Genomic DNA, 461,373 nt, shown 5'->3' with positions numbered 1-461,373 from the left:
TCGGTAATAATTTGTTGCTAAAACCAAACGTTCTTTTTCGCCTCTAGGCGAGTCACTTTCTGATGCTTGCCCCTCAGAAAGTAACCAAAGAGGAGGGCACCCAGCCATCACGACCTACGGCTCCCTTGCGTTGCTCAACAAAATAAACGGTCACGAAACTCGCCCTAGCAGCTTGCACACTACGCAAGCTACTGCGGTGCTCAAACAGTCGCTCCCTTTTTCCTTATTTTGTCTCCGCTACTCAGCGTGATGGGATGGGATTTATCTCAGCAAACTCACATCGTAGCAATTTAAAAAGTTAGAAAACCAAACTCATTTCTTATAATCACCTACCGTTGCGCTCATTGGGTTTTCGGGGTCCCCATCTGCCGCGCCGAGCAACGCAGGATTGACGGGAGTCTTGGCCATCGGCTGTCCGAGTTCCGCAACAAGCCACGTTCTGTGTGGCTTGTCAGGGCGAGTTTCGATGGACGCCCGACAAACCGAGTAGCACAGGAATTAAGCGGAAGCTGGGGTGTCTTGTTCTTTGCCTTCTTTCTTATGGACAAGCATAAGAAAGAAGGTCGCCGTAAAGGCGAAATAGTTAGTTCATAAATTCACTTTGGCCCAGCAAAAAACAACCTTATTTAATCAATCCGCATAATCCACAGTCAACGGCGCATGATCACTAAACCGTTCCGCCTTATATACACTGGCCGCAATCACCTTTGCGCCTAATGCCGGGGTTGCCAGTTGATAATCAATACGCCAACCGACGTTTTTGGCATACGCCTGCCCGCGATTACTCCACCAGGTATAGCATTCATCCGTGGTGTCAGGATATAGACCACGATAGGTATCCACCCAACCCACACGCCCCAGCACATCAGTCATCCAGGCCCGCTCTTCTGGCAAAAAGCCTGAATTTTTACGGTTACCTTTAAAGTTCTTGAGGTCGATTTCCTGATGTGCGATATTCCAGTCACCGCAAATCACCACGTCACGACCAGAAGCGACCAACTGCTCAAGATGCGGTAAGAATACATCCATGACCTGAAATTTAAATTGCTGGCGTTCTTCGCCACTGGAGCCACTCGGCAGGTATAAAGACACCACACTCAAATTGCCATATTGGCATTCCAGGTAACGACCTTCAGCATCAATGTGCGCATGACCCAAACCAATGATGACTTTATCAGCAGGCTGTTTACTGTAGATGCCTACGCCGCTATAGCCTTTTTTCTCGGCATAGTGAAAATAGCCATGATAGCCGGGTGGTTGCAACATTTCAGGCTGCATATCGCCTGCTTGCGCTTTCAGCTCCTGCAAACAGACAATATCGCCGCCACTATTTGCCAGCCAGGGCAAAAAGCCTTTGTTACAGGCCGACCGTATGCCATTGAGGTTCAAGGTTATAATACGCATTGTCTAAATACTTTCTGCTTTTAAAAATGACTACAAACACATTAAGTGCCGATTTTATTGCTTTTTCCATCCAGAAACAGGTGTTGCGCTTTGGCGAATTTAAAACCAAAGCAGGGCGCTTAAGCCCCTATTTTTTTAACGCTGGCCTGTTTGATGATGGCGAAAGCATGCTCAAACTGGGTGAATTCTACGCCAACAGTATTCTACAGTCTGGCTTGCAATTCGACATGCTGTTTGGTCCGGCTTATAAGGGGATTCCACTGGTCACGGCCATCAGCATTGCTTTTGCGCGCATGGGCAAAAATTACCCTTATGCGTATAACCGCAAAGAAGCCAAAGACCATGGCGAGGGCGGCACGCTGGTAGGCGCCGCATTAAAAGGCCGCGTGCTGATTATTGATGATGTGATTTCTGCCGGGACGTCTATCCGCGAATCCGTCGAATTGATTCGCAATGCTGGCGCCACGCCTTGCGCCGTGAGCATTGCACTGGACCGTCAGGAAAAAGGTTTAGGTGAGTTATCAGCTGTGCAAGAAGTAGAGCAAACCAATCAGATGCCGGTGGTCAGCATTGCCAAACTGGCTGACCTGTTTGCGTATTTGCAAGGCAATGAGAAGCTGGCGCAGTATTTCCCGGCAATTGAGGCTTATCGCACACAGTATTGCGTTCGATAAGGATAAAATTCCAATAAATAAAGCGAGCAAATGCTCGCTTTATTTATTTCAACATGCCCATTAAGCGGGACATGATCAGTGCCGGGTTATTTTCCACCGCGCCATTCGGGGTCAATTGGTTCACAACATCCGGCAAATGCTCGGCAATTTTACCCGTCAGGTCATCCGTACTCATATTCAATTTACCGGCAATTCCGGCAAGCACCGAACCGCCTAAGGCCGCACCAATTTGCTGCGCATTGACATTCAGGTTTGCCCCTGTGCCGACCCAAGAATCAACCTGCTCAGACAAACCGCCATTTTTCAGTGCTTGCAAAATGCCAGGTAAACCACCGTACTGCTGAAATAATTCCATGGCCAGTTTTGCCAATGGACCTTTATCACCCATGACTTTGTTCATCATGGCGCCAGCGACGCTATCGAATAATCCCATTTTTTCTTCCTTCTAAATATGCGGTTGATCAATAAGAAAGCCTGTTTCGCCTAGATGGTAGAAACAGAAATACTAACATTTATTGTCAATTGTAAACCAAAGGTAGTGTACTTAGGCACTATTGCTTGCTCTAGTGCAATGTGGTCAGTATTAGAACCGTTCGTGCGCTGCCAGATATCGCCATTGCCCCGGCGGTAACTTACCCAAATTAATGCTGCCAATTCGAATGCGTTTCAAACCGACCACATGCAAACCCACCAGCTCACACATGCGACGAATCTGCCGCTTACGGCCTTCACGCAACACAAAGCGCAGTTGGTCCTCATTTTGCCAAGAAACTTTAGCGGGCCTTAGCTGAACACCATCCAGACTGAGACCGTGATTTAATAACGCCAGGCCATTATTGCTCAGCTGGCCTTCTACCCGCACCAGATATTCTTTTTCTACATTGGAGTCATCGCCAATCAGCTTGCGTGCAACGCGGCCATCCTGGGTAAGTACCAGCAAGCCGGTGGAGTCGATATCCAATCTACCTGCCGGGGCCAGACCACGCAAATGCCCGCGCTTGAAGTCGATGCCACTGCTATCTTCTGACCATTGATTGTCCGGATTAAACAGCACAACCGCAGGTTCATAACCATCCTCGGCTTGCCCGCTGACGTAACCAACAGGTTTGTGTAGCAAAATGGTCACCGTTTCGGCCTGATGCTCTTTGGCATAGGCACTAATCACGATCTCGGCATCCGGCGCAATCCGCGTACCTAAGGTTTCAATGATTTCACCATCAACCTTGACCCAGCCGTTGGCAATCCAGTCATCGGCTTCACGACGCGAGCACAGGCCACGGTCTGCCATCACTTTGGACAAGCGCGGTTGCAAGTCAGCATCTGCTACGGTTGGCGTTGGCGGCGCTCTGCGGGCGGTTGGTCTATCCCCTGTTTTCGCAACATATGGGCGATCTTTATCACGTGGCTTCTCGCTGCGGCCTGCACCAGCTCTGGCTGCGGGCGGGCGTCCACCGCCTGCATAGGCTGGTTTGCCAGCAGGTTTACGCTGGTCTTTATCTTTAAAGACTTTGTCTTTGCGCGGTGCTTGCTCTTTTGAGCCGGCATCTTGTTGCACCTCAGCATACACCTCTTTTTTGGCAGGTGGTTTAGTACGATCACGCAGCTCCGGTGACAATTGTCTGACCGGTTTCTGGCGTTTTTGATCTGCGGTGGCGGGGGATTTATTGAGTTTGAGCGTAGACAAAACAGTCTTCTCACTAATGAAAGATGAATAAGTTGCTATTGTAATTTATTTGGCTGCTGACGCACGAAAATTCAGGCTACCCGGCTGCTTGCGCGCACTCTCTGGCATATAACGTAAAATGCTTTCGGCCCGCGCCAACTCCGGTTTTTTTGCCATAAACTGCTGCTTCCAGGCACGATGCGGATTTTTGATGATTCCCGCTAGCCAGGCGGCTTGTATCGGATTCATCTGCGCAGGGGAAAGACCGAAGTAATAATTTGCCGCGGCATGTGCGCCACACAAGCTGGGACCCCAATCGACCGTATTCAGATACAGGTTGAGGATGTTTGTTTTATCCAGCGTGTTTTCCAGTTGCACCGCATAAAGCAACTCTTCTATTTTGCGCTTCCAGGTGCGTTCGCCATTGGTGAACATATACTTCACGACTTGCTGCGTAATGGTGCTGCCACCCACCGCCTTGTCAGTGCTTTCCTTGCCTAGCAGTTGCTGCATTTGTGTGAGCGCATAGCCAGGATGGTGCCTAAACTCGGCATCTTCGGCAATAATGGTTGCCATCGGTAACCAGCGGCCCATTTTGTCGTAGTTGAGCCAATGTACTTTTTCCGGGTGCTTTTGCTCATCCAGCAGCGGGCAATCATATTGTACAGACGAAGAGGTGACCTTGCTTAAGTCCAGTCCATTCACCTGTAACTGCGCCAGCTGCGGTTGCACACTCCAGCTTTGGCGGGGCCAGCGCAAAATGCCAGTGGCCGAAAGAGAGCCGGATACCGTGGCTTGCGAAATAGCCTCTGAATGATCGCGCAAAGGGCTCAGCAAACTGGCCAGAGGTGTGGCTGGCAAGGTCCAGTTCAGCTTTAATGAGCGCATGGTAGCCTTGCCTTCAAAATCAATTTTGAATGGCTGTTTGGCCGCGTCCACTAATAAATAGCCATTTAATTGCTGCCCATCGAGCTTTAACCACAACTCAACAGAGTCCAGCATCAATGGTTTATCACTGACCGATTTGGCTTCCAGCCAACAGTGCTGGCAATGCACACGCAAACCATCAGCATCATACAGCCGGACATCGCCATGATGCAGGCTGAAGCCTTTTTTATCCAGCAGCCAGCGCCCGGCTGGAGAAGTCGCCAGCATCAGCATGGGCAGTACGCGCACTTGTATGCCACTGCCTACTGGCAACTTTACCCGCCAGGCCGTTTTGTCATAAGGTTGCCAAACCCAGGCCGCCACGCCGAGGACGGCCAGCAAGCAGGCAATCAACAGGCTAATAATGAGGCGTAGGCACCATTTTTTCAGCATGATGGCGTCACCTTAAACCAGCAAACGCTCCACCACCTTGCCCTGCTGCAGATGGCTCTCAATAATGTCGTCAATGTCGCTTTCATCGACAAAGGTGTACCACACCGCGTCCGGGTAAATCACCATGACCGGCCCCTCGGCACAACGGTCCAGGCAACCGGCACGATTGATGCGGACTTTGCCCGCACCCGCCAGGCCTTGTTGTTTGACTTGCTTTTTCATGTAGTCAAACGCAGCCTCGGCGCCTCTGTTCATGCAGCAGTCTTCGCCGTTTTCGCGCTGGTTAAGACAAAAAAATACGTGATATTGAAAGTGGCTTGCGGTCATAACGATTGCCTTGTAAAACCTCGCACCGAATGCAACGCTTATTCGGTGGAGAGTTGGTCATCTCTGGTAAAGGTCCAGGTACGCGTAATGCTCAGTACATCGGTATCCTGGCGAATATCTTCCGGAAAGACCGGAAAGGGGGCCGCCAGCTGGACAATGCGGCGCGCAGATTCATCCAATAACCGGTGCCCGGAGCTCTGGTGGATACGAATACTTTCTATACTACCATCGGCTTTCACCGAAACGGTCATTTGCAGCTTGCCATAGAGCTTTTGTATCATCGCCGCTTGCGGGTAATTCAGGTTACCGACGCGTTCGATTCTTTGCCGCCATTGTTCTACATAATTGGCAAAACGATATGCACGCGTGCGCGCGCCAACAAACTGGCGCTTGGGCCGCGTTTCGTATTCTTCTTGCTGCTTGGCAATCAGCGCCTCGAGCTTGGCCATCTCTTGCATGGCTGCCGTTTGCGGCTGCGCTTGCACCGGCACATGTTGCGAAGGTGGCTGCTGCCTGGCCGCCGCATGTGGCTGCGACAACGGTGGTGTTTGCAGACTGGTGACGGACTGGCTGGCTTTTAATTGTGTGAGCAGGGCTTGCGCCTCTTGCTCTAATTGCGCCACACGCTGCTTTTCACGCACCAGTTCAGCTTCATGCGGGCTGCTCGCAGTTGTTGCCGACGGTAGCGTGGCCTGTGCGGCATGTGGCATAGAAGCCTGCATTTGTTGCACGCTGGGCAAGGCACTCTTCATCTGCCGCTTTTCATCGGTATTGCCGCCGCGATCAAGATTGGCTTGCGCCAGCGCATCTGCCTTCTCGGGTGCACTTTTTGTTTTGCTGTTAACCAGCATCACTTCCAATGAAGGAATCTGGTCTTTAAAAGCTTTGAGCTCAGGCTGGAAATGCAGTGTTAGCACCACTGCATGTGCCAGTAGCGAAAACCACAACGCCCACACCAGCGGTGAGCGTTTGCGGAAACTCTCTGGTAAGCCCATGCGGCGTCTGCCCAACTATCCCTGCAAGGCCTGCAACAATTTTTGGTGTACGCCACCAAAGCCGCCATTACTCATCACCAGCACCTGATCCCCTGCTTGCGCTGCGGTGGCCACCGCAGCCACTAACTGCCCCAGGTCATCATAGGTTTGCGCTTTATACTGGATGGGCGCTAAAGCCGCCGCCGCATCCCAACCCAGGTTATTGGTATAGCAGAACACGGCATCGGCATCACGCAGGCTACCGGGCAAAGCATCTTTCATCACTCCCAGTTTCATGGTATTGGAACGTGGCTCCAACACGGCCAAAATACGGGCTTTACCCACTTTGGCACGCAGACCAGCCACCGTGGTGGCAATTGCCGTCGGGTGATGGGCAAAATCGTCATAAACCGTCACGCCATTGGCCACGCCTTTGACTTCCATGCGGCGTTTCACATTTTTGAACTCACCTAATGCTTCAATCGCAATACATGGCGCAACCCCAACATGACGTGCGGCAGCAATCACGGCCAGTGCATTATTGCGATTATGCTCACCGAGCAACTCCCAGCTCACATTGCCCTGGCGCTCACCGTTAAAATACACATCAAATCGGCCTTGTGCATCGACGTTTTGTACCTGCCAGCCACTGGCACTGTCTATACGCTCCAGCCCGCTCCAGCAGCCACGCGCAATCACGCGATCCAGGCTTTCCTGCTGGTTGGCAACCACCAAGCCTTGTTGCGGCACAGTACGCACCAGATGGTGAAACTGTTTTTCAATCGCAGGCAGGTCTTCAAAAATATCGGCGTGATCAAACTCAAGGTTATTCAGCACCGCCGTGCGCGGGCGGTAATGCACGAACTTGGATCGCTTGTCGAAGAAAGCCGTATCGTATTCATCGGCCTCAATAACAAAAAACGGCGAAACGGATTTGGGATCTTGCCTCGGTGTTTGTGGCAAACGGGCAGACACTCCAAAGTTCTCTGGCACACCACCAATCAGGAAGCCAGGGGCCAGTCCTGCATACTCCAGCACCCAGGCCAGCATAGAAGAAGTAGTAGTCTTGCCATGCGTACCCGCGACCGCCAACACCCATTTACCTTGCAACACATTCTCGGCCAGCCATTGCGGGCCAGAAATATAAGGTAAGCCCTGGTTGAGGATTTCCTCCATCAGCGGATTGCCGCGGGTCACCACGTTACCAATCACATAGATATCGGGATTCAGGCTAGTTTGTGCAGGGTCAAAGCCCTCAATCAGCTCGATGCCTTGCGCTTCGAGTTGCGTGCTCATGGGGGGGTAAACATTGGCATCACACCCGGTGACACGGTGTCCGGCCGCTTTGGCCAGCACGGCGATGCCACCCATAAAAGTGCCACAAATACCAAGGATGTGAATGTGCATAGACTTTACCAAAACAATGAATGCATGCATTTTACCAAACAACGTCTGGTAAAGCGGTAGCGATTACCGCTCAATTTTTGGCAAATAGCGGCAGATATTGACGGCAGCGTGCAGCGATATCTGCAGCCTGGAAAATATCAGTAATCACCGCCAATGCATCGGCACCTGCTTCAACTAATGGGCGAGCGTTATCCAGCGTAATGCCACCGATACCAACGACCGGCACTGCCAATAACTGCTTAGCTTGTGTGAACAAGGCAGCGCTTGCCCGCGGTGCATTTGGCTTGGTAGAAGAGGGGTAACAGGCCCCGAATGCAACATAATCAGCCCCCGCTGCCTGCGCCTGTTCGGCCAACTCAAAGCGGTTATAGCAGGAAGCACCAATGACTTTCTGTGGTCCCAGCACCGCACGTGCGGCAGCGATCGCACTATCATGCTGGCCGACATGCACGCCATCAGCATCAAGTTCGGCAGCCAGTGTGACGTGGTCGTTAATCAGTAAAGGAATATGCGCATGGCGGCAAATCGCCAGCAAGGCTGTCGCTTGCTCTAAACGCAAAGCATCGCTAGCGGTTTTATGGCGGTATTGCACCAGTGAAACCCCACCTTGTAACGCCTGTGAGACCTGCTCGCACAGCAAGGCGGTGTCATCACAATCCGGTGTGACCAGATATAAACCGCTAATGCTGAAGTTCACTCGCTTTTTCCTGCACATCAGACTCGCGCGCCCAGAAGAAGCGGTCAGGGATAAATTGCCCCATCCCAGGACGGAAAGCATGGCGCAGCGTTTGCCAGGTAAATTCCTGCGCTTCATGCACAGCTTCTTCCATAGTCAATCCGTGCGCCAGACAAGCAGTAATTGCGCTGGTCAGTGTACACCCTGAGCCGTGATAACTGCCCGGCAAACGTTCCCAGTGATAATCTTTAATCAGCCCGGGTATCTCATTTTGCACGCCATACAAGCTGTTGACCACATCATTAGAGCGCTCATGCGTGCCAGTGATCATCACATACTCGCTGCCCATGCCCAACAAGCGCAATGCACACTCTTCGAGCGAGCTGTGTTTAACTTCGTCACTCTCATCATAATAAGCCAGGCGACGCGCCTCCAGGCTATTAGGGGTAATCAGGGTTGCCTGCGGGAAAAGTAATTCGCACATGGCTGCCTGCATTTCCTCATTGGAAAGCTCGTCCCCACGGCCTGAAGCGAGGATGGGATCGATGATTAGCGGTACATCCGGATAATCAGCGACGATTTCTGCAATCACCGCCACATTTTCAACGCTGCCTAACAAGCCTAATTTAAATGCACTCACAGAGACATCTTCGAGAATCGCACGTGCCTGGTCATTAATCCAGTCCGCATCGAGCGGCATCACACTTTCCACACCTACGGTATCCTGCACCGTCACACCGGTAATCACAGACAGCGGGTAACAGCCAATACTGGCGAGCGCCATGATATCCGCTTGCACACCGGCGCCACTGCTCGGATCGGTCGCTGCAAATGTTAAAACGGTGGGTGGAGTATTGGCCATGAAAATTCCTTTGGAGCGGCTGACGGGAATCGAACCCGCGTATCAAGCTTGGGAAGCTGGCGTTCTACCATTGAACTACAGCCGCGAACGAATGACCGCTATTTTACTTGGTGTATCGTCGAATACAAAACATTATTCAGCACAAAAACAAAAGCCGGACAGTTGTCCGGCTTTTGTTAAACGCATGTGATTAAATACAATTTGAGTTCACACCATCTGGCAATTTCACGCCAGAACTCAGGATAGGCGTACTACCCAGGCTATCTTCATTGGTTGGGCAAGCGACCGCATCCAGATCTTCCTCATCACCAGCAGCAGGGTTCAGAGAAACGATGAACATCGTATTCAATATCGGGTTGTTTGGAATCAAGCCACCCAAACCGGCATCATCACGTGGTGATGCAAACGCAGCGACTGGTGTGACGGGTACAGCTGTAATGCTGCCCGTCGCTGTAGAGTTATTGCTTACTGTGGTATAGCCATTGTAAATAACTTTACCCTCATTAGTCACCGCACTGGTAATCGTCGTCGCACCGGTCGTAATGGCCTTACCTGCACCAACCGCTGCGGTATCGAACGATGCGCTTGTTAACGCTGCTGGCGAGAAGGTCACAACATCATTATCCAGCACACCGCCAGTCGTCAGATTCAACCCACTCAGATCAGTCACGGTATTCGTGCCATCAAAGACTTTAGTGGATGTCCCGGACAAGGTCGCGGTCACTGTTGGCGTCACTTGATGTACAAAACCGTTACCAGTCCCTAACAATGCGCCACCAAATGCCGTGCCATATTGTTTGTAGTCATAAGTCGCCAGCAAGTTGCTACCTTTTACGTCACCGGTTGGGTCATTGCTGTAAATGGTCCAGCGTCCGGTTGCCCCAGTGGTGATACTTGAATTGGTGTTATTCTTGAAGTTACGGCCTGCAACCAGTTGTACAGCATCAGTGGCATTGCTACCGCTCAAAATATTGCCATTCATGTTTACATCTTGGCCAGCTTGCACAAGAATCTTAGCGCCATTACCAGCAATACCGGTACCAGTCTTAGCACCCGGCAGCACAGTGATCGCGCCAAAGTTGACGTCACCTGTTGTCGTTTTTAATGTCACAGCACCCGCTGCGCCGCCAGATTTGTTTGTACCATTACCATCAGCACCAGACGCGACGATAGATTGGGTCGTAATGCCTGTACCAGCGGTAATATTCACCGCACCTGCACTCTTACCATCTGTATTATTACGGCCTGTGCCAGCGCTGGTATCAATACTGCCAGCAGTCACACTACCGTTAGCGGCTGAGAGCGTCACTTTATTACCAATTGAGTTAAAGCCACCCTTGGTCGTCACATCGCCTACGGTCACATTGCCAGAAGTGCTCTTAACACTCACTTCACCAGAAGTAGTAGAAACGATTGAATTGCGACCTGCGTTACCCGCACCAGTTGTAATATTGCCAACTTTTGCATCACCGGTAGTTGTAATGTCGACCTTACCACCTGTGCCGCCTGTACCCAAAGGTGGTGTGGATGTCCCGGTTCCTGGTGTGCCGGAAGCAGAGCCTCTGGTATCAATATTACCTGTCATATTCAGGCTACCGGCCTTAATCACCACGCTACCGCCATTAAATCCATTGTTGGCGCTTGAAGCAGAACGTCCGTTCGCAGTAATGTTGGCAGAACCTAAATCCGCCAGGCCTGCCACAGTAATACTTACACTACCCGCATGACCAAAACCGGTGATATTACCACTGGCGCTAATGTTACCTGCTGTGTGAGTTAAAGTAGCCGCAGACAGAATTACGCCGCCTCGGCCAGTAATATTGGCACCAATCGCCAGATTACCAACACCATCGGTATCAGCATCTGCTTTCAGATTAATGCTGCCAGTACCTGTCGTAGTCAATGCGGCATTTACATTGATGTCATTACCAGCTTCCAACCGAATATTGCCAGCCAAGTTTGTCATTGTGACGGCTGCATTTACGTTAATGTCTTTGGTTGCTTGCAGGAACAACTCGTTAAAGCCTGTGATACCTGCGACATTAACATTAGTTGTGCCGCCGGCATTATCGGCAAATGCCACGTCTGGTGTGCCTGAAGCATTATCTGCTGGGGTAGAGCCGCCACTGATCAAATTGATTGTTTCAGGATCCAGCAAGACTGTACCGCCGATGCCATTAGCCGCAGCGACATTTACCGTACCAAGAAAGGCCAGGTTCTGCTTGCCTGACACTTCTACAAAACCACCGTTACCGCTGGCTGCACCGCCTTGCGCGGAAATGCTGCCGTAATAACGGGTCAAATCATTGGCCCAAACAACTACTTTACCACCGTTACCTTGCTGCAGTGCGTCAGCCTTGATAGTTGCGCCACTGGCCACATAAGTGGTTCTTGAGTTATAAACGGCGTCGTTTTTACCTTGATAATCACCACCAACCAACACCGTGCCGCCACCTGTATCACCAGAGGCATCTAGCAAAGCACCATTCATCAGTGCAACTTGTTCACCCGTCACTTCAATCGTGCCGCCTGTCGTACCTTGACCTTTAGCGAGCAATTGACCGGACACCTCGACTTTGGCGTTATCACCACCTTCAAGACGGATCACACCTTCACGCTCAACCAACTGGTTGGCTTCCACAATGCCGGAAATATTGATCGCGGCAGAACGCGCATTGGTCGCCATTTGTACAAAGCCACCATCAGCATAAATGTTACCGCTATTTTTAATAGTGGCTTCCAGGGCGTCACCTGACAATTTGACTTTTACCAGGCCATTACCGAAAAAGTCCAATGTCGCGGCTTGTGCAGAACCAAGCACGACGCTGCCGTTGCTGGCGACTAATGTACCGCTGTTATCAACCGTTTTGCCAAGCAGGACAATGTAGCCTTCATTTTTTGCTTTAATCACACCATGGTTTTCGATATCACCCCTGATGCTACCAACCGTAAAATTGTAATTACCTTTTAGGAAGTCATCATTGGAGATACTCAAGGTCGAAGCCACGATATTACCGACGTTCACTTCTGAACCCTGGCCAAACAAGACGCCGTTCTGGTTAATCAGGAACAGGCTGCCGTTAGAGTTCAACGTACCCATAATTTCAGAACGGCTATTACCAATCACACGATACAGCGCACGGCCAGCATCCGGCATAATCACATCCAGCTGATGCCCCTTCATCACGCCAAATTTGTAGAAGTCTACAATGTTGACATTCGCAGTATGGATATACTGCGTTTGAGTTGGAGTCACCTCTTTTACGGTTAAATCCCCTACAGGCACGCCAGCGATCACATTGGTATCGGCGGCATAAGAAGAGAGTGGCATGACCATGGCCGCAAAAGCGCTTGCAACCACATAACGCCATTTTCCAGACTGGGTGAATAAAACGTTAAGTGCAGCATTTGCCGCAGGCGCAGTTCCTGTTTGGCCGCTCACGCTGGATTTACCATGTGCACGTGCTGTTTCGGCCACTGCGACCCAAGCTTTCTGGAGTTTGCTCCAGACCAAACGATAAACATGGTTTAAGGATGCTGCTTTCATGACACTTCTCCTTTAGTAAGAAACGCCACTGATCCTGATAAGGGCCAGCGGGTTACTATCACTTCTCTCTTTTCCTGATATGGGTGTAATTTTGGTTCAGGAAATTATTTTTGTATGTAGCCCACTATGACTAATGCGAGCTAGGACTCATCCAACTCCAATTGGATGAGTCCGCACTCACGCAGGCTACTTATTTTTTATGCCCAGGCTTTTTGCCCGGGTCATTGTTTACTACAGATTTAAAACTAGAAATTTTTTCTTAACTGACCCCAGAGTTGATACTCTGTATTGCTGGCCGCACCGTCGAGGTCACGTTTTTGCTGGGTATAGGTAGTCGTTAAGATCCATTGTCCCGGAAACTGAATGTCAGTACCGATACCCACCATATTCGATCTAACGTAATTACTGCTTCCAATCGGGTCATGGTTGAGCTTGCCGCGACCTGCATCATAGAATGCAAATGGCGTCACAGACTGAATATAAGGTGTGACATCAGCAGCGCTAGATACAAAGGTTCTACGTACATCCGTACCAACCATCCAGCCTTGATCCGCCTGGCTTGGGATTTCAGAGAATTGACGCCAGCGGTTAATGGCACCAATGCCGAATCGTTCCGCAATATCCAGATTATTACCGGCACCCTGATAATCAGCACGCACGATCCAGTTCACACCATTCTCAAACACCTGCGTGCGACTAGAGGTCCAGTTCCATTTGATAAAGCTACCTTGCGTATCCAGCTGGTTTTTGTCATTGGCTTTTGCCGCACCGTCTTTGTATGAAACGTTACCGCCTGTGACCACAAAGCTCCATTGATAGGCCACGCTGCCGATATCATTAATCCAGTCACCAACCAGGCCTAATTCCAGGCTGCTGATATCGCGACGGTTGTTAATCGAAAATGCGTCGACATCATCATCTAAAATTTTGTAGTTGCCGCCGACCTTGAATGCAACCCCTTTTTTGGTTTCACGCAGCAATGGATGCTCAAGCGAACCGTAAAAATAATGGGCATCACCAGACGCATCAAACTGTTTAAAGTCACCGCCAAGTTTGTAATCTACATAGCTGTAGGCCAGATTCATAATCGTGCCCGCGCTGCCTATCGGTGTGAAGTACAAACCGCTGATAGAACGCTGTCCTTCATCTCTGGAAGTTTTACCCACCACGGCCAGTTGGTCACCACGGCCACGGAGGTTATTCACGGCAACACCAAAGCCTAAGGTTTCATGGTTTGTGTAGCGGTTGCCATAGGTATTCGCACTGACAAAACCAGTGACACGGGGAGTGCGTGGTTCCACCGCCACGGCCACATCCGAACTACCTACAGCCTCGCCAGGGTTTAACTGTGAAGTCACCTGAATGCCCGGCAAACCGTTCATTACCATAATGTTACGCACAAGGTTGCGCTCATTGAGCACATCACCCTTATTCAGGCCGTATTCTGATAGCGACTGGAAGTAATCTTGGTCCAGGCCTTGCCCAGCTTCTGCTTTCACTTCGCCCAGGGTCCCTTCCAGGATTGAAAGCTCTACCACGGCTTCAGCTTCTGTGGTTTTCTGCAAATCCTGTGTCGGTAAATAGACCTGCGTCAGCATGTAGCCGCGCTGGCGGTAGTAGTTACGAACTGTACCCACCGCTTCATTCAGTTCACGCATGCCAATTTCATGGCCGGTCAGGTGCGCAAGTTGCGCCGCCAGCACCTCATCTGAAAACTGTTTGTTACCGGAAAATTTAAACTCTTTTACAACAATCTTGAGGCTGGATTTTTTTTGTTTTTTTTCTGGTGCCGGTGTTTCTGCAGGTACCTGCAGAATCGGTCTTGGGTCGGGCAATGCCGGTCTAGGTAAGTTTTGCTGAATGTCCGGCAAAGATACGCCCCCAGCCAGTACTTGCGATGTATAACCCAATGCCAGTAACTGCAACAGGCCTATACGCTTTAATTGTTTTTTCAAGATGACTCCCCACAAGCTTTATAAAATCTATAATCTTTTCAATAGTATAACAACACCAAAATTTACTTTAAAAAACAGTCAAATGCTAACGTTCTTTTACAAATAAAAGTCTATTTAGTAGCATATTTGTAACTTTTGCTAATACTCCAAAGCATCCACATCCAGCACCCAGCGGATTTTGGCTTGCAGCGGATGTGTTCTGACCCAGTCCACCGCCACTTGCAATAGCTGCTGCAAGGCGCCGCGATGTGCAGACTGCAACATCACATACCCGCGCTCCATGCGGTTAAGTCTGGCAATGCCGGGACGCACCGGGTCATAGACCAAAGGCTGGTCAGGCAGGGTTGCCGCTTGCTCAGTGACATAGTCCCTGGCCGCCTGGCTAAAGTCAGTCAAAAACTGATTGACCAGACTGTAATCGGCCGCTTCTGCCTTCATCACCGCGATATAGGTCGCAGGCGGAAACTGCATGGCCATGCGCTCCTGCAATAAATCGTCAGCAAAAGCAGCATAATTCTGCTCGCGCAACGCAGCAAACAAGGCATGCTGCGGAAAAGCAGTTTGTATCAGCACCTCACCCGGCTTGTCACCACGCCCAGCCCGGCCCGCCACCTGCATGAGCTGGGCAAACAGGCGCTCGCTAGCACGATAATCCGGGCTATATAACGCACTGTCTATATCCAGCACACCCACCAGCGTCAAATTGGCAAAATCATGGCCTTTGGCCAACATTTGCGTCCCGATTAAAATATCAATTTGACCCGCATGTACCGCGGACAACAGCTCCGTTAAAGCATCCTTGGCCTGTATGGTGTCGCGGTCCACCCTGGCGACGCGCGCTTGCGGAAATAGCTGTTGCATGCTTTCTTCAACCCGCTGCGTGGCCTGGCCAACCGGCCGCAAATCAGGATTACCGCAACTTGGGCATTGCACCGGAATCGGCTGCTCATCACCGCAGTGATGGCAACGCAAGACGCGCTGGCGCAAATGCAATACCGCCTTTGCAGAGCAGCGACGGCAATCCGCCAGCCATTGGCAGGCGGAACAATGCAATACCGGTGCATAACCGCGGCGATTAATAAACAGCAGACTTTGCTCTCCGCGCTGCAATCGCAGCTCAATGGCCTGTTTTAATTGCGGCGTCAGCCCGGCTTCTGGCGGGCTGTGCGTGGTATCAATACAAAAAATACGTGGCAATTTTGCCTGGGCCGCCGCCCGTTTGGTCAGCGTCAGCAAGCGATAGCTGGCTTTTCTGGCATTGGGCACCCCTTGCCCCTGGTCACCCATCGCGTTGTACCAGCTTTCCAGCGAAGGTGTCGCGCTACCTAACACCACCGGGATCCGGCATTGCTTGGCACGCACCAGTGCGACATCCCGCGCATGGTAGCGCATGCCATCCTGCTGCTTGTAAGAGGTATCGTGCTCTTCATCCAGAATCATCAACTTCAGATGCGGCATGGGCGTGAATACACTCAAACGCGTGCCGATGACAATACGCGCAGCACCGGATTGTGCCGCCTGCCAGTTTTGCAAGCGCTCACTCTCGCTCAAATGGCTATGTAGAGTCACCAGTGAGAATTGACTTAAGCGACTACGAAAACGGCTCTCCAGTTGTGGCGTGAGGTTAATTTCAGGCACCATGATTAGTGCTTGCGCCCGTGGCTCCGCGAGCACGGTTTGCAGCAAACGGATATACACCTCGGTTTTACCCGAGCCGGTGACGCCGAATAACAACCAGGGTTGAAAACGATCTACATCGCCCAAAATCGCCTTGACTGCCTGCGCCTGCTCATCATTCAGCGTCGGTTCCAGATCTGATGCAGGCAGGGAAGGGCGCGTGGCAATCACTTCACGCCTGGAGACATAGCCATCATCCAGCAATGGCTGTATGGCTTTACGCCAGGTGGCAGACACCTCACTCAACATCGCTTCACTGCATTCACCATGCTGGCGCAGGGACGCCACCAGTCTGGCCAGCACTTGTTGCCGTTTACCAATAAAGTCTTCTGGAGTGGTTTTCGCCAACTGGTACAGCCACATTTTCCGCGTCACTGCCGGTTTAATCTGACGCAAACGCAGTGGTAAGCTGGCCAGCACCGTCTGCCCAAAAGGATAATGGTAATAATCGGCGCAGAACCGCAGCAACTTCAAGGTCGCGGCGTCAAATGGCAAGTCATCAAACACTTGCAGCACGGCTTTGAGTTTGTGCGCCGGCACATCAGTTTCGCTCAGCAGCGCCATGACAATGCCCACCAATTGCCGCCCGGCAAAAGGCACCACGACACGATTGCCTACACAGATCGGCAAGCCGGGGTTTAAATAATCAAACTGGCGATCCAGTGGCACGTCCAGCACCACGCGCACAATACTGGCAGGGGTTGCGGCCTGAAGGTCGGTGACAGTTGAACACATGGGTGAAAATGCTTAATTAGGTTAAAATGGCGGTTTGATTATTCAGCACCATTTTAACCTTGAAACAAACGATCACAGCACTCATTCTGCAAGCAGTGAAACCGCTGGTAGAAGATACCTCCAGCCTCACTATCATTCTTGAGCGGCCAAAGTCTGCCGACCATGGTGATTTTGCGACTAATATCGCCATGCAACTGGCCAAGCCTTTAAAGCAAAATCCGCGCGCGATTGCACAGCAGATTATTGATGCCTTGCCCGCCAATAATGTCATTAGCAAAGTAGATATCGCCGGTGCAGGCTTTATCAACTTCTTTGTATCGGCTGACAGCAAACAGGCAATTGTGCACGAAGTACTGCAAGCAGGCGCTGCGTTTGGTCGCAACCAGGCTGGCCAGGCGGCAAAAGTGCAAGTGGAATTTGTCTCGGCCAACCCGACAGGGCCTTTGCACGTCGGCCACGGCCGTGGTGCAGCGGTGGGCGACTGTTTGTGCCGCCTGCTGGATGCCAATGGCTGGGAAGTGACCCGTGAGTTCTACTATAACGATGCCGGTGCCCAGATCGACAACCTGACCAAGTCAGTATTGGCACGTGTGCAAGGCATCAACCCTGACGATGCCGGCTTCCCGGAAGACGGCTACCGCGGCGACTACATCGTCGATATTGCGCAAGCCTACCTGGCCAAAGCCACCATTACCGCTGACGATATGCAAGTAACCGCCAGCGGTGATGTGGCAGATACCGAGTCCATCCGCAAGTTTGCCGTGGCTTATTTGCGTCATGAGCAAGATTTGGACTTGCAAGCCTTCCAGATCAAGTTTGATGTGTTTTCACTCGAAAGCGCCTTATATAGCGAAGGCAAAGTAGAAAACACTGTGCAATCACTGATCGCCAGCGGCCACACCTACGAGCTGGATGACGCCTTGTGGCTGCGCACCACCGAATTTGGCGATGATAAAGACCGCGTCATGCGCAAAAAAGAAGGTGGTTTTACCTATTTTGTGCCGGATGTTGCTTATCACCGCGAAAAATGGAACCGTGGCTTCAAACGCGTGATCAACGAGCAGGGCGCAGATCACCACAGCACCATCACCCGTGTGCGCGCAGGCTTGCAGGCGTTGGATGTCGGTATCCCGCAAGGCTGGCCGGAATACGTACTGCACCAGATGGTGACCGTCATGCGCGGTGGCGAAGAGGTCAAATTGTCAAAGCGCGCCGGTAGCTACGTCACCTTGCGTGACCTGATTGAAGAAGTCGGCTGCGACGCCACGCGTTATTTCCTGGCAGCCCGTAGCCCGGACTCGCAACTGGTATTCGATATCGACCTGGCGCGCGCGCAAACCAACGACAACCCAGTCTATTACATTCAGTATGCACATGCCCGCATCTGCAGCGTGCTCACCCAGTGGAACGGCGACGTGGCCAAATTAACGGCGGCTGAACTGTCACCGCTGCAAAGCGCTACAGAAACAGCGCTGATGCAAGCGTTGGGCCAATACCCTGAAGTGGTGAGCAGTGCCTGCCAGGCATTGGCACCACATATGGTGGCCAACTACCTCAAGGAGCTAGCCAGTGCCTTGCATAGTTATTACAATGACACCAAATTTTTGGTGGATGACGAACAAGTCAAACTGGCACGTTTGGCGCTGATCACCGCCACCCGCACGGTGTTGCGTAATGGCTTGGCATTATTGGGCGTTGGCGCGCCGGAAAAAATGTAAGCATCCCTTTAATGACTGCTGAATTGATTGGTTAATCTTACAATGAGTCGCGACTACAAACCCTCACAAGCCAAAGCAAAAAGCAAAAGCAGCGGCAGCACTTTCTTTAACGGCCTGCTGGTCGGCCTGTTTTTAGGTGTCGCGCTGACCGTGGCACTGATTATCTACATCAAAGGTGATCACAGCCCATTTTCCAGCGCGTTCAAAAAAGACGAGGGCCAGCAAGAAATCCCGATCAAGAGCACCGTCACCGAAGAAGAAGTCAAACCCGGTAGCGCTTCTATTGAGGACCCTAACAAGTTTGATTTCTACACCATTTTGCCCGACACCGAGAGCAAGATCAGTGAACAGCAGGTGAAAAAGAACCCGACCATCAAGCAAGAAAGCTATTTTGTGCAAGTCGGCGCCTTTGCCAAAGAAGATGATGCCAACAACCTCAAAACCCGCCTGGCACTGGTCGGGTTTGAAGCATTTGTGCAAACGGCAGAAATCCCCAATAAAGGCACCATGCACCGCGTGCGTATTGGCCCGCTCAATGACTTGGCCAAAATCAACAAAATTAGCCACGATCTGGAAACCAATGGCTTCCAGGCCAATCTGATCAAGGTCAATATCGAATCTTCAACCCATTAATGCCGCTGTCATCGTACGCACAGCTGCCACGTTAATGCATGATGTTCCACAAAACTTTAGGAAACTGACTTTATGAAAAATATGTTGTTGAGTTTGATGCTTTGGGCTGGCTTTACCGCGACCTCAGCACTGGCAGACCCGCAAATGGGTGAACAGTTTGATCAGGTTGCGCAGCAAATCACAACCGACCAACCGGCCAAAATCGAAGTCATGGAATTGTTCTGGTACGGCTGCCCGCACTGTTACCACATGGAACAGCCACTGCAAGCCTGGGTGAAAAAACTGCCAGCCGATGTTTATTTCAAACGCATACCAGCGCTGCCCAATGCCAACTGGGCACCATTGGCTAAAACGTACTTTGCCATGCAAGAACTCGGCGTACTTGAAAAACTGCATAGCCAGTTATTTGATGCCATCCACAAAAGCAAAGCCCTGAGTCCACAGGCTGACGAAGCGTCTTTGATCGATTGGGTTACCAAGCAAGGTGGTCTCGATAAAATCAAAGTTGAAAAGGCATTCAAGTCATTCGCGATTAACATGCAAATGAATAAAGCCATGCAAACTTTCCGCGCTTCAGGCGCAACTGGGGTTCCTGCCCTGATTATCGACGGTAAATTCATCACCGGTAGCTCCATGGCCGGTGGCAATGAAGCAGCCCTACAAACCGCTGACTTTATTATTCAGAACGTGCGCAAAGACAGAGCTGCAGGTAAAAAATAAATCTCCGCTTGAATTAAAAAACGCCTGATGCCCCACATCAGGCGTTTTTGTTTTGATACTGCGAAAGACTAAAAAAGCTATTTCATTGACCGTCGATGAACACAGATCAGTTCATTAAACAACCACACACATTGCTAGCATTTTTTATTGAGTACTAGCTTTTTCTTTCGCCTCTCGGCGAGTCACTTTCTGATGCTTGCCCCTCAGAAAGTAACCAAAGAGGAGGGCACCCAGCCATCACGGCCTTGCGGCTCCCTTGCGTTGCTCAACAAAGTGGGCGTCCATCGAAACTCGCCCTGGCGGCTTGCACAAAACGCAAGCCACTGCGGAACTCGAACAGCCGATGGCCGACTTCTCCCACTTCGCCTCCGCTACTCAGCGTGATGGGATGGGATTTATCTCGCCAAACTAGCAACGCAGAAATCTGAACGACTCAAAAAAACAGACTGGTTTGTTAAGAGCACTAATGGTGGCACTCACTAGGTGTTCGGGGTCCCCATCTGCCGCGCCGAGCAACGCAGGGTTGGCGGGAGTCTTCGGCCATCGGCTGTCCGAGCTCCGCAACAAGCCACGTCTTATGTGGCTTGTCAGGGCGAGTTTCGATGGACGCCCGGCAAGCCGAGTAGCACAGGATAAAAGCGGAAGTTGGGGTGTCTTGTTCTTTGCCTTCTTTCTTATGGACAAGCATAAGAAAGAAGGTCGCCGGAAAGGCGAAATAGATCAATCATAGAATAGTCTTCGCTTTGGGCAAGCAAAGAAAAGTAACTCGCCAAAAAGGCGCAACAAATGCTCACGAAATACTGTTACGTCGGAAAAGAAAGGAAATCTCACAATCACCTTATCAGTCCATCCAAACCAATACGTTAACGACCCGCCTTCAACCAACGCCCAATCCAGGTTTCCGGCATTTCCGTCCCCGTCACCAGATAATGCAAGGTCTTAATATCATGCATCACAAAACGCTGTATCGATTTGGCCTGATCCAGGCCACAACATAAAATAGTGTCGCCAATTTGCAACGGTGTGGACAACTCCGGCAACAACATCTTTTGCTCACCACGCACCAGCATCAATGGCACCACCGGCATCTCATGTCGCTGCTGTCCGGCCGGGCGCATCATCAAATGCTTGAGCGCAGGGTGTATGCCTTGCTCCATCAAGGCGCATACAGCCACAGCCATGTCACCTGTAATGGTGATATCCCAGGTATCAGGCACTTGCTCGCCTAATTTTGAAACCAGTTGCGCAATCACGGCATTGGCCCAGGCGTTGCCCTGATGCCTGGCGGTTACCAGAAACTCCGCCAGCATCGGTGACACCATATAAGACAAACAGGTGTGAGCAATCACATCGCTGGGCTGCATGGTAATATCGGCATTAAAGTGCTGGAACAGCGGATCATTATGCCGTTTGTTTTTGCGGATGATGACGAACAGCTTTGGATTCAGTTCGAGCGCTGTCATCACAATCGACAAATTATTAATATCATTGTCGGTCCCGGCAACAATCCCCACCGCATGCTCTACCCCGGCCTGCTGCAGAATGTGCGATTCAACGCCGCTGCCGATAATACAGTCCTCACATTGCGTACCTTGCGGGTCAGCCTCAATCACGGTGACATGCATCTGGCCATTTTGCAGGCTGCTGACTACCGACTTGCCAAAACGCCCGAAGCCACAGGCGATCCAATGCCCTTGCGGCACGGGTGCTGGCGTGGCAATCGCATCCCCCGGTGCCCTGGTCAACCATTCGTGCAACAAATAGGTGCCCAGCGCGTTTAGGCGCATAGCCAGATGTTCGCCAAAAATATTGTAAGGGTTAATAATGCGGTCAGTACCAAATGACGCCATATTGGCGGCAATCACATCGTTTTGCACACGCGCCAGTACCGGCAAATCCGGCTTGATCAGTTTCACGGCTACCGAAATCGCCAGGTTGGCATGGTCATCATCGGTCAGGGCGGCCACACCACGGCACATCGGGTTTTTAATGCCGGCATACAACAACACTTCTGACAATTTAGCGTCTGCACACAAATGCGGGATATAGAACTGGTAATCGGTCATTTCAAGTTCATTGATACGCTCCGGCGAAATCTCCAGCACCACGACGCGTAGTTCATTTTTATCCAGCGCCCGCACCAGTTCACCACCTGTTTCACCATAGCCGCAAATCAGGTAAAACGGTTCCATCAGGTTTCTCACATCACGCTGAAACATGGCGTTTTTAAACGCCAGCTTTAAGGCGGATTCCTGAAACAGCGCAATGATCGCGCCGATGGCGTAAAACCAGGAAATGACCGTCAGGTAGATCGAAAAAGTCATCCACAAACGCTGATGCGTGGTGAACGGGTAGGGAATTTCACCAAAACCAATAGTGGTCGCGGTATAGCTCAGAATATAAAACGCATCAAAAAAACCGTAGCGATAAGGCTGACCATGATCATCTACGCCAGGGATCAGCACGAAACCAATCAGCGCGATGGCATAGCTAATGATGACCATCAGCAGTGGCGCACGCATACGCCGCAAAATCAGGAAGATGATTTGATTGAGACTCACCGCTGTCTCCGTTAATGCACGCTAGCGGCGCAGGGTCACGGTTTCGTAGATCAGCAGAATCACTGAAGTGATATTGGCCAGAAAAGCACCGCCAGACAAGGAAACAATGCCCACAATCACCTCCGGCTCTGCGCCTTTGCTCCCGGCAACCACCCAGATAATCGCTGCGGCAATCAGTTGTATGTCAGCAACCAGGCTGGTGGCCAGATGAATCGCGCCTATCTGAGTACGGTCACCAAACTTGAGGACGGTGGCAATCAGGTTGACCACAATCGCCACATATAATTCGTAATGCAAATGGTGTTGCGGATTATCAATTTCGCCGACAAAAAAACCGAAATTGAGTGTCATAGCCAGAATAATAAAAAAGCCAAAAATCACTTTTTCCAAATTCATTACGTTTCCCCAAGCATTGTTTTATGGCATTCTACCCGATTAAAATTTGTTTACTGCGATGTTTTTTATGTCGAAAAATAGTGTGTCTGCCATGCGTGTTTTAATTACCGGCGCCTCCAGTGGCCTTGGCGCTGCGATGGCAACCGCCTATGCTGAACAATATGGTGAGCAACTACAGCTCGCCTTATGTGGTAGAAATGAAACCGCCTTACAAACCCTGGCAGACAGTTTAAAGCAGCAATATCAAACTACCTGCGCGATTTATTGCGTAGATGTGCGTGTCGCCGCGCAAATGCAGTCCATGGCGCAGGACTTTTTACAACGGTTTGGCACACCGCATATCGTCATCGGCAACGCCGGGGTCAGCCGTGGCACCTTAACCGAGTTTGCCGAAGATATCCCGGCGTTCCAAGCGGTGTTTGAGACGAATGTCATGGGCCTGGTACATACCTTCCAGCCTTTGATTGAGGCCATGAAAACCGCTGCTGGCCAAAGGGAGCCTGCGCAACTGGTTGGCATTGCCAGTGTTGCCGGTATTCGCGGCCTGCCAGGCTCGGGCGCATACAGTGCCAGCAAGGCTGCCGCCATCACTTACCTGGAAAGCCTGCGCGTAGAAATGCAGTTATACGACATCGCCGTCACCACCATTGCACCTGGTTATATCCGCACGCCAATGACCGATATCAACACCTATCCCATGCCGTTTTTAATGGCTGCCGATGTATTTGCACGCAAAGCACAGCGGGCGATTGCAGCCAAGCGGCGCTTTACCATTATTCCATGGCAAATGGGCGTGGTAGCACGCCTGATGCGCTTATTACCCGCGTGCGTGTGGGATCTTATTATGAAAAAAGCCCCGCACAAGGCGAGGCTTTAATCCCTACGCTGAGCTGACTAAGTCAAATCTTTAATCGTTTCGCTCGCACCATTGGTTTTCACCGAAGCAATGCCATTGTCACGCCCAGCTTCCGCAGAATACATCTGGCTGGTGCCAATGACCTGGCTATTGCCTGCCAGCAAATTGAAATAAGGGCGGCCATCTTTGGCCGTCAGTTTCTGATAACGCTCATCCAGCGGACTGTTTTTCTGCACAGACTCAATGCCGTTTTGTGCCGCGGCCTTGGTGGTGTATTGCTCACTTTTAAGAATCTGCTCACCATTGCCCGCCTTCAATGCAAAACTGAATTGACCGTTTGCATCACTTTTTGTTAGTTCAAACCAACCTGCCATCGCTCGCTCCTTTTATTGCGTTTAAATAAATACTCCATACGTATTGCATACCGCTGACAACTCTATTTTCTTTGTTGACACCAGAGTCGTCTAACCATCAATCTTTAATGTTATTATCAATTTAACACATAAAAATTACAACCATTACCAACTGAGGAGAAAAAATGAAGTTACCAATAATTTTTGCCAGCGCAGTGCTTCTTTTTGCATTAAACAATCCCGTCAATGCTGCCGTTTTATACAGCAACCTAGATGCATCTGATGGTTTCGACACCACATCAGCATGGGGATACACTTATTCAAATGCTATGCAGTTTTCACCTGTAGCGTCTGGTGCAATTACCTCCGCTGATCTCGCACTTTCAGTCTTCCCATCATTTGTACCTTACACCGCCACCATTTCTCTATATTCAAGTTCAAATATTGGATCAGCTCCAGACGTTTTACTTGAAAGTACAACAGTCAATGTTACCAATCCATTTGGCAGTGGTACCGTCACTTCTGCATTATTCAGTGGATTAACCAGCTTAATATCCGGTCAGTACTATTGGCTAAAGGCCGCTGATGCGAATGGAGAGCAATTGTGGAACTTTAACAATACAGGCGTGATGGGCTATTTTTCGCAAAATGACCAATCACTCTCTAATTACACATTAGGTGCATTCCGCGTTAATGGTACGACGACTGTGCCAGAGCCACCATCCTTCGCACTGCTTGCGCTAGGGCTAGGTTTGATGGCAACGGCCAAACGTCGCACCTGAACGTCAATATAACTGCATAAACAAAAGCCCATTCAACTGAATGGGCTTTTGTTTTAACGCGTGATTGGTTTGTAACGGATACGCTTGGGTTTGGCGCCTTCTTCACCCAGCCGTTTTTTCTTGTCGGCTTCGTATTCCTGGTAGTTACCGTTAAAGAAGGTCCATTGCGAATCACCTTCCGCTGCCAGAATATGCGTCGCAATCCGGTCGAGGAACCAGCGATCATGCGAGGTGACCAGTACGCAACCGGCAAACTCCAGCAAAGCATCTTCCAGTGCACGCAGGGTTTCCACGTCCAGATCGTTTGACGGTTCATCCAGCAGCAAAACGTTTGCGCCAGAAATCAAGGTTTTGGCCAAGTGCAAACGGCCGCGTTCACCACCAGAAAGCTGGCCAACCACCTTTTGCTGATCACCACCTTTGAAGTTAAAACGGCCAATATAGGCACGGCTTGGCATTTCAAACTTGCCAACGTTCAACATATCCAGGCCACCAGAAATCACGTCAAACACCGTTTTGCTGTCATCTAAGCCTTCACGCGACTGATCAACGGCTGCCAGCTTGACGGTTGGCCCTGTGATAATTTCACCGCTATCCGGCTGCTCCTGACCTTGCAACATACGGAACAGGGTGGATTTACCGGCACCGTTAGGGCCGATGACACCGACAATTGCACCGGGCGGAATGCTGAACGACAGATTATCAATCAGCAAGCGATCACCAAAGCCTTTGGAAACATTATTAAACTCAATGACTTGATTGCCTAAACGCTCGCCTGGCGGAATAAAAATCTCCTGTGTTTCATTGCGGCGCTGGTACTCAACACTGGACATTTCTTCGTAACGGGCCAGACGCGCCTTGCTCTTGCTTTGGCGTGCTTTTGCACCCTGGCGCACCCATTCCAGCTCTTGCTTCATGGCTTTGCGGTGGGCATCTTCCTGTTTCTGCTCTTGCGCCAAGCGGTCTTCTTTTTGCTCCAGCCAGTTTGAGTAATTACCTTTCCATGGAATACCTTCGCCACGGTCCAGTTCCAGGATCCACTCAGCAGCATTATCAAGGAAGTAGCGATCATGGGTAACGGCAACCACGGTGCCCGGGAAACGCACCAGGAACTGCTCCAGCCATTCCACAGATTCTGCATCCAGGTGGTTGGTCGGCTCATCCAGCAACAGCATATCCGGCTTGGAGAGCAGCAATTTACACAAAGCCACACGGCGCTTTTCACCGCCGGACAATGGTCCGATCACGGCATCCCATGGTGGCAGGCGCAGCGCATCGGCGGCGATTTCCAGTTGTTGCTCGACATCACTGCCGCTGGCCGCGAGGATATTTTCATACTTGGCCTGGTCTTCGGCCAGTTTGTCAAAATCGGCATCCGGTTCGGCATAAGCCGCATAAATCTCTTCCAGCTTTTGCTTGGCTTCCATGATGGCACCCAAACCCGCTTCGACCTCCTGACGCACAGTTTTGTCCGGATCCAGCTGAGGCTCTTGCGGCAAGTAGCCGATGGACAAATTAGGCTGCCATTGTACTTCGCCTTCGTACTCTTTATCGGCACCCGCCATGATGCGCAACACAGTGGATTTACCCGAGCCATTTAAACCCAGCAGGCCGATTTTGGCACCCGGGAAAAATGACAGGGAGATATTTTTAATGATTTGCCGTTTGGGCGGCACGATTTTGCTCACGCGGAGCATGGACATCACATATTGCGCCATGAGAAATTCCGGGACGGTGATTGAAAGTGCGTATTTTAATACGCGCGGTCAAAATTAGCTTGTAGATAACAGTATTCGGCATGAAAAAAGGGCCTTTCGGCCCTTTTTTATTTTGCCATCACTTAAGCGGCGGCACGTTGTTCAATAAACGTGGTGTTGGCTTGTGCTTGTGTGCCGATCTCGATTTTACGTGGCTTCAAGGCCTCTGGGATTTCACGCAGCAGGGCAATGGTTAACAAGCCGTTTTCAAGGTTGGCACCGGTCACTTTGACATGGTCAGCCAACTGGAACTTGTGTTCAAAATCACGCGTGGCGATGCCACGGTGCAAAAAGGTGGTTTCCTGCTCCCTTTTCGCTTTGCGGCCAGTCACACGCAAAGCCTGATGTTCGGTTTCGATTTCCAATTCGTCCTGCTGGAACCCGGCGACGGCCATCACAATTTTGTAGGCGTTTTCGTCGACCAGTTCGATGTTATAAGGCGGATAGCTGATTTCGTTTTCACTACGCTGGTTTTCGTTGAGCATTTTCGCCAAACGGTCAAAACCAATCGCGGTTCTGTAGAAAGGGCTTAAGTCATAAGTACGCATGGGTTGATCCTTTTAAAAATAAAGCGATTAACATGATTCACAGACCTCAAACTGCAAGCATCTGTATGTTCAATATGGGAATTCGCTTTATTTTTTCAAGGGTCGGCTGACTAAATACCCAAGGCCTCCGTCCAGGCCAAGGCATCCATATGACACTGGTTCACTTTGTCCGGATTCAATTGCAGCAAGGATGCCAGTTGCAGGATTTCTTCATTATTGGCGTCTTCGCAAGCTTCAGTCAGCTTGAGAAACGGCCCAAAAATACCTTCACGTTTGGTCAAGGCATCCACAATCGGTTCTGGCAGTTGCAGTTTCTCCAGTACATTATCCATCGGCACTTTCAGCATCACATCCAGTAATGAAAATACACCGACCACAAATAAATTGTCACGGTCACGCTTATCAAAAAAGGGCTCACCTAACAGTTCAGTCAAGCGCCCGCGCGTGATCGAAGTTTTCATCAGGGCAGGGGAGCTGGTGTTATTGCCTGCCGTCACCATCAATAACGTTAACCAGCGATAAAGTTGGTTACGGCCTAAAATCGTCAAGGCATGATTAATGGACTGCACCTCGCAGGACAAACCAAAACCAACCGAGTTAATGTAACGCAGCAGTTTGTAGCTCAGGGTGGTGTCTCGCTTAAACCCATTTTCAATGGTTTTGTTGTCTGCCTCCTGGCTCACCAGGTTCAATAAATGCAGTACGCCATCAAAGCTGGGGTTAATGACCTTGCTATTGAGGTTTTCCGGTTTAGCGTAAAAATAGCCTTGAAACTGCTGGTAGCCTGCGTCCAGCAAGCTGCTGAATTGTGCATTTTGCTCAACTTTTTCTGCAATTAAGCTGCAACCGGAAGCCTGATATTTTTTCAGCCACAGCGTGGCCTGGGCAATATCGACGTCACGCATATCCAGCTTGATGTAATCCGCATATGGAATCAGCGCTTCCAGCTGCGGGTGATGTTGCGGGTTATCCAGCGCAATTTTGAATTTATTTGCTTTTAACTCTCCGCAGCGCGCGATGATTTCAGGCGTGACTTGTACCGTGTGCACAACCTCAAGCACTGTTTTTTCTGCCGGCATCAACTCCAGAAATACACTGTTAAGCATGACATGATCAACGTTGATAAAAGCCAGTTGCTGCCCCAACAGCCAGCTTTCGTGCATCTCATCAATCGTGGTTGAGAGGATTTTGGCGCAGGTTTGAATATCCTCTTCAAAAGGCGCATTGCTGCCATTGCTATCGTTCCTGAAAAAGAACTCATAGCCGATAATCTGTTGTTGACTGTTAACAATCGGCTGGCGGCCGATAATACTGTGTTGCGACGTGGTCATGACTGCCTTCCTGATGAGCATCTAAGATCAGTATAAGGGAAACTGGTCGTTTTCTTATTCGAAAAAAGCCCCGATTCTCGGGGCTTTTTAGGTCTTTATCGCTTATTCTACGGTCACACTCTTAGCCAGGTTACGCGGTTTATCCACATCCGTGCCTTTAAGCAAAGCAGCATGATAAGCCAGCAGTTGCACCGGAATGGCATGCAAAATAGGCGAGAGCACACCGACATGGCGTGGTGTTCGTATCACGTGTACGCCTTCAGACTCTTTAAAGTGACTGTCGGCATCAGCAAACACAAATAACTCGCCACCACGCGCTTTGACTTCCTGCATATTGGATTTTACTTTTTCCAGCAGAGCGTCGTTAGGGGCGATGACCACCACCGGCATATTGCTATCAACCAGTGCCAATGGACCATGTTTCAACTCACCGGCCGGATAGGCTTCGGCGTGTATATAGGAAATCTCTTTGAGTTTGAGTGCGCCTTCCATCGCGATCGGGAAGTGCACGCCACGTCCGAGGAACAAGGCATGGTCTTTGTCGCCAAAACGATGGGCCCATTCACGGATTTGCGGTTCCAGATTCAACGCAATCTGTACGCCACCTGTCAGCTGACGCAGATCGGATAAATATTGCTGCTCTTGTGCCTGACTGAGTAAGCCACGTGCTTTACTTAACGTTACTGCCAATACAAATAGCGCGATTAGCTGTGTGGTGAACGCCTTGGTACTCGCCACACCGATTTCAGCGCCGGCACGGGTGTAGAAAATCAATGATGAAGCGCGGGGAATCGCACTTTCCTGCACGTTACAAATCGCCAGGCTGTGCGCGTGGCCCAGTTTCTGCGCGTGCTTAAGCGCTTCCATAGTGTCCAGCGTTTCGCCAGACTGCGAAATCGTGACTATCAGCTGTTTCGGATTAGGCACGGATTCACGATAGCGGTATTCACTCGCAATCTCGACGGAGGTCGGGATTTTGGCGATGCTTTCCAGCCAGTATTTTGCGGTGAGGCCAGCGTAATAACTGGTGCCTGCCGCCAGGATTAATACACTGTCGATCTGAGAAAACACGGCAGCCGCTGATTGGCCGAACAGCTCGCTCCTGAACGCGCCATCATCAATCAGGGCCTCAATGGTGTCGCTGATCGCACGTGGCTGCTCATGGATTTCTTTTTGCATAAAGTGGCTATATGGGCCCAACTCTAGTGAGGCAAGTGACACATCACTCATATGTACTTTACGTTCAGCGATTTCGCCGCTTTTGTCGACAATGACCACACCATCCGTCTGCAAAGTAGCCACATCACCGTCTTCCAGGTAGATCACTTTACGGGTAGCTGACAGCACGGCAGACACATCCGAAGCGACGAAATTTTCGCCTTCGCCCAGACCGATCAACAATGGGCAGCCAAGACGGGCAACCACCATTTGCTGCGGCTGATCCAAGGCAATCACGCTGATCGCATAGGCACCTGTCAACTCGGCAATCGCGTGCTTAACCGCTGTGAACAAGTCATGGCTTTGCTGGTAATAATAATGCACCAGATGGGCAATGACTTCGGTATCGGTTTGTGAATAAAACTGATAGCCCAAGGCCTTTAAGCGGTCACGTTGTTCGTCGTGGTTTTCGATAATGCCATTATGTACCACAGCAATTTGCGCCTGGTCTTGCCCAGGAGAGACATGCGGGTGCGCGTTTTGCTCAGTCACACCGCCGTGCGTGGCCCAACGTGTATGGCCGATACCAACATGGCTATGCATGCCTTGTGCTTTTAATTGCAACTCGGCGACACGGCCAACCGCGCGTGCGCGCTCTATGGTTTGATTAAGCACGGCAATCCCGGCCGAATCATAGCCGCGATATTCGAGCCTGCTTAAGCCCTCGATCAGGAGTGGAACGATATTTCTATTGGAGACCGCACCGACAATGCCGCACATACGCTTATTTTTTCACCTTTTGTGGACGTTTCCATCCCTGAATTGACCGTTGTTCCCGCGCGCGGCACAGCGTTAAGCTATCTGCCGGCACATCTTTGGTAATGGTTGAGCCTGCTGCAATCGTTGCCCCACGGCCCACAGTCACTGGCGCAACTAATTGGGTATCGGAGCCGACAAACACATTATCCTCAATAATGGTTTTATGTTTGTTCGCCCCGTCATAATTACAAGTGATCACGCCGGCACCGATATTCACATTGGCACCAATGCTGGCATCACCCACATAAGTCAAATGGTTGACCTTACTGCCGACGCCCACCACGGCATTTTTAATTTCAACAAAATTGCCAACATGCGTCTCTGCAGCCAATTGTGTACCAGGGCGTAAACGCGCAAACGGGCCGACTTTGCTGCCCGGGCCGACCTTGGCATCATCAATATGCGTAAATGCCGCCAGGCGTGCGCCTTTGGCGATCACGGCATCCTTAATCACGCAATGCGGCCCAATCTGTACATCATCCTCAAGCGTGACCTGACCCTCAAAGACGCAGTTCACATCAATCAACACATCACGGCCGCATTGTAATGCGCCGCGGATATCAATACGCTGCGCATCCAGCAAGGTCACGCCTTGTGTCATCAGAACATTTGCCTGGCGCAGCTGGTACTCACGCTCGATTTGCTGCAAGTCGAGTTTGGAGTTAATGCCGGTGACCGACCAGGCATCGGCTACCACATGCGGTAACACCGCACGGCCTTCCTTGACGGAGAGGGCGATAATATCGGTTAAATAATATTCCTGTTGCGCATTCTGGTTGCTGATATTAGCCAACCAATGTTTCAACTGTGCATTCGGCATCGCCATAATGCCGGTATTCACTTCCTGTATCGCACGCTGCGCTGCGCTGGCATCTTTATGCTCGACAATGGCGACGACTTCGTTGTTGTCATTACGCACAATACGGCCATAACCGCTGGGGTCTGCCTTGATAAACGTCTGCACCACCAGGTGCTCATCGGCTTGCGTCAACATGTCACGGCAAGCCGCCACATCAACCAGTGGCACATCCCCTAACAGAATGAGTGTTTTACCATGAGCAGGCAAGGTGGGCAGGGCTTGTTGCACGGCATGGCCAGTGCCCAGTTGTTCTGCCTGCAATACCCATTGCAGGTCATCGCCTGGCGTCTGCTGCTGTACTTGTTCACCGCCAAAGCCATACACCACCGTGATGGTTTGTGGATTCAGCTGACGTGCCGCGTCAATCACATGATGCAGAATAGGCTTACCGCCCACCGCATGCAGCACTTTGGGCAAATCTGATCGCATGCGTGTGCCTTTACCCGCGGCGAGAATTACAATATTCAAATCAGTCATGCTGTTATTTTATCTCAGAAACAAAAAAGGCGGCTCGAAAGCCGCCTGTTTTATTGCCAGACTCCACAGGAATCTAGTGCACAGATTTACGCAATTTCTGGATTGCCTGGATTTGTGCGATCGCTTCTGCCAATTCAGCCTGGGCAGCTGCGTAATCGATCTCTGAAGAACGGTTACGCAATGCTTCTTCTGCGGCTTCTTTCGCTGCGATGGCTTTTGCTTCATCCAGATCCTGGCCACGAATCGCGGTGTCTGCCAGCACTGTCACCAGTCCTGGTTGTACTTCCAGCATGCCGCCGGAAATATAAATCACAGTCTCTTCTTGCTCGGCAGTTTGCTTGATACGCAATGCGCCTGGCTTGATGGTGGTAATCATCGGTGCGTGATGTGGATAAATACCCACTTCACCTGCGCCAGCTGGTGCAACCACAAACTCGGCTTCACCAGAGAAGATGGACTCTTCGGCACTCACAACATCGATATGCACTGTATTTGCCATAATGTTCTCTTTTCTATATCACTGAAGATTTGTGATGCAGGCAGATATTTAAACCCGCCCGCACAAACAACGATTAGTTCAGTGTTTTAGCCTTTTCAACCGCTTCTTCGATACCACCAACCATGTAGAACGCTTGCTCTGGTAAGTGATCGTATTCACCAGCCACAATCGCTTTAAAGCCTTTGATGGTTTCTTTCAGTGGCACGTATTTGCCTGGTGCGCCAGTAAACACTTCAGCCACGTGGAAAGGTTGTGACAGGAAACGTTGGATTTTACGTGCACGGCCCACTGCCAATTTGTCTTCTGGAGACAATTCGTCCATACCCAGAATCGCGATAATGTCACGCAGTTCTTTGTAGCGTTGCAGTGTTTGTTGTACAGAGCGCGCAACTGAGTAGTGCTCTTCGCCAACCACCAGTGGATCCAGTTGACGTGAAGTAGAGTCCAGTGGGTCAACCGCTGGGTAGATACCCAGGGAAGCGATGTCACGTGACAACACAACTGTCGAGTCCAAGTGTTGGAAAGTCGTTGCTGGTGATGGGTCAGTCAAGTCATCCGCAGGCACGTAAACCGCTTGGATAGAAGTAATAGAACCGACTTTAGTAGACGTAATACGCTCTTGCAGACGGCCCATTTCATCCGCCAGGGTAGGTTGGTAACCTACGGCTGAAGGCATACGGCCCAGCAACGCAGATACTTCAGTACCGGCCAATGTGTAACGGTAGATGTTGTCCACGAAGAACAATACGTCACGGCCTTCGTCACGGAATTTTTCAGCCATGGTCAGACCAGACAAAGCAACGCGCAGACGGTTGCCTGGAGGCTCGTTCATCTGACCGAACACCATCGCTACTTTGGATTCTTTCATGTTGTCCAGCTTGATCACGCCAGCATCTGCCATTTCATGGTAGAAGTCGTTACCTTCACGGGTACGCTCACCTACACCGGCAAATACGGACAAACCGGAGTGCTGTTTAGCGATGTTGTTAATCAGTTCCAGCATGTTAACGGTCTTGCCTACACCCGCACCGCCGAACAGACCCACTTTACCGCCTTTAGCAAACGGGCAAACCAGGTCAATCACCTTGATGCCTGTTTCCAACAGGTCAACAGACGGTGACAGCTCTTCAAAAGCCGGGGCTTTCTGGTGGATAGAACGGAACTCGGTAGAGTCGATTGGACCCACTTCATCGATTGGGCGACCCAATACGTCCATGATACGGCCCAAAGTACCTTCACCCACTGGTACAGAGATCGCTGCACCCGTGTTTTTGAAGGCGGTACCACGTGCCAAACCGTCAGAAGAGCCCATGGCAATGGTACGGACCACGCCGTCGCCCAATTGCTGTTGCACTTCCAGTGTCAAACCGGCTTCTGCATTGCTGTCTTTTGCATCAATAATCAATGCATCGAATACTTTAGGCATTTGATCGCGTGGAAATTCCACGTCAACCACAGCGCCAATACACTGCACTACTTTACCTGTTACTGCTTGATTTGCCTTTGCCATTTTCTTTTCCTAACTGTATGAGTCAGATCTAATTGAATTCTTTCACGATGCTTTTAACGCACGCGCCTTAGGAGGAGACTGCTGCCGCACCGCCGACGATTTCTGAAATCTCTTTGGTAATCGCTGCCTGACGGGCTTTGTTGTATACCAACTTCAGCTCACCAATCACGCTCTTCGCGTTATCAGAAGCAGACTTCATCGCCACCATACGGGCAGATTGCTCGGACGCCATGTTTTCGGCCACTGCGTTGTAAATCAGTGATTCGATATAACGCGTCATCAACTCATCTACCACTGGTTTTGCTTCAGGCTCATAGATGTAATCCCAATGGCCATTCGGGCTGCCCAGTTGCTCACCGGTCAATGGCAACAATTGTTGCATGGTCGGCTCTTGCTTCATGGTGTTGATGAATTTGGTATAGCAGATGTAAAGCTGATCAATTTCACCGGCAATGTACGCATCCAGCATGACCTTGATGGTGCCGATCAGCTTTTCCAGATGCGGAGTATCGCCCAAACCGGTGATATGGGATTTCACCTGCGCACCGATACGGTTCATAAAGCCGTAGCCTTTGTTACCGATCGCACTGACGCTGATGCCTTTGCCTTCAGCTTCCCAGGCTTTCATCTGGCTCAGCGACAAACGCAATACGTTGGTATTCAAACCACCGCACAGACCTTTGTCTGAACTGACCACAATCAGGCCGACATTTTTCACCACGTCGCGTTTAATCAAAAACGGATGACGATACTCGGATTGTGCAAAGGAGAGGTGAGCCGCCACGTTACGGATTTTATCCGCGTAGGGGCGGGAAGCACGCATTCTGTCCTGCGCTTTACGCATTTTAGAAGCAGCTACCATCTCCATCGCCTTGGTGATCTTGCGTGTATTTTCTACACTTTTGATCTTGGTTCTAATCTCTTTACTACCTGCCATATTAGGTTCCTAAGTCGAAGTGTCAGAGATTAATAAGCGTTGGTTGCTTTGAAATCTTGAATCGCAGCTTCCAATGCTTTCTCGTTATCACCGCTCAGATCTTTGCTGGACTCGATAGCATCAATGATGTTCTTGTACTTGGAGTTCAGGAAACCATGCAATGCATTTTCAAATGCCAATACCTTATTGGTTGGCACGTCATCAAAGAAACCTTTGTTCGCTGCAAACAAGCTTACGCCCATGTTTGCCACGTTCAATGGCGCGTATTGTGCCTGTTTCATCAACTCGGTAAACATACGACCGCGGTCCAGCTGTTTACGGGTAGCTTCGTCCAAGTCGGAAGCAAACTGCGCAAACGCAGCCAGTTCACGATATTGCGCCAAAGCCAGACGTACACCACCGCCCAGTTTTTTGATGATTTTAGTTTGTGCAGCACCACCCACGCGAGACACAGAAATACCGGCGTTGATCGCAGGACGAACACCCGCGTTAAACAAGTCAGTTTCCAGGAAAATCTGACCATCGGTAATCGAAATCACGTTGGTTGGAACGAATGCAGACACGTCACCGGCTTGGGTTTCAATCACTGGCAATGCAGTCAATGAACCTGTTTTACCTTTAACTTCACCGTTGGTGAATTTCTCAACATACTCTTCGTTCACACGAGCAGCACGCTCCAACAAACGTGAGTGGATGTAGAACACGTCACCTGGGTAAGCTTCGCGGCCTGGTGGGCGGCGCAGCAACAGGGAAATCTGACGGTAAGCAACCGCTTGTTTGGACAAGTCATCGTAAACGATCAATGCATCTTGACCACGGTCACGGAAGTATTCACCCATGGTACAACCGGCATAAGGTGCCAGGAATTGCAGGGCAGCAGAGTCAGAAGCAGAAGCCGCAACAATAATGGTGTAAGCCATCGCGCCGTGCTCTTCCAGTTTACGTACCACGTTGGCAATGGTTGAAGCCTTTTGGCCAACCGCAACGTAGATACAAGTCATGTTCTGACCTTTTTGGTTGATGATCGCATCAACGGCAACAGCTGTTTTACCAGTCTGACGGTCACCAATGATCAATTCACGTTGGCCACGGCCAACTGGTACCATGGAGTCGATAGACTTCAGGCCAGTTTGCACTGGTTGTGACACGGATTTACGTGCAATCACGCCTGGCGCAATTTTTTCAATTTTGTCAGTCAGTTTGGCGTTAACTGGACCTTTGCCATCAATAGGCTGACCCAGCGCGTTCACTACGCGACCAATCAGTTCCGGACCCACTGGCACTTCCAGAATACGGCCTGTACATTTACAGGTATCGCCTTCTGTAATGTGCTCGTAATCACCCAATACCACGGCACCTACGGAGTCACGCTCCAGGTTCAATGCCAAACCGAAAGTGTTGCCTGGAAACTCAATCATCTCGCCGGACATCACGTTAGACAGGCCATGGATACGCACAATGCCGTCTGTTACGGAAATCACGGTACCCTGAGTACGGGCTTCCGCAGAAGTAGAGAAGTTTTCCAAACGGCTCTTAATGAGCTCGCTAATCTCTGATGTAGATAACTGCATTTAATTCTCCTATGCCTTATGCTGTGAGCGTATAGGCTAAATTTTGTAACTGACCTTGGACAGACGCGTCGATAACGGTGTCGCCAACAATAATTTTGATGCCGCCGATGATTTCCGGATCTACGGAAACGCTTGCTTCAATTTTCTTGCCGAACTTGGCTTCCAGACGTTTCACCAAATCTTTAGTTTGCGTTGCCGTGATTTTGGCAGCGGCAATGATCTGTGCGTCCAAGGTGCCTTCATCTTGCGCTTTCAAAGCCTCAAAAGCTTCAGCAATGGCAGGCAATAAGGATAAACGGCCATATTCAACCAAGGTCTTGATCAAATTCTGACCATGCTCGTTAAGATTGTCGCCACAAACCTTGAGAAATGCGGCTTCAACATCAGCGGCATTCAGTTTAGGGTCATCAATCAGGGTTTTCATTTGGTCATTTGCTGCGACTGCCGCGGCCAATGCCAACATTTCAGACCATGTTGCTAATGCCTTTTTTTCTTTGCCGAGCTTGTAAGCAGCAACAGCATAAGGCCTTGCAATGGTTGAGAGTTCAGCCATGTTTTATCCCTTTTACCTTAAAGTTCCGCAGCGAGTTTAGCCAACATTTCGCTGTGTGCTTTAGCGTCAATCTCTTTACGCAGGATTTTTTCAGCACCGGCTACGGCCAATGTGGAAACCTGTGCGCGCAAACCTTCTTTGGCACGGTTCACTTCCTGATCGATTTCAGCTTTGGCACCGGCAATAATGCGATCACCTTCAGCTTTGGCATTACCCTTAGCTTCATCAATGATTTGAGCGGCGCGTTTTTCGGCTTGCCCAATGATCTCAGTTGCCTTTTGTTTGGCCTCGTTCAGTGTGGTTTCAGATTTTTTGGCAGCCACTTCCAGGGCACTTTTGCCTTCCTGGGCAGCAGCCAAACCATCTGCGATCTCCTTTTGGCGCGCTTCGATCGCTGTTAACAGCGGCGGCCAAACGAATTTCACCGTGAACCAGATCAACACTGCAAATGCGATAGCTTGCGCGATGAGTGTGAAATTAATATTCATTTTGGATCCATCATACTGATTGGTTGAAAGGTTTAAGTCACACTTAAACCCTACCGGGCGGTATTTACCGAGTAAAAATTACTTAGCAACAACGCTCAACAATGGGTTTGCAAATGCAAACATCATTGCCAGACCAACACCAATAATGAAAGAAGCGTCGATCAGACCCAACAGCAGGAATACTTTACCTTGCAGGGCTGGGATCATTTCTGGTTGGCGAGCAGCGCCTTCCAGGAAACTTGCACACATGATACCAATACCGATACAAGCGCCAGCGGCACCCAAACCAATGATCAAACCGATACCAACGCCTGTGTAGGCTTGAATCAATGCTAATGCTTCCATTTAATACCCTCTCTTATAAAGAATTAAAAACAACTACAAAGTTAAAAACTAGTGTGACTCATGCGCCATGGCCAGATAGACCACAGTCAGCATCATGAAAATAAACGCTTGCAATGCCACAATCAGGATGTGGAAGATAGACCAGCCAGCTCCCAGAATGGCACCAAACACGGTTCCGCTCAGGCCTGTGGCAGCCCACATACCCAACAGCAAGAAGATGATTTCACCGGCGTACATGTTACCGAACAGACGCAATGAGTGAGAAAGTGGTTTTGAAACATATTCAATCAGGTTGAACAGGAAGTTGGCAGGCCATACCAGCGGATTGCTGCCGAATGGTGCACAGAATAGTTCGTGGATCCAGCCACCCAGGCCTTTAGCCTTGATGGAGAAGAAAATCATCAGGAACCAGACAGCCAATGCTAAGGCAAAGGTAGTATTGATATCGGAAGTAGGGACGATACGCCATTTTGCGTGTTCGCCACCGAAGAATGACACGATACCAGCCACCCAGTCGACCGGCAGGAAATCCATGGAGTTCATTGCCAGCACCCAGATAAAGACGGTCAGGGCTGTTGGGGCAATAAATGAATGGCGGTCGCCGTGGAAAATGTTTTTGACTTGATCATCGACAAAACCAAACACCAACTCAACAAAGGCCTGACGCTTGCTCGGCACGCCAGCGGTTGCACCGCGTGCCACCCACCAGATCAAACCCATGACCAGCAAACCCAGGACAACAGAGGTCAACAAGGTGTCGTAGTGCAACACCCAGAAGCCTTCAGAGGCAGTATTGCCGTTAACGCCCTGAGCATTAAAGCTCAAATGGTGCGCGATATATTCAGAAGGGGTGAGTTCTACGTTTTGTGCGTGTTCAGTTGTCATATCTTCAAACTATTTTTAAATTAACGTGTCTACACATCCACTTGTGATTTTGCCAGTGCTGCGCCAGAAAACAGCGCCGCGGCCGCCAAACCAGCAATCAGTGCAAAGGGCACCAATGCCTGGTACAGCTTGAAAACCACAAACAGGATAATCGCGATGATCAATATTTTTACTGCTTCTGCCTTGAGTAAATTTAGCAACACTGCCGTGGGGTCTGTTTTTAAACGACCTTTTTCTGCAATTCGCGCTGCAAACCATGCACCGATGACTACAGAAAAACCACCCATCAATGCAGATAATGCAGCCGTTAAACCACCAACAGCATAGGCAATCAACGTGACAGCCGCTGTCGCCATGAGCTGCCAGCGCAGCACATTGCTATAGAGCGACATGCCAGCCGCAGTGTTTTGTTGACCACTCATGGGGTTAGACCGCTAAAATTCAAGACAAAATACTACAAAGACGCGAGATTTTGAATTATTCACTCGCCGAAGTCAAGCACCAAACAGGACTTAACTGTCTGAATGTTTGGGAAAAATCTGCTTTCAGATGGCTTATACGCGATTTAACTTACGATTTCAGGCGATTATCGGTCAGTTTCGCTATCCAATCGTCCAGTTGATCGAGGTTTGAAAAGCTCAGCTTTAATACACCAGCGCCGCTTGCTTTACTGCTAATCGCAACCTCGGCACCCAATTGTTCGCTGAGTTGATTTTGCAAGGAAGCGACATCGGGATGCACCGTTTGCTTGGCCTTTTTACCTGTGGCGGGCTCAGATTGAATCAGGCGTTCCACTTCACGCACAGACAAGCCATCCTGCACCACTTTATTCGCCAACAGAATTTGCTGTGCCGGCTCACTGCCGACCAGCGCCCTGGCATGGCCCATATCGATTTGATTATCCAGCAGCATGTCTTGCACCATTGGCGTCAACGTGAGCAGGCGCAACAAATTAGAGACCGCCACACGTGAGCGGCCAACGGCTGCAGCGGCTTTTTCATGCGTCATATCAAACTCATCAATCAAACGCTTGATACCCATAGCTTCTTCCAACGGATTCAGGTCTTCACGCTGGATGTTTTCAATCAACGCCATTGCCAGCGCAGCTTCGTCAGCAATCTCACGCACTAACACCGGCACTTCTGTCAGGCCGGCTTTTTGCGAAGCGCGCCAACGACGTTCACCTGCAATAATCTCAAACTTGTCTGCTGCAATTTCACGCACCAGAATAGGCTGCATAATGCCTTGTGCCGCGATCGAGTCCGCCAGCGTTTGCAGCGCCTCCTCATTCATGTATGAGCGAGGCTGATATTTACCCGGTTGCAACTGACCAACGGGCAGGGTGCGCAAGGTATCTGACTGGGCAATCGTTTCCGTGTCGCCTGATAACAATGCGTCGAGTCCGCGTCCAAGTCCTTTGGGCTTTACCATGCTGCTACTTCCTTTAATCTGTCTGTAAAAATTGTGATTTTTATTGCTACTGTTTTTGGATGATTTCCTGCGCCAGCTCCAGATAGGCTTGCGCCCCTTTGGAGGAGCGATCATACAGCAACACCGGCATACCATAACTTGGCGCCTCGGCCAGCCGCACATTTCTCGGCACAATGGTTTGGTACACTTTTTTGCCGAAATGACTGACCAGTTGCGCCGACACTTGCTGTGCCAGCATATTGCGATTATCAAACATGGTTCGCAACAAACCCTCTATCTCAAGCACAGGGTTTAAGTGAGCACGCACTTTCTTGACGGTATTGACCAGGTCTGACAAACCCTCAAGCGCATAGTATTCACACTGCATGGGAATCATCACCGAATGAGCCGCGGTTAAGGCATTCACAGTCACCAGGTTCAGCGAAGGCGGGCAGTCTAGCAGAACATAATCGTAGGCATCATCACCCAATTTAAGGATGGCGTTTTTTAAACGCGTTTCGCGGGCCATCTCATTCACCAACTCAACCTCAGCACCTGCCAGGTCACGGTTAGAGGGAGCAACGTCAAATTTGGCAGCTTCGGCGTGAATCACCACCTCTTGCATGGTTTTATTACCAATCAGCACCTGGTAAATACTGTCTTTCAAGTGCGTCTTGTCAATACCACTCCCCGTACTGGCATTACCTTGTGGATCCAAATCAACCAACAATACTTTTTTGCCATGCTCTGCCAAGCTCGCAGAAAGATTGACGCAGGTGGTTGTTTTACCAACACCACCCTTTTGGTTGGTGATTGCGATTATTTTCATTATGTATTCTCAAACACAATTAAATGCCGTTCTGCCTGCAGGTTGGGCACCTGCAAACGAATGACTTCTTTAGGTAACACCGCAGCCTGTTGCATTTCATCGGTTGGCACTACCCCCTTCATCGCCAACCAACGGCCATGCGGCGCCATCAAATGCGTCGTCAACTGCTTAAACAAAGCAATATCGGAAAAAGCACGCGAGATAATCTGCGTAAAAGGCGAGGGCGGTTGAAAAGCCTCCACCCGACCATGTACCACCTGTGCATTCGATAAGCCCAACTCAGCCTTGACCTGGCGCATGAAGATCGCTTTTTTCTGCACCGTATCTATGGTCGTCACCTGCACATCTGGCCGCGTGATCGCAACCACCAAACCAGGCAAACCACCACCACTGCCCACATCCAGTAAATTTCCAGGCTGAATATAAGGCAGCACACTCAAACTATCCAGCAAATGCAAAACCAGCATTTCTTGCGGATCACGCACTGCTGTCAGGTTATATACCTTGTTCCATTTTTGCAGCAAAGCCAGATAAGCCAGACACTGCGCCTGCTTTTCCGCCGTCACTACAGATTGTAAACCAAGTGCCTCCACCCCGGCGGCTAATTGCGGCAACAAATCACTTATCATGCTGCTGCAATATCGCCCGACTGGCTTTGTTTTTTATGTTTACGCTTCAGATACACCAGCAACAAGGAGATGGTCGCTGGCGTAATACCTTGTATGCGACCTGCCTGCCCAATCGTTTCCGGCTTTTGCGCCAGCAACTTTTGACGCGCCTCATTACTCAGGCCATGCACGTCATTGTAATCGATAGCATCACCCAGTTTAATATTCTCGCTATTTTTCTGACGGGCAATCTCTTCGTTCTGCCTGTCAATATACCCTTGGTATTTGGCAGCAATTTCAACTTGTTCCAACACATCTTCAGCCAGTACTTCTGGTGCTGGTACCAAATTCAACAGAGATTGATAAGCAATTTCCGGACGACGCAATAATTCAAACAATGAATACTCATGCTCCAGAGGCTTACCAAAAACGGCTAGCTGTGTTTCACGTGAAACAATTTTATTTTGGCCCGCAGGCTGACCGTTATCCGGCTGCAAAAATGTACGCTTCAACCTGGCTTGTTCACGTGTAACCGCTTCCTGCTTCTTACAGAATGCTTCCCAACGCACATCATCGACCAAACCGAGCTCGCGACCTTTTTCTGTCAAGCGCATATCTGCGTTATCTTCGCGCAATTGCAAACGGTATTCAGCGCGACTGGTAAACATACGGTAAGGCTCATTTACACCGGTGGTAATCAGGTCGTCCACCAACACGCCTAAATAGGCTTGCTCACGGGAAGGGCACCACCCCTCTTTGTCTTGTGAAAATAACGCCGCATTTGCACCCGCCAATAAACCCTGGGCTGCCGCCTCCTCATAACCAGTCGTGCCATTGATTTGACCGGCGAAAAACAGGCCGCGAACAGTTTTGGTTTCAAGAGTCGACTTCAAGCCTCGCGGGTCATAATAGTCATATTCAATAGCGTACCCGGGGCGCAAGATATGCGCACCCTCCAAACCACGAATAGATCGCACCAGTGCCAACTGAATATCAAATGGCAAGCTGGTAGAAATACCGTTTGGATAAATTTCGTGCGTGGTTAGCCCCTCAGGCTCCAGAAACACTTGGTGTGATTCCTTATCCGCAAAACGATGAATCTTATCTTCCACAGAAGGGCAATAGCGTGGCCCCACACCTTCAATCACCCCCGTGTACATCGGAGAACGGTCCAGGCCACTACGGATAATGTCATGTGTCTTTTGGTTGGTGTGCGTAATCCAGCAAGGCAGTTGTTGCGGGTGCTGTGCGGCATTCCCCAGGAAAGAAAACACCGGCACCGGCGTATCACCAGGTTGCTCGGTCATGACACTATAATCAATCGAGCGGCCATCAATACGGGGTGGGGTGCCGGTTTTCAAGCGACCGGCCGGGAGGCCAATTTCACGCAAACGCGCAGCGAGTGAGATGGCTGGCGGATCTCCGGCGCGACCGGCGCTGTAATTTTGCAGCCCAACATGCACCAAACCACCCAAAAACGTACCGGCCGTCAACACAACCGACTTTGCGTAAAAACGCAGGCCAATTTGCGTGACAACACCTGCAGCCCGATCGCCCTCGAGAATAATGTCATCGACCGCCTGCTGGAACAGCCATAAATTAGGCTGATTTTCCAGGCGGTGCCGAATAGCTGCTTTATAAAGAATACGGTCTGCCTGCGCGCGCGTGGCACGCACCGCCGGACCCTTGCTTGAGTTCAAGATACGAAACTGTATGCCACCTTCATCCGTCGCGGCTGCCATGGCACCGCCAAGCGCATCGACCTCTTTCACCAGGTGGCCCTTGCCGATGCCACCAATAGAAGGGTTACAGGACATTTGTCCCAATGTTTCAATGTTATGGCTTAACAACAGCGTTTTCTGCCCCATACGGGCAGCCGCCAGCGCAGCCTCGGTACCGGCATGGCCGCCACCCACCACAATGACATCGAATCGATCAGGAAAGTCCATCATAAATAATCTTGAACTGTTTGATTTAAAAAGAATTGTGATTTTAGCGTAAACTAATCAAATGGTCATTTAATTCGCTGCTTTGATACACTTGTTCCATGCTTTAATACAAAGTTATTACGGTTTAATACAAATCAATTACAAGCAGGCCATATTTACTTAACATAAAAAGAATAGAATTTTTTCAAAACAACCAAGGAGCTCTTACCATGAAAATCAAAACAATTATTGCTACATTCGGGGTCTTGTTTTCTGTACACGCCATGGCTGATGTGACTAATGCCGAAAAACTGGTATACAAGTACACCAACATCGCACACTCCGCCAACTCAATGTATGAAGCACCTTCTATTACAGACGGTAAAATTTTCTTTAACCGCAAATTCAAAACCCCTAGCGGTAAAGAAGCGGCATGTGCCTCATGCCACACCAACAATCCAGCTAACGTCGGCAAAAACATTGTGACCAACAAAGAGATCCCACCGTTGGCACCACGTGTGAACACCAAACGCTTTACTGACCTTGATAAAGTAGAAGAAGAGTTCACCAAACACTGCAACGACATTCTGGGTGCTGATTGCTCTCCTTCAGAAAAAGCCAACTTTATTGCTTATCTGTTAACAGAAACCAAACCTAGCAAATAATTCAAATGCTACGGTATGTCTGGGATCCTTTCATCAGGATCTTCCACTGGTCTCTTGTGGCGGCGTTTGGGTATGCTTTTTATACCCACGCCTCCATGTGGGACCGTCTACACCATGCTTACGCGGGCTATGTCGCCGGTACATTAATCGTTGCACGCATTATCTGGGGCCTGATTGCTACAGGTTACGCCAACTTTCACAGCTTTCCATTAAATCCGGTCTGGGCTGCGAAATACCTGTTTAAGCTACTGAAAGGCACTGCCAGACACTATATTGGCCACAACCCCACTGGCTCAATTGCTATTTATGCCATGCTGGGTTTAGGAATTGTTGCCGTAGGCTCTGGTTGCATTGTGTATAACAGCGGCTGGGGCTTTATTGATGACGATATGGCGCAGGTACTGCATCACTATGCAACCTGGACTTGGCTGGCAGTGGTGGTGGTGCATGTATTAGGCGTGATTTTTGAAAGCTTCATTCATCACGACAACCTGATCTGGGCCATGATCACCGGTTGTAAACGGGTGTGTAGTATTGATGAACGGTTTGATCAACGCAATACGCCATTCCCTCGAAAAAAAACCCGCTAATGCGGGTTTTTATTTGCCGATACAAAATCGACTAAAAATCTCACCTAACAAATCATCTGGGGTGAATTCACCGGTAATCGTTCCTAGCGCTTCTTGCGCACAACGCAACTCTTCTGCGACTAGTTCGGCCGCATGCATTTGCAACATTGCTAGGTCTAAATGCTGCTCAACTTCTGCAAGTGCTTGCAAATGACGCGCCCTGGCCATAAACACACCTTCACCACCAGGCTGATAACCCACGATCTCTAGCAGCGTTTTTTGCAGGCTGGCAATACCATCACCTGTCTTGGCCGATAAAAACACGTGCTGCTCATTTTCACGTTTTTCAATGCGCGATGTTTCACGTGAAACATCTATCTTGTTATGCACCCAGACTTTTTTCACTTCTGCTGGCAATTTGTGCAAAATAGCCTTTTCCTGATCGCCAATACCATGTTGGCTATCCACCAACAATAAAGCGACATGCGCGGTTTCAATCGCCTTCCAGGTGCGAGCAATACCCACTTGTTCCACCGTATCTTCGGTCTCACGCAAGCCAGCAGTATCAATCACATGTAAGGGCACTCCCTCAATCTGGATGACACTTTTAATGGTATCGCGCGTGGTACCAGCTATCGGCGTCACAATCGCCACCTCTTCACCTGACAAGGCGTTCAATAAACTGGACTTACCTACATTAGGCTGGCCAATGAGTACGACGTTGATGCCTTCGCGCAACAAGACGCCTTGCTTGGCTTGGTGAAAGATATGTTGCAAAGCCGCCTGGTTCGCCTGTAACTTTTCCAACACGCGGCCCTGGGTGATGAAATCAATCTCTTCTTCAGGAAAATCCAGGCAAGCTTCAACATACATGCGTAAATCGACCAGTTGTTGCAACAAGGTCTGTATGGCTTGTGAAAACTCGCCCGAGAGAGAACGTACAGCACTGCGTGCAGCTTCTACCGTTGCCGCATTAATCAGGTCAGCAACAGCCTCTGCTTGTGCGAGGTCGAGCTTGTCGTTTAAATAGGCACGTTGGGTAAACTCACCAGCTTGTGCATGACGGGCGCCGCATTCTATGCAGCGCGCCAGCAATATTTGCATTAGCGCAGTTCCGCCATGCGCTTGCAGCTCAAGCACATCTTCGCCGGTATAAGAGTGTGGATTAGGGAAGTAAATGGCGATACCACGGTCAATCAACGTAGCATCGGCTTGCAAGAAAGGCAGGTAAGCCGCATGCCGTGGGGCAGGGCAGTGGCCGAGGATTTGTGTGGCGATATCTGCTACCAATGGCCCAGATACCCGCACCACACCAATACCACCTGCACCAGGCGCCGTTGCAATGGCGGCAACGGTGTCAGTGCTTAAGGCGATCTGATTATTTACCATGCCCTTTTTTTGCCACAGCTTCTGCATGAATCATGCGGTTGATCGCCCATTGCTGCCAGATAGACAGAATATTGTTCACCAACCAATACAACACCAGGCCAGCCGGGAAGAAGAAGAAGAAAATACTAAATGCGACCGGCATGATTTTCATTACTTTGGCTTGAATCGGATCCGTTGGCGGCGGATTCAAAAAGGTTTGAATAATCATGGTCGCGCCCATGAGCACTGGCAATACAAAGTAGGGATCGGTCGCTGACAAGTCCTGAATCCAGCCAAAGAAAGGCGCATGGCGCAACTCAACTGAACCCAGCAATACCCAATACAGTGAGATGAATACCGGAATCTGTACCAGAATAGGCAAGCAACCACCCATCGGGTTGATTTTCTCGGTACGGTACATTTCCATCATGGCTTGTTGCAACTTTTGCTTGTCATCGCCAAATTTATCTTTGAGAGACTGCATCTTAGGCGCCATTTCACGTAGATGCGCCATATTGCGATAGCCAGAAGCAGACAGTTTAAAGAATGCGGCCTTGATCAGAATGGTCAGTACAATGATGGCAATGCCCCAGTTTTTCACCAGTTCGTGAATATGGGTCAACAACCACATCAGAGGTTTGGCAATCACGGTCAGAATACCGTAATCCACCACATACTCCAGACCAGGCGCAGCAGCAGCCAGGTCATCCTGGGCTTGTGGGCCACTGAACAGTTTCGCATCTACCGTTTTACTGCTACCGGCTGCAATTTCACCGACAGGCAAAATAGTACCGATAGAGAAATCATGCTCACTCAGCTTGGTAGTGTAGAACTTGCGCTCAGCGGTGGATTGCGGCACCCAGGCGCTGACGAAATAATGTTGTACTAAACCAACCCAGCCATCTTTGGCATTAATCGACACATCCTTCTTGGCCATTTCATCAAATTTGACCTTGTTGTATTTGTCTGCCTCAGTAAAGTAAGCGCCGCCAGTGAACGTCGGCATCATTTTAGAGCCCTGGTTAGACTCGTTATCATGAATAATCTGGTAATACACAGAAGGCGAAATCGCTTTATCGCTGTTGTTTTTGATTTCGTACTGCACATCGATCAGGTATTGACCACGGTGAAAGCGATACACCTTATCCACAGCCACACCATTGGTTTCTGGCGCAGTTAAACGCACTTCCAATGTGTCCTGGCCTTCTTGCAGGCTGTAATTAGTCTCAGCAGCCGTAAACGTTACATAATGCGTAGGTAAACCATCCCCTTTTAAACCGGTCTGTGCCACATACAATTTATCCGCACTGGCATCACTCATGAGCTCATAAGGGCCGGAGTTGTCATCGGCCTTATGCTCCAGCAAGGACAGCTGACGCAAATCGCCACCAACTGTATCAATCACTGCCGCATAACGGTCTGTTTTCACAGCAATACGTGCACCCTGGCTGAGTTTAAAACCATTTTCCTGTGGTTTGTCAGCCGGCGAGGTTTGCACTGCCTCTTGCTGTGCAACCGGTGCAGGTGCGTGTTGCTGCTGCCAGGCGTCCCATAGCAACATAATGGAGAAGGAAAAGATCACGAACAGAATTAAACGGCGAGTATCCATAAGGTTTCGTATTTACAAGTCAGGGAAGGGGATCCACACCACCCGGATGCCACGGATGACAGCGGCCAATGCGGCGCAAGGCCAACAGGCTACCATGCCAGGCACCATAGCGTTGCAGCGCCTCAATGGCGTAGTGTGAACAGGTTGGATGAAAACGACACTGACGCCCCAGCCAGGGGCTTAACCCCCACTGGTAACATTTTACTAATGTAATCAGTATCGTTTTCATCAGCGTCATTAGGAAACAGGTGCAGTTTTTTTCAGTCTAGCCAGCAATTGTGACAAATCACGTTGTATGGCCGGAAAATCTTCGTGTTGAAAACCTTTGCGCACTTGCAGCACCACATCAAAACCACTGGCTACTGGAGAGGTTTGCGCGCGCAATAACTCGCGCAAGACACGCTTCATATAGTTACGCTTAACCGCCAGTTTGGCGACTTTTTTCGACACGACCAAACCGTAGCGATGATGGTCTTGCTGGTTAGGCATGATGTTGGCAAACAGCCACTCACCATAAAACCGTTTCCTGAAACTAAAAACGGATGAAAATTCATCCGTTTTTTTTAGCTTGTACAATGTCATGCATTGAGTTTCAAGCAATGCATCGTCAGGGATTACAGACCCAGACGTTTACGACCTTTAGCGCGACGAGCAGCAATCACTGCACGGCCACCTTTGGTTTTCATGCGTACCAGAAAGCCATGGGTACGTGCACGACGGGTTTTGGATGGTTGATAGGTACGTTTCATTATTAAACTCCTGCCAAATTGGCAATTAAACTCTAATCCGGCAACGCTGATTTAACAGTGAATATTTGCCGATTTCAAAAACCCTTAATTAAACAGCAAATCGCGACCTTATGTCAATGATTTTTTTTATTTTTTTATAGGTCGTGGCTGTGGATAACTCAGGTTAAAACGTTTAGAATGTCTGCAACAGGTCAAGGTGACAATCACCATCAAGACCACGTCTTCTGCCACTCTTCCCGGCAATTATAACGAATAAACGCAAACAGCGCCTGAAACACGGAAACAGGCTGGCTTTTTGCTGACACTTTTAAAAAGCACTGGAGCAATGGAAAATTTTTGGGCCTATTGTTTGCTCAAGTTCGAAAAAGAACTTTCGGCACAACAATACAATACCTGGATTAAACCCCTGAAAGCACGCGTCAATGGCGAGGCGGTGCAGATTGTCGCGCCTAATAAATTTGTCATGCAGTGGGTAAAAAGCAAGTTTTTCACCCGCATTGCCACCATTGCGACCGAATTATCTCCCAGCGCAGTCGTTGAACTCATCGTAGATACGTCTGAGCAGGCCGCGCCCGCACCTAGCGCAGCGCCAATAAAAACTGCGCCATCTGCGCAATCACCAGTAGAAGCGGTGGTTGCAGCGGCCACACAACAACACACAGCCAGAGTCATTGATAAAAAACCGGTGAGCAACCGCGCCCCGGCCAAACATCTCAAGTCAGAGAAAAGCAGTGGCCTCAATGACAGCTTCCTGTTTGATAACTATGTCACCGGCCGCGCCAACCAATTGGCACGTGCTGCAGCAATTCAAGTAGCAGGCAATCCTGGCCAGGCGTATAACCCCTTGTTTATTTATGGTGGTGTGGGCTTGGGCAAAACCCATTTGTTGCAGGCGATTGGCAATGAGCTGAAAAAAGCCAAGCCAGAAGCCAATATACGTTACCTGCACGCTGAGCGTTATGTGTCTGACGTGGTGAAAGCTTACGAAAACAAGGCCTTTGACGAGTTCAAGCAGCAATATCATTCGCTCGATTTATTATTGATTGATGATATTCAGTTCTTTGCCAAAAAAACCCGTACACAAGAAGAGTTTTTCTACGCCTTTAACTCTTTAATCGAAGAGAAAAAACAAATCGTCATCACTTGCGATACGTATCCCAAAGAGATCGTAGACATGGATGAGCGCCTGCGTACGCGTTTTAGCTGGGGCCTGACTGTAGCAGTTGAACCGCCGGAACTGGAAATGCGCGTCGCGATTTTGCGCAAAAAAGCTGAAAACCTCAAAATCAACCTGCATGAAGATGTGGCGTTCTTCGTCGCCAAACAGATTCGCTCCAGCGTGCGTGAGCTTGAAGGTGCGCTAAACCGTATTATTGCCATGGCCAATTTCACCGGCCATGCTATTGATGTGCATCTGGCTAAAGATGCCTTACGCGACCTGATTGCTGTGCGTGGACGCCAGATCACCATTGAAAACATCCAGAAAACAGTCGCTGACTACTATAAGATTAAAGTCAGCGATATGTTTAGTAAAAAACGTTCACGGAATGTCGCCAGACCGCGTCAGGTCGCGATGTCACTGGCACGTGAACTGACCAATCACAGTTTCCCGGAAATCGGTGAAGCTTTTGGCGGACGTCACCACACCACCGTGATGCATGCCTGTGAAGAAATTGAACAATTACGCTTAAATGACCAAACGTTAGCGCGCGATATTGGTTTGCTGACGCAAGTCATTCGTGATTAGGGAAAAAAATTTTAACAAGATAAGCTGTGGATAAGTTGAGAATGACGTGTGTTTAAATATTGCGTATAGACAGGATAAAATCAGTTTACAATATCAGCCACAAATAATGCATGTTTAAAACGCAATTTATGCACAAGCTAAAATGTTTGTAAGTCTTTGAATTAAATTAATTTTTAGAGTTACCCACAAAAAAGTCGTACATTACTATTAGTCTTATCTTTTATATATTGAAATAAAGTTATTAATCAGGTCAGGCCATGCAAATCAAAATAAACCGTGAGGTACTGCTTAAACCCCTCAATAGTGTCACTGGCATCGTAGAGCGCAGACATACACTGCCTATCCTTTCTAATCTGCTGGTGAACATCAAGCAGCAAGAAATGCATCTGACAGCCACGGATCTGGAAATGCAGATTTCGCTGAGAGTCAATGGCGGGGTAGAAGGTGAATTGAGTACCACCATCTCTGCAAAAAAATTGCTGGATATTTGTCGCTCATTGCCAGATAGCTCGTCTATTGAAATGAACAACCAGGACAACCGCATTACGCTCAAGGCGGGCAAGAGCCGTTTTAACTTGCAAACTTTGCCAGCAGCTGATTATCCTTTGATGAGTAAAGCCAGCGGCCAGAACATCAGTTTCAGCCTGGCGCAGTCAGAGCTTAAGCGCCTGTTGAAACAGGTTGAGTTTGCCATGGCACAGCAAGATATCCGTTATTACCTGAATGGTTTGTTGCTCGAAGTGAATGGCAACCAGTTGCATGTTGTGGGCACTGATGGCCATCGTTTGAGCTATACCAACACCACGCTGGATCAGAGTTTTGAAAAAACGGAAGTCATCTTGCCGCGTAAAACCGTGCTGGAGCTGACCAAGTTACTGGATGAACAATCTGAAGCACCTGTCGTCATTGATTTACTCAATGGCCAGGTCAGTTTTGAGTTTGGTGATATTCAACTGATCAGCAAAGTGATTGACGGCAAGTTCCCCGATTACAACCGCGTGATTCCAACCGGCCATCAAAATACCTTTATGGTGAACCGGGTAGCGATTTTGAGTGCCTTGCAACGTGCTTCGATTTTGTCTAACGAAAAATACCGCAGTATTCGCATGGTCATCACGCAAGGCTTGCTCAAGCTGATTAGTACTAACACCGAGCAAGAAGAAGCGGAAGAAGAACTGGAAATTGATTACAGCCAGGTAGCGCTGGATATTGGCTTTAATGTCACTTATCTGATTGATGTGCTGAATAACCTGAGTGATGAGCAAATTGAGTTTGCTTTTGCCGACGCCAACAGTAGTTGCCTGATCACAGCTGCCAGCGATAGCAACTATAAATACGTTGTGATGCCAATGCGCATATAATGCCTGCACCCGTGTTTCACGTGAAACACGCTGCAGTGACTTTTAAATCTCAATTAAAGAAACTTTTGTTATGGCACAGCCACAAGAATATAACTCAGACAGTATCAAGATTTTGGAAGGTTTGGACGCTGTACGTAAACGTCCGGGCATGTACATTGGTGACACGTCAGATGGTTCCGGTTTGCACCATATGGTATTCGAAGTGCTCGATAATGCGATTGACGAAGCACTGGCAGGCCACTGTGACGATATTAAAGTGATTATCCATCCGGATAATTCCATCAGTATTTCTGATAACGGCCGTGGTATTCCAACCGATATTAAAGACGACGACAAACACGAGCCTAAACGCTCGGCCGCTGAAATTGTGATGACAGAGTTGCATGCGGGCGGCAAGTTTGACCAGAACTCTTACAAAGTGTCTGGCGGTTTGCACGGTGTGGGTGTGTCTGTAGTGAACGCCTTGTCTGACTGGCTGAGACTGAAAATTTACCGCAAGGGCCAAGTGCATCAGATGGAGTTTCATCGTGGTGTGGCACAAGCGCCGTTAGCCATCACCGGTACCACTGAAAAAAAGGGCACAGAAGTCCATTTTCTGGCATCGGTTGAAACATTTACCCTGGTTGAATATCACTTTGAAATTCTGGCCAAGCGTATCCGTGAACTGTCTTTCCTGAACAATGGCGTGAAGATCGAGTTGATCGACCAACGCACAGGCAAATCTGAAAACTTCGCTTTTAGCGGTGGTATCAAAGGCTTTGTGGAGTACATGAACCGTACTAAAACGGTGCTGCACCCAAAAGTGTTTTATGCCATCAGCGAAAAAGACAATATGACGGTTGAAGTAGCGATGCAATGGAACGATAGCTACTCTGAAACTGTACAGTGTTTTACTAACAACATTCCGCAACGCGATGGCGGTACCCATTTGACCGGTTTGCGTACCGCGATGACGCGCACGCTGAATCAATATATCGAACAAAACGAATTCGCTAAAAAAGCCAAAGTCGAAACCACCGGTGACGATATGCGCGAAGGGATTACCTGCGTGCTGTCAGTCAAAGTGCCAGATCCTAAATTCTCATCACAAACCAAAGACAAACTGGTGTCCAGCGAAGTGCAGCCAGTGGTCTCCGAGATTGTGGCAGCCAAACTGGCAGAGTTCCTGGAAGAAAACCCGGTCGATGCCAAAATTGTTTGCGGTAAGATTGTAGAAGCAGCGCGTGCGCGCGAAGCGGCGCGTAAGGCGCGTGAAATCACCCGCCGTAAAGGTGTGATGGATACCATGGGTCTGCCAGGCAAGCTGGCTGATTGCCAAGAGAAAAATCCAGCCTTAAGCGAACTCTACCTGGTCGAGGGTGACTCTGCGGGTGGTTCAGCCAAACAAGGTCGTGACCGTAAATTCCAGGCGATTCTGCCGCTCAAAGGTAAGATCCTAAACGTAGAAAAAGCACGTTTTGACAAACTATTGGGCTCACAGGAAATCGCCACGCTGATTACTGCCATGGGCACGGGTATCGGTAAAGATGACTTTAACCTGGAAAAATTGCGCTATCACCGCATCATCATCATGACCGATGCGGACGTCGACGGTGCCCATATCCGTACTTTGTTGCTGACGTTCTTCTACCGCCAAATGCCAGAGCTGGTTGAAAACGGCCATATCTACATTGCGCAACCACCTCTGTACAAAGTCAAACAAGGCCGCGACGAGCGCTACCTCAAAGACGAACACGAGCTGGATGAATACCTGCTTAACTCAGCCCTGCGTGATGCCGTGCTGGTGACCAAAGACGGTGGCGACATTCTTAAAGACGATGCCTTGACCAGTATCGCCAAACAAATGGTGCTGACAGAAGCTGTGATCCGCCGTATCGCCAACCTTTATGATGAAAGCGTGTTGCGCGCGATTCAGGATTTAGGCGACCTGGATTTGAGTACAGAATCTGCGGCCAATACTGCAGCTGAAAAATTGCGTCCTATCCTGGGTGCGGTTGGTTCAGAAGTCATTGTGGCGCAAGATACTGAAACCAGTGCTTATCGCCTTGAAGTAAACAAATACGTGCACGGTAACCTGCAAAGCTGCGTCATCGATGCCGAGTTCCTGAATAGTGGCGATTTCCGCCAGATCAACCGTACCTCAAACATGGTCAACAACCTGTTAGGTGAGGGCGCATTGATCAAGCGCGGTGAGAAAGAGCAAAAAGTCAGCACCTTCAAACAAGCGCTGGACTGGTTGCTGGGCGAAGCCAAACATAACCTGAATATTCAGCGTTACAAAGGCTTGGGCGAGATGAACCCGGAACAATTATGGGAAACCACCATGGACCCAACCGTACGCCGCCTGCTCAAAGTGCAAATTGAAGATGCTATTGGTGCCGATGAAATCTTCACGACACTGATGGGCGACAACGTGGAACCACGACGTGCGTTTATCGAAAGCAATGCGCTTAGCGTCAGCTCGCTGGATGTCTAAGGAAATTCGTTTTCATCTGAATTAAAAAAGCGCCTGAGGGCGCTTTTTTATTATTCCGCCATTCGTTTGATTTTTAGCGTTGCCGGATGATTCGCTGATATCACTATCGGCGCGCCTGCGCTCAAAATATTCCTCAAGCCATACATTGGGGTGGGCAGCAGCCTATTCGTGCGCTAGGCGGCCTTGCTAGCACTTTCTGTTACATCTACGTCGGATAAAGGGCAGGCCCCTGGCGCTCGACAGGATGAATTACCACTGAGTCAGCAGCTTCGGCCCGATAAACTGCCTGATTAACTGGCAGAGTGTGTGAAAAGCAGGATGCTGGCTATTACTTAAGTTAAAAGCATTATCCTCCAGTCTTTGTACTTGCACTGGCACGCCAGCGAGCACCAGTTTTGTGGCATAGGTTTCAGCTTCATCCCTGAGCGGGTTGGTGTCACTGTTGATGATCATGGCGGGTACCAGTCCGGCCAGTCGACAGGAGTTGACTGGCGACACATACGGATGCAAGGCATTGCTGGCTACCTGCGTATAATCCGCCCACGCCCGGCGACACGGGCTATCTGCCACAGCTGCCAGTGATTTTGAGGTTTGCAGTGCATCCAGCATGGGGTTGATCAATATTTGTCCCTGCAAGCTGCATTGATTACCGCAAGTTAATCCGCGGTCGCGAAACAGCATGGCGACGACTGCGGCCAGATTGCCTCCGGCTTGCTCCCCGGCAACAAAGATCCTTTTGGCATCCGCGCCTATCGTTTTCGCGTGCGCACTTACCCACGCCAGCGCTGCGTAGGCGACTTCTATGGTGTCAGGAAACTGCATGGCCGGCGCCAAAGGATAGGCGACACACACTACCACCATGTGCTCAGAGAGCGCATGGGCGATGTCATAAGCGGTTTCAATACTGCCGCAGTTAAACAACCCGCCATGAAAATAAATCAGGACGGGTTGTTTGCGTTTAGCATCGCCTTTGCCAAACACCTGCAAAGTAATTGGTGTTGCACTGGTCGAGTATTCAAAGGTTGTTGTCCACATGGCTTAAAGTGTTGGCACCGCCATGCCTCGCTTAACCGCAGGGCGTTCGCCCACCGTTTTTAACCAGCGTTGCAACGCTGGTTTAGTATCAAACGAGCCATTCAACGCTTCTTTGAAATAGACCGTAGCCGCTTGCACCCAGGGGTAACAGGCAATATCGGCGATTGAATACTCTTCACCTGCCAGATAAGCATTGCTTGTTAACTGCTTTTCCATCACGGTGAGCAATCTCTCCACTTCTTCGGTAAATCGCGCAATGGCTAATGGTGATTTCTCTTTACTTCTCACTGCGAAAAAACCAAGCTGTCCTAACATTGGCCCCAGTGCACTGGTTTGCCAGTGCAACCATTCAATAGCGCTATAGCGTGCCTGTCCATGAGGTGCCAGAAACTGGCCGCTTTTCTCCGCCAGGTAAGTCAGAATAGCGCCGCTCTCAAAAATCACGACCGGGTCGCGATCTGGTTCAGTATCGATAATGGCCGGAATCTTGTTGTTGGGCGAAATCGCGCTGAAATGGGCAGAAAACTGCTCCAGCTTGCCCAGATCAACCGGGCTCACCGCATAGTCGAGTCCTAACTCCTCCAGCAGGATGGAGATTTTTCGACCATTCGGCGTTGCCCATGTATATAAGTTGATCATTTATTTACTCTCTAAAATTAACGCAAGCCACCGCCTACCAACAATTGCTCGCCAGTCAGCCAGTAGGAGTCTTCAGAGGCTAAAAAGGCTGCCACTGATGCAATATCATTCGGCTGGCCTGTGCGACCCAGCGGTGTTTGTGCCACATAGCCGCTCTCCATCTCTGAGCCAATCACACCTGCGGTTTGGGTGCCTTCTGTTGCTACCAGGCCAGGGTTCAAGGCATTGACGCGAATCTTGCGTGGGCCCAGTTCTTTAGATAATGAGCCAGTAATCGCATCCACTGCGCCTTTGGTGGCGGTGTATACAGCAGCACCTGGAGGCGTTAAGCGGCTGACCACGGAGCCGATGTTGATAATGCTGCCGCCCTCAGGCAAGTATTTGACCGCGGCTTGCGTGGTGAGCAACAAGCCCAGCACGTTAATGTTGAATTGTTTGTGGAAATGTTCAGGGGTGATCTCTTCAATGGTGGCAAATTCGTAGATACCGGAGTTGTTGACCAAAATATCCAGTTTGCCGAAGTTGCTGATCGCTGCTTCAATAATGGCTTGCGCCTCGGCCGCCTCGCTCACACTGCCACCCACGGCAACCGCCCTGCCACCGGCTTGGGTAATCTCGGCCACCACTTTATCTGCACCTGCTTTGCTGGATAAATAATTAACGACCACTGCGGCGCCATCCCGTGCAAAACGTTTGGCAATTTCAGCGCCTATGCCTTTGGATGCACCAGTCACCACGGCCACTTTACCTTCAAGTTTCTTGCTCATAAAAATCTCCTAAATAAAAAGTAATGAAGTTGTTTAAATCTGCTGATCACTATAAATAAATAAAAATCACAGATAAATAAGCTAAATATGCAATCACTGTGCTAATTTATTGGACAATCAAGATCAACAAGGAAGTGTATGGACCGCTTTGACACCATGCTGGCGTTCACGCGAGTGGTAGAGCTCGAGAGTTTCACCAAAGCCGCACTGTCACTCAACCTGCCCAAGACCACGGTCTCGGCGCAGGTGCTGGCGCTGGAGAAACGCCTGCGCGTCAAACTGCTGCACCGCACCACCCGGCGTATTAGCGTCACTACCGATGGCGCCGCCTATTACGAAAGGGCGATCCGGCTATTAAACGAGCTCGAAGAAACCGAAGCCTCGCTTAATCAGGCCACGGTCAGTGCCAAAGGGCGGTTACGGGTAGATGTACCTACACCGCTTGGGCGGCTGGTGATTATTCCGTCGCTGCCGGATTTTTTTAAACGATACCCGGAAATACAATTGGAGATCGGTTGTGATGACAGGCCGATTGATTTGTTGGAGGAAGGCGTTGATTGTGTGATCCGCATTGGCAATCTGCTCGATTCCAGCCTGGTCGCCCGCCGTGTTGGCACCATGCAGTTTTTGCTGGTCGCCTCGCCAGAGTATTTAAAAACCTACGGCACACCACAAACCACGGATGACTTGCAACGCCACCAGGCTGTGCATTTTTTTTCATCCAAAACCGGCAAAGTGCGCAACTTCATCCTTCAGCAAAATGGCGTAGAGCAAGAAATCCCTACCGTACGCAAACTGGCCATTAATAATGGTGACGCCATTGTCGCCGCCGCGCTGGCAGGCATAGGTATCTGCCAATTGCCTACGTTTATGGTGCAAGGCTATTTAACTGACGGTAAGTTAGAAAAGGTATTGAAGGATTACCCGGCCGGCAGCTTGCCTATCAATGCGCTGTACCCACAAAACAGACATCTCTCATCGAAGGTACGGGCCTTTATTGAGTGGGTGGCCGAGTTATTTTCTGAATGTAGCTTGCTACAGAACGTACGCTGAATCAAGGCGCTGCCTGCGCCTCATTTTTTTCGGCACTGGTGCTTTCCATTTCCAGCAGGGTTTTCAGATCCTGGCGACCTTGTTCCATCACACTGGATAACGCTTTTCTGTCATGCCTGATTTTAAGTGTGGCTTCCAGTTGTTCCTGGTCGTGTTTTTCAAATTGCTTGATGATTCTGGCCGCTGCGCTGGCAGTTTCACCAATAGCGACCAGGGATTGTTTAGCCGCTTCTAACGAAGAGTAAAACGTTTCCCTAATCGGATGTAAATCCAGCTCACGTAAATCAAACGCGTCCGTTCTGCTTCTGGCCCTGGCCACAATTGCTACCTGCGGCCAGCGCTCTTTAACCAGCCTTGCCATCTCCAACGCCGCATGGGAGTCATTAACCGCAATCACCAGTAATTTTGCCTCGGCAATGCCTGCTTCTTCCAGCAAGTCCAGTCTGGAGGCATCGCCGTAATAACAACGCCAGCCAAACTGGCGTGTTAAATCAACCTGATTAGGGTCGTTATCAATCAGGGTAGGGGTGATGCCTTTGGCCATGAGTACGCGGCCGACGATTTGCCCAAAGCGGCCAAAACCGGCAATGATGACGGCGTTATTTTCCGGGATGGCGTCTTTGGGGCGTTCGCTGCATTGCAGGCCGACAAACGCGTCATATAGCAACAGCAGTATCGGTGTGGTCAGCATGGAGACGGCGACCATGGCGTTGAGGATGTTGTAGGTGTCGCGTGAAATGGAGTCTTGCGCGAGTGCCAGGCCAAAAATCACAAAGGCGAATTCACCGATTTGCGACAATGATGCGCCGAACAACAACTTGTCACGCAGCGGGTATTTAAACAGCCAGCCCAGGCCCACCAGCACTAATAGTTTGGTGAGTACAATCAGTAAGGCGCCGCCAAAAATTAGCAATGGCTGGTTGGTAACCAGCGCTAAATCGACGGTCATGCCCACGGCAATAAAAAACAGGCCGAGCAGCAAGCCTTTTACCGGCTCAATATCCAGCCTCAGCTCATAGCGGTATTCCGAGTCGGCCAATAACACACCGGCCAGAAACGTGCCCAGCGCCATCGACAAGCCTACCGACTCCATGGCGAGCGAGATACCAATCACCAGCAATAATGAAAAAGCGACAAAAATCTCGCGCACACCGGTTTGTGCAATCACGCGCATGATCGGGCGCAACACCGTCCGGCTGGCCAGAATAATGGCGACAATCACGGCAATCGCCTTAGCCACAGCCAACAGGTCAACGCTGGAGCCTGTATGGTTGGGCGCAATAAACGCCAGCAGCATAAACAGCGGGATCACCGATAAATCCTGAAACAGCAAGGTGGCAAACGCGGCCTGGCCGCCAGCCGTGTGTAACTGTTTTTTCTCAATAAGCGCGGTCAGCCCAATGGCGGTCGAAGACATGGCGACGCCCATGCCGATAATCAGTGCCTCAGGCCAGCTAAAATGCAGGCTATGCGCAATCACCGTCACCAAGCCTATGGTCAGCGTCACTTGCAAACCACCCAGCCCAAACAGCAGCTTGCGTAACTCCCATACTTTTTGCGATTCCAGTTCCAGGCCAATCAGGAACAACATCAGCACCACGCCAAATTCGGCAAAGTGCAGCACATGTTCAGGGTCTGCAATCAGTTTTAAGGCATAAGGCCCAATCAAAATGCCCGCAATTAAATACCCCAGCACCGAGCCCAAGCCCAGCCGCTTGAATACGGGCACTAAAATGATGGCGGCAGACAGGTAGATCGCTGCCTGGACGAGAAAGCTGGAGGTATTCATGCATGCCTTTGTGAGTGTGCTATTTGCAGGGGAAACTATCACACTTGCCTGGGCGATGGAAGCGATGCGTGTTTTGGCTTAGCTTTAGAATGTAGGCACCAGGCGGCACAGATTGCAGTACGATAACGGTCAATATGGAAAAACTGACTCCCACAGAACCTTCACGTGACGAGGTGAATAACCTCAAAGGCGCGACCATGCTCGAGTTTGGCGCCAGCTGGTGCGGTTATTGCCAGGCAGCACAAGCCACCATCAGCGCTGAAGTGGCCCAGTTCCCAACTATTCGCCATCTTAAAATTGAAGACGGCAAAGGCCGCAGGCTGGGCCGATCGTTCCACGTGAAACTATGGCCCACATTAATCTTTATGCAAGATGGCGTCGAGATTCAGCGCCTGGTCAGGCAAATTGACGCCGCGGAATTAAGAGCCGCCTTAAGCAGCGTGTCATCGCCTCGTGATTTCAGCGGCGATGAAATCTAGCTAAAGCGTTTGATAATCACGCTGGCATTCACGCCGCCAAAGCCAAAGCCATTACTAATCGCATAATCAATCGGCAGTTTTTGTGGCCTGTTTTTTACAAAGTTAAGCCCTTCGGCCTGTGCATCCGTGTCTGCCAGGTTTAAGGTGAATGGCGAAATCTGGTCCCTGATGGCCAATGCAGTAAAAATCGCTTCAATGCCACCGGCTGCGCCTAGCAAATGCCCGGTAGACGATTTAGTCGATGCAATCGCCACCGAGTTGTCAGCGCCAAACACAGACTTAATCGCCGCAATTTCGCAAGCATCCCCCACAGGGGTTGAAGTCGCGTGTGCATTCAAGTGTTGGATATCGCTTGGCAAAATGTCGGCCATCGCAATCGCCGCTTCCATCGCACGTTTGGCGCCATCACCATCTTCTGGCCCGGCGGTGATATGGTAAGCATCGGCAGAGGTGCCATAACCGACCACTTCTGCAATCGGCGTCGCGCCCCTTGCCAGCGCATGGCTCAGTTTTTCAATCACCAACACTCCCGCGCCTTCGCCCATCACAAAGCCATCACGTTGGCTATCAAATGGGCGCGAAGCCTGTTCCGGGTGATCGTTAAAACCAGCTGAAAGTGCTTTGGCCGCGGCAAAACCACCCAAACTCACCAAATCCACGCAAGCTTCAGCACCACCACAAATGGCGATATCCGCCTCATTCGCCCGTATCATGCGCGCCGCATCGCCAATCGCCTGCACGCCAGCGGCACAAGCAGTCACCGGTGCACCCAACGGGCCTTTAAAGCCGTGGCGAATAGAAATATGTCCCGCTGCCAGATTCACCAAAAATGAAGGCACGGTAAAAGGTGATAGTCGTGAAACACCTTTGTTATCCGTGGTGCGCACCGCATTGGCAATGGCCGGAAAGCCACCAATCCCAGAAGCAATCACCGTTGCCGTCCTAGCCTTGGCACGTTCACTACTGGGAAACCACTTCGCCTGCTTGATCGCTTCTTCCGCTGCCACCAAGGCAAACTGGATAAACCTATCCATCTTTTTGATTTCCTTGGCCGCAATCACACCCTCGGCATCAAACCCGCCAGCGGCATCTTCAGCCTTATCCGGCACAATGCCCGCGATTTTGGTATTCAGGAAATCAGCAATATTTGCCGGCAGTTTTTTAATACCGGATTGCCCGGCCAGCAAGCGTTGCCAGACCAGCTCCACACCACAACCCAAAGGAGAAACCATGCCCATACCGGTAATGACAATTCTTTCCATATCTTCCTCAAGCGTAACTATTTATACTGTCACTTTCGTAACTGAAGTCACTATAGTACAGTAACTTTCAATATAAAAGTAACTGTAATCACATACACGGATCACCGATGAAAAACAAAAGCCTGGGCGATATGCCATGCCCAATTGCCAGAAGCCTCGAACATGTGGGGGAGTGGTGGAACATATTAATTCTGCGCGAAGCCATGTTGGGCGTCACCAAGTTTGATGACTTTCAAACCAGTTTGGGCATCGCTACAAGCACACTCACCAAACGCCTGAATGCGTTGGTCGAATCAGGTTTACTCGAAAAAAATATGTACTGTGAAAAACCGCCAAGGTATGAATATGTCATTACCCAAAAAGGGCTGGATTTCAGACCGGTGTTATTGACCATAATGCAGTGGGGGAACAAATATTACGCTGAAGAAGGGCCGGATGTTTTATTGATTGATACTGAGACCGGTAAATCTGTGGAAATAGGGTTGGTGGATAAAAATACGCAGTTGGAGATTACACATACACAACATAAAACGACAAGATTTTTAAGGGACTAGGGATAGTGATCAGAAAAAGGGCGGTGCTAAGATTCTAGTTCTTGCTCAAGTGCATGTTTAAAAGAGCTCTGAATTTCCTCCTTTGTATACATTGATAATCCAGTATTCATATAGCCTTTCTCCTCTAGGCTGAGCCACAACTTTAAAGCTGAGGTTAGCCCATAATTATCTTTTTCAGGATCAATTCCTAACAAGAATGCTTCGGCCTCTATAGCCATATCCTCTGGATACCACAATCTCCCTCTGAGAAATATGCCTTCATCTTCAACGCTCAATAAACTATAGCCATCTGCAAGCTGCTGAATCTCTTTTAAAGGTAAATAGCGTCCTCGTAAACAAATATTGCACTTCCAAGCAATTGCAACAAAAGCGGTCAAATAGGCTCGAGATTTCCAGTAATCAAATAACCAATTATTGCAAATGTGGTATCTATATATTGGTTTATCACCAATGTTTCCTATCAACTCACTAAGAATAATGACAGCGTCATCTCGATATTCTACTGGAGCTAATAACACTCCATTTAAATCGCCATTCGGATTTGCATCGCGTAATCCTGTCAAGAAGGGCAAGACTTCTTCTGGATGCTTGTAAAAATCATGACATGGATAAATCTGAGATTCTGCACCCTCTAACCATTCACGACGAACACCAAATAAATTTGAAGCGGCATCAAGCAAAGTTTCATCTAGTTTTTGAATGAGAAATGCTTCATCTTGAACGTCTTTGAGAGTTAAACCATGACCGAAAAAACGTGGAATTTGATTACGATGAACATTATGGCTTTCAAACAACTTAATGAAGCGATGGCCTACGGTATCAGCAGGAGTGGTTCTTGTTTTCCTAACCCAAGAAAGGAACCGACTTGCTTTTTCCAAAATATTTAATGTACTAAGTATCTCGCCGATCATTCTGAAGAAGTGTGTAGTTAGTATTCTTATAAGTTTAACCTAACGAAAAAAACCTTTCACTTTTAGAACCCTCCTGAAATTAGGTAGTATTAGGGCCTAATTTAGTATTAGCACAAATTATTAGTGATTCGACATCGACATCATAATTCCAAGGTATATTTGTTTTATATATTTAGAGTCCAATATCCATGACAGATTTAGAAGCAATCCGTACTAGGCTCAGGGAATTTTCTAAGGCGCGTGATTGGGAGCAATTTCATTCTCCAAAGAATCTATCAATGGCACTAAGTGTAGAGGTCAGCGAACTCGTTGAATGTTTTCAATGGTTGACGGAGGAACAGTCAAAATCACTAAGTACTGAACAGGTAAATGCTGTCACTGATGAAATTGCAGACGTGCAGTTATATTTGATTCTTTTGGCAGATAAATTAGGGGTCGATATATCAGCCGCTATTGAGCAGAAAATTAGAAAGAACGAAGAGAAGTACCCAGCTAGTAAAGTTAAAGGCAGTTCAAAAAAATATAATCAATACGAATAATAAGAAAGTATCAATTTAATGATTGTTTATTCAGCAACTAAAAGGGAATTTCTTGATGATGTTCGGTCCAATCGAATCGCTGAAATCATTGAGTGTGAGGTGTTGCGAAAGTTGAATCGTAACTCTCCGCGAAATGAGAGATTATCTTGGGAAAACTCTCTGCAATATATGTCTCAAATTCTTTGGGATGAGGAAATTCCTTCTGCGGCTGGGGTAGCAATTGAATATAACTTACCGATGACAAATCGGCGGGTAGATTTCATTCTTACTGGCAAAGATCAAGAACACAATGACACTGCAATCATTGTTGAGCTTAAGCAGTGGCAATACGTAGAAAAAACAAATAAAGACGCGATTGTCAGAACGCGTTTACAACGCGGTGATGTAGAAACAAATCATCCCTCATATCAAGCATGGTCTTATGCTGCACTTATTGAAGACTATAACGAAACGGTTCGTAAAGAGTCCATTCGGTTGCAACCATGTGCATATCTCCATAACCTCAAATCAAGGTCGGTAATAGACGACTCTTTTTACTCCAGCCACACAGAAAAAGCGCCGGTCTTCGTCTCTCAAGATGCTATCAAGTTATCAGAGTTTTTAAAGAAGCACGTAAAGTATGGCGACAGTAATAACATCATGTATCGCATAGAGCATGGTGTTATTAAACCATCCAAAAATTTGGCGGATGCTTTAGCCTCAATGCTGGCTGGCAATGCGGAGTTCTTAATGATTGATGAGCAAAAATTGGTTTATGAAACTGCTCTTGATTTAGGACACAAAGCTCAGCATGGTAAAAAGCAAACACTGATAGTAAAAGGTGGTCCAGGTACGGGTAAATCAGTTGTCGCTATCAATCTATTAGGTGAGCTGACCAAGCGTGAGATGCTTGTACAGTATGTTTCTAAAAATGCAGCACCTCGTGAAGTGTTCAAAATAAAACTCGCAGGTTCGAAAAAGAAAGCACAAATTGACCAGATGTTTAAGGGGTCAGGAGCTTACATTGAAGTTGAGCCGAACCAATTTGGAACATTAATTGTTGATGAAGCTCATCGACTTAATGAGCAGTCAGGTTTTTACGGCAATCAAGGTGAAAATCAAATTAAAGAGCTGATAGAGGCATCAAAATTTAATGTCTTTTTCATTGATGAAGCTCAACGAGTCACCTTAGATGATATTGGTACGATCAATGAAATAAAACTTTGGGCTAATAAAATTGGCTCCACCGTTACTGAGTTAGAGTTGGTTTCTCAGTTTAGATGCAATGGTTCCGATGGTTATCTGGCATGGGTAGATAACAGCCTGCAAATTCGTGAAACTGCTAACCCAACACTTGAGGATATCGATTATGAAGTCAAAATATTTGATGATCCTAATCAGTTAAGAGCGGCGATAGTTGATAAAAACCGAGCTTCAAATAAGGCTCGTTTAGTAGCTGGCTATTGCTGGGATTGGACAAGCAAAAAAGACAAATCTGTATTCGATATCATCATTCCAGAATTTAACTTCAAAGCGCGCTGGAACTTAGATGAAGATGGCAGTCTATGGCTAATAGCGGAGCATTCAGTAGAACAAATTGGGTGCATTCACACTTGCCAAGGATTAGAGCTAGATTACATTGGTGTGATTATTGGCGATGACTTTGTTATTCGTGATGGGATAGCTATTACAGATGCTGCAAAACGTTCTTCAAACGATAAATCGATACGTGGTTATAAGACCCTATTAAAAAATGAATACGATAAAGCCAAGCAATTAACCAGCGAAATTATTAAAAATACATATCGCACATTAATGACTCGAGGACAAAAGGGTTGTTATATCTTTTGTACTGATAAAGAAACACGGGAATACTTTAAGGAAATAGCAAATCGACAACAGCAAGTCACAGATGATGTGACTATGAAATATAAGGGTTTAGAGTTAAACGTTGTTCCATTTGAGGAAGCGAAACCATATAAAACACATGTCCCAATTTATGATTTGCAAGCTGCTGCTGGTGGATTCAGTGACTTTCAAGTTATGGAGGACTGTCAGTGGGTTGAGTTGCCAAGTCATATCAATGCCAGCGAAGGTATGTTTGTGATGCGGGTAGTTGGCGAGTCAATGAATCGACGCATACCTAATGGATCATGGTGCTTATTTAAAGCGAGCCCAGGTGGCACTCGCAATGGAAAGGTTGTTCTTGTTCAGCATCGAGAAATAGAGGACCCTGATCATGGTGGAGAGTACACAGTAAAAGTGTACAGCAGTGAGAAAACTCTTGCTGAGCAGGTATTAATAAATTCGAGAATAGTCTTAAAACCGGACACAACAGCTTTTGGTTATAAACCTATAATATTTAGTGACTCATCAGAAAGCTTAGTAGTGATTGGGGAATTTTTGTTAGTTATTTAGTTGTAATCAGTTTTCAATTACTTACGATTAATAAACAGGGAAATTTGAAATGGAAATAAACGATAAAAATACTTATAAGATTTTGTTAGATGAAAATTGGTCACTCGAGGATTTAACAGAGTTCTTAACGTTGTATTTTCAGAATTATTCCTTTATTTACTGTCTTGAAACTACTGAGAGTAAGTATATTCCTTTAAGAGTCGCAGAAATATTACACGATTACGAATTAAGAGAAGGTTTGAGTTATGTGAATATTTATGAGGTTTTCAAAAGGGTAATTCCAAGTGTTGATAAGCCTAAAATCAAATCTATGAAATACAACTCGCCAGGTTGGTTTGAGTTGGCTCTTGATATTAAAACTGCTCTAGCCTTGGCCGGTGCAATTTCAATATTTCTGAAATCAGCCACTGAAGTAACTACTGTATATAAAAAGCTATACAAAATTTACAGTGATCTTTCAAAACTGAGAGCTAAAAATAAAAATGACCTATTAAAGTTAGATATTGAAAGAGCTAAATTAGCTAATGAATTAAATAAGGAATTAGCAAAAGGATTGGACTTTGAAAATCTCAAGCAGCTTGAATCTCAAACTAAGGATGTTGAAGAGACTTCTAAATTTTTAATGGCACACTACAGAAGATTATTGAAGCTTTCAAATTTTGTGAGGAAAGGAAAGGCATCATTTCCATTAGATAACGAGAATTGATTTAAGTAATTATATGGTTATGGTAATTTTTATTATTTATTCAGGCACATTTAGATTGCAGTACTCACACTCAGAAAATAATTCTGCAATCCGTTCAATAAACCAATTTCGATAATAAAGGCAGTTTGCAACTACCGAGGATTTCTCGGTAGTTCGATTAAAAAGACGCTTTCAATGCCAATACACCTTTTTCTAATTCCGTAATCGTTAAGCTACCAAATCCTAACCGAATCGCATGCACGCTTTGCTGCGATTCAGAAAACAAGGTGCCGGGCAATATGCGCACTTTATGTTTTAAAGCTTGTTCGGCAACTTTCTCAACGTCAAAACCTTCCTTCAAACGTAACCAGATCGCTAACCCACCATCGGGTGCATCGAAGATGACGTATTCTTTAAGTTCTTTTTTAATCAGCGCAATCAGCAGGTTTCTGCGTTCGTTATACACCTTAAAAGTCCGGCGGATATGGCGTTTGATTTCGCCGGAATCCATCAGCTCGGCCACGGCGAGTTCGGTGATTGAATTGCCTTGTCGGTCTATGAGCATGACTTCTTTGGCACAACGGTCTATCAGGCTGGGGGTTGCCACCAGGTAGCCCACCCGCAAACCGGGGGCGAGGACTTTGGAGAGCGAGCCGACGTACATGACGCGGCCGCCGTGATTGGTACTGGCCAAGGGAAATACTGGGTGATGCGAGAAGTGGAATTCGTGATCGTAATCGTCTTCCACAATCGTGAAGTCATATTGCTCTGCCAGCATCAGCAGTTTTAGGCGCCGTTCGGCGGTCATGATGACAGTGGTGGGGAATTGGTGGTGCGGTGTGACATAAATGGCGCGGATGGGGTGTTGTTTGCACAGTTTCTCCAGCGCGACTACATCGATGCCGTGCTTATCTTGCTTCACGGTGAGGATATTGGCGCCGCAGGATCGGAACGCTTCTTTGGCTGCCGGGTAACTGAGTTGTTCCACCACAATATTGTCACCTGGTCGGGTGAGGACGCGCGCGGCGAGGAAGATGCCCATCTGACTGCCACGTGCGATACAGATTTGGTCGATATCTACACTCAAGCCTCTTTCCATATTGAGCATGGTGGCGATGGATTGGCGTAATGCCAGCGTACCACGCGGGTCGCCGTAGCCCAGGTTGTTGCCTTTGCTGGAGCCGATAAGGGCATGCCGGAATGCGCGTGACAGAATATTAAACGGGATCAGGCGTGAATCCGGGATGCCATCATTAAAGTCAATCACACCTTCAAGCGGTGATTGATAGCACAGCAGCGGGTGTGTGGTGGCGGCTACCACGTTGGCAGGTTGTTGGCTGGTTTTGGCAGTTTGCGCTTGCGTATTGAAATTGGGCAGGTTGGCCGACACAAACGAGCCTCGGCGTTGCTCGGTGACCAGCCAGCCTTGCGCGATCAGTTCGTCATAGGCCAGGATCACCGTTTTGCGGTTCACATTGAGCTTTTCTGCCAGTTCGCGCGTGCCTGGCATGGCGGTGGAGGGCGCGAGCCTGCCTTTTTGGATTTCTTCCATGATTTGCTGGGCAATTTGCAGATAGACCGGCAAGCCTGAGGTCTCGGTGATTGTTAGTTTAAGGCTCCACGAACGTAGCATTTTTCATCTCTCCATTACTCACAGCACATCCTCAATATCGGGAAAAAATCCCTTTCCTTGGGCGTCAATCTGGATTACTCAAGTATCACTATATCTCACAACTCACTGGACCAGCAAAGTTCTTGAAACTGGAGGATTGTGGATTTGTAACACTCTGTTACATTTTTGAAACATTCTATTAAAGGAAAGATTCATGTCACCTACCTCTGATATTCGATTGGCATTAGATAACCAACTGACAGACTGGCGTCAGCATGCTTTGAACCTTGAAAAGCAGGTGAATCAAGTGATTGTGGGGCAAAGCAAAGCCGTGCGATTAATGAACATCGCTATTTTTGCCCGTGGCCATGTGTTGCTGGATGGTGGCGTCGGTGTGGGTAAAACCACCTTGCTGCAATCGATTGCGCGCGGTATCGGCGGGGCGTATGAGCGGATTGAAGGCACGGTCGACCTGATGCCGAATGACCTGATCTACCACACGTTTTTGGGGCCGGATGGACGACCACAGATTGATGAGGGCCCGTTGCTGCGTGCGGGTGAGAATTTGTCCGTGTTCTTTTTTAACGAGATCAACCGTGCGCGGCCGCAGGTGCATGCCTTGATGTTGCGGGTGATGGCAGAGCGCCATATCAGCGCGTTTAAAAAAGAATATCGCATGCCGCACATGATTGTGTTTGCCGACCGCAACCAGGTGGAAAAGAACGAGACGTTTGAGATTCCATCTGCGGCGCGTGACCGTTTTATGATGGAAATCCCGATTGAGATTCCAACAGATCGTGAGTTGAAAAAGTCACTGGTGTTCAATACCAAGTTCCAGCATGCCGAAAAACTGACACAACAGGTTGAGAGCGATATTTTGAAATTCGACCAGTTGAATGCGTTTTCTGATCGCTTGCAGGACCATATCAAATCCAGCGATGTGCTGGAGGAGTACACCATGGATTTGTGGGATGCGACGCAGCATCCGGAAAAATTTGGCGTGACCATGGACAGCGTAGATGTGGGGCGTGTGATCCAGACCGGTGCTAGCCCACGCGGTATGGGTATGCTGATGAAGGCCGCCCGTGTAAACGCCTGGCTGAATGGCCGTGACAGTTTGTACCCGGAAGATATTCATGCCGTGTTTCATGAGGTGATTTCACATCGCCTGGTATTTAACGCGGCCTATGAAAATCGCAGAACGGCGCTGGCCAGGGAGCTGACCAGCAACATTATCAGCACCGTGGCCGTGCCTAGCCTGTCGTTTAGCAAAGCTGCTTAAGGTCTCTGCATATGAAAGCAGCAATCATGCGGTCATTGACAAAACGAGCGGGGAAAGTCGTCGACAGCCAGGCGCGCGCGCATCTCGATGAGGCGAGCTACGCGCGGCCTTTTGAGTATGTGGTTGGCTGGAGGTCGGACAGCATTCAGCTTGGCGATCATCCAGGCACGCAGCGCGGCCTTGGTTCGGATTATCGCGGCACGATTAACCTGGTGGATTACCCGGATGCCAGGCGCATGGATTTACGGCAAACCATACGTGACCCGTTTGAGCAGGTGCAGGTGCGGCAGTTTAACCAGGACAGTACGACACCGATTTATGCGGTGTGCGATTTGTCCAGCTCCATGCAATTCAAGGGGCATAAACGCAAGCTGGATACGGCGATTGAAATTGCAACGGCGGTGGCGAATTCGGCTTATCACATGGGCGATTTGTTCGGTTTTATTGGTTACAACCAGCAAGTGCTCGAAGACTTCACCTTGCCGCTGAGCCGCAATTATCACCAGAGCAAACAAACCATCGGCTTGTTACATGATTACCAGCAGTTGCGTATTGGCGTGGATGGTGTGACGGATGTGCCTAACTTTTTGGGCCAGACGCGTGCACTGGTGTTCTGGATTTCGGACTTTCATATGCCGCTGCCAGTGATCGAGAAAACCTTGCTGGCGATGTCTGCCCACAAAGTGGTGCCGATTGTATTGTGGGACGATGAGGAATACAAAAAGCTGCCCAAGTTTGGCTTTGGCACCATGATAGACCTGGAAAGTGGCCGCAATCGTACGCTGTTTTTCCGCAGTGAAGTGAAAGCCAAATTCATCAACGCATTTAATGCGCGCAGGCATGCGCTAGAGGCTTTATTTTTGCGCTTTGAGAGCCCGGCGTTGTTTATGCATGGCGACTACAGGCCAGAGCTGATGACGCATTATTTTGAACAAGCCATGTGACGCGAAGAGACCATTATGCAAGCACAGATTTCACACAGGACGACAACTCGGGTGCTGCAACGCCTGTTGATCGTCAGCAGTCTATTATTCACGGTTAACCATGCGCTGGCAGCGGACGCAGATACGTCCGCAAGCAAACCGGCATCACCAACATTGGGCGTGACTAATCCAGCGTCAAGCCATGGTGTACATATTGGCGATGTGCTCAGCAGAACCGTCATTGTAGATGCGCCAACCGCGTATCAACTGGCCGACAGTGGCTTGCCTAAAAAAGGCAGCAAACATGATGGTATCGAACTGGTGGAGGTGGCCTTACAAACCAAAGCGCAATCGGACCACACCCAGTACACCTTGCAATTGCGTTACCAGGTATTTGCGGTGAGCACGACCCCTAGTGTGATGCATTTACCCGCTGAGAAACTGAATTTCAGTCATCCTGCGGCAAGCGCTACCGCTATTGATATTCCGGCGTGGGGATTCTGGTTTTCACCGTTGGTGACTGGCGGCACATCAACCGCCAAGAAAAATCTATTGCCGGAAGTGAACACACCGCTGATAGACAGCCGTGCCGATCGACAACGCCTGGGCTTGTTTTTAACCCTGGCAATCACAAGCCTGCTGGCCTTGCTTTATATGAATGCTGATGGCCACTGGTTGCCATTTATGGGCGGGGCCTTTGCGCGGGCGCACCGGCAGCTCAAGCGCCTGGCAAAATCCTCCCGGCCCAAAACCGCCGCAGAAGAGAAGAAGGCATTGGTCTATTTGCACCAGGCATTTAATCAGCACTATGGCGCGAATATTTTTGCGCGGGATGTGGACGAGTTTGTGCGTTTGCGCCCGAGCTTTAAAAACCTGCAACCTGAGATCACACAGTTTTTTGCCGCGTCGAATCAATCCCTGTATGACGTGCGTGCCCGTGATAGCCAGCAGGTGATTACGCAACTGGTGCAGTTCAGCAAGCAGCTGCGGGATTGCGAGCGGGGCGTGGCATGATTATTTTAAATCCGTGGGCGTTTGCCTTATTGCCTATCGCGCTGTTACCTTTCTGGTTAAAGGGCCATCAAGGCCAGCATTACAGCTGGCTGGACATCATCCCGGAAGACCTGTTTTCAGACCGGTTGAACCTGGCGGTGAAGGTCATTATGTCTCTGCTGTTGCTGAGCATCGTCATTGCACTGGCGGCACCGCGCGGCGCGGATGAGCAAGTGCCCCGCGTGGGTAAGGGTGCGCAAACCGTGATGGTGATAGACCGTAGCGTGAGTATGGATCACCCGTTTGCGGGCGATGCTTCAGGGCATGTGGCGGAAATCAAATCTGCTGCAGCGCGGCGCATTATTACGCAGTTTATTGATTCACGGCCGAATGACATGATGGGTGTCGTCGGGTTCACCAACTCGGCGTTGTATGGCATCAAGATTACGACTAACCGCGATGCGATTCATGCGGCGATCGTGGCGGCCACCAGCCCGTCATTGAACCAGACCAATATCGGCGCTGGATTAACCGAGGCCGTTGGCTTGTTCGATAACATCCAGAGCTCTGGTTCACGGGCGGTGATTTTACTTTCGGACGGCGCCGGCAAACTCAGTCCGCGTGTGAAGTTTTTACTGAGTGAGCGCCTGAAAAGCCGCAAGCTGAGTATTTACTGGATCATGTTACGCGAACCAGGTGAGCCGAGTATTTTCTCCAAAGAGCAATATGACGAAGACCGCACGCCAAACTCCATCGTGCTGCATAAGTATTTCCAGTCATTGGGCCTGAAATACAAAGCCTATGAGGCGGATGATCCGGAGACCTTGCAGTCAGCAATTAATGACATCGACTCACGTGAAAAAAAGGCGATTCAATATCGCGAGACCATTGCTGGCTATGACTATTCCAAGGTGTTTATGGTCTCTGCGCTGCTGCTGGTGTTGTTGATGCTGGTGATTAAAAATTTGAGGGTGTACGAATGAAAAACCATTTAATGCGCAAAAACCAGCTGCTTGGCGTTGTCTTCATTGTCGGCGTGCTGGGCAGTGTCTACGAAGCTTACCAGGTGCACAAAATCACCTCGGCCAATACAGCGTTGCAACATGGTGACGTGTTAGAGGGCGACTTGTTTCCGTTTCACCAGAAGTTTGCCGATGCTTACCAGCAAGGTAAAACGGGTAATTACAAGCATGCGATACAGAATTTCGGCCAGTTGTTAGAGGCGCCTAAACAGCACGATGAGGCCTTGTTCACGCCTAGTCAAACGTTGAAGTCGCAGATCCATTTCAATATCGGCAACCAGCTGTTCCGGTCAGGGTTGCAACGCTTGGTGGAGGCAGATGGTGCGATTCAGGAGCAAGCCAAGTTTGATTATTTACAGGCGAGGGCGGCGTATGAGCAGTCACTCAAACTTGATCCGGGCAACCAGGCGGCCAAGTTCAATTTGAGTTTATTGCATGGCGTGATTCCGACCCATATCAAGACTGTGCCGCAGGATCCTTCAGGCATGGAAATCAGCAATTTGCCACAGGGGTTGCCATGAAACGCTTTTTTTCACTGTTAAAAGCGCACTACGAAACGGCTTTTTTGTTGGGCGCTGCTGTCTTTCTGCTGTTGGCGCTGGTCAAGCCGGACATTCAACTCAAGCAAGAAGTACACAATTATTTGTTGCTGGCAGATATTTCGCAAAGCATGAATGCGGAAGATATGCAGGTCGATAACAAACCCGCCACGCGCTTGGCTTATACACAGCACCTGATGAAGCAAGTGGTGAAAACATCACCTTGCGGCACATATGTCAGCGTGGGTGTGTTTGCCGCTGAGAATGTGGCTTTATTATTTATGCCGCTGGAAGTGTGCGCTAACTTCGATATTATCACTGACAGTATTAACCACCTGGAATGGCGTATGGCCTGGAGTGGTAACAGCCGCATGACATTTGGGGTGAAGGCCGCCGAGGCGACGTTTGATTACCTGAATATTCCGGCACAAATGCTGTTTTTTACCGATGGTGACGAAGCGCCCAAAGCCAATGGCATTAACAAGCTGGATATCAGCGATGTGCGTATAGGTAAAAATGTTATTTTTGTTGGCGTCGGCGGTAAAGAGCCTGCACCGATCAAGCGCTTTAATTCGAATAATCACTTTGTCGGTTATTGGGGCACCGATGCCGCGGCCGAAAGCGCGGGTGGTGGTGTCAATTACAGTGATGCCAGCAAGGATGATCCTGATCCACCGGTGGCGTACGCTGAGTTTGACCGCTATTTATCCAGCCAGGATGTGGAACATTTGAAGGAGATGGCGACGGAGATCAAGGGTCAATATATTGAAGGCATAGACCAACCGGCATTTTATACGTTTGTGCAGTCGCAAACGCCCGCCGCCAAATTTGTCACCAGCTATTCGGTCAAGTGGCTGTTTCTAACCCTGGCGGCATTGATGGTGATTGCCACCTACCTGCCGGATATGTGGGCATACCGCTGGCGTGCGCCTCGCCCCGCCTAGGACGATTTGTTGAGAGGTTGTGGTGATCTGTGCATCAGCACAAATCATCCAGGCTGGTTGGCTCACACACCGGCATGCCTGTCGGTGCCGCGCTCAGGTTTCTGGACATCTCGTAGCTCATTTTTCTCAAGCGCATCACCGAGCCTAAGGGCCGATGCGATTGAATGCCATGCCAGGGCGAGAACATCATGCCCTCATCCACTACATGCGAACGATAGGGACTCCAGGCAATTTGTGGTTTAGCGGTAATGCGGGCGATCGGGATATAGGGCGACACATCTGCTGACCAGATCACGGTAGAGTCTTCGATCGGCATTTGCTTGATATCGGTGCATAACTGTACGCGCAACTCCCACACTGCGGTGTGGGCAATAAAGTAATCGACAATGGATTTTCTGAGGCCATCGGAGGCGAGGGTATCAATCGGTTTGTTGGTGAGGGTGAGCAGGTCGGGTGAGATCGGTACAAAGGCAATTTTGGCCATGTAGTTGCCGTATAGAATCGGGTCCTGACTAAAATAGGTTTCACCCAGAATATTGGTTTCTTGTGCCTGGTGCAGGTTTCTGATCAGGGTTTGCTGGCCACTTTTGAGTGATTCGACCAGCTTGGCCGTTGAGCGGAATATTTGTGATAAAAAATGCCTGAACTCAGTGCTGGTTTCTGGCGTGGAGGCGATGTGCTTCAGGTTGGAAAGAAACACCTGTACGCTGGACGAGAGGAAACTGGCGCCATTCACAAATAAAAAGTCCTGCGTGATGGCTTTTTCGCTACCAGGTAGCCGGTCACCATTCACGCCAAGCACCTTGATGGCCAGGCTGCGTGGCGTGCAGGTTTTGTCGTGCAAAATATCGCCCGGCACGGTTGAAAAGCGCATGACCAGCGGCAGGGTTTGCGCTTGGGCAAACATGCCCTGTGCCAGGGGCGCGGGGAGGTTATCGTAAATCTCCATTTCTGCAGAGATCAGGCCGTGACTTTTAATATGCACGCTACGCGCGCTATAAGCAGAATGTCTGGCCGTGATTTCGGAGATTTTACGCAGGGTATATTGCAGGTTTTCCCGGCTTTGGGTTTCGCTGTCCGCCAGCACTTCATACGCTGGTTGATAGTTGAGTGGTGAAATTCCAATATCAGCAGTTTGTTGCATAACAACCCCCACTTTTTAAGCAAGTCTGGCAGGGGTTTTATAAAAGACTCACCCTTTCAAACCTGAATGGATTTTTTGAGCATGTTTACCAAACATTGGCACTGTATTGATGGGTTAAAGCTTAGGAGACTCAGGAGGAGTTATCCTTGGTTTCACCAGCTTGTTTGCGTTGCTTGTTGACAATTCTGGCGGCGACTTCTTCTTCGCGGCCGGGGTAACGATGGTCTTGCTTGAACGCGTGTTTGAGGGTTTCGTATTCTTGTTCGCGCTTGGGACTGGATCCTCTAGGCATATGCATACTCCTTCACTCGTTGAGTACAAACGGCAGCCGTTAAGGCTGCCGTATTTGCCATGTGATGAATGAAACTCGAAATGCATTCGACACTTCATTTCACACACGACAATTGCAGATTACGCTAATTGACCTGAATACTTAATAAGCAATGTTCCTATTGTGATGTAGGAAACGCTTTATGGCATAAAACTAAAAAATGCCATGCAATTATTAGACAAAAATTACGCAAAAAAAGTTCCGCATCTCTCTACAACTTGCCAATTTTTACCTGGCTTGTTGCGCATTGAATGCAGTCATCAAATTGCGATAGTCTGGAATATGATTGGCGCACAAGGCACCCAGGCCTTCGATATCGTTGCGCCAATCGCGGTGCAACTCGCAGGCGACGCCAAACCAGGTCATCATTTGTGCACCTGCGGCCTCCATGCGACGCCATGCCGCATCGCGCGTCAGTTCGTTAAAGGTGCCTGAGGCATCGCCTACGACAAATACTTCAAAGCCTTCTTCTATGGCTGATAGTGCAGGGAAGGCAACACAGACTTCGGTGACCACACCAGCGATAATCAATTGTTTTTTGCCGGTGGCCTTAATCGCTTTGACAAAGTCTTCGTTATCCCAGGCGTTGATTTGACCAGGGCGGGCAATATAGGGTGCATCAGGAAACAAGGCCTTCAATTCTGGCATCAACGGGCCATTCGGGCCTGTTTCAAAGCTGGTAGTTAAAATAGTGGGTAAGTTGAAAAACTTGGCGGCATCAGCTAACGCCAGTACATTATTCTTAAAACGGTCTGGTTCAATATCGCGCACCAGTGATAGCAGGCCAGCCTGGTGGTCTACCAGCAAGACCACAGCGTTGTCACGGTCCAGGCGTACATAAGGTTTGTTGTTCATGGTGAATATCCTCTCAAGATATGTTGGTTGGAGATCACGGCAGCCAGCATTAAAGAATGGGGCGCTGGCTGCCGTGTTTCCTGTTTTTAAAATGGTTTACCGATTTAAGCAGTGGCAAAGCGACCCTGGTTAAAGTCATTAATCGCCTGGTCAATTTCCTCCCAGCTATTCATGACAAATGGGCCATGACCTACCACAGGTTCATTCAGCGGTGCACCGTTGAGTAACAACAGCACGGTGTCCTGCTGGGCTTGCAATATCAGCTCATTGCCTTCACGTTGCATCACCGCCAGTTCGGCCGGGCGGATGGTATGTACTTCACCGGTTTTCACCGCGCCATGCAGCACAAAAATGGCGGTGGTGTGGCCTTCCGGCAAGGTGAAGGTGGTGCGTGTGCCCGCATTCAGGCGCACATCCCACACATTCATCGGGCTGAAGGTATTTGCCGGGCCTTTGTGACCAGCATATTCACCGGCAATCACGCGGACTTTCCCCGCTTCCCCTGGCAAAGCCACTTCTGGAATCTGATCGCGGGTAATCCCCTGATACCCTGGCGCGGTCATTTTGTCCTTGGCCGGCAAGTTGACCCATAACTGGATCATTTCAAACGGGCCACCTGTACGTGCATAGTCATCACCGTGATACTCCTCATGAATAATGCCCTTGCCTGCGGTCATCCACTGCACTTCGCCTGGGCCGATGGAGCCACCAGCGTTAGTGGAGTCATGGTGTGAGACCTGGCCGTCATAAACAATGGTCACGGTTTCAAAGCCACGGTGCGGGTGTTGGCCAACACCGCGTCTGTGCGTGGTCGGCTCAAAGCTGGCAGGCCCGGCGTAATCCATCAGCAAGAAAGGCGAAATGTCATTGGCAATGTCACGGTAAGAGAAAATACTTTGTACCGGAAAGCCGTCACCTACCCAGTGGTTACCGTTGCTGCGTTTGATAAAAGCCAGTTTTTTCATGATGATTCCCTTTCAGAAATGTTTGCGTGTTTGCATGGTTCACACTATAAACACATGACTTTTAAGGCACTAGATGGTTAAATGTGAAATTACTTTTCAATTAAATGAACAATTGAGTCATGGACTTTAATGAAGCCGCTGTATTTGTGAAGGTGGTGCAGGCGGGCAGCTTTAGCGCTGCCGCGCGGCAGTTGGGATTGCCGACCTCGACCATTAGCACCCGCGTAGCGCGGCTGGAGCGACGGCTGGGCGTCACCCTGTTGCAACGCACTACACGCCGCTTAAACCTGACTGAAGCTGGCGCATTGTATTTTGAACATGCTTCTACCGGCCTGGGCTACTTGCTTGAAGCTGAAGCGGCGCTGGACGAAGCGCGCCAACAACCGCAAGGCGTGTTAAAAGTCACGGCACCGGCTGACCTCGGGGATGCTTTGCTGGGAGGCTTGGTGACACAGATGCAGCGCACCTACCCAGCCTTGTCGCTGGAGTTAATGCTCACCGAGCGTTATGTTGACCTGGTGGCAGAAGGCTTGGATGTGGCGATTCGAACCGGGGAATTGCGTGATTCGAGCTTGATAGCCAAATCGCTGGGCACCATACAATGGGCGCTATTTGCCAGCCCACAGTATTTGCAGTCGGCGGGACAGATTGCCACGCCAACTGACCTCAGCCAGCACCAATGCGTGCAATTCACGCCCATGGGGCGGCATCAATGGGATTTGCAGCGCGGTACAACAGCCATACGCGTACCCTTGGCTGCGCGTACCCTGGTTAACAGCATTGGCGTGGTGCGGGCGATGGCCGAAAACGGGCAGGGTGTGGCTTTGTTGCCCACATTTATCTGCCAGCCTACGGTAAAGACTGGCGGCTTGCAGCATGTATTGCCAGAGTGGCGCGGGCGCGCGGATGCCGTGCACCTGGTTTACCCGAAGCAACGCTTTATGCCACCCAAGTTGCGTGGTTTTATTGACCTGGCGGTGGCTGAGTTAAAGCCGCTGTTCAGTACACAATAGGCTTTTCTCCGCTGTCTGCCCGTTTGGCAGCGTATAGTTACCTGTTGTGACGTGGTTATCTGAATGGCATTGCTGACATTTCTTAGATTATATTTTCTATTTTTCTATTAAAAACAAGCCGTTGTATAGTGTGTTTTTTTAATTTTGAGCGCATGATAAGTGCGTAAAACTAAAGTATCAGCCTGCAATAACCGTTGTTAAGATGTTAACAATAATATACATGGGGGATACGTGCGTTGAACACGACGGCGGAATCATCGGCATTGCACGCAGAAATTGTCGGCATGCTGTATTCAAACAATCGCAGATCATTGATGGCAGCCATCGTGGTCATGATTGCGCTTTTGCTCGTGCAATGGCACCTCATCGACCACATCATCCTCACGGTCTGGTCCAGCATTTTCCTAGTGGCTTACGGCATACGTGCTTATCTGACTTATCAGTATGAAAAAGACTTGCAGCGCGAACTGCATAGCCGCCAGTGGCTGCAGTGGTTTCGTGCCAGCACCTGTTTTTGTGGCCTGGCCTGGGGCCTGGGCGGTATTCTCCTGTTCCCTGAGGCTGATACGGCCCACCAGGCGTTCCTGATTTTTGCGCTGGTCGGGGTTTCCGGGGCGGGCATCATTATTTATTCAGTCGATACCTTAAGTACCAACCTGTTTAGTGGTGGCATTGTGCTGTTTATGATTCCGCGCTTTTTGATTCATGGCAGTTCAGTCTCACTGGCGCTCGCCGTGTTGTTTATGGTGTATGTGTTTTATGTGACGGTGGCTGGCCGCAGCCTGGCTACCAGCCTGCGCGAGAATATCTCGTTACGGATTGCATCCAACCTGGATAACAAAAAGGTGCACCAACTGGCCTACTATGATTTTTTGACTGGCTTGCCTAATCGCCGCTTGCTGACGGATCGCCTTAATCAGGCATTTGCACGCTGTGTGCGTCACCAGCATTATGGGGCGGTGTTGTGCCTGGACTTGAATAATTTCAAAGGGCTTAACGATAGCAAAGGCCATCAGGCCGGGGATGAGTTGTTGCAACAGGTCGCTTTCAGGCTGCAACAATGCTTGCGTAAAAAAGATACCATTGCGCGCATGGGCGGTGATGAGTTTATTGCTGTGCTGGATGAGTTATCAACCGACAAGACAGAAGCGATTACTGCGGCCCAGGCCACTGCGGAAAAAATGATGGCGGTATTTTCGCAACCCTTTGAGCTGCAAAACAGTAAATACCGCACTGCACCCAGCATTGGCATTTGCCTGTTCCTGGGGGATTTGCTTAAAGAAGATGAAGTGTTACGGCGCGCTGATATTGCCATGTATCAGGCCAAAAAATCCGATAACCTCAATAGCATCCAGATGTACGATGAAGCCGTGCACCCGGCCGTTGAAATGCGCGCCACGCTGGAGAATGAACTGGCATTTGCCTTGCAGGGCAAGCAATTGCTCCTGTACTACCAGGTGCAAGTCAATGAGTTGCAGCAGCCAACGGGCGCGGAAGTATTACTGCGCTGGCAACACCCGACCTTGGGCATGATTCCGCCAGACCAGTTTATTCCGATTGCCGAAGAAACCGGTGAAATTGTCTCCATCGGGCAATGGGTACTGGCGCAAGCTTGTCAACAACTCAAGCACTGGTCACAGTCTGTGCATACCGCCCAGCTTAAATTGTCGGTCAATGTCAGTGCCATCCAGTTCAGCCAGCCAGACTTTGTGCAGATGGTGAAAGAAACGGTATTGGCGAGTGGTTGCGATGCAAGCTGTTTGCGTCTGGAGCTGACCGAAAGCCTGATTGTGAAAAATATCGATGAAGTGATTGAAAAAATCAATGCGCTGAAAGTATTGGGCATCACTTTTTCGCTGGATGACTTTGGCATTGGTCAGTCTTCGTTGTCGGTATTGAAACGGCTGCCGTTAGACGAATTGAAAATAGACCGCAGCTTTATTAAAGATATTGTGCATAACAACTACGATTCATTTATTGTGCAAACCATCATCAATATGGGCAAAAACCTGAGCCACAGTGTGATTGCTGAAGGGGTGGAAATGCAGCAGCAAATGGTCATGTTGCAAAATATGGGCTGCCACGCTTTCCAGGGGTATTTGTTTAGCCGTCCGCTGCCTTTGCATGAGTTTGAAGCCAGTTTGCAATCAGCGATACACGGCGGTGCTGCGCCATCCGCAACCGGTCAGCGCAAAGTATTACGTAGCCGACTCAGCTAAACCTTGATCCACTCTTCGCCCTGGCTTAACCAGCGCTGCAGGTGCGCAGTGACGGCAGCAGGATCGCGTTGTAATAGTTGATCCGCCTGGGTTTTGGCCATCTCCAGTAATTGCATATCGCGTTCCAGATCGGCAATTTTAAGCATGGGGACGCCACTCTGTCGTGTGCCCAGCAATTCTCCCGGGCCGCGGATATGTAAATCGGCCTGGGCAATTTGAAAGCCATCATTGCTTTCAAAAATGACCTTCAGGCGCTGTCGCCCAATTTGCGAACATTGCTGTTTGCTATAAAGCAAAATACAGGTGCTCTTGGCTGCGCCGCGGCCGACGCGGCCACGTAACTGGTGTAACTGGCTCAGTCCCATGCGCTCCGCATGTTCGATCACCATTAAACTCGCATTCGGTACATCGACGCCGACTTCAATTACGGTGGTGGCGACCAGCAGGTGAATCTCATTGGCAGAGAAAGCCTGCATCACTGCCTGTTTTTCTGCCGATTTCATGCGGCCATGGACCAGGCCGACCTTGAGTTCGGGGAACGTTTGCTGCATATAGGCAAAGGTATCATTGGCCGTTTGCAGTTGCAGCGCTTCTGATTCTTCAATCAGCGGGCACACCCAATAGGCTTGATGGCCTTGGGCGCAAGCGTCATGTACACGCTGTAAAATCTCATCACGCCTGTCATCGGCCACCAGTTTGGTCACAATCGGTGTGCGGCCCGGGGGCAATTCATCAATCACTGACACATCGAGATCTGCGTAATAGCTCATGGATAAGGTGCGCGGAATCGGCGTGGCCGACATCATGAGCTGGTGCGGTTCCAGGTTGTGTGCCTGCCCTGGCAAGGCCGTGCCTTTTTTACGCAATGCCAGCCGTTGCCCGACGCCAAAGCGGTGTTGCTCATCCACAATCGCCAACCCCAGTTGCTTAAACTGCACATCGTCTTGAAACAAAGCATGCGTGCCGACGGCAAGCATGGCTTCACCACTGGCGATGGCTGACAGTGATTGCTCACGTTGTTTTTTGTTCTGGCTGCCGGTCAGCCAGGCGACCGTCACCCCCAGCGGTTGCAGCCAGTCACATAGTTTTTTGTAATGCTGTTCTGCCAGAATTTCCGTCGGCGCCATCATCGCCACTTGCCAGCCATGTTCTATCAGTTGCAAGGCCGCCAGGCAGGCGACAATGGTTTTGCCACTGCCGACATCACCCTGTAGCAGGCGTTGCATGGGGTGTTGCTGGTTGAGGTCATGCCCGATTTCTGCCACCACTTTTTGCTGGGCAGACGTGAGTGCAAACGGCAGGCTGGCCAGCAGGCGGGCAACCAGTGTCTGTGAGGCGGAGATGGCAGGTGCGCGCGATTGTTTGCGGCGCGCGTAATGCTGTCGCATGGAAAGCTGTTGTGCCAGCAGTTCGTCGTAGGCCAAGCGTTGCCAGGCAGGGTGCGTGCGGTCTTCCAGTGTCGCCAGTGCTATCTCGGCTTGGGGTTGATGCAGCAAATGCAGGCTGCTGGCAAAGTCGGGCAATTGCATGGACTGGTATACCCAGCCTGGCAGGGTTTCGTGCAAATATTCTGCTTGCAATATGCGGTTCACCGCTTTGCGTATGGTTGCCTGGCTCAAGCCTGCCGTGGTCGGGTAGACCGGGGTGAGTGCACTGCTGACTGGTGTGTCTTCATCGACTTTGCGCTGTGTCGGGTGCACCATCTCATAGCCAAAAAAACCAGGCCGCACCTCACCAAACACGCGTAAACGCTGGCCAGTTTGCATGGCAGCGACCTGGCTGGGATAAAAGTGCAGAAAACGCAGATTGATGACGCCAGTATCATCCTGCAGCCTGACATTTAACATTTTGCGTGGCTTGTAGGCCACTTCGTTGTGCACCACCACGCCTTCGATTTGTGTCTGCTCACCCAGGTGTAAGTCGCGGATGGCCGTGATGCGGGTTTCGTCTAGATAACGCAGTGGCAAGTGTAGCAACAAGGCCTGCACTGAATGAATGTTCAATTTTGCCAGCTGGCTGCATACGGCGGGCGTGAAACCTTTAATCTCGTTCAAGGGCCGCATGCTGGCATCACCGCTGGTTTACTGGATACGTTGTTCCAGCTGGTTGCCTTTGACCCGGTTGATACGCACGATTTGCTGAATCTTGCGCAGATTGCGGATCAAGGTCGCCAGGTGCACGCGGTTATGCACTTGCACGGTAAAGTTTACATTGGAGTACTGGCTGCCATCGCTGGATTCGACACTGACATTATCAATGTTGGCATCCGCATTGGAGATGGTCGCCGCAATTTTGGCCAGCATGCCGCGTTCGTCGACCACCGTAATGCGCAAGTTGACGCTGAACAGTTTTTTCGGATCGGCATCCCACTCCACGTCCAGCCATTTTTCCGGGTCCAGCCTGAACTTGCGGATGGCCGGGCAATCGTGGGTATGAATGACCAGGCCTTTGTCCTTATTGATAAAGCCCAGAATCGGGTCGCCAGGAATCGGGCGGCAGCAAGGGGCAAACTGCACCGCCATGCCTTCCGAGCCGCGGATAGTAATGGTATCCAGTACTTTGCCGGATTTATCTTCAGCATCGGCCGGATGCGCCAGTAACTGGTGCGCCACCATCAGGCTGTTACGCTTGCCGAGGCCGATATCGGTCAAAATCGCCTGGCGGGTTTTGCTGCCATAGTCGTTCATGACCTTTTGCCATTGCTTGTCTGAAATCTCGGCCGGTTCTATATGCATGGCGCGTAGCGCCACATTCAGCATGCGTTCACCCAATTGTGCCGATTCTTCCACCTTGACGGTTTTGAGGTAATGGCGGATATGTGAGCGGGCTTTGCCGGTGACTACATAGTTGAGCCAGGCCGGATTCGGTTTCGCCAGCGGCGCGGTGATGATTTCGACATGATCACCATTGCGCATCTCGGTACGCAGTGGCGCCAGTTCATTATTGATTTTAACGGCGACACAACTGTTGCCAACATCGGAGTGCACTGCGTAGGCGAAGTCAACCGCGGTCGAGCCACGTGGTAAGGCCATGATGTTGCCTTTAGGCGTAAACACATAGACCTCGTCCGGGAACAGGTCGACTTTAAAGTTCTCCAGGAACTCGTGGCTGTCGTCACTCTCGGTCTGGATTTCAACCAGGCGCTGTAACCACTGGTGGGTTTGCTGTTGCAGTTTGGTCAGGTGCGCATCGGTGGTTTTATACAGCCAGTGCGCGGCCACGCCGGCATCAGCAATATTGTGCATTTCCTGGCTGCGTATTTGTACCTCAATCGGCGTGCCAAATGGGCCAAACAATGTGGTATGCAAAGACTGGTAACCGTTGGCTTTAGGAATCGCAATATAGTCTTTAAAGCGGCCGGGAATGGGCTTATAAAGCGCATGTAATGCGCCCAATGTCAGGTAGCAGGCTGCGGTATCTTTGACAATGACGCGAAAACCATAAATGTCGCCAATTTGCGACAATTTCATCGATTTTTCAGCCATTTTCTTATAAATGCTGTAAAGGTGCTTTTCGCGCCCCTGTACATCATATTCAATCTGGTATTGCGTCAGCTGATTCTCAATGGCGTCCTGAATCTTGCTGATGACTTCTTTGCGGTTGCCGCGTGCCAGGCGAATGGCCTTATCAATCACGCGGTGACGATTCGGGTATAGGTACTTGAGGCTGAGATCTTCCAGCTCATGGTAAATCGGGTTCAGGCCTAGCCGGTTGGCAATTGGCGCATAAATATCCAGCGTTTCGCGCGCGATGCGTTTCTGCTTTTCCGGGCGCATTGCCTCCAGCGTCTGCATATTGTGCAAGCGATCGGCCAGCTTGACCAGGATCACACGCACATCCTGGCTCATGGCCAGCAGCATTTTGCGGAAATTTTCGGCTTGCGCCTGGGTGGCGGTTTGCAGTTCTACCTTGTCCAGCTTGGTCAGGCCATCTACCAGGTCAGCCACCTGTTTACCAAAGCGCTCGGCAATCGCCGCACTATCGACTTCGGTATCTTCCACCACATCATGCAACAGGGCGGCCAGCAGGGTCGGCAAGTCGAGATGCAGTTTGGCCAGAATGCAGGCCACCGAAATCGGATGGGTAATATAGGGTTCGCCGGTTTTGCGGGTTTGACCGGCATGCGCCTGCTCGGCATAGCGATACGCTTGCCAGACCAGTTGCACTTCTTCTTCGTTGAGGTACTTGCGGATCAGCTGGGTAAGGGGGGAATCCTCACGGTCAGCAGGGAGCAAGTCCACTTCCTCCAGGGGAGACCTGGACTTGCGATGGGCAGAATCGCCTTGGCTATGGGGCATAGCTGTTTATGCGTGGCCCTTTTTCTCTAACAACTCTACACCGATCTTACCAGCAGCGATTTCGCGCAAGGCAATCACGGTTGGCTTGTCTTTTTGTGAATAGCCGCTCACTAATGGGTCTGAACCATTGGCTAATTGTCTGGCGCGGTAAGCTGCCACCAATGTCAATTGAAAACGGTTAGAGATGTTGTCCAAGCAATCATCGACAGTAATACGTGCCATAAAAACCTCTTAATATGTGAGCCTACATGCAGCGTGCATGCGCGCTGGGTCAGGTAAGTGATTGAATCAATGACGCGTGGCAGGCAACCTGGCGGTTTAACTGCAAGCGCTGGGCGCGAACAATCGCCATCAGATCCTGCAAGGCCACGTCAAAATTATCATTAATTGTAACATAATCAAACTCATGCACGTGACGCATCTCCTCACGTGCGGCGGCCAGACGTTGTGTAATCACGGCTTCGCTGTCCTGGCCACGGTTGTTCAGGCGGTGCGCCAGCGCCTCAATCGAAGGCGGCAAAATAAAAATCGAGGTGACCTGCGGGAACAGTTTGCGAATCTGCTGAGCGCCTTGCCAGTCGATTTCCAAAATCACATCGCGGCCGGATGCCAGGGCGTTTTCTACTTCACTTTGTGCCGTGCCATAACGCGCACTGTGCACATGGGCGCTTTCGAGAAAGCCGCCTTTATCCAGCACGCCTAAAAACTCGGCTTCTGAGACAAAGTGGTAATGGATGCCGTCTTCTTCGCCCGGGCGCGGTGCGCGCGTAGTGTGAGACACCGACAGTTTTAAAATCGGGTCTTGCGCCAGCATGGCACGCACCAGGCTGGTTTTACCAGCGCCAGAAGCAGCAGAAATCACATATAAATGACCATGACTCATGATGCACACCACTCTGGGTTAGGCAGTGAAGAAAAGACGGATTTCAAACCCTCGCCCCAACCCTTGCGGATACAGGCGTAATAAGGATCATCTTCCGTCAGGCGTTGCCGGCAATCGGCGCTAAAGGTGTCAGTGCGGTATATCATCAAATCAATCGGTAAAGCCACAGAAATATTACTGCGGATGGTGGAATCAAATGAAATCAGCACGCATTTTACCGCATCTGTGACATTGGTTTGATGTTTGATGACACGGTCGATAATCGGTTTGCCGTATTTGGTCTCGCCGATTTGCAGATAAGGCGTGTCCGAGGTGGCTTCAATAAAATTGCCTGCCGCATAGACATTAAACAAGCGTGGCTGCTCGCCTTTGATTTGCCCGGCCACCAGAATGCTGGCGCTAAAGTCTATGCTATGTTCCTTGAGGGCTTTGCCATCGCGCTGATGCACGGTGCGCATGGCGGCGCCGACGACACTGGCCGCTTCAAACAGCGATTGGACATTATGCAGGTGCGCGTGTGGTTCAGGCGATTTGAGCTGTTCACGGCACAGGTTGACCACCGATTGTGTAATGGCCAGATTGCCCGCCGTCAGCAGCACAATCATGCGCTCGCCCGGCACTTCAAATAAGTGCATTTTAGGCGCAATCGCTACCTGGTCGACACCAGCATTGGTGCGCGTATCAGAAGCCAATACCAGGCCTTGTTGCAGCAAAATACCGACACAATAAGTCATAAGAAAAAGAGGAGTAGGTTAATGTTTAAAAGTCATCATAGCATGCACGGACAAGCTACTGCTGCGCACTTTGTGCCTGCTGTCGCAGCTGTTGTTTATGCTGCTCGCGCTGTTTATCTGTCAGGCCGCCGTGCTGGTTGACACTGACCATGCTCGCCATGCCCTCTGTGCCGCCACCGATACGCGAACCCGTGATCGGACTGGCGCTGCGATAGTCCAGGCCAGTGGCCAATCTGACATGTGTTTCGTTTACCAATGTGCCGTTAGACACATCCAGCCCTAGCCATTGGTCGTGTTGCCACACATCCACCCAGGCATGCGTTTGCATCAGGTTGCCGTTTTCGGTGAACAGATAACCGCTGACATAACGTGCGGGCAGCCCCAGGCTATGGCAACAGCCAATAAAAGCATGCGCATGATCCTGGCAAACCCCTTTGCCAAGCCTGAAGGCCTCGGCTGCCGAGGTGTCGACCTGGGTCGCACCTGTGATGTACTCCATCTGTGCACGCAAAGCCTGCATCATGTCTGGCAGTGGCGCATCGGCAAAGCGTTTGGCAAATGCAATCATGGCAGCATCGGCCTGGGTGAGGGGCGTATCACGCAGGTAAATGTCTAATGGGAGTGTGTGCTCAGGTGGGGTGCTTGCGACCCCGGTTTCCACTTCGCCGCATACGGCGATGAGTAATTCATTATGCGGCTGGTCGATGACCAGAGTATGCGCCAGATTACCAAAGGCATCCTCAAACGCAGCCAGTTGCCCGTTGACCTTGATCTGCCAATGCTTGACTTGCTGGCCGTGACCATTGCGTGGCGTCAGGCGCAGTTGCTGAATGGTGTATTGCGCCATGTCACTGAAAGCATAGTGGGTCTGGTGTTCAATATTGAGCAGCATGTGTGTGGTGTGCCAAAGTAAAAAAGCGCAGCGCTGTGTTAAACAGTCTGCGCATGAGGGGGGTCATGGCAATCTATTGTCGTTGTCAGGCCGTCGCACTTAAAAAATTGCGTTGTATTTCTTCACCCAGTTTGCGGTTGGCCAGAATAAATTCATCCAAAAAGTGGTGTACGCCATCTTTCAAAATATCCAGCATGCGGCCGTAGTGCAGCCTGGCATGCATTTGGCCAGCCAGGCGCTCGGCTTCAGTCTGGCGGCTACCAGCCACTTGCCGCAAAATCGGCATGATTTCGGCGTAGCAGGCATGCAGTGAGCGTGGCATGTCTTCGCGCAAAATGAGCAATTCAGACACTTTCATCGGTTCAATCGCATCGCGGTAAACTTTCTGGTAGGCCTGGAAAGCCGACACCGAGCGCAGCACGGCACTCCATTCGTAATAATCCACCGCGCCGTCATTCGCTTCTTGCATAGGGATTAAAAATTCATACTTTACATCGAGCAAACGTGCGGTATTGTCAGCACGTTCCATAAAGGTGCCCAGGCGTACAAAGCTGAATGCTTCATCGCGCAACATGGTGCCAAAGCACACGCCACGGAACAGATGCGAACGACTTTTGACCCATTCACAAAACTCACTCAAACCAGTCTGTGTCAGGTCCTGCTTGATATATTGGCCAAACTCCAGCCACAGCGTGTTCATGTTTTCCCAGGTTTCGGTGGTCATGGCCACGCGCACAGCGCGGGCATTTTCACGTGCACTGCGCAACGAGCTGTAGATGCTGGAAGGGTTGCTGCTATCCATGACCAGATGTTTAATCACATTGGCGGCATTGAGTTCCTTGTAGGTTTTGTCATAAATGTCGCGGATACCGGCAATTTCCAATACCGTATCCCACAGTTCCTCTTCATTGCTGCTGTCGGAAGGCAGTAACGACATGTTGTAAGTCACATCCAGTACGCGCGCCACGTTTTCGGTACGTTCGATATAACGCGCCATCCAATATAAATGATCTGCGGTACGACTTAACATATGACAGCCTCTTGCGTTGTTTGTTGGGCAGCCATTTGCGACTGCGAGGTTTCTACACAGACATCATCACGCTCCAGCACCCAGGTGTCTTTAGTGCCGCCACCTTGTGAGGAGTTGACCACCAGTGAACCTTCCTTGAGCGCCACGCGCGACAAGCCACCTGGCACGACACTGACTGTTTTACCCGAGAGTACAAACGGCCGCAGGTCGACATGGCGTGGTGCAATGCCCTGATCCACCAGCGTCGGGCAGGTTGACAAGGCCAATGTCGGTTGCGCAATGTAATTGGCCGGTTTGGAGACTATGCGTAAACGGAATTCTTCAATTTCCTGCTTGCTGGCAGTGGGGCCGACTAGCATACCGTAGCCGCCGGAGCCTTGTACTTCTTTCACGACCAGCTCGGGCAGATGATCCAGCACGTAGGCCAGATCATCTTCCTTGCTGAGTTGATACGTAGGCACGTTCTGCAGGATGGGAGATTCACCCAGGTAGAACTTAATCATCTCCGGCACGTACACATACGTCGCCTTGTCATCAGCAACGCCGGTGCCCACGGCGTTGGCTAATGTGACGCCACCATTGCGGTAGACGGAGAGCAGACCTGGCACGCCCAACAGGGAGTCGGGCTTGAACACCAGAGGGTCAAGGAAGTCGTCGTCAATGCGGCGGTAAATCACGTCCACCCTTTGCGGGCCTTGCGTGGTGCGCATGTAGACGGCGTTATTGCGGACAAACAAGTCCTGGCCTTCCACCAGTTCGATGCCCATTTGCTGGGCGAGGAAGGCATGTTCAAAGTAGGCGCTGTTATAAGCGCCTGGTGAAAGCAGTACCACGGTCGGGTCAGTGACCCCAGTTTGGGCTACTGAACGCAAATTATTGAGTAATACATGCGGATAATGCTCGACCGGTGCAATCGGGTATTTTTTAAATAAATCCGGAAACAGCCGCATCATCATTTTGCGGTCTTCCAGCATGTAAGACACACCAGAAGGGGTGCGCAAGTTATCTTCCAGCACATAAAACTGCGACTCACTGGTGCGTACCAGGTCGATACCGGCGACGTGTGCATACACCTGGTTAGGCACATTGACGCCTACCATTTCCGGCCGGTATTGTGAGTTGCTTAAAATACTATTGGGGACGATGCCGGCCTTGATGATTTCCTGCTCATGATAAATATCATGCAGAAACATATTCAATGCGCGCACGCGTTGCACGGCGCCTTTGGCCAGGTGTGCCCACTCGCTGGCGGAGATCATGCGCGGAATCACGTCAAACGGGATCAAACGTTCGGCACCATCCTCTTCGCCATAGACGTTAAACGTAATCCCGACACGACGAAACAATACTTCAGCTTCCGCTCGCTTGGCTGCCAGCTGTTGTGTCGGTACATCGCTTAACCAGCGGTTATACGCCTGATAGATGGCACGTACATTGCCCCCATAGCCCTGCATTTCATCAAAAAACTGTTTGGCCGATTGCGTCATGATGCTGGACCTTTGCCTTACTTGTAAAATTCAATTAAATAAGAGCAAGCCGTGTGCCAGCAAAGAATAGTGTTTTAAATCATATTGTTATTGTTTTTTAGCTGTTGCTACCAAAGCAAAACGCACCATTGCGGTGCGTTTTGGCGTCACGATTTTGGTGCAGTGCCGTTTTACATTTAAGCCGCTTACTCGATGTTCTGAATCTGCTCGCGCATTTGTTCGATCAGTACTTTCAGCTGCATAGACACTTGTGTGGTTTCGATGGCCACCGATTTTGAGCCCAGGGTATTGGCTTCGCGGTTCATTTCCTGCATCAGGAAATCCAGTTTCTTACCCATGGCGCCACCGGCATTGAGGATGCGGTCCATTTCGGTGATATGGGATTGCAAGCGTGCCAACTCTTCGTCTACATCAATGCGTTGCGCGTAAAGCACGATTTCCTGGCGCACACGGTCGTCATCGGCCTGCATGGCCTCTTGCAGTTTGGCGGTCAGTTTGTCCTGGTATTGGCTCACCAGCGTCGGCAGCAGTGGTTTAACAATGCTGATTTGTTCACGCACGCCTTGCAGGCGATCGAGCAATACCTGTTTGAGCTTTTCACCTTCGCGCTGGCGAGCAGCAATCAGTTCATCAATGCCGCGTGACAGGCCGTTTTGTACGCCTTGTGCCATGGCTTCGGCATCCACCGCTTCGGTTTGCAAGACGCCGGGTAGTTTGAAGACATCGACCAGGTTGATCGGTTGCGCTTGCGGAAAATGCTGTTGCAGGTCTTTGAGCGTTTGTGCAATTTGCGCCACCATGGCCGGGTTGAGCGCCAGGGTGGTGGCTGCGCTATCACTCTTGAGGCTCATGCGGCATTCGACTTTGCCACGGCCGAGCCGGGTTTGCAGTTGTTCGCGTATCAGCGCTTCAAACTGGCGCAAACTGTCTTCAATTTTGACGTTGAGCTCGAGGTAGCGATGATTCACTGCACGCAGTTCGATCAGCAACAGGCCGCCCGGAAAACGGGCTTCACTTGCGGCAAAGCCGGTCATGCTTAAAATGGGGTGTGCGTTTTTGGTTTCTTTTTCTGTGGTTTTGTTGGCAGTCATTATCGCGCTCCGGGCAAACTGGACGATTGTATCAAATGCGCTATCGATATGCGAAAATAGCGTACAGATAAAAGAAACCCGGTTTGATGGCAGAGACGGCAAGCCACTTAATTCGGCGTTTCCCTTAATAAAAGCCATGATTGTGACGTTAAAGCGCTAGTGAAGCTTTCTAATAAATTCGATTTTGCCTTGCCGGTAGGCACTGCGCTGCATGACTACACCATTACACGGGTGCTGAGTCTGGGCGGGTTCAGTTTCGTCTATCTGGCGCAGGATCCGCAAAAAAACACCGTTGCCATTAAAGAATATATGCCGGTGACGCTGGCGGAACGTGACGAACATACGCATATTCGCTCCAACGGCAAAAATGAAGCCGCCTACAAACATGGCATGAAGTGCTTTTTTGAAGAAGGCCTGGCGCTGGCCAATATCGAGCACAAGAATATCGTGCGTGTGAAAAACTTCTTCCGTGCCAACAATACCGTTTACATGGTCATGAAGTATGAGCGTGGCAAGTCGCTGCAAGATTACATCATGGCCTTGTCGCAGCCGGTGCCTGAGAGCTTTCTGATCCGCATGTTTGTGGAGTTGCTCAATGGCTTGCGTGAAGTGCATACGCGCAAGTTGCTGCATCTGGATATCAAGCCCGCCAATATTTATATCCGCCTGGATGGCTCACCCATGCTGCTGGACTTCGGATCAGCGCGCCAGGCCTTGTCTGAGGTGACATTGGCGCCGACTTACACACCGGGTTTTGCGCCGCCGGAGCAATACATAGACCGTAAGCACCTGGGGCCCTGGAGTGATATTTACAGCATAGGTGCCAGCATGTATGCCTGCTTGCAACGCGCATCGCCCATCTCGGCCAATGTGCGGCTGAAAGATGATACGCTGGTGCCTGCGATTGAGCTCGGTAAACAGATATACTCTGAAAAATTACTGGCGATTATTGATGAATGCATGCAGCTGGACTACCTGTTACGGCCGCAAAGCGTGTTCTCATTACAGAAAAAAATGATCGGCATCCGCGTGGTAGAAGATCCTCGCGGTTCGCTGGTGGATAAAATCATCAAGGTATTGAATAAACCGCTATGAAATTCACCATTGCACAAGGTAGCCGCCAGGGGCCGCGGCCTTACAATCAGGACAGGCTGGCGTATTCTTACCACCGGCATGCTATTTTCATGGTGCTGGCTGACGGCATGGGCGGGCACCAGCATGGTGATGTGGCCGCCGAAATCGCGGTGAAAACCACGATAGAAGCCTTTCAGCGCGAATCGCAGCCTTTGATTACCCAGCCTGCGCAGTTTTTGCGTGAGCAAATTGCCCGGGCGCATGATGTGATCGAAAATGTGCGTTTGCAAAAACGTTTGCTGGAATCGCCACGCACCACCATTGTCGTCGCACTGATCCAGCACAACAAACTGTTTTGCGCCCATGTGGGTGACTCCCGCTTATATCTCTATCGAAACGGCCTGGTCGAACACCAGACCGAGGACCACTCAGTCGTGCAATCGTTATTAAGAGAAGGCAAAATTACGGTAGATGAGATGGATCATCACCCGCACCGTAATAAAATTTATAATTGCGTAGGTGGAGAGCGCCCGCCCAAAGTAGAGCTGGCGGCGCCGATCCCGCTGCGCGAAGGCGATGTCATCATGCTGTGCTCGGATGGTGTATGGAACACCGTGCCTGATATCAGTATGGCGCAACATATGCTGGCTGCAGATATTAACGATGGCGTGAACCGCTTATTGGACGATGCCGATGCCGCAAGCATTACCGTCGGCGATAATATGAGCGCAATTGCTCTGCAGTGGGGGCAGCGTGTGACCAGCCCGCTGACGATTTCAACACTGGATTTACCGGTAGACGTCACCACCACCATGATGAACGAAAGCACGGCCCCGCCCAGCCAATATGCGCTGGATCTGACCGATGACGAAATTGAAAAGGCCATCGCCGAAATACAGGAAGCGCTGGGTAGAACCCGGCAACATATTAAATAACAGAAAGTTGTAAACCATGATCAGACCAAGCCAGCGCGCGAATGACCAATTGCGCGCCATCGAAATTATCCGCCACTACACCAAACATGCTGAAGGCTCAGTATTGGTGAAATTTGGCGATACGCACGTGATTTGCACTGCCAGCGTAGAAGAAAAAGTGCCTGGTTTTTTGAAGGGCAAAGGCCAGGGTTGGGTGACGGCTGAATATGGCATGCTGCCACGTTCAACAGGTAGCCGCATGGACCGCGAAGCCGCACGCGGCAAGCAAAGTGGCCGCACACAAGAGATTCAGCGCCTGATCGGCCGCAGCCTGCGCGCGGTGATTGATCTGCAAAAGCTGGGAGAGCGCACCATCCATTTTGACTGTGACGTCATCCAGGCCGATGGCGGTACACGTACTGCCAGCATCACCGGCGCTTATGTCGCCATGGTAGATGCCGTGGGCACCTTGCTGCAAAAAGGCCTGCTCACCGAAACGCCCATCAAAGACTCAGTGGCTGCCATTTCGGTCGGTGTCTATCAGGGCACGCCAGTGCTGGACCTCGACTATATCGAAGACTCAGACTGCGATACCGACATGAATGTGGTGATGACCGGCAACGGTGGCTTTGTTGAAATTCAGGGTACGGCCGAAGGTGAGCCATTTAGCCGCGATACCATGAACCAGATGCTGGACCTGGCTGCCAAAGGCATTCATGAGCTGGGCCAACTGCAAACCCTGGCATTGGCAAAATAACCATGGCCTTGCCATTTAATAAACTGGTCATTGCCTCTGGCAATAAAGGCAAAATCCGCGAGATTGCGCATGTGCTGGCGCCACTGAATATCGACATCGTGTCGCAATCCGAATTCAATGTGCCGGAATGCCCCGAGCCCTACGGTACCTTTATTGAAAATGCCTTGGCCAAAGCGCGTCATGCCAGTCAGCACACAGGCTTGCCTGCGCTGGCAGATGATTCCGGCCTGTGTGTCGATGCTTTGCAAGGCGCGCCAGGTGTGATTTCGGCGCGCTATGCCGGGCCGCAACCGGCCAATAGCCTGCTCACGCAAGATGAACGAAACAACGATAAACTGCTCACAGTATTGTCACGTATCAGCGAGCGCCAGGCGTATTTTTACAGTGTGCTGGTGCTGGTGCGTTCACCGCAAGATCCGCAGCCGATTATTGCCGATGGCCTGTGGCGCGGTGAAATTTTGCGCGAATTTCGCGGCACGGAAGGCTTCGGCTATGACCCGTTATTTATGGACCTTGAAACCCGTAAAACGGTTGCCGAATTACCACTGGAAGTGAAAAGCCGCATGAGCCATCGCGGTCAGGCTTTGGTAAAATTGCTGCAAGCCTTGGAAAGAGTCAGTGTATGAAAAACGAATGGCCAAAATGGGTACGCGATGACGGTTCGGTGGTCTCCTGCACCGAAAAGGTCAAAGTCATGGCCGAAAACTTTGATGAACTCAAGCAAATCGCCCAGGATGCCATGGAAGACGGTTTGCTGATGGAAGTCAGCGAAGAGCAGATGCGTGCTGCGTTGCATGCGCTCGTCGATACGCTGGTTAATCCTTACAACAAGCTATAGGCTTGCCAATATGGCAGGTCTCTCACCGCAGCAAATCCTCCACGACGTTTTCGGTTACAACCAGTTCCGTCACCAGCAGCAAGCCATCGTTGAGCATGTGATCGACGGGCGCGATGCGCTGGTGCTGATGCCTACGGGCGGCGGCAAATCGCTGTGTTACCAGATTCCTGCCCTCGCACGCGAAGGCCTGGCCATTGTCGTCTCGCCCCTAATCGCCCTCATGCAAGACCAGGTCGAGGCTTTGCAACAATTAGGCGTCAACGCCGCCTTTTTGAATTCCAGTTTAAGCGCAGAAGACAATAGCCGCATTACGCGTCAAGTGCTCGCAGGTGAAATAAAACTCCTGTACGTTGCCCCAGAGCGGCTCATGGTCGGCAGTTTTTTAAGCCTGCTCGACGAAGTGCACCAGCATGTTGGCCTGGCGCTGTTTGCCATCGACGAAGCCCATTGCGTGTCGCAATGGGGGCATGATTTCAGGCCAGAATATCGCCAGCTTACTGTGCTGCATGAGCGCTTTCCGCAAGTGCCACGTATTGCGCTCACCGCCACGGCCGATGCACCCACGCGCGCCGAAATCATCAGCCAGCTCAACCTCGAAAACGCCGCCCAGTTTGTCTCCAGTTTTGACCGGCCGAATATCCGCTACCACGTCGGTATCAAGAATAATGCGCGCCAGCAATTGCAGGCCTTTCTTGAGCGTGAGCACGCTAACGACGCTGGCATCATTTATTGTTTATCGCGCAAAAAAGTCGAAGAGACCGCCGCCTGGCTGGTCGAAAAAGGCTGGTCTGCATTGCCTTATCATGCTGGCTTGCCCGCCCAATTACGCGAGGTACACCAGCGCCGCTTTTTGCGTGAAGAAGGCATTATCATGGTGGCGACCATCGCATTTGGCATGGGTATCGATAAACCCAACGTGCGCTTTGTCGCCCATTTGGACCTGCCAAAAAGTATGGAAGGCTATTACCAGGAAACTGGCCGTGCCGGGCGCGATGGCTTAGCCGCCAATGCCTGGATGGTCTACGGCATGGGCGATGTCGTCTCTATGCGGCAAATGCTTGATAGCGGCGAAGCCTCCGAAGAGCGCAAACGCCTTGAGCGCCTAAAACTGGATGCCTTGCTCGGCTACTGCGAATCCACCGCCTGTCGACACCAGGCTATTTTGCGCTACTTTGGCGAAAGCCATCCCGGCGCTTGCGAGCAATGCGACAACTGCCTGCACCCGGTTGAAACCTGGCAAGCTACACAAGTCGCGCAAATGGCACTTTCTTGTGTTTACCGCACTGGTCAGAGGTTCGGTGTCGGCCACTTAATCGACGTGCTCACCGGCAAACTCACGCCGCAAGTCGAGCGCTTCGGCCATGACAAAGTCAGCACCTTTGGTATAGGCAAAACCCTCAATCAAGCCCAATGGAGTGGTGTCTATCGCCAATTGATTGCGGCTGGCATGCTTGAGGCTGACATGGCTGCGTATGGTGGCTTAAAACTGACCGAAGCGGCAAGGCCTGTGCTCAAGGGCGAGCAAGAAGTCTGGCTACGCCGCGACGCCGAACCCGAAAAACGCATGAGCAAAGCCGAGCGCAGCGCCCGCGCCAAAGAAGTCTTTGCCGGAGCCAACGATGACCCGCTTTGGCAAGCCCTTAAAGCCAAACGGCTGGAACTGGCAAGGGAGCAGGGCGTACCACCGTATGTGATTTTTCACGATAGTACGCTGCTGGAAATTCATAACCGCAAGCCACAGACATTAGATGAAATGGGGCAAATTAGCGGGATAGGGCAGGCGAAATTGCAGAAGTATGGGGATGCGTTTTTGTTAGTTTTAGAAGAAATGATTTAATCAACCCCGATCTAGGGATCGTTAGACTTCAACGGGAAGGTTCCGAGTTAAAATGTCAGCATGATCCCGATTTACCCTGCCAATAGTTTGAGTGAAGCACCTCTGCAAGGTGATGTCACGCTCAGCGGCCTCACTAATCCACCACCGCTTTCACTTTATATCCATATTCCCTGGTGTGTGCGCAAATGCCCTTATTGCGACTTTAATTCGCATGAGGCTCGCCAGGAAATCCCAGAGACTGCTTATGTGGATGCATTGATTGCTGACCTCGAGCAGGCCACGCCATTGGTGTGGGGGCGAAAAATCCGTAGTGTGTTTTTTGGTGGTGGCACGCCCAGCATTTTTTCAGCCGAGGCGATTGATAAGATTTTGAGCCATGTGCGCATGCTGACGCCGCTGGAGTATGGTGCTGAAGTGACTCTGGAGGCCAACCCAGGCACGGTGGATGTCGCTAATTTTCAAGGCTATCGCCAGGCAGGTGTGAACCGGGTTTCACTGGGCATCCAGAGTTTTCAGCCGCAATATCTCAAGTCGCTTGGGCGTATTCATGACCGCGAGCAGGCATTGGCGGCGGCAGAGTTGGCGTTAAATACCTTTGATCAGGTGAATCTGGATGTGATGTATGCCTTGCCGGAGCAAAGCCTGGAAGATGCATTGAAAGATGCCGAAACGGCTTGCCGACTCAAACCAGCGCATTTGTCGTTTTATCACCTGACGCTGGAGCCCAATACACCGTTTCACCGTACGCCACCGAGCTTGCCGGATGACGATACCAGCGCCACCATGCAAGAGGAAATTGAGAGGGTTCTTGCCAGTCATGGGTATCAACATTATGAAACTTCTGGTTTTTCACAGCCTGGTCAGCAGTGCCAGCACAACCTCAACTACTGGACCTTTGGGGATTATTTGGGCATAGGCGCCGGTGCGCATTCCAAACTGAGTTTTCACGACAAAATTATCCGCCAGAGTCGACACAAGCATCCTAAGAAATATCTGGAGAGTGTGGCCAAAGGCCAGATGGTCGATAGTGAGTGGCAGATTGGCCGCGAGGATTTGGCGTTTGAATTTATGATGAATGCGTTACGGCTGGTGGATGGTGTGGAAGCGGATTTGTTTCAGCAGCGCACGGGATTGCCGTTACGGAGTATCCAAGCTACTTTGCAGGAAGCACAACAGCGGGGATTGTTGGCGCAAACGAGTGGCGTGATTGCGCCGACGTTAAAAGGGCAACGGTTTTTGAATGAGTTATTGGGGATGTTTTTGCCTTAACTCCTAGTGTTAGCGGGCGTTTGGACGGTTGCTTTTCGCCATGTAGGCGAGTTACTTTTCTTTGCTTGCACAAAGAATAAGTAACCAAAAGAAATGCACCCCAGCTTCCGCTTATTTCCTGTGCTACTCGGTTTGCCGGGCGCCCATCGAAACTCGCCCTGACAAGCCACACAGAACGTGGCTTGTTGCGGAGCTCAAACAGCCGATGGCCGAAGACTCCCGCCAACCCTGCGTTGCTCGGCGCGGCAGATGGGGACCCCGAACACCAGATGAACGCAACTGTTTTCAGACTTTAGTAAAAGAATCCGGTTTTTGAACCGTCCAAACTGAAGTGATACAGGTTAGATGAGATAAATCCCATTCCATCACGCTGAGTAGCGGAGACAAAGTGGGGGATGTCGGCCATCGGCTGTTCGAGTTCCGCGGTGGCTTGCGGGGTGTGCAAGCCGCTAGGGCGAGTTTCGATGGACGCCCACCTGGAGTCCGGTACGGACGAAAGTCCTTGGCCGAGCAACGCAAGGAAGCCGAAGGCCGTGATGGCTGGGTGCCCTCCTCTTTGGTTACTTTCTGAGGGGCAAGCATCAGAAAGTGACTCGCCGAAAGGCGAAAACATAAGTGACGAGTATCTATAAGAATTACTTTTTAGACTACCACTCTTCCAAAACACCCCAAACCAAACTCAACACCAGTAACAAGATCGCACTCGCCACAATCACCGCCAATTGCGGTGTTTGATAAAGCCTCTTCACTGGCGTCCGCGCAATCGCCTGCGCATTGGCCTGATAGGTTTCCACAATATGTGACTTTGCGGCTGCAATTCGCCCGGTCAAGTTCGACACGGAAAAAGAATACCCTTTTAGCGATCGTCCTTCTGGCAGGCCCAGTTTGGGCAAATGCCACCCGGTCGCGTTTTGTTGCGATGCTTGTGTGAGTTGCACACTCATCACCAACCCAGGTGTGACAAACGCCTCAGTATCGACTTCATCGGCTTTTTTAATGCGGTGGGTGAGGGTGTGCAAGGTTTGCGCATTGGGCACGGCAATGAGTTGTGCGGTTTCACTGCGCTCATCCGGGCGTAGCAGAATGCCGCGGCCCCGACTGAGGGTGATGGATTGCTGCACAAAGCGCTGCTGTAGCACTGGGCTTTGTGGGTAAAGCTTGGCGGCCAGGCTGTTGACGCTTTCACCCGGCAACAGCGGCCACAGCATGGCCTGTTCGTGCTTGGGGTTAGCGATGCCAAGCGCTGCTTGCGTGGGCTGGGTCGCTAATAGGCTGATGGCTAACACCAGCCCCATCATTACCGGGTGTGATTTGCACTTACTCGGTGGATGATGGCGGTGGGGCATCAGCGTCCTAATTGCTGCCTGGCTTGGGCGATGGCGCGGCGCACTTGTTCGGGCGCGGTGCCGCCGGTGTGGTTACGGCTGGCAACAGAGCCTTCGAGGGTGAGTACTTCAAACACGTCGTCGCTGATGGTATTGCTGAAGACTTGTAACTCAGCCAGGCTGAATTCGGCCAGGTCGCGGCCTGATTCCACGCCAGCTTTGACGGCGTGGGCGACCACTTCGTGCGCATCACGGAACGGCATGCCTTTTTTCACCAGGTAATCGGCCAAGTCGGTGGCGGTGGCAAAGCCTTCCAGTGCCGCCTGGCGCATATTGTCGGCTTTGACAGTGATGCCGCGCAGCATGTCGGCATAAATCTGCAAGGTCACCAGTAAGGTGTCGGCTACATCAAACAGCGGCTCTTTGTCTTCCTGGTTATCTTTGTTATAAGCCAGTGGCTGGCCTTTCATCAGGGTCAGCAAGCCGATCAAATGTCCATAGACGCGGCCGGTTTTACCGCGCACCAGTTCTGGTACGTCCGGGTTTTTCTTTTGCGGCATGATGGAGGAGCCGGTGCAGAAGCGGTCAGCGATATCAATAAAGCCGAATCTTGGACTCATCCATAAAATCAGTTCTTCAGAGAAGCGCGACAAATGCATCATCAGCAATGAGGCCGCTGCGTTAAATTCAATGGCAAAGTCACGGTCGGAGACGGCATCCAGCGAGTTCTGGCAGACGCTGTCGAACCCTAATAATTCTGCTACTAATTCACGTTTGATCGGGTAGCTGGTGCCCGCCAGTGCGGCAGCGCCCAATGGCAGACGATTGATGCGTTTGCGCGCATCAGCAAAACGCTCTGCATCGCGATTGAGCATTTCAAAATAGGCCATCAGGTGGTGACCAAAGGTCACTGGCTGCGCCACTTGCAAGTGGGTAAAGCCTGGCATGATGGTGGCGGCATGTTGTTCGGCCAAATCCAGCAACGAGGTTTGCAGCGCGCGGATACCGGCGATGGCGTCGTCGACCACACTGCGCAGCCACAGGCGCACATCAGTCGCGACCTGGTCGTTACGTGAACGGCCGGTATGCAGGCGTTTGCCAGCATCGCCGATCTTCTCGGTCAGGCGTCTTTCAATGTTGAGGTGCACGTCTTCCAGGTCGAGCAGCCATGTAAATTGACCGGCTTCGATCTCCGCCAGAATCTCACCCAATCCACGTTTGATATCTTCTACATCTTGCGCCGAAATAATGCCTTGCGTGCCCAGCATGGTGGCGTGGGCAATCGAGCCTTGAATGTCGAATGCAGCCAGGCGTTTGTCGAAATCGACGGAGGCGGTATAGCGTTTGACCAGTTCGGCGACTGGTTCGTTAAAGCGGCCAGACCAGGCCTGGTCTTTTTGGTGTAGTGAAGATTGTGTGTTGGGTTGCTGAGTTGTCAAAGCAAAATTCTTTCTGCCAAAATTTGCACCTTCAAATTAAACCTTGAAAATTGCCCACTGGTCGCGGCTTGCGCCCGTGGCACTTAATACTTATGATGCTGGCACGACATTATAAACGAACATCACGCCGTGCGTAAAAGTAGCCGCATCCCGAATTTCCGCAATCTGGGCATACACTTACGTGTACTGTTGCTGCATCTGTGTTTGCTGGCATTGCTCACGGTCTATGACGGCCAGTCCGGCTGGAGCGTATCGTCATGGCTAAATGACCTGGCGCAGATTGGCAGCCAGTGGTTGCCGCCACTGCTGCTGGTGATGGGCGCCCTCACGTTGGCGTATCCTGTGATCAACCGCTGGCCTTACCGCTTGGCATTGCTGGTGATTTTTTTGCTGGCGATAGGCATCACCGCTTTGTCTGCCTATGGATACCAGCGCTGGATCTTGCCATTCACATCCGCACAATATTGGCAGGTGATGCTGCTGTGTGTGGCCGATGTGCTGGTGTGTTTATATTATCTCGATCTGTTACAGCGGGCTTATTCGCCCGCCATTGCCGAGGCCCGTTTGCAGGCTTTGCAGGCACGTATCCGCCCCCATTTCCTGTTCAATAGCCTGAATGCTGCACTATCTTTGATCCGTAGCCAGCCGCAACGCGCGGAGACTGCGCTGGAAGATATGGCCGAGCTGTTTCGTGTGCTGATGGCGGATAACCGTGACCTGGTGCCTTTGTCGCAAGAAATCACCTTGTGCCAGCAATATCTGAATATTGAAAAGCTGCGACTGGATGAGCGGCTGCAATGCGACTGGCAATTAGAGGATATTCCACCGGAAGTCATGATTCCGCCACTGATTTTGCAGCCTTTGCTCGAGAACGCCGTCTATCACGGTATAGAGCCGCAGTCACAAGGCGGAGTGGTGCATATTGAAATCAAGCCTAGCGGCAAGAGTTTGCTGTTACGTATCAGTAATCCTTTGCCGCCCCGTAGTGATAAATCTGGCGGCAATAAAATGGCGCTCAAAAATATCCGTGAGCGCTTGCGTTTGCACTACGACCTGGAAGCACAGTTGCGCCAATACGAAGCAGATCAGCGTTATATCGTCGAAATCGTGATTCCAACACGGCCGTTGTCCGAGGTGATGCATGGCTAGTCAGCGTTTGCTAATCGTTGATGATGAGCCACTGGCCAGGCAGCGGCTACGTGATTTAGTGGGGGATGTCGGTGGCTATGAGGTAGCAGGAGAGGCCGCCAATGGCGTCGAGGCAATCAGCATGCTGCAAGAGACATCGGTAGATATTGTGCTGGTGGATATCCGTATGCCGATGATGGATGGCATTGAGCTGGCGCAACACCTGCGTGGTTTGCCCCAGCCGCCCAAGCTCATCTTTACCACGGCTTATGACCATTATGCCGTGCAGGCATTTGAGCTCAATGCCATTGATTATTTGCTCAAACCGATACGCAGTGAGCGCCTGGCCGCCGCCCTAGCCAAAGCGCAGCCACTTCAAGCCGCGCAGTCACAAGCTTTGCAGCCGCTGCAGGAAACGTACGACCACCTGAGCATCCACGAGCGTGGCAAAGTGTTGCTGGTGCCCATCGCAGACGTGCTCTATTTGCGGGCTGAGTTGAAGTATGTGACGGTACGCACGCGTGACAAAAGTTACTTGCTCGAAACCTCATTGAACCAGCTGGAGCAAATCTATGCGGCGCAGTTTGTGCGCATACACCGCAATGCACTGGTTGCACGTGCGGCCATCAGCGGGTTTGAAAAGCAACGGATTTCGCAAGGCGAAGAGGCTGGAGAAACGACGTGGGTGGTATTAATCAAGGGCATTCCGGAGACATTGCTTGTTAGCCGACGTCACCAAAGTGTGATTAAGGCCGCCTGACGGTGGCCTTTTTGCATTATTTCTTCTTCTGCGCCTGATCAATGACCTTGGCAGCCCAATCGCGGCCACCGAGGCCAAAGGCAATCGCCAGCGCTAGGAACACGGCACCAAATACAATCACAAACAGTGAATGTATCAATTGCATGCCAATGCCAAGTTGTTCCAGGGCAATGAAAATCGCCAGGATCTGGATGCAATATTCAGCTGAAGTACTGATGATCAGCGCTTGCTCAAACTTGATGCTATGCAGCCAGGCAAACACCAGGCGGTTGATAAAGCGGGCAAACAAGGTACCGAAAATCACCACCAGGATCGCCACGATAATATGCGGCAGGTAGCTGGCCAGCTCTTTGAGCAATGAAGCGACTTCTGTCAGGCCCAGTGAATTGGCACCGGTGATGACAAACAGCAAGATCACCAGCCAATAGACGACCTGGCTGATAATGCCACTTAAGGTAACTTTATAGTTGGCGCTACGCATAAAGGCTTCGAGGCCGGATTTTTGCGCAAAAGTATCAAAGTGCGAAATTTCAAGAATGCGTTTTACGCCTAATCTGACTGCTTTGGCGACCAGCCAGCCAAAAAACAGAATGACCATGGCAGCGAGTAATTTGGGTACAAAATGGACCAATTCGACCCAGAATTGATTGAGAGAAGAAAGAAAAATTTCAAGTTGGTATTGCATGGATAGTCCTCCATTTTTATCATTGAATAGCGACTTTTCTAGCCACTTCGGGTTGCTATGCAGGCATCAGCATAACTCAATCCGACTGCCTTGGCGAACAAAAGGTTCATGTAAAGGTGCGTCTTAGCCTGGCACGTAAGGGGCGCAGAAGTCTGCCGATGCCGTGTTAAAATAGCGCGCTAAATCCATCATAGGTAACATCGTTGTGAGTACATTTAATCCTCCAGCCAAGCTAGTCATTGCCTCGCGCGAAAGCGCACTCGCCATGTGGCAGGCCAAGCATATCCAGGCCAGGTTACAGGCCTTATATCCACAATGTGACGTCAGCATTTTAGGCATGACCACCACCGGCGACCAGATTCTGGATTCCCCGTTGTCGCGTATCGGTGGCAAGGGTTTATTCGTCAAAGAGCTTGAAAATGCATTGGCCGATGGCCGTGCGGATCTGGCTGTGCACAGTATGAAAGATGTGCCCATGCATTTGCCCGAGGGCTTTATGCTGACCGCCACCGGTGAGCGTGAAGATCCGCGCGATGCGTTTGTCTCTAACGACTATGCCAGCCTGGAAGAACTGCCTGATGGCAGCGTGGTGGGGACCTCAAGCCTACGCCGTCAAAGCCAGATACAGGCGCGTTTCCCTACGCTCAAAATCGAATCTTTGCGTGGCAATGTGCAAACCCGCTTACGTAAACTGGATGAAGGCCAATATGCGGCGATTATTCTGGCGGCGGCCGGGCTGATCCGCCTGGAGTTAGGTGACCGCATCAAAGGTTTTATCGATCCGGCAGACAGTATTCCTGCCGTCGGCCAAGGTGCCTTAGGCATAGAAATCAATGCTGCACGCACTGATTTGAGAGCCATTCTGGCGCCGCTAAACCACCAAGACACTGAGTTGTGCGTGCTGGCCGAGCGTGGCTTTAGCCGCGCATTGGCAGGTAGCTGCACCGTGCCACTGGGCGCTTATGCCACCAAGCAGGGCGACACCATCACCATGCAAGGGTTTGTCGCCAGCGTCGATGGCAAGCAAATGCTGAAGGAAACCGTGACCGGCAATGCGGCAGATGCAGAAAAACTCGGCCAGCAATTGGCGCTGCAACTGGTCTCACGCGGTGCCGATAAAATCCTGGCCACACTGGACGGCGTCAAATGACACTCTCCTTGGCTGGGGTGCATATCGCGGTGACGCGTCCACCCGAGCAAGCCACCAAGCTCACTGCGGCGATCATCGGTGCAGGCGGTGCAGTCATTTCTTTTCCCTTGCTTGATATCAAAGGCTTGGAAGATCTGACCGCGTTTAATGCGGCGGTCACGCCGCTTAGCCAGTTTGATTGGGCTGTGTTTATCAGTACAAATGCCGTGCAGCATGGCATGCCTTTGCTGCAACAGGCAGGTATTTCGCCATCGCTCAAATTTGCTGCTATCGGCCCAACCACCGCTGCCAGTTTGCAAAGCTATGGTGTTGCAGAGGTACTGACACCAAGTGAGCGCTTCGATAGCGAAGCTTTGCTGGCGCTGCCTGAGTTGCAGTACATGCAAGGGCAGCGGGTGCTGATTGTGCGTGGCGTCGGTGGGCGTGAATTGCTGGCGGATACCCTGAAGCAGCGCGGCGCTGAAGTGGTGTTTGGTGAATGCTATCGCCGCGTGAATCCGCAAAGCAGCGCCCAACGATTGCAGCAAGCTTATGCTCAAGGCCAATTACATGGCATTGTTGTCACCAGTACCGAAGCCTTGCGTTTTTTACTGGCGCTGGCTGGTGATGGCGACTGGTTAAAAGCCACTCCTTTATTCGTCAACCATGCCCGCATTGCCGAGCAGGCGCGTGCATCCGGTTTGACCGCATTCAGCGCAGACCAGTCTGGCGATGTCGCCATGCTCAGTCTGCTGAAAACCCATCTTTCACCTATCGCTGGCTAATTGTTTGAGGTTTGTTTGTTTTTGCGTCTGCAAGCCATGACTCCCAGGCCAGCCAGTATCATCATATAGCCATCAGGCTCAGGCACCGCAGACACATTGATGCCTGCGCTATTAATAGGCGTGAGGCGCGATGCATTGGCTAATAGCAGGCTTTGTGCGGTTGTGACTACTAGGCTGCCTGCCAAATTTGGACTATATCCCGTGATACGGTTTATGACGCTTGAACTGGCTGTTCCCATGTTGAAAACGACACTTGAATTCAAGCCTATATTAAATGCCTGCCACGCAATCACCGGGCGCGGCGACCAAATGTCTAAGGGCGTGGCGCCACTGGTGAGCACTGCTGTGTGCGTGATGTCGAATAGTACGTTGCTGCCAATGGTCAAGTTGCCGGTCAGGTTTGATAAACTGATTTCCTGCGCGTACAGGCTGAGGTTGTTCAGTGTCAGGTCTCCACCTGCGAACAGTGATATCAGACTGTCAGACTTTAGCCACCCACCATCCAGGCTTAGGTCCCCAGTACAGGCTAATGAGATCCCACCGCCTGCTGACAGCGACAGGTCGCCGGAGCAACTCGTGCTTGCTAGGCTGATTTCTGCACTGGCGTGACTCGCCAACGGCAGGCAGGCAAGCAAACAGGACAATACTGACAGGCGTAACATCTCAACCACTCCTTTACATGCGGCATTGCAGTGTAATAGGGCGCGCATCAACGTTGGATGATGCTTTGGTGAAGCGCAGACTAGTCCATGGCCAGGACAGGATTGTATGATGGTGCTTGACAAAACAAACTAAATAACTAATTATTTAGTTATATGAAAACAGTGACCCAAGTTCCAGAACCCTGGAATGCCATTTCCGAGCTATTTGTTGCATTGGGTGATGCCCATCGGCAACGGATTTTGCTATCGTTCGAAAAAAACGAGCGGCTCACCATTCTGCAAATTGTGGAGGGCTCGCAGTTGAGTCGTACCGCAGTGACACATCATTTAAAAGTACTCGAACGAGGCGGTGCCTTGCAGAGTGAAAAGATCGGCCGCGAAGTTTATTTTTGGGTCAATCAGCCATTCATGCAGCAGGCACTGCAAAACGTGCTGGACTATATTAAAGACGAAATATAAAAAGAATTTAACCGGGAGCAAACCATGTTGGTCAGTGTATTAAGGGGTGTATGTCGTCTGTTGTTCCGAGTGCGTGTCACCGGGCTGGAGAATGTGCCGCAGGAAGACAGATTGTTGATTATTGCCAACCATGAGTCTTTTCTGGATGGTTTGTTGCTGGGCTTGTTTTTGCCCAAGCGCGCGACCTTTGTCGTGCATACCGGCGTGTTGAAGAATATTTTTTTCCGCTGGTGGTTAAAGCTGACGCCACATTTGTCTGTTGATCCGGCCAGCCCTCTGGCGATGAAGAAAGTGGTACAGCGCCTGAATGCGGGCGAAAACGTAGTGATCTTTCCTGAGGGCAGGATTACCCTGACGGGCGCCTTGATGAAGGTGTATGACGGCCCCGGTTTTGTGGCGGCTAAAACAGGCGTCAAAATCCTGCCGGTGCGCGTCGAAGGTGCCGCCCAGTCGTATTTTGGCCGTTTGTCGGATGTGCATCCGCGCAAGTTATTACCACGCGTGACCCTGAAAATTTTGCCGCCGACGGAAATCCGTATTGAGCAACACGGGCATCATGCGCCACTCACGGCCAAGCAGCGCCGCCGCATTGCCGGTGAAGCCATGCGCAGCATCATGCAGCATATGCTGTTTAAAACCCAGCAAAGTAAAAGCCTGTTTGAAGCTTTTCTCGACACCATGGATAAATACGGTGCCAAGACACGCATCATCGAGGATATGAACCAGATTGAGGACACCTATCAGGAGGTGCTCAAGCGTAGCCTGGCGCTGGGTCGCATTGCCACCAAGGTGAGCCAGCCTGGCGAAGCGGTCGGGGTGTTGATGCCTAATATCACCAACACGTTGGCGCTGGTGCTGGGGATGAGTGCCTTTAAAAGAATCCCTGCCATGCTTAACTACACGGCTGGTGCGGATGGCATGCGCAATGCCTGTATCGCCGCCAATATCCGAACGGTCATCAGTTCGCGCAAGTTTATTGAAGCGGCCAAGCTGGAAGAAACGGTCGCCCAAATGAGCGATTTGAATATTGTCTACCTTGAAGACCTGCGTGGCCAGTTTGGCATGTTGGATCGCGCCTGGCTCATGGGTTACGCCTTGCTTTACCCGCGCGCGGCGATGGAACCTGTGACTGCCGAGGATACGGCGGTGATTTTATTTACCTCCGGTTCTGAGGGTAAACCCAAGGGGGTGGTGCATAGCCATAAAAGTATTTTGGCCAACACGCACCAGATCCTGGCGACACTGGACTTCAGCCCGGCTGATAAATTCATGATGGCCTTGCCGCTGTTTCACGCCTTTGGTTTTACCGGTGCGCTGCTGCCTTTACTCAACGGCATCCCACTGTTGCTGTTTCCATCACCACTGCAATATAAATTGATCCCGGAAGTGATTTACGACAAAGGGTGCACGGTGTTTTTCTCCACCAGCACCTTTTTGGGCAACTATGCCAAATATGCGCACCCGTATGACTTTTATAAATTGCGCGTGGTGTTTGCCGGGGCAGAAAAGCTCAACGAAGAAGTACGCAAGATTTATCATGAAAAATTTGGCATCCGCATTCTTGAAGGTTATGGCACCACCGAATGCGCGCCCGTGGTCGCTGCCAATACGCCCATGGCCAACCGCAACGGCAGTGTCGGCCAATTCTTTCCTGGGATTCAATACAAACTTAGCCCGGTGCCCGGCATAGAAAAAGGCGGCTTGCTGACGGTGAAAGGCGACAACATCATGCAAGGCTACTATTTGTACGACAATCCGGGCGTGCTGGTCGCGCCGAAAGATGGCTGGTATGAAACGGGCGATGTCGTTGAAGTGGATGCTGAAGGCTTTATCCATATCAAAGGTCGGGTGAAGCGTTTTGCCAAAGTGGCTGGTGAGATGGTCTCACTGGAAGTCGTTGAAAAGATTGCCAACACCGCTGCACCCGAGCAGCAGCATGCAGCTACTACCGTGGCAGATGCCAGCCGTGGCGAAAGCATTGTGCTCTTCACCACCGATGCCAAACTGAAGCGCGAAGACTTGCAAATTGTCGCCAAAAACCTGGGCTCGCCCGAAATTGCCATTGCACGTAAATTGATCGTGGTTGAGCACATCCCGGTATTGGGTACCGGTAAAACCGATTATGTCACTTTGAAACAAATGGCGGAGCAAGCAGCATGACCAATCCATTCAACTTACTCAGCCAGCAACGCTTTGGCCCCTTTTTCTGGACACAAGGGTTAGGTGCGTTTAATGACAATGTATTTAAAACCGCATTGATTACCCAGGTGGCTTTTAACACGTCCAGCCTGACCACATTAGATGGCGCAACATTGGCCACTTTGTTGCCTGGCCTGTTTATTTTACCGTTTTTCCTGTTCTCAGCCTCGGCCGGGCAATTGGCGGACAAATATGAAAAGTCACAGATTATCCGGCTGGTGAAGGTGCTGGAGATTTGTATCATGCTGTTTGCCAGTATCGGCTTTTTAAGTCGCAGCTTGTTGATGCTAGCGCTGGCACTATTTTTAATGGGCGTGCATTCCACCTTGTTTGGCCCGGTGAAATACTCTTATTTGCCGCAGCATTTACAGCCTACGGAGCTTACTGCCGGTAATGGCCTGGTTGAAATGGGTAGCTTTGTGGCTATTTTGCTGGGGCAAGTATTGGGTGCCTGGTTAGGTAGTCTGGAGCAGCATGCCTTGTTTACCAGTTTGAGTGTGTTGCTGATAGCCATCTCTGGCTATCACTTGAGCCGCGGCATTCCGTTGTCACCGGCCCCTGTGCCTGCAATCACCATTAACTGGAACCCGATCACCGAAACCATCAAAAATGTGCGCACGTTTTGGGCGCAGCAAACGTTGTGGGTGGCGATTGTCGCCATCTCCTGGTTCTGGTTTTTTGGTGCGACCTTGCTGGCACAGTTTCCTAACCTGGCGAAAAATGTGTTGCAGGGCAGTGAGCGCGACTTTATTAGCCTGTTATCGATTTTCTCGGTCGGCGTGGGTGTGGGCTCGGTCTGGTGCGAAAAGCTCTCCAAGGGCAAACAGGAGTTGGGCCTGGTCATGCTGGGTGCGGCAGGCATGTCATTATTCGCCTGGGATTTTGCCAACACTGCCAGCAGTATTCAGCAACAGTTATTAGCCAATCCAGCACTGACTTTGCATGCACTGGCCGGGATGGATTATTGGCGCATGTTGCTCGATGTGGCATTGCTTGGCGTGAGTGGTGGCCTCTATATTGTGCCACTGTATGTATTGCTGCAAAGCCGCGCTGAAGCGGGCTATCAGTCACGCGTGATTGCGGCTAACAATATTATGAATGCCTTGTTTATGGTGCTTTCGGCTGGTTTCTCGGTGTTGCTGTTTGGTATGGGTATCAGTATTCCGCAATTGTTTGCCATCACGGCAGCGGTCAATGTGCTGGTCGCCATTTATCTGTGTTTTCGCCAGCCGGAATATTGGCATACCGTGCGTGCTTACCTGTGTGGCTTGAGAGGATAAGCATGCGTCGTATCGTGGGCGTGGGGTTAGGTTTGGTTTCGTCGCTTGCCTGTAGTGAGCCTGGAGGCGATCAATTGGGCTTATATACACAAAACCAATTTCAAACGGTTGAGGGGGATTGCCAGCAATGCCAGGCGTCACCACAAGCCTTATGGTATTTTCGTCATGAAACTTTTGCCTTGCCGCAAAGTGGTGCGCCGGTGGTCAGCTTTGATGCCAGCAAACGTGGCGTTGAAGATACGCAGGCATTAAATCCGGATGCATTGCCCGCCTTGGTGTGGACGGGCGCCAGTCAGCACTGGTCGGCACTGACCTTAAACGCTGAGGTAACTGCAGTCACTAGCGTACAAGGGGATCGATTTGGTTTTAAATTGGTGCCTAAGATCGTCAGTAATCGTTCTTATTGGAACGCCGAAACCAGCCGCTATCTCAGCCAAAAGCCACTGTCGATCCGTGGTGAGTTGGAGGGAAAAACGCTGGTGGCACGCACCGTCTGGCCGCAACCCTTTAAACTCAATCTCACTGCTGGTACACAGCCTTTGCAGTCAGGAGAAAGCCTGCAATCACTGGTACAGTTTGCCAATGGTGGCGCACGCAGCCCTTACCAAAGCCGCTTGTTATGGGAGAAGTCACCCGGCGCAGCGCAACAGTCGCCCGGCAAAGCCGCCCTTGGTATTTTACTCAATGGTGCGCAAGGAGATGACGATGAAGCGCATGGTGGGCATTTTGCGCTGGCCACTGGCGTTGTGGGTGCTGACGGTGATTATGCCTCATGGTTGGTGAACAATTATTACAACCTGGCCAGCAATAGTGAGAAGGGCATCATTGCCGGCGTGACGCCGTTTGATAAATACATGGGCGACCTCAATAGCGGCCAGGCATTTTACCGCCCGTCTTATATGCTGGTGGCGGTGTTTAGCCAGCCGGAGATTCCCAAACAGGTGCAAGCACTGAATAACCGGGTGTTCGAGCATTTTTACCGCAACGACTTTGTCTATGACCACGCGTTGGAAAACTGCGCTGGCATCAGCATTGATGCGCTGCGTCAGTTGGGCTGGCAAGTGCCAAAACGTGGTGCCGAAAGCCTGCTCAAAGCCAGCGCCGCTTACTGGTATGTGGCGGCGACTGAGCGCAGCTTGCAAAAAGGCCGTGCCATTTATGATTATCTCAACACAGAAATGACCAGGCTATTTCCAGCCGTGGCGTTTGATGCGATAGGCAACGATTTGCTTAAAATCGCCCAAACGGCCAATCAATCAACCTTGCGCTCTGGTGCTATGCAAGCTATGCCAGGGCAGCTTGAAGCTATTTATTTTGTACGTATCCCGCAAATTCCATCCAGTCGGGCATATGGGTTGGCACCTGTGTATAGCTTTGCGCAATATTTGCAACAAGCTCCGGCGGACAGAAGCCAGTGGCAAATTATCCCGGTCACGCCAAATCCATTGCCTGAACAGCTGAAGGTGGGGCCGGCGCGCAAGCCAGATGCACCTGCGGTATTGCCGATACCGGCGATTCTGTTTTTAATCAGTGTGATTGGGCTCGCCTGGGTATTGCTGAAAGGACTGAGGCACTTGCTAAGGCGCGCTCTTCCTACAGCAAAATAAGCAAAGCACGGATAAGCAGGATTCATGATTCCCTTTTAAATAAAAATGCCAAACCACATTTTTTATTTAAGGACAAAAAATGAACAAATTACTGATTGCATTGTTGGTTTCTGTGATTTCAATCACGTCTTCTTATGCGGCTGAAAGCAAAGATGACGGTGCAACATTAGGAACGTCTAAAAGCCCGCAAGTCGACCGGCAGCAAAGCCGAACAGACAAAGGGCCTATTGGTAGCAGTCAAGATGGAGTGCCTAATGATGCTAGCAACCTGGGTAATTCGGAGAGTCCTCAGGTTAAAGACCAGGCCCAACGCACGGACAAGGGCTCGGCCGATCGACCCATTAAAAGGCACAAAAACAAAGTGCTGAGGAATAAAGACGAAAAAGCCGGGACGACGCACGGAAATCCTGTGCAACCGACAGAATATGAAGCAGCACCGCCAGCGACGACCAATTAAGGTGGCGGGTATCACGGGATTGCTTGGGCAATCCCATTTTTCTGCAATGCCATGGCATCGTCTGCACCTTTATAATGAAAGCCTGTCTTAGCTTTAACTCAATCAAAAGAAGCGCTTTATGTCATTGGCTAGCCAACGGAAACTGATTCTGACCGCGATCATTTGTTTATTGCTCTACCAGGTAGGTAGCTGGATCACCATTGTGGCAGGCGCCGTGTGGGGCGCAGGGGCGGCGGTGATTGTGGCTGTGGTGTCTTATCTATGTGCACGTTTGGCGAAGCGTGGGGCGACCAGTACGATCTGGTTTTTAATCCCCACTTTATTGTTTACAGTGATTCCTCTGCTGGCAAAGGCATGGAGTTTATTGACCAGCCAGACCGGTATTGTCGATATGCTGGTTGACCTGGTACCGCTGCTGGTCGGGTTTGTGATTCCGGTAGGATTGCTGTCCGCGGTGTATCTCGACTTGCGCAAGAAGTCTGTTTTGCCCGAGTAGCTTAGGCCCTGCGCGAACAATCGCGAATTACCCGTTATAATCACACGCTTGAATCCCATCTGATTAAGCAAACATGCAATCCAGTTATTTCGGCAAACCACGTTCTTCTTCAAAACTCTGGGCAATCGGCCATTGCTTTGGCCCATATGCGCCGCTCATTGTCATGTTGATCAGTGGGTTGGTCTTGCTTTCACTCACGCGTCTGGGCCTGGTGGCCTGGAAGTGGGAGCGCGTACAAGCCACTGGCGAGCTGTGCCAGATTCTGCTGCAAGGCGTACGCGTCGATGTGATCCAGCTGGGTTTGCTGGCCATTATTCCTGTATTGCTCTCGCCCATATTAGCCACACGCAAACTGTTCAAGGTATGGCGCGGATTCACCTACTGGTGGGTATTGCTGTCACTGGTGTTGCTGGTGTTTCTCGAAGCGGCCACGCCAGGTTTTATTCTCGAATACGATGTGCGTCCTAACCGTATTTTTGTCGAATACCTCAAATATCCGCATGAAGTGTTTGGCATGTTGTGGCAAGGCTTTAAGACTGAACTGATATTTGGCCTGGTGATGACGATCGTTGCTTTTGCCGCCGTGGCCAAGCTGCTTAACCCATGGCGTCAGGCTGAGGCCAAGTGGGCAAGCCCAGCCGTGTGGCTGGTGTGGCCATTGGTATTGGTGCTGACGGTATTGGGGATACGCTCATCACTGACGCATCGCCCGGCCAATCCTGCCCTGTTTGCCATTACGCAAGACAGCATGGTCAACAGCCTGATCCTGAATTCTACCTATTCAGTATTTTACGCCGCCTACAGTTTGCAGCACGAAGCGAAATCAAGTGCGATTTATGGCAAGCTGCCGCGTGAAAAAATCTTTGCGCTGACTGGTGCACAAGAAGCTGACATTCCTACATTGACGACATTGGTGCCTGGCATCAAGCGCGACAAACCGTTGAACCTGGTCATTTTGCTGCAAGAAAGTCTGGGTGCGGGTTTTGTTGAATCGCTCGGCGGTAAGCCGGTGACGCCCAACCTGGAAAAACTCAAGAACGATGGTATCTGGTTCACCCATCTGTATGCGACCGGTACGCGCTCAGTGCGCGGTATTGAAGCCGTGGTGACTGGCTTTCAGCCGACACCGTCGGATAGCACAGTAAAACTGGATTTAAGCCAGAAAAACTTTTTTACGCTGGCATCGTTATTGTCCAAGCGTGGCTACCTGACTGAGTTTATTTACGGTGGCGAGTCGCACTTCGACAATATGCGCAGCTTTTTTATGGGTAATGGTTTTCAGCAAATCACCGACCAGCCGGATTTCAAAAACCCGGTGTTTGTCGCCAGCTGGGGCGCGTCAGATGAGGATTTGCTGAATAAAACCCACGAGCAGCTCATAGCGCATCATGCCAGCGGTAAGCCATTTTTCACGCTTGCATTCAGCTCTTCTAACCACGCGCCATTTGAATTCCCTGATGGCCGCATTGAGTTATATGAGCAACCGAAAGCGACTGATAATAATGCAGTGAAATATGCCGATTATGCGATTGGTGAATTTATTAAAAAGGCCAAAGCCAGTCCTTACTGGCAAGACACGGTATTTCTGATCGTGGCTGACCACGATATCCGCGTGCGCGGCGATTCGCTGGTGCCGATTGAGCACTTCCATATTCCGGCCCTGATTCTGGGCGGGGCCGTGCAGCCAAAAACAGTGGATGCGATTGCCAGCCAGATTGACTTGCCGGTGACGGTGTTGTCATTAATGGGCATAGAAGCGCAGCATCCAATGACTGGCAAAGACTTGTCGAATGTGAGTGCTGACTATCGTGGCCGCGCTTTAATGCAATATAACTACAATTTTGGCTGGATGCAGCAAATCGGGCCAACGGTGGCAGAGAATGAGGTCGTGGTGCTGCGTGAAGGCAAGCCTGCTGCGTTTGGGCATTACGATCCGTCCAGCAAGCAATTGCAAAATACGGCCGTGCCTGCTGACGGGGCGGCCCTGGCCGAGCGTGCGCTAGCCAACAGCCTGTTACCGGCGTTGCTCTATAAAGAGCAGCGTTATCGCTTGCCGCAATAGGGGTTGTTTTGAATAAAGCACAACCTTCGATGCTCACCCGCCAGGTCATGATAGATGGCCTTAAATATATTGCCGCGGGTGGGTTATGGCTTAAAAACAGCCATCTGCCAACCATTAACCACACGATTCCTGATGATTTCATCGGCCTGTGTGTTGCCAGCAATGCAGATCCTGCCACTGATGACTACGTGCTTGCGCAGTTGCAAGCATTGGGCGTTAAACGCGTGCGCCTGGATATCAGTGATGATGATGCGCGACCGTTCCAGGAGCGTTTCTTGCGACGATTGCTGGCGGCGGATTTCTCAGTCACGCTGCATGCGGTACAGCCTTATGAGGCAGCCAGGAATATGCGTAGCAACGCGGCACAGGCCAACTGGAAGCAGTTTGTCAGTGAGCTGCTGCAAAGTTATGCGACAGGCATCGCGGCGCTGGAGATAGGCAATACAGTCAATCGCAAAAAATGGGCAGGCTATGATATGCCCGGCTTTATGACGGCCTGGCAAATCGCTTACGATCTGGCCAGGGAATATCAGGTGGTGGTGGTTGGCCCTAATATTCAGGACTTTGAACCCTTATACAACATCAGCCTGCTCAAGACCCTGGGCGAAGGGCGTCGGCTGCCGGATGTGCATAGCAATAATCTGTTTGTGGAACGCGTAGTCGAACCTGAACTGGCAGATTTCCGCATCCTCAAGCATAAGTGGACGCGTGCCCTCAAATTCAACCTGATTAAGAAGGCCAAGTTACTGCAAAAGATCGGTGATGATCTCGGAGTGCCTACGCTGGTGTCACCGGTGGCATTTTGGGCGATTTACCGTATCAAGCGCCGTTTTCCAGATGGCGCACAGAAGCAGGCCGATTATGTCACACGTTATTTCACCTTGCTCGCTGCGGCAGGCGCGTTACGGCATGCCAACTGGGGAGCATTTGTCTGCCATCGTGAAGGCTTGATTGATGATGGCTTGAAGGATGCTGATTACCCAGCGCTGGAGCGCGTTGCTTATTACAAGTCAGCTGATGGCGTGGTGGCTGATTATCAGCAGAATCCGAGTTTTGCTGCCTTCAGAATGGTTAGTTACTGGTTGAATGGCGCGCAGTATATTGCGCCGGTCAGCACCGGCAACGGTCTCGAAATTCACCGCTTGCAACAGCATGGGCAAGCCGTGCATATTGCCTGGACCGTGAATGGCCAATGTGCGTTGCTGGACCAGATTTATTCACCGCACAGTTTGCAGCAAGCGCAGATATTCAACCGCGATGGTGAGCGTGTGCATGATCGCACCATGCTGACAGAGTCGCCGCTTTACCTGGTGTGGCCACAGACCGAGCAGATTGTATTGCGTACGACACGGCCAGTGTTGGACGGCGCCGTGATTCACGCACACATCGCAGGGCAACAGTATTTCCCGATTCAAGAGGGCGATTGGCGTGGCATGATCCTGGCGGCGAATGCCGAACAAGCGCAACAGTTGTGGCAGGCCTGGCATCCCGAGGCCTTACAGCCACCTGCTAAAGCAGAGGCTTTGCGCCATGCCAGAAATGCCATCTGGTCACTGCCGGATCCGCGAGACGCTACGCAGCAAGTGACCGTGAAAAAGCCGGTACGCATGTATTGGCACAAAACCTGGCTGGACAAACATAAACCGAGCAAAGCCAAGCGCAGCTGGAATGGGGCGATGGAGTTATTGCGCCGTGGTGTGGGGACGGCGATGCCGCTCGCTTATATCGAGCATGCCAAGGACCCGACCTTGCGCCGCAATTTTTATATCTCTGCTTTTGTGCCACACGATTTTGCTATTTCAAAAGCCTTTCTGGCGTTTAAGCATGGTGAAACCCAGTTTCAAGGCATTGCTGCCGAAACCCTGTATCACGCCTTTGCCCGTTTCTGTTTGCATATGCACAACTCAGGTATTTATTTTCGCGATTTTTCTGGCGGCAATATCCTGGTGCAGCGGCAGGGCGAGCAATTACAGTTTGTGTTGATCGACACCGCGCGCCTGCACGCAACGCCAACCGCGACCATGATCAAACAACGCCTGGCCGACTTGACGCGGGCGCTACATAAATTGCATTGGGATGGTCGCAAACAGTTTTTGCAAATGTATCTGGGGATGACCGGGCGCAGATTGCAAGGGAAGTTTTTATGGCCGTTTTATGTCTATGACTTTAAAGTGTCGCTCAAGCGCACAGTGGGGCGCAAAGGCATACGCAAGCTGTTGCGCTATATCAAATCCCGCTTTGCTTAAGGGGTATATCAGGCCACACTCATGAAAATCATGAATGCATGTTGCGTAGTTTAATCACGACAAGCGCACCGGGCAGTTTTAATATGGTCACACGTTGATAGCAATCGCTAGAACGAAATCAGGATCAAGGAGAAATGACTATGTGGACTAAACCAGCTGCTACCGAAATGCGTTTCGGCTTCGAAGTAACTATGTACGTTATGAACAAATAATTTGTTCTTAATGGCATGAACGGGCGCTTAGGCGCCCGTTTTTATTTGATATTCGCTGCAAAACTTTTTACGGGCATGCAGTCTCAAATGCACAGATCATTGACGGCGCCTGAGAATATGCAAAAAAACACGGTTTGTTTAGCGCACTGCGTTACCACGATAGGCTTATTGTGTTATCACCTGCCTGTGTCGGCTTGTCTGGATGCACAGGCGTTGAATGTATTGGCAGATAAGGAAATGCAGTACATGCTACAGCGCATTCCGCCAGCGTTTGCTGATGCCGTGGCTGACAAATTGATTCAGGGCCAAATGACGACACAAACACCCGCTTCATGTCAGGCGCATTGGCGATTGAGCGTACCTGCGGCCGATGTTGCCGAAGCACAAGCGCTATTACAGGCAGAGCCTGCCAAGCAAATCATGCTGGCCGCACAAGGCTACCAGATTCCCGAGCAGCCCATCCTGGACGCTGACTTTGTCGTCGATGTTGCTAGTTTGCAAGTGAAACATCAGGAAACCTTGCAAACTGCGCCTTTAGGCAAGTTGCGCGCCAGTGTTGAGTTGATGTACGCCATGCTGACCCAAGCCAGGGCTAACGGCCAAAGTGATGCACAGCCATGGACGGGTGCTGACAAGCAAGTGCTAACAGCGGATTGCCAACAGTCGCTCAACGTGAAAGCGCCTGCTGCCTGTCAGTGTTATGTTGATGGTCTGGCAGAAAAATATACAGCACGCCAAGTGAGATACAACCGCTATCTGTCTAGCAATCCCTATGCATTTGCCACTGGCAATGGCGCTGAATTCAAGCAATTGGATAAGAAGTTACAAGCAGATTGTGGCCTGACTTCACCACATTAACAATAGTTTAGTAATTGATCTGGCCGGAGATATACCAACCGGTTTGATTGTCTTTGTTGGCAATGCGGCCAAGGTCGATATAGGCGCCGGTAATTGACACATTGCGCTGCGGGAACCAGGTCATGAAAATATCGTGGGCACTGTTTTCTTTATAGGCCGATAGGTTATTCGGTTTATCACGAAACTCTGTCCCAATCAGCCAACTATCTGACAGCATGACCGCTGCGGATACGGCTGGCAGAATGCGGTAGCTATCATGCTTGTCACCACCAAAACCTAGAATGCCAAACTGGTTGGCCTTGGTGGCATGCAGGTTAGCGTTGAGTAACAGGTTATAGCCATTAATGGCGCCTAAAAATAACTTGCTGGTAGCGACATAATAATCCACCCCACTGCGGTCACTGGCCCCCAGTGCTTTAGGCACAAAGTTAAAGTCTTCGTTATATTTATACTGCGCACCGACAGATACCTGCGGTAGCCAGCTATCCTGTTCGTAAACGGCATCGCCCAATACGCGCAGTTTGATGCCTAGCGTATTCAAGCGGATCTGCTCCCCCGGCACGGTATCACTCAGGCCAAAACGTGCCTGGCTGGCACTGACTTCGACGCGATTGAAAAATCCCAGCGAAACACCTGTGGTATCAAGTTTGAAGTCGCCCCGCGTTTCGGCATGGGTATAAAACAGTGAGCCACCGATTTGCTTGTCCGTGCCGTAGCCGCTAATCACAGCCCATGGCATCAGGCCGCCGCCTGCGGCACCTTCAATCTGGGTGACGCCGCCCGTGGCTAACAGGCGGTCTCCAGCGTGCGCAACGAGCGCAGGTGCAGCCCAGGCAAACGCCGCCATCAGCCGTGACAAATTTGATGTAAATAGTCGCATAAGAATATTGTGGGTACTTTAGTTATCGCATTGTTTCATTTTCACGATAAGCACAATTGCTCAAAAAAAGCCGCATTCAGCTGGTTGATCGACGCTTCATCCAGAGGGCTGCTCACGTAGTATGCGATAGTCGACCCAAGGAATGGAGAATGGAATGCGTTTTTATGTTTTGGCAATTGCCTTGTTTTTGTGCGGTTGTATCGCGCAACCCAAGCCAGAGGCTAGTTTGTTTGAACGCATTGGTGGCTTGCCCATGTTGAGCAGAGTTTCCAACCAGACCCTGGACATTGTCAGTAAAGACCCGCGCACCAGCCGTTCGTTTAAGGACGTAAAAATGAAGGCACTCAAAGAAAGCCTGACCAACTTTTTGTGCGTGAAAACCGGTGGTGAATGCGTGTATGAGGGTGAAACCATGAAGAACTCTCATGCGGACCTGCATATCACCACTGCCGAATTTGAGCTGATGGTAGAGGTGTTGCGCGAACGGTTGGATGTAAACGGGGTCGGTACCAAAGAGAAAAACGAATTGTTGAAAATACTGGCGCCCATGAAGCGCGATGTTGTGACTAATTAATCACCTGATATAAGGAATGTGGATGTTACGCGTGATGTTTCGGTTTGGATGTGCAAGTATGCTGCTGATAGCCATGAGCCAATCGGCATTGGCGGCGGAGGTAACACTGCTGGTGAGTGACGCGGGGGGTAAGCCGGTGGCTGATGCGGTGGTGGCTTTTTATGATGGCAAGACACCAGCTATCAACCCGAATGCGGCTGGAAAGATTGTACAAAAGAACAAGATGTTCAATCCCAAAGTGACTATCGTGCAAACCGGGACCAGCATTAATTTTCCCAATGAAGATACTGTCCGCCATCATGTGTATTCTTTTTCACCCGCCAAAAAATTTGAATTGAAACTCTATGCAGGCGTGCCCACTAATCCGGTACCGTTTGAGCAGGCCGGGGTGGTGACCTTGGGATGCAACATTCACGATTCTATGGTAGGGTACATCTATGTCGTGGATACGCCCTTTTTTGCCAAAACAGACGACAAAGGCAAAGCTGTCCTTAAGTTGAATGACGGGCAGTACAGTTACCAGGCCTGGCTGCCGGGCCAGAACAAACCTGGCGTAGAACAAAAGATAACCATAGAGGGTGCGACCGAAGTCAAGATCACCCTCCCATAACAATCACACTGCATGATCAAGTTCAAACATATCCGCTCGCGCATCGCTTTCACATTTCTGACAGTGGTGGTCGCCATTCAACTGGCCGGGCTGCTTCCGCTTAAATATGCGCTGAGTAAGCATGCCGATACGCTGGCTGCAGAGCAGATTAATGTCGGTGAGCGCGTATTTGTGAGCTTGTTGCAACATAACACGCAAAGCCTGAAGCAGGCGACCCAGGTGCTGGCGGCTGACTTTGCTTTTAGGGAAGCCGTCGCAACCAATGATGCCGAGACCATTGAGTCTGCGCTGGAGAGTTATCAGGGGCGTATTCACGCGCAGATTGCCTATTACATCAGCAATAATGACAATCTGGTGATTGGCACCACGGATAACGAGCAGGCACTGTTTGGCTCGAATGCCAAAGAAGATGCCCGGCAAGCGATGCTCGAAAACCAAAGTGGCACGCTGAAGTTCGATATTATTGCAGGCAAACCGTACCAGTTGATTACGGTGCCAGTGAAAGCGCCAGAGACCATCGGCTGGATTGTCATGGGCTTTGCCGTGGATGGCCGCTTGGCCGACCAGATCAAGCAATTGACGCATCTCGATGTCACTTTTGTCCAGAAAACACATCAACGTGACTGGCAACTGGTGAGTAGCACCTCTACCCGTGAACTGTCTAACTTACTGGTGAAAACGGTGGCCGATATTTATCGCCAGAAGCTGTCATTACACCGTGTGGATCTCAATGGCCAGGCCTATCATTTAAAAATCCGCTCGCTGCATGAAACCAAAGACGATGCCTTACTGGTGGTGTTGCAAGGCTCTGTTGAGCCTTTCACCCAGGATTTGAATACGCTGTTCAAGGTGATGGTGTTATTAACGTTTATTGGCGTGTTGATTTTTGCCGCGCTGATTTGGTATGTGTCGCGTAAAACGACGGAGCCTATTGCTGCCCTGGTCAACGATGCCGATAACATTGCCATGGGCGATTACGAAAAAGAAATCCAGGTCAATAGCACCGATGAAGTCGGCCATCTGGCAAAAGCGCTTAACAGCATGCGCGAAGCAGTGTTGCAACGCTCCTTGCGTATCCAGCGCCTGGCGTTTAATGACGAGCTCACGGGCCTTTCTAACCGCCTGGCATTCAACCAGGGCGTGCATCAGGCCATCATGACACATGCTGATAGTCAGCAAAAGTTGAGTGTCATCGTGATTAATATCCATCGCTTTAAACCCATTAATCAAACGCTGGGACGCGACTTTGGTGATGACTTGCTGCGGCATGTTGGCCAGGTATTAAAGCAAAATGTGTTGAGCGAGCAAGATATGGTGGCGCGGCTGGACGCGGACGAATTTGCCGTGCTATTGCAACAAACAGACCAGGCCAAGGCCACGCGTTATGCAGATAAGATTCAGCAGGTGTTTGAGCGACCAGTCAGCGTGCAAGGCCAGGCGATAGATGTGCGTACTGGCATCGGCATAGCCTTGTATCCGGATCACGGGCTGGACGAAGAGTCCTTGCTGAACCATGCGGAAACGGCTTTGCAGGAGTCCAGAGCCAAAAAATCGCCATGGATTGTCTACAACACTGCGTTGGAAATTGATCAGTCAGAAACCTTGACCCTGATTTCTGACTTGAAAGAAGCCATACAGCATGACCAGTTATTGCTGTATATCCAGCCCAAAATTGATGTGACGACGCGCCGGGCATTAGGCGGCGAGGCGCTGATACGCTGGGTGCATCCTGAAAAAGGCATGATCTTTCCGGACCAGTTTATCCCGTTTGCCGAACAAACCGGAGTCATTAGTGATATTACCAACTGGATGCTGTTACGTGCCTGCCAGGTGCTGGCTGGCTTTAAGAAACAAGGCTTGCACATCACGCTGGCCGTTAACTTGTCCACGCGCGACCTCAATAATATGGAGCTGCCGGAGCAGATTGGTCATTTATTGTCGTCGCATGGACTGGATGCCAAGTCGCTGAAGCTGGAAATCACCGAAGGCAGTTTGATGCAAGACCCTGAACGTGCTGAAGTGGTGGTGAAAAAACTGGCTGCGATGGGCTTGCATCTGTCGATTGATGACTTCGGTACCGGTTATTCATCGCTGGCATATTTGCGGCAATTGCCGGTACAAGAGCTCAAAATTGACCGCTCATTTGTGATGTTTATGGACAAAAATAGCGGCGATGCCAGCATTGTGAAATCGACCATAGACCTGGCGCACAACATGGGGTTGATTGTGGTGGCGGAGGGCATAGAAAACGAGTTTGTACTCAACCAATTAGCCAAATTGGGATGTAACGAAGGCCAGGGTTACTTTATTGGCAAGCCGATGCCGGAAAAAGACTTTTCCATCTGGCTGGAGCGCTGGGAAGGCCAAAACGAGATCGACATTGATATCGGCGATGACTTGTCCTACGACATTAATCCGCTGGAGATTGACCCGCAAGCACAAGATCCTTTCAAGCTGGATAATCTCGGCGAATAAACTTGGGTCACCGTCAAAAGCCTCACTGTATAGTGAGGCTTTCTTATGCTTGGCGATAAGTTTTATTTATATGTTGGATAAAAACATTCAACTTTATTTCAGAAAATATCGGGTTTATGATGATCTCTCACTCTTATAGGAGATTGAAATGAGCCAGATCAGAATGCATAAAAAAGCAAACTTCATTGTTCACTATGTGATCAATTATTTTCACAAATAGATTTTAAATCTATTGCTATTATATAGCGTGCTATTTATAATCGATGCATATGAATGAGATTGTGAAAAGCAAAACCCCGATATTGCAAGACCAGCTATGTTTCTCGGTATATTCGCTGTCACTGGCGATCAACAAGGTCTATCGGCCGTTGTTAAAAAAGCTGGATCTCACTTATTCACAGTATTTGGTCATGCTGGTATTGTGGGAAAGTGATCAGCGTACGGTCAGTGATATCGGTGAGCAGTTATTTTTAGACTCGGCGACGTTAACGCCGTTGTTGAAACGGCTGGAATCTGCTGCGCTGGTGCAACGCATCCGTTCCAGTCAGGATGAGCGCCAGGTGATTATTTGCCTGACAGAGCAAGGGCGGCAGTTGCGCCAGCAGGCGGCTGGCATTATGGATGACATGCTGTGTGCCATGGGCTGTTCACTGGAGGAACTTGGTGCATTGCGTGAGCGCCTGAATAGCTTGCGTAATCATTTGATTCAGCATGTTGCCTAAGCCCCGGGCAACTTAAAAAAGCGGGTGTTCATTTTTTTGACATTTAAGTAGTGCACGATTTAATTTTGTGTGATCATTTTTTTAAATTTTAGTGAAAGGGAATGAAGATGAAAACAAGAGCAATCCTGAGCGCGTTGTTCGCCGCCGCTTTTGCCACCGCGAGTCCAGCATGGGCCGATGATAAACCCGTGACTGAGCAATTGGTCGATACCTTGACAACGCTCTCCGGCGGCCCGCATGCCGGCTATCGCGCAAACCATGCCAAGGGCGTGCTGGTTGAGGGCACGTTTACACCGACTGCGCAGGCGGCAGGCATTAGCCAGGCTGCGCATTTCCAGAAAGCGTCGCCGGTGCTGGTGCGTTTCTCAAACGCGACTGGGGTGCCTAATATTCCCGACGCCAATGGCAACGCTTTTCCTAAAGGCATCGCGATTCGCTTTCAATTGCCAGATGGTACGGCGACTGACATTGTGAGTATTTCTGTCAATGGTTTTCCGGCAGCGACACCTGAGGATTTTCTGGGCCTGCTGAATGCCGTGCGTGATTCAGCAGGCAGCACGGCCAAACCTAGCCCGGTGGAACAGTTCTTAGGCACGCATCCGGCAGCCCTTAAATTTGTGACCACCCCGAAACCAGCACCGGTGAGTTTTGCCACTCAGCCATTTTTTGGCGTTAATGCGTTTCAGTTTACAAATGCGGCGGGTAAATCGGTCTATGGTCGTTATCAGATTGTGCCCGTCGCCGGTGCGCAATATTTAAGTAAGGAAGCCACGGATAAGGCAGCGCCAGATTACCTGATGACCGATATTGTGGAGCGCGTACAGGCCAAAGGTGTGCAATACAAATTGTTGCTGCAACTGGCTGAGCAGGGCGATGAAGTGAATAACGCGACCGTGGTATGGCCGGATAGCCGTAAAACGATAGAGTTGGGCACGTTAACACTCAATAAAGCCGTGGCTGATAGTAAAGCGGCAGAGAAGCCGATCATGTTTAACCCCTTACAGCTGACAGACGGCATTGCGCCTAGCCAGGATCCTATCTTGCTGGCACGCCCTACGGCTTATGCGGTGAGTTTCGGCAGAAGGCTTGCGCACTAAGTTTAGCGAGTAGCTGCAAGAGACAAAGCGCTGGCCCTAATAGGTCAGCGCTTTTTTAATGGGCGACAAAAGTAATGGCTTTACCATTAATGCAATAACGCAGGCCACTTTCTGTTTTGCCATCTGGAAACACATGCCCCAGATGCGCGTCACACACATTACATTTCACCTCAACGCGCTGCATGCCGTGACTCTCATCGGCAAAGTAAGCGATCGCATTGCTGGCCAATGGTTGGTCAAATGAAGGCCAGCCGGAAGCGGATTCAAATTTCTGCCCGGAATCAAACAGCACTTGCTCGCAACAGGTACAGGCGTAACGCCCTGGCGTGAAAGCGACACACATTTCTGACGAAAATGGCCGCTCGGTCGCACTCAGGCGCGTGATTGCGAATACTTCGTCATCCAGAATCTCGCGCCAGGCACGGATGGATTTCTGTAATTTGTGATCGGGGGCCAGGTTTCCTTCCCTGGCAAGTTTCAGGATATCTTTCCATTTCAACATGATGTTAATCCATTAGCGATGATGCACGGCACAGACGACAAAAAATGCTAAACCAGTGGTTTCCCGTGTCTTTTTCAAACATACAGGCGCTGCACTGGCAGATAGACTACAGACTATCGAGTATAACATTATCGCAATGGTTCGCCAGGCAGGAGACTTCCCTTGATCGTCAGACCCAGACCACATTTGTTAGAGCTGTTTTTTATCATCAAAGGCTCGATCGTGCTCAGAATCATGCCCTTGCTGGTATTCGTGGCAACGCTGTCCGCCGCGGTGGTGTCTGTATACACCTTGAAGCCCGACTGGTTACCCAAGTTTGATGGTGGACCGTTTGCCCTGCTGGGCATTACCTTGTCCATCTTTCTCGCTTTTAGAAACAATGCCTGTTATGAGCGCTGGTGGGAGGCGAGAAAAATTTGGGGCGAATTTATGCTGACAGCCAGAAACCTGGCGCGTTTAAGCCAGATTCTAGATCACCTGGATGGTAGCCTCAGCCCGTCACGTAGACAGCTTCTGGAGCACAACATCGCTTACGCGCATGCTCTGCTCATGCAGCTCAGGCCAGGTGATCAATTGCCAAAAATAACACGGTTGTTGCCTGCGGCAACTGCTAGCGCATTTACCCAGAGTAAAAATCCACCGGAGGTCATTTTGCGCGCGATGGAGCGTATCTTGATCGAAGCGTTAAGGGATGGTCGAATTCAGCCTATCCAATTTAACCTGCTAGAGGAATTAATTCAGAAATTGGCACTGACTCAGGCCGCTTGTGAGCGTATTCAGAACACGCCGATTCCCTTTGGCTATACCTTGCTTTTGCATCGCACGGCTTACACATTTTGCTTTTTAATGCCTTTTGGTTTTGCCAACACCTTGGGCTGGGCAACACCCTTTGTGACCGCGCTAGCCGCCTACACCTTGTTTGGGCTGGATGCCTTGGGTAACGAACTGGAGGAGCCTTTTGCGCCAATTGCCAACGCATTACCGATTAACGCACTGACCGATTTGATTGAGATAGAACTCAGAGAAGCGTTGGGCGATGAGACGCTACCCGCATCGCCAGTGCCAAAAGAATTTGTACTCATGTAGCGCACGTCATTGCTAAAGCGACTCTAGAAATTTCAGCAGGGTTGCCCGCTCTTCTTTACTCAGGTGGAGAAAGCGCATTCTGGCCGTATCGGCTTCACCGCCATGCCATAGAGTCGCTTCCTGTAGGGTTCTGGTGCGTCCATCGTGCAAAAAAACCAGCTTGGGGATACTGTTTTTGCTAATCCTATGCCCCATAGTGGCGGCGTGCGCCACTCGCGTCCAAGTGCGTAATTCATTGGTATGGCATTTTGGTTTTCCAGCCGAATTTACCTATTCCTCAATAGGATTAATGCGACGTTCGCTATATACTAATGGGTATAACGATACGCCATTCGGGCGGACACCACTTTTAAAAAAGGATAGACAATGAAATCTTGCCGCGGGTATCTTGCCATCCTGCTGGCGATTTGCTTGGCGACGAGTGAAGCAGCACAGGATACGACTGCCGAGACACGGGTCAAAGTGGCCGTGGTAGGGGGACTGGTGCTATCGGGCGTCTGGCCCGCCCTTGCCAAGCGTGTCAGCAAGGAAACCGGCCTTAAAATCGAGACTGTGGCTGCGGCTCCCAAAGAAGGCGTGGTGCCCATCTTTCGCGATGGTGAGGCTGATTTGTTGCTGATTCATGGCAGCGATGAGACCTACGGCCTGTTAGCCGCCGGTGTGGCTGCGCCGTTGCGTGCCTGGGCAATGAATGAGCATGTGATCGTCGGGCCAAAGGATGATCCAGCCAAGGTGGCCGAGGCACCGGATGCCGCCGAGGCCATGCGCCGTATCGTGGCCGCCGACGCGCCCCTGATCGGCTTCCGTGATCCCGGTAGCTTTGGCATCGTGCACGGTATCTTCCGTTCCCTTGGCCTTAGACCGGGGCCACGCCAGCAGTTATACGACGATGCCGAGTCACCCCAGCAGGTGCTACGCTCCGCAGCCGACAAGCATGGTTACGCGGTGGTTGGCCATATTCCTGTGGCCTTCGGCAAGATGCCGACTGCTGGCATGGCGGTGCTGCTCAAGGGTGATCCGGCCATGCGCCGGGTGTATGTGGTGGTTGAGCCGGGGCCTCACCACCCAGCAAATCCACGCCAACGTGAACTTGCCCGGCAACTTGCAGATTACCTCGTCAGCCCCGCTGGCCAAGCCGATCTGGTGGCTGCCGACAAAGAAGCTGGAGGCCCTTGGGTGTTCCCGCTACCGGCGGCTGACACGCATTGATTTCGTTAACCATACTCGTATAAGTATTCACTACGCGTAGGGAGCGATTTCGTGAAAGGTATCAAACTTTTTTTTCTTACAGCCCTGCTGGCTTTCGCCTGTGCCGTGCCCGCCGCAGAGGAAGGTAATACAGGTGCTGACCATATAGAGCTTAGTGATGTCGTAGTGACAGGTAAAAAGCTTAATCCACTAGCCATTCCCGTGAAAACAACGGTTGTGACGGCGGAAGAGATCAAGGCCAAAGGGGCGCAAACGGTAGATGAGGCCGTGAAGGATGTCGCAGGTCTGTACGTGACCGGCAGCAATGTGAAGGGGCGAAAGGTATCGCAGGTACGCGGTAGCGATGCCAATAGCACCAAGGTCATTATCGATGGAGTGATGATCAACGGCGGCGGGGACGCAAGAATCGATTTGTCTATCATCCCCACTGACAACATTGAGAAAATCGAAATATTCAAGGGGCCTGTTCCCGTCATTTACGGCAGCAATGCGCCCGGTGGCGTGATATTCATCACAACGAAAAATGCCAGCGGAAAACTTTCCGGCTCGCTGGGGCTGGCCAAGGGAAGTTGGGGTTCAGAAATATATTCGGCCTCGCTGGCTGGAGGCACCGAAAATGTCAGCTATTACCTTGGCGCGAAGCTGAGCAGCACAGATGGCTATGACGACAATCCGAACAACATCGGGGGCTTTAAAAGCCATACGGCCGAAGACTCGCAATACCTCAACGGAAAACTGAAGTGGGATATCAATCCAAAGGCTTCTCTTACTGTGTTCGGATCACATTCGGAAACGACGAGGCAATTGCCAAACCGATATAACGCAACAGCTCGTGTGGGGTATCCCGGTGGGGGCAGTACACTGACGATGCAAAACAATTATTTCGGTGGGGGCGCCACCGGTGGTGGTCCCACTTATGACTGGGGATATGACCCTATCAAGGAGTCATATTTGGGCACCGTATATAACCAGAAGCTGAACGAAAATAACGATATCAGTTTGAAAGTTTTTCGGTCCGAATTAAGTAGTTTGCTCACAACATCCGGTTTCCAGCAAATAGACTGGAGTGGCAATACGACTGGCTATGAATTGCAACACACGATCAGAATCGGCAAAGCCAATACAGCCACTTGGGGATATACGGAAGAAAGACGGCGCTTTGAGGAGCAAACCCCTCTGCCTCCAGGCACTCCTCCGGTGACTTATGCCAGTGGCGACTACAATTACACAGCCAAGAGTTATTATCTGCAAGACGTGTGGAATGTCACCCGCCAACTCAGTATGAGCTTAGGCTTTCGGCACAATGAAGTCGAAGATCATGTCGCCGTCAAGAACGTCACATGGACGAGACCAGCCAATAAAGAGCAGAAAGGTGTGTATTCATCCGACGATCCAGTGTTGGCTTTGAATTTCAGGCCAATCGAAAGTATTGCGCTACGTGCTTCCATCGGGAAGAGTTTCAGAGCCCCCACGGCGATGGAAAGATCTGCACCCGCACTGGCTCCTTTGAATAGTGGAGGGACGATTATTCCTTACTTTGGTGCGACTGTTTTGCCAGAAGTAGGTCTCAATCGTGAAGTGGGGATAGAGGCTTCAACAGACTTTGGACTTCGGTTCGGCCTGACGGGATTCAACCGACGCATTACGAACATGATCAAAGGTGCCGGTGGCGGTGGCGGACACACCCAGTACTTCAACATACCTGAAGTTGAAATGCTGGGCTACGAGACGGAAGTTAGCCAAATGGTTGGCGAAAGCATTAAGGTATTTGCAAATTACTCTTATACGAATGCTTATGACACGGCGATGAAATTGCAAGTGGCCGATATTCCATTGCGTAAATACTCGTATGGCGTCAATTACACCGGGAGCAGCTTCACCGCACATGTGAACGTAAACTATGTTGGGCCGGTGAGAAGCATGTATAGCCAGGGTAGCGGTAACGCCAGTAGTGATGGAAATTACACTAACGTGGTGAATGGTGTCGCTACTTATTTCGGAACCCATAATTTGCCGGACTACCATGTGGTTGATTTGAAGGTGAATAAGACCGTGGGAAATAACGACTACTACGTCAAGGTTCTAAACCTGTTCAATAAAGAATATTACACAGCGGCATTCCTTGTTGCACCAGGCCGGTATGCGGAGGTTGGCGTCACGTTCAAATTTTAGATGAGCCTCTATTTATGACGATCAATATCGGAATGCATCTCGGCATCTTGAATTCCAGCGATCTGCGGGCCGGGTCGGTATACACCTAGATTCTGGGCGATTTCATCAACATCCGCTTCGTTACATTGCCACAATCCTAGGGAACTAACCAATCCCAGCAAAGAATGCTGGCGACATCGCTATATACACTTGGATATAGCGATATGTATAATGCATATAGGGGAACACTATAAGTGCCCATTCATTTTCTCAACAACGAGTAGGAGTCTTAAAGTGAACAAACATCTACCAACCATCCTTCTAGGGTTGCTTGCCGCAACCTTTATCGGAAATGTGAGTGCAGCGACGCTGACACATGAAAGCATTTCGATTGTGGGTAGCGGGGGGGCTGGCGGCACGGGCTCAACGGCCAGCGACATGATATTTTCAAGTTACAGTGCCGTCGATGGCTGGGGATGGGCCGGTGGTGCGGGTGGCGTCCAGGGCAGCCTCTCTAAGACCAATACCGGGGCTAATGCGTTGGCAGCCAACGAAGCCTTCAGTTTTAATATCGGCTCGATTGTCGACTCTCTAAACACCACCTATGGGGCTGGCAACTGGAATGTTGCCAACGCCAGTCTCTCCTTTACATCCTCATACTCTGTTCAGAACAACTCGCGCTTTGGCATTGGTTCTGGAACTTTCGATATTTACTGGGTAGGCAATGACGACTGGGCACAGTCCAAAGGCACGCCGACAGATCGCCAACTCAACCCAGTCTACGCCAGCAACGCTGCAGCGCTACAAAGCTGGGCAGGTAGCACTTCACTGCTGGGGTCGGAAACCTTTGCCGTGCCTGCCGGTGGCACCGGATACGTCAGCCTGAGCTATAACCTTGCATCAGACGCGTCGTTCTTCTCTGACATCCTCTCTGCATCAGCAAGCGGCACCAACAAAGAGACTTCATTTTATCTGATGAGTACCGCCGACACTTTGGGGATGATTATTTTCACTGGCGGACAAGGGCAAGCATTACCAACCTTAAGTTTTGACGTGGTTTCGGTTATTCCAGTGCCAGAACCAGAGAACATAGTCATGCTCTTGGCAGGCTTAGGTGTCATCGGCGCAACAGTTCGTCGCCGTAGAGTCTGACTTAATTTCCGCACCTGCATGAGTGTTGTAGGTGCGGATTCCCCGATTCGCTGTGGGACATCGCGCGCCCGGGGTCGACGTTGCTTCGCAGCAGGCATGTAATCATGCCTGCTATTTTTTTGTTGTGGAGTTGCCACGATGATTGGCTTCTCTTTATCCGTATTGTTTTTATAAGAAATACCCATCGATTTTCCTACAAATAATCGGTAGAGCCGCGTTCCTGGAAATCGGTAAAGTTGGCATAGACGGGTTGAGCGCTAGATTGACCTCACGCGGCTTGCAGGTTTTTTAATTGATCAGCCATGGCATCAATTTTAAAAATTGCAGTTCAAAGCTACATTTTGGCACAGGGGAAATACAAGGAAGGCGTTAAGCAGAATAGCGTTTGAGACTGAATTCTTGAGCGCCAATGGCGGGGGTGTCATGGCTTATCAGGTCGGCAAGTACCTGCCCCGAGCCACAAGCCATGGTCCAGCCCAAAGTGCCATGGCCGGTATTCAGCCATACATTAGGATAGCGGGAGTCTGCCTGGCCAATAACGGGGGTGCCATCCGGTGTCATCGGGCGCAATCCAGTCCAGAACAACGCTTGTGATATATCGCCTGCATGTGGAAATAATCCATTTAAGACCATCTCCAGTGTTTGGCGTCGGCGTGGGTTGAGGGTTAAATCGAAACCGGCCAGTTCTGCCATGCCCCCTATGCGGATACGCCGATCAAAGCGGGTAATGGCTACTTTGTAGGTTTCATCCATCACTGTCGAGACCGGGGCAGCGTCAGCACGCATAATCGGTACGGTCAGTGAATAGCCTTTGACCGGATACACGGGCAAATTCAAGCCCAATCCTTGCATCAGCTGACGTGAGTAACTGCCCAGGGCGACCACATAATGATCTGCCATCAAAGTGTCGGTACCATGCGCATTTTTCACTTCTACACCAAGTAACTTGCCTTGTTGTGTGATCAGGCGCTCGATAGCGATGTCTTGCCTGAATTGCACCCCCAGTGTTTGTGCTGCTAGCGCCAGCCGGGAGGTAAATAGCTGGCAATCGCCAGTTTCATCACCGGGCAAATACAAGCCACCCAGCAACTGGTCTTGCACATGCACCAGTGCCGGTTCAATGCGCACGCAACCCTCAGGGTCCACATGCTGAAACGGTACGCCCATGCGGCTAAGTACGGCAATATCCTTGGTTTCAGCAGCGAGTTGTTTTGGTGTGCGGAAAACTTGCAGCGTACCACGGCTGCGCTCTTCGTAGTGGATGCCGGTGTTGGTGCGTAGTGTGCGCAGGCAATCGCGGCTATATTCGGCCAGGCGCACCATGCGGGATTTGTTGATATCGTAGCGATCACTTGAGCAGTTGCGTAAGAACTGTGTGATCCATTGCAATTGCCATACACTGAAGTCTGGCCTGATGGAAAGCGGCGCATGGCGTTGCAGCAACCATTTGAGCGCTTTGAGCGGCACATCCGGCCCGGCCCAGGGCGCTGCGTAGCCGGGTGAAATCTGGCCTGCATTGGCAAAACTGGTTTCCAGGCCGACCGCTGGCTGACGATCGATAACGGTGACTTCAAAGCCTTTTAATGCCAGGTAATAAGCACTTGTGACGCCAATAACACCAGAACCCAGCACCAACACACGCATGATGACACTCCTACGACTGCAACGGACGATATCACTAATGACTTCAAATCACATAAATCATATTAGCAAACTTGATAATTGAGTATGCAGATGGTTTGAGTTTTTTGAGCGTGCTAGGGCGTGAGCTTTTCCAGCGCCTGTATCATCACCATTGCCGGGTCACATGGCAGCGTCCACGTTGCTGATTGTGCGGCAATTTCAACCATGCCGGTCGGGCTGGTGACATTCACCTCGGTTAAATAATCGCCTATCACATCGAGGCCGACCAGAAACAGGCCATGTTGTTTGAGTGTTTGTCCAACTGTCACGGCGATTTCTCGGTCACGGTCACTTAGTGGTTGCGCGACGCCTTTGCCACCTGCGGCCAGGTTGCCACGTGTTTCGCCGGTTTTGGGGATACGGGCCAAGGCATACGGTAACGGTTCGCCATTGATGATCAGGATGCGTTTGTCACCTTTGGCGATGTCTGGAATATAACGCTGCACCATAATGGTTTGCGTTTCAAATTGGGTCAGTGTTTCGAGGATGGCGTAGATATTCGGGTCATCTTTACGTAAACGGAAAATGCCACTGCCGCCCATGCCATCAAGAGGCTTGACGATGATGTCCTCATGTTCGGCCAAAAACGCCAGTATTTTCTCTTGTTTGCTGGTGACAATGAATGGTGGCGCAAATTGCGGAAAGCGCGCGACGGACAATTTCTCATTCCAGCCACGGATAGATGCAGGGTCGTTAATGATGCGCGCGCCCTGTTGTTGCGCTAGCTCCAGCAAATAGGTGCTGTAGAGATATTCGTTATCAAACGGCGGGTCTTTGCGCATCAGCACAGCATCAAAACTGCCTGGCGTCTGTGTGGTTTTCTCGCCCACAGTCCAGCTGCTGTCATTCAATGCAAAGGGCTGGGCATCGATTAGCGCCACTTCGCGCTGCAAGTGCCAGTCGTGTTGCTCGCAGACCCATAACTGGTGTCCGCGCGCTTGCGCAGCACGCATGATGGCGAGGCTGGTGTCTTTATACGCTTTAAGGGTATGCAGCGGGTCGAGAATAAACAGCAATTTCATCATGCGCCTCTGGCTCAATTATGCATTCAGTGGATCATTGTCCTGTAACTCCATGCCGGCTGCCAGCAAGGCCAGGCGCGCAACCACGCCATAAGCGTAGAAGCGGTTAGGCGGCGCATCAGGTGCGCCCGCACAGTCGGGCAGGGTACAGGGTTTTTCAAACGCCAGTGGCACGAAATGCATGCCGGGAGCATTGAGATTCTCATCAATACCACGACCGGTATGCACGCGGTAAAAACCACCAACCACGAAGTGATCCATCATATACACGACGGGTTCAGCCACTGCATCGTTGATATTCTCAAAGGTATACACACCTTCCTGGATCATGACTTCAGACACTTGCATGCCTTCTTTGATCACCGACATTTTGTTGCGTGCCTTGCGGTTAAGGTCGCGTACTTCATCCGCTGACTTCACACTCATGATGCCCATGCCATAAGTGCCGGCATCGGCTTTGACGATGGCAAACGGCTGTTGGGTGATGCCGTATTCATCGTACTTGGCTTGAATCTTCTTCAAGATGGCATCGACTTTGTCTGCCAGCAAGTCTTCACCGACGCGGGCATGGAAATCAATGCCGCTGGCGGTGTCAAAATACGGGTTCAGCAACCAGGGGTCGATTTGCAGTAATTGCGAGAACTCCTCTACCACTTTGTCATAGGCGGCGAAGTGCTGTGATTTGCGGCGGATAAACCAGCCAGCATGCAAAGGTGGAATCAGGTTTTGCTCCAGGCCTTGTAACATGTCAGGCACACCGCCGGATAAATCATTATTGAGCAGGATGGCACAGCTATCAAAGGCTGGATAATCAACACCCTCAAACGAAGCCGCTTTTAATTGCAGGCGGTTTTTCACGCGCACCAGCGGCTCCAGGATCAAGGGCAGGCCATCATGGGTTTCCAGTCGGGTGATTTTAGTGATGTCTGGTGACAGGCTACCAACGCGCACTTCCATGCCTGCGGCTTTGAGAATATTGCATAATTCCACCACATTGCGCAGGTAGTAAGTATTGCGGGTATGGTTTTCCGGAATCAGCAATAAACGGCGCGCATCAGGACAGATTTTTTCGACGGCAACTTGTGCCGCTTGCACAGACAGGCTTAAGAATTCAGGATTAAGGTTGTTGAAACCGCCTGGGAACAAATTGGTATCTACCGGCGCGATTTTAAAACCGGCATTACGCAGGTCCACACTGGCATAAAACGGCGCGGGGATTTCCTGCCATTTCGTGCGAAACCAGTGTTCGATGTCCGGCATCGCCTGTAACACGCGTTTTTCCAGCGTGTACAGTGGTCCGCTCAAAGCCGTTGTTAAGTGTGGAACCATGGTTGCTCCTGTGCTTGTTATTGTTGGCCGGGGATACCGGCACTGCTTATGATGAGGGTTGTTCGATCACGGCATGCGCTTGCTGGTCTGCATGGTAACTGCTGCGTACCATCGGGCCGCTAGCGGCATTATCAAAGCCCATGGCGTCTGCATGTTGCTTAAACCAGTCAAAGGTTTGTGGCGTGACATAGCGCAATACCGGCAAATGGTGCACGCTGGGCTGTAAATATTGACCTAATGTCAGCATGCTGACACCATGCGCGCGCAAGTCCCGCATCACTTCCAGAATTTCTTCATCAGTTTCGCCCAGGCCCAGCATCAGGCCGGATTTGGTCGGCACATGCGGATACATCTGGCTAAATTGCTTGAGCAAGTCGAGTGAGTGCTGGTAATCAGAGCCCGGGCGTGCCTGCTTGTAGAGGCGTGGCACGGTTTCCAGGTTATGGTTCATGACGTCCGGCGGCGCCTCGCGCAGGATTTTGAGTGAAACATCCAGGCGGCCACGAAAATCCGGTACCAGGATTTCTATTTTAATCTGCGGGGATTGGGCGCGAATGGCGCGGATGCAATCGACAAAATGCTGTGCGCCGCCGTCAGGCAAGTCATCACGGTCGACCGAGGTGACCACGACGTAACGCAGCTTCATTTGCGCGATGGTACGCGCCAGGTTTTCCGGTTCATTGACATCAGGTGGCAACGGTTTGCCGTGGGCGACGTCGCAGAACGGGCAGCGGCGGGTACAAATATCGCCCAGAATCATAAAGGTGGCGGTGCCTCCGCTAAAACATTCACCAATATTGGGGCAGCTGGCTTCTTCGCACACGGTATGCAGGTTGTTGTCGCGCAATACCTGTTTGATTTCCTGGAAACGGGCCGAATCCGGCACCTTCATGCGTATCCATTCCGGTTTGCGCAGCATGGGTTGCGGCACGATTTTAATCGGAATACGCGAAGTCTTGGCTGCGTCGATTTCTTTGACACCTGCCACCTTTTTGGCCGGGCGCGCGTCGATTGGATGTTCTTGGGTGGAATTATCTGACATGCGTCAGTTTCTCTTTCAATCGTTGGGTTAAATCCGCTGCAATGTCAGTCATCGTCAGCGCGATATTAAAATCCCGGGTTTGCGTCATCTGCATGCCAGCATAACCGCAAGGGTCAATGTCGGCAAACGGTTGTAGATCCATCTCAATATTCAAACTCAAGCCATGATAGCAGCACTGGTTTTTCAGGCGTAATCCGAGTGAGGCAATTTTTTTGCCATCCACATAGACGCCGGGTGCATCGGCACGCGCTTCGGCGGCAACGCTGTGTGCGGCCAGAAATTCTATCAGGCTGCTTTCCAAGATGGAGACGAGTTGCCGCACATTCAAGTGGCTGCGCGCCAGATCAACCAGGCAATAAATGATTAACTGCCCGGGGCCGTGATAAGTGATTTTGCCACCACGGTCTACATTAACCACCGGGATGTCGTTTTGCGGCAGGCGCACGCCACGGCGGTTAAGGCCCAGTGTATAGACCGGCGGATGTTCGGTGACCCACAGCTGGTCTGGCGTGTCTTGGTTGCGTCCGGCGGTAAATGCCTGCATGTCAGCCAGCGTGGCTGCATAATCAGTCAAGCCCAGCTGGCGGATTTGCAGAGCAGGCATGGAGGCAAAGCAGGTTACAGCACGACCTTGACCATCGGGTGCGAGGTCAGGCTGCGGTAGATATCGTCCAGTTGCGGTTTGGAGGTGACATACACCAGGCAGGTCAGGCTCAGGTATTTGCCATTGCTGCTGCCGCGCATTTCTATCAGGTGCGTGTCGAATTCTGGCCAATGGCCCTGAATCACGCGCGTGACTTCGAGTGTGAAGTCGTCATGTGTTTCGCCCATGACCTTGATCGGGAAGTTGGTGGGAAACTCAATCAGGGTTTCTTCCGCCGCAGGCGTTTGTTCTTGCTGGGTCATGGGGTTCACCTACCTTTGTGCTTGTTCCGCTTTATGACGACAAGGGTTTACTGCAAATACAGGCGGACCTGGTCGATCATGCGTGAGAAGATATTGCTGGCCTCAACGGCATGCACGGTCACCAGCGGCACACTATGTACCACTTTGCCGCCCAGGCTAAAATCTACTGCACCCACGGTTTGATGCGCTTTTAATGGCGCTTCCAGTGGTTTTGCAATGCGCAGATTCGCCTTCATATTGGCATACTCACCTTGCGGTAATGTTAAATAGACTGGTTTGGCGACCGTTAAGTCGACTTCGCTTTCGGTGCCTTTCCATACTTTTTGACGCGTAATGGCTTTGTCTGCTGCGTAAATCAGCTTGGACTCATAAAACTGGAAACCAAAGTTCAGCAGTTTCTGGCTTTCGGCCGCGCGTACATTATCTGAAGTGGTGCCGAGGACCACAGAAATCAAGCGGAAGTCACTACGTTTGGCTGAAGAAATCAGGCAATAACCTGCAGATTCCGTGTGGCCGGTCTTCATGCCATCCACGCTGGGGTCGAGAAACAGCAAGCGGTTGCGGTTAGGCTGCGTGATGTTGTTATAGGTATAAGACTTTTGTGAATACAGGCGTGCATAGTCTTGTGGATAGTCACGAATCAGGGCATTGGCCAAGATCGACAAGTCACGCGCAGTGGTGGTGTGCGTAGGGTCTGGCAAGCCTGTGGCATTCACAAAGTGGCTGTTTTTCATGCCTAGGGCCGCCGCTTTTTTGTTCATTAATGATGCAAATAACTCTTCACTACCCGCAATGCCTTCTGCCAGGGTAATGGCAGCATCATTGCCAGACTGGATAATCAGGCCATGTAACAGCTCATCCACCGTGACCGTCATGGTGGTATCGATAAACATTTTAGAGCCTTCGACTTTCCAGGCTTTTTGGCTGACCGGCAAGGTTTGTGTCAGTGCCAGGCGTTTTTGCTTTACCGCTTCAAACGTCAGGTAAGCCGTCATCACTTTGGTCAGTGACGCAGGCTCAACCGGCATATCCGGATTACTCGCTGCCAACAGACTGCCGGTATTGGCATCGCGCAGCACAAAGGCTTTGGCTGCCAATGTCGGTGTCGGCACATTGCCAGTGATGGCTTCGGCCGCCACGGTCATTAAAGGAATGGAAAGTAGAAAAGCAATACAGGAACGCCACATGGTCATCATTTATACGAGAATAAAAATTAATGAGAAGAAAACTGCTAACGGAAAAAAACTACCGCGAAAATATCAGTGCAGGTAACTGCAATTTGTCACGCATCTGACTGGCGGCCTGCGCTGCTAATGCGTGATCCGGATAAGGCCCCAGCACAATCTGGAACGTTTTTCCATTATACACTTTGTTGAGTAGGGATTGTGTTTCTGGCAGGGTGGTGAAAATGCGCTGGTGCAGGCGGTCCGCATTTTCTTCCTGGCCAAATGCTCCCACTTGTACATAAATGCCACCGGCTTCCAGTGTCGTCAGTGCGTTGGCGGATGCCACGGCTGGTGTGGTGATTGCCTGGGGCGGTGTATTGCTGGCAGCAGGTGATGCCGAGGGTTGTTGCGACGGGGGTTGCTGGGTCGGCGCTTGCTGAGTCGGGTCTATCAGTGACACCTCAACTTGTGCCGAGCCATGGCGAATAATATCCAGTTGTTTGGCCGCGGCGTAAGAGAGGTCTATGATGCGGTCGCGGCCAAACGGGCCGCGGTCATTGACGCGCGCCATGATGGTTTTGCCATTGCTGAGGTTAGTGATGCGTACATAGCTTGGGATAGGCAACGTTCTATGCGCAGCGGTTAATTTGAACATGTCATAGGGTTCACCACTGGCAGTGCGGCGGCCATGGAATTTTTTGCCATACCACGAAGCATGTCCGGTTTGTGTGAACGGTGTATTGATTTCAGACATCGGTGTCATGGTTTCACCATTGACGATATAGGGTTTGGTGGTGCCTTTGACAATCGGTTCCAGCTTGGGCGTGACTGTGGTTTCGAGCGGGATGTTCGGGTCTATGCCGTCAGTCGGATTGCCGCTAGTCTCTGGTTTGGGGTCGATGTTAATGACTTTGGGGCCGCCAATGACTGAGCCATTCGTTGCGGGGTTGTTGGTAGCGGGAGTAGGTGTCGAGCTGGCAGCGCCGCTGGTGGCAGGCCTGGTCGGTGGTCCCGCTGGTGCGGTTTGCCGGGGAGGCATGCTGCTGCTACAAGCTGCTAGCCAGATGGCCAGCGTGACGATGCATAACCGTTGCAAGTAAAAAAACATCCTGTTCCTTAATCGGTGTTTATGCGCTTAATCCGTCGCCACCAGGCGTTTGTGCGATTGCACGCTCATCAGCAAGCCCAGGCTAAGGCCCAGGGTTAACAGTGAGGTGCCGCCGTAGCTGACCAGTGGTAATGGAATGCCGACCACCGGCAGAATGCCGCTCACCATGCCCATATTCACGAAGCAATAAGTAAAGAAAGTGGCGGCGATGCTACCCGCCAGCAAGCGCGAAAAGGTACTCTTGGCTTGTGACGCGATAATGAAGGCGCGGCCGATAATAATGGTGAACAACAGCAATAACAGGCTGCAGCCAACCAGGCCAAACTCTTCAGCAAACACCGCAAAAATAAAGTCGGTCGTTCTTTCTGGCACAAAGTCGAGTTGTGACTGCGTGCCATTGAGCCAGCCTTTGCCGGTGGTACCACCTGAGCCAATGGCGATGGTAGCCTGGATAATATGGTAACCCGCGCCTAGTGGATCCTGGCTGGGATCAATCAGGATCTCCACCCGGCGACGCTGGTAATCATGCAGCATGGACCACAGAATTGGCAATGCGGCACCGAAGGCAACAGCGCTGCCCAAAATAAACTTCCAGCTCAGCCCGGCCAGAAAAATGACATAAAAGCCTGACGCAAAGACCAGCGTGGCTGTGCCGAGGTCGGGTTGTTTGGCAATCAGCAACACGGGCGTGAGCAAAATGACGCCAGCGACGATGTAGTCTGCTGTACGCAGCATACTTTCACGTTTGGAAAAGTACCATGACAACATGATGGGTACCGCCAGTTTCATCAGTTCTGACGGCTGGATTTTGGTCACACCGAGGTTGAGCCAGCGTCGTGCGCCGTGGCTGATATCACCGACCAGTGCTACCGCAATCAGCAATGCCAGCCCGAGCAGGTAGGCTGGTAGCGCAATGCGTTCTATATGTTGTGGCTGGGTATTGGCGACCAGGAACATCACCCCCAACATCACCACAATGTTGATTAACTGCGCATTCACCTTAAGCAGTGACTGGCCCGAGGCGCTGTAAAGTACCATGAGTGCCACCACCAGTACCATGAGCACTGTTGCCAGCAAAATCGAGTCGATATGCCGGATAAAATGGCCTATCCATTGTCTAATCATGAGGCTCCTCCTCGACTTCTGGCGCGTTCACGACAGCTGCTTCTGCCGCCGCTGCAGCTTGTGCCGCTGCCGGATCCACCGGGACTTTACCCAGCAAGTAATAATCCATCACCTTGCGGGCAATGGGGCCCGCGGTAGAGCCACCGTGGCTGCCGTTTTCAACAATCACCGCCACGGCAATTTTTGGGTCTTCGGCTGGTGCATAGGCAATAAACCAGGCATGGTCGCGGTGGCGTTCATTAATCAGTTTTTCGTTGTATTTTTCATTTTGCTTGATGCCGACCACTTGTGCAGTACCAGTTTTAGCCGCGATGTCATAGCCGGCATTGGCGCCGATTGCCGCAGCGGTACCGCCTGGGCGGGTCACATCCATCATGCCCAGTTTCACAATATCCAGATTCTGCGCGCTCAAGTTGAGCTGGTCGGCAATGATGTGCGGCAACATTTTCACCTGGTTGGTTTTGGCGTTAACGATGGCATTGACCAGGTGCGGACGAATCGCCTTGCCGTTGTTGGCCAGCGTGGCCGTGGCATAGGCTAGCTGCATGGGCGTCACCAGCGTGTAGCCCTGGCCGATACCGACAATCACGGTTTCGCCCATGTACCAGGGTTGTTTATAGCGCCTTTGCTTCCAGGCAGGGGTTGGCAACAGACCGGACAACTCACCCTGGATATCAATATTGGTTTTTTCACCAAAGCCAAAATGGCGCACAAAATCTGTCAGGCGCTCAATGCCGAGCTCAACTGCCAGGCCGTAGAAAAAAGTGTCACAAGAGACGGTAATCGCCCTGCGCATATCCACTGCACCATGGCCGGACGGTTTCCAGTCCCGGTAGCGATGGCGGCTATTGGGCAGGGTGAAATAGCCGGGGTCGCTAATGGTAAAGGGGGGCTGGCGTTTGCCGGATTCCAGGCCTGCCAGTGCAACGAATGGTTTAAATGTCGAGCCAGGTGGGTAGATGCCCTTGAGGCTGCGGTTAATCAGTGGCTTGTCTGGTGAGTTGTTGAGGTTATTCCAGTTGTCAAAATCAATGCCATCGACAAACAGGTTGGCATCAAACGACGGCATGCTCACCATAGATAGCACTTCACCGGTTTTTGGCTGGATAGCCACTAATGCACCACGTCTGCCAGCAAACTCATGCTCGGCGATCTCCTGCATTTTGGCATCCATAGACAGCACAATATTGTTGCCTGAGGTGGGCGATGCGCTGGATAGCACACGCACCGCGCGGCCATCGGCGTCAATTTCTACCTGCTGGAAACCGGTGATGCCATGTAAGTCTTCTTCATAAGCCTGCTCAACCCCGGCTTTGCCGATGTGCTCAGTGCCTTTGTAATTCGACAACTGGTTACTTTCTTTGAGCTGCTTGAGGTCGTTTTCATTGATACGGCTGATATAGCCGATGCCATGCGTGCCCAAGGTGCCATATGGATAATGGCGGAACAGGCGTGATTTGAGCTCAACGCCAGGGAAACGGAAGCGATTGACGGCAAACTTGGCCGCTTCATATTCGTTGAGGTGGGTGCGGATCGGGATGCTTTCAAAGGTGTGACTCTGCGCGCGCAACTTCTTAAAGCGTTTTAAATCGGAGGCCGAGATTTCAACCAGTGCACCCAATTCGGCAATGGTGTCCTGCAAACCATCGGTTTTAGACGGCGTGATTTCCAGCGTATACACAAAAAAGTTATGTGCCAGGATAATGCCATTGCGATCCGAGATCAGGCCGCGGTTGGGTGTGATCGGGACAATTGAGATGCGGTTATTTTCCGCCAGCGTTTGGTAGTAGTCATAGCGGTAGACTTGCAGGAAATAGAAACGACCAAGCAGCGCGGAGAACGCGCTGAGGACCATTAAGATCAGAAAAACCAGACGAACCCGGAACTTGTGCTGTTCGTTTTGATGGTTTTTGAGTTCAGTGCTATACCCCATGTGCTTATAACTTCTTCGGGCGGGTCAGCTCGCCAAACCAGATAATCATGAATTGCCACAATATCAGGTCGGAAACCACGGGCAGGCTGTAGGTCCAGTCCGGCAGCTCGCCGCCAGCAAACAGTTTGAGCAGTAAAATCAGCCCACGTTGTACCCCAAACAGGAATATCACGTACAAATACAGTTGCCAGCGGTTAAACAGCACCAGGCGCCGTTGGTAAATCAGGCCCAGAAAAGCGGTGATGGCAAATGTCAGCGCGTGTTGGCCCAGCAGGCTGCCAGTGGATAAGTCGACCAGTAACCCGGCAAACCAGACCCAGCCGATATTGCAGTGATACGGGGCTTGTAGCACCCAGTAAATCATGATCACCAGCAAAAAGTCAGGGCGGATAATGACACCGGTGTTTGACCAGGGGTAGAGCTGGAATATCAGTCCGACCAACATGGTGAACAGGAAAGTGCTGAATTTTACCGGTTTCATGGGTGCTCCGGCGCGGCAGGGGCCGTGGTGTTTTCAGGGGCAGGGGCTGCACCCGGGGTGGCTGCAGCGGCGCCAGGCTCGGTGCTGGGGGAGTCCAGCACAGGCGTTTCGGTCGCCGGGTGCGGGTCAACCGCGGCATTATTTTTTTGCAGTACTTCAACCACAGACTGATCCAGATGCTGTGCGTTGTTGCGCGGCAACACCGGTTTGTTTTCGCTGGATGGGTTAATGGCGGGTGACTCGGGCACTTTGAGGATTAGCACATGCTTGTGGTTATTCACGCCAGCAATCGGGCGGCTAATGATTTTGGCAAAAGGCGAATCCTGGCTTTGCTTGATCTGGGTGACCACGGCGACGGCTAAGCCCGCCGGGTAGACGCCATCAATGCCGGATGTGACCAGCTTGTCGCCCACTTTAATATCCACGCTGGTCGGCAGGTAGGGAATGTCCAGCGTGTTGCGCTTGCCTTCACCAAAGGCAATCGCGCGCAACTGGTTGCGCTCAATCTGAATGGGAATCGACAGCTTTTTGTCGGTAATCAGCGTCACTTCGCTGGTAAAGGTATAAACACGTGTAATTTGCCCGACTACGCCCTGTTCATCGACTACGGCCTGGCCAGGCGTGATGTGATGGCGGCTGCCACGGTTGAGCGTGATGATGTTGCTGAACGGGTCGCGACCCATGTGCAATACTTCGCCCAGGGTAGCCTGCGGAATAATGGGCGCATCGCCCGCCAGCAGCGTGCGTAAATGTGCATTTTCAGCATCCACGGTCGCCAGGCGCTGCAAGGCGGCATTGTCTATCAGTGACTGCTGCTTGAGTTTGAAATTGTCTTGAATCAGCTGGTTGTGTGAGGTGAAGTAGGTGTTGATGTTGCGGCCCCACTCATTAGGTGCGCTGGCCAGTACTTCCAGGGGGTGCAAGGCGGTGCTGAACCATTGCCTCACCTGGCTCAGGTAGTCAAAGCGCGCGTCCACCGCCATCATGACCAGTGACAGCGTGCAAAAAAACATCAGGCGTGAGAAAGGCTTGGGTCCCTGGATAAAAAAAGCCGGGGACTCCTGCGGATCAAGCTGTTGGTGTATGCCTTTTAGCATAATCGGGTGCGCGCCATCGTTGCCCCGAATTATTCGCTAGCAAAAACGTTGCCCAGCTTGTCCATTTCTTCCAGTGCGCGACCACAGCCGCGTGCGACGCAAGTCAGCGGATCTTCTGCCACGATCACTGGCAAACCGGTTTCTTCCACCAGCAGGCGATCCAGGTCACGCAGCAGGGCGCCACCACCGGTCAATACCATGCCTTTTTCGGCAATGTCGGCACCCAGTTCTGGTGGGGTTTGTTCCAGGGCGGATTTTACCGCACCAACGATAGAGTTCAATGGTTCGGTCAGGGCTTCCAGGATTTCGTTACTGGAGATAGTGAACTTACGTGGCAAGCCTTCTGCCAGGTTGCGGCCAGTGACTTCCATTTCCAACACTTCAGAACCCGGGAAGGCGGAGCCGATTCTTTTCTTGATCGCTTCAGCGGTTGGCTCGGAAATTTGCATGCCGTAGTTGCGGCGGATGTAGTCGATAATTGCCTGGTCGAACTTGTCACCACCGACACGCTCAGACTTGGCGTACACAATGCCGCCCAGTGAGATCACGCCCACTTCGGTGGTGCCGCCACCGATATCCACCACCATGGAACCTGTTGCTTCAGCGACTGGCATATCGGCACCAATCGCAGCAGCCATGGGTTCTTCAATCAAAAACACTTGTTTGGCACCGGCGCGCTCAGCGGATTCTTTAATCGCGCGACGCTCAACCTGGGTGGAGCCTACCGGCACACAGATAATGATGCGTGGGCTAGGGGAGAACCAGCGGGATTCGTGTACTTTACGGATAAAAAACTTGAGCATTTGCTCGGTGATGGTGAAGTCGGCAATCACACCATCCTTCATCGGGCGGATGGCCTGAATATTGGCTGGTGCACGGCCCAGCATGCTTTTCGCATCTGAACCGACGGCCAGTAACACCTTTTTTCCGTTGGGGCCGCCTTCGGTACGAATCGCCACCACCGACGGTTCATCCAGAACGACGCCCTTACCACGCACGTAGATCAAGGTGTTGGCGGTGCCAAGGTCAATGGCAAGGTCATTGGAGAAGTAGCTGTTGAGTGAACCGAACATGTTTTATCCTGTGAAGTTTCCGACTTTAGAACTGCTCGCTAAGTGCGGCATAAAATCAAGGTATAATAGCGCAAAACGCACATGAAATTAAGATGTGCTTTCAAAATCTTACAGACAATTAACCAGAACATGGCACTGAATCTAGATGATATCAAGCGTATCGCTCATCTGGCCCGTATTGAGGTCAGCGAGAGTGAAGCGCAGGAAACCCTGAACAAGCTATCCGGCATCCTCGGTTTGATCGAGCAAATGCAGGCGGTCGACACCACAGGCATTGTCCCTATGTCGCACTCGCAGGACGTGACGCAGCGCCTGCGTGAAGACGTGGTCACCAAAACGAACCAGCGCGAGCTGTTCCAGTCTATTGCCCCGGCAACACAGGATGGTCTGTACCTGGTGCCAAGAGTCATCGAATAACAGCGGTTTTCTACGCGATTTTACGGTTCTTATTATGATTAACAGCAGTCTCAAGCAGCTGGGCCAGCAGTTGGCCAGCAAACAAGTATCCAGTGTCGAGCTGACGCAAGCCTATTTGCAGCGCATGACGCAGCTCAATCCGACCATTAATGCCTACGTCACCATCGACGAGGATAAAACGCTGGCGCAGGCCAAGGCAGCTGATGCACGCATTGCCACTGGTGATTTCGGCCCGCTGACCGGAATCCCGCTGGCGCAAAAAGACATTTTCTGTGCCAAAGGCTGGCGCACCACCTGTAGCTCAAAAATGCTGGAGACCTTTATCTCTCCGTATGACGCACATGTCATCAGCCAGTTTGATGCTGCGGGCGCTGTGAACCTGGGTAAAACCAATATGGACGAGTTCGCCATGGGCTCCTCCAACGAAACCAGCTATTTTGGTGGCGTGAAAAACCCGTGGGACTTTGACCGTGTACCGGGTGGTAGCTCGGGCGGTTCCGCTGCCGCGGTGGCCGCTCGTTTGTGTGCCGCTGCGACGGGCACCGATACCGGCGGCTCCATCCGCCAGCCAGCTTCTTTGTGCGGTTTTACCGGCCTCAAGCCCACCTATGGCCTGGTGTCGCGTTACGGCATGATCGCGTTTGCGTCTTCACTCGACCAAGCGGGCCCGATGGCCAAATCCGCCGAAGACTGTGCACTCATGCTGAATGTCATGGCGGGGTTTGATGAGCGTGACTCCACCAGCGTCAACCGTGAAAAAGAAGACTACACCCGCGGCCTGGCTGCCCTGACCGGCGAGCAGCCACTCAAAGGCTTGCGCATAGGTCTGCCTAAAGAATACTTTGCCGAAGGCCTGAGTGCCGATGTGGCCAAGGTCATCGAAACCGCTATTGCCGAATACAAAAAGCTGGGCGCCGAAATCGTAGAAATCAGTTTGCCTAATAACAATCTGTCGATTCCGGTCTATTACGTGCTGGCTCCGGCAGAAGCCTCCAGCAACCTGTCACGCTTTGACGGTGTACGTTATGGCCACCGTGCTGCCGAATACAACGACCTGATGGAAATGTACATGAAGTCGCGCGCCGAAGGCTTTGGTGCCGAGGTCAAACGCCGTATCCTGATTGGTACGTATGTATTAAGTGCCGGTTATTACGATGCTTACTATCTCAAAGCACAGCAAATTCGCCGCCTGATTGCGCAAGATTTTGTCGAAGCATTTAAGCACTGTGATGTGATCATGGGGCCAGCTGCCCCTTCGACAGCCTTTAAGGCCGGAGAGAAGACCAGTGACCCGGTCGCCATGTACCTCGAAGATCTGTATACCATCGCTGTTAACCTGGCCGGTTTGCCAGGCATGAGTATTCCAGCCGGTTTTGCGGCTAACTCAGAAGGCAAGTCCTTACCGGTAGGCTTGCAGATTATCGGTAATTATTTTGATGAGGCGCGCATGCTGGAGATCGGCCACGCTTATCAACAAGTGACAGACTGGCACACACGTATGCCGGAGGGAATTTAAATGCAGTGGGAAGTCGTCATCGGGTTGGAAACTCATACTCAGTTACAAACTAAATCTAAACAGTTTAGCGGCGCTTCGACCACCTATGGTGCTGCGCCAAATACACAGGCTTGCGAAGTGAGCATCGCTTTACCCGGTGTATTGCCGGTACTGAACAAAGAAGCCGTCGAATGTGCCATTAAGTTTGGCCTGGCGATTGATGCTGAGATGGCGCCACGCAGTGTGTTTTCCCGCAAGAATTACTTTTATCCGGATTTGCCTAAAGGCTACCAGATCAGCCAGTTTGAGTTGCCGGTGGTCGGTAAAGGCAAAATCACCATCCAGGTGCCTGCGACTAAAAATGCCGAAGCCTACGAAAAAGTCATCAATATCACGCGTGCACATCTGGAAGAAGATGCCGGTAAATCGGTGCATGATGCAGTTGAAGGCATGTCCGGCATAGACCTCAACCGTGCAGGGACGCCGTTGCTGGAAATTGTGACTGAGCCAGATATGCGCAGCGCAGCGGAAGCGGTGGCTTATGCCAAGAAATTGCATGAACTGGTGCAATGGATCGGTATCTGTGATGGCAACATGCAAGAAGGTAGTTTCCGTTGTGATGTCAACGTGTCGGTGCGTCCAAAAGGCACTGAGAAATTAGGTACCCGTCGCGAAATCAAGAACCTCAATTCGTTCAAGTTTATGCAGCAGGCAATCGAGTACGAGACACAATGGCAAATTGAGACGCTGGAAGATGGCGGCACCATCCAGCAGGCAACCGTGCTGTTTAACCCGGATACGGGTGAAACGCGTGCCATGCGTAGCAAGGAAGAAGCCAACGATTACCGTTACTTCCCAGACCCTGACTTATTGCCGCTGGAAGTCACCGAAGCAGATAAGGCACGTGTGAAGGCCGAGATGCCAGAACTGCCACAAGCCTTGCAAGCGCGCTTCAGCAGTGAATACCAACTTTCCAGTTATGATGCCAGCACCCTCACTGCCTCACGCAGTCTGGCCGATTATTTCGTTGCTGTGGTCAATGCTGGTGCTGAGCCTAAACAGGCCGCTAACTGGGTGATGGGCGCGTTGTCAGCCAGGCTGAATGCCGAAGAAAAAGCCATTGCTGATAGCCCGCTGTCTGCTGTGCAGCTGGCTGCTTTACTCAAGCGTATTGCTGATAACACTATCTCTAACAATGCCGCCAAGCAGGTGTTTGAAGGTTTGTGGGCCGGCGAGGGCGAAGTAGATGCCATTATTGAGGCCAAGGGCCTCAAGCAGGTCTCTGATACTGGCGCCATAGAGGCGATTATCAATGAAGTACTGGCCGCTAACCAGGCGATGGTGGATGAATACAAAGCCGGTAAAGAAAAAGCTTTTAATGCGCTTGTTGGTCAATGTATGAAAGCCTCCAAAGGCAAGGCCAATCCGACCCAGGTCAACGAACTGCTTAAGGCTAAACTGGGCTAAAGCGGATTATCCTGCTGTGGTATGGCAGGATAATATTGACGGACCTTATTCTTCTTCAAGCCAGTTGTTATTAATGGCAATCAAATCTGGCAGGCACTGCAACATGGCGTCGACGACAGCCGGGTCAAAGTGCTTGCCACGATTGGCTTCAATTTCTGCAATGGCATCTTCCACAGGCCAGGCCTCTTTGTAGGGGCGCTTGTTGAGTAAGGCATCAAATACGTCAGCCACCGCCACAATGCGAGCCTCCACCGGAATAGCCTCCCCTTTTAAGCCGAACGGATAACCGCTGCCATCCCATTTTTCATGGTGGTAAAGGGCGACGGAGTGTGCCAGCTTGATCAGGGGTGATGTGGAGTTATCGAGGATTTTTGCACCCATTTCCGGGTGCTTCCGCATTAACTCCAGTTCTTCATCGTTCAATTTTCCTGGTTTGAGCAATACATGGTCAGGAATGCCAATTTTGCCGATGTCATGCATGGGCGCGGCATGGATCAATTGTTCGGAGAAATGCGGATCCATACCCATTTGCAAGGCCAGCCTGCCAGACACATGACTCATACGCATGACATGCATGCCGGTTTCATTATCCTTGAACTCGGCAGCGCGGCCTAAACGCTGGATCAGTTCCAGGTGGGTGCGTTTCAGTTCGTCGATATGCACCAGTGATAAGTGCGTTTTGACGCGTGCTCGCACCAGGGCGGGTGAAATCGGTTTATTGATGTAATCCACACCGCCTGCGGCAAAGCCTTCAGACTCATCGGCCTCTTCTGCCAATGCGGTGACAAAAATGACCGGGATGGTGTTGGTTTCGGGGTCGCTTTTGAGCTGTCTACAGACTTCGAAGCCAGTCATGCCTGGCATCATCACATCCAGCAAAATTAGGCCGGGTCTTTCTTTTTTGACCAACTCCAATGCGTCCATACCGTTTTTGGCAAAACTCAAACGGTAATTGTCCTGTAGCACCTGCTTCAACACTTTAAGGTTAAGTGGTTCATCGTCAACAATCAGAATTTTTGCTTGTTGCGCGGTGTTGTCCATCATGAGGAAGTCTCCTGGGTCTGGATTGCCAGTAGCTGGTCAATATGCACGGTCGCTTGCTCAAAGTCAAAGTCATTCAATAACTGCGCAATGGTATTCAAGGCCTGGCGCCACGCCGCAGGGGCGTGCTGAACGAGTTTGCTGACGAGCGCATCATCCAGCTCATTCATGACGATCAGTGTACGTAGTTCTTGCAGCCAGCCTAATAGTTGCGCGGCTGGCAGTTGAGTCTCATGCGTAGAGGCGGTCACTGCCTGCTGCAATAGCAAGGGCGTGATGGACGCATGCAGTGACTGTACGTGTGTTTGCAACTGAGTCACCAGTGCAGGGCAGGTGTGCCACTGATCCTCGCTCACTTGTTCCAGTGCGTGATAGCTCTCCTGAATATTGCTTAGGGCGAGATTGGCGCTGACACCTTTATTAGCATGCGCGAGTTGCTTCACCGTGGCGTAATCCTGCGTTGCGATTGCGTGCTTAAGGGTAGTGATGTGCTTGCGTGACTCTTGTATATAAATATTGATTTCATGCAGGTAAGTTTGCTGGTCACCCCACAACTGGATACCTTTTTTCAGGTCGAAATGCGTCGTTGCGGGTATGGATGGGGTGGTGTCGGTGGTCATTACCACAGGTTCCAGTTGTAATACGCGCTGAATTTCTGCCAGTAATAATGGCAGTTCAATCGGTTTGGACGCAAAGCCATCCATGCCGGCTTCGGCGGCGGCTACCCGGTCCTGATCAAGCACGCTAGCTGTCAGCGCAATAATCGGCGTTCTGGCCCTGCCGGATTTTTGCTCTAATGCGCGTATATGCATGCTGGCGCTGAGGCCATCCATGACAGGCATTTGGACATCCATCAAAATCACGTCGTACGGCTGGGTTTGCCAGGCGTCGACGACTTCCTGGCCATTGCTGGCCAGTGTGAGTTGATGGCCTTGTTTTTCCAGCACAATGTTTAATAGCCTGCGGTTTTGCTCAATATCATCTGCAGCCAGAATTTTCAGTGCGGGCAAGGTCAATGCTAACGCATTATTTTGTGCTGAGTTTTCTGGCGCGCGGCCTTCTGTGAGCGGCAAAATCACTGAAAAACAGCTGCCGTTGCCAATTTTGCTGCTGGCGGTAATGCGGCCGCCCATTAACTCTACCAATTGTTTGCTAATGGTGGTGCCCAGGCCGGTGCCGCCAAAGCGTCGGCTCATCGAAGCGTCCGCTTGGGTAAATGGTTCAAAAATCACATCCAGCCGGTCTTCATCAATACCAATGCCGGTATCAATGATGTCAAACTGCACTTCACCTTGCGGTGTCAGGTGCACATTGAGTTCAACATGGCCGGTCTCGGTGAATTTGATGGCATTGCCCAGCAGGTTGGTCAGCACCTGGCGAATGCGGTGTTCGGCGCCGATATAGTAGCCAGCTGTTTCGGGGGCTAAGTTCAGCTTCAGGTCCAGCTGCTTTTTACGTGCCTGCAACCAGAGTGAGGAAATCAGGCTATCGACCATTTCGCGCATGGAGAAATCCAGCATTTCCAGTTCCAGCATGCCTTTTTCCAGCTTGGCGCTATCCAGGATGTCATTGAGCAAGTGCAGCAAAGACTTGGCTGACTGGCTGATGGTTGATAAATAGTTGCGCTGTTCCGGTTGCATGGGGGTATCCAGCAACAATTCGCTAAAGCCGATAATAGAGTTCATCGGTGTGCGAATCTCATGGCTCATATTGGCAAGAAATGTACTTTTGGCGTTGGCTGCTTGCTCGGCAGTTTCTTTTGCCTGCCGCATTTCTTGTTCCATTTGCTTGCGTTCGCTGATATCCATCATAAACATCAACACTTTAACGACCTTGCCGTCTACATCACGCACCGGGCTGTAAGAGGCATTGATCCAGATTTGCTTGCCTGCTTTGCCGTAACGCAAAAACTCGCCATGCACGAACTCACCCCGGCGCAAGGATGACCATTTCTTCTGGTAGGTATCGGTCAGGGCAAAATCAGGCGGGCAGAAAATAGAATGATGGCGGCCTTCGATGTCTTCCGCCTGGTAGCCCAGCAGGTCAAGAAAGTTCTGGTTGGCCGAAATAACAAAGCCATCAATGGTAAATTCGGCCACGCTGGTGGAGTAATTGATTGCGTTGACTATGCCTTCAAATTCGGCGTTTTTCTGCTTGGACTCGGTGATGTCCAGCAAGACGCCATCCATGGCATATGGCATGCCGTCTTTATTCAGCAGCGGTGAAGCGAATGCTGATACCCATTTTTCATTACCGTTGCGATCCGTGATCCTGAACTCCACTTCAAAGCTTTCAAGCTTGGCAATGGCTTTTGCTGCAATCGGGCGCACACGTGCGATATCGTCAGGATGCATCAAGGGCGAAAAGCGTAATTGCCCGATGAGAAAATCTTGGGCGGGCCAGCCTGTCATTTGTAGCACGGCGTCGCTGATCAGTTGTATGCTCCAGTCGCCCGCCAGGCTGACGCGGAAAGTCACGCCTGGAATGTTGTTCATCATGGACCGAATCTGCTGGTCTTTTTCGCGCACCGCCTCTTCAATCGCTTTGCGGTGGCTGAGGTCGGTAATGAAGCCCACATATAAGGTTTCATTGGCAAGCTTGACTTCACCAATCGCCAGTCGAATCGGAAAGGTTGAGCCATCTTTGCGCATGGCATCCAGATCGCGGCCTTCGCCCATGATTTTTGCCTGGCCCGTCGCCTGGTAATTTTTCAGGTAATAAAGGTGATTGGAACTGTCCGGTTCTGGCATCAGCAGGGAAATATTTTTGCCTTTCATTTCTGCTTTGGTCCAGCCGAATAGTTTTTCGACGGCGTCATTGCAGGCGATCATTTCGCCGGTGGTATTGATGGTGACGATGCCGTCTACGGCTGTATCCAGAATGGTCGACAAGCGTGTTTCACTGGCCTGGATGGTCGCCAGCATTTGCCGGTAGCGTATCAGGGCGTTAATCGCCGTGGCGATGATGCCGATGAGGATAGTGACCAGCGTAATGCCTAGCGCCATGGTGATGGATTGGTTGTCATCCGGGTTAAAGCCGGGTTTCGCTTCACCCAGAAAGCGCGCAGACGCCATGCCGGTATAGTGCATGGCGGTGATGGCGCTGCCCATCAGCACGCCGCCCAGGATGATGCTCACTTTGGGCGGGATTTTGCCTTTCTGGTTTAGAAAGATGCCTGTCCATAGTGACAGTGTGGATAAGGCCACGGCGACCACCACTGAAACCAATACCCATACCAGGTCAAACTTGAGCACAGGCTCCATACGCATGGCGAGCATGCCGATGTAATGCATGGCACCAATGCCTGCACCGACGGCAAATCCGCCTTTAAGCAGCTTGCGATAATCAATCTGGTTTTCAGACATCAGGCTCAGCGCGTAGTGTGATGCCAGGATGCCTGGCATCATGGAGACCAGGGTGGCATCCGGATAGTAAGAAACCGGCGTGCAGATTTGATAGGCCAGCATGCCAATAAAGTGCATGGCCCAGATGCCGGCACCTAATGATACTGAGCTGGCGATAATCGAAAACCGGCGTGAAACCACAGACGTCTGTTTTTGTGACAGGCGCGTTAATTGCAGAGCAAGAATAGAGGAGCCAATGGCAACCACGGCCGATAACACCACCAGCCAATCATCATAGCTGCCATAGAGCAGGGCGGTTGGAGAGCCTGCTCTGAAAAAGAAAATACCGTACCAATCCATGCTTGATTTGCCTTGTGAGTCCCTGTTTGACTACTTCCCACGTATAGTCTAGCGGGTACAGGTCTGCAGTAAATGGCGGAATAATTGCAGGTTCGGTGCTTAGTTTTTTAAATTACTGCTCGTTTTGATTGATATTGCGATCAGCCTGATTGAAAAACCCTGCCGAAGCAGGGTTTTTTGGCGCAAAGCAATCCATGCTAGTGCGTGCAAAGCGCGTGGCAAATCAACTGGTAGCAAATGGTCATAAAACCGACGGTGGTGATGACGAAGCTGATGGCGGAAAATACTTTCCACTTGGTTTTGCTCCAGAAGTCCGGGTCAAACGCCGCAATCACAAACACGGTCGGGTTAGTAAAGCCACCAATCGCTACGCAAACACAGGCAAAATAGTGCAACTCAACGCCTGCCGCTTTGGCCGCCCCAAAAAATCCCAGGTTAAACAAGGCCATTAAGGCATAGTCAACGTGGGCGCGGATCATGGTTTTGTAATCGACCAGAAAGTCGCCATCTATGCCTTTGATGGGAAACCAGCGCGCGAATGTCATCAACCATGCTGACAGAATTAAAGCGGTAGTACAGGCCACGGCCCCTATGAGTAAAGCTTCCATTGTGATCTCTCCTGAGTTCCTGATTGAAATAAATCCCGTATGTTTTTATAGTCGGGTGACATGATTGTAGACAGGTCTGTCTATTTGTCAATGGCAGGCAGTTGCAAAACTTTGTTTTGCTTGCGTTATCAGGTGTTTTCGCGCACAATTCGTCCGTTGCTAGGGGTCTGTAAATCCTTCATTTATTGAAAGTTTTGCAGTGAGAGTTACCCTTCGAACCTGATGTGGTTAATACCACCGTAGGGAATGCAAACCTTCACATGCATCCTTACGTCTTTTTCTTTTAAGGATGCCAATGAACGCTATTGATAAAAATATCAAGTTCGTCAACGCTGATGCCAAAGTTGACGAAGCTGCTACCAAACCGTTTGCCAAATCGCGCAAAATCTACATTGAAGGTTCCCGCCCTGATATCCAGGTGCCATTCCGTGAAATTTCATTGAGTGATACACCGTCCAGTTTTGGCGGTGACACCAATCCACCAGTCGTGGTCTACGACACTTCAGGCCCTTACACTGACCCGACGGTCGAGATTGATATCCGTAATGGTTTGCCAGCACTGCGTGCCCAGTGGATCATGGAGCGTGGCGATGTGGAGCAACTGGATGGCCCGACCTCTGAGTTCGGTCATCAGCGCCTGGTAGATCCACAGTTGGCAGAAATGCGTTTTAACCTGCACCGCAAACCATTGCGGGCAAAGGCTGGCCAGAACGTGAGCCAGATGCACTATGCGCGTAAAGGCATCATTACGCCGGAGATGGAGTTTATCGCCATCCGCGAAAACCAGCGCCGTGAAAATATGAGCGAATTGCTGCAAACACAGCATCCTGGCCAGAATTATGGCGCCAGCATTCCAGCCGTGATTACGCCAGAGTTTGTGCGTGACGAAGTGGCCCGTGGCCGCGCCATTATCCCAGCCAACATCAACCACCCTGAAATCGAGCCGATGATTATTGGCCGTAACTTCCTGGTCAAAATCAACGCCAACATCGGTAACTCAGCCCTCGGTTCTTCGATCTCTGAAGAAGTAGAGAAAATGGTATGGGGCACGCGTTGGGGCGGCGATACCGTAATGGATCTTTCTACCGGTAAAAACATCCACGAAACCCGTGAGTGGATTATCCGTAACTCACCAGTGCCAATCGGTACCGTGCCTATCTACCAGGCACTGGAAAAAGTAAACGGCAAGGCTGAAGACCTGACCTGGGAAATCTTCCGCGATACATTGATTGAGCAAGCCGAGCAGGGCGTGGATTATTTCACTATTCACGCTGGTGTACGCCTGGCCTATATCCCAATGACGGCAAAACGCATGACCGGCATCGTGTCACGCGGTGGTTCGATTATGGCGAAATGGTGTTTGGCGCATCACCAAGAATCCTTCCTGTATACGCACTTCGAAGATATCTGCGAGATCATGAAGCAGTACGATGTGTCCTTCTCACTGGGTGATGGCTTGCGTCCTGGCTCTATCTACGATGCTAACGATGAAGCGCAATTTGCAGAACTCAAAACCTTGGGCGAACTGACGCAAATCGCCTGGAAGCACGATGTGCAATGTATGATCGAAGGCCCAGGTCACGTGCCTATGCACTTGATCAAAGAGAACATGGATCTGCAACTGGAACACTGTGGTGAAGCTCCGTTCTACACATTGGGGCCTTTAACTACCGACATTGCACCAGGTTATGACCACATCACTTCCGGTATCGGCGCGGCCATGATCGGCTGGTACGGCTGTGCCATGCTGTGCTACGTCACCCCGAAAGAGCACTTGGGCTTGCCAGACAAAGAGGACGTACGCGTAGGTATCATTACCTACAAAATTGCTGCGCACGCTGCAGACCTGGCAAAAGGCCACCCAGGCGCACAAATTCGTGACAACGCTTTATCAAAAGCACGTTTCGAATTCCGCTGGGAAGACCAGTTTAACCTCGGCCTGGATCCGGAAAAAGCCAAGGAATTCCACGATGAAACCTTGCCACAAGAGGGCGCAAAGCAAGCCCACTTCTGCTCCATGTGCGGCCCACATTTCTGCTCGATGAAGATCACACAAGACGTCCGTGATTATGCGGATAAGCTGGGGGTTGATGAACAAGCCGCCCTGCAAAAAGGTATGCAGGAAAAAGCGATTGAATTCGTGAAAAAAGGGAGCGAGGTTTATCAGAAGGTGTAACCTGTCTGATTAGCGCTTAAAAGCCAGCAGCGATGCTGGCTTTTTTTATGGCTATTTGCGACACGTGCCAGACAATATGCGGCCTGTTTTCTGCAAAGTGCCTCGGGCACAACATCAGTCACGGTAACGGTGTTAAGGTTTGTCTATCTATGCCAAAGGGGTGTGCCATGTCGTCTATTCTGGATAATGTGCTGAAAGAATTACCTGCTTATTTGGGTAGTTTTACCCAGATGCTGACGCAGCCAAAGCAACTGGTGCGTGACCATCTGCAGACTGACGATGCCAAAACCAGACTGGAGCAGTCGATTGCATTTTTGTTACTCTCATTCACCATTGCGGTTGTGCTGGCGGTGGTGTTTCCCGAAATGACCAATCCTGTGCAATTGGCCAGTGATGAAGCAGGCATGGCCGCGCATGCGCTGGCGGCAGTGCGTTTATTGTTCGAATTATTGGGTTTGTTGGCGCTGGCTTATCTGGCGGCTAAAGTCGCGGGGGTGCAAAGTGGTTTTCAGCGCTTTTTCGGGGTGATGTGTGCGGCTTGCGGCGTCATGCTGGTGATACAGGTGCTTGCTGCCTCGCTCACCAATATCAGCCTGGCTGACCCGGTGACCGCAAAATCGTGGATCGCGCTAGAAAAAGGTATGGCAGACCTCAAGCCCTTGCTGGAGCAAGGCGTGCTTTGCGCGACCAATGCCCAGACGGGTGACGTGAGTCCCAATGCGCAGCTGGGCACACAACTACAATCTCAGCTGGCGGCGTTGCAGGCCATTTATCTGCAGGCAACCGGCCGGCCCTTGTTTAAGCTGGCGGCCGGACTGCAATTGCTGGCATTGCTTATTCTGCTGATCTGGTCAGGTCGGCTATGGGCGCTGTATCTGCAAGGCCATGCACTCAGTACCGGTAAGGTGGTATTGGCGACGGTATTGCTCGTTGTATTTACTGGTGCAGGCACGCTGGTGTATGAGCTGGTGAATGCCGGGCGCACCATGATGGACTTATACCGGCATTGCGGATGAATTATTTGGCAGGTATTTGCGGCGTTTATTCCCTGATTCTGTCATAGCAACCCGCGTTATAGTCCACCATCTACTCAAGCGGCTAAAGGGCATCCATCATGGCGGACAACCTGCAAAGCAGTATCGTACGAGACTTCCGGCAGACATTGTTGTGGCCGATACAGTTGATGACCGACCAGCACAGTGCTGGCGAGGTGCATTGCCCCTGGCAACTGCTAAAAGCCGCGCCTGACTCGCCCTGGGTTGAGATAAAAGACGAGTTTCTGCAGGCTTCTCCGTATTTGAGCGAAGCACGCTATCAGGAGTTTGTGACGTTTTTGCCGTTTGCCCAGCGCTTTTTATATGGTGAAGGCAAACATGGTCGTGAGTCTGGCGGCTATGGTGAGTCGCCCATCCATATTTTCACGCGTAGCGATATTCACCAGGTGCGTATTACCCTGCATGGCGAGCCTGAGCCCATCGTCCTGCGGGTGTCTCACGTCGAGTTGTATTTCTTTTTTGATATTGATGTCGCCATGCTGGCATTTGAGGTGACAGGTAAAGACCTGCCATTGAAATCTGCCATGGAGGTGATGTACCGCCTGGGCCGGACTTACCCTAACTATTGGGATGATACGGGCGAAGGCGGTCACTGTGCCCAGTTGATTGAATGGCTGGATCAGCAGGGCCAAGTGCTTGCGCGCTCCGATTATGAAGACAAAGCGCGTTATCTCTCTTATGTGAAAGAAAACCATGTGCCTTGCGTGTCATTGCACTGGCTGGCGTTGCTGCATCCTTTGGTGCCCCATTATTCCGACCAGGCCGGAGCCTTACGCTACCGTGAAATTGAGTACCAGCGCATGCCCTTGATGGCCTACCTGTCGTTTGACGATGTCAGCCAGCTGAGTCGGGGCGACCTGATTCGCCTTGGTCTGGTGTGTCAGCCCTGGCATTCGGAAACCCTGCCATTTACCGAACACTTTTTGCAGGAATTCGAAAAGCATAATTGCTATGACCGCTATTGGGACGAAGCGCGGCAAGACCCGTGGAGTACTACCCGCATTATGTGTACCGGGCAAAATTTTGTGGTGGTCGGCAGTCATCAGCACCGCGTATTTACCAATGAGCGGACCGGTATCAAGCGCCATTACCAGAACCAGTATTTCCTGCTGTTTTTAATCGCACATTTTCAAAAAGCCGCTTTGCTGATGTTGTCAGACCGCATGGTACAAGCTATTAGCCGCCTGGATATCCAGAGCGAAGATTCGGTGAAAAACTTCCGCAACCGTATCCGTAATGCTACTGCGGTGTTTTTACGTTTTACGCATCGCTATTGGTTTGAAAACGTCTCAGACCAGGCTGTGGCTAAAGACCTGTTTTCACTGATGCTGAAACAGCTGGATTCTGTGAGCCTGTTTGAAAAAACCCGCCGCCGCATTATGGACATGGCCGAGTATCTGGAAGGTGAGGAAATCAAGCGTCAGGCAGACACCGTCGTCCGCCTGACCGTAGTGACGATTCTGGGCCTGATTGGCACCATGACCACAGGTTTACTGGGTATGAACTTGATTGATCTTACGCAATCCAGCACGCTGGAGAAACTGGCTTATTTCTCGGTTGTGTTTATTCCGGTCAGCTTGCTCACGTTTTACACCGTCATTAAATCCAGGCGGCTGTCATTGTTTCTGGATGCGCTTTCCAACGAGGGCGCAGGCTTGCGCTATAAATTGGCCAAGCTGCGCAGTGTCTGGGTCGGTAAGCTGGATGATCGATAAAGCGATGCTCTAAGATGGATGACCATGCTGCCAAGTCCAACAGTTGTTAAAAAGTGAATCTTTGCGCTTAAACACTATCAAACCAAAACCAGCGAAATACTGGCAATATTGATAGGAGAACGACATGAGACGCAGGCTCTATTTTGTTTTACCCAATATTAGAAGTGCGCAAGCCATGATGAATGAGTTGCTTCTGGAACGCATTGATGAAGATCATATTCACTTTCATGCAAAAAATGAGCAGACCCTGGGTAACTTGCCTAAAGCCAACGCTGTGGAAAAATCTGATGTGGTTTACAGTGCGCTGGCGGGGTTTGTGTTTGGTGCCGTGTTCGGGCTGTTTGGCGGCATGCTGGCTTATTTGGTGCCCTGGTGGTTTGGTGAGGTCACGTTGATGGTGATCCCGTATTGCATGGTGTTGGGTGCCTTGTCATGTGCTGCCTGGGCAGCGACGGTGGCGACAGCCGCGCCCAGTTACCGGATCAAGGCATATTCTGCCCAAATTGAGCAGGGTAATATCTTGATGATCGTGTCTGTGCCCTTGCGCCGGTTGAGTGAGGTGCGTCAGCGGCTGATGCGACATCACCCGGAGGCTATGTATAGCGGTGTCTGGCCAGCAGAGCATCGGCTCTTTCCGTAAACATCGACTGATGAAATACAAAAGCCAGCAATGCTGGCTTTTGTATTTAACGGGCTTCTTTTAGCCATATTGGGCTGATTTCAAAACTGCCACCTTCATGACTGACCAGGATTTGCCGGTCCTGGATGGTAAAGCTGATGGTGAGCCCGCGCGCAGCAGCGGCCGCCAATTGCTCAGTTTCGGGCAGGTTAATCACGGTCACATTATCGTGCTTGAGCACCGCTTTATGGTTCTGATCCCACCACATGTCTGCCGTTCTGCCGCCATAGAGCACTTGCACTACCTGCGCTGACCGACCGCAGGCTTTGCGGATGTCGCGCTCATCAGGCAAACCGACGCAAATCCAGCGTTCAATCGCTCCCGTCAGGTCTTTTTGCCAGAGGTCGGGTTCATCGTCTTCGCTCAGGCCTTTGCCAAACAGCAGTGTTTCCTCTGCATATAGTGCGAAGGCCAGCAGGCGCACCATCAAGCGTTCATCGGTCTCGGACGGGTGTTTGGCCAGCGTAAGATGATGTTGCTGGTAATAGTGCCGATCCATGTCTGCAATATTGACATCGATTTTATAAATGGTGGATTTCAGTGCCATGCGTCAGTGGGCTTGAGCGATAAAAGTAAAAGTGCTGCGAGTATAGCAAACATGCGCGTACACATGGGGCTGGCGACGTATGTATCTGCCAGGCTACAACAAATTGCTTGCTTCTTTAAGCTGCCCATGTAAAATAAAAATGAAACGTTTTATTTTTATTTCATGCAAGCACTTTCATCCCCCAATCTCCTGGATGCGTCACCAATGAAAACCAAAGTCGGCCGTCCAAAATCAGGCACTGAACAGGAGCGTCATATCTTGCTGCTGGAGCAGGCGTTAGCACTGTTCATGACAGAAGGCGTGACGCAAACCAGTGTGGCGCATATTGCCTCTGTGTGTGGGGTCTCGACGCGGACCATCTATGAGCGCTTCAGTAATAAATACGAGTTGCTGATTGCAGCGATCAGGCATATGGTCGAGCAGGATGTGTCTGCCATGGTGAAGGTAGAGGACCTGCCTAACCAGTCATTGCAGCAGGTACTGACCGATATTGGCCGCTTTGCGCTCAACCGCGTGATGGAGCCGCGCATGCTGTCATTTTTCCGTATCGGGATTTCCGAGGCGGCGCATATTCCTGAATTGTCACGTGCGATGAAAACAGTCGGGCCGCAGCGCATCCATCAGATGCTGGCGGATGTGTTCCGTTTTTACGCGGCACGCGGTGAGTTACCCGCCCAGGATTTTATGCGAGCGGCGGAGTCATATTGTGAGTTGTTAATTGCAGCGCCGCGAACCAAAGCGTTGTTTGGTGTGCTGGAACCAGACTGGGATGCAGAAGCGCATCTGGCATTTGTGGTGAATTTATTTTTACGTGGATTAGAGGGAATGGAGCCGGGTCATGCAGCGTCATAAACACTGGTATTGGCTGTTGCTGTGTTTGCCGCTGGCGAGTTGCTCGGTGATTGACGAATATATTCGCCCAAAACCAGTCACTGCCGAGCAGTGGCAAGCCCCTTTGCCGCACAGTGGCAGCGTGGCTGCATTAACAGACTGGTGGGCACAATTTAACGACCCGGTGCTCAACCAACTACTGGGTGAGGCGCAAAAAGAAAGTCCTTCGCTGGAGATCGCGCTGGCCAATATCCGTGTGGCGCGCGCCAACGTACTATCCGCACGTGCGCAAGGTATTCCGGATTTAACCAGCACTGGCAGCGTCACCAAGAGCAAAGGCGGTGGCGGTAATGCGGCTTTCCCCTCCAGCACCATAGAAATCGATTCCGTGTCGCTGGATGCCAGTTGGGAGATCGACCTGTTTGGTAAAGTGAAAGCGGCCAAGCAGGCGGCCAAAGCCCAGCTCGAATCGAAAAAAATTGCCTGGCACGATGCACGCCTGACCTTGGCGGCGGAAGTCGCTAATAACTATGTCAATTATCGTGCTTGCCAAGCCTCAGTGCAGGCGTTGCAACAGGCTTACGATTCGCGTCATGAGACCGCGCGTTTGACAGGCATTTCAGCCAAGGCAGGCTTTTCTGCCCCGTCTGACCTGGCGCTGGCAGAGGCGGCTACGCGCGCCAGCGAGTCGACGCTGGATGGCCAACAAGCGGAATGTGATGGTCTAATCAAAGCATTGGTTGAGCTCACTAATCTGCCAGAACCTGCCTTGCGCGATTTACTCGCTAAAGGCAAAGGGATGCCGGAGCCAGCGATGTTTGATGTGAGCGCGTTACCAGCAAATCTGCTGACCCGTCGCCCGGACTTGGCGATTGACGAGCGCAACCTGGCTGAAGCTAGCGCCAATATTGGCGTCTCTAAGGCACAAATGTATCCAAGCTTGAGTCTGACAGGCTCTATTGGTTACCGCCGGACGAATTTTAACGGCACGGTCACGCGGACGGATTCATGGTCTTATGGCCCGACGCTTAAATTGCCGATTTTTGACGGCGGTACGTTACGTGCAGACCTGGCTGAAGCGCGTGCCAATTTCGACAGTTTGCTGGCAACCTACAAACAGGATGTGCGCAGTGCCGTGAAAGAGGTCGAGCAAGCGCTGGTCAATCTGGATAGTGCAACGCGACGAGCGCAGTCTGAGCAAGCCAGTGCGCAGCAATATCAGCAATATTTTAAAGCGGCTGAAATCAACTGGAGGTCTGGCGGCCTGGATTTGCTGTCGCTGGAAGACGCGCGCCGCCAAAAAATCAACGCTGAACTCAATGTGATTACGCAGCAAAAGAATCGGGTATTACAGTGGATCGCCTTGTATAAAGCCTTTGGCGGCGATTGGCTGGAAACACAAAAACAGTTAAACCTCCACTGAAACCCATGGAGAAAAGGTAAGCATCATGGCAAATAAACTGACAAAAAAAACCAAGTTTCTAATCATTTCAGCGTTGCTGGTTGGCATTAGCGTGTGGTTCTGGCAGCATCCCTTACATCAGGCGGAGCTGGCCGAAAAACGCGGTAACCGGCAGCCTGTAGGCAGCACGGCTACCAATCAACCGGCTGAGCATGGCCAGGCCACCAAAGCTGCACTGAGTGTGGAGCTGACGCGTCCAGCGATTGTGCAATGGCCGATGACATTGGTACTCAATGGCAGTATTTATCCATGGCAGGAGGCGCTCGTCAGTGCAGAAATCGCTGGCTTGCGTATTCAGCAAGTGTTGTCTGACGTGGGTGCGCAGGTCAGCAAGGGGCAATCGTTGGTACTGTTGGCCGATGAGACGGTGAAAGCTGATTTGCAAAAGCAACTGGCCACGGTGGAAAAAGATAAAGCAGCGCTGGCTGAGGCTAAAAGCAATGCGGATCGTGCGCGTGAAATCAAAGACAGCGGGGCCTTGTCGGCACAAAAAATTAATGAATATATGATTGCCGAACAAACGGCACGCGCGAATCTGGCCTTGTCCGAGGCTGAGTTGGAAAACCAGAAAATCCGCCTGCGTCAAACCAAAGTGGTGGCGCCGGACGATGGTGTGATTTCGTCCCGTTCTGCCAATCTGGGCAATGTGGTGTCTGCGGGCACCGAATTGTTCCGGCTGGTGCGCCAGGGCCGTATTGAGTGGCGGGGCGAAGTGAATGCCGATCAGCAAACGGCCTTGCATGCAGGTCAGGCGGTACGTCTGAATTTGTCGGGCGGTAAAACGGTGACAGGTAAGGTCCGCCTGATTTCGCCCACAGTCGATAGCAATACGCGCAATGCGCTGGTGTATGTGGACATTCCTAAAGACAGCGCCAAACCTGGCATGTATGTGCAAGGTCAGGTCGATATTGGCCAGCAGCAGGGCATGGCTGTGCCATTGGGGGCGGTGACTTACCGCGATGGGTTTGCCTATGTATTTGAATTAACGGCTGCCGATGCGCAGGGTTTGCGCAAAGTGATTCAGCGCAAGGTGCAAACCGGCCGCACCCGTGGCGAGCAGGTTGAGTTGCTGAGTGGCGTGACTGCCGAGGCGTCACTGGTATTGAGTGGCGGTGCCTTTTTAAATGATGGTGATACGGTCAAAGTCATCACCACGACCAAGCGCGGGGCTTAAGTATGAATTTTTCTGCCTGGTCTATCCGTAACCCGGTACCGGCCATTTTGCTATTTGTGGTGCTGAGCTTTCTTGGCCTCAAATCACTTAACCAGTTAGGCAAACAAAACTTTCCTGATATTGAGTTGCCCGTGATCACCGTGGGTGCGACGCTGGAGGGCGCTGCGCCACCGCAACTTGAGACTGAAGTGGCACGCAAGATCGAAGACAAGATTGCGACCATCGGTGGTATTGAGCACATGACCACCACCATCACCGATGGCAGTGTCAGCATCGCGGTGCAATTCACCATTGATACTAAAAGTGAAGAGGCGCTCAACCTGGTGCGTAATGCGGTCGATAGCGCGCGCTCAGAATTGCCTGCTGCGGTGACAACGCCGACCGTGTCCAAGGTGACGACTTCAGGTAATGCCATCCTGACCTTTGTCGCTTCGGCTGAGAATATGGACGAAGGCGAGCTGTCGTGGTTTGTTGACAATGAAGTCAGCAAAGCCATGCTGGCGGTGAACGGCGTGGGCAAGATTACGCGTACCGGTGGCGTAGACCGCGAGGTACAGGTGAATCTCGACCCTACCTTGATGGCAGGGTTGGATGTGGATGTCAGCGATGTGTCGGTACAACTCAAGCGTGTGCAGCAAGATGCTTCTGGCGGGCGCGGCGATATTGGTGACAATATCCAGTCGGTGCGTACATTGGGCGCGCTCCACAGTGCAGACGAGGTGCGCCATCTGGATATTCCGCTTGGTGATGGCCGCCATATCAAGTTGTCGCAAGTAGCCGAGGTGCTTGATACCTATGCCGAGCGCACCACCTATGCCAGTTATGATGGCAAACCGGTCATTCGCTTTGAAATTACGCGCAGCAAAGGCACCAGTGAAGTTACGGTGGCCAAAGATGTACGCGCGGCGCTGGAGAAGTTTGAGCAACTGCATCCGCAGGTGAAGATTATCGAAGCGTTTAACATGGTGAAGCCGGTAGAAGACAACTACGAAGGCTCCATGCACCTGCTGTATGAAGGTGCGCTGCTGGCCATCCTGGTGGTCTGGTGGTTCTTGCGCGATTGGCGCGCCACGATTATTGCCGCCGTGGCCTTGCCGCTGTCTATGATTCCTACGTTTGCGTTTATGCAATATTTGGGCTTTTCGCTCAATGTGTTGACCTTGCTGGCGATGGCCCTGGTGGTCGGGATTTTGGTCGATGACGCCATTGTGGAGATTGAAAATATTGTGCGCCACTTGCGCATGGGTAAAACGCCGTATCAGGCGGCGATGGAAGCCGCCGATGAAATTGGCTTTGCCGTGATTGCAACTACATTTACGCTGGTGGCGATTTTCCTGCCAACGGCGTTTATGGGCGGTATTCCTGGCAAGTTTTTCAAGCAGTTTGGTATCACGGCGGCCATCGCCATTCTTGGCTCATTGGTGGTGGCGCGGTTGTTAACGCCCATGATGTCTGCTTATCTGCTCAAGCCGCATGCAGCTAAAGAGGAAGAAGACTCTTCGTCCATGCGCGTGTATTTGCGTTGGGTGGGCTGGTGTTTGCAGCACCGCAAAACCGTCGTGACAGGCTTTGTGCTGTTTATTGTCGGCTCACTGAGCCTGATGCCTTTGCTGCCTAAAGGCTTCGTGCCTTCTTCTGACAGCAGCCAGACCAAGGTCAATATTGAGTTGCAACCGGGCACGCCTCTGGCGCAAACGCGGCAGGTGGTGCAGATGGCCGAACACATCGTCAAGCAGCATCCAGAAGTGAAGGCCGTGTTTAGTGCGGCAGGTTCTGCCAGCACCGGTGGTGGCGGGCCGAATGCTGCGCAAAATACGACTGATGTGCGTAAAGGCAGCCTGGTGATCAGCCTGACGGATCGTAGCGAGCGTAAACAAAAGCAATCCGAGATTGAAGCGGACTTGCGTGAGCGGCTGAAAAACCTGCCAGGCGCACGGGTGACCGTAGGCATAGGCGAGTCAGGTGAGAAACTGCAAATTACGCTGGCCAGTGACGATGCCAATGCCCTGACCAGTGCCAGCCAGCAGTTGCAGCAGCAATTGCGCACCTTGAGTGGCGTCGGCAATATTACGTCCAGTGCCAGTTTGCAGCGGCCAGAAGTGCAGATTATTCCCGATGTCGACAAAGCAGCTGAGTTAGGCGTCACTGTGGAGTCGATTGCGCAAGTGATACGCGTAGCCACATCGGGCGACTTCACCAATACCATGCCCAAGTTGAATTTACCGCAGCGCCAGGTGCCAATCCGGGTGCGCTTAGGTCCTAGCGTGCGTAGCAGTCTGCAAGAAATCGCGCAGCTACGCGTGCCATCGCGCAATGGCAGCGTCAGTCTGGAAACCGTGGCGACTGTGCGCATGGGCAGCGGCCCGCAGCAAATTGACCGTATGGACCGCATGCGCAATGTCACCTTTGATATTGAGCTGAATAAACGCCAGATTGGTGAAGTGTTGCGCGAAGTGCAGCAACTGCCAGCGATGCAAAATCTGCCACCTAGCGTGAAGCAGCTTGAGGCGGGCGATGCCAAGCGCATGAATGAATTGTTTAGCAGTTTTGGCGGCGCTATGATTATTGGCGTGATGTGCATCTATGTTGTGTTGGTACTGCTGTTTGGCGATTTCTTACAGCCGGTGACCATTCTGGGCGCGTTGCCGTTGTCATTAGGTGGCGCCTTTTTCGCCCTGCTGGTGACACATAACAGCTTCTCTATGCCGAGCGTGATTGGCTTGTTGATGCTCATGGGCGTCGTCACCAAAAACTCTATCTTGCTGGTGGAATACACCATCATGGCGCGAAAAGAGCGCAAGTTGAGTCGATTTGACGCCATTATCGACGGCTGCCATAAACGTGCACGGCCGATTATCATGACGACGATTGCCATGGCGGCCGGTATGATGCCGATTGCGCTAGGCTGGAGTGCAGACCCGAGTTTCCGCTCGCCGATGGCGATTACGGTGATTGGTGGGTTAATTACTTCAACCTTGCTCAGTCTGGTGGTGATTCCGGTGTTGTATACCTATGTGGATGATTTGTTGGGGTGGTTGCGGGGTTTGGGGAGATTGGCGCGGAAGCACGTTTAGTCCCTATTCACTTGCAAGTTAGCTTAAAACCAGGCGTGCTGAGAGGTGTGCCTGGTTTTTTATTTATGGATGGGAATCGGAGGGAAGGTAATTCTTTAGATGTGGGGTTGGCTGGTTGATTGGGAGATAGCTTTTCGCCTTTTCGGCGAGTTACTTTTCTTTGCTTGCCCAAAGAACAAGTAACCAAAAGAAAGTGCACCCCAACTTCCGCTTGTTCCTTGCGCTACTCGGCTTGCCGGGCGTCCATCGAAACTCGCCCTGACAAGCCACACACTTCGTGGCTTGTTGCGGAACTCGGACAGCCGATGGCCGAAGACCCCCGTCAACCCTGCGTTGCTCGGCGCGGCAGATGGGGACCCCGAACACCCGCGAGCGCCATCGTTTAGCAGGGTTAACAAAAGAATCTGATTTTTGAACCGTCCGCATTTATGCAATGCGAATTTGGCGAGATAAATCCCATCCCATCACGCTGAGTAGCGGAGACAAAATAAGGAAGAAGGGAGCGACTGTCCGAATCCCGCGGTGGGCTGCGTAGTGTGCAGCCCGCTAGGATGAGTTTCGTGACCGCTTATTTTGTTGAGCAACGCAAGGGAGCCGTCAGGCCGTGATGGCTGGGTGCCCTCCTCTTTGGTTACTTTCTGAGGGGCAAGCATCAGAAAGTGACTCGCCCAAAGGCGAAAAGGGACGCTTCTTACGAAGAGAGGCGTGTTACAAATAATTAGCTTTTAAGCGCACATTCCACACGCTCGGCCACTATTTTTTGTAACCGATCTCTAATCGCAGTACTAAGTGGTTGCACCTCGGAATCCCGCACAGGTTCTCCCCAGTGACTATTCGGGAAATGCCTGTCACTCTCGAATCTAGGCAATACATGCCAATGCATATGCGGCGTTTTGTTGCCCAAACTGGCCAGGTTGATTTTGTCCGGCTGTATCACTTCACGCACGGCAGTTTCCACCGCAAACACCACTTTCATGGTGCGGGCGCGGTCGGCTGGCAGCAGGTCAGTCATTTCTTTTACATGGGCCAGCAACTCGACACGGCAGTAGGCGGGGTAATCGGCATCGTGTAACAGCACGACCCGGCAGAAATCATCTTGCCACAGTAAGTCCTGCGATGTTGGCAGGCAGAGTGGGCACTGACTCATCAGGAAACTGCCAGCATTCTGTCCAGGGTGAGTTTAGCCAGTTTGGCTTCATGCTCAGGCACTTTGATCTGATTAACCACATTGCCTTCGGCCAGATTTTCCAGGCACCAGGCCAGGTGTTGCGGGTCGATACGTGCCATGGTCGAGCATTCGCAGACGACGTGGCTCATAAATTGCACCAGCTTGTTTTGCGGTTTCATTTCTTCAGCCAGGCGGGTGACCAGATTGAGCTCGGTGCCGACCAGCCATTTGGTGCCTGGTTCGGCTTCGCTCACGGTGCGCAGGATATATTCGGTAGAACCGACATAGTCTGAGTTGATGCAGACTTCAAACGCGGTTTCCGGGTGCGAAATCACTTTGCCATCCGGGTGCTGGGCGCGGAACTGGTCGATATTCTGCTTGCGGAACATCTGGTGTACCGAGCAATGACCTTTCCATAACAGGATTTTGGCATCCTTGATTTGTTGTTCAGTCAGGCCACCCATCGGCAGGTCTGGATCCCACACCGGCATTTGCTCCAGTGGGATGCCCATTTTGTAACCACTCCAGCGACCCAGGTGCTGGTCGGGGAAAAACAGGATTTTTTCGCGTTGGCTAAAGCCCCATTCGAGGATTTTTGGCGCGTTGGTGCTGGTACAGACGATGCCACCGTGCTCACCACAAAATGCTTTTAAATCCGCGGCGGAGTTGATGTAGGTGACCGGCGTGATGGTTTCATCAAAGTTGAGCACTTTACTCAGTTCGCGGTAGCTGCGCTCGACCTTGGCCAGGTTGGCCATGTCTGCCATGGAACAACCAGCGGCGAGGTCGGGTAGTACGACAATCTGCTCGTGGCGACTCAAAATATCAGCGACCTCGGCCATAAAATGCACGCCAAGGAAGACGATGAACTCTGCATCCAGGCTGTCGCAATATTTGGACAGTTTTAAGGAGTCACCAGAGTAATCGGCATGGCGATAGACGCTTTCATGCTGGTAGTGGTGACCCAGGATCACTAGGCGCTTGCCTAGTTTTTCGCGGGCCGCGAGGATGCGCGCCTGACAATCATCGTCTTTGGCCGCTTGGAATTTATCAAATTGGATGGTGGCTGTTTGCATGCTTTAAGTGTATGGGCCAGGCCCGGTACTAAAAACGTTATTTTACAGCTGATTAGACTGAATCCCAATCATATTAGTGCCTGATAAAACCAGATTATGTTTCTCGCCCAGGCGCTGTAAGGCATCGACATTGGTCCAGCTGAATACTTTTTTGGCTGCTTCGCGCCAGTCCAGCCATTCATAGCGTGTATGCTCGTCTGGCGCCAGTGTGACTGCCATGGCGGATGGCAGGCATAATCCAAACAGGTGTTCGGTGTTTTCGGTGACGCCAGGCGCGTAGCGGTGGCGCCAGTGCGGATAGATTTCATAGATATTGCTAGCCTGCCAATCCTGAAAATCATAATCCAGAGCATCCAGCCCGGTTTCTTCTTTCACTTCGCGGATGGCCGCCTGGTAGGGTGTTTCGCCCACTTCTATACTGCCAGTGACCGACTGCCAGAAGCCTGCTTTGTCAGCGCGCTCAAGCAATAACACCTGCAAATCGGGCGTATGGATCAGAATCAGGGCAGAAACCGGGGTCTTGTAATGTTGTGTCATGCAAGTATTGTCTATAAACGCCGTTATATTGTCCATGATGGCATCTAATACTGAAAGTGCTTATTTCGTGCAGTGAAAGATTGTCGTAAGCCGTTCTGAGTATTATGATCAAAAAATAAAGTATCTAAAAATAGGGAATGATCAATGTTGAGGCGTCAGCTAGGCTGGGCATGTTTCATGCTGATAGTGAGTGCGCGGTGTTTACTGGCTGCTGATGCCGCATCTACTGGTATCGCAGATCCTATCGTACTAAATCAATTGTCTTTGCGGCAGGCGGAGCAACTGTTTGCGGGGGGCAACCGCGAGTTGCTGGCAGCCAAGCGCGCTGTTGAGGGCGCCGAGGCGGATACCCTGATCGCAGGGCAACGGCCTAACCCGGTCTTGTCGCTAGGACTCTCCAGTGTTAACGTCAATCGTGGCCAGGGTAATATGAACCAGAACGGTTCCAACGGCCTGTGGGACAAGACCTATAACTCCGCGTTGCAAGTTAGTCAGTTGTACGAGCGTGGAAACAAGCGTGAGCTGCGTACCGCGGTGGCCGAAAGTGCGGTGAAGGCTTCCGGCTTCGATTTCAAAGAAACTTATCGCCAGCAAGCCTTGGCGATGGCCACTGCTTATTTTGATCTCAAACTTGCGCAAGACACGTTGCTGATACAGCAGGCCAATGTCGCTTCTTATGACAAAACCTTGCAGGCGGCGCAACTGCGGCTGAAAGCGGGCGATGTGGCTTCGGCTGATGTCGCGCGCATTCGGGTGGATGCCCTGCGCGCCAGCAATGATTTACGACAGGCAGAGGCCACCTTGCAGAAAGCGCAGGCTTTGTTGGCCTATTTGCTGGGTAAAGATCAGGATGCTGCCAGGCTGTATGTATCTGACCCTTGGCCCAGCCTGGTTTCAGGCCAGCTGGCAGGGACGGAAAGCAACTGGCTACCGCAACGGTCAGATGTACAAGCCGCTGAGGCGCGCATGGAGCAGGCGCAGCAGGCCAGAAAACTGGCCGAATCCCTCAAAACCAGGGACCTGACCTGGTCGCTGGCTTATCAACACTTCCCGGGACAAGAACCCGGCTCTGCGCCGGATACAGTGGGTGCCTCTGTGAGTATTCCGTTATTTACCAATTATCAATATGAAGGCGAAGCGGCGCGGGCCGAAGTGGATTACACCACTGCCATGGAAGCCAAAGAACAGGTCAGGGCAGCGGCCGTGGCTGAAATGCGTCGTGCCAAAGCAGATTTGCAGGCGGCGGTGGATAAAAACCGTCGTTTTGACCAGAGTATTCTGAGCGAAGCGCAAACAGCGGCCGATGCTGCCGAATTTGCTTATCGGCATGGTGCCATGAGTGTGATGGACCTGCTGGATGCCAGACGTATTTTACGTGCCCTGCAACTGGAAGCCGCCAGTGTAAAAGCGGATTATGCCAAATCACTGTCTGCCTGGCTGGCCGCCACCCGCCAGGCTTTTACTTATCAAGACTAATACACTATGACCACGCCTAACTCTAAGCAAATATTCATGCGGGCCATGCCAAGCAGCGGCTATTTTTTAATGGTCATGCTGGCTGGAGTAATGTTTTCCAGCCAGGCCAGTGCGACAGACAAAAGTACTGGCAACACACGCGATGCCAATGAAATCGTACTGACTGCAGGGTCGCCACAACTGACCAGCTTAAAGGTCGAGCCGGTGACAGAAATTCCGGTGCCAGTCACCGAGCCTTTGAATGGCAAGATTGTATTGGATGAGAACAGGACGGCGCGTATCTTTTCGCCGGTGGCCGGACGGGCGCTGACCATCAAGGCGCAAGTGGGCGACAGCGTGAAAGCCGGGCAGACCTTGCTGGTGATGGACTCACCAGACGTGGGTGGTGCTGTGGCTGATGTGCGCAAAGCGCAGGCAGACATGCAACTGAAGCAGCAGGCATTGGAGCGTAGTCGTATGCTGGTTGAAGGTGGCGTGTTGGCGAAGAAAGAGGTGGAAGTGGCGCAAGCCGATTGGGCAACTTCCCGCGCAGAGTCGGCGCGTGCGACGGCCCGACTGAGAAATCTCGGGGTTTCAACGGCTGCCAATGATAATTACGCATTACGTTCACCGATTGCAGGCGTGGTGGTTGATCGCAAAATCAATCCTGGCAGTGAAGTGCGGCCAGATGCTGCAGAGCCTTTGTTTATTGTCACCGACCCTGGTCATTTATGGGCCAGCATTGATTTGCCAGAGCGTGACTTAAGCAGAATCTCGCAAGGGCAGAAACTGAGCGTAGAAGTCGATGCCTATCCTGATGAAGTGTTTAGTGGCGAGGTCAAAACCATAGGCGTCATGGTCGACCCGACCACGCGCCGTATCCCCGTGCGTTGTGTGGTGGAGAGCAATGGCAAACTGAAGCCGGAAATGTATGCACGCATCACGCCATTGGATAACAGCCAGCACCGGGTGATTCGCTTGCCTAATAGCGCGCTGATTACAGAAGGCCTGTATAGCTATGTGTTTGTTGAAGAGCGCCCTTTGCATTTTAAAAAACGCAAAGTGACACTCGACCTGCAACGTCGGGAATATGCCACGGTAAAAGACGGCTTGAAGCCGGGTGAACGCGTGGTGGTCGGTGGTGCGATTTTATTGAACTCTGATTTATCAGTGAGTAAATAAAGCATGTTAAAAGGCTTGATCACTTTCTCGCTGCAACAACGCGTCTTCCTACTCATAGGCGCGGTGGTGCTGACTATTTTTGGCTGGGTTGCCGTCCAGAATCTGCCGATTGAAGCGTTCCCGGATGTGGAGGATGTGCATGTCATCATTGTCACGCAATCGCCCGGTATGGCACCCGAAGAGGTGGAGCGGGTGGTTTCCTTACCCATAGAACATGGCATGAGCGGGGTGCCTGGCCTGGCACAAATCCGCTCGGTGTCTATCACTGGTCTGTCTGTTGTCACCTTGACGTTTGCCGAACGCACAGAGGATTATTTTGCCCGGCAACAAGTGCTGGAGCGTTTGCAGGGCGTGAGTCTGCCGACAGGCTTACAGCCCACCCTGGCGCCGTTGACGACGGCGGTGGGTGAAGTCTACCGCTACCTGGTGGAAGCACCCAAAGACATGCCGCAACGTGAAGTGCGCGCGATCCAGGATTGGAAAATTATTCCGCAACTGCGCATGGTGCCTGGCGTGGCAGATATTACCAGCTTTGGCGGTACGGTCAAAGAGTATCAAATCAAGCTGGACCCTTATCGTCTGAAAAAGTTTGCCGTCAGCATTGACCAGGTTAATCAGGCCGTAGGCAACAACAGTAGCAACGTTGGTGGTGGCTTGATGCATCGTGGTGATGAATCGCTGGTGGTGCGTGGCATCGGCCTGTTTCACAGCCTGGATGATATTGCGCAATCGGTGGTAGACACACGTGACGGTAAACCCATTCTGGTGAGTGATCTCGGCCAGGTGGTGATTGGTGACCGGCCGCGTTCTGGCATTGTGTCGTTTAACCAGCAGGATGACATCATTGAAGGCATCGTGCTGATGACCAAAGGCCAAAATGCGGCCAAAGTGATTGAGGCTTTGCGTGCCAAGGTGGAGGTGGTCAATGAGTCACTGCCGGCCGGGGTGAAAGTGGTGCCATTCTATGACCGCACTGGTCTGGTGCAGCATACGGTACATACGGTGTCAGAAAACCTGATTGTCGGCGCCTTGCTGGTGGTGACGATTCTGGTGGTGTTTCTACGTAACTGGCGTGCAGCACTGATTGTGGCCTCGGTGATTCCGTTGTCATTGCTGTTTGCCTTTATTGTGATGGATTTGCGCGGTGTATCTGCTAACCTGATTTCACTGGGGGCGGTGGATTTCGGCATTATTATCGACAGTGCGGTCGTGCTGGTCGAAGCATTGATGGTGCGTCTGGCAGTGGCAGAGGTTGATAAAAATCCGACGCATACCGGCCTGGCCTGGCGCATGCAAACACTGAAAAGTACTGCCATTGATATGGGGCATCCTATCCTGTTCTCCAAGGCCATCATCATTACCGCGTTTCTGCCTATTTTTACCTTCCAGCGGGTAGAGGGCAAAATCTTTTCGCCCATGGCGTTTACGCTTAGCTTTGCCTTACTGGGTGCCATTATCCTGACCTTAACCCTGGTGCCAGCCTTACTGTCATACACCATGAGTCGCGAAGACATGGCGGAAAAACACAGCGGCTGGATGCACAGGTTGCAGGAGACTTATCGCAATATCCTGCTCAAAAGTAGCCAATCCCGGGCGCTGGTCGTGATTGCTTCAGTCGCGATATTGGTGGTATCGGTGGTATCTGCGCCTATGCTGGGCTCGGAGTTCTTACCCAAGCTGGATGAAGGCAATATCTGGCTCACGGTTGACCTGCCCCCTTCGGCCAGCCTGGAAAAAACCAAGGACGTCGAGCGTGAAATCAGGCACATTCTCAATAGTTACCAGGAAGTGCGGTTAGTGGTTGCGCATGTCGGACGCCCGGATGATGGCACAGACCCTAAGGGACCATACCATATGGAAATCCTCGCCGACCTTAAACCACATAGCGAATGGAAGTTTGCCGATAAAGAAGCGCTGATTAAAGACATGTCGCGCCGCATTCATGAGATTCCTGGTGTGCCTACCAACTTTTCCCAAGTGATTCAGGACAGTGTGGAAGAAGCATTGTCCGGGGTAAAAGGCGAGATCGCCGTGAAGATTTTTGGGCCGGATTTGGCGATTCTTGAACAAAAGGCTGGAGAAGTGGTTGATGCCATGAATACGGTACGCGGCGCAACCGATGTCGCAGCGGTGCGTATTTCCGGCAACTCTGAGCTCGACATTACCCTGAATCGCAATCAGTTGTCGCGCTATGGCTTGATGGTTGGCGATGTGAACAATACGGTGCAAACGGCATTGGCAGGCAATCCGGCCAATACTTTTTATGATGGTGACCGCCATTTTGACGTCACATTGCGCTTAGACCGGCCATTCCGGGATTCTGTCGATGACATTGATGAATTGCCGATTGCCTTGCCTAATGGTGGCGGCAGTATTCCTTTGAGCGAGGTGGCCGAGGTGACGATCAAGCAAGGGGCGTCGCGGGTGAGTCGTGAAGCGGGTGCGCGCATTGTGTCGATCAAGGCCAATATTACAGATAGAGACCAGGGCAGCTTCGTGAAAGAGGCGATGCAGACAGTTAAGGCGCAAGTAAAGTTGCCGCCGGGTTACACCATGACCTGGGGCGGCCAGTTTGAGAACCAGCAGCGCGCGATGAAGCGGCTGATGGTGATTGTGCCGTTGTCGGTATTGCTGATTTTTGTATTGCTGTTCTGGGCGTTTAAGTCGGTGAAAAATGCCTTGCTGGTATTGCTGATGATTCCGTTTACGCTGGTAGGTGGTCTGGCAGGGTTGGCCATTTCAGGTTTGCACCTGTCTGTGTCTGCGGCGGTTGGTTTTATTGCACTGGCAGGCATCTCGGTGCAAAACGGTGTGATTATGGTCGAGCAGATCAAAAACCTGATGCGTGAAGGACGCAGCGTGACTGAGTCTGTGATCGACGGTGCGGTGGCAAGATTACGCCCCATTTTAATGACGGCGCTGATGGCCGGGCTTGGCCTGATGCCTGCGGCACTTTCGCATGGCATTGGTTCCGAAACGCAGCGGCCTTTTGCGGTGGTAATTGTGGGTGGGTTGATTACCGCTACTTTGTTCACCTTGTTATTGCTGCCCTTGTTGTTCCCGTTGTTCTCAGATGTACGCCGTCGTAAATCGTAATGGATGATCTGGTTTTAGAAAACCAATATGGTGGTTTATTTCAGCCGACTGCGATTGCAGTTCAATCTATGAAAAAATTAATTGATTAATAATCAATGGTTTGTGGTTTTCGGGGAGTTGGCACGTTATATGCAGTTAGAGAGATAGTCACTCAGCTTGCAGGTTGGGCGACCTTGCAACCTCCAAAGTGCAATCTCCAAATTGATAGGTATTGAAGCAAACTGCATATAACCACAACAATGAGCAATCGTTCCCCGATTATCCTTTCCCGAGGATATTGCTTGCCCCAAGCTTTCGAGCTTGGGTTTTTTTTGCCCAGAATGGTGTTTGATGAAATCCGCTTGATTAAGCCTGATTGCGCTTTTCGGCGTTGACGAGGTTTTTTGGTAACTGGAAAACGACGTTTTCAACCACGCCTTGTAGTTCTTCAACGTGGGCCGCGCCCATGTTTTGCAACGCAGCAATGACTTCCTTCACCAGCACTTCTGGCGCAGAAGCGCCCGCCGAGATGCCGATCTTACGTTTGCCTTGTAACCATGCGGCTTGCAAATGGCTGGCGTTGTCGACCATATAGGCTTCTACGCCCTGGTTTTTCGCGACTTCGCGCAAACGGTTAGAGTTCGAGCTATTGGGCGAGCCGACAATAATCACCAGGTCACAGTCTTTGGCCATGACTTTGACTGCGTCTTGCCGGTTTTGCGTGGCATAGCAAATGTCATCGCTCTTGGGTGCTTTAATCGTTGGGAAGCGCACTTTCAAGGCATTGATCACCTGCGTAGCATCATCGACGGACAATGTGGTTTGCGTCACATAGGCCAGTTTGTCCGGGTCTGTCACTTGCAGTGCGGCCACATCCTCAGGTGTTTCCACCAGGTGCATGCCTGCTTCAGACTGACCCATGGTACCTTCTACTTCTGGATGGCCCTTGTGGCCAATCATGATGATTTCCATGCCATCTTTGCGCATCTTTGCCACTTCAATATGCACCTTGGTCACCAGAGGACAGGTGGCGTCAAATGCCGTCAGGCCGCGTGACTCTGCCTCTGCGCGCACGGCCTTAGACACGCCATGGGCGCTGAAAATGACGATGCTGCCTGCCGGAATTTTTTCCAGCTCATCGACAAAAATTGCGCCTTTGTCACGCAACTGGCCAACGACAAATTTGTTGTGCACCACTTCATTGCGTACATAGATCGGTGCGCCGAACTTTTCCAGCGCCTGCTCGACAATGATGATGGCACGGTCTACACCGGCGCAAAAGCCGCGCGGGTTAGCCAGTACAATATTGGGTGTCACTTCTGTTTGCATAATGAATTCCGTCATAGGATGCTGCATTCTGCGCCTGCCAATACCAAGGTCAACCACAAGGTCTGGCAGGCATCAGGTATAATCTGCATTTTTGTTGCTCGTTGAAGCCCAATGTTATGAAAAACACTGCTACCTTGCTGATTACCTGCCCGGATACCAAAGGGATTGTGGCGGCGATTGCGCAATTTTTGTATGAGCACAATGCCAATATTTTACACGCAGACCAGCATCAGGATGCGGAAAATAATCTGTTTTTGATGCGCGTGGAGTGGGATCTGACCAATTTCAATGTCGCCGTGGCTGACTTTGAGCAGGCGTTTGGCCCGATTGCCCAGCGTTTTGACATGACCTGGCAGCTCAAACTGTCCGAGCAAAAAACACGTACGGCGATCATGGTGTCGCAATATGACCACTGCCTGGTTGATTTGCTGCACCGCCATCATAGTGGCGAGCTGGCTTGCGATATTCCCTTGATTATCAGCAACCATAGAGACACCGAGAAACTGGCACAGTTTTACGGTATTGATTTCCACTATCTGCCGATGAGTAAGGAAACCAAAGCCGAGGTTGAGGCTCAGCAATTTGCGCTTTTTGATCAATATGGGATTGATTTGATCGTGCTGGCACGCTATATGCAGATTTTGTCACCAGATTTTGTCGCGCGTTATCCGCAAAAAATCATCAATATTCACCACTCATTCCTGCCAGCTTTTATCGGCGCGCGCCCTTACCACCGTGCCTTTGAGCGCGGTGTTAAATTGATTGGTGCCACCAGCCATTATGTCACTGAAGTGCTGGATGAAGGCCCGATTATCGAGCAGGATCTGGCGCGGATTTCTCACCGTGACCAGGTTGAAGACTTAATCCAGAAAGGCCGCGACCTGGAACGTGTGGTGCTCTCCAAAGCTGTGCGCTGGCATATTGAGCATCGTATTTTGCTCTATGCGAACAAGACCGTGATTTTTGATTAAGGTGTGTGTTATGAAATAAAAAACCGAAGCCTGGAGCTTCGGTTTTTTATTGGGTGCCGTGAGTCTTATGGCAGTGTACGTTCCAGTTTAAACAGGTCAGCAATCTGTTCGCGCTCGCGGATCACATGCACCTGGTCACCATCCACCAAGACTTCTGCCGCACGGGCACGCGTGTTGTAGTTGCTGGACATGCTCATGCCATAAGCGCCTGCAGAATGAATCGCCAGGTAATCGCCTTCGGCAATGGCCAGGTTACGGTCATGACCTAGAAAGTCGCCACTCTCACAAACCGGGCCGACGATTTCATACACCTGCGCTTCAACAGTTGATGGCGCGATGGTGGTGATATTGTGGAATGCGTCATACAGCGCCGGGCGCATCAGGTCGTTCATGGCGGCATCAACGATGGCGAAGTTTTTGGATTCGCCCGGTTTCAGGTATTCCACCTTGGTCAGCAAGACGCCTGCATTACCGACTAGTGCGCGGCCTGGCTCGAACAACACTTTTACGTTTCTGCCAGCCAGTTTTTGCAGGATAGCAGCCGTGTAAGCAGCAAAGTCTGGCGGGGTTTCATCGCTGTAGGTAATGCCTACGCCGCCGCCGACGTCTATATGCTGGATATGAATGCCTTTGGCAGCCAATGCGTCTACCAGGCCAAGTACTTTATCCAATGCATCCAGAAAAGGCGACAGCTCGGTGATTTGCGAGCCGATATGGCAATCCACACCATGTACTTCAATGTTAGGCAGTTGCGCCGCTTTTTCATACAGGTTCAGTGCATCTTCAAACGCCACGCCAAACTTGTTGTTTTTGAGGCCGGTAGAAATATAGGGGTGCGTTTTGGCATCCACGTTGGGATTCACGCGTAGAGAAACCGGGGCTTGTTTACCCAGGCTGGCAGCTACTTGCTGGATGCGGTCCAGTTCATTGACTGACTCTACGTTAAAGCACAGTATGCCCGCTTCGAGCGCGGCTTTAATTTCAGCATGTGATTTCCCCACCCCTGAGAACACGACTTTTTTCGGGTCGCCACCTGCAGCAAGTACGCGCGCCAATTCGCCGCCAGACACAATATCAAACCCGGCGCCTAATCTGGCGAACAGATTCAGAATGGCCAGGCTGGGATTGGCTTTCACTGCGAAGCAAATCAAATGGTCATGGCCGACCAGGCCAGCCTGAAAGCGTTCAAAGGCTTGCGTTAATGCTGCACGCGAATAGACGTAAGTAGGCGTTTGATGTGCCAGGGCGATCTCACGCAGAGCCACATGTTCAGCATGTAGCAAGCCCTGCTGAGTAGAAAAAGGTTGGGTTGAAAGCGCGGTCACGATGAAGACTTATCTTGTTGAGGGGTTTGAGGATATTGGCGTTCAGGAATATACAAATCCCCTTTGAGACCACAGGCGCTCAGTTGAGCCAACAATAAGGCAACAGCCAGTAATCTCGTCCAGAAGGAAAGCATGATCCACCGTCCAATGTAAATAGTGCGTCATTTTACCATTAAACCGTCAGTGGCTCATGGTGCCTGCGCCGCCACTTGACCGTTTGTCGGGCAATCTCAACCACTGGTCGGCTGCTGCTGGACATGACAGCCTGCTGTTTGCATGATAAGGCTATCTTAAAAGGGGTTTGATCATGAAGCGCCCAAATCAATATGGTTTTAGCCTGATAGAAATGATGATAGTGGTTGCGATCATAGGCTTGCTGGCCAGTATTGCCGTGCCTGGGTATCAGGATTACGTGAAAAGCGGCAATGCAGCTGAAGCGCCAGCTAACCTGGCCAATTGCCGGGTGCAGGCTGAGCAGTTCTTTCAGGATAACTTTACTTATGCGGGGTTCGTTTGTGTGCCTAGCGATGCCAAGTCTTTCGATTACAGCATTGATAACCAGTCGGCGACTACCTACACTTTGCGAGCCACTGGCCGAGCTTCCAATAACATGGGTGCCTTCGAGTTCACGGTCAATCAGGATAATGCCAAAACCTCCAAGTTTGATGGCACAGTGGGCAGTTCTTGCTGGCTGACTTCATCTTCAGGGTCTTGCTAACAGATGCGTCAGCAAGGATTTACATTGGTGGAGCTGGTGGTGGCCATGGCGGTGTTGATCTCGTTGGCTACCATTGCGATTCCGGCCTTCCAGACGTCGATTGGCAACGCCCAGATTCGTACGGTGGCGGAGTCTATCCATAGCGGTTTACAGCAAGCGAGGATGGAGGCGATCAAGCGTAATGCCAGGGTCAAATTTATCCTGCAAACCAATAGTGCCTGGCAGATTGGTTGTGTCACTGTGGTCACGGGCTGTCCGGCGCTGATTACGCAAAGAAGTGCCACGGAAGGGTCTTCTAAAAATACAGCGGTGTCGGCAGATAATGATACTGCGGTATTTAGCAGTTTTGGTACGCGTGACCCGGCGACGGCCGTGGGGCTGACGGTGGTCAATGTCACCAATACGCAAGTCAAGAATGAAGAGCGCAGGGCTTTGCGCGTGCTACTGGCAGCCGGGGGCAATGCCAGGGTATGTGATCCGGCCGTGTCGGGTGCAGGGGATCCTAGAGCATGTTAATTCTTTCACGACAAAAGCGTTCTTTTGCCATGCGTTTGCAGCAGGGCTCGGTGCTGATTGAGTCTATGGTAGGGCTGGTGATTTTTAGTATGGGCGTGCTGGCACTGGTGGGTTTGCAAAGCGCCATGATTAAGAACAGCAGTGATAATCGCTACCGCGCGGAGGCACAACTGATCGCACAAACACACATCGCCAACATGATGGCTTTTGGTGGAGATGCGGCAAACTATATTACCCAGGTGGATAAGACCAAAATCAAATCCCAGTTGCCGAATGGTACGCTGACTTTCTCGGCACTGACCAACACCATGGTAACGGTGACAGTTGGCTGGCAAGTGCCTGGCGGTAACCGTCATCAGGTCAATGCGTCCAGTTATTTGTTTGATGTGATGCCGTGATGAATACATCTATGCGCATGTTTTCACGTTTACGCAGCCAGCGTTTCCAGACGGGCTTGAGCCTGGTGGAGTTGCTGGTGGGTATTTTGATTGGTCTGGTGGCGACTCTTGCCATCAGTAACCTGTTTAGTGGCTTCGAAGCTCGCAAACGCATGATTGCAGGGGGGGCTGATGCGCAATCAAGCGGCGTGCTGGCCATGTATTACATGCAGCGCGACGCGCAGAATGCGGGTTATGGCCTGCCTTTGTATAACAGTAGTGACCCATCTCCTTTGTTGTGCCCGATCAACACCTCGATTAACCAGGGCGGAGTGATTATTAACTTGTCGCCAGTGGTGATTGTAGACGGCGGCACAGGCAGCGACATTGTGCGCATCCGCTATGGCAACCCGGCCAGTGGTGGTGCATCCTTGCGCGCCACGGGGACCATGACAGCGCCTACTTTGGATGGACGCCTGATTGGTTGCCAGGAGAATGATGTGGTGCTGTTTCATCAAACACCGACCAATCCGAATTGCAGTCTTGGACGGTTGGAATCATTACGTGCTGACCGCACGATCAATACTTTGTCTGAGATTAATACTCCGCCCACGGCCAGCCCGGTGAGCATTTTAAACGGTGCAGACTGGGTACGCTTTTCCTGTCTGGGCGCATGGAATCAGTATGAGTATACGGTGAATGCAGCGCTAGAGCTCACGCGTACGGGTGGGACGCCTGGCACTAACCCGTTTCCGAATAGCGCGGCGGTACCCGTCGCCAGTGATATTGTGGCCTTGCAGGCACAATACGGGATTACCGAGACCATAGACCCCACGGCGACCACCACCACCGCTGCCGCTTATTTGAACCGGGTTGATCGATGGGTTGATGCCACGGGTACTTTTGGGCCGACGATGGCGCTCATGGACCGTAACCGTATCCGTGCGATCCGCATTGCAGTGATCGCCAGGGACGGCAATTTGCAAAGAAGCAATGTGAGCCAGACATGTAACGGTGCCGCAGCAGGCGTGAGCAGAGTGTGCATCTGGCAGGCGGATGCCAATCCTGCCGGTGTTGACTTAAGTGGCGTACCCAACTGGCAGCGCTACCGCTACCGTAGCTTTGAAGCCACTATCCCGCTCAGAAACATTATTTGGAACCGCGATGCGCTATAGCCTTTTATTGTCTCGAGTGGCACGCAGGCCTTTGGTTCGCCAAACCGGTATCGTGCTGTTTTTTGCCTTGCTGGCACTTGCTGTAATGTCGATTGCGGCGGTGGCCCTGATACGCAGTGTGGATACCAATGCCTTGCTTTCAGGCAATATGGTGTTCCGCCAATCGGCCAGTACGGCCTCAAATGTAGCGTTGGAAGGCATTGCACAGAGTATCGCTAAAAACGTATCACTGTCGGTCAGTACGGCGCACCATCCTGGCTTGGGGTATTACGCCAATTGTAGCCAGTTTGATACCCGGCCCGATGCGCTAGTGTGTGATGGCAACCAGTTGACGACGATGGCGTGGAATAACGGCAATAGCAGCCTTGCCCCCAGCCAGACCGATGGTAATGATGAAATCCGCAACGGTGTAGACCGCCAGGGGAATGAAATCCGTTATGTTGTAGAGCGCATGTGTAATTACAGTGATGCTGAAATTGCTGATGGTGCTGCGTTAAGTGATGCCTCCCGTTGCATGATGGCCAGCTCCCCCAGCAATGGCGAAAACTGCTCTCATAATATTACAAATCTTGAGCTGTTCAAGCGCTGTATCGCCAGTTCGGATTCACCGTTATACCGGGTCACCTTGCGTATCGCAGGACCCAAAAACACCGTCACTTTTTTGCAAACGTTTATCTCCAACTAAATGGGTGGAACGATGAAAAGCCAACATTGGATCAAAAAAATTTTCTGGCTGGGCGCATTGCTACCAGGGCTTGTGCAAGCTGAATTTCTGGATCTGGCGACCATGCCGTTGCAAACCTCCGGCAGTTCGGATGTCAAACCAAACCTCATGTTTGTGCTGGATAACTCGGGCAGTATGGGCTGGGATTATGCGCCTGACTGGTCCAACTCTTCTTCACCATGGTTGTTTGATAATGCGGATTACAACACGCAGTACTACAATCCAGAGGTGCAATATAGCCCGCCGTTGACCTACCTGGCCGCCAGTATGGCCAATCAGACCAATTTTGCGGCGGTGCCGAATGAGGTGAATGATCTGGGCGGTGGCAAAAACGGGACCACTGATATCCGCTCGATGGCGACTTACTATGCGTTTATCCCAGGAGAGTTCTGCTCCACGCCTAGCCTGACCAGTTGCGTGATCTCGAAAGAGGCAACGGGAAGCTATATTTATCCGTCCAATATCCGCTGGTGTAACACCAGCACGGCTGCAACCAGACGCAGTTTGACTGGCTCCATGTATTGCCAGAAGATCCGCAATGCCAGCAGTACCGTGAATGACGGCAATACCTATACCAATTTGCGCAGGCCTATCTCCACCTATACCCTGACGCTGAACAAGACCAGTAATAATGCGTCCATACAAAGCATAAAAATCAATAATATTGAGCTTTTATCCACTACCGTCTCAGTCAACAACTCATATAACAGCAGCCAGTTTGCCAGTGAGGTGCGCAATAATATGTGCCGTACCAGTCTGTCGGGCAATTGCAACCTGAGCGGTAATACGGTCAATATCAGCAGCAATGTGCTGACGATTATTACGCCTGCTGGTGAGCCAGTGAACACCGCCGCCCCGATTCAAGTCACCATGACAGGTGGCAATTACACGGCTCAACTGACGACTAATACCACCACTGACATTCCCGGCAGCATGGTCTACGTCAAGATTTCAAGTGATGTCCCTTATACAGCCCCGGGAAAAACGACCAAAGGGCTGGATAGGTTGGATTGTACCGGCACTACTTGTACGCTTACCGAGGAGATGACCAACTTTGCTAACTGGTGGGCGTATTACCGTACACGTATGCAGTCGATGAAAACGGCAGCCAGCCAGGCATTCAAGGCGCTGGATTCCCGTTATCGCGTTGGTTTGGTCACAATTAATAGTCCGAGTTCCAACTATCTGGCACTGGCACCGTTTAATGCTAGCCAGAAGCAATCCTGGTACCAGAAACTGTTTGCGGTGTCTGCCAGTGGCGGCACCCCGTTGCGTACGGCGCTATCCAGCGTAGGGCGGCATTTTGCTGGTAAAAAAACATTGGGCAATGATGACCCGATGCAATATGCCTGTCAGTCTAATTTCACCTTGCTGACCACGGATGGTTACTGGAACGACAGTAGCAATCCAACCCGTATCAATAGTACAGCCATCGGTGACCAGGACGGTAGCAGCCCACGGCCACAGTTCGACAGTAGCGCTAAGTCCAACACGCTGGCGGATACGGCCAAGTATTTTTATGATACGGATATCCGGGATAATACGTTCTCGAATTGTACCGGTGGCTTAGGCTCTTCTGTGTGTGGTACAACCAATGATTATCCAAAACAGAATATGGTGACCATGACCTTGGGCCTGGGCATTGACGGCACATTGGTTTACACCGAGGACTACAAAACGCGGACCTCCGGCGATTACAAGGATATTTCTTCCAATGCAAAAAACTGGCCGGACCCAACCCTCAATGAGGATGGCACCCGTATTGATGACTTATGGCATGCGGCAGTGAACGCAGGCGGCACCTATTACAGTGCCAGCAACCCCAAGTTGTTACGTGAGTCATTAGCGAAGGGCTTGTCCGAGATCAAGTCTATCCAGGGTGCCAGTGCCGCCGCTGCCGCCAGTAGCCTGGCGCCGACCAATGGGGATAACTTCCAGTATGTGGCCAGTTACCAGTCCGTGAAGTGGACAGGCAATCTGGAGGCACGCACGGTCAACACGACCTCTTTGCAAACGTCAGAAAGCGCCGTATGGTGCGTTGAGAATGTGGCCGCAGAAACATGTACCTCACCTGCAACGGCGGCTAGCCAGGACGGTAAGCTGTATTGTAAAACGACTAACGCTGATCAGACTGCGTGCGGAAATGCAGGGGGCGCATTAGGTTCTGCCATTGGCATGAGTGAGCCTGCCTCGTGTTATGTGGCGATTGCAAGCAGTTGTACTGGCAAGTTACAGAATCAGCTGGGTGCAAACCGTCAAATATTCTTTAATGCCAATAATGCAATGGTATTGTTTACGGCAGATAACTTACCTGTGCAGCATCGCACTACGCTGGAAAATGGGTATAAAGCGTTGAGCCAGATGCAGGGCTTGCCTGCCAGTGACCTGCGGATGACTGAACCTAATAAAGCCGGCAAGTTGGTGGATTATCTCCGAGGGAATAAGACTTACGAAGATACCTCATCTAATCCGGTTGCAGATAATCGCTGGTTCCGTGAGCGGTTAGCAACGCTGGGGGATATCTCACAGTCACGCCCCGCTTATTTCAAAGCCTCTAATGTGGATTATCTGGATGCCGGTTATAAAGCCTATAAGGCATCAAGAAAAGCCTTGCAAAGTGGAACGGTCTATGTGGGCGCCAATGATGGTATGTTACATGCCTTCAACGCCGATAACGGTAATGAGCTGTGGGCATTTATCCCCACCCCGGTGATTGCCAACCTGGCCAATCTGGCCGATAAAGAGTATGGCTCCAATTACCATACCAATTACGTGAATGGCAGCCCGGTGGTCACCGATGTTTGTATCTCCGGCTGCAGTGGCGATAGCGCTATTTGGCGCACTATCCTGGTTTCTGGGTTAAATGGCGGCGGGCGTGGCTATTTTGCCATTGATGTGACGAACCCCGGTAGCCCCGTGTTGCTGTGGGAGTTTTATGCACAGACCACCGGCGCGAATAATAATCTGGGGTATACCTTTGGTAACCCGCTGGTGACTAAAATGCAGGATGGTCGCTGGGTAGTGCTGGTGACTTCGGGCTATAACAATGGGACCAATGCGCGTAAATTGAATGATGGTACATTGGTCGCTAACACGCCAACCGGGAATGGCGGCGGTTACCTGTATGTGCTCGATGCCAATACCGGCAGCGTGTTGAAAACTCTCTCTACCGGTGAAGGCAGTGCTGGCGAGCCTAGTGGCCTATCAAGAATCTCGGCCTATGCTGACCAGATGTTTGAAAATAACATGGCCTTGAATGTGTATGGTGGCGATTTAAATGGCAACATCTGGCGCTTTAACATCAACACCAATGCAGTGACTAAAATTGCGACCTTACGTGATGGCGGCGGTAATGTGCAAAAAATCACTACCCAACCAGAATTGGGTAAGGTCGACAATAACAAGGTGGTCATGGTGGGGACAGGGAAGTTTCTCGAACCGGCTGATTTGACAAACACCCCACAAAACTCTGCATACACGTTTAAAGATAACGGGCAAACCACGGCGATCGGGCGTGCGCAACTGACGACGCAATCACTGAGTGGTGATCGTGTCGTGACCTCGAGTGGGACGGTCAATTTTGATACCGGCTATGGCTGGGTGCTGGATTTCCCGGCGGGCGAGCGCGTCAACCTGGACCCGCTGTTATTAAATGGTGCTTTGCTGATGCCCACCATGGTGCCTAGCAGTGAGGCCTGCAACGGGGCAGGCTATGGCTGGTTTAACTTCTTTAACTACAAAAAAGGCGGCTCTTTGCTAACCAGTGGCATCGTTTCCGAGCGCATGACTACCCCGGCGGTGGGCTTCAATATCGTTTATGACGGTAATGGCGTGCCACATGTGGTGGTGACGGGCAGCAATGACCCAACACCGCAGCAACTGAGTCTGGACGACCAGGTATTTGGCCTCTCGGCGACGAGCAGGTCGACTGAGATTTTCAAGCAGAAGAACAATGGCAGCTATGGCACCAAGCAAAGCTGGCATGAGTTGATACAGTAAAAGTGTCACCAATAAAAAAGCCCCTAACGGGGCTTTTTTGTTACCTGCGGCTTATTTCACCCGTTGTGCAAACACATACAAAATCAGGCAAATCGCTACAACAACGCCAATCAGGGTATAGATGCCTACCGCGCCTAAAAACATGGTTGCCTCCTGTGATGGTGATGGTCGAAGGTTTATTTTAGGCAAACACAAGGGGAGTGTCTAGGCGTGCCTGAAACGCGTGCCCAGAGGGGGATGTTGCAGAGGTCGTGCGTGAATTTGGTACAGATTGGCCGCGGCTGTATACCGGGCAACAATGCTTGGCGCTAAACCACTTCCAGTGAGAGCTCTGCAGGTTTGTAAATCGCTTGAATATTATTGTCAGCCACAATGTCCTCAGCCAGGTACATAATGTCCTGTGCTGTCATCAGCTCAGGCATACTGGCGGTGTAGGTCAGTGGCTCATCTTGCCATTCGCTCATGATTCTTCCTTTATTTGCTGGTGTGTATAACTGTATTAACGTCATGCTTGGTCCATTCTTAAGTCGGGCATTCTGGTTTATGGCGGTTTTCCATATCACCATCGATTAAAACTATGTTAACCAGGCTGTGTGAAGATTTCATGAAGTGAATGCATTGTTTAGATGACAGTGACCTTGCTATTCATCTGTCCTGAAATGGCGCACAATAAAAGCACTTAGAGCGAGGGTTGGCTGATGAAGATTGCAAGGATATTCGCTGTGTTTGGGCTGTTGCTGCTATGCTATGCAGGTTTCTGGTATTGGCAGTCACTGACGGAGGCTGAGCCCATCAGCCCGCAGAGCGATGTTGCGCAGGCGATTAATCAGTGTGACCTGATTGCCAGCAAGGCAGCAGCTGGGTTGCCTGAAGTCTTGCCGTTTCAGAAGCTGGAGAAAGCGGCCAGGCAGTCGCGCGTACTGGATCGCTGCATGCAAGATCGCGGCTATGAGCAGAATCCGGCCTGGGTAACGCAAGCCAATCAGCAAGCTTCACGTATCGCACATGAGCAGGGTATTTCTGAGGCTGAGGCTTATGAAACGCTGCGTCGGCAGGCCATGTTAAACGCGCAGCCAGGCGCGACTGGCTACTGGCGCAAACCTGCCTGAGTGATTAGCGTTTTTGGCCGAGATAATCGGTTTTGCCAAGCGGTACACAGAGGTGGCGCAAAATGTTATAAGCCGTGGTGGTGTGAAAATAGACGTTGGGCATGACCCATTTTTGCAGGTAGTCCAACCCGGTAAATGTCAGGTCCACTTTGCGGATCGTCAGCACGATTTCTTTGCTGTCAGCCCCCTCCAGCAGTTCTGGTTGGATTTGTGCCAGAAAATCTATGGTTTTATCGATTCTGGCGTACAGCATGTCAAAGCTGGTTTCATCATCGGCATATTGCGGAATTTCCAATCCGGCCAGTCTAGCGCCTGCACCTTTACTCATGTCGCTCACCAATTGCACTTGTCTGGTGAGCGGATACATATCGACAGATAAACGGCTGTTCAGCAGCACTTCAGGCGCTACTTTCTTCTGCTCAGCATATAATTCACCTTGTTGCAGGATGTGTTTCAGGTTTTGCAAGGTGCGTAACAATGGCGCGATACTGACATCATATAAATGCATGGCGTAATCCTCTTAATAGTCATAACGCCGATATTGTAACGCTTCTGCAATGTGCGCATCACTCATGTGTTCTGCACCGGCCAGATCAGCGATAGTCCTGCCAACCTTGAGAATGCGGTGATAACTACGGGCGGATAATGAGAACTTGTGCATGGCAGTTTGCAGCAGCTGACTGGCTTGTTCACCGAGCTGGCAAACATCCGCAATCTCCAGCGGGCCTAGCATCGCGTTGGGCTTTTGCTGGCGTTGCATTTGCCGCTGTCTTGCCAGCGTCACGCGGGCGCATATACTGGCACTGCTTTCACTTGGCTGATGCTGGCTCAACTCCTCTGGTTTAAGGGCTGGGACATCAATATTCATGTCAATACGGTCAAGCAAGGGGCCGGAAAGCTTGTTTTTGTAACGTAAGATTTGTTCTGGTGTGCAACGGCAGCGCTGGTTGTAATGCCCGAAATAGCCGCATGGGCAGGGATTCATCGCGGCAATCAACTGAAATTGTGCCGGAAAAGTGGCTTGCCTGGCGGCGCGTGAAATGGTGATACTGCCATTTTCGAGCGGTTCGCGTAATACCTCCAGCACTTTGCGGTCAAATTCCGGCAGCTCATCCAAAAACAGCACGCCATGATGTGCGAGGCTGATTTCACCAGGGCGTGGCACGCTGCCTCCGCCGACTAATGCCACTGCCGAGGCGGTATGGTGTGGCGCGCGAAAGGGGCGTTTTTTCCAGTTCGTTGCTGGAAACTGTCCGGTCAGTGACAAAATCGCGGCGCTTTCAAGTGCCTCCTGCGTGGTCATTTCTGGCAGGATGCCGACAAACCGTTGCGCCAGCATGCTCTTACCCGTGCCTGGTGGGCCGCTCATTAGCAGGCTGTGCTGGCCGGCCGCAGCAATCTCCAGTGCGCGTTTGGCGCGTAGCTGGCCTTTGACCTCCTGGTAATCTGGCAGCAAGGTGTTTGTCGTCGGCGTGACCAAGGGGTGTTGTGGCAACGATTGTTTGTCAGACAAATGCGCGCATACATCAAGCAGGCTGTCTGCCGCAAAAATGGTGCAGCCTTCGACCAGGCTCGCCTCATATGCACTTTCTTGGGGCAAGATAGCCGCTCTGGTGCCCGCTTTGTCTTGTAGCAGTTGATATGTCATCGCCAGCGCGCCACGAATTGGTCGTAATGCGCCTGTGAGCGCCAGTTCACCGGCAATCACATAATTTGCCAGCTGTTGTTTGGGCAGTTGGCCTGAGGCGGCCAGAATGCCGAGCGCAATCGGCAGATCGTAGCGTCCGCCTTCTTTTGGCAGGTCGGCCGGTGCCAGATTGACGGTAATGCGACGGGCTGGGAACTCAAATTGTGCCGTCTGTATCGCCGCCCGTACTCTGTCCTTGCTCTCTTTTACTTCGGTTTCAGGGAGGCCGACGATGGTGAAACTTGGCAAGCCATTGGCCAAATGCACTTCTACCACCACCTCTGGCGCGTCCATGCCGCTCAGTGCACGACTGTATAACACCGCCAGACTCATTTCGCACTCCTGAATATTGGAATGCTAACAATTGTAAATTAATTTTTACTTCTTGGCTGGTTGAGCCTGTTCCAACTGGCTGATTTTTTCTTCCAGTGTTTTCAATTGTTGCTGGGTACGTGCCAATAATGCTGACTGAATATCGAATTCTTCGCGTGAAACAAGTTCCATTTTGGTGAGCGCGCCCTGAAATAGTGCATGCAAATTGGTTTCTAGCTCTGAAATGGGGCTTGAATCAACTAGTTGTTTGATTTTAAAAGATAATTCTTTAATTTTTTCATTGGTAAATAGCATGGTAAGCACTCCTTTGCACAATATTTTAGCATGTATAGCAGGGTTGGAAATATAATTACCCCAATACAATAAGTTCATAATTAATAAAAAACAATTTGTTATTATGTTTTTTTAATAATTAACTTTATATTTTAATGTTAATTATTTGATTTTATTAGTTTATATAGGTTGGCACGTGCCTTGCTTTGTGGTCAATGTTGTTTCATTCTCGTTTACAACAATTCGATCAAAGATTTTCACAGAGAGAGGACTCATAAATGCGTCAATCTATTTTGCTCACAGCAGTTTTGGGTGCATTATCTTTTGCACAAGCTTCATACGCAGCTGAAGAGGCTAAAGAAGAAGCTAAATCTGACTGGTCTGCGACCGGTAACGTTTCTTTTGTATCAGATTACTACTCACGTGGTATTTCACAAACATGGCACAAACCAACCGCACAAGGCGGTATGGATATCACCCATTCTAGCGGCTTCTATGCTGGTGTTTGGGGTTCAGGCGTGTCACCTAACACTTATCCTGATTCGACCACTGAAATTGATGTTTATGCTGGTTACAACGGTAGCGTACCTGCTGTTGAAGGTTTGGGCTGGAGTGCTGGTCTGTATGGCTACCTGTATCCAGGTGGTTCATGGAAAAAATACCGTGCATCAAATGCGGCTAACCCAAATGATGTATTGACACCTAAAGGTGGTAGTTGGGACACTTATGAAGCTAACGTTGGTTTATCCTACGGTTGGTTAAGCGGTAAGTTGTCTTACACATTGACTGACTGGTGGGGCGCGGATAAGTCTACAGGTTGGGATGGCAGCACTAAGGGCTCTACCTATTTTGAATTGAACGCGGCTTATCCATTGCCATGGTGGGATTTGACATTGATTGCTCACGTTGGTCGTTTGAATGTGGCGGGTAAACTGGACAAATCTTTTAGCCCAGATGGCGGCGTAAACTTGCCAAGTACTTCCATTTCTGGTGCTACTAACCCAGACTACACAGACTGGAAAATTGGTCTGAGTAAAGCATTCAAAATTGGTGCTACCGAAGGCTGGAACGCCGGCGTATACTGGGTTGAGTCAGACAACTCCCGCTACTGGGGTGAAAATGGCTATGGTGGTACAAGCTTTAACGGTAAAGGTACCAGCACCAAAGCGCAAAGTAAAAATCTGAATGATGGTCGTCTGGTATTAACGGTCGGTCGTACATTCTAAATAAGCAAGTTTAGATCTGGCGGGCATTGTGCCCGTCAGAGTTAACAACGGGAGAAGCAAATGAAATTTGTATCCGCAATAATCAAGCCATTTAAGCTTGATGAAGTGCGTGAGGCTTTGTCCAACATTGGCGTACAAGGCATCACAGTCACTGAGGTCAAAGGGTTTGGCCGTCAAAAGGGGCATACCGAGTTATATCGTGGTGCAGAATATGTCGTGGATTTTTTGCCTAAGGTGAAGCTCGAAGTAGCCATCAAGGACGACATGCTTGATCAAGTCGTTGATGCGATTGAGAAAGCGGCTGCAACTGGCAAAATCGGTGATGGCAAAGTATTTGTCTTCGATCTGGAACAAGTTTACCGTATACGTACCGGCGAAACCGGTCCGGATGCGCTATAAGAAAGGGCTTCAGCTATGAAGAAAATTCTTTCCATGTTATCACTGGTCGCCTTGATTGGCCTGGCGGCAACCCCAGTGAGTTATGCTGAAGAGACTGTGACTGAAACGATCACAGTACAAGAAACAGTCACCCCTGATGCAGCACCAGCGGCCGAAGCGCCCGCTGCAGAAGCTGCGCCAGCGGCAGCAGAGGCTGCACCAACATTGGATGTAGGTAATACCGCATTCATGATTGTGGCCACTGTGTTGGTAATTTTAATGACAATCCCAGGTTTGGCCCTGTTCTATGGTGGCTTGGTGCGTCAGAAAAACATGCTTTCGGTGTTGATGCAAATTTTCGTGGTGTTCTCATTGATTTCCGTGTTGTGGGCGGCTTATGGCTACAGTATGGCGTTTAGTGAAGGTAATGCCATCGTTGGGGGCTTGAGCAAGGCATTCCTGTCAGGCATTACAACGGACAGCTTGTCTGGCACTATCCCTGAATATGTTTTCCTGACTTTCCAGATGATTTTTGCTGCGTTGACACCAGCATTGATCGTGGGTGGTTTTGCTGAGCGTATGAAGTTCTCTGCCGTATTGCTGTTCACAGCGTTGTGGGTGACCTTTGCTTATATCCCAATCGCACACATGGTGTGGGGTGGTGGTTATCTGGCTGAATTAGGTGCCAAAGACTTTGCTGGCGGTACTGTTGTACACATCAACGCTGGTGTGGCTGCGCTGATTGGTGCCATGATGTTGGGCAAACGTATCGGTTACGGTAAAGAAGCGATGCCTCCGCATAACCTGGTGATGACCATGATTGGTGCGTCATTACTGTGGGTGGGTTGGTTCGGTTTCAACGTAGGTAGCGAACTGGCTGCTGATGCCACTGCTGGTATGGTGCTGGTAAACACACAACTGGCAACTGCGGCTGCGGTATTGGGCTGGATCCTGGCTGAGTGGTTGTTCAGAGGCAAACCAAGCATGTTGGGTGCTGCATCCGGTGCGGTAGCGGGTTTGGTAGCGATTACACCAGCATGTGGTTTCATCGGCCCGATGGGTTCTATCATTCTGGGCTTCACTGCCAGCTTCGTCAGCCTGTGGGGCGTGACCAAGTTGAAAGGTGCGCTGGGTTATGATGACTCACTGGATGTATTCGGTGTGCACGGCCTGGCAGGTATCTGGGGCGCGGTAGGTACTGGCGTGCTGATGTCTCCTGGTTTGGGTGGTGTGGGTTATGCCGAAGGCGTGACCATGGGTGGTCAGGTTTCTACCCAAATCATCGCCGTCGTGGTGACCTTGATCTGGACGGGTATCGTGAGTGTGATTCTTTACAAAGTTGTAGACGCTGTTGTAGGCTTGCGCGTAAGTGAAGAATACGAGCGCGAAGGTCTGGATACGACTGAGCATGGTGAGCGTGCTTACAGCCTGTAATCCGTGATGTGAAAAAGAAAACGGCTCATTGAGCCGTTTTTTTTTGAACTTAATAAAATACATTTGTATCCATGTAGTGGGCCTGAACTAAAATAACTCTTAATTATGGCAAATCTAACTCCCTCCCTGTTGAGCCCGGTACAACGGGTATTAAAACTCGCCGCCTTTGAAAAGCAGGATATCCTGCTTCTGGTTTACCTGACACTAGTCTATGGCGTGTTGGGCATTGCGACGCCTGTGGCAGTGCAGACCATGGTCAATATCGTTACCATGGGCGGCGTGTTGCAGCCCTTGTATGTGGTCGGCTTTATCCTGTTTTGCCTGCTGGCCTTGTCGGGGGGGATTTACGCGATTGAGAGTTTTCTGGTTGAGCTGATTCAACGCCGGGTATTTGTGCGGCATAGTTTGCTCATTGCGCAAAACACACAACAGATTCATGTCTCTGTCTATGACCAGCACAATCCAGTCGAGTTGGTAAACCGCTACTTTGATATCCAGACGGTGCAAAAGTCCGTGGCAACCCTGCTCACGGTCGGCCTGACCGCCTTGCTGCAAGGCTTGATTGGTAGCGTGGTCTTACTGTTTTACAGCTTGTACTTCGGCATTCTGGTGATTCTGATGCTGGTCGTATTGTGGGCCGTCGTATTTTTGCTGGGCAAGCAGGCGGAAGCCACCGCGCTCAAGGAGTCCAAGGCCAAGTACGATATGGCGGCCTGGCTGGAAAACATTGCACGCAATAAATGGTTATCCAAGTTTTATGGTGCCAAACAACGCACCACAGAAAATACTGAGGTGCTGGCCCAAAACTATCTCGGTGCCAGAGTACAACATTTCCGCGTATTGATGATGCAGTTGATTGGCGCGGTTGGCATGTATGCGGTGATCGGCACTGGCATGCTGATTCTCGGCGGCACCTTAGTGATCAAGGGACAGATTAACCTGGGCCAGTTTGTGGCGGCAGAATTGATTATTTTTGGCGTGCTGTCTGCCTTTGTGCGCTTTGTGACCAAGCTGGAGTATTTTTACGATTTGCTGGCTGCGGTTGATAAATTAGGCGTGCTGGAGACCTTGCCGGTGGAGACGGTGGGTGAGCATCAGTCCAGCCTGGAGGGCTATCATCCTTTAAAAGTGGTTGGCCTGGGTTTTAGTCATCTTGGTCAGCCAGCACTGATGAGCCAGGTGAGTTTTGAATTGCAACATGGCCAGAGTATGGCGATTCTGGGCGCATTGGGCAGTGGTAAAAGCACCTTGCTCGAGCTGTTAACCGGGCTCAGGCAACCTGCCCAAGGCTATATCAGTTATGGCGGCATAGACTTGCGCCAACTGAACCTGGACCACTTGCGTGACCGTATTGGGGTTGCCAACAAGGTAGAGTGGCAGCATGGCTCTATTCTGGATAATCTGCGCCTGACTCGCACTAACATCACGCTGGATGCCATGGTCGATATCTTGCAAATGCTGGGCTTGTGGGAAGATATCAGCCAATTGCCCAAGGGCATGGATACGGTATTGACCGATTATGGTGCGCCCATGACGTATACCCAGTTGCAACGCCTGATGCTGGCCAGGGCGATGATAGGACGTCCGGACTTGCTGATCATTGATGGTTTGCTGGATGGACTCGGCCAGCAGGAGCTGGATCAGGTACTGACTTTGCTTAAGCGCCACCAGTCAAATTGGATGCTGATCGTGACCACACGCTTCCCCCATATTGCACAGCAATTCCAGCAGGTGATGACTCTGGATAGCCCGCGCAACCAGGCGGGAGACCATCATGCATAATCAATTGCAACAAGCGCTGATGCACAGCGTGCAAACGCCGCAGCATTTGCGTGTCTGGATCAAACGGTTAGCCTGGTTGTTAGTCGGTTTGCCGACCTTGTTTTTATTTTTACCCTGGCAGCAAAACGTGACGGCCTTGGGTAAGGTGACCGCCTATTCACCTTCCGAGCGCGTGCAAACCATTGATGCGCCGGTGAATGGCCTGATCAATCGCTGGCATGTGCAAGAGGGCTCGCAAGTGAAAGAGGGCGATTTGCTGCTGGAGATTGCCGATACTGATCCTAATTTTAAGCAGCGTCTTGAAGCACAGCGGGATAATTTGCAAAGCAAACTGGGTGCGAAACAGGATGAGTTGCGTAATTACGAGTTACAGAAACAGAACCTGACCGCCGCACGCGATGCCAAGATTTCTGCGGCCCAATACAAGCTGGATGTGGCCAACCAGAAAATCCGCAGTAGCCAGGAGGCGGTGAATTCGGCGCAGGCGACATTGGATGCGGCGAGCCTGCAAGTCAATCGTTTGCAACGTTTGTTTGCCGATGGCCTGGTGTCTAAGCGTGATTTGGAGGTGGCTGAACGTGACCATATTATTGCCAGCCGCAACCTTAATAGTGCGCAGGCGCAATGGCAATCAGCCAAAGCCGAGGCCAGTTCGGCGGCGGCGGATATCCAGCAAACTCGCTCTGATACCCAGGCCTATTTAGACTCAACTTCTGCGGTGATCAACAAGATTCGCGGCGAAACCGCAGACAGTGAAAATAGCCTGCACAACTCCGAAATCTCATTGGCGCGGCAAAATATGCAGCGCATTGTCGCGCCCAGGGACGGCACGATTTTCAGGTTACCGGTCAATTCGCAATCGCAAATCATCAAGCAGGGCGATCCCTTGCTGGTGATTGTGCCCCATACCTCGCAGCGCGCGGTCGAGCTATGGGTTGATGGCCGTGATGCACCACTGATTACGTCCCGCAGCAGTGTGCGCCTGGAGTTTGAAGGTTGGCCTGCAATACAGGTGCCCGGTTGGGCGCAGGTCGGCGTTGGCACGTTTGAAGGTGAAATTTCCTTTGTCGATCCGACAGATAACGGCTCAGGTCATTTCCGTATCATGGTTGTGCATAAAGCCGGTACACCAGAATGGCCATCGGCCAGGTTTTTGCGCCAGGGCATCAGCGCTAAAGGCTGGGTACTGCTTGAGCGCGTGACCATAGGCTACGAATTGTGGCGTTTGCTCAATGGCTTCCCGCCACGTATCCCGCCAGAACCCGTGCCCTTGCAACAGGCCGGAGGCAAAGCAGCATGACGCGCTGGCTGGTAACACTATTGGCGCTTGCTTCGCCCTGGGGCGCATTGTTGGCCGATGAGGTGACAGACACGCGGGCGCGGCAACGCCTGGAAAAGACCGAAGGGCGGGCGTTAGAAACGTATAGTCCGCAACCTGGCCTACCACTACACGATGCGGTCAAGCGACAGCAGCAACGCAAATCGTCGGTAACGGTTGATTTAAAAAGTGCGCTAAAGCCGTTTGATAGCCCGGAAAGTGAAAGTATTGTGCCAATGGCACAAGGCTCTCAAGTCACCATTGCCGATATTCGCCAGCGGGCATTGCAAAACAATTTGCAAATCAAAGTGGCAAAAATGGATCCAGAGCTGGCGAGGCAATCGCTACGAGAAGAGCAGGCCAAGTTTGACCAGGTGATTTTTGCTTATGCCAAATATGCCGAAAAAGACACGCCTGCCATGGCAGGCGATAAAGTCATCCTCAAGTCAGACAATGCATTGTTGAATGGCGAGCTGGCGAAACTCAACCTGGATGCGCAAAAAAAGGAATTCTGGGATATGGAAGCGGGTGTCAAAGTGCCTTTGCGTACGGGTGGCACCGTGACCCTGAGTGCGCCGCTGGAAAACCGGCAAAGCCTGGGCAAGTTTGCCAGCGACCAGTACCGCAGTGCCTTGCGCTTCTCGTTTAGCCAGCCTTTGCTACGTAATGCAGGCCAGCAGGTGAATGAGGCCAGTATCCGTGTTGCCGAACTGGACCGCGACAGCGTGCAGTTGAAAACCCGCTTGCAGACCATACGCATTGTCGCTACTGTGGACAAAGCCTATTGGGAGCTTTACGAGGCGTGGGCGGCGCTGGATGTGCGCAAAAACCAGTTTGAATATGCCAGCCAGAACCTGGCTATGGTCAAGCGCCGCGTGCAGGAAGGCTTAACGGCCGCTGTAGAAATCAATCGTGCCGATATCGGCGTGGCTGACCGCATGGAAGCGCTGATTGTGGCAGAAACTAACCTTAAACTGGCACAACGGCAATTACAGTTTTTACTCAATGATTTGCCGGATGATCAAACAGGCCAGTCGCCATGGGTACCAATGACGGCGCCTAGCCTGGTCAAGTTTGAGTTTGACCGTGCGCATTTGATCCGCGATGCGCTGGATAGCCGTATTGAGTTGCTGGATCAGGAGTTGAAGCTAAGTGCTGACCTGGTGCAGATTGATTATCTGCAAAACCAGACCTTGCCCTTGTTCACACTGGATTACCAGTATGGGGCATTGTCCGGCTCCGGCGAGCGCTTCGGTAATATCGGCCAGGACTTGTTTGGTGGCCGTTATCGCGACTGGTCGGTCGGCCTGAAGTTTGAAATGCCGGTGAGTAACGAAGCGCGCAAGGCCAAGCTGGATCGGGCCGTGGCACAGCGCATGCAGCGCCTGACCACCAAAACGTTACAAACCCTGACCGTAAAACGCGAGATACATGACTCGCTGGATAAAGTGGACCAGAATTGGCAGCGCATTATTGCAGCGCGTCAGCAAGTGCTGGTGGCTGGTATTAACTATGAAGCCGAGCTCAAGCAGTTTAATGAAGGTTTGCGTACCATGACCGAGGTGCTGGAAACGCTAACGCGTCTGGGCGAGGCGCAGTTAAAAGAAATTCGCGCCATTAGTGATTACCAGGTGGCGCTGGTGGATATGGCTTATGCCACTGGTACCGTACTTGGGCATGGCCAGATCAGTTTGCAATAAGCTTATTCGCTGATGGTTCTGCTCGGGTAAAGGGCTTCAGTCAGTTGCAGCAGGTTCATGCGGTGTATGCCCGACTTTTCACCATTTTTACGTGGTGCGGTGCGGATATCATCGGTTTCAAATACGCTGATGCGTTGTGTGCCAAAACGCGTTTCTACCAGCAACACCGGCACCCGTTTGCGTACCAGGTCGTGCTTTTGCTTACCCGGCCGGTCTGACATACGGAATTGCTGTTCATCCAGCCGGTAAGGCACATTCTGGTTGAGTAAATAAATCTCCAGCTCTTTACCGCTTTCCGCAAACACATGAATGTCGGTGTCAGCATAAGGGCCTGCCGTGCCTTCCATCACCGAGCCGATCAGATGCGGATTAAACTTTTTGAGTAGCTGCATGGTGTGCAAGGCCGCTTGCCGCAACTCCAGCAAGTGCGCCGCATCATTTTCGTCGGCATACAGGGCATGGTACTCACGCAAGGCGGTATCAATTTCTGCGTTGGTTGGCAGAGGGGCATCCTGTTGTATGCCCATGAGCTTGACTGCCTTGCGTTTGGCACGGCCATAGTCACTGATGCCTTCCTCAAACATCAGGCGCGCGGCGGACTGTGCTATTTCTTGCCGCAGATCACTTGAAAAGTCGTCAAACATCGCATCAGGCTTTAAGTTGGATTCGTCTCTAATTGGGGCTGAGTAACTTTGCCGCCGGGTTTGTCGGCAATTTCTTGTCTTCACTGCCACCGCCACTATGCTCGCCGATCAGGCGCTCGAGGAAGGATGGTTCATTGTCTTCTGGCGCATGTTCTGCTTCCGGGTCAAACAGGCCGGGCAGGTTTTCAGGTTGTGACTGTGGCAAGTGTTCTTCGTAGAAATATTCATAAATGCCAGGGTCATCTTCACCCACTTGCGCACCAGTGTAAGCATCCACTTTCAGTTGCAATACGCCATCCGGCACTTTGTACTGGTAGATCGGCAAGCCGGTCAGGGTTTGTTGCATGTAATTGATCCAGATCGGCAATGCTGCGCGACCACCGGTTTCGCCGCGACCCAGATTGTGTGGATTGTCATAACCCATCCAGGCCACCGCGACTTCTTTCGGGTGGTAACCGGCAAACCAGGCATCAAACTGGTCATTGGTGGTGCCGGTTTTACCGGCAATATCCGGGCGACGTAGTGACAGGGCTGCCCTGGCCGTACCGTCGCGCACGACGTCTTGCAGCATGGTGGTGATGATAAAGGCATTGCGCTGGTCGATCACCCGTTCTGGCGACACATGCTTGCCTGCTTGTACCGCTTGAATGACTTTGCCGCGGCTGTCGATAATTTTTTCGATCAGGTAAGGATGTACCTGGTAGCCGCTGTTGGCAAAAGTAGCATAGGCGGCTGCCATTTGCCACACCGAAGAAGAGCCAGCGCCCAGCGCGGTAGACAGGTAAGCCGGATGATCCTTGGGATCAAAGCCGAATCTGCGCAGGTAGTTTTGCGCATAGCGGGCGCCAATCGCATTCATCAGGCGGATAGAGATTGTATTTTTTGACTGTGCCAGCGCTTCACGCAAACGCATGGGGCCTGCATATTTTTCATCGTAGTTACGTGGCTCCCAGCTGCTATTGCTACCGGTTTCGGTAGAGGTGAAGCTGATGGGGGCATCTTCAAATACACTGGCCGGACTGTAGCCTTTTTCGAGGGCGGCCGAGTAGATAAATGGCTTGAAGCTGGAGCCTGGCTGACGTCTGCCTTGCGTTACATGGTTGTATTTGTTGCGTTGGAAACTAAAACCGCCGATCAGGGCCTGTACCTGCCCGGTTTCCGGGTTGAGTGCCATAAATCCGCTTTCAACTTCTGGCAGCTGTACTACTGACCAGCCGTCGTTTTGCTGGTAGACACGGATCACCGCGCCAGGCACCAGCGACAATGGCGTACGTTTGGCCGGGGGCATATGGTTTTTCACCAGCAAAATGGCTTTGTCCTGCAACTTGAGCACGGCGCCACGATTGGTGACCAAAGTGAGCAGGTTAGGCTCGACCTTGGTGACCAAGGCGGGCACAAACTGGTTGTAAGTGACAAAATCCCGCAATAGTTCGCTGGCACCGCTGGCGGTCAGTTTACCCGCTGGCAGCGAAATGAGTTGCTCGGCCCCGCGGAATCCATGACGCAATTCAAAATTGATAATGCCCTGAATCACAGCCGTGTTCGCGGCGGCCTGATGCTTGTTGTTGATGGTGGTGTAGACGCGCAGGCCGCTGGTATACGCTTTCTCGCCATAACGTTTATACAGGGTCGCCCGTACAATCTCAGCAACGTATTCCCCTCCCAGGGCTTGTACTTGTCGTTTCGACGACTGGAACTTGAGCGGCGTGTTCATGGCCTGCTCAAACTCGCGGTCGCTGATCATGCCATAGCGGTGCATGTCGCGTAGCACTTCATGCTGGCGCCTGATCGCGTAATCTGGGTGAATGTAGGGGTCATATTTGCTAGGGGCCTTGGGCAAGCCTGCCAGCAGGGCAGCCTCAGCCAGGTTAATTTGTTTCAGGTCTTTGTCGTAATAGGTTTTGGACGCAGTGGCAAAGCCATACGCGCGCTCGCCCAGGTAAATCTGGTTCAGGTACAGCTCAAGAATCTTGTCTTTACTGATGGCGTTTTCGATCTTGATCGCCAGCATGGCCTCTTTGATCTTGGTCCAGATATTCCGCGGCGTATCCGGGCTGCTAAAGAAGTTCTTGGCGACCTGCATGGTGATGGTGCTGGCGCCTTCATGGCCACGGCCGGTCAGGTTGTTGCGGATGGCGCGCAAAATGCCGGTGGTATCAATGCCGTTGTGCTGGTAAAAGCGACGGTCTTCAATGGCCAGAATGGCGTCTTTCATGACTTTTGGCGTTTGCTCAATCGGTACAAAGGCACGCCGTTCCTGGCCAAATTCGGCAATCAGGCCACCTTCGGCATCGTAAATGCGCAACGGCAATTTCGGATGGTAATCCGTCAGTGCGTCTAGCGAAGGCAGTGAAGGATAGAGAATGCTGATCATCAACACCAGCAGGGCGGCGACGATCAAGCTGCCGATAATGGAAAGAAAAAGAAGGGACTGCAACCAGTTTCTTGAGTTCATGCGTCTTGCTGCCATCGTGAGAATTACCCATGAATTGTAATCTTTTTTTGCCAATTCAATGGCAGTTAATTATGGAATCATGCAAATAATCAGCATTCTTCTGGCGACCATGAAGGCCAGTCATTTGCTTGTCGCCATGAAATAGTGTGAGTTGGCATGGTTGATGCATAACCCAACGAACATTCAAATACTTAAAAAGGGCAATACAGTTGAGTCTGGGCTTTTTACAACGCAAAAAAACCAGTTTTATTGGTGTTGATATCAGTGCAACCGCTATCAAAATGGTGGAGCTGAGTGCCATAGGCAAACAACAATTCCGACTGGATGGCTACGCCAATGTGACCCTGCCTAAAGGGGTCATCAGCGATGGCAATATTAATGACCTGGTGCAGGTGGCCGATACCATGCGGTCGGCCTGGCGTTTGCTCGGGTCGCGCGCACGCCAGGTGGTGTTGGCACTGCCGACGGCGGCGGTGATTTCAAAGCGCGTCATCATGCCTGCCGGTTTGCGCGAAGAAGACCTGGAGTTGCAGGTAGAGTCTGAGGCCAACCAGTATATTCCTTTCCCGCTTGAGGAAATGAACCTCGATTTTCAGGTGCTGGGGCCGATGGGCAAAAGCACGGATGAAGTCGAAGTGCTAATCGTAGCGGCCAGAAAAGAAAAAATTGATGACCGTGTCGCCGTGGCTGAAGAGGCTGGCTTGAAGGTGAGCATCGTTGATGTAGAGGCTTACGCCACCGAAACGGCCTATCGCCAAATTATTAAGCAGTTGCCACAACATAGCAAAAAAACCGTCACCATGATGCTGGATATAGGCGCCCATGTGACGCATATCAATGTCATGGTCGGCGCACATTCCGTCTATGCCAGGGAGCAGGCGTTTGGCGGCGCCATGTTATCGCAGGAAATTCAGCGCCGGTTTGGCCTGTCGCCTGAAGAGAGCGAAATTGCTAAACGTCAGGGCGGGTTGCCAGACTCTTATGAACAGGAAGTATTGCAGCCGTTTTTGCAAAACCTGGCAGGCGAAGCCGCGCGTGCCGTGTCCTTTTTTACCAACTCTACCCAGTACAACTCGGTGGACCATGTGTTGCTGGCCGGTGGCGTGGCCGCCACTGAAGGCTTGGCGGCACTGATAGAACAAAAAACCGGTGTGCATACCTTGGTCGCGAATGCCTTTCAGGGCATGACGCTGGCCAATAAGATTAAACCTTCCCAGCTTGAAGCAGATGCGCCTGCGCTGATGATCGCCTGTGGCCTGGCACTGCGTGGGGTGGACGCATGATTAAAGTTAACCTGTTACCGCATCGTCAGATCAAGCGTGCGGAACGCCAACGTGAGTTTGGCTTGATGGCATCATTAGTGGCGATTGCCGCTGCGGCTATTTTGTTTGTGAGCTGGAGTTATATCCACAGCAAAATCCAGACACAACAGTCGCGTAACCAGCGCTTGCTAGATGAGACGGCGCGGCTGGACAAAGAAATTGCCGTGATCGGCAGTTTGAAAGAGCAAATCAAGCATGTGCTGGAGCGCAAGCAGATCGTCGAAGGCTTGCAAAGCGACCGTAATCAGGCCGTGTTGATTCTGGATGAGTTAGCCAGGCAGCTGCCAGAAGGTGTACTCCTCAAAAGCGTCAAGCAATTGCAGGATGAGATTGAGCTCAAGGGGGTGGCGGATACCAATGCCAGGGTTGCCACGCTGGTACACAACCTGAGTGAGTCGCCCATTATGCACAGTCCTAACCTGGTTGAAATTAAGGCCAATACCAATGCGCTAGGTATTAAAGAGTATGAGTTTGTGTTGCGGGTATCGTTGAAGCGCGACACACCAAAAGACGACCCTGCCAAGCAGAAGCCTGCGCCTGCCAAAGGATGACCCAGAGATGCAACTTTCTGACTTTAATAATATAGATATCAAAACGGCCGGCAATTTGCCGATGCCGATGAAAGCGGTCTTGTTGACGATACTGGCGGCAGCGCTGCTGGTAGTGGGCTATGTGTTTCTCCTCAGCCCTAACCTTAAAGAATTAAAAGCTGAAAAAGAAAAAGAACAAGGCTTGCGTGACGAATACCTGGGCAAAAAAATACAGGCTATGAAGATCAAGGCTTATGAGCAGCAAGTGGTTGAGATTCAGCGCACGTTTGGCACTTTGCTTAAGCAGTTACCGGATAAGTCCGAGATGGATGGTTTGCTGACCGATATTAACCAGGCAGGCGTAAGCCAGGGCCTGTCTTTTGAAGGCTTTGTGCCGATGCCAGAGATTTTTGCCGAGTTTTATGCTGAAAAGCCTATCAATATCAAAGTGTTAGGGCGTTACCATAATTTGGGCGCATTTGTCACTGAGGTGGCCAAGTTGTCACGTATCGTGACCTTGCATAACCTGCAAATCCAGCCAGCCGGCAAGGACGACAAGCAGCCGCATAAAGATATGCTGGTGATGGAAGCTGTCGCCAAAACCTACCGCTATCTGGACGCGGAAGAAGTTGCTGCGCGTAAAGCCCAAGAAAGCAAGGCAGGGAAGAAATGATGCGCAACAATTACTTGTTTTGCCTGATTCCGGCCGTGTTACTCACGGCCTGCGGTACGTCACAGGATGACGATTTGACCCAGTTTATGAATGAGGCCAACCAGACTATGGTGGCACCGGTGGAGCCATTGCCAGAGGTGCAGGGGTTTTCTCCCAAGCAATATAACGTTGATGGCGTGCTGCATGATCCGTTTGTGCCGCGCAAGGCCTCGGTGCAAAACACCAATCAGCCTGATTTGAAACGCCCCAAGGAACCGCTGGAAGCGTATCCATTGGAAAGCCTCAAGTTTGTCGGTGTACTGAGCAAAAAGAACAGCATGTTTGCCACCATACAAACGCCTGACAATATGGTGTATCAGGTAAAGCCTGGATCACACCTGGGAGAAAAGTTTGGTGTGATTACGGCCTTGGCAGAAAACCGCCAGACATTGAAATACGAGTTAAAAATAAAAGAGACGATTCAAGACCCGGTGAGCGGGGAATGGGCCGAGCAAATGACAACATTGGAACTGCAGGAACATCAATGATGAAAAAATTAAGCTTTCTTGTTGCCCGGGTGGCATTCTTGTCTGTGGCACTCGCCACGTCGGGATGGAGCGTTGCGGCTGATTTGCCGACGGCGACTAACCAACTGCAAGCCGTGGATGTCACTGCACTGCCGGGAGGGCGTTTGAACGTGCAATTGCAGATGGCGCAACCACTCGCCACTGCGCCACTCAGTTTCACTTTAAGTAATCCGCCCAGGATTGTTTTTGATATCCCCAATGCCGGCAATGCCACCGGCAAGAATGTGCTGCCAGTGAATCAGGGTGTATTGAAATCTGTACAAGTGGCGCAAGCCAGTGACCGCAGCCGCGTGGTGCTCAATTTATCCAAACCAGTGCAGCACCAGTTACAGGTACAGGATCAGACCTTGCTGGTCGGGCTCACACAAGAGGGCGTAGAAGCCCCGGCTGCCGCCGTGGCTGCCAAGCGTTTTTCTGAGCAGGAAGTTGCTGCCGGACACAAAATTCAGAAGATTGATTTTGTGCGTGGCAAAAATGGCGAAGGCCGTATTTTGGTGGATCTTTCGGATAACCGTGTGGGTGTCAACGTGCGTAATGCAGGTAAAACGGTGGTGGTTGATTTTGCCGATACCGAGTTGCCGGAAGCATTGCAACGCCGCCTGAATGTGATCAACTTTAATACGCCTGTATTGTATGTTGATGCTTTACGACATCACAACCAGGCACAAATCGTGATTGAGCCGCAGGGGGATTGGGAGCAGTCTGCTTACCAGACCGATCGCCGCCTGGTGGTAGATATCCGTCCATTAGCAAAAGATCCTAACAAGCTCATTCAAGGCTCCAAGCAAGGCTATGCCGGTGAGAAACTTTCCTTGAACTTCCAGCGTGTAGATGTCAGGGATGTATTGAAAGTGATTGCTGACTTCACAGGCAAAAACATTGTAGTTAGTGACTCCGTCTCCGGCAGCGTAACTATCGGCCTGAAGGATGTGCCATGGGATCAGGCGCTGGATGTGATCATGAAAAGCAAAGGCCTGGATATGCGCGTCAACGGCAGTGTGATTTCGATTGCACCGGCAGAGGAGTTTGCCGCCAAGGAAAAGGCGCAACTCACTGCTGAAGCTGAGCGCGAGACCCTGGAAACCCTGCGTACAGAAGTATTCTCGTTGAAATACCAGAAAGCCATAGATTTTAGAAACATGTTACTCGGTGGCAGCACCAGTGGTTCAGGTGGCAGTTCAGGCGGTACTTCTGCTGGGGCTTCTGGAGGCTCGTCGGCGGGCCGTATGAACCGTATTCTGTCGCAGCGCGGTAGCGTGACTTTTGATGCGCGCACCAATACGATTTTTGTGCAGGATACGCCAAGAAAACTGGAGGAAATCCAGACCATCATTAACAAGGTGGATGTGCCTGTGAAGCAGGTCATGATCGAATCACGCATGGTGATTGCTTCCAATACCTTCTCTAAGGCATTGGGCGCGCGGTTTGGTATTTCGCAAACCGGTACACCGGGCAGTAATACCAGCTTGTCGATAGGTGGGACGTTAGGAAATAAGGCCACAGCTTATACCGCGCCTACTACAGCGGGCGGCACGGGCACGTATACGCTGGGTACGCAGGGCGGCACAGTACAGAGTGCGACGCTGGGCAACTACACTATCAGCTCCAATGGTCAGCCTGATTTGATGTCCAACCTGCCCGTGACCAACGCTTATGGTGGCATTGCGCTGAGCTTGCTCAAGTTGTCGGCCAATTTATTACTGAACCTTGAATTGTCGGCTTTGGAAGCAGATTCACGTGGTAAAGTGATTTCCAGTCCTCGCGTGACGACGGCCAACCAGCAGAAAGCGCGTATTGCGCAGGGGGTGGAGATTCCTTATCAAAGTGCCACCAGTAGCGGTGCAACTGCGGTCAGCTTTAAAAAGGCTGAGCTCAGTTTGGAGGTGACCCCGCAAATCACGCCAGACCAGAAAATTATTATGGATTTGGATGTACGCAAAGACAGCCGTGGTGAAACCTTGCCCGGTGGCGTGGCGATTAATACGCAAAACGTACAAACGCAGGTCCTGGTGGGCAACGGCGAGACAGTGGTCTTGGGCGGGATTTACGAGCAGGTCTCCCGTAAATCTACTGACAAAGTGCCTTTCTTTGGTGACTTGCCGGTGGTTGGTTATGCGTTCAAACGCAACACCAAGCAAGAGGATAAAACTGAGTTGTTGATTTTTATCACGCCGAAAGTGATGGATGAAACGCTGGCTTTGAACTAATTAGCGTAAGCAAACGCGCACGATTACTGACAGCCGACAGGCTTTGCCTTAAAATGCCCAACTGAAACAGTTGGGTTTTTTTATGGGTGCGCAAATACCAAACAACATATTTTTGATCGGTTTGATGGGGGCAGGTAAGACCACCGTTGGCAAATTGATTGCCAAAAGTCTGGGCAAGACCTTCTACGACACCGATCATGTGATTGAGCAACGTACCGGCGTCAAGATTCCGACTATTTTTGAACTGGAAGGCGAAGCGGGTTTCCGCAAGCGCGAAACCTCTACGCTGGAGGAGTTTGCGCAGCAGGATAATATTGTGCTCGCCACGGGTGGTGGTGCCATTATTGCGCCGGAAAACCGCGATATCCTCAAGCAGTATGGCTATGTGATTTATCTGCGTGCCAATGTCAATGAGCTGTATTTACGTACCCGTAACGATAAAAATCGCCCTTTACTACAAAATGTGGACGTGAAAGCCAAGCTGGAACAATTGTTTCACGCCCGCAATCCACTCTATACCGAAACTGCAAACCTGATCGTCGATACCGGCCATCAGCCGGTGGCGGTGATTATCCAAAAAATTGAAAACGCCCTCAATGCGTTGGAGCCATCATGCAAACCTTAACCGTCAGCCTGGCTGACCGTAGTTATCCTATTCATATCGGCAATGGCCTGCTAGGCCAGGTTGATCTGATCTTGCCGCATTTGAAACGCAAACAGGTGGCGATTGTCAGCAATACGACGGTGGCACCTTTATATATGCAGGCCATTGCCCAGCCCTTACGCGATGCAGGTGTGAGCGTGATTGAAATTATTTTGCCGGATGGTGAAGCGTATAAAAATAACCAGACGCTGCAAATCATCTATGACCATTTGCTGCAAAACCGCTGCGAGCGTAACACCACCCTGATTGCCCTCGGTGGCGGAGTGATTGGTGACTTGACAGGCTATGCGGCGGCGACTTATTTGCGTGGTGTACCCTTTATCCAGGTGCCGACCACCTTGTTGTCGCAAGTGGATTCCAGTGTTGGCGGTAAAACCGGCATTAACCATCCCCTGGGTAAGAACATGATAGGGGCGTTCTACCAGCCTAAATTGGTACTGGCCGATATCGACACGCTGAAGACTTTGCCGCAGCGCGAATTATCGGCAGGGGTCGCTGAAGTCATTAAATACGGCCTGATTCGCGATGCCGACTTTTTTGATTGGCTGGAAATCAATATGTCCGCCCTGATGGCCTTGGACACTGCTGTTGCCAGCTATGCCATTTACCGCTCATGCCAGAATAAAGCTGAGGTGGTGGTGGCCGATGAGCATGAGCAGGGCGAGCGTGCCCTGCTCAATCTGGGCCATACCTTTGGTCACGCCATTGAAAATGCCATGGGTTATGGTGTCTGGCTGCACGGTGAAGCGGTGGCCACCGGTACCGTGATGGCGGCGGATCTGTCGCAACGTATGGGCTGGCTCGATGCGGCGCAAATGGCACGTATTAAAACTATTATGCAGGCCGCAAAATTACCGATTGCAGCGCCAGATTTAGGGGCGGATGAGTATCTGCGTTTAATGCAGCTGGATAAGAAAGTGTCAGATGGCCGTATCCGCCTGATTTTGCAGCAGGATATTGGCAAGGCGGTGATCACCGCCGATTACGATGCCGAAAAGTTGAAGCAAACGCTGTCATTGGCGGCGTAAGACAGAAAGCCGTCATGACCTTAGCTCACTTTGCCGCACAGCCTGAAAAAACACGTGGTCGCAAGGTCATCGAGCAAGAGTCGCCATTGCGCAATGTGTTTCAGCGTGACCGTGACCGTATTATTCATTCTACGGCTTTCAGGCGTCTCGAATACAAAACACAGGTATTTGTTAATCACGAGGGCGACCTGTTCCGCACACGCCTCACACATAGCATTGAAGTGGCGCAACTCACACGCGGTATCGCGCGTACGCTGGGCTTGCATGAAGACCTGGCCGAAGCCATTGCGCTGGCACATGATCTCGGCCACACGCCGTTTGGTCACGCCGGTCAGGATGCGCTCAATCATTGCATGCGCGATTACGGCGGCTTTGAACATAATTTGCAGTCATTGCGCGTGGTCGATGTGTTGGAAAACCGTTATGCCAGTTTTGATGGCTTGAACCTCACTTTTGAAGTGCGTGAAGGTATCCTCAAGCACTGTTCGCGCAAAAATGCACAGTTGCTGGGGGATGTCGGTGAGCGTTTCTTGCGCGGTGAGTCGCCCAGCCTGGAGGCGCAAGTCACCAATTTTGCCGATGAGATTGCTTATAACAATCACGACGTGGATGATGGTTTGCGCTCCGGCTTGATCACCATCCAGCAATTGGCTGGCATTCAGCTCTTCGCTGAAAATATGGCCGAAGTTAAAAAGCTGTATGGCGAGATAGAAGAAAAACGACTGGTACATGAAACCATACGTCGCATGATTAATGTGCTGGTGGTCGATTTATGCGAGCAAAGCCAGCAGGCCATCGCTGCATTAAACCCAGCCAGCATTGAAGATGTGCGCAAGGCGCCTGCCTACCTGGTCGGGTTTAGCCAGGTGCTGGAGGAAAAGAACCTCGAGCTCAAGCAATTTTTGCGCAAGCATCTTTACCAACACTACCGCGTCAATCGCATGAGTGCCAAAGCGCGCCGCATTATTGCAGAGTTGTTCACGGCGTTTATGGATAATCCTGCCCTGATGCCGGACGAGTATCAATTGGTCGCCAAGCAAAATCAGGCGCGTGCGGTGGCGGATTATATTGCCGGGATGACGGACCGCTACGCCATACGCGAACACCGACGTTTATTCGCGGTGGAGGAGAGCTGGTAACAGTCTATCATTCGCAAAAATAAAAAAGGCTGCCATGATAAGCAGCCTTTTTTATTGCCGAGGGCTGAACGGATTCAGCCTGATGGCGAGGATTATTTCGCGACTTGTTTTTCGCGCATTTCGTCCAGTGTTTTGCAGTCAATGCACAATGTGGCAGTCGGGCGCGCTTCCAGGCGCTTCAGGCCGATTTCAATGCCGCAACCTTCGCAGTAGCCATAGTCGCCACTGTCAATATTGCGCAAGGTCTCGTCGATTTTTTTAATCAATTTGCGCTCGCGGTCGCGGTTGCGCAACTCCAGCGCCATGTCAGACTCCTGGCTGGCGCGGTCATTTGGGTCAGCAAAGCTGGTGACTTCGTCCTGCATCGTATGCACGGTACGGTCAATGTCGTGACTCAGTTCTGACTTCCAGTCATTCAGGATTTTGCGGAAGTGATCCTGCTGCTTTTTGTTCATGTATTCCTCACCGGCGGCTGGCTGGTAAGGGGTGAAGGATTTGTTAACGGTATCTGCCATGATGGTTCCAAAGAACGAAACTACTGAATAGTTATTGCCAAAAAAGGCGCTTGTACTGCATTAGGTCTATCAACAATCGCGCGAGTTTACACCAGTTTCTAAGGGCATGCAAAGGCTCTTTGCTGTGTTTTAAACGCGCGCGGATGAAGCTTGCTCGCGTAGCTCTAGTGCTTTTAATGTATTTTCCATCAGTGTTGCCACTGTCATCGGCCCCACACCGCCGGGTACGGGGGTGATGTGGCTCGCACGCTGGCTGGCCACTGCGAAATCCACATCGCCGGTGATTTTGCCATCCGGCAAGCGATTGATGCCGATATCTACAACAATCGCGCCTGGTTTGATCCACTCACCTTTAATCAGCCCCGCTTTGCCAGCCGCAGCAACAATTAAATCAGCGCGGCCAATATGGGTCGCCAGGTCTTTAGTATGGCGATGGCAGCTCGTGACGGTGCAACCTGCCAGCAGCAGCTCCAGACCCATCGGGCGCCCCACGTGGTTGGATACACCCACCACGACGGCATCCAGCCCCTTGAGTGCGATACCACTGGCTTGCAGCATTTTAATCACACCGTAAGGTGTGCAAGAGCGCAGCAGTGGCTGGCGTACGGCCAGGCGGCCAATGTTATAAGGGTGAAAGCCATCTACATCTTTAGCCGGATCAATCAGGGCCAAAATTTCTGTTTCATCAATATGATGTGGCAACGGCGACTGCACCAAAATGCCGTCAGTTGCATCATCGGCATTCAATTGCCTGATCAGCGCAAATAATTCTTCTTGTGAGGTGCTGGCAGGTAAATTATGGGCGATTGAAACGATGCCTGTTTTTTCACAGGCCAGGCGTTTGTTACGCACATAAATGGCAGAGGCCGGGTCATCCCCTAATAAAATCACCGCGAGGCACGGAGCACGTTTTCCGGCCTGTACACGTTGGTCGATGTTGGCTTTAATATCCTCTAGCAGTTGACTGGCAATTTGCTTGCCATCAATAATATGAGCGCTCATGAACAAAATATTTGTCGTAAAAAATAGAATTTTATCACATCGACATTGACACAAATTCAGAAAATCGGTTATATTTCCGTCTTCGGCGTGTAGCGTAGTCTGGTAGCGCGCCTGCTTTGGGAGCAGGATGTCGGGAGTTCGAATCTCTCCACGCCGACCAGTTTCTCTGGATTGCCCGTCGGCATGTAACTCCTATCTGCTCGTAGCTCAACTGGATAGAGCACCAGCCTTCTAAGCTGGGGGTTACAGGTTCGATTCCTGTCGGGCAGGCCAAAATTTCCCCAGTGGTGGCTATAGCTCAGTTGGTAGAGCCCCGGATTGTGATTCCGGTTGTCGTGGGTTCGAGTCCCATTAGCCACCCCATTCTTGTTTTCTCCAGTCTTAAATTCAAAAATAGTCACTAAAATTGGCTCTGTTTACCAATAGACCAACAGTATGCTTTTGATAAAGTGTTCGAAACAACCATTGTCGCGAACATGACTACACCTCTGAATTTGAAAAAATTTATGCAAAGCCTGATCGACCTCACCAAGGTCAGAGACAGCCTTGCACTTGATCCGGCGCTGCTATCATTAATGCAGCACTGGATGTCTGTGTTTGCAACCCAGGCGCAGCCGATCAGAATGCAAGTATTGTCCAAACGGCAGCTTGTTTCGGTGATGGATACTCAGGAATCAAGTACTGATCCGACCTTTGAGGCCTGGCCGCCAGAGGTTTATACGATGCTGTTGGGTTATTTGAATCAAGAATATCGTCAGCATGCGTGTTTTGATACCGCTAGCGGCAAATTGCATGTGTTCCCGCTCAAGCAAAGTATTTCCCACAAAAGTGCCATCCTGCTGATCCAGCACGAAACGCTTTCGGCGGAAGAGATTGAGCTGGTAGAGCAATGCTTGCAGATGTTCCAGCATTACGCCGGGTTGATTATAGAAAACGAGCGCGATGCCTTGACTGGCCTGCTCAATCGCAAAACATTCGATCAATGCGTCGGCAAAATCCTGCTCAATGACTATAAGCCGGAATACAGATTCCCCTTGCACCACTACCTGGTGATTTTTGATATTGATTTCTTCAAGAGAATTAACGATACCTATGGCCATTTGATTGGTGACGAAGTGCTGCTGCTGTTATCACGGTTGATGCAGGAGGCTTTCCGGGATGGTGACTTGTTGTTCCGCTTTGGCGGGGAAGAGTTTGTCGGCGTGTTTTCCTGTGCCGAAGAAAATGACATCATCATGTTGCTCGACCGGTTTAAGGAAGCGCTGGCCGCGTATTCATTCCCGCAAGTGGGGCAGGTCACGATCAGTATTGGCTGCTCAAAAATGGCGTTGAACGTGTTGCCGAATACGGTGCTGGAGCATGCAGATGAGGCTTTATATTACGCCAAAGAGCACGGTCGAAATCAAATTTGCTACTATGAGACGTTGATCGCACAAGGTTTGCTCACAGATACCGTGATTAGCGGCGAAATCGAGTTGTTCTAGTCTTTACTCCCATATTGCTAAGTGCGGGCACTGAAAGTGTGCCCGCCGACTGATCATTGGCCACCAATCTCGTCGGTGACCTGCATTTTCTCTCAAGATGATTTGACATTGCACATTGATTATATTTAATATGTGTTAAAAAATGTCAATATCGTAACGGGGGAAGTCGATGCGCTCCGCTCTCATCCTGCTGTGTTGTATTTGGCTCACCGCATGCCTGCGGCAGCCGCTTGATGCGTCTACACACTCTGCATTGCATTTGCCAGACACGCCTCCGACAGAAACCTCTCCTATCGCGGTGTATCCTGAAGTCGATATTTCCGAGATTGAATCTACCCGTAGTATCAAGCCGCCATTGAAGTCAGCCACCCCCACCTTGCTGATTAACCTGGCGGTGCACGATGCGCCCGTTCAGGAGGTATTGCTGGCGATTGCGCGTGAAAGCAGTTTGAATATTGATGTGCACCCAGGCTTGCGAGGCAAGGTGAGTCTGAATGCGATCCAGCAGTCAGTGCCGTCTATTCTGGCACGTATATCTAAGCAGTTGGATATGTATTACGAGTGGTCGAATGGCGTGTGGTTAATTACGCCAGACATGCCTGTCATCCGTAGTTATAAATTGAATTACGTCAATATGAGTCGCGACACCACTGGCTATATTGGGGTCGCCAGTGAAATCAATAGTGCTGGCAGAGCCGCCGCAGGGGCTGCTGGCAATGGCGGCACGGTGCAAGCAGCGGTGGCGCAAGGCGGTAACAGTAACAGCTCAAGAACGGCGGTCACTTCGCAATCGCGTTATCACTTGTGGGAAAGCGTCGTCGAGAATATACAGGCGCTGTTAGACGAAACTGATAAGGCCAGCATCGCACGTGCTGAGGTACTGGAGAGTACGGCATCAAGCCTGGATTTGCCTGTGCAGACGACGGAGCCGGTCGACAGTATGCAGGCCGCTCGCCATTCGCGCGAGGTGCCAGATCAACCAGCAGCTAGCGCCTCTGTTGTTTCGGAAAGAGTCAAACAGGCGCATGTCCGCTGGCATGCTTCACGGCTGATTGCCAATCCTGAAACGGGTATTTTGACGATCCGGGCGTCGCAAAGCCAGCAGGCACAAGTCAGGTCGTATCTGGAGTCGGTGATGCAAGTGGCCGCCAGGCAGGTGCTCATTGAAGCCACGATTGTGGAAGTAGAGTTAAGTAAAAGCTTTCAGATGGGCATCGATTGGAGCCGGTTGTCCGCTTCGGCACAGCAGCGCGGATGGCAGTTAGCGCAATCGCTTGGCAATGATGCGGCACAGTTCAATCGTGCTGCTGGCACCTGGGAAAGTAATAACAGTAAAAATGCACTTGGCCAGAATAATGGCAGTGTGGCATTCATGCTAGGGTACTTTAATCCGTTTAGTCGCTTGGGCAACCTCAGTGCCAGCGTGACTTTGCTGGAACAGTTTGGTAAAACGCGCGTGTTATCCAGCCCTAAATTAATGGTGCTCAATAACCAGACTGCGATTCTCAAGGTGGTCGACAATCTGGTGTATTTCACGATTCAGTCGCAAATTTCCCAAAGCAGCAGCAATAGCGGCAGTAATTTACAGGCCGTCACCACTACCGCCAATACTGTCCCAGTCGGGTTAGTCATGGCCGTCACGGCACAAATTAACAGCCATCAGCGGGTGAATTTGAATGTGCGCCCCACCGTGTCCAAGGTGTTGCGCTATATCGAAGACCCTAATCCGCAATTGGGCAGTGGTAGTACGCGGATAGTCAGCAGCATCCCTGAAATACAAGTGCGTGAAATGGAGTCGGTGCTGAATATTGCCAGCGGCAATATCGCGGTGCTGGGTGGGTTGATGCAGGAGGATCAACGCGAATTCACTGACCGCGTGCCCGGCGTATCCAGGTTGCCAGTGCTTGGGCAAGTGTTTACCGGTAAAAATCAGGCGGCAAAAAAGACCGAGTTGATTGTTTTTCTCAGGCCGACCGTCATCGGGCGCGCCGATGTGCGGTCGGGTGACTTGCAATCGTTTCAGCCTTTATTGCCTGATGAATTACCTGCTGATGCATTTGAGATCAATGTGGGGGAGCCGTCATGAATCGACGTCTAAGATTGTTGGCATCGTGGCCAGGGTATGGCCGCTCTGCGCAACGCGCCTATCGCCGCGCATTGATCATCACAGATCTTAAGCGCGTTGAGATCGGCTTAAGTTATTTATTGTGGGGCTGCGTTGTTTTGATCAGTGGCCTGGTCTGGCAGGAGGGCTATCATATATTGTCTGGTGGTGAAAATGGCATTATCAGACAGTTGCCTGCTGGCTTGAGTCAGCCGGTGGATGCGTTTTATCCTATCCATGCACCTGCACTGGGCAATCTGGCGACATCAAACAAATTGCCGAGCCTGTTTACTTTCAAGCCTACGAAGCCATCTCCGGTAACGGCCTTAAGCTATCCAGCAGCTGAGGCGCCGGTGGAGGGGTATGCCACAGCAAAACCAGCCCCCAAACCGTTACGTCTGACGTTGCAAATTCAAGCCATGCCGAAATTGCAAGCGAGCCTGAAATCACAATTAAACACCGCTGTACAACAACTACTTTCTGGTCAGCTGGTGCTAGCAGGAGCATCTTTTGAAGAGGTGTTACAGCAAGACCCCCATCAGGTGATTGCCTTGGCGGGCATGCTGGTCGTCACCAGCCAACGCGGCGAGATTCAGCAGCGTGAAGATTACTTAAGCAGAATCCGTCAGGAGATTCCAGACTATACGCCTGAGGATGACCTGTTTTTGATGCAACTGGAGCATTGAGCATGCTGGCCGCCACAGACAACACTCGTATTGGGGAATGGATGTTGGCAAAAGGCATGATACCGCTGACCAGTTAGAAATTGCGTTAATTGAACAACAAAAACATCGGTTGCTACTTGGGCAGCAATTAGTCAGGCTACATTTTGTAACTGATGCCATGATACGCGATGTGCTGGCGCATTATCATGCACAGGAAAGCATTGATTTACAGCAGGTGATTGTTGACCCGGAAGCGCTGGCGATGGTGCCGGAGGCCTTTGCCCGACAACATAAATTGTTGCCGCTGGATTTGTCGCCAGACAAACAAATCATGCGTGTGGCCTTGTCTGGCCACAATAATATGCTGGTGCTAGATGCACTGCGGCATATGCTGGGTGGCACCATACAGCTCAAATCGGTATTGGCGACTGAAGCACATTTAGAGCAGGCACTGGACAAGTGTTACGGGCATAGCCTGTCACTCGATAGTCTGTTGCGTGAAATTGAGCAGGAGGGCAGCGCGCCAGCCTCACTCTCTGTGCAGCAAGCCTCGCGGCCGGTTATCAGGCTGGTGAATGCCGTGTTGATAGATGCAGTCAAGCAAGGCGCTTCGGATATCCATTTCGAGCCTGAGCATGCCTTTCTCAGGATACGTTACCGGATTGATGGGGTGTTGTGGCAGATCCGCTGTTTGCATGATCGCTACTGGCCGGCCATGTGTGTACGGCTAAAAATACTGGCGGGAATGGACATTGCCGAGCAGCGTACACCGCAGGATGGCCGGGTCAATATGTTTTTATGCGGTCGGCAAATTGATTTCAGGGTGTCCAGTCATCCGACTTTGCATGGTGAAAATCTTGTATTGCGGGTACTCGACCGCGACAAGGCAATTATCCCTCTGGAGGCCATGGGATTGCGTGCACCACAGTTGCAACGCGTCAAAACCATGCTGGAAAAGCCAGAAGGTTTGCTGATTTTAACGGGCCCTACAGGCAGTGGCAAAACCACCACTTTGTATTCAATGCTCGGCCACCTCAATCACGAGCACGTCAATATCATGACACTGGAAGACCCGGTGGAATATCCGCATGCACTCATGCGCCAGACCTCAGTCAATGCAGCAAACAAAGTAGATTTTATCAATGGTATCCGGGCGATTTTACGGCAGGATCCTGACATCATCCTGATTGGCGAAGTGCGCGATGAATCGACCGCTGCCATGGCAGTGAGGGCAGCCATGACTGGCCATCTGGTGATGACTACCTTGCATACCAATAGTGCAACAGCCGCTTTTTCACGGCTGCAAGATCTGGGCGTCAGTCCGCATATGATGGCGGGATGCCTGGTGGGTGTGATTGCACAAAGGCTGCTACGACGTTTGTGTAAACACTGCAAGCGGCAAACCGAGGCTGATCGCACGCTGGAGCAACTGTTGCGCCAGGTATGTGCACCAGCACAAACCTGGGCGAGGCCTGTATTTGAGGCAGAAGGTTGCGTGCACTGCCGCATGAGCGGATACCATGGCAGATTGGTCATTATGGAAGTGCTGACCATGCATGCCGATATGAATGCGATGCTGACGCAACCTCTGGCCATGCAGCAACTGGCACGGGTGCACGGCTATACCACGCTGGCGGAAGAGGGCTTGCAGTGGGTAAATGCAGGCGAGACCAGCGTGCAGGAGTTGCGTCGGGTGGTCGACTTAAGTGCGCTCGAGGCGGTGGTAGCAACACCATGACCAGCTATCGCTATATCGCCATCGACCAATATGGCCAACGGCAACGTGGCGTATTGGAGCTGCCCGATGAGCAGGCACTCATGGCGAGTTTACAGCAGCAGAGCCTGGAGTTACTGACGTTCAAATTGGGTCAGCCATGGGTGTGGCGACAGCCCAGAGTGGGTACGCAGGCATTGATTTTATTTTGCGTGCAAATGGAGCAATTGCTGCAAGCGGGTGTGCCCTTGCTGCAGGCAGTGGCCGAGCTGGCTGACCAAAATGAACATGCTGGCATGATGGCGGCATTGCGCACCGTGCAACGTGATCTGGAGGCTGGCAGGCTATTGTCACAAGCCTTGCAGGCGCAGCCTAAAGTCTTTCCACCCTTGCTGGGTCAGCTTGTTGATGCGGGTGAGCGTACCGGTCAGTTGCCGGAGATTTTTGGGCATTTGACGCGTACATTGTCGTGGCAGGCCGAACTGCTGTCACAAATTCGCCGGGGCCTGACTTACCCGGCGGTGTTGTGTGTCATGGTGGCGCTTGCTGCTTATGTCATGCTGACTTTTCTGGTGCCGCAAATGGCCAGCTTCTTACAAAGCCTGGGCCAGGAGTTGCCGTGGTCTACCCGCCTGTTGCTGGCGCTGTCGGACGGGATGATGGCTTATGGCGGATGGCTATTACTTGGCATGATTGCCCTGGTGGGAGCCTTTATGCTGGCGATGCGTCGATCACCGGTCTTCGCTTTTTTTCTTGACCAACGGCTCTTGAAGTTGCCGGTGATTGGGCGTTTGTTGCATCAACTGGTATTGGCCAGGCTTTGTCGTTTTCTCGGATTGATGTATCAGACAGGCATTCCCTTGTTGCAGGCATTGGCATGGTGCCAGCCTTTGTTGCAACAACGCGTGATGGAACAGGCGCTTGCAGAAGTGCATCAGCGCGTTCAGGCTGGGGAAAGCCTCACGGCTGGTTTTGCTGCCACGCAACAATTCCCACCCCTGATGTTACGCATGTTAAGTGTAGGTGAAACCACTGGTGCGCTCGACCGCATGTTATTCCAGCTGGCTGTGTTTTACGACCGGGAGGTACAGTCACAACTGCAGATGTTATTGCGATTACTTGAGCCCGCGCTCACCATCGCGCTGGGCATGATGCTGTTATTTTTAATGGCAGCGGTGATGTTGCCGGTTTATGACAGCTTTTCAAGTCTGCGTTATTAAATATGGCGAGCCAACATTTCATTGTCTTGCTTGATCAAACGCGCTGGCGCGTGGTGCATGTGAGTGGTCAGCATGTGTTAGCCCTGCGTGTGTTTAGTAGCGACGAAGACAGCCGCATGGCGCTATTAGACTGGTGGCAGCAGTTTCCGCAGGCAATAATCTCGTTCCTGACTAATCATGCGGATGAGCAGTATCACATTGAAACTTTGCCGCAAGTGCGAGGGTCTGCCGGGCATCAGTTGTTGATGCGCAAGCTGGCGACATGGCCTTTTGCACAAGGCATGCATACCGTTTGCCGCCTGGATAATGTGCAGGGCTTGCGCCGGGAAAGTCGCTTTTTATTTGTGGCGCTGACTTCTCTTCTTTTGGCTGACTGGCTGAACGTGTTGCACAAGCACTCGATTCGAATTCAGGGGCTATACACGCAAGCGCTTTGCCTTGCTTGTTGCCTGCCCGCCACCCTGCAAGGTTTAATGCATGCACTCTGTGTTCAATACACACCACAACAAGTCCGTATTAGCTATCTTCAGCGGCAGCGGCTGTTTTTTAGCCGACTGTTCCTATTGCCGCTAGATACTGCTACGCCTGAAGATGGTGTGGATCGTATTGCGCATGAGGTGACTCAAATTCGCATGACTTTGATTCACCAGCATTGGCTTCAAGAAGCAGATGCATTATCACTCACCTGGCTGGGCCAGATGCCGATGGATATCCCGTTGTTAAAAGCACAGTTACCTGTTGGTTGCCAATGGGTGGATATTTCTGAAGCAGACAGGGCGCGTCATTTAAAGGGGCACGCATTGCCAGAGGGGCTGCATGCCATGGAGTGGGCGGCGATTCAGCACATATTAAAAGGTCGGCCATTACCTAATCTGGCCCCTGAGCTTGTGCTGATGCTCGATAGCAGCATGCGCATGAAGCGTCGCCTGCATTGGGCAGGGGCGGTGATGGCCGGTCTGATGGTCTTGGCAGGTTGGGTGGGCATACAAGCCACACAGCAGGCGCAGGGGCAAATGCTGCAGATTAAGCGCCAGCTAAATGTTGGGCAGCTGAAACCATCTGAACCTATCAATCAGGCACAGTTGCCGGGGGTGCGCGCCTTGACGCAGGCGGTGCAAGGCTTGCAGTCGTCCGTGCGATCGCCAGATCGTGCATTGGTCGTCATGCAGCATGTTTTGCTGGGCGTCTCTCACTGGCAGGTGGCGGCACTGGAATGGGGCTTGGCAGGGAGTGCCGCGCAGGATGATGTACCCACGCAGCAGGCTTCTATTTGGAAGGAAACGCTGACCGTGACATGGTCGCAGCGTGATCAAAATGACCAGGCGGTTATCGAATGGCAGCAACTGCTCAGTCGATTGCGTGGTTTGCCCGAGGTTGAAAAAATAGAGGTGCTCATGCCGTCTGCATCCGCAAGCAACGCTCAGCGGCAGGGTAATACTGGTCAAGCACCGGGCCTTGATCAGCCACCTGTGCTTAAGCTGTACCTGCGAGATGCTCAGGCGGCCGCTCTATGAAAGCAACAGGTTATTGGTCTGCTTTACGTCCAATTTTGCTCGGTTGGTTGATCGCGTTATGCCTGATCACTGTCGCGCTGGCAATCGTGTTGCATGCGCAATGGAAGGCTGAAGATGCGTTGAGCCAGGCCAGAAATCAATTGCAGCAACAACAGCAACAGAGTGCGCTTCTGGCTAGTTACCAGCCTGATGTGCATTATTTCCTTGCGCATCGTGCAGGCTGGCAGAAATTTGGTTTAATGCGGTCGCCTGATTTCGATCATTGGGATCGCACTTTGATCGCCATGCAGCAGCAATTTACGTTGCCGCATGTTGCGTATGAGATACAGCCTACCGTGTCTTGCACGGCGGTGACCTGTCGTTCGCAATGGCCGACCAGCCAGCCACCAGCGTCGAACTTCACGGCGACGTCCATACAGCTCAATTGGTCCGTATCTCATGAGTCTGCCGTCATCGACTGGTTGCAACAGCTTGAGCATGCTTATGCCGGGTTATTGCTGGTGCGTCGCTGCGGCTGGGCATTGGCTGAAGGCGCAGAGGTGATTACTGCGCAGTGCGATCTGGTGTTGTTTAACTTTCCCAATGTGTTACCCGATGAGCTGATTGGCGTGCAAGGGGAGGCGCAATCATGATGCCTCATCATGTTGAGCGAGGTGTGCAAACAGGCGTTGCGATCTGGGTCGTGTTGCTCTTGCTATCTGGCATGGGCGGATGGATGCTATATATGGCTCCAGGCACATATCTTGCCCGCCAGCGCGTAATGCAAAAAACCATGGCGTCACTTGCCTTGGCGCAGCAAGCCTTGCTGGCTTATGCGCAGCAGCCATTAGGACTGACGCTGTGTGAGCTGAACTGCCCGCGGCCCGGTGATTTGCCCTGTCCAGACCGCAATAATGATGGCATTGCTGAAACATCCTGCAGTAATACGTCACGTTTGGGACGACTGCCCTGGAAAACCTTAGGTGTGGGCGATATACGCGATGGCAGTGGAGAGCGTTTATGGTATGCCGTTTCCGAGCGCTATAAAAATAATCCGCGTCTGCGGCCGTTAAATCTGGATACGACTGGCACTTGGAGTGTGGCTTCGTCAGAAGGGTTGATGTGGGATGCAACGCAAGGCAATGGTGTCGTGGCGGTGTTGATCGCGCCCATGCAGCCCCTGGTGCGTGAGGGAGGCTGGGTGCAGCAGCGTCAGGAGGCAACCACGGAGATTGCCAAGCACTATCTGGATGTAAATAGCGCGGCTGATAACGCCAGTCCACAGGAGGGCACTTCGCGTGGTTTTGCCAGGGCACCAGCCTCCATGCATTTTAACGATGTGGTTTGGCCAGTCACCTCGGGTCAAATGCATCAAGTGATGCAAAAGCAGGTGTTGGCAGAGGTGAAGCGAAGCCTGCGCTGTGTTGGCGTGCCATGTTTGAGCTACCCGATGGCTGCTGCAGTCAGCGATAGCGGTTGCCTAGGCAGTCAGTCATTGAGTGCCGGGCAATGCCTCTCTACGGCGACCAGCATCGGTCGCTTGCCTTTGGATCTCAATGCTCACTGGCCATGGACAGTACAGCATGTGCTGGATGGCAATCAGCAACATCATTGGTTTCAGCAGAATGCATGGCGGGAGCAAGTGTTTTACCTACCAGGTCAGACACAAGCCAGCATCATTCTGGGCGGAGAGCGCTTGCCAGGGCAGGTTCGTGACAGCATCACGGATAAAGGACATCTGAACGTGTATCTGGAAACTTCCACCTTGCTCGCGTTGCATGTACAAGATGCCTCTACGCTCAACTTGCTGAGCAATGACCTGCAAGATAAGGTGAGTCGGCCATGAGTCGGGCGCCGCATAACCGCCAAATCGACATCAGGGCCGCGATGTCAGGGTTTAGCTTACTGGAGATGGCGCTGGCATTGGTGATTTTAAGTTTAATGATGGGCTGGCTGATGACGCCATTACGGGTACAACATGGTTTGCAGAAATACCAGCAAACGGAGCAACGGCTGTATGTCGCGCAGCAGGCATTGATCGGTCACGCCATTATTTATCATTATTTGCCATGCCCGGATACTGACCAGCCGCCAGATGGCTGGGAAAATGTATCGGCGAATCAAAGTTGTACAGGCGATGAGGGCTTACTACCCTGGTTGCAATTGGGGCTCGTTGCAACTGATGCCTGGGGGCGGTTTTTCCGTTACCGGGCGGATAGTACCTTTACCCACCATGCGCAGTGGTTTTCGGTGTCTGCGGCAGAGAATGCCAGTAATATTCAAGTATCTGGCGACAATGGGCTCGTGACCAGTGCGCCCAGTCGTCCGGCAGCGATTGTCCTTTCGCATGGCGAAAACGGGCTGGGTGGCATACAATCGGTGTCTGGCGGGCAAGCGCATGCCATGGCAGCACCCACGCATTCTGATGAGCTGGAAAACGCTGATGGCGACCTCGCTTTTGTCGATAAAGCGCAGCAGCAAGCGGCTGGTGCGGTGTTTGATGACCGTTTGGTCATGTTGTCGCCCAAAGTATTGATACAGCAGATGGTGCAGGCGCAGCGCCTGCCTTGAATAAACGGATTTTTCATGCAAGACGATTTACTGTTACGTTACAGTCGGCACATTATGTTGCCTCAGGTTGAGTACGCTGGGCAGGAAACGCTCACGCAAAGCCATGCGCTGATTATCGGCGCCGGAGGTTTGGGTGCGCCAGTTGCCATGTACCTGGCTGCTGCTGGCGTGGGGACCTTAACCATTTGCGATTTTGACCACGTGGATTTAACCAACCTGCAACGCCAAATTATTCACACGACAGCGGCAGTCGGGCAGAACAAAGCCCTGTCTGCACAGGCGACAATTGCCAGCTTGAATCCCGAGGTCAAAGTGAATGTCGAGACAACGTGGCTTAATGATGACGCGCTTGCCGCGCGTGTTGTCGAAGCCGATGTAGTGATTGACTGCTCGGATAATTTTGCCACACGCTACTTGCTGAACCAGCTTTGTTTTACCCACAAAACACCACTCGTTTCGGGCGCGGCCATCCGTTTTGAGGGGCAGTTAAGCGTGTTTGATTTCCGGCATGACGAAAGCCCGTGTTACCACTGCCTGTATCCTGATGTGGGTGATGATCAGGCCTTGCGTTGTGCCGATAACGGGGTATTTGCACCGTTGGTCGGCATGATAGGCACTGCGCAGGCAGCGGAGGCGATCAAGGTTTTGCTTAATATTGGCCAAACCATGCAGGGCCGATTGCTGCTGCTGGATGCGCTGAGTGCCGAATGGCGCACGATACGCTTGAAAAAAGACCCGTTTTGCACGGTGTGCGCGCATTAGGGTTTTGGCAGTTGTGTGAGGTGTTTGGCGTTGAGGGCATTCACCAGTTCGTTAATCTCCCACTCGCAGCCGCCACAACCGCTGAGGGCACCCGAGTAGCGTGAAATGCCTTCAATATCTTTGCCTTGCGCGACCAGGTCAATAATCAGCCCGCGCGTCGTCCCGCTGCAACTGCACAGAACTTCTTTTGGGTTTTCTTCGTCGGCTTCAGGCATCTTGCTATCCTCTAAAACATCATTTTAACGGCAGATGCCGGGCCTGTGTCAGACTTTGGCTTGCTGCTGGGCTCAAAGCCCGTTAGCATCGATAAACATCCAATCAGGAGCTGCTGATGAATAAAGGCGTTCGATTATCTGAAAAATGGTTTAACCGCGCATTGTGGGCCGTTGCTTTTATCTTCGCCTGGTTTTTAACCGGTTTGGGTAAAAATATTATCGGCGACCTGCCGCGGGTAGAGACTGAATACACCACCGAGCATTTTGTTAATGACCGTGCCATGGAGCCTTTGCGCACAGAGCTGAACGGCATTGTTCAGCAACGGCAACGATTGGCTGATCAACTGGAGCAAGCCAGTTTGCAGCTTACGATTAGACAAAAAGACTATCAGGCTGCGCGCAGTACTTTCGATAATTGGGTAGCCACGCGAGACGTGACGCAGTTATCAACGCAGGATGATGAGTTGGTCAGGCGCACACAGCAATTGGATGCGCTGAAAGTGCAGGAGCGCAATGCTGAGAAGTCGGTAGAGCATATTCAGCAGAAGCAAACAAACCTGTTTCAGCATGAGGCGCAACTGCAAACGCAGATCAATGCCATGGAAGAGGTGGCACGTAAAAAATTCGACGAGGCCTACCAACACAAGGCGACGCGGGTATTTTTGTATCGGCTGTTGCTGACGTTGCCTTTGCTGGGGCTAGCTGCCTGGTTGTTTGTGAAGCAGCGCAAATCCCAGTACTGGCCTTTTGTATGGGGCTTTATTATCTTTGCATTGATGGCATTCTTCGTTGAACTGGTGCCGTATTTGCCAGATTATGGTGGTTATGTGCGCTATCTGGTCGGTATTTTGCTAACGGTGGTGGGTGGCAGGTATGCCATTGCTGCCCTGCAGCGTTATCTGGCACAGCAGCAGTTGGCAGAGTCGCAACCTGAGTTTCAGCGCCGTGAAGAGTTGGGCTATGACACCGCACTAGAACGCTTGGGCAAGAATATTTGCCCGGGTTGTGAGCGCCAGGTTGACCTGAAAAGTGAGCACAACGACTTTTGTATGCACTGCGGTATTTGTTTACACAATTACTGTGTGGGTTGTAATGCCAGAAAAAACGCCTTTGCCAAGTTTTGCCACAAGTGTGGCACCGTCGCCTGATGATAGGCGAGATGCCACATTGCAAAGCATTCAGGTTTAAGTCTTAGCTGAGTTTATTTAATTGCGTTTGCAGTTTTTCTAAACTGGCACTGAACTCTGCCAGGCGGGCTTTTTCCTGCTCGACCACGGCTGCTGGCGCACGTGCAACAAAGCTTTCGTTGCCCAGTTTGCTGTTGGCTTTGGTAATCTCGCCTTGTAAACGTGCAATTTCTTTACCTAAGCGCTCTTTTTCTGCGGCGACGTCAATTTCTACCTTGAGCATCAACTTGAAGTCACTTGCCAGCATGACCGGCGCGTCGGCTTCTGGTAAGTCTGCAACGATATCAACGTTTTCCAGCTTGGCCAGCGATTTGAGGTAGGGTGCCAAAGCAGCCAGTTGCTCTGCATCACCGGCGGCAATCAATGGCACCTTGGCAGCGGGTGAGATACTCATTTCGCCGCGCAAGCTGCGGCAAGCCTCAACCGCCGTTTTCAGTGTGGCCACCCAGGCTTCGGCCTGCTCATCAATTTTTTCCAGATCCGCTTTCGGGTAAGCTTGCAGCATGATGCTGTCAGTACCGCGTGACTTGTCTTTCAGCTCAGTCATCGGCGCGATGGTCTGCCAAATTTCTTCGGTAATAAACGGAATAATCGGGTGCGCCAGACGCAATATTGTTTCCAGCACGCGTAACAGCGTACGACGCGTTGCGCGTTGCTCGGCCTCGCTGCCGCCCTGGATCTGTACCTTGGCGATTTCCAGGTACCAGTCGCAATATTGGTCCCAGACAAACTCGTAAATGGCTTTGGCCGCGAGGTCGAAGCGGTAGTCATTAAAGGCGCGTTCAACTTCAGCTTCAGTGCGTTGCAGCAGTGAGACGATCCAGCGATCTGCCTGGCTGAACTTGCGGCCACCGTCTTCGCAACTTTCCACGCCAAAACCATTGTCCTGTCCTTCTGTGTTCATCAGCACAAAACGGGTGGCGTTCCACAGTTTGTTGCAGAAGTTGCGATAGCCTTCGCAGCGTTGCAGGTCAAATTTGATGTCGCGGCCAGGTGAGGCCAAGCTGGCAAAAGTAAAGCGAAGCGCATCCGTGCCGTAGGCGGCGATGCCTTCCGGGAATTCCTTACGCGTGCGTTTTTCAATTTTTTCGGCATCTTTTGGATTCATCAGTCCGGTGGTGCGCTTTTTCAGTAGCGATTCCAGGTCAATGCCATCAATCAAATCGATCGGGTCCAGCACGTTGCCTTTAGACTTGGACATTTTTTGGCCTTCGGCATCGCGGATCAGGCCATGCACGTAGACGTGCTTGAACGGAATCTTGCCGGTGATGTGCTTGGTCATCATCACCATACGCGCCACCCAGAAGAAGATAATGTCGAAACCGGTCACCAGCACCGAGGATGGCAGGTATTGCTGCAAGGCCTGGTTCTGCGCATCAAGGGCTTCGTCGCCGGTCCAGTCCAGAGTAGAGAACGGCCACAGGGCAGAGGAGTACCAGGTGTCCAGCACATCTGCGTCGCGTTTCAGGGCGCCTGTATAGCCATCTTTGGCCGCCAGCGATTGCGCTTCGGCTTCATCGTGCGCCACATAGGTTTTGCCGTCATCGCTATACCAGGCCGGGATTTGATGGCCCCACCACAGCTGGCGAGAGATACACCAGTCCTGGATATTATTCAGCCACTGGTTGTAAGTGTTGACCCAGTTTTCCGGGTAAAACTTGATCTCACCGTTAGCCACTACTTCTAGTGCTTTTTCGGTGATGCTTTGACCATCCTCGCCTTTTTTACTCATGGCCACAAACCACTGGTCAGTAAGCATAGGTTCAATGACCACGTTGGTGCGGTCGCCACGTGGCACTTTCAATTTGTGTTTTTCAACTTTGATCAAAAAGCCACCGGCCTCGAGATCAGCAACGACTTGCTTGCGTGCAGCAAAGCGCTCCAGGCCAATCAGGTTGGCGGGCAAGGCGATCGCGGTTTTGGCGCTACCGTCGGCAGCATATACTTCGGCTGCTGCGGGTACAAAGCCTTGCAGGTTGAGGATAATGATTTTGTCCAAGCCCTGGCGCTGGCCGACCATATTGTCATTAAAGTCATGCGCAGGCGTCACTTTCACCACACCGGTGCCAAATTCTTTGTCTACATAGTCATCGGCAATCACCGGGATTTCACGATTGCACAATGGCAGGATGACATTTTTGCCTATCAGGTGGCTGTAACGATCATCTTCCGGGTTCACCATTACGGCCACGTCACCCAGCATCGTTTCAGGGCGTGTTGTTGCGACAGTCAGTGCGCCTGAGCCATCCGCCAGCGGATAGCTGATGTGCCACATGGCGCCATCCTCTTCCTCTTGCACGACTTCGAGGTCAGACACGGCGGTGCCCAGCTTCACATCCCAGTTCACCAGACGCTTGCCACGGTAAATCAGGCCTTCGTTATACAGGCGTACAAAGGTTTCGGTGACCACTTTGTTCAGGCCTGCATCCATGGTGAAGCGCTCACGGCTCCAGTCGGGCGAGGTGCCTAAGCGCCGCATTTGCTGAGTGATGGTGCCGCCAGAATACTCTTTCCATTCCCAGACTTTTTCCAGAAACTTCTCGCGGCCAAGATCATGGCGGCTAACACCCTGGGCATCGAGCTGGCGCTCGACCACGATTTGCGTGGCAATGCCCGCATGGTCTGTGCCTGGTTGCCACAAGGTATTGTCACCACGCATGCGGTGGTAACGGGTTAGGGCATCCATAATGGTCTGGTTAAAGCCGTGGCCCATATGCAGGGTGCCCGTGACGTTAGGCGGCGGCAGCAAAATACAGAAGTTGTCTTGTACTTGCGGATTCATGCCGGCGGCATAAAAGCCTTTGCCTTCCCAAAAGGCATACCATTGGCTTTCAATGGTTTTTGGGTCAAAGGATTTTGCGAGTTCGCGAGGAGTATTGGCGTTTGGGTTAGAAGTATTCATGCGCGGGATTTTACCACAGGCGGGCAGGCCCGCAGCGCAGGTGCAGGCGCTAGTTTGCGTAAACTAAGCCGTCAGTGTAGGCTCGACGGCTTTCCAGTAACGGCTAAAACGCATCAGTTGATGGTCGCTCAATGAGGCATCTGTCAAACCAGGCTCTGCGCGCCACTCAATATTCAGTTCGCTAGCAGCCTGTTTAAGCGCTTGTTGCGGGGTATCCTGGGTAAGGATGCGCCCCTGCGCACGCTGCGCCAATACTTGCCTGGTTTCTCCCAGCCACACCTCTGCCCCTGGCATTTCAGACAGGCAATCGGCCATGAATTGCAGCCGTTTGAGTGGCCAGTGCTGGTATAGGGCTGCATCAAATACAAACACGGCAGGCAAGTTGAATGCATGCAGTGCGTGCGATGGTGACAGCATTTCATCATGAATCCACACCAGGCTGGCGACGCCTTTCGGTTCGGGTTCAGGCGGGTTCAGGTGGTGTGTGACCGGTTTATCAGCGGTCACGGCATCCGTAAACAGTTGTTGATGCAGTTGCTCATAACTGCCTTCAAACGGGCAGGCGACACGGCATTGCTTGCACCAGGGCTCCCCACCAAATTTGATCAGATTTTCTTTGTTAAAGAGATAGGGCTTGTTGCTGAAGCTGGAGGCAATCCATTGCCAGGACAGGTGGTTGGACGCGGTGTCACCATCCAGTAATTGGCTTTCAAACCAGTCTGCGACTTGTCGCCAGTCTATTTTTAGCCAATGGACGACATAGGCTGCAAACCACATGCGTGCATGGTTGTGTACATAACCATGTTGCTGTAATTGACGCACAATTTCATCCATGCACACTAGCCCGGTAAAGCCCTGCGGAATAAAGTCTGGCATGGGTTTCTCACCTAAAGCCACTTTTGGTGACTCCATGGGCTGCATGATCGCTGCGCCAAACCGGTACCATACCTGGCGGAAATAATCGCGATAGCTGAGCTCCGCCGTCAGCTTGTGCGCACGTTTGCCAAAGCGGGTATGAATATCTGCCACGGTTTCCGGCAGCGACAGGCAGCCATGGCGCAAGTAGGGCGAAAGCCCTGTCACCGCGCCGGTGAGTTGGTTGCGGCTACGTGCATAGCCTTCCGCATCCACGGCAGATAATTTCTGCAATGCAGCCGCGCGACCGCCTTGCCAGGCCTGGGACAAGTCTGGCCCGGTGGCTTGCGGAAAACATTCGCTGATTTGCTGTAGGCGCTCAGCACGGTCTGCAGCGAGAGTGAGGAGAACAGGCGGGTTCATAACGCACCATTCTGACACAACTAGTGATACCATGAGTTGCAATTTCGTTGGAAGGGTGTGCGAATGACGACATTATGGGGGTGGTGTGGGCTCGGGCTCGTGCTGCTGTGCATGGAAATGCTGCTTGGAACCTTGTACCTTTTGTGGCTGGGGATCGCCGCGTTGGTCATGGCTATGTTGTGTGCGTTTTTTAGCGAGATGCCACTCGCCTTGCAAGCATTGAACTATGCCGTGTTGTCGGCGCTGGCGCTGGCCGTCATGCGCAAGCTGGAAAAACGTAAACCCGTCTTGCGTGTCGGGCAGGCACAAGGCGAGGAGATTGGCCGCGAAGGCATTGTGATTGTGGCGATTTCACCGCGGCAACCAGGCAAGATACGTTTTAGCCAGGGGGTGCTGGGCAGTCGCGAGTGGGTGGCTTATGCCAATATAGACATTGCCGAGCAGCAAGCGGCAAAAGTGGTTGCCGTTGAAGGCAACAGTTTACGTGTGGCGCCTTTGTAGCGCATCAATGTTTGAATGAATATTTGGTTTGAATTAAGGGAGTTGTCATGACCGAAGTCAGTGTCATTGTGATCGTATTAGTGGTAATCGCCATCGTTAAAGGCGTGCGTATTGTGCCGCAAGGTGAAGAGTGGGTAGTTGAGCGCCTGGGCAAGTTTGCTGGCATTTTAGTGCCAGGCTTGCATGTGATTAACCCGATTTTGAGTACAGTCAGTTACAAAGTCACCACCAAGGACATTATTCTGGATGTGCCAGAGCAAGAGGTGATTACGCGCGATAATGCGGTGATTCTGGCCAATGCCGTGGCGTTTATCAAAGTCACTAATATCGAACGCGCCGTCTATGGTATTGAAAACTTCCGCGAAGCCATGCGCAATATGGTGCAAACCAGTTTGCGCTCGATTATTGGCGGCATGGATTTAAACCACGCGTTGACTTCGCGTGACCGCATCAAGGCCGAACTTAAGGAAGCTATTGCCGATGAGGCGCTGGATTGGGGCCTGACCGTGAAAAGCGTCGAGATTCAGGATATCAAACCTTCTGCCAATATGCAGGACGCTATGGAAAGACAAGCCGCTGCCGAGCGTGAGCGTGTGGCGGTGGTGACCGAGGCGGAAGGTGCCAAACAGTCGTTGATTCTGAACGCGGAAGCGCGCCTGGAAGCGGCGCGTAAAGATGCCGAGGCGCAAATGGTGGGTGCGAATGCCTCCGCTGAGGCGATTAAGATGATTGCTGAGGCGGTGAAAGAAAATAATGCTTCAGCGACCTTTCTATTGGGGGATCGCTACATTCAGTCCTTGCAAAAAATGGCTGACTCCAATAACAGTAAAATTGTGGTCATGCCAGGCGATGTCGTCAGCGCCGTGAAAAGCCTGGTAGGCGGCGGTAAATAGTGCTGCAACTAGTGATTTAAAAAATCTCCTTCGGTTGCGCTAGCGCTTATGCTGGCGCAACTGGCATATTTCCTGCATCTCACTGCTCAGAACCATAATTCTAATAAGGAGTAGCAGTGGCTATCCGCGTTGCTTTGCATCACCGCACCAGTTACAAGTTCGACCGCCTGGTCAATCTGTCTCCTCACGAAGTCCGCTTGAAGCCTGCCGCGCATGCACGTACGCCTGTGTTGTCGTATTCACTGAGCGTGAAGCCTGAAAAACACTTTATCAATTGGCAGCAAGACCCTTACGGTAATTACATCGCCCGGTTTGTATTCCCCGAAATGGTGCGCGAGCTCGACTTTACGGTCGATTTAGTGGCGGACATGACGGTGATCAATCCGTTTGATTTCTTTGTAGAGAAGTATGCTGAACACTTTCCGTTCAATTACACCGAGCAACAGGCGTTTGAGTTAACCGCTTATTTGCAGGCTGAGCCGATGACGCTTTTGTTGCAAGGCTGGATGGCGCACATTCGCCAGCAGGTGGTGCAACCCGGGATTGGCATCGTGGATTTTCTGGTCGCGGTGAATCAGCGGTTGCAAGGCGATATTGGCTATACCGTGCGCATGGAGCCAGGCATTCAAACGCCCGAAGAAACCTTGCAAAAGCGCACGGGTTCTTGCCGCGATTCGGCCTGGTTACTGGTGCAGATTATGCGCAACCTTGGCCTGGCTGCACGTTTTGTGTCCGGTTACCTGATACAACTTAAAGCCGATGTTGAGGCGCTGGACGGGCCAAGTGGTACGGCAGTGGATTTTACCGACTTGCATGCCTGGACCGAGGTGTTTATTCCTGGCGCCGGTTGGGTCGGCTTGGACCCGACCTCAGGCCTGATGGCCGGTGAAGGGCATATTCCGCTGGCCTGCACCGCATTGCCTTCTTCTGCGGCGCCGGTGGTCGGGTTTACCGATGTCGCTGAAGTCACTTTTCACCACGAGATGTCGGTGACCCGCATTCATGAAGATCCGCGTGTGACCAAGCCGTATAGTGAAGCGGACTGGCAGGCCATTGTGAAGCTCGGCGAGCAGGTCGACAAACAGCTGACCAAAATGGATGTACGCTTGACGCATGGGGGTGAGCCGACCTTTGTGTCGATTGATGATATGGATGGCGCGCAGTGGAATACGCTGGCATTGGGCGAACACAAGCGGCAGTTGGCGGGTGAGCTGGCATCGCGGCTCAAGGCACATTTTGCCCCCAATGGCTTCCTGCATTACGGTCAGGGTAAATGGTATCCCGGTGAGCCTTTGCCGCGCTGGGCGATTAATATCTACTGGCGGCCAGATGGCAAGCCAGTGTGGCGCGATGTCAGCCTGTTTTCTGTTGAGTCAGAGAATAATGGTTACACCGCCAAGCAGGCGCAGGCCTTTGTCTCGCATTTGGCCGATATCTTGGGTTTCCCGCGCGCCTGTGTGGTGCCTGCTTATGAGGATGTCTGGTCGTTGGCGCAGCAGGAGCAGCAGTTATCGCACAATGTGGATCCGCTTAAAGCTGATTTGACCGATGGCGCTGAACGCAAACGATTGGCCAATGTGCTGAATCAAGGGTTGGGCAAGGTGGTCGGCTATGTGATGCCGTTAAAGCCAGTAGAATCAAAGGCGGCTGGTGAGTGGCTCACCAGTAAGTGGCCGCTGCGGCGTGAACATCTTTATTTATTGGCTGGCGACTCACCGATGGGCTTGCGATTGCCATTGTCTTCATTGCCCTGGCAGTTGCCGGCTGATATTGAGCCAGCATTTACCCTGGATTCGTTTGCCGAACAAGCTGTGCTGGGCGATACCAATACGCCCAAAGTCAGGCTTAAACACAAGACCATCCAGCCCAAGGCGCGCGAGGTGATTCACACTGCCTTGTGCGTGCAAGTGCGGCAAGGGCGCCTGTATATCTTTATGCCGCCGGTGACGCGCCTGGAAGACTACCTCGATTTACTCAGTGCAATCGAGCAAACAGCTGCCGACCTCAAGCTTAAATTGTGGCTGGAAGGGTATACGCCACCGCGCGATAGCCGCTTGAAATTACTCAGCGTGACGCCGGATCCTGGCGTCATTGAAGTGAATATCCACCCGGCTAAAAGCTGGACGGAACTGGTGGCGAATACCGGTACACTGTATGAAGCGGCGCGTGTGTGCAGGTTGGGCACAGAGAAATTTATGCTGGACGGGCGCCATACAGGCACCGGCGGCGGTAACCATGTCACCTTGGGTGGTGAGACGGCGGCAGACAGCCCCATGCTGCGCCGCCCGGATGTGCTGCGCAGTTTGATTACCTACTGGCAGAATCACCCGGCCTTGTCTTACCTGTTTTCAGGTACGTTTATTGGCCCCACCAGCCAGGCACCGCGTGTGGATGAGGCACGCGACGATAATTTGTATGAATTGGGCATTGCTTTCCAGCAGATGGAGAAAATGCTGACGCCGGGTGAGGAGAGTCAGCAGCCCTGGCTGGTTGACAGATTGCTGCGGCATTTGCTGGTTGATTTAACCGGCAATACGCACCGGGCCGAGTTTTCTATCGACAAACTGTATTCGCCGGATGGACCGACCGGGCGTTTGGGTCTGGTCGAGTTCAGGGCATTTGAAATGCCGCCGCACGCGCGCATGAGTTTGCTGCAAAGCTTATTATTACGTGCGTTGGTCGCCCGTTTCTGGAAAACACCTTACGCCGGTAAATTGGTGCATTGGGGGACTGAGTTGCATGATCGCTGGATGCTGCCCAGTTTTGTGGCGCAAGATATCGCTGATGTGGTGGCTGATTTGCGCGCGGCAGGCTATGCCTTTGAGCAGCGCTGGTTTGAGCCATTTATTGAGTTTCGTTTTCCACGCTATGGTACGGTTGCCTATCACGGTATTGAGTTGGAGTTACGGCAGGCCATAGAGCCTTGGAACGTGCTGGGCGAAGAAGTATCTGGCGGCGGCACGGCACGCTATGTGGACTCATCTGTGGAGCGCATGCAGTTGCGGGTGCGCGGCTTGACGGATGGTCGCCATGTGGTGACCTGTAACGGCCGCCCGCTGCCGCTGCAGGCGACAGGCAATGCCGGGGAATATGTCGCTGGCATCCGCTTCCGTGCCTGGAATCCTTGGTCCGCCTTGCACCCGACCATTCCGGTGCAGGCGCCGCTGGTATTCGACCTGGTAGACACCTGGAGTCAAAAGTCGCTGGGGGGATGTACTTACCATGTCTCACATCCAGGTGGGCGCAATTACAGTACTTTTCCGGTCAATGCCAATGAAGCAGAAGCGCGCCGGTTTGCCCGTTTCTGGGCGCATGGACATACGCCAGGCAAGGTGGATGTGGTAAAAGAGCCACCCAATCCGCGTTTTCCATTCACCCTGGACCTGCGCTGGCAGGCTAATGGTTGAACATCCTGTTACACTGAGTGTCATCTAAATGTATATATCTTGTTAACTAATGGCTTTTGATCGTCCCCTTACCCAGCATGCAATCAGTGCTTAATCAGCTTTATTTTTCTGACCGCTACAACGAACTGTTGGATAGCAACGGCCAGGCGCGCCCGCACTGGCAAGCGCTGTTGGCACAGCTTGAGTCTGAAGAGCCAACAGCGATGCGCAAACGCATTGAGGCGGTGCAAAGGCAGGTGCGGGATAACGGCGTGACGTATAACGTCTACGCCGATACGCATGGCGTACAACGTCCGTGGGACCTGGATGTACTACCGCTGATTATTCCGCAGGACGAATGGCAACACATTGCTGCTTCGGTGGCGCAGCGGGCTACTTTGCTTAATCAGGTATTGCTTGATGTTTATGGCGAGCAGCGTTTATTGGCCAGCGGTCAATTGCCACCAGCCTTGATTTACGGCCATAACGGCTTTTTGCCGTCATGTGTCGGCATACCGCATTACGATAATGTCGCCTTGCATCACTATGCGGTCGATCTTGCGCGTGCGCCCAACGGCCAATGGTGGGTGGTGTCTGACCGTACGCAAGGACCGACGGGTGCGGGTTATGCATTGGAAAACCGCACCATTATTTCGAGTGCTTTTCCAGAGTTGTTCCGTGACTTGAATATTGAGCGGCTGAGTGGATTTTTTGCCAGCATGCGCGACAGTCTGGCGCACTGGGGGCACCGGGTGGCTGATAATCAGGCGCAGACTGTCCCTGGCATTGCCGCACTGGGGCAAGGGGAGCCTCCGTTGGTGGTTATTCTGACTCCCGGACCTTATAACGAGACTTATCATGAGCAGTCCTTCCTGGCTGGCTATCTGGGCTACCCACTGGTACAAGGCAGCGACCTCACCGTGCGCAATGGCATTGTCTGGCTAAAAACCATTGCCGGGCTGCGGCCGGTGCATGCCATCTTGCGCCGTATTGATGATGATTATTGTGATCCGCTGGAGTTGAATGCCGACTCATTGCTGGGCGTGGCTGGCCTGACGCAGGCCGCCCGTCTGGGTAATGTGCTGATCGCCAATGCGCTTGGCGCCAACCTGTTGCAATCTGGCGCTTTACTCGGATTTTTACCCAATTTATGCCAGTCATTGTTAGGCGAGGCGCTACGTATGCCGTCGGTGGGCACCTGGTGGTGTGGTGAACCCGCTGCGCTGGAATATGTGATCCAGCATCTGGATGACCTGGTGATCAAACCGGCTTACCCGCAGGTGCGGTCTTCGCCCATTTTTGGTGAGGACTTAAATCCCAGCCAAAAAGAGTCGTTGATTGAGCGGCTACGGGCGCAGCCTGATCATTATATTGCCCAGGAGCAAGTGGATATTTCGCATGCGCCGGTACTCACCAGCCATCAGCATCAGCCGCAAATCGGTTCGCTCGCCGTGAGCCTGCGTGTGTATGCGTTTGCTACACCAAATGGTTATGCGATTTTACCCGGCGGCTTGTCCCGGGTTGCCAGTGGCAAGGATGCGCGCGTGGTGACCATGCAGCGTGGCGGCACCAGCAAAGATACCTGGGTGTTGTCACATGATAGCCAGCCGCCATTCAGCCTGTTGCGCAAAACCAATTCCAGCCAGGATCTGGTGCGCGAGAATGCCTATCTCTCGAGCCGCATGGCGGAAAACCTGTTCTGGTATGGCCGCTACTCGGTACGCAATCTGCAAAAAGCTATGATGTTGCGTGCCACGATCCGGGCTCTGCTTGAGTACACGCCAGAAATGCGCGATGGCGAGTGGATCACCATGCAGGGTTTGTGTCAGTGGTTTGATTTACTGCCTTGTCCCGAGGACGAGGAGGCCTTAGCCAGTTGGCAGCCATGGGCAGACGATGATATTGAACCGCTATTGATCCAGTCCGTGTTTTCACAACAATCCAATAGCTTGGCCACCAGTGTGCAGCAATTATTCCAGCAGGCATTTAACCTGCGTGAGCGCATTTCGAATGACCACTGGCGTACCGTCAATGTGTTGTCGCGTTTGTTTATTACCCGTCACCAGCATGCCACGTTGCAAGACGCTCTGTCTTACATTGAGCAGGCCATCAATCATTTTGTCACGCTCACCGGCTTTGCCATGGACTGGATGACGCGTGACCTCGGTTGGCGCTTTATGTCACTCGGGCGGCGTATTGAGCGCTTGCAGTTTATGTGTGTGTTGCTCAGCCGCGCACTTGCTATGCCGCAGCACAGCAACCTAGAGTGGTTGTTGCAAGTGACCAATAACCTGGTGACTTACCGTGCCCGTTACGCGGCACAGCCGGAATGGTTGCCGGTGCTGGACCTGCTGTTGATGGACGATAATAACCCTAATTCTGTGGTGTTCCAGATTAAAGGCCTGGTGAAATACCTGGAAGAAATGGATGCACAAGATAACGCTGGCGGCATTGCTACTGAGCTCAATGATTGCTGGCAAGCCTTGCTGCAACTGGACCCGGATCAATGCTTTACGGTTGGGAATGCCGCACTGGCCGAGTGGCTTAACCGCACTTATGCCGTCACACTCACTTTGTCAGACCGGCTGAGTCTGCGTTTTTTCAGTTATGCCAGTCCGCTGGTGATACCGCGTTATTAAGGACTGGCGATGCGCTATCAGGTCGAGCACCAAACCCTATACAGCTACGATATTCCTGTGATCCAGTCACAGCAGTTATTGCATATGATGCCGCGCCAGACGGATTTTCAGCAGTGCGTGTCTTATACGCTGGTCTGTGAGCCGGTGCCGGCTGAGCAATCACGGCGCCTGGATTTTTTTGGTAATCATAATGATTACGTCACCTTATTGGTGCCACATGAGTCACTGGGGGTGACGTCGCGGTTTCAGGTGGATGTGCAGCCGCGGCCTATCTTGGCTGAACTATTACAAAGCCCGGCCTGGGAAAGCGTGCACGACACCTTGCAATTGCAGGCTACGCAACATTTAAGCGCCACGCCTTTTGTTTATGCCACGGCGAAGGTGCAAGTCAGCGAGGCGCTGGCCAGCTTTGCGCGCCAGTGTTTCACCCCGCAACGGTCGTTGCTGGACGCCGCCATGGCACTCACCCAGCATATCTATTCCGAGTTTGAGTTTGACCCGCAAGCGACAGATATTTCCACACCGCTGGATGAAGTGCTCAAAGGTCGTCGCGGTGTTTGCCAGGATTTTGCCCACCTGATGATCGGTGCCTTGCGTTCACTGGGGCTGTCATGCCGCTACGTCAGCGGCTATATCCTCACACACCCGCCCGCAGGGCAGCCGCGTATGGTTGGTGCGGACGCGTCACATGCCTGGGTGTCGGTGTATTGCCCGGTGTATGGCTGGGTAGACTTCGACCCGACCAATAACTGCCTGGTGCAGCAAGAGCATATTACCGTGGCCTGGGGTCGCGACTTCAGTGATGTGTCCCCCATGCGTGGCGTCGTGCTGGGTGGTGGTCAGCAACATTTGACCGTGAATGTCACGGTGACGCCGCTAGAATACGCTACGGTTTAGCTTTACCCTCAGCACGATTTGCAGCGTTTTCAGCAGGCGGTTTGATGTGAGTCAACTCTGGAGGCATGCGCATCGTTTAATCTACCCCCTGTGAGGACGTAGATTCAGTAGTAAAGTCTACGATTGGCCCCGACTTGTCGGGGCGTTTTTTTGCCTGCGCATACTAACCATAGCGCTGTTTATATTCGTCCTTGAGTAATTGCCTGAATTCAGTCATGGTCATTGACAGCGCACCGCCCGGGTCATTTTTGCGCCAGCGGCCTATGCCTTTGGGGCCAGCCACTTCGTCATGGCCGAGTACATAGTCAAAGTCAAACACGCTGGGGTTGTTTGCTTTGGCCCATAGCAGAAACTCAATCAGCGTGGTTTCCTGCGCTTTGCTATAAGGCAAGTAAGCACCGGCCAGCATGTTGTCGGTGTTTTGATCAATCACGCGTACTTTTTTGGTGTCTATGGGCTGTTTGTGACTGGTATCCCAATAGGTGTAATACTTGCCGTTATGTACTTCGAGCCGCCCGGGATTGGTGATTTCAATACCCACCAGAAAGTTAGAGACGCCACTGCGTTTTTCACCAGCGATGGTCCAGGCGCTTTCGCCAGCATGATAGCCCCATTGGTTGAGAGGATTAGCTTGCACCAGTTTGCCGTCGGTGCTGATGCAGCAAAAGAAATACGGGCTGCCCGCAATGGCACTCACTGCATTTTCAAGGCCTTTGGTATATTGTCCGGCGGTGAAATGCACGATGGCGCCATAGGGATAGGATTTGGGGTATTCACCCTGTGCCGCGCGTTTAATGTCCGTGCGTACGACGGCTTCTGGATACCACAGCTTTCTTTCGCCGAGCGGATAGCGCTTTTTTTCAGAGACCACTGCTTCCGGATGCAAACTGGGGCGAGGTGGTTCCGGCGGCCTGAACTCTTCGGGGACCGGTTCTTCCAGCAATTGTGACAGTATTTCAATCTGGCTGAGTGCCAGTGCATCCACTTTCGGGTCGGCAGACAGTCTGGCAATTTGCATGGCTGACCAGCGCAAGGTATATAGTTTTGCTTTGTCCATCGTGGGGCTCCTTTACGATTTGATACTTTGTCGATTGAAGTGCCGCCACCTGTTCATCCACGCTGCTGTGGCGATCTGTGTATGGCATGAGCCGCCGGTGTGCTGGTGTCATGTGCTTTTATATTAGCCACCCTTTGTTAAGTTGTGTTGATTTGACTGGATGTTGGCGACAAATAAACGTATATATGCTGAAAAGTGTGTGTTTAGCCGCAACTCAGTCGCGGTAAAATAGGGTTTTATTTGCATATGAGCGTTGTCAGTGATTAAAGCGGCTATTTTTGACATGGACGGTCTGCTGATCGATTCCGAGCGCATTATTATGCAAGGCTGCATCCAGGCAGCAGCTACTATCGGCATCACCTATACCCAGGCCGAATATGTCGAGCTGGTAGGGCGGGTATGGTCGGATTCCACGCGGCTGATGACGCAACAGTTGGGCAGCGAAGCTAACTTCCAGCACGTGATGCAGGGCTTGAATGCGTTTCTAGCACTGCGCGATCATGCATTTCCGCTCAAACATGGCGCACAGGCCTTGTTACAGTATTACCAGTCACAAGGCATTGTCTGCAGTGTGGCATCCTCTTCGCCGATTCCGCATATCACTCATCGCTTGACGCACACCGGTGTGCTGGATTATTTCAGCCATGTCACCAGCGGGCAGGAAGTGAAACGCGGTAAACCTCACCCGGATATTTACTTATTGGCGCTGGAAAAACTGGGGTTGTCCGCAGAGGAGTGTATTGCGTTTGAAGACAGCGAACTGGGTGCACAGGCAGCGATTGCCGCAGGTTTGCGCGTGGTAGTGGTGCCAGATCTGCGGCAGCCAAGCGAACTGGTAAGAGCGCATGCACATCAAGTCGTAGAAAGCCTGCAACACTGGCTGGAGCAACATGACAGCCTGGCCGGTTGTGTCTTAGCGCGGGCTGAGTAGCCAGGCCGTTTCTTCAGCCGGATACTGTCCTTTCAAGCCTTTTTCCATCGTGATGCTGGCTAGCTCTGTCAGCACATAATGTGCCTGATAGTGGGTGGCCACTTCTTCTTTGTGGGCGCTAAAGGGCGGGCCGGGCACTAAGGACTGGTCATATTGGAAACTGACCAGCAATTGCGGAGCCGTTTGCGTGATGGCCATCAGGGATTGGCAGTATTGCTTGCGCATCTCGTCTGGCAAGGCAATCAGGGCCGCGCGGTCATAGGTGGCATCCACGGTGCCGAGCTGGTCTTGGGGGAGTGCGAAAAAGTCACCCTGAAATATCTCTATTTGTTTGGCACGATAGTGCCTGAGGCCACCTGCTTGTGTGACTTTTGGTGTGAGTTTAAGCTCAGCAAATAATGCATCCACCGCTAATGCACTGAGCTCAGCTCCCACAACTTGCATGCCTTGCGTCAATAACCAGTGAATATCCAGCGTTTTGCCGCATAAGGGGACAAACACACGTTGGCCGGGTTGCAAGTTTAGTGCGTGAAAGTGCGCCAATAAAAACGGATTTACCGCGTTTAAATGAAAGCCAATGTGCTGATGTTGCCAGCGCTGATGCCAGAAGTCGTGATGCATAGGGTGTTCAGATGATGGAATCGCACCCAGTATAAGGCATGACGCTGGCCAGCTTATTTACCGGCCAGCTGGCTCAGTTTGGCTTGCGCTTCCAGCACGCCTTCTTCTACGCCTGCAGCTTCCGTGAGTTTGGCTACGTTGTCGCGCGTAAAAAAGCCATCAAAGCCATCGTAGCGTTGCACGTATTCAATAATCAGTGATGAATGCTCCGAGGCATTGGAGAATATCTGTTTCAGCCCTTCTTCTTTCGAGCCGATCACATCCAGCAAAAAGCCTTTGCCCTGGCTGGCAATGGCATTGACGACAAAGTCGATATTTTCCTTGCCATCGCGCGTGCCGTCTTTCACCGATAAAGCAATGTGGTGCAAGCGCGGGCCATAGTTGCGCACAAAGGTTTCGGTCGGCGAGGGCAGTTTTTCCAGATGATTCACAAAGTAGGGCGTGTTGTTGGCGGTGAATACTTTGGCCGGGCTCTTGGTTTCGGCAAAACCATGCACACTCTTGGTGACATTGGTTGAAGAGTTCTGGTCCCAGATATTGTAAGCGCCCCAGAAAAAATAGCTGGACCAGGACAGGTATTCCAGAATCGCCACTTCACGGTTCTGGCTATAGACGCGCGTGGCCAGATGGTCGACCGGCAGAATCAGGTCGTCTATACGCAGCTTGGCTTGCTGGTCTTTGGCTTGCTCATACGCGGCCTGCACATCGGTGCGTATGGTGCTAATGCCCAGCGAATACACACGCAGTTCGCCAGGATCACGTTTCATATAGCCAACGATATTATGCGTATACGGCGACGGCTTGCTGATCGCCACATTGCCAGGCAGCTCCAGTTTGCGTACCTCGTCTTGCGTGAAAAAGCGGAATTCGCGCTCTTCCTGTAATTTGACCACCTCATGCATATTGCTGACGCGGATAATCTCGCCCATATAGCGGCTATTGGGTTTGCGCGCACCCACCGGGTAAATTTCATTCAGTGAACGGAAAATACCACGCAGATTGGGGTCTTTGACCTCGCGTACCAGCAAGTCTGGCGAGTTGAGGTCTATACGCAACACATGCGTCCAGTGCTTTTCACTCTCCAGCGTGACCAGGTAATGGTAGGAGGTCATCAGCGACAATTCAGCGATATATTGAATTGAATGATCCGGGTCCACCGTGATCATCAGCGCATCAATTTCCTGAATCATCTCCGTCAGGCCCATCTGATCGCGTTCTTCAAGCAGCTTCTGTAAATACTCCTCAAAAAAAGCTGAGTTTTGTTTGTCGCCGTGGCGGGCAAAGTCGAGTGAGTTAATCATGGTGCTTCAACATTAAATGTAAAACCATGTTTAAGCAAGGCGCGTTCCACTTGGCTTTGCCGGAGAAAACCAATTGCTATCAGTGAGTTGGCATGAAAGTGATGGGTGCTTCGCAGCACACAAAATGCAACAGGGCAGCCATGGCTGCCCTGTTTTAGTGCTTTCTTGCTGTCTGAATGGTCAACGGCTTTTACCACTTAATGAGCCGCGCTTGAGGATAGGGTCATCATATGAAATACAGCGACCCATGCCGAGAAAACTCGGGCGCATACCAAGCGGACAGCCATTGCTACGCTCAAATTCTTCCACTTTGACTTTGGCCACCGCGGCCTTTTTGGCGTCTTTAAACTCCCAATAGCCGTTGGAGTGCAGGACTACCTCGTCGCCTTCTGGCGTTTTGGCTTGAATATCGTCGTCGGCAGATTGGCTGGCAAAACTGTAAGAGGAGGCAAAGCATATGGCAATTAAAAGCCAGCGCGCAGTGTGTGACATAAAGGCGTCCTTGGATAAAGTAAATTAAAAAGCCAAGTCTGGCGAGACCTGGCTTGAGGTTGCGTTAGTGGCTCATACCGTTATGTCTGAGCAAGGCATCCATGCTGGGTTCGCGGCCTCTAAAGGCAACAAACGATTCCATGGCCGGGCGGGCACCGCCTTGCGCTAGCACTTCGTTTTTAAAGCGGCTACCCGCTGTTTCAGACAGCACGCCCAATTCTTCAAACAGGCTATAGGCATCGGCGGATAATACTTCTGCCCATTTGTAGCTGTAATAGCCCGCGGCATAACCACCGGCAAAAATATGGCTAAAGCTGTTCGGGAAACGGTTCCATGCTGGAGGGCGTAATACGGCCACTTCATCACGTACTTGTGCCAGGATATCCAGAGCGGTTTGTTTGCCAGCGGGGTCAAACGTGCTGTGCAGGCGCATATCAAACAATGAGAATTCAATTTGACGCACGGTTTGCATGCCGGCCTGGAAATTTTTGGCCGCGACCATTTTGTCGAACAGGGCGCGTGGCAATTGCTCGCCAGTTTCCACGTGGGCGGTCATATGGCGCAACACGTCCCACTCCCAGCAGAAGTTTTCCATAAACTGGCTCGGCAGTTCGACAGCATCCCATTCCACGCCCTTGATGCCAGACACGCTGTATTCATCGACTTGTGTCAGCATGTGGTGCAGGCCGTGACCAAACTCATGGAACAGCGTAATCACTTCGTCATGCGTAAACAGCGCCGGTTTGTCACCGACCGGGGCGGAGAAATTACAGGTCAGGTAAGCGACTGGCAACTCAATGCCATTGGCGGTTTTGCGGCGGGTAATGCATTCGTCCATCCAGGCACCCCCGCGCTTGCCCTGGCGCGCGTACAAGTCGATATAAAAGTAGGCAATCGGCTGGCGCTGCTGGTCGCTGATCTCATAAAAGCCGGCATCTTTATGCCACAGCGGCGCATCGGTTTTACGCACTTGTACGCCAAAAATAGTTTCCACCACTTTAAACAGTCCCGCCAGCACTTTGTCTTCGGGGAAGTATTGTTTGACCTCCTGGTCGGAGAAGGCGTATTTCTCTTCGCGCAGTTTTTCGCTGATAAACGCCACATCCCAGGCTTGCATATCGCTAAAACCGAGCTTTTCGGCGTAGGCCTTAAGCTCTGCCATGTCTTTCTCGGCATATGGTTTGGCGCGCTTGGCCAGCGTATCCAAAAAGTCGATCACCTGTGCTGGTGTATCCGCCATCTTGGTCGCCAGTGACAACTCGGCATAATTATTAAAGCCCAGCAGTTGTGCTTCTTCACGTTTGAGTTTGAGCAGGTCGGCAATCAGGTGGGTGTTATCCCACTCGGGCTTGCTGAATTCTGAGGCACGGGTGGCATAGGCGCGATATAGTATTTCGCGCAGTGCGCGGTTTTCGCAATACTGCATCACCGGCATATAGGACGGGAAGTGCAGGCTAAACAGATAGCCTGTTTTGCCTTCGGCCTTGGCGGCTTCAGCTGCCGCTTGCAGGGCGTCTTCCGGCAAGCCGCCGAGTTCGTCCGCAGTTGCGACCACATGTTTAAAGTCGTTGGTGTTATCGAGAATGTTCTCTTCAAACTTGCTACCCAATTTAGACAGTTGCTCGGCAATGGCTTTAAAGCGGACTTTTTCTGCTGCTGCCAATTCCGCGCCGCCCAGTTTGAAGCCGCGTACTTCATTGTCTATGATTTTTTGCTGCGCACGGCTGAGTGTGGCATAGCCTGCACTGGCCTGAATGGCTTTATATTTGTTATACAGGCGCTCATCTTGTGACAGGTCGCTATAAAAATCAGTCAGTTTGGCCAGGTTGTCATTGTAAGCCTCACGCAGTTCTGGCGTATTGACCACGGCATTCATATGGCCAACCGGTCCCCAGCTACGCGATAGTTTTTCCGAATAGTTTTCGATCGGTTGCACAAAGTTTTGCCAGTCAGGGGTGTCCGTTGCTGTGGCTAATTGCTCAACCAGGGTGCGGCCTTCAGCCAGCAGGCTGTCAATCGCCGGCGACACATGCTCGGGGCGGATGTCATTGAATTTTGGCAGGCCGTTAAAAACGAGTAATGGATTAGTGCTCACAACGTATCCTTTGAGGGTTGCAATATCTGATAGAGGCCTATTATTGGCCAAATGTTCGCGTTTGGGTGATTGTATATATTGATGATGGTGATGAGTTTACTAAATGCAAGAGGCTGTGCACCCCTTGCTAAAGCAACTCACCGTTATATTTTTTAATCAGCGGTACGATTTTTTCCAGGTCATTGAATGACAGGATTTTCTTGGCCTGCTTGGACAGTATATTTTCTTCACTCTGCAGGATTTGCGATTTCACGCTCAGAATATGTGCCGGGTGCATGGATAGCTGGCGCATGCCCATGCCGACCAGCAGGCGCGTCAGTTTGATATCGCCTGCCATCTCACCACAGACCGAGACCGATTTGCCATATTTTGCCGCGGCCTGAATCGTGATCTGCATCAGGCGCAGCACCGCCGGGTGCAGAGGGTTATACAAATGCGCGACGGCATCATCGGCGCGGTCAATCGCCAGCGTATATTGAATCAGGTCGTTGGTGCCGATGGACAGAAAATCCAGCTCTTGCGCGAAGGCGTCTGCATTAATGGCGGCGGCAGGGATTTCTATCATGCCACCCAGCTGGATCTGTTCGTCAAAAGGAATTTTTTGCTGGCGCAGTGACTCTTTGGCTCGTTCCAGCAATAGTTTGGTTTGCCGCAGTTCGGCCAGTGTCGACAGCATGGGAATCAGGATTTTGACCTGGCCATAATGCGAGGCGCGTAGCAAGGCGCGGAACTGGCTGTGGAAAATATGCGGTTCTGCCAGGCAATAGCGCACGGCACGTAAACCCAGTGCCGGGTTGGTCGCAGTCACCACTTCGTCCGGATTCAGTTGCTTGTCGGCACCGATGTCCAGCGTGCGGATGGTCACCGGGTGGCCTCTCATCGCCTCAGCTACATGTTTGTAGGCTTCAAACTGCTCCTGCTCGCCGGGCATCTCTGCGCGGTTCATAAACAGAAACTCGGTCCGGTACAAGCCGACGCCCACCGCACCTGAGGCCTTAGCGCTAATCACGTCTTCCGGCACTTCAATATTGGCCAGTAAATCAATCGCGATACCATCCACCGTAACCGCTTTGGTGGTTTTGATCAGTTGCAGCTTTTGCTGCGCCAGTTGCCACTGGTTTTGTTTGAGTTGATATTCGGAAAGGACTTCCGGATCCGGATTGACGATGACCACGCCTGCGGCGCCATCGACAATCATCAGCTCGCCATCGTTGATTAAATCGCGGGCACGTTGCAGCGCCACAATGGATGGAATATTCAGGCTGCGTGCCAGGATGGCGGTATGCGAGGTAACGCCGCCGACATCGGTGATAAAGGCCGCAAACTGGTGATGTTTAAACTGGATCGCATCCGCTGGTGAAACATCATGCGCCACCAGGATCATGGCGCGCTCTTGCCTGGCTTGCAGTTTCTTTTCGCTGGCCGCCAGTTGGTCGCGGCCCAGCAATACCTTGATCACGCGCTCGACAACTTGCACCACATCCTGTTTGCGTTCACGCAGGTAGGCGTCTTCAATGGCATCAAACTGGGCAACAATATCGTCCATTTGCTGCTTGAGCGCCCACTCGGCATTGCATAATTCATTGCGGATAATTGTCTTTGGTGCCTCGGAGAGTGACTTGTCCGATAGCATGGCCAAATGGGTGTTGATAAATGCACTCAGTTCGGCAGGCGCACTTTTGGGGAGCTGGGATTTGAGTTGTTCAAGATCCTGTTTGACCAGGTCAATGGCACGTTCAAAACGGGCGATTTCTTCGGCAACACCATCAGCCTCGATTTTAAAGTGCACCACTTCCAGCAGGGCATGGGAAATCAGGTGGGCATGGCCAATGGCAATGCCACTGGAAACGCCCACGCCGTGCATGCTGAAACTGGTCAATTATTCGCCCTCACCAAAGTAGTCGTTCACCAGGGTCTGCAGGGCAGCAATCGCTTGCGCTTCATCTGCCCCCGTGGCTTCGATATCGATGATGCTGCCTTTGGCGGCAGCCAGCATCATCACCCCCATAATGCTTTTGGCATTGACGCGACGGCCATTCTTTTCTACCCAGACTTCGCTTTTGAACTGACTGGCAGTTTGGGTGAATTTGGTAGAGGCGCGTGCGTGCAGGCCGAGTTTGTTAATGATTTCGAGAGAAAGTTTGACCATAGGGAGTGAATATTATTGTGCGTGGTGACAAGTGGTTTTGGTAAAGTGGACAACGCCATCGCGGCCGCCGCTCAGGGCTTTCTGGATACAGGAGTGCAGGCCTTCATGGCGGTAATTCAACACACGTACCAGCATGGGCAGGTTAACACCGGCTACGCCTTCGATTTCATCGGGTGTCAGCAAGCGGGTGACGATATTGCATGGTGTCGCACCATAAATATCTGACAACACCAGCACGCCCTGGCCGCTATCAAGTTGCTTGACCAGTACCTGCGCTTTAGGCAGTACGCTGGCGGGATCGTCATGCTTGGAGATTTCCAGGAAATCCAGCTGTGCCGGGCGATTACCCATCACATGGGTTGCGCAGTCGATCAGGCTTGGGCCCAGGCTGCCATGCGCAATAATCAATACACCAATCATAATTTTGCTCTCAGACTCCGTAGTTTAAAGGGTAGCCGTGGCATGGGCATCTTGTAATTCACGATGACGTATCATGACTTGATGCTGTTGCTTGAAATATGCCCCCAGTTGTTCCACCAGATAGACGGAACGGTGTTGCCCCCCGGTACAGCCGATGCCAATGGTGACATAGCTGCGATGGTCGTGATAAAAGCTTGGTAGCCATTTTTCTATATAGTGCTGAATGTCACGCTGCATTTCAAGCACCATGGCTTCGTTTTGCAAAAATTGCTGAATTGGCGCCTGCTTGCCATTGTAAGGACGCAAAATCGGGTCGTAATGCGGGTTAGGCAGGCTGCGTACATCAAATACAAAGTCAGCATCCAGCGGGATGCCATGTTTAAAGCCGAATGAAATAAACGATAACACCAGTGCGTCTGGCCGCGCTTCCTGGTAGCTTTGCTCAATTTGCAGCATCCAGTCACGCGTATGGTGGCGCAAGGCATTGGCCGACAAATTACTGGTATCTACATGATGGCCGAGGTTATTCAGGCCGGAGAGCAAGTCGCGTTCGTGGTTAATACTTTCGGACAGTGCCTGGTCTGGGGTGCTCAGCGGGTGTTTGCGCCGGGTTTCGGAAAAGCGTTTAACCAGGGTTTCCAGGCTTGCATCCAGAAACAGCAGGTGCACGGCAATGCCTTGCGCTTTCAGGGTCTGCAAAATATCCGGCAACGACTCAATGGCAATGCTGCGACTATCAATACTGACAGCGACTTTTGCCGCATCGCGGTCAGCGACGTGGTTTTGAATATGCGGCAGTAAGGTGGCAGGCAGGTTATCAATACAGTAATAACCACTGTCTTCAAACACACGCAAAGCGATGGTTTTACCAGAGCCGGATAACCCTGTGACAATCACTAATTGCATACGCGCGACCCACTTCTTATCATCGTAATTTGCTTTCTCTGAGCATGATTTGCTTTTGCCGCTGGGTCAGTTGTTTGGTGGCATTAACGCCGCGCAACAATAGCATGTGGTTGCGCACGGCTGCTTCGACCAGCACAGCGATGTTGCGGCCTGCCGCAATCGGGATAATCACCTTGCTGATTTCGACATCCAGCACACGTTGCGTCTGCCGGTTGGCGCTCAGGCGATCCAGGTCTTGCGGCTTCATTTCGTCGGCCAGTTCCAGCTGTATCATCATATCCAGTGGCTTGGTAGGTTTGACCGCGTTATCGCCATAGAGTGCGCGAATGTTCAAAATGCCCAGGCCACGCACTTCTAAAAAGTCCTGTAGCAGCTCTGGGCAGCGGCCTTCAATGCGCTCGGGCGAGGTGCGGTAAAAGTCGACAATGTCATCGGCCACCAAGCGATGGCCGCGTGAAATCAGCTCCAGCGCCAACTCACTTTTACCAATCGCCGCACTGCCGGTAATCAGCACACCAAAGCCTTGCACCTCCATAAACACACCATGCATGCTGGTGGTTTCTGCCGTGGCCACGGCCAGATAGTGGCTGAGCAGCTCCATGAGCTGCGGGCTGATCATGGGGGTGGTAAATAAAGGGGTTTGCGTTTGCTGGGCGGCCTCCAGCATGATAGGCGGCACTTTTTCACCATTGGCCACCACCACCATGGCCAGGTCGGTGGAGAACAGATTGCTCACCGCTTGTTGTAGCGCCAGTATGCTCAGGCTGGCCATGTAGTCCATCTCGGCACAACCCAGTACCTGCACGCGGTTCGGGTGCACAAAATTCAAATGTCCGACCAATGCCAATGAAGGTTTGGTCACGGTGCCGGAGTTGAGTATTTTTTGACTGCCAGACTCGCCAGCCACCCATTTCAATTTGAGTTTGCTGCGAATCTGCTTGTACAAATCAGCGACTGAGATTTGCGCCATACGTGTTGTCAACATGTAAACAGGGAATTGACAGCCATTCTACAACTGAATGCTGAGCGGTGGGGGTGAAACGACGTAAAAGTGATGTGTGTGGCGGGTTTGAGTTCTCTACCCGTGCGGGTAGAGAATGTGAGGCAAGACTTAGGAACTTAACTGGTGTTTTACTGCACCGCCGGATTTATGGTGGTCGCCGTGTTTTTCCTTGTGTTTCAATACCTGACGGTCAAGTTTGTCAGTAAGCATGTCGATGGCACTATACATATTTTCATCGCTGCAGGTCGCGTGCAAATCGTTGCCTGGCACATGTAATGTCGCTTCAACCTTTTGGGCAAGCTTTTCAACAGACATGGTGACTTTGACATCAATCACATGATCAAAGTGATTGCTGATGCGGGAGAACTTGGATAAGACGTACTCGCGCAATGCCGGTGTGATTTCTAAATGATGTCCTGTAAGTTGTAAATTCATGACAAACTCCTTTTTCTGAAATTGTCCCGTCGGAATTTTTCACCTATAAAAAAGAAGTGAAAGTGCGATAAGACAGTTTCAGTTTACTCTTTTGAAAAACGGATGCAACCCGGAAGTGAGGTGGATTGTTGATGCTAATCAGCATTTGTGCAGACTTCTTTGGGCGGGCATAAGCGCCTGCTTAACGTTCGTGGCTTATTTTGCTTTTCTCAGTGTGAGGTTAATTCGCTTGTTGCCAGTGAGTGGATGCTGATGAGCCCCGATGGCGGCAACACCGTGATAAAAGCGCCGACTTTCACCTCCCCATACCACGACGTCTCCATGTTGCAGCGGAATTTTGGCTGAGGCGTCATTGCGTTTGGCTCCGCCAAACAAGAATGTGGCCGGGATGCCGAGGGATACCGAAACAATCGGTTGTGAAAAATCCTGTTCATCTTTGTCCTGGTGTAAGCCCATTTTGCTGCCTGCTTGGTAAATGTTGATCAGGCAGCTGTCGGGCACAAAGTCGCTGTAGCCTGCCTGTGCGGCGGCGTTGGCCGCCAACTGCAAAATCACTGGTGGAATCGCTGGCCACGGTTGTCCGGTGACCGGGTCGTATGCAAGATAACCATAGCCTTGCGAACTGCCTACCCAGCCCCAATGGCCCATGCTGCTGGTGGCGACTGACATTAAGCCCATGGGTGTCATCATCTGTTGTGCGGGATGCGCGGCCAGATGCTGCTGTAAGCTCTGCCAAAGCGTTGGCATCACTGACAGGGCAAAGCCGGGTAGCCAGCAGGCGCCAGCGGCGATCGCGACAGGCTTGGTGCGGTGTTCAGGAAATAAATCCATAGGGCCTGGTCTCGTTTATGGCATCCATTCGATGGCCACATTCTTTTGTTTGGCCAATTGTTCCATACGCGGGATGGTACGCTCCAGGCGCAGCAGGTAGTCGGTGGCCGATTCCTGGTGAAAGCCCATCACCATTACCGGCCGGTGGGCATTAAGGAGCTGTTCGAACAGGGTCAGCAATTGTTTTGTGCTGGTGTAATCGGCCATGGCTGCGTTGTCGGGGTATTCCATCAGTTTGTAGCCCAGCGCATAGGGTTGGTCCATGGGTGTGCTTTGCGGGTGCAGTTGCTGTAGCAGTTTGACTAACGGGCTATCGGCATGCCAGCGCGTGGTGAGTAAATTGGCATCAATACGCGAACTGTCCCATAAGAAATGATTGGCCTCCAGCGCCGCTTGTAACTTGGGCCCAAACTGCCAGGCGCCTGCGCGAAAATGTCGCGGACGGTTGAAGCCGTTACTGACCATCAACTCACTAGCGCAACTGACCAGGTGTGTGAGCTCGGTCTGGCTATAGGCATATTCCAGGCTGACCGTGTGACCGCAGCTGGTTTGAGAGCAGTGCTCGTCCGCGCCGGAAATCGAGGGTTCAGCCTGGTAGCTGATCCCGCAATATTTCACCAGCGTGCGCATGGGGTGTATATGCAGGCCGATGGTGTCTTGCGGTAACAAGGTGCTGCGTATCTGGCTGCCGATTTGTGCGCGGTTAACGCCGGGCTGGATAAAGTAAGCCGGGTTGATCAGGTGCAGTAGTGGAATGTGCGGAAACTGTTGCCTGAATTTCTGCATGGCTTGCAGGTTGTCTTCTTGTAGTGACAAACCTTCCCAATCGACCGTCACCCATACTTGCATCGTCTCTTGCGCCTGCACTGGCATCCACCAGTTAAAACATATTGGTGCCAGGAGAGTGGTGAGCAAACAGCGATAAAAGCGACGCATGGTGAGGGCGTTCCTTGTAAGCAGAGGTCAGGGCGGGTGCGCTCCATCTATATCGGCAGGGTCGCACGGAGTCAACGACGGCTCATCAGCGTGACCGCCTACTGCCTGATTCACTGCACCCGCCCGGCTATTTTAGGGGATTCTGCCGCAAGACGCCAATGCACAGGCGGCTGATGGGGATAGCGTATAATAGTGACCATGTCTTTATCCGTTCGTCAGATTCTTGCCCATCAGGGCTATGCGTTCCCAAAGTTGCTGACCTATCGTATTTTTATGGTGCTGTCGTACCAAATGATGATGGTTGCCATCGGCTGGCATATTTATGAAATCACCCATGACCCCTGGTCGCTTGGCCTGATCGGTCTCGCTGAAGTCATCCCTTATATGGGTAGCGCCCTGTTTGCCGGGCATGCGGTGGATCATTATTTTTCACGCCGTGGCTTTGCCGTGGTTTCGGCTTTATTCTTATCGGTGAACGCAGGTTTGCTGGTGCTGATCGCCCAGCATCATCCACAGCATACCGAGTGGTGGATTTACGCGACGGTGGCCCTCACCGGTTTTGCCCGGGCCTTGATTTCACCCAGCTACAACACCTTGTTCGCCCTGATTATTCCGCGTGCGTCCATTGCCAAAGCCTCCGGCACTGGCAGCTCCATGTTCCAGATTGGCTTGATTGTCGGGCCAGCCATCGGTGGTCTGCTCATTGGCTTTGCCGATAAATCGATTGCGTATGGCTTGTCAGCCATACTGGCGCTGGCGGCGGCTGTTGCGGCAACCACATTACGCGTGCAAGAGCATCACAATCATGAGCCCATGAACGTGTTTGCCAGCATAGGCGAAGGCTTGCGTTTTGTACGGCGCACACAGGTGGTATTGGGCGCGCAATTGCTGGATATGTTTGCGGTATTGTTTGGTGGTACGGTCGCCATGTTGCCTGCATTTGTGCATGATGTTTACCAGATGGGCCCGGAAGGACTGGGCGTGTTGCGTGCGGCGCCTGCCCTCGGAGCGATTGTGACGGGCCTCTGGCTGGCAAAACATCCGATTCATGAGCATAGCGGCCGCTGGTTGTTGCTGGCGGTGGCCGGGTTTGGTGTATGTATGATTGCCTTTGGGCTGTGCAATACCTACTGGCTGGCGATTGTGATTTTAGCGATTTCCGGCATGATGGATGCGGTGTCCGTGATCTTGCGGCAAACCATTCTGCAACTGGCGACGCCGGATAATATGCGTGGTCGTGTTTCAGCCATTAACGGTATTTTTATTGGCTCATCCAATGAGCTGGGGGCGTTTGAATCCGGCCTCACCGCCAGGTTAATGGGCTTGGTGCCGTCAGTGATATTCGGCGGCTGCATGACCATTGCCGTGGTTGGCGTGACCGCTATCAAGGCGCCTAAATTACGCGACCTGCATCTTTCTCATCTGCATTAAACCCCATGCGCGATCTGGAGTCGTTGTTTCAAGCCCTGCAACGCTCTACCTTTCGTACCGGTTTCACGCTGAACGCAAAAGACTGGGCTTACCTGCAACAAAAAGGCCTGCCGGTAATACTTGATCATGCCGAACGCTTTATTGCCGATCGGCTCGCGCCCGCAGTGGTGGCCAATGACGGCCAGCAAACGCCGATGCGTGGCCATCCGGTGTTTGTGGCACAGCATGCCACGGCGACCTGTTGCCGCGGCTGTTTGGGTAAATGGCACCGTATTCCTGAGGGCCGGGCGCTGACGCTAGAAGAACAGGCGTATGTGGTTGTGGTGATTGAGCACTGGTTGATCAGCTTGGCTGAGGGCAAAAAATAAGGGAGAATGCCGACGGCGCTTCTCCCTTTGGCAGAGTGAATAAAGCTTATTGCTTGGTTGTCGTTGTTTCCGCAGTCTGCCAGCCACCGCCCAGCGAGCGATACAAATCGACTACGGCTGCCACTTGCTGCTGCTTGGTCTCAATCAGCTCCATTTTGGCATCCAGCGCATCACGTTGCGTCAGCAACACTTCCATATAGTCAGCACGTGCGGCTTTAAACAGCTGGTTGGCCACGTCAATGGATTGCGTCAATGCTTCCACCTGCTTGTTTTTTAGCTGGTAGTTTTTATCCAGGTTGTCGATATTGGCAATCTGGTTAGCCACTTCCATATAAGCATTGATAATCTTTTGCTCGTAGTCATAGGCCGCCTGGATCTGCACGGCATTGGCGCTCTTGTATTGCGCTTCAATGGCATTCCGGTTGATCAGCGGCGCGACCAGCTCGCCACCGAATGAGGCCATGACCGAGGCTGGAATATTGAGCAGGTATTTAGGATCAAACGCCTGGAAGCCCAAGCCTGCCCGGATCGAGAACGACGGGTAGAAATTGGCTTTGGCTACATCAATATTCAACTTGGCTGCTGACAGCTCCAGCTCGGCCTGGCGGATATCCGGGCGGTTGGCCAGTAGTTCAGACGGCACGCCGGTTTGCATCACCTTGTTCTGCATGGCCATAAAGTTTGCTGATGCACGTTTGATCGGCTGCGGCGTTCTCCCCAGCAGATAATTGATGCGGTTTTCGGTTTCGACAATGCTCTGTTTCAGCACATACTGGCGGCTCTGGTTTTTTTCTACCTCTGCCTCAAACCGCTTCACTGCCAATGAATTGGCGCGCGCATATTGTTGCAACTGCTTCACCACTTCGAGCGCGTTTTGCTGAATTTTGATGTTTGTATCCAGCGTGTCCAGTTCATTATCCAGCGCGATCAGCTCATAGTAAGCATGGGCCACTTCGGCCACCAGGTTGGTGACCAGAAAGTTTTTGCCTTCAATGGTGGCCATATACTCCATGACCGCCACTTTGGTGGCATTGCGCAGTTTTTTCCACACGTCCAGTTCCCACGACGCAACCAGGCCAAACTGGTAGTTGCCGAGGAACCTGGGGTTGGAGCGCCCTTCCTTGATATCCAGGTTTTCTTCAACGGCGCCGTTACGGGTGTACTTGCCGACTTTCTCTTTATCGGCGCTGGCGCCGATGCCGACAAATGGCAAATACTCACCCTTACGGGCCTGGATTTCATTCTGCGCCACGGTGATCCGCTGCGCCATGATATGAATTTCCTTGTTGTTGTTTACGGCCGTATCAATCAGCGCCACCAGGTTCTGGTCATCAAAAAAGTCCTGCCATTTCACGCTGGCGCTATTGCCTGCTGGCGTGGCCGTTTCCTGATATTGCGTAGGCAGATTGGTATCAGCCTGCTTGCTGGTGATAAATGGGATGGCGCAAGATTGCAGCATCAACGACACTGCACCAGCGACCATCCAGGTTAAATGCTTATTCTTCATCGTCATCATCATCCTGATGGGAGTTGTATTTGTAGGTCTCGGTCAGTGGTTCGGTCTCTTCTTTGCGGATCAGAGATTTACGATCAGCCAGGGTACCAAAAATATAGTAAAGACCTGGAATCACAATTACACCGAAGATGGTGCCGAACAGCATGCCACCCATGGCTGAGGTACCGATGGTGCGGTTACCCACTGCGCCCGCACCCGTGGCGATCACCAATGGAATCAGGCCTGCAATAAAGGCAAACGAGGTCATCAGGATAGGGCGGAAGCGGGTTTTGGCGCCTTCAATCGCTGCATCGCGGATAGACATGCCCTGGCCATGTTTCTGCACGGCAAATTCCACAATCAACACGGCGTTTTTACCTAACAGGCCAATCAGCATAATCAGGCCAACTTGTGCGTAAATATCGTTGGCGAGCCCCAGTATCTTGAGCAGGAACAGCGAGCCAAAAATACCTGCAGGCAAGGATAGAATCACCGCGAACGGCAAAATAAAGCTTTCGTACTGCGCGGCCAACACCATGTAGACAAACACCAGTACCACGATAAAGATCATCAGCGCTTCATTGCCGCGTTTCTCTTCGTCGTAAGACAGGCCTTCCCAGGCAATGTCGTAGCCTTTCGGCAGCGTAGTGCGTGCGACTTCTTTCACGGCATTGATAGCCGATTCAGTGGTGTAACCCGGTGCCGGTTCAGCACGGATCGCGGCTGAGTTGTACAGGTTGTAACGGGTGATCTCGTTAGGGCCCTGGCGTTTCTTCATGGTCATGAAGGCGGAGTAGGGCACCATTTCACCCTCTTCGTTTTTCACAAAGTAATTCAGCACGTCACTGGGGTAACGGCGGAACTCAGGCCCGGCCTGGGTATACACCTTGAAGAAGTTGTTAAAGCGGATAAAGCCTTGCTCGTAAGTACTACCGATCAGGATGTCCAGGTTGTTCATGGCATCTTCGATCGATACTTTCTTCTGCATCGCCAACTGGTTATCGATAATCAACTCATATTGCGGATAGTTGGCCGCATAAAACGTGAACAGGCCAGTCAACTCCTTGCGCTTGCCCAGGTTCTGCATGAACTCCTTGTTGATCTTGTCAAACACGTAGTAGTCCGCGCTGGTGGTTTTATCCAGCAAGCGCAGTGACAAACCAGAAGCCGCACCATAACCAGGCACTGCAGGCGGTTGGAAGTACTCCACCACCGCACCGAAGTTTTTGGTTTTTTCTTCCAGTTCTTCGATGATCTGTTTCACTGACTGTTTACGCTCAGACCAGTCCTTGAGGTTGATAATACACGTACCCGCGTTGGACCCACGCCCCTCAGTCAAGACTTCATAACCCGCCAGTGAGGAGACAGATTCCACGCCTTCCACTTGTTTGGCCAGCATTTGCAAATGACGCGCGACCTTGTTGGTGGTTTCCAGCGTTGAGCCCGGTGGTGTCTGGATAATGGCGTAAATCATGCCCTGGTCTTCACCTGGGATAAACCCGGCAGGCAGGATTTTGTCGACATAGAAAATACCGGCTGAAAACAGTGCCAGCACGACAAAGGTCACGGTACGCAGGGTGACAACCTTTTCCAGGAAGTTGGTATAACGGCCGGTGACCTTTTCAAATACCCAGTTAAAGCCATCCAAAAACACCGAGATGGGTGTTTTGCGTTTAGGCTGGCCGTGCGTGTCTTTGAGGATCATGGCGCACAGTACTGGCGTTAATGTCAGCGCCACGATACCGGACAACACGATTGAAGAGGCCATGGTAATGGCGAACTGGCGGTAGAACACGCCGACCGGGCCTGGCATAAAGGTGATCGGGATAAATACCGAGGTCATCAATAATGTAATGGCCACAATGGCACCGCCGATTTCACCCAGCACACGTTGTACGGCTTTGTATGGGCCGACATGGTCGGAGGCCATTTTGGCATGCACGGCTTCCACCACCACGATGGCGTCATCCACCACCACGCCAATGGCGAGCACGAGGGCGAACAGCGTGACCAGGTTAATACTGAGCCCAAATGCCTTCATGACAAAAAAGGCACCAATCAGCGAAATAGGCACCGCCAGTGTCGGGATCAGCGTCGAGCGCCAGTCGCCAAGGAAAATGAACACCACCAGCGCTACCAGTACAAAGGCTTCTGCCAGCGTATGAATGACTTTTTCAATCGAGGCGTCAAGGAACTTGGAGACGTCGTAATTGATTTCATAATCCATGCCAGCCGGGAAGCTTTGTTTCAGCTCTTCCATTTTGGTTTTCACGTCAGCAATCACTTCGCTGGCGTTGGTGCCATAGTTTTGCTTGAGCACAATCGCGGCAGAAGGGTAGCCGTCTTTGTTGGAGTAAATATCAAAAAACTCACTGCCTAACTCAATTTTGGCAATGTCTCTGAGGTGCAGGATTTCGCCGTTGGAATCGGCGCGGATAATAATGTTGCCGTACTCTTCAGGCTTGTTGTAACGGCCCTTGTAAACCAGTACATACTCTTTGGATTGGGCGTAAATACCCGAGCTCTGGCCCAAACGACCTGGGCGGCCAATCACGCTCTGGCTGCTAATCGCATCCATCACGTCTTTGGATGAGATCTTGTAAGCCCGCATGCGTTCCGGGTTGAGCCAGATACGCATCGCAAACTGGCGGCTACCCAAGTTCTGGGCCTGGGCGATACCGTGGACACGCTGAATTTCAGGAATCACGCTGACGTTGACGTAGTTAAACAGGAATTTCTCGTCGGCATTTTTATCTTTACTGTACAAGTTCACATACATCAGCATGCTCGGCTGTACGGTATTGACGATCACCCCTTCTAACTGCACCAGGGGCGGTAGTTTACTCATGACCTGGTCCAACCTGGTTTTCACCAGCACCATGGCCGCGTTCGGGTCTACGCCGAGGTCGAAAATTACCTGTATCGTCGCTTCACCGGCACTGGTGGCGTCAGACACAATGTATTTCATGCCTGGCACCCCGTTGATGGCGCGCTCGATAGAGATCAGTGAAGACTGTACCAGCACGTCCGCGCTGGAGCCTGGGAATGCCAGCGTCACAATCACGCGTGGCGGGGCAATTTCCGGAAACTGCGAAATTGGCAGGGTTTTAATCGACAGAAAGCCGAGGAAAACCATCACCAGCGATAGCACAATCGCCATCACCGGTCGTCTGAGGAAGATGTTTAACATGTTTTTTTCACCTTAAGGTTATTCTGCGTACAGTTCCAGCTCAGGAACGACTTTTTCAGGTGCTTTGTAATCGGTGTCGATTTTTTGGCCGTTTCTGACGCGGCGCAAACCTTCCAGCAACACAGTGTCTGTGTCCTTGAGGCCGGATTTCACGATAAACAAATGGGGTAGTTCGGCGGCGATTTGAATCATGCGCTGTTCGATCTTATGGTCTTTGTTGACCACATAAACAAAGGTCTTATCCAGCACTTCAAAGGTCGCTTTTTGCGGGATCAGCATGGCATTCGGGTAAGGCACTTCCAGCAAAATGGTGCCGGTTTCGCCGTGGCGCAACAAACTATGCGGGTTAGGGAAATCTGCTCTGAACTCGATGTTGCCGGTTTTGTTATCAAAGTCGGCTTCCACGGTTTCAATCGCACCGGCCTGGTCAAACAAGGCGCCATTGGCCATGCGCAACTTCACCGGCACGCCTTTTTCATTTTTCTGGTGAATCTTGAAGTCCAGGTATTCTGCTTCTGGCACGTTGAAATACACCCACATGCGGCTGTTGTCAGACAGCGTGGTCAGCAAGTCACCTTCATCCAGCAAGCTGCCCTTTCGCACCAGCAGATGGTCCATGATGCCGGTAAACGGCGCATTGATATTGGTGAAGTTGAGGTGGGTTTGTGCCAGCTGGACTTCGGCATTGGCTTTGTCGAGTTTGGCTTTACCCAGAGCCAGCTCATTTTGCGAGACAATATTTTTCTCGGCCAGCGCTTTGGTGTTCTCATATTCGATTTGCACGGTTTTTGCCTCCGCCTGAGCCTTTAGCAAATCGACCTGGTAGACGTTAGGCATGATTTTGAACATGGGCTGGCCCTGTTTGATGACCTGGCCTTCACCGGCATAGACGTCCTGCAAGTAGCCGCGCTCCAGTGCCCGCAATTCAATATGCTGAATCGCATGAATCTGGCAGACATATTCCTTGGTGATCATGGTGTCTTTGTGCCATGGGGTAGTGACTTCGAGTTTCGGTGGCGCTTCTTCGTGCGCCTCTTCCTGATGACAAGCGCTGAGCAGGGAGCCAAGCAAGCCTAAAACGATTAAGTTCTGTTTAATCATAGTGTGTTCTTATCTTAAAAAATGAAGAGAAATACTTGCAAAAACAGGTGGTTGGCGGATGCCTGGCTGCAGGGGGCCTGTCTTGATCGTCAGACTATCCTTTCTTGCTGCAAACCACAACCGCTAGCCTAGGCTCCGTCCTGGGTGGACGCTTAAGGGAGTGCTGGTAACAACGAGGGGAAGGGGGCGATCAGCGGCGTTGAGCAGGGGCGCAAACGCGGATTACACCTGGGGATTGGCGGGTGGGGCGCGCGAGTGCAGGTGACGAACAAACACCGGGCGTGGGGTCACGCGGCGGCGAGGCAGAGCCAGCAACGCAAACAGAATCACGCAAGCAATCGTCATGCTTGCAGGTGGGGAAATTAAGGGAATGAGGGAAGAGAACGGCGTTTCACCATCACCAGAATATTCAACGACTTCGGCCACACGCACACGCACGATGTCGTCGCTGTAGCTGGAGTGGTCAGAGAATTCTGCGACTAATGCAAAGCCGAGCACAGCCAACAGCACTGTGACGACCCACAGTCTGAGCTGCAACGCGGCGGTATTCAGATGTTTATGCATAAGTCAGTTAACGGAAATAAAATGTCAATTCTGTAGTGGTATGTGCGTTATATCGCCTTAGGCGCAGTATTTATTCAAATTAGATGGCTGATCAGTCAACATCGATGCAGTCTAAAATATATTATCGTAAATGCTCTTTACATTGCTTACATTAAACGCTTTTACATAGCGAATGACAAGACGCAATCAAGCGTAGTTCGAAGAAAAACGGTGTTTGTAAGCTGGTTGTCAGTTTTGAGTGCACCAAGTTGGTGCGTGCGTTTGCGCTGTTTTGGAGATGATCACTTACTTTTTCGCCTTTTCGGCGAGTTACTTTTCTTTGCTTGCCCAAAGCAAAGGTTATTTCATGAGCAATTCTATTTCGCCCTTTCGGCGACCGTTCTTTCTTATGCTTGTCCATAAGAAAGAAGGCAAAGAACAAGACACCCCAACTTCCGCTTGTTTCCTGTGCTACTCGAATTGCCGGGCGTCCATCGAAACTCGCCCTGACAAGCCACACAAGACGTGGCTTGTTGCGGAGCTCAGACAGCCGATGGCCGAAGACTCCCGTCAACCCTGCGTTGCTCGGCGCGGCAGATGGGGACCCCTAACACCAAGTGAGCGCCACGGTTTGGGGCTGTTATTAGCAACCTTTTAACTTTCTCAGTTGCTAGTTTAGTGAGATAAATCCCATTCCATCACGCTGAGTAGCGGAGACAAAATAAGGAAGAAGGGAGCGACTGTCCGAATCCCGCAGCAGCTCACGTTTTGTGTGAGCTGCCAGGTTGAGTTTCGTGACCGCTTATTTTGTTGAGCAACGCAAGGAAGCCGAAGGCCGTGATGGCTGGGTGCCCTCTTCTTTGGTTACTTTCTGAGGGGCAAGCATCAGAAAGTGACTCGCCTAAGGGCGAAAAAAATGTTTTATTAGCAGCTAAAAGCTATTTAATACAAATTTAGTTCCAGTATGACTAAAACCCAAGATGCGGCCGCAAATAGGTCAACACAATGGGCAAACCTATCGCGCTAATCACACCATTCAGCCCCATCGCCATGCTGGCAAATACCCCAGCTTCTTCATTGACACTAAAGGCGCGTGTAATGCCCAGTCCATGCGCGCCGACGCCAATCGCCGTGCCGCGTATCCACCATTGATGGACTTTGACTGCGTTGAGGATGTAGGGCGCCAGAATCGCGCCCAGCATGCCGGTAATCACGGTAAACACGGCGGTCAGTGTAGGTGATACATTCAGCCGCTCGGCAATGCCCATGGCAATCGGCGCGGTGACGGATTTGGCATACATGCTGCCGACAATGTTATCTGATGCCCCCATCCATTTGGCGATAGCCACAGCACTGGCGATCGAGACGGTGCTGCCGACGGTCAGGGCCACCCAAATATGAAAAATCTTGCCCTGCATGCGCTTGAAGCCGTTGTAAATCGGCACTGCCAACGCGACCGTTGCCGTGCCCAGTAAAAAATGTACAAACTGGGCGCCTTCAAAATACTTTTCATACGGCATGTCCATTAACGCGATGGCCAGGCAGGTCAGAATGACCGAAATCGCCACCGGGTTGACCAGTGGATGCCGCTTGGCACGCACATACAGCAGGTAGCCTAACTGGTAAGTGGCCAATGTGATAATCAGCGCAAACAGCGGGTCACCAGAAAGATAGACCCAGATGTCGGAAATCGGGATGCGCTTATTCATGGCGATGTCCCTTATTCATCGTGATGTGTTTATTGCGCTTGAGCGAAAAGTACCAGAACACTTTAAGCACCAGCGCGGTGACGGCAATGGTGAGAATGACGCTGACCAGCAAGGCTGTGCTCACCGCCAGCGCATGCGTTTGCAGTTCCGGTAAAAACAGCAATACGCCAACTGATGCCGGTACAAACAGCAAGCCCAGGTGCTGGCGGAAACTGTCTGCGACTAGCGCCAGGTCGCTATCCACCTGTTTTCTTAAGCATAAAAATGCCAATAGCAACAACAGGCCAAGTACCGGGCCTGGAATGCCGGGTAAAAAGAATTTACTCAGCAACTCGCCCAGGCCTTGCCACAAAAAGAGTTGAACCAAACCTGATATCATGCAGTCCCCTCAGATGCCCAGGCGAGCGGGCTACCGCTCATATTGATGCCTGGAATTATTGATACATAGAATGCCGCGATGTTAATGTCATTTTTCCGATTCGACTATATTTTTTTGAGCCGTGTTTTTTTCATACTCGCTGTATGCGGGGTGCCGCAAGCCATGGCCGACACCGAAGAAGATGGCCGTTACTGGTTTAGCATCTACACCCAGGGCAAATTACCGGCAGAAAACTTTTACTGGAGCATGGATACGCATCCGCGTTGGCGCAACGAAGGCCAGCATTTTGATCAATTGATCCTGCGGCCATCGGTGTTTTACAAGTTCAATCCCAAGGCCAGCGTCTGGTTAGGCTACGACACCATTATCAGCCATCCCCCCGGCCAGTCGTCGCAGCGTGAAAACCGTCTGTGGGAGCAGTTTCAGTATCAGTTTGATGCCGTCGCCAATGTGACTTTCACCAGCCGCACGCGCTTTGAGCAGCGGCGGCGTGAAGACTTCCAGGATGTTGGCCATCGCTTGCGGCAGATGGTGCGTGCAAGCACGCCCTTGCCAGTGCATCCCAAATTATCGCTGGTGATGTTTGACGAGTTGTTTATTAACCTGAACCAGACTGAGTGGGGTGCGTACCGTGGCATCGACCAGAACCGCTTGTTTATCGGTGCCAACTGGAAGTTCAGTGATTTCTCCAATCTCGAAACGGGCTACCTGCATCAGTACATCAACACGCGCGGCGTTGATCGCGAAAATCATGTGCTGATGACTACGGTGCGCTTTAACTTCTAGGCCTTGTGTTGCCCCGGCATCGTTTGCCGGGCTGCGTGGCGCCTTGTGATAAAATATCGCTTTTGTTTTCAAGTTGATACGCATGCCGCAACTGCCCATCTCCGCCACTGAACAATGGTTACGTGACGCGCTTTCCAAGCGCATCCTGATTCTGGATGGCGCAATGGGCACCATGATTCAGCAATACAAGCTGACCGAGGCTGATTATCGCGGGGCGCGTTTCAAAGACTTTCAAGGCCCGCCGGGCGAGCGTGAGCTGTTCGTCAAAGGCAACAACGAGTTGCTGACGCTGACACAGCCACAGGTCATCCAGGAAATCCACGAAAAATACCTGGCGGCCGGGGCTGACATCATCGAAACCAACACCTTTGGTGCCACCAGCGTCGCGCAAGACGATTACCATATGGCGCATCTGGTGTACGAGATGAACGTTGAATCCGCCAAGTTAGCCAAAGCTGCATGCGTCAAATACAGCACACCGGACAAGCCACGTTTCGTCGCGGGCGCATTAGGCCCGACGCCGAAAACGGCGTCTATTTCACCAGATGTGAATGATCCGGCCGCACGTAATATCAGTTTTGACCAACTGGTAACTTCTTACCTGGAGCAAATCCGCGGCCTGGTCGATGGTGGCGCCGATATCCTCATGGTGGAAACCATTTTCGATACGCTCAACTGTAAAGCGGCGTTGTTTGCCATTGAGACCTTCTTTGACGAGCAGGGCAAAACCTGGCCGATCATGATTTCCGGTACGGTGACCGATGCTTCCGGCCGTATCTTGTCGGGCCAAACCGTGACCGCCTTCTGGCACTCGGTACGTCATGTGAAGCCGCTCACCGTGGGCCTGAACTGTGCCCTCGGTGCGACACTGATGCGTCCTTATGCTGAAGAACTGAGCAAAGTCGCCGATACCTTTGTTTGTATCTACCCCAACGCCGGTCTGCCTAACCCGATGTCAGACACCGGCTTTGATGAAACACCAGATGTGACTTCCAGCCTGGTCAAAGAGTTTGCTGACAGCGGTTTTATCAATATTGCCGGGGGCTGTTGCGGCACCACGCCAGACCATATCAACGCGATTTACAACGCGATTAAAGCTTTGCCGCCGCGTCAGGTGCCTAGCCTGCCGATCACGACCAAACTGTCTGGTTTAGAGCCATTTATCATTGATGAAAGCTCGCTTTACGTCAACGTCGGTGAGCGTACTAACGTCACAGGTTCCAAAGCGTTCGCGCGCATGATCATCAACGAGCAATACGAAGAAGCGCTGAGTGTGGCACGCCAGCAGGTAGAAAACGGCGCGCAAGTGATCGATATCAACATGGATGAAGGCATGCTGGATGCGGTCAAGGCGATGACGCACTTCCTCAATCTGGTCGCCTCTGAGCCTGATATTGCGCGCGTGCCTATCATGATCGACTCCTCCAAATGGGCGGTGATTGAGGCTGGCCTCAAATGTGTGCAGGGCAAAGCCATCGTTAACTCGATTTCGATGAAAGAAGGCGAAACTGAGTTTTTGCGCCAGGCCAAATTGTGCCAGCGCTATGGCGCCGCGGTAGTGGTGATGGCGTTTGATGAAACCGGTCAGGCCGATACTTATGCGCGCAAAACCGAAATTTGCAAACGCGCTTACGATTTGTTGGTCAGCACGGGTTTTCCGCCCGAAGACATTATCTTCGACCCGAATATTTTTGCTGTGGCGACGGGCATTGAAGAGCATAACAACTACGCGGTGGACTTTATCGAAGCCACGCGCTGGATCAAGCAGAATTTACCTTACGCTCGCATTTCCGGTGGTGTGTCTAACGTCAGTTTCAGCTTCCGTGGTAACGAACCCGCGCGTGAAGCCATCCATACCGTGTTCCTTTACCACGCTATCCAGGCGGGCATGACCATGGGTATCGTCAATGCCGGCATGGTCGGCGTCTATGACGATATCCCGGCTGAGTTGCGTGAGCGCGTCGAAGACGTGGTGCTCAACCGTGTGGTCGACCCGGATAATCCACTGGCCGCAACCGAGCGCATGATTGAGATTGCCGGTACGCTGGTGGCTGGCGGCAAAAAGCAGGAAGCCACATTGGCCTGGCGTGGCACGCCAGAGCAGCCTGTGCATGCGAGCAAGCGCCTGGAATATGCGCTGGTGCATGGTATCACCGACTTTATCGTCGCCGACACCGAAGAGGTGCGCCAGGACATTATGAATAAGGGTGGTCGCCCAATTCATGTCATTGAAGGTCCACTGATGGACGGCATGAATGTGGTTGGTGACCTGTTCGGCCAGGGCAAGATGTTCCTGCCGCAAGTGGTGAAATCGGCCCGTGTAATGAAATCTGCCGTAGCGCATCTGATCCCGTTTATTGAGGAAGAGAAAGCCGCTGAAGAACGCCGTACTGGTTTGGTTGCCAAACCTAAAGGCAAGGTGGTGATTGCTACCGTTAAAGGCGATGTGCACGATATCGGCAAAAACATCGTCTCCGTCGTGTTGCAGTGCAACAACTTCGAAGTGGTGAATATGGGCGTGATGGTGCCCGCCGCTGAAATCCTGGCCATGGCTAAAGCCGAAAATGCCGATATCATTGGCTTGAGCGGCCTGATTACACCGTCACTGGAAGAAATGGCCTATATCGCCAAAGAAATGCAGCGCGACCCGCATTTTGTCGAAAACCAGACGCCGTTACTGATTGGCGGCGCAACGACTTCGCGCGCGCATACCGCAGTGAAAATTGCGCCTAATTATGAAGGCCCGGTCATTTATGTGCCGGATGCGTCGCGCTCAGTCAGTGTCATGCAAAACCTGCTGACGCCGGAAACGCGTGGTGCCTATTTGGCCGAGATCCAGGCCGATTACGAAAAAGCGCGCCACCAGCATGCCAATAAAAAAGGCGTGCCGATGTTAAGCCTGGCCGATGCACGCGCCAATGCGGCCAAAGTAGAGTTTACAGGCGCCAAGGCGCCGGTGAAGCCCAAATTTATTGGCCGCCGCGTCTTCAAAAATATCGATCTGGCATTGATCGCACAATATATCGACTGGGGCCCGTTCTTCCAGACCTGGGATCTGGCCGGTTTTTACCCAGCCATCTTGAAGGACGAGATTGTCGGCGAAGCGGCGACCAAGGTGTTTGCTGAAGCGCAGATCATGCTGAAGCGCATCATCGATGGCCGCTGGTTAAGTGCTAATGGTGTGATCGCGTTGTACCCTGCCAATCAGGTGAATAGCGATGATATTGAAATTTATACCGATGACACTCGCAGCCAGGTCGCACTGACCTGGTACGGCATGCGCCAGCAAACACAAAAGCCGGTCATTGACGGCGTAGCCCGCCCCAACCAGTGCCTGGCGGATTTTATCGCGCCTAAAGGGCCATCAAGAAATGAAACTATAGACGATTACATCGGCCTGTTCGCTGTGACGGCGGGTTTGGGCATGGAAAAACGCCTGGCGGACTTCGAAAAGAATCACGATGACTACAACGCCATCATGTTCAAGTCACTGGCCGACCGCCTGGCCGAAGCCTTTGCCGAATACATGCATGAACGCGTACGGCAAGACCTGTGGGGATATGCCGCAAGTGAAGCCTTAGACAAAGAAGCGCTGATTAAAGAACAATATCAAGGCATCCGCCCGGCGCCTGGTTACCCGGCCTGCCCGGATCACACGGTCAAGGAGGATATGTTCAAGGTGCTGCAAGCCACCGAAATCGACATGCTGCTGACCGACAGTTACGCCATGCTACCAGCCGCCGCGGTGAGTGGTTTCTATTTTGCGCATCCTGAATCCAGGTATTTCAGTGTGGATAAAATAGGCAATGACCAACTGGAGGATATGGCGAAACGGCGTAATGTGGATAAGGATTGGCTGGAGCGGTGGTTAGCGCCTAACCTTGGGTAATGGGTAATGGGTAAGGCGATTGAGCGAGAAGGGCGTGCTGAGAGGTGCGCCTTTTTTGTTTTTTTGATGGTTGGGGAAGGTTATTCTTTATATGTAGGGTTAGCGGGTTGATTGGGAGGTAGCTTTTCGCTTTTGCAGCGAGTTACTTTTCTTTGCTTGCACAAAGAACAAGTAACCAAAAGAAATGCACCCCAGCTTCCGCTTGTATCCTGCGCTACTCGAATTGCCGGGCGTCCATCGAAACTCGCCCTGACAAGCCACACAAGACGTGGCTTGTTGCGGAACTCGGACAGCCGATGGCCGAAGACTCCCGCCAATCCTGCGTTGCTCGGCGCGGCAGATGGGGACCCCTAACACCAAGTGAGCGCCACGGTTTGGGGCTGTTATTAGCAACCTTTTAACTTTCTCAGTCGCTAGTTTAGTGAGATAAATCCCATCCCATCACGCTGAGTAGCGGAAACAAAATAAGAGTAGAGGGAGCGACTGTCTGAGCTCCGCAACAAGCCACGAAGTGTGTGGCTTGTCAGGGCGAGTTTCGTGACCGCTTATTTTGTTGAGCAACGCAAGGAAGCCGTAAGGCCGTGATGGCTGGGTGCCCTCTTCTTTGGTTACTTTCTGAGGGGCAAGCATCAGAAAGTGACTCGCCTAGAGGCGAAATAAATCTATTGATATTAGGTGTGATTGCAATAAATTAGTGAACACTCGGTAGCAATTGATCTATTGCTACCATCAATCTCTGTGTCGTCCCTCTATGCTGCAAGGTAAACCCCTTCGCTGCCTGCGCCATGGCTTGCACTTTCATGCTATCCGCTGCCAGGGCCGCAATCATGCCATGCAGCTCAGCCGCATCACTTAACTGCACCGCCGCATTCGCCGCGACCGCCGCCTGCGTCACTTGCGCAAAGTTAAACATATTGGGCCCCAATATCGTCGGTACCCCCATGGCGGCGGCTTCAATCAGGTTCTGTCCGCCCAGCGGCTGCAAGCTGCCACCCATCACCGCGAAATCACTCGCCGCGTAATAGGTATACATTTCGCCCATGCTATTGCCCAGCAGCACCTGTACATCGTTATTCAGGTGCTGCACCAGCTCCGTACGCAATACATAGCGCAGGCCGCGCGCCTTGAGCAGCGATTCGACTTCAGCAAAGCGTTGCGGGTGGCGCGGCACCAGCAGGGTGAGTACATCGGTGCCTTGTACGGCATTGAGTATCAATGATTCTTCGCCCTCACGCGTACTGGCAGCCATGAATACGGTGCGATCTTTACCCAATAGCTCGCGTAATGCTGCACCTTTGGCCGCGCTGTCTTCTGGTGGCGTGACATCAAATTTTAAATTGCCACAGATGATCGGATGTTTTGCACCCAATGTTTGCAGGCGTTCGGCATCGGCGGCGGTTTGTGCGGCGACTAGCGACAGTTGTTGCAGGCCACGGCGCGTCAGGCTACCGAGTTTTGCGTAGCCAGCGGCCGATTTGGGCGAGAGGCGCGCGCTCAGTAGCGCCATGGGAATATTCAAACGTGTGGCCTGGTCGATAGCATGGAACCATAACTCGGTTTCCATCAATAGCCCTAATGACGGTTTGAAGTAGGTCAAGAAGCGTTTGGCTGCGCCTGGTGTGTCGACGGGCAAGTAAGCTTGCAATACGCGGCCACTGGCGATTTCCTGGTCAAATAACTGGCGACCCGTCTCACGGCCGGTGGGGGTGCCGTGGGTTATCAGTAATTGGTGTTGCGGGTAATGTGCCAGCAGCGCATGAATCAGCGGCTGTGTCGCACGTGTTTCACCAACCGAAACACAATGCACCCAAATCAGCGGTGCGTTGACGGTTTGCGTGTAAAAGCCATAGCGTTCGCCGACATGCTGGCGGTATTCGGGTTGCTTGAGCCCGCGCCAGAATAGCTTGAGCGGCAGCAGGGTGGCTACCGAGAATATGAGCAGGGTATAGACGAATCTTGGCATGGCGTTATTCTCGCATATTTGCGCTGACATCTCGCCTGCACGCACCAATCAAATGCATGCAAAACACGAGAGTGATGACTCACCTATGCCTGAGGCCTTGTGGTTAAAGTGATTGCAAGAATGCAAGCAATACGCACCAAAAAAAGGCGTAAAAAATCGATTGACGTCAACAAAGTATAGGCATAAATTACTGCCAGCAACACAAGATGTTGTGTTTGGTTGAAGCCGCATCTCAATCCATAGCGTGCGGCAATATAAGCGTGCAAACGCTTGTTTCAAGCCAATCTTCGTGCCAACGCGTTGTCAGCCGCAGGGGTTTTTCCGGTTCACAGCGCGTTATCAATTAATAAGAATCGCCAAAGGTGGGAGAGCTCGATGCTGAAAGCAGTTGAACAAAAGAAAGTCCATTCAGAAGAGGTCGCGGCCGAGATTCCGGTGCAGCCTGTCTCACTTGATATCTGGGATAAAAAATACCGCCTGAAAACCAAATCTGGCGAGCATGTAGACCTGGATATGGACGATTCTTACAGCCGCGTGGCGCGTGCACTGGCTGACGTCGAGACCACCGAAGAGAAGAAAGCTGAATGGCACGAAAGATTTCTGTGGGCATTGCGTCGTGGCGCGATTCCGGCCGGCCGTATTACCTCCAACGCCGGTGCGCAAGAGCACAAACCAGCCACTTCTACCATTAACTGCACTGTCTCAGGCGTAGTCGAAGACAGCATGGACGACATTTTAGGCAAAGTGCACGAAGCTGGCCTGACGCTGAAAGCTGGTTGCGGTATTGGTTACGAGTTTTCTACATTGCGTCCAAAAGGCGCATTTGTGGCCGGTGCCGGGGCTTATACTTCCGGCCCGCTGTCGTTTATGGATATCTACGACAAAATGTGTTTCACCGTTTCATCTGCCGGTGGCCGTCGCGGCGCACAAATGGCGACCTTTGATATTTCGCATCCGGACGTAACTGACTTTATCAAAGCCAAGCGTGAAAATGGCCGTCTGCGCCAGTTCAACTTAAGCTGCCTGATTACCAAAGAATTTATGGAAGCCGTCAAAGCCGATGATGAATGGCGTTTGGCCTTCCCGGTCACCGAGAAAGAAGCCATTATTGATGGTCTCAACGTCAACGACGAGTCACAAGTCGTGTGGCGTGACTGGCCGATCAAAGGCAAATACCTGACCAAAACCGAAGGCCCTGAGGCTGGTAAAGTCGCTTGCCGCATCTACAAAACCATCAAGGCGCGCCGTCTGTGGGATGTGATCATGTCTTCCACCTACGATTTTGCCGAGCCAGGCTTTATTCTCATTGATCGCGTTAACGAGATGAACAACAACTGGTTCTGCGAAAACATCCGCGCCACCAACCCTTGTGGCGAGCAGCCATTGCCAGCTTACGGCGCCTGCCTGCTGGGTTCCGTCAACCTGACCAAATTCGTGCGCCAGCCATTCACCGACGACGCGCATTTTGACTGGGACGAATACCGCGAAGTGGTCGGCGTATTTACCCGTATGCTGGACAACGTGGTGGAAATCAATGGTTTGCCTTTAGAGCAGCAGCGCCAGGAAATCGCCCGCAAACGCCGTCATGGCATGGGCTACCTCGGCCTGGGTTCTACACTCACCATGCTGAAAATGAAATACGGTGAAGATGACTCAGTGAAATTCACTGAAGAGGTCACCCGCATCATGGCCGAAGTAGGTTGGGAAGTCGGCGTGCAACTGGCTGAAGAAAAAGGCCCGGCACCGATTATGGACGAGAAATTTGAAGTCACCGCCGACATGCTGCGCGTACGTCCTGAAATGGCCGCCGATGGCATCAAGGTTGGCCAGAAACTGGCTGGTAAAGTGTTGCTGGGCAAATACAGCCGCTACATGCAGCAATTCCCCGAAGGCCTGCGTAACCAGATCGCGACCAAGGGTGTGCGTTTTACGCATCACAGCTCTATCGCGCCAACCGGCACGATTTCACTGAGCCTGGCCAACAACGCCAGCAACGGTATCGAGCCTAGCTTTGCCCACCACTATGCCCGCAACGTCATCCGTGAAGGCAAAAAGTCGAAAGAGAAAGTCGATGTATTCAGCTACGAGCTGCTGGCTTATCGTGAACTGGTGAATGCGAACGCCATGCCGTTCAGTGACAAGCCAGAAGAGCAGTTGCCGGATTATTTCCTCGATTCATCCACCATCATGGCCAAAGCCCACGTCGATATCCAGGCCGCCGCACAAAAATGGATTGATAGCTCCATCTCCAAAACCATTAACGTGCCGACTGATTACGACTTTGAGGATTTCAAGAACATCTACCTCTACGCGTATGACAAAGGCCTGAAAGGATGCACGACTTTCCGTTTCAACCCTGAAGCGTTCCAGGGCGTATTGGTGACCGAGAAAGACCTCGAAAGCACCACTTACAAATTCACGCTGGAAGATGGCACCGAGATCGAAGCCAAAGGTAACGAAGAGATTGAGTACGACGGTGAGATTCACACGGCGGCTAACCTCTTTGACGCATTCAAAGAAGGCTACTACGGAAAATTTTAGTGTTTGCCTGCTGCGCTCGCCATTGCGGCGTTAAAAAGCAGTTTTAAATCCTCATGTACTATTTGTACACTCCGGTTTAAAACCGCTTTTCGCCTGGCACTGGCCTCGCTCGCGACGGCAACCATCTAAAATTTTGAAATGAATTTATAAAGAACTGAGCACTCCAATAGGGAGAACAACATGGCAATCAAGATCGACAAAAAAATCACCGCCTACAAACTGGTGACCGATGAAGACAAAAAAGCAGCCGAGGCCGCAGCAGCGCCTGTCGCAAACATCATTCAAATGGGTGAGCCATTGAGCCGCCCGGATATGCTTGTCGGCAACACCTACAAAATCAAAACGCCGGTGACCGAGCACGCGCTCTACATCACCATCAACGACGTCATCATGTACGAAGGCACGCCACAAGAGCACCGCCGCCCGTTCGAGATTTTCATCAACTCCAAAAACATGGAGCACTTCCAGTGGATCGTCGCGCTGACCCGCGTTATGTCCGCCGTATTCCGCAAAGGTGGCGATGTCACCTTCCTGGTAGAAGAACTGAAAAGCGTATTCGAGCCTTCAGGCGGCTACTTTAAAAAAGGCGGCAAGTTTGTGCCTAGCCTGGTGGCTGAGATTGGTGAAGTCGTAGAAAAACACCTGCAAGAAATCGGAATGCTGAAAAAGCCAGGTTTAGACGAACACCAGCAAAAACTGGTCGAAGAGAAAAAAGCCGAATACCTGGAAAAACACGCCAAGTCAGGTGACGAGTCAAACGACGAAGGCTTCCCAAAAGGTGCACAGCTTTGTAAAAAGTGTAATACCAAAGCAAGCATTCTGATGGATGGATGCATGACTTGCTTGAACTGCGGTGATAGTAAGTGCGGTTAATTAAATCTGAAATATAAGGAGCTTCGGCTCCTTTTTTACTTTATAGGTGAGATATTTAGACGGGGTTAAGTTGGAAAATTTTGACATCTCTTTTATTAAGAATAACTGGCATCTTAAAACTGGCTTATTAGGGAGTGAGCTAGCTTATATCTTATTCATTGCTACTGTTTCTAATCTTTTGGGCTTAGATAAAAATTTCCCCATAGCTTTTATTCTATTAGGGAACATAGCTATTTGGGTTTGTTGGCTTTATTCAAATAAACCACCTCGAACGCCTAATAATAAGGTTGGCTTTTTGGTAAGTATTTACTGTTCAGATGAGGATGATTTTAAAAAAATTAAAGAGGATTTGCTTGTTCCATTACAGCAGCATATTAAGGGCGGTAATAGTGGTAAGGTTTTTCATTTCATGGAGCTCCAACAGCATCTTGCCGAAAAGTGTTTAGACTCGCAGATTGCTCAGAAAGTAAGGATTGAGTCGGGCGCTCAATTTATGCTTTTTGGTAGGGTGCGAAAAAGAATAGGCGAAGATGGAGAGCCTCATTATTTTTTTGATTTGGAAGGTGCTGTTGCTCATGCTTTAGTATCAGAGGCTATGAGTAAAAGATTGTCTCAAGAGTTTACTGAGCTTCTTCCAAGAAGGGTTGAGGTGCTTTCTGAGAATGATTTGTTCTCTTTCCAATTCACATCTGATTGGGCAGGGATAGTTGCAAAATATATTATTGGTATAGCAGCAGCAATTTCAGGAGATATTATTTATGCTGAACAATTATATGACGACGTTGAGCATAGCCTGATTGAGAAAAATAATAGTTTCCCCATTTTTCTAAAACTGAAAGAGCGCTTGCCAGTAAGACGGGTTGAGATTTATGAGGCGATGGCATCTGCTTGGCATGCAGAGTGGATTGTAGATTATGAATTGAGCAAATTGATGAAGGTGTATCAATGGCTTCAAAAGGTAGATCCTGAGCAAAGAAGTCGACCAGGTGTACTAGGGTTATACGCAATCTGTGAGTTTGTATTGAATAAGAATGTCGAAAAAGCAATTACACATATTAAAAAACTAGAGCAACCTTCAAATCCAATTTGGCAATTAAATATGGCATTTTTGTATGGTTATAAAGGTCAGCTCAAACAGGCCATTCGCCATTACAGAAATGCATCGCAACTAAATATTCAGGTTGATACTATCAATCAGGTTGAAGGTTTTATAAACTGGATTTTGGCGGGTAATCCAGAATTAATTCATTTAAATTACATATTGGGTTTTTTTAATTGGCAGATTAGAGGCGATAGCCTCTTGGCAAAAAACAATTTTGAGAGCTTCTTAGAGAAAAGTGATGAGTCATCTTACAGTAAGGAACGTGAGTTAACTGCTGAATGGATAGAGACGATTAAAACTTATAATATTGCTTAAAATTAATACTGATATTAAAAAAGTAAAGGCAAGGTGCTATATGCATAATTACTCATTAAATGATGATTCCAAATTAAGAGTTTTATTTTTGATCGCATTGCTAAGCTTGTTTATTGTGGGTTTTGCAAAAGACCTATTAATAACTATTTTTGAAGCACCTGTGTATGTTTCTGTGCCATCAGCTTTTACAGTATATGGGTTTTTTCATATGCTCTTTAATAATTGTGTTTGGAAATGGGCTTTATTGTATAAAGTCGGTTTGGTTAAAACTCCGATAGTTGAAGGTAAATGGGAAGGTGAGCTTCGTTCTTCAGTAGATGATTATTCAAAGCCATTCAAAGTTACTCTTCATATTCATCAAACGTGGGACAAAATAAGTATTTGTTTGGACGGTGATAATACATACAGTGAGTCAAAGATGGCCAACTTTAGGATTGTAAATCCTTTATTCTGTGAGTTCGGATGGTCCTTTGTTTCGCAAACAAAGCCCGAGTTCTCTAAAAAAGACTATATATGTTACGGAACAGCTAGTGTTCGCCTAACCTTTGATAAGGGCAATCAAGTTAAAAATATTCTTGAGGGGTCTTATTACACAGACAAAGGGACTCACACATTTGGTTCAATAAAACTGATTAAGGTTGTTAATGCTTAGTCAAACTTTCCCGTTGAGTTCGACAATAAATAAGGTGGATGCAACGCTTGATGCATGGACTGGAATTGAAACTTTCAGAATGGTCATGGACAAATATCCCAACTTGGAGATCTATCTAGTTGGAGGGGTTATAAGGAATATTATTCTTGATTTAAATATATCTCCGAAGGATCTCGATTTCGTTATTGCTGGAGATCAAGTTGGAGAGTTTATCTCCGAATTAAATCGATATGGAGATATTAATTACGGTCAATTTCGTTCACCAAGATGGCATCCAAATAGGGATGAAGTCTATTGTGACTTGATGGATTTAAAGAAATGGGACACGGGATTATCTAAATGCGAGAGTATTTGTGATGTTCTAAAACAATTTGATTTTACTGGTAATGCACTGGCGTTAGATTTGAGAGTTAACAAGTTATATGATCCCGTCAATGGACGTAATGATCTAGAAAAGGGCTTGTTGCGTGCAGTTCGCTTTGACTTTCCAGATTTGCCCATTAGAGCTGATACTAGGCTTACAAAGATGGCTATTCATTGGTTTAGATACTTGATATATGCTCAAAGGCTAAATCTAAAAATCGAAATGAGTACCATGATATGGATTAAAAAAAATACACAGTTCCTCGACCAACTTCAAATTTATTGCCTCGAATTTAATGAAAGTCCTGTAGAGGTTTGGGATTCGATTAAAAGATTGGACATTCATTAAATTCCTTCTTGTATTTTAGAATCAGTTTCTCATTAAGCTGGCTTGTCATGGCTGACTAAGTGAGATGTAGAATTAAGACATGTGAAGTTGAGTTATCCTAAACCCAAAACCTAGTTTGATGTAATTCAAAAGCAAGAGTGAGAGTTTTTTGAATTGAATGATCTTGTATCTTTCACTTATCAGATGGAGATCAAGGTATGTTGAGTTCAAAAACGAAAGATGATGCAGCAGAGAAAACATTAAATGACCCGCGCTGGCAGCAAGTGCTGGCGAGGGATGCTCAAGCAGATGGTCAGTTTTATTATTCGGTCAAAACCACCGGCGTTTCTTGCCGTTCATCATGTGGCGCTCGCCCGGCATGACCTAAAACTGTCGAGTTTACTTGACCACCGATGCATCAGAAGCTGCCAGGTTTAGAGCCTGCAAACTTTTCAAGCTTATTCGTACTTAACACCCTTGTAGTTGCTGACCTTTACACTGCGCCGCCAATTGAGTGGCGGAGGTTTTTTGTTCCTCGGTTATTTGCGCCAAAAGATAATTAAGCATTTTGGTGTGGCGATTCAAAAAATGCTTGTCTTCATTTTGCGTCGCCAATATTAACCACATCGCCGCCTTGACAGTATTTTGTTCAACGCCAGCGCCTTGTTGGTAGAGGTCGGCCAGATAGCCTTGGGCTTCACTATTGTTGTTGCTTGCGGCCAGGCTTAGCCATTGCACGGCGGCGGGCATGTCTTGCGCAATCACATCACCGCGCAAATACAGCATGCCCAAATTAAGTTGCGATTTCACGTGCCCTTGCTTGGCCGCTTGCTCGTAATAGGTCACCGCTTGCGGGTAACTGATGCTTTGAGTCTGGCGCTGAAATACCAGTGAGGCCAGTGTGTATTGCGCCTCTTTGTAATTTAACTCTGCCGATTTTGTGTACCACTTGACCGCTTCGTCCATATTTTTGGCCACGCCATCGCCATCCTGATACATAAGGCCCAAGTTGTAGCAGGCTTTGGTATCGTTTTGATTAGCGAGTGACAGATAAATCGCATGGGCACCGGCATAGTCTTTTTGCAATAGCTTTTGTTTGGCTTCTTCTAAAGTGTTTGCCTGCGCCAGGCTGGCCGAATACAGCGCGAACAGCATCACCCCGGTGAACATTGGTTTAGTGAATAACTTTGCCAAAAAACCGCTTTCTATTTGCGCCATGCCTGTTCCTTGTGTGTGGGTATGCGTCGAATAATAGTCTCAGACTTGAGCGATTTTGATAAGTGCTTTATTCAGCCAAGCCCATCCATTGGGAGGCACCACGCGCCGAGGCTTGTACCGCTTGTTGATAGGTCGCTGTGGCTGGCAAATGGTCAGCCAGCTGGTTGAGCGAAATATAACCGGGGTCTAAACGGACATCTTTTTCGCGGAAGATGCTGTGCTCTTTGGCGTAGCTTTCCGCAAGTGCCCTGAGCGATTCGGCCAGCGGTTTGCTCGGCTCGCTGGGGGTAAAGTCGCCCAACAGCCACAGGTGCACATCTTCCTCTTGCGTATAACCTGCTTTCGGGTCTGCCAGCATAAACGCATGGGCTATCCTGGTCTGGTTTTCGACCTCTTTCGGGTCGCCATAAGCCACTTCGTAATACTTCACTTCTGCCTTGAGCAGCGAGGTCGGGCCGTCAATTGGCACGTTGCCAACGGCATAATAGCCTGCAATCGCGCGCAGGCTTTGCAAATGGTGCTCTTTGCCCACGAAGTGGATGGTTTCACCGCGTGCTTGTAGCGCTTTGATGCCTGCCGCCATGTCTTTAGTGGCGGCGTAAATAAGCGCTGCGTAGCTGGGGAAGGAGTGGTTGTCGGCATTCTTTCTGGCAAGGCTGTAGTTGATCATGGCAGTGCCATTGTCATACAGCTCGAGTGCGCTGGTGGCGGCTACTTCTTTCTGCGCATCCAGCACTACCGAGACCGCCATTTTTGTGCCGTTTTGATTGCCACCCGCCAAGGCTGCAAGCCAGTTTTGCAATTGCTCTGCGGGCCATTCTGGATATTGTTCTCTGGCTAGCGCAAACACTTGCGGCAACAGCCTAGTTTGTTCGACCACGCTTAAGTTTTGCAGCCGCAACGTGGTGTATGTTGGCGGCAGGGTGAAATCGTCGTTCACTATCTTGTCATCCTGTTTTATTTTCAGTGCAGTCTCGCATTGAGTTCCGCGTAATCGGCATCTTTCAAACGCTCTTCACGTAAAAGTGTAACTTGCATCGCATAGTTCATTGATCAATATATATTTTTATCCCATCGCGGCCAAAAAGGTATAAATTACGCACTGAAGTTACAATTTGTTACATATAACGATTAAGTCTTCTCGGTGATGCTGGGTTGAAGGGTATGAATCTTGTGCACTACGTGCATATAACAAGAGCCAGGCTAGATATGTGGGGATGGTTTCAATGACGGATTTATCGTTGCAAGATCGTTCCAGATTGCTGGAATTAACATTTGCTTTTGATGAGATTGGTGATGCAGTTTTTTTGATTAGCCAACAAGGTACACTCTGTTATACAAATGCCCTGACCTGTCAGCTCTTTGAATATTCACAGGCTGAGTTATCTGCTTTAAATAACCAACGATTATTGCCTGACTTTTCCAATGAGTGGTGGCGTGAGCATTGGCATGCGCTGCAAAAGGTTAAATCGCTTAGCTATACAGTTAAAAGTCGCAGTAAAACTGGTCAGAGTTTTGATGCAGTCATCACCGCGACAAAAATCAGTCTGGGCGAAACTGACTATAGCTTGGAGGTCTTACGTAAACTGCCGAATGGCCATGCAGATGAAGGCAAACCTGAGCAATTGGATCGAGAGCATTACCTTCGAACCTTGCTGGATAACTTTCCTTTTATGGTCTGGCTGAAAGATAAAGATAGCCGGTTGTTAGCGGCCAATAAAGCCTATGCAAAGATGGCCGGTGTAGCGACGACTTATGATCTTGAAGGCAAGACAGATTTTGATTTCTTTCCGGCCGAGCTTGCTCAGCAATATGTCAATGGCGATAAAGACGCTTTAAACAGTGATGCGCCTATTGGCGTGATCTGCCCGATCAGGGATACGTCTGGAGAGTATTACTGGATAGAGTCCTATAAATCCTCTTTGGTCGTCGATGATCAGGTCATTGGCACCGTGGGGTACGCCAGAGATGTGACCGAGACGCTGCAACGGGAGCGTGAATATCACTCATTGATCTCAAACTTTCCTAATTCCATCGTGCGTTACAACCGTCAAAATAAGCGCACTTATTTGAATCCTAAAACCGCTGATTTTTACGGTGTCACCTGTGACTTCCTGGTTGGAAAGTCGCCTTCTGAGTATCCTGGCGGCGCTTCAGCGATCGAGTTTGAATCTCATATTCAGGAGGTCTTCGCGGCGGGGATCAATAAAAACGTAGACCTGCATTGGCAAACGCCGGAAGGGAGGGGGCGGATTATCCATACCTCCCTGATTGCCGAGCTGGACCCGAATGGCGAAGTCATGGCTGTGATCGCGATGGGGCAGGACGTCACGGAGACGGTTGAAAGCCAGGCGCGCATTCATCATCTGGCCTATTTCGACTCGTTGACGGAGTTACCTAATCGGGCATTACTCGCCGACCGTTTGAATCAGACCATGGCTGAGGCGGGTCGAAACAACCATCCATTTAGTCTGATGATGCTGGATCTGGATCGGTTTAAAGAAATCAATGATTCATATGGACATACGGTAGGAGACCAACTGCTATGTGAGGCGGCCAGAAGGCTGGAAACACGTATTAGGCGTTATGACACCATTGCCCGCCTTGGGGGCGATGAGTTTGCGATTCTCTTATCTGAAATACATCATCCGCAAAATGCGTCTAACGTCGGCCAGAAAATTATCGAGGCTATGGCTGAGCCTTTTTACATCGCCGGTAAAGAGTTATTTATTACCGTGAGTATTGGCATTGCGGTGTTTCCTACCGATAGCCACAAAGTGGAAGATTTACTCAAATACGCGGACTCCGCTTTATATTCGGCCAAGAGCAAAGGCCGCAATAATTTTCAATTCTATTCTTCGGATCTCACAGAGAAAACGTCGGTACGCATGAATATTGAAAATGCGTTACGGAAAGCATTACAGAAGGACGAATTCAAGCTGTATTACCAGCCGCAAGTGGATTTGATTTCCAAAGAAGTGGTGGGCGTAGAGGCGCTGATCCGTTGGCATAGAGACCATCGTGAATTGGTTTCCCCAGATCAGTTTATTGGTATTGCTGAAGAGTCCGGGCTCATCATTAGTATTGGTGAGTGGATCATATCCACTGCATGCAAAGCCGCGGTGCAGTGGAATGCGGGGCGAGCCACGCCTTTTACGGTTTCGATTAACCTGTCTACCAGGCAATTTATTCAGAATGATTTATTTAACTCGGTCATCAACATCCTGACGGAAACGGGATGTAAACCTGAATGGATCAAGTTGGAGATCACCGAAAGTCTGTTGCTGGAGGATAACGAAGCGATTCAGTCTGTCCTGCAGACTTTCCATAACCATGGGCTATGTATTTCAATTGATGATTTTGGTACCGGCTATTCGGCGTTAAGCTATCTGAATCGATTCCCGATTAGCCAGTTAAAAATTGATCGATCATTTATTAAAGATATCACTACTAACCTTGATAGAGGATTAATTGTGCAGGCCATTATCTCAATGGCCAGGAGTTTGCGAAAAGGGCTGATTGCCGAAGGCGTTGAAACAGAGGCGCAAGCCCAATACCTGGCAGCAATCGGTTGTCCTCATGCACAAGGATATTTATTTGGCAGGCCAGTGCCCTTTGAGGAAGTCATGGTCACGGGGCCGTTGTGACAACGTTAGTGGCGGTTCAAGAGGCCATGAATGCCCGCACGCTATGCGAGGGGTGATTTACTTTGCATGCAATCTGGCGTTCAGCTGGTCTATCACTTCTGCCCAATCGGCATCCTTCAATATCTCTTCACGCAAAAATGTGGCCTGCGCGGGTGTCCAATAGGGCGCTTCGGCCAGCGAAATGTAGCCCGCCAGATGACTGTGCGTTTTAATAAACGTTTCGATCTCGGCGTCGGTATTCGGCAAGCCGAGTTGAGCGAATAGATTATTCAGTGTGTGCAATGAAGATTCCATGAGGCTGACTCCTAAAGTCGTTAATTCAAAGTAATTCTTCCACGTGTTTTTTAATATTGGCTGCCAGTTTGGGTGTGGGCAAATCATTGGTATCGGTGCCAAACGGGTCTTCAATTTCTTCGGCAATCAGTTCCAGGCTGGCTAACACATAAAAAATAAACACCACGACTGGAATCACGTAATAGCCCAGGCTGAATACAAAGCCAAACGGCAGCGTCATCACGTAGAAGAAGATGAATTTCTTGATAAACGCGCTGTATGAATATGGGATAGGCGTATTCTTAATACGTTCGCACATGCCGCAGACTTCAGTGAATGATTTGAGTTCGTCGTTGATGATAAACAACTGGTCACCGCTGATTTTGCCTGCGGCGTAGAGCTCGTTGGCTTTTTGAAACAGACGTTGCGCGATCTGGTTGGGGTGATGTTCGTGATGGTCGATCTCCAGGTCCAGCCCTTCAAACAGCATTTTGCTGACTTCTTCATTCATCAAGTGTTTGGACAGCACCGAGGCAAAGGTCGGGATGATTTTTTTGAAGAATTGCTTATCTTCTTCGTCAGTTAAAAAGGCTGATAATTTAATGGCGAGGTTACGGCTGTTATTGACCAGTGTGCCCCAGGCTTTGCGGCCTTCCCACCAGCGGTCATAGGCGGTGTTGGTGCGGTAGGCCAGCAGCAATGACAACACAAAACCGACGGTGGTGTGGATTAAGGACAGGTTTTTCACATGGCTGCTGTCGGCCAGTTTCCAGTACTCGATTTCGAGGTAGGCGATGCCGCCTGCATAACATCCAATCAACAGCATCATGGGCATGAGCTGGCGGAAGGTGTCCGATTCGTGAAAGCGGAAGATGAAGGTAATCCAGTCTTTGGGGTTGTATTGAATCATGCGGTGTTGCCTGTTGAAAACTGGAAGCCAGTTTAACATGGCGACCGGAATAATAGCCGCTTGCACGGGGCGCGACGCATGACAGACGATACTGACAGCAATGTCAGAATGGATCGTCTTTTTTGTTGCTGTCTGGTTCTTTACGCTCCTGTTATCGGCCAGCCTTTCGTCCGGGCTGCGCGAGCTGTATTCATTATTCGCATTCATTTCTCTCTGGAGGTTGTTCATCATGGTATCTAGCAACAATGCATTGCAATCTGAAACGAGTATTGACCCGCTCCCTGGCATGGGGGCGATTCCGCATGCTGATGGCGTGGCTTTCAGGGTGTGGGCGCCGCATGCCGAGCAGGTGTCGGTGATCGGGGCTTTCAATGACTGGCAAGCGGGCGCTGACCAGTGCGTGAGCGAGGGCAATGGTTACTGGTATGCTAACCTGGCGCATGCCAGGCCTGGCGATGAATACCAATATCATTTGATCAATGGCGAGCAGCAACTGCAACGCATAGATCCTTATGCCAGGGTTGTCACTAACTCTGCGGGCAATGCCGTGGTGCCTGCGCTGGATTTTTTTGATCAGCCTGGGTCTGACTTTCAAATGCCGCCATGGAATGAGCTGGTGATTTACGAGCTGCACATTGGCACGTTTAACGCCAAAGACGAGACGGTAGGCACATTTGATACGGCGATTGAGCGGCTGCCGCATCTGCAGGCGCTGGGCATTAATGCGGTGGAAGTGATGCCGATTGCCGAATTTGCCGGGGATTATTCGTGGGGGTATAACCCGGCGCACCCGTATGCGGTGGAGAGCGCTTATGGCGGACCTGAGGCGTTCAAGCGCTTTATTGCCGCTGCGCATGACTTGGGCATCGCCGTGATTGTGGATGTGGTGTACAACCACTTTGGGCCGTCTGACATTAGCCTGTGGCAGTTTGATGGCTGGCAGGAGAACGGCAAGGGCGGCATTTACTTTTATAACGACTGGCGCTCGGCGACGCCGTGGGGCGATACGCGGCCAGACTATGGCCGTGGCGAGGTGCGTCAGTATATTTTTGATAATGCCATGATGTGGCTGGACGATTATCACGCCGATGGCCTGCGCTATGACATGACCTTGTATATCCGCAGTGTCGAGGCGAGCGCGCAGCAAATGATTGTGGAGGGCTGGAGCTTGCTGCAATGGATCAACAGCGAGGTGGAACGGCGCTACCCTGGCAAAATTACCATTGCCGAAGACTTGCAAAGTAGCGCAGAACTGACGCTGAAACATGAGGATGGCGGGGCGCACTTCAGCAGCCAGTGGGATGCCGCATTTGTGCACCCGGTACGCACTGCGCTGATTGAGGTCGATGATGCCAACCGCTCTATGCCCGCGGTGCGTGATGCTTTGCTCAAACGCTATAACGACGATGCGTTTGAGCGTGTGGTATATACCGAGTCACACGACGAGGTGGCGAATGGCAAGCAGCGGCTGGTGTCTGAGATCGATCCCAGCGAGCAACCTGGGCGTTACGCTATCAAGCGTTCGTGCCTGGGCGCGGCGCTGGTGATGACGGCGCCGGGTATCCCCATGCTGTTTCAGGGCCAGGAATTTTTGCGTGACCAATGGTTTCGTGATGACCGCCCTATCGACTGGCATCGCGCAGAGGAATATGCCGATATCACCACGCTCTACCGCGATTTGATCAGCCTGCGCTTAAACCGTAATGGGTATTCTGCGGGCCTGAGCGGGCAACACACCGCCGTGTATCACGTCAATGATAATGACAAAGTGATTGCCATGCACCGCTGGCAAGAAGGCGGTGTAGGTGACGATGTGGTTGTGGTATTTAATTTTGCTGAGGGGCGTAAAGATCACTATGTGATCGGTTTGCCGCAAGCTGGTGAGTGGACGTTGCGTTTTAATAGTGACGCGACTTTATATAGTGAGCAACTGGATGAAACCCCTTCCGGCGATATCACGGCGCAGGACGAAGCGCACGATGGCCATGCGTTTTCAGCCGCCATCACCATCGGTGCTTACAGTTGCCTGATCTATACGCAGGAAAAGTAACCCTTTAATCATGTTGCATGATGTCAGTGCGCAGGCACAGCCCATGGTTTAAGGCATATTGAGGTGATGGCCTGCCGGGTCGTGCCCTTTTAAAAACGCGGCAAAGTCATCCGGCGACAGTGGTTTTGAGAACAGGAAACCTTGCAGCATATCGGCCCCTAGCTCTCGGCAGAGGCTGGCTTGTTCTATGGTTTCAATGCCTTCCACAATCACATCCAGATCCAGGCTTTTCGCCATAACGATCAGGGCTTTTAAAATGCGGCTGTCGGCTTCGCTCTCAGGCACGTTTTGCACGAACGAGCGATCGACTTTTAAGACCGAGGCAGGCAGCCGTTTTAAATAAGACATGGAGGAATAGCCGATGCCAAAGTCATCCAGCGCGACTTGTACGCCCAGGGCCTTGAGGTGATTAAGCACGGCGGAAGTTTTGTCGAAGTCTGACACCAATACGCTTTCGGTGACTTCTATAGACAGGCATTCACCCGGCAGGCCTGCGGCGGCCAGGTCATGTTGAATATCGCTGAACATACTCTCTTGCTGCAGCAGTTGCTCACTGGCATTGACCGCTAATACAAATGTGTGATCGATCAGCCCGTCGTTACGCCATTGCGCGACCTGCATGCAGGCCAGGCGCCTGTTCTTGGTATCAATCGCAGCCAGGAAGCCGAGCTCTTCAACGATGTCGATAAACGCAATCGGCGCTAACAGGCCTTTGCTCGGGTGGTTCCAGCGCATAAGCATTTCTGCGCCGCAGATCTGGAAATTTTTGGCGTTAATCACTGGTTGATAGTATTGCACCAGCTGATTTTGCAGGCGTTGCGAGCGCAGTTCGCCTTCGAGCATGATTCTGTGCAGAATCTGGTCTTGCAGGTCTTCGCTGTAAAAGTGAAAGCCGTTGCGGCCTTCGCGTTTTACCTGGTACATCGCCAGGTCGGCGCGCTTTTGCATGTCTTCCGCAGTGAGCGCACACTTGGGGTAGGTGGCAATGCCGATGCTACAGGTGACAAAGTGTTCGGTGTTGTGGAGGGTGATGGGTTCGCGTACGCTCTCGAGTACACGTTGTGCCAGCGCGCCGACTGAAGTTTCGGTATCCAGGTCGTGGACGACAATGGCGAATTCGTCTCCGCCCAGGCGGCAAACCACGTCGCCTTCGCGGACGACGGCCAGTAATCGCTGTGCAATCTGCTGCAATAACTGGTCACCGGAGTCGTGGCCTGAGCTATCGTTGATTAATTTAAAATTATCAATGTCGAGGTAAATCAGGCCAAGCTGGAAGTTCAGGCGATGTGCGCGCTGAATCGCACCCCGCAGATGCTCTTCAAAATAATAGCGGTTGGACAACCCGGTCATGGGGTCGTTTTCAGCCAGGTATTTGAGGCGTTTGTGGGTATCAATCAGCTTGCTGTTGAGCGCGTGGCGCGCTTGCGCATGCACCAGTGCCTTGGTCAGATGCCGCTCTGACAGTTCTTTCTTAAGCAGGAAGTCTTGTGCGCCGGCGAAGATACAGTTGCGCTCTATGACTTCGTTATCTTCCATGCCGGTGAGGATGACGACGGCAGCATGTTTTTCGGTGTGCTGAGTGAGCTGGTTTAAGACATCCAGGCATTCCATGTCGGGCAGGCGGTAATCAAGCAGCACGACATCAAAGGTGTCTTCATCATACAGTTTCAACGCTCTCACGGCCGTATTGGCCTGCACGATGTCTTTGACCAGTTTGGGATTTTGCAATACGCGGATTACTGCCATGCGGTCCAGTTCATCGTCATCAACAAGTAGCAATCGCATGTTTATTCCTTTGTGACGGGGAGTTCGACCAAGCGCCAGTAATGCTCAATAAAGCCGATGACTTCAAGAAAGTCGCGGTCCATGTGTTGCTTGAAGACATACCCTGCGACATGGTTGCGATAAGCGGCCACCAGGTCTTCATCTGATTTTGAGGTGGTGAGTACAAATACCACGGCATGTGTCAGCAATGGGTCGGTGCGCAGGGTTTGCAGAAACTCAAGGCCGTTCATGCGTGGCATATTAAGGTCGAGCAAAATAATATAGGGCGCTGGCACGGCACCGGTACGCAATAATTCCAGTGCCTCACGCCCATCGCGCGCACGTAGCACGGTGTTTAACAGCCGCAGCTTGCGCAATGCCCGTTCCAGGGCGATGGCGTCAATATCGTCATCGTCAACAATGAGTAAAGTGACTTCTTTATAGTTTTGCTTCTGCAGGATTTGCACGGGTCAGCCTCTCCTCTATATTGATTGGCCAGGTAAACCGGATAGCACAGCCACGGATACCGTCAGAAGCAATGCTGGTGTTGCCGCCATAGGCTTCCACAATTTTTTTCACCAGCGCCAGCCCCATGCCGCTACCTTCTACTTCATCACGTGGCCGCAGGGTTTGGAACATAATGTAGACACGCTCCTGGTATTCTGGCGAAATGCCCGGCCCGTCGTCAGTGACGCTGAATTCATAAAAACCTTTGCCGACGGTACGACCACTCAGCTGAATGCGGCCTTGCGCTTTATCATGGTGCTTGATGGCATTGGCAAACAGGTTGCGCAGCACTTGCTCCAGCGGTGTGGCGAGCGTGGTAAAAGTGGGCAGATCTGGATCCACTGCCAGGGTAAACCCTTCAGGTGGCGCTTGTAGCTCGAAAACAGTTTGCGCCCATTTGCCGAGGTCGACCTGGCTGACGCTGCCTTCCATGCGCCCGGCGCGGGAGTAGGCGAGTAAGTCATCCAGCAGGCGCTCCATTCTGCGCAGGCGGCCACGTAGCAGGTCCATGTGTTGCGGGATGGCATCGATTTGACCATTGTTGAGGTCTTCTTCAATCCAGTGCGAAATCTGGAAAATACCGCGCAACGGTGACTTAAGGTCATGCGAGGCAACATAGGCAAAGGTCGCCAATTCTTTATTGCTGCGCTCGAGTTCATCGCGGTGTTCCGCCAGTTTTTCACCCGCTTTTACCCGCGCAGAAATATCGGTAATCGCTGACAGTACTTTGACGCCATCGTCGGTTTCGATCGGGTTCAGTCCCACCTCTACCGGAAACTCGCTACCGTCTTTGCGACGGCCAAATAAGTCGCGGCCGCTGCCCATGGCACGTGGGCTCAGGTCAGAAAAGAAAGAAGCACGGTGATGCGGGTGTTGATGGCGGAACCGTTCGGGTAGCAGGATATCTATCGACTGGCCCAGTAACTCGACTCGGCTATAGCCAAAGATGCTTTCTGTCTGGTTATTCACCATTTCGATGATGCCGCCTTTATTCACCATCACCATGGCGTTGGGGGCGGCTTCAACCACTTGGCGAAAACGCTCCTCCATTCTTTTACGCGCCGAAATGTCGGTAATGGCTGAGAGCACCTTAATGCCATCATCAGTTTCAATCGGGTTAAGTCCCACCTCTACCGGAAACTCGCTACCGTCTTTGCGGCGGCCAAATAAGTCGCGACCAGTGCCCATGGCACGTGGGCTTAAGTCAGAAAAAAAGGATGCGCGGTGATGTGGATGTTGACGGCGGAAGCGCTCGGGCAGGAGGATATCTATCGACTGACCCAGTAACTCGACCCGGCTGTAGCCAAAGATGTTCTCTGTCTGGGTGTTCACCATTTCGATGATGCCTGTGTGATTGACCATCACCATCGCCGTAGGTGCGGCTTCCACCACCTGGCGCAAGCGCAGATTGGCCCGTTCGATATCCCCAATGTCATCATGCATGACCAACCCCTTTGCACCAACAAAACTTGCTTGGCGAGTGTGAATCTAATTGCGAGTGTCTCTGGAATGCGTGCTACGGATAGTTTGTTCTATTTACGCTCAAGTATATCCATGTCGCCGTCGGGAATGCAATGTGTGCGGCCAATGTTTGTGACGATATTTTTTGCCCGCATGGCGGGATTGAGCCACGAGAAGAGATGGTTGTATGACGTTGAGGCACAAAGTATGAGTTTTGCCTCAACGTGAACCCTTGGGATGTTATGGGATGCCAATAATCTTGAGGTATTCCTCAAGGGTCAATGTGAGTGTTTGCAGCGAATTATTCACTTCGTCTAGATGCGCATTGCCATTCAGGTGCAGTTGCTCTAACAACGCTTTGTGTTTTTCAACCGCGTCTAAATGCGCCTCCAGTTTTGCTTCTTTGAGTGCTTTGGTCATGGTCAGTCCCCTTCACAAGATGTGTTTACTCTAACAGGCTTTGAGCGTGCATGTTTAGCTTATATCAAGGCCTTTCATGTTTGAGTAATGTGAGGGCTGCAAAGTTTGCGGCCTATATACAGGCGATATTCGCCAGAACACGACACTCGACCAAGGCAAAAACATGTGTGGGTTGTTGCAAGGCTGTCTGCTGATTAAAATGACAGCATGTCTGCTGCATTGATTCAACAATACCTCCCTGGTTACCCCGCCCATTTACGTGCGCAAATTACGCAATTGCATGCGCAGGGACAATTGGGCACTTATATTCAACAACGCTATCCGCAGGTGCATGCCGTTCAAAGTGATAAAGCTTTGTATGACTTTTGTATTGAGCTCAAACAGCGCTATTTAAAAAATGCGCCGCTACTTGATAAAGTGCATTTTGATAACAAGCTGACGGTTGAAAAGCAGACCTTGGGTTTGAACACGGCAATCTCGCGCGTGCAGGGTGGCAAGCTGAAGGCCAAGAAAGAAATCCGTATATCGGCATTTTTTAAAACGGCGCCGCTGGAGTTTTTGCAGATGATTGTGGTGCATGAGCTGGCGCACCTTAAAGAGCGTGACCACGACAAGGCGTTTTATCAGCTGTGTTTGCATATGGAACCCAACTATATGCAGTATGAGTTTGATTGTCGTGTGTATTTGTTGTCGCTGCTGTTAAGTCAAAGTGAGTAAACGCTTACGTATTGGCGGCAGCACTGATTAACTGTAGCAAGGCGTCACTTTCAATGGTCGGTTTGTTTACCAATAACCAGACCGCGGCAATTCTGTCTGCCTGTGCATAGGCGGGTGTAGCCAGTTCCTCGCCAAAAATATCCGGGTCTATTTCTGTGTATTGATAGGTGCATCCTGCCATTTTGGTACTCTGTTTAACGGCCTCGATGAACGGATCATGCCCGTGAATGATGGCGACCCCGGTATAAAGCATAAGGATGCCGCCCGGTGCCAGCCGGGTGAGTGCCGCCTCAACAATATCCAGTGAAAGTTGTGCACCCAGCGGGCCATGGCCATACCGGTAAGCGCGAGCGGATGGGTCGACCAGGTAAGGCGGGTTGGAAACTATCAGGTCAAACTCGCCAGGCAGGTCGTGCAGCAGGTCGCTGTGGTGGAACGCTACGTTGCTAATGCGATTGGCTTTGGCATTGATGGCGGCAAACGCCAGTGCCTTGGCATTGATATCTACGCCTATGCTCTCGGCATAAGGCAATGCTTCGGCCAGCAAAATGGCGCCGACACCCGCGCCAGTGCCAATATCGACACAGCGCCGCACTTTGCCTTGCAACGTCGACAGTGCACCATACATGGCATTGATAAAGCGATAGGTGTCCGGGCCGAAAAACACGGCATCGGCGGCGTCAGTCGGAAAGCCGGAATGTAAAAACAGCTTGTCTTGAATGCTTGAAACGCGCACTTGTGACCGCCAGCCTTGCGCCACTGGCCGCAAAATATTGGCTTCTTTCATGCGTGCAAATAGCGCTGCGTCTAGCGTTTCTTGCTTGAATGGCCGGTTCCAGCCGAAGATATCCTGAATGCTTTCTGCCCAGGCATTACCCGACCGCTGGTTCACCAGATGATGGGTTGCCGGGGTTACCGTCACAAAGCTGTAGTGACGCTCATAGAGCGCCAGCAGTAACTGTTCTAATGGGGAATGGAGGTGTTTTTCCACGATGCCGTCCTTTAGAGGGGAGTGTTGGTAGCTTAACAGAATGTTACTTTCTGTTTAATCAGCGAATTCCTACATGACGCTCATACATCGTCTGATAGAGCGTTTGATCATATCTGCGTAACTTATGTGCTTTGTACTTGCTATTCCATTTGGGCTATTCCATCTGGCAGCTTAATGCATTGGAGACCGCAGCGATGTCAGTCATCAGCAAACACATCGGGAAGCATCAGCAAACAGTCCAAGACTGGTCTGCCAAGTCTATGTACTTTTCACTGTTGGCGCCTTCCGGTTTTAGCAAGGGCCGGGCAGATAGCCTGGGTTTTCTGGCCGCCAATTTGCAGGAAACCAGCCATCATTTCACCAATGTGCCCACACATCCTGCGCAACTGGAGGCGTGGTTGCTTGAGCAACATGCGGCAATCGGCCAACAGTACCAGGAGTATCTTGCCGCCAGAAAAGCCGGTGAGCCACGCTGGTATTTCAGTAGCAAATCGCACGCCTTGTATTTTCTGCGTGCAGTCGCGCCGACCAAAATGGTTGATGGGGCCTGGTTATATGGCTTTACGCGCCACTGGCAGGACACGCGTTTTACCTCCTTGTTAAAAATTTATCTGGAAGAGTTGGGCAATGGCATTGAAGCCATGAATCATGTGGCGCTATACCGCAAACTGCTGAAAGTGAATGATTGTGATGACTGGCGCACGCTGGACGACAAGTTTTTCACACAAGGCGCTGTGCAGCTGGCGTTGGCCGCAAATGTTGAAACACATCTGCCAGAAGTGATTGGTTTTAATCTGGGCTACGAGCAGTTACCGCTACATTTGCTGATCACGGCATATGAACTCAAAGAGCTGAATATCGACCCCTATTACTTTACTTTGCATACCACCATTGATAACGCACATAGCGGGCATGCCAGAGCGGCAATTGATGCCGTCAGCGAGGCGATGCCTACGTTTGGTTCTGTACAGAACTATATGGCGCGCATTGTGGCAGGGGTTAAATTAAATGACGCCGGCCTCGGTACGCTGGACCTGATCAAACACTTTGACCTGCTGGCTGAAGTGGTCCGCGTGTTGCAAAGCAAAGCTAGTATTGGCCAGTATATGCATGCCAACCATTGTGTGATTGGGGGCAAATCCATCAATGCGTGGCTGGCTGATGCCGATCAGGTGGCCAGGTTGCTATCTGTGATGGAAAGAACTGGCTGGATAACACGCCATCAAGACCCTGAACAGAGCCGTTTCTGGCAAATGATCACGGCGGATAAAGCGCCGATGTTCGGCGTATTCACTGCTTATGAGAGACAAGTGCTGTATGACTGGATTGCGGGTGAGGCGCTTGAGCGCTTGCCCCGACTGGCGCGATTGGGCGCGCCTTGGCGGATGGCGGAGAAACCATCCCTGCTTAAGACGCCTGAAGGGCACCCGCATGGCAATATTTACGACTTGCGCTCAGGTCGTCGTGTTGCTCAGGCATTGCAGGTGGACAATGACTTTCACCAGGACCAATTGTCGCTGGAGCGCTATCTGCACGGTTTGGGGCAAAAGCGTATGGATTTCCTGATTGACTGGTTATCGCCTGCCAAGCACCATACGCCGCTGGGCTTGTGTGCGACACGTTATTTCAAGGCGTATGTCGATGCGCCATACGGGCAAACTGATGATTGATTAAAACGTGCCCGCCCAATACTGTTGAGAGGTTCTTCACCACTGGTGCTTCAAGGCTTAGCCAAATAAATCATCCAGCGGATTTTTGCCGCTGGCGCTTGCCTTGCTTGCGACGCGGCTGGCGGTGAATTCCTCTTCAATATTGTCGCGGTAATAGCTCCACTGTGCGCTGGCATTTTTCAGGTTGCGCCAAATGCTGTCGCCGACATTGGCATATTCCAGCGCGCTGCCATTTTCGAGCTCTACTCTTAAGAGGCGCTTGCCTGCGTCGTAACCAATGGCGCGCAATTTGCCTGAGTGAGTGCTGATCATCTCCATGCCAGCCCCTTAGCAGCAACCACCTGTTTTACAGCCGCAAGATTTGCCCGCGGGTTTCAAGCCTTTGTGTTGCCAGGCGTTTAAAAAAGCCTCTTTACTCATGGGTTGAATATTGAGCGATTGCTGTAGTTCGTCATCAACGACTTGTGCCTGGTAATGTTGAAAATGCGCCAGGTATTTAGCGTAAGCGCGGTCTGCGCCACGCAGTTTCTGCCATTGTGTCCAGAGCCATTTTTTCAGTGTAAACATACAAACTCCTGCGTTTTTGCCATCACTGGCAGCATATTAAACTAATTCTGTCGCCAGTTTAATTTTCATGTCTGTTAGAGGCAGTTTGGCGCGCGGAGTTCACGTCTTGCGTTCATGGCTTAGGCTCATGACTCAATGTCATAGCAGGCAGACTCAATGCGACGGATGATGGCCGGAATGTCGCTGGCAGGTACCGGTTCCGAGAATAGAAAGCCTTGGGCGCCGTAACAGCCCAAGGCTTTGAGTTGTTGCACGCTTACGGCGGCATGGATGCCTTCGGCAATCACTTCTATGTGCAGGTTTTTTGCCAACTCCAGTGTCGAGCATACGATGGCCAGGCTGGAGGCATCGTGGTGCATTTCGCGGATAAATTGCTGGTCGATTTTGAGATAGTGCAGAGACAGTTGTTGCAGATAAAGTAAGGAGCTGTAGCCGGTGCCATAGTCATCAATACTGATTTTGATGCCGAGCGCGATCAGGTCTGACAGGAGTTTTTTGACGCGCCTGGGGTCAGCGAGCGCGCTCGACTCGGTAATTTCAACCTCTATGTGATTGGCAGGCATGGCATGCTTTTCCAGCGCTTGCGCTACCTCTTTCACCAGGTCAAAGTTCATCAGGTCGCGGGCGGTGACATTGACTGCAATAGTGAGGTCAAGTTGCTGTTGATGCCACAATTGCCACTGGCGGGTCGATTCATGTAACACCAGCTTAAACAGGGTATGAATGAGGTCAGTGTTTTCGATATGCGGCACAAACTCACCTGGCATAATCAGTCCGCGTAGCGGATGTTGCCAGCGCACCAGGGCTTCTACCCCCATCACCGTTTGCGTTTGCAAATGCACCTTGGGCTGGTAGTAGACCACAATTTGCCGGGCGTGTATGGCTTCCCGGAATTCACTGATAATCCAGCTTTTGTCTGCCGGTTTGTCGCGGATAGCCTGGTAGCATTCGACTTGAGACTGGTTTTCTTTTGCCCGTAAAAGTGCGCGCTCACTTTCGCGTTGCATATTAGAAAAAGCGTGTTTGGTGAAAGAGTCTGCCATTGAGATGCCTATGCTGCAGCTGACTTTGGCAGTTAACCCATTGACAATAAAAGGTTGCTCCAGCAACTGGTGAATATGCCAGGCTTGCTGTTCTACGATGGCTTTTTCAGGCACGTTGAGCATGAGCACAATGAACTCGTCACCGTCGACACGGGCGAAGTGGTAGCCTTGCGCCTGGCTGTTGTGATGTAGTCGCTTGGCGACGGCTTTTAGAATCAGGTCACCCAGGCCAAAGCCGAAAATATTGTTAAAGGCTTTGAAACCATCGATATCCATGAGCAACATCGCGTTCATACTATGTGGCAGTACACGCGTGGAATACATGCTACTCTCAACTACTTGCTCAAGATAATTGCGGTTGGGGATGCCGGTCAGATAATCGGTGCGGTTTTGCTGTTCCAGTTGCTGCTTAACCTCAATGATATTTTGTAAGGTGGTACTGAGCTGATACCAGCCGATGATAAAGATAATGAAAAAGCCCAGCAAAATGCCGATGGTGGCAGGATGTAATGCCTGGAAATAGCGTAATAGCAGCGCGACCGGGAACAGCAAGGCCAGCGGTAATAGCATCGTCAAGATATGGTGGGCATGGCGATCGTCTTCACTGGCTCTGGGATGGCCGAGCTGCGCTATATCCGGATGCAAGGCAACACTGCCAAAGCTGACATAGCCTATGAGCCAGCACATCAGGTTGATGTCATGCGGTACAGCCAGGCTGTTGCTCGTGCCATGAAACACACATTCACCGATGGCAAAAAACAGAATGGCCAGGCAAAGCTGCAAAAATACCCGCGAGGCGTATGCGTTGCTACTGGTCCATAGCCATAGCAGCATGCCGAGTTCAATAAACGACAGTGAGGGATACAGCATGCGAAAAATCTGCGGCCGATCCAGCGAAAAACCATGATGCAGGATGGTAGGTAAAAACAGGAATTGCCAGCCGATGAGCATGAGGCTGGTGGCCAGGATCCAGCCCTGAAAAAAGCCATGACGTGGAAATTGCGGGTGTTGCTGGCAGGCGAGTTGCCACAAGCTGCGCACCAACGCCAGGTGCCCTGTGAGCAGGCACACATCAGCCAGTGAAAGTTGCAGGCCAAAGTGTCCACTGGCATCGGTATTCGCTTCTATGAGTCCACCCAGGCATTGTGCGCTGATAGCGACCGCAAATTGCAACCATGGTTGGCATGGTTGCGGGCGCTGTCGCCAAATGCCCAGCCAGATGGCACTCACGCTGAGGATGGCAATCAGAAAAAACCAGCTATCCCTGAGTCCGAACCGACTAACAAGCGGCAGGCAAGCTGTGGCGACCAGCCCAGCCAGCCAAAAGACTTTCCAGGGCGGCGTCATGCGTGCTGCCAATGAAATAACGGCTGAAATATGATGACTCCATTGCATGGCTGTACTTCACATAAGCAGATCGAAGCGCCATTAAACACTGCTTTAATAACACATGTAAATATATGTTTTATTGGCGGGTGCTTAAAAGTGATTGCAGATGGGGTGAGCCAGTCGTTAAATTGCTTTTACGTGATTTAATGAAACGTCTGCGGATGTTTTCTATTACACTCATCCAGCGCCTCTAAGTCACGCAGTGACAGCGTCATCTCATTTGATTTTTTGTATTCGAAAGTGTTTTCTTGTTGGCCTTGCGCGCATACAAGAGCATCCATATTTATGTCCAACGCGTTTTATTTCAATCTGATTCTATTTTTTCTGGTGGCGATTATTGCGCTAGAAGTGTTGGCGAAAAAGCTACGTTGGCCACCTGCCGTGGCGCAGTTAATCGGTGGCGCACTGATCGCCTTTATCCCCGGTTTGCCTGCGTTTGAGATTGATCCTGCGCTGGTGTTAGTGGTTTTCTTGCCACCACTACTGATGGCGGGCGCTTATTTCACGGTGTGGCATGAATTCAGGCGCCACCTGGTGGGGATTTTGCTGCTGGCGATAGGCGCGGTGCTATTTACCACCCTGGTGGTTGGGCTGGCACTGCATAGTTTGACGCCGGCCCTGCCGTGGGCAGCCTGTTTTGCCTTAGGCGCCATTGTGTCACCGCCGGATGCCATCGCCGCCAAGGCCGTGTTGCAACGGGTGGCGTTACCGCGCAAATTGCTGGTGTTGCTGGAGGGTGAAAGCCTGCTCAATGATGCAACCGGCCTGGTGTTATACAAGTTTTCGATTGTGGCCATGCTGACCGGTGTGTTCTCCATGGCGGGGGCGGTTGAGGAGTTCGCCTGGCTTAGCATCGGCGGCATCCTGCTGGGCGCCGCGTTTGGCTACCTGGTCTATAAAACCTTGCGCTATTTGCATGACACCGAGCTCATGATTCTCGCCTCTGCCTTACCGGGCTGGATTTGTTATGTGGTGGGTGAACATATCGGTGTTTCGGGCGTGATCGCGACCGTTACCTACGGCATGATGCTGGGCTGGCACCAGCATGAAATCATGACGGCCACCGCCAGACGTCGCGGGGCAGCGTTTTGGGAAATCATGATTTTTGTCTTTGAGTCGCTGGTGTTTATCCTCATAGGCCTCTCCTTGCGTGGGGTGTGGGACCGCATTGCCGACGGCAGCAAGTCGATCGCCGATTACAGCCTGGAGGTGTTGCTGGTGCTGGTGGTAGTGATTGTGTCGCGCTTTGTCTGGGTGTTTGCCGTCGATGGGCTGGCTGGATTATTCAGCAAACACGCAAAGTCTGCCTCAGGCGGCTGGCGTGAATCATTTGTGACCAGTTGGGCCGGCATGCGCGGCGTGGTGACACTGGCGGCCGCGCTGGCGGTGCCTGCCGAGGTGCCGGGGCGTGATTTGATGCTGCTGTGTGCGTTTGCCGTGATTTTAGTCACCGTATTGTTTCAGGGTACCAGCATCGGCTGGGTGATACGCGTACTCAAGTTAAAAGCCACGGCCCATGAGCGCACTTACCTCAACGAGCCGCAAACCTGGGCGCGTATAGAGCAGGCGCAATATGCAGTGGTCAACAAGCTGGCTTATGACGAACAAGGCAAGCTACAGCACCCACGATTACTCGAGCAATATGGTTATCGCCAAAGCTTGTCAGACAAACACAAAAATGACGCTATGTTGCCAGACGATATCCGTAAAGCGCATTTTAATGTGGTGCTGGCCGCAGTGGCCGCCGGGCGTGAGGAGTTGCTGAAGCTGCATCGTTCCGGACAGATTCATGATGAACTATTGCATATGATGGAGCGTGATCTGGATATCCAGGAAATAGCAGCATTGCATAGCCGGGGATAAGGCAACGCTGTCCACATTTTTTGTGGATAACTTTTTAGATGTGTTGTGGGTGAGTGTTGTAACTACATGATTTAATGACTAAAAACAGGAGTGATTAAAATCTGTACGCTGAAAATAATTAGCAAAAATCCTTGCTGCAGGCTATTTTTTGTGTATTGCCAGCCAGAGGTCGTCGGCGTAGCATAGGCTGATCACTGTTGCAAATAAGGAGTCCATGATGAAACGACTGTTTTATATTGATTATCCGCAAGAGCATTATGAAGGACAGGCGCATCGTTATCGTTGCGCGTTTTGCAAGCAGGAAACCACCAAAATCAATGGCCGACTGGAAGGGCATTTACCAAATTGCGATTATCGCGTGGTGCTTGAAAAAGCAGGCTTTGAATGCAACCGCCAGGTAGCTTTGGCACATGAAGATACGGCGGACGAAGAAGATTAACTCGCCGCGATAGCCAGATTATCATCGCCTCACTTTTAACGACCGGGTCACCGTATGAGCACATTTACCCCCTTGCAATCACTGATTGGCGGCTTGCTGATTGGCTTTTCTACCTTGCTGTTAATCCGCTGGCTGGGGCAGATTGCTGGTATCAGCGGCATTGTTGGACAGCTGTGGTCAGCCGGTGCCGGTGATCGTGCCTGGCGTTTTGCCTTTGTTGCAGGTCTGCTGGTGGCACCACTCTTGTATGCCCTATTTACGCCATTGCCCGCCATGCAGATTGCTACCAGTACGCCCTGGTTAATTGCGTCAGGCCTGCTGGTGGGTTTTGGCACTCGGCTGGGGTCTGGCTGCACCAGTGGTCATGGCGTGTGTGGCTTATCGCGCTTATCGTTACGCTCGCTGGTGGCGACGTTGACGTTTATGCTGACAGCGATGCTGGTGGTATGGCTGGTACGCCATGTGCTGGTGGCAGGATAGGAGCGCAGATGGTGATGTTGATTGCATTGTTCGCTGGCGTGATTTTTGGCCTGGGCTTGATTGTCGGCGGGATGACTAACCCGGCCAAGGTGCTAGCGTTTCTGGATATTAGTGGTGATTGGGATCCCTCACTGACGTTTGTGATGTTGGGGGCGATTACCATTGGCTTTTTCGCGTTTAAAACTGCGGCCAAACAGTCGCGCAGTCTGTTGGGCTTGCCTATGCAATTGCCTGCCAGCCATCTGGTGGATCGCAAATTAGTCATAGGGGCATTACTGTTTGGGGTCGGCTGGGGCCTGGCTGGTTTTTGCCCCGGCCCGGCAGTTGCCTCGATATTGGTTGGCGGTGCTGCGGTGTGGATATTTGTCGCCAGCATGCTGGCGGGCATGGCACTACATACGCTGGCCGTGCGCCGCGGCTGGCTTTAATCACTCGCTTTTCACCGTCTCTCATAAAACTCTCCTGAGGCACTGACGCATGATTTTTCAACAGCTTTTTGAAGCAGAGAGTTGCACATATACCTATCTGCTAGCGTGTGAGCAAAGCAGGCAGGCGGTGTTAATTGACCCGGTTGAAAGTGAGGTTGCGCGCTATATCGAGGCCTTGAATATCCTGGGGCTCACGCTGGCCTATACGCTAGAAACCCATGTGCATGCCGATCATGTGACCGCGGCGGATGCGCTACGCCGGCGCTTGGGCAGTCAAAGCGTCGTTCACCGTGACGCGGGGGTGCTGTGTGGTGATCTGCTGGTCACCGATGGCATGCACTTGCATGTCGGCTCACTGGATATTGAAGTGCGCTCCACACCTGGCCATACCAGCGGTTGCGTGAGTTACTACCTGGGTGACCGTATTTTTACTGGCGATGCTTTGCTGATTAATGGCTGTGGCCGCACCGACTTTCAGCAGGGCGATGCAGGACAGTTATACGACAGCGTGCATCGTGAAATTTTCAGCTTGCCAGAGGCAACCCTGATTTATCCGGGCCATGATTACCACGGCCAAACGGTATCCACGGTGGGTAAAGAAAAAAAGGACAATCCGCGCCTGGGTGGCCAAATTTCACGTGCGGCGTTCGTGGCGCTGATGGCTAACCTGAAGCTGGGGTATCCAGCACAAATGGCGGTGGCACTGCCAGCCAACCAGGCGTGCGGCAGGCTGGCGGTTAATCAGTCTTCATAAGTTTGAAATATTAAATCTGCAGGCAGATTTTGCCAAAGTGCTGGTTGGTTTCCTGGTATTGAAACGCCTGCACAATTTCTTCTAGCGCAAATACTTTATCTACCACCGGTTGCATGCCGTTGGCATCAATTGCTTTCACCATGGCTTGTTGCTGCGCACGATTCCCTACCAGCACGCCTTGCAGGCGTAATTGCTTAATCAGTGCAGTCACCAGCGGAAAGTCGCCTGCCAGACCGGTCAGAATGCCAATCACAGACACATGACCGCCGACGCGGGCCGCCAGCATGGATTGTTCCAGTGTTGCCGGACCACCCACCTCCACCACGTGGTCGACGCCTTGCCCGCCAGAAATGTCGCGTGCGAGCGTGCCCCATTGCGGCGTGGTTTTGTAATTGATCACATGGTCTGCGCCTAAGGCCTTGAGCTTTTCCAGCTTGGCCTCGCTGGATGAGGTAGCGATCACGGTCGCCCCGGCCAGTTTGGCAAATTGCAGCGCAAAGATAGACACGCCACCTGTGCCTTGCACCAGCACTGTATCCCCCGGTTTTAGGTGGTCGTCAGACATCAGGGCGCGCCAGGCGGTGAGGGCGGCGGTGGTGAGGGTTGATGACGCCAGATGGCTCCAGCCTATGGGCGCCAGGGTAAATGATTCGACGGTCGCTGTGACCAGCTCGCGCGCGTAACCATCGATGCCATCGCCGGGCACGGTGGCAAAGCCTTCAACCAGTGGCTCACCTGATTGCCAGGTGGGAAAGAAGGTGCTGACTACAGCATCTCCTATTTTAAATTCAGTGACGTCTGCGCCTACGGCAATCACTTCCCCAGCGCCGTCGGCCATCGGAATGCGTGGCTCAGTCGGCCCCCACATGCCGCTAACCACGGCAAAATCATGATAGTTCAGCGAGTTGGCATGTAGTCTGACCGTGATCTCGCCTGCTTTGGGGGCGGCCGCTTCACGGTTGCCTATAGTCACGTTTTGGTAGCCGCCGCCGGGTTGCACAATGATGGCTTTGCTCATTGTTGGTCTCCTCAATGAATGTGATGATTATCATCATCGGATGCGTGTGATAGTTGGATTGTGCCGTGTTGTGATGACGATGTAAATTCTCAGCCCCTTCGTTATATACAGCCTTATATAGCGCGCCTGTAGATAAAATTTAACATTGTTAAATTTCCTGTTTTATCGTGCATGAAACACACATACATACAGATGTGTATGTTAGTATATTTTTCATCATAGCCAACGTTCAGATTGGTTTAGCTATCAGGCACAACAGATATTCACAAGGAACCTACCCGATGAAACTAAATATCAATGGCAAAGAGACCGATCTCAATGTGAGTGACGATATGCCCATATTATGGGCGATTCGCGATGTGGCTGGCATGACTGGCACCAAGTTTGGCTGTGGCATGGCGCAATGTGGCGCCTGTACCGTGCATCTGGATGGCCAGGCCATCCGCTCGTGCGTGACGCCGGTGAGTGCCGCGGTAGGCAAAAAAATCACCACCATAGAAGCCATGCAGGAAGACAAAGTCGGCCAGGCTGTACAGGCCGCCTGGCAGCAGATTGATGTGGTGCAGTGCGGGTATTGCCAGTCTGGCCAGATCATGTCGGCGACCTCGTTACTCAAGCAGAATCCCACACCCAGCGATGCCGATATTGATGCGGCCATGAGTGGCAATATTTGCCGTTGTGGGACTTATCAACGTATCCGCACAGCGATTCATGAAGCTGCTGCCAAACTGGCCTAAGGAGAGACACCATGAACGATATGATTAATCTCTCGCGCCGCAGTTTTATTAAAAGTACCGCGTTGGTGGCTGGTGGTTTAGTGGTGGCCTTTAGTATCCCGCAAGCCAAACGGTTTATGGGGGTGGCTAATGCCGCTGAAGCAATGCCTTTGCCTGCGCCAAATGCTTTTTTGCGCATAGGTGCCGATGACAGTATTACGGTGATGCTGGCACACAGTGAAATGGGGCAGGGCGTGTGGACGACGCTACCGATGCTGATCGCCGATGAGCTGGATGCAGACTGGAGCAAGGTGAAGGTCGAGCACGCACCGGCTGCACCGGCCTATATTCATACCGCTTACGGCATACAGATTACCGGTGGATCTTCGACCACCTGGTCAGAGTTTGACCGTTACCGCCAGGCAGGCGCCTTAACGCGTGCCTTGTTGTTGCAGGCGGCAGCCAAGCAGTGGAATGTGCCTGTCGCAGGCTTGCGTACCGAAAACGGTGCGGTGATCAACGGCAAGAAAAAATTGACCTATGGCCAGTTGGTTGAGACGGCCAGCCAGCTGGAAACGCCGACCACTGTGACCTTGAAAAAACCGGAACAGTGGAAGTTTATTGGCAAGGCTACCAAACGCCTGGACAGCGCGGAAAAAATCAATGGCACCGCCAAATTTGGCCAGGATGTGCAGTTTGATGGCTTGAAAGTGGCCATGGTAGCGCGCTCACCGGTATTTGGCACCAAGCTGAAAAGCGTAGATGATAGCGCGGCACGCCAGGTACCAGGTGTGATTAAAGTGGTGAAAGTGCCAACAGGCGTGGCAGTGATTGCCGAGCATTACTGGGCGGCCAAACAAGGCCGCGAAGCGCTCAAGTTGGCGTGGGACCTGGACGGGCATGACAAACCGGATTCTGCGGCACTATTGAAACAATATCAGGCCCTGGCACAACAGCCAGGTGTGCAAGCGGCGAAGGCGGGCGATATCGCCAGTGCCAGCAAACAGGCCAAGCAGACCATCAGTGCCGAGTATGTGTTGCCGTATTTGTCACATGCGCCGATGGAGCCACTCAATTGCGCGGTCAAAATTTCAGATCAAGGCTGCGATATCTGGACCGGTACACAGATGCAAACCACCGACCAGGCTGCTGCTGCCAAAATTCTGGGGTTGAAACCTGATCAGGTAAAAATTCATACTCAGTTCCTCGGAGGTGGTTTCGGCCGCCGCGCCAATCCGCGCGCCGATTTTGTGTCTGAGGCGGTTGAAGTGGCCAAAGCGGCTGGCTTGCCAGTTAAAACTGTCTGGAGCCGTGAGGATGATGTCAAAGGTGGTTTTTACCGGCCTATGTTTGTGCACCGCGCGACCGTGGCACTGGATCAACAAGGCAAACCACTGGCCTGGCAACAGACGCTGGTCGGGCAGTCCATCATTAAAGGCACGCCGTTCGAAGGCGTGATGATTAAGGATGGGATTGATGCGACTTCTGTAGAAGGCGTGGCCGATTCACCTTATGTCAAAGGCACCGCCAACCATCAGGTACACCTGCATTCGGTGCAAAGTGATGTGCCGGTGTTATGGTGGCGCTCGGTCGGCCATAGCCATTCCGGTTTTGTCATGGAAAGCCTGATTGACGAACTGGCACATGCCAGTAAGCAGGATCCGTTGGCATATAGACGCCAATTGCTGAAAGATCATCCGCGCCATTTGGTCGCCCTGAACCTGGCGGCCGATAAAGCAGGATGGGGCAAACCATTGCCGTCTGGTGTGTTCCGTGGCATTGCCGTACACGAATCTTTTGGCAGCTATGTGGCGCAAGTAGCCGAGGTTTCTGTGAAGGAGGGCGAAGTCAAAGTGCACCGCGTAGTGGTCGCCATTGATTGCGGCTTGGCGGTGAACCCGGATGGCGTCAAAGCGCAAATGGAGTCTTCAGTGGCTTATGCGCTGGGTGCAGCATTGAGTAGCGAAATCAGTTTTAAAGACGGGCAAGTGGTGCAGTCTAACTTCCATGACTACCAGGTATTGCGCATGAAAGACATGCCCAAGGTGGACGTGCATATCGTCGCGAGCACAGAAAAAATGGGCGGCGTCGGTGAGCCTGGCGTGCCGCCATTAGCGCCAGCTGTCGCCAATGCAGTATTTGCGGCAACCGGTAAGCGCATCCGCCGTTTGCCGATAGGCGACCAACTGGCTTAAGTCTATGCAATCGTCAGATTGGGAAGTACTGCAACGCGCCAGTGACTGGTTGCAACAAGGCTATCGCGCGCACCTGTTTACTGTGATCCAGACCTGGGGCTCGGCACCGCGTTTGCCGGGTGCCATTCTGGTAGTGCGTGAAGATGGTCATCTGGTCGGTTCAGTATCGGGCGGTTGTATTGAGGATGACCTGGCAGATAAAGCGCGGCAGCAGCGGTTGCCCACACGGCCAGCCATTCTCGAATACGGCATCCACCAGGACGAGGCGCAACGCTTTGGGATTCCCTGTGGCGGGCAACTGAAGATTTTTGCCGAGCCGCTCACACAGGCCGAGCAACTGGCACCCATGCTGGAAAGTTTGTCGCAACGGCGTTTGTTAAAGCGTTCAGTCAACCTGCATAGTGGCGAGGTGCGCCATCAGCGTGTGCTGCCAGAAGGCCTGCCGTATCTGGACAACGACTGGTTCCACAGCTACTTTGGCCCGCAATGGCGCCTGCTGGTGATAGGCGCCAACCAGTTAGGCTCGGTATTGGCGGCCATGGCACAAGCGCTGGATTTCAATGTCATGATTTGCGACCCGCGTGAAGACATGCGTGCAGAGTGGCATGTGGACGGCGCCGAGTGGCTGGCGGGTATGCCGGACGATGTGGTGCTCGACATTGTGCCTGATCCACACACAGCCATTGTGGCAGTGACGCATGACCCCAAACTGGATGATATGGCCTTGCTCGAAGCCTTGAAATCAGATGCGTTTTATATCGGTGCGCTGGGCTCAGTGAAAAACCAGGAAAAACGCAAACAGCGCCTGCGCAGTTTTGACCTCAGCGAACAAGAGGTCAACCGCCTGCATGGCCCGGTCGGCTTGCGCATCGGTAGCCGTACTCCGGCCGAAATTGCGGTGTCTATTTTGGCTGAGTTGATTCAGGCGCGTGCGCAACTGCAACAGGCTGGATTGTCGAAAACAGACAGCAATCTTGCCGCTGCCTGAATCAGGCCAGGTCTGCCGGCGTATCAATATCTCTTAAAATGCCAGCGTCCTGGCATTCAAATCGTAAAATATCGGCCTGATGCGCACGCAAGACATCACGCGCGCCTTGATCGCCTTCAATGGCAAGCAAGTCTGGTATCAAATCGCTGCGAAAGCCCACCGGGTGCCCGGGCTGGCCGTGGTACATAGGTTGCACAATACGCGCCTGTGTTAACTGTTGCGCGACCTGCTGTATTGTTCCGGCTTGAATAAACGGCATATCCGCGAGCGCAATCACCAGCCCTGCCATGGCTGGAAAAGCGGTTTGTGTCGCCATCAGGCCCAATTTCAAACTGTCCGACATCTGTTGATGTTGGTCCTCGCACTCAATGACTTTAAATCCAAGCGATGTGAGTTGGCTGCCCAGCGTGGGTTGGTTGGCGCGTATGACGGCAACACTCCCTGGCAGCGCGGCAATCAATGCTTGCGCCGCCCTCAGTGCGACCAGTTGCCCGTCTGCCAGCGGTTGTAACAGCTTGTTTTGCGACCCAAAACGGCGTGAGAAGCCGCCTGCCAGCAGGATGCCTGCGATGAGTGGTGGGCGAAGATCAGGATGCACCATTTGTCTGCTATCGATAATGTTTCAGGGTTGGTCAACAACATGTTTAATTGGTGCGTTCATGTATGCTTGCGATTCTTTCTTCTGGAGTACATATGACGTTGCCTAAGCGTTTATATTACAGTGTGTTGCTAGGTTTGCTGATTTTTCCTGCGCTGGTGTGGGCCGGTCTTGCGGCTGGCGACTATGAATTTTCCGTCACGGTGAATGGTGACAAGCGCCCCTATCTGGTGCATGTGCCTGGTCAGGCGCAAACCGGTCAGCCATTGCCTATGGTCCTAGTGTTGCATGGTGGGCTGGGCAATATGCAGGTACAGGCCAATGAGCGGTTTTACCACCAGCTGTCGGCCGCAGAAAAATATGGCTATATCGTGGTGTTCCCTAATGGATACAGCCGCTTGCCGGGCGGCAAGTTCGCGACCTGGAACGCAGGTAATTGCTGTGGCCCGGCAGTGAAAAAACAAAGCGATGATGTCGCCATTATCCGCGCCATGATTCAATACATGCAGCAACGCGCCAATGTTGATGCTAAACGTATTTTCGTTGATGGCATGTCGAATGGCGGCATGATGAGCTACCGTTTGGCTTGTGAATTATCTGACACCGTGAGCGCCATCGCCTCGGTCGCTGGTACAGATAACACCCAGCGCTGCCAGCCTGCCAAGCCGGTGGCAGTGTTGCATATTCACGCCAAAGACGACGATCATGTGCCGTTTAATGGCGGCAAAGGCCAGCAATCTATGGTCGATGTGAATTTCAACTCAGTGCCTGCCACTATCCAGAAATGGGTGCAGCTTAACCAGGCCAACGCGCAGGCAGAACGCATTTTGGAGGTCCCCGGCGCTTATTGTGAGATTCACCATGGCGGGCTGGCGCCAGTGCAGTTGTGTGTGACCGAGACTGGCGGCCACTCATGGCCAGGAGGCAGCAAACCACGCGGCGGGCAGGCCGGGTCTGATGCGATTTCTGCCAATGAGGTGATCTGGCAGTTTTTTAATGACTATGGCCGGCACTGATGGCGTTAATTCTGTTGTAGTTGAGAAATCTGCTGGCGAATCAGGTCGCCCTGAGCCTGGTCGATGGCACTAATGGCTGGTTGCAGCGATTTGAGTGTCACCAGGTCTTTTTGCGTAAAGGCCACGCGCGACAACGCCAGCATGGCGTCATAATCGCGCTGGTTTAAATCGTAGGCATGTTTGAGATCTTGCTCAGCCTCGGCGTATTGTTGCAGGCCTTCTTCTGCCAGCCCTAGAAAATACCAAGCATCGGCCGAAGTTGGCTCTTGCTTCGCCCATTGGCTGGCAATCGACTTCAGGTTAGCCCAGTCGCCGTTCTGGTAAGGAATCACCACCTGCATAAAGTAGGGCCGTTGTTCGAGTGGCAATGCCCAGAACGGCACTTCATTGGTTTTCAGTGAAATAATTTCAGGCGCGTCCATCAGCTCTTTAATCCATTCTGCTGGCAGACTGTAGTAAAACGCCTGGTGTCCTGGGCTCTTGAAGGTGGTTAGCCCGATCAGGTTGAAATTTTGGTCAAACAGGGCGCCGCCACTGGAGCCCATTAAGAAGGAGGCATTCGTGCGCACAATCATGCTGCCATCGTAAGGATAAATGCCTTTGATATTGCCATAAGACAGTTGCGGTACAGGCGCCGCGGCCGGAAAGCTCAGGCTAAACACTTCCTCTTCGTATTGCAGCGTTTTGCTGTCGCGCATGGGGAGTGGTTTAAACGGCAAGGGATCAAATTTGAGTAAACACACATCGCGCTTCCAGTTGGCTTTGAGCGCAATAGGCCGATAGCCATCACGGAACTTGGCAATATTGGCGCCATTGCTGTTGGCGATGACATGACAGTTGGTGGCCACGTATTCCGGGCTGACCACCACGCCCGAGCCCCGGCCATTGGAGCCGCCCGGCATGTCGGTGGTGACCATCACAATCGAGTGGCCTAATTCAAGTGTATCGACGATGCTAGGTTGTGCCTGCACGTGCACCTGCCCAAGCCCTGTCCACATTATCAGCAATAACAATAACCGTTTCATACAGGCTCCCATCGACAAAGGCCAATCGTTCTGATCATGCATCATGCACGAGTCTGAGCACTCTGACCAGAATATCGCGTAAATGTTTTCCGTGATAGTTATTTTGTAGGCGATTTCTGACAGGTAAATCGGCACCTGCCCACTTATTCAGCCAGCCCAGGCCCTCTACCATAGCGCATGAGATAGCCTGAGATGAAATTGAGTATTAAAAATGCAACGAACCAAGTCCTATATGTTACCCAAGCTGATTTTTTTAAACATGCTTGCCTTGATGATGATTACTTTCGAGCACGAAGCCCCGGCTGACAATAACCCTTTGCTGAATAGCGTTCAGTCGACGCAGGTGGTGGCAAAGCCGGAGGCTGCTGAAGCCGTGGTTGCGTCGAACACCTTAGCGCCTGCAGTAAAAGTGGCGGCGGTAGATGAAAGTAAAGTCGATGAAGATAAGCAGACTGCCATGAAAAAACCGGCTGTTTACAAAAAGCGTGTGCAACAAAAGCATTCAGCAATCAAACCGCATGCGATAGTGTTAAAGGCCAGTTACACTGCCAATACCCCGCTGGGGTGCTGCTTCCGCGGTAATCGCATCTAGCATCCACATGCCTTTGAACAGATAAAGCCTCCACACGGAGGCTTTTTTGTTGCAGGTCTTTTCAAGAGCCAATACACTGGCAGCAAATGAATCCTCAACACATCTAAACAAACACCGTCAAAGAAAGCGCTATGTTTAAATCCTTTTTCCCTGATTCTCGCTGGTTCTGGCCTTCTGTCATTGTGTGGGCGACTATTTGCTGTGGTGTCTGGTTTGAGTTTTCTGCCGCCATTGGCGCTGTGTTTGGATTGTCATTGGCCGAAGAGCAGCCTGTGATTGGTCTGGGTCATTTTGTGACCGATTCCTTCAAATTGTTTTATGGCTATTATGCCGTGAGTGTGGCCCTGTTTGCGCTGGCCTGGTTTAAGCTTAAACCCAGCCGTTGGCAATGGTGGTCTATCGTCGGCTCGGCATTCATCCTGTTTTCGACTTACTACTCGGTGCAAGTATCAGTGGCGATTAATAACTGGCGCAGGCCGTTCTTTGATGGCGTGCAGGCCGCCTTGTCGCCCAACTCCAAGGTGACCACAGCCGAGCTTTATACCTTGATGCTACAGTTTGCCGAAATTGCGTTCGTGGCGATTTTTATCTATGTCATCACGCGTTTCTTTGTCAGCCATTATATTTTCCGCTGGCGTACGGCGATGAACGATTTTTATACCAGTCAGTGGTCACAGGTGCGTCGCATTGAAGGTGCTTCGCAACGGGTGCAGGAAGATACCATGCGTTTTGCCACCATTATGGAAGGCCTGGGTGTGTCCATGGTGGAGGCGATCATGACGCTATTCGCGTTCTTGCCTGTGCTGTGGAGCCTGTCTTCATATGTCAGCGAATTGCCGGTGTTTGGTGCCGTGCCCGCACCGCTGTTTACTTCCGCGATTGCCTGGTCGGTGTTTGGTACTTTATTACTGGCTGCCGTGGGGATTAAGCTGCCTGGGCTGGAGTTCAGGAATCAACGTGTCGAAGCTGCCTACCGTAAAGAGCTGGTGTATGGTGAGGACAATATTGAGCGCGCACAACCGGCGACACTTAGGTCATTGTTTATGGATGTGCGTAAAAACTACTTCCGCCTCTATTTTCACTATATGTATTTCAACGTGGCACGCAGCTTGTATTTGCAGGCAGATAATATTTTCGCCTACCTGATTCTGGTGCCGACAATTGCGGCTGGCCGCATCACCTTTGGTATTCTGCAACAGATACTGACTGCGTTTTCACAAGTCAGCAACTCGTTCCAATATCTGGTGAACTCCTGGACCACCATTGTTGAACTTTTGTCGGTATACAAACGTTTGACCGCATTTGAAGCGGCCATCAAACACGAGGCGTTACCTGAGATTGAGGTAGAGCACACCGCGGTCTAGCCAAAAGCACTGTGGCCAGGGTTACCTGGCCACCTGCTGAAAATGATCGAATTTTGGCTGCTGCTCGCGCATAAACTGCGCCAGCGCTTCATCCGATAACGGTCGGCTGTAATAGTAGCCTTGCCCGACATCACATCCACTATGCAGTAAAAACCGGTGCTGGTATTCGGTTTCTATACCTTCCGCCGTGACCGATTTATGCAAACTTTTGCCCAGGTTAATCAGCGCCAGCAAAATGTTGCCGTTAGTCACGCTTTGTTCCAGGTCTTGCACAAAGGCCTTGTCGATTTTGAGTTCATCAATCGGGTAGTTTTTGAGATAGGCCATATTCGAGTAGCCGATGCCAAAATCGTCAATGGCAATACACACGCCTAAGCGTTTCAGCTGCTCCAGTGTGCGTGTGAACATGGCTTCATCCTTGAAGCGGGCATTCTCGGTGACTTCCAGTGTAATCAGGTGCGGCGGCACGCGCTCCTGTCGTAATACGCGTTGTACGGTTTCGACCAGGTTGCCGCGCAGGAACTGGATCGGCGATACATTGACCGCAATTGGCACCATATAACCCCACTCGGTTTGCATGGACTTGATCTTCTGGCAGGCGGTCTGTAATACCCATTCACCAATGGCAAAAATATGGCCGGTTTCTTCGGCGACAGGAATAAACTGGTCGGGTGGAATCAGTCCGCGCTCCGGGTGCTGCCAGCGGATCAGCGCCTCCAGGGCGCTGATATTGCCGTGTTGCATATTGATTTGCGGCTGGTAATACAGCATGAGTTCCTGTCGCTGCATGGCGTGGCCCAGGCCGTATTCAATTTCGTTGCGTTCGCCCAGTTGTTGCGCCAGGGTGCCGCTGAACATTTGTACCTTGTTCTTGCCTGCATTTTTGGCGCTGTAGAGGGCCGAGTCAGCGCAACTGAGCAGGGCGTCTATCTCTTTGGCATGGTCGGGATAAATGCTGACGCCGACGCTGCAAGTCATATTAAACACATAGTCGCCAATGGCAATCGGTTGCGAAATAGCTTCCATCACCCGTGCCAGCAATGGCTCGGCATCTTCAGCCACGCGCAGGCCGGGGTAAAGCATGACAAATTCATCACCGCCAAAGCGCACAATGGCATCTGTGGGCCGTGTGCTCTGGATCAGCCTTTGTGCGACATTTTCCAGTAGTTTGTCGCCGGCGCGGTGACCCAGGGTATCGTTAATCAGTTTGAAGTGATCGAGGTCGATAAACGCAATAGCAATCTTGTTTTGTATCTTATCGGCCTCGGCAATCAGGCTGGCCAGTTTGCCACTGAAGGCATGGCGATTGAGCAAGCCAGTCAGGTTATCGGTAACGGCCAGCTGGCGGATTTGCAGCTCATGGTTTTTACGGTCGGTAATGTCTTCTACCGTGCCTTCGTAATAAAGGATGTGGCCTTGCGGGTCACACACGGCATGGGCATTCTCCGAGATCCAGATCGCTTCACCATTCAGCCGGTAAACCTCGGATTCAAAGTTATGGACCCGGCCTTGTGCGCGGATGGCTTCGGTAAATTCGCCCCGCCTGTTTTCGGCCACATAGAGCTGGGTGCTGATATTGTTGAGGTCGCTGATCAGTGCTTGTGGAGAAGCATAGCCGTAGAGTTTGGCCAGCGCAGGGTTGGCATTAAGGTAGGTGCCGGACTCTGTCGTCTGGAACATGCCCAGCGTTGAGTTTTCGAACATGGAGCGGTATTTTTGCTCAGTGCTGAATAGTTCGTGCTCAATGCGTTTGCGGCAACTGATATCCTGAATAATGCCTTCCAGCGCAACGGGTTTACCCTCACTATCAAACACGGCACTGCCGCGCTCGGCCACCCAGGTGATGTCGCCATTGGCGCGTATGATGCGGTACTCCAGCTCAAAACGCTCGCCTTTTTGAATCGCTGCATCAATCGTGGTGCGAGCTTTTTCCCTGTCATCTGGATGGGTGATGATTTCGTAAGAAGTGGTTTTATTGAGCAGCAAGTCTGGTGCCGGATAGCCGGTCAGGCTTTCGCAGCCCTTGCTCACGTAAATCATGGTCCAACTGCTGTCGTACAGGCAGCGGTAAATCATGCCATCCAGATTATCCAGCAGCGTATCCAGCAATCGCTGTTGCTGCGCGGTGAGTAAGGATTCCATGATGTCGTTTTGCATGATTCCAAAAAGGGTCGTCTGACTATTCATCAGGCATACACCTGTTCAGCGGATTGTGAACGCACGGAAAGCACTTTGTCCCACAGGCTTTGTGCGGTGATCAGGGTCAGCATGCTGTTTTGGGCAATATTGGCAATGGCAATGCCCGGGTTGTGGCTGGCACCCCGGAAAAAAGTATTCATCGGCTGAATCTGCGTTGGCGCCAGATAAGGGATTTCGCCCAGGGCAGAGACAAACAGGCCAAATCTGAGCGAGGCGGTTTTGTCTTCAATGACGATGATTTGCCGGTAATCCGTGAAATAGTGCGGATGTCCCAGCATTCGTGCCAGGTCAATCACAGGAATCACCTCTCCCCGGTAGGCGTGCATGCCTGCAATAAACGGTGCAGATTCAGGCAAGGTGCGCAACTGGTCTTCATCAATCGCCTCGCGCACAAAGCGTGCTTCTATGCCCATCCATGAGTCACCAACGTAGAAGGTGGCATATTCCTGGCAGTCCTGCCCGGACTGCGCAAACAGGTTGGGGTTGAATTTGTTGTGGATGACTTGCGACTCGGCGTGGATGCGCTGGTTAATTTCATCCACTTTGCCCAGGGGCGTGAAAATCAGCGCAACCACCTTGTTGCGGTAGCTATCTTGCTCGCTCTTGAATTCACGGTAGCCATAGGCTGCGCGCGCGCCAACCGCATAATAGGTATTCTGGTAAATCGCAATATCAAATAGCTGCTCGCCCTCTTTAAGCTTACTAATGGCGGGCATCAGTTCAAAAACTTCGCCCATGGCAAAGTCTTTATGCGTGCTTGAAATGACATTGAGTTGTTCGTTCACAAACAAGGTGAAGCTGCCATTGACCGGCGTATCGGTCTTATCCCGCGGAATCACATCGCGCAGCATGGCCTGGAATTGCGGTGCGCTATCGAATACGATGGCAATACCGCCGACAATGCTATTGCCATCGAGGTGGCGAATGGGAGCGGCATAGATGTAAGTGTGTTTGTCGTTGTAGAGCGGCGTGGGTTCAAATGGCGAGACGATGTAATCTTGTGTCGAGGCGCAACTACGCGTTCGGCCTACCCATTCATCCGACAACTGGGTGCCCAGCAGATGGTCGTACTGGCGATTAGACACTGCCATCACTTCGCCTTTGCGGTCAAACACAATCAGGTTGTCATACACGGTGTATAGGCTATTGATATAGCGCAGCACGTCGGTGACTTTGCGCTTGTCTTCATCCGCCAGGCTAGTTTGCGCTAACAGCTCCCTAAAAGCGTGTGTGAGCGCCCACCAACGTACATCATTGGCACGTTCATACAGGTTGCGGTCCATGATTTCTACCGCCAGCTGCGCATAAAAACTGGAGTTTTCCAGCATCACCGACACCACGGTCTGATAGAGCTCAGAGACCATGTTTTCAATGATCTGCTGCGTTTTATGGCCGGTATGGCTGATCTCGGAAAGCAGGCTTTTAGAAAAGTTTTTCTGCTGGGTATTCACATCATTGCTTTGCCGGATATTACCGTTCCAGACAGATTGATTCAGTTTGCTCTGGATATTGGCGGCCTGCTTGGGGATATTCAGCAGGCTTTCAGAAAAAATCAGCGGGCTACGCATGACTTTACGCAAGATATCCGCATCAATATTATTGACCATGTCGCGAATGCTCTGGTTGAACGCATGCTCTATCGGGATCATGGCCTGGCCCAACCAGCCTGGCCCCAGATACCCCTGGTAGCCTTCTGACTGTTTGGTCACGCACAGGTATTCGCGCCCGCTAAAGCGCGTAATAAACCAGTCCGTGTCGGTATCCACACATAGCGAAATGCCCAGCGGAATCTGGTACGGATCGCTGGAGGCAATCACGTTGCGCTCTTCATCCAGCAATACGCCTATGGTCCAGTCATTATGCGAAATCAGGTTGTGAAAGATGGTGTCCAGCTCGTTGACGAATTTAAAGCACAGGCACAGCACCCCTAGCGTGCGGTGGCCGTCTTGGCTGCGTACGGCGTGTGCATAGACCAGAGACTTATGCAGCTTGCCGCCGATATCTGTCTCATAAAAACGTTCTACATACGGTTCTGCCGATTGCCGCGCCAAGGCCACAATCGGGTGGTAGTGAAACAAGGTGGTCTGCGTGTCATCCAGTTGATGCAGTAACTGGCCTTCTTCATCAAACAGCACAATATTGTCGTAGACGGTGTATTTCTTCTGGTATTCCTGAAAGCGAAACTCAATACTTGCCTGGTCGGCGTCTTCCAGAATATCCGCAGCCTGTTTCTCCAGATAGTCACGCACCTCATTATCGGTAGCGAAAAACCCAATGTCTGCCGTCCGTTCAAACAGGTTACGTACCAGCAAGTTGATGATCTCGAACGCTTTTGAAGATAATTGTGCGGCGGTTTTATGCAAGGTTTCCTGTGATAAATGCCGTAACACATCGTTAGAAATGGTATTAAAGGCACTGCGGGTTTCTTCCATTTCGGAGCCGGTGCCGGACAGTTGTGCCATCAATGCCAGGCTGTCCCAGGCATGTTGTAATTGGTAAATGTTTGAGCGAAAGTCATTGACCTTCTTGAAGTGGTTAGCCAAGTCCTCGGTTAACGGTTGCGGGTGCATCTTGTTGCCTCTTTCCCTATACATATTTTATTGTTGCCAGGGCATATACAGCAAAAATGGTTCCCGTTTGGGTGGTTCAAATTGAAAAACAATGGCAAGAAAAATGCTTTTATTACAATATTAAGGCCATAAATGTCGTGAAGATGGCGTAAAAATCGCTTATCAAGTATTGAACTGGCCTTTAAAGCACCTCTTTTTCAAGAAATTAACTTCTCCATGCCTTTTTCTAGTGCGTCAATAACCAAAACAGTGCGGGTATTGGTGCCTGATTTTCTGATTTTAGTGGCATCTCTACTATGATTAATACCATGATTGAAATTCACAGCGTCTCTGAGGCCATCCGTGATGCGGTGGCGCCAGTATTTTTATTGACCGGTATCGGCTCGATTTTGGGCGTGCTGATTGGGCGCTTGGGTCGCTCGATAGACCGTGCCCGTTATTTGACCGATACGCCGGAAGACAAACGTGAGCGCTTTAAAGATGAATTGCGGATTATTGTGCGCCGTACCAAATGGTTGCGGCGGGCGATTGGCCTGGTCACTTTTGCTGCCTTGTGTATTTGTGTGTCGATTGCCAGTATGTTTATTTCAGTTGAGACGGGGTTGCGACTACCGCACCTGGTAATGGTGTCGTTTATTATTTCGATGGCCTCGCTGATTTTGGGCCTGTTGTGCTTTTTGCGCGAAATTGTGCTGGCATCCCGCGAAGTGATTGTGCCGTTTCAGCAACGCGAAAAACCCGCGAAGCCGCAGTCATCAAAGGCCTAGCGATAAAGGGCGCGAATCACATCGGTTTGCGTCAGGATGCCGACCAGCTTGTTAGACGCATCGACCACTGGCAGTAATTGCAAATGATGGCTGGTCATCAGCGGGATGGTATGCATGAGGTGCATATGTTCGGTGATGGTAATCGCCGGGGTGGTCATGATCTGGCCGACCACTTCTGGTTTGTCGCTGTGTGTGGTGGGCGACCAGCGGATCAGGCGTTTGAGCGCAGGCGCCACTTCGCGATAGCTTTCTGCCTTGGCGTGGCGCATAAAGTCGGACACGCTCAACAGGCCTATCACCAGTTGTGCTTTGTTGACCACCGGAATTGCGGGCTCAGGTTGTTTGAGTATCAATTGCCAGGCTGTTTCCAGCGCATCGCCAAACTCAAGGGTCGTCGAGACCGGGCGCATGATTTCCCGGCATTCAATGGCTTCCAGTTTGCGCTTGTAAGCGATCAGCTCGGTTTGTTCCAGCAGGCTTTGCAGTTGTTCCGGGTGAATGTCCAGCACTTCATGGAATTGTCCCAGCGCGGTCTGCAAGTCTTCCTGCCTGAAGCCAAACTGGTAGTGCATATGCGTGGGTGAATTTGGCGCGTGCTCGTGATGTGCGGCGGGATAACGATAGCCCGTCAACGTATGGTAAAGCCAGGCGGTGAGTACCAGCAATATACTGTTCGCCAGTACCGGCCACCAGATAAAACTGTAGCCCAGGTTGTGAATGGCCTCACCACCTAACACGGCAGTCAGGGCGACCGCGCCACTGGGCGGGTGCAGGCAGCGCAGCGCAAACATGAGCGCGATCGCACTGAGCATGGCCAGTGCCGCGGCGAACACCAGTTGTTGCGGTAATAATTGCGTGAAAAATACCCCTGCCAACGCCGACACGGTATTGCCTGCCAGGATGGCCCATGGTTGTGCCAGCGGGCTGGATGGCAAGCAAAACAGGATGACGGCGGAGGCGCCCATGGGCGCAATTAAAAACACTGCGCTATGCCAGTCGCCTGGTACCACATTCAGGGCAATCAGCCCTGTACACAAAATCCCCAATCCGGCACCTATGGCCGCCCGCGCATAATCGCGTAGCGTGCCAGTCATGCGGCGTGGCCAGTAAGGCCTTAAGAAAGACGGTAAATCTGCCATTGCACGGTCAAAAAAGCAAAAAGTGCAGTGTATCACGATCAATACATTTTCCTGTTTCTACCCCATGGTCGTCAGTGCCAGGGACTTTTGTCAGCCCGATACATGAGGATACAAAAACAGTGAAACTTCAAAGCGCTTTTACCGCTCATACTGCGCAGAGGCACTTTCAGTGAAGCGCCAATATTAAAAAAGCAAGAAAGGACGTTGTGATGCAATCGTTTTTACAATCAAGACTCACGCATTGGGTGACCGTACCATTGGCGGTGGCCGCTTTGTTCGGTGCAGGCTACTTTATCAAAGGGAATACTTTGGTGAATCATGCGCAGGCCACGGCACCGGTATCGGCAAAAGCCATGACGGCGCCAAGCGCCTATATTACCTTGCCTAACTTTGCCAGCATCGCGTCTAGCCAGGGGGCGGCCGTAGTCAATATCAGCGTCACCGGTACGGTGAAAACGGCGGGTATTCCGGGTGTGGATCCTAACGACCCGATGTTTGAGCTGTTCCGTCGTTTTCAACCCAACCTGCCACAAACCGAAACGCCTATGAACGGCCTAGGTTCAGGCTTTATCGTCAAGTCTGATGGCGTGATCCTCACCAATGCCCATGTGGTCGACAAGGCAGATGTGGTGACGGTAAAACTGTCTGACAAGCGTGAGTTTCAGGCCAAGGTGATTGGCGTGGATAAATTAACCGATGTTGCCGTACTGAAAATTGAGGCCAAGGACTTGCCAACCGTGCATATCGGCAGCACCAAAAACAGCAATGTCGGTGACTGGGTAGTCGCGATCGGTTCGCCATTCGGCTTTGATAACACGGTGACGGCGGGCATTATTTCGGCCAAGTCACGCGCACTGCCAGACGAAGGCTATGTGCCTTTCCTGCAAACCGATGTGGCGATTAACCCGGGCAATTCGGGTGGTCCGCTGTTTAACCTCAATGGCGAAGTGATTGGCATCAACTCGCAAATTTACAGTCGCAGTGGCGGCTATCAGGGCTTGTCATTCGCTATCCCGATTGATGTTGCCATGGGGATTGAGCAGCAATTGCTGGAAAAAGGCAAAGTCAGCCGTGGCCGCTTAGGCATTGGTGTGCAATCGATTAACCAGGATCTTGCCAGTTCGTTTGGTTTGCCGTCGCCGAGTGGCGCGCTGGTGAGCAATATTGAGAAAAATGGTCCGGCTGATAAGGCAGGCCTGGAACCTGGCGATGTGATCGTCAAATTCAATGGTCAAAGCATAGACCGCTCCAGCGATTTGCCACCCATGGTAGCGAATGTGAAGCCGGGCAGCACGGTCGGTATGGAGGTCTGGCGCAACAAGCAATTGAAGAAATTGTCTGTGCGTATTGATGAAATGCAAGCGGCGCAGGCTGGGCCGGCGATAGTGCCAGATAGTCAGCAATCTAAGCTGGGCGTCAGCGTGCGCCCGCTGACCTCGCAAGAGTTGGCACAAACTCAGCTCAAGCAAGGGTTGCTGGTTGAAGAGGTTGCTAAAGGCCCTGCGGCATTGGCAGGCATACAGCCAGGCGATGTGATCCTGGCAGTGAATGGTGACCAGGTTAAAAACGTGAGCCAGTTGCATGACAAGCTGTCGCAAAACGTGAAGAACGTGGCATTGCTAGTGATGCGAGGTGACAGCAAAATTTATGTGCCGGTAAAGATTAGTTGATTTTTGCGTGTGATCCTTCGAGCCTTGCCCCGCAATTGCGGGGCTTTTTTTGCGCTGGGCAAATTCGGGCCAGGCATTGCATAATTCTGCTACGCTTTCGTTTTTGCTCGGTAAAATAATAAACTATGCAGACATTTCATATTGAGCCTACTCATAACGCACCCTTGCAAGCTGCACTGGTGAATCACATTAATCAAAAAACCAAACCACTGGGCGCATTGGGGCGTCTGGAAACCCTGGCCATGCAGTTGGGCTTAATACAGCAGACCGAACAACCGGTGTTGCAGCAGCCGACCATGCTGGTGTTTGCGGGTGATCACGGTATTGTGGAAGAAGGGGTAAGCCCTTATCCGCAGGCGGTCACTGCGCAAATGGTGCTCAATTTTCTCAATGGCGGTGCGGCGATTAATGTGTTCGCACGTCAGCACAGCTTTGATTTGCACGTGGTAGATAGTGGCGTTAATGCCGTGTTCCAGCCGCACTCGCTGCTGATCGATGCAAAATTGGGCATGGGCACAGAAAATTTCCGGCATCAGCCTGCCATGACGGCGGACCAATGTGCACAAGCGATTACGCGCGGTGCGCAAATTGCGCGTGATGCGATTGCGCAGGGCTGTAAGGTGCTGGCGTTGGGTGAGATGGGCATAGGGAATACATCTAGTGCCAGTTGTCTGATGAGCGTGCTGTGTGGCTTGCCTATGCATCAGTGTGTCGGCCGCGGCACTGGCTTGAGCGATAAAGGTTTGCAGCACAAGCTCTCTGTCCTCACCTCTGCTTTGCAGATGCACCATGTTTCAGCTGATGAACCGTTGCAGGCATTGGCGGCGTTTGGTGGTTTTGAAATTGCCATGATGGTGGGCGCGCTGCTGGCTGCCGCCGAGGCCAGAACGACGTTGCTGATTGATGGCTTTATTGCCACCTCTGCCTTGTTGGTGGCTGCCAAGCTTTATCCGCAAGTGCTGGATTATTGCGTGTTTGCGCACTGCTCTGATGAAAGCGGGCACAGCATGATGTTGTCACATCTCAATGCACAGCCCTTGTTGCATCTGTCGCTACGTTTGGGTGAGGGGACTGGTGCCGTACTGGCTTATCCCTTACTGCAGTCGGCAGTGGCTTTCCTCAATGAAATGGCCAGCTTTGAAAGTGCTGGTGTCAGTGGACAGATACAGTGAAGCTGCAATGGCGCTATTTTGTGCTGGCCGTCGGTTTTTTCACGCGACTGCCCGTGCCTGCCGTGGCAGATTTTCAGGCGTCTGACCTTAATCACGCCGCCAGGTATTTCCCGCTGGTTGGTGTATTGATTGGCCTGCTGGCCGCTATCACTTGGTGGCTGGCGAGCTGGGTGTTGCCGCCAGCCTTGGCGGTATTATCTAGCATGGCGGTGACTATTTATCTGACCGGTGCTTTTCATGAGGATGGCCTGGCAGATAGTGCCGATGGCCTCGGTGGCGGTATGGATCGTGCGCGCAAGCTGGAGATCATGCAAGACTCGCGCCTCGGTAGTTATGGTGCCATTGCGCTGGTTGGCATGTTGCTGTTCAAGTTCCAGGCCTTGTCTGCGCTTACCCCGGCGATCTTACCGTTTGCCCTGATTGCTGCGCATGCGCTTAGCCGCCTGGCCGCCGTCGCCATCATGGCCACCGCCAGTTATGTGCGCTTTGCCGGTAAATCCAAACCCCTGGCGACGACGCTGACGCGACAGGATATCTGGTGTGCCAGTGCATTTGGCCTGTTGTGCTGGCTGGGCTTTTGCCTGATGCTGGGCATGAATCATTCTGCGTTGAGTGCGATGCGGTTTTTGCTGATCACCGGATTACCTGTACTGGCCATCTGGTGGTGGTGGCGTCGCCTGATCTTGCGGCATTTACAGGGCTATACTGGCGATGCATTGGGCGCCACCCAACAATTGACTGAACTGGCCTTTTATTTGGGCTTGCTGGCCTGGGAGCGTCTGGCATGAAACTGACTTTAGTACGCCATACCAGTTTGCAGATTGCCGAGGGCATTTGCTATGGCCAGAGCGATATTGATGTCTCGGTTAACTTTGCCAGCGAGCTGTCTCAACTGAAACAAAAACTCATTCATGAGCAGATTGATGCCGTCTATGCCAGTCCGCTACAGCGCTGTAGCAAACTGGCGCATGCGCTGGGTTTCGATGGCATCATGCACGATGAGCGCCTGAAAGAGCTGCATTTTGGTGATTGGGAGATGCAGTCGTGGAACGATATTCCGCGCGAGTTGTTTGACGTGTGGGCGCAGAACTATGCCGAGCTGGCGCCGCCCAATGGCGAAACCTTTGCCGGTTTGCAGCAGCGCGGCGTAGACTTTTTGCAGGAGGTGCATGCGCGCCATGCAGGTCAGCATGTGCTGGTGGTTACGCACGGCGGCATGATACGCGCCCTGATCGCGCATGTGCTCAATATGCAACTCAAAGGCCTGTTCCGCTTTCATGTGGATTACGCCAGCCTGACGCGCTTGGATCTGTCGGGTGCGATTCCCAAAATTGAGTTTGTGAATCGTTAAGGCACTCGCGTTTTTTTACCGGCGTTTTCTCGCTGGCGTTTTCTCAATAGCGCTTTCTCAAGAGTTCAAACACCTTGTCATCCTCACAATGCGCCACATTAAAGCGTAACCACGACGACGGCTCCTGGTAGGGCCTGAACAGGTTGCCGGGGGCCAGCATGATATTCTGCTTCGATGCCTCGCTGGCAACCTCAGCAGCGTTGTTGTCGTTAGCCAGTTTGGCCCAGACAAACATGCCTCCGGCCGGTTCGGCATGGATGCTTAAGCCACATTCTTCCAGTGCGCGTATCACTTGTGCTCGTTTTACCTCTAGCTGGCTGCGTACTTTTTCCATATGTTTGCGGTACCTGCCTTCGACCAGAATCTGGTACATCACACGCTGGTTGATCTCTGAGCTGGTGAGGCCGGTCAGCAATTTGAGGTCGAGTAGCCGGTTGGCCAGGTCGGCCTGGCAGGCAATAAAGCCCACACGCAAGCTGGCTGAAATGGTTTTGGAGTAACTGCTGACGTAAATCACGCGGTTTAACTGGTCCAGCGCTGCCAGGCGCGTGGCATTTTGCGGATGGAAGTCGCCATAAATATCATCTTCCACAATATATAAACCGTATTTTTCGGCCAGTTGCAGTATCTGGTGCGCAACGGCCAGGCTGGTACTGGTGCCGGTCGGGTTATGCAATACCGTATTGGTGAAAAATAACTTGGGGCGGTGTTCTTGCAATAGTTGTTGCAAGGCGCTGACATCAGGCCCATTCAATAGCCGCGGCACGCCCATAATGCGCGCGCCCATGGATTTCAAAAAACCAAACAAGGTGTAATAGCCTGGATCGTCCACCAGAACCACATCGCCTGGCTTGATAAACAGCCGCGCAACTAAATCCAGGCCATGCGAAGCGCCGTTGGTCATAAGGATTTGCTGCGCGTCTGCATGGATACCAATATCTGCCAGGTTCTTTTTTGCCAGCTGTTGCCGCAGTGGTAAGTAGCCACTCACATCGCCGTATCCGGTTAAAAAATACCCCGATTTCCGTGATAATTCATTCAGACTTTTTTGAATGACCTTTTCATCCAGCCAATCCTTAGGCAGCCAGCCACAACCAGGCCTGACCGCATCCGGTACGTCTCTGAACGTGTTGTGCAGCAGCCATAGCACATCGTCAGCCCTGTCCAGGTAAGAGGTGCTTGAAACGGTTTCTTCGGGTTTGTTGAGCGGAGCGACATAGAAGCCTGAACCACGCCGTGACAGCAGATAACCCAGCGCCACCAGGCGATCGTAAGCATCGACGACAGTAAAGCGACTGATGTGGTGTTGCACGGCAAAGTCGCGGATAGAAGGTAAGCGTGTACCTGTACGCAGTACGCGTTGCTCAATGAGTTGTTTCACACCGCTGACAATTTGCTCAACCAGTGGCACTGGGTCTTGCGGGTTAATCGTAATCAGTGGCTGGGTGACTGGCATGGTATTTTGACCTGTACAGTGTCTAATATTGATCGTTAAATTGTACATGTAGTGTACATGCGTGTGGCGATAAGATGTGATTAAACTTTCATCGGATAGGGTTTGGAGATGCGTTTCATTGTGATGGTGTTGCTGGCAGTGCCCGTGATAGTGGTAGTACTGCCTTATGTCTCTTATGGTCAAACTTCTCGTCAGGCGGATCATGAGAACGCAGCGCCCAAGCCTGTCTGCGTGACCAACCTGCGCGTCGGGGCTGCGTGTGAATCAAGTACTGAGTCGCATCAGTCTATGGTCATGGAGCCTATGGTGATGATCCGGGGGCAGTTACTGCCTGTGCGCTAAAAAGAATATTATGCATATCGCTATCCTGACGTTTGACGGTTTTAATGAGCTGGACTCTATGATTGCCCTGGGTATATTAAGCCGCGTGCAACAGCCAGGCTGGCGTGTTTCAATCGCCAGCCCCACGGCCAGGGTGACATCCATGAATGGAGTCACTTTGGCGTCGCATATTTCTTTGGCCGATGCTTCTGCTGCCGATGCCGTAATTATTGGTAGTGGTATCCATACGCGGGCCATTGCTGAGAGCGCTGTACTGGCATCTTTGCATTTGGACCCTGACCGGCAATTGATAGGTGCGCAGTGTTCAGGTGCGTTGATATTGGCCAAGCTCGGTTTGCTCAATGGCCTGCCCGTGTGTACAGACCTGGTGACTAAACCCTGGGTGCAGGCATTAGGCGTCGATACGCTGGATCAACCCTTTTTTGCACAGGGCAATATTGCCACCGCAGGCGGTTGCCTGGCCTCACAATATCTGGCATTCTGGCTCATTGCCCGTCAGGCCGGGCTGGAAGCTGCGCAAAAAGCTTTGCATTATGTCGCGCCAGTGGGCGAAAAGGAGCACTATTTAGCACGCGCGGCCAGTCATGTCAGGCCATATTTGTCCGAAGCGCTTTTAATTTAATTAAGTATGTATACCCCAAAACACTTTTCTGCCCCTGGTGAAGAGGCGCTGCTAGATTTGATCCGGACGTATCCGTTTGCCACGCTGGTGACGACTGCGGCCAGTGGTTTAGAGGTGAATCATCTGCCGCTGTATTTAGATGATAAGGGCACCTTGAGTGGTCATGTGGCCCGCGCGAACCAGCTCTGTCAAGAAACGCATGGCCTCAACGAGGTCATGGCGATTTTTCATGGTCCGCATGCCTATGTGACCCCTGCGTGGTACCCCACCAAAGCCCAAACCGGCAGGGTGGTGCCGACCTGGAATTATGTGGTGGTGCATGCGCGTGGCAAACTGCGGGTGATAGAAGATGCCAACTGGTTACGCGCCCATTTGACTGCGCTGACGGCACAACAGGAAGCGGCGTTTGAACAACCGTGGCAACTTGAGGATGCGCCGGCCGGATTTATCGACAAGCTCATGCAGGCGGTAGTTGGTATTGAGATCGAGATTACCGAACTCACTGGTAAATGGAAGCTGAGCCAGAACCAGTCGCCGGAGAATCAAGTCGGGGTGTTGCAGGGGTTAAGTGCGGGTGATGATGTGCATGGCCGCGACATGGCGGCGCGCAAGTTGGCTGAATTAGTCAAAGCTGTGAATCGCTTAACTGTTGAGTGACATGGTGTAGGGCCTGTGCCAGCCGAGACCAGTCGTTAGCTGGCGGCAAGCCAAAACGCAAGGCTGACGGCGACTCAAAATAACGCGTCCAGATGCCTTCTTTCGCCAATGCTTGCTGTAACTCGCGGCTGGCAGGATGCAGTACATACTGAAATAAATCTGTACCGCCTGCAGGCTTAAGTCCATGCTGGCTTAGTACTTGTGCTAATTGCCTGGACTGTGCCGGCAGATGCCCGCGCATCTGCTGTTGCCAGCCATGGTCAGCCAGCGCCTGGCTGGCAACCATTTGGCTGGGGCCTGTGATGGTCCAAGGGCCGAGTAATGATTCCACGTGCGCCAGGGCTGTGGGTTCGCCCAGTAAAAAGCCCACTCTCAGGCCCGCCAGACCAAAAAACTTCCCTAGTGAACGCAATACCCATAAACCTGCCTGCCCGGTATGGCTGGCGAGGCTGTGCTGCGGCGTGCTATCCATAAATGCCTCGTCTACCACCAACCAGCCGCCACGGGCAACCAGTTGCGCATGCCAGTCTAATAACGTGTCAGGGTGATATACATGTCCGGTCGGGTTGTTAGGGTTGCACACCAGCAATACGTCGGACTGGTTTAGCGTGTCGCTATCAGGTGTTTGCTCAAAAAACTGTACCTGGTGTCCTGCGCGTTGCCAGGCATGTGCATGCTCCTGATACATGGTGCGCGGCATGGCGACGCGGCAAGGCGCGCGCAAGGTCGGCAATAGTTGCAAGGCAGCCTGTGAGCCTGCGCAGGCCAACACATGCTGGCAACCATAATACGTGCGCGCGGCCACATGCAGGGTGTCGGTGGCTGGCGGCAAGCGTTGAAACAGCGCGGGGGCCAATGCCGGAATCGGGTAGTGTTGCGGATTGATGCCGGTTGATACATCCAGCCAGTCCGTGAGTGGGCGACCGTATTGCTGCGCGGCTTGCTGCAAATTACCGCCGTGCTCAAGCATAGGCCGACGCTCCAATCAATACAGCCACGATCAGCCAGCTCAGCATACCGTTACTTACCAACTGCAACGCTCTGGTAATATCTTCAGCAATCGGTGTTGTGAGCGTGCCCAGTCGTGGGCGGTCATGCCACTCGCCGTGATAGCGGGCGCGCCCGCCCAATTGCACATTAAGTGCGCCCGCGCCTGCGGACATGACGGGGCCCGCGTTCGGGCTATCCCAGAACGGCGCCTGCGCTCTCCAGGACTGCCATGCGAGTGTGGTATGGCCAAGCAAGGCGTAAGTCATTGCCGTCAGGCGGGCCGGAATATAGTTGAGCACATCATCCAGCCGTGCGGCGGCCCAGCCAAAATAGAAATAACGAGGTGTGCGGTAGCCCCACATGGCATCCAGCGTGTTCACCAGGCGGTAAGCCAGTGCGCCGGGGCCACCTGCGACAAAAAACCAGAACAGCGCGCCAAACACACTGTCGTTGCCGTTTTCCAGCACGGATTCAATGGTGGCGCTGACGGGTTCTATTGCTTCCACATCGCGGCTGACCATATATGAGGTGGCGCGCTGTGCCTGTTGAAACTGGCCGGTCTGTAAGGCTTGATAAACGGCCAGGCCATGCTGGCGCAGGCTGCGGTGGCCGATGGCGAAATACAGTAGGTAAAGGTGTAGTGATAATGCCAGCCAGAATGAAAGTTGCATGAGCAGAACGCTGCTCAGGACAATTGGCAATACGGCCAGGCAGAGGCCCAACACGCCGCTGAGATATTGGCTGCCTTGTGCTTGTCTTGCTAAAGGGTTCAATCGTTTTTCAACTTGGGTGGCGAGCCAGCCAAACCCGACTAACGGGTGCCAGCGCCGGGGTTCGCCCAGCCAGAAATCAAGCAGCACCGCGCCACAGGCAAGCAGGGCGAGTGTGAGATAATCGGGACATGGATAAACAGGCAGTGAAAACATTGATGGTTCAGGGCACCACATCGGATGCCGGTAAAAGTACGCTGGTGGCTGGATTGTGCCGTGTATTGTACCGCAGCGGGGTGGCGGTGGTGCCATTCAAACCGCAAAACATGGCGCTCAACGCCGCGGTGACTGAAGATGGCGGCGAGATTGGCCGCGCGCAGGCGGTGCAGGCCATGGCCTGCGGATTGCCACCGCATATCGATATGAACCCGGTCTTACTCAAGCCTAATTCAGACACTGGCTGCCAGGTGATTATTCATGGCCAGGTGGTGGGCAATCAGGAAGCGAGCACTTACCACGACTACAAGAAAACCGCGATGCAGGCCGTGCTGCAATCTTACCAGCGCTTGCAGCAGCAGTATGGCTGCATCGTGGTGGAGGGGGCGGGTAGCCCGGCCGAGATTAACCTGCGCGCCAACGATATTGCCAATATGGGCTTTGCCGAAGCGGTCGATTGCCCGGTGATCCTAGTAGCAGATATTGATAAAGGTGGTGTATTTGCACACCTGGTCGGCACACTGGCGCTATTGTCCGAGAGCGAACAGGCCAGGGTGGTCGGTTTTGTCATTAATAAATTCCGCGGTGATATCGCCTTGCTGCAACCTGGGCTGGATTGGCTGGAACAACGCACCGGGAAGCCGGTGATAGGCGTGTTGCCATATATGCATGACTTGCATCTGGAAGCTGAAGATGCGGTTGCAAAAAGCAATATTAAAAAAGCAGATGTTCAGTTGACGATTGTTGTGCCCATATTGCCGCATATCGCTAACCATACCGACTTTGATGCCTTGCGCCTGCACCCGCAAGTAAACCTCAAGTTTGTGCGTTTGAATGAGCCTGTGCCCGCGGCTGATTTAATTATCCTGCCTGGTAGCAAGAATGTACGCGGCGATCTGGCTGCGTTACGTGAGCATGGCTGGGAAGCCGTCATTGCGCGGCATTTACGTTATGGCGGCAAAGTGCTGGGCATTTGCGGTGGCTTCCAGATGCTGGGCCAGGCTTTACATGATCCATTGGCGATTGAAGGCGAGGCGGGCAGTAGCGCTGGCCTGGGCTGGCTGGCCATGGAAACAACGTTGGAAACCCACAAGCAACTCAAGCAAGTTTCTGGCAAATTAGCTTTTGCCGAGGCGATGGTACAAGGCTATGAGATTCATATGGGGGTGAGCCGCGGCCCTGCCTTGCAGCATCCTGCACACCTGATCGACGGTATGGCAGAAGGCGCACGGTCAACAGATGGCCAGGTCGCTGGCAGTTATATTCATGGCTTGTTTGATCATCCACAAGCCTGCGCCGCCTGGTTGCAATGGGCCGGGGTGTCTGAACAAGTGGCTTACGATTACACGCAATTGCGCGAGCAGAGCCTGGAAAAACTGGCAGATAGTGTAGAGCAGCACTTCAACTGGTCAGCCCTTGCGCCTTACTTGCCCCAAGGCTTTACGCCAGGTTAACCCGCAACCACCTTGATGGTTTGCTCAAACGCCTGCACCACTTGCCCGGCGCGGATTTTGGCGGTTTTTCTGCGCTCAATGGCACCATCTACCTTGATCAACCCTTCGGCGACCATAGACTTGCCCTGGCCACCACTGTCGGCCACGCCTTCCAGTTTAAGCAAATCACATAGCGCGATATATTCGCCTTTGAGTTCAAATGTCGAGCTTGCCATACAGAATTCCTTTCTAAGTCAGCGAGTGCCTAAGGCTTGCCTTGAGTGTCTGGCGGTAAATTCACTTCCAGCGTCAAAGAGGCATTCTGGCTTTCCCATAATTGCTCATTGAGTTGGTGATGCACAGTGACAAACAGGAAATTCAGCCCGGCTTTTTGTGGGTGGAAGCTAAACTCACCTTGTTCATTCGCGTGAATATTAGAGGCTCTCACATTGTCGAGATCGTACAGATCTTCAATCCTGTGCTTGATAAAGTGCTCGTTATCCGTCACCACAATAATACGCGCATTAGGCACCGGCTTACCATTCTCCAACACGCGGAAATTCAACTCTCCACCAAGTAACAAACCATTGGGTGACGCCAGCGGGATGATTTCCAGGCCTTTATTAAACGGCTTGGCTACATACTTTTGCTGGCCTTTGAAAATATAGGTGTCGGCATAACTGTAATAATTCATGGTGGTAGGTTTGCCCGTCACACGCTTCATATCGGCGGCAAAATATAGCTTTTTATCGGCAGTTTCTACTGCCTTGTATATTGGGCCGACTCTTTGCCCCGTACTGATACGATAAGTGCCTTCTTCTTTTAATTCCGGTTCCAGATACACGGCCGCCTTGGTTTTGGCGATGGGTTTGATCGCTGCCGTCACGCCTTGTGGTGAGGTGATGGTAAAGTTCGGCGAGTCCATAGCAAAGTCAGCCTGGAACGGAAACTCGGTAAACGCAGATTCAATCGTCAGGCGATGATGTGTGACGTTGAACTGGTTGGGTTTTAAAAACGGCACATGGGCCTCGGCCGCCAAAGCGGTCACTAAAACGATCAGGGCTAGGGAAAACTTTTTCATACGGGTGCTTTCTTGTTATTTAAGCTTTAACGGCAAGCCTGCGGCAATAAAACTGACTTGATCCGCGATAGCCGCCACATGCTGGTTCAAGCGGCCTTGTTCATCCTGGAACTGGCGGTTGATTTCTCCCAGCGGCACAATACCCATGCCGACCTCGTTGCTGACTAAAAATACGTGGGCTTGCAATTGCGGCAGGGCGTTCAGCAAAGCCTGCTTTTCTGCCTGCCAGTCCAGCCGCTCTGGTTTATCGCAATCCGGACAAATGCACTGTGCCAGCCATAAAGTCAGGCAATCCACAATCAGGCAAGTCTCTGGTGCATCGTTATCCAGCAGTGTCTGCCCCAGGTTAAATGGCGCTTCGACTAATCCCCAATATGGTGGACGGCGGGTTTTATGATGTTCCACACGTTTTGCAAATTCGTCGTCATAGACTTGCGCGGTGGCAATGTAGGTCACCGGACATTCAAGTGCCGAGGCCAAGCGCTCGGCATACGCGCTTTTACCGCTGCGTGCTCCGCCTAAAATCAGGTGCGTAGTCATGCGTGACTCCCTTGCTGTTGCCAGTGTTGAATGATGGTTTGCAGTTGCGCCAGGCCCTCGGTAAACAGCGCAGGCCCGGGCTGCAAGATATCGACCGACTTGATTTCGTACAGATGACCATGCTGGATGGCCGGGATGGCTTGCCAGCCTGGTCGTGCTTTTACTTTTTCCGGCTGGAATTTTTTGCCACACCAGGAGCCGATGATAATGTCCGGCTGTCTGGCCAGTACTTGTTCTGCGTTGACCTGCCGGTCTTTGGCACTATGGAACTGGCTGAGTTCGGGAAAGCAATCCTCGCCGCCCGCCGCCTCAATCAGCTCAGCCGCCCAGCGGATGCTGCACATCATGGGCTCGTCCCATTCTTCAAAGTATACTTTGGGTTTGCGTGGCCAACTGGACGCTTGTTGGCGTGCCGCGTCCAGTTGCGCCTGATAACTTTCTACCAGTTGCTTCGCTTTGTCACTTGCGCCGACTAAATCGCCGACGGTCAATATCATTTGCAGAGTCTCATCCAGGCTGCGCTGGTTAAACACATGCACCTGGCAACCGGCTTTAATCAGCGAAGCAGCAATGTCAGCCTGCAAGTTGGAGAAGCACAGTACCAGGTCAGGTTGCAGTGCCAGAACTTTCTCGATATTGGCGCTGGTGAAAGCGCTGATTTTTGGCTTCTCTTTGCGGGCAATGGCCGGGCGCGTGGTAAAGCCGGAAATACCGACAATGCGGTCTTGTTCGCCCAGCAAATAAAGGACTTCCACCGTTTCCGTGGTCAGGCAGACAATGCGTTGTGGCCAGCGCTTCATGGCTGTGTGTTGCCTTGTGGTTGCCAGCCATTTTCCATCAGCATGTCGCTGAGTGGCTTTTCAGTGGCCCAGCCTTCTTCTACCAGCATGGGCGATTTGTAAAAGGCATTCACATAACCCAGGCACAAAATCGCTACCGGTTTGGCGTCCGCAGGTAGGCCCAGCAATTGCGCCAGTTTTTGCGGGTCAAACAAGCTGACCCAGCCCATGCCTATACCTTCGGCACGTGCGGCCAACCACAGGTTCTGAATGGCACAGCTGACTGAGGCCAGGTCCATCTCCGGCAGCGTACGGCGGCCAAAAATATATTTTTCCCGCTGGTCACACAAAGTGGCTACCAGTAATTCGCCACAGTCCAGAATGCCTTCGACTTTAAGCCGCATAAACTCGGCCATGCGCGCCGTGTTTTCAACCTCGCCGATGGCTTGCGCTGTCTGCTTGCGTTCTTCATCGACCAGTGCGTGGGTGGCCTTGCGTAATGTGGTATCACTGATGCGGATAAAGCGCCACGGCTGCATCAGGCCCACACTGGGCGCGTGATGGGCGGCTTGCAACAATTTTTGCAATAACTCGGGAGCGATAGGTGTCGGCAAAAAATGCCGCATATCGCGCCGCTCGGCAATCACTTTATAAATGGCCGCTTTGTCGGCATCCGGATAGGCGAAACTCATGACAGGAAAAACTGTGCCGCCAGGGACGGATTGGATGGGAAGTAAAAATGCAAAAAGCTGGCTGTGATGCTTTGGTGGCGGTAGACCGCTTCACCCGCACCGTATTTGCCTTTGCCTTGTGCAATCACCGGCAAGTCAGTCTCAAAACGGCCATAGTGGAAAGTGTGCGCGCCTATGGTTGCTTCGCCATCGTTCGTCACCGGAAACGTTGCGTGTTGCGTGCCGAGGCCTTGCAGTTTGGGTTGAATTTCGCTGTGACCCGGCAGTAAACCAAACACGGGCTGACCATTCAAGCGTTCGCCCAGTGCGAGCATGCCACCACATTCTGCCAGGATGGGTTTTCCTACCACGGCGGTTGCATGCAAGCTTTCGCGCATGCTGTGATTGTGTTGTAGTTGCGCCAGATGCAATTCCGGGTAACCGCCAGGTAGCCAGTAGGCATCGGCTGCCGGTAATTGTGCATCATGCAACGGTGAGAAAAAAGTAATGTTTGCCCCCAGTGTTGTGAGCAAATCAAGGTTGGCCTGGTAGGTGAAACAGAAAGCCGCATCTTTGGCCACGGCAATCGTTTTGCCTTGTAGCAATGGCGTGATAGCTTGCTGTTCTGGTGCCGCAAAATGCACTGCCGGAGGCAATGGCATATCTTGTCCCAGTAGTTGCGCAGCGGCTTCTATGCGCTGGTCAATATCCGTGATTTCCTGTGCCAGGTGCAAGCCCAGATGACGCTCTGGCAAACTCAGTTGCGCGTCGTATTTCATGGCGCCCAGCCAGGGGATATCCGCTGGCAATGCTTCTTTAATCATCTTGGCATGGCCGTCGCTGCCGACCTGGTTGGCAATGACGCCCGCGCGCTGCAGCGCAGGCCGGAAGCTGTATAGTCCATAGGCGATCGCGGCAGCGGTTTGTGCCATAGCTTTGGCATTGAGCACCAGTGCGACCGGGATACCAAAGCGCTCGGCAATATCGGCGCATGAGGGTTTACCATCATACAACCCCATCACGCCTTCGAGCAAAATCACGTCATTGTCTTGTGCCGCCTGATACAGCAAACGCTGCGCATCCGCTTCACCACACATGCCGAGATCGAGGTTGTACACCGGTTTGCCGGTGGCGGCTTCGAGTATCATGCCATCGATAAAATCCGGGCCACATTTAAATGCTTGCACGCGCAGGCCACGATTGCGGTAAATGCGCGCCAATGCGGCCGTGGTCAGTGTCTTGCCTTGCCCCGACGCCGGGGCCGCCATCAACATGGCATGGCAGCTTGCTGCTGGGGATTGCATTACAGGTCTATCCCGGCCTGGGCTTTGATACCTGCGCGCCAGGCATGTTTGACGTCCATGAGTTCAGATACCGTGTCGGCAGCGTTTCTCAAGGCTTCTGACGCACCACGACCAGTGATCACCACATGCTGCATGGGTGGGCGGTTGGCGATGGCATCCAGCACCATTTGTTCGTCCAGGTAACCGTATTTGAAGGTGTAGGTGAGTTCATCCAGCACAACGAGATTGATCGCTGGGTCTTGCAGCATCTGCGCCACAATCTGCCAGCCGCGCATCGCGGTTTCAGTGTCGCGCTGGCGGTCTTGCGTGTTCCAGGTAAATCCTTCGCCCAGCACATGCCAAGTGACAGCTGGATGCTGGCGGAAAAAGGCTTCTTCACCGGTATCTGAGCGACCTTTGATAAATTGGGCGACGCCGACACGCATGCCGTGGCCCAGTGACCTGGCAACCATGCCAAAGGCGGAAGAGCTTTTGCCTTTGCCGTTGCCGGTGAGGATGAGAAGCAGGCCTTTTTCCTGATCGGCCTGCTCGATTTTTTCATCAATGACCGCTTTTTTGCGGATCATGCGCGCCTTGTGGCGGCTGTCGCGGTCGTTGGTTTCCATGATGGCGCGTAAACTTAAGCGTTTTCGCGGACAGAGCGCTTGGCCAGGCCAAACACCACATGCGCGATCAGTGCCACTACCACCCAGAACGCAATCGCTTCCAGCTGTTTAGGGAAGTATTTGACCAGGCGTGGCACAAACTCAACCAGGGTTGGGTCTGGGTAACGGCCACCAAAGAAGTAGAAACCACCGCTGGAGAACAATTCAGCCACAGCTGAAGCCACTACCACCACGCCTGTCAGCTTCAACAGGCTGCTCAGTGCCCAGGTGGTATTGCTGGCTGTCCAGCGGCCTGCCAGCCACACGGTACCGTAAGCCGGTAATAAGAAACCGTAAGCTGGCGTCACACAGAAATTGCTGACGCCGCCCCAGGTAACTGCCGCCATATCCAGGCCAGCACACAGTGCCAGCAGCGTCACAAATACGATAGTCGAACGCAGGTAATAACCAGCAATAAAAAATGCAGCGTAAGAGGCGCTAGGCAAAAAATCGATCGAAGCGAAATGATGACCGCGTGTCACGATGACCATCAGTGCAATGACAAATGCAATTGCCAGCGATTGAGTTGAAATTTTACTTGGCATGCCAACGACTCCAAAAAATAAGATTAATCACAAGGGGTGAATTTTAGCCCAATTCCTTTAGGCTTGGGCAAAATCCACCGTTCAGCTTACTGCATGTCGTAATTCAGGCTCACGAATACATTTGTGCCCATAGTGTTGTAATCCACCGTAGAGGATGCAGCGGCTAACACGTAGTTTTTATCTAGAATGTTATTGGCGCGCGCTTGTAGCTTCCATTGTGGATTGATGCGGTATGCCAAGGTGCTATTTAGTAATGCGTAACCGCTCAGATTAAGCCTGATGCTTTTATCATAATCGTCACGATTTGAGGATGCAGTTAGCTCTGTTGACCAGTCCCAAGGGCCGTCTGAATATTGTAAAACCAGATTGCCGTAACGTTGCGCACGACGCGCCAATAGTCTGTCGGTGGCGTCTACGCGAGGCGACTGTATCGTTAAGTTCCCACTTAACTGCCAGTATTCATCGATCGAAAACTTGCTCTCTAGTGTCGCCCCCTGAATTTCCACTTTGCCAGCGTTTGCTGCACAGGTAGCGGTTCCGTTCGGGCAACCGGCTCTGAAGGTTTGAATAAAGTTACGAATATGGTTATCAAATACCGTCAGTTTCGCCTGGAATGTTTGACTTTGGTAACGGGCGCTGGCCTCAATATTGTCAGCTTTTTCTGAAGGTAAGTCGGCATTACCAAAGCTAGCAGCATACAGCTGATTAAACGTTGGTGCTCTGAATGATGAGCCGTATTGTGCTGTCAATCGCCATGCTGAAGAGAGGTCATAACCGTAACCGATCCCTCCCGTTGTGAAATTGCCAAACTGGCTGTTATGGTCCTCACGCAATGAAAGCTGAGCACTATGTGCCTCATAATTGGCTGTATACCCTAATACGAACGCATCATTATTGCGGCTTCTATCTAAGGTCTGCTTGCCATTAGATTTTGTCACCACATCTTGCTCCAGCCTGTCATACGCAAAGGTCAGTGTGCCATGGGATAAGCTGTAATCATGCTGCCAAGAGAGTTGACGTTGTTCCGTATCAATATTGCTATTAGAGGTTGGGTTGCTAACGTTAAATAAGCTGTCACGGCCAACGCTGTACTCTAATTTACTGTTCCAATGTTCGGTGAGCGCATTTTTGAGTGCAATCCCATATCCTTGTTGGTGGCGCTCAGATTTGCTGAATGCACTGCCGCCATCGTATTGGTTTTGACCACTGCTTTCTAAATAGTGTATGCCCAATGAATGGCCTGGTGAAAACTCAAGGTCTGCATAAGACGAGCTACTAAAGTTGTTATAGCCATCCCTATCTTGATCGGCCAATTTTGGCGGGTGTTTGAGTGCAGAAATACCACGCGTGTCGTAGTTGCTGATCTGTGCGCCAAACTTTAGAGCTTGGTAGCTCGTGTCAAAGCCAGCATTACCACTGTATGAATCATAGCTGCCTGCACCGGCACTACCGTAAATATGGGTTTTATTGCCTTTGCCTCGCTTGGTGAAAATTTGAATAACGCCACCGATAGCATCTGAGCCATAGAGACTAGACGCAGGGCTGCGTAAAATCTCGATGCGCTCAATGAGTGCAAGCGGGATGTTTTCAAAAGCAGTGGTGCCTGTGGTGGCGGAATTAATCCGCACGCCATCCACTAAGACAATCAGCTGATTATCATTGGTGCCGCGCAGGGCGATGTTACTACTCGTGCCCATGCCGCCATTGGTCAGGGTTTGCACACCAGGTTGAAGCCTCAATAAATCTGCAAGAGAGCCGCCCTGCAGCCTCTTGATTTCTTCGCTATCGATCACGGTGATGTCGCCAGTGACTGTTTTGGTAGATTGTGGTGTTCTACTTGAGGTGACCACCACCTCATCTAATGAGGGGGTGTTATCTGCGGCAAGTACATAGCCAGGCAGGCTTAGGAGGATGCCTGCAAAATAGAGTTGTTTTTTGATTGTTCTTTTCATTTGTGATTCTCGCATGCGTATCCAATTCACACGGAGCAGACTCAGTGTGAATTGGTAGTCGTATTCATTGGTTTTAGTGATGCAGAGTGCGCATTACTGAGGTTCGTAACGGATGTTGACGAACAAGTTTGCCCCTGGGGTATTGTAGGCAAAGCCGTTTCCGTCTATTGCTAGATAATAGTGTTTATCAAAAATATTATTTGCTCGTGCTTGCACAGTCCAGTCACGATTGACTTTGTATTGAGCCGTCATGTTGAAGAGTGTGTAACCGCTCATGCGTAAGGTATTGGCCGCATCCTCGTAGCGAGCTGAAGACGCTACCATTTCAGCACCAAATCGCCAGTCCTGCAAAGAGTAGCCAAGGTGCATTTGGCCATGACGATTGGCGCGACGGCGTAGCAGTTTATCGGTTTCATCATCACGCGGAGATTGAATGTCTACACTACCGCCCACGTCCAAATTATCCCAGCGGTTGCTGGCAGCCAGCGTGATACCTTGAATGGTGGCTTTGTTGATATTCTCAGGAAGAGACCCGAGGACAATTAAATTGCGGATCTTATTTTCGTAGGCTGTCAGGGATGCATTGAATGTGTCGTCGCGGTACCGTAGGCTGGCCTCTAAATTGTCTGATTTTTCAGGTTTCAGATTGGGGTTGGAGTAGCCTGGATAGTACAAGTCATTAAACGTTGGTGCCTTGAATGCAGAACCATAGCTCCCGGTGACACGCCATTGATCGTTAATATTGTACCCATAGCCTAAGCCACCAGTGACATTGTTACCAAAACTGGAATTATGGTCTTCGCGAGCACTGGCTTGAAAGCTGTGTGCTCCGATATTCGCTACATAGCTGGCTACATAGCCTTCATTTGTGCGCCTGGTTTTGTCAAAATCCGTTGTTGAGTTGACTCTGTCGATCAATTTATCGTACATCAATGTCAATGTCCCAAGAGGAAGGGTAATGTCATTTTGCCAGTTGAATTGATCCTGTTTGGTTCTGAACAAGCTCCTGCTTTCGCTAGTAAAGGGGCCTAATGCTGCGTAGTTCACAGTCTCATCAATGCCTTGGCTGATGCGCACTGTTGAGTGCCAATTATTCAGGATTTGATTTTTACTGAATAGAGAGTAGACATCTTGTTGCAAGTTGGCGTAATCAGAAAAGGCAGGATTGAATGCTGATGATGGATCGAGGTTGTAGCTATTGTCGAAGCGGGTTCTCCCCTTGCTATGCATCAAGGTTAAGCCGACTTCATGGCCTTCTGCAATTTTATGAGACAGATTACCAGTTACGGCAAGATTGCGATAACCGTCTTTGTCATTCAGGTTCGGGTTGCTGGTGTCCAGTGAAGAAAAACCGTTGGTTTTGTTCGCCGATACATTGAGTGCATAAGCCGTATCGTTTTGTTTACCGCGCAATCCAGCTTCTGCCAGAGTGGTATCGTAAGTACCAAAACCCAGGTTTGCATAAGGTTTGAAGCCATCTACGCCTTTTTTAGTGAAAATCTGGATGACGCCGCCGATTGCATCTTGACCATATAGGCTAGTTGCTGGTCCACGGACAATTTCAATGCGGTCGATCTGTTGAATCGGTATGTTTTCAAGGGTTGTTGTGCCTGCTGTGGCAGACTGCACACGTACGCCGTCGATTAATACCAGCGTATGGCCCGTGTTGGTGCCTCGCATGAAGACGCCTGAGGTTTTGCCTGCGCCACCATTGTTGGTGATTTCAATGCCAGGTTGGCGTTGCAATAATTCAATCAGCGTACTTTGGCCGCCACGTTTGATTTCTTCTGCATTAATGACAGACACATCGGCAATGACTGATTCCTGTTGTTGAGGCGTGCGTGTCGCGGTCACGATGACTTCGTCTAGCGTTGCAGTGTCTGCGGCGCAGGCGATTTCGCTTAAAGAAAGACCAATAAGGCCTTTAAGAATGACTTTTTTCATTATCTTATCCCTGTATCACATGCGTCCCCGCATGTGGTTTGTCTATCAATACTTGGGGGTAGGGATAATGAATGAAGGCTTTGCGTGTTGAACAGCAAAGCCAATACATCATCAGACACCGTCACCCCGCGGTATTGCAAATGGTTGGTTGCGAGGCCGGTCTCCGGGCTTGCAAGTTTTGATCTATCGCCTTCCCAAGTTTGAACTCAGTGGCATATGGATAGACCCGCACTTGCTTACCGTTGCGGGGGCAGCACAGGAGTTGTGAATGTAGGTTCACGCACCTGTTTCCCAGTTTCACCTTAGCCTGTAGAAATACAGCAAAGGCACCTGACAACTGGGCGCCATTCTAGTCTAAAGCGTGCTTTTTTGCCAGTCGGCCTGTATTCGGCAGGAGTGCTCAAATTGTTAATTTACTTTGAAAAAATGCGCTTAGCTATTGACCACACTCATTTTTTTAAAAGATAATGGGCTGATGGATGCCGATTTAAAAAGTCTTGAAGAGCGTGTGACGAAGCTGATTGCTTTGTGCGGACAACTGCGTGACGAAAATGTGGAGTTACGTCAGGAGGTCACACGGCTGCATCAGGAGTCTCAATCGTTGAAGCTGAATATGACGCAAGCCAGCGTTCAGTTAGAGCGATTATTGTCGGCATTGCCTGAGGAAGGTCGTTAATCATGGCAAGTAATCCGATTGATATCGAAATCATGGGCCGCGCGATGAGCGTGACCTGTACCGATGAAGAACGCGACAGTTTGCTGCAGGCCGTGGGCTACCTGGATGGTAAAATGCGCGAAATTCGTGATGTTGGCAAAATGGTCAGCGTGGAGCGGATTGCCATTATGGCGGCACTCAATATTACGCATGAGTTGTTGAATACGCGTAGCGGCGGTGTGGATGTGGGAGACGTAAAAAAACGTATTTCTACCATGCAGCAGCAAATAGATGATGTATTATCCGGCCAGCACAAATTGTTGTAATCCGCTTCATTTCACAAAATTTTCATCGTCATTTTTTTGAAATGGCGTATCATAAAAACGGTGTGCTAAGGCGTTGCCTGAGTCTAAAATTCCTTGAACTAGTCTTTGTTATAGGTTTCGGCTCATCAGGTGCTGTGAGATCGCACTAAGTTGGGTGGTTTTTTAAAACCCCCTTGGCGTGCGAACCTAATGTTCCTTAGGCTGTTACCACCTGAACTTTCTTGGTTCAGGATGCACGGCTCAGGTAACCCCTTAGCACATCATTCCCCACCCCTTTCACATTGCTTATCCAACGCTCTCCCAATGGTGATGCTTGCAGATAGTTGCTGCATGAAATATTTCTGTTGCAATCTTTATTTGATTGGTCAAGAATCTAGTTGTTTCATATAAATTAACAATTAGATTCAGGGAGGAAGTCATGCGCAAGCTATTTTTCTGGTTTTTTGCATTGGTATTGTTTTCCCCGCAGGTGTTTGCTTATACCGGCATCACTGCGATTGGCGATAGTCTTTTTGATGGTGGCAATGAAGATACGGCAGTGGTCAGCTATTACAAGCTGTTTGGGGCGGGCCTGACGGATGCGCCGTATAGCAATTACCGTTTTACCAATGGCCCAACGGCGGTTGAGTATCTGGCCACCGGGCTCGGATTGAATGCCCCAGCCAGTTTCCAGAATTTTGCGGTTGGCGGTGCAACCACAGCGGATATGCTCACGTTTATGACGAGCTACCTGGGTAGCTTGCCATCGGTTGATGCAGGACATTTGTACGTGCTGGATGGCGGCGGTAATGGCATTGAAACCTTCTCGGCGCACGATTCCGCGCAAAATATGATTGATATGGTGGCATTGTTGCATAGCAAAGGCGCGACCGATTTTCTCGTGCTGGGCTTGCCTGCTGTGGTGGATGCACCGCGTTTTAATGGGGCCTCTGCCGGGGTAGTTCAGTTTTTGGAGGATTACACCAGGGACTATAACGATTATCTGGTTGCGGGACTTTCAGGATTAGGTCTGCCGAGCTCTGCCCGTGTGACTTATTTTGATACCAAAACTGAGTTGGAAAACGGCATGGCCTTGGCTGTGAGCAACGGGATTACCAATTTAACGGATGCTTGTTATGACGGTGCCGCTGTTTGTGCTGATCCTGATAAGTATCTTTTTTGGGATGATTTGCATATGACGACCGTCGTCCACGAGTATCTGGGGCAGCGCATGTTATCTGCGATTACGCCTGTACCAGAGCCTGCGCAAGCTGGGTTGCTTTTCGCTGGCTTGATGTTGGTGTTTGCGCGTCGCAGCCAGCGCCCAGCTATTTAACCGCCTGGCGGCAAACACATGTTTGGCTGATCTGCTTATCGCAACGCGTGATACATCAGGTCGGCCAGGCTGACCACTTCCAGGCAACTTTCATCACAAGATTCCAGAATCACCGGTGGCGCATAGCCAGCTTCACTGGCGTCTAACCAGCGCCTTGCACACAAACACCAGCGGTCGCCTGCTTTCAGGCCCGGAAACCCATACTCTGGCATGGGCGTCGATAAATCATTGCCTTGTGCCTGTGAGAATGCCAGAAATTCATCGGTCATTTCTGCACATACGGTATGCCTGCCGAGGTCTTCGGGGTGGAATCCACAACAACCATCACGCACAAAGCCGGTGATTGGGCGCATGCTGCAGGGAATGAGTAGGGTGCCAAGAACGTTTTTTGCCATGATTGTCAGCTGTACTGTAACTTGGTTTATGATACTGACATTTGTTGGACATAAGAAGGTTTTCAGGCATGGCGCGTTACTGGTTGATGAAATCCGAGCCCTCGGACGTTTCTATTGATGATTTGGCAGGGTTCCCGAACCAGACGGTGGATTGGTATGGGGTACGCAATTACCAGGCACGTAATTTTATGCGTGACCAGATGAAGTTGGGGGATGGCGTGCTGTTTTACCATTCCAATTGCGAGACGCCCGGCATTGTCGGCCTCTGTGAAGTCAGCCAGTTGGCTTACCCGGATAAGTTCCAGTTTGTTGAAGGCCATAAATACTTTGATCCAAAATCCACGCCGGAAAATCCGCGCTGGGTGAATGTGGATGTCAAACTGGTACGTAAAACGCGGTTGCTGAGTTTGAAGGAAATGCGCGAAGCGCCAGAACTGGCCAATATGCGTACTTTGCAAAAAGGGAACCGCTTGTCGATTACACCTGTCGATCCCAAAGAGTGGGCGTATATTTCGGCATTGCTGGCAAAGTAATGGCTGGCTTGATCAGGGCAACCACCTAATTCCAGGCGCATTATTCACATAGAGCAGCTTAATGAACAGACAGCGTAAAAATGCCGTGTTGTATATTCTGGTCGCCGGGTTCCTGATTGCTTTTGTCGGCGTATTGCTGTTTGTGTGGATTTATTTTTCCAGCATGCGTGAGATGCACCAAACTACACGCAAGCTCTATGAGCAGCCGTTTGCCGTGGCCAACGCGGCACTCGCCTTAGAAGCCGATCTCTACCAGATTCGCGGCAGTTTGCTGTATGCCACCTTGATCGAGGCTGATCATAAGCAACTGGCAACCACAGTGGATTTTATTGCGGCGCGTGAGCAGCTGGCGCAGCAAAAAATTGCAATCATTGCCCGCAGTTATTCTGGCGACCAGCAGCAAGTGACACAACTCAAACAGAAACTGACATTGCTGAATCAGGTGCGCGACCAGATTTTGCACGCACTGGAGGCCACACGCTATGCGGATGCCAATCGCCTGATAGAAACGCAGTGGACCGCACGCTTTAACGAGGTGGCAAGCCTGAATGAGGCGGTGCTTAAAAATGCCAATCAACGTGCCACCCAATATGTGAATGAAAGCCAGCAGCGGCTGGAAAAACACACGACACACGGCTTAACTTATGCCGCACTATTGCTCAGCTTGTTTCTGGTCGTTGGTGTTTTCGTTGCCTGGCGTATCTACCAACTGCATATTGAAGCAGACAAGTTTGCGTTTACCGACTTTTTAACTGGAATTGCCAATCGCCGGCATTTTATTCACGAGCTCGAATCAGAAGTGCGGCGCAGTCAGCGTTATGGCTCGGCGTTTGCGTTTGCCATGGTTGATATTGATCACTTTAAGAAAATCAACGATCAATATGGGCATCACGCCGGTGACCTGATCTTGCAGAATTTTTGTCTGCGTTGCGTCAGTGCCTTGCGCACCAGTGATATGGTCGGTCGACTGGGTGGTGAGGAGTTCGGCATCTTAATGCCGATGACGGATCTGCACGAGGCCGCGCGCGTGATTGAGCGTTTGCGCTCCGAAATAGACCACAGCGTCATGAGTGATCATGGCGAGCAAATTCACTACACGGCGTCATTCGGGTTGGTGTCTACCTCGCAACTCAGCGAACAGCAGGGCTTGGCACATTTGATGAAAATGGCGGATGCCGCTCTGTATGCAGCCAAGCAGCAAGGCCGCAACCGCGTCTTTATCGCCAACCACTAATTTTTGGCTCTATCCGTAGCGCGTAGTCAGTGCCAAGTATGACTTCTCTTTAGCTGTTTTCTTCCGATTTTTATTCAAAATGCCAGTTTATTGTGCGTACATTCTTATGGTGCACTTCTTTGGTGCAATGGCATATTGCCGTCTGCTCATCGCCGTGCTTATGGAATTTGATTTTTGGGTTGCGAGTAAAAGGACTTTTTATTATAAATATTTGATTATTAATGTAATTATTGAATGATGTGCTTTGTCTGAGCGCAGTCTCTGTGTGCTAAAACCAGCGTGCATGTGGGTTGGAATACGTCTTGCTAAAACAAGCTTAACAGGCTTTCCAACGTATCACCGGCAACCGGGTAACACCACCCACCTGCTGTCACAGATTGGAGCACGACATGACAAAGTTACTGATCGGATTATTGTTAGGATGCATGAGCGCATCACTCATGGCAGAGCCAGCAGAAGCGCTGGTGCACGATTTAAATAGTCGCGTGTTGCGTGTGCAAGTCGGCTTGAAAAACGGTCAATATGGCTTGGGTTCTGGTGTGGTCGTGGCTGAAAACCAGGTGGTGACTAACTGCCATGTGGTCGCCAATGCCAGCAGTATCAGCGTGGTCAGCGGCGGAGCAGCCTATCACGCGGTCGGCGTGAAACCTGATTGGGAACATGATGTGTGCATGTTGCAAATGGAAGATTTGCCATTGTCACCAGTGACCATGAAATCCAGCCGTGAACTCAAATATGAACAACCGGTATTCACCATCGGTTATCCCAGTTTTGTCGCTGCGCCAGTCAGCACCAGCGGTGTGGTCAAAGGCTTGTTTACCATGGATGACTCGGTCATTGTGCGTGCCACCAGCAGTTTTAGGCAAGGTGCCAGCGGTGGCGGCCTGTTTGATGACAGCGGTGCGCTGGTTGGCTTGATTACCCTGAAGAGCCCTGGTAAGGACGCTTATTACTACTACATGTCTGTGGACTGGGTGAAAGCCCTGATCAGCAAACCGGCAGGCCCGATTGTGGTGAAAAGTGAATTGCCTTTCTGGGGTAAACCCGCTGCTGAATGGCCATATTTTATGAAGGTGGTGTTTCCATACCTGCATAAAGACTGGGCAGGTTTGAAAGTGATTGCCGAACAATGGACCACACAAGAGCCACATAACACCGAAGCCTGGTTTTATCTGGCGGCCGCAGAGTATGAAACGAAAGACTTCAGTATTGCCGAGCAGCATCTGCATCGTGTGGTGAGTATGAACGATCAACATAGCCAGGCTTTTTATTACCTGGGCATGATTGCTGAAGCGAGTGGCAAACATGGTGAAGCGATGGCCAGTGTTGATACATTAAAACAACTGGATGCAGAAGCGGCTGAAGCATTGACGGTGGCAATGAAAAGTTTGCCGTAAGACAGGCAACATCAGACTCAAACGAGAAAGCGCCCAATCGGGCGCTTTTTTTATTTAAATCGGGTTTGCAATCGCTTATGCTACTGCCATGTCCAGCTCTTCCACATGGTAGTAATGTTCATCATCCCACAGGGTGAAATCTTGTGCGGTATAAATCGCTTCCTGAAAATGATGAAAGGTTGCGATGCAATGGTTCTCTTCGTCCATCACTTGATACATTGTCATACGAGCCACCTTTCCTAGTCTGGTTGTCTGCTTATTGCCGTGATGACATCATGGCACAGGTGTATGACAGTGATTTTGCAGAGCAGCAAGGTGTAATCGGGTCAGTTTGAGAGATGACGTTTTGATGCCTGCAGACGGTTTATTTGCGTGTGATTTAGCCCGCTGTTTCGCGCTTGGCCGCCGCCGCTTTTTTGTAAAATGCCCGGGTTGGCGTATAATTCGCAACTTCTGAGGAACGCTGCGAGAGTCATCTGACTCCCAGGCTCAGAGCATTTGCTGCAAAGCATCTCAACGGCGTTCACTTTTCACTGTGCGAGCACGGAAAAAAGGTGAACAAACGTTTCCACCGGTTCTTAGAACTTTCCCTGCTCAGTTTTCATCTTTTTAAGGATTTGAAACATGAATACTGTAGCTGACATCAAAGATTACATCGTTGCTGATATGTCGCTGGCTGCTTGGGGTCGCAAGGAAATTGCGATTGCCGAAACTGAAATGCCGGGCTTGATGGCGATTCGCGAAGAATACGCGGCTCAACAACCACTGAAGGGCGCACGTATTACCGGCTCTTTGCATATGACCATCCAGACCGCAGTGTTGATTGAAACACTGAAAGACCTGGGCGCTGATGTGCGCTGGGCGTCCTGTAATATTTTCTCTACACAAGACCACGCCGCTGCGGCGATTGCTGCGACTGGCACTGCCGTATTTGCCGTGAAAGGCGAAACACTGGAAGAGTATTGGGATTACACCCACCGTATTTTTGAGTGGGCGGATGGTGGCTACTCCAATATGATTCTGGATGATGGCGGCGATGCAACCTTATTGCTACATTTGGGTAGCCGTGCCGAGAAAGATTTGTCTGTGGTGGCGAATCCAACGTCTGAAGAAGAAATTTGCCTGTTTAATGCGATTAAAGCCAAGTTGAAAACAGACCCAAGCTGGTACTCAGTGCGTTTGGCCGCCATCAAAGGCGTGACCGAAGAAACTACCACCGGTGTGCATAGACTGTATCAAATGCATAAAGAGGGCAAACTGGCATTCCCGGCGATTAACGTTAACGATTCTGTGACCAAGTCCAAGTTTGACAACCTGTATGGTTGCCGTGAATCATTGGTTGACGGTATCAAGCGCGCGACTGATGTCATGATCGCCGGCAAAATTGCCGTAGTAGCTGGTTACGGTGATGTGGGCAAGGGCTCTGCACAAGCCATGCGTGCCTTGTCTGCACAAGTATGGGTGACTGAAATTGACCCGATTTGCGCGCTGCAAGCGGCGATGGAAGGCTACCGCGTAGTGACCATGGATTACGCCGCAGAGCATGCTGATATTTTCGTCACCGCGACTGGTAACTACCATGTGATTACCCACGACCATATGGCCAAAATGAAAGACCAGGCCATCGTCTGTAACATTGGCCACTTCGACAACGAAATCGACGTTGCCGGCATTGAAAAATACCAGTGGGAAGAGATCAAACCACAAGTGGATCACGTGATTTTCCCGGATGGTAAACGCATCATCCTGTTGGCCAAAGGCCGCCTGGTGAACCTGGGTTGTGGTACTGGCCATCCGAGCTATGTGATGAGCTCCAGCTTTGCTAACCAGACCATTGCGCAAATTGAGTTGTTTACGCAAACAGGAAAATATCCGGTTGGCGTGTACACTTTGCCCAAGCACCTGGATGAAAAAGTGGCTATCTTGCAGTTGAAAAAACTCAACGCGCAATTGACCACACTGACAGACGCGCAAGCGGCCTATATCGGTGTGAGCAAAAGTGGCCCATACAAGCCAGACCATTATCGTTACTAATCTGCACTAGAGTATCTGCCGATTCACCCGAGTCTGCGTCAGATGTACTGGCGCGGGTTTGGGTGTACACTCTCCTCATGTGAGTCAGGGGGAATCAGCATGTTGAAACTGTTGGTCGTGTGGGTATTGAATGCGTTGGCACTGATGGCAGTCGCGTATCTGGTGCCGGGCATTCATGTTGCGAATTTTACGGCTGCTTTGCTGGCGGCGGTGGTGATTGGTTTTGCCAATGTGCTGGTGAAACCGATATTGGTCATTTTAACGTTGCCGATCACCTTGCTGACGCTGGGGCTGTTTTTACTGGTGATTAATGGCTTGCTGTTCTGGTTTGTCGGCCATTTATTACAAGGCTTCTCGGTCAATAGTGTGCTGACAGGCGTGATTGGTGCGCTGGTGTATAGCGTGATTGCATGGATATTGAGCGCGATTGTGCTGAATGAAAAAGACTAAGCCAATCGTGCATCATAAATAAAAGATTAAACAAGTGAATCGTAAAACCTCTTACAGTTTTGAGTTCTTTCCGCCTAAAACAGCGGAAGGTATGGCGAATCTGCGCAATGTGCGCGATGAGTTGGCCGCATTTTCACCAGAGTTTTTCTCAGTGACCTTTGGTGCAGGCGGTTCGACGCGTGACCGTACCATGGATAGCGTGCTGGAAATCCAGGCCGCGGGCCATGGCGCGGCACCGCATATTTCCTGTATTTCTTCGAGTAAAGAAGAAATCCGCGAGTTGCTGCAAGCTTATCAAGCCAAAGGCATCAAGCGTTTGGTCACCTTGCGCGGTGATATTCCTTCAGGTGAGGTGAGCGCAGGTGACTTTAAATACGCCAATGAGTTGGTGAGCTTTATCCGCGCCGAAACTGGTGACTGGTTTCACCTCGAGGTGGCGGCGTATCCTGAATTTCACCCTGAAGCAGGGTCTGCGCAAAAAGACCTGGAAAACTTCAAACGTAAAATTGATGCGGGTGCTGACTCAGCCATCACGCAGTATTTTTATAATGTGGATGCGTATTTCCGCTTTGTCGAGGCCGCGCAAAAAATGGGTGTGACGGCGCCGATTATTCCCGGCATCATGCCTATCTATAATTACACGCAGCTGGCGCGTTTTTCTAATGTGTGCGGTGCCGAAATCCCGCGCTGGCTGCGCCTGCGTTTAGAGGCTTATGGTGACGACCTGGCGTCGTTGCGGGCATTTGGCGCGGATGTGGTGACGGATATTTGTGCCAGACTGATTGCGTCTGGCGTGGATAAAATGCATTTTTATACGCTGAACCAGGCCGGTATTATTGGCCAGATTATTCGCCAACTGTAGCTGGCAGAAAACAAAAAAGCGCGGCCTGTTTGGTCGCGCTTTTTTACGTGCTCAGGCTTACTGTAGTGAAAGACCTTGTGGGTTAAACAAGGCGTCTTCTACAAACAGGTAGTCCTGCTTACGTGTTTCATCCCACAACACCATCATGGTGATCCAGCGGATATCTTCCATGCTCAGTGTTTCCTGCGGTAACACCATGGCACGGTCCACAATCAAGTCGCGTTCGTAGGCCGTGATGATGTCACTGCGTTGTAGCAGCGTCAGAAAGTTTAAGCTTTCGTCATTGATTTTGCTGCGCTCCATCTCGCAAAAAATACGAATGGCCGCCGGGTCGTGCAGATACCGTGGTTGCTGTACCGAGCGGCGCAGGTCTTTGACCCAGTCTACCGCATGTAAAATGTCCTGATGGTTAAATCCTGCCTGGGATAACTCGTAAGCCATGATGGTTTCGTCGGTTTCTTTCAACTCAAGCGCATCATGTTTATCCCAGTAATTTTGATAAATAAATATCAATACTTCCAACATGTATATAGTCTCCTCAAACACGCTGTTGCATAGGCAGCGCTGTTGGGGTGAGCCTGAGTCCGTCTTTAGGCGAGTCGCTGGAACTGACCGCTGGCGAGATGGCTGACCACACCTTCTAATTCAAGTAGTGTTAGCATGGTGGAAACTTGTTCTGGCGTCAAGCCTGAGCGGGCTGAGATCTGCTCTGCAAACAGGGGGTCGAATCCCATGCAAACCAATACTGGGCTTGCTTCGGCAGGTAAATTAGTCCACTCGGGCGATGGCCCATTCGGGCTAATCGCCAAAGCCGTGTTTGGCAGGCGGATATGGCGTAATTCACTCAAAATGTCGTCGGTCGATTCGACCAGTTTGGCGCCTTGCTTGATCAGGGCGTGGCACCCTTTGGCCACCGGCGAGTGAATTGAGCCTGGAATGGCAAATACTTCACGCCCTTGCTCGATGGCTTGTTTGGCCGTAATCAGCGAACCACTGTCAATATTGGCCTCTACCACCAGGCAACCTTCAGATAAGCCGCTGATAATGCGGTTGCGCCGCGGAAAGTTGTGCGTGAGCGATGGCGTGCCCAGCGGGTATTCAGAGAGGATCAGCCCATATTGCACGATCTGGTGTGCCAACGCCTTGTGCCTGGCCGGGTAAACAATGTCTAGCCCGGTGCCGACCACGGCAATGGTGGCACCATCTGCTTTCAGTGCGCCACGATGGGCGGCGCCATCAATCCCCAGCGCCAGTCCGCTGACTACGGCGAATCCGGCGCGGCATAAGCTTTCGGCAAAATTCTCGGCAGTCGCTTCACCTTGCGGTGTGGCATGGCGGCTACCAACAATGGCGAGGCCCGGTCTTTTAAGGGTTTGCAGGTTGCCTTTGGCATATAAAACCGGCGGTGGCTGGTCTGTGTCCAGCAATCGTTGCGGATAATAAGGATCGCCCAGGGTGATCAGGTGGTTATCGGTTTGATCCAGCCAGGTCAGCGTGTGTGCAATGTGCGGATCATCCATGGCTCGCTGGATGCCATCGGCGACCTCTTTGCTGACCAGGTCGCGCAACGCTGAATAAGGCGCTGCCAGAATGGCTTCAGGCGTTTTGAAACTAAGCAGTAACTGGCAGTAAGTGACGCTGCCCAGCCCGTTTACCAGGCTGAGCGCAATCCAGGGGGCGGTGTGTTCAGTTGTGATCGTCACTATAGCGCTTGTGTATCATGGGGTGCTGACCACATCTTCGGCATGAATCGGTTGAGAGGCCTGCATCACCAAGGCATAAGACAGTTTTGGGAAGGTTTTGAACACCATGACCAGACCGACCGGCTCATCAGGCAGCTGGATGGTTACAGGTTTTTTTGGATCTGATTCCGGGTCCACCATGCTGGCACCTTTGCGCAGCACGGACAGCACATGACCGCGCTCTACGCCTTGCTCTTCACCGCGGTTAAGCACGACGACGCGGCCATAACCGGTTTCGTTAATGCCTTCACTCACGCGCGCAATCTGGCCTTGAATCGGCATGTCTGGCGCATGGGGAATATAGGCCGGATTGAGTTCATCTTCCATCGCAATCAGTTTGTCTTTGACCGCAATTTCCTCTTTGGCCTGAGTCACCGTTAACGTGGCTGGTTGGCCTGGGCGCAGTAATTTTGCTTCGCCCAGATAGTGTGCCTCATTGCCGAGGATTTCACCATTTTCAGGATTCTTGACCGGTTCCCCCTCGCGGTAAATCGCCCACACCGATCTGGCCGATTCCGGTAAGCCTTGCACATAAATATGGGTGCCAGGACTCAGGATTTCACGCTCTTCCTGCGCGGCAATAATTCGCGGTGCGGCTTTCAGCTCCTCTGGCGAGATCAGCATGGGTTTGGTCAGGAATGGCAGGATGGTGTTCGGCTGGATCGCTGGAATCGCATCGCCTTTAATGGGGGTGACGATGACACCGGGTTCCAGTGTCACTGATTCACGTACCAGTTTTAACACCGGTTTGCCGCTGCTGGTGTCGAGTACAATCACGTCGCCGGGGTAAATCCAGTGCGGGTTTTTGATGTGTTCACGGTTAAGTTGCCAGATTTGTGGCCATTGCCAGGGGTTCTTGAGGAACTTGGCTGAAATGTCCCACAGGGTGTCGCCTTTGGCCACGACATGGCGATCGGGATGTTGCGGGCGCAAAGGAATTTCTTCAGCACGCACCAACAAGCTGCTACAAGCCAGCGCAAGCAAGGTTATAATTTGAACAATTTTGGTCATGTGGCGTCTCTGTAATATGCAGCACAAAAGGATGGGCAGCACCAACGGTGCGCAGCATCTGCGCAATGTCGACCAATCTAGCATGGGTTTAAAGTTCTTATCAAGGTGAAAAAGCGGGCGTTTTACCCCGTTTTCCCACAAACTATTGAATGGAAAGATTTGTAGAGCATGGCACTACTTCCAATTTTGCAATATCCTGACCCGCGCTTGCACACCGTGGCCAAGCCGGTGCAAGTGTTTGATGCCGCGTTGCAGCAGCTGGTAAGCGATATGGCCGAGACGATGTATGATGCGCCCGGCATTGGTTTGGCTGCGACACAGGTTGATCAACACATTCAATTGATTGTGATTGATTTAAGCAAAGACAAAGATGATTTGCTGGTGCTGATTAATCCGAAAATCATTGCCCAGTCTGGCAGCCAGGATTATGAAGAAGGCTGCTTGTCTGTGCCCGGCGTGTATGAAAATGTCACACGCGCCGAGTTCATCACGGTAGAAGCGCAAGATGTGCAAGGCAAGGCATACCGCTTGGATGCCGATGGCCTGCTCAGTGTCTGTATCCAGCATGAGATGGATCACCTCAAGGGCAAGGTATTTGTCGAGTACCTGTCAACACTAAAACGTAACCGCATCCGCAGCAAAATGGTCAAGCACGCGCGCGAAATCGAACGTAATAGTTATTAATTAGGGATTTGCATGCGAATTATTTATGCCGGAACCCCGGAGTTTGCCGTGCCTGCTTTGCAGGGGTTAATGGATGCCGGTCATGATGTCGTCATGGTGCTAACACAACCAGACCGTCCCGCCGGACGGGGCATGCAATTGAAAGCTAGCCCGGTCAAACAGCTGGCCTTGCAACATGGCTTGCGCGTGTTTCAACCAGAAAGCCTCAAACCTGCTGACGTGCAGGCGGAGGTCGCGGCGGTCAATGCCAATGTCATGATTGTGGCTGCTTATGGTCTGATTATCCCCACTGCGGTACTGAATATCCCTCAACGTGGCTGTTACAACATCCATGGCTCACTGCTGCCACGCTGGCGCGGCGCGGCGCCTATCCATAGAGCCATTCTGGCTGGCGATGCCGAGACTGGCGTGACGATTATGGAAGTGGTGCCCAAGCTGGATGCTGGCAATATGATCAGCAAGTGGGCGGTCGCTATTACCGAGGCGGATACAACCCAAAGCCTGCATGATGCCATCAGCCGCGAAGGTGCACGTTTGATGGTTGAAGCCATGCATACACTGCAAAGTACGGGTGAATTAGCCTCTGAAGTGCAGGATGAATCCCTGGTGACATATGCCCACAAGCTGGAGAAATCCGAATCTGCCATCGACTGGAATCAGCCTGCCCAACAGCTCTCACGACAGGTACGGGCGTTTAACCCGTTTCCGGTCGCCACGGCCAAGTTCAACGAACAAGTCTGCAAACTGTGGTTTGCTCAAATGGCAGCTGGTAGCGGCCAGCCAGGCGTAGTGCTGGAAACACAGCCATTGCGCGTGGCTTGCGGCGACGGTGCGTTGGAAATTCACGAGTTACAAATGCCCGGTGGCAAGCGGCAAACGGCACAGCAGTTTGTGCAGGGGCAGCATGTGCAGGTCGGTGACCGGTTTTTCTAAGCGGTGTTTTAACACCGGGCATTGAAAAACACCTGTCATCCCCGCATATTAGGGAAGTGGTATTAAATGTATTCAAGGAGTAAGTATGTTAGGTAACTGGACCAAAACCTTTGTGCTGATGGCGGCCATTACGGCTCTGTTTGTAGCCGTGGGCGGGGCTTTGGGTGGTCAGGGCGGGATGTTGCTGGCCTTATTGCTGGCCGGCGGCATGAACTTTTATGCCTATTGGTTCAGTGACCAGGCCGTACTGAAAATGTACGGTGCGGTAGAGATCAATGCTGACAATAATTTTGGCAATGGCCAATTCCGCAATTATTTCAATATGGTGAAAGAGTTGGCGGAACGTGCTGAGTTGCCTATGCCGCGCGTGTTTGTGATTAACGAAAGCCAGCCTAACGCCTTTGCCACCGGCCGTAATCCGGAAAATGCAGCGGTGGCAGCGACCACCGGCATTATGCAGATTTTAAGTGAGCGCGAGTTGCGCGGTGTGATGGCGCATGAGCTGGCGCACGTGAAAAACCGCGATACCTTGATTTCGACTATTTCAGCGACAGTGGCCGGGGCAATTTCATCGATTGCGCAATTTGGCCTGATGTTTGGTGGCGGCCATCGTGAGGGCGAAGACCGGCCTAATCCGCTGATCGGTATTTTGATCATGGTATTGGCACCATTGGCAGCCTCGCTGATTCAAATGGCGATTTCACGTTCACGTGAATACGAAGCGGATCGCATGGGGGCGGATATCAGCCGTGATCCGAAAGCCCTGGCAGCTGCGCTGGAAAAAATCCATAACTATGCGCACCAGATTCCGAACATGACAGCTGAGCAGCATCCTGAAACCGGGCAGATGATGATTATCAACCCGTTATCCGGTGCAGATCTGGCTGGTTTGTTTAGTACCCACCCGCAAACGGAAGAGCGTATCCGCCGTTTGCTGGCATTGGCGAACCAGTATTAGCTGCTGATGTTTTTACTTGAAAAAGGCTTTCTGATGAAAGCCTTTTTTATTGCGCGTGTTTTTCACTGTGCAATCGGGGCGCATCAAGTAGAATAGCTTTTTTTGCCCAGAGATTATCGTTGCAAGTTGCTCAGCTCATTGCCGCATATGCGGTGGCCGAAGTGTTGGCCGGACATAACCTGACTGTTTCCATGCCCAAGGCATTGCGTAAGGTCAAATTGGCGACGCCACAACAACAGGCTGCTGCGCAGGATTACAGTTATCTGACGTTGCGTTTCTATGCAGAATCTGCAGCGTATCTCAAAGCACTGACGCCCAAACCAGTGACGGATGAGCGTGTTAACGCGTTGTTGCTGGTGGCGTTGTCGCAGCTATTACATAGTACAGATGATGACTTTACCGTGGTCAACCAGGCGGTAGAGGCGGCCGGTAAAACCGGGCAGCGTTGGGCCAAAGGTCTGGTCAACGCCGTGTTGCGCAACTTTTTGCGCCAGCGTGCGGATTTGCAAGCTCACATCGTCAAGGGTGAAGAAGTGCAATTTAACTATCCGCAATGGTGGATAGATACCCTGAAACAGCAATATCCGCAGGATTGGCAAACGATACTCGAAGTGGGTAATAGCCATCCACCCATGACTTTGCGCGTGAATGTGCGCAAGACCGACCCTGCGACTTATATGCAGTTGTTGCAAACAGCGGGGATAGCCTCTCACCATTTGGGTGGCACAGCTATTCAGCTACAGCAGCCCTTGCCGGTGAGCAAGCTACCGTTTTTTGAAGAGGGCTGGGTCAGTGTGCAGGATGCAGGTGCGCAATGGGCTGCGCCTTTGCTGGATTTGCAACCTGGCATGCGCGTGCTGGATGCCTGTAGTGCGCCCGGTGGCAAGACTTGCCACGTACTGGAAACCAGTGACGTTGAGTTATTGTCACTGGATGTCGAAGCTGAACGTTTACGTCGCGTGCACGAGAACTTGCAGCGATTGGGCTTGCAAGCCAAGGTGGTGACAGGCGATGCAGCACAGTCAGACTGGTTTGATGGCCAGTTGTTTGACCGTATTCTGGCGGATGTACCTTGTAGTGCTTCTGGCATTGTGCGCCGCCATGTGGATATGAAGTGGTTGCGCCGGCCTCAGGATCTGGCAACATTTGCCCGTACGCAACAGGAAATTTTATCGAATTTGTGGCAAATGCTGGCAAAAGGCGGTAAATTGCTCTACGTGACGTGCTCGATATTCCAACAAGAAAACGAAATGCAAATTCAGCAATTTTTAACCACACACACCGATGCGACAAGGTTGCCGGTCGCCTTTGATGTGTCGACATTACCTTGTCAGCACCAGGTTGGTGGTCAGTTATTGCCCACCGCTGAGCATGACGGATTGTTTTATGCACTCCTGCAAAAACATTAGTCGCTGGTTATGGATCGCGCTGTTGCTGAGCCTGACCGCCTGGGTGGCGGTCGCTGGTGGCAATCACGCGCATATCCGTAGTGCAGAGCTGGTGTTGCGGGATGAAGTGTGGACACTGGATGCGGACATTGATATCCAGTTTGGCCGTGCGCTAGAAGAAGCGCTGAGTAAAGGCGTCGCACTGACTTTTTTATATGAGTTCCAGATTATCAAACCCCTCAAATACTGGTTTGATGACGAGGTGGTCACCGAACGCCGCTCCGTGACACTGAATTATCATGCGCTCACCAAACAATACCTGCTCAACTATCCGCAACAGCAAAAAGTGTTTGATAGCCTGGGTGAGGCCAGACGTGAGCTGGGCCTGATCCATGACTGGCGCCTCGTGCCGCATGCCACGCTTGAAAAGAATCAGCCCTACCAGGCCGCGCTCAAGATGCACCTGGATACCAGCAAACTGCCTAAAGCATTGCAACTGGATGCCCTGGGCGAAAGTGACTGGGAGCTGGTAACCCCCACGTTTAGCTGGTGGGTGAAGGAAACACTGCGCTAACGTTATGCGTTATGTCCTGATTTTGTCGATTGCGCTGGCAGCAGCCCTGCTTTATCTGCTGTCGCTGGCCAGTGCCAATACCGCTATTAGCGGTGATTACTACCTGGTGTTACTCTATATCAATGCTGGCCTGGCCTTGTTATTGCTGGGTGTGATTGCTTACCAGCTACGCCATCTTTACCGCACTACTAAAACCAAACAGGTCGGCAGCAAACTCAACTTCAGGTTGTTGGTCACCTTTGCGCTCATGGCGCTCATCCCCGGCATGATCGTCTACCTGGTATCGGTAAACTTTTTGTCACGTTCGATTGAGTCCTGGTTTAACGTTAAGGTGGAGTCTGCACTGGATGGCGGCCTGAATTTGGGCCAGCGGGCACTGGATATCATGTTGGGGGATGTGAAAGAAAAAGCGCAAAGCATGGCGGTGTCTCTATCGTTGCAGCCCGCGCGCTCCCATTACAGTCAGATCAATGATTTGCGGGAGAAAGCAGGCATCCAGGATGCCGCTTTACTCAGTGCACAAGGCGCCATTCTGGCTGTGAGCAGTTCTGATCCCAGCAGCTTCTTGCCTGAGCTGCCTTCGGTGCCGCAGTTACGCCAGGCCAGGAGTGGCGTCTACGGAAAAATTGAGCCCATCCCCGGCAAGGGCCTGTATATGCGAGTACTGACGCCGGTGGAGCCCTTGGGTATTACGGGTGAACTGCGCATTTTGCAATTGATGCAACCTGTACCAAAAGCACTCTCGAACACGGCAGAGTCGGTACAGGACGTCTATCGCGAGTACCAAACCCTGTCTTATAGCCGTCAGTCTTTGAAAGATATTTTCATGCTGACGCTGACCATGATTCTGTTGCTATCCATGCTCGGTGCCTTGACCATTGCGTTTGCCCTCAGTCGTCGCATGGCGCAACCGCTCACCGTACTGGCGGAGGGGACGCGCCTGATTGCCAGCGGTGATTACTCACAACAACTGCCTTCGTTTGGTAAAGACGAGCTCAGTGTGCTGGTGAAGTCGTTTAATAGCATGACGCGGCAGTTGCAGGAGGCGAAAAATGCCTCCGAGCAAAGCCGCCAGCACGTAGAGTCCGCGCGTGCCTATCTGGAGGCGATTCTGTCGCATTTGAGCTCAGGCGTGATGACCATTAATGAGCGTGCAGAACTGCGTGTGTATAACCTGGCGGCAACCAATATCCTGGGCATTTCGCTGGTGGGTTTTAAAAACAAGATTTTTACCGAAGTGGCTGCTGAAAACAGCTATCTTAGCCCGTTCACCGAGTTGGTAATGCGGCATTATGAGGATACCTTGCAATTTGACCATCATGAGCGGCACCTGACCAGCCAGATTGACATTGAAGGCGTGCATGGTACGCAGATCCTCATGTTGCGCGTGACCCGGTTGCCAGAAGGAGCCGGGCACGGCCTGGTGGTAGTGTTTGATGATGTGACCGCCATGGCGCAAGCGCAACGTGATGCGGCCTGGGCTGAAGTGGCCAGGCGGTTGGCGCACGAGATCAAAAATCCACTGACACCGATACAACTCTCGGCTGAACGTTTGCAACTGAAGTTGCAAGACAAGCTGGATAGCAAAGATGCAGAAATGCTGTTTAAGTCGACCGATACCATCGTCAACCAGGTGCAGGCCATGAAGAACATGGTCAACGAGTTTAGTGAATACGCCAGAACGCCGGCAGTGCAGTTGGTTAAACTGGATTTAAATGCTTTAATTCGTGATGTCAGCCGCCTGTATAACGCTTCGGCAGTCAAGTTGGTATTGACGTTGCATGAGCAACTGCCAGAGATACATGCCGATGCGACTATGATGCGGCAAATTTTGCATAACCTGCTGCAAAATGCACAGGATGCCCTGACACAAGTGAGTGAACCGCACATTGTTATCTTGACCGATTATGATGGCGAGCGTATAAAATTAACCGTGACCGATAACGGCAGTGGTTTTCCGACCGATGTGATGGCCAGGGTGTTCGAGCCCTATGTCACCACCAAGTCCCACGGGACAGGATTAGGATTAGCCATTGTGAAAAAAATGATAGAAGAGCAGCGTGGACAGATTCGCATAGACAATCTGCCACAAGGGGGCGCCAGCGTCACCATCAGCTTGCCGGTAGATAAACAACAACAGCGTCGGCGCGTTGAGCGCATCGTGTAAGGAAGTACCATGGCTTCACGTAATATTTTGGTGGTCGATGACGAAATAGGCATCAGGGAGTTGTTGAGCGACATCTTGCGAGATGAAGGGCATGTCGTGCGCTTGGCAGAGAACGCACAGATTGCGAGGGACGAACGTCTCAAGCTACGCCCGGATCTGGTCTTGCTGGACATCTGGATGCCGGATTGCGACGGTATTAGCCTGCTTAAGGAATGGGCCAATGCCGGATTGCTGACCATGCCGGTCATTATGATGTCCGGCCATGGCACCATTGATACCGCCGTTGAGGCGACGCGCCTCGGGGCATTTGATTTTCTTGAAAAACCCATCGCGTTGCAAAAGCTGCTCAAAACCGTGGGCGCAGCCATTAAACACACCGAACATCTCGCGCACACTGAAATTAACTTGTCCAGCTTTGGCAAAAGCGCGGTGATTCAGGAGCTCAAGCAGCGTCTTGAGCAACTGGCGCGGCATAAAAATACCTTGTTCCTGATTGGTAAAAAAGGCGGTAGTGTGCCTTTATGTGCCAAGTTCCTGCGCCCGCACAATACGCCGTGGGTGGCGCTCACCGAGTATGAGAAGTTAGTCACTGCGCCGATGGAAATCCTGGAGCAGGCACGCGAAGGTGTAGTGTTTGTCGATGAAGTCACCAGGCTGGGAAAAACTGAGCAAAAAGGCCTGAGCTTACTGATTAATAAATCTGAGAAATATGGCGTACGCGTGATTTGTGCCAGCGAGCATGGCTTGCCGCAACTGATTGAAAAAGCCATGCTGGAGCAGTCTTTATTGCAAACCCTGGCCGGTGCTGCGGTGAAAGTACCATGCCTGGATGAGCACAAGGAGGATATCCCTGACCTGGTGAGTGCCATGGCGACCTTGATGGTGGAGGCCAGCAAGATTGACTATAAATCGTTTGATGTCGCGGCCCTGAATGCCTTGCGCAATGCTGACTGGCCGGGTGACCTGGATGAGCTGGAGTCTGTGGTGCAGAACCTGTTGATGACCAGCCTGGCCGATACCATCACACAAACCGATGTGCAGCGTGTGCTGGCCAATTTTCAGGGTCAGGCTACCGAGTCCGCCGAGCAGCATATGCCGATCAATCTTGATCAGCCCTTGCGTGAAGCGCGCGATGAGTTCGAGCGTTTTTATTTTCAGTACCACATGCGGCTGGTGAAAAATAATATGAGCCGTTTGTCTGAAATATCCGGCCTGGAGCGTACGCATTTGTACCGTAAACTCAAGCAGCTGGGGATTAAAATCAAAGGCTAGCCTGATTTGCAAGCAAACAAAAAGCCGGTGCAATTGCCCGGCTTTTTTGCTATCTATGTGGCAGATTATTTGTTACGGTTATCCAGGCTGCAAGCCGTTTCAGGGTAAATGCTCAGCAGCCACATGCCACCGGCAATGCCCATATAGGCGAAGAATGCGTCCAGTGAAGCCTGGGCCAGAATTACGGCCATGAACGCGGCCAGCACGCCCAGTACACGCGCTGACACACGGGTCTTAAAGCCGATGATCAATAACAGGCCAAACACGAATTGAACCAGGATCAGCAAGGGGGCGAACACCGCTGGCAACCCAAACTGGCCCAGGGTCATCTGATATTGCAGGTAGCCATCAGGCGTATTCAGAATAGCCATCAACTTTAAAATCACCACCCCAAAAAATACCAGCCCCAGCAAAATTCTGGCCGCTGCGGTTTGAAAACGACACATAGCTTTTCCTCAAATCCTGTTTTTAATAAAGGACGTATGATGCCTGCGGCTAACTACAATTGCAATACAGGTACAATTGCGATATTTGATCCGGAGTGGCGATGGCCGTGCAACGTATTCAGCTCAGTATCCATCGACTGGATATGCATCATCCCTTGTGGGCGGAATGCCGACATATCCGGCAGATGGTCTTCATCGATGAGCAACACGTGCCGGTGGACTTGGAATGGGATGCCGCTGATGCAACTGCGATTCATTTGCTGGCATGCCAGGGTGATCAATTTTTGGCATGTGCCAGAGTCTTGCCTGATGGGCATATTGGCCGCATGGCCGTGCTCGCAGCGTGGCGTGGAAAAGGTGTAGGGGAGGCCTTGTTGCTGCAGGCCATACAGGTTTGCCAGCAGTTGGAAGTCAGTCATGCGCGACTGTCGGCGCAAATGCATGCAGTCGGTTTTTATCAGCAAGTGGGCTTTGAGGTGTGCAGTGAGCCTTACAGTGATGCCGATATATTGCATATAGATATGCAACTTGAACTGGTATAATTACGGCTTAAGTTTTTCTCCAACTTGCAGACATAAAAGGAATTCTCATGTCAAAAATCGTATTTAAAGCCGGTGAAGCGACCGTGTTTTCTGAAGGCAAAGACGTTACTGCCGCCATGCCGGAAATCTTGATCGGTTCTGTCGATGGCCCAGTGGGCGCTGCATTTGCCAACATGATGGCGCAGACCAAAGGTCACACGGCCATGTTCGCTGTGCGTGATATCAACCAGATGGTGCGTCCAGCGACCATGATGGTGCCAAAAGTAACTTTGAAAGACGCATTGAACATTGAGTTGTTCGGTGGTGTGGTGCAAGCTGGTGTAGCTGATGGCATTACCGATGCCGTGATCGAGGGTATTATCCCTAAAGAGCTGGTGAATGATCTGTGCATCGTGGCATTGCTGTGGGTGGATCCGGGCTGTGCCAAAGAAGCGAACCTGGACAAGGCTGACCTCTACAAAAACAACTACGAAGCGATCAAGCTGGCATTGAAACGTGCTTTGAACGACGAGCCTAGCATTGATGAACTGATTGCTAACCGTCACAAAATCAGACACTGTATGTGGGAAGACAGCTGGGATCAAAAGTAATCCTGCTTTTTTCTGCCTAACCCCGCAATTGCGGGGTTTTTGTTATGTGGACTTAAAACAATGAAGCATTTAATTAAACGGTATCTGGCGGTGGTATATGAAGCGCTATTGCTGTTGGCGTTAGCGCTGGCACTGACAGCCGCCTATGTCATGTTGCTGGGAGACGCCAGTCACGGCTGGAAAAGGCTGGGCTTGCGGGCCTTGCTGTGGTTGGTGATGGGGGCTTATTTTGTGCGTTGCTGGGTGGTGACCGGACAAACCCTGGCTAGCCAGACCTGGAAGTTAAAGGTGGTTGATCAGCACGGGCAGTTGCTCGATGTGCAGCAAGCGGTGATGCGTTATGTGTTGGCCGGCGTGTTGCTATTACCTGCCGGGTTGACCTTGTGGTGGGCGTTGCTGGACCGTGAACAACAGTTTTTGCATGATCGCCTGTTAGGCTCACGTATTATTGTAGTGCCGCCAGTTTAGGCCTTGGTATTATCGTCGCTCAACATAATAAAGCATGCCGAGCCCGGCCGCTAAAAAGAGCAGCGTGGGACTGATGGCGCTGACCAGTGGTGACCAGTCGTTAAGTACGCCAAGATGCACAAACACGCGGTTCATGATCTGATAGACCACACCCAGGAATATGCCGGCAAAGATTTTGGCGCTGATGCCGCCAGCCCGCTGCTGCAAAAAGCCAAATGGCAGTGCCAGCACGACCATGACCAGGCAGGCCAATGGATACACCAGTTTGGACCAAAGTGCAACCTGGTAACGGGTGCTACGTTGCCCGTTTTGATGCAGGTATTGGATAAAGCTGTACAGATTCCAGGCCGACATTTTCTCTGGCAGCACGAGTAGTACATTGAGTAACTCTGGCCGGATCAGCGACTCCCATTTCGTCTGCTTGAAAAACTGCGAGGTGACGGAGTTGTTCTGTGCCGACTTGCTGGTGTGCATTTTGGTTTGTGTCACATTCGACAGCACCCAGTGATCATCTTCAAAGTAGCCTTTGTCGGCGTGGCTGATATTACGCAAACGGAATTGTGCGTCAAAATCATAAATACGAATATCCACCAGGCTGGTGTCAGGCATGACCGTGGCAACATTGACAAAACTGCTGCCATCCTTGATCCATAAACCGGACTGGAAATCCTGCGCCACCACTGAGTCGGTGGCCTGGATACGGATGCGTTGCGCCATTTTTTCGCTGATTGGCGCAATGATTTCACCAATCAAAAAAGTGATGAGTGCAAATACCAGCCCAATGCTTAAGAGCATTTTGGCAATCATTTGCAAAGAAATGCCACTGGTACGCATCACGATCAGTTCTGAACTCGAGGCCATGGCACCCAGGGTATAGACTATCCCTAAGAGCACAGCCACGGGCGCGACTTCATAAATGTGCCCTGGGATGCTCAGGCCGACATAAATCAGCATGCTGTTAATGCCGTAGTGCCCACGGCCAAGGCTATCCAGCTCTTGCAACAGGTCAAAGAAAGAGAACATGGCGAGCAAACCCAGCAACACCAGCATGATGTTGAAGCTGATTTCTTTCCAGAAGTAACGATTGAGGATAGTCAGCGTCATGTTGTTGCGCGTTTGGCCCGACGTTTAAACCAGTCAGGAATTAATGGCTTGAGGTGCTTGCGGCGATAGTAGAGATACCAGCCAAGCAGGGCGAAGCTAAAGTGCACAGGCCACAAACCGATGAGGACGGAGATTTTCCCCTGGGTGATCCAGGCCTGGAAGATACTCAGCATATTGTTGTAGATAATGAATATCAGGATGGCAAACATGATATTCAGCGAGCGCCCGGCGCGTGGATCGACAAAGCTGAGCGGGATAGCCAGCAATACCATGACAATGGTTGAAATGGGCATCGCCAGCCGCCAGTGCAGTTCTGCATGGTCCGCCGCGGTTGCACCGCTAATCAGCGATTGGGTGGACCTGGTTTGCGCTGTGCTGGATGACGGTGCGGTTTCCTTGGTTTCTACACGGATGTCGTAGCGCTCAAACTCGGTAGTCATTACTTCTAGCGTGTTGGGCGTAATTTCGTAACGCCTGCCGTGCTCCATGCGTAAGAAATTATCACCATTGGGCGCCTTATAGCGACTGCCACTATTGGCCGTGATAATGCCGGTCTTGCCATTTTGCTTGGATTGTACAAAGATGTTTTTGACTTCATAGCCCAGCTTATCGAAGCTCTCGATAAAATAGATGCGTTCGCCATTGTTGGACTCTTTGAAGCTGCCTGGACTGATCGAAGATAACTCGTCCCGTTTTTTTAGCTGTGCACGATAGCTATCTGCTTTATCGTTGGCCCAGGGGACAATCACCAGGCTAAACGCGCTGATGATCAGCACCAGGGGGGCAATGAAACGTAAAATTGGCAGTACCCATTGGCGCAAACTCAGCCCGGCATTCATCCAGATCACCATTTCAGAGTCACGGTGCCAACGTGTCAGGGTCAGCAGTGCGGCCAAGAAAATGGCGAGCGACAGCATCATGGGCATAAATTGCACCAGGCTAAAGGTCAGGATAGTGCCGATGGCATCATTGGGTAAAATGCCCCTGGAAACTTGGCGCACGATGTTACCGGCGCGTTGCGCCACGACAATACCCAGGATAATCAGGAAAATGGCAGACGCTGAGGACATCAGCTCTGCGGACAATGCACGTTTGAATATTTTCAATTTAAATGCACCGCTTTGAAATCAGCATAAAACACTAGATAATACAACCATCACTCAGGCAAATTGCATGGAATCACAAAGGATAAAGATGGAATTTAGCATAAAAAGCGCTGCCCCGGAAAAATTGCGTACGGATTGTTTGCTGGTCGGCATTTATGAAGGTCGAAAACTGACGGATTTGGCTAAAGCGCTGGATGCCGTGAGCGAAAAGGCCATTGCAACCGCACTGAAATCCGGCGATATGGAAGGTAAAACCGGTAGCACCCTGTTATTGCGTCAGCTTTCTGGCGTGGAGGCACCGAGAGTCATGCTGGTCGGCTTGGGTAAGGCGGACGATGCGAGTCTGAAAGGCTTGCGTAACAGCTTCCGTGCAGCCGTGAAAGCATTGCCTGCTGGCGTCGAGAGTGTGGCGACAGATTTTGCTAGCCTGAGTATCAAGAAAATCACGGTGCAGCAAAAAGCGGCTGCTTTGGCCGAAGTTGTGTTGGATGCCACTTATAAAGTAAATGCGGTGAAAGAAAAGTCTGTTGAGCCGCATCCGCTTAAACACGTGATCGTACTGGCGGAAAAAGCTGATCAGGCGTCCGTCGAAGCGGGTGTCAGCCAGGGGCATAGTTTGGGACAAGGCGTGGCATTGGCCAAAGACCTGGGCAATTTGCCGCCGAATATCTGCACGCCGAGCTATCTGGGCAAGCAGGCTGAGAAACTGGCCAAAGAATATGGCTTTAAAGTAGAGGTGCTGGATCAGGCCGCGATTGAAAAGCTCAATATGGGTTCTTTCCTGGGCGTGACCCGAGGCAGTGAAGAGCCGCCACGCTTTATTGTGTTGCAGCATCTGCATGGCAAGAAATCGCAAAAACCAGTAGTGCTGGTGGGCAAAGGCATTACGTTTGATACCGGTGGCATTTCACTGAAGCCGGGTGCTGACATGGATGAAATGAAGTATGACATGTGCGGTGCCGCTTCTGTGCTGGGTGTGTTTAAAGCCTTGGGCGAATTGAAGTTGCCACTGAATGTGGTGGGCTTGATTCCGACTTGTGAAAACATGCCGAGTGGCCGGGCGACTAAGCCAGGGGATGTATTAACCAGTATGTCTGGCCAGACCATTGAAGTGCTGAATACCGATGCAGAAGGCCGTTTGATTTTGTGTGACGCGCTGACTTACGCCGAGCGTTTTGAGCCAGCGGCAGTGATTGATATTGCTACGTTGACCGGTGCTTGCGTCATTGCGTTGGGGCACCATGTCAGTGGTTTGTTTGCCAATAATGATGCCTTAGCCAAAGCCTTGCTGGCTGCTGGCGAGCAAGCAAATGACCGCGCCTGGCAAATGCCATTATGGGACGATTACCAAGGTCAGCTGGACAGCAATTTTGCCGATATCGCCAACATCGGTGGTCGTGCTGGGGGCAGTATTACTGCCGCTTGCTTCTTGTCACGCTTTGCCAAGAAATATGACTGGGCGCACCTGGATATCGCAGGCACGGCCTGGAAATCTGGCAAGGAAAAAGGGGGCACGGGCCGTCCAGTGCCATTGCTAGTGACTTATTTGCTGGAACAAGCCGCCAAATAAGCGCGTCATGACCAAAATCCGTTTTTACACTGATGTCACTGACCCGCCAGCGTTGATACAGCATCTGGTGAGTCAGGCATTGTCACGACAACGTCGTGTGACCATTTATGTGCCAGACCGTGAACAGGCACAAAGGCTGGGTGATCAGCTGTGGCAGCATGGGGCGGACAGCTTTTTGCCAAATGCATTGGCTGATGCCGAGAATGCCGCGCTGACGCCGGTGCAATTGGCCTGGCAGCCGGAGCAGATTCGTCAGGATGATTTACTGTTCAATTGCCAGGCAGAGCTGCCTAAATTTTTCAGTCGCTTTCGGCATGTGTTCGAGTTGATCAGTAGCGAAGAGGCTGACAAAATTACCGGGCGGCAACGTTGGGCATTTTATCGTGACCGTGGTTACGAGATTCAGCACATGAATAAGCAAACGCAATAACAAGCCTTGCAAAGGGGATGGTGTGGATATTTCAGAAATTCCGGTATTAACCAAAGTCGTTCAGAAAACGGCGGCACCGGCTATCGAGATGGATGAATTGGTTGCGCAGCTTAAACAGGTGTTGTTGCCGGAAATCACTCAACTGGTGACGGCACAACTGGCCGAGAAGAGTCCTGATACCTTTGCCGCCGGGCAGCAGTCTCTTGCCTATTATGCCAACACGCTGCAACAAGAGGTGCTGGCGAAGGCGCAGTCGCAGGTCGGGGATAGTATTCAGGCTATAGAGCAGGCCTTCCGTGAGGCGATGGGCAATGTCAGCAAGCAGCAGTTGCAGGCATTTGAAGAGCAAGTGACGCGATTGACCGAAACGCAGCAAACGCAGATACAGTCGAGTGAGCAATCGTTTCAGGCCACGCTGGAAAGCAATCTCCAACAACAATTGCAAGCGGTCGAGGAAAAGCTGTCGCAGTTAGGGCAAACCCAGCAGCAATTGCTGGCGGCCACCGAACAAACCGTGCGTGACACCGTGGATAAAGCCAGTCAGCAATGGTTGGGTGAGACGCTGTCCCCGCTGGTAGATGCGCAGCAGGCGCAAATGGAGAGTCGTTTGCAATCCTTGCGTGAACAACTCGAACAAGGCCTGGTCGAGCATTTGCAACAATTGCAAGAAACGAATAAACAAACCTTGTCTGATAGCCAGGCATCGGCTGCCACCACGCTGGTTGCAGACTACAAGCAGTCGCTGCAAGAGGCGTTTACCGAGTTGAATGCAGCCCAAATGGCTGAGTTTAAACAAGGTATGCAAGCTGAGCTTGCTGCATCAGAGCCAGTCCTGCAGGAAAAAGTGGCTGCACTGGTCGCAACGGCAGTGGCGACACAACTGCAGGAAATGGAGGCAGACATGAACAAACGCCTCAAATCACGTATTCTGGAAGTATTACAGGGCATCAAGTTTGTGATGCCCACGATTTAAAGCTATGCGTTGGTCAGCGTCAGCATAACTGGTGTGTGATCACTGGGGCGCTCCAGTTTACGGGGTGCCTTGTCTATCACACAGCTCTGGCACAGGGCTTGTAAGGCATCACTGACCAGAATATGGTCTATGCGCATGCCCATGTTGCGGCGGAAGGCGGCCATCCGGTAATCCCACCAGCTAAATTGCCCGGCTTCGTCGTTAAACAGGCGAAAGCTATCGTGTAATCCCAGTGCTAATAACTGCTGAAACGCGTCCCGTTCTGGCTGGCTCACCAGCACTTGCCCTTCCCAGGCAACTGGGTCATGGCAATCTCTATCATCCGGTGCAATATTGTAATCCCCCAACAAGGCGAGTTTTTCGTGTTGCTTTAACTCATCCGTGACCCAGTTCTGCAAGGCGGCCAGCCAGTTGAGCTTGTATTGATATTTATCTGAATCCAGCGCCTGGCCATTGACCACATACGCGCAAATCACACGCACACCTTGTATCGTGGCAGCAATAATGCGCTTTTGCTCATCGGCAAAATTTGGCAGGTCAAGGTGCACATCGTTGAGTGGATGCGGGCTGATAATCGCCACGCCATTGTAGGTTTTCTGACCATTATGGACCGCGTTAAACCCGGCTTCTTGCAAGGCGGCATAAGGAAACTTGCTGTCCTCCTGCTTGGTTTCCTGCAGGCACAATACATCCGGCTGGTTGGCGGCCAGCCAGTCCAGCACATGTGGCAAGCGTACAGTCAGTGAGTTGACGTTCCAGGTAGCCAGTTTCAACAATATTCTCCATAAATGATTTGGCGAAAGGCGCTGTATGCGCCTGAGGTTCACACGCATTTTACACGACTCTTTTGGCCATGCCGTCAATCACCACACCGTGGCTGATGACCATGTTGATTGCGTGATCTGCCATATATCAGACAAATGGCGTATTTTTCAATCACGTACTCCCCGTTACAGTGACGTTTGCATGATTTGATAGCGGGAGCAAAAAATGAACAGCAGCAAAGGGAACCGCGCAGGTTTCTCCAAAAGTGAGTGGTGGCTGGTGGTGGCTATTGTGCTAGTGGCGATAAGCCTGCGGCCGGGAATTGTTTCCATGGGGCCTGCCTTGCCTGCCATCATAGAGACATTTCAATTGAGCCATGCAGTGGCCTCGATGATGACGGCGATTCCTGATCTATTAATGGGGGCGTTGGCTTTACCTACACCGTGGCTGGTGCGCCGGTTTGGCGTTAATAAAGTGTTGATGGTGGCTTTGAGTGTGCTGAGTATTTCAATGTTAGTGCGCGCTTACTCTTGTGGCAGTGCCTTGCTATTGAGTGCCACGGTCGGGGTAGGTGCCGGTATTGCGGTGGCAGGCGCCATGTTTGCGGGCATCGTCAAAGCCAGCTTTGCCACGCGAGCGGCGTTAATCATGGGCATTTATGCGACTGCTTTGTCATTGGGTAGTACCTTGTCGGCTGGGTTGACTGGCTGGATATTGCAGTTTGCAGGCTGGCGCCTGGCAACCGGGGTTTGGGCGGCATTCGCGGCCATTGCCATCGTTGCCTGGTGGCTCGTGATTCGAAAATCCGTCACGACGCGGCAGGTAAGTGAGCCATTAGCTATAGAGGCCGTCGCTCCCCGCTTGCCTTTGCGCACCCCTGTTGCCTGGATGATTGCGTTGTTTTTTGCCTGCGTTAATTTCCTGTTTTACGCCATCCTCACCTGGACGGCAGCCAGGTACCAGGAGGCTGGCATGCCTGCCGCGGAGGCGGGTGCCGTGTTGGCCAGCTTCACCTTCTGCTTCATGCTGGCTAGCCCGGTGGTTGGCATGTATAGCCGCCAACTTGACAGGCGTGGCTGGCTTGCGGGATGCTCGCTGCTATCTACCATTGGGCTGGCAGGCATGGCTACGCCTGGTGCTTGGCCGTGGCTTTGGGTGCCTTTGACCGCGTTTGGCCTCGGCGGGGCATTTACGCTGGCCATGACCTTGCCGCTGGATCACACGCATAGTCCGGATGCGGCCAACCGCTGGAATGCGTTCGTATTAACGGTTGGTTATTTGATCGCTGCCTGTGGCCCTTTTATTGTTGGGTATATGCGTGATGTGAGTGGTCACTTCGATAGTGGTTTTCTGTTGCTATGCCTGGTGTCGTGTGTGATGCTATTGCTTTCATTTACCCTCAAGCCCGGTCACGCGTGAGACCACTTATCTTCATCACGCCATCATGCTTTAGCATGGGCCTTTGCTGGGGCTGAAATAACATAGTTGTCAATTCGATTGATACAGCTATAAATTGTTGTCTGTTTGCTTAATGTGATCGGCCCGTCGTACGGTATAAACATAGTTGGATAAGATTGGCTGCCTTCGGCCAATCTCATGTTTCTTTCACGTTGTTCGGATATTCATGAAGCGCGGATTTACTCTTACATTATGCAAATGTCTGCTGGCATGGTTGTGCCTGGCGCTTGCTACTGTTGCCGTTGCATCCGAGCATATCAAGCTACAACTCAAGTGGCGTCACCAGTTTCAGTTTGCAGGGTATTACGCTGCCCAGCAACAAGGCTATTACCGTGATGAAGGCCTGGATGTCGAGATTATTGAGGGCAGCAAGGATAAGCCGCCTTTAAAGCAAGTCTTGTCTGGCCAGGCAGACTACTCGATTGGTGATTCCGAAATCCTGGTTTCCCGTATTTCTGGTAAACCTCTGGTCGCGCTGGCCGCCGTTTTTCAGCATTCCCCTTATGTGCTGCTCAGCTTGAATGAAAGCGGCATCTACCAACCTGAAGACTTGATCGGTAAACGTATCATGATGTCAGGCGATCAAGGTGGTTTGCAGTTTAAAGCCATGCTGCTCAAACAAAATATTGATATCAGGCAGATGACTATTTTGCCGCATAGCTGGCATTTGCAAGACCTCATTGAGGGCAAGGTTGATGTGATTTCAGCCTATGCCATGGATGAGCCAGTGCAATTGCAACAGATGGGATACTCGCCCGCCATCATTAGCAATCAGGGCTATGGGGTGGATTTTTACGGTGATATTTTATTCACGACCGAGCGTGAGCTGGCTATGCATCCCGAGCGCGTAGAAGCTTTTTTGCGTGCTACAAAAAAAGGCTGGGCATACGCATTCAATCACAAAGAGGCGATGGTCGCGCAAATTGCCAGATTGCCCGGGGTGTCAAAACGAGGCATCACCAAGCAAACGCTGATGCAGGAAGCCAGTTTAATGGTGCCGTATGTGTTATCAGAAGTGGTCCCCTGGGGGCATATGAATGAAGACCGTTGGGATGCGATTGCCAGCACGTTTGCCGAGCTGGGGCTGATTCCTGCGCAATACAATCTGAAAGGCTTTATCTATCAGGGGGATGTGTTGGTGAAGCGTCCCTATATGCTCTGGCTCACGCGCGGTGTAGCCATCCTGTTACTGGTATTAGGCGTCACTTTTTTGTGGAACTTGCAGATCAGGCGACAGGTGGTTCTGCGTACCCAGGCACTGCAAAATGAAATTGATCGCCGTACCCAGGCTGAGTATCTGCTCAAAGTGGCTGGTAGTGTGGCGAAAATCGGTGGCTGGGTGATAGACCTTAAAACCAACCTGATTCATTGGTCAGACGAGGTGGCCATTTTGCATGAAATGCCGCCAGGTTACTCGCCGACGGTTGAGGAGGGCTTGAGCATGTTTGTGCCTGAATACCAGGCGCTGATGTGTAGCGCGATTCGACAGTGTGTCGATGAAGGCGTGCCTTATGACCTGGAGATGGAAAAGATCACTGCCAATGGTCGTCGCTTTTGGGTGCGCGCCATGGGGCGGCCGGTGCGCGACAGCGAAGGTAAAATTGTCAAACTGCAAGGCTCACTGCAGGACATCACCGCGCACAAACAACTCGCTGCCATCAAACAGGGGCAGGACAGAATTCAGGCCATGATGCTGGCCGATGTGGCGTTGCCAGATATTTTGCATGCGGCTGTATTGTTAATTGAACAGCAGTTTGCGGATGTCAGTTGTGCGATGCTGTTGCTGGACAAAGAAGGCCAGCATTTGCGCCACACGGCTTCTGCCAGGCTGCCGGCCGCGTATGCAAAAGCCATTGATGGGATCGAATTAGGGGCTTGCGGCATTGCGGCGCTCACAGAAGGTCGCGTAATTGCCGAAGACATCAGCACACACCCGTTATGGCAGCAATGCTGCGAACTGGCGATTACCCATGGGTTGCGCGCCTGTTGGACCATGCCTATTTTGTCGCGCAGCCGCCGTGTGCTGGGCGTGTTGGCCATGTATCGCCAGCAGCGACATAGCCCACCAGTGGCTGAGTTGGACTTTATCGACAGCTACGCCCAGATTCTCGGGCTGGCGATTGAACGTGAGCAGTCAGACGAGCAGCTACATTTATTGCGAAATGGGGTCTCCAGGCTCAATGACATTGTGATGATTACCGAATCGCCGCTGCATGCGCCCATGCAGCAAAAAATCGTTTTTTTAAATGAGGCATTTATCCGCATTACCGGCCGCTCAGTGGATTTTCTAGGCGGCATTTCCCCCTTTGAGTTGTTTCAGGAGGCGACGCCAGGGCGTGAACTGGAGCGGATCAAAGACGCCTTTCAGCACATGCGCCCGGTCAAAACCGAGGTAGTGACCGTAAATCAGGACGGCGTCGGTATCTCACTTGAAATGGATGCGCTGCCGTTACTGGATAAAGGTGGCCTGGTCACGCATTGGGTGGCGGTGCTCAGGGATGTTACCGAGCGCAAACAGGCCGATGCGCAAATCCGCCAGTTAGCTTATTACGACACCATGACCGGCTTGCCCAACCGCATGCTGTTACAGGAAAAACTGGCTTCGCATGTGCGCAAAGCTATGCGCAAGGAAACGGGCGGCGCTTTGTTGTTTATCGATATCGACAACTTTAAAACGCTCAATGATACGCACGGCCACGATGTTGGCGATGCCTTGCTGGTCGAAGTGGCCAAACGCATCAGACAGTCGGTACGACGCCTGGATACCGTGAGCCGCCTGGGCGGAGATGAATTTGTAGTTGTGCTGGATAGTTTGCATCATGATGCCTTGCAGGCAGAGAAGCAGGCCAGGCGTGTGTGTGAAAAGATTGTGGCCGCCTTTAAAAAACCGTTTAACCTCAGGCATTACCAGCATTACACCACGCCCAGCATCGGTGTGGTGCTGTTTGACCCGGAACACATGAGCCAAACGGAAGAGCTGCTGCGTCGTGCAGACATGGCCATGTATAAAGCCAAAGAAGCCGGACGCAATGGCTATCAGTTTTTTGATACCCAAATGGAAACCGAACTGCGTCAACGCGCCGCGCTGGAGGCCGATTTGCACACAGCGATAGAGAAGCAGGAATTCATTCTGCATTTTCAGCCGCAATACAATCAGAAACACGATATTGTCGGTGCTGAAGCGCTGGTGCGCTGGGAACACCCTGACCACGGTGTCATTATGCCCGGGCAATTTATCAGCCTGGCAGAAAATACCGGCCAGATTGTAGAGCTAGGCCGCTGGGTGTTGCAGGAAGCCTGTGGCATGTTGCAGCGTTGGGCCGGCTATCCACAATTACGTCACCTGGTGCTGTCGGTCAATGTCAGCCCCAAGCAATATTTGCAGCCAGACTTTGTGACAGAAGTTCAGCATATGCTCACTGAAACAGGCATAGACCCCGGCAATCTCAAACTGGAGCTGACAGAAAGCATGCTGGTGGATAATGTCGAGGACATCATTGCCAAAATGGCTGCCCTCAAGCAAATCGGTGTCTGTTTCTCGCTGGATGATTTTGGCACGGGGTATTCTTCGTTGTCTTACCTGAAGCGCTTGCCGTTTGACCAATTGAAGATTGACCAGTCTTTTGTACGCGATATGCTCAACGGCCACGACCATGAAAGCATCGTTAATGCCATCATTTCGCTGGCGCAAAGCTTGCAGTTGGAAATCCTGGCCGAAGGCGTCGAAACTGAAGCACAACTCAATGTGCTTAAGGACCTGGGTTGTGAAATTTTCCAGGGCTATTATTTCACCAGGCCTTTGGCCTTGGATGCGTTTGAAGCCTGGGTTGCCCAGCCGCCACTGTCTGCCAAGCATCAAGCTGTTTTACAGGCGAGTTAAACTTGGCGCGATCTCAGCTCGGCTGGTATAAAACAAACACCCCCTGAAACGTTGACGTGATTCTGGATTCGCACACAATGTGCGCATTGATGATCAGTTTTGCTCGCCCGCGCTGGCGATAACTCTCTAGAAATAACGGCCAGTCCTCCACCGATTGCAAAGTGGCAACACACTCGAAATCGCTATGTACTGGCAGCAAGAACTTGATTTCCTGCTGCTTGATTACCAGGCTGCCCGTCAGTCCGGCTTGCTGTATTTTGTGTTGCAGCAATGACCAGGCGGTCGTAATCGAAATGGCGGCAATGCTGCCACCAAATACAATGTCCAGATGGTTTTTATTGAGTGCATACGAGCCACTTACTTGCAGTTCGCTATCCCCGATGTGTGTGATATGGATACCCAGATTCCGGGTTTGCGGGATCAGCTCAAACAGTTTCTGTTCAAATGTCGCTTCAAGTATGGTCATTCAGCCTTCCTTATACATGTCTAAATAGATCTGCCGATAGTAAATCTATTCCAAGGTAAGTGATATGTCTGGACGTGATGCTGAGAGGTTATACGAGGTCGCTCAATGACATAGGCAGTAAAAACAACAGGCATAACGCGACCTCAATCAAAACTGCAGTCAGAATCCCCTTGTTTGCCCTGCCTTTTGCAAACTCATCAATCCCCAATAAAGCCAGTATCATGCACGTAGCTATGAGCCCATAGACAAGGGCATCGCGGGTGGCGGATGGCGCTGCATGCCTCGCCAGAAAAAACATCAAGGCGATACCCGCATAGAGTGCCGCCGCTCTTCTGCTGACCAGCCCCACAGTATCTGAAGAGCCGACTCCCCACGCGGCCAAAAGCCTGGTGGGGGCAAGCATCCATATGATGGCGAGTAGCAAAAATAAAGCAGCCGTGAATAGTGCAAGAGAGTGGAAAGATAAATGCATGATCAAGGCCTGTCTTTAGTCAGCTATTTTGTCGAGTATGTCCAACTTCATTTCTTGACGAATCCCTTTATCAACCAATGCTGCAGGTGCAAATCTCCGTAAAAAGCTTAATCGGCAAGCTAATTTCCCCGCCGTGTATCGTATTTTAGGATGCTTGGCATTGGCTGCTTTCAATACCACTTTGGCAACGACTTTGGGATCATCCCCGTTTTCTACTGCCGATTTTAAGATCTTCGCCAGTGCTTTCCGGGCAACGTCATACGCTTCAATCTTGGTGTCGACTTCTGGGGCATTCGCTTCAAAATTGGTTTTAGTGTAAGCAGGTTCAATCACTGATACGCGGATTCCCCTGGTGCGCAGTTCATGGTCTAGCGATTCTGAGTAGCCTTCAATCGCGTGTTTGCTCGCCGCATAAGTCGCCATGTATGGTGCTGGGATTAAACCAAGAATAGAGCCTATATTGATGATGCGTCCTTGCCCTTGTTGCCGCATATAAGGGACAACGGCTCGTATCACACGTACAACGCCAAAAAAATTAGTTTCAAAAATACTTTTCGCCTGCTCTACCGAACTCTCTTCAGCACCGCCCGCTGTGACACCAAACCCGGCGTTATTCACCACCAGATCAATACGGCCTTCAGTCTGCATCACTTCCTTCAAGGCCGCGTGTATAGAGGCCTCACTATTCACGTCTAAGGCAATCATTTTGTAAGCGCGCTGGTTAGCCTGCGCCCCTTTGCGGCTGGTCCCGTATACTTTATAACCCGCGTTAGCCAGCATCTCCGCCGTCGCGGCGCCGATTCCCGATGAAGCGCCTGTCACAATCGCAACTTTACTTTTCATGTTATATCTCCTTGATTGATACTAAAAATGGGTCAACACTGGCTTTAAATCAAACTGACAACTACTTTTCCCTTGGCTCGACCTGCCTCTAAATAAGCGAGAGCCTCTATGGTTTTGTCGAACGAAAAGACTTGGTCCACCACGGGCTGAATATGCCCCGCATCAAGCAATTTTCCGATTTCAGACAGTTGCTGGCCATCTGGGTGCACGAACATAAAGCTGTATTCAATGTCTCGTTTTTTAGCAAGCCTGATGATTTTGTGGCTGATTAAACCAAAGATCAGTTTCATTAAAATCCCCATGCCCCTTTTGCTGGCAAAAGCCGCGTCTGGCGGGCCAATTAACGAGATCACCCGGCTGTCGGGTTTGAGAATTTGCAGTGACCTTTCAATGCCATCGCCTCTCACTGTCCCTAACACCACATCGTAACCACGTAGTAATTTTTCGAAGGCCTGCTTTTTGTAATCGATGACTTCATCCGCGCCCAGATGTCGCACTAATGCCACATTGTTTGTACTTGTCGTCGTTGCCACTTTGGCACCCAAGTATTTGGCTAGCTGGATCGCGAATGTGCCGATCCCGCCGGAACCGGCCGGTATGAATACCTGCTGCCCGGGCTGAATATGCGCGCGCTCTTTAAGTGCTTGCCAGGCAGTGAGCCCCACCATGGGGATTGAGGCAGCCTGGATGAAATTTAGCTTTTCTGGTTTGATGGCTGCAGCGCTTTCAGGAACAACAGCATATTCAGCGAGGGATCCAGTGCCTAAATCAAAAATGCTGGCATAGACCGCATCACCCGTTTTAAAGCGTGTCACACGGCTCCCAACCTCTACCACAACGCCAGCCAGGTCGCTGCCCATCACCGCAGGTAGCTTGAATTTAAGTATCGGCTTGAACGTCCCTTTGGGAATCATATAGTCAATCGGGTTTAAGCCTACCGCATGCACCTGAACCAGTATTTCGTCAGGTCGTATGTTGGGCTTTGCAATGTCAGCAAATGCCAGCTGATTAGATTTGCCGTAGCGTTTCAGGATAAGTGCTCTCATCGTGCTGTCCTTTTATGATGATTCTTTTTTAATAAATATGATGATCGTCATATTTTTAGCCAAAAAAACCCTGATGTCACTATTTCAAATATGTTGCGGCGCATAGTGTTGAAGTGCCGCTTGTCGAAAGGCCTCAGCTAGTTCAGCATCATCAACCGCACGCGCCAGCATGAGGGTACCAACCATCGTGGATACCATCAGAAGTGCTTCAGCATGGGCATTGAAGTGACTAGAATTAGGTAATTGACCTTCGATTAAGTTGATCATTTCCTTCATTCGTTGAGTAGAGGCGGCCTTAACTTCAGGCGCTTGTCTATGCATTTCAGAACCCAGTGCTGCGAAAGAACATCCCATGTCTATATTTGCAATGTGTTCATTAGATAAATAAGCATTCATTAATGCCCACAAGCGTTGCTCTTGTGGCGTTTTAGCGAATACTTGTTCGACAATGGCGATCGTCTCCGCACCAGCCAAGCTTGCAGCTTCAGCCAGCATTTCATCTCTAGAGGCAAAATGCGCATAAAACCCGCCATGCGTCAGACCAGCCTCTTTCATAATATCGGCGACACCGGTGCCGCTATAGCCACTTCTACGTATTGCCTTGGCCGCCGTTTCTAAAATGCGCGCATGGCTCATTTCTTTGCGCGTGGCCTTATTTGTTTTCACAGACTGATTGCTCATGGCTCACATTTTATATGATGATCGTCATATTTAAAAGAGGTGATGGTTAAAATGTTATTGAAGGGGGAAGGAGAGTGACCGTGGACAGGATAAGGTTACCCGGCGGTGCCAATAAGAAAGGCCTCTAAAATAGTTATTAGAGGCCTTAATCGTGACAGGTTTGCTACTGTTGAGCGGTATTAAGCTGCAAAATTCTTTGCTGCAAATTCCCAGTTCACCAGGTGGTTCAAGAATGTTTCGACAAATTTTGGACGCGCATTGCGGTGGTCGATGTAGTAAGCGTGTTCCCATACGTCGATGGTCAGCAGTGCTGTGTCGCCAGTGGTCAGCGGGGTGCCAGCAGCACCCATGTTGACGATGTCAACAGAGCCGTCCGCTTTTTTCACCAACCATGTCCAGCCAGAGCCAAAGTTACCAACGGCTGAAGTCTGGAAGGCTTTCTTGAACTCTTCATATGAACCCCACTTGGCGTTAATGGCAGTCTCCAATGCACCGCTTGGTTCACCGCCACCGTTTGGAGACAGGCAGTTCCAGAAGAATGTGTGGTTCCAGACTTGGGCAGAGTTGTTGTAGATGCCAGCAGAAGACTTTTTAATGATGTCTTCCAAAGCAGCATTTTCAAACTCAGTGCCTTTGATCAGGTTGTTGAGGTTGGTCACGTATGCCTGGTGATGCTTGCTGTAGTGATAGTCAAAGGTTTCTTCTGACATGTGTGGGGCCAATGCATTTTTTGCAAATGGCAATGCTGGTAAGGCGTGTTCCATGGATGTTCCTTTTTTAGGTGTGTTGAAATGTAAGCCTGCTTTTGTAAGCTAAGACGATGTGACATTAGAGTCACGTGACTGGCAAAGGTTTACCAATTTAGTAGGGTTATTTTGCCATATTTTGCCATCTTGCAAAACCTTGGCTATGTGATCATTCGGTAGAAAAACGCTATTTCTTGCGCGCACGCGGGTGGGCGGCGTCATAAATTTTACTCAAATGTTGAAAGTCGAGGTGGGTGTAAACTTGTGTGGTGCTAATGTTGGCATGTCCCAGCATTTCTTGCACGGCACGCAAATCGCCACTGCTTTGCAAAACGTGACTGGCAAAACTGTGGCGCAACATGTGCGGGTGCACATGGTTATGCAGCCCTTGTTTAGTGACCCAGTGATTGATGCGGATTTGTACGGTGCGTGCGTGAATGCGGCGACCTTGCTGGCTGACGAATACGGCCATTTCTGTCGGTCGTTTGGTGAGCCAAAGCGGCCGGATCGCCAGCCACGCTTTGAGCGCTGTGACCGCTTTGCTGCCCAAGGGGACTATACGGGTTTTGTTGCCTTTGCCAGTGACTGTGATCAGGCCTTCTGGCAAGTCCAGCCTGTCTAAGTTGAGGTCAACCAATTCGCTCAGGCGCAGGCCTGAGGAATAAAATAGCTCCAGCATGGCACGGTCACGCACGGTAATCGCTTCGTCGCCTTCAATGTCGACCAGCTTGATGGTTTGCTCAATGGACAGCGCATGCGGTAAAGTTTTAGGTGCTTTGGGCGCACGCAAACCGATGACGGGGTTGGCCGGAAAATGTTTGTGTAATACCAAATAGCGATAAAAACCACGCCAACTGGACAAGATGCGGGCGATGCTGCGGCCATGCATGCCTTGGCTATTGAGGCTGGCTATTTGGCGACGAATGTCTTGCGGGGTGAGAGTCTGAAGATTGTCTGCGTGTTGGGTTAGCAGTCGCTCGATATCGCGCTGATAGTTGTTGCGCGTATGCTCGCTGAGTCCACGCTCAAAGTGCAGAAAGTCGAGGTAGTCGTCCAGCAACTCATGCATGGACACTACCTCTAGTGAGCGGGTCTACGCTGACAATTGCCGCAAGAAGATACCTCTTGGCGGAAACCTCAGCGGGGGCTTTCATATAATATATCTGGCCAGTGAAGCGCTGACCAGTTCGCCGATCCGGTTGAGGAACAAGGTGCCCATGCCGGCATAAAAGCGGCTGCGTTGTTCGCTGGGGATTGCCATCAGGCCAAAAGTGACTTCCTGATAGCGCATGGGAATTACTGCCAGTGAGGCTGGTGATTCTGTAAACCAGCTGGCGATATCCATGGTTGGCAAGGTGCCACAATAGGGTTGGCTCAAGTCTTTGGCCCAGTTTTTCAGCGAGTCTTCTGCATCTATAAACAAATCATCTGCGGCATGGCTTTCGTTGACCCATAGTTTGAGCTGTGCATTGGGCAATTGAAAGTGTGAGGCAAGAAACGCGACCAGGTGGGTATGTAATGCGGCAACATCTTTGGCAAACAATAAGCCCAAGGACAGCTCATGCACTTTATTTGCGGTAGCCTCATTTTCCTCGGCGGTGAGAATCAGCTCGGTAAAACGTGATTCCAGCACGCGAATTTTATCGCGCTGGGCGATTTGCTGACGCTCAGCCAGTGAGATGGTACCTTTGCCATGTGGGCTAGGCAAAAACAGCTCCGCCAGCAAGTGCGCATGACTTTCAAAAAAGTCTGGATGCGCCTTGAGGTAATGCTTGATATCGTTTTCGTTAATACTGTCTTCCATACTGCTATTCTGGTCTCTCTAAATCTCTATTTCGCCGTCAAAGACAATCTCTGCCGGTCCTGTCATCATGACCGGTGCGCCATCGCCCGCCCATTGAATGGTTAAAATGCCGCCACGGGTATGCACTTTTACCGGGCTTTGCAAGGTGCCAAGCTGAATGCCGCTAACCGCCGCCGCACAGGCACCGGTGCCGCAGGCCAGCGTTTCGCCGCTGCCACGCTCATAGACGCGCAGGTTGATTTCATGGGCGTTGAGCACCTGCATAAACCCGGCATTCACGCGTTGCGGAAAGCGCGGGTGCGATTCTATTTGCGGGCCCAGACTGGCGACTTCGGCGGTGTGCACATTGTCGACCAGCATGACGGCGTGTGGGTTGCCCATGGAGACTGCACTGATGGTCACGGTATCGTGTGCCAGTGGCAGCTCGTAAGTGCTCGCTTGAGCATCCGCCTCGAACGGAACCTGTGCCGGGATAAAGCGTGGCGCCCCCATATTGACCGTCACTTGGCCATCGTCTTGCAGCATCAGCGTAATCACGCCACTGGCGGTTTCCACCTTGATCTCTCGCTTGTGGGTCAGGCCTTTTTCGACCACGAAGCGCACAAAACAACGGGCACCATTGCCACATTGTTCCACTTCGCCGCCATCGGCGTTAAAAATGCGGTAACGGAAATCCACCCCGGCTGTGTCGGTTGATTCGACCATCAGTAACTGGTCGCAACCGACGCCGAAAAAGCGGTTGGCGATGTGCTGGATTTGGCCATGCGAGAGATGCACAGGGGCTTGTGTGGCATCAATCACAACAAAATCATTGCCTGCGCCCTGCATTTTGGTAAATCGTAATTTCATAGCTCAAGATGATACTCCATCATGCCGTTGAAGACATCCTTAGGGCGAAGATTTATTCCTTGCCAGAAATAAACTCAGGTAAAATCTTCGTTCCCAATTTGGGTGCTGGCTTCAGCCTTTAGTCAGTGCCGTTTATTAACTTCATTACTTTTCAAGGCGTCAAACATGAGTGAATATCTTTTTACTTCGGAATCGGTTTCCGAAGGCCATCCCGACAAGTTAGCTGATCAGGTGTCTGACAGTATTCTTGATGCCATTCTGGCCCAAGACCCGACAGCCCGCGTCGCTGCTGAAACCCTGGCGAACACTGGCCTGGTTGTATTGGCGGGGGAAATTACGACAACGGCCAATGTCGACTATATTAAAGTGGCGCGCGATGCGATTAAGCGCATTGGCTACGACAACACCGATTACGGCATCGACTACAAAGGTTGTGCCGTGTTGGTCGCTTACGATAAACAATCGCCAGACATTGCCCAGGGTGTGGATAACGCCAATGATGATCCGCTGGATCAGGGCGCTGGTGACCAGGGCCTGATGTTTGGCTATGCCGTGAATGAAACGCCACAACTGATGCCATTGCCGATCTGGCTCAGCCATCGCGTGATGGAGCGTCAATCACAATTGCGTAAAGATGGCCGTTTGCCATGGTTGCGCCCGGATGCCAAGTCGCAAGTGACCATTCAGTACGTGGATGGCAAACCGTTCAAAATTGATACCGTGCTGGTTTCCACGCAACACGCGCCAGAGATGTCTCTGGAGGCCATTCGTGAAGCGGTGATTGAAGAGATCATCAAGCCAACTTTGCCTGCCGAGTTGATTAAGGGCGAGATTAAATACCTGGTGAACCCGACCGGCCGTTTTGTCATCGGGGGCCCGCAAGGCGATTGCGGCCTGACTGGTCGCAAGATTATTGTGGATACCTACGGTGGCGCAGCGCCACACGGTGGTGGTGCGTTCTCAGGCAAGGATCCTTCCAAGGTCGACCGTTCGGCGGCATATGCGGGTCGTTACGTGGCGAAAAATATTGTTGCGGCCGGTTTGGCTGACAAGTGCCTGGTGCAGGTCAGCTATGCGATTGGCGTGGCTCAGCCAACGTCTATCATGGTTGAAACTTATGGCACAGGCAAAATTTCAGATGAACGACTGACCCAACTGGTACGCGAGCATTTTGATTTGCGTCCGAAAGGCATTGTCAAAATGCTGGATCTGCTGCGCCCGATTTACACCAAAACTGCAGCCTATGGCCACTTTGGCCGTGATGAGCCAGAGTTTAGCTGGGAAGCAACCGATAAAGCAGCCGCATTGCGCGCCGCCGCTGGTTTGTAAATTTAGCTGACTATCATGCATGTTAAAACATGCATGTAAAAGTAATTTTGAAGAGGGCTTTTAGCCCTCTTTTTTTTCATTTTTTTTCCGATAATCAATTATAAGATGTAAACATTGTGTAGGGTTATCAGGGCAATATGTTCAAAACAATAGCGATCAAAGAAGTGCGTTTGGGGATGTATATCCAGGAGCTGAAAGGCCCGTGGATGGACCATCCGTTTTGGCGTAGCAAATTTGTGCTGAATGATCCTATTGATTTGCAAAAGTTAAGAGCAAGCCATTTGCAGCAGGTGGTGATTGATATCAGCCAGGGATTGGATGTGCTGCCCGAGCCTGATGTTGTTGAGCGCCAGCTCACGGATAAAGAAATGGCGATGCTGGAGCTGGATGGGCCCGTTGTGGCCGAGAGAGCCAGTGCTGAAAAGTTAAAGCCGACCACACTGGAAGCTGAGCGTGAGCAGGCCGCCAAGATTATTGCCTCTTCACGCCGAGCGATTGAATCTATGTTTAAAGATTTACGCATGGGCAAGGCAATCGAGGCCGAGGCCGTGATGCCGCTGGTGGAGGAAATCTCGGCCTCAGTCACGCGCAACGTACATGCACTGATTAGCCTGGTGCGTTTAAAAACAGTCGATGATTACACCTATATGCATTCGGTGGCTGTCTGTGCACTGATGACTGCGCTCGGTAAAGAGCTTAAATTGTCCGAAACCGAAGTGAAGCAAGCCGGGTTGGCCGGATTGATGCACGATATGGGCAAAGCCGGGATTCCGTTGCAGATTTTGAATAAACCGGGCTCGCTCACCGATAACGAATTTGATGTCATTCGCCAACATCCCCAGTTAGGGCATGACATGCTGGTAAAAGCCAATATATCCGATGCTGTGACGCTGGACGTGTGTTTGCATCACCATGAAAAAATGGATGGCTCTGGCTATCCTGAGCATTTAAGTGGTGATCAGATGACTATTTTTGCCAAGATGGGGGCGATCTGTGATGTTTATGATGCAGTGACTTCGACCCGTGCCTATAAACCGGCCTGGGAGCCTGGCATGGCCCTTAAACGCATGGCGAGCTGGAGTGGTCACTTTGACACCGAGGTGTTTAAAGCCTTTGTCAAAAGTCTGGGTATTTATCCGATCGGTACCGTGGTCATGTTGAAGTCTGGTCGTTTGGCAGTGGTGGTCAAGCAAACGCCCGATAGCTTGCTCAAGCCGGTCGTCAAAGCATTCTTCTCAACGAAGTCGAAAATACATATCCCGGTAATAGAGCTTGATTTGTCAAAAGGCATGGATGAGATTATTGGCAACGATTCTGCCACCACCTGGGGCGTGGGCAACATTGATCATTTATGGACCAATCATTGAGTGCGGGATTAGGTTCATGCTTGATGACGTAAAAAAAGGAGCCGATGGCTCCTTTTTAGTATGCGTCGTTTATTCTTCTGCCGGTTTTTTAGTCCGCTTGCTGGTGGCCGCTTTGGTGGTGCTGGCTTTCTTAGTGGCGGTTTTCTTCACTGTGGTTTTTGTAGTGGCTGTTTTTGCCGCAGCCGTTTTCGGCGCTGCGACTTTCTTCGCTGCTGGTTTTTTAGCAGCCGGTTTTTTGCTGGTTTTGCCACCGTCTTTAGCAGCTTTTTCCACCAGCAACTCAAGGGCTTGTTCTACCGTGAGCTCTTCTGGTGTGACGCTCTTAGGCAGCGTGGCGCGGATACCGTTGTGTTGCACATAAGGGCCAAAGCGACCAGAAAACACCTCAATACGACCTTCACCTGATGGGTGTTCACCCAGGTCTGCCAGTGGCGTCGGCCCATTCGCGGCGGCCAGCAGTTTCACTGCACCTTCGAGGTCTATGCTAAACACGCTCTCGGTTTTGGGGATCGATTTAAACTTGCTATCGTGGTTCACATACGGCCCAAAGCGGCCGATATTGGCGACAATCTTTTTACCTGTTTCCGGATGTTGGCCCAGGTCGCGTGGCAAACTCAGCAACATATGTGCGGTGTCGATATTGACCTGGCTCAGCGGAATTTCTTTGGGGATGCTGACGCGTTTAGGTTTTTTCTTGTCGCCTTCTACCGGTTGACCCACCTGTAAATAAGGGCCATACGGGCCATTCATCAGGTAAATGTCTTTTTGCGTATCGACATCCTGCCCGATCACCACTGGCTCGCTGGCCATATTGGCTTCGCCATCCAGATTGCGTTTGTAATCGCACTTGGGTGTGGCGTTATAGCCGGTACAGCCAATAAAGCTACCGTAGCGGCTGAGCTGCTTCTGTAACTGACGGCCACATTTAGGGCACATCTCATCGATCAGTTCGTTACCTGGGCGCTCCACATCGGCTTTGACCTGAATCTGCTGGTTAAAGCCCTGCCAGAACTTGTCCATGACGGGCACCCAGTCCAGGTTACCTTCGGCAATTTCGTCCAGCTCATTTTCCAGCTTGGCGGTAAAGTCGTAATCGACATACTGGGTGAAATGCTCGGTGAGGAATTTATTCACCACGCGGCCGACATCGGTCGGCGTAAAACGTTTTTTATCCAGCACCACATATTCGCGGTCTTGCAGCGTTGAGATAATGCTGGCGTAAGTCGAAGGGCGGCCAATGCCATACTCTTCAAGTGCTTTGACCAGGCTGGCTTCTGAATAGCGCGGTGGCGGTTCGGTGAAATGTTGTTCGCCGAAAATCCTCTCAACCGTCAATACCTCGCCGGTTTCCAGATGTGGCAACTTGGCTTCGGCGTCTTCGTCTTCTTTGTCGTCGTCCTTGCCTTCCATATAGACGGCAATAAAGCCAGGGAATACCAGGGTCTGACCCGTGGCGCGGAACAGGTTGGCGTCTGTGCCGACAGCCAGGTCCACACTCACGGCATCATATTTGGCCTGTGTCATTTGGCAGGCCAGGGTACGCTTCCAGATCATTTCATACAATTTGAACTGTTCGTCGTTCAAGTATTGGCGCACGCTGGCAGGTGTGCGTGTAATGTCGGTCGGGCGAATCGCCTCGTGCGCCTCTTGCGCATTCTTGGCTTTGGTTTTGTACATGATAGGCGACTTGGGCAGGTAGTCTGCGTCAAAGTGCTTTTTCACGTAATCGCGGATCTGCATCACGGCCTCAGCCGCCAGGCTGAATGAGTCGGTACGCATATAGGTAATCAAACCGACCGTGCCGCTGCCGACGTCCATGCCCTCGTATAATTGCTGCGCGACGCGCATGGCGCGGCTGGTGGTAAAGCCCAGCTTGCGCACGGCTTCCTGTTGCAGGGTAGACGTGGTGAAAGGTGCGGCCGGGCTGCGGCTGCGTTGTTTTTTCTCCACCCGCGTGACCGTGGTTTTGCCAGCCGAGGCCAGCAATAACTTGCCCACAATATCCGCTTGCTGATCATGGTTAGTGACTGTGAATTGTTCTACTTTCTGGCCATTGAGTTGCACCAGTCTGGCATCAAAGCCATGGGCGTGCTTGAGCGCGCCCATATGGATGCTCCAGTATTCCTGGCTGGTAAAGGCTTCAATTTCCAGCTCGCGTTCTACAATCAGGCGCAGTGCCGGGCTTTGTACGCGGCCCGCGGACAAACCACGGCGGATTTTCTTCCACAGCAAGGGTGACAGGTTAAAGCCGACCAGGTAGTCCAGCGCGCGACGCGCTTGCTGCGCGTTGACCAGATCCATGGAAATGTCACGCGGATGGTCAATGGCGTGTTTCACCGCGGTTTGCGTAATTTCATTGAACTCTACGCGTTTCACCAGCTTGTTTTTGATCAGCTTTTTTTCTGCCAGAATCTCGGCGATATGCCACGAGATGGCTTCACCTTCGCGGTCTGGGTCGGTTGCCAGATAAATGCTGTCGGCATTTTTTACGGCTTTGGCAATGGCATCGACGTGTTTGCTGTTGCGGTCGATGATGTCGTACTTCATGGCGAACTGCTGCGTCGGGTCCACGGCGCCATTTTTAGGGATCAGGTCGCGCACATGCCCGTAAGAAGCCAGGACCTCAAAATCACCGCCCAAATATTTTTTGAGGGTTTTGGCCTTGGAGGGAGATTCAACGATCAGCAGTTTTGACATTGAGCAGTCTGTGTAAGAGTTGGCTAGATAATAGCAAGCGTTTTAACTACTAGACAATATATCGGTGCGGAAAGTCATCAATTAAGGTCTTTCCGCATCAAAACGTTGTGTTATTCCTCAGTGGTGACTGTCATCGGGAATGGTTTGCGTGCAAACTCGATGCGTTTGTCATCCTGAGTGGCAATCGACAATGCCATGTCGTTGCTGGCAAATTTTTCGTGGTCAAACATCGGGTCTTCGTCTTCTTCCTTGGCCTGGCTCAGATGCTTGAAGTCATACAAGTCAAAGTCAGCCAGGTGTGAAGGCTCGACATTGCCAATCGCACGGAAGATATTATTGATGCGCCCCGGTTGTTCGCGTTCCCAGTTATTGAGCATATCCTTGATTTTCTGGCGTTGCAGGTTTTCCTGGCTGCCACACAAATCACACGGAATAATCGGGAACTGCATGCCGCGCGCATAGCTGGCAATGTCTTTTTCGGCACAATACGCCAATGGACGGATCACCATAAACTCACCGCGGTTGGTGGCCAGTTTAGGTGGCATGGCCTTCATTTTGGCGCCGTAGAACATATTGAGGAACAAGGTTTGCACGATGTCATCGCGGTGGTGGCCTAGGGCAATTTTATTGGCACCCAATTGCTGTGCGGTCGTATAAATAATGCCGCGACGCAGGCGTGAGCACAGGCTACAGGTGGTTTTACCTTCGGGGATTTTTTCTTTCACAATCGAGTAAGTGTCCGCTTCTACAATACGGTACTCCACGCCCAGTTTTTCCAGGTAGGCGGGCAAGATGTCTGCCGGGAAGCCTGGTTGTTTCTGGTCCAGGTTCATCGCAATCAATTTGAAGTTGATCGGTGCGCGCTCCTGCAAGGCCAGCAAAATCATTAACATGGCGTGGCTATCCTTGCCGCCGCTCATGCACACCAGCACGGTGTCACCTTCTTCAATCATGTTGTAATCGCCAATAGCTTTGCCAGTCGCGCTAATCAACTGATTGCGCAGTTTGAGGAAGTTTTGGCTAACGTCGTCTGGATAATGTTTGGTCTTCATAGGCGCGCATTATAGCCGAAAGCAAGGTAAAGTCACGCTAAGTCTTTGATTATTCTGGTTGATTTTATTCGGATAAAGAAACATCTGCATCACAAGCTGTTCCTGCCGCGATCCAGCGCTTGAATAAACGGCTGGCCGATGCATTCATGTTTTCTGGCAGCCACCATAAAAAACGTGCCGGTTCACAGACCATGCCACATAAATAACGCTGGGTCTGGTCACTCCAAATCAGCGCCCGGCATGGTGCCTGATGTGGCCACAACAATGCCAGGCTGACCGGGCAAGGCTCGGCGGCACAACAGACGCCACAGCCGTTACACGTTTCACCCAAAGCGGGTTTGTGCGGCGCCTGTGCGTGTATGGTGATGGTTTGTGACTGGGCTTTCTTGGCCACTATAAACTCAAATTGCGTCCGCCATCGACTGCCAGCACATGGCCGGTAATAAATGGCGCATCATAAATCAAGAATTTGACCGCTTTGGCAATGTCGGATGGTTCGCCCGTGCGTTTGAGCAAGGTTTGGTTAATCACTTGCTGGCGGTAGACCTCATCAAACTCCTGATTATCATCTGGCCATAACACCGGGCCTGGGGCAACGGCGTTTACCCTGACCTCGGGGCCGAGCTCCTGCGCCAGAGATTTGGTCAGGCTGACCAGCCCAGCCTTGGCCGCACTGTAAACAATATAGTGCTTTTTCGGGCGCTCAATATGCATGTCGGTAATATTGACGATGCAGCCCTGACTGGCACGCAAAGCATCCGCTGCCGCCTGGCTTAAAAATAGCGGTGCTTTCAGGTTACTGCCCATCAGCTCTTCCCATTGTGCGGTATCTATCTGGCCGAGTTTGGTCGGGTAATAACTGGAAGCATTGTTGATCAGCGCATCAAGTCGGCCAAAGCGTTGCAAGGTATAGGTGATCAGTTGCGATAATGCGGGCATATCGAGCAAATTTGCTTGTGCGATTACCACGCTGTCAGGCCGCGCCTGATTGAGCTCTGTTTGCAAGGCAAGCGCTTCGTCTGCACTGGTGTGGTAATGCAACAGAATATTGGCGCCTTGACGGTGTAGCTCGCGGGTGATGGCGGCGCCGACACGTTTGGCACCGCCGGTAATCAGCATGACTTTAGAAGCGGAAGGGGAATTCACGGTGGTCTCTTTATTCTGGACTGGTCACATTATAATGGCTGAATGACTGCTCAACCGAATTCTTCTCGATTACCGGCACTGGATGCCGCGGCGCAACAACACAGCGACACACTACTGGCATACATTCAGCAGCGGGTGCAGCAGCAAGGCGGCTGGATTTCATTTGCCGACTATATGCAGATGGCACTTTATACCCCCCACCTAGGCTATTACAGCGGCGATGCCAATAAGTTCGGGCTTGGTGGCGATTTTGTCACCGCGCCGGAAATTTCGCCCTTATTTGCACAGGCCTTGGCCAACCAGGTCGCGCCGGTGCTACAGACGACTGCGGGCAATGTGCTGGAACTAGGGGCTGGTACGGGTAAATTGGCGGCAGGCTTACTGCTGCGTCTGGCAGAGCTGGAGCAGCTACCGCAGCATTATTTTATTCTTGAGGTAAGCGCTAACTTGCGACAGCGGCAGCAAGAATACCTGCAAAGTATATTGCCAGCAGCCTTATATTCTCGCCTGCAGTGGCTGGATACCTTGCCAGAGGCTTTGGCCGGCGTTGTGGTTGGTAATGAGGTCTTAGATGCCATTCCTGTGCATGTGGTTGAATGGCGAGCAGGGCAGTGGTTGGAGCGTGGTATTGGGTTTGATCAGCAATTAGTGTGGCAAACACAACTGCTGCAAGAGCTGACACTGGTGGCGGCAATTGATACGCGCCAATTGCCTGACGGGTATATCACCGAAGTGTGCCCGGCCGCGCAAGGTTTGATTGCCAGTCTTGCCACCATGTTGGTGCGTGGCCTGGTATTGATGCCTGACTACGGGTTTGCCGCAAGTGAGTACTACCATCCGCAGCGCGCGCAGGGGACATTGATGTGTCATTACCAGCATTACGCGCATGATGATCCATTGATCTATCCCGGCCTGCAGGATATTACTGCCCATGTTGATTTTACTGCGATGGCAGAAGCCGCGGTGGCGCATGGGCTGGAGTGTGCGGGATATACCAACCAGGCGCAGTTCTTAATCAACTGTGGTATTTTGCAGTTGCTGCAACAGGTGCCACCAGAAGAGAGTGCACGCTATTTGCCTATGGTGGCGGCAGTGCAAAAGTTGCTATCGCCGGCGGAGATGGGGGAGTTGTTTAAGGTGTTAGCGTTGAGTAAAGGGCTGACATTGCCGTTGATGGGATTTTTGCAGGGGGATAAGCGGCATCAGTTGTAAGTGATTATGTTATTGGATTGAGGTAAGAAGGTAATTCTTCAGTTTGTGCTTTTAAGTGGCGTTTTGTTTCGCCTTTTCGGCGAGTTACTTTTCTTTGCTTGCACAAAGAACAAGTAACCAAAAGAAAGTGCACCCCAGCTTCCGCTGTTTCCTTGCGCTACTCGGCTTGCCGGGCGGCAATCAAAAACTCGCTCCTTTGGAGCTCAAACAGTTGCTTGCCGACTGCTCCCGTCAACCCTGCGTTGCTCGGCGCGGCAGATGGGGACCCCGAACACCAACTGAGCGCAACCATTCTTGGTGGTTATCAATAAACCAGAGGAATTATGCTTCCGTTAAACTTTCACTAATGGTTGTTTGGCGAGACAAATCCCATCCCATCACGCTGAGTAGCGGAGACAAAATAAGAGTAGAGGGAGCGACTGTTTGAGCACCGCGGCAGCTTGCGTAATGTGCAAGCTGCTAGGGCGAGTTTCGTGACCGCTTATTTTGTTGAGCAACGCAAGGGAGCCTTTAGGCCGTGATGGCTGGGTGCCCTCTTTTTGGTTACTTTTTTGGGGCAAGCAAAAAAAGTAACTCGCCTACAAGGCGAAAGGGCTTATGTATCAAATCCCCATATGCAGAAAATATGTGCTCTAAAGTATAATGCGCCCCATGACCGAAATCGACCCAACCCCAGAATCTTCCGAAGCGCCTTACCAGCGCCGCATCCGCAGTTTTGTCTTACGCCAGGGGCGTTTGACCAAAGGCCAGGAGCGGGCCTTGCAGACGGCTTGGCCGACATTCGGTATTGAATATACCGATCAAGCACTGGATGTGAGTCAGGCGTTTGGCCGCACCGAGAGCAAAAAAATTCTCGAAATCGGTTTTGGGATGGGTGATGCCACGGCAAAGATTGCACAAACCTTGCCCGACTGTGATTTCCTGGCGGTAGAGGTGCATACGCCTGGTGTCGGTAGTCTGCTCAAGTTGATGCAAGAAGGTGATATCAGCAATATCCGTATTATTCAGCATGATGCTGTTGAGGTGCTGCAGAATATGCTGGCGGACGCTTCGCTGGATGGTGTGCATATTTTCTTCCCGGATCCGTGGCACAAGAAGCGTCACCATAAGCGCCGCTTGATTCAAGCGGGGTTTGTACAGTTGTTATGCTCCAAATTGAAAGCGGGCGCTTACATCCATGTGGCGACTGATTGGCAGGAGTATGCCGAGTGGGTGTTGGAAGTATTGCAAGGCGAAACGCAACTGCAAAATACAGCGACAGATTATGCTGAAAAACCGTCTTACCGCCCGTTGACCAAGTTCGAGAATCGCGGCCTGAAGTTAGGCCACGGCGTGTGGGATTTGGTGTTTAAGCGGGTTTAATGGCTGATGCGTAAAATAAAAAAGCAGACGGATGTCTGCTTTTTTTTATTCACTGGCAGCTTGTTCGTCCTGCGCGTCGGCATCGTTGCCGAAAAACCATTCGCCTAGTACTTTTTCTGCTTCGTCCACGCCTTGTTTCTTGAGGCTGGAGAACAGTTGCACGGTGATTTTTTCGCCCCAGCCTTCTTGCAATTCTTTGCGCACTTTGCCGATCAAGATGCTGGATTCGCTGCGTGATAATTTGTCGCTTTTGGTTAGCAGGACATGCACCGGTTTACCGGAAGGGCAAAACCAGTCCAGCATTTGCCTGTCTAGCGGTGTGAGCGGATGGCGGCTGTCCATCACTAATACTAATCCGGCCAGGCTTTGGCGTTCGCTGAGGTAGCGTGACAATACATTTTGCCAGTGCATGCGCATGGCCTCTGGCACTTTGGCATAACCGTAGCCTGGTAAATCGACCAGGTGTTTGTCGTCGCCAAGCGTGAAAAAGTTAATCAGTTGCGTGCGGCCTGGCTGCTTACTGACAAAGGCCAGCCGGTTATGGTTGGCCAGGGTGTTTAATGCGCTGGATTTACCCGCATTGGAGCGTCCGGCAAAAGCGACTTCGATGCCACTGGCAGGCGGAAGGTCACGCAGATGATGTGCCGACAGGTGAAAGCGGGCGTTTTGAAAAACTGGCATGATGGAGTTGAGTTGCCTCAAGGTTTTATGGACTATTCAGCTGTGCATGCTATCACGAACAAGGTTTGTTTGATAAAATGGCGCAGAATAAAAATGTTGGGGCATAGAATGATGTTAAAGAGTTTTAAAGCAGGATTGTTTGTGCTGTTAGCCATGGGCGTGCAGCCAGTGTTTGCTGAGGAAGCTGCTTCAGCAGAAGCCGCGCCAGTGGTGAATGGGCCGGAAAAAATTGTGCAAAACGTGTGTGCGGCCTGTCATGGTGCCGACGGTAACAGCGTGATTACCACCAACCCGAAATTGGCGGGCCAGCATCCAGAATATTTGCTCAAGCAGTTGAGCAACTTTAAAGATGGCACGCGTGCTAACCCGGTGATGGCCGGTATGGCCGGGGCGTTGAGCCAGGAAGACATGGAAGGCCTGGCGAAATATTTCTCCAGCCAAAGCATTAAACTGGCTAAATCAAAAAGCAATGGCAAGGGTTCTTTAGGGGAGAAAATTTACCGCGGTGGTATTGCGGCGACCCAAGTGCCTGCCTGTGCGGCCTGTCATGGTGCGACGGGGGCTGGTTTGCCAAAACAGTTTCCACGCTTGGCAGGGCAACACACAGACTACACCTTGCAACAGCTGAGAACTTTCCGTACCGGTGAGCGCGCGAATGCGCCAATGATGATGACCATCGCGGCAAAAATGAGCGATGCCGAGATGCAAGCAGTTGCAGATTACATTCAAGGTCTGCGCTAGTCGTTGCTGATTGAAAAAAGGTGGCTGCGGCCACCTTTTTTACTGTAGGGCTATGCAACCTTTTACGGTGGATGTCGTCCACAACTGCGCGTCTTGCGTTGTATGGCGATCATCTCGTGCCCAACCTTAACTAGTCAATTTTAAAGAGATCGTTTTGAAAGCTCCCATTTCCTTATCGCAGCGTGTGTATGAGCTATTGAGCTCAATGCGCTTTGCTGTGAGCCTGTTGACGCTGTTGGGTGTGGCCTCGATTATTGGTACCGTGCTCAAGCAAAACGAGCCTTATACCAATTACATCGTCAAATTTGGCCAGTTCTGGTTCGAATTGTTTGAAATGCTGGGTTTGCTGGATGTCTATCATGCGGCCTGGTTTTTACTCATTCTACTATTTCTAGTGGTATCGACCACCTTGTGTGTCATCCGTAATGCACCACTGATGGTCAAAGAGTGGCAAGTATATAAAGAGCACGCCACTGAAAAATCGCTGCGTTTGTTTGGTCATCAGGCCAGTTTGGCGACAACGCAGCCAGCTGCGGCATTACAAACGCAATTAAGTGAGTTTTTAAGCATAGAGCGGTATCGCTTTAAAACACGCCAGCAAGATAATGGCGATATATTGATCGCCGCGAAGCTAGGTACACACCAGCGCCTGGGCTATATTTTTACCCATGCGGCGATTGTCGTCATTTGTTTTGGCGGTTTGCTGGATGGTAATTTGCCATTCAAGGTACAAGAGCTGCTCGGCTGGAAGAAAATCGAAACGCGTGATATCTCTTCGCGCAAAGTGCCGGCAGAAAGCCGTTTGGGCGTCAATAACCTGTCATTTCGAGCCAATATGACGCTGCCGGAAGGCGAGCATGACAATGTGGCCTTTGTGCGTGTGCGTGACGGCTACCTGGTACAAGATCTGCCATTCACTGTGGCGCTGAAAGATTTCCGCATTGAGCATTATGCGACCGGCATGCCGAAGTCGTTTGAGAGCGATATCGTCATCACCGATCCTGAGTTGAGCAAACCTATCGAAACCACGATACGCGTCAATCATCCTTATACCTATAAAGGCATCGCCATTTATCAGTCTGACTTCCAGGATGGTGGCTCGGAGCTCAAATTCAAATTATGGGATTTGGCCGTCAGCAACCAGGACGGGTTTGATATTGATGGGGTGGTGTCGCAAAAAGGCTCGTTAGGCGACGGCGCACAAAAAATGACGGTGGAGTTTAACGAATTCCGCCAGTTTAATATTTTGAACTTGTCTGCCGATGGTAAAGGCAAACCACATAATGTGGGCCCTAATACCACCTTGAAGTTACGTAATGCCAGCGGCCAGGCACGCGAGTACATGAGTTATATGCAGCCATTGCAACTGGATGGCCGGGCTTATTTTGTCTCTGGTATGCGCGAGACGGTACAGGATGAATTCAAGTACCTGCGCATTCCGGCGGATGCTGAATTGGAAATCAACGGCTTTATGCACTTGCGCCAGACGCTGCGTAACGAGCAGACGATACGTGAGATTGCTAGCCAGGTGGCCAAGCAGATGCCGGGTGACAATGCCGCATTAAAGGCGCAGTTTGAGCAAAGCCTGCAACATTTGCTGGTGACGTTCAAGCAAGGCGGGTACAGTGAGTTGTCGCGTATTATTGAAAGCGCAGTGCCGAAAGACCAGCGCGAGCAGGCAGCACAAACGTATTTGAAACTACTCAACCGGGCTGCATTGCAAGGCTATCAAATGAGTCGTGCACAGCGCCAGTTACCACCGGCACCTGAAACCCAGGAGACGGTGATGTTTATCCAGGATAGCTTGAATGCTATGAATGACTTGTTCTTTTATGGCACGCCCTATTATTTCCAGCTCAAGAATTACACACTTAAACAGGCCAGCGGTTTTCAGTTAACACGTTCTCCTGGTCAAAACTGGGTGTATTTTGGTTCGGTGATGCTGGTGCTGGGTATTTTTTCCATGTTCTATATTAAGGAACGTCGTCTATGGTTATTGATCAAACCTGCACAGCAAGAGGTATTGCTGGCAATGTCGTCTAACCGTAAAAATATGGATCTGGACCAGGATTTTGCACGTGTGCAACAGCAATTGGCTGCGCTGCTGCAAGCGACTGCCTGACGGAATGAAGAGGGGAATGCGATGAGTACATCATTATTAGTAAAGCCAACATCGTTTTGGCAATCATTAAGTAAGTTCGATTGGGTTTACGCCGTGCTGCTGCTGGCGGGTGGCATTTTCTCTTACCAGCGTTATGCCGGCTTTATGGATGTGTATGAAGTCAGTTTTTTGTTTGGTGCGGTGGCCTTGTTCAGTTACCTGGGCTGGCGCTGGTCGGCAATTGCGCGGCTGGTACTGGGGATTGCGGTATTGAGTCTAGTCGGGGTCTATAGCTATCAGGGCGACCTGGCGAATGGGAGTCAGCAATTCCTGCTTAAATTCTTGCTCGCCAGCCAGTCTGCTGTCATGTGGATGAACGTGTTATTTGTGCTGGCCATGCTGACCTATTGGCTGGCGCTGTTCCAGAAGTCGGCGTTTACGGCAAAAGTTGCCTCCGCACTTACCTGGGCTGCCACTTTGTTTGGTTTTGTTGGCCTGATGGTGCGCTGGTATGAGTCTTACCTGATTGCGCCGGATGTCGGCCATATCCCGATCAGCAATTTGTATGAAGTATTTATCCTGTTTTGCCTGATTACCTCTTTGCTGTATTTGCACTACGAAAAACTGTTCAATACGCGTCAATTAGGCGGATTTGTACTGGTGGTGATTAACGCTGCGGTGGGTTTTATCCTCTGGTATACCTTTGACCGCCATGCCAACGAGATTCAACCCTTGGTGCCTGCTTTGCAAAGTTACTGGATGAAGATACACGTGCCGGCTAACTTTATTGGTTACGGCGCATTCTCGCTGGCGGCCATGGTGGCCGGTGCTTATCTGCTGGTAAAGCATGGCGTGCTGGCCAGCCGCCTGCCAGGATTGCATGTGTTGGATGATTTGATGTACAAGGCGATTGCCGTTGGTTTCGCTTTCTTTACCATTGCCACCATTCTGGGCGCGATGTGGGCAGCTGAAGCCTGGGGTGGTTACTGGTCCTGGGATCCGAAAGAAACCTGGGCGCTGATTGTCTGGCTGAATTACGCCGCCTGGTTGCACCTGCGCTTAATGAAGGGCTTGCGTGGCACTGTGTTGGCCTGGTGGGCGCTGGTCGGTTTGCTGGTCACGACCTTTGCCTTCCTTGGTGTGAATATGTTCCTCAGCGGCCTGCATTCCTACGGCACGCTATAGCTGTTAAATGCTGCTTTATCCGCGGGCAGATGCATATGCATCTGCCCGTTTTCTTTTAAATTTCTCTCTGGGATAATATTAACAATTATTAATTAATGTTAATATTATCCGGTCGGCATCGAGTGGATGCTGATGCCGGCAAGGTAATACTTCTTACAATGATTCGGTATCAGGAGGATTCAAAATGAAAAAGCAATTAGGATTTAGCTTGATTGAATTGGCCATTGTGCTGGTGATTGCAGGGTTGTTACTCGCGGGTGTTATGCGAGGGCAGGAGCTGATTGCCAATGCCAAGGTAAAAAGTCTGGCCAGTGATTTCAGAAACATACCCACTTACTTTTATGGATATCAGGACAGGTTCCGTACCTTGCCCGGTGATGATCATTCGGCAGATACCCATGTCACTGGTACGAATGCAAGTACCAATGGGCAGGTGCAGAATGGCTTGATTCAAGGTGGCTGGAATTCAAGCACCAACACGGATGAGTCATTTTTGCTATGGCAGCACTTGAGACTGGCGGGATTGGCAACGGGTACTACTGATATTGCTAACACGACGCAATATCCGCCGCGCAATAGTGAGGGCGGCCAGTTGGGCGTTACCAGTGTTGCCGACTTGACGGCAGTCACTAGCGGCACCTTTAACACTGCGCACGCCATGTGTTCTGATGCCATTCTTGGGCGATACGCGCTACAGCTGGATACCATGATGGATGATGGCGTGGGTAATAGCGGCGTGATGCGCATCGTGGTGAATGGCACGCCAGGTACGGGCGTGGCCGCGCCGGCTGCCGGTACGGCTTATTTAGTCTGCATGAGTTTTTAGTGTAGAATACAACATAAATTTGTAACAAAAGGCCTGGATTTTCAGGCTTTTTGTTTTATGTCGGATACATTCAACGTTTGAGACACATTCTGTTTTAGAATGGTAGCCGTTTTACACCACCCACTTCCTATGGCAAACGCAATTGTAGAAATCCAAGACCTGTCTTTCGGGTATAAAGGCCGATTGTTGCATAAAGGCATCAATATGACCTTTCCTAAAGGCAAGGTGGTTGCCATTATGGGCGGTAGCGGCAGTGGCAAGACCACTTTGCTACGCCTGATTGGCGGTCAACTCAAGCCAACCAAAGGCCAGGTGCAGGTTGGCGGTGAGATTGTGCACCAACAAAATCGTGAAGGCATTTACCGCTTACGCCGCAAAATGGGCATGCTGTTTCAACACGGTGCCTTGTTCACGGATTTATCCGTGTTTGAAAATGTGGCTTTCCCGATGCGCGAGCATACCAACTTACCTGAAAGCATGATTCGTGATCTGGTGTTGCTCAAGTTGAACGCGGTCGGTTTGCGTGGCGCACATGCCTTGATGCCAACTGAGCTTTCTGGCGGCATGGCACGGCGTGTTGCGCTGGCCCGCGCGATTGCGCTTGATCCCAGTATTATTATGTATGACGAACCGTTTGCCGGTTTAGACCCGATTTCGATGGCGGTGATTTGTGATTTGATTCGCAGCCTGAATGATGCGTTGGGTGCTACCTCAATTATCGTGACGCACGATGTGGAAGAAACTTTCCAGTTTGCTGATTATGTTTATTTTGTGGCAGATGGTGTGGTTGCTGCTGAAGGCACGCCAGACGATTTGCGCAATTCCGAGTTACCGTTTGTGCACCAGTTTGTGCATGGTGAAAAAGATGGCCCAGTGCCATTCCATTATGCGGCGCCTGAATATCACGCCAGTTTGTTGAGAGGTGCGCGTTAATGGTATTGCATAAATTGAAGCGCCTGTTCAGTAAACTGGGCGCGGGTTGCATCAATAAAATCTGGCGGCTGGGTGCTGGTGGTCGTTTGTTCTGGCTGACCCTGATTTCTTCCGGTGAAAGTTTCCGCCGTTTTAGATTAACCATCCGTGAAGTGTATTTCACCGGTGTATTGTCGCTGATTATTATCCTCGTTTCGGCCTTTTTTGTCGGCATGGTACTGGCATTGCAGGGTTACCATACTTTGCAAAAGTATGGTTCTTCGGAAGCCATTGGTGTGCTGGTTGCCTTGGCACTGGTGCGCGAGCTCGGTCCGGTAGTGACCGCGCTGTTGTTCGCTGGCCGTGCAGGCACTGCGATTACCGCAGAGATTGGTTTGATGAAGGCCACCGAGCAATTGTCAGCCATGGAAATGATGGCGGTGAGCCCGATTGCACGCGTGATTGCGCCACGCTTCTGGGCTGGTGTGATTGCCATGCCAGTGCTGGCAACTTTATTTTCCATGGTCGGTATTTTGGGTGGCTACCTGGTGGCTGTGCCATTAATCGGTGTCGATGCAGGCGCATTCTGGTCGCAAATGCAGGCCAACGTCGATTGGGAATTCGATATTTTGAATGGCGTATTCAAAAGTGTGGTGTTTGGGGTGGCATGTACCATGATTGCCTTGTTTGAAGGCTATGACGCACCGCCAACAGCGGAAGGTGTGAGCCGTGCAACGACCAGAACGGTCGTGACTTCATCACTGGCCGTGTTGGGGCTGGATTTTATCTTAACGTCGTTCATGATTGCTGTTTAGCAATTGGAACGCACGGTGACTCGCGGGGAGTAAACAATGGAAAGAACAACAATTGATTTGTGGGTAGGCATTTTTGTTGCGCTCGGTTTTGCAGCGTTACTTGGCCTGGCAATGAAAGTAGGCAATCTGACGACCAGCAGTATCGGCCAGACTTATCTGGTGACGGCGAACTTTGAGAATATTGGTGGTCTCAAACCACGCGCACCAGTGAAAAGTGCTGGCGTAGTTGTTGGTCGCGTGAGTGAAATTGTGTTTGACCCTAAAACTTATGAAGCTGTCGTGAGTCTGAACATCGACACGCGCTACAACTTTCCTAAAGATACGTTTGCCAATATTTATACAGCCGGTTTGCTGGGTGAGCAATATATTGGTCTGGAAGCCGGTGGTGACGAGGTTAGCCTGAAAAACGGTGACAAGATTTCTCAAACACAGGATGCCGTGGTGTTGGAAAAACTGATTAGTCAGTTTCTTTACAGCAAGGCAACCGAAAGCGATGACAAACCGAGTACAACAGCATCTACATCAACCGAATCGACAGGTGATGCGTTAGATGCAAGTCCATTGGACAAAATTGGTAAGTAACTTAATCAATTGGTAAAGGGAACACAATGAAAAAGTGGTGGATGGCAGTTGCCATGTGGCTGGTAAGCGGTGTGGCAATGGCTGGCATAACGCCGGATCAATTGGTGAAAAAGACGGCGGATGATGTGATTGAAGTCATTAGAAATGACAAAGACATCCAGGCCGGTAACCAGCAAAAGATTTTTGCCTTGGCAGAAGAAAAAATCCTGCCTAACTTTGACTTTGAAAAAGTGTCTCGCCTGGTGCTGGGTAAAAACTGGACCAATGCGACCCCTGAGCAAAAAACCGCTTTCCAGGCAGAGTTCAAGACTTTGTTGTTGCGTACATACGCTACCGCTTTGTCCAAGTATAAAAATCAAACCATCGAGTACAAGCCTTTCCGTATGGAAGCCGGTGCTGACACTGCAACGGTGAAAACCGCGATCCAGCAATCTGGTGGCGATCCAATTAGTGTGGATTACAGCCTGGGTAAAAAAGCAGATGACTGGAAGGTATTTGATATCGTGATTGAAGGTGTGAGCCTGGTGACTAATTACCGTAGCCAGTTTGCACAAGAGATTCGCCAGAATGGTCTGGACAGTTTGACGAAAAAACTGGCCGATAAAAACAAGGCGGCAAGCGGTAAGTAATTACCCGGATCGCATTCAGGCATCTTTGGAGAATTTTGTGGCTCAAATTACGCAACAGGAAAACACTTTGCAGTTCAGTGGTAACTTGCTGATTACGAATGTCAGCGAAACCCTGAATCATTTGCAAACGTTGCATCTTGAGTCACCATTAATCCTGGATTTTACAAAGGTGGATGAGGTCGATACGGTCGCCGTCAGCCTGATTCTGGAAATTCAGCGGCAGCTTAATCATCAGCATACCGAACCTGGGGCAATGTCAGTGATTGGGGTACCGGAAAATCTGCGAAGTTTGATGCAACTTTACGGTGTCGACGGATTCTTGTTGAGTTAGTTGAAAATCCAGTCTAACAGCCCCAGCTCTGACGAGGTGGGGTTTCGTTTTTTGTGGGATAGCGAAAGGTCATACGTGGCTGCAGCCATAGAAATTTCAGGCATTACCAAGCGCTTTGGCGAGTTCGAAGCGCTACGAGGGGTCGATTTGCGCATTGAGCAAGGCGAGTTTTTTGCTTTGCTGGGCCCGAATGGCGCGGGCAAGTCGACTTTGATTAACCTGCTGGCGGGTTTGTTGCAGCCTACTAGTGGCAGTATCCGCATCATGGGCCATGATGTGCAAACTGACTATCAGCGTGCGCGTAGCGCCTTGGGTGTGGTGCCGCAAGAACTGGTGTTTGACCCGTTTTTTAATGTGCGCGAAATGTTGCGCTTCCAGGCCGGCTATTTTGGCCATGGCCCTGAAAATGACGCCTGGGTCGACGAAGTGATTGAAGGCCTTGGCCTGACGGATAAAGCACATACCAATATGCGTAAATTGTCTGGTGGCATGAAACGCCGGGCGTTGATCGCACAAGCTTTGGCACATAAGCCGCCAGTGATTGTGCTTGATGAGCCCACGGCCGGCGTGGATGTCGAGTTGCGGCAAATGCTGTGGGCGTTTATTCAAAAGCTCAATCAGCAAGGGCATACCATTATTTTGACCACGCATTATCTGGAAGAGGCCGAAGCCTTGTGTGAGCGCGTGGCCATGATGAAGCATGGCAAGATTGTCGCGCTGGATACCACGCGTGCATTGCTGAAGAGTCATGCCGCCAAACAGCTTTCTTTGCGCCTGACTGGCCCGTTGCCAACGCAACTGCAATCTTTGCTCAAGCAACAGAATGGGGATGAAGTGGTACTGGCATTATCCGAGTTGTCACAGGTTGAAATGGTCTTAAGCGTCTTGCGTGAAGCCAATGTGGCCATTCAGGATATGCAATTGCAGGAGGCGGATTTGGAAGACGTGTTCTTGAATCTGGTCGGGAACCAGAAAGGGGCCTTAGCATGAAATGGCTAAATCCTTTCTTCTGGCTGGATGACAAAGTCAGCCCGCGCTGGCGTGGTGTTTATACGCTGTTTAAAAAAGAGCTGTTACGCTTTTGGCGTGTGGCGTTCCAAACCGTCGCTTCGCCCATCCTGACCGCATTGTTATACCTGCTGATTTTTTCGCATGTGCTGGAGTCGCACGTCAAAGTCTACGACCAGGTGAGCTATACCGCTTTTCTGGTGCCAGGCCTGATGATGATGTCCTTGTTGCAAAATGCCTTTGCCAACAGTTCATCCAGCCTGATCCAGTCCAAGGTGATGGGTAATATTGTCTTTTTACTGCTGACGCCGATTAATACACTTGAATTCTTTGCTGCATTCCTGGCGGCGTCGATGATCCGTGGTTTGCTGGTTGGTTTGAGCATTTATCTGGTGGCCTTGTGCTTTGTCAGCGTGCCCACCGTGTATCCGGGCTGGATTATCGCGTTTGCCTTACTGGGTAGTGCCTTGCTTGGTACGTTTGGCATTATCGCCGGCATCTGGGCGGACAAGTTTGACCAGATGGCGGCTTTCCAGAACTTTGTCATTATGCCGCTGACCTTTTTGTCCGGCGTGTTTTACTCGATTCACTCCTTGCCGCCGTTCTGGCAAGCTGTGTCGCAATTGAATCCGTTTTTCTACATGATCGATGGCTTCCGTTACGGCTTCTTTGGTCATGGCGATGTCTCTCCCTGGCTCAGTCTCGCGGTTGTTGGCAGCTTCTTGCTGGCATTGGCGTGGCTATGCCTAAAGATGTTAAAATCCGGTTATAAATTACGCAGTTAGCGGATAAGTGCAGGAAACAGCTTCCTGCCTCGTCCCGCTGTATTTTGTTGAATAAGTGAGGTTTTGTGTTAACAGCAGCGCAACTTGAAGCATACATCCGCAGCGGACTGGAATGCGATTACCTGAAAGTGAATGGCGATGACGGCACCCATTTTGATGCGGTGATTGTCAGCCCGGCATTTGAAGGCAAGCGCATGGTCCAGCAGCATCAATTGGTCTACGCGGCATTGGGTGACCGCATGCGTGCCGAGATTCACGCGCTGTCTATGCAAACCTATACCCCGACGCAATGGCAGCAACAGCAAGCCTAGCGTTTTAATGAATATTTGGAGTCAGTCAAAATGGATGCACAAGCACAAATTAAAGACACGGTAAGCAATAACAAAGTAGTGTTGTATATGAAAGGTAGCCCGAAATTCCCACAATGTGGCTTTTCCAGCGTGGCTGCGCAAATCTTGAGCGCCTGTGGCGCCGAGTATGTGGCGATTGACGTGTTGCAAGACATGGATATCCGCGAAGGGATCAAGCAATACGCTAACTGGCCAACGATTCCGCAGCTCTATGTTGATGGCGAGTTTATTGGTGGTGCCGATATTATGCGCAGTATGTATCAAAGCGGTGAACTGCAAACCCTGTTGTCGAAAGCGTAATTTTGGACAAACTGATTATTGAAGGCGGCGTGCCGCTGCATGGCGAAGTGGTGATTTCTGGCGCCAAAAATGCCGCGTTGCCGATTTTATGTGCCGGTCTGCTGGCAGAAACCCCTTTTACCTTAACCGGTGTGCCTGAGTTACGCGACGTCGCGTCGACACTCGAGTTGCTGGACACCATGGGTGTGAAAGTCAGCAAAGAAGGCGATCAGGTCACGCTGGATGCCAGCGACGTGGCTTCGTTTGAAGCGACCTATGAAATGGTGAAAACCATGCGCGCCTCCATTCTGGTACTGGGCCCGTTGCTGGCCCGTTTCGGCACGGCGCGTGTTTCTCTGCCAGGTGGCTGTGCGATCGGCTCGCGGCCGGTAGATTTGCATATCAAGGGGCTGCAAGCCATGGGCGCTGCCATGCATATTACGCATGGTTATATCCAGGCCAGCACCTTGCACTTGCCAAACCGCCGTTTGCAAGGCGCCAAGTACTATATGGATATGGTCACTGTCACCGGCACCGAGAACCTGATGATGGCGGCTGCGCTGGCGCAAGGCACTACCGTGCTGGAGAACGCTGCCAAGGAACCTGAGGTCGTTGACCTGGCAGAATGCCTGAATAAAATGGGCGCCAAGATCACTGGTGCGGGTACCGATACCATTACGATTGAGGGCGTGGAGCGCCTGACCGGTGCGCAGCACCATGTGGTGTGTGACCGAATTGAAGCAGGCACTTATATGGTGGCTGCTGCGATGACAGGTGGCGAAGTGACTTTGAAAAATGCCCGCGCTGACTTGCTGGAAGCAGTGATTGAAAAGCTGCGTGAAGCCGGGGCGAATATCAGTCATGACAGCCATAGCATCACAGTCAAAAGTACTGGCAAATTGAAAGCGGTCAATGTGCGTACGGCACCGCACCCGGCTTTCCCCACCGATATGCAGGCGCAATTTATGGCCATGAATACGGTGGCAGAAGGCGTGTGTACGGTGATCGAAACCATTTTCGAAAACCGCTTTATGCATGTGCAAGAACTGCAGCGCATGGGCGCCAATATTGATGTGCAGGGTAATACTGCCATGGTGCAAGGGGTTTCCGCGCTGGAAGGTGCCAATGTGATGGCGACTGATTTACGTGCGTCTGCTGGACTGGTGTTAGCCGGTTTGGTGGCAGATGGCGAAACGGTGATTGACCGCATTTATCATCTGGACCGCGGTTACGAAAAGCTGGAAGAGAAACTGAATCAACTGGGCGCCAAAGTGCGCAGATCGAATTAATCATGATTACTATTGCACTCAGCAAAGGGCGCATTTTTGAGGAAACCACGCCGCTGTTAGCGGCCGCTGGCATACAGGCGCTGGAGGATCCCGAATCTTCGCGTAAGCTGATTTTGCCCACCAATCGCGCAGATGTGCGTCTGATTATTGTGCGTGCAACCGATGTACCCACTTATGTGCAATATGGGGCAGCGGATTTGGGCATCGCTGGCAAGGATGTGCTGGATGAGCATGGCGGCGAAGGTTTGTACCAGCCGCTGGACCTCAATATCGCGCGTTGCAAAATGATGGTGGCGGTGCGTGAGGATTTCGATTACGAAGCCAGCATCCGTCAGGGCGCGCGCCTGAAAGTGGTTACCAAATATGTGAAAACGGCACGTGAGCATTTTGCCGCCAAAGGCATGCATGTGGATTTGATTAAGTTGTATGGTTCCATGGAACTGGGCCCGTTGGTGGGGCTGGCGGATGCGATTGTCGACCTGGTCAGCACGGGCGGCACCTTGCGTGCCAACAAGCTGAAAGCGGTGGAAGAGGTCGGTGCGATCAGCTCGCGCCTGGTCGTCAATCAGGCTTCTTACAAGGTCAATCGTCCCTTGTTGCAACCGATTATTGACAGTTTTGCCGGTGCTATTCAAAAAAATTAGCCGCTATTCGAAAAGATTAACTGACAGAGATCTATGAAGATTAAACGTTTAAATACGCAGGACGCAGGGTTTGATGCTGAATTAAAAGCGCTGTTAGCTTTTGAAACCGCGCAGGATGACAATATCGACCAGGTAGTTGCCAATATCCTTAAGGATGTGAAAACACGTGGCGATGCAGCGGTACTCGAATACACCAATCGTTTTGATAAAACCAACGCCACCAGTCTGGCGGCGTTGGAAATCCCGCAAGCGGAATTGCATGCAGCCTTAAATGGCTTGCCAGCAGTGCAACGTGAGGCTTTGCAGGCGGCCGCTGACCGCGTGCGCAGCTACCACGAAAAACAAGTGATGCAGTCCTGGCAGTACACTGAAGCCGACGGTACCTTGCTGGGTCAGCAAGTGACCGCGCTGGACCGCGTTGGCCTCTATGTGCCAGGCGGCAAGGCGGCTTATCCTTCGTCGGTACTCATGAATGCGATTCCTGCCAAAGTGGCTGGCGTGCAAGAGTTGGTGATGGTGGTGCCGACGCCTAATGGGGAGAAGAATCCATTGGTATTGGCCGCCGCCGCTGTGTGTGGTGTGGATCGCGTGTTCTGTGTCGGTGGTGCGCAAGCGGTAGGCGCATTGGCCTACGGCACGCAGACCGTGCCGCAAGTGGATAAAATTGTCGGCCCAGGCAATGCCTATGTGGCTGCCGCCAAGCGCCGTGTATTTGGCGTGGTTGGCATTGATATGGTGGCCGGTCCGTCAGAAATTCTGGTTATCAGTGATGGCCAGAGCAATCCAGACTGGACAGCGATGGATTTGTTCAGCCAGGCCGAGCATGATGAATTGGCGCAAGCGATTTTGCTGTCACCAAGTGCTGAGTTTCTTGACCAGGTGCAGGCGAGTATTGAGCGCCAGGTTGGCGAAATGCCACGTCAGGATATTATCCGCACTTCATTACAAAACCGTGGCGCCTTGATTCAGGTGAAAGATTTGGCCGAAGCGGCTGAGATTTGTAACTTCATTGCCCCTGAACACCTGGAGTTGTCTATGGATGATGCCTTGGCATTCAGCAAACATATCAAACACGCCGGGGCGATTTTTATGGGGCGTGATACCTGTGAAGCGCTGGGCGATTATTGTGCCGGGCCTAACCATGTATTGCCAACCTCACGTACCGCGCGTTTCAGTTCGCCATTGGGAGTGTATGACTTTCAGAAGCGTTCCAGCCTGATTATGGTGTCATCCGCCGGGGCGCAAACACTGGGCAAGATTGCCGCCACTCTCGCGTATGGCGAAGGCTTGCAGGCGCACGCCCGCAGTGCTGAATATCGCTTGAAATAACTGGTTGAATTTAAGAGTAATGTCATGAGTCAATATTGGAGTAAGCTGGTACACAGTCTGACCCCTTATGTGCCGGGTGAGCAGCCCAAGCTGCAAAACCTGGTTAAGCTGAATACCAATGAGAACCCTTATGGGCCTAGCCCAAAAGTGATTGCCGCGTTGCAGGCGGAGGCCGCTGACAGTTTGCGTTTGTACCCGGATCCGGATTCCAGCCGCCTGAAAGCAGCGATTGCCGAATATCATGGTTTGCAAGCCAATCAGGTGTTTGTGGGTAATGGCTCGGACGAAGTGTTGGCGCATGTGTTTCAGGCCTTGCTCAAGCACGATCAGCCACTGCTTTACCCGGATATTACTTATAGTTTCTACCCGGTTTATTGCGGTCTTTACGGCATTGACTTTGAAACCGTGCCATTGAATACACGATTTGAGATTGCGATTGACGATTACTTGCGCCCCAATGGCGGCATTATCTTCCCTAATCCCAATGCGCCAACCGGAATCCCAGTGGCGCTGAGCGAGATTGAGCGTCTATTAAAAGCCAATACGCAATCCGTGGTAGTGATTGATGAAGCCTATGTTGACTTTGGTACAGAGTCAGCCGTTTCTTTGGTGAATCAATATCCTAATGTGCTGGTCACGCATACTTACTCAAAATCGCGTTCTTTGGCGGGCTTACGGGTGGGTTATGCTGTAGGGAATGCAGCGTTGATTGAGGCTTTGATTCGTGTAAAGGATAGTTTCAACTCGTATCCGATAGACCGCTTTGCGGAAGCGGGCGCCATTGCCGCCTTGCAAGACGAAGCCTATTTTCAGCAAGCCCGCCAGCAAGTGATCGCTGCGCGTGATCAATTGGTGCTTGATTTGCAAGGCTTGGGGTTCGAAGTGTTGCCATCTGGCGCCAACTTTATTTTTGCGCGCCATCCAAAATACGCGGGAGAGCAATTGGCCGCGAGCTTACGTGAACAGGCGGTGATTGTACGCCACTTTAAAAAACCGGCACGTATCACCGACTTTTTGCGCATTACCATAGGCAACACATCTCAAAATCAGGCCTTGATGCAGGCATTGCAATCTATCGTGCAGGCTTGATGTCGTTAAAATCAAAGTATCTGCCGTAATCTGCCTGCTAATGGGCTGCAAATGGTTGTATCGTGACTTAAAAAAAATCGTCGCAATATTGTCATTTTTTTGAAAATACGGTTATGATGCACGCTATTGTACATAATGTGCAGTGAGGGTTGCGTTTGCATAATTGCTGCGCATTGATTCATTGGATTTAAAATAGAGCAAACTCGGAGGAAGAAAAATGGCACAAACCCAGATGGCATTGGACTCATTGGATTTCGACGCAACGATCGCTTTGGCAGCTAAAGTTGCTCCACACGTTGATATTCTGGAAATTGGTACCCCTTGTATCAAACACAACGGTATCGAATTGTTGAAAGCATTGCGTTCAAAATTCCCTAATAACAAAATTCTGGTTGACCTGAAAACCATGGATGCTGGCTTTTACGAAGCTGAGCCATTCTACAAAGCTGGTGCTGATATTTGTACCGTTTTGGGTACTGCAGATATCGGTACGATCAAAGGCGTAATCGACGCTGCCAACAAGTATGGCAAAGAAGCGCAAATCGACCTGATCAACGTTAAAGATAAAAAAGCCCGTACGCTGGAAGTGGTTAAATTGGGTGCACACATTATTGGTGTTCACACTGGTTTGGACCAACAAGCGGCTGGTCAAACACCATTTGCTGACCTGGGTCTGGTATCCGGTCTGAAAACAGGTGCTAAAGTGTCTGTTGCTGGCGGTGTTAAAGCTGCAACCACTAAACAAGTAGTTGATGCTGGTGCTGATATCGTAGTTGCCGGTGCGGCTATCTACGGTGCTGCTGACCCAGCAGCCGCTGCAACTGAAATCACCAAGATCGCTCACGGTGCTGGTACTGCCACTAAAGGCGGTAACAAGTTGCTGCCATGGATCATTGCTGCAGTTGCTGCTGTATTGGTATTCTCTCTGTTGGGCAAAAAATCTGAAGAAGCTGCACCTGCTGCTGAAGCACCAGCTGCTGAAGAAGTTGCTCCAGCTGACGCGGCACCTGCTGCTGAAGCGCCAGCTGCCGAAGAAGCTGCTCCAGCTGAAGCTGCGCCTGCTGCAGAAGCTGCACCAGCCACTGAAGAAGCTAAATAATCGACTGCTATCCTTACGGATCGCTTTTTGATTTGAAAAAGCAGCCCATCTGGGCTGCTTTTTTGTTTTTCATGACAGCTTTTTGCCAGTGTGGCAGGACTTGCTGTAAAATGAACGCAATATTTGCAAACTCTCTGTGATCACCTTTCCTCTCTTATATGTCACGTCAAGCTGAAGTCACGCGTAATACGCTAGAAACACAAATTACCGTCTCGATTAACCTCGATGGCACCGGCCAATCAGACTTGCACAGCGGTTTGGGCTTTTTAGACCACATGCTGGATCAGATTGCCCGTCACGGCATGATTGATTTAAAGATTCATGCCAACGGTGACTTGCATATCGATGCACATCACACGGTTGAAGACATTGGCATCACGCTCGGTCAGGCGTTTACCAAAGCCTTGGGTGATAAAAAAGGCTTGACCCGCTACGGTCATAGTTATGTGCCACTGGACGAGGCCTTGAGCCGTGTGGCGCTGGATCTGTCTGGCCGCCCGGGTTTGGCGTTTGATTGCACCTTCACGCGCGCCATGATCGGCGAGTTTGATGTGGACCTGATTCATGAATTCTTCCAGGGCTTTGTCAATCATGCACTGGTGACACTGCATATTGATAACCTCAAGGGTCATAATGCCCATCATCAGGCAGAGACCATATTCAAAGCTTTTGGTCGTGCGCTGCGTATCGCCGCGACCCCAGATCCACGTATGGCAGGATTGATGCCATCTACCAAGGGTGCGTTATAACGCCTGATTGCTAACCATGAGTCGCTTGCAAGTTGCCATTGTTGATTATGGCATGGGTAATTTAAGATCGGTGGCCAACGCTTTTAAAGCGGTGGCCCCTTCCATTTCTGTCGCCGTCACCAGCGATCCTGAGCAGATTGCACAGGCGGAGCGCGTGGTGTTTCCTGGACAAGGTGCGATGCCGGATTGTATCCGTGAGCTCGATGCACGTCATTTACGTCAGGCGGTGATCGATGCGACACAACAAAAACCGTTTTTAGGTATTTGCATCGGTTTACAGATGCTATTTGAGCATTCGGAAGAGGGTGATGTGCCTGGTTTGGGTGTCTACCGCGGTGAAGTGAAGCGCTTTCCTGCAGACAAAATGCATGATGAGCAAGGTGCTAAACTGAAAGTGCCGCATATGGGCTGGAGTCAGGTGCATCAAACACAGGCCCATGCTCTGTGGTCTGAAATCCCGGATCAGGCGCGCTTTTATTATGTGCACAGTTATTATGTCGCACCGGAAGAGATTGCGTTAACCGCTGCCACGACGGCTTATCCGTTCGATTACACCGGGGCGATTGCGCGTGATAATGTGTTTGCCGTACAGTTTCACCCGGAAAAGAGCGCCAATGCAGGCTTGCAACTTTTGCGTAATTTTGTAAACTGGAAACCCTAAACGGATTTTCAGTCGTTTTAGTCACTACTCGTTATTTATCTATTGAAAACAACATGTTAATTATTCCAGCAATTGATTTGAAAGATGGCCACTGCGTCCGTTTGAAGCAGGGCCTGATGGAAGAGTCCACAGTATTTTCCGAAGACCCGGGCGCTATGGCACGGCATTGGGTAGATAAAGGCGGTAAACGTTTGCACCTGGTAGATTTGAACGGTGCGTTTGCCGGAAAACCCGTCAACGAAGATGCGATCAAGTCTATTGTCGCCGCCGTGGGTGGGGATATCCCTATCCAGTTGGGTGGTGGCATTCGTGACCTCGACACGATCGAGCGTTACCTGGATGACGGTATCGGTTATGTCATTATCGGCACGGCTGCGGTTAAAAACCCAGGTTTCTTGCACGAAGCCTGCTACGCCTTCCCTGGCCAGATTATGGTCGGCCTGGATGCCAAGGATGGCAAAGTCGCTGTCGATGGCTGGTCCAAATTGACTGGTCACGACGTCATTGACCTGGCGAAAAAGTTTGAAGACTACGGCGTGGAAAGTATTGTCTATACAGACATTGGCCGCGATGGCATGCTGACGGGTGTCAATATTGAAGCCACGGTTGCGCTGGCGCAGGCATTAACCATCCCTGTCATCGCCAGTGGCGGTGTTACTAATCTGGATGACGTACGTAAACTGTGTGCGGTGCAGGATGAGGGCATTATCGGTACTATCACTGGCCGAGCTATTTATGAAGGCACGCTCGACTTCGCGGCAGCACAACAGTTGGCTGATCAGCTGAGCGGTCAATAATGGGCTGTGCCAAACGCATTATTCCTTGCCTGGATGTCACTGATGGCCGTGTGGTCAAAGGGGTGAATTTTCTAGAGTTGCGCGATGCCGGTGATCCGGTCGAAATCGCGCAACGCTACAATGATCAAGGCGCTGATGAGCTGACTTTTCTGGATATTACTGCCAGCTCTGATAACCGCGACCTGATCTTGCATATTATCGAGCGTGTTGCCGAGCAGATATTTATCCCTCTGACGGTTGGTGGTGGCGTGCGTAAGGTGGAAGATGTTCGCAGGTTGTTGAATGCGGGTGCGGATAAAGTCAGCATCAATACCACGGCAGTGCTCAATCCGCAGGTGGTTGAAGATGCGGCCAGCCGCTTCGGTTCGCAATGTATCGTGGTGGCGATTGATGCCAAAAAGGTAGATAACCAGCCGTTTGAGTGGGAAGTGTTCACGCATGGTGGCCGCAATCCCACTGGCTTGGATGCCGTAAAGTGGGCGCAAAAAATGGTCAGCCTGGGCGCGGGCGAATTGCTGGTGACCAGCATGGATCGCGATGGCACTAAAATTGGCTTCAATAACCCGCTCAATAAGGCGATTAGTGATGCCGTCGATGTCCCATTGATTGCCTCTGGCGGCGTTGGTAATTTGCAGCACCTGGTGGATGGCGTGACGATGGGGGGCGCCGATGCGGTGTTGGCAGCAAGTATTTTTCACTATGGTGAATTCACAGTACAACAGGCCAAAGACTATATGCGTGAACACGGACTGGAAGTGCGATGAGCTGGCTGGATCAAGTCGCCTGGACTGCTGACGGCCTGGTGCCTGTGATTGCACAGGAAAAAGACACTGGCAAAATCCTGATGTTTGCCTGGATGAATCGCGAAGCTTTACAGCTGACGCGCGATACCGGGCATGCGGTGTATTTCTCCCGTTCGCGCAATAAATTGTGGCATAAGGGTGAAGAGTCCGGCCACACGCAAATCGTGCATGATATCCGCCTTGATTGCGACGACGACGTCGTCTTAATTACTGTCGAACAACTGGGCGGGATTGCTTGTCATACTGGTCGACACAATTGCTTTTTCCAGCAATTGCAAGACGATGCCTGGGTCACGGTAGAGCCGGTGATCAAAGATCCGAAAGCGATTTACCATGAGTGATGTCTTGAATCGACTGTCCGAATTGATGGAGCAGCGTAAAACCGCCGACCCATCATCTTCTTACGTCGCCAAACTCTATGCCAAAGGCATGGACAGCATCCTGAAAAAAATAGGCGAAGAAGCGACTGAAACCGTGATTGCGGCCAAGGGCGGTAAAGCTGAAGAAATTATTTATGAAACTGCCGATTTATGGTTTCATACCTTGGTGATGTTGAGTCATGCCGGACTCAGTGCGCAGGACGTGCTGGATGAGCTGGCGCGCCGTGAAGGCTTATCTGGCATTGCAGAGAAAGCGAGCAGAACTGAATGAGTGCGGATTGTATTTTTTGCAAAATCGCTGCTGGCAATATTCCGTCTAAAACAATTTATGAGGACGAAGATGTCATTGTGTTCCATGATATTCGTCCCTTGGCCAAAACGCATTTCCTGATTGTGCCGAAAGCACACATCGAAACACTGAAAGACTGTACAGCCGAGCATCAGGCGTTGTTGGGCAAGATGATGTTGTTAGCGGCCAAACTGGCGGCCGAACAAGGCCTGGTTGGATATAAAACGGTGATGAATGTGGGTCGTGAAGGCGGTCAGGAAGTGTTTCATATTCATCTGCACGTGTTTGGCGGCGGCGCAGTTGCTTAGTACCACCAGACAAGATAAAGGAGATTACCATGGGTTCATTTAGTTTGTGGCATTGGCTGATTGTATTGTTGATTGTGGTGTTGGTATTTGGCACCAAGAAGCTGCGTAATATTGGCGGTGATGTCGGCGGTGCGGTGAATGAATTTAAAAAAGCCGTTAATGAAGGCAAGGCGGAGTCTAAGCCTGAAGAGTTGTCTGACAAAAACAAATAAGTGCTTACGCATTGTGTTTGATATTTCATTCTCAGAATTGCTGGTCATTGCTTTGGTTGCCCTGGTAGTTATCGGGCCGGAAAAGTTGCCAAAAGTCGCCCGCACTGCGGGCGCTTTTTTTGGTCGTTTGCAGCGCTTCGTCACGCAAGTGAAGGACGAAGTGAATCGCGAAACGCGTTTTGCTGAACTGCAAACGCTGCAGCAAGAAGTGCAGTCCGGCTTGCGGCAAGGCTATGATGAGATTGAGCAAAGCATTCTGCCGCCGGTGATGGCTGAAGCGGCGGCGAATAAAACGCCGGTGAGCGAAGCAGTTGAGGCGACCGTGGTCGATGTTGTCACGGTCAAAAAACCACGCAAGCCGCGTCAGCGTAAGCCTGTTGCGAATACTGAGGAAACAATTACCGAAGTCGCTCAACTAGCGGCAGAGCATGGCGAGCATAAATTGCTGGATGCCGATCCGCAGGCGGAGTTGTTTGCTGTCGCCGCGGAAGATCAGAAGAAGCCGCGCCGTCCGCGCAATGCCGCCAAGAAAAATGACGATACAGCGCCAGTGTCTGAACACAAACCGCTTGCTTAAGCCGTTCCGGATTTCCCTTCTATCATGACGCCGACCGAAAGTTTTATCTCCCACCTGATCGAATTGCGCCATCGTTTGTTGCGAGCGATTGTCGGGTGGCTGGTGGCGTTTGCTGCCTTGTTCCCTTTTGCCGATCGATTGTATAGCTTGCTGGCGGCACCGTTGCTGGCCAAATTGCCACAAGGCGCACAAATGATCGCGACCGCAGTCACCACGCCGTTTTTTGTGCCGATGAAAGTCACCATGCTGACGGCATTCCTGATCGCCTTGCCATGGATGATTTATCAATGCTGGGCTTTTGTTGCGCCTGGTTTATATGCACATGAAAAGCGATTGATCCGCCCCTTGCTGGCATCGGCAGTGGCTTTGTTTTTTATCGGCATGGCCTTTGCCTATTTTGTGGTGTTTCCTGTCGTGTTCAGCTTTTTGGTGGGTAGCGCACCGGCTGGTGTGACGGTGATGACGGACATTGCCGAATATCTTGATTTTGTGATTGGCCTGTTCCTGGCCTTTGGGTTTGCGTTTGAGGTGCCGATTGCTGTGGTGTTGATGGCGCTCATGGGCTGGGTCACGCTGGCACAACTCAAAGAATCACGCTCTTATGTCATCGTGGGTGCTTTTGTACTGGGGGCGATTTTCACGCCACCAGATATCGTTTCCCAGTGTATGTTGGCCATCCCGCTGTGGTTACTCTATGAAATTGGTCTGCTGGTAGTGCGCTGGCTACCGCAACCAGCCGCCAGCGACTCTGCTGTCAACTAAGAGCTATTGCGGGATTTTACTCGGTAGTGGGCGCTTACCTACGACCAATGCAATATTCACTTTCTTGCCGGCGCGTATGATGGATAAGGTGGCTTTTTCGCGTGGCTTGAGCATGGCAATAATATTCAGCATGGACTGACTGTCTGCCACAGGCTTATCATCAATACCCACCAGAATATCGCCAGGACGCAATCCGGCACGATCAGCCGGGCTATCCAGCAACACGCCTGCAATCAGTGAGCCGTTAGCCGTTTTCAGGTTAAATGACTCTGCCAGCTCAGGGGTGATGTCCTGTGCCTCAATCCCGATCCAGCCACGTGTGACCGTGCCGCTGGAGCTGATTTGTTCCATGACCTGTTTGGCAATACTGACCGGAATGGCAAAGCCGATGCCCATGCTGCCGCCGTTGCGCGAATAAATCGCACTGTTGATGCCAATCAGGCTGCCGTTGACGTCTATGAGCGCGCCGCCAGAGTTGCCCGGGTTAATCGAGGCGTCCGTCTGGATAAAGTTTTCAAAGGTATTAATGCCCAAATGGTTGCGGCCCAGCGCACTGATAATGCCTTGGGTCACGGTCTGGCCGACGCCGAACGGGTTGCCAATGGCCAGCACGACATCGCCAACTTTCATTTGGTCACTATTACTAAAGGTAATCGCTGGCAGATTTTTACGGTCAATTTTTAGCACTGCCAGGTCTGTGTCCGGGTCGGTGCCAACCACGGTAGCGGACGATTTGCTGCCATCACTGAGCGCCACTTCAATCTGGTCGGCCGAGCTGATGACGTGGTTGTTGGTCAGGATCAGGCCATCAGCGCTGACAATCACGCCGCTACCCAGGCTGTTTTCTGGCTGCTCGTCCTCTTCTTCCATTTCGTCGCCGAAAAAGTGACGGAACAACGGGTCATTTTTTAAGGCATGGTGAGGATCCTGGCTAATGCGTGCGGTGGTGAATATATTGACCACTGAGGGCATGGCTTTGCTGACCGCTGTACGGTAGCCGTTTTTTGCAATGGCAGCGGTAGTGTTGGTGGCGGCTTGTTTGGTGACCACTGGTTGGCTGGGTTGTGTTAATACGCCGGGATAAAATAACTTCAAGACAAACAAAATGCCCAGACAAACGGTGACGGCTTGTGAGAAGATAGACCAGAGATGTCGCATAATTGCAAAAGTAAGTGAATGTCTTAACAAATGCCTAGTATATATGAGAGTCAGAGATGGAATTGAATCTTCTTGTCACTGAGTTAGCCAATTTTTTACAAGTTGGCAAATTTCAAGATTATTGCCCAAATGGTTTACAGGTAGAAGGTCGGCCGCAAGTCAGGCGTATTGTCAGTGGCGTGACGGCTAGCCAAGCCTTGATTGAGGCGGCGATTGCGGCAGATGCCGATGCGATTCTGGTACACCATGGATACTTTTGGCGCGGTGAGGCTGCAGAGGTGACAGGCCTGAAACGTCAGCGCTTAAAACGCCTGCTGACACATGATCTGAGTCTGTTGGCCTATCATTTGCCGCTGGATGCGCATGCTGAAGTAGGTAATAACGTGCAGCTGGGTAAAGTGTTCGAGTGGTCAATCACACGTTATCTTGATGATAAAAACATGTTGCCTGTGGCTGAGTTGCCACAAGCCATGACGCTCGCGCAGCTGGGTGAGTATGTGAGCACCTGCCTGGGGCGGCAGGCGCAGTTGCTGGGTGATCCGCAAAAACAGGTGCGAACAGTGGCCTGGTGTACGGGGGCTGCGCAATCCTATATCCAGCAGGTGGTGAATGCCGGCGTGGACGTGTTTATCAGTGGTGAGGTCTCGGAGCAAACCTGGCACACCGTGTGCGAAACTGATACGGCTTACATTAGTGCTGGCCATCACGCCACTGAGCGCTATGGCGTGCAGGCCCTGGGGCAATGGATCGCCGAAAAGTATGGCATTGAGCACATTTATGTTGAGCTGGATAACCCAGTTTAGTTGATTAATATCAATGACTTATTGAATTAAATTTGGCTTGTTTCTGCGAAAAATGTATAATCGCGACTCAAGTTTTGATCACACTGTTGCCCCAAAAGGGTAGATTAAGGAAGCCAATGTCAGAAAACAAAATTGACAACAACTGTTTGTCGTTTTGCCAGCCATCTGAGGTGGATTTGCAAAAACGCGACTTCTTGGTGAAAGCTACGGTGGCTACAGGCGCTGTGGGTGTTGCCGCTGTCGCGGTGCCGTTTGTCGGCAGCATGTTGCCAAGTGAGCGCGCCAAAGCGGCCGGTGCACCTGTAGAGGTGGATATCAGCAAGCTGAAGCCAGGTGAGAAAATGACGGCCGAGTGGCGCGGTCAGCCAGTATGGATTGTGCGCCGTACACCAGAAATGCTGGCCAAACTGGTTAAGCATGACGATCAGTTGTCTGATCCTAACCTGGAAGTACCACAACAGCCCGAATACTGTAAAAACAAAGATCGTTCAATTAAGCCTGAATACGCTGTGATGTTGGGTACATGCACGCATTTGGGTTGCTCGCCAAACGACAACTTTGTAGAGACAGCGGAGTGGCCAGGTGGTTTTGTCTGTCCATGTCACGGCTCTAAATTCGACTTGTCCGGCCGTGTGTTCAAGGGTTCACCAGCACCAAAAAATCTGTTGATCCCACCACACCAGTACCTGACAGACACCACATTGCTGATTGGTGAAGATAAAAAGGCGGAGGCTTAAATATCATGGCAAATAATAATAAAACGATTGCCGCTGGCGTGCTGGACTGGGTGGATGCCCGTTTCCCGCTGACCAGTACTATCAAGGGACATCTGACCGAGTATTACGCGCCAAAAAATTTCAACTTCTGGTATTTTTTTGGTTCTTTGGCTTTATTGGTGCTGGTACTGCAAATCGTTACCGGTATCTTTTTGACCATGAACTACAAGCCAGATGCTGAATTGGCATTTGCTTCAGTGGAATACATCATGCGCGATGTGTTCGGCGGCAACATTATTCGCTATATGCACTCTACCGGCGCTTCCATGTTCTTTGTTGTGGTTTACCTGCACATGTTCCGTGGCATTATTTACGGCTCATACAGAACGCCACGTGAACTGATCTGGTTGTTTGGTGTGGGTATTTTCCTGGTGTTGATGGGTGAGGCGTTCTTCGGCTACCTGCTGCCATGGGGTCAAATGTCCTACTGGGGTGCGCAGGTGATCGTGAACCTGTTCTCTACCGTGCCATTCATCGGTCCTGACTTGTCCGAGTGGTTGCGTGGTGACTATCTGGTTTCCGATGCAACCTTGAACCGTTTCTTTGCTTTCCACGTGATTGCTTTGCCATTAGTGCTGTTGGGCCTGGTCGCTGTGCATATCGTTGCTTTGCACGAGGTTGGCTCTAATAACCCTGATGGCGTTGAAATCAAAAAGCATAAAGATAAGGCAACCGGTATTCCGCTGGATGGCATCCCTTTCCATCCTTACTACTCGGTAAAAGACCTGGTAGGTGTGGTCGCGTTCCTGATGGTGTTCTTTGCCATTGTGTTCTTTATGCCTGAGATGGGTGGTTACTTCCTTGAAGCTAACAACTTTGTTCCGGCTGATCCGCTGAAAACGCCGGCACACATTGCACCGGTCTGGTACTTCACGCCTTATTACTCCATCTTGCGTGCCGTGCCGCCAATCGGTATCTCGCAATTCCCCGGGGTCGTGGCGATGGGCTTGTCAGTTGTTGCATTTGCCTTCCTGCCCTGGTTGGACAGAAGCCCGGTGAAGTCGATTCGCTACCGTGGCAAATTGTACAAGCGCTGGTTGACCGCCTTTGTTATCAGCTTTGTTATTCTGGGCTATCTGGGTACGGTTCCGGGCGATGTCTGGGGTCAGTTCGGGCCGTGGCTGGGGGGCGCAGACCGTGCGACTGTGGTTGCCCGCATTTGTATGGCGATTTACTTTGCATATTTTGTATTAATGCCTTGGTACACCAAAAAAGATCAAACCAAGCCTGTGCCAGAAAGGGTGACATACTAATGATGAAGAAAATGTTTTTGCAGGCTTTCGCTAGCCTGACACTGCTGATTTCTGGCGTGGCATTGGCCAATGAAGTACACATTGATGTCAAGGCACCAATCAAGATGACAGATAAAGCGTCATTGCAGCGCGGTGCCAAGATTTTTGTCAATTACTGCTTGAATTGCCATAGTGCCAATTACATGCGCTACAACCGTTTGCAGGATATCGGCCTCACCGACAAACAGATCAAGGAAAACTTGCTGTTTGCCGGTGAAAAGGTTGGTGAGACCATGCGCGTCAGCATGAATCCTAAAGATGCCAAGAAATGGTTCGGTGCTGCACCGCCTGACTTGAGCGTTGAAGTGCGCGCGAGAGGCGCGGACTGGGTATATGCCTATCTGCGTAGCTTCTACAAGGATGACACGCGTCCAACCGGCTGGAATAACCAGGTGTTTGACAAAGTGGCAATGCCGCACGTGTTGTATGAGTTGCAGGGTGTGCAAGTGCTGGATCATGAAACACACACGCTGAAGCTGGAAAAAGCAGGCAAGCTGAGTCCTGAGGAGTATGACCAGTTTGCGGGTGATTTGACCAACTTCCTGGCATTTATGGCTGAGCCAGCCAAACAATCCCGCTACTGGATTGGCGTACTGGTATTGCTGTTCCTGTCTGTATTGTTCGTCTTGGTGAAGAAAATCAAAACCGAATACTGGAAAGATATTCGCTAATTGCAAACCAAGTCCGACACCAAGGCGTGAGGCCTTGGTGTCTTTTTTTATAGGGAAAATAAATTATGATGAGATTGTATTCGGGTACTGTCGATCCTTACAGTCACCGTTGCCGTATCGTATTGTTCGAAAAAGGCATGGATTTTGAAGTCATTGATGTTGACCTGACCAACAAGACCGAAGATTTGGCCATTTTGAATCCATATGGCGAAGTGCCGGTGTTGGTTGAGCGCGACCTCGTGTTGTCGGAAGCCAATATCATCAATGAATATATTGATGAGCGCTTTCCACATCCGCAGTTAATGCCTGCGGATCCTGTGATGCGTGCACGGGCGCGACTGTTCCTGTACAACTTTGAAAAAGACTTGTTCAGCCATATCAAGGATATTGAATCCAGTAATGAAGAGACGGCAGACAAGGCACGTAAAGTGGTGCGTGATAACCTGACGCAATTGGTGCCGATTTTTGGCAAGCAAAGTTACCTGATGGGTGATGAGTACTCCATGCTTGACGTTGCCATCACGCCATTGTTATGGCGCTTGGGCCATTACGGCATTGAGTTGCCAAACCAGGCTTCGCCATTGCTGAAATACGCAGAGCGTCTGTTCTCCCGCCCGATGTACGCGGAAGCCATGACGCCTTCTGAAAAGGCAATGCGTAAATAACGTCAGCCAGTCCCCAAGCAGCGCGAATACCCTTCGCGCTGTTTTTTTAAGGAAATTCGCATGAGCACTTTGATTCCTACCACCGCTTACCTGATACGTGCCATACATGAGTGGTGCGTTGATAATGGATTGACGCCACATCTACTGGTGAAAGTCGATGCGCATACGCGGGTACCTATGGCCTATGTAAAAAATGGTGAGATTGTGCTCAACATGAATTACACAGCGGTGAAAGATCTGCATATCGATAACGATGCAGTAGTGTTTTCTGCCCGTTTCAGTGGGGTTGCACAGCATATATATGTGCCAATTAGCCGGGTAGGTGGCGTGTTCGCGCGCGAAAATGGCCAGGGCATGTTTTTTGAAGTCGTGGATGGCCAGGCCCCGGAGCCGGGAACCCGGGCTGCAATGCCAGTAGATGAGGTGCCGGAAGTGCCTGCTGCTAAAAAATCTCACCTCAAGGTGGTTAAGTAGAAAAGGGCCTGTTTGCCATCGTCTGTGGCGCGATTTGTCTATATGCAGAAACGACGTTGCATTTTTTCAGCGAAAAATAAAAAATTCTTAAAAAAGCACTAGATCACTTCCTAAAAAAAGTGATATAGTTGCGCCTTCCTGAAATGCCGGGTTAGCTCAGTTGGTAGAGCAGCGCACTTGTAATGCGAAGGTCATCAGTTCGATTCCGATACCCGGCACCAAATTTATGTTGGCTGACATTGACGTCAGCGGCATTAACCGCGATAATCGCGGTCGATTTTTTGGAGAGGTGGCCGAGTGGTTAAAGGCGACGGACTGTAAATCCGTTCTCTCTGAGTACGCTGGTTCGAATCCAGCCCTCTCCACCAAAAAATGATTGCCTGTAGGTATTGCTGTAAAGCGGGTCGGTGAGAACCCTCCTTGGGTGTTCTGCATAGTGCGGGTGTAGCTCAGTTGGTAGAGCACTTGCCTTCCAAGCAAGATGTCGCGAGTTCGAACCTCGTCGCCCGCTCCAACAATAACAATAGGCAAAACGCCCATGTGGCTCAGTGGTAGAGCACTCCCTTGGTAAGGGAGAGGTCGCGGGTCCGATTCCCGCCATGGGCACCAGATTTGCTCTGTAAATATACGGGGCTTGGTAAGTAGTCGCGTGCAAGGGTGCTGTCATCCGCGTCGCATAATTTGTGAAAACAATTATTGGCTTTATTTAGTACTAATAAAGGAAAAACATCATGGCAAAAGGCAAATTTGAACGTACCAAGCCACACGTGAACGTTGGTACGATTGGTCACGTTGACCACGGTAAGACGACATTGACAGCGGCGATCACCACTGTATTGACGAAGAAATTTGGCGGCGAAGCAAAAGCTTACGACCAAATTGACGCGGCACCAGAAGAAAAAGCACGTGGTATTACGATTAACACAGCGCACGTTGAGTACGAGACAGCTTCACGTCACTACGCACACGTTGACTGTCCAGGTCACGCTGACTACGTTAAAAACATGATTACCGGTGCTGCCCAGATGGACGGCGCGATCCTGGTATGTTCAGCTGCTGACGGCCCAATGCCACAAACACGTGAGCACATCCTGTTGGCCCGCCAAGTTGGTGTTCCATACATCGTTGTGTTCCTGAACAAAGCAGACATGGTTGACGACGCTGAGTTGTTGGAGTTGGTTGAGATGGAAGTGCGTGACTTGCTGAGCAAGTACGACTTCCCAGGTGATGACACCCCAATCATCCACGGTTCAGCTAAATTGGCGCTGGAAGGCGACCAATCAGACATCGGCGAACCAGCGATCTTCAAATTGGCTGAAGCGTTAGACAGCTACATCCCAACACCAGAGCGCGCAATCGACGGCGCATTCCTGATGCCAGTAGAAGACGTATTCTCTATCTCTGGTCGTGGTACTGTAGTAACCGGCCGTATCGAGCGTGGTATTGTTAAAGTCGGCGACGAAATCGAAATCGTAGGTATCAAGCCAACATTGAAAACAACATGTACTGGTGTTGAAATGTTCCGTAAACTGCTGGACCAAGGTCAAGCAGGCGACAACGTAGGCGTATTGCTGCGTGGTACTAAGCGTGAAGAAGTTGAGCGTGGTCAAGTATTGTCCAAATCAGGTTCTATCAAGCCACACACCAAGTTCACAGCAGAGATCTACGTGTTGGGTAAAGATGAAGGTGGTCGTCATACGCCATTCTTCAACGGCTACCGTCCACAGTTCTACTTCCGTACAACTGACGTGACTGGTGCAGTTGAATTGCCAGCAGGTACCGAAATGGTAATGCCAGGTGACAACGTATCCATCTCAGTTGCACTGATTGCCCCGATCGCGATGGAAGAAGGCTTGCGCTTCGCTATCCGTGAAGGTGGTCGTACCGTTGGTGCTGGCGTCGTTGCCAAAATCATCGAGTAATAGTTGATGTATGTGAAAGCTGCGCTACAACCCGTGCAGCTTTCGCTTTAAAGAGTACAGGCCAATAGCTCAATTGGTAGAGTATCGGTCTCCAAAACCGAGGGTTGGGGGTTCGAGACCCTCTTGGCCTGCCAAACACCCAGAATAATCTGAGGTGTTAATCATAAAGTTAAGTATATGATCGATAAAATCAAACTGGCTTTATCCCTGTTGTTACTAGCTTTAGGGATCGCCGGTTTTTATCTTTTTGAAGATAAAGCAATGGTTATTAGGATACTTGCCGTATTGGCAGGTATTGTCGCGTCTGTAGCAGTGGCGTGGACTGCGCCACAAGGCAAGCAGGCGCTAGGCTTTTTTAATGAGTCTGTTGCTGAGGCCAAGCGTGTTGTCTGGCCAACGCGTCAGGAAACGTTGCAAACCACATTGGCGGTTGTTGTGCTGGTTGTGATCATGGCAGCATTCCTGGCATTGGTCGATATCAGCTTCGCCTACATGGTGCAATGGATTATGGGTAAAGGAGCTTAATGTCTATGCGTTGGTATGCAGTTCAAGCTTTCTCCGGCATGGAAAAATCCGTGAAAGCCGGTTTGGAAGAGCGCATCATCAGATCTAATTTGCAAGATCAGTTCGGTGACATTCTGGTGCCCGTTGAAGAGGTGGTTGAGTTAAAGAATGGTCAGAAGACTATTTCTGAGCGTCGCCTGTATCCTGGCTATGTGCTGGTACAGATGGAAATGACCGATGAGAGCTGGCACTTGGTAAGAAGCACGCCAAGAGTGACCTCATTCATCGGTGGTACGGCGCAACGCCCAACCCCGATTAAAGACAAAGAAGTAGAAATTATTCTGCGCCGTATGGATGACAGCAAGTCGAATCCAACGCAGAAAATGACCTTTGAAAAAGGCGAAAGCGTCCGTGTGGTCGATGGCCCATTCAAGGATTTCTCTGGTAGCGTCGAAGAAATCAATTACGACAAAAACAAACTGCGTGTTTCCGTGGTTATTTTTGGTCGTGCGACACCAGTTGAACTGGATTTTGCACAGGTAGAAAAAGAAGTCTAGTTGTGCAGTTTTCGACTGCCTTTGGTGGGTGGTCGATATTTTTAACGGGGAGCCTGCTCAAGGCGATATTACCCATTTTAGGAGTCAAACATGGCAAAGAAAGTCATTGGCTACATCAAGCTGCAGATCCCTGCAGGTAAAGCCAACCCAAGCCCACCAGTCGGTCCAGCACTGGGTCAACGTGGTCTGAACATCATGGAATTCTGTAAGGCGTTTAACGCTGCAACGCAAGGTGTAGAGCCAGGCTTGCCAATTCCAGTAGTGATCACTGCATTTGCAGACAAGAGCTTCACTTTTGTGATGAAAACCCCTCCGGCAACCGTGCTGATCAAAAAAGCGGCCAAGCTAGAAAAAGGGTCTGCTCGTCCTCATACCGACAAAGTTGGCAAGATTACGCGTGCACAAGCTGAAGAGATCGCCAAAACAAAACAGCCTGACCTGACGGCAGCTGACCTGGATGCCGCTGTACGCACCATCGCTGGTAGCGCACGCAGCATGGGTATCGAAGTGGAGGGTGTATAACATGGCTAAAAGAATTGATGCATTGCGTGCGAAAATCGACCGCAACAAATTATATCCAGTGGCTGATGCCCTGAACCTGGTTAAAGAAGGCGCTTCAGCTAAATTTAACGAGTCTGTTGATGCTGTGATTAACCTGGGTATTGACCCACGTAAATCTGACCAGCTGGTTCGCGGTGCGATCGTATTGCCTAACGGTACTGGTAAAACTGTACGCGTGGCTGTATTTGCACAAGGCGTGCAAGCTGAAGCGGCTAAAGCGGCTGGTGCTGACATCGTTGGTTTCGAAGACCTGGCTGAGCAAGTTAAAGGCGGCATGCTGGACTTTGACGTTGCGATTGCAACGCCTGATGCGATGCGTATTGTTGGTGCCTTGGGTCAAGTATTGGGTCCACGTGGTTTGATGCCAAACCCAAAAGTGGGTACCGTGACACCGGACGCAGCGACTGCTGTTAAAAATGCTAAAGCCGGTCAAGTACAATATCGTACTGACAAGGGTGGTATCGTGCATTGCACGATCGGCCGTGCTTCTTTCACAACTGAGCAATTGCAAGGTAACTTGTCTGCTTTGGTTGATGCATTGAACAAAGCCAAGCCAACCAGCTCAAAAGGTGTTTACCTGAAAAAATTGTCCGTTTCCAGCACCATGGGTCCTGGCGTACGTGTCGATCAAGCATCAGTTGTAGCGTAATTTAAAGTCCCGGACGTCGACGTCCGGGCAAGAACTTTGGGCTTGAGTGTCTGCGCTATCAGCGCAAGCACTCAAGAGCATCAAAGACCGTTGGTGGTTAACTTAATGGATAGTTGAATGTAAATGGGCGAGCAATCCTCTGTTTACAGCAATTTGAAACCAACGCAGATGGCGATCCCCAGCACAGGATATTTCCATGCCCTGCACAAGGACGCCGTGAGTGGCCAGGTTATTTGACCTGGCTTTCATTAACGGAAGGAGAACAGACCTTGAGTCTTAATCTTACAGAGAAAAAAGAAGTCGTTGCCGAGGTGGCCGCTCAAGTGGCTAACGCACAAGCAATCGTACTTGCTGAGTATCGTGGTATTGGCGTAGCCAATATGACGAAACTGCGTGCTGATGCACGTGAAGCAGGTGTGTATCTGCGTGTGTTGAAAAACACCCTGGTTCGTCGTGCAGTAGAGGGTACGCCTTTTGCAGCATTGGCTGACGACATGGTTGGTCCACTGGTTTACGGTATTTCTACTGACCCGGTGGCTGCTGCTAAAGTGATGAACAACTTTGCCAAAAGCAATGAGCTGTTCACGCTGAAAGCAGGCGCGATGCCTAATGAGCGTTTAGATGCTGCCGGCGTGCAAGCATTGGCCGCGACATTGAGCCGCGATGAGTTGCTGTCCAAACTGGCTGGCATGCTCAACGAAATCCCAACCAAGTTTGCTCGTGCCGTTGCAGCAGTACGCGACGAAAAAGAAAAGCAAGCGGCTTAATTTTAATCAAATTTATTTAGGAAATTTATCATGGCAATTTCAAATGCTGACATCTTGGATGCAATTGGTAGCAAGACTGTATTAGAACTGACAGAATTCATTAAAGAAATCGAAGAGAAGTTTGGTGTTTCTGCTGCTGCTGTTGCAGTTGCTGGTGGCGGTGCTGCTGCTCCAGCTGCAGCTGCTGCTGAGCAAACTGAATTCAACGTGATCTTGAATGGCGCTGGCGATAACAAAGTTAGCGTAATTAAAGCGGTTCGTGAGTTGACAGGTCTGGGCTTGAAAGAAGCTAAAGACGTAGTTGATGGCGCACCTAAAGCAGTTAAAGAAGGCGTAAGCAAAGCTGACGCTGAAGCTGCTGTGAAGAAATTGATCGAAGCGGGCGCTACTGCTGAGATGAAATAATTCACAATTGTGAATCTGGCTGGGCTGACGGGAGACCGTCGGCCTTCGCCATTTCTGGCGTATGCAGATTGTCAAACCACTGACTTGCCAGAATAAATGTTGTAAATCCGGTGTTGTGGCCACATATAGTGAAAACTAAGTGGTTGATTTTTAATCGAAGTTAGATGTCAAAACATTGCAGTGGATGAAAAGTGTTTTGTCTTCTACCCTCAAAAATTTCAGGAGACGCTATGAGCTATTCCTTTACCGAAAAGAAACGCATCCGCAAAAGCTTTGCTAAGCGCGACAGTGTTCAAGAGGTACCTTATCTGCTAGCCATGCAGTTGGAATCCTACAAATCATTCCTGCAGGAAAACGTTCCACTCGACCAACGTAAAAACGAAGGTCTGGAGTCGACTTTCCGCTCTATTTTCCCTATCGTCAGCCATTCCGAGAATGCACGTCTGGATTATGTGAGCTATCAATTAGGCGCAGAGCCATTTGATGTCAAAGAGTGTCAACAACGTGGTCTGACCTATGCCGTGCCTTTGCGCGTCAAAGTGCGTTTGACCATCATGGACCGCGAAGCGTCCAAACCAACCGTTAAAGAAGTGAAAGAGCAAGAAGTGTATATGGGCGAATTGCCGCTCATGACCGAAAACGGTTCTTTCGTGATTAACGGTACTGAGCGTGTGATTGTGTCGCAATTGCACCGCAGCCCAGGTGTGTTCTTTGAGCATGACCGTGGTAAAACCCACAGCTCCGGCAAGTTGCTGTTTTCAGCACGTATCATTCCTTACCGTGGTTCTTGGCTGGATTTCGAATTCGATCCAAAAGATTACCTGTACTTCCGCGTTGACCGTCGTCGCAAGATGCCAGTCACTATCTTGCTGAAGGCATTGGGTTATAACCCGGAACAAATCCTGGAAACTTTCCACGATACAGATACTTTCCACATTGGCCCGAAAGGCGTGGAATTTACACTGGTGGCTGACCGCCTGCGTGGTGAAGTGGCCAAGTTCGATATCACTGACAAAGATGGTACCGTGCTGGTCGCGAAAGACAAGCGCATTACAGTGAAACACATCCGCGATATCGAAAAAGCGGGCGTGACCACCATGGCTGTGCCGACCGACTTTATGATGGGTCGTGCCGTTGCCAAAAATATTATTGATACCGACACTGGTGAGTTGATTGCCAATGCCAACGATGAAATCACCCCTTCATTGCTGGAAAAACTGGTGGCTGCCAAGATTACTGAAATCGACACGATTTACACCAATGATCTGGATCACGGTAACTTCATTTCGCAAACTTTGCGTAGTGATGAAATTCCTGACCAGTACAGTGCACGTGTGGCGATTTACCGCATGATGCGCCCGGGCGAACCGCCAACCGAAGAAGCAGTAGAAGCTTTGTTTAAAGGCTTGTTCTTCACTGAAGATCGTTACGACCTGTCTGTGGTTGGCCGCATGAAGTTTAACCGCCGTGCTTACCCAAGCAAGCTGGAAGACCGTTCTGCTACCTGGATCCGCCGTTTCTATGAAAATGTCGGCCCACAAGGCGATACCGGTGCTAATGTATTGTCAAATGAAGACATTCTGGCCGTGATTGGCGTGTTGATCGAGTTGCGCAATGGTCGCGGCGAAATCGACGATATCGATCACCTGGGTAACCGTCGTATCCGTTCCGTCGGTGAATTGGCAGAGAACCAGTTCCGTGCCGGTCTGGTGCGTGTTGAACGTGCAGTAAAAGAGCGTCTGTCCCAGGCTGAGTCTGAGAATCTGATGCCGCACGATTTGATCAACGCGAAACCAGTCTCCAGTGCGATCCGTGAATTCTTTGGCTCCAGCCAGTTGCCACAGTTTATGGACCAAACTAACCCATTGTCCGAGATTACGCACAAGCGTCGTATCTCTGCCCTGGGCCCAGGCGGTTTGACCCGTGAACGTGCCGGCTTTGAGGTACGTGACGTACATACCACACACTATGGTCGTGTATGTCCAATTGAAACGCCAGAGGGTCCAAACATTGGTTTGATCAACTCATTGGCGCTGTATGCGCGCACCAATGAATACGGTTTCCTGGAAACCCCTTACCGTTTGGTTGAAGACAACAAGGTATCGGGCAAGATTGATTACCTGTCTGCAATTGAAGAGAGCCAGTATGTGATTGCACAGGCCAACACCGAAGTGTCTAAAGAAGGTGGCTTCAAAGAAGACCTGGTGTCAGCCCGTTTCCACAACGAATTCACCATGACACAACCTGGTCGTGTACAGTACATGGACGTGGCCCCAGGCCAGATCGTGTCTGTGGCGGCTTCGTTGATTCCGTTCCTGGAACACGATGACGCGAACCGTGCATTGATGGGTGCCAACATGCAACGTCAAGCGGTACCTTGTCTGCGTGCTGAAAAAGCCGTGGTGGGTACAGGCATTGAGCGTACGGTGGCAGTTGACTCCGGTACTGTCGTTACTGCCCGCCGTGGTGGTGTAGTTGACTATGTGGACTCAGGCCGTATCGTCGTCCGCGTGCACGATGCTGAAGCATTGGCAGGCGAAGTCGGTGTGGATATCTACAACCTGACCAAATACACACGTTCTAACCAGAACACCAACATCAACCAGCGTCCGCTGGTCAAAGTCGGTGACATCATCTCCCGCGGCGACGTGGTGGCGGATGGTGCTTCTACCGATATGGGTGAATTGGCCTTGGGTCAGAACATGCTGGTGGGCTTTATGCCATGGAACGGTTATAACTACGAAGACTCGATTTTGATCTCCGAGCGCGTAGTGGCTGATGACCGTTACACGTCTATCCACATTGAAGAATTGTCAGTAGTTGCACGTGACACCAAACTGGGACCTGAAGAGATTACCCGTGATATTTCCAACCTGTCCGAGCGTATGCTGGGCCGTCTGGATGATTCCGGTATTATCTACATCGGTGCTGAAGTAGAAGCGGGTGACGTACTGGTAGGTAAAGTGACACCAAAAGGTGAAACCACTTTAACGCCAGAAGAAAAATTGCTGCGCGCGATTTTTGGTGAAAAAGCGTCTGACGTAAAAGACACTTCACTGCGCGTACCATCAGGCATGACCGGTACTGTGATTGACGTACAAGTCTTCACGCGTGAAGGCATTGACCGTGATACACGTGCACAGCAAATTATTGACGACCAGTTGTCTCACTACAAAAAAGATCTGGGCGACCAGATGCGTATTGTAGAAGACGATACCTTTGGCCGTATCAGCCGTTTGCTGGCTGGTAAAGCGGCGACCGGTGGTCCGAACAAGCTGAAAAAAGGTGATACGCTGACCCAGGAATACCTGGAAAGCGTTGGCCGTTATGACTGGTTTGATATTCGCTTGAGCGACGAAGACGCTGCACGTCAACTGGAGCAACTGAAAGACAGCTTGAGCCAGGCGCGTGTTGAGTTTGACAACAAGTTCGAAGAGAAGAAACGTAAACTGACGCAAGGTGACGAATTGCCACCAGGCGTACAGAAAATGGTGAAAGTATATCTGGCGGTGAAACGCCGTATTCAACCTGGTGACAAAATGGCGGGTCGTCACGGTAACAAGGGTGTGATCTCCAAGATCTGCCCGGTTGAAGATATGCCGCACATGGCCGACGGTACACCGTTAGACATCGTGTTGAACCCACTGGGCGTGCCTTCACGGATGAACATCGGTCAGATTCTGGAAACGCACTTGGGTTGGGCAGCTAAAGGTCTGGGTAAACGCCTGGGCGACATGTTGCAAGCTGAAGCGAAAGTGGCCGAGATTCGTGGCTTCCTGGACAAGATCTACAACAGCAGCACTGGCAGAAAAGAAGACATTGCTGGCCTGACAGACGTAGAAGTGATTGACCTGGCAACTAACTTGAAACATGGTGTGCCATTCGCAACGCCAGTGTTTGACGGTGCCGCTGAGTCTGATATTCGTGCCATGCTGGATCTGGCGTTCCCGGATGAAGACGAGCACACCAAGAAGTTGCAGTTCCATGCAGGTAAAACACAGGTCAAACTGTTTGACGGCCGTACCGGTGATGCGTTTGAGCGTCCTGTGACTGTTGGTTACATGCACGTACTGAAACTGCACCACTTGGTCGATGACAAGATGCACGCACGTTCTACCGGTCCTTACAGCCTGGTGACACAACAACCGTTGGGTGGTAAAGCCCAGTTCGGTGGTCAGCGCTTCGGTGAGATGGAAGTTTGGGCACTGGAAGCCTATGGTGCGTCATACACCTTGCAAGAGATGTTGACAGTGAAATCAGATGACGTGAATGGTCGTACCAAAGTGTACGAAAACATCGTCAAAGGTGAGCACAAAATTGATGCGGGTATGCCTGAATCATTCAACGTGTTAGTGAAAGAAATCCGTTCACTGGCCATTGATATTGATTTAGACCGTAACTAAGCCCGCCATTAAGGAGAGTCTCTATGAAAGCGTTATTAGATTTATTTAAACAGGTTACGCAAGAAGAAGAGTTCGACGCGATCAAGATCGCGCTGGCTTCACCTGAAAAAATCCGTTCATGGTCCTATGGCGAAGTGAAAAAGCCAGAAACCATTAACTACCGTACCTTTAAACCTGAGCGGGACGGTTTGTTCTGCTCCAAAATCTTTGGTCCGATCAAGGATTACGAGTGCTTGTGCGGTAAATACAAGCGTTTGAAGCACCGCGGTGTGATTTGTGAGAAGTGTGGCGTTGAAGTCACCTTGAGCAAAGTGCGTCGTGAGCGTATGGGCCACATTGAGCTGGCTTCACCAGTGGCACATATCTGGTTCCTGAAATCCTTGCCTAGCCGCTTGGGTATGGTGCTGGATATCGCCCTGCGTGACATCGAGCGCGTGTTGTACTTTGAAGCATTTATCGTGATCGATCCAGGCATGACACCGCTGACGCGTGGTCAGTTGCTGACTGAAGATGACTACCTGGCCAAGGTGGAAGAGTACGGTGACGAATTCAATGCCGTGATGGGTGCTGAAGCTGTGCGCGAATTATTGCGCACCATGGACATTGAGCGCGAAATCGAGAAGTTGCGTAGCGAATTGTCTGCGACCAGCTCAGAAGCCAAGATCAAGAAGATCGCCAAGCGCCTGAAAGTGCTGGAAGCGTTCCAGAAATCTGGTATTAAGCCAGAGTGGATGATCCTGGAAATCTTGCCAGTATTGCCACCAGAGTTGCGCCCATTGGTGCCACTGGATGGCGGTCGTTTTGCCACGTCTGACCTGAACGATCTGTATCGCCGCGTGATCAACCGTAACAACCGTTTGAAGCGTTTGTTAGAGTTGAAAGCCCCGGAAATCATCGTACGTAACGAAAAACGTATGTTGCAAGAAGCGGTAGACTCACTGCTGGACAACGGTCGTCGCGGTAAAGTGATGACTGGCGCTAACAAGCGTCCGCTGAAGTCACTGGCTGACATGATTAAAGGTAAGGGCGGTCGTTTCCGTCAGAACTTGCTGGGTAAGCGCGTGGACTACTCTGGTCGTTCCGTGATTGTGGTTGGCCCAACATTGAAACTGCATCAGTGTGGTCTGCCGAAGAAAATGGCGCTGGAACTGTTCAAGCCATTCATTTTCCACAAACTGGAAGTGTTAGGCCTGGCAACGACGATCAAAGCTGCCAAGAAGAAAGTGGAAGAAGAAGGACCAGAAGTCTGGGATATCCTGGAAGACGTGATCCGTGAGCATCCGGTGTTGTTGAACCGTGCGCCTACGCTGCACCGTTTGGGTATCCAGGCATTTGAACCAGTATTGATCGAAGGTAAAGCGATCCAGTTGCACCCATTGGTGTGTTCAGCCTTTAACGCCGACTTTGACGGTGACCAAATGGCGGTACACGTTCCATTGAGCCTGGAAGCACAAATGGAAGCACGCACCTTGATGCTGGCTTCTAACAACGTGCTGTCTCCAGCCAACGGCGAACCAATCATTGTGCCGTCACAGGATATCGTGTTGGGTCTGTACTACATGACCCGCGAGAAAGTGGCTGCACGCGGTGAAGGCATGATCTTCAGTGACATTAAAGAAGTACAACGTGTATACGATCAAGGCTTGATCGACTTGCACGCCAAAGTCACTGTGCGTATCCGTGAGTTTGAGCTGGATGTTGCTGGTCAAAAAGTTGAAAAAATCAACCGTTATAACACCACGGTTGGCCGTGCGTTGCTGTCTGAAATCCTGCCACCAGGCTTGCCATACAGCTACATCGACAAAGCGCTGAAGAAAAAAGAAATTTCACGCCTGATCAACGCCAGCTTCCGTAAAGTGGGCATCCGTGAAACAGTGATTTTCGCTGACAAACTGATGTACACCGGTTACTCCTACGCGACCAAAGCCGGTATCTCTATCAGCATTAACGATATGTTGGTGCCGCCAGAGAAAGAGCAATTGATTGCTGCGGCAGATGCTGAAGTGAAAGAGATTGAAGACCAGTACGTCTCCGGTCTGGTGACTCAGGGTGAGCGTTACAACAAGGTAGTCGACATCTGGGGTCGTGCGGGTGACAAAGTGGCTGACGCCATGATGAAGCAGTTGCGCGAAGAAGACGTCAAAGACGCTGATGGCAATACTGTTCTTAAAGACGGTAAAGCTGTACGTCAGGAATCGTTTAACGCGATTTACATGATGGCCGACTCTGGCGCCCGTGGTTCTGCGGCGCAGGTACGTCAGCTGGCGGGTATGCGTGGCCTGATGGCGAAACCGGATGGTTCTATTATTGAGACGCCAATTAAGGCGAACTTCCGTGATGGCCTGAACGTGTTGCAGTACTTTATTTCAACCCACGGTGCACGTAAGGGTCTGGCCGATACGGCGCTGAAAACAGCGAACTCCGGTTACCTGACACGTCGTCTGGTTGATGTGACGCAAGACTTGGTCGTGACTGAGCATGATTGCGGCACGGTTGAAGGTCTGGTCACTAAGGCGCTGGTTAAAGGTGGTGAAGTGGTTGAGCCATTGCATGACCGTATCCTCGGCCGTACCTCTGCGCTGGATGTGATTCATCCTGAAACGCAAGAAGTCATTTTCCCGGCAGGCACACTGCTTGGTGAAGACGAAGTGGAAAAAATTGATGCCCTGGGTATCGATGAAGTGAAAGTGCGTACTGCACTGACCTGCGATACCCGTTACGGTATTTGTGCCAAGTGTTACGGTCGTGACCTGGGTCGCGGCAAACTCATTAGCATGGGTGAGGCAGTGGGCGTGATTGCGGCGCAATCGATTGGTGAACCTGGTACACAGTTGACCATGCGTACGTTCCACATCGGGGGTGCGGTATCACGTGCAGCGTCCGTTTCACAGGTTGAAAGTAAATCTAACGGTATCTTAAGCTTTACTTCTACCATGCGTTACGTGACTAACTCACGTGGCGAGCAAATTGTGATTTCCCGTAATGGTGAAGTTATTATTGCCGATGATAATGGTCGTGAGCGTGAACGTCATAAAGTGCCTTATGGTGCGACATTGACAGTGACCGACGGCAAAACGGTGAAAGCAGGTCAGGCATTAGCTACCTGGGATCCGCATACCCGTCCTATTATTACCGAATACGCGGGTCAAATTAAATTTGAAAACGTGGAAGAAGGTATCACTGTTGCGAAACAAATCGATGAAGTGACCGGTTTGTCATCATTGGTGGTGATTGATCCTAAACAGCGTGCTGGCCAAACCAAAGGTTTGCGTCCACAGGTTAAATTGCTGGATGCGAATGGCGTGGAAGTGAAAGTGACCGGCACGGATACGCCAGTTAACGTGACCTTCCAGCTGGGTTGTATCATTACGGTGAAAGACGGTCAGGAAGTGGGTGTGGGTGAAGTGCTGGCACGTATCCCGCAAGAATCTTCCAAAACCCGTGATATTACCGGGGGTCTGCCACGCGTGGCTGAGCTGTTCGAAGCCCGTTCACCAAAAGACGCCGGTATGCTGGCTGAAGTGACTGGTACAGTTTCGTTCGGTAAGGACACCAAAGGTAAACAACGTCTGGTCATCACTGACCTCGACGGTATTACCAGCGAGTTCTTGATTGCCAAGGACAAACACGTGACCGCGCATGATGGCCAGGTAGTGACCAAAGGTGAAACTATTGTCGACGGTCCGGCAGATCCGCAAGATATCTTGCGCCTGCAAGGCCGTGAAGCATTGGCACGTTACATCATCGACGAAGTGCAAGACGTTTACCGCTTGCAAGGCGTGAAGATTAACGACAAGCACATTGAAGTGATTGTGCGCCAGATGTTGCGTCGCGTTAAAGTGCAAGATGCAGGCGACACTGGCTTCATCCCGGGTGAGCAAGTAGAGCGTGCTGATCTGTTGACAGAAAACGAACGCGTCGTGGCCGATGACAAGCGTCCGGCAACGTTTGAGTACGTATTGCTGGGTATTACCAAAGCATCGCTGTCTACCGATTCGTTCATCTCTGCGGCATCGTTCCAGGAAACGACACGCGTGTTGACCGAGGCGGCTATTTTGGGCAAACGCGACGATTTGCGTGGCTTGAAAGAAAACGTCATTGTGGGTCGCTTGATTCCAGCCGGTACCGGTCTGGCTTATCACGAGTCCCGCAAACGTGCAGCCGTGGCTTCACTGACACCAAATGCAGCAGAGCCATCTGAAGCATTGTTGGCAGCCGAAGCGATGTTTGCAACAGAAGAAGTTGTTGAGGAAACCGCAGCAGACGACCAGCCGAACGAATAATTCGATCACTGTTGTCTCTGTGTGCAAGGGGTGTCAAGTATGAATAATGCTTGACACCCCTTGACTCATTTATTAAAATGCCGGGTTTCTCAGAATAGCCTTATTGTCTCAATAGGGCGTTATTGTTGATATGCCGCCAAACTTGAGTCTTCCTGCTCAAATGGTGGTTTTTTAAAGGTGAAGAGGTTAAGGCAATGCCAACCATTAATCAGTTAATACGTAAGCCACGCGTTAAAGTGGTTACCAAGAGCAAGGTTCCAGCGCTGGAAGCTTGTCCTCAAAAGCGTGGTGTATGTACGCGTGTATATACAACAACGCCAAAAAAACCAAACTCCGCGTTGCGTAAGGTTGCTAAAGTGCGCCTGACCAACGGTTACGAAGTAATTAGCTACATCGGCGGTGAAGGCCATAACCTGCAGGAGCACTCTGTTGTGCTGTTGCGCGGCGGTCGTGTAAAAGACTTGCCAGGTGTGCGTTACCACATGGTGCGCGGTAGCTTGGATACGGCTGGTGTGAAAGACCGTAAACAGTCCCGTTCCAAATACGGTGCTAAGCGTCCTAAAGAAGCTAAAGCTTAATTTATTAGGCTTGTCCGGACGAATTGTCCATTTTTATAGCGGCTGAAATGCCTTGCGAGTGTCATTGCTAGCAAAAATTTAATTGAAAAGAGAATCATATGCCAAGACGTAGAGAAGTCCCCAAACGTATTATCTTGCCGGATCCAAAATTTGGTAGCCAGGAAGTGTCCAAGTTTGTAAATGTGCTGATGACAGGTGGTAAGAAATCTGTTGCTGAGCGTATCATTTACGGTGCCTTTGATCAGGTGGCCAGCAAGAGCGGTAAGGACCCGCTGGAATTATTCACCACAGCGTTGAATAATCTGCGTCCTGTTGTTGAAGTGAAGAGTCGCCGTGTTGGTGGTGCTAACTACCAGGTGCCTGTAGAAGTGCGTCCTAGTCGTCGTAGTGCGTTGGCAATGCGTTGGTTGCGTGATGCAGCGCGTAAGCGTGGCGAAAAATCCATGGGCCTGCGTTTGGCTGCCGAGTTGATCGAAGCCTCTGAAGGCCGTGGTTCTGCAATGAAAAAACGTGAAGAAGTTCACCGTATGGCAGAGGCAAACAAAGCCTTCTCACACTTCCGTTTTTAATTAAACGACCTCGTTCTTTAATAATTAGTTGAATTGATAGCAAAGGTAAAGCATCGTGGCACGTAAAACCCCTATTGAACGCTACCGTAATATTGGTATTTCTGCGCATATTGACGCAGGTAAAACAACCACGACAGAACGTATTCTGTTCTACACTGGTGTTAACCATAAGATTGGTGAAGTGCACGACGGTGCAGCGACCATGGACTGGATGGAGCAAGAGCAGGAGCGTGGTATTACCATTACTTCTGCGGCGACAACCTGTTTCTGGAAAGGCATGGACTTGTCTTTGCCTGAGTATCGATTCAACATTATTGACACCCCAGGACACGTGGACTTTACCATTGAGGTAGAGCGCTCCATGCGTGTGCTGGATGGTGCCTGCATGGTGTACTGTGCAGTAGGTGGCGTGCAGCCACAATCTGAAACTGTTTGGCGCCAAGCCAACAAGTACAAAGTGCCACGTCTGGCCTTTGTGAACAAAATGGACCGTTCAGGTGCTGACTTCTTCAAAGTTGTTGAGCAAATGAAAACGCGTCTGCGCGCAAACCCAGTGCCAGTGGTCGTGCCTATCGGTCGTGAAGATACCTTTACTGGTGTGGTTGACTTGATGAAGATGAAAGCCATCATCTGGGATGAGGCTTCTCAAGGTATGAAATTCACTTACGGTGATATTCCTGCTGATCTGGTTGAGACCGCCACTAAATGGCGCGAGCAGATGGTTGAGTCTGCGGCAGAAGCCAGCGAAGAGCTGATGAACAAGTACCTGGAAAATGGTGATCTGGAAGAAAAAGACATCAAATTAGGTCTGCGTACACGTACGATTGCCGGTGAAATTCAGCCGATGCTGTGCGGTTCTGCATTTAAAAACAAAGGCGTTCAACGTATGTTGGATGCGGTTGTTGACTTCTTGCCATCCCCAATCGACATTGATGATGTGACTGGTGAAGATGATGATGGTAAACCAGCTAGCCGTAAAGCCGACGACAAAGAAGGCTTCTCTGCTTTGGCATTTAAATTGATGACAGACCCGTTTGTTGGTCAGCTGACATTTATCCGCGTTTACTCTGGCGTGTTGAACAAAGGTGATACCGTGCTCAACTCTGTGAAGGGTAAAAAAGAGCGTATCGGCCGTATCGTACAAATGCACGCCAACAACCGTGAAGAGGTTGAAGAGGTGTTGGCTGGTGACATCGCCGCCTGTATCGGTTTGAAAGACGTCACGACGGGTGAATCTTTGTGTTCCCCAGACAAGCCTATCATCCTGGAGCGTATGGTATTCCCTGAGCCAGTGATTCACGTGGCTGTTGAACCAAAAACGAAGAGCGACCAGGAAAAAATGGGCTTGGCATTGGGCCGTTTGGCACAAGAAGATCCTTCTTTCCGTGTGCGTTCTGACGAAGAGTCTGGCCAAACAATTATTTCCGGTATGGGTGAATTGCACCTGGAAATTCTGGTTGACCGTATGCGTCGTGAGTTCAACGTTGAAGCGAACGTAGGTGCGCCACAAGTGGCATACCGTGAAGCGATCCGTAAGTCAGTTGAAGTTGAAGGCAAGTTCGTTAAGCAATCCGGTGGTAAGGGTCAGTACGGTCACGTTTGGCTCAAAATGGAACCTAACGAAGCTGGTAAAGGCTTTGAGTTCGTTGACCAAATTAAAGGTGGTACCGTGCCGCGTGAATTTATTCCTGCGGTTGAAAAAGGTCTGCGTGAAACCATCCCGGCAGGTATCTTGGCTGGTTTCCCGGTTGTAGATGTAAAAGTAACGTTGTTTGATGGTTCATACCATGACGTTGACTCTAACGAAAACGCCTTCAAAATGGCAGCTTCTATCGGCTTTAAAGACGGTATGCGTAAAGCAGATCCAGTCTTGCTGGAGCCTATGATGGCTGTGGAAGTTGAAACGCCTGAAGACTACATGGGTGATGTGATGGGTGACTTGTCATCTCGTCGTGGCATTATTCAGGGTATGGATGACATGCCTGGTGGTGGTAAAGCGATTAAAGCTGAAGTGCCGCTGTCTGAAATGTTTGGTTACTCCACTGTGGTGCGTTCCTTGTCACAAGGTCGTGCAACTTACAGCATGGAATTCAAGCATTACTCCGATGCACCGAAAAACGTTGCTGATGCAATCATCAACAAAAAATAATTGATTTTTAAGTATTAAATTTAAAAGTATTGAATTAAAGGAAAAACATCATGGCAAAAGGCAAATTTGAACGTACCAAGCCACACGTGAACGTTGGTACGATTGGTCACGTTGACCACGGTAAGACGACATTGACAGCGGCGATCACCACTGTATTGACGAAGAAATTTGGCGGCGAAGCAAAAGCTTACGACCAAATTGACGCGGCACCAGAAGAAAAAGCACGTGGTATTACGATTAACACAGCGCACGTTGAGTACGAGACAGCTTCACGTCACTACGCACACGTTGACTGTCCAGGTCACGCTGACTACGTTAAAAACATGATTACCGGTGCTGCCCAGATGGACGGCGCGATCCTGGTATGTTCAGCTGCTGACGGCCCAATGCCGCAAACACGTGAGCACATCCTGTTGGCCCGCCAGGTTGGTGTTCCATACATCGTTGTGTTCCTGAACAAAGCAGACATGGTTGACGATGCTGAGTTGTTGGAGCTGGTTGAGATGGAAGTACGTGACTTGCTGAGCAAGTATGACTTCCCAGGTGATGACACCCCAATCATCCACGGTTCAGCTAAATTGGCGCTGGAAGGCGACCAATCAGACATCGGCGAACCAGCGATCTTCAAATTGGCTGAAGCGTTAGACAGCTACATCCCAACACCAGAGCGCGCAATCGACGGCGCATTCCTGATGCCAGTAGAAGACGTATTCTCTATCTCTGGTCGTGGTACTGTAGTAACCGGCCGTATCGAGCGTGGTATTGTTAAAGTCGGCGACGAAATCGAAATCGTAGGTATCAAGCCAACATTGAAAACAACATGTACTGGTGTTGAAATGTTCCGTAAACTGCTGGACCAAGGTCAAGCAGGCGACAACGTAGGCGTATTGCTGCGTGGTACTAAGCGTGAAGAAGTTGAGCGTGGTCAAGTATTGTCCAAATCAGGCTCTATCAAGCCACACACCAAGTTCACAGCAGAGATCTACGTGTTGGGTAAAGATGAAGGTGGTCGTCATACACCATTCTTCAACGGTTACCGTCCACAGTTCTACTTCCGTACAACTGACGTGACTGGTGCAGTTGAATTGCCAGCAGGTACCGAAATGGTAATGCCAGGTGACAACGTATCCATCTCAGTTGCACTGATTGCCCCAATCGCGATGGAAGAAGGCTTGCGCTTCGCTATCCGTGAAGGTGGTCGTACCGTTGGTGCTGGCGTCGTTGCCAAAATCATCGAGTAATTATCTTTATGAGCGGCAGGGTAATCCTGCCGCTTTTTGCTCTTTTTAAGGAAAAAACATGGCAGCTCAAAAAATTCGTATCCGTCTGAAAGCATTTGATTATCGTTTGATCGACCAATCTGCTTTGGAAATCGTAGATACTGCTAAACGTACTGGTGCAGTTGTTAAAGGTCCAGTGCCATTGCCAACACGTATCGAGCGCTTTGACATTCTGCGTTCACCGCACGTGAACAAAACTTCCCGTGACCAGTTTGAAATCCGTACCCATCAGCGTCTGATGGACATCGTGGATCCAACAGACAAGACTGTTGATGCATTGATGAAGCTGGATTTGCCAGCTGGCGTGGATGTAGAAATCAAGCTTTAATTTAAAAGCTGATATTGCAATAAACCTTTTCGAAAGAAAAGGTTATTGTCAAATCTAGAATAGTTCGGTATAATCCGCGCTCTTCGGTGGACGGTCAATTGTAATCGTCCACTTTAACTATTATAAGGAACTGATCATGAGCTTAGGGCTTATTGGTCGCAAAGTGGGCATGACCCGCATTTTTACAGATGAAGGCGCAAGCATTCCTGTAACTGTGCTGGAAGTGATTCCTAACCGCGTGACACAAGTTAAGACAGTCGCAACGGATGGCTATACAGGCCTGCAGGTTGCTTACGGTGAGCGTCGTGCCAGCCGTATCAACAAAGCGTTGACTGGTCACTTTGCCAAAGCGGGCGTAACTGCCGGTGCTGGTATCAAAGAATTCAATGTGGCTGAAGATGTATTGGCTAACTTCCAAGTAGGTGGAAATGTCACTGTTGATATTTTCTCTGTTGGTCAGTTGGTTGATGTGACAGGTACTTCCATCGGTAAAGGTTTTGCCGGTGCGATCAAGCGTCATAACTTCTCCTCCAACCGTGCTTCTCACGGTAACTCACGTTCGCACAACGTACCAGGCTCTATCGGTATGGCGCAGGATCCAGGTCGAGTATTCCCTGGTAAGCGCATGCCTGGCCATTTGGGTGATGCTAAAGTCACAACCCAAAACCTGGAAATCGTTCGTGTAGACGCAGAGCGTAACCTGTTGTTGATTAAAGGTTCCGTACCTGGCTCTAAAGGTGGCAATGTTGTTGTACGTCCAGCCATCAAAGCGAAAGGGGCTAAATAATGGAACTGAAATTAATCGATCAAAACGGCAAGGTAGCTAAAAAAGGCGTTGATGCGTCTGACGTTACTTTCGGTCGTGAATTTAACGAGTCCCTGGTGCATGAAGTGGTTGTTGCTTATCTGGCAAACGCTCGTACTGCGACTCGTGCACAAAAAACACGTGCAACCGTTGCTCACACGACACACAAGCCATATGCGCAAAAAGGTACTGGTAACGCCCGTGCCGGTATGGCATCCAGCCCGATCTGGCGTGGAGGCGGTCGCGCATTCCCAAACAGCCCTAACGAAAACTACAGCCACAAAGTAAACCGTAAGGCTTACCGTGCTGGCATGCAGACTATTTTGTCTGAGTTGGTACGTCAGGACCGTTTGAAGGTAGTAGACGATTTTTCAATCGACTCACCAAAAACTAAACAATTCGTACAAAAAATCAATGCTCTGGGCATCGATGGCGGTGTATTGCTGTTGACTGACGGTTTTGATGAGAATTTGTACTTGTCTTCCCGTAACCTGCCAAACGTATTGGTGGTTGAAGCGCAGTATGCTGATCCAGTAAGTCTGGTGCGTTTCCCTAACGTTTTGGTCACAGCCAATGCTGTGAAAAAACTTGAGGAGATCTTGGCATGATTACCGCAGCAACTAAAACACAAGATCGTTTATTGCAAGTGATTTTGGCGCCTCAGATTACTGAAAAAGCAACTTTCATTGCTGACAAACATCAGCAAATTGCTTTCAAGGTACGCACTGACGCGACTAAGCCAGAAATTAAAGCGGCTGTTGAACTGGTGTTCAAAGTCGAAGTGGCTTCTGTATCTGTGATTAACGTCGCAGGTAAAGTGAAGCGTGCTGGCCGTCGTATTGGTAAGCGTAACGACTGGAAAAAAGCTTATGTGAGCTTGAAGCCAGGTCAAGAAATTAACTTTGCAGCTGGCGAATAAGGAGAGAAGACATGGCATTAGTTAAAGTCAAACCAACTTCCCCCGGTCGTCGCGGTGTATTGAAAGTCGTTACACCAGATTTGCACAAAGGCAAACCTTACGCGCCACTGTTGGAAAGTCAAAGTAAAAACGCTGGTCGTAACAACAACGGCCGCATTACAACCCGTCACCAAGGTGGTGGTCATAAGCAGCATTACCGTATTGTTGACTTCCGTCGCAATAAAGATGGTATTCCTGCGACTGTTGAGCGTATTGAGTACGATCCAAACCGTACGGCGAACATTGCACTGTTGTGCTACGCCGATGGTGAGCGTCGTTACATCATTGCACCACGTGGCATTGCTGCCGGTGCACAGTTGATCAGCGGTTCTGAAGCGCCTATCCGTGCTGGTAATGCCTTGCCTTTGCGCAACATTCCAGTCGGTAGCACGATTCACTGCATCGAAATTCAACCAGGCAAAGGTGCGCAAATCGCCCGTTCAGCAGGTACATCAGTACAGTTGCTGGCACGTGAAGGCTCCTACGCTCAGTTGCGTTTGCGTTCAGGTGAAGTGCGCCGTGTGCACGTTGACTGCAAAGCCACATTGGGCGAAGTAGGTAACGAAGAGCATTCACTGCGTTCTATCGGTAAAGCTGGTGCAATGCGCTGGCGCGGTGTTCGTCCTACCGTTCGCGGTGTGGTGATGAACCCGGTTGATCACCCGCACGGTGGTGGTGAAGGCCGTACAGCTGCTGGTATGAACCCTGTGTCACCATGGGGTCAGAAAACTAAGGGTTATCGTACTCGTAAGAATAAGCGTACTGATAACATGCGTGTAAGTCGTCGTCCGAGAAATGTAAGGTAATCGCTATGGCACGTTCTATTAAAAAAGGTCCATTTGTGGACGCTCACTTGGCTAAGAAAGTCGAAACTGCCACTGCGAACCGCGACAGAAAACCAATTAAAACCTGGTCACGTCGTTCGACTGTCTTGCCAAACTTTATTGGTTTAACCATCGCAGTGCACAACGGTAGACAACATGTGCCTGTGTTGATTTCTGAAAACATGGTTGGTCACAAACTCGGTGAATTTGCGTTGACACGTACGTTCAAGGGTCACGCGGCTGATAAAAAAGCGAAGAAGTAAGGGGCTGATTATGCAAGTTACTGCAGTTTTAAAAGGCGTACACCTTTCTCCGCAAAAAGCGCGTCTGGTGGCTGACCTGGTCCGTGGCAAAAAAGTAGATCAAGCACTGAATATCCTGGCATTCACCCCTAAGCGTGGTGCCGAGATTATCAAAAAAGTGGTTTTGTCTGCGATTGCTAACGCCGAACATAACAATGGTGCTGATATCGACACATTGAAGGTGACTTCAATCTATGTGGATAAAGGCTTGGTGATGAAGCGTATCCGTGCTCGTGCAAAAGGTCGCGCTGGTCGTATTACGAAACCAACCTGTCATATTCATGTGACAGTCGGTGACTCAAAGGAATAATATGGGACAGAAAATTCATCCAATTGGGTTCCGTTTGAGCGTTCAGAAAAACTGGGCCTCACGTTGGTACTCTAATAGCCAGAACTTCCCTGCGATGTTGCAAGGCGACATCAAAGTGCGCGAGTTCTTGAACAAGAAACTGGCGAGTGCTGCTGTGAGCCGTATCGTGATTGAGCGTCCTGCCAAGAACGCTAAAATCACTATCCACAGTGCACGTCCTGGTGTTGTGATTGGTAAGAAAGGCGAAGATATCGAATCTTTGCGTTCTAGCCTGCAAGGCCTGATGGGCGTGCCAGTGCACCTGAACATTGAAGAAGTGCGTAAACCAGAATTGGACGCTACTTTGATCGCACAATCCATTGCACAGCAATTGGAAAAGCGCGTGATGTTCCGCCGTGCCATGAAACGTGCCATGCAAAACGCCATGCGTTTGGGCGCACAAGGTATCAAGATCATGAGTTCCGGTCGTTTGAACGGTATCGAAATCGCACGTACCGAGTGGTACCGTGAAGGCCGTGTGCCTTTGCATACACTGCGTGCTGATATTGATTATGGTGTGGCTGAAGCTTCAACCACCTACGGTATTATCGGAATTAAAGTTTGGGTATTCAAAGGCGAGATCTTCGGTGACAACGCTGCTAACGCTGCCGTTGCTGATGCTGAGCCAGAGAAAAAAGTAAGAAAGCCGAGGGCTAAAGATGCTGCAACCAGCTAGACAGAAATACCGTAAGATGCAAAAGGGTCGCAATAAAGGTATTGCGACTACTGGTAACAAGGTGAGCTTTGGTGAATTTGGTTTGAAAGCGGTCGGTCGCGGTCGTTTGACAGCACGCCAGATTGAAGCTGCACGTCGTGTGATGACTCGTCACATTAAACGTGGTGGCCGCGTTTGGATTCGTGTGTTCCCGGATCAACCGATCTCTAAGAAACCTGCTGAAGTACGTATGGGTAACGGTAAAGGTAGCGTGGACTACTACATCGCCCAGATTCAGCCAGGCAAAATGCTGTACGAAATGGATGGCGTGAGCGAAGAGCTGGCACGTGAGGCTTTCAAATTGGCTGCTGCGAAGCTGCCAGTCGAAACTACATTCATGACCCGTCAAATTGGCAGTTAAGGAGTAGTAACGATGAAAGCTTCTGAATTGAGAGCAAAGTCAGCAGATGAGCTCAATAACGAGTTGGTTGAGTTGCGCCGTGCGCAGTTTTCTCTGCGCATGCAAGTAGCCACCCAACAATTGAACAAAGTAGATCAGCTGGGTAAAGTGCGCAAAGATATCGCTCGCGTGAACTCTGTATTGGCTGAGAAAGCGAAACAGGCATGATGACTGAAAAAGCGAAAGTAGTACGCAGTTTGACTGGCCGCGTGGTAAGCAACAAGATGGATAAAACCGTGACTGTGCTTGTCGAGCGTAAAGTGAAACACCCTCTGATTGGTAAAGTGGTTGTTAAATCGAACAAGTTCCATGCACATGATGAAACAAATGCATGTAACGAAGGCGATGTTGTGACAATCACAGAAACACGCCCATACTCCAAGAGCAAATCTTGGATTGTAAGCAAAATCGAAGCTAAATAAGGCTTCAAATATAAAACCGGAAAAACGCTTGTCATAAGCGTTTTTTTGGTTGTATAATGTTGGACTTTTCGGTGCCCGCCTTAGTTGGCATGTAGCTGGCACCCCAATACTGACCGTGGTCTATTGGCCGAAATTGTGAAAGCAAGCGGCTGTAGTGGTTATAACGGATTAAGTTGGAGATTATTTCTCATGATTCAAATGCAATCTCGGCTTGAAGTAGCCGACAACACTGGTGCGCGTTCCGTTCAGTGTATCAAAGTCTTGGGTGGTTCCAAGCGTCGTTATGCCAGCATTGGCGACATCATCAAGGTCAGCATTAAAGATGCTGCGCCGCGTGGTCGCGTCAAAAAAGGTGAAATCTACAACGCTGTGGTTGTGCGCACTGCTAAAGGTGTTCGCCGTCCAGATGGTTCGTTAGTTAAATTTGATGCCAATGCCGCAGTCTTGTTGAATAACAAGCTGGAGCCTATTGGTACGCGTATTTTTGGCCCTGTGACTCGTGAATTGCGTAGTGAGCGCTTCATGAAGATTGTTTCACTGGCGCCTGAAGTGTTGTAATTGGCTTGGAGACAATCAAATGAGCAAAATTCGCAAAGGTGACCAGGTCATTTTAAATACAGGTAAAGATGCAGGTAAAACAGGTGCTGTTTTAAGCGTCTTGCCAACAGGCCATGTAGTGGTTGAAGGTTTGAATGTGGTTAAAAAACACACTCGCCCAAACCCGATGCGTGGTATCACTGGTGGCATCATCAGCAAGGAAATGCCGGTAGACGGCTCCAATGTGGCAATCTTCAATGCTGCAACACAAAAAGCTGATCGTGTTGGTTTTAAGGTACTGGAAGATGGTCGCAAGATTCGTGTATTCAAATCTAGCGGCGAGTCTATCGACGCATAGGATAATATATGGCACGTTTAAAACAGTATTATAACGATAGCGTGGTTGCCAAATTGACAGAACAATTTGGTTATACATCTGCAATGCAGGTTCCACGTATCGAAAAAATTACCCTGAACATGGGTGTGGGCGAGGCTGTGGCTGACAAAAAAGTCATGGAAAACGCTGTTGCTGATATGCAGAAAATTGCAGGTCAGAAACCAATCGTAACCAAGGCTAAGAAATCTGTCGCTGCATTTAAGATCCGTGACGACTATCCTGTTGGTTGCAAGGTAACGCTGCGTCGTGAGCGCATGTATGAATTCCTGGATCGCCTGATCACTGTGGCTATTCCTCGTATTCGTGACTTCCGTGGTATCTCTGGCAAGTCTTTTGACGGCCGTGGTAACTACAATATGGGCGTGAAAGAGCAAATCATTTTCCCAGAAATCGAATACGATAAAATCGATGCGCTGCGCGGGATGAACATCACGATTACTACAACTGCGAAAACAGACGAAGAAGCGAAAGCTCTTTTGGCTGCGTTCAGTTTCCCTTTCAGAGGTTAAGTCATGGCAAAAGTATGTATGACAGAGCGCGAGCAAAAGCGTCGCGAAACCGTTAAAAAATATGCAGCTAAACGTGCTGAATTGGTTGCTGCTAGCAACGATCAGTCTGCCAGCGTCGAAGATCGCATGGCTGCTCGTTTGAAGTTGCAAAGTCTGCCGCGCAACTCCAGTCCTGTTCGCACACGTAACCGTTGTGCTTTGACTGGTCGTCCACGTGGTGTGTTTAGTAAATTTGGTATCGCACGTAACGAGTTGCGTAAATTGATGATGGCTGGTCACGTACCAGGCGTCACCAAGGCCAGCTGGTAACGGAGGAGTAGAACATGAGTATGAGTGATCCGATTGCCGATATGTTGACCCGTATTCGTAACGCGCAACGTACGAATAAAACAACCGTTTCAATGCCTGCTTCTAAAGTGAAGGGCGCTATTGCAAACGTGTTGAAAGATGAAGGTTACATCGATGATTTCAACGTTCAAAACAATGACGGTAAGCCAGTTTTGAACATTAGCCTGAAATACTATGCCGGTCGTCCAGTAATTGAGAAGATTGAGCGTGTATCCAAGCCAGGTTTGCGTATTTATAAAGGTAGTCAGAACCTGCCTAAAGTGATGAACGGTTTAGGTGTGACTATCGTTTCCACTTCTAGAGGCGTGATGACTGATCGTAAAGCACAAGCTGCCGGTATCGGTGGTGAAGTTTTGTGCATCGTGGCCTAAGGAGAATCAATATGTCACGTGTTGCTAAAAACCCGATTGCGATTCCTGCGAAAGTAGAAGTTGTAATTTCTCCTTCAGAGATCTCCGTAAGCGGTCCTCTGGGTAAGTTAAGCCAAGCGCTGGTTTCAGAAATTTCTGTTTCCCGTGAAGGTGAAGAATTGTTGGTTAAAGCGACCAGCGAAACACAACATGCAAGAGCGATGTCAGGTACGACGCGCGCTTTGCTGGCCAATATGGTGCAAGGTGTTTCTACTGGCTTTACCCGTAAATTGTCACTGATTGGTGTTGGCTACAAAGCAAATGCTCAAGGTTCTACCCTGAACCTGGAGTTAGGCTACTCTCACCCGATTAACCACAAAATGCCTGAAGGCGTGACTGTGCAAACACCTACTCCTACAGAGGTGATTTTGACTGGCGCTAACAAGCAAGTGGTTGGTCAAGTGGCTGCGCAGATTCGTGCTTACCGTGCTCCTGAGCCATATAAAGGCAAAGGTGTTCGTTATGCAGATGAAGTGGTCACTATTAAAGAGACCAAGAAAAAATAACTAAGGCACTTGCAGCGTAATGCTGCAAGGTTAGACACTGGCCTTAACAGTGAATCAACATTAAAGGTAAATTCAATGAAGAACGTAAATAACCGCTTGCGCAGAGCACGTAAAACCCGTGCCAAAATCGCCGAGTTAAAAGTTACACGTTTGAGTGTACATCGCACCAATACCAATATCTACGCACAGATCATTGCTGAAACTGGCGATCGCGTATTGGCGAGTGCATCCACCGTTGAGGCTGAAGTGCGTCAACAACTGAAAAATGGCGGCAACATCGAAGCTGCAACCCTGATTGGTAAGCGTATTGCTGAAAAAGCAGCGCAGGCTGGTATTACCACTGTTGCATTTGATCGTTCAGGCTACAAGTATCACGGTCGTATCAAGGCTTTGGCCGAAGCTGCCCGTGAAACCGGTCTCAAATTCTAAGGGTGAGATAAAGAATGGCTAAAGATATTGAACAGCAGCAAACCGATGGTTTGCGCGAAAAAATGATTACCGTTAACCGTGTAAGTAAAACGGTTAAAGGCGGTCGTATCATGAGCTTCGCTGCGTTGACCGTAGTTGGTGATGGTGATGGTGCCGTTGGTATGGGTAAAGGTAAAGCACGTGAAGTGCCAGTGGCTGTACAAAAAGCCATGGACGAAGCCCGTCGTAACATGGTTAAAGTGAACCTGAACAACGGTACATTGCATCACGCAGTGACTGGCGTTCACGGTGCAGCCAAAGTGCTGATTCAGCCAGCTTCTGAAGGTACAGGTATTATTGCCGGTGGTGCAATGCGCGCTATCTTCGAAGTAATGGGTGTGACTAACGTGGTTGCAAAAAGTATTGGTTCTACCAATCCTTACAACCTGGTTCGCGCAACTTTGAACGGTTTGGCATCCATGAATACGCCGGCTGAAATCGCCGCTAAACGTGGTAAGACCGTAGAAGAAATCAGAGGTTAATCATGGCTAAAGCAAAAAAAGAGAGCGCTACTTTAAAAGTAACGTTGGTTAGAAGTTTGATTGGTCGTATTGAAGCACACAAAGCCACTGTACGTGGTCTGGGTCTGCGTCGTATGCACCACACTGTAGAAGTGCAGGACACTCCTGAAATTCGCGGCATGATCAATGCAGTGAGTTATCTTTTGAAGGTTGAATAATCATGCAATTAAACACGATTAAGCCTGCTGCAGGCGCAAAAAAAGCACCTCGTCGTTTAGGTCGTGGCATTGGCTCTGGTTTAGGTAAAACTGGTGGCCGTGGTCATAAAGGTCAAAAATCCCGTGCTGGCGGTTTTCATAAAGTCGGTTTCGAAGGTGGTCAAATGCCTTTGCAACGTCGTCTGCCAAAACGTGGTTTTAACTCACTGACACAAGCTGATACCGCACGTATCCGTACTAGCGAATTGGCTTTGGTTGATGCCGAAGTGATCGACATCTTGTCTTTGAAAGCTGCCAAATTGGTGCCTGTCTCTGCAAAAGCAGTGAAGGTTTACCTGTCTGGTGAAGTGACTGCCAAAGTACAGGTTCAAGGGTTGTTGTTGACTAAAGGTGCTCAAGCTGCCATCGAATCTGCTGGCGGAAAAGTACTTGAAGTCTAATCAGTTGTAAGAAAAGAGTATCAGCTTGGCACAGGATAATATCTTAAGTTCCGTAAGCAAACTTGGCGAATTAAAAAGCCGTTTGTGGTTCTTGTTGGGCGCATTGGTGGTTTACCGCTTAGGTGCGCATATTCCAGTGCCAGGCATTGATCCAACTGTGTTAAAGCAGTTGTTTGATACGCAGAAAGATGGCATTTTGGGCATGTTTAACATGTTCTCCGGTGGTGCGTTGTCACGCTTCACCGTGTTTGCCCTCGGCATCATGCCTTACATTTCTGCCTCAATTATCATGCAGTTGCTGACAGTGGTTTCACCACAGCTGGAGCAGCTGAAGAAAGAAGGCGAAGCTGGTCGTCGTCAAATTACCAAATACACCCGCTACGGCACGGTGTTATTGGCTACTTTTCAAGCCTTAGGCATTGCCATCGCATTGGAAGGTCAGGCTGGTTTGGTATTAGACCCAGGCTTTGCATTCCGTATTACTGCCGTGACCACGTTGGTTGCTGGCACGATGTTTTTGATGTGGTTGGGTGAGCAGATTACCGAGCGTGGTATCGGTAATGGCATCTCAATCATTATTTTTGCCGGTATCGTTGCGGGCTTGCCGCATGCGATTGGCAGTACTTTAGATCTGGCAAAAACCGGTGCATTCTCCATTCCCTTGGTAATGTTCCTGTTTGTCGCAGTGCTTCTGGTAACCGCGCTGGTTGTGTTCGTAGAACGTGGCCAACGCAAGATTACAGTGAATTATGCCAAGCGCCAGGTTGGTAACCGTATTTATGGTGGTCAGTCTACGCACTTGCCACTGAAGTTGAATATGTCCGGTGTGATTCCACCGATTTTCGCTTCGAGTATTATTTTGTTCCCAGCCACATTGGCTGGCTGGTTTGGTAGCAGTGAACATATGTACTGGTTGAAGGATGTGAGTGCGAAACTCTCTCCAGGCCAACCTTTGTACATCTTGTTGTTTGCTGCCGCAATTTTGTTTTTTGCTTTCTTCTACACGGCATTGGTCTTCAATCCGAAAGAAACGGCAGATAACCTGAAGAAAAGTGGCGCGTTTGTACCAGGCATCCGTCCTGGTGATCAAACGGCAAAATATATTGATCGCATCATGGGTCGTTTGACATTGATTGGTGCGCTCTACATTACGCTGGTTTGTTTGTTGCCAGAGTTTTTGGTGTTGAAGTTTAATACCCCGTTCTATTTTGGTGGTACTTCATTGTTGATTATCGTTGTCGTAACGATGGACTTTATGACGCAGGTGCAATCACACCTGATGTCGCAGCAGTATGAGGGATTGCTGAAAAAAGCCAATTTTAAAGGTTCGGGCAAGTAGCAATGGCACGAGAGGATCGCATTGAGATGCAAGGCGAGATTCTGGAAAATTTGCCGAATGCAACTTTTAAAGTGAAACTTGAAAACGGTCATACAGTGCTTGGTTACATTTCAGGCAAAATGCGCATGCACTACATACGCATTTTACCTGGTGACAAAGTCACGGTAGAAATGACCCCATATGATTTAACCCGTGCGCGAATTACATTCCGCGCAAAGTAAGTGAATTAAATAAAGGAAAGTAAGATGAGAGTTCGCGCATCAGTTAAAACATTATGCCGTAACTGTAAAGTAGTTAGACGTCGCGGCGTTGTTCGTATTATTTGTACTGACCCACGTCACAAACAACGTCAAGGTTAATGGTAAAACATTTGCTTGTGAGAGCATTGATTGGCTGATATAATATGCGGCTTTTCTTTTCTACGCACAAGTTTGATCGTGAAAAACGATTGATTATTGGAGTTTAAGTATGGCTCGTATTGCCGGGGTAAATATCCCAAACCACAAACATGCAGAAATTGCTTTGACCTCTATTTACGGTATTGGTCGCGATACTGCGCAGAAAATCTGTGCTGCGGCTGGTGTACTGACAACAGCAAAGGTTAAAGACCTGAGCGACTCAGAAGTTGAAAAATTGCGTGACGAAGTGGCTAAATACACTGTAGAAGGTGATTTACGTCGTGAAGTAACCATGAACATCAAGCGTTTGATGGACCTGGGTTGCTACCGCGGTATTCGCCATCGTCGTGGCTTGCCAGTGCGCGGTCAGCGTACCAAAACCAATGCGCGTACTCGCAAAGGTCCGGTTAAAGCCATCAAGCAATCTAAATAATCTTTTATTGAACATCAGTAGATATTAAGGACAGTACAACATGGCAAAAGCTAATGTACGCGTTAGAAAAAAAGTTAAAAAGAATATTGCCGAGGGTATCGCTCACGTGCACGCTTCTTTTAACAACACGATTATTACGATTACCGATCGTCAAGGCAATGCGTTGTCATGGGCTACTTCCGGTGGTCAAGGTTTTAAAGGTTCACGTAAAAGTACTCCATTTGCTGCACAGGTAGCTTCTGAAGTGGCTGGTAAAGCTGCCCAAGAGTCCGGTGTTAAAAATCTGGAAGTGCGTATCAAGGGTCCAGGTCCAGGTCGTGAATCCGCTGTGCGTGCGTTGAATGCTGCCGGTTTTAAAATCACCAGCATTACTGATGTGACACCGGTGCCGCATAACGGCTGCCGTCCACCGAAAAAACGCAGAATTTAATTCATTTCGCTTCGATAAATTAGCGAATCGATTACTGGAGAACTATTTTGGCTAGAAATTTAGACCCTAAATGCCGTCAATGCCGTCGTGAAGGTGAAAAACTGTTTCTGAAAGCAGAAAAATGCTTTACAGACAAATGCGCAATTGAAAAGCGCAACTTCGCACCAGGTCAGCATGGTCAGCGCCGCAACTCACGTCTGTCTGACTACGGCGTGCAATTGCGCGAGAAGCAAAAAGTACGTCGTATTTACGGCGTTTTGGAAGGTCAGTTCCGTACTTATTACGCTGAAGCTGATCGTCAAAAAGGCATTACTGGTGAGAACCTGTTGCAATTGCTGGAGTCCCGTCTGGACAACGTAGCATACCGCATGGGTCTGGCTGGTTCACGTTCTGAAGCACGTCAAGTAGTGCGTCATAACAGCATTTTGGTTAACGGCAAACGCGTAAACATCCCTTCATATCAAGTGAAGGCTGGTGACGTAGTGACTGTGGCTGATAAATCAAAAACACAATTGCGTATTAAAGCTGCGGTTGAAGCGGCTGAACAACGTGGTTTCCCTGAGTGGTTGGAAGTCGACGTCAAAGCATTGTCTGGTAAGTTCAAGGCTAAACCTCAGCGTGATGAGTTGCCTGCTACCATCAATGAATCATTGATCGTTGAATTGTATTCTAAGTAATCGCTTAGCTTAGGCTAAGGATTACTTGTTACTACCCAATTACTTCAAGGAGTTGTATGCAAAATAACCCTACAGATTATTTGAAGCCACGTGTTGTGGACGTTGAAGTGATTACTCCACTACGTGCACGTGTGACTTTAGAGCCAATGGAACGTGGCTTTGGCTATACCTTGGGTAATGCGTTGAGAAGAGTATTACTTTCTTCCATCCCGGGTTTTGCCATTACTGAAGTAAAAATCGATGGTGTTGTACATGAGTACTCCACTATTGAAGGTGTGCAGGAAGACGTTGTTGACATCTTGCTGAACCTGAAAGGCGTTGCCTTAAAGCTGCACAACAAAACCGAAACCATTTTGGTATTGAACAAAACTGGTGAAGGTATTGTGACAGCTGGTGATTTTGAAGTTGGTCATGATGCTGAGATCGTTAACCCGAACCACATCCTGGCAAACATCACCAAAGGTGGTAAGTTGAATCTGGAAGTGAAAGTTGAAATGGGCCGTGGTTATCAGCCTGTTCCAGCCCGTCAAAAAGCCAACGATGAAGATCGCGTATTAGGCTTTATGATGGTGGATGCTTCTTTCAGCCCGATCAACAAAGTGAGCTACCATGTTGAGAGCGCACGTGTTGAACAGCGTACTGACCTCGACAAGCTGATTATGGATGTTGAGACTAACGGCATTATCGAGCCTGAGCAGGCGATTCGTGATGCTGCGCGTATCCTGATTGGTCAGTTGTCCGTGTTTGCAAATCTGGAAGGTGCTTCTGCTGATGTTGAAGTGAAAGCTGCACCTCAGGTAGATCCAATCCTGTTACGCCCAGTCGATGACCTGGAGCTGACAGTGCGTTCTGCCAACTGCCTCAAAGCAGAAAATATTTTCTACATTGGTGATTTGATTCAGCGTACAGAAAACGAATTGCTGAAAGCGCCTAACCTTGGTAGAAAATCATTGAACGAAATTAAAGACGTGTTGGCCTCTAAAGGCCTGACACTGGGAATGAAGCTGGAAAACTGGCCACCTGTTGGTCTGGAAAAAGCTTAATTTCTGATCAGATAAATACTTAAGGAAATTACTATGCGTCACGGTAATAGCAATCGTAAATTGAACAGAACCAGCAGCCACCGCGCAGCCATGTTCCGCAACATGGTGACCTCTTTGCTGCGTCACGAAGTGATCAAAACAACTTTGCCTAAAGCAAAAGAGCTGCGTAAATATGCAGAGCCATTGATCACTTTGGGTAAAACACCTACATTGGCAAACCGTCGTCTGGCGTTCAGCCGTCTGCGTGACCGTGACATCGTAGGTAAGTTGTTCGGTGAACTGGGTCCACGTTACAATGCACGTAATGGCGGTTACCTGCGCATTCTGAAATGTGGTTTCCGTCAAGGTGACAATGCGCCAATGGCATTCGTTGAATTGGTAGATCGTCCAGAAGTTGCCGAAGCACCAGCAGCAGAATAAGACAGACGCATCAATAAAAAAGCCAGCTTTCGCTGGCTTTTTTATTTTCTAAACCCCCTCTATTCGTTATGCATTAACCAATGGCTAATCATTTCCGTGTTAAAGGGCCAGCACAGCTCATTTGTATTGTCGGTTGATGCGAAAAGTAGCACGGGAATGCTAATTTCATAGCGCTGCAGCAATTTTTCGTCATCAATGATGTCTAGGTATTGGTAAGGTAGATTGAGCTCCTGCAATAGCCGCTCTGCATCCTCACAAAGGTGGCAGCCTTTGGTGCCCAATAATATCAACTGCTTTTGCATAAAAACTCTAGGTAGTGTCATCAACGCTTTGTACAATGATACCTGCAAAAATAACGCCTGCTCAATATTGGATCATGCATGACAGAAATTCGCGAACAAGATGAGAAAGTGACCGAGGGCAAGGAAAGCCTGAGCGAGACTTTGCAGCAGGTGATCCACTTGCTGGATAAGCACAAGCTGGTCGAACATGTCGTGCATCGGCAAGATATGCCTAAGCATGACCTAGTCGAGAACCTGGTTCACAAGCAAAATCTGAATATTCTGCAGCATAAGCTGGATCAGTTACATCCGGCTGACGTGGCTTATATCCTCGAATCGCTACCATTAGATGACCGTTTAATGGTCTGGGATCTGGTGAAAGCCGATCGGGATGGCGAAATTCTGCTTGAAGCCTCTGACGCTGTTCGTCAAACCCTTATTGCGGACATGGATAGTGATGAGTTGCTGGCAGCTGCCGAGCAACTGGACACCGACGAACTGGCAGACCTGGCACCTGACTTGCCGAAAGACGTGTTGCAGGACTTGCTTTACAGTCTGGATACGCAACATCGCGAGCGTTTGCAATCTGCGCTTTCTTATCCTGATGACACCGTCGGTGCCATTATGGACTTCGATATTGTGACGATCCGTGACGATATCACGCTGGAAGTCGTGTTGCGCTACCTGCGCAGGCTACCGAAGTTTCCAGACCATACGGATAAATTATTCGTCATTAATCGCGACGACATCCTGCAAGGGGTGTTGCCCCTGAAGCGCATTATCTTGAATGATCCGGAGACCCGTGTCGGCGATATTATGTCGACGGATGCCGTGGTATTCCACCCCGAAGATATGGCCGATCAGGCAGCGATGGCGTTTGAGCGTTATGACTTGGTGACGGCGCCGGTGGTCGACAATAACCGCAAGCTGGTCGGGCGGATTACTGTGGATACGGTGATGGATATTATTCGTGAGGAGGCTGAGTCAGACATGCTGTCTTTGGCCGGTTTGCGCGAAGAAGAAGACTTTTTTGCCTCCATCTGGAAGTCTGTGCAAAACCGTTGGGCCTGGCTGGCGATTAACCTGGTGACCGCATTGGTGGCATCGCGTGTGATTGGCTTGTTTGAAGGCAGTATCGAAAAGATCGTGGCACTGGCTGCGCTGATGCCGATTGTGGCCGGTATTGGCGGCAACTCAGGTAACCAAACCACCACCATGATTGTACGCGGTTTGGCCTTGGGCCAGATTTCCGGCTATCACATGAAATCATTACTGCAAAAGGAAATGGGTGTTGCACTCATGAATGGCTTGCTATGGGGCGGTGTCCTCGGCCTGATTGCGTTCTGGTTGTACCACAATGCCGCATTGGGATTGGTGATGATGGCAGCGATGGCCTTGAATTTGTTGTTGGCGGCCATTATCGGCGTCATGATTCCATTGGTCATGAACAAGATGGGCAGGGATCCGGCAGTCGGCTCCAGTGTGTTGATTACTGCGTTGACCGATAGCGGTGGTTTCATGATTTTCCTCGGCCTGGCCACAATCTTTTTGTTATAAAAATCTATGATGGATAACGATATTAATATTCTCTGGAAAGAAATTGTTCAGGACCTGAGCACGGTCTCTGCTTTGTGGCAGTTGTTTGTATTTGGCGTGATTCTGGCTGTGAGCGGTTTACTCAATTGGCACCTGCGCAAGCAAATTGCAGCCGGCAAAGTAAACACCGTTTATAAAATGTTGTTGGGCGGGATTGAGCGCCTGTTTTTTCCGTTTGTGGCTTTTCTGTTGCTGGTCATTGCACGCTATTCGCTTGAAGGCTTTATGCATGTCGGTTTGTTGCGACTTGCGGCGCGCATGCTGCTGGCGATGGTGATTATTCGTAGCCTGATTTATGTCTTGCGCTATGTGTTCTCACCGAGCGCCTGGTTGCATTCGTTTGAGCGGGTCATCGCATGGGTTGTGTGGGTGGTGGTGGCTTTGCATATCAGCGGCTTCCTGGATCCTGCCTTGCAGATTCTTGAGGATGTGACGTTTAGTGTTGGCAAGCAGAAGTTAAACCTGTTGCTGCTGATCCAGGGTGGGCTGACCATCGTCATCACTATGCTGGTCGCTTTGTGGTTAAGCCGCATGATAGAGCTGCGGCTGATGGCCTCGGAGAATATCAATAGTAACTGGCGTGTGATTATGGTCAAGCTGGTGCGTATGGTGGCCATTGTCATTGCCTTGCTGATGTCGATGGCGGCTGTAGGCATGGATGTGACCATGCTGTCTGTGTTTGGTGGTGCGCTTGGTGTAGGGCTTGGCTTTGGTTTGCAGAAGATCGCCAGCAATTATGTGAGTGGTTTTATTATCCTCATGGATAAGTCGCTGCATATGGGCGATATTGTGACGATTCGCGGTTACTATGGCATCGTCAAAGAGTTGCGGTCGCGTTATATCGTTTTACGCAAGCTGGATGGAACTGAATTCATCATTCCTAACGAAACGATGATCACGGATGTGGTGATTAATCATACTTCTGCAGCCCATAAAGCGAAGGTGCCTGTTTTAGTCCAAATCTCTTATGAAAGTGATCTGGATTTGGCCATCAAGCTATTGCAAGAGATTGGTCGGTCGCATGAACGTACACTAAGGGATGAAACTGCTGTGGAGGTGATTATTAAATCATTCGGCCAGAATGGCATTGATTTACAGTTGGCGGTAGGGGTGCTTAATCCCGAGGAGGCGACCGCCAAGCTGCAGAGTGAGGTTTATTACGAGATTTGGCAGCGCTTTAAAGCGAATAATATTCAGATCCCATACCCACAGCAGGATGTGCGTATTATTTCCGGTCAGGCAGCTTTAAATCTGGCTTCAGAATAATGGGAAGGTTGGTATAGCGACCAAAATAAAAAAGCCTGCGATTGCAGGCTTTTTTATTAATGCTGGAAACTGAAATTATTTCAATTTAGTTTCTTTGTACAGCACATGCTTACGAGCTACTGGGTCAAATTTCTTGATTTCCATTTTCTCTGGCATAGTACGTTTGTTTTTTGTGGTGGTATAGAAATGACCTGTACCAGCACTGGATTCCAATTTGATTTTTTCACGCATGATAATATCCTTTGCTGACTAAATGTCGCGAGTTAGATTTTTTCGCCAGCAGCACGCAAATCAGCCAACACAGCGTCGATACCATTTTTGTCGATCGTACGCAAAGCAGCGTTGGTAATGCGCAGGCTTACCCAGCGGTTTTCGCTCTCAACCCAAAACTTACGGTTTTGCAAGTTAGGCAAGAAACGACGTCTTGTTTTGTTTTGTGCGTGAGAAACATTGTTGCCCACCATTGGTTTTTTACCGGTTACCTGACATACACGTGCCATGGTTGTCTCCAAATACTTTTATCTTTTCAGAAAGAGCGAGATTATAGATTGAATCGTATGCACAAATCAAGCGCTTATTGTAATTTTTCTCACAATTTAGTGCTTGCCCGTGCTGCCAAAGCCACCTTCGCCCCGTTCGCTGCTGGTGAATTCATCCACAATATGAAAATCTGCCTGCACAACAGGCACGATCACCATCTGCGCTACCCGTTCCATCGGGTTCAGGATAAACGGCTCTTTACTGCGGTTCCAGCAAGAAACCAGTAATTGTCCCTGATAGTCCGAGTCAATCAGCCCAACCAGATTGCCAAGCACAATGCCATGTTTATGGCCTAAACCTGAGCGCGGCAAGATCATGGCGGCATAATAAGCATTGTCGATATGAATCGCCATGCCTGTCGGAATCATGATGGTCTCGCCCGGCTGTATGGTTTGCGTATGCTCAATACAGGCACGTAAATCCAAGCCGGCTGAGCCAGGCGTTGCGTAGTTAGGCATCATGTGATGCAGGCGGGGGTCAAGAATCTTGAGATCTACGGTAATCGACATGCTGCATACTCCAGAAAAAGATTGCGCTATTAAACACGAAATGTGACCGAAAATCACTGATTACGATAATTAGTCGGCAACAAAAAAGCCAGCAGTTGCTGGCTTTACAAACAGTGGTGATATTTAGAACTTGTACTGTGCGCTCAATCCCAACAGATAGTTACGACCGGCAGCAGGTTCGAAGAAGCGTTGGTTTCCATCATTGATGCGAACAGCGCCGATATATTCTTTATCGGATAGGTTTTCGACGCGTACATACTCTTTGAAGTACCAATTTCTTAGTGTCTGCTCAAAACCAGCTCGAATATTGAAGATTGTATAGGATGAAGCTGCATCGGTATTTCTGTCATTTACGTAAACTTTGCTGTTATAGCGGGTTTCAAATGCCGTATTAAATCCTAGCGGCTCATATTTCCAGCGTATTTCACCGTATGCTTGGTTGCTATAGGTGCCTGGAATACGATTGCCGGATTCAATGAGTCCGTTTGCACCTGTAAAGTCGGAGTCAAATTTTGCGTTTAATAATGTGTATGCAAAATAAGTGGAAATGTTATTTTCGAAGCTTGATTCGATAGAGAGCTCAGCGCCCTTTCTGACGCTTTTGTTTGCGTTTGCATAAATGCTTCTGTTCGCGGCATCAGTGAAGCTTGCGACTATCTCGTCATCAGTTTTGATATAGTAAAGCGCAAGGTTTGCACGAGTGTTATCAGTTAGGTATGCCTTTGTCCCAATCTCAAAGTTTTCGCTGGTGCTCGGTTTTAAACTTAGGTTTGGTGTAGCGCCACTCGTCGCTGAGTTGTAGGCCGCCTCTACAAATGTTGGCGTTTCGAATCCTTTGCCATAGTTTGCATAAAAGTTAAGTTCAGGCTTGGCTTTCCAGATCACACCTATAACTGGATTGGTTTTGTTGTAAGACACTGAGCCACTGTTATCGCCAAATCCGCTAATAAAGTTATCTTTAACTTGGAGGTTTACTTTAGTTCTTCTTAGCCCGGCATGAATATCAATTGAATCTGTTGCCGATAACGTACCTTGCATGTAACGGTCGTAATTCGTGGAGATATTTTCTTCATCGCGATTCAGGATGTTGTTAATGACCCCATTGGTTGTATTGATATCCAATCGATCATCGCTGGACTTGCCGTAGTTCGCCCCAATGTGAAAGTTGTATTTTTTGCCTAATATTTCACCATTGTTGTTCCAGCGTAAATCAGTACCCCAGAATTCACGTGAAATTTTACTGGCGCGCCCAGCAGCAGTGGTTGCACTCGTTGACAAGTATTGCAAGTTTTCTCGGGTACCTACATAGTTTACAAAGGTGATTGAGTTGTTGTCATTAAATGCATGCTCAAGATTAAAACCTATCTGTGTATGGTTGCGACTTACACGCGTGTTCGCCCGTAATGCGCTATTTGGTACTGATTTCGGGTTGTTAAAGGCTGACGGGTCATTGGCCGTAGCATCGCGACGCAATCCGAGCGGATCCTGAGCATCTTGTTCAAACCAGTTAACAAGTGTTGTCAGCTTGGTATCTTCGCTAATATTGAATTTAAACTTTGCAGTGCCCATTTTTTTGTCACTGCTGCTATGGTCGCGATAGCCGTTGGTTTCAAAATTTGAAACGTTGAGCATATATTCAACGCCCTCAGATTTGCCCGCAGCTTCCAGCACATTGCGTTTGGTGTCATAGCTACCAAACATCGTGGTAGCACCAATTGTTGGTGTGGCTGGCGCATCTTGTGTAAACATTTGAATCACACCGCCAGACGAGTTGCCGTAAAGAGACGAGAACGGGCCGCGCATGACTTCAATGCTTTTAATTGAGGACAGGTCTACAACCCCAGGCTGGCCCTGGCCATCTGGCATGGTGAGGGGAATGCCATCGACATAGACGCGGATGCCGCGTACACCGAAGGATGAACGTGAGCCAAAGCCACGGCTGGATATTTGCGGGTCTTGCGCTTGCTGTGTTCTGTTTTGTGCCGTGATGCCAGGCACGCGAATCAGGCTTTCGGACAGGTTCATTTGCAACTGGCCGTCTTTGATATTCTTTTGCTCAACCACATCAATGGCCACAGGCAAGTCAAAGCTGTTTTGTGCCTGACGGGTAGCTGTGACGACTACCGGCGAAAGTGTGAGGGTTTTTTCTTCGTCCGCCATGGCTTGTGGCATATTGCCAAAGGCAGCAGAAAGGGCGATGTATAAGGGCGTAAAACGAGGTGCGCGCATTGTAATTCTCAGTGCTAAAAATAGACTGCGCGATTGTAAGCTGAGTGTAAGCTTGCAGGTCTCAGTATTTTCATGAAAATACTGAGAATGACCGATTTAATTAGCTTGGATCAAATTGGCTTTTAAGGTGCGTTAAGAGTTTGAATGCAATGTTAATTTTGTCATCTGTGCCCAGTGCATATTCGCCGTGTTGGTCGATGACGGTGACTGCGTTCTGGTCGCTGCCCATGGCGGTATTGGCGTGATTGGCCACTATCATGGGGATGCGTTTTGCCAGTCTTTTTTGCTTGGCATAATCTAGTACTTGTTCTGTTTCTGCCGCAAAGCCAACGCAATAGGGTGGATTGGGTAAAGAAGCAACGTCTGTCAGAATATCTTTGTTTTTTATGAGTTTCACCGTAAGTGTTTCCTCACTTTTTTTGATTTTCTGCTCAGAAGAAACATCCGGTCTGTAGTCAGCAACGGCGGCGACCCCAATAAATATGTCCTGGCTGGCGATATGTTGCATCACGGTTTGGTACATGTCTTGCGCGCTACTGGCAAAGTAGGCCTGGCTGGTTGTCGGGCGCGTGGCGCTCGCATGACCATATACCAATGTGACTTCTGCACCCATGCGCATGGCGATCTGTGCCAGGGCGTAGCCCATTTTTCCGCTACTCAAGTTGGTGATGCCGCGCACCGGGTCCAGCTTTTCCAGCGTGGCACCGGCCGTGATCATGATTTTTTTGCCAGCTAACCATTTAGGCGTAAAAAAGCTGTTTACCTCCTCCAGCAAGTCTTCTGGCTCGAGCATCCGGCCTTGGCCAACTTCACCGCATGCCTGTTCCCCGCTGTCAGGGCCTAATGTCGAGATGCCGTCTTGTTGTAATTGCACGATGTTACGCTGTGTTGCAGGGTTCTCCCACATTTGCCTGTTCATTGCTGGCGCCACCAGGAGTGGGCACTCACGTGCAAGGCATAATGTGGAAAGTAAATCGTTGGCAAAACCATGTGTCAGTTTGGCGAGAAAATCCGCACTGGCAGGCGCTACTAGAATAGCATCTGCTTTGCGGCTGAGCTCTATGTGCGGCATGCCGTTAGGAATGCGCTGATCCCAGCTGTCGACAAACACCGGGTTGCCGGACAATGCCTGCAAGGTCGTGGGCGTCATAAAGTGCGTCGCGGCTTCAGTCATCACCACTTGTACGCTATGGCCTTGTTTGACCAGTAAGCGCACCAGTTCTGCCGTCTTGTAAGCGGCAATGCCGCCAGTCACGCCTAGCAGCAGATGGCGGGAATGTGAGTGCGTTGGAATCATGGCTGCATTTTAACTGTAAACCACATGCAATTGCCATTTCTCGACTATGTAGCATTTTCTTTAAAAATGTTAACATTGGGCCATCGGTGGGGTGGGGCACATGATAAAGTTAGTCAGGATTTTGTTCTGGGTGGTTGTGGTGCTGGCTGCATTGATGCAGCTTTGGCAAGAGTATCTCACCTTGCAATGGCGCAAGCCCTTGAACGTGGCGGTATACCCAGTCAATGCTGATGGTGCTCCCGTGGTGGATACCTATATTGCCAGCTTGCGTGCGCAGGACTTCGACATCATTGCGCAGTTTTTTTCGCGTGAAGCCCTGAAGTATCAATTGCCTTTGCATCGACCTGTGACGGTTTATTTAGGCCCCGAAATTCACGATATCCCTCCCGCGCCGCCAGCGGTCAACGGGCAATTATTGGATATTATCCTGTGGAGCCTTAAGTTTCGATGGTTTAGCTGGCGCCATCAGCCTGAGGTGGGCGTACCTATCGATATCAAGCTGTATCTGTTGTATCACGACCCGTCACAGCATCGCCATTTATTGCATTCCACCGCTTTGCACAAAGGCCGCATTGGCCGCGTTAATCTGTTTGCCGAAAACAGTCAGCATGCCACCAATGCCATCATTATCAGTCATGAATTACTGCATACCTTGAGCGCTTCAGATAAGTATGACTTGAACACCAGCCTGCCTTTGTTCCCACAAGGCTATGCCGAGCCTTATGCGCAACCGCGCTATCCTCAGGCAATGGCCGAAGTGATGGCGGGCAAAGTGCCGCAAACGGCGCACAACGCACGCATGGCCAAAGACCTTGACGCTGTGGTGATCGGCAGGCCCACCGCGCGTGAAATTGGCTGGTCAAAGTAAGCGGGAGGCGCGATGGCAATCACTGATTGGCCCGAACAAGAGCGTCCACGCGAGAAATTATTACGGGCTGGCGCGACAGCGCTGTCAGACGCAGAATTGCTGGCCATTTTTTTGCGTGTCGGCATGACTGGCAAAACCGCTGTGGATCTGGCGCGTGATCTGTTACAGCATTTTCAAAGCCTGAATGGCGTGTTTTCTGCGGATGTGCAGCAGATGACGGCGGTACCGGGCATGGGCACGAGCAAATATTGCCAGTTGCAGGCGGTGCTCGAGATGAGCAAGCGTGCGCTGGGTGAAGCCTTGCAGCAAAAAGATAGTTTTCGCTCGCCCAATCAGGTCAAGGACTATTTACAGTTGCAATTGTCGCATTTGCAGCGCGAAGTGTTCGGCTTGATGTTTCTGGATGCGCAGAATCGCCTGATTGCCTATGAAACCTTGTTTGAAGGTAGCTTGATGCAAACCAGTGTTTATCCGCGAGAGGTCGTGAAGCGGGCACTGGCCTCAAATGCGGCAGCAGTGATATTGAGCCATAATCACCCAGGGGGTAATGCTGAGCCTAGTCGTGCTGATGAGCAATTGACCATCAGTTTGAAAGACGCTTTAAATCTGGTGGATATCAAGGTGCTTGATCACATTATTGTGGCCAGGCAGGAAACGTTTTCGTTTAGCGAGCGGGGATTGATTTGAGATGTGCAGGCAGGGAGGTGGTGGGTGCTAACGGGGTCGAACCGCTGACATTCGCCTTGTAAGGGCGACGCTCTACCAACTGAGCTAAGCACCCGTGCCTTGCAACGAAGGCCGCATTATACCGAAACTCTTTTTTCCTGCAAGAGCCCGCAAAAAAATTATTGGAGGTTTGTGAGAAGGGCGGTGAGCGGGCAGCTCTAAACCGTCAATCGTTTGGTGATATTGATTAATTGCAGTGAGATGTCGGCCATGCCGGTTTTGCGTTTGTCAGCCATTTCGGATAATAAAGAATACGCTTGTTCTTCGCTCAGGTCGCGCTGGTGCATCAAAATATCCTTGGCAGAGTCGACCAGCTTCTGGTCTTCCATGCTCAGGATGATGCGTGGCTTTGAGAAAGGTGGGGCTGGCATGTCGGGGCTGGCGGGTCTCATTGATACTCATGGAAAAATTTCGCTACTTCAATTTAGCAATCTGCATGCCAGTTGGTGAGTTTTTGTTAATGCAATGATTTTAAACAATAATTCAATGATTTTAAGCCCTGGTATACTGATGCGCACAGGTGCTTTTGTGCACCACAGCAGTGCCGTTGCACCACCGCAACAGGTGTTGGTGACTCATGGTGCTTTTTGCGCACAGTGAGGCTTTTTGTTACAGTGCAAATCATTAAAAAAACAGGAAAGAATTTCATCATTATGAAAGCTTTTTGGAGTCGTGCAGGCTGGGCCAGTGTGGCCTTGTTGGGGGCAGCTGCACTGGCGCATGTCGCTATGGCGCGAGGGGAGTCATTAAATGCATTGTGGTTGATTACGGCCGCGGTGTGCGTGTATTTGATCGGTTACCGTTTTTATTCGGCCTGGATTGCGGCCAATGTGCTGGCTATTGATGCCACGCGGGCGACACCGGCGGAGCGCTTAAACAATGGGCGCGATTATGTGCCAACCAATCGCTGGGTGGTATTCGGCCACCATTTTGCCGCGATTGCCGGGCCTGGACCATTGGTCGGGCCGACCCTGGCAGCGCAATTTGGTTATTTGCCGGGCACATTGTGGATCTTAATCGGCGCGGTGCTGGGTGGCGCAGTGCAGGATATGGTCACACTGTTTTTATCTACACGCCGCAATGGGCGTAGTCTGGGGCAGATGGCGCGTGACGAAATCGGGGCGATTGGCGGTACGGCGGCAATGATAGGCACATTCTTAATCATGATTATCCTGATCGCCGTGCTAGGCTTGGTCGTGGTGAATGCCATGAAACACAGCCCATGGGGAACCTCCACCGTGGCAGCCACGATTCCGATTGCCATGCTGGTCGGCGTCTATATGCGCTATTTGCGCCCTGGCCGCGTGCTTGAAGCCTCCTTGCTGGGGGTGATTTTATTGCTGGCATCTGTCGTCTTTGGCGGCTGGATAGATCATCACCCGGTGTTGGCGGCCATGTTTGATCATGAAGGCCTGCCGCTGGCATTTAGCGTGATTGCCTACGGCTTTGCCGCGGCAGTGTTGCCAGTGTGGCTATTGTTGGCACCACGTGACTATTTGTCTACGTATATGAAGCTGGGGACGGTATTCATGCTGGCCATTGCGATTTTATGGTTGCGGCCAGAAATCCATATGCCTGCGATCACGCCTTTCATTGACGGTACCGGCCCGATCTTTGGCGGTAAATTATTTCCGTTCGTGTTTATTACTATCGCTTGCGGGGCGATTTCAGGCTTTCATGCCCTGATCGCCAGCGGCACTACGCCCAAGTTGATCACCAGTGAAGGTGATATCCGCATGATCGGTTATGGCGCCATGTTGCTGGAAAGCTTTGTGGCGATTATGGCCATGATCGCGGCTACTGTGCTGGAGCCGGGTGTCTATTTCGCGATCAACAGCCCGGCCGGTGTGGTCGGTAAAGAAGCGCTGGATGCCGTGAATACCATCAGCGGCTGGGGTTATCAGGTAACCGTGGAGCAGATGCAACATTTAGCCAGCGCGATGGGCGAAAGTACCTTGTTTGCCCGCACCGGTGGTGCCCCCAGCCTTGCCGTGGGCATGGCCAGTATTTTAGGCACGGTGTTTGGCGAACATCTGCTGGCCTTGTGGTACCACTTTGCGATTATGTTTGAAGCCATTTTTATCCTCACCACGCTGGATGCCGGTACGCGCGTGGGCCGCTTTATGCTGCAGGATATGCTGGGCAATCTGCATCCCAAGCTAGGTGAAACCTCTTACACGCCTTCGGTGATTCTTACCAGTGCGCTGGTGGTGGCCGGCTGGGGCTACTTTCTTTATATCGGCGTCATTGACCCGAATGGTGGCGTCAATATCCTGTGGCCCTTGTTTGGCATTGCCAACCAGATGCTGGCGGCGATTGCGCTCTCTGTGGCAACCGGCGTGCTGATTAAATCGGGTAAGGTTAGCAAGGCATGGATTACTGGTTTGCCATTGATCTGGCTGCTGGCAATCACGACGACTGCCGCTTATGAAAAAATTTTCAGTAGCGATATCCGCGTTGGCTTTTTTGCGGCAGCAAATGATTTGTCGCAAAAACTGGCTGGTGGCGTTTTGCCACCAGAAAAAGCCGCTGTGGCACCACAGTTAATTTTTAACCAGCAACTGGATGCCTGGTTAACATTATTTTTTGTCGCCATGTTATGGGTCGTTGTGCTGGATATGGCCAGGATGAGTCGTCGCTATTTTGCCGGACAGCCGGTCAGGCCGTCGAGTGAGGTGGCTTATGTTGCTTCACGCTTGGTTTAAGGAGGCGAAATGCGTGCATATTGGTTAAAGCAAGTCTGGCAGCGGATACGCCAGCTCTCTGGGGATGATGCTTATGAGCGTTATCTGGCCCATTATGCAGACACGCACGCCGGGCAGCCAGAGGCACATGTGCCGCTTTCACGTGCTGAATTCTTCAAGCAGTGGCAAGACCAAAAGTGGACCGGGATTAAGCGCTGCTGCTAGCATTGCATAAGGCATCGCTTGTTCACCTGAATGTAACAAACCTGTTTCAGGCGCGCATGCGGCTGCGGATTCAGTTAAAATAAGATTTTAACGACAATCCTAGTGTTTCTCATGCCTAAATACCGTTCTCACACGACCACGCAAGGTCGTAACATGGCTGGTGCTCGCGCGTTGTGGCGTGCCACCGGTATGAAAGATGAAGACTTCTCCAAGCCGATTATTGCGGTGGCCAACTCGTTCACGCAATTTGTGCCAGGTCATGTCCATTTAAAAGATATGGGCCAACTGGTCGCCCGTGAGATCGAGAAGGCGGGCGGGGTTGCCAAAGAATTTAATACCATTGCCGTGGATGACGGTATTGCCATGGGCCATAGCGGCATGCTGTATAGCTTGCCTAGCCGTGACCTGATTGCTGACAGCGTGGAATACATGGTCAACGCCCACTGTGCTGATGCGCTGGTGTGTATTTCCAACTGTGACAAAATCACCCCCGGCATGCTGATGGCGGCACTACGCCTGAATATCCCGGTGGTGTTCGTGTCTGGCGGCCCGATGGAAGCTGGTAAAGTGAACTGGCAGGGCAATGTGCGCAAGCTGGACCTGGTCGATGCCATGGTAGAAGCGGCTGATAGCCATGTCAGCGATGCTGAAGTAGCTGAGATTGAGCGCTCTGCCTGTCCTACCTGTGGTTCCTGTTCTGGTATGTTTACCGCTAACTCCATGAACTGCCTGACCGAGGCACTGGGCTTAAGTTTGCCAGGTAACGGTTCTACGCTGGCGACGCATGCAGCGCGTAAGCAGTTGTTTTTGCAGGCAGGCCGCTTGATTGTGGAACTGGCCAAGCGCCATTACGAGCAAGATGATTACAGCGTATTGCCGCGTAGTATTGCGACCATGCAGGCGTTTGAAAATGCCATGAGCCTGGATGTGGCCATGGGCGGTTCAACCAATACTGTGCTGCATTTGCTGGCCGCTGCGCATGAAGCGGGGGTGGATTTCACCATGAAAGACATAGACCGTATTTCACGTCAGGTGCCTTGCGTGTCTAAAGTTGCCCCGGCAACCAGTAAATATCATATGGAAGATGTGCATCGTGCTGGTGGTGTGATGGGCATTTTGGCGGAACTCAATCGTGCCGGTGTCATCCATACTGATGTGCCAACCGTTCATAGTCCTAGTATGGGCGATGCACTGGCCAAATGGGATATCGTGACCACGCAAGATGAAGAAGTGAAAAAGTTTTTCCGTGCCGCGCCTGGTGGCGTTGCGACCACGATTGCCTTTAGCCAGAGTATGTTATGGCCTGAACTGGATGATGACCGCGAAAATGGTTGTATCCGTAACAAAGCGCATGCTTACTCACAAGATGGTGGTTTGGCCGTGCTCTACGGCAATATTGCACTGGATGGCTGTATTGTAAAAACGGCAGGCGTGGATGACAGCATTCTTAAATTTAACGGCCGCGCCCGTGTGTTCGAGAGTCAGGATGCCGCAGTAGAAAGCATTTTGAATGATGAAATCGTCGCCGGTGATGTGGTGGTGATTCGTTATGAAGGTCCACGCGGTGGGCCTGGCATGCAAGAGATGCTGTACCCCACTTCGTACCTGAAATCCAAAGGCCTGGGCAAAGCTTGTGCCTTGCTCACGGATGGCCGTTTTTCAGGCGGAACCTCCGGTTTGAGTATTGGTCATGCGTCGCCGGAAGCGGCTGAAGGTGGTGCGATTGGCCTGGTACAAGAAGGGGATGCCATCGAAATCGATATCCCTAACCGGACAATACACCTGGTCATTAGTGACGAGGAAATGGCACATCGCCGCGGCCAGATGGATGCCAAAGGCCGGGATGCCTGGAAGCCATTGAATCGTGAGCGTGTTGTTTCGCCAGCTTTGCGCGCCTATGCCGCCATGAGTACCAGCGCTGCCAAAGGTGCGGTGCGTGATGTAGCGCAGATTGAGAGAGGGAAGTAATGAGCGACGAATGTAGTATCCTGGCCAACAGTATGGAAATGACCAAGCGCATGACTTTGCATGCGCATGTCACCCAATGGCAGGACGAAAATGGTTTGCAGTATCTAGAAATTGATAACCCGCTGGCGACCGGCAAAATTGCCTTGCAAGGCGCGCATGTCATGCAGTGGCAACCCAAGTTCCTGGCGAACCCGGTGTTATGGCTCTCCAGCAATGCGCGCTATGTTAAAGGTCGTTCCATTCGTGGTGGTACACCTATCTGCTGGCCATGGTTTGGCGCACACCCCACTGACAGCACGCTGTGTCCGCACGGCTTTGCGCGCGTGATTCCCTGGCGCGTAATGGATATTGATGCAACGCCTACCGGTGCCACGCGCATTATTCTCGAAATGCAGCAAACCCCAGAAGCCCAGCGTCAACTGTCTTACCCCTATGAACTGACCTTGACGATCACTATCGGTCGCCGTTTGCGTATTGACCTGGCCACCACCAACCTGGCGGAACATCCGTTTGTGATCAGTGAAGCGTTTCACACTTACTTTAATGTCAGCGATTTATCGAACGTTAAAATCACTGGCATGCAAGACCTGGTCTACCTGGATAAGTTACTCAAGTACGAGCGCAACGTGGAGCACAATGCACTGACATTTGACGGTAAAGAGTATGACCGTGTCTATGTGCATCACAGTTCTGATTGTGCCATTCATGACAGCGGCTTCAACCGTATTATCCATGTCTCCAAATCTGGCAGTGATACCACCGTCGTGTGGAATCCGGGCGCCGAAAAAGCCGGCGCCATGGGCGATATGGGGGTCGGCGAAGAGTGGCGTAAAACCATTTGTGTGGAAACGACCAACGCCATGGATAACATGGTGGTGATTAACCCGGGACGTAAGCATGTCCTCAGTGCGGAATACTCGATCGAGACCTTGTAACGTTATTGTGACGCGTGTCAACCGTAGCGTTGCACGTGCGTTTTTAGCTTGTTGGCAAAACGCCAAACCGGTTGAAATTATGTGAATCACCGTTGGTTTTAACGGTTTTTCTATTGTAGATTTTGTCTGGTCAGGTAATATGCCACATGCATGAGAATTGCATTACGGGGTTCTATTTGTTTAGAGGATATTCAAGGAGATCGCATGAAAGTTTTATTATCCGCAATCGCAGCAGCGACTTTGTTGATGGCAGGTTCAGCACACGCTGTTGACGCCGCTGCAGCTAAAGCACTGGCACAAAAAAGTGGTTGCCTGGCATGTCATAGTGTTGATGCCAAAGTATTAGGCCCTGCATACAAAGATGTTGCAGCAAAATACAAAGGCGACAAAACGGCTGAAGCCAAGCTGATTGAAAAAGTGAAAAAAGGTGGTGCTGGTGTTTGGGGTAATATCCCTATGCCTGCAAACAGCCCACAAGTGAAAGACGAAGACATCAAAACCATCGTTGATTGGGTGTTGTCTCTGTAATTCCAGCCTTGCTGTGATACGAAAAAGCCGACTGATTAGTCGGCTTTTTTATTGGCGGCGATGGTTATGCGCGTAACTTACTATGTCTCAGCGAGTAAACAAAGTAAAAAATCACGCCGATGACGGCCCAGGAGATAAAGCGGTGCCAGGTCTCTGCCGGCAAAAAGGACATCAGTGCCGCGCATGAAATAATGCCGCCGACCGGAATCAGTGGGTTAAACGGATTCTTAAACGGGCGTGCAAGTTCAGGGTGGGTTTTGCGTAGACGCATGACACCAAAACATACCATGATAAAACTGGCCAGCGTGCCAATATTGACGGTTTCTGCCAATTCACCCAGTGGAATAAAGCCAGCGACGATAGACACCACGATACCGCACATCAGGATAATTTTGCTGGGGGTTTGGCGTTCGGGGTTCACTGCTGAAAACACAGGTGAAATCAAACCATCGCGGCTCATGGCAAATAAAATGCGGGTCAGGCCATAGAGCAGCACCAGCAATACAGTAATAAGCCCGGCCAGTACGCCAGTGGCGACCAGTGTCGATGACCAGGTATAACCTAGCTTGGTTAACGCATATGCCACCGGGGAAGACGTGTTGAGCTCGGTATAGGGAATCACGCCGGTGAGCGTGCCAGACACAATGATATAAATGATGGTGCAAAAAGTCAGTGAGGCAATCAGGCCGATAGGCAAATCGCGTTGTGGTTGCTGGCATTCTTCGGCGGCAGTAGACACGGCATCAAAGCCAAAGTAAGCAAAAAATACCAGCGAGGCGCCGGCCAGTACACCAATATTCTTGCCATTGTCCAAGGTTTCAAACCAGCCGAATGGCATAAATGGTTGCCAGTTGGCGGTGCTGATATGACCAACAGATAAGGCCAGGAAAATGGCAATGGTGGAAAGTTTGATTATCACCATGATGTTGTTGGCGCGGGCACTTTCCTTGACGCCGACCATGAGCAGCAAGGTCAATATCCAGATAATGGCAAAGGCGGGCAGGTTGATCGAGCCGCCAAGGATGGGTGCTTTCGTAAGGTGTTCTGGCATTTGCCAGCCGAGGTTACTCAAGGTGTTTACAAAATAGCCCGACCAGCCATTGGCTACGGCGGCGGCACCGACGCCGTATTCAAGCAACAGCATCCAGCCCATCATCCAGGCGGCAAACTCACCAAATGCCACATAACTATAGCCATAGGCGCTGCCGGAACCACCTATGGACGACGATAACTCGGCATAAGAGAGGGCAGCAAAACCCGCAGCGATAGCGGCAATAATGAATGAGAGGACGACGGCAGGGCCTGATTGCGTGGCGGCGGCAATGCCGGTGAGTACGAAGATGCCGGTGCCGATGGCACCGCCTATACCTAATAAGGCCAGGTCAAAGGCGGTTAAACATTTTTTCAGGCCGGTGTGCGCATGTGGTTGGATTGGTTTTTTGCGCAATAATTGTTCTAGCATTGATTGATTCTCCCCTTATCCGCCTAGGGTAAAGCAATCGTTGTACCAGCGTCAATGCTGGTGAGAAATTAGCTGGCGTAATGTTGCTGCAATGTGGCAATCATATAGCGATGGTCAAGCACGCCTGCGCTTTCGCGGATGCTGTGCATGGCCCACATCGGGTTACCGACATCCACTGTGGCAATGCCCAGTTGTGCCGCCATGATGGGGCCTATGGTGCTGCCGCAACCCAAGTCAGTGCGGTGTGCATATTGCTGGTGCGGCACCTGTGCTTGCTCACATAGCTGGATAAAGCGCGCAGCAGTGACGGCATTGGTGCTGTAGCGCTGGTTGGCGTTGGTTTTGATCACCGGCCCTTGATTGATGTGTACATGATGGCAAGGCTCGTAGCTGCCAGCATGATTCGGGTGAAACGCATGCGCCATATCGGCACTGATGAAGAAACTATTGGCAAAACTGCGCAGCTGGTCCTCTTGTGTCAGCCCTGAGCATAAACAAATACGGTTGATCACATCCAGCAAAAAGCTGCCACCAGCGCCGGTGGCGCTTTCTGAGCCGACCTCTTCGTGGTCGAACAGGGCGCAAATCGTCGTGGACTGTGGTGTTTCGTTGCTAATCAGCGCCTCAAGTGCGGCGTGGCAGGAGGCCAGGTTATCCAGTTGACTATTGGCGATAAACTCTTGGTCTATGCCCCAGAAACTGCCGCGCTGCGTATCATAGAGTGCGAGATCCCACCCGGCGATGGCCTCTGCTGGTATGGCCAGTTTGCCCGCGAGGGTTTCAGTCAGTAATTGTTTTGCTGCGGCAGTATTTGCCGCATGGCCAAAGATCAACGGCAGGCCGGTTTGTTTGTTAAGCGCCAGGCCTTTTTCATTGACTTCGCGGTTCATGTGTATCGCCAGGTTAGGCAGGCGTGCGAGCGGTTGGTCCAGCCTGACCAATCGGGTGTCCAGGCCTTCAGCACTACGTATCACGACGCGCCCAGCCAGGCTTAAATCACGGTCGGTAAACGTGGCCAAAATAGGCCCGCCATAGACCTCTACCCCTAATTGTGCCGCGCCTTCGGTGCTATAAGCTGCTTGCGGTTTGAGGCGCAAGCCGGGGGAGTCAGTATGCGCGCCAACGATGCGAAAACCGCTGTCCGCAATCGCTTGTTGGCCGAGCGTAAAGGCAATGATGGAGCCGCCATCACGTATGGCAAAATATTTGCCACCGGCCTGAAATTGCCAGGATTCGCTCTCGTGCAGCGGTTTAAAGCCATGCGCTTTGAGTTGATTGGCTACCGTGTCTACGGCGTGCCAGGGGCTGGGGCTGTGATCAATAAAGTCCAGCAGGGCTTGCGCTTGTTGTCTGGCTTCTATTGAAACTTGCATGCTTACACCCAGTCTTTCTCAATCAAAAAGTCGCTATACAATTTGGCTTCTGCGCTATTGGCTTCCGGCTTCCAGTCGTAGCGCCATTTCACAATCGGCGGCATAGACAGCAGGATAGACTCGGTACGGCCATTCGATTGCAGGCCAAAAATGGTGCCACGGTCAAAAATCAGGTTGAATTCGACATAGCGCCCACGGCGATAGGCTTGGAAATCGCGTTCGCGCTCACCATACGGCGTATCTTTGCGGCGTTGCACAATCGGCAGGTAGGCGTTCACAAAAGCATCGCCTATTGCACGTTGCAGGGCAAAACTCTTGTCAAATCCCAGCTCACTGAAATCATCAAAAAATACGCCGCCGACGCCGCGCGGTTCCTTGCGGTGCTTGAGGAAGAAGTAGCTATCGCATTCTTTTTTGAATTTGGCATAGTAGTCTGCGCCAAACGGTGCCAACGCTTCTTTATTCACGCGGTGAAAGTGGATGCAGTCATCCTCAAAGCCATAGTAAGGCGTGAGGTCCATGCCGCCGCCAAACCACCAGATATCCTGTTCGCCTGCCTGTTGCGCTTTGGCGACAAAAAAGCGTACGTTCATATGCACTGTGGGCACATAGGGGTTGTGCGGATGGAACACCAGCGAGACGCCCATGGCCTCCCATGGGCGGCCAGCCGCTTCCGGGTGCGCGACGCTGGCGGCTGGGGGGAGTTTATTGCCCAGCACATGAGAGAAACCAACGCCAGCGCGTTCAAAAACGTTGCCGCCTTCTAGCAGGCAAGAGTTGCCGCCACCGCCCTCAGGCCGTTGCCAGCTGTCCTGCAAAAAGTTTTTGCCATCAACGAGTTCTACGGCTTCTACAATGCGCGCTTGCAAGCCTTGCAGGAAATCAAAAACGGCTTGAGGCTGGATCTGGTCTGTCATGGTCGTGAGCTCTAATGGCGCTTAGTTCTTGATGGCGCGGTAGCCAATGTCCTTGCGGTATTGCGCGCCGTCGAACTTGATTTGCTCCAGCACTTTATACGCTTGCTGCTGCGCAGATTTAACGGTTTCGCCCAATGCGGTCACACACAATACGCGCCCACCACTGGTGACCACCTTGCCATCTTTGAGTGTGGTGCCAGCGTGGAACACATGGCCGTCTTGCACGTCTTTTGGCAGACCAGTAATTTCGTCGCCCAGTCTTGGTGTGTCAGGGTAGTGTGCACTCGCCATCACGACACCTAAGGCAAAACGCCAGTCCCATTCTGCTTTGGCCTGGTCCAGTGTGCCATCCACGGCATGTTCAGCCAGTTCCACCAGGTCTGATTTCAGTCGCATCATGATCGGTTGGGTTTCCGGATCACCCATGCGGCAATTGAATTCCAGTGTTTTGACTTCACCGCTGGGGCTGATCATCAAACCGGCATACAAGAAACCGGTATAGGGAATGCCGTCTTTTGCCATGCCTTCTACCGTAGGCACAATGATTTCGCGCATGGCTTTGGCGTGAATCTCTGGGGTCACCACTGGCGCTGGCGAGTAAGCGCCCATGCCGCCAGTGTTCGGCCCCTGGTCTGCATCCAGCAGGCGCTTGTGATCCTGGCTGGTGGCCAAAGGCAGGATATTTTTGCCATCGACCATGACCATAAAGCTGGCTTCTTCGCCGGTTAAAAACTCTTCAATCACGACGCGAGCGCCTGCATCGCCGAGCTTGTTGTCTGACAACATGGCGTCGACGGCGGTATGTGCTTCTTCCAGTGTCATGGCAACCACGACGCCTTTACCTGCAGCCAGGCCATCTGCCTTGATCACAATCGGCGCGCCATTGGCTTCGATGTAAGTATGGGCTTGTGCGGCATCGCTAAATGTCTGGTATTTGGCTGTTGGAATATTGTGGCGCACCATAAACGCCTTGGCGAAGTCTTTGGAGCTTTCCAACTGTGCCGCTGCCTTGGTAGGACCAAAGATTTTTAAATCGGCCGCGCGGAAAGCATCGACCACGCCTTGTGACAGTGGTGCTTCTGGGCCAACGATGGTCAAGGCGATTTGCTCGTCTTCAGCAAATTTCACCAGTTCATCAATTTTGGTGATGGGCACATTGACCATATCCGGGTTGGTGGCCGTACCAGCGTTACCAGGTGCCACATACACACGGCTGACTTCTTTG

General features: G+C 51.1%; 439 protein-coding genes, 10 tRNA genes, 2 pseudogenes and 3 riboswitches (2 of these 454 only partly in view). Of the genes and pseudogenes, 264 read left to right on the top strand and 187 right to left on the bottom strand.

Translation table 11 applies throughout. The features are described 5' to 3' along the window. Nucleotides 1–7: the 3' portion of an AmpG family muropeptide MFS transporter gene (locus tag GQ52_RS05040; protein ID WP_047515642.1), read on the top strand. Its footprint begins 1,238 nt before the window's first position; 7 of the gene's 1,245 nt are visible here — the last part of the coding sequence; its start codon lies off the left edge, out of view; it ends in the stop codon at nt 5–7. 623 nt (nt 8–630) lie between these two features. Here GQ52_RS05040 and GQ52_RS05035 read toward each other — a convergent pair. After that, the gene (locus GQ52_RS05035) at nt 631–1,404 is read right to left on the bottom strand and encodes an exodeoxyribonuclease III (RefSeq protein WP_019880716.1); all 774 of its coding nucleotides are present in this window, start codon (nt 1,402–1,404) and stop codon (nt 631–633) included. A gap of 26 nt (nt 1,405–1,430) precedes the next feature. On the opposite strand from GQ52_RS05035, the gene pyrE reads away from it, so the two are divergent. After that, a complete protein-coding gene (gene pyrE, locus GQ52_RS05030; RefSeq protein ID WP_200884044.1) occupies nt 1,431–2,078 on the top strand; it encodes an orotate phosphoribosyltransferase in 648 nt (215 codons plus the stop codon). A gap of 43 nt (nt 2,079–2,121) precedes the next feature. Here the strand turns inward: pyrE and GQ52_RS05025 are convergent, their stop codons facing one another. From GQ52_RS05025 to GQ52_RS04970, 12 genes are all read right to left on the bottom strand, one after another. Continuing rightward, nucleotides 2,122–2,511 (bottom strand): YidB family protein, encoded by a 390-nt coding sequence (locus GQ52_RS05025; protein ID WP_047515639.1) that lies wholly within the window; start codon nt 2,509–2,511, stop codon nt 2,122–2,124. A gap of 150 nt (nt 2,512–2,661) precedes the next feature. Then, a complete protein-coding gene (locus GQ52_RS05020; protein ID WP_047515637.1) occupies nt 2,662–3,762 on the bottom strand; it encodes a pseudouridine synthase in 1,101 nt (366 codons plus the stop codon). 45 nt (nt 3,763–3,807) lie between these two features. Further along, on the bottom strand, nt 3,808–5,061 hold the full coding sequence (locus GQ52_RS05015; protein WP_047515635.1) for a biosynthetic peptidoglycan transglycosylase: 1,254 nt from the start codon (nt 5,059–5,061) through the stop codon (nt 3,808–3,810). A gap of 12 nt (nt 5,062–5,073) precedes the next feature. Continuing rightward, nucleotides 5,074–5,430 carry a ferredoxin gene (locus GQ52_RS05010; RefSeq protein ID WP_255360771.1) on the bottom strand — a complete coding sequence of 119 codons (357 nt, stop codon included), beginning with the start codon at nt 5,428–5,430 and terminating at the stop codon, nt 5,074–5,076. Then, nucleotides 5,427–6,383, bottom strand: a complete 957-nt coding sequence (locus GQ52_RS05005) for an energy transducer TonB (RefSeq protein ID WP_047518531.1) — start codon at nt 6,381–6,383, stop codon at nt 5,427–5,429. Before GQ52_RS05005 ends, GQ52_RS05010 begins: the two co-directional genes overlap by 4 nt. A 15-nt stretch (nt 6,384–6,398) precedes the next feature. Further along, nucleotides 6,399–7,769, bottom strand: coding sequence for a UDP-N-acetylmuramate:L-alanyl-gamma-D-glutamyl-meso-diaminopimelate ligase (gene mpl / locus GQ52_RS05000; protein WP_047518529.1), 1,371 nt, complete (start codon nt 7,767–7,769; stop codon nt 6,399–6,401). A gap of 70 nt (nt 7,770–7,839) precedes the next feature. Next, nucleotides 7,840–8,466 (bottom strand): thiamine phosphate synthase, encoded by a 627-nt coding sequence (gene thiE, locus GQ52_RS04995; RefSeq protein WP_081979313.1) that lies wholly within the window; start codon nt 8,464–8,466, stop codon nt 7,840–7,842. Next, a complete protein-coding gene (locus GQ52_RS04990; RefSeq protein WP_024930177.1) occupies nt 8,450–9,307 on the bottom strand; it encodes a hydroxymethylpyrimidine/phosphomethylpyrimidine kinase in 858 nt (285 codons plus the stop codon). The genes thiE and GQ52_RS04990 overlap by 17 nt, the downstream gene beginning before the upstream one ends. An 11-nt stretch (nt 9,308–9,318) precedes the next feature. Further along, nucleotides 9,319–9,392, bottom strand: a tRNA-Gly gene (locus GQ52_RS04985). Nucleotides 9,393–9,497: 105 nt separating this feature from the next. Further along, entirely contained in the window at nt 9,498–12,854 is a 3,357-nt protein-coding gene (locus tag GQ52_RS04980; protein WP_047515631.1) for a filamentous hemagglutinin N-terminal domain-containing protein, read from the bottom strand. A 245-nt stretch (nt 12,855–13,099) separates the two neighbouring features. Further along, nucleotides 13,100–14,809 carry a ShlB/FhaC/HecB family hemolysin secretion/activation protein gene (locus tag GQ52_RS04975; protein ID WP_047515629.1) on the bottom strand — a complete coding sequence of 570 codons (1,710 nt, stop codon included), beginning with the start codon at nt 14,807–14,809 and terminating at the stop codon, nt 13,100–13,102. Nucleotides 14,810–14,947: 138 nt separating this feature from the next. Continuing rightward, the gene (locus tag GQ52_RS04970; RefSeq protein ID WP_047515627.1) at nt 14,948–17,221 is read right to left on the bottom strand and encodes a primosomal protein N'; all 2,274 of its coding nucleotides are present in this window, start codon (nt 17,219–17,221) and stop codon (nt 14,948–14,950) included. Between the two features lie 59 nt (nt 17,222–17,280). On the opposite strand from GQ52_RS04970, the gene argS reads away from it, so the two are divergent. From argS to GQ52_RS04955, 3 genes are all read left to right on the top strand, one after another. Continuing rightward, nucleotides 17,281–18,939 carry an arginine--tRNA ligase gene (gene argS, locus GQ52_RS04965; RefSeq protein ID WP_047515625.1) on the top strand — a complete coding sequence of 553 codons (1,659 nt, stop codon included), beginning with the start codon at nt 17,281–17,283 and terminating at the stop codon, nt 18,937–18,939. A 42-nt stretch (nt 18,940–18,981) separates the two neighbouring features. Next, nucleotides 18,982–19,572: an SPOR domain-containing protein gene (locus tag GQ52_RS04960; protein ID WP_024930182.1), complete on the top strand. Its 591-nt coding sequence runs from the start codon at nt 18,982–18,984 to the stop codon at nt 19,570–19,572. A 72-nt stretch (nt 19,573–19,644) separates the two neighbouring features. Further along, nucleotides 19,645–20,292: a thiol:disulfide interchange protein DsbA/DsbL gene (locus GQ52_RS04955; RefSeq protein ID WP_047515623.1), complete on the top strand. Its 648-nt coding sequence runs from the start codon at nt 19,645–19,647 to the stop codon at nt 20,290–20,292. Nucleotides 20,293–21,155: 863 nt separating this feature from the next. Here GQ52_RS04955 and GQ52_RS04945 read toward each other — a convergent pair. Then, entirely contained in the window at nt 21,156–22,814 is a 1,659-nt protein-coding gene (locus tag GQ52_RS04945; protein ID WP_047515619.1) for a TrkA family potassium uptake protein, read from the bottom strand. A 60-nt stretch (nt 22,815–22,874) separates the two neighbouring features. Then, nucleotides 22,875–23,249: a DUF6394 family protein gene (locus GQ52_RS04940; RefSeq protein ID WP_019880750.1), complete on the bottom strand. Its 375-nt coding sequence runs from the start codon at nt 23,247–23,249 to the stop codon at nt 22,875–22,877. Between the two features lie 58 nt (nt 23,250–23,307). Here GQ52_RS04940 and GQ52_RS04935 point away from each other — a divergent pair, with 58 nt between their 5' ends. After that, complete coding sequence (locus GQ52_RS04935; protein ID WP_047515617.1) at nt 23,308–24,126, top strand: SDR family oxidoreductase; 819 nt, start codon at nt 23,308–23,310, stop codon at nt 24,124–24,126. A 17-nt stretch (nt 24,127–24,143) separates the two neighbouring features. On the opposite strand, the gene GQ52_RS04930 is transcribed toward GQ52_RS04935, so the two are convergent. Then, nucleotides 24,144–24,479 (bottom strand): YegP family protein, encoded by a 336-nt coding sequence (locus GQ52_RS04930; protein WP_019880753.1) that lies wholly within the window; start codon nt 24,477–24,479, stop codon nt 24,144–24,146. A gap of 164 nt (nt 24,480–24,643) precedes the next feature. On the opposite strand from GQ52_RS04930, the gene GQ52_RS13880 reads away from it, so the two are divergent. Further along, complete coding sequence (locus tag GQ52_RS13880) at nt 24,644–25,240, top strand: PEP-CTERM sorting domain-containing protein (protein ID WP_081979312.1); 597 nt, start codon at nt 24,644–24,646, stop codon at nt 25,238–25,240. Nucleotides 25,241–25,293: 53 nt separating this feature from the next. Here GQ52_RS13880 and ettA read toward each other — a convergent pair whose 3' ends face one another. The 18 genes from ettA to mnmG all read right to left on the bottom strand — a co-directional run bounded on the left by ettA (nt 25,294) and on the right by mnmG (nt 43,773). Beyond that, nucleotides 25,294–26,958: an energy-dependent translational throttle protein EttA gene (gene ettA, locus GQ52_RS04925; RefSeq protein WP_047515615.1), complete on the bottom strand. Its 1,665-nt coding sequence runs from the start codon at nt 26,956–26,958 to the stop codon at nt 25,294–25,296. Between the two features lie 122 nt (nt 26,959–27,080). Continuing rightward, complete coding sequence (locus tag GQ52_RS04920; protein ID WP_019880755.1) at nt 27,081–27,545, bottom strand: Hsp20 family protein; 465 nt, start codon at nt 27,543–27,545, stop codon at nt 27,081–27,083. 110 nt (nt 27,546–27,655) lie between these two features. After that, nucleotides 27,656–28,876, bottom strand: coding sequence for an EAL and HDOD domain-containing protein (locus GQ52_RS04915; protein ID WP_047515611.1), 1,221 nt, complete (start codon nt 28,874–28,876; stop codon nt 27,656–27,658). A 102-nt stretch (nt 28,877–28,978) separates the two neighbouring features. Next, nucleotides 28,979–30,814, bottom strand: coding sequence for a glutamine--fructose-6-phosphate transaminase (isomerizing) (gene glmS, locus GQ52_RS04910; RefSeq protein ID WP_047515609.1), 1,836 nt, complete (start codon nt 30,812–30,814; stop codon nt 28,979–28,981). A gap of 4 nt (nt 30,815–30,818) precedes the next feature. Next, complete coding sequence (gene glmU / locus GQ52_RS04905; protein ID WP_047515607.1) at nt 30,819–32,189, bottom strand: bifunctional UDP-N-acetylglucosamine diphosphorylase/glucosamine-1-phosphate N-acetyltransferase GlmU; 1,371 nt, start codon at nt 32,187–32,189, stop codon at nt 30,819–30,821. A 73-nt stretch (nt 32,190–32,262) separates the two neighbouring features. Continuing rightward, nucleotides 32,263–32,688, bottom strand: coding sequence for a F0F1 ATP synthase subunit epsilon (locus GQ52_RS04900; RefSeq protein WP_019880759.1), 426 nt, complete (start codon nt 32,686–32,688; stop codon nt 32,263–32,265). 73 nt (nt 32,689–32,761) lie between these two features. After that, entirely contained in the window at nt 32,762–34,198 is a 1,437-nt protein-coding gene (atpD, locus tag GQ52_RS04895) for a F0F1 ATP synthase subunit beta (RefSeq protein WP_019880760.1), read from the bottom strand. A 67-nt stretch (nt 34,199–34,265) separates the two neighbouring features. After that, entirely contained in the window at nt 34,266–35,135 is an 870-nt protein-coding gene (gene atpG / locus GQ52_RS04890; protein WP_019880762.1) for a F0F1 ATP synthase subunit gamma, read from the bottom strand. A 29-nt stretch (nt 35,136–35,164) separates the two neighbouring features. Beyond that, a complete protein-coding gene (atpA, locus tag GQ52_RS04885) occupies nt 35,165–36,706 on the bottom strand; it encodes a F0F1 ATP synthase subunit alpha (protein ID WP_024930194.1) in 1,542 nt (513 codons plus the stop codon). 16 nt (nt 36,707–36,722) lie between these two features. Next, entirely contained in the window at nt 36,723–37,259 is a 537-nt protein-coding gene (locus tag GQ52_RS04880; RefSeq protein ID WP_019880764.1) for a F0F1 ATP synthase subunit delta, read from the bottom strand. A gap of 17 nt (nt 37,260–37,276) precedes the next feature. Continuing rightward, on the bottom strand, nt 37,277–37,747 hold the full coding sequence (locus tag GQ52_RS04875) for a F0F1 ATP synthase subunit B (RefSeq protein ID WP_019880765.1): 471 nt from the start codon (nt 37,745–37,747) through the stop codon (nt 37,277–37,279). 78 nt (nt 37,748–37,825) lie between these two features. Next, nucleotides 37,826–38,092, bottom strand: coding sequence for a F0F1 ATP synthase subunit C (gene atpE, locus GQ52_RS04870; protein ID WP_018987204.1), 267 nt, complete (start codon nt 38,090–38,092; stop codon nt 37,826–37,828). Nucleotides 38,093–38,140: 48 nt separating this feature from the next. Continuing rightward, on the bottom strand, nt 38,141–38,977 hold the full coding sequence (gene atpB / locus GQ52_RS04865) for a F0F1 ATP synthase subunit A (protein ID WP_019880766.1): 837 nt from the start codon (nt 38,975–38,977) through the stop codon (nt 38,141–38,143). Nucleotides 38,978–39,006: 29 nt separating this feature from the next. After that, nucleotides 39,007–39,399 (bottom strand): ATP synthase subunit I, encoded by a 393-nt coding sequence (locus tag GQ52_RS04860; protein WP_047515605.1) that lies wholly within the window; start codon nt 39,397–39,399, stop codon nt 39,007–39,009. Nucleotides 39,400–39,547: 148 nt separating this feature from the next. Continuing rightward, nucleotides 39,548–40,408, bottom strand: coding sequence for a ParB/RepB/Spo0J family partition protein (locus GQ52_RS04855; protein ID WP_047515603.1), 861 nt, complete (start codon nt 40,406–40,408; stop codon nt 39,548–39,550). 46 nt (nt 40,409–40,454) lie between these two features. After that, nucleotides 40,455–41,216 (bottom strand): ParA family protein, encoded by a 762-nt coding sequence (locus tag GQ52_RS04850; RefSeq protein WP_019880770.1) that lies wholly within the window; start codon nt 41,214–41,216, stop codon nt 40,455–40,457. Beyond that, nucleotides 41,216–41,845, bottom strand: coding sequence for a 16S rRNA (guanine(527)-N(7))-methyltransferase RsmG (gene rsmG, locus GQ52_RS04845; RefSeq protein WP_019880771.1), 630 nt, complete (start codon nt 41,843–41,845; stop codon nt 41,216–41,218). Before rsmG ends, GQ52_RS04850 begins: the two co-directional genes overlap by 1 nt. Beyond that, complete coding sequence (gene mnmG / locus GQ52_RS04840) at nt 41,842–43,773, bottom strand: tRNA uridine-5-carboxymethylaminomethyl(34) synthesis enzyme MnmG (RefSeq protein WP_047518527.1); 1,932 nt, start codon at nt 43,771–43,773, stop codon at nt 41,842–41,844. The genes rsmG and mnmG overlap by 4 nt, the downstream gene beginning before the upstream one ends. 209 nt (nt 43,774–43,982) lie before the next feature. Here mnmG and cycA point away from each other — a divergent pair, with 209 nt between their 5' ends. Both cycA and GQ52_RS04830 read left to right on the top strand, forming a co-directional pair. Further along, nucleotides 43,983–44,417 (top strand): cytochrome c'', encoded by a 435-nt coding sequence (cycA, locus tag GQ52_RS04835; RefSeq protein ID WP_019880773.1) that lies wholly within the window; start codon nt 43,983–43,985, stop codon nt 44,415–44,417. A 5-nt stretch (nt 44,418–44,422) separates the two neighbouring features. Then, the gene (locus GQ52_RS04830; RefSeq protein WP_081979310.1) at nt 44,423–45,007 is read left to right on the top strand and encodes a cytochrome b/b6 domain-containing protein; all 585 of its coding nucleotides are present in this window, start codon (nt 44,423–44,425) and stop codon (nt 45,005–45,007) included. A 9-nt stretch (nt 45,008–45,016) separates the two neighbouring features. On the opposite strand, the gene mnmE is transcribed toward GQ52_RS04830, so the two are convergent. From mnmE to rpmH, 5 genes are read right to left on the bottom strand one after another with little or no spacing between them, the layout of a single operon-like run. Beyond that, nucleotides 45,017–46,402 carry a tRNA uridine-5-carboxymethylaminomethyl(34) synthesis GTPase MnmE gene (mnmE, locus tag GQ52_RS04825; RefSeq protein WP_052179141.1) on the bottom strand — a complete coding sequence of 462 codons (1,386 nt, stop codon included), beginning with the start codon at nt 46,400–46,402 and terminating at the stop codon, nt 45,017–45,019. After that, complete coding sequence (yidC, locus tag GQ52_RS04820; protein ID WP_019880776.1) at nt 46,365–47,963, bottom strand: membrane protein insertase YidC; 1,599 nt, start codon at nt 47,961–47,963, stop codon at nt 46,365–46,367. Before yidC ends, mnmE begins: the two co-directional genes overlap by 38 nt. Before the next feature lie 19 nt (nt 47,964–47,982). Beyond that, the gene (yidD, locus tag GQ52_RS13875) at nt 47,983–48,201 is read right to left on the bottom strand and encodes a membrane protein insertion efficiency factor YidD (protein ID WP_081624271.1); all 219 of its coding nucleotides are present in this window, start codon (nt 48,199–48,201) and stop codon (nt 47,983–47,985) included. Further along, nucleotides 48,201–48,545, bottom strand: coding sequence for a ribonuclease P protein component (rnpA, locus tag GQ52_RS04815; RefSeq protein WP_019880777.1), 345 nt, complete (start codon nt 48,543–48,545; stop codon nt 48,201–48,203). Before rnpA ends, yidD begins: the two co-directional genes overlap by 1 nt. A 32-nt stretch (nt 48,546–48,577) precedes the next feature. Continuing rightward, complete coding sequence (rpmH, locus tag GQ52_RS04810; protein ID WP_018987191.1) at nt 48,578–48,712, bottom strand: 50S ribosomal protein L34; 135 nt, start codon at nt 48,710–48,712, stop codon at nt 48,578–48,580. A gap of 325 nt (nt 48,713–49,037) precedes the next feature. Between rpmH and dnaA the strand changes: the two genes are divergently transcribed. The 3 genes from dnaA (at nt 49,038) to gyrB (ending at nt 54,296) form a co-directional block, all read left to right on the top strand. Further along, the gene (gene dnaA / locus GQ52_RS04805) at nt 49,038–50,459 is read left to right on the top strand and encodes a chromosomal replication initiator protein DnaA (RefSeq protein WP_047515598.1); all 1,422 of its coding nucleotides are present in this window, start codon (nt 49,038–49,040) and stop codon (nt 50,457–50,459) included. A 257-nt stretch (nt 50,460–50,716) separates the two neighbouring features. After that, nucleotides 50,717–51,820, top strand: coding sequence for a DNA polymerase III subunit beta (dnaN, locus tag GQ52_RS04800; protein ID WP_024930202.1), 1,104 nt, complete (start codon nt 50,717–50,719; stop codon nt 51,818–51,820). 70 nt (nt 51,821–51,890) lie between these two features. Then, entirely contained in the window at nt 51,891–54,296 is a 2,406-nt protein-coding gene (gene gyrB / locus GQ52_RS04795; RefSeq protein ID WP_019880780.1) for a DNA topoisomerase (ATP-hydrolyzing) subunit B, read from the top strand. Nucleotides 54,297–54,545: 249 nt separating this feature from the next. On the opposite strand, the gene GQ52_RS04790 is transcribed toward gyrB, so the two are convergent. Genes GQ52_RS04790 through GQ52_RS04780 form a run of 3 tightly spaced genes read right to left on the bottom strand, consistent with a single transcriptional unit; the run spans nt 54,546 to nt 56,737 of the window. Next, entirely contained in the window at nt 54,546–55,331 is a 786-nt protein-coding gene (locus GQ52_RS04790; protein ID WP_047515596.1) for an alpha/beta hydrolase, read from the bottom strand. Between the two features lie 3 nt (nt 55,332–55,334). Then, on the bottom strand, nt 55,335–55,970 hold the full coding sequence (locus GQ52_RS04785) for a glutathione binding-like protein (RefSeq protein ID WP_047515595.1): 636 nt from the start codon (nt 55,968–55,970) through the stop codon (nt 55,335–55,337). Nucleotides 55,971–55,987: 17 nt separating this feature from the next. Beyond that, entirely contained in the window at nt 55,988–56,737 is a 750-nt protein-coding gene (locus tag GQ52_RS04780) for a glucose 1-dehydrogenase (RefSeq protein WP_047515593.1), read from the bottom strand. A 138-nt stretch (nt 56,738–56,875) separates the two neighbouring features. On the opposite strand from GQ52_RS04780, the gene GQ52_RS04775 reads away from it, so the two are divergent. After that, entirely contained in the window at nt 56,876–57,790 is a 915-nt protein-coding gene (locus GQ52_RS04775) for a LysR family transcriptional regulator (protein ID WP_047515591.1), read from the top strand. Nucleotide 57,791: 1 nt separating this feature from the next. On the opposite strand, the gene GQ52_RS04770 is transcribed toward GQ52_RS04775, so the two are convergent. Further along, nucleotides 57,792–59,579, bottom strand: a complete 1,788-nt coding sequence (locus GQ52_RS04770) for a monovalent cation:proton antiporter-2 (CPA2) family protein (protein ID WP_047515589.1) — start codon at nt 59,577–59,579, stop codon at nt 57,792–57,794. Nucleotides 59,580–59,713: 134 nt separating this feature from the next. Here GQ52_RS04770 and GQ52_RS04765 point away from each other — a divergent pair, with 134 nt between their 5' ends. Further along, entirely contained in the window at nt 59,714–60,058 is a 345-nt protein-coding gene (locus tag GQ52_RS04765; protein ID WP_047515587.1) for a thioredoxin family protein, read from the top strand. Here the strand turns inward: GQ52_RS04765 and fabF are convergent. Further along, nucleotides 60,055–61,320 (bottom strand): beta-ketoacyl-ACP synthase II, encoded by a 1,266-nt coding sequence (gene fabF / locus GQ52_RS04760; RefSeq protein ID WP_047515586.1) that lies wholly within the window; start codon nt 61,318–61,320, stop codon nt 60,055–60,057. The genes GQ52_RS04765 and fabF overlap by 4 nt on opposite strands. Before the next feature lie 107 nt (nt 61,321–61,427). Between fabF and GQ52_RS04755 the strand changes: the two genes are divergently transcribed. Beyond that, nucleotides 61,428–61,874, top strand: coding sequence for a helix-turn-helix domain-containing protein (locus GQ52_RS04755; RefSeq protein ID WP_047515584.1), 447 nt, complete (start codon nt 61,428–61,430; stop codon nt 61,872–61,874). Between the two features lie 26 nt (nt 61,875–61,900). On the opposite strand, the gene GQ52_RS04750 is transcribed toward GQ52_RS04755, so the two are convergent. Continuing rightward, nucleotides 61,901–62,752, bottom strand: a complete 852-nt coding sequence (locus GQ52_RS04750) for a hypothetical protein (RefSeq protein ID WP_152604414.1) — start codon at nt 62,750–62,752, stop codon at nt 61,901–61,903. A gap of 221 nt (nt 62,753–62,973) precedes the next feature. Here GQ52_RS04750 and GQ52_RS04745 point away from each other — a divergent pair, with 221 nt between their 5' ends. From GQ52_RS04745 to GQ52_RS04735, 3 genes are read left to right on the top strand one after another with little or no spacing between them, the layout of a single operon-like run. Next, a complete protein-coding gene (locus GQ52_RS04745) occupies nt 62,974–63,324 on the top strand; it encodes a nucleotide pyrophosphohydrolase (protein WP_047515582.1) in 351 nt (116 codons plus the stop codon). 18 nt (nt 63,325–63,342) lie between these two features. Beyond that, complete coding sequence (locus tag GQ52_RS04740; RefSeq protein WP_047515580.1) at nt 63,343–65,721, top strand: DNA/RNA helicase domain-containing protein; 2,379 nt, start codon at nt 63,343–63,345, stop codon at nt 65,719–65,721. Between the two features lie 49 nt (nt 65,722–65,770). Further along, nucleotides 65,771–66,427, top strand: a complete 657-nt coding sequence (locus GQ52_RS04735; protein WP_047515578.1) for a hypothetical protein — start codon at nt 65,771–65,773, stop codon at nt 66,425–66,427. Nucleotides 66,428–66,584: 157 nt separating this feature from the next. Here GQ52_RS04735 and GQ52_RS04730 read toward each other — a convergent pair whose 3' ends face one another. Beyond that, complete coding sequence (locus GQ52_RS04730; protein WP_047515576.1) at nt 66,585–68,039, bottom strand: PLP-dependent aminotransferase family protein; 1,455 nt, start codon at nt 68,037–68,039, stop codon at nt 66,585–66,587. 193 nt (nt 68,040–68,232) lie between these two features. On the opposite strand from GQ52_RS04730, the gene GQ52_RS04725 reads away from it, so the two are divergent. The 6 genes from GQ52_RS04725 to GQ52_RS04700 are packed head-to-tail and all read left to right on the top strand — an operon-like array spanning nt 68,233 to nt 73,721. Next, nucleotides 68,233–69,300 carry a MoxR family ATPase gene (locus tag GQ52_RS04725; protein ID WP_047515574.1) on the top strand — a complete coding sequence of 356 codons (1,068 nt, stop codon included), beginning with the start codon at nt 68,233–68,235 and terminating at the stop codon, nt 69,298–69,300. Nucleotides 69,301–69,326: 26 nt separating this feature from the next. Beyond that, nucleotides 69,327–70,244: a DUF58 domain-containing protein gene (locus tag GQ52_RS04720; RefSeq protein ID WP_047515572.1), complete on the top strand. Its 918-nt coding sequence runs from the start codon at nt 69,327–69,329 to the stop codon at nt 70,242–70,244. Nucleotides 70,245–70,259: 15 nt separating this feature from the next. Beyond that, nucleotides 70,260–71,237 (top strand): hypothetical protein, encoded by a 978-nt coding sequence (locus GQ52_RS04715; protein WP_047515570.1) that lies wholly within the window; start codon nt 70,260–70,262, stop codon nt 71,235–71,237. Next, complete coding sequence (locus GQ52_RS04710; RefSeq protein ID WP_019880800.1) at nt 71,234–72,199, top strand: VWA domain-containing protein; 966 nt, start codon at nt 71,234–71,236, stop codon at nt 72,197–72,199. Before GQ52_RS04715 ends, GQ52_RS04710 begins: the two co-directional genes overlap by 4 nt. Then, complete coding sequence (locus GQ52_RS04705) at nt 72,196–72,759, top strand: hypothetical protein (RefSeq protein ID WP_047515568.1); 564 nt, start codon at nt 72,196–72,198, stop codon at nt 72,757–72,759. Before GQ52_RS04710 ends, GQ52_RS04705 begins: the two co-directional genes overlap by 4 nt. Next, nucleotides 72,756–73,721, top strand: a complete 966-nt coding sequence (locus GQ52_RS04700; protein ID WP_047515566.1) for a vWA domain-containing protein — start codon at nt 72,756–72,758, stop codon at nt 73,719–73,721. The genes GQ52_RS04705 and GQ52_RS04700 overlap by 4 nt, the downstream gene beginning before the upstream one ends. Nucleotides 73,722–73,755: 34 nt before the next feature. Here the strand turns inward: GQ52_RS04700 and GQ52_RS04695 are convergent, their stop codons facing one another. The 4 genes from GQ52_RS04695 to GQ52_RS04685 form a co-directional block, all read right to left on the bottom strand. Continuing rightward, nucleotides 73,756–74,865, bottom strand: coding sequence for a catalase family protein (locus GQ52_RS04695; RefSeq protein ID WP_047515564.1), 1,110 nt, complete (start codon nt 74,863–74,865; stop codon nt 73,756–73,758). Nucleotides 74,866–74,995: 130 nt separating this feature from the next. Continuing rightward, nucleotides 74,996–75,157, bottom strand: a complete 162-nt coding sequence (locus GQ52_RS14170) for a hypothetical protein (RefSeq protein ID WP_019880805.1) — start codon at nt 75,155–75,157, stop codon at nt 74,996–74,998. Nucleotides 75,158–75,424: 267 nt separating this feature from the next. Further along, nucleotides 75,425–76,051, bottom strand: a complete 627-nt coding sequence (gene ycaC / locus GQ52_RS04690) for an isochorismate family cysteine hydrolase YcaC (protein ID WP_019880806.1) — start codon at nt 76,049–76,051, stop codon at nt 75,425–75,427. A gap of 104 nt (nt 76,052–76,155) precedes the next feature. Then, nucleotides 76,156–77,016, bottom strand: coding sequence for a pirin family protein (locus GQ52_RS04685; RefSeq protein WP_047515562.1), 861 nt, complete (start codon nt 77,014–77,016; stop codon nt 76,156–76,158). A gap of 119 nt (nt 77,017–77,135) precedes the next feature. On the opposite strand from GQ52_RS04685, the gene GQ52_RS04680 reads away from it, so the two are divergent. Then, nucleotides 77,136–78,029, top strand: a complete 894-nt coding sequence (locus GQ52_RS04680; RefSeq protein WP_047515561.1) for a LysR family transcriptional regulator — start codon at nt 77,136–77,138, stop codon at nt 78,027–78,029. 236 nt (nt 78,030–78,265) lie between these two features. Further along, nucleotides 78,266–80,248: a bifunctional diguanylate cyclase/phosphodiesterase gene (locus tag GQ52_RS04675; protein WP_235272968.1), complete on the top strand. Its 1,983-nt coding sequence runs from the start codon at nt 78,266–78,268 to the stop codon at nt 80,246–80,248. Here GQ52_RS04675 and recG read toward each other — a convergent pair. The 9 genes from recG to GQ52_RS04630 all read right to left on the bottom strand — a co-directional run bounded on the left by recG (nt 80,245) and on the right by GQ52_RS04630 (nt 90,663). Next, entirely contained in the window at nt 80,245–82,311 is a 2,067-nt protein-coding gene (gene recG / locus GQ52_RS04670; RefSeq protein ID WP_047515560.1) for an ATP-dependent DNA helicase RecG, read from the bottom strand. The two genes, GQ52_RS04675 and recG, sit on opposite strands and share 4 nt — an antisense overlap. A gap of 18 nt (nt 82,312–82,329) precedes the next feature. Further along, a complete protein-coding gene (locus GQ52_RS04665; RefSeq protein ID WP_047515558.1) occupies nt 82,330–84,546 on the bottom strand; it encodes a bifunctional (p)ppGpp synthetase/guanosine-3',5'-bis(diphosphate) 3'-pyrophosphohydrolase in 2,217 nt (738 codons plus the stop codon). A gap of 6 nt (nt 84,547–84,552) precedes the next feature. Beyond that, complete coding sequence (gene rpoZ, locus GQ52_RS04660) at nt 84,553–84,768, bottom strand: DNA-directed RNA polymerase subunit omega (RefSeq protein ID WP_019880814.1); 216 nt, start codon at nt 84,766–84,768, stop codon at nt 84,553–84,555. A gap of 49 nt (nt 84,769–84,817) precedes the next feature. Next, nucleotides 84,818–85,429 (bottom strand): guanylate kinase, encoded by a 612-nt coding sequence (gene gmk / locus GQ52_RS04655; protein WP_019880815.1) that lies wholly within the window; start codon nt 85,427–85,429, stop codon nt 84,818–84,820. Next, nucleotides 85,426–86,163, bottom strand: a complete 738-nt coding sequence (locus GQ52_RS04650; RefSeq protein WP_019880816.1) for a proteasome-type protease — start codon at nt 86,161–86,163, stop codon at nt 85,426–85,428. The genes gmk and GQ52_RS04650 overlap by 4 nt, the downstream gene beginning before the upstream one ends. A gap of 55 nt (nt 86,164–86,218) precedes the next feature. Further along, a complete protein-coding gene (locus GQ52_RS04645; RefSeq protein WP_047515556.1) occupies nt 86,219–87,055 on the bottom strand; it encodes a transglutaminase family protein in 837 nt (278 codons plus the stop codon). Nucleotides 87,056–87,140: 85 nt separating this feature from the next. Next, entirely contained in the window at nt 87,141–88,085 is a 945-nt protein-coding gene (locus tag GQ52_RS04640) for an alpha-E domain-containing protein (RefSeq protein WP_019880818.1), read from the bottom strand. Then, nucleotides 88,079–89,572, bottom strand: a complete 1,494-nt coding sequence (locus tag GQ52_RS04635; protein ID WP_019880819.1) for a circularly permuted type 2 ATP-grasp protein — start codon at nt 89,570–89,572, stop codon at nt 88,079–88,081. Before GQ52_RS04635 ends, GQ52_RS04640 begins: the two co-directional genes overlap by 7 nt. Before the next feature lie 185 nt (nt 89,573–89,757). Continuing rightward, nucleotides 89,758–90,663 carry a YicC/YloC family endoribonuclease gene (locus GQ52_RS04630; RefSeq protein ID WP_052179015.1) on the bottom strand — a complete coding sequence of 302 codons (906 nt, stop codon included), beginning with the start codon at nt 90,661–90,663 and terminating at the stop codon, nt 89,758–89,760. A gap of 159 nt (nt 90,664–90,822) precedes the next feature. Here GQ52_RS04630 and GQ52_RS04625 point away from each other — a divergent pair, with 159 nt between their 5' ends. From GQ52_RS04625 to hemW, 7 genes are read left to right on the top strand one after another with little or no spacing between them, the layout of a single operon-like run. Next, nucleotides 90,823–91,758, top strand: coding sequence for a serine/threonine-protein kinase (locus GQ52_RS04625; protein WP_019880821.1), 936 nt, complete (start codon nt 90,823–90,825; stop codon nt 91,756–91,758). Next, entirely contained in the window at nt 91,755–92,672 is a 918-nt protein-coding gene (locus tag GQ52_RS04620) for a PP2C family serine/threonine-protein phosphatase (RefSeq protein ID WP_047515554.1), read from the top strand. Before GQ52_RS04625 ends, GQ52_RS04620 begins: the two co-directional genes overlap by 4 nt. 16 nt (nt 92,673–92,688) lie before the next feature. Further along, a complete protein-coding gene (gene rph / locus GQ52_RS04615) occupies nt 92,689–93,408 on the top strand; it encodes a ribonuclease PH (RefSeq protein ID WP_019880823.1) in 720 nt (239 codons plus the stop codon). A gap of 2 nt (nt 93,409–93,410) precedes the next feature. Further along, nucleotides 93,411–94,034 (top strand): RdgB/HAM1 family non-canonical purine NTP pyrophosphatase, encoded by a 624-nt coding sequence (gene rdgB, locus GQ52_RS04610; RefSeq protein ID WP_019880824.1) that lies wholly within the window; start codon nt 93,411–93,413, stop codon nt 94,032–94,034. Next, the gene (locus GQ52_RS04605; protein WP_019880825.1) at nt 94,031–94,246 is read left to right on the top strand and encodes a hypothetical protein; all 216 of its coding nucleotides are present in this window, start codon (nt 94,031–94,033) and stop codon (nt 94,244–94,246) included. Before rdgB ends, GQ52_RS04605 begins: the two co-directional genes overlap by 4 nt. A 10-nt stretch (nt 94,247–94,256) precedes the next feature. Further along, nucleotides 94,257–96,083, top strand: coding sequence for a DNA helicase RecQ (recQ, locus tag GQ52_RS04600; protein ID WP_047515552.1), 1,827 nt, complete (start codon nt 94,257–94,259; stop codon nt 96,081–96,083). Between the two features lie 60 nt (nt 96,084–96,143). After that, nucleotides 96,144–97,352: a radical SAM family heme chaperone HemW gene (hemW, locus tag GQ52_RS04595; RefSeq protein WP_047515550.1), complete on the top strand. Its 1,209-nt coding sequence runs from the start codon at nt 96,144–96,146 to the stop codon at nt 97,350–97,352. 647 nt (nt 97,353–97,999) lie between these two features. Here hemW and GQ52_RS04585 read toward each other — a convergent pair. Further along, nucleotides 98,000–98,698 (bottom strand): hypothetical protein, encoded by a 699-nt coding sequence (locus GQ52_RS04585; RefSeq protein ID WP_235272966.1) that lies wholly within the window; start codon nt 98,696–98,698, stop codon nt 98,000–98,002. Further along, nucleotides 98,698–100,116, bottom strand: coding sequence for an argininosuccinate lyase (gene argH, locus GQ52_RS04580; protein ID WP_047515546.1), 1,419 nt, complete (start codon nt 100,114–100,116; stop codon nt 98,698–98,700). The genes GQ52_RS04585 and argH overlap by 1 nt, the downstream gene beginning before the upstream one ends. Before the next feature lie 129 nt (nt 100,117–100,245). On the opposite strand from argH, the gene GQ52_RS04575 reads away from it, so the two are divergent. Both GQ52_RS04575 and GQ52_RS04570 read left to right on the top strand, forming a co-directional pair. Beyond that, on the top strand, nt 100,246–101,265 hold the full coding sequence (locus tag GQ52_RS04575) for a sensor histidine kinase (RefSeq protein ID WP_019880831.1): 1,020 nt from the start codon (nt 100,246–100,248) through the stop codon (nt 101,263–101,265). Next, on the top strand, nt 101,258–102,004 hold the full coding sequence (locus tag GQ52_RS04570; RefSeq protein WP_047515544.1) for a LytTR family DNA-binding domain-containing protein: 747 nt from the start codon (nt 101,258–101,260) through the stop codon (nt 102,002–102,004). The genes GQ52_RS04575 and GQ52_RS04570 overlap by 8 nt, the downstream gene beginning before the upstream one ends. Nucleotides 102,005–102,020: 16 nt before the next feature. Here the strand turns inward: GQ52_RS04570 and GQ52_RS04565 are convergent, their stop codons facing one another. After that, entirely contained in the window at nt 102,021–102,689 is a 669-nt protein-coding gene (locus GQ52_RS04565; protein WP_047515540.1) for a hypothetical protein, read from the bottom strand. Between the two features lie 205 nt (nt 102,690–102,894). On the opposite strand from GQ52_RS04565, the gene hemC reads away from it, so the two are divergent. Continuing rightward, a complete protein-coding gene (gene hemC, locus GQ52_RS04560) occupies nt 102,895–103,839 on the top strand; it encodes a hydroxymethylbilane synthase (protein WP_200884043.1) in 945 nt (314 codons plus the stop codon). Then, the gene (locus GQ52_RS04555; RefSeq protein ID WP_047515536.1) at nt 103,836–104,603 is read left to right on the top strand and encodes a uroporphyrinogen-III synthase; all 768 of its coding nucleotides are present in this window, start codon (nt 103,836–103,838) and stop codon (nt 104,601–104,603) included. Before hemC ends, GQ52_RS04555 begins: the two co-directional genes overlap by 4 nt. On the opposite strand, the gene GQ52_RS04550 is transcribed toward GQ52_RS04555, so the two are convergent. Continuing rightward, a complete protein-coding gene (locus GQ52_RS04550) occupies nt 104,600–105,265 on the bottom strand; it encodes a filamentous hemagglutinin N-terminal domain-containing protein (protein ID WP_047515534.1) in 666 nt (221 codons plus the stop codon). The two genes, GQ52_RS04555 and GQ52_RS04550, sit on opposite strands and share 4 nt — an antisense overlap. A 153-nt stretch (nt 105,266–105,418) precedes the next feature. Between GQ52_RS04550 and GQ52_RS04545 the strand changes: the two genes are divergently transcribed. The 10 genes from GQ52_RS04545 to GQ52_RS04505 all read left to right on the top strand — a co-directional run bounded on the left by GQ52_RS04545 (nt 105,419) and on the right by GQ52_RS04505 (nt 117,141). Next, nucleotides 105,419–105,724: a helix-turn-helix transcriptional regulator gene (locus tag GQ52_RS04545; RefSeq protein WP_019880837.1), complete on the top strand. Its 306-nt coding sequence runs from the start codon at nt 105,419–105,421 to the stop codon at nt 105,722–105,724. A gap of 24 nt (nt 105,725–105,748) precedes the next feature. Next, nucleotides 105,749–107,884 (top strand): bifunctional acyl-ACP--phospholipid O-acyltransferase/long-chain-fatty-acid--ACP ligase, encoded by a 2,136-nt coding sequence (gene aas, locus GQ52_RS04540; protein WP_047515533.1) that lies wholly within the window; start codon nt 105,749–105,751, stop codon nt 107,882–107,884. After that, nucleotides 107,881–109,203 carry an MFS transporter gene (locus tag GQ52_RS04535; protein WP_047515531.1) on the top strand — a complete coding sequence of 441 codons (1,323 nt, stop codon included), beginning with the start codon at nt 107,881–107,883 and terminating at the stop codon, nt 109,201–109,203. The genes aas and GQ52_RS04535 overlap by 4 nt, the downstream gene beginning before the upstream one ends. Before the next feature lie 2 nt (nt 109,204–109,205). Further along, nucleotides 109,206–110,810, top strand: a complete 1,605-nt coding sequence (locus GQ52_RS04530) for a hypothetical protein (RefSeq protein WP_047515529.1) — start codon at nt 109,206–109,208, stop codon at nt 110,808–110,810. A gap of 79 nt (nt 110,811–110,889) precedes the next feature. Beyond that, nucleotides 110,890–111,267, top strand: coding sequence for a hypothetical protein (locus GQ52_RS04525; RefSeq protein ID WP_047515527.1), 378 nt, complete (start codon nt 110,890–110,892; stop codon nt 111,265–111,267). 118 nt (nt 111,268–111,385) lie between these two features. Beyond that, a complete protein-coding gene (locus GQ52_RS04520; protein ID WP_019880843.1) occupies nt 111,386–111,763 on the top strand; it encodes a hypothetical protein in 378 nt (125 codons plus the stop codon). Between the two features lie 73 nt (nt 111,764–111,836). Continuing rightward, complete coding sequence (locus tag GQ52_RS04515) at nt 111,837–113,825, top strand: LTA synthase family protein (protein WP_047515525.1); 1,989 nt, start codon at nt 111,837–111,839, stop codon at nt 113,823–113,825. Nucleotides 113,826–113,833: 8 nt separating this feature from the next. Continuing rightward, a complete protein-coding gene (locus GQ52_RS04510; protein ID WP_369798307.1) occupies nt 113,834–116,071 on the top strand; it encodes a lipopolysaccharide kinase InaA family protein in 2,238 nt (745 codons plus the stop codon). A 140-nt stretch (nt 116,072–116,211) separates the two neighbouring features. Next, nucleotides 116,212–116,283 (top strand): pyrroloquinoline quinone precursor peptide PqqA, encoded by a 72-nt coding sequence (gene pqqA, locus GQ52_RS14270; RefSeq protein ID WP_081624291.1) that lies wholly within the window; start codon nt 116,212–116,214, stop codon nt 116,281–116,283. Between the two features lie 87 nt (nt 116,284–116,370). Further along, a complete protein-coding gene (locus tag GQ52_RS04505; RefSeq protein ID WP_152604413.1) occupies nt 116,371–117,141 on the top strand; it encodes a hypothetical protein in 771 nt (256 codons plus the stop codon). A gap of 7 nt (nt 117,142–117,148) precedes the next feature. Here GQ52_RS04505 and GQ52_RS04500 read toward each other — a convergent pair whose 3' ends face one another. After that, nucleotides 117,149–117,988, bottom strand: coding sequence for a DUF3034 family protein (locus GQ52_RS04500; RefSeq protein ID WP_047515517.1), 840 nt, complete (start codon nt 117,986–117,988; stop codon nt 117,149–117,151). A 187-nt stretch (nt 117,989–118,175) separates the two neighbouring features. Between GQ52_RS04500 and GQ52_RS04495 the strand changes: the two genes are divergently transcribed. From GQ52_RS04495 to GQ52_RS04475, 5 genes are all read left to right on the top strand, one after another. Further along, a complete protein-coding gene (locus tag GQ52_RS04495) occupies nt 118,176–118,595 on the top strand; it encodes a group 1 truncated hemoglobin (protein ID WP_024930265.1) in 420 nt (139 codons plus the stop codon). Between the two features lie 22 nt (nt 118,596–118,617). Beyond that, nucleotides 118,618–119,205, top strand: a complete 588-nt coding sequence (locus tag GQ52_RS04490; RefSeq protein WP_047515516.1) for a methylamine utilization protein — start codon at nt 118,618–118,620, stop codon at nt 119,203–119,205. 12 nt (nt 119,206–119,217) lie between these two features. Continuing rightward, complete coding sequence (locus GQ52_RS04485; protein WP_047515515.1) at nt 119,218–121,680, top strand: EAL domain-containing protein; 2,463 nt, start codon at nt 119,218–119,220, stop codon at nt 121,678–121,680. A gap of 269 nt (nt 121,681–121,949) precedes the next feature. Continuing rightward, nucleotides 121,950–122,402, top strand: coding sequence for a MarR family winged helix-turn-helix transcriptional regulator (locus GQ52_RS04480; RefSeq protein ID WP_036298903.1), 453 nt, complete (start codon nt 121,950–121,952; stop codon nt 122,400–122,402). Between the two features lie 107 nt (nt 122,403–122,509). Further along, nucleotides 122,510–123,499: a catalase family peroxidase gene (locus tag GQ52_RS04475; RefSeq protein ID WP_047515512.1), complete on the top strand. Its 990-nt coding sequence runs from the start codon at nt 122,510–122,512 to the stop codon at nt 123,497–123,499. Nucleotides 123,500–123,554: 55 nt separating this feature from the next. On the opposite strand, the gene msrB is transcribed toward GQ52_RS04475, so the two are convergent. Continuing rightward, nucleotides 123,555–124,001, bottom strand: a complete 447-nt coding sequence (msrB, locus tag GQ52_RS04470) for a peptide-methionine (R)-S-oxide reductase MsrB (protein ID WP_024930270.1) — start codon at nt 123,999–124,001, stop codon at nt 123,555–123,557. Nucleotides 124,002–124,163: 162 nt separating this feature from the next. On the opposite strand from msrB, the gene GQ52_RS04465 reads away from it, so the two are divergent. Beyond that, a complete protein-coding gene (locus tag GQ52_RS04465) occupies nt 124,164–125,087 on the top strand; it encodes a bestrophin family protein (RefSeq protein WP_024930271.1) in 924 nt (307 codons plus the stop codon). 12 nt (nt 125,088–125,099) lie between these two features. Here GQ52_RS04465 and GQ52_RS04460 read toward each other — a convergent pair. Continuing rightward, nucleotides 125,100–125,323: pseudogene (locus GQ52_RS04460) on the bottom strand (di-heme oxidoredictase family protein). A gap of 130 nt (nt 125,324–125,453) precedes the next feature. Between GQ52_RS04460 and GQ52_RS04455 the strand changes: the two are divergent. From GQ52_RS04455 to GQ52_RS04445, 3 genes are all read left to right on the top strand, one after another. Further along, entirely contained in the window at nt 125,454–126,296 is an 843-nt protein-coding gene (locus tag GQ52_RS04455) for a substrate-binding domain-containing protein (RefSeq protein WP_047515508.1), read from the top strand. Between the two features lie 51 nt (nt 126,297–126,347). Beyond that, a complete protein-coding gene (locus GQ52_RS04450; RefSeq protein WP_047515506.1) occupies nt 126,348–128,468 on the top strand; it encodes a TonB-dependent siderophore receptor in 2,121 nt (706 codons plus the stop codon). A gap of 273 nt (nt 128,469–128,741) precedes the next feature. Continuing rightward, nucleotides 128,742–129,599: a PEP-CTERM sorting domain-containing protein gene (locus GQ52_RS04445; protein ID WP_235272965.1), complete on the top strand. Its 858-nt coding sequence runs from the start codon at nt 128,742–128,744 to the stop codon at nt 129,597–129,599. A gap of 369 nt (nt 129,600–129,968) precedes the next feature. Here GQ52_RS04445 and GQ52_RS04440 read toward each other — a convergent pair whose 3' ends face one another. The 13 genes from GQ52_RS04440 to GQ52_RS04380 form a co-directional block, all read right to left on the bottom strand. Continuing rightward, a complete protein-coding gene (locus GQ52_RS04440; RefSeq protein ID WP_047515502.1) occupies nt 129,969–131,243 on the bottom strand; it encodes a D-amino acid dehydrogenase in 1,275 nt (424 codons plus the stop codon). Nucleotides 131,244–131,356: 113 nt separating this feature from the next. After that, nucleotides 131,357–132,304, bottom strand: coding sequence for a glutathione synthase (gshB, locus tag GQ52_RS04435; protein ID WP_200884065.1), 948 nt, complete (start codon nt 132,302–132,304; stop codon nt 131,357–131,359). A gap of 18 nt (nt 132,305–132,322) precedes the next feature. Continuing rightward, a complete protein-coding gene (gshA, locus tag GQ52_RS04430; protein ID WP_047515498.1) occupies nt 132,323–133,633 on the bottom strand; it encodes a glutamate--cysteine ligase in 1,311 nt (436 codons plus the stop codon). A 46-nt stretch (nt 133,634–133,679) separates the two neighbouring features. Continuing rightward, entirely contained in the window at nt 133,680–134,675 is a 996-nt protein-coding gene (gene lipA, locus GQ52_RS04425) for a lipoyl synthase (RefSeq protein WP_047515493.1), read from the bottom strand. Continuing rightward, nucleotides 134,665–135,279 (bottom strand): lipoyl(octanoyl) transferase LipB, encoded by a 615-nt coding sequence (gene lipB, locus GQ52_RS04420; protein WP_047515491.1) that lies wholly within the window; start codon nt 135,277–135,279, stop codon nt 134,665–134,667. Before lipB ends, lipA begins: the two co-directional genes overlap by 11 nt. 14 nt (nt 135,280–135,293) lie before the next feature. Beyond that, entirely contained in the window at nt 135,294–135,581 is a 288-nt protein-coding gene (locus GQ52_RS04415; protein ID WP_019880868.1) for a YbeD family protein, read from the bottom strand. Nucleotides 135,582–135,628: 47 nt separating this feature from the next. Continuing rightward, nucleotides 135,629–136,726: a D-alanyl-D-alanine carboxypeptidase family protein gene (locus GQ52_RS04410; protein ID WP_019880870.1), complete on the bottom strand. Its 1,098-nt coding sequence runs from the start codon at nt 136,724–136,726 to the stop codon at nt 135,629–135,631. A gap of 100 nt (nt 136,727–136,826) precedes the next feature. Further along, a complete protein-coding gene (locus tag GQ52_RS04405; RefSeq protein ID WP_047515490.1) occupies nt 136,827–137,855 on the bottom strand; it encodes a septal ring lytic transglycosylase RlpA family protein in 1,029 nt (342 codons plus the stop codon). Nucleotides 137,856–137,882: 27 nt separating this feature from the next. After that, nucleotides 137,883–138,980, bottom strand: a complete 1,098-nt coding sequence (gene rodA, locus GQ52_RS04400; protein ID WP_024930280.1) for a rod shape-determining protein RodA — start codon at nt 138,978–138,980, stop codon at nt 137,883–137,885. Beyond that, on the bottom strand, nt 138,973–140,913 hold the full coding sequence (gene mrdA, locus GQ52_RS04395; RefSeq protein WP_019880874.1) for a penicillin-binding protein 2: 1,941 nt from the start codon (nt 140,911–140,913) through the stop codon (nt 138,973–138,975). Before mrdA ends, rodA begins: the two co-directional genes overlap by 8 nt. Nucleotides 140,914–140,917: 4 nt before the next feature. Continuing rightward, nucleotides 140,918–141,394 (bottom strand): rod shape-determining protein MreD, encoded by a 477-nt coding sequence (gene mreD / locus GQ52_RS04390; protein WP_019880875.1) that lies wholly within the window; start codon nt 141,392–141,394, stop codon nt 140,918–140,920. Further along, the gene (mreC, locus tag GQ52_RS04385) at nt 141,391–142,491 is read right to left on the bottom strand and encodes a rod shape-determining protein MreC (protein ID WP_019880876.1); all 1,101 of its coding nucleotides are present in this window, start codon (nt 142,489–142,491) and stop codon (nt 141,391–141,393) included. Before mreC ends, mreD begins: the two co-directional genes overlap by 4 nt. Nucleotides 142,492–142,520: 29 nt before the next feature. Beyond that, nucleotides 142,521–143,564, bottom strand: coding sequence for a rod shape-determining protein (locus GQ52_RS04380; protein WP_018985380.1), 1,044 nt, complete (start codon nt 143,562–143,564; stop codon nt 142,521–142,523). A 129-nt stretch (nt 143,565–143,693) separates the two neighbouring features. Here GQ52_RS04380 and gatC point away from each other — a divergent pair, with 129 nt between their 5' ends. Genes gatC through gatB form a run of 3 tightly spaced genes read left to right on the top strand, consistent with a single transcriptional unit; the run spans nt 143,694 to nt 146,943 of the window. Beyond that, on the top strand, nt 143,694–143,981 hold the full coding sequence (gatC, locus tag GQ52_RS04375; protein ID WP_024930282.1) for an Asp-tRNA(Asn)/Glu-tRNA(Gln) amidotransferase subunit GatC: 288 nt from the start codon (nt 143,694–143,696) through the stop codon (nt 143,979–143,981). A gap of 34 nt (nt 143,982–144,015) precedes the next feature. Further along, on the top strand, nt 144,016–145,497 hold the full coding sequence (gatA, locus tag GQ52_RS04370) for an Asp-tRNA(Asn)/Glu-tRNA(Gln) amidotransferase subunit GatA (protein WP_047515487.1): 1,482 nt from the start codon (nt 144,016–144,018) through the stop codon (nt 145,495–145,497). Next, the gene (gene gatB, locus GQ52_RS04365) at nt 145,498–146,943 is read left to right on the top strand and encodes an Asp-tRNA(Asn)/Glu-tRNA(Gln) amidotransferase subunit GatB (RefSeq protein ID WP_047515486.1); all 1,446 of its coding nucleotides are present in this window, start codon (nt 145,498–145,500) and stop codon (nt 146,941–146,943) included. A 45-nt stretch (nt 146,944–146,988) separates the two neighbouring features. On the opposite strand, the gene GQ52_RS04360 is transcribed toward gatB, so the two are convergent. From GQ52_RS04360 to GQ52_RS04350, 3 genes are all read right to left on the bottom strand, one after another. Continuing rightward, on the bottom strand, nt 146,989–147,987 hold the full coding sequence (locus GQ52_RS04360; protein ID WP_047515485.1) for a two-component system response regulator: 999 nt from the start codon (nt 147,985–147,987) through the stop codon (nt 146,989–146,991). After that, complete coding sequence (locus tag GQ52_RS04355) at nt 147,984–151,688, bottom strand: PAS domain S-box protein (protein ID WP_047515483.1); 3,705 nt, start codon at nt 151,686–151,688, stop codon at nt 147,984–147,986. Before GQ52_RS04355 ends, GQ52_RS04360 begins: the two co-directional genes overlap by 4 nt. 197 nt (nt 151,689–151,885) lie before the next feature. Further along, complete coding sequence (locus GQ52_RS04350; RefSeq protein WP_019880883.1) at nt 151,886–152,296, bottom strand: hypothetical protein; 411 nt, start codon at nt 152,294–152,296, stop codon at nt 151,886–151,888. 151 nt (nt 152,297–152,447) lie between these two features. Next, a riboswitch (TPP riboswitch) is annotated at nt 152,448–152,560 on the top strand. Between the two features lie 31 nt (nt 152,561–152,591). Between GQ52_RS04350 and thiC the strand changes: the two genes are divergently transcribed. The 4 genes from thiC to GQ52_RS04330 all read left to right on the top strand — a co-directional run bounded on the left by thiC (nt 152,592) and on the right by GQ52_RS04330 (nt 157,882). Then, a complete protein-coding gene (gene thiC, locus GQ52_RS04345; protein ID WP_047515482.1) occupies nt 152,592–154,472 on the top strand; it encodes a phosphomethylpyrimidine synthase ThiC in 1,881 nt (626 codons plus the stop codon). 167 nt (nt 154,473–154,639) lie between these two features. After that, complete coding sequence (locus GQ52_RS04340) at nt 154,640–155,488, top strand: hypothetical protein (protein ID WP_047515479.1); 849 nt, start codon at nt 154,640–154,642, stop codon at nt 155,486–155,488. A gap of 98 nt (nt 155,489–155,586) precedes the next feature. Continuing rightward, nucleotides 155,587–157,242 carry a hypothetical protein gene (locus GQ52_RS04335; RefSeq protein WP_047515477.1) on the top strand — a complete coding sequence of 552 codons (1,656 nt, stop codon included), beginning with the start codon at nt 155,587–155,589 and terminating at the stop codon, nt 157,240–157,242. Between the two features lie 124 nt (nt 157,243–157,366). Further along, a complete protein-coding gene (locus GQ52_RS04330) occupies nt 157,367–157,882 on the top strand; it encodes a hypothetical protein (protein ID WP_024930291.1) in 516 nt (171 codons plus the stop codon). Between the two features lie 46 nt (nt 157,883–157,928). Here the strand turns inward: GQ52_RS04330 and GQ52_RS04325 are convergent, their stop codons facing one another. Further along, nucleotides 157,929–158,468: a YaeQ family protein gene (locus GQ52_RS04325; protein WP_047515474.1), complete on the bottom strand. Its 540-nt coding sequence runs from the start codon at nt 158,466–158,468 to the stop codon at nt 157,929–157,931. A 204-nt stretch (nt 158,469–158,672) separates the two neighbouring features. On the opposite strand from GQ52_RS04325, the gene GQ52_RS04320 reads away from it, so the two are divergent. From GQ52_RS04320 to GQ52_RS04305, 4 genes are read left to right on the top strand one after another with little or no spacing between them, the layout of a single operon-like run. Then, entirely contained in the window at nt 158,673–159,320 is a 648-nt protein-coding gene (locus GQ52_RS04320; protein ID WP_047515470.1) for a TetR/AcrR family transcriptional regulator, read from the top strand. Further along, nucleotides 159,307–160,722, top strand: coding sequence for an efflux transporter outer membrane subunit (locus GQ52_RS04315; protein ID WP_047515469.1), 1,416 nt, complete (start codon nt 159,307–159,309; stop codon nt 160,720–160,722). Before GQ52_RS04320 ends, GQ52_RS04315 begins: the two co-directional genes overlap by 14 nt. 25 nt (nt 160,723–160,747) lie before the next feature. Beyond that, entirely contained in the window at nt 160,748–161,935 is a 1,188-nt protein-coding gene (locus GQ52_RS04310) for an efflux RND transporter periplasmic adaptor subunit (RefSeq protein WP_047515468.1), read from the top strand. Nucleotides 161,936–161,937: 2 nt separating this feature from the next. After that, nucleotides 161,938–165,009, top strand: coding sequence for an efflux RND transporter permease subunit (locus tag GQ52_RS04305; RefSeq protein WP_047515466.1), 3,072 nt, complete (start codon nt 161,938–161,940; stop codon nt 165,007–165,009). 718 nt (nt 165,010–165,727) lie between these two features. Here GQ52_RS04305 and GQ52_RS04300 read toward each other — a convergent pair. Genes GQ52_RS04300 through nudB form a run of 3 tightly spaced genes read right to left on the bottom strand, consistent with a single transcriptional unit; the run spans nt 165,728 to nt 167,790 of the window. Then, nucleotides 165,728–166,156: an HIT family protein gene (locus tag GQ52_RS04300; protein ID WP_047515464.1), complete on the bottom strand. Its 429-nt coding sequence runs from the start codon at nt 166,154–166,156 to the stop codon at nt 165,728–165,730. Beyond that, nucleotides 166,156–167,253 (bottom strand): quinolinate synthase NadA, encoded by a 1,098-nt coding sequence (gene nadA, locus GQ52_RS04295; protein ID WP_047515462.1) that lies wholly within the window; start codon nt 167,251–167,253, stop codon nt 166,156–166,158. The genes GQ52_RS04300 and nadA overlap by 1 nt, the downstream gene beginning before the upstream one ends. Nucleotides 167,254–167,295: 42 nt before the next feature. Beyond that, nucleotides 167,296–167,790 carry a dihydroneopterin triphosphate diphosphatase gene (gene nudB, locus GQ52_RS04290; RefSeq protein WP_047515461.1) on the bottom strand — a complete coding sequence of 165 codons (495 nt, stop codon included), beginning with the start codon at nt 167,788–167,790 and terminating at the stop codon, nt 167,296–167,298. A 177-nt stretch (nt 167,791–167,967) separates the two neighbouring features. Here nudB and GQ52_RS04285 point away from each other — a divergent pair, with 177 nt between their 5' ends. The 3 genes from GQ52_RS04285 to GQ52_RS04275 are packed head-to-tail and all read left to right on the top strand — an operon-like array spanning nt 167,968 to nt 173,523. After that, entirely contained in the window at nt 167,968–169,266 is a 1,299-nt protein-coding gene (locus tag GQ52_RS04285; RefSeq protein WP_235272963.1) for a TolC family protein, read from the top strand. 36 nt (nt 169,267–169,302) lie between these two features. Then, nucleotides 169,303–170,427 (top strand): efflux RND transporter periplasmic adaptor subunit, encoded by a 1,125-nt coding sequence (locus GQ52_RS04280; protein WP_047515456.1) that lies wholly within the window; start codon nt 169,303–169,305, stop codon nt 170,425–170,427. Nucleotides 170,428–170,430: 3 nt separating this feature from the next. Then, on the top strand, nt 170,431–173,523 hold the full coding sequence (locus GQ52_RS04275) for an efflux RND transporter permease subunit (protein WP_047515454.1): 3,093 nt from the start codon (nt 170,431–170,433) through the stop codon (nt 173,521–173,523). A 345-nt stretch (nt 173,524–173,868) separates the two neighbouring features. Here GQ52_RS04275 and ispH read toward each other — a convergent pair whose 3' ends face one another. Further along, nucleotides 173,869–174,846 (bottom strand): 4-hydroxy-3-methylbut-2-enyl diphosphate reductase, encoded by a 978-nt coding sequence (gene ispH / locus GQ52_RS04270; protein WP_019880902.1) that lies wholly within the window; start codon nt 174,844–174,846, stop codon nt 173,869–173,871. Nucleotides 174,847–174,947: 101 nt separating this feature from the next. On the opposite strand from ispH, the gene purU reads away from it, so the two are divergent. Next, entirely contained in the window at nt 174,948–175,802 is an 855-nt protein-coding gene (gene purU, locus GQ52_RS04265) for a formyltetrahydrofolate deformylase (protein ID WP_047515452.1), read from the top strand. Nucleotides 175,803–175,867: 65 nt separating this feature from the next. Here the strand turns inward: purU and lysA are convergent, their stop codons facing one another. Both lysA and GQ52_RS14090 read right to left on the bottom strand, forming a co-directional pair. Beyond that, nucleotides 175,868–177,127: a diaminopimelate decarboxylase gene (gene lysA, locus GQ52_RS04260; RefSeq protein ID WP_200884042.1), complete on the bottom strand. Its 1,260-nt coding sequence runs from the start codon at nt 177,125–177,127 to the stop codon at nt 175,868–175,870. After that, the gene (locus GQ52_RS14090) at nt 177,124–177,261 is read right to left on the bottom strand and encodes a lipoprotein (protein ID WP_152604412.1); all 138 of its coding nucleotides are present in this window, start codon (nt 177,259–177,261) and stop codon (nt 177,124–177,126) included. The genes lysA and GQ52_RS14090 overlap by 4 nt, the downstream gene beginning before the upstream one ends. A 173-nt stretch (nt 177,262–177,434) precedes the next feature. On the opposite strand from GQ52_RS14090, the gene GQ52_RS04255 reads away from it, so the two are divergent. Genes GQ52_RS04255 through GQ52_RS04230 form a run of 6 tightly spaced genes read left to right on the top strand, consistent with a single transcriptional unit; the run spans nt 177,435 to nt 184,636 of the window. Then, nucleotides 177,435–177,845: a type IV pilin protein gene (locus tag GQ52_RS04255; RefSeq protein WP_047515450.1), complete on the top strand. Its 411-nt coding sequence runs from the start codon at nt 177,435–177,437 to the stop codon at nt 177,843–177,845. Between the two features lie 3 nt (nt 177,846–177,848). Next, on the top strand, nt 177,849–178,361 hold the full coding sequence (locus GQ52_RS04250) for a GspH/FimT family pseudopilin (protein ID WP_047515448.1): 513 nt from the start codon (nt 177,849–177,851) through the stop codon (nt 178,359–178,361). Further along, nucleotides 178,355–178,759 carry a hypothetical protein gene (locus tag GQ52_RS04245; protein ID WP_047515445.1) on the top strand — a complete coding sequence of 135 codons (405 nt, stop codon included), beginning with the start codon at nt 178,355–178,357 and terminating at the stop codon, nt 178,757–178,759. The genes GQ52_RS04250 and GQ52_RS04245 overlap by 7 nt, the downstream gene beginning before the upstream one ends. Next, a complete protein-coding gene (locus tag GQ52_RS04240; protein ID WP_019880912.1) occupies nt 178,759–179,913 on the top strand; it encodes a PilW family protein in 1,155 nt (384 codons plus the stop codon). Before GQ52_RS04245 ends, GQ52_RS04240 begins: the two co-directional genes overlap by 1 nt. Then, a complete protein-coding gene (locus GQ52_RS04235) occupies nt 179,903–180,598 on the top strand; it encodes a pilus assembly PilX N-terminal domain-containing protein (RefSeq protein ID WP_047515444.1) in 696 nt (231 codons plus the stop codon). The genes GQ52_RS04240 and GQ52_RS04235 overlap by 11 nt, the downstream gene beginning before the upstream one ends. 12 nt (nt 180,599–180,610) lie before the next feature. Beyond that, nucleotides 180,611–184,636 (top strand): pilus assembly protein, encoded by a 4,026-nt coding sequence (locus tag GQ52_RS04230; RefSeq protein ID WP_047515442.1) that lies wholly within the window; start codon nt 180,611–180,613, stop codon nt 184,634–184,636. A 308-nt stretch (nt 184,637–184,944) separates the two neighbouring features. Here GQ52_RS04230 and GQ52_RS14165 read toward each other — a convergent pair whose 3' ends face one another. After that, on the bottom strand, nt 184,945–185,100 hold the full coding sequence (locus tag GQ52_RS14165; RefSeq protein ID WP_019880917.1) for a hypothetical protein: 156 nt from the start codon (nt 185,098–185,100) through the stop codon (nt 184,945–184,947). 258 nt (nt 185,101–185,358) lie between these two features. On the opposite strand from GQ52_RS14165, the gene GQ52_RS04225 reads away from it, so the two are divergent. After that, a complete protein-coding gene (locus GQ52_RS04225; RefSeq protein ID WP_235272961.1) occupies nt 185,359–185,745 on the top strand; it encodes a hypothetical protein in 387 nt (128 codons plus the stop codon). A gap of 4 nt (nt 185,746–185,749) precedes the next feature. Here the strand turns inward: GQ52_RS04225 and GQ52_RS04220 are convergent, their stop codons facing one another. From GQ52_RS04220 to GQ52_RS04210, 3 genes are read right to left on the bottom strand one after another with little or no spacing between them, the layout of a single operon-like run. Next, nucleotides 185,750–186,253 (bottom strand): DUF1993 family protein, encoded by a 504-nt coding sequence (locus GQ52_RS04220; protein ID WP_047515439.1) that lies wholly within the window; start codon nt 186,251–186,253, stop codon nt 185,750–185,752. Nucleotides 186,254–186,265: 12 nt separating this feature from the next. Further along, nucleotides 186,266–187,765 (bottom strand): YifB family Mg chelatase-like AAA ATPase, encoded by a 1,500-nt coding sequence (locus tag GQ52_RS04215; RefSeq protein WP_047515437.1) that lies wholly within the window; start codon nt 187,763–187,765, stop codon nt 186,266–186,268. Nucleotides 187,766–187,810: 45 nt separating this feature from the next. Then, a complete protein-coding gene (locus GQ52_RS04210) occupies nt 187,811–188,059 on the bottom strand; it encodes an accessory factor UbiK family protein (protein ID WP_019880955.1) in 249 nt (82 codons plus the stop codon). A 257-nt stretch (nt 188,060–188,316) separates the two neighbouring features. Between GQ52_RS04210 and GQ52_RS04205 the strand changes: the two genes are divergently transcribed. The 6 genes from GQ52_RS04205 to GQ52_RS04180 all read left to right on the top strand — a co-directional run bounded on the left by GQ52_RS04205 (nt 188,317) and on the right by GQ52_RS04180 (nt 195,876). Continuing rightward, complete coding sequence (locus GQ52_RS04205; protein ID WP_024930312.1) at nt 188,317–189,264, top strand: TorF family putative porin; 948 nt, start codon at nt 188,317–188,319, stop codon at nt 189,262–189,264. Nucleotides 189,265–189,324: 60 nt separating this feature from the next. Then, nucleotides 189,325–189,663, top strand: a complete 339-nt coding sequence (gene glnK / locus GQ52_RS04200) for a P-II family nitrogen regulator (RefSeq protein ID WP_018986930.1) — start codon at nt 189,325–189,327, stop codon at nt 189,661–189,663. Between the two features lie 15 nt (nt 189,664–189,678). Beyond that, nucleotides 189,679–191,076 (top strand): ammonium transporter, encoded by a 1,398-nt coding sequence (locus tag GQ52_RS04195; RefSeq protein ID WP_024930313.1) that lies wholly within the window; start codon nt 189,679–189,681, stop codon nt 191,074–191,076. Nucleotides 191,077–191,181: 105 nt separating this feature from the next. Then, nucleotides 191,182–192,858: a peptidase domain-containing ABC transporter gene (locus GQ52_RS04190; protein WP_235272959.1), complete on the top strand. Its 1,677-nt coding sequence runs from the start codon at nt 191,182–191,184 to the stop codon at nt 192,856–192,858. After that, nucleotides 192,851–194,158, top strand: coding sequence for an HlyD family secretion protein (locus tag GQ52_RS04185; protein WP_047515434.1), 1,308 nt, complete (start codon nt 192,851–192,853; stop codon nt 194,156–194,158). The genes GQ52_RS04190 and GQ52_RS04185 overlap by 8 nt, the downstream gene beginning before the upstream one ends. Next, nucleotides 194,155–195,876 (top strand): TolC family protein, encoded by a 1,722-nt coding sequence (locus GQ52_RS04180; protein WP_047515433.1) that lies wholly within the window; start codon nt 194,155–194,157, stop codon nt 195,874–195,876. Before GQ52_RS04185 ends, GQ52_RS04180 begins: the two co-directional genes overlap by 4 nt. 2 nt (nt 195,877–195,878) lie before the next feature. Here the strand turns inward: GQ52_RS04180 and GQ52_RS04175 are convergent, their stop codons facing one another. Beyond that, nucleotides 195,879–196,520, bottom strand: coding sequence for a hypothetical protein (locus tag GQ52_RS04175; RefSeq protein WP_047515431.1), 642 nt, complete (start codon nt 196,518–196,520; stop codon nt 195,879–195,881). 28 nt (nt 196,521–196,548) lie between these two features. Next, nucleotides 196,549–198,975 carry a penicillin-binding protein 1A gene (locus tag GQ52_RS04170; RefSeq protein ID WP_047515430.1) on the bottom strand — a complete coding sequence of 809 codons (2,427 nt, stop codon included), beginning with the start codon at nt 198,973–198,975 and terminating at the stop codon, nt 196,549–196,551. 209 nt (nt 198,976–199,184) lie between these two features. Between GQ52_RS04170 and GQ52_RS04165 the strand changes: the two genes are divergently transcribed. The 8 genes from GQ52_RS04165 (at nt 199,185) to GQ52_RS04130 (ending at nt 207,104) form a co-directional block, all read left to right on the top strand. Next, nucleotides 199,185–200,258 (top strand): pilus assembly protein PilM, encoded by a 1,074-nt coding sequence (locus GQ52_RS04165; protein WP_019880966.1) that lies wholly within the window; start codon nt 199,185–199,187, stop codon nt 200,256–200,258. Beyond that, on the top strand, nt 200,255–200,848 hold the full coding sequence (locus GQ52_RS04160) for a PilN domain-containing protein (RefSeq protein WP_024930320.1): 594 nt from the start codon (nt 200,255–200,257) through the stop codon (nt 200,846–200,848). Before GQ52_RS04165 ends, GQ52_RS04160 begins: the two co-directional genes overlap by 4 nt. Before the next feature lie 7 nt (nt 200,849–200,855). Further along, nucleotides 200,856–201,500: a type 4a pilus biogenesis protein PilO gene (locus GQ52_RS04155; RefSeq protein ID WP_047515428.1), complete on the top strand. Its 645-nt coding sequence runs from the start codon at nt 200,856–200,858 to the stop codon at nt 201,498–201,500. Next, nucleotides 201,497–202,027 carry a pilus assembly protein PilP gene (locus GQ52_RS04150; protein ID WP_047515427.1) on the top strand — a complete coding sequence of 177 codons (531 nt, stop codon included), beginning with the start codon at nt 201,497–201,499 and terminating at the stop codon, nt 202,025–202,027. Before GQ52_RS04155 ends, GQ52_RS04150 begins: the two co-directional genes overlap by 4 nt. Next, entirely contained in the window at nt 202,024–204,273 is a 2,250-nt protein-coding gene (gene pilQ, locus GQ52_RS04145; protein ID WP_047515425.1) for a type IV pilus secretin family protein, read from the top strand. The genes GQ52_RS04150 and pilQ overlap by 4 nt, the downstream gene beginning before the upstream one ends. Before the next feature lie 82 nt (nt 204,274–204,355). Continuing rightward, entirely contained in the window at nt 204,356–204,898 is a 543-nt protein-coding gene (locus tag GQ52_RS04140) for a shikimate kinase (RefSeq protein WP_019880972.1), read from the top strand. Further along, nucleotides 204,886–205,965, top strand: a complete 1,080-nt coding sequence (gene aroB / locus GQ52_RS04135; RefSeq protein WP_047515424.1) for a 3-dehydroquinate synthase — start codon at nt 204,886–204,888, stop codon at nt 205,963–205,965. The genes GQ52_RS04140 and aroB overlap by 13 nt, the downstream gene beginning before the upstream one ends. A 14-nt stretch (nt 205,966–205,979) precedes the next feature. Continuing rightward, entirely contained in the window at nt 205,980–207,104 is a 1,125-nt protein-coding gene (locus GQ52_RS04130; protein WP_047515423.1) for a deoxyguanosinetriphosphate triphosphohydrolase, read from the top strand. 92 nt (nt 207,105–207,196) lie between these two features. Here GQ52_RS04130 and dksA read toward each other — a convergent pair whose 3' ends face one another. Next, nucleotides 207,197–207,619 (bottom strand): RNA polymerase-binding protein DksA, encoded by a 423-nt coding sequence (gene dksA / locus GQ52_RS04125; RefSeq protein ID WP_019880976.1) that lies wholly within the window; start codon nt 207,617–207,619, stop codon nt 207,197–207,199. Nucleotides 207,620–207,748: 129 nt separating this feature from the next. Further along, nucleotides 207,749–208,621, bottom strand: coding sequence for a bifunctional methylenetetrahydrofolate dehydrogenase/methenyltetrahydrofolate cyclohydrolase FolD (folD, locus tag GQ52_RS04120; protein WP_019880977.1), 873 nt, complete (start codon nt 208,619–208,621; stop codon nt 207,749–207,751). 83 nt (nt 208,622–208,704) lie between these two features. Between folD and GQ52_RS04115 the strand changes: the two genes are divergently transcribed. From GQ52_RS04115 to GQ52_RS04055, 13 genes and pseudogenes are all read left to right on the top strand, one after another. After that, nucleotides 208,705–208,781 (top strand) — tRNA-Pro (locus tag GQ52_RS04115). 36 nt (nt 208,782–208,817) lie between these two features. After that, nucleotides 208,818–208,894, top strand: a tRNA-Arg gene (locus tag GQ52_RS04110). A gap of 14 nt (nt 208,895–208,908) precedes the next feature. After that, nucleotides 208,909–208,984, top strand: a tRNA-His gene (locus GQ52_RS04105). A 113-nt stretch (nt 208,985–209,097) separates the two neighbouring features. After that, nucleotides 209,098–210,105, top strand: a complete 1,008-nt coding sequence (locus GQ52_RS04100) for a GGDEF domain-containing protein (protein ID WP_232411220.1) — start codon at nt 209,098–209,100, stop codon at nt 210,103–210,105. Nucleotides 210,106–210,274: 169 nt separating this feature from the next. Continuing rightward, nucleotides 210,275–212,191: a type II secretion system protein GspD gene (locus GQ52_RS04095; protein WP_235272955.1), complete on the top strand. Its 1,917-nt coding sequence runs from the start codon at nt 210,275–210,277 to the stop codon at nt 212,189–212,191. Then, entirely contained in the window at nt 212,188–212,895 is a 708-nt protein-coding gene (locus tag GQ52_RS04090; RefSeq protein WP_235272953.1) for a hypothetical protein, read from the top strand. The genes GQ52_RS04095 and GQ52_RS04090 overlap by 4 nt, the downstream gene beginning before the upstream one ends. A gap of 2 nt (nt 212,896–212,897) precedes the next feature. Further along, nucleotides 212,898–214,612: pseudogene (locus tag GQ52_RS04085) on the top strand (GspE/PulE family protein). After that, nucleotides 214,609–215,808, top strand: a complete 1,200-nt coding sequence (locus GQ52_RS04080; RefSeq protein ID WP_047515417.1) for a type II secretion system F family protein — start codon at nt 214,609–214,611, stop codon at nt 215,806–215,808. Before GQ52_RS04085 ends, GQ52_RS04080 begins: the two are co-directional and overlap by 4 nt. 2 nt (nt 215,809–215,810) lie before the next feature. Beyond that, nucleotides 215,811–217,322, top strand: coding sequence for a hypothetical protein (locus GQ52_RS04075; RefSeq protein WP_047515415.1), 1,512 nt, complete (start codon nt 215,811–215,813; stop codon nt 217,320–217,322). Continuing rightward, nucleotides 217,319–217,954, top strand: coding sequence for a hypothetical protein (locus tag GQ52_RS04070; protein ID WP_047515414.1), 636 nt, complete (start codon nt 217,319–217,321; stop codon nt 217,952–217,954). The genes GQ52_RS04075 and GQ52_RS04070 overlap by 4 nt, the downstream gene beginning before the upstream one ends. After that, a complete protein-coding gene (locus tag GQ52_RS04065) occupies nt 217,951–219,147 on the top strand; it encodes a hypothetical protein (RefSeq protein ID WP_047515413.1) in 1,197 nt (398 codons plus the stop codon). Before GQ52_RS04070 ends, GQ52_RS04065 begins: the two co-directional genes overlap by 4 nt. Beyond that, nucleotides 219,144–219,872, top strand: coding sequence for a type II secretion system protein (locus tag GQ52_RS04060; protein ID WP_047515412.1), 729 nt, complete (start codon nt 219,144–219,146; stop codon nt 219,870–219,872). Before GQ52_RS04065 ends, GQ52_RS04060 begins: the two co-directional genes overlap by 4 nt. 15 nt (nt 219,873–219,887) lie before the next feature. Beyond that, nucleotides 219,888–220,634 (top strand): molybdopterin-synthase adenylyltransferase MoeB, encoded by a 747-nt coding sequence (locus GQ52_RS04055; protein ID WP_047515410.1) that lies wholly within the window; start codon nt 219,888–219,890, stop codon nt 220,632–220,634. On the opposite strand, the gene GQ52_RS04050 is transcribed toward GQ52_RS04055, so the two are convergent. Beyond that, a complete protein-coding gene (locus tag GQ52_RS04050) occupies nt 220,631–220,849 on the bottom strand; it encodes a (2Fe-2S)-binding protein (RefSeq protein WP_024930335.1) in 219 nt (72 codons plus the stop codon). The genes GQ52_RS04055 and GQ52_RS04050 overlap by 4 nt on opposite strands. A gap of 116 nt (nt 220,850–220,965) precedes the next feature. Between GQ52_RS04050 and GQ52_RS04045 the strand changes: the two genes are divergently transcribed. Next, nucleotides 220,966–221,997: a zinc ribbon domain-containing protein gene (locus tag GQ52_RS04045; protein ID WP_047515408.1), complete on the top strand. Its 1,032-nt coding sequence runs from the start codon at nt 220,966–220,968 to the stop codon at nt 221,995–221,997. A gap of 43 nt (nt 221,998–222,040) precedes the next feature. On the opposite strand, the gene GQ52_RS04040 is transcribed toward GQ52_RS04045, so the two are convergent. Both GQ52_RS04040 and GQ52_RS04035 read right to left on the bottom strand, forming a co-directional pair. Beyond that, on the bottom strand, nt 222,041–224,938 hold the full coding sequence (locus tag GQ52_RS04040) for a valine--tRNA ligase (RefSeq protein WP_047515406.1): 2,898 nt from the start codon (nt 224,936–224,938) through the stop codon (nt 222,041–222,043). A 63-nt stretch (nt 224,939–225,001) separates the two neighbouring features. Then, nucleotides 225,002–226,216: an FAD-binding domain-containing protein gene (locus GQ52_RS04035; RefSeq protein WP_047515405.1), complete on the bottom strand. Its 1,215-nt coding sequence runs from the start codon at nt 226,214–226,216 to the stop codon at nt 225,002–225,004. Between the two features lie 63 nt (nt 226,217–226,279). Between GQ52_RS04035 and GQ52_RS04030 the strand changes: the two genes are divergently transcribed. The 5 genes from GQ52_RS04030 to GQ52_RS04010 all read left to right on the top strand — a co-directional run bounded on the left by GQ52_RS04030 (nt 226,280) and on the right by GQ52_RS04010 (nt 234,532). Continuing rightward, on the top strand, nt 226,280–226,717 hold the full coding sequence (locus GQ52_RS04030) for an NfeD family protein (RefSeq protein ID WP_024930339.1): 438 nt from the start codon (nt 226,280–226,282) through the stop codon (nt 226,715–226,717). Between the two features lie 47 nt (nt 226,718–226,764). Continuing rightward, a complete protein-coding gene (locus tag GQ52_RS04025; protein ID WP_047515403.1) occupies nt 226,765–227,610 on the top strand; it encodes an SPFH domain-containing protein in 846 nt (281 codons plus the stop codon). 116 nt (nt 227,611–227,726) lie between these two features. Next, nucleotides 227,727–231,017, top strand: coding sequence for a DUF2126 domain-containing protein (locus GQ52_RS04020; RefSeq protein WP_047515402.1), 3,291 nt, complete (start codon nt 227,727–227,729; stop codon nt 231,015–231,017). A 77-nt stretch (nt 231,018–231,094) separates the two neighbouring features. Beyond that, nucleotides 231,095–233,635 (top strand): circularly permuted type 2 ATP-grasp protein, encoded by a 2,541-nt coding sequence (locus GQ52_RS04015; protein WP_047515400.1) that lies wholly within the window; start codon nt 231,095–231,097, stop codon nt 233,633–233,635. Between the two features lie 9 nt (nt 233,636–233,644). Next, entirely contained in the window at nt 233,645–234,532 is an 888-nt protein-coding gene (locus tag GQ52_RS04010; RefSeq protein WP_047515398.1) for a transglutaminase family protein, read from the top strand. A gap of 163 nt (nt 234,533–234,695) precedes the next feature. Here GQ52_RS04010 and GQ52_RS04005 read toward each other — a convergent pair whose 3' ends face one another. After that, nucleotides 234,696–235,589 (bottom strand): N-acetylmuramoyl-L-alanine amidase, encoded by an 894-nt coding sequence (locus GQ52_RS04005; RefSeq protein ID WP_047515394.1) that lies wholly within the window; start codon nt 235,587–235,589, stop codon nt 234,696–234,698. Between the two features lie 259 nt (nt 235,590–235,848). Between GQ52_RS04005 and GQ52_RS04000 the strand changes: the two genes are divergently transcribed. After that, entirely contained in the window at nt 235,849–236,520 is a 672-nt protein-coding gene (locus GQ52_RS04000; RefSeq protein WP_024930345.1) for an HAD family phosphatase, read from the top strand. On the opposite strand, the gene tmpT is transcribed toward GQ52_RS04000, so the two are convergent. The 12 genes from tmpT to GQ52_RS03940 all read right to left on the bottom strand — a co-directional run bounded on the left by tmpT (nt 236,503) and on the right by GQ52_RS03940 (nt 247,709). Beyond that, nucleotides 236,503–237,141 (bottom strand): thiopurine S-methyltransferase, encoded by a 639-nt coding sequence (gene tmpT, locus GQ52_RS03995; protein ID WP_047515388.1) that lies wholly within the window; start codon nt 237,139–237,141, stop codon nt 236,503–236,505. The genes GQ52_RS04000 and tmpT overlap by 18 nt on opposite strands. A gap of 53 nt (nt 237,142–237,194) precedes the next feature. Further along, nucleotides 237,195–238,442, bottom strand: coding sequence for a hypothetical protein (locus tag GQ52_RS03990; RefSeq protein WP_019881007.1), 1,248 nt, complete (start codon nt 238,440–238,442; stop codon nt 237,195–237,197). Nucleotides 238,443–238,622: 180 nt separating this feature from the next. Next, nucleotides 238,623–238,934 carry a hypothetical protein gene (locus GQ52_RS03985; protein ID WP_019881010.1) on the bottom strand — a complete coding sequence of 104 codons (312 nt, stop codon included), beginning with the start codon at nt 238,932–238,934 and terminating at the stop codon, nt 238,623–238,625. 64 nt (nt 238,935–238,998) lie between these two features. Next, on the bottom strand, nt 238,999–241,029 hold the full coding sequence (locus GQ52_RS03980; protein ID WP_047515386.1) for a M3 family metallopeptidase: 2,031 nt from the start codon (nt 241,027–241,029) through the stop codon (nt 238,999–239,001). Between the two features lie 127 nt (nt 241,030–241,156). Then, the gene (gene ptsP / locus GQ52_RS03975) at nt 241,157–242,908 is read right to left on the bottom strand and encodes a phosphoenolpyruvate--protein phosphotransferase (RefSeq protein WP_047515384.1); all 1,752 of its coding nucleotides are present in this window, start codon (nt 242,906–242,908) and stop codon (nt 241,157–241,159) included. Further along, the gene (locus GQ52_RS03970; RefSeq protein WP_019881014.1) at nt 242,909–243,178 is read right to left on the bottom strand and encodes an HPr family phosphocarrier protein; all 270 of its coding nucleotides are present in this window, start codon (nt 243,176–243,178) and stop codon (nt 242,909–242,911) included. A 12-nt stretch (nt 243,179–243,190) separates the two neighbouring features. Further along, the gene (locus GQ52_RS03965; RefSeq protein ID WP_019881015.1) at nt 243,191–243,598 is read right to left on the bottom strand and encodes a PTS sugar transporter subunit IIA; all 408 of its coding nucleotides are present in this window, start codon (nt 243,596–243,598) and stop codon (nt 243,191–243,193) included. Nucleotides 243,599–243,622: 24 nt separating this feature from the next. Next, a complete protein-coding gene (rapZ, locus tag GQ52_RS03960) occupies nt 243,623–244,504 on the bottom strand; it encodes an RNase adapter RapZ (protein WP_047515380.1) in 882 nt (293 codons plus the stop codon). A gap of 19 nt (nt 244,505–244,523) precedes the next feature. Further along, on the bottom strand, nt 244,524–245,474 hold the full coding sequence (gene hprK / locus GQ52_RS03955; protein ID WP_019881017.1) for an HPr(Ser) kinase/phosphatase: 951 nt from the start codon (nt 245,472–245,474) through the stop codon (nt 244,524–244,526). A gap of 141 nt (nt 245,475–245,615) precedes the next feature. Then, nucleotides 245,616–245,942 carry a ribosome hibernation-promoting factor, HPF/YfiA family gene (gene hpf, locus GQ52_RS03950; RefSeq protein ID WP_019881018.1) on the bottom strand — a complete coding sequence of 109 codons (327 nt, stop codon included), beginning with the start codon at nt 245,940–245,942 and terminating at the stop codon, nt 245,616–245,618. A gap of 195 nt (nt 245,943–246,137) precedes the next feature. Further along, entirely contained in the window at nt 246,138–246,773 is a 636-nt protein-coding gene (gene alkB / locus GQ52_RS03945) for a DNA oxidative demethylase AlkB (protein WP_047515376.1), read from the bottom strand. A 15-nt stretch (nt 246,774–246,788) separates the two neighbouring features. After that, nucleotides 246,789–247,709, bottom strand: a complete 921-nt coding sequence (locus tag GQ52_RS03940; RefSeq protein ID WP_047515372.1) for a hypothetical protein — start codon at nt 247,707–247,709, stop codon at nt 246,789–246,791. Nucleotides 247,710–247,907: 198 nt separating this feature from the next. On the opposite strand from GQ52_RS03940, the gene GQ52_RS03935 reads away from it, so the two are divergent. Both GQ52_RS03935 and GQ52_RS03930 read left to right on the top strand, forming a co-directional pair. Beyond that, nucleotides 247,908–249,140 carry an MFS transporter gene (locus GQ52_RS03935; RefSeq protein WP_047515369.1) on the top strand — a complete coding sequence of 411 codons (1,233 nt, stop codon included), beginning with the start codon at nt 247,908–247,910 and terminating at the stop codon, nt 249,138–249,140. A gap of 5 nt (nt 249,141–249,145) precedes the next feature. Further along, a complete protein-coding gene (locus GQ52_RS03930) occupies nt 249,146–249,508 on the top strand; it encodes a DUF4186 domain-containing protein (RefSeq protein WP_047515361.1) in 363 nt (120 codons plus the stop codon). A 46-nt stretch (nt 249,509–249,554) separates the two neighbouring features. Here the strand turns inward: GQ52_RS03930 and GQ52_RS03925 are convergent, their stop codons facing one another. The 6 genes from GQ52_RS03925 to GQ52_RS03900 all read right to left on the bottom strand — a co-directional run bounded on the left by GQ52_RS03925 (nt 249,555) and on the right by GQ52_RS03900 (nt 257,913). Beyond that, the gene (locus GQ52_RS03925; RefSeq protein WP_047515360.1) at nt 249,555–251,015 is read right to left on the bottom strand and encodes a TolC family protein; all 1,461 of its coding nucleotides are present in this window, start codon (nt 251,013–251,015) and stop codon (nt 249,555–249,557) included. Then, entirely contained in the window at nt 251,005–254,193 is a 3,189-nt protein-coding gene (locus tag GQ52_RS03920) for an efflux RND transporter permease subunit (protein ID WP_024930354.1), read from the bottom strand. The genes GQ52_RS03925 and GQ52_RS03920 overlap by 11 nt, the downstream gene beginning before the upstream one ends. A gap of 18 nt (nt 254,194–254,211) precedes the next feature. Further along, nucleotides 254,212–255,294 carry an efflux RND transporter periplasmic adaptor subunit gene (locus GQ52_RS03915; RefSeq protein ID WP_019881025.1) on the bottom strand — a complete coding sequence of 361 codons (1,083 nt, stop codon included), beginning with the start codon at nt 255,292–255,294 and terminating at the stop codon, nt 254,212–254,214. 222 nt (nt 255,295–255,516) lie between these two features. Then, nucleotides 255,517–255,858 (bottom strand): hypothetical protein, encoded by a 342-nt coding sequence (locus GQ52_RS03910; protein ID WP_047515355.1) that lies wholly within the window; start codon nt 255,856–255,858, stop codon nt 255,517–255,519. Between the two features lie 947 nt (nt 255,859–256,805). Further along, the gene (locus GQ52_RS03905) at nt 256,806–257,546 is read right to left on the bottom strand and encodes an LrgB family protein (RefSeq protein ID WP_047515353.1); all 741 of its coding nucleotides are present in this window, start codon (nt 257,544–257,546) and stop codon (nt 256,806–256,808) included. After that, nucleotides 257,539–257,913, bottom strand: a complete 375-nt coding sequence (locus GQ52_RS03900; RefSeq protein ID WP_235272952.1) for a CidA/LrgA family protein — start codon at nt 257,911–257,913, stop codon at nt 257,539–257,541. The genes GQ52_RS03905 and GQ52_RS03900 overlap by 8 nt, the downstream gene beginning before the upstream one ends. Nucleotides 257,914–258,087: 174 nt before the next feature. Between GQ52_RS03900 and GQ52_RS03895 the strand changes: the two genes are divergently transcribed. Next, nucleotides 258,088–258,711: a DUF2490 domain-containing protein gene (locus tag GQ52_RS03895; RefSeq protein WP_235272951.1), complete on the top strand. Its 624-nt coding sequence runs from the start codon at nt 258,088–258,090 to the stop codon at nt 258,709–258,711. Between the two features lie 82 nt (nt 258,712–258,793). Further along, nucleotides 258,794–262,600 carry a methionine synthase gene (metH, locus tag GQ52_RS03890; RefSeq protein ID WP_047515346.1) on the top strand — a complete coding sequence of 1,269 codons (3,807 nt, stop codon included), beginning with the start codon at nt 258,794–258,796 and terminating at the stop codon, nt 262,598–262,600. A gap of 691 nt (nt 262,601–263,291) precedes the next feature. Here metH and waaA read toward each other — a convergent pair. Then, nucleotides 263,292–264,563 (bottom strand): lipid IV(A) 3-deoxy-D-manno-octulosonic acid transferase, encoded by a 1,272-nt coding sequence (waaA, locus tag GQ52_RS03885; RefSeq protein WP_235272949.1) that lies wholly within the window; start codon nt 264,561–264,563, stop codon nt 263,292–263,294. 375 nt (nt 264,564–264,938) lie between these two features. Here waaA and GQ52_RS03880 point away from each other — a divergent pair, with 375 nt between their 5' ends. From GQ52_RS03880 to GQ52_RS14160, 6 genes are all read left to right on the top strand, one after another. Next, on the top strand, nt 264,939–267,104 hold the full coding sequence (locus GQ52_RS03880) for an adenosylcobalamin-dependent ribonucleoside-diphosphate reductase (RefSeq protein WP_047515342.1): 2,166 nt from the start codon (nt 264,939–264,941) through the stop codon (nt 267,102–267,104). A 180-nt stretch (nt 267,105–267,284) separates the two neighbouring features. Then, nucleotides 267,285–267,977 (top strand): NrdJb, encoded by a 693-nt coding sequence (locus GQ52_RS03875; RefSeq protein WP_047515340.1) that lies wholly within the window; start codon nt 267,285–267,287, stop codon nt 267,975–267,977. 70 nt (nt 267,978–268,047) lie between these two features. Continuing rightward, nucleotides 268,048–269,394: a M48 family metallopeptidase gene (locus tag GQ52_RS03870; RefSeq protein WP_152604411.1), complete on the top strand. Its 1,347-nt coding sequence runs from the start codon at nt 268,048–268,050 to the stop codon at nt 269,392–269,394. A 40-nt stretch (nt 269,395–269,434) separates the two neighbouring features. After that, nucleotides 269,435–270,046: a hypothetical protein gene (locus GQ52_RS03865; protein ID WP_047515336.1), complete on the top strand. Its 612-nt coding sequence runs from the start codon at nt 269,435–269,437 to the stop codon at nt 270,044–270,046. Continuing rightward, nucleotides 270,039–270,758 (top strand): hypothetical protein, encoded by a 720-nt coding sequence (locus tag GQ52_RS03860; RefSeq protein WP_081979308.1) that lies wholly within the window; start codon nt 270,039–270,041, stop codon nt 270,756–270,758. The genes GQ52_RS03865 and GQ52_RS03860 overlap by 8 nt, the downstream gene beginning before the upstream one ends. A gap of 197 nt (nt 270,759–270,955) precedes the next feature. Continuing rightward, nucleotides 270,956–271,120, top strand: a complete 165-nt coding sequence (locus GQ52_RS14160; protein WP_081979307.1) for an Ada metal-binding domain-containing protein — start codon at nt 270,956–270,958, stop codon at nt 271,118–271,120. A gap of 85 nt (nt 271,121–271,205) precedes the next feature. On the opposite strand, the gene GQ52_RS03855 is transcribed toward GQ52_RS14160, so the two are convergent. Next, complete coding sequence (locus GQ52_RS03855) at nt 271,206–271,955, bottom strand: tetratricopeptide repeat protein (RefSeq protein WP_047515330.1); 750 nt, start codon at nt 271,953–271,955, stop codon at nt 271,206–271,208. Between the two features lie 67 nt (nt 271,956–272,022). After that, entirely contained in the window at nt 272,023–272,895 is an 873-nt protein-coding gene (locus GQ52_RS03850; protein WP_047515328.1) for a hypothetical protein, read from the bottom strand. 286 nt (nt 272,896–273,181) lie between these two features. Between GQ52_RS03850 and GQ52_RS03845 the strand changes: the two genes are divergently transcribed. Beyond that, nucleotides 273,182–275,602: an EAL domain-containing protein gene (locus GQ52_RS03845; RefSeq protein WP_047515325.1), complete on the top strand. Its 2,421-nt coding sequence runs from the start codon at nt 273,182–273,184 to the stop codon at nt 275,600–275,602. A gap of 57 nt (nt 275,603–275,659) precedes the next feature. On the opposite strand, the gene GQ52_RS03840 is transcribed toward GQ52_RS03845, so the two are convergent. Beyond that, nucleotides 275,660–275,896 (bottom strand): DUF2789 domain-containing protein, encoded by a 237-nt coding sequence (locus tag GQ52_RS03840; RefSeq protein WP_047515322.1) that lies wholly within the window; start codon nt 275,894–275,896, stop codon nt 275,660–275,662. Nucleotides 275,897–275,921: 25 nt separating this feature from the next. Further along, on the bottom strand, nt 275,922–276,785 hold the full coding sequence (locus tag GQ52_RS03835) for a bestrophin family protein (protein ID WP_047518506.1): 864 nt from the start codon (nt 276,783–276,785) through the stop codon (nt 275,922–275,924). A 229-nt stretch (nt 276,786–277,014) separates the two neighbouring features. Between GQ52_RS03835 and GQ52_RS03830 the strand changes: the two genes are divergently transcribed. Beyond that, complete coding sequence (locus GQ52_RS03830) at nt 277,015–278,835, top strand: alpha-amylase family glycosyl hydrolase (RefSeq protein ID WP_047515319.1); 1,821 nt, start codon at nt 277,015–277,017, stop codon at nt 278,833–278,835. A gap of 48 nt (nt 278,836–278,883) precedes the next feature. Here GQ52_RS03830 and GQ52_RS03825 read toward each other — a convergent pair whose 3' ends face one another. From GQ52_RS03825 to GQ52_RS03810, 4 genes are all read right to left on the bottom strand, one after another. After that, nucleotides 278,884–280,620, bottom strand: coding sequence for a bifunctional diguanylate cyclase/phosphodiesterase (locus GQ52_RS03825; RefSeq protein ID WP_047515317.1), 1,737 nt, complete (start codon nt 280,618–280,620; stop codon nt 278,884–278,886). Between the two features lie 2 nt (nt 280,621–280,622). After that, nucleotides 280,623–281,066, bottom strand: coding sequence for a response regulator (locus GQ52_RS03820; RefSeq protein ID WP_019881049.1), 444 nt, complete (start codon nt 281,064–281,066; stop codon nt 280,623–280,625). Then, the gene (locus GQ52_RS03815; RefSeq protein WP_047515314.1) at nt 281,038–282,549 is read right to left on the bottom strand and encodes a PAS domain S-box protein; all 1,512 of its coding nucleotides are present in this window, start codon (nt 282,547–282,549) and stop codon (nt 281,038–281,040) included. The genes GQ52_RS03820 and GQ52_RS03815 overlap by 29 nt, the downstream gene beginning before the upstream one ends. A gap of 258 nt (nt 282,550–282,807) precedes the next feature. Next, nucleotides 282,808–282,987, bottom strand: coding sequence for a hypothetical protein (locus GQ52_RS03810; protein WP_047515312.1), 180 nt, complete (start codon nt 282,985–282,987; stop codon nt 282,808–282,810). 207 nt (nt 282,988–283,194) lie between these two features. Here GQ52_RS03810 and GQ52_RS03805 point away from each other — a divergent pair, with 207 nt between their 5' ends. After that, nucleotides 283,195–283,704: a YgjP-like metallopeptidase domain-containing protein gene (locus GQ52_RS03805; protein WP_047515308.1), complete on the top strand. Its 510-nt coding sequence runs from the start codon at nt 283,195–283,197 to the stop codon at nt 283,702–283,704. 4 nt (nt 283,705–283,708) lie between these two features. Here the strand turns inward: GQ52_RS03805 and GQ52_RS03800 are convergent, their stop codons facing one another. Beyond that, nucleotides 283,709–284,695 carry a class I SAM-dependent methyltransferase gene (locus tag GQ52_RS03800; protein WP_047515305.1) on the bottom strand — a complete coding sequence of 329 codons (987 nt, stop codon included), beginning with the start codon at nt 284,693–284,695 and terminating at the stop codon, nt 283,709–283,711. A gap of 194 nt (nt 284,696–284,889) precedes the next feature. Between GQ52_RS03800 and GQ52_RS03795 the strand changes: the two genes are divergently transcribed. Next, nucleotides 284,890–286,365: an iron-containing redox enzyme family protein gene (locus GQ52_RS03795; RefSeq protein WP_235272947.1), complete on the top strand. Its 1,476-nt coding sequence runs from the start codon at nt 284,890–284,892 to the stop codon at nt 286,363–286,365. A 57-nt stretch (nt 286,366–286,422) separates the two neighbouring features. On the opposite strand, the gene GQ52_RS03790 is transcribed toward GQ52_RS03795, so the two are convergent. The 3 genes from GQ52_RS03790 to GQ52_RS03780 all read right to left on the bottom strand — a co-directional run bounded on the left by GQ52_RS03790 (nt 286,423) and on the right by GQ52_RS03780 (nt 289,370). Next, nucleotides 286,423–286,683: a KTSC domain-containing protein gene (locus tag GQ52_RS03790; RefSeq protein WP_024930376.1), complete on the bottom strand. Its 261-nt coding sequence runs from the start codon at nt 286,681–286,683 to the stop codon at nt 286,423–286,425. A 9-nt stretch (nt 286,684–286,692) separates the two neighbouring features. Then, nucleotides 286,693–286,932, bottom strand: coding sequence for a hypothetical protein (locus GQ52_RS03785; RefSeq protein ID WP_019881058.1), 240 nt, complete (start codon nt 286,930–286,932; stop codon nt 286,693–286,695). A gap of 125 nt (nt 286,933–287,057) precedes the next feature. Next, complete coding sequence (locus GQ52_RS03780) at nt 287,058–289,370, bottom strand: bifunctional diguanylate cyclase/phosphodiesterase (protein ID WP_047515295.1); 2,313 nt, start codon at nt 289,368–289,370, stop codon at nt 287,058–287,060. A gap of 279 nt (nt 289,371–289,649) precedes the next feature. Between GQ52_RS03780 and GQ52_RS03775 the strand changes: the two genes are divergently transcribed. The 5 genes from GQ52_RS03775 to GQ52_RS03755 all read left to right on the top strand — a co-directional run bounded on the left by GQ52_RS03775 (nt 289,650) and on the right by GQ52_RS03755 (nt 293,328). Further along, nucleotides 289,650–291,227: a Na+/H+ antiporter gene (locus GQ52_RS03775; RefSeq protein ID WP_047515293.1), complete on the top strand. Its 1,578-nt coding sequence runs from the start codon at nt 289,650–289,652 to the stop codon at nt 291,225–291,227. Between the two features lie 217 nt (nt 291,228–291,444). Continuing rightward, nucleotides 291,445–291,666, top strand: a complete 222-nt coding sequence (locus tag GQ52_RS03770) for a hypothetical protein (protein WP_047515289.1) — start codon at nt 291,445–291,447, stop codon at nt 291,664–291,666. Nucleotides 291,667–291,720: 54 nt separating this feature from the next. Next, nucleotides 291,721–292,146, top strand: coding sequence for a YeeE/YedE family protein (locus GQ52_RS03765; RefSeq protein ID WP_200884041.1), 426 nt, complete (start codon nt 291,721–291,723; stop codon nt 292,144–292,146). Between the two features lie 8 nt (nt 292,147–292,154). Then, on the top strand, nt 292,155–292,574 hold the full coding sequence (locus GQ52_RS03760; RefSeq protein WP_047515286.1) for a DUF6691 family protein: 420 nt from the start codon (nt 292,155–292,157) through the stop codon (nt 292,572–292,574). Between the two features lie 49 nt (nt 292,575–292,623). Beyond that, nucleotides 292,624–293,328: an MBL fold metallo-hydrolase gene (locus GQ52_RS03755; protein ID WP_047515277.1), complete on the top strand. Its 705-nt coding sequence runs from the start codon at nt 292,624–292,626 to the stop codon at nt 293,326–293,328. A 10-nt stretch (nt 293,329–293,338) separates the two neighbouring features. Here GQ52_RS03755 and GQ52_RS03750 read toward each other — a convergent pair whose 3' ends face one another. Then, nucleotides 293,339–294,346 (bottom strand): NAD(P)-dependent alcohol dehydrogenase, encoded by a 1,008-nt coding sequence (locus GQ52_RS03750; protein WP_047515273.1) that lies wholly within the window; start codon nt 294,344–294,346, stop codon nt 293,339–293,341. 281 nt (nt 294,347–294,627) lie between these two features. Between GQ52_RS03750 and GQ52_RS03745 the strand changes: the two genes are divergently transcribed. The 3 genes from GQ52_RS03745 to GQ52_RS03735 are packed head-to-tail and all read left to right on the top strand — an operon-like array spanning nt 294,628 to nt 298,245. After that, a complete protein-coding gene (locus GQ52_RS03745; protein ID WP_019881067.1) occupies nt 294,628–295,083 on the top strand; it encodes a (2Fe-2S)-binding protein in 456 nt (151 codons plus the stop codon). Nucleotides 295,084–295,094: 11 nt separating this feature from the next. Then, a complete protein-coding gene (locus GQ52_RS03740) occupies nt 295,095–297,257 on the top strand; it encodes a xanthine dehydrogenase family protein molybdopterin-binding subunit (RefSeq protein ID WP_047515270.1) in 2,163 nt (720 codons plus the stop codon). A gap of 4 nt (nt 297,258–297,261) precedes the next feature. Then, nucleotides 297,262–298,245 carry an XdhC family protein gene (locus GQ52_RS03735; protein WP_047515268.1) on the top strand — a complete coding sequence of 328 codons (984 nt, stop codon included), beginning with the start codon at nt 297,262–297,264 and terminating at the stop codon, nt 298,243–298,245. Nucleotide 298,246: 1 nt separating this feature from the next. Here the strand turns inward: GQ52_RS03735 and GQ52_RS03730 are convergent, their stop codons facing one another. After that, a complete protein-coding gene (locus tag GQ52_RS03730; RefSeq protein WP_047515265.1) occupies nt 298,247–298,846 on the bottom strand; it encodes an NTP transferase domain-containing protein in 600 nt (199 codons plus the stop codon). A gap of 92 nt (nt 298,847–298,938) precedes the next feature. Between GQ52_RS03730 and GQ52_RS03725 the strand changes: the two genes are divergently transcribed. Beyond that, entirely contained in the window at nt 298,939–299,859 is a 921-nt protein-coding gene (locus tag GQ52_RS03725; protein WP_047515262.1) for a PHB depolymerase family esterase, read from the top strand. Between the two features lie 5 nt (nt 299,860–299,864). Here GQ52_RS03725 and GQ52_RS03720 read toward each other — a convergent pair whose 3' ends face one another. After that, entirely contained in the window at nt 299,865–300,884 is a 1,020-nt protein-coding gene (locus GQ52_RS03720) for a trypsin-like peptidase domain-containing protein (protein ID WP_047515259.1), read from the bottom strand. Between the two features lie 211 nt (nt 300,885–301,095). On the opposite strand from GQ52_RS03720, the gene GQ52_RS03715 reads away from it, so the two are divergent. Together GQ52_RS03715 and sbmA are read left to right on the top strand one after the other, a co-directional pair. After that, entirely contained in the window at nt 301,096–301,476 is a 381-nt protein-coding gene (locus GQ52_RS03715; RefSeq protein ID WP_047515257.1) for a hypothetical protein, read from the top strand. A gap of 131 nt (nt 301,477–301,607) precedes the next feature. Continuing rightward, nucleotides 301,608–302,840 (top strand): peptide antibiotic transporter SbmA, encoded by a 1,233-nt coding sequence (sbmA, locus tag GQ52_RS03710; RefSeq protein WP_047515254.1) that lies wholly within the window; start codon nt 301,608–301,610, stop codon nt 302,838–302,840. Between the two features lie 21 nt (nt 302,841–302,861). On the opposite strand, the gene GQ52_RS03705 is transcribed toward sbmA, so the two are convergent. Further along, on the bottom strand, nt 302,862–304,997 hold the full coding sequence (locus GQ52_RS03705) for a bifunctional diguanylate cyclase/phosphodiesterase (RefSeq protein ID WP_047515251.1): 2,136 nt from the start codon (nt 304,995–304,997) through the stop codon (nt 302,862–302,864). 29 nt (nt 304,998–305,026) lie between these two features. Then, entirely contained in the window at nt 305,027–307,609 is a 2,583-nt protein-coding gene (locus GQ52_RS03700) for a chemotaxis protein CheW (protein WP_047515247.1), read from the bottom strand. Between the two features lie 308 nt (nt 307,610–307,917). Between GQ52_RS03700 and GQ52_RS03695 the strand changes: the two genes are divergently transcribed. Then, nucleotides 307,918–308,376 (top strand): DUF2721 domain-containing protein, encoded by a 459-nt coding sequence (locus GQ52_RS03695; RefSeq protein WP_047518501.1) that lies wholly within the window; start codon nt 307,918–307,920, stop codon nt 308,374–308,376. Here the strand turns inward: GQ52_RS03695 and GQ52_RS03690 are convergent. Next, nucleotides 308,373–309,515, bottom strand: coding sequence for an HPP family protein (locus GQ52_RS03690; protein ID WP_235272945.1), 1,143 nt, complete (start codon nt 309,513–309,515; stop codon nt 308,373–308,375). The genes GQ52_RS03695 and GQ52_RS03690 overlap by 4 nt on opposite strands. A gap of 209 nt (nt 309,516–309,724) precedes the next feature. On the opposite strand from GQ52_RS03690, the gene GQ52_RS03685 reads away from it, so the two are divergent. From GQ52_RS03685 to cobC, 4 genes are all read left to right on the top strand, one after another. Then, nucleotides 309,725–311,185 carry a DegQ family serine endoprotease gene (locus GQ52_RS03685; protein ID WP_047515241.1) on the top strand — a complete coding sequence of 487 codons (1,461 nt, stop codon included), beginning with the start codon at nt 309,725–309,727 and terminating at the stop codon, nt 311,183–311,185. 125 nt (nt 311,186–311,310) lie between these two features. Next, nucleotides 311,311–312,357, top strand: coding sequence for a nicotinate-nucleotide--dimethylbenzimidazole phosphoribosyltransferase (cobT, locus tag GQ52_RS03680; protein ID WP_047515240.1), 1,047 nt, complete (start codon nt 311,311–311,313; stop codon nt 312,355–312,357). Beyond that, on the top strand, nt 312,354–313,145 hold the full coding sequence (locus tag GQ52_RS03675) for an adenosylcobinamide-GDP ribazoletransferase (RefSeq protein WP_047515239.1): 792 nt from the start codon (nt 312,354–312,356) through the stop codon (nt 313,143–313,145). The genes cobT and GQ52_RS03675 overlap by 4 nt, the downstream gene beginning before the upstream one ends. Next, nucleotides 313,142–313,708 (top strand): alpha-ribazole phosphatase, encoded by a 567-nt coding sequence (cobC, locus tag GQ52_RS03670; protein ID WP_019881085.1) that lies wholly within the window; start codon nt 313,142–313,144, stop codon nt 313,706–313,708. Before GQ52_RS03675 ends, cobC begins: the two co-directional genes overlap by 4 nt. A 43-nt stretch (nt 313,709–313,751) precedes the next feature. On the opposite strand, the gene GQ52_RS03665 is transcribed toward cobC, so the two are convergent. Continuing rightward, the gene (locus tag GQ52_RS03665) at nt 313,752–315,164 is read right to left on the bottom strand and encodes a PLP-dependent aminotransferase family protein (RefSeq protein WP_235272943.1); all 1,413 of its coding nucleotides are present in this window, start codon (nt 315,162–315,164) and stop codon (nt 313,752–313,754) included. Between the two features lie 108 nt (nt 315,165–315,272). On the opposite strand from GQ52_RS03665, the gene GQ52_RS03660 reads away from it, so the two are divergent. From GQ52_RS03660 to GQ52_RS03650, 3 genes are read left to right on the top strand one after another with little or no spacing between them, the layout of a single operon-like run. Continuing rightward, nucleotides 315,273–315,506: a hypothetical protein gene (locus GQ52_RS03660; RefSeq protein WP_047515236.1), complete on the top strand. Its 234-nt coding sequence runs from the start codon at nt 315,273–315,275 to the stop codon at nt 315,504–315,506. A gap of 10 nt (nt 315,507–315,516) precedes the next feature. Continuing rightward, entirely contained in the window at nt 315,517–316,128 is a 612-nt protein-coding gene (locus GQ52_RS03655; protein WP_047515233.1) for a DJ-1/PfpI family protein, read from the top strand. Nucleotides 316,129–316,134: 6 nt separating this feature from the next. Beyond that, the gene (locus GQ52_RS03650) at nt 316,135–316,785 is read left to right on the top strand and encodes an FMN-binding negative transcriptional regulator (RefSeq protein ID WP_047515230.1); all 651 of its coding nucleotides are present in this window, start codon (nt 316,135–316,137) and stop codon (nt 316,783–316,785) included. On the opposite strand, the gene cobD is transcribed toward GQ52_RS03650, so the two are convergent. Together cobD and cbiB are read right to left on the bottom strand one after the other, a co-directional pair. After that, on the bottom strand, nt 316,754–317,755 hold the full coding sequence (gene cobD, locus GQ52_RS03645) for a threonine-phosphate decarboxylase CobD (protein ID WP_047515227.1): 1,002 nt from the start codon (nt 317,753–317,755) through the stop codon (nt 316,754–316,756). The genes GQ52_RS03650 and cobD overlap by 32 nt on opposite strands. After that, nucleotides 317,748–318,701 carry an adenosylcobinamide-phosphate synthase CbiB gene (cbiB, locus tag GQ52_RS03640; RefSeq protein WP_047515226.1) on the bottom strand — a complete coding sequence of 318 codons (954 nt, stop codon included), beginning with the start codon at nt 318,699–318,701 and terminating at the stop codon, nt 317,748–317,750. The genes cobD and cbiB overlap by 8 nt, the downstream gene beginning before the upstream one ends. Nucleotides 318,702–318,703: 2 nt before the next feature. On the opposite strand from cbiB, the gene GQ52_RS03635 reads away from it, so the two are divergent. Then, nucleotides 318,704–320,155 carry a cobyric acid synthase gene (locus GQ52_RS03635; protein WP_047515223.1) on the top strand — a complete coding sequence of 484 codons (1,452 nt, stop codon included), beginning with the start codon at nt 318,704–318,706 and terminating at the stop codon, nt 320,153–320,155. On the opposite strand, the gene GQ52_RS03630 is transcribed toward GQ52_RS03635, so the two are convergent. The 10 genes from GQ52_RS03630 to GQ52_RS03585 all read right to left on the bottom strand — a co-directional run bounded on the left by GQ52_RS03630 (nt 320,152) and on the right by GQ52_RS03585 (nt 329,594). Next, nucleotides 320,152–320,370 carry an RNA-binding S4 domain-containing protein gene (locus tag GQ52_RS03630; protein ID WP_019881093.1) on the bottom strand — a complete coding sequence of 73 codons (219 nt, stop codon included), beginning with the start codon at nt 320,368–320,370 and terminating at the stop codon, nt 320,152–320,154. The genes GQ52_RS03635 and GQ52_RS03630 overlap by 4 nt on opposite strands. Before the next feature lie 29 nt (nt 320,371–320,399). Continuing rightward, nucleotides 320,400–321,215 carry a DUF4198 domain-containing protein gene (locus GQ52_RS03625; protein WP_047515220.1) on the bottom strand — a complete coding sequence of 272 codons (816 nt, stop codon included), beginning with the start codon at nt 321,213–321,215 and terminating at the stop codon, nt 320,400–320,402. A 15-nt stretch (nt 321,216–321,230) separates the two neighbouring features. Continuing rightward, nucleotides 321,231–321,755 (bottom strand): bifunctional adenosylcobinamide kinase/adenosylcobinamide-phosphate guanylyltransferase, encoded by a 525-nt coding sequence (gene cobU, locus GQ52_RS03620; RefSeq protein WP_024930410.1) that lies wholly within the window; start codon nt 321,753–321,755, stop codon nt 321,231–321,233. Beyond that, nucleotides 321,752–322,555, bottom strand: coding sequence for a cobalamin-binding protein (locus GQ52_RS03615; protein WP_047515217.1), 804 nt, complete (start codon nt 322,553–322,555; stop codon nt 321,752–321,754). Before GQ52_RS03615 ends, cobU begins: the two co-directional genes overlap by 4 nt. Then, a complete protein-coding gene (gene bluB, locus GQ52_RS03610) occupies nt 322,552–323,226 on the bottom strand; it encodes a 5,6-dimethylbenzimidazole synthase (protein WP_047515214.1) in 675 nt (224 codons plus the stop codon). The genes GQ52_RS03615 and bluB overlap by 4 nt, the downstream gene beginning before the upstream one ends. After that, nucleotides 323,223–324,509, bottom strand: coding sequence for a cobyrinate a,c-diamide synthase (locus GQ52_RS03605; protein ID WP_047515211.1), 1,287 nt, complete (start codon nt 324,507–324,509; stop codon nt 323,223–323,225). Before GQ52_RS03605 ends, bluB begins: the two co-directional genes overlap by 4 nt. Continuing rightward, nucleotides 324,509–325,114: a cob(I)yrinic acid a,c-diamide adenosyltransferase gene (gene cobO, locus GQ52_RS03600; protein ID WP_047515208.1), complete on the bottom strand. Its 606-nt coding sequence runs from the start codon at nt 325,112–325,114 to the stop codon at nt 324,509–324,511. Before cobO ends, GQ52_RS03605 begins: the two co-directional genes overlap by 1 nt. A gap of 14 nt (nt 325,115–325,128) precedes the next feature. Beyond that, the gene (locus GQ52_RS03595; RefSeq protein ID WP_047515205.1) at nt 325,129–325,698 is read right to left on the bottom strand and encodes a hypothetical protein; all 570 of its coding nucleotides are present in this window, start codon (nt 325,696–325,698) and stop codon (nt 325,129–325,131) included. Nucleotides 325,699–325,784: 86 nt separating this feature from the next. Beyond that, nucleotides 325,785–327,650 carry a TonB-dependent receptor domain-containing protein gene (locus GQ52_RS03590; protein WP_088178007.1) on the bottom strand — a complete coding sequence of 622 codons (1,866 nt, stop codon included), beginning with the start codon at nt 327,648–327,650 and terminating at the stop codon, nt 325,785–325,787. Between the two features lie 93 nt (nt 327,651–327,743). Continuing rightward, entirely contained in the window at nt 327,744–329,594 is a 1,851-nt protein-coding gene (locus tag GQ52_RS03585) for a TonB-dependent receptor domain-containing protein (RefSeq protein ID WP_047515202.1), read from the bottom strand. 136 nt (nt 329,595–329,730) lie between these two features. Then, a riboswitch (cobalamin riboswitch) is annotated at nt 329,731–329,943 on the bottom strand. A gap of 90 nt (nt 329,944–330,033) precedes the next feature. Here GQ52_RS03585 and GQ52_RS03580 point away from each other — a divergent pair. From GQ52_RS03580 to GQ52_RS03570, 3 genes are all read left to right on the top strand, one after another. After that, nucleotides 330,034–330,270, top strand: a complete 237-nt coding sequence (locus GQ52_RS03580; RefSeq protein WP_019881108.1) for a hypothetical protein — start codon at nt 330,034–330,036, stop codon at nt 330,268–330,270. 2 nt (nt 330,271–330,272) lie between these two features. After that, entirely contained in the window at nt 330,273–330,575 is a 303-nt protein-coding gene (locus GQ52_RS03575) for a cell division protein ZapA (protein WP_019881109.1), read from the top strand. A 418-nt stretch (nt 330,576–330,993) separates the two neighbouring features. Beyond that, complete coding sequence (locus GQ52_RS03570; RefSeq protein ID WP_047515199.1) at nt 330,994–331,890, top strand: SGNH/GDSL hydrolase family protein; 897 nt, start codon at nt 330,994–330,996, stop codon at nt 331,888–331,890. A gap of 35 nt (nt 331,891–331,925) precedes the next feature. Here the strand turns inward: GQ52_RS03570 and GQ52_RS03565 are convergent, their stop codons facing one another. Beyond that, nucleotides 331,926–332,285 (bottom strand): DUF2237 family protein, encoded by a 360-nt coding sequence (locus tag GQ52_RS03565; RefSeq protein WP_024930418.1) that lies wholly within the window; start codon nt 332,283–332,285, stop codon nt 331,926–331,928. Between the two features lie 68 nt (nt 332,286–332,353). Between GQ52_RS03565 and GQ52_RS03560 the strand changes: the two genes are divergently transcribed. The 3 genes from GQ52_RS03560 to GQ52_RS03550 all read left to right on the top strand — a co-directional run bounded on the left by GQ52_RS03560 (nt 332,354) and on the right by GQ52_RS03550 (nt 335,449). Beyond that, complete coding sequence (locus tag GQ52_RS03560; RefSeq protein WP_019881112.1) at nt 332,354–332,818, top strand: EVE domain-containing protein; 465 nt, start codon at nt 332,354–332,356, stop codon at nt 332,816–332,818. Nucleotides 332,819–332,879: 61 nt separating this feature from the next. Then, a complete protein-coding gene (locus tag GQ52_RS03555; protein WP_047515194.1) occupies nt 332,880–334,052 on the top strand; it encodes a diguanylate cyclase in 1,173 nt (390 codons plus the stop codon). Between the two features lie 389 nt (nt 334,053–334,441). Beyond that, nucleotides 334,442–335,449, top strand: a complete 1,008-nt coding sequence (locus tag GQ52_RS03550) for a serine protease (protein ID WP_235272942.1) — start codon at nt 334,442–334,444, stop codon at nt 335,447–335,449. A gap of 75 nt (nt 335,450–335,524) precedes the next feature. On the opposite strand, the gene GQ52_RS14155 is transcribed toward GQ52_RS03550, so the two are convergent. Continuing rightward, nucleotides 335,525–335,674: a hypothetical protein gene (locus GQ52_RS14155; RefSeq protein WP_154650038.1), complete on the bottom strand. Its 150-nt coding sequence runs from the start codon at nt 335,672–335,674 to the stop codon at nt 335,525–335,527. 224 nt (nt 335,675–335,898) lie between these two features. After that, nucleotides 335,899–335,981, top strand: a riboswitch (S-adenosyl-L-homocysteine riboswitch). A gap of 92 nt (nt 335,982–336,073) precedes the next feature. On the opposite strand from GQ52_RS14155, the gene ahcY reads away from it, so the two are divergent. From ahcY to metF, 3 genes are all read left to right on the top strand, one after another. Beyond that, nucleotides 336,074–337,483, top strand: coding sequence for an adenosylhomocysteinase (gene ahcY, locus GQ52_RS03545; RefSeq protein ID WP_047515184.1), 1,410 nt, complete (start codon nt 336,074–336,076; stop codon nt 337,481–337,483). A 99-nt stretch (nt 337,484–337,582) separates the two neighbouring features. Next, complete coding sequence (locus tag GQ52_RS03540) at nt 337,583–337,933, top strand: phage holin family protein (protein ID WP_019881122.1); 351 nt, start codon at nt 337,583–337,585, stop codon at nt 337,931–337,933. Between the two features lie 34 nt (nt 337,934–337,967). Beyond that, nucleotides 337,968–338,795, top strand: a complete 828-nt coding sequence (gene metF / locus GQ52_RS03535) for a methylenetetrahydrofolate reductase [NAD(P)H] (RefSeq protein WP_047515182.1) — start codon at nt 337,968–337,970, stop codon at nt 338,793–338,795. A gap of 57 nt (nt 338,796–338,852) precedes the next feature. Here the strand turns inward: metF and GQ52_RS03530 are convergent, their stop codons facing one another. From GQ52_RS03530 to GQ52_RS03520, 3 genes are all read right to left on the bottom strand, one after another. Further along, the gene (locus tag GQ52_RS03530) at nt 338,853–339,320 is read right to left on the bottom strand and encodes a DUF494 family protein (RefSeq protein ID WP_047515179.1); all 468 of its coding nucleotides are present in this window, start codon (nt 339,318–339,320) and stop codon (nt 338,853–338,855) included. A 65-nt stretch (nt 339,321–339,385) separates the two neighbouring features. Then, entirely contained in the window at nt 339,386–340,498 is a 1,113-nt protein-coding gene (gene dprA, locus GQ52_RS03525; protein ID WP_024930424.1) for a DNA-processing protein DprA, read from the bottom strand. Nucleotides 340,499–340,513: 15 nt separating this feature from the next. Next, nucleotides 340,514–341,548 (bottom strand): LysM peptidoglycan-binding domain-containing protein, encoded by a 1,035-nt coding sequence (locus GQ52_RS03520; RefSeq protein ID WP_047515174.1) that lies wholly within the window; start codon nt 341,546–341,548, stop codon nt 340,514–340,516. 168 nt (nt 341,549–341,716) lie between these two features. Here GQ52_RS03520 and def point away from each other — a divergent pair, with 168 nt between their 5' ends. The 7 genes from def (at nt 341,717) to GQ52_RS03485 (ending at nt 349,524) form a co-directional block, all read left to right on the top strand. After that, nucleotides 341,717–342,232, top strand: coding sequence for a peptide deformylase (gene def, locus GQ52_RS03515; RefSeq protein WP_047515171.1), 516 nt, complete (start codon nt 341,717–341,719; stop codon nt 342,230–342,232). Nucleotides 342,233–342,244: 12 nt separating this feature from the next. Next, complete coding sequence (gene fmt, locus GQ52_RS03510) at nt 342,245–343,165, top strand: methionyl-tRNA formyltransferase (RefSeq protein ID WP_047515168.1); 921 nt, start codon at nt 342,245–342,247, stop codon at nt 343,163–343,165. Nucleotides 343,166–343,250: 85 nt separating this feature from the next. Further along, the gene (htpX, locus tag GQ52_RS03505) at nt 343,251–344,123 is read left to right on the top strand and encodes a zinc metalloprotease HtpX (protein WP_019881130.1); all 873 of its coding nucleotides are present in this window, start codon (nt 343,251–343,253) and stop codon (nt 344,121–344,123) included. Between the two features lie 119 nt (nt 344,124–344,242). Then, nucleotides 344,243–345,532: a 16S rRNA (cytosine(967)-C(5))-methyltransferase RsmB gene (rsmB, locus tag GQ52_RS03500; RefSeq protein WP_047515163.1), complete on the top strand. Its 1,290-nt coding sequence runs from the start codon at nt 344,243–344,245 to the stop codon at nt 345,530–345,532. After that, nucleotides 345,510–346,085: a DUF4390 domain-containing protein gene (locus GQ52_RS03495; RefSeq protein WP_019881132.1), complete on the top strand. Its 576-nt coding sequence runs from the start codon at nt 345,510–345,512 to the stop codon at nt 346,083–346,085. The genes rsmB and GQ52_RS03495 overlap by 23 nt, the downstream gene beginning before the upstream one ends. 4 nt (nt 346,086–346,089) lie before the next feature. Next, a complete protein-coding gene (locus GQ52_RS03490) occupies nt 346,090–348,252 on the top strand; it encodes an ATP-binding protein (protein ID WP_047515160.1) in 2,163 nt (720 codons plus the stop codon). Between the two features lie 9 nt (nt 348,253–348,261). Continuing rightward, nucleotides 348,262–349,524 carry a sigma-54 dependent transcriptional regulator gene (locus tag GQ52_RS03485; RefSeq protein WP_047515158.1) on the top strand — a complete coding sequence of 421 codons (1,263 nt, stop codon included), beginning with the start codon at nt 348,262–348,264 and terminating at the stop codon, nt 349,522–349,524. 65 nt (nt 349,525–349,589) lie between these two features. On the opposite strand, the gene GQ52_RS03480 is transcribed toward GQ52_RS03485, so the two are convergent. Next, on the bottom strand, nt 349,590–349,970 hold the full coding sequence (locus GQ52_RS03480) for a DoxX family protein (RefSeq protein ID WP_047515155.1): 381 nt from the start codon (nt 349,968–349,970) through the stop codon (nt 349,590–349,592). A 101-nt stretch (nt 349,971–350,071) separates the two neighbouring features. Between GQ52_RS03480 and GQ52_RS03475 the strand changes: the two genes are divergently transcribed. Genes GQ52_RS03475 through GQ52_RS03465 form a run of 3 tightly spaced genes read left to right on the top strand, consistent with a single transcriptional unit; the run spans nt 350,072 to nt 351,570 of the window. After that, nucleotides 350,072–350,512 (top strand): GNAT family N-acetyltransferase, encoded by a 441-nt coding sequence (locus GQ52_RS03475; protein WP_047515153.1) that lies wholly within the window; start codon nt 350,072–350,074, stop codon nt 350,510–350,512. A gap of 47 nt (nt 350,513–350,559) precedes the next feature. After that, nucleotides 350,560–351,102, top strand: a complete 543-nt coding sequence (gene fae, locus GQ52_RS03470; protein WP_019881138.1) for a formaldehyde-activating enzyme — start codon at nt 350,560–350,562, stop codon at nt 351,100–351,102. 60 nt (nt 351,103–351,162) lie between these two features. After that, entirely contained in the window at nt 351,163–351,570 is a 408-nt protein-coding gene (locus GQ52_RS03465; protein ID WP_047515150.1) for an RDD family protein, read from the top strand. A gap of 9 nt (nt 351,571–351,579) precedes the next feature. On the opposite strand, the gene lptG is transcribed toward GQ52_RS03465, so the two are convergent. Then, complete coding sequence (gene lptG / locus GQ52_RS03460) at nt 351,580–352,674, bottom strand: LPS export ABC transporter permease LptG (RefSeq protein ID WP_019881140.1); 1,095 nt, start codon at nt 352,672–352,674, stop codon at nt 351,580–351,582. Beyond that, nucleotides 352,671–353,780, bottom strand: coding sequence for an LPS export ABC transporter permease LptF (gene lptF, locus GQ52_RS03455; RefSeq protein ID WP_047515147.1), 1,110 nt, complete (start codon nt 353,778–353,780; stop codon nt 352,671–352,673). The genes lptG and lptF overlap by 4 nt, the downstream gene beginning before the upstream one ends. An 88-nt stretch (nt 353,781–353,868) precedes the next feature. Between lptF and GQ52_RS03450 the strand changes: the two genes are divergently transcribed. The 3 genes from GQ52_RS03450 to GQ52_RS03440 are packed head-to-tail and all read left to right on the top strand — an operon-like array spanning nt 353,869 to nt 356,753. Then, nucleotides 353,869–355,350 (top strand): leucyl aminopeptidase, encoded by a 1,482-nt coding sequence (locus tag GQ52_RS03450; RefSeq protein ID WP_047515143.1) that lies wholly within the window; start codon nt 353,869–353,871, stop codon nt 355,348–355,350. Nucleotides 355,351–355,357: 7 nt separating this feature from the next. Continuing rightward, complete coding sequence (locus tag GQ52_RS03445) at nt 355,358–355,780, top strand: DNA polymerase III subunit chi (protein WP_047515140.1); 423 nt, start codon at nt 355,358–355,360, stop codon at nt 355,778–355,780. A 22-nt stretch (nt 355,781–355,802) separates the two neighbouring features. Then, a complete protein-coding gene (locus GQ52_RS03440; RefSeq protein ID WP_047515137.1) occupies nt 355,803–356,753 on the top strand; it encodes a hypothetical protein in 951 nt (316 codons plus the stop codon). Between the two features lie 2 nt (nt 356,754–356,755). Here GQ52_RS03440 and xth read toward each other — a convergent pair whose 3' ends face one another. Beyond that, nucleotides 356,756–357,526 carry an exodeoxyribonuclease III gene (gene xth / locus GQ52_RS03435; protein ID WP_029512298.1) on the bottom strand — a complete coding sequence of 257 codons (771 nt, stop codon included), beginning with the start codon at nt 357,524–357,526 and terminating at the stop codon, nt 356,756–356,758. Nucleotides 357,527–357,743: 217 nt separating this feature from the next. Here xth and GQ52_RS03430 point away from each other — a divergent pair, with 217 nt between their 5' ends. After that, the gene (locus GQ52_RS03430; protein ID WP_235272941.1) at nt 357,744–358,937 is read left to right on the top strand and encodes a CynX/NimT family MFS transporter; all 1,194 of its coding nucleotides are present in this window, start codon (nt 357,744–357,746) and stop codon (nt 358,935–358,937) included. A 205-nt stretch (nt 358,938–359,142) separates the two neighbouring features. After that, complete coding sequence (locus tag GQ52_RS03425; protein ID WP_047515135.1) at nt 359,143–362,856, top strand: EAL domain-containing protein; 3,714 nt, start codon at nt 359,143–359,145, stop codon at nt 362,854–362,856. 13 nt (nt 362,857–362,869) lie between these two features. Here the strand turns inward: GQ52_RS03425 and GQ52_RS03420 are convergent, their stop codons facing one another. The 9 genes from GQ52_RS03420 to dapF form a co-directional block, all read right to left on the bottom strand. Beyond that, nucleotides 362,870–363,322 (bottom strand): YiiD C-terminal domain-containing protein, encoded by a 453-nt coding sequence (locus GQ52_RS03420; protein ID WP_047515132.1) that lies wholly within the window; start codon nt 363,320–363,322, stop codon nt 362,870–362,872. Between the two features lie 88 nt (nt 363,323–363,410). Next, on the bottom strand, nt 363,411–363,794 hold the full coding sequence (locus GQ52_RS03415) for a hypothetical protein (RefSeq protein WP_047515129.1): 384 nt from the start codon (nt 363,792–363,794) through the stop codon (nt 363,411–363,413). Nucleotides 363,795–363,809: 15 nt separating this feature from the next. Further along, nucleotides 363,810–364,637, bottom strand: a complete 828-nt coding sequence (locus GQ52_RS03410) for an oxidoreductase (protein ID WP_047515126.1) — start codon at nt 364,635–364,637, stop codon at nt 363,810–363,812. A 44-nt stretch (nt 364,638–364,681) separates the two neighbouring features. Beyond that, the gene (locus GQ52_RS03405) at nt 364,682–365,683 is read right to left on the bottom strand and encodes an NADP-dependent oxidoreductase (RefSeq protein ID WP_047515124.1); all 1,002 of its coding nucleotides are present in this window, start codon (nt 365,681–365,683) and stop codon (nt 364,682–364,684) included. A gap of 84 nt (nt 365,684–365,767) precedes the next feature. Next, nucleotides 365,768–366,364, bottom strand: a complete 597-nt coding sequence (locus GQ52_RS03400) for a TetR/AcrR family transcriptional regulator (RefSeq protein WP_052179009.1) — start codon at nt 366,362–366,364, stop codon at nt 365,768–365,770. A gap of 179 nt (nt 366,365–366,543) precedes the next feature. Next, entirely contained in the window at nt 366,544–367,128 is a 585-nt protein-coding gene (locus GQ52_RS03395; protein ID WP_047515121.1) for a superoxide dismutase, read from the bottom strand. A 169-nt stretch (nt 367,129–367,297) separates the two neighbouring features. Beyond that, nucleotides 367,298–368,179, bottom strand: coding sequence for a tyrosine recombinase XerC (gene xerC, locus GQ52_RS03390; RefSeq protein WP_047515118.1), 882 nt, complete (start codon nt 368,177–368,179; stop codon nt 367,298–367,300). An 81-nt stretch (nt 368,180–368,260) separates the two neighbouring features. Next, nucleotides 368,261–368,914, bottom strand: a complete 654-nt coding sequence (locus GQ52_RS03385) for a DUF484 family protein (RefSeq protein ID WP_047515112.1) — start codon at nt 368,912–368,914, stop codon at nt 368,261–368,263. A gap of 18 nt (nt 368,915–368,932) precedes the next feature. Further along, entirely contained in the window at nt 368,933–369,763 is an 831-nt protein-coding gene (gene dapF, locus GQ52_RS03380) for a diaminopimelate epimerase (RefSeq protein WP_047515109.1), read from the bottom strand. Between the two features lie 165 nt (nt 369,764–369,928). On the opposite strand from dapF, the gene metK reads away from it, so the two are divergent. Then, on the top strand, nt 369,929–371,092 hold the full coding sequence (gene metK / locus GQ52_RS03375) for a methionine adenosyltransferase (protein WP_019881156.1): 1,164 nt from the start codon (nt 369,929–369,931) through the stop codon (nt 371,090–371,092). A gap of 137 nt (nt 371,093–371,229) precedes the next feature. Beyond that, a complete protein-coding gene (locus GQ52_RS03370) occupies nt 371,230–372,459 on the top strand; it encodes an HD-GYP domain-containing protein (protein WP_047515107.1) in 1,230 nt (409 codons plus the stop codon). Between the two features lie 69 nt (nt 372,460–372,528). Here GQ52_RS03370 and topA read toward each other — a convergent pair whose 3' ends face one another. From topA to GQ52_RS03350, 4 genes are all read right to left on the bottom strand, one after another. Further along, nucleotides 372,529–375,156, bottom strand: coding sequence for a type I DNA topoisomerase (topA, locus tag GQ52_RS03365; RefSeq protein ID WP_047515103.1), 2,628 nt, complete (start codon nt 375,154–375,156; stop codon nt 372,529–372,531). Between the two features lie 110 nt (nt 375,157–375,266). Next, nucleotides 375,267–376,208, bottom strand: a complete 942-nt coding sequence (gene ttcA, locus GQ52_RS03360) for a tRNA 2-thiocytidine(32) synthetase TtcA (protein WP_019881159.1) — start codon at nt 376,206–376,208, stop codon at nt 375,267–375,269. A gap of 64 nt (nt 376,209–376,272) precedes the next feature. Next, nucleotides 376,273–376,602, bottom strand: a complete 330-nt coding sequence (locus GQ52_RS03355) for a hypothetical protein (protein ID WP_047515100.1) — start codon at nt 376,600–376,602, stop codon at nt 376,273–376,275. Continuing rightward, nucleotides 376,602–377,354, bottom strand: coding sequence for a pteridine reductase (locus GQ52_RS03350; RefSeq protein WP_255360760.1), 753 nt, complete (start codon nt 377,352–377,354; stop codon nt 376,602–376,604). The genes GQ52_RS03355 and GQ52_RS03350 overlap by 1 nt, the downstream gene beginning before the upstream one ends. Nucleotides 377,355–377,396: 42 nt before the next feature. Here GQ52_RS03350 and GQ52_RS03345 point away from each other — a divergent pair, with 42 nt between their 5' ends. Then, a complete protein-coding gene (locus tag GQ52_RS03345) occupies nt 377,397–378,566 on the top strand; it encodes a class I SAM-dependent methyltransferase (RefSeq protein WP_047515094.1) in 1,170 nt (389 codons plus the stop codon). A gap of 651 nt (nt 378,567–379,217) precedes the next feature. Then, on the top strand, nt 379,218–379,928 hold the full coding sequence (gene trmB / locus GQ52_RS03340) for a tRNA (guanosine(46)-N7)-methyltransferase TrmB (protein WP_047515091.1): 711 nt from the start codon (nt 379,218–379,220) through the stop codon (nt 379,926–379,928). A 45-nt stretch (nt 379,929–379,973) separates the two neighbouring features. On the opposite strand, the gene yihA is transcribed toward trmB, so the two are convergent. Beyond that, nucleotides 379,974–380,609: a ribosome biogenesis GTP-binding protein YihA/YsxC gene (yihA, locus tag GQ52_RS03335; RefSeq protein ID WP_047515086.1), complete on the bottom strand. Its 636-nt coding sequence runs from the start codon at nt 380,607–380,609 to the stop codon at nt 379,974–379,976. 108 nt (nt 380,610–380,717) lie between these two features. Here yihA and GQ52_RS03330 point away from each other — a divergent pair, with 108 nt between their 5' ends. The 28 genes from GQ52_RS03330 to tatC all read left to right on the top strand — a co-directional run bounded on the left by GQ52_RS03330 (nt 380,718) and on the right by tatC (nt 402,141). Next, entirely contained in the window at nt 380,718–381,350 is a 633-nt protein-coding gene (locus tag GQ52_RS03330; RefSeq protein ID WP_019881165.1) for a cytochrome c, read from the top strand. Between the two features lie 205 nt (nt 381,351–381,555). Continuing rightward, nucleotides 381,556–383,472 (top strand): cytochrome c biogenesis protein ResB, encoded by a 1,917-nt coding sequence (locus GQ52_RS03325; protein ID WP_047515083.1) that lies wholly within the window; start codon nt 381,556–381,558, stop codon nt 383,470–383,472. Nucleotides 383,473–383,493: 21 nt separating this feature from the next. Further along, nucleotides 383,494–384,636: a c-type cytochrome biogenesis protein CcsB gene (gene ccsB / locus GQ52_RS03320; protein ID WP_047515079.1), complete on the top strand. Its 1,143-nt coding sequence runs from the start codon at nt 383,494–383,496 to the stop codon at nt 384,634–384,636. A gap of 184 nt (nt 384,637–384,820) precedes the next feature. Beyond that, nucleotides 384,821–385,462: a type II secretion system protein gene (locus GQ52_RS03315; RefSeq protein ID WP_047515076.1), complete on the top strand. Its 642-nt coding sequence runs from the start codon at nt 384,821–384,823 to the stop codon at nt 385,460–385,462. A 129-nt stretch (nt 385,463–385,591) separates the two neighbouring features. Next, complete coding sequence (locus GQ52_RS03310) at nt 385,592–386,395, top strand: ABC transporter ATP-binding protein (RefSeq protein ID WP_019881169.1); 804 nt, start codon at nt 385,592–385,594, stop codon at nt 386,393–386,395. Beyond that, nucleotides 386,395–387,189: a lipid asymmetry maintenance ABC transporter permease subunit MlaE gene (gene mlaE / locus GQ52_RS03305; protein WP_019881170.1), complete on the top strand. Its 795-nt coding sequence runs from the start codon at nt 386,395–386,397 to the stop codon at nt 387,187–387,189. Before GQ52_RS03310 ends, mlaE begins: the two co-directional genes overlap by 1 nt. Before the next feature lie 36 nt (nt 387,190–387,225). Continuing rightward, the gene (gene mlaD, locus GQ52_RS03300; RefSeq protein WP_019881171.1) at nt 387,226–387,771 is read left to right on the top strand and encodes an outer membrane lipid asymmetry maintenance protein MlaD; all 546 of its coding nucleotides are present in this window, start codon (nt 387,226–387,228) and stop codon (nt 387,769–387,771) included. A gap of 26 nt (nt 387,772–387,797) precedes the next feature. Then, a complete protein-coding gene (locus GQ52_RS03295) occupies nt 387,798–388,400 on the top strand; it encodes a phospholipid-binding protein MlaC (RefSeq protein WP_019881172.1) in 603 nt (200 codons plus the stop codon). Nucleotides 388,401–388,437: 37 nt separating this feature from the next. Beyond that, nucleotides 388,438–388,731 (top strand): lipid asymmetry maintenance protein MlaB, encoded by a 294-nt coding sequence (locus tag GQ52_RS03290; RefSeq protein WP_235272940.1) that lies wholly within the window; start codon nt 388,438–388,440, stop codon nt 388,729–388,731. 75 nt (nt 388,732–388,806) lie between these two features. After that, on the top strand, nt 388,807–389,721 hold the full coding sequence (locus GQ52_RS03285) for an ABC transporter ATP-binding protein (RefSeq protein ID WP_200884040.1): 915 nt from the start codon (nt 388,807–388,809) through the stop codon (nt 389,719–389,721). Continuing rightward, the gene (locus tag GQ52_RS03280) at nt 389,718–390,524 is read left to right on the top strand and encodes an ABC transporter permease (protein WP_019881175.1); all 807 of its coding nucleotides are present in this window, start codon (nt 389,718–389,720) and stop codon (nt 390,522–390,524) included. The genes GQ52_RS03285 and GQ52_RS03280 overlap by 4 nt, the downstream gene beginning before the upstream one ends. A 65-nt stretch (nt 390,525–390,589) precedes the next feature. Then, the gene (locus GQ52_RS03275; RefSeq protein WP_024930457.1) at nt 390,590–390,835 is read left to right on the top strand and encodes a BolA family protein; all 246 of its coding nucleotides are present in this window, start codon (nt 390,590–390,592) and stop codon (nt 390,833–390,835) included. A gap of 30 nt (nt 390,836–390,865) precedes the next feature. Continuing rightward, nucleotides 390,866–391,174, top strand: a complete 309-nt coding sequence (gene grxD, locus GQ52_RS03270; protein ID WP_019881180.1) for a Grx4 family monothiol glutaredoxin — start codon at nt 390,866–390,868, stop codon at nt 391,172–391,174. 2 nt (nt 391,175–391,176) lie between these two features. Then, entirely contained in the window at nt 391,177–392,442 is a 1,266-nt protein-coding gene (murA, locus tag GQ52_RS03265) for a UDP-N-acetylglucosamine 1-carboxyvinyltransferase (protein WP_019881181.1), read from the top strand. A gap of 2 nt (nt 392,443–392,444) precedes the next feature. After that, nucleotides 392,445–393,086: an ATP phosphoribosyltransferase gene (gene hisG, locus GQ52_RS03260; RefSeq protein ID WP_019881182.1), complete on the top strand. Its 642-nt coding sequence runs from the start codon at nt 392,445–392,447 to the stop codon at nt 393,084–393,086. Nucleotides 393,087–393,119: 33 nt separating this feature from the next. After that, nucleotides 393,120–394,415 (top strand): histidinol dehydrogenase, encoded by a 1,296-nt coding sequence (gene hisD / locus GQ52_RS03255; RefSeq protein WP_047515067.1) that lies wholly within the window; start codon nt 393,120–393,122, stop codon nt 394,413–394,415. Between the two features lie 24 nt (nt 394,416–394,439). After that, on the top strand, nt 394,440–395,504 hold the full coding sequence (hisC, locus tag GQ52_RS03250) for a histidinol-phosphate transaminase (RefSeq protein ID WP_047515064.1): 1,065 nt from the start codon (nt 394,440–394,442) through the stop codon (nt 395,502–395,504). 217 nt (nt 395,505–395,721) lie between these two features. Then, nucleotides 395,722–396,603 carry a 3-hexulose-6-phosphate synthase gene (hxlA, locus tag GQ52_RS03245; protein ID WP_047515062.1) on the top strand — a complete coding sequence of 294 codons (882 nt, stop codon included), beginning with the start codon at nt 395,722–395,724 and terminating at the stop codon, nt 396,601–396,603. Nucleotides 396,604–396,761: 158 nt separating this feature from the next. Next, nucleotides 396,762–397,352, top strand: a complete 591-nt coding sequence (hisB, locus tag GQ52_RS03240) for an imidazoleglycerol-phosphate dehydratase HisB (protein WP_019881186.1) — start codon at nt 396,762–396,764, stop codon at nt 397,350–397,352. A gap of 16 nt (nt 397,353–397,368) precedes the next feature. Continuing rightward, nucleotides 397,369–398,013: an imidazole glycerol phosphate synthase subunit HisH gene (hisH, locus tag GQ52_RS03235; protein WP_047515059.1), complete on the top strand. Its 645-nt coding sequence runs from the start codon at nt 397,369–397,371 to the stop codon at nt 398,011–398,013. A 53-nt stretch (nt 398,014–398,066) separates the two neighbouring features. Next, entirely contained in the window at nt 398,067–398,810 is a 744-nt protein-coding gene (gene hisA / locus GQ52_RS03230) for a 1-(5-phosphoribosyl)-5-[(5-phosphoribosylamino)methylideneamino]imidazole-4-carboxamide isomerase (protein ID WP_019881188.1), read from the top strand. Further along, the gene (gene hisF, locus GQ52_RS03225) at nt 398,810–399,574 is read left to right on the top strand and encodes an imidazole glycerol phosphate synthase subunit HisF (RefSeq protein ID WP_019881189.1); all 765 of its coding nucleotides are present in this window, start codon (nt 398,810–398,812) and stop codon (nt 399,572–399,574) included. The genes hisA and hisF overlap by 1 nt, the downstream gene beginning before the upstream one ends. Next, nucleotides 399,571–399,954: a phosphoribosyl-AMP cyclohydrolase gene (gene hisI / locus GQ52_RS03220; protein WP_019881191.1), complete on the top strand. Its 384-nt coding sequence runs from the start codon at nt 399,571–399,573 to the stop codon at nt 399,952–399,954. The genes hisF and hisI overlap by 4 nt, the downstream gene beginning before the upstream one ends. Then, nucleotides 399,947–400,264: a phosphoribosyl-ATP diphosphatase gene (locus GQ52_RS03215; RefSeq protein ID WP_019881192.1), complete on the top strand. Its 318-nt coding sequence runs from the start codon at nt 399,947–399,949 to the stop codon at nt 400,262–400,264. Before hisI ends, GQ52_RS03215 begins: the two co-directional genes overlap by 8 nt. Next, nucleotides 400,261–400,590: a histidine triad nucleotide-binding protein gene (locus tag GQ52_RS03210; protein WP_024930465.1), complete on the top strand. Its 330-nt coding sequence runs from the start codon at nt 400,261–400,263 to the stop codon at nt 400,588–400,590. The genes GQ52_RS03215 and GQ52_RS03210 overlap by 4 nt, the downstream gene beginning before the upstream one ends. Before the next feature lie 29 nt (nt 400,591–400,619). Beyond that, nucleotides 400,620–400,802 carry a Sec-independent protein translocase subunit TatA gene (gene tatA, locus GQ52_RS03205; protein ID WP_019881194.1) on the top strand — a complete coding sequence of 61 codons (183 nt, stop codon included), beginning with the start codon at nt 400,620–400,622 and terminating at the stop codon, nt 400,800–400,802. Nucleotides 400,803–400,815: 13 nt separating this feature from the next. Further along, the gene (gene tatB / locus GQ52_RS03200; protein WP_047515052.1) at nt 400,816–401,379 is read left to right on the top strand and encodes a Sec-independent protein translocase protein TatB; all 564 of its coding nucleotides are present in this window, start codon (nt 400,816–400,818) and stop codon (nt 401,377–401,379) included. 24 nt (nt 401,380–401,403) lie between these two features. After that, the gene (tatC, locus tag GQ52_RS03195; RefSeq protein ID WP_024930467.1) at nt 401,404–402,141 is read left to right on the top strand and encodes a twin-arginine translocase subunit TatC; all 738 of its coding nucleotides are present in this window, start codon (nt 401,404–401,406) and stop codon (nt 402,139–402,141) included. Between the two features lie 3 nt (nt 402,142–402,144). On the opposite strand, the gene GQ52_RS03190 is transcribed toward tatC, so the two are convergent. Further along, on the bottom strand, nt 402,145–403,299 hold the full coding sequence (locus GQ52_RS03190) for a S1C family serine protease (RefSeq protein WP_047515049.1): 1,155 nt from the start codon (nt 403,297–403,299) through the stop codon (nt 402,145–402,147). Between the two features lie 56 nt (nt 403,300–403,355). Here GQ52_RS03190 and GQ52_RS03185 point away from each other — a divergent pair, with 56 nt between their 5' ends. The 53 genes from GQ52_RS03185 (at nt 403,356) to rplQ (ending at nt 440,744) form a co-directional block, all read left to right on the top strand. Next, nucleotides 403,356–404,102, top strand: coding sequence for a Nif3-like dinuclear metal center hexameric protein (locus tag GQ52_RS03185; RefSeq protein WP_047515046.1), 747 nt, complete (start codon nt 403,356–403,358; stop codon nt 404,100–404,102). A 116-nt stretch (nt 404,103–404,218) separates the two neighbouring features. Further along, nucleotides 404,219–404,839 (top strand): ubiquinol-cytochrome c reductase iron-sulfur subunit, encoded by a 621-nt coding sequence (petA, locus tag GQ52_RS03180; RefSeq protein WP_052179004.1) that lies wholly within the window; start codon nt 404,219–404,221, stop codon nt 404,837–404,839. A gap of 5 nt (nt 404,840–404,844) precedes the next feature. After that, a complete protein-coding gene (locus tag GQ52_RS03175; protein WP_019881201.1) occupies nt 404,845–406,131 on the top strand; it encodes a cytochrome bc complex cytochrome b subunit in 1,287 nt (428 codons plus the stop codon). After that, a complete protein-coding gene (locus GQ52_RS03170; protein WP_235272939.1) occupies nt 406,131–406,841 on the top strand; it encodes a cytochrome c1 in 711 nt (236 codons plus the stop codon). Before GQ52_RS03175 ends, GQ52_RS03170 begins: the two co-directional genes overlap by 1 nt. A gap of 65 nt (nt 406,842–406,906) precedes the next feature. Beyond that, a complete protein-coding gene (locus GQ52_RS03165) occupies nt 406,907–407,506 on the top strand; it encodes a glutathione S-transferase N-terminal domain-containing protein (protein WP_019881204.1) in 600 nt (199 codons plus the stop codon). 60 nt (nt 407,507–407,566) lie between these two features. Beyond that, nucleotides 407,567–407,980, top strand: coding sequence for a ClpXP protease specificity-enhancing factor (locus GQ52_RS03160; RefSeq protein WP_019881206.1), 414 nt, complete (start codon nt 407,567–407,569; stop codon nt 407,978–407,980). 145 nt (nt 407,981–408,125) lie between these two features. Beyond that, a tRNA-Thr gene (locus GQ52_RS03155) sits at nt 408,126–408,201 on the top strand. A 62-nt stretch (nt 408,202–408,263) separates the two neighbouring features. After that, nucleotides 408,264–408,348: transfer RNA gene (locus tag GQ52_RS03150), tRNA-Tyr, on the top strand. Between the two features lie 70 nt (nt 408,349–408,418). Beyond that, nucleotides 408,419–408,494, top strand: a tRNA-Gly gene (locus tag GQ52_RS03145). A gap of 20 nt (nt 408,495–408,514) precedes the next feature. Continuing rightward, nucleotides 408,515–408,589: transfer RNA gene (locus GQ52_RS03140), tRNA-Thr, on the top strand. 122 nt (nt 408,590–408,711) lie between these two features. Next, the gene (gene tuf, locus GQ52_RS03135) at nt 408,712–409,902 is read left to right on the top strand and encodes an elongation factor Tu (RefSeq protein ID WP_019881207.1); all 1,191 of its coding nucleotides are present in this window, start codon (nt 408,712–408,714) and stop codon (nt 409,900–409,902) included. A 58-nt stretch (nt 409,903–409,960) separates the two neighbouring features. Then, a tRNA-Trp gene (locus tag GQ52_RS03130) sits at nt 409,961–410,036 on the top strand. A 43-nt stretch (nt 410,037–410,079) separates the two neighbouring features. Then, on the top strand, nt 410,080–410,427 hold the full coding sequence (gene secE / locus GQ52_RS03125; RefSeq protein ID WP_019881208.1) for a preprotein translocase subunit SecE: 348 nt from the start codon (nt 410,080–410,082) through the stop codon (nt 410,425–410,427). Then, nucleotides 410,427–410,963, top strand: a complete 537-nt coding sequence (gene nusG, locus GQ52_RS03120) for a transcription termination/antitermination protein NusG (RefSeq protein WP_019881209.1) — start codon at nt 410,427–410,429, stop codon at nt 410,961–410,963. The genes secE and nusG overlap by 1 nt, the downstream gene beginning before the upstream one ends. A gap of 90 nt (nt 410,964–411,053) precedes the next feature. Further along, complete coding sequence (gene rplK / locus GQ52_RS03115; protein ID WP_018987686.1) at nt 411,054–411,485, top strand: 50S ribosomal protein L11; 432 nt, start codon at nt 411,054–411,056, stop codon at nt 411,483–411,485. A gap of 1 nt (nt 411,486) precedes the next feature. After that, the gene (rplA, locus tag GQ52_RS03110; RefSeq protein WP_019881210.1) at nt 411,487–412,173 is read left to right on the top strand and encodes a 50S ribosomal protein L1; all 687 of its coding nucleotides are present in this window, start codon (nt 411,487–411,489) and stop codon (nt 412,171–412,173) included. A 269-nt stretch (nt 412,174–412,442) separates the two neighbouring features. Continuing rightward, nucleotides 412,443–412,940: a 50S ribosomal protein L10 gene (rplJ, locus tag GQ52_RS03105; RefSeq protein WP_019881211.1), complete on the top strand. Its 498-nt coding sequence runs from the start codon at nt 412,443–412,445 to the stop codon at nt 412,938–412,940. A gap of 30 nt (nt 412,941–412,970) precedes the next feature. Next, a complete protein-coding gene (rplL, locus tag GQ52_RS03100; protein ID WP_019881212.1) occupies nt 412,971–413,345 on the top strand; it encodes a 50S ribosomal protein L7/L12 in 375 nt (124 codons plus the stop codon). A 230-nt stretch (nt 413,346–413,575) separates the two neighbouring features. Then, the gene (rpoB, locus tag GQ52_RS03095; RefSeq protein ID WP_047515037.1) at nt 413,576–417,748 is read left to right on the top strand and encodes a DNA-directed RNA polymerase subunit beta; all 4,173 of its coding nucleotides are present in this window, start codon (nt 413,576–413,578) and stop codon (nt 417,746–417,748) included. Nucleotides 417,749–417,771: 23 nt separating this feature from the next. Then, nucleotides 417,772–422,031 carry a DNA-directed RNA polymerase subunit beta' gene (gene rpoC / locus GQ52_RS03090; RefSeq protein ID WP_019881214.1) on the top strand — a complete coding sequence of 1,420 codons (4,260 nt, stop codon included), beginning with the start codon at nt 417,772–417,774 and terminating at the stop codon, nt 422,029–422,031. Nucleotides 422,032–422,225: 194 nt separating this feature from the next. After that, nucleotides 422,226–422,609 (top strand): 30S ribosomal protein S12, encoded by a 384-nt coding sequence (rpsL, locus tag GQ52_RS03085; RefSeq protein WP_019881215.1) that lies wholly within the window; start codon nt 422,226–422,228, stop codon nt 422,607–422,609. Nucleotides 422,610–422,707: 98 nt separating this feature from the next. Further along, entirely contained in the window at nt 422,708–423,178 is a 471-nt protein-coding gene (gene rpsG, locus GQ52_RS03080; RefSeq protein WP_019881216.1) for a 30S ribosomal protein S7, read from the top strand. Nucleotides 423,179–423,233: 55 nt separating this feature from the next. After that, nucleotides 423,234–425,327: an elongation factor G gene (gene fusA, locus GQ52_RS03075; protein WP_019881218.1), complete on the top strand. Its 2,094-nt coding sequence runs from the start codon at nt 423,234–423,236 to the stop codon at nt 425,325–425,327. Nucleotides 425,328–425,377: 50 nt separating this feature from the next. After that, nucleotides 425,378–426,568 carry an elongation factor Tu gene (gene tuf, locus GQ52_RS03070; RefSeq protein ID WP_019881207.1) on the top strand — a complete coding sequence of 397 codons (1,191 nt, stop codon included), beginning with the start codon at nt 425,378–425,380 and terminating at the stop codon, nt 426,566–426,568. Between the two features lie 58 nt (nt 426,569–426,626). Further along, nucleotides 426,627–426,935 (top strand): 30S ribosomal protein S10, encoded by a 309-nt coding sequence (gene rpsJ / locus GQ52_RS03065; protein WP_018986280.1) that lies wholly within the window; start codon nt 426,627–426,629, stop codon nt 426,933–426,935. 136 nt (nt 426,936–427,071) lie between these two features. Continuing rightward, complete coding sequence (gene rplC / locus GQ52_RS03060) at nt 427,072–427,722, top strand: 50S ribosomal protein L3 (RefSeq protein ID WP_019881219.1); 651 nt, start codon at nt 427,072–427,074, stop codon at nt 427,720–427,722. Continuing rightward, nucleotides 427,722–428,348, top strand: coding sequence for a 50S ribosomal protein L4 (gene rplD, locus GQ52_RS03055; protein ID WP_019881220.1), 627 nt, complete (start codon nt 427,722–427,724; stop codon nt 428,346–428,348). Before rplC ends, rplD begins: the two co-directional genes overlap by 1 nt. Then, a complete protein-coding gene (gene rplW, locus GQ52_RS03050; protein WP_019881221.1) occupies nt 428,345–428,659 on the top strand; it encodes a 50S ribosomal protein L23 in 315 nt (104 codons plus the stop codon). The genes rplD and rplW overlap by 4 nt, the downstream gene beginning before the upstream one ends. Nucleotides 428,660–428,670: 11 nt before the next feature. After that, nucleotides 428,671–429,504, top strand: coding sequence for a 50S ribosomal protein L2 (gene rplB / locus GQ52_RS03045; RefSeq protein WP_019881222.1), 834 nt, complete (start codon nt 428,671–428,673; stop codon nt 429,502–429,504). A gap of 5 nt (nt 429,505–429,509) precedes the next feature. After that, nucleotides 429,510–429,785, top strand: coding sequence for a 30S ribosomal protein S19 (rpsS, locus tag GQ52_RS03040; protein WP_019881223.1), 276 nt, complete (start codon nt 429,510–429,512; stop codon nt 429,783–429,785). Nucleotides 429,786–429,795: 10 nt separating this feature from the next. Further along, the gene (rplV, locus tag GQ52_RS03035) at nt 429,796–430,134 is read left to right on the top strand and encodes a 50S ribosomal protein L22 (RefSeq protein WP_018986274.1); all 339 of its coding nucleotides are present in this window, start codon (nt 429,796–429,798) and stop codon (nt 430,132–430,134) included. 1 nt (nt 430,135) lies between these two features. After that, the gene (gene rpsC / locus GQ52_RS03030; RefSeq protein WP_019881224.1) at nt 430,136–430,849 is read left to right on the top strand and encodes a 30S ribosomal protein S3; all 714 of its coding nucleotides are present in this window, start codon (nt 430,136–430,138) and stop codon (nt 430,847–430,849) included. Then, nucleotides 430,833–431,249 carry a 50S ribosomal protein L16 gene (gene rplP, locus GQ52_RS03025; RefSeq protein ID WP_019881225.1) on the top strand — a complete coding sequence of 139 codons (417 nt, stop codon included), beginning with the start codon at nt 430,833–430,835 and terminating at the stop codon, nt 431,247–431,249. Before rpsC ends, rplP begins: the two co-directional genes overlap by 17 nt. Nucleotides 431,250–431,261: 12 nt before the next feature. Beyond that, nucleotides 431,262–431,456, top strand: a complete 195-nt coding sequence (gene rpmC / locus GQ52_RS03020; protein WP_019881226.1) for a 50S ribosomal protein L29 — start codon at nt 431,262–431,264, stop codon at nt 431,454–431,456. Beyond that, nucleotides 431,453–431,710 (top strand): 30S ribosomal protein S17, encoded by a 258-nt coding sequence (rpsQ, locus tag GQ52_RS03015; protein WP_019881227.1) that lies wholly within the window; start codon nt 431,453–431,455, stop codon nt 431,708–431,710. The genes rpmC and rpsQ overlap by 4 nt, the downstream gene beginning before the upstream one ends. A 189-nt stretch (nt 431,711–431,899) precedes the next feature. Continuing rightward, nucleotides 431,900–432,268: a 50S ribosomal protein L14 gene (gene rplN / locus GQ52_RS03010; protein WP_019881229.1), complete on the top strand. Its 369-nt coding sequence runs from the start codon at nt 431,900–431,902 to the stop codon at nt 432,266–432,268. A 19-nt stretch (nt 432,269–432,287) separates the two neighbouring features. After that, nucleotides 432,288–432,605: a 50S ribosomal protein L24 gene (gene rplX, locus GQ52_RS03005; RefSeq protein ID WP_019881230.1), complete on the top strand. Its 318-nt coding sequence runs from the start codon at nt 432,288–432,290 to the stop codon at nt 432,603–432,605. An 8-nt stretch (nt 432,606–432,613) separates the two neighbouring features. After that, complete coding sequence (rplE, locus tag GQ52_RS03000; RefSeq protein ID WP_019881231.1) at nt 432,614–433,153, top strand: 50S ribosomal protein L5; 540 nt, start codon at nt 432,614–432,616, stop codon at nt 433,151–433,153. Between the two features lie 3 nt (nt 433,154–433,156). Then, nucleotides 433,157–433,462, top strand: coding sequence for a 30S ribosomal protein S14 (gene rpsN / locus GQ52_RS02995; RefSeq protein WP_024929371.1), 306 nt, complete (start codon nt 433,157–433,159; stop codon nt 433,460–433,462). A 14-nt stretch (nt 433,463–433,476) separates the two neighbouring features. Then, nucleotides 433,477–433,872: a 30S ribosomal protein S8 gene (gene rpsH / locus GQ52_RS02990; protein WP_019881233.1), complete on the top strand. Its 396-nt coding sequence runs from the start codon at nt 433,477–433,479 to the stop codon at nt 433,870–433,872. A gap of 11 nt (nt 433,873–433,883) precedes the next feature. Further along, on the top strand, nt 433,884–434,417 hold the full coding sequence (gene rplF / locus GQ52_RS02985; RefSeq protein WP_019881234.1) for a 50S ribosomal protein L6: 534 nt from the start codon (nt 433,884–433,886) through the stop codon (nt 434,415–434,417). A gap of 75 nt (nt 434,418–434,492) precedes the next feature. Then, nucleotides 434,493–434,846, top strand: coding sequence for a 50S ribosomal protein L18 (gene rplR, locus GQ52_RS02980; RefSeq protein ID WP_019881235.1), 354 nt, complete (start codon nt 434,493–434,495; stop codon nt 434,844–434,846). A 14-nt stretch (nt 434,847–434,860) separates the two neighbouring features. Further along, entirely contained in the window at nt 434,861–435,367 is a 507-nt protein-coding gene (gene rpsE, locus GQ52_RS02975; RefSeq protein ID WP_019881236.1) for a 30S ribosomal protein S5, read from the top strand. Nucleotides 435,368–435,369: 2 nt separating this feature from the next. Then, nucleotides 435,370–435,564: a 50S ribosomal protein L30 gene (gene rpmD / locus GQ52_RS02970; protein WP_019881237.1), complete on the top strand. Its 195-nt coding sequence runs from the start codon at nt 435,370–435,372 to the stop codon at nt 435,562–435,564. Between the two features lie 2 nt (nt 435,565–435,566). After that, on the top strand, nt 435,567–436,004 hold the full coding sequence (rplO, locus tag GQ52_RS02965; RefSeq protein WP_019881238.1) for a 50S ribosomal protein L15: 438 nt from the start codon (nt 435,567–435,569) through the stop codon (nt 436,002–436,004). A gap of 25 nt (nt 436,005–436,029) precedes the next feature. After that, nucleotides 436,030–437,343: a preprotein translocase subunit SecY gene (secY, locus tag GQ52_RS02960; protein WP_019881240.1), complete on the top strand. Its 1,314-nt coding sequence runs from the start codon at nt 436,030–436,032 to the stop codon at nt 437,341–437,343. Between the two features lie 2 nt (nt 437,344–437,345). After that, a complete protein-coding gene (infA, locus tag GQ52_RS02955; protein WP_019881241.1) occupies nt 437,346–437,564 on the top strand; it encodes a translation initiation factor IF-1 in 219 nt (72 codons plus the stop codon). 24 nt (nt 437,565–437,588) lie between these two features. Then, nucleotides 437,589–437,702, top strand: a complete 114-nt coding sequence (gene rpmJ / locus GQ52_RS13835) for a 50S ribosomal protein L36 (protein WP_081620790.1) — start codon at nt 437,589–437,591, stop codon at nt 437,700–437,702. A 109-nt stretch (nt 437,703–437,811) separates the two neighbouring features. Then, nucleotides 437,812–438,174 (top strand): 30S ribosomal protein S13, encoded by a 363-nt coding sequence (rpsM, locus tag GQ52_RS02950; RefSeq protein ID WP_019881242.1) that lies wholly within the window; start codon nt 437,812–437,814, stop codon nt 438,172–438,174. A gap of 40 nt (nt 438,175–438,214) precedes the next feature. Continuing rightward, entirely contained in the window at nt 438,215–438,604 is a 390-nt protein-coding gene (gene rpsK, locus GQ52_RS02945; protein ID WP_018986256.1) for a 30S ribosomal protein S11, read from the top strand. Nucleotides 438,605–438,651: 47 nt separating this feature from the next. Next, nucleotides 438,652–439,281 (top strand): 30S ribosomal protein S4, encoded by a 630-nt coding sequence (rpsD, locus tag GQ52_RS02940; RefSeq protein ID WP_019881243.1) that lies wholly within the window; start codon nt 438,652–438,654, stop codon nt 439,279–439,281. 56 nt (nt 439,282–439,337) lie between these two features. Further along, the gene (gene rpoA / locus GQ52_RS02935; RefSeq protein ID WP_019881244.1) at nt 439,338–440,324 is read left to right on the top strand and encodes a DNA-directed RNA polymerase subunit alpha; all 987 of its coding nucleotides are present in this window, start codon (nt 439,338–439,340) and stop codon (nt 440,322–440,324) included. A gap of 33 nt (nt 440,325–440,357) precedes the next feature. Further along, nucleotides 440,358–440,744: a 50S ribosomal protein L17 gene (gene rplQ / locus GQ52_RS02930; protein ID WP_019881247.1), complete on the top strand. Its 387-nt coding sequence runs from the start codon at nt 440,358–440,360 to the stop codon at nt 440,742–440,744. A gap of 59 nt (nt 440,745–440,803) precedes the next feature. Here the strand turns inward: rplQ and GQ52_RS02925 are convergent, their stop codons facing one another. Further along, on the bottom strand, nt 440,804–441,046 hold the full coding sequence (locus tag GQ52_RS02925; protein ID WP_047515032.1) for a glutaredoxin family protein: 243 nt from the start codon (nt 441,044–441,046) through the stop codon (nt 440,804–440,806). Nucleotides 441,047–441,124: 78 nt separating this feature from the next. Between GQ52_RS02925 and mgtE the strand changes: the two genes are divergently transcribed. Both mgtE and GQ52_RS02915 read left to right on the top strand, forming a co-directional pair. Then, nucleotides 441,125–442,582 (top strand): magnesium transporter, encoded by a 1,458-nt coding sequence (gene mgtE, locus GQ52_RS02920; protein WP_019881250.1) that lies wholly within the window; start codon nt 441,125–441,127, stop codon nt 442,580–442,582. A 6-nt stretch (nt 442,583–442,588) separates the two neighbouring features. Then, nucleotides 442,589–443,887 carry a mechanosensitive ion channel family protein gene (locus GQ52_RS02915; RefSeq protein WP_047515029.1) on the top strand — a complete coding sequence of 433 codons (1,299 nt, stop codon included), beginning with the start codon at nt 442,589–442,591 and terminating at the stop codon, nt 443,885–443,887. Nucleotides 443,888–443,962: 75 nt separating this feature from the next. Here GQ52_RS02915 and rpmG read toward each other — a convergent pair whose 3' ends face one another. The 5 genes from rpmG to coaBC form a co-directional block, all read right to left on the bottom strand. Continuing rightward, entirely contained in the window at nt 443,963–444,118 is a 156-nt protein-coding gene (gene rpmG / locus GQ52_RS02910; protein WP_011478679.1) for a 50S ribosomal protein L33, read from the bottom strand. 32 nt (nt 444,119–444,150) lie between these two features. Further along, nucleotides 444,151–444,387 carry a 50S ribosomal protein L28 gene (rpmB, locus tag GQ52_RS02905; RefSeq protein ID WP_018986249.1) on the bottom strand — a complete coding sequence of 79 codons (237 nt, stop codon included), beginning with the start codon at nt 444,385–444,387 and terminating at the stop codon, nt 444,151–444,153. Nucleotides 444,388–444,483: 96 nt separating this feature from the next. Then, nucleotides 444,484–444,936 (bottom strand): dUTP diphosphatase, encoded by a 453-nt coding sequence (gene dut / locus GQ52_RS02900; protein WP_019881252.1) that lies wholly within the window; start codon nt 444,934–444,936, stop codon nt 444,484–444,486. A 123-nt stretch (nt 444,937–445,059) separates the two neighbouring features. After that, nucleotides 445,060–447,165, bottom strand: coding sequence for a TonB-dependent receptor (locus GQ52_RS02895; protein WP_047515021.1), 2,106 nt, complete (start codon nt 447,163–447,165; stop codon nt 445,060–445,062). A gap of 100 nt (nt 447,166–447,265) precedes the next feature. Further along, nucleotides 447,266–448,462 carry a bifunctional phosphopantothenoylcysteine decarboxylase/phosphopantothenate--cysteine ligase CoaBC gene (coaBC, locus tag GQ52_RS02890; protein WP_047515018.1) on the bottom strand — a complete coding sequence of 399 codons (1,197 nt, stop codon included), beginning with the start codon at nt 448,460–448,462 and terminating at the stop codon, nt 447,266–447,268. Between the two features lie 100 nt (nt 448,463–448,562). Here coaBC and GQ52_RS02885 point away from each other — a divergent pair, with 100 nt between their 5' ends. Both GQ52_RS02885 and radC read left to right on the top strand, forming a co-directional pair. Beyond that, on the top strand, nt 448,563–449,330 hold the full coding sequence (locus GQ52_RS02885; RefSeq protein WP_047515015.1) for a hypothetical protein: 768 nt from the start codon (nt 448,563–448,565) through the stop codon (nt 449,328–449,330). 12 nt (nt 449,331–449,342) lie between these two features. After that, nucleotides 449,343–450,017 carry a DNA repair protein RadC gene (gene radC / locus GQ52_RS02880; protein WP_047515012.1) on the top strand — a complete coding sequence of 225 codons (675 nt, stop codon included), beginning with the start codon at nt 449,343–449,345 and terminating at the stop codon, nt 450,015–450,017. Between the two features lie 18 nt (nt 450,018–450,035). Here radC and GQ52_RS02875 read toward each other — a convergent pair. Beyond that, nucleotides 450,036–450,111 (bottom strand) — tRNA-Val (locus GQ52_RS02875). Between the two features lie 103 nt (nt 450,112–450,214). Continuing rightward, nucleotides 450,215–450,448 (bottom strand): ANTAR domain-containing protein, encoded by a 234-nt coding sequence (locus tag GQ52_RS02870; protein ID WP_232411249.1) that lies wholly within the window; start codon nt 450,446–450,448, stop codon nt 450,215–450,217. Nucleotides 450,449–450,709: 261 nt separating this feature from the next. Between GQ52_RS02870 and GQ52_RS02865 the strand changes: the two genes are divergently transcribed. The 5 genes from GQ52_RS02865 (at nt 450,710) to GQ52_RS02845 (ending at nt 456,396) form a co-directional block, all read left to right on the top strand. Continuing rightward, complete coding sequence (locus tag GQ52_RS02865) at nt 450,710–452,761, top strand: carbon starvation CstA family protein (RefSeq protein WP_047515008.1); 2,052 nt, start codon at nt 450,710–450,712, stop codon at nt 452,759–452,761. A 9-nt stretch (nt 452,762–452,770) separates the two neighbouring features. Further along, nucleotides 452,771–452,965 (top strand): YbdD/YjiX family protein, encoded by a 195-nt coding sequence (locus GQ52_RS02860; protein ID WP_047515005.1) that lies wholly within the window; start codon nt 452,771–452,773, stop codon nt 452,963–452,965. Between the two features lie 111 nt (nt 452,966–453,076). Next, a complete protein-coding gene (gene ilvD, locus GQ52_RS02855) occupies nt 453,077–454,933 on the top strand; it encodes a dihydroxy-acid dehydratase (RefSeq protein ID WP_024929381.1) in 1,857 nt (618 codons plus the stop codon). Beyond that, complete coding sequence (locus GQ52_RS02850; RefSeq protein ID WP_019881264.1) at nt 454,933–455,868, top strand: D-hexose-6-phosphate mutarotase; 936 nt, start codon at nt 454,933–454,935, stop codon at nt 455,866–455,868. Before ilvD ends, GQ52_RS02850 begins: the two co-directional genes overlap by 1 nt. 204 nt (nt 455,869–456,072) lie before the next feature. Beyond that, nucleotides 456,073–456,396, top strand: coding sequence for a c-type cytochrome (locus GQ52_RS02845; protein ID WP_019881265.1), 324 nt, complete (start codon nt 456,073–456,075; stop codon nt 456,394–456,396). A gap of 64 nt (nt 456,397–456,460) precedes the next feature. On the opposite strand, the gene GQ52_RS02840 is transcribed toward GQ52_RS02845, so the two are convergent. The 4 genes from GQ52_RS02840 to purD form a co-directional block, all read right to left on the bottom strand. Continuing rightward, on the bottom strand, nt 456,461–457,858 hold the full coding sequence (locus GQ52_RS02840) for an amino acid permease (protein ID WP_024929384.1): 1,398 nt from the start codon (nt 457,856–457,858) through the stop codon (nt 456,461–456,463). A 68-nt stretch (nt 457,859–457,926) separates the two neighbouring features. Further along, nucleotides 457,927–459,231, bottom strand: coding sequence for a M18 family aminopeptidase (locus GQ52_RS02835; protein ID WP_047515003.1), 1,305 nt, complete (start codon nt 459,229–459,231; stop codon nt 457,927–457,929). Nucleotides 459,232–459,233: 2 nt separating this feature from the next. Continuing rightward, on the bottom strand, nt 459,234–460,148 hold the full coding sequence (gene hemF, locus GQ52_RS02830) for an oxygen-dependent coproporphyrinogen oxidase (protein WP_047515001.1): 915 nt from the start codon (nt 460,146–460,148) through the stop codon (nt 459,234–459,236). Between the two features lie 21 nt (nt 460,149–460,169). Continuing rightward, on the bottom strand, nt 460,170–461,373 hold the 3' portion of the coding sequence (gene purD, locus GQ52_RS02825; protein WP_024929387.1) for a phosphoribosylamine--glycine ligase. The gene runs 65 nt beyond the window's last position; the window shows 1,204 of its 1,269 coding nt (coding positions 66–1,269); its start codon lies beyond the right edge, outside the window — the gene reads right to left on this strand; it ends in the stop codon at nt 460,170–460,172.

The sequence above is a fragment of the Methylophilus sp. Q8 genome (assembly GCF_000800115.1).
In the GTDB taxonomy this organism is placed as follows: Bacteria; Pseudomonadota; Gammaproteobacteria; order Burkholderiales; family Methylophilaceae; genus Methylophilus.
The sequence above is the reverse complement of the archived record's forward strand: the minus strand, read 5'-3'. Positions and strand labels throughout refer to the sequence as shown.

Coding starts and splice junctions, on each gene's coding strand:
- GQ52_RS05035 (WP_019880716.1), bottom strand. CDS start 1,404: ATGCGTATTATAACCTTGAACCTCAATGGCATACGGTCGGCCTGTAAC.
- pyrE (WP_200884044.1), top strand. CDS start 1,431: ATGACTACAAACACATTAAGTGCCGATTTTATTGCTTTTTCCATCCAG.
- GQ52_RS05025 (WP_047515639.1), bottom strand. CDS start 2,511: ATGGGATTATTCGATAGCGTCGCTGGCGCCATGATGAACAAAGTCATG.
- GQ52_RS05015 (WP_047515635.1), bottom strand. CDS start 5,061: ATGCTGAAAAAATGGTGCCTACGCCTCATTATTAGCCTGTTGATTGCC.
- GQ52_RS05005 (WP_047518531.1), bottom strand. CDS start 6,383: ATGGGCTTACCAGAGAGTTTCCGCAAACGCTCACCGCTGGTGTGGGCG.
- mpl (WP_047518529.1), bottom strand. CDS start 7,769: ATGCACATTCACATCCTTGGTATTTGTGGCACTTTTATGGGTGGCATC.
- GQ52_RS04990 (WP_024930177.1), bottom strand. CDS start 9,307: ATGGCCAATACTCCACCCACCGTTTTAACATTTGCAGCGACCGATCCG.
- GQ52_RS04980 (WP_047515631.1), bottom strand. CDS start 12,854: ATGAAAGCAGCATCCTTAAACCATGTTTATCGTTTGGTCTGGAGCAAA.
- GQ52_RS04970 (WP_047515627.1), bottom strand. CDS start 17,221: ATGTGTTCAACTGTCACCGACCTTCAGGCCGCAACCCCTGCCAGTATT.
- GQ52_RS04960 (WP_024930182.1), top strand. CDS start 18,982: ATGAGTCGCGACTACAAACCCTCACAAGCCAAAGCAAAAAGCAAAAGC.
- GQ52_RS04955 (WP_047515623.1), top strand. CDS start 19,645: ATGAAAAATATGTTGTTGAGTTTGATGCTTTGGGCTGGCTTTACCGCG.
- GQ52_RS04945 (WP_047515619.1), bottom strand. CDS start 22,814: ATGCGTGCGCCACTGCTGATGGTCATCATTAGCTATGCCATCGCGCTG.
- GQ52_RS04940 (WP_019880750.1), bottom strand. CDS start 23,249: ATGAATTTGGAAAAAGTGATTTTTGGCTTTTTTATTATTCTGGCTATG.
- GQ52_RS04935 (WP_047515617.1), top strand. CDS start 23,308: ATGTTTTTTATGTCGAAAAATAGTGTGTCTGCCATGCGTGTTTTAATT.
- GQ52_RS04930 (WP_019880753.1), bottom strand. CDS start 24,479: ATGGCAGGTTGGTTTGAACTAACAAAAAGTGATGCAAACGGTCAATTC.
- GQ52_RS13880 (WP_081979312.1), top strand. CDS start 24,644: ATGAAGTTACCAATAATTTTTGCCAGCGCAGTGCTTCTTTTTGCATTA.
- ettA (WP_047515615.1), bottom strand. CDS start 26,958: ATGGCGCAATATGTGATGTCCATGCTCCGCGTGAGCAAAATCGTGCCG.
- GQ52_RS04920 (WP_019880755.1), bottom strand. CDS start 27,545: ATGCGTACTTATGACTTAAGCCCTTTCTACAGAACCGCGATTGGTTTT.
- GQ52_RS04915 (WP_047515611.1), bottom strand. CDS start 28,876: ATGACCACGTCGCAACACAGTATTATCGGCCGCCAGCCGATTGTTAAC.
- glmS (WP_047515609.1), bottom strand. CDS start 30,814: ATGTGCGGCATTGTCGGTGCGGTCTCCAATAGAAATATCGTTCCACTC.
- glmU (WP_047515607.1), bottom strand. CDS start 32,189: ATGACTGATTTGAATATTGTAATTCTCGCCGCGGGTAAAGGCACACGC.
- GQ52_RS04900 (WP_019880759.1), bottom strand. CDS start 32,688: ATGGCAAATACAGTGCATATCGATGTTGTGAGTGCCGAAGAGTCCATC.
- atpD (WP_019880760.1), bottom strand. CDS start 34,198: ATGGCAAAGGCAAATCAAGCAGTAACAGGTAAAGTAGTGCAGTGTATT.
- atpG (WP_019880762.1), bottom strand. CDS start 35,135: ATGGCAGGTAGTAAAGAGATTAGAACCAAGATCAAAAGTGTAGAAAAT.
- atpA (WP_024930194.1), bottom strand. CDS start 36,706: ATGCAGTTATCTACATCAGAGATTAGCGAGCTCATTAAGAGCCGTTTG.
- GQ52_RS04880 (WP_019880764.1), bottom strand. CDS start 37,259: ATGGCTGAACTCTCAACCATTGCAAGGCCTTATGCTGTTGCTGCTTAC.
- GQ52_RS04875 (WP_019880765.1), bottom strand. CDS start 37,747: ATGAATATTAATTTCACACTCATCGCGCAAGCTATCGCATTTGCAGTG.
- atpE (WP_018987204.1), bottom strand. CDS start 38,092: ATGGAAGCATTAGCATTGATTCAAGCCTACACAGGCGTTGGTATCGGT.
- atpB (WP_019880766.1), bottom strand. CDS start 38,977: ATGACAACTGAACACGCACAAAACGTAGAACTCACCCCTTCTGAATAT.
- GQ52_RS04860 (WP_047515605.1), bottom strand. CDS start 39,399: ATGAGTGGTCAACAAAACACTGCGGCTGGCATGTCGCTCTATAGCAAT.
- GQ52_RS04855 (WP_047515603.1), bottom strand. CDS start 40,408: ATGGTAAAGCCCAAAGGACTTGGACGCGGACTCGACGCATTGTTATCA.
- GQ52_RS04850 (WP_019880770.1), bottom strand. CDS start 41,216: ATGAAAATAATCGCAATCACCAACCAAAAGGGTGGTGTTGGTAAAACA.
- rsmG (WP_019880771.1), bottom strand. CDS start 41,845: ATGATAAGTGATTTGTTGCCGCAATTAGCCGCCGGGGTGGAGGCACTT.
- mnmG (WP_047518527.1), bottom strand. CDS start 43,773: ATGGACTTTCCTGATCGATTCGATGTCATTGTGGTGGGTGGCGGCCAT.
- cycA (WP_019880773.1), top strand. CDS start 43,983: ATGAAAATCAAAACAATTATTGCTACATTCGGGGTCTTGTTTTCTGTA.
- GQ52_RS04830 (WP_081979310.1), top strand. CDS start 44,423: ATGCTACGGTATGTCTGGGATCCTTTCATCAGGATCTTCCACTGGTCT.
- mnmE (WP_052179141.1), bottom strand. CDS start 46,402: ATGCAGAAGCTGTGGCAAAAAAAGGGCATGGTAAATAATCAGATCGCC.
- yidC (WP_019880776.1), bottom strand. CDS start 47,963: ATGGATACTCGCCGTTTAATTCTGTTCGTGATCTTTTCCTTCTCCATT.
- yidD (WP_081624271.1), bottom strand. CDS start 48,201: ATGACGCTGATGAAAACGATACTGATTACATTAGTAAAATGTTACCAG.
- rnpA (WP_019880777.1), bottom strand. CDS start 48,545: ATGACATTGTACAAGCTAAAAAAAACGGATGAATTTTCATCCGTTTTT.
- rpmH (WP_018987191.1), bottom strand. CDS start 48,712: ATGAAACGTACCTATCAACCATCCAAAACCCGTCGTGCACGTACCCAT.
- dnaA (WP_047515598.1), top strand. CDS start 49,038: ATGGAAAATTTTTGGGCCTATTGTTTGCTCAAGTTCGAAAAAGAACTT.
- dnaN (WP_024930202.1), top strand. CDS start 50,717: ATGCAAATCAAAATAAACCGTGAGGTACTGCTTAAACCCCTCAATAGT.
- gyrB (WP_019880780.1), top strand. CDS start 51,891: ATGGCACAGCCACAAGAATATAACTCAGACAGTATCAAGATTTTGGAA.
- GQ52_RS04790 (WP_047515596.1), bottom strand. CDS start 55,331: ATGTGGACAACAACCTTTGAATACTCGACCAGTGCAACACCAATTACT.
- GQ52_RS04785 (WP_047515595.1), bottom strand. CDS start 55,970: ATGATCAACTTATATACATGGGCAACGCCGAATGGTCGAAAAATCTCC.
- GQ52_RS04780 (WP_047515593.1), bottom strand. CDS start 56,737: ATGAGCAAGAAACTTGAAGGTAAAGTGGCCGTGGTGACTGGTGCATCC.
- GQ52_RS04775 (WP_047515591.1), top strand. CDS start 56,876: ATGGACCGCTTTGACACCATGCTGGCGTTCACGCGAGTGGTAGAGCTC.
- GQ52_RS04770 (WP_047515589.1), bottom strand. CDS start 59,579: ATGAATACCTCCAGCTTTCTCGTCCAGGCAGCGATCTACCTGTCTGCC.
- GQ52_RS04765 (WP_047515587.1), top strand. CDS start 59,714: ATGGAAAAACTGACTCCCACAGAACCTTCACGTGACGAGGTGAATAAC.
- fabF (WP_047515586.1), bottom strand. CDS start 61,320: ATGGAAAGAATTGTCATTACCGGTATGGGCATGGTTTCTCCTTTGGGT.
- GQ52_RS04755 (WP_047515584.1), top strand. CDS start 61,428: ATGAAAAACAAAAGCCTGGGCGATATGCCATGCCCAATTGCCAGAAGC.
- GQ52_RS04745 (WP_047515582.1), top strand. CDS start 62,974: ATGACAGATTTAGAAGCAATCCGTACTAGGCTCAGGGAATTTTCTAAG.
- GQ52_RS04740 (WP_047515580.1), top strand. CDS start 63,343: ATGATTGTTTATTCAGCAACTAAAAGGGAATTTCTTGATGATGTTCGG.
- GQ52_RS04735 (WP_047515578.1), top strand. CDS start 65,771: ATGGAAATAAACGATAAAAATACTTATAAGATTTTGTTAGATGAAAAT.
- GQ52_RS04730 (WP_047515576.1), bottom strand. CDS start 68,039: ATGCTACGTTCGTGGAGCCTTAAACTAACAATCACCGAGACCTCAGGC.
- GQ52_RS04725 (WP_047515574.1), top strand. CDS start 68,233: ATGTCACCTACCTCTGATATTCGATTGGCATTAGATAACCAACTGACA.
- GQ52_RS04720 (WP_047515572.1), top strand. CDS start 69,327: ATGCGGTCATTGACAAAACGAGCGGGGAAAGTCGTCGACAGCCAGGCG.
- GQ52_RS04715 (WP_047515570.1), top strand. CDS start 70,260: ATGCAAGCACAGATTTCACACAGGACGACAACTCGGGTGCTGCAACGC.
- GQ52_RS04710 (WP_019880800.1), top strand. CDS start 71,234: ATGATTATTTTAAATCCGTGGGCGTTTGCCTTATTGCCTATCGCGCTG.
- GQ52_RS04705 (WP_047515568.1), top strand. CDS start 72,196: ATGAAAAACCATTTAATGCGCAAAAACCAGCTGCTTGGCGTTGTCTTC.
- GQ52_RS04700 (WP_047515566.1), top strand. CDS start 72,756: ATGAAACGCTTTTTTTCACTGTTAAAAGCGCACTACGAAACGGCTTTT.
- GQ52_RS04695 (WP_047515564.1), bottom strand. CDS start 74,865: ATGCAACAAACTGCTGATATTGGAATTTCACCACTCAACTATCAACCA.
- GQ52_RS14170 (WP_019880805.1), bottom strand. CDS start 75,157: ATGCCTAGAGGATCCAGTCCCAAGCGCGAACAAGAATACGAAACCCTC.
- ycaC (WP_019880806.1), bottom strand. CDS start 76,051: ATGAACAACAAACCTTATGTACGCCTGGACCGTGACAACGCTGTGGTC.
- GQ52_RS04685 (WP_047515562.1), bottom strand. CDS start 77,016: ATGAAAAAACTGGCTTTTATCAAACGCAGCAACGGTAACCACTGGGTA.
- GQ52_RS04680 (WP_047515561.1), top strand. CDS start 77,136: ATGGACTTTAATGAAGCCGCTGTATTTGTGAAGGTGGTGCAGGCGGGC.
- recG (WP_047515560.1), bottom strand. CDS start 82,311: ATGCGGCCCTTGAACGAGATTAAAGGTTTCACGCCCGCCGTATGCAGC.
- GQ52_RS04665 (WP_047515558.1), bottom strand. CDS start 84,546: ATGCCCCATAGCCAAGGCGATTCTGCCCATCGCAAGTCCAGGTCTCCC.
- rpoZ (WP_019880814.1), bottom strand. CDS start 84,768: ATGGCACGTATTACTGTCGATGATTGCTTGGACAACATCTCTAACCGT.
- gmk (WP_019880815.1), bottom strand. CDS start 85,429: ATGAGTCATGGTCATTTATATGTGATTTCTGCTGCTTCTGGCGCTGGT.
- GQ52_RS04650 (WP_019880816.1), bottom strand. CDS start 86,163: ATGACTTATTGTGTCGGTATTTTGCTGCAACAAGGCCTGGTATTGGCT.
- GQ52_RS04645 (WP_047515556.1), bottom strand. CDS start 87,055: ATGCTGCTCAATATTGAACACCAGACCCACTATGCTTTCAGTGACATG.
- GQ52_RS04640 (WP_019880818.1), bottom strand. CDS start 88,085: ATGTTAAGTCGTACCGCAGATCATTTATATTGGATGGCGCGTTATATC.
- GQ52_RS04635 (WP_019880819.1), bottom strand. CDS start 89,572: ATGACGCAATCGGCCAAACAGTTTTTTGATGAAATGCAGGGCTATGGG.
- GQ52_RS04630 (WP_052179015.1), bottom strand. CDS start 90,663: ATGACTGCCAACAAAACCACAGAAAAAGAAACCAAAAACGCACACCCC.
- GQ52_RS04620 (WP_047515554.1), top strand. CDS start 91,755: ATGAAATTCACCATTGCACAAGGTAGCCGCCAGGGGCCGCGGCCTTAC.
- rph (WP_019880823.1), top strand. CDS start 92,689: ATGATCAGACCAAGCCAGCGCGCGAATGACCAATTGCGCGCCATCGAA.
- rdgB (WP_019880824.1), top strand. CDS start 93,411: ATGGCCTTGCCATTTAATAAACTGGTCATTGCCTCTGGCAATAAAGGC.
- GQ52_RS04605 (WP_019880825.1), top strand. CDS start 94,031: ATGAAAAACGAATGGCCAAAATGGGTACGCGATGACGGTTCGGTGGTC.
- recQ (WP_047515552.1), top strand. CDS start 94,257: ATGGCAGGTCTCTCACCGCAGCAAATCCTCCACGACGTTTTCGGTTAC.
- hemW (WP_047515550.1), top strand. CDS start 96,144: ATGATCCCGATTTACCCTGCCAATAGTTTGAGTGAAGCACCTCTGCAA.
- GQ52_RS04585 (WP_235272966.1), bottom strand. CDS start 98,698: ATGCCCCACCGCCATCATCCACCGAGTAAGTGCAAATCACACCCGGTA.
- GQ52_RS04570 (WP_047515544.1), top strand. CDS start 101,258: ATGGCTAGTCAGCGTTTGCTAATCGTTGATGATGAGCCACTGGCCAGG.
- GQ52_RS04565 (WP_047515540.1), bottom strand. CDS start 102,689: ATGCAATACCAACTTGAAATTTTTCTTTCTTCTCTCAATCAATTCTGG.
- GQ52_RS04555 (WP_047515536.1), top strand. CDS start 103,836: ATGACACTCTCCTTGGCTGGGGTGCATATCGCGGTGACGCGTCCACCC.
- GQ52_RS04550 (WP_047515534.1), bottom strand. CDS start 105,265: ATGTTACGCCTGTCAGTATTGTCCTGTTTGCTTGCCTGCCTGCCGTTG.
- GQ52_RS04545 (WP_019880837.1), top strand. CDS start 105,419: ATGAAAACAGTGACCCAAGTTCCAGAACCCTGGAATGCCATTTCCGAG.
- aas (WP_047515533.1), top strand. CDS start 105,749: ATGTTGGTCAGTGTATTAAGGGGTGTATGTCGTCTGTTGTTCCGAGTG.
- GQ52_RS04535 (WP_047515531.1), top strand. CDS start 107,881: ATGACCAATCCATTCAACTTACTCAGCCAGCAACGCTTTGGCCCCTTT.
- GQ52_RS04530 (WP_047515529.1), top strand. CDS start 109,206: ATGCGTCGTATCGTGGGCGTGGGGTTAGGTTTGGTTTCGTCGCTTGCC.
- GQ52_RS04525 (WP_047515527.1), top strand. CDS start 110,890: ATGAACAAATTACTGATTGCATTGTTGGTTTCTGTGATTTCAATCACG.
- GQ52_RS04520 (WP_019880843.1), top strand. CDS start 111,386: ATGTCATTGGCTAGCCAACGGAAACTGATTCTGACCGCGATCATTTGT.
- GQ52_RS04515 (WP_047515525.1), top strand. CDS start 111,837: ATGCAATCCAGTTATTTCGGCAAACCACGTTCTTCTTCAAAACTCTGG.
- GQ52_RS04505 (WP_152604413.1), top strand. CDS start 116,371: ATGCACAGATCATTGACGGCGCCTGAGAATATGCAAAAAAACACGGTT.
- GQ52_RS04500 (WP_047515517.1), bottom strand. CDS start 117,988: ATGGCGGCGTTTGCCTGGGCTGCACCTGCGCTCGTTGCGCACGCTGGA.
- GQ52_RS04495 (WP_024930265.1), top strand. CDS start 118,176: ATGCGTTTTTATGTTTTGGCAATTGCCTTGTTTTTGTGCGGTTGTATC.
- GQ52_RS04490 (WP_047515516.1), top strand. CDS start 118,618: ATGTTACGCGTGATGTTTCGGTTTGGATGTGCAAGTATGCTGCTGATA.
- GQ52_RS04485 (WP_047515515.1), top strand. CDS start 119,218: ATGATCAAGTTCAAACATATCCGCTCGCGCATCGCTTTCACATTTCTG.
- GQ52_RS04480 (WP_036298903.1), top strand. CDS start 121,950: ATGAATGAGATTGTGAAAAGCAAAACCCCGATATTGCAAGACCAGCTA.
- GQ52_RS04475 (WP_047515512.1), top strand. CDS start 122,510: ATGAAAACAAGAGCAATCCTGAGCGCGTTGTTCGCCGCCGCTTTTGCC.
- msrB (WP_024930270.1), bottom strand. CDS start 124,001: ATGTTGAAATGGAAAGATATCCTGAAACTTGCCAGGGAAGGAAACCTG.
- GQ52_RS04455 (WP_047515508.1), top strand. CDS start 125,454: ATGAAATCTTGCCGCGGGTATCTTGCCATCCTGCTGGCGATTTGCTTG.
- GQ52_RS04440 (WP_047515502.1), bottom strand. CDS start 131,243: ATGCGTGTGTTGGTGCTGGGTTCTGGTGTTATTGGCGTCACAAGTGCT.
- gshB (WP_200884065.1), bottom strand. CDS start 132,304: ATGAAATTGCTGTTTATTCTCGACCCGCTGCATACCCTTAAAGCGTAT.
- gshA (WP_047515498.1), bottom strand. CDS start 133,633: ATGGTTCCACACTTAACAACGGCTTTGAGCGGACCACTGTACACGCTG.
- lipA (WP_047515493.1), bottom strand. CDS start 134,675: ATGTCAGATAATTCCACCCAAGAACATCCAATCGACGCGCGCCCGGCC.
- lipB (WP_047515491.1), bottom strand. CDS start 135,279: ATGCCTGCTCTGCAAATCCGCCAGCTGGGCTTGACTGATTATGCAGCC.
- GQ52_RS04415 (WP_019880868.1), bottom strand. CDS start 135,581: ATGACCCAGCAAGAACAAACGCCTGCGGCGGAAGAAACCCTGATTGAG.
- GQ52_RS04410 (WP_019880870.1), bottom strand. CDS start 136,726: ATGACCGTGGCGGCCGAAGCCATCACTGGCAATGTGCCGACACCGACA.
- GQ52_RS04405 (WP_047515490.1), bottom strand. CDS start 137,855: ATGTTTTTTTACTTGCAACGGTTATGCATCGTCACGCTGGCCATCTGG.
- rodA (WP_024930280.1), bottom strand. CDS start 138,980: ATGATTAGACAATGGATAGGCCATTTTATCCGGCATATCGACTCGATT.
- mrdA (WP_019880874.1), bottom strand. CDS start 140,913: ATGGGGTATAGCACTGAACTCAAAAACCATCAAAACGAACAGCACAAG.
- mreD (WP_019880875.1), bottom strand. CDS start 141,394: ATGAAACCGGTAAAATTCAGCACTTTCCTGTTCACCATGTTGGTCGGA.
- mreC (WP_019880876.1), bottom strand. CDS start 142,491: ATGCTAAAAGGCATACACCAACAGCTTGATCCGCAGGAGTCCCCGGCT.
- GQ52_RS04380 (WP_018985380.1), bottom strand. CDS start 143,564: ATGTTCGGTTCACTCAACAGCTACTTCTCCAATGACCTTGCCATTGAC.
- gatC (WP_024930282.1), top strand. CDS start 143,694: ATGGCACTGAATCTAGATGATATCAAGCGTATCGCTCATCTGGCCCGT.
- gatA (WP_047515487.1), top strand. CDS start 144,016: ATGATTAACAGCAGTCTCAAGCAGCTGGGCCAGCAGTTGGCCAGCAAA.
- gatB (WP_047515486.1), top strand. CDS start 145,498: ATGCAGTGGGAAGTCGTCATCGGGTTGGAAACTCATACTCAGTTACAA.
- GQ52_RS04360 (WP_047515485.1), bottom strand. CDS start 147,987: ATGATGGACAACACCGCGCAACAAGCAAAAATTCTGATTGTTGACGAT.
- GQ52_RS04355 (WP_047515483.1), bottom strand. CDS start 151,688: ATGGATTGGTACGGTATTTTCTTTTTCAGAGCAGGCTCTCCAACCGCC.
- GQ52_RS04350 (WP_019880883.1), bottom strand. CDS start 152,296: ATGGAAGCTTTACTCATAGGGGCCGTGGCCTGTACTACCGCTTTAATT.
- thiC (WP_047515482.1), top strand. CDS start 152,592: ATGAACGCTATTGATAAAAATATCAAGTTCGTCAACGCTGATGCCAAA.
- GQ52_RS04340 (WP_047515479.1), top strand. CDS start 154,640: ATGTCGTCTATTCTGGATAATGTGCTGAAAGAATTACCTGCTTATTTG.
- GQ52_RS04335 (WP_047515477.1), top strand. CDS start 155,587: ATGGCGGACAACCTGCAAAGCAGTATCGTACGAGACTTCCGGCAGACA.
- GQ52_RS04330 (WP_024930291.1), top strand. CDS start 157,367: ATGAGACGCAGGCTCTATTTTGTTTTACCCAATATTAGAAGTGCGCAA.
- GQ52_RS04325 (WP_047515474.1), bottom strand. CDS start 158,468: ATGGCACTGAAATCCACCATTTATAAAATCGATGTCAATATTGCAGAC.
- GQ52_RS04320 (WP_047515470.1), top strand. CDS start 158,673: ATGAAAACCAAAGTCGGCCGTCCAAAATCAGGCACTGAACAGGAGCGT.
- GQ52_RS04315 (WP_047515469.1), top strand. CDS start 159,307: ATGCAGCGTCATAAACACTGGTATTGGCTGTTGCTGTGTTTGCCGCTG.
- GQ52_RS04310 (WP_047515468.1), top strand. CDS start 160,748: ATGGCAAATAAACTGACAAAAAAAACCAAGTTTCTAATCATTTCAGCG.
- GQ52_RS04305 (WP_047515466.1), top strand. CDS start 161,938: ATGAATTTTTCTGCCTGGTCTATCCGTAACCCGGTACCGGCCATTTTG.
- GQ52_RS04300 (WP_047515464.1), bottom strand. CDS start 166,156: ATGAGTCAGTGCCCACTCTGCCTGCCAACATCGCAGGACTTACTGTGG.
- nadA (WP_047515462.1), bottom strand. CDS start 167,253: ATGCAAACAGCCACCATCCAATTTGATAAATTCCAAGCGGCCAAAGAC.
- nudB (WP_047515461.1), bottom strand. CDS start 167,790: ATGACACAACATTACAAGACCCCGGTTTCTGCCCTGATTCTGATCCAT.
- GQ52_RS04285 (WP_235272963.1), top strand. CDS start 167,968: ATGCTGATAGTGAGTGCGCGGTGTTTACTGGCTGCTGATGCCGCATCT.
- GQ52_RS04280 (WP_047515456.1), top strand. CDS start 169,303: ATGCGGGCCATGCCAAGCAGCGGCTATTTTTTAATGGTCATGCTGGCT.
- GQ52_RS04275 (WP_047515454.1), top strand. CDS start 170,431: ATGTTAAAAGGCTTGATCACTTTCTCGCTGCAACAACGCGTCTTCCTA.
- ispH (WP_019880902.1), bottom strand. CDS start 174,846: ATGACGGAATTCATTATGCAAACAGAAGTGACACCCAATATTGTACTG.
- purU (WP_047515452.1), top strand. CDS start 174,948: ATGAAAAACACTGCTACCTTGCTGATTACCTGCCCGGATACCAAAGGG.
- GQ52_RS14090 (WP_152604412.1), bottom strand. CDS start 177,261: ATGCTTTCCTTCTGGACGAGATTACTGGCTGTTGCCTTATTGTTGGCT.
- GQ52_RS04255 (WP_047515450.1), top strand. CDS start 177,435: ATGAAGCGCCCAAATCAATATGGTTTTAGCCTGATAGAAATGATGATA.
- GQ52_RS04250 (WP_047515448.1), top strand. CDS start 177,849: ATGCGTCAGCAAGGATTTACATTGGTGGAGCTGGTGGTGGCCATGGCG.
- GQ52_RS04245 (WP_047515445.1), top strand. CDS start 178,355: ATGTTAATTCTTTCACGACAAAAGCGTTCTTTTGCCATGCGTTTGCAG.
- GQ52_RS04240 (WP_019880912.1), top strand. CDS start 178,759: ATGAATACATCTATGCGCATGTTTTCACGTTTACGCAGCCAGCGTTTC.
- GQ52_RS04235 (WP_047515444.1), top strand. CDS start 179,903: ATGCGCTATAGCCTTTTATTGTCTCGAGTGGCACGCAGGCCTTTGGTT.
- GQ52_RS04230 (WP_047515442.1), top strand. CDS start 180,611: ATGAAAAGCCAACATTGGATCAAAAAAATTTTCTGGCTGGGCGCATTG.
- GQ52_RS14165 (WP_019880917.1), bottom strand. CDS start 185,100: ATGAGCGAATGGCAAGATGAGCCACTGACCTACACCGCCAGTATGCCT.
- GQ52_RS04220 (WP_047515439.1), bottom strand. CDS start 186,253: ATGCATTTATATGATGTCAGTATCGCGCCATTGTTACGCACCTTGCAA.
- GQ52_RS04215 (WP_047515437.1), bottom strand. CDS start 187,765: ATGAGTCTGGCGGTGTTATACAGTCGTGCACTGAGCGGCATGGACGCG.
- GQ52_RS04210 (WP_019880955.1), bottom strand. CDS start 188,059: ATGCTATTTACCAATGAAAAAATTAAAGAATTATCTTTTAAAATCAAA.
- GQ52_RS04205 (WP_024930312.1), top strand. CDS start 188,317: ATGCGTCAATCTATTTTGCTCACAGCAGTTTTGGGTGCATTATCTTTT.
- glnK (WP_018986930.1), top strand. CDS start 189,325: ATGAAATTTGTATCCGCAATAATCAAGCCATTTAAGCTTGATGAAGTG.
- GQ52_RS04195 (WP_024930313.1), top strand. CDS start 189,679: ATGAAGAAAATTCTTTCCATGTTATCACTGGTCGCCTTGATTGGCCTG.
- GQ52_RS04190 (WP_235272959.1), top strand. CDS start 191,182: ATGGCAAATCTAACTCCCTCCCTGTTGAGCCCGGTACAACGGGTATTA.
- GQ52_RS04185 (WP_047515434.1), top strand. CDS start 192,851: ATGCATAATCAATTGCAACAAGCGCTGATGCACAGCGTGCAAACGCCG.
- GQ52_RS04180 (WP_047515433.1), top strand. CDS start 194,155: ATGACGCGCTGGCTGGTAACACTATTGGCGCTTGCTTCGCCCTGGGGC.
- GQ52_RS04175 (WP_047515431.1), bottom strand. CDS start 196,520: ATGTTTGACGACTTTTCAAGTGATCTGCGGCAAGAAATAGCACAGTCC.
- GQ52_RS04170 (WP_047515430.1), bottom strand. CDS start 198,975: ATGAACTCAAGAAACTGGTTGCAGTCCCTTCTTTTTCTTTCCATTATC.
- GQ52_RS04160 (WP_024930320.1), top strand. CDS start 200,255: ATGATTAAAGTTAACCTGTTACCGCATCGTCAGATCAAGCGTGCGGAA.
- GQ52_RS04155 (WP_047515428.1), top strand. CDS start 200,856: ATGCAACTTTCTGACTTTAATAATATAGATATCAAAACGGCCGGCAAT.
- GQ52_RS04150 (WP_047515427.1), top strand. CDS start 201,497: ATGATGCGCAACAATTACTTGTTTTGCCTGATTCCGGCCGTGTTACTC.
- pilQ (WP_047515425.1), top strand. CDS start 202,024: ATGATGAAAAAATTAAGCTTTCTTGTTGCCCGGGTGGCATTCTTGTCT.
- GQ52_RS04140 (WP_019880972.1), top strand. CDS start 204,356: ATGGGTGCGCAAATACCAAACAACATATTTTTGATCGGTTTGATGGGG.
- aroB (WP_047515424.1), top strand. CDS start 204,886: ATGCAAACCTTAACCGTCAGCCTGGCTGACCGTAGTTATCCTATTCAT.
- GQ52_RS04130 (WP_047515423.1), top strand. CDS start 205,980: ATGACCTTAGCTCACTTTGCCGCACAGCCTGAAAAAACACGTGGTCGC.
- dksA (WP_019880976.1), bottom strand. CDS start 207,619: ATGGCAGATACCGTTAACAAATCCTTCACCCCTTACCAGCCAGCCGCC.
- folD (WP_019880977.1), bottom strand. CDS start 208,621: ATGAGCGCTCATATTATTGATGGCAAGCAAATTGCCAGTCAACTGCTA.
- GQ52_RS04100 (WP_232411220.1), top strand. CDS start 209,098: ATGACTACACCTCTGAATTTGAAAAAATTTATGCAAAGCCTGATCGAC.
- GQ52_RS04095 (WP_235272955.1), top strand. CDS start 210,275: ATGCGCTCCGCTCTCATCCTGCTGTGTTGTATTTGGCTCACCGCATGC.
- GQ52_RS04090 (WP_235272953.1), top strand. CDS start 212,188: ATGAATCGACGTCTAAGATTGTTGGCATCGTGGCCAGGGTATGGCCGC.
- GQ52_RS04080 (WP_047515417.1), top strand. CDS start 214,609: ATGACCAGCTATCGCTATATCGCCATCGACCAATATGGCCAACGGCAA.
- GQ52_RS04075 (WP_047515415.1), top strand. CDS start 215,811: ATGGCGAGCCAACATTTCATTGTCTTGCTTGATCAAACGCGCTGGCGC.
- GQ52_RS04070 (WP_047515414.1), top strand. CDS start 217,319: ATGAAAGCAACAGGTTATTGGTCTGCTTTACGTCCAATTTTGCTCGGT.
- GQ52_RS04065 (WP_047515413.1), top strand. CDS start 217,951: ATGATGCCTCATCATGTTGAGCGAGGTGTGCAAACAGGCGTTGCGATC.
- GQ52_RS04060 (WP_047515412.1), top strand. CDS start 219,144: ATGAGTCGGGCGCCGCATAACCGCCAAATCGACATCAGGGCCGCGATG.
- GQ52_RS04055 (WP_047515410.1), top strand. CDS start 219,888: ATGCAAGACGATTTACTGTTACGTTACAGTCGGCACATTATGTTGCCT.
- GQ52_RS04050 (WP_024930335.1), bottom strand. CDS start 220,849: ATGCCTGAAGCCGACGAAGAAAACCCAAAAGAAGTTCTGTGCAGTTGC.
- GQ52_RS04045 (WP_047515408.1), top strand. CDS start 220,966: ATGAATAAAGGCGTTCGATTATCTGAAAAATGGTTTAACCGCGCATTG.
- GQ52_RS04040 (WP_047515406.1), bottom strand. CDS start 224,938: ATGAATACTTCTAACCCAAACGCCAATACTCCTCGCGAACTCGCAAAA.
- GQ52_RS04035 (WP_047515405.1), bottom strand. CDS start 226,216: ATGAACCCGCCTGTTCTCCTCACTCTCGCTGCAGACCGTGCTGAGCGC.
- GQ52_RS04030 (WP_024930339.1), top strand. CDS start 226,280: ATGACGACATTATGGGGGTGGTGTGGGCTCGGGCTCGTGCTGCTGTGC.
- GQ52_RS04025 (WP_047515403.1), top strand. CDS start 226,765: ATGACCGAAGTCAGTGTCATTGTGATCGTATTAGTGGTAATCGCCATC.
- GQ52_RS04015 (WP_047515400.1), top strand. CDS start 231,095: ATGCAATCAGTGCTTAATCAGCTTTATTTTTCTGACCGCTACAACGAA.
- GQ52_RS04010 (WP_047515398.1), top strand. CDS start 233,645: ATGCGCTATCAGGTCGAGCACCAAACCCTATACAGCTACGATATTCCT.
- GQ52_RS04005 (WP_047515394.1), bottom strand. CDS start 235,589: ATGGACAAAGCAAAACTATATACCTTGCGCTGGTCAGCCATGCAAATT.
- tmpT (WP_047515388.1), bottom strand. CDS start 237,141: ATGCATCACGACTTCTGGCATCAGCGCTGGCAACATCAGCACATTGGC.
- GQ52_RS03990 (WP_019881007.1), bottom strand. CDS start 238,442: ATGATTAACTCACTCGACTTTGCCCGCCACGGCGACAAACAAAACTCA.
- GQ52_RS03985 (WP_019881010.1), bottom strand. CDS start 238,934: ATGTCACACACTGCGCGCTGGCTTTTAATTGCCATATGCTTTGCCTCC.
- GQ52_RS03970 (WP_019881014.1), bottom strand. CDS start 243,178: ATGGTCAAACTTTCTCTCGAAATCATTAACAAACTCGGCCTGCACGCA.
- GQ52_RS03965 (WP_019881015.1), bottom strand. CDS start 243,598: ATGATTGGTGTATTGATTATTGCGCATGGCAGCCTGGGCCCAAGCCTG.
- rapZ (WP_047515380.1), bottom strand. CDS start 244,504: ATGCAATTAGTGATTGTCACAGGGTTATCCGGCTCTGGTAAAACCATC.
- hprK (WP_019881017.1), bottom strand. CDS start 245,474: ATGGCGCAAATCTCAGTCGCTGATTTGTACAAGCAGATTCGCAGCAAA.
- hpf (WP_019881018.1), bottom strand. CDS start 245,942: ATGAATTTACAACTTACAGGACATCATTTAGAAATCACACCGGCATTG.
- alkB (WP_047515376.1), bottom strand. CDS start 246,773: ATGGATTTATTTCCTGAACACCGCACCAAGCCTGTCGCGATCGCCGCT.
- GQ52_RS03940 (WP_047515372.1), bottom strand. CDS start 247,709: ATGCGTCGCTTTTATCGCTGTTTGCTCACCACTCTCCTGGCACCAATA.
- GQ52_RS03935 (WP_047515369.1), top strand. CDS start 247,908: ATGTCTTTATCCGTTCGTCAGATTCTTGCCCATCAGGGCTATGCGTTC.
- GQ52_RS03930 (WP_047515361.1), top strand. CDS start 249,146: ATGCGCGATCTGGAGTCGTTGTTTCAAGCCCTGCAACGCTCTACCTTT.
- GQ52_RS03925 (WP_047515360.1), bottom strand. CDS start 251,015: ATGAAGAATAAGCATTTAACCTGGATGGTCGCTGGTGCAGTGTCGTTG.
- GQ52_RS03920 (WP_024930354.1), bottom strand. CDS start 254,193: ATGTTAAACATCTTCCTCAGACGACCGGTGATGGCGATTGTGCTATCG.
- GQ52_RS03915 (WP_019881025.1), bottom strand. CDS start 255,294: ATGATTAAACAGAACTTAATCGTTTTAGGCTTGCTTGGCTCCCTGCTC.
- GQ52_RS03910 (WP_047515355.1), bottom strand. CDS start 255,858: ATGCATAAACATCTGAATACCGCCGCGTTGCAGCTCAGACTGTGGGTC.
- GQ52_RS03905 (WP_047515353.1), bottom strand. CDS start 257,546: ATGAATAAGCGCATCCCGATTTCCGACATCTGGGTCTATCTTTCTGGT.
- GQ52_RS03895 (WP_235272951.1), top strand. CDS start 258,088: ATGGCCGACACCGAAGAAGATGGCCGTTACTGGTTTAGCATCTACACC.
- metH (WP_047515346.1), top strand. CDS start 258,794: ATGCCGCAACTGCCCATCTCCGCCACTGAACAATGGTTACGTGACGCG.
- waaA (WP_235272949.1), bottom strand. CDS start 264,563: ATGCCAAGATTCGTCTATACCCTGCTCATATTCTCGGTAGCCACCCTG.
- GQ52_RS03880 (WP_047515342.1), top strand. CDS start 264,939: ATGCTGAAAGCAGTTGAACAAAAGAAAGTCCATTCAGAAGAGGTCGCG.
- GQ52_RS03875 (WP_047515340.1), top strand. CDS start 267,285: ATGGCAATCAAGATCGACAAAAAAATCACCGCCTACAAACTGGTGACC.
- GQ52_RS03865 (WP_047515336.1), top strand. CDS start 269,435: ATGCATAATTACTCATTAAATGATGATTCCAAATTAAGAGTTTTATTT.
- GQ52_RS03860 (WP_081979308.1), top strand. CDS start 270,039: ATGCTTAGTCAAACTTTCCCGTTGAGTTCGACAATAAATAAGGTGGAT.
- GQ52_RS14160 (WP_081979307.1), top strand. CDS start 270,956: ATGTTGAGTTCAAAAACGAAAGATGATGCAGCAGAGAAAACATTAAAT.
- GQ52_RS03855 (WP_047515330.1), bottom strand. CDS start 271,955: ATGGCGCAAATAGAAAGCGGTTTTTTGGCAAAGTTATTCACTAAACCA.
- GQ52_RS03845 (WP_047515325.1), top strand. CDS start 273,182: ATGACGGATTTATCGTTGCAAGATCGTTCCAGATTGCTGGAATTAACA.
- GQ52_RS03840 (WP_047515322.1), bottom strand. CDS start 275,896: ATGGAATCTTCATTGCACACACTGAATAATCTATTCGCTCAACTCGGC.
- GQ52_RS03835 (WP_047518506.1), bottom strand. CDS start 276,785: ATGATTCAATACAACCCCAAAGACTGGATTACCTTCATCTTCCGCTTT.
- GQ52_RS03830 (WP_047515319.1), top strand. CDS start 277,015: ATGGTATCTAGCAACAATGCATTGCAATCTGAAACGAGTATTGACCCG.
- GQ52_RS03825 (WP_047515317.1), bottom strand. CDS start 280,620: ATGCGATTGCTACTTGTTGATGACGATGAACTGGACCGCATGGCAGTA.
- GQ52_RS03815 (WP_047515314.1), bottom strand. CDS start 282,549: ATGCATGATGACATTGGGGATATCGAACGGGCCAATCTGCGCTTGCGC.
- GQ52_RS03810 (WP_047515312.1), bottom strand. CDS start 282,987: ATGACCAAAGCACTCAAAGAAGCAAAACTGGAGGCGCATTTAGACGCG.
- GQ52_RS03805 (WP_047515308.1), top strand. CDS start 283,195: ATGTCTGCTGCATTGATTCAACAATACCTCCCTGGTTACCCCGCCCAT.
- GQ52_RS03795 (WP_235272947.1), top strand. CDS start 284,890: ATGTCAGTCATCAGCAAACACATCGGGAAGCATCAGCAAACAGTCCAA.
- GQ52_RS03790 (WP_024930376.1), bottom strand. CDS start 286,683: ATGGAGATGATCAGCACTCACTCAGGCAAATTGCGCGCCATTGGTTAC.
- GQ52_RS03785 (WP_019881058.1), bottom strand. CDS start 286,932: ATGTTTACACTGAAAAAATGGCTCTGGACACAATGGCAGAAACTGCGT.
- GQ52_RS03780 (WP_047515295.1), bottom strand. CDS start 289,370: ATGCAATGGAGTCATCATATTTCAGCCGTTATTTCATTGGCAGCACGC.
- GQ52_RS03775 (WP_047515293.1), top strand. CDS start 289,650: ATGTCCAACGCGTTTTATTTCAATCTGATTCTATTTTTTCTGGTGGCG.
- GQ52_RS03770 (WP_047515289.1), top strand. CDS start 291,445: ATGAAACGACTGTTTTATATTGATTATCCGCAAGAGCATTATGAAGGA.
- GQ52_RS03765 (WP_200884041.1), top strand. CDS start 291,721: ATGAGCACATTTACCCCCTTGCAATCACTGATTGGCGGCTTGCTGATT.
- GQ52_RS03760 (WP_047515286.1), top strand. CDS start 292,155: ATGGTGATGTTGATTGCATTGTTCGCTGGCGTGATTTTTGGCCTGGGC.
- GQ52_RS03755 (WP_047515277.1), top strand. CDS start 292,624: ATGATTTTTCAACAGCTTTTTGAAGCAGAGAGTTGCACATATACCTAT.
- GQ52_RS03750 (WP_047515273.1), bottom strand. CDS start 294,346: ATGAGCAAAGCCATCATTGTGCAACCCGGCGGCGGCTACCAAAACGTG.
- GQ52_RS03745 (WP_019881067.1), top strand. CDS start 294,628: ATGAAACTAAATATCAATGGCAAAGAGACCGATCTCAATGTGAGTGAC.
- GQ52_RS03740 (WP_047515270.1), top strand. CDS start 295,095: ATGAACGATATGATTAATCTCTCGCGCCGCAGTTTTATTAAAAGTACC.
- GQ52_RS03735 (WP_047515268.1), top strand. CDS start 297,262: ATGCAATCGTCAGATTGGGAAGTACTGCAACGCGCCAGTGACTGGTTG.
- GQ52_RS03730 (WP_047515265.1), bottom strand. CDS start 298,846: ATGGTGCATCCTGATCTTCGCCCACCACTCATCGCAGGCATCCTGCTG.
- GQ52_RS03725 (WP_047515262.1), top strand. CDS start 298,939: ATGACGTTGCCTAAGCGTTTATATTACAGTGTGTTGCTAGGTTTGCTG.
- GQ52_RS03720 (WP_047515259.1), bottom strand. CDS start 300,884: ATGAAACGGTTATTGTTATTGCTGATAATGTGGACAGGGCTTGGGCAG.
- GQ52_RS03715 (WP_047515257.1), top strand. CDS start 301,096: ATGCAACGAACCAAGTCCTATATGTTACCCAAGCTGATTTTTTTAAAC.
- sbmA (WP_047515254.1), top strand. CDS start 301,608: ATGTTTAAATCCTTTTTCCCTGATTCTCGCTGGTTCTGGCCTTCTGTC.
- GQ52_RS03705 (WP_047515251.1), bottom strand. CDS start 304,997: ATGCAAAACGACATCATGGAATCCTTACTCACCGCGCAGCAACAGCGA.
- GQ52_RS03700 (WP_047515247.1), bottom strand. CDS start 307,609: ATGCACCCGCAACCGTTAACCGAGGACTTGGCTAACCACTTCAAGAAG.
- GQ52_RS03695 (WP_047518501.1), top strand. CDS start 307,918: ATGATTGAAATTCACAGCGTCTCTGAGGCCATCCGTGATGCGGTGGCG.
- GQ52_RS03690 (WP_235272945.1), bottom strand. CDS start 309,515: ATGGCAGATTTACCGTCTTTCTTAAGGCCTTACTGGCCACGCCGCATG.
- GQ52_RS03685 (WP_047515241.1), top strand. CDS start 309,725: ATGCAATCGTTTTTACAATCAAGACTCACGCATTGGGTGACCGTACCA.
- cobT (WP_047515240.1), top strand. CDS start 311,311: ATGCAGACATTTCATATTGAGCCTACTCATAACGCACCCTTGCAAGCT.
- cobC (WP_019881085.1), top strand. CDS start 313,142: ATGAAACTGACTTTAGTACGCCATACCAGTTTGCAGATTGCCGAGGGC.
- GQ52_RS03665 (WP_235272943.1), bottom strand. CDS start 315,164: ATGCCAGTCACCCAGCCACTGATTACGATTAACCCGCAAGACCCAGTG.
- GQ52_RS03660 (WP_047515236.1), top strand. CDS start 315,273: ATGCGTTTCATTGTGATGGTGTTGCTGGCAGTGCCCGTGATAGTGGTA.
- GQ52_RS03655 (WP_047515233.1), top strand. CDS start 315,517: ATGCATATCGCTATCCTGACGTTTGACGGTTTTAATGAGCTGGACTCT.
- GQ52_RS03650 (WP_047515230.1), top strand. CDS start 316,135: ATGTATACCCCAAAACACTTTTCTGCCCCTGGTGAAGAGGCGCTGCTA.
- cobD (WP_047515227.1), bottom strand. CDS start 317,755: ATGCTTGAGCACGGCGGTAATTTGCAGCAAGCCGCGCAGCAATACGGT.
- cbiB (WP_047515226.1), bottom strand. CDS start 318,701: ATGTTTTCACTGCCTGTTTATCCATGTCCCGATTATCTCACACTCGCC.
- GQ52_RS03635 (WP_047515223.1), top strand. CDS start 318,704: ATGGTTCAGGGCACCACATCGGATGCCGGTAAAAGTACGCTGGTGGCT.
- GQ52_RS03630 (WP_019881093.1), bottom strand. CDS start 320,370: ATGGCAAGCTCGACATTTGAACTCAAAGGCGAATATATCGCGCTATGT.
- GQ52_RS03625 (WP_047515220.1), bottom strand. CDS start 321,215: ATGAAAAAGTTTTCCCTAGCCCTGATCGTTTTAGTGACCGCTTTGGCG.
- cobU (WP_024930410.1), bottom strand. CDS start 321,755: ATGACTACGCACCTGATTTTAGGCGGAGCACGCAGCGGTAAAAGCGCG.
- GQ52_RS03615 (WP_047515217.1), bottom strand. CDS start 322,555: ATGAAGCGCTGGCCACAACGCATTGTCTGCCTGACCACGGAAACGGTG.
- bluB (WP_047515214.1), bottom strand. CDS start 323,226: ATGAGTTTCGCCTATCCGGATGCCGACAAAGCGGCCATTTATAAAGTG.
- GQ52_RS03605 (WP_047515211.1), bottom strand. CDS start 324,509: ATGCAATCCCCAGCAGCAAGCTGCCATGCCATGTTGATGGCGGCCCCG.
- cobO (WP_047515208.1), bottom strand. CDS start 325,114: ATGGAAACCAACGACCGCGACAGCCGCCACAAGGCGCGCATGATCCGC.
- GQ52_RS03595 (WP_047515205.1), bottom strand. CDS start 325,698: ATGCCAAGTAAAATTTCAACTCAATCGCTGGCAATTGCATTTGTCATT.
- GQ52_RS03590 (WP_088178007.1), bottom strand. CDS start 327,650: ATGAAAAGAACAATCAAAAAACAACTCTATTTTGCAGGCATCCTCCTA.
- GQ52_RS03585 (WP_047515202.1), bottom strand. CDS start 329,594: ATGAAAAAAGTCATTCTTAAAGGCCTTATTGGTCTTTCTTTAAGCGAA.
- GQ52_RS03575 (WP_019881109.1), top strand. CDS start 330,273: ATGGCAAGTAATCCGATTGATATCGAAATCATGGGCCGCGCGATGAGC.
- GQ52_RS03570 (WP_047515199.1), top strand. CDS start 330,994: ATGCGCAAGCTATTTTTCTGGTTTTTTGCATTGGTATTGTTTTCCCCG.
- GQ52_RS03565 (WP_024930418.1), bottom strand. CDS start 332,285: ATGGCAAAAAACGTTCTTGGCACCCTACTCATTCCCTGCAGCATGCGC.
- GQ52_RS03560 (WP_019881112.1), top strand. CDS start 332,354: ATGGCGCGTTACTGGTTGATGAAATCCGAGCCCTCGGACGTTTCTATT.
- GQ52_RS03555 (WP_047515194.1), top strand. CDS start 332,880: ATGAACAGACAGCGTAAAAATGCCGTGTTGTATATTCTGGTCGCCGGG.
- GQ52_RS03550 (WP_235272942.1), top strand. CDS start 334,442: ATGACAAAGTTACTGATCGGATTATTGTTAGGATGCATGAGCGCATCA.
- GQ52_RS14155 (WP_154650038.1), bottom strand. CDS start 335,674: ATGACAATGTATCAAGTGATGGACGAAGAGAACCATTGCATCGCAACC.
- ahcY (WP_047515184.1), top strand. CDS start 336,074: ATGAATACTGTAGCTGACATCAAAGATTACATCGTTGCTGATATGTCG.
- GQ52_RS03540 (WP_019881122.1), top strand. CDS start 337,583: ATGTTGAAACTGTTGGTCGTGTGGGTATTGAATGCGTTGGCACTGATG.
- GQ52_RS03530 (WP_047515179.1), bottom strand. CDS start 339,320: ATGTTGGAAGTATTGATATTTATTTATCAAAATTACTGGGATAAACAT.
- GQ52_RS03520 (WP_047515174.1), bottom strand. CDS start 341,548: ATGACCAAAATTGTTCAAATTATAACCTTGCTTGCGCTGGCTTGTAGC.
- def (WP_047515171.1), top strand. CDS start 341,717: ATGGCACTACTTCCAATTTTGCAATATCCTGACCCGCGCTTGCACACC.
- fmt (WP_047515168.1), top strand. CDS start 342,245: ATGCGAATTATTTATGCCGGAACCCCGGAGTTTGCCGTGCCTGCTTTG.
- htpX (WP_019881130.1), top strand. CDS start 343,251: ATGTTAGGTAACTGGACCAAAACCTTTGTGCTGATGGCGGCCATTACG.
- GQ52_RS03495 (WP_019881132.1), top strand. CDS start 345,510: ATGCACTCCTGCAAAAACATTAGTCGCTGGTTATGGATCGCGCTGTTG.
- GQ52_RS03490 (WP_047515160.1), top strand. CDS start 346,090: ATGCGTTATGTCCTGATTTTGTCGATTGCGCTGGCAGCAGCCCTGCTT.
- GQ52_RS03485 (WP_047515158.1), top strand. CDS start 348,262: ATGGCTTCACGTAATATTTTGGTGGTCGATGACGAAATAGGCATCAGG.
- GQ52_RS03480 (WP_047515155.1), bottom strand. CDS start 349,970: ATGTGTCGTTTTCAAACCGCAGCGGCCAGAATTTTGCTGGGGCTGGTA.
- GQ52_RS03475 (WP_047515153.1), top strand. CDS start 350,072: ATGGCCGTGCAACGTATTCAGCTCAGTATCCATCGACTGGATATGCAT.
- fae (WP_019881138.1), top strand. CDS start 350,560: ATGTCAAAAATCGTATTTAAAGCCGGTGAAGCGACCGTGTTTTCTGAA.
- GQ52_RS03465 (WP_047515150.1), top strand. CDS start 351,163: ATGAAGCATTTAATTAAACGGTATCTGGCGGTGGTATATGAAGCGCTA.
- lptG (WP_019881140.1), bottom strand. CDS start 352,674: ATGACGCTGACTATCCTCAATCGTTACTTCTGGAAAGAAATCAGCTTC.
- GQ52_RS03450 (WP_047515143.1), top strand. CDS start 353,869: ATGGAATTTAGCATAAAAAGCGCTGCCCCGGAAAAATTGCGTACGGAT.
- GQ52_RS03445 (WP_047515140.1), top strand. CDS start 355,358: ATGACCAAAATCCGTTTTTACACTGATGTCACTGACCCGCCAGCGTTG.
- GQ52_RS03430 (WP_235272941.1), top strand. CDS start 357,744: ATGAACAGCAGCAAAGGGAACCGCGCAGGTTTCTCCAAAAGTGAGTGG.
- GQ52_RS03425 (WP_047515135.1), top strand. CDS start 359,143: ATGAAGCGCGGATTTACTCTTACATTATGCAAATGTCTGCTGGCATGG.
- GQ52_RS03420 (WP_047515132.1), bottom strand. CDS start 363,322: ATGACCATACTTGAAGCGACATTTGAACAGAAACTGTTTGAGCTGATC.
- GQ52_RS03415 (WP_047515129.1), bottom strand. CDS start 363,794: ATGCATTTATCTTTCCACTCTCTTGCACTATTCACGGCTGCTTTATTT.
- GQ52_RS03410 (WP_047515126.1), bottom strand. CDS start 364,637: ATGAAAAGTAAAGTTGCGATTGTGACAGGCGCTTCATCGGGAATCGGC.
- GQ52_RS03405 (WP_047515124.1), bottom strand. CDS start 365,683: ATGAGAGCACTTATCCTGAAACGCTACGGCAAATCTAATCAGCTGGCA.
- GQ52_RS03400 (WP_052179009.1), bottom strand. CDS start 366,364: ATGAGCAATCAGTCTGTGAAAACAAATAAGGCCACGCGCAAAGAAATG.
- GQ52_RS03395 (WP_047515121.1), bottom strand. CDS start 367,128: ATGGAACACGCCTTACCAGCATTGCCATTTGCAAAAAATGCATTGGCC.
- xerC (WP_047515118.1), bottom strand. CDS start 368,179: ATGCATGAGTTGCTGGACGACTACCTCGACTTTCTGCACTTTGAGCGT.
- GQ52_RS03385 (WP_047515112.1), bottom strand. CDS start 368,914: ATGGAAGACAGTATTAACGAAAACGATATCAAGCATTACCTCAAGGCG.
- dapF (WP_047515109.1), bottom strand. CDS start 369,763: ATGAAATTACGATTTACCAAAATGCAGGGCGCAGGCAATGATTTTGTT.
- metK (WP_019881156.1), top strand. CDS start 369,929: ATGAGTGAATATCTTTTTACTTCGGAATCGGTTTCCGAAGGCCATCCC.
- GQ52_RS03370 (WP_047515107.1), top strand. CDS start 371,230: ATGTTCAAAACAATAGCGATCAAAGAAGTGCGTTTGGGGATGTATATC.
- topA (WP_047515103.1), bottom strand. CDS start 375,156: ATGTCAAAACTGCTGATCGTTGAATCTCCCTCCAAGGCCAAAACCCTC.
- ttcA (WP_019881159.1), bottom strand. CDS start 376,208: ATGAAGACCAAACATTATCCAGACGACGTTAGCCAAAACTTCCTCAAA.
- GQ52_RS03345 (WP_047515094.1), top strand. CDS start 377,397: ATGACTGCTCAACCGAATTCTTCTCGATTACCGGCACTGGATGCCGCG.
- trmB (WP_047515091.1), top strand. CDS start 379,218: ATGACCGAAATCGACCCAACCCCAGAATCTTCCGAAGCGCCTTACCAG.
- yihA (WP_047515086.1), bottom strand. CDS start 380,609: ATGCCAGTTTTTCAAAACGCCCGCTTTCACCTGTCGGCACATCATCTG.
- GQ52_RS03330 (WP_019881165.1), top strand. CDS start 380,718: ATGATGTTAAAGAGTTTTAAAGCAGGATTGTTTGTGCTGTTAGCCATG.
- GQ52_RS03325 (WP_047515083.1), top strand. CDS start 381,556: ATGCGCTTTGCTGTGAGCCTGTTGACGCTGTTGGGTGTGGCCTCGATT.
- ccsB (WP_047515079.1), top strand. CDS start 383,494: ATGAGTACATCATTATTAGTAAAGCCAACATCGTTTTGGCAATCATTA.
- GQ52_RS03315 (WP_047515076.1), top strand. CDS start 384,821: ATGAAAAAGCAATTAGGATTTAGCTTGATTGAATTGGCCATTGTGCTG.
- GQ52_RS03310 (WP_019881169.1), top strand. CDS start 385,592: ATGGCAAACGCAATTGTAGAAATCCAAGACCTGTCTTTCGGGTATAAA.
- mlaE (WP_019881170.1), top strand. CDS start 386,395: ATGGTATTGCATAAATTGAAGCGCCTGTTCAGTAAACTGGGCGCGGGT.
- mlaD (WP_019881171.1), top strand. CDS start 387,226: ATGGAAAGAACAACAATTGATTTGTGGGTAGGCATTTTTGTTGCGCTC.
- GQ52_RS03295 (WP_019881172.1), top strand. CDS start 387,798: ATGAAAAAGTGGTGGATGGCAGTTGCCATGTGGCTGGTAAGCGGTGTG.
- GQ52_RS03280 (WP_019881175.1), top strand. CDS start 389,718: ATGAAATGGCTAAATCCTTTCTTCTGGCTGGATGACAAAGTCAGCCCG.
- grxD (WP_019881180.1), top strand. CDS start 390,866: ATGGATGCACAAGCACAAATTAAAGACACGGTAAGCAATAACAAAGTA.
- hisG (WP_019881182.1), top strand. CDS start 392,445: ATGATTACTATTGCACTCAGCAAAGGGCGCATTTTTGAGGAAACCACG.
- hisD (WP_047515067.1), top strand. CDS start 393,120: ATGAAGATTAAACGTTTAAATACGCAGGACGCAGGGTTTGATGCTGAA.
- hisC (WP_047515064.1), top strand. CDS start 394,440: ATGAGTCAATATTGGAGTAAGCTGGTACACAGTCTGACCCCTTATGTG.
- hxlA (WP_047515062.1), top strand. CDS start 395,722: ATGGCACAAACCCAGATGGCATTGGACTCATTGGATTTCGACGCAACG.
- hisB (WP_019881186.1), top strand. CDS start 396,762: ATGTCACGTCAAGCTGAAGTCACGCGTAATACGCTAGAAACACAAATT.
- hisH (WP_047515059.1), top strand. CDS start 397,369: ATGAGTCGCTTGCAAGTTGCCATTGTTGATTATGGCATGGGTAATTTA.
- hisA (WP_019881188.1), top strand. CDS start 398,067: ATGTTAATTATTCCAGCAATTGATTTGAAAGATGGCCACTGCGTCCGT.
- hisF (WP_019881189.1), top strand. CDS start 398,810: ATGGGCTGTGCCAAACGCATTATTCCTTGCCTGGATGTCACTGATGGC.
- hisI (WP_019881191.1), top strand. CDS start 399,571: ATGAGCTGGCTGGATCAAGTCGCCTGGACTGCTGACGGCCTGGTGCCT.
- GQ52_RS03215 (WP_019881192.1), top strand. CDS start 399,947: ATGAGTGATGTCTTGAATCGACTGTCCGAATTGATGGAGCAGCGTAAA.
- GQ52_RS03210 (WP_024930465.1), top strand. CDS start 400,261: ATGAGTGCGGATTGTATTTTTTGCAAAATCGCTGCTGGCAATATTCCG.
- tatA (WP_019881194.1), top strand. CDS start 400,620: ATGGGTTCATTTAGTTTGTGGCATTGGCTGATTGTATTGTTGATTGTG.
- tatC (WP_024930467.1), top strand. CDS start 401,404: ATGACGCCGACCGAAAGTTTTATCTCCCACCTGATCGAATTGCGCCAT.
- GQ52_RS03190 (WP_047515049.1), bottom strand. CDS start 403,299: ATGCGACATCTCTGGTCTATCTTCTCACAAGCCGTCACCGTTTGTCTG.
- GQ52_RS03185 (WP_047515046.1), top strand. CDS start 403,356: ATGGAATTGAATCTTCTTGTCACTGAGTTAGCCAATTTTTTACAAGTT.
- petA (WP_052179004.1), top strand. CDS start 404,219: ATGTCAGAAAACAAAATTGACAACAACTGTTTGTCGTTTTGCCAGCCA.
- GQ52_RS03175 (WP_019881201.1), top strand. CDS start 404,845: ATGGCAAATAATAATAAAACGATTGCCGCTGGCGTGCTGGACTGGGTG.
- GQ52_RS03170 (WP_235272939.1), top strand. CDS start 406,131: ATGATGAAGAAAATGTTTTTGCAGGCTTTCGCTAGCCTGACACTGCTG.
- GQ52_RS03165 (WP_019881204.1), top strand. CDS start 406,907: ATGATGAGATTGTATTCGGGTACTGTCGATCCTTACAGTCACCGTTGC.
- GQ52_RS03160 (WP_019881206.1), top strand. CDS start 407,567: ATGAGCACTTTGATTCCTACCACCGCTTACCTGATACGTGCCATACAT.
- tuf (WP_019881207.1), top strand. CDS start 408,712: ATGGCAAAAGGCAAATTTGAACGTACCAAGCCACACGTGAACGTTGGT.
- secE (WP_019881208.1), top strand. CDS start 410,080: ATGATCGATAAAATCAAACTGGCTTTATCCCTGTTGTTACTAGCTTTA.
- nusG (WP_019881209.1), top strand. CDS start 410,427: ATGTCTATGCGTTGGTATGCAGTTCAAGCTTTCTCCGGCATGGAAAAA.
- rplK (WP_018987686.1), top strand. CDS start 411,054: ATGGCAAAGAAAGTCATTGGCTACATCAAGCTGCAGATCCCTGCAGGT.
- rplA (WP_019881210.1), top strand. CDS start 411,487: ATGGCTAAAAGAATTGATGCATTGCGTGCGAAAATCGACCGCAACAAA.
- rplL (WP_019881212.1), top strand. CDS start 412,971: ATGGCAATTTCAAATGCTGACATCTTGGATGCAATTGGTAGCAAGACT.
- rpoB (WP_047515037.1), top strand. CDS start 413,576: ATGAGCTATTCCTTTACCGAAAAGAAACGCATCCGCAAAAGCTTTGCT.
- rpoC (WP_019881214.1), top strand. CDS start 417,772: ATGAAAGCGTTATTAGATTTATTTAAACAGGTTACGCAAGAAGAAGAG.
- rpsL (WP_019881215.1), top strand. CDS start 422,226: ATGCCAACCATTAATCAGTTAATACGTAAGCCACGCGTTAAAGTGGTT.
- rpsG (WP_019881216.1), top strand. CDS start 422,708: ATGCCAAGACGTAGAGAAGTCCCCAAACGTATTATCTTGCCGGATCCA.
- tuf (WP_019881207.1), top strand. CDS start 425,378: ATGGCAAAAGGCAAATTTGAACGTACCAAGCCACACGTGAACGTTGGT.
- rpsJ (WP_018986280.1), top strand. CDS start 426,627: ATGGCAGCTCAAAAAATTCGTATCCGTCTGAAAGCATTTGATTATCGT.
- rplC (WP_019881219.1), top strand. CDS start 427,072: ATGAGCTTAGGGCTTATTGGTCGCAAAGTGGGCATGACCCGCATTTTT.
- rplD (WP_019881220.1), top strand. CDS start 427,722: ATGGAACTGAAATTAATCGATCAAAACGGCAAGGTAGCTAAAAAAGGC.
- rplW (WP_019881221.1), top strand. CDS start 428,345: ATGATTACCGCAGCAACTAAAACACAAGATCGTTTATTGCAAGTGATT.
- rplB (WP_019881222.1), top strand. CDS start 428,671: ATGGCATTAGTTAAAGTCAAACCAACTTCCCCCGGTCGTCGCGGTGTA.
- rpsS (WP_019881223.1), top strand. CDS start 429,510: ATGGCACGTTCTATTAAAAAAGGTCCATTTGTGGACGCTCACTTGGCT.
- rplV (WP_018986274.1), top strand. CDS start 429,796: ATGCAAGTTACTGCAGTTTTAAAAGGCGTACACCTTTCTCCGCAAAAA.
- rpsC (WP_019881224.1), top strand. CDS start 430,136: ATGGGACAGAAAATTCATCCAATTGGGTTCCGTTTGAGCGTTCAGAAA.
- rplP (WP_019881225.1), top strand. CDS start 430,833: ATGCTGCAACCAGCTAGACAGAAATACCGTAAGATGCAAAAGGGTCGC.
- rpmC (WP_019881226.1), top strand. CDS start 431,262: ATGAAAGCTTCTGAATTGAGAGCAAAGTCAGCAGATGAGCTCAATAAC.
- rpsQ (WP_019881227.1), top strand. CDS start 431,453: ATGATGACTGAAAAAGCGAAAGTAGTACGCAGTTTGACTGGCCGCGTG.
- rplN (WP_019881229.1), top strand. CDS start 431,900: ATGATTCAAATGCAATCTCGGCTTGAAGTAGCCGACAACACTGGTGCG.
- rplX (WP_019881230.1), top strand. CDS start 432,288: ATGAGCAAAATTCGCAAAGGTGACCAGGTCATTTTAAATACAGGTAAA.
- rplE (WP_019881231.1), top strand. CDS start 432,614: ATGGCACGTTTAAAACAGTATTATAACGATAGCGTGGTTGCCAAATTG.
- rpsN (WP_024929371.1), top strand. CDS start 433,157: ATGGCAAAAGTATGTATGACAGAGCGCGAGCAAAAGCGTCGCGAAACC.
- rpsH (WP_019881233.1), top strand. CDS start 433,477: ATGAGTATGAGTGATCCGATTGCCGATATGTTGACCCGTATTCGTAAC.
- rplF (WP_019881234.1), top strand. CDS start 433,884: ATGTCACGTGTTGCTAAAAACCCGATTGCGATTCCTGCGAAAGTAGAA.
- rplR (WP_019881235.1), top strand. CDS start 434,493: ATGAAGAACGTAAATAACCGCTTGCGCAGAGCACGTAAAACCCGTGCC.
- rpsE (WP_019881236.1), top strand. CDS start 434,861: ATGGCTAAAGATATTGAACAGCAGCAAACCGATGGTTTGCGCGAAAAA.
- rpmD (WP_019881237.1), top strand. CDS start 435,370: ATGGCTAAAGCAAAAAAAGAGAGCGCTACTTTAAAAGTAACGTTGGTT.
- rplO (WP_019881238.1), top strand. CDS start 435,567: ATGCAATTAAACACGATTAAGCCTGCTGCAGGCGCAAAAAAAGCACCT.
- infA (WP_019881241.1), top strand. CDS start 437,346: ATGGCACGAGAGGATCGCATTGAGATGCAAGGCGAGATTCTGGAAAAT.
- rpmJ (WP_081620790.1), top strand. CDS start 437,589: ATGAGAGTTCGCGCATCAGTTAAAACATTATGCCGTAACTGTAAAGTA.
- rpsM (WP_019881242.1), top strand. CDS start 437,812: ATGGCTCGTATTGCCGGGGTAAATATCCCAAACCACAAACATGCAGAA.
- rpsK (WP_018986256.1), top strand. CDS start 438,215: ATGGCAAAAGCTAATGTACGCGTTAGAAAAAAAGTTAAAAAGAATATT.
- rpoA (WP_019881244.1), top strand. CDS start 439,338: ATGCAAAATAACCCTACAGATTATTTGAAGCCACGTGTTGTGGACGTT.
- rplQ (WP_019881247.1), top strand. CDS start 440,358: ATGCGTCACGGTAATAGCAATCGTAAATTGAACAGAACCAGCAGCCAC.
- GQ52_RS02925 (WP_047515032.1), bottom strand. CDS start 441,046: ATGCAAAAGCAGTTGATATTATTGGGCACCAAAGGCTGCCACCTTTGT.
- mgtE (WP_019881250.1), top strand. CDS start 441,125: ATGACAGAAATTCGCGAACAAGATGAGAAAGTGACCGAGGGCAAGGAA.
- GQ52_RS02915 (WP_047515029.1), top strand. CDS start 442,589: ATGATGGATAACGATATTAATATTCTCTGGAAAGAAATTGTTCAGGAC.
- rpmG (WP_011478679.1), bottom strand. CDS start 444,118: ATGCGTGAAAAAATCAAATTGGAATCCAGTGCTGGTACAGGTCATTTC.
- rpmB (WP_018986249.1), bottom strand. CDS start 444,387: ATGGCACGTGTATGTCAGGTAACCGGTAAAAAACCAATGGTGGGCAAC.
- dut (WP_019881252.1), bottom strand. CDS start 444,936: ATGTCGATTACCGTAGATCTCAAGATTCTTGACCCCCGCCTGCATCAC.
- GQ52_RS02895 (WP_047515021.1), bottom strand. CDS start 447,165: ATGCGCGCACCTCGTTTTACGCCCTTATACATCGCCCTTTCTGCTGCC.
- coaBC (WP_047515018.1), bottom strand. CDS start 448,462: ATGATTCCAACGCACTCACATTCCCGCCATCTGCTGCTAGGCGTGACT.
- GQ52_RS02885 (WP_047515015.1), top strand. CDS start 448,563: ATGATAAAGTTAGTCAGGATTTTGTTCTGGGTGGTTGTGGTGCTGGCT.
- radC (WP_047515012.1), top strand. CDS start 449,343: ATGGCAATCACTGATTGGCCCGAACAAGAGCGTCCACGCGAGAAATTA.
- GQ52_RS02870 (WP_232411249.1), bottom strand. CDS start 450,448: ATGAGACCCGCCAGCCCCGACATGCCAGCCCCACCTTTCTCAAAGCCA.
- GQ52_RS02865 (WP_047515008.1), top strand. CDS start 450,710: ATGAAAGCTTTTTGGAGTCGTGCAGGCTGGGCCAGTGTGGCCTTGTTG.
- GQ52_RS02860 (WP_047515005.1), top strand. CDS start 452,771: ATGCGTGCATATTGGTTAAAGCAAGTCTGGCAGCGGATACGCCAGCTC.
- ilvD (WP_024929381.1), top strand. CDS start 453,077: ATGCCTAAATACCGTTCTCACACGACCACGCAAGGTCGTAACATGGCT.
- GQ52_RS02850 (WP_019881264.1), top strand. CDS start 454,933: ATGAGCGACGAATGTAGTATCCTGGCCAACAGTATGGAAATGACCAAG.
- GQ52_RS02845 (WP_019881265.1), top strand. CDS start 456,073: ATGAAAGTTTTATTATCCGCAATCGCAGCAGCGACTTTGTTGATGGCA.
- GQ52_RS02840 (WP_024929384.1), bottom strand. CDS start 457,858: ATGCTAGAACAATTATTGCGCAAAAAACCAATCCAACCACATGCGCAC.
- GQ52_RS02835 (WP_047515003.1), bottom strand. CDS start 459,231: ATGCAAGTTTCAATAGAAGCCAGACAACAAGCGCAAGCCCTGCTGGAC.
- hemF (WP_047515001.1), bottom strand. CDS start 460,148: ATGACAGACCAGATCCAGCCTCAAGCCGTTTTTGATTTCCTGCAAGGC.